439 protein-coding genes, 6 tRNA genes and 8 pseudogenes (2 of these 453 running past the window's edge) are annotated in these 453757 nt (G+C 63.2%); 160 read left to right on the plus strand and 293 right to left on the minus strand.

Annotated features, from left to right (window positions below; all coding sequences use genetic code 11):
• The 6 genes from V5279_RS23305 to V5279_RS23330 form a co-directional block, all read right to left on the minus strand.
• Positions 1-248, minus strand: partial view of an acyl-CoA dehydrogenase family protein gene (locus tag V5279_RS23305; protein WP_338688106.1) — the beginning only. It extends 877 nt beyond the left edge of the window; 248 of the gene's 1125 nt are visible here — the first part of the coding sequence; its start codon is at positions 246-248; the stop codon falls past the left edge of the window.
• A gap of 71 nt (positions 249-319) precedes the next feature.
• Complete coding sequence (locus V5279_RS23310) at positions 320-2287, minus strand: non-ribosomal peptide synthetase (protein ID WP_338688108.1); 1968 nt, start codon at positions 2285-2287, stop codon at positions 320-322.
• Between the two features lie 50 nt (positions 2288-2337).
• Positions 2338-3324, minus strand: coding sequence for a thioesterase domain-containing protein (locus V5279_RS23315; RefSeq protein ID WP_338688111.1), 987 nt, complete (start codon positions 3322-3324; stop codon positions 2338-2340).
• 57 nt (positions 3325-3381) lie between these two features.
• The gene (locus tag V5279_RS23320) at positions 3382-4074 is read right to left on the minus strand and encodes a 4'-phosphopantetheinyl transferase family protein (RefSeq protein WP_338688113.1); all 693 of its coding nucleotides are present in this window, start codon (positions 4072-4074) and stop codon (positions 3382-3384) included.
• A 220-nt stretch (positions 4075-4294) separates the two neighbouring features.
• A complete protein-coding gene (locus V5279_RS23325) occupies positions 4295-5395 on the minus strand; it encodes a S1/P1 nuclease (RefSeq protein ID WP_166295438.1) in 1101 nt (366 codons plus the stop codon).
• 74 nt (positions 5396-5469) lie between these two features.
• Positions 5470-6276 (minus strand): enoyl-CoA hydratase/isomerase family protein, encoded by an 807-nt coding sequence (locus tag V5279_RS23330; RefSeq protein WP_338688119.1) that lies wholly within the window; start codon positions 6274-6276, stop codon positions 5470-5472.
• A 74-nt stretch (positions 6277-6350) separates the two neighbouring features.
• Between V5279_RS23330 and nthA the strand changes: the two genes are divergently transcribed.
• The 4 genes from nthA to V5279_RS23350 all read left to right on the plus strand — a co-directional run bounded on the left by nthA (position 6351) and on the right by V5279_RS23350 (position 8693).
• A complete protein-coding gene (nthA, locus tag V5279_RS23335) occupies positions 6351-6980 on the plus strand; it encodes a nitrile hydratase subunit alpha (protein WP_338688122.1) in 630 nt (209 codons plus the stop codon).
• Positions 6977-7636 carry a nitrile hydratase subunit beta gene (gene nthB, locus V5279_RS23340; RefSeq protein WP_338688124.1) on the plus strand — a complete coding sequence of 220 codons (660 nt, stop codon included), beginning with the start codon at positions 6977-6979 and terminating at the stop codon, positions 7634-7636. The genes nthA and nthB overlap by 4 nt, the downstream gene beginning before the upstream one ends.
• Positions 7636-8013: a nitrile hydratase accessory protein gene (locus V5279_RS23345; protein WP_029081798.1), complete on the plus strand. Its 378-nt coding sequence runs from the start codon at positions 7636-7638 to the stop codon at positions 8011-8013. Before nthB ends, V5279_RS23345 begins: the two co-directional genes overlap by 1 nt.
• 146 nt (positions 8014-8159) lie before the next feature.
• The gene (locus tag V5279_RS23350; RefSeq protein WP_338688129.1) at positions 8160-8693 is read left to right on the plus strand and encodes a RidA family protein; all 534 of its coding nucleotides are present in this window, start codon (positions 8160-8162) and stop codon (positions 8691-8693) included.
• Between the two features lie 27 nt (positions 8694-8720).
• Here V5279_RS23350 and queC read toward each other — a convergent pair whose 3' ends face one another.
• A complete protein-coding gene (queC, locus tag V5279_RS23355; protein WP_338688132.1) occupies positions 8721-9449 on the minus strand; it encodes a 7-cyano-7-deazaguanine synthase QueC in 729 nt (242 codons plus the stop codon).
• Positions 9450-9577: 128 nt separating this feature from the next.
• Between queC and mazG the strand changes: the two genes are divergently transcribed.
• Positions 9578-10393, plus strand: a complete 816-nt coding sequence (mazG, locus tag V5279_RS23360; protein ID WP_338688135.1) for a nucleoside triphosphate pyrophosphohydrolase — start codon at positions 9578-9580, stop codon at positions 10391-10393.
• A 32-nt stretch (positions 10394-10425) separates the two neighbouring features.
• Here the strand turns inward: mazG and V5279_RS23365 are convergent, their stop codons facing one another.
• From V5279_RS23365 to dusB, 9 genes are all read right to left on the minus strand, one after another.
• Positions 10426-11463 carry an MBL fold metallo-hydrolase gene (locus tag V5279_RS23365; protein ID WP_338688137.1) on the minus strand — a complete coding sequence of 346 codons (1038 nt, stop codon included), beginning with the start codon at positions 11461-11463 and terminating at the stop codon, positions 10426-10428.
• 245 nt (positions 11464-11708) lie between these two features.
• Positions 11709-13079 carry a magnesium transporter gene (mgtE, locus tag V5279_RS23370; RefSeq protein WP_166295420.1) on the minus strand — a complete coding sequence of 457 codons (1371 nt, stop codon included), beginning with the start codon at positions 13077-13079 and terminating at the stop codon, positions 11709-11711.
• Between the two features lie 154 nt (positions 13080-13233).
• A complete protein-coding gene (gene hflX / locus V5279_RS23375; protein ID WP_338688146.1) occupies positions 13234-14616 on the minus strand; it encodes a GTPase HflX in 1383 nt (460 codons plus the stop codon).
• An 11-nt stretch (positions 14617-14627) separates the two neighbouring features.
• The gene (gene hfq / locus V5279_RS23380) at positions 14628-14876 is read right to left on the minus strand and encodes an RNA chaperone Hfq (protein WP_006020546.1); all 249 of its coding nucleotides are present in this window, start codon (positions 14874-14876) and stop codon (positions 14628-14630) included.
• A 373-nt stretch (positions 14877-15249) separates the two neighbouring features.
• Complete coding sequence (locus tag V5279_RS23385) at positions 15250-16620, minus strand: sigma-54-dependent transcriptional regulator (RefSeq protein WP_029084142.1); 1371 nt, start codon at positions 16618-16620, stop codon at positions 15250-15252.
• A 17-nt stretch (positions 16621-16637) separates the two neighbouring features.
• A complete protein-coding gene (locus V5279_RS23390; RefSeq protein WP_338688224.1) occupies positions 16638-19097 on the minus strand; it encodes a sensor histidine kinase NtrY-like in 2460 nt (819 codons plus the stop codon).
• A 178-nt stretch (positions 19098-19275) separates the two neighbouring features.
• Positions 19276-20718 carry a nitrogen regulation protein NR(I) gene (gene ntrC, locus V5279_RS23395; protein ID WP_029084144.1) on the minus strand — a complete coding sequence of 481 codons (1443 nt, stop codon included), beginning with the start codon at positions 20716-20718 and terminating at the stop codon, positions 19276-19278.
• Between the two features lie 9 nt (positions 20719-20727).
• The gene (locus V5279_RS23400) at positions 20728-21903 is read right to left on the minus strand and encodes a two-component system sensor histidine kinase NtrB (protein WP_029084145.1); all 1176 of its coding nucleotides are present in this window, start codon (positions 21901-21903) and stop codon (positions 20728-20730) included.
• Entirely contained in the window at positions 21900-22901 is a 1002-nt protein-coding gene (dusB, locus tag V5279_RS23405; protein WP_338688231.1) for a tRNA dihydrouridine synthase DusB, read from the minus strand. Before dusB ends, V5279_RS23400 begins: the two co-directional genes overlap by 4 nt.
• 286 nt (positions 22902-23187) lie before the next feature.
• On the opposite strand from dusB, the gene V5279_RS23410 reads away from it, so the two are divergent.
• The 3 genes from V5279_RS23410 (at position 23188) to V5279_RS23420 (ending at position 25548) form a co-directional block, all read left to right on the plus strand.
• Positions 23188-24384 (plus strand): bifunctional 2-C-methyl-D-erythritol 4-phosphate cytidylyltransferase/2-C-methyl-D-erythritol 2,4-cyclodiphosphate synthase, encoded by a 1197-nt coding sequence (locus V5279_RS23410; RefSeq protein ID WP_338688234.1) that lies wholly within the window; start codon positions 23188-23190, stop codon positions 24382-24384.
• A gap of 1 nt (position 24385) precedes the next feature.
• Positions 24386-24985, plus strand: coding sequence for a CinA family protein (locus V5279_RS23415; RefSeq protein ID WP_029084148.1), 600 nt, complete (start codon positions 24386-24388; stop codon positions 24983-24985).
• A gap of 170 nt (positions 24986-25155) precedes the next feature.
• Positions 25156-25548, plus strand: a complete 393-nt coding sequence (locus tag V5279_RS23420; RefSeq protein WP_165123659.1) for a BA14K family protein — start codon at positions 25156-25158, stop codon at positions 25546-25548.
• A 96-nt stretch (positions 25549-25644) separates the two neighbouring features.
• On the opposite strand, the gene V5279_RS23425 is transcribed toward V5279_RS23420, so the two are convergent.
• The 3 genes from V5279_RS23425 to lipA all read right to left on the minus strand — a co-directional run bounded on the left by V5279_RS23425 (position 25645) and on the right by lipA (position 27685).
• Entirely contained in the window at positions 25645-26112 is a 468-nt protein-coding gene (locus tag V5279_RS23425; RefSeq protein ID WP_029084150.1) for a type II toxin-antitoxin system RatA family toxin, read from the minus strand.
• Positions 26112-26648, minus strand: coding sequence for an AAA family ATPase (locus V5279_RS23430; RefSeq protein ID WP_338688244.1), 537 nt, complete (start codon positions 26646-26648; stop codon positions 26112-26114). Before V5279_RS23430 ends, V5279_RS23425 begins: the two co-directional genes overlap by 1 nt.
• A gap of 77 nt (positions 26649-26725) precedes the next feature.
• The gene (gene lipA, locus V5279_RS23435) at positions 26726-27685 is read right to left on the minus strand and encodes a lipoyl synthase (protein ID WP_166295402.1); all 960 of its coding nucleotides are present in this window, start codon (positions 27683-27685) and stop codon (positions 26726-26728) included.
• Between the two features lie 189 nt (positions 27686-27874).
• On the opposite strand from lipA, the gene V5279_RS23440 reads away from it, so the two are divergent.
• Positions 27875-28495: a DNA-3-methyladenine glycosylase gene (locus tag V5279_RS23440; RefSeq protein WP_338688248.1), complete on the plus strand. Its 621-nt coding sequence runs from the start codon at positions 27875-27877 to the stop codon at positions 28493-28495.
• Positions 28496-28498: 3 nt separating this feature from the next.
• Here V5279_RS23440 and V5279_RS23445 read toward each other — a convergent pair.
• The 8 genes and pseudogenes from V5279_RS23445 to V5279_RS23480 form a co-directional block, all read right to left on the minus strand.
• Positions 28499-28884 (minus strand): annotated as a pseudogene (locus V5279_RS23445) (VOC family protein).
• Between the two features lie 15 nt (positions 28885-28899).
• A complete protein-coding gene (locus V5279_RS23450; protein WP_338688251.1) occupies positions 28900-31767 on the minus strand; it encodes a valine--tRNA ligase in 2868 nt (955 codons plus the stop codon).
• A 233-nt stretch (positions 31768-32000) separates the two neighbouring features.
• Positions 32001-32735 carry a DUF2497 domain-containing protein gene (locus V5279_RS23455; protein ID WP_338688254.1) on the minus strand — a complete coding sequence of 245 codons (735 nt, stop codon included), beginning with the start codon at positions 32733-32735 and terminating at the stop codon, positions 32001-32003.
• 334 nt (positions 32736-33069) lie between these two features.
• Positions 33070-34452: a TolC family outer membrane protein gene (locus V5279_RS23460; RefSeq protein WP_338688257.1), complete on the minus strand. Its 1383-nt coding sequence runs from the start codon at positions 34450-34452 to the stop codon at positions 33070-33072.
• A gap of 213 nt (positions 34453-34665) precedes the next feature.
• Positions 34666-35331, minus strand: a complete 666-nt coding sequence (locus V5279_RS23465; protein ID WP_338688260.1) for a protein-L-isoaspartate O-methyltransferase — start codon at positions 35329-35331, stop codon at positions 34666-34668.
• A gap of 122 nt (positions 35332-35453) precedes the next feature.
• A complete protein-coding gene (locus V5279_RS23470) occupies positions 35454-35633 on the minus strand; it encodes a hypothetical protein (protein ID WP_166295390.1) in 180 nt (59 codons plus the stop codon).
• A gap of 263 nt (positions 35634-35896) precedes the next feature.
• Entirely contained in the window at positions 35897-36157 is a 261-nt protein-coding gene (locus V5279_RS23475) for a hypothetical protein (RefSeq protein ID WP_338688266.1), read from the minus strand.
• Entirely contained in the window at positions 36154-36540 is a 387-nt protein-coding gene (locus V5279_RS23480; RefSeq protein WP_338688269.1) for a hypothetical protein, read from the minus strand. The genes V5279_RS23475 and V5279_RS23480 overlap by 4 nt, the downstream gene beginning before the upstream one ends.
• Positions 36541-36906: 366 nt before the next feature.
• Between V5279_RS23480 and V5279_RS23485 the strand changes: the two genes are divergently transcribed.
• Positions 36907-37200, plus strand: a complete 294-nt coding sequence (locus tag V5279_RS23485) for a hypothetical protein (protein WP_338688272.1) — start codon at positions 36907-36909, stop codon at positions 37198-37200.
• 7 nt (positions 37201-37207) lie between these two features.
• Positions 37208-37609 (plus strand): hypothetical protein, encoded by a 402-nt coding sequence (locus tag V5279_RS23490; RefSeq protein WP_338688274.1) that lies wholly within the window; start codon positions 37208-37210, stop codon positions 37607-37609.
• 157 nt (positions 37610-37766) lie between these two features.
• On the opposite strand, the gene V5279_RS23495 is transcribed toward V5279_RS23490, so the two are convergent.
• Both V5279_RS23495 and V5279_RS23500 read right to left on the minus strand, forming a co-directional pair.
• Positions 37767-40013, minus strand: a complete 2247-nt coding sequence (locus V5279_RS23495; protein ID WP_338688277.1) for a hypothetical protein — start codon at positions 40011-40013, stop codon at positions 37767-37769.
• Complete coding sequence (locus tag V5279_RS23500) at positions 40010-40141, minus strand: hypothetical protein (RefSeq protein WP_338688279.1); 132 nt, start codon at positions 40139-40141, stop codon at positions 40010-40012. Before V5279_RS23500 ends, V5279_RS23495 begins: the two co-directional genes overlap by 4 nt.
• 65 nt (positions 40142-40206) lie before the next feature.
• On the opposite strand from V5279_RS23500, the gene istA (V5279_RS23505) reads away from it, so the two are divergent.
• On the plus strand, positions 40207-41706 hold the full coding sequence (gene istA, locus V5279_RS23505) for an IS21 family transposase (RefSeq protein WP_166309211.1): 1500 nt from the start codon (positions 40207-40209) through the stop codon (positions 41704-41706).
• Positions 41706-42569: an IS21-like element helper ATPase IstB gene (gene istB, locus V5279_RS23510; RefSeq protein ID WP_166107168.1), complete on the plus strand. Its 864-nt coding sequence runs from the start codon at positions 41706-41708 to the stop codon at positions 42567-42569. The genes istA (V5279_RS23505) and istB (V5279_RS23510) overlap by 1 nt, the downstream gene beginning before the upstream one ends.
• A gap of 1575 nt (positions 42570-44144) precedes the next feature.
• Here istB (V5279_RS23510) and V5279_RS23515 read toward each other — a convergent pair.
• The 11 genes from V5279_RS23515 to V5279_RS23565 all read right to left on the minus strand — a co-directional run bounded on the left by V5279_RS23515 (position 44145) and on the right by V5279_RS23565 (position 51850).
• A complete protein-coding gene (locus V5279_RS23515; protein ID WP_338688281.1) occupies positions 44145-44669 on the minus strand; it encodes a hypothetical protein in 525 nt (174 codons plus the stop codon).
• Between the two features lie 451 nt (positions 44670-45120).
• Positions 45121-46407, minus strand: coding sequence for a hypothetical protein (locus V5279_RS23520; RefSeq protein WP_338688283.1), 1287 nt, complete (start codon positions 46405-46407; stop codon positions 45121-45123).
• 65 nt (positions 46408-46472) lie between these two features.
• Positions 46473-46886, minus strand: coding sequence for a hypothetical protein (locus V5279_RS23525; protein ID WP_338688285.1), 414 nt, complete (start codon positions 46884-46886; stop codon positions 46473-46475).
• Positions 46883-47710 carry a hypothetical protein gene (locus tag V5279_RS23530; RefSeq protein WP_338688287.1) on the minus strand — a complete coding sequence of 276 codons (828 nt, stop codon included), beginning with the start codon at positions 47708-47710 and terminating at the stop codon, positions 46883-46885. Before V5279_RS23530 ends, V5279_RS23525 begins: the two co-directional genes overlap by 4 nt.
• Positions 47707-47961 (minus strand): hypothetical protein, encoded by a 255-nt coding sequence (locus tag V5279_RS23535; protein ID WP_338688289.1) that lies wholly within the window; start codon positions 47959-47961, stop codon positions 47707-47709. Before V5279_RS23535 ends, V5279_RS23530 begins: the two co-directional genes overlap by 4 nt.
• 238 nt (positions 47962-48199) lie before the next feature.
• Positions 48200-48406 (minus strand): helix-turn-helix domain-containing protein, encoded by a 207-nt coding sequence (locus tag V5279_RS23540; RefSeq protein WP_338688292.1) that lies wholly within the window; start codon positions 48404-48406, stop codon positions 48200-48202.
• A gap of 118 nt (positions 48407-48524) precedes the next feature.
• On the minus strand, positions 48525-49097 hold the full coding sequence (locus V5279_RS23545) for a hypothetical protein (protein WP_338688295.1): 573 nt from the start codon (positions 49095-49097) through the stop codon (positions 48525-48527).
• Positions 49094-50335 (minus strand): tyrosine-type recombinase/integrase, encoded by a 1242-nt coding sequence (locus V5279_RS23550; protein ID WP_338688298.1) that lies wholly within the window; start codon positions 50333-50335, stop codon positions 49094-49096. The genes V5279_RS23545 and V5279_RS23550 overlap by 4 nt, the downstream gene beginning before the upstream one ends.
• Positions 50336-50534: 199 nt before the next feature.
• Positions 50535-50609 (minus strand) — tRNA-Asn (locus V5279_RS23555).
• 282 nt (positions 50610-50891) lie between these two features.
• Positions 50892-51260 (minus strand): hypothetical protein, encoded by a 369-nt coding sequence (locus V5279_RS23560; protein WP_338688300.1) that lies wholly within the window; start codon positions 51258-51260, stop codon positions 50892-50894.
• A gap of 104 nt (positions 51261-51364) precedes the next feature.
• A complete protein-coding gene (locus tag V5279_RS23565) occupies positions 51365-51850 on the minus strand; it encodes a DUF1772 domain-containing protein (RefSeq protein ID WP_338688302.1) in 486 nt (161 codons plus the stop codon).
• 92 nt (positions 51851-51942) lie between these two features.
• Between V5279_RS23565 and V5279_RS23570 the strand changes: the two genes are divergently transcribed.
• The 3 genes from V5279_RS23570 (at position 51943) to V5279_RS23580 (ending at position 54138) form a co-directional block, all read left to right on the plus strand.
• Complete coding sequence (locus tag V5279_RS23570) at positions 51943-52614, plus strand: TetR/AcrR family transcriptional regulator (protein ID WP_338688304.1); 672 nt, start codon at positions 51943-51945, stop codon at positions 52612-52614.
• 427 nt (positions 52615-53041) lie between these two features.
• The gene (locus V5279_RS23575; protein WP_029084163.1) at positions 53042-53224 is read left to right on the plus strand and encodes a hypothetical protein; all 183 of its coding nucleotides are present in this window, start codon (positions 53042-53044) and stop codon (positions 53222-53224) included.
• A gap of 674 nt (positions 53225-53898) precedes the next feature.
• Entirely contained in the window at positions 53899-54138 is a 240-nt protein-coding gene (locus V5279_RS23580; RefSeq protein WP_165123667.1) for a type II toxin-antitoxin system HicB family antitoxin, read from the plus strand.
• 146 nt (positions 54139-54284) lie between these two features.
• On the opposite strand, the gene V5279_RS23585 is transcribed toward V5279_RS23580, so the two are convergent.
• The 19 genes and pseudogenes from V5279_RS23585 to V5279_RS23675 form a co-directional block, all read right to left on the minus strand.
• Entirely contained in the window at positions 54285-55133 is an 849-nt protein-coding gene (locus V5279_RS23585) for a hypothetical protein (protein WP_338688311.1), read from the minus strand.
• A gap of 887 nt (positions 55134-56020) precedes the next feature.
• A complete protein-coding gene (locus V5279_RS23590) occupies positions 56021-56779 on the minus strand; it encodes a DUF4760 domain-containing protein (RefSeq protein ID WP_165123671.1) in 759 nt (252 codons plus the stop codon).
• Positions 56780-57280: 501 nt separating this feature from the next.
• Entirely contained in the window at positions 57281-58123 is an 843-nt protein-coding gene (gene istB / locus V5279_RS23595; RefSeq protein ID WP_176535476.1) for an IS21-like element helper ATPase IstB, read from the minus strand.
• A complete protein-coding gene (gene istA / locus V5279_RS23600; RefSeq protein WP_422389058.1) occupies positions 58120-59652 on the minus strand; it encodes an IS21 family transposase in 1533 nt (510 codons plus the stop codon). Before istA (V5279_RS23600) ends, istB (V5279_RS23595) begins: the two co-directional genes overlap by 4 nt.
• Positions 59653-60239: 587 nt before the next feature.
• Positions 60240-60557: pseudogene (locus tag V5279_RS23605) on the minus strand (helix-turn-helix domain-containing protein); the annotation flags it as partial.
• A gap of 202 nt (positions 60558-60759) precedes the next feature.
• On the minus strand, positions 60760-61314 hold the full coding sequence (locus V5279_RS23610; protein ID WP_338688318.1) for a DUF3892 domain-containing protein: 555 nt from the start codon (positions 61312-61314) through the stop codon (positions 60760-60762).
• A 1038-nt stretch (positions 61315-62352) separates the two neighbouring features.
• Positions 62353-62763, minus strand: coding sequence for a hypothetical protein (locus V5279_RS23615; RefSeq protein ID WP_338688321.1), 411 nt, complete (start codon positions 62761-62763; stop codon positions 62353-62355).
• Positions 62764-62772: 9 nt separating this feature from the next.
• Positions 62773-64590 (minus strand): terminase large subunit, encoded by a 1818-nt coding sequence (locus tag V5279_RS23620; RefSeq protein ID WP_338688323.1) that lies wholly within the window; start codon positions 64588-64590, stop codon positions 62773-62775.
• Positions 64544-64861, minus strand: coding sequence for a phage terminase small subunit P27 family (locus tag V5279_RS23625; RefSeq protein WP_246709612.1), 318 nt, complete (start codon positions 64859-64861; stop codon positions 64544-64546). The genes V5279_RS23620 and V5279_RS23625 overlap by 47 nt, the downstream gene beginning before the upstream one ends.
• Positions 64862-65465: 604 nt before the next feature.
• Positions 65466-65702, minus strand: coding sequence for a hypothetical protein (locus tag V5279_RS23630; protein ID WP_338688333.1), 237 nt, complete (start codon positions 65700-65702; stop codon positions 65466-65468).
• 7 nt (positions 65703-65709) lie between these two features.
• Positions 65710-66843: a hypothetical protein gene (locus tag V5279_RS23635; RefSeq protein WP_338688335.1), complete on the minus strand. Its 1134-nt coding sequence runs from the start codon at positions 66841-66843 to the stop codon at positions 65710-65712.
• A gap of 3 nt (positions 66844-66846) precedes the next feature.
• A complete protein-coding gene (locus V5279_RS23640; RefSeq protein ID WP_338688338.1) occupies positions 66847-67278 on the minus strand; it encodes a hypothetical protein in 432 nt (143 codons plus the stop codon).
• Entirely contained in the window at positions 67275-67562 is a 288-nt protein-coding gene (locus V5279_RS23645; RefSeq protein WP_338688339.1) for a hypothetical protein, read from the minus strand. Before V5279_RS23645 ends, V5279_RS23640 begins: the two co-directional genes overlap by 4 nt.
• Before the next feature lie 132 nt (positions 67563-67694).
• Positions 67695-67928, minus strand: a complete 234-nt coding sequence (locus V5279_RS23650; protein ID WP_338688341.1) for a hypothetical protein — start codon at positions 67926-67928, stop codon at positions 67695-67697.
• Positions 67925-68317 carry a hypothetical protein gene (locus V5279_RS23655; RefSeq protein WP_338688343.1) on the minus strand — a complete coding sequence of 131 codons (393 nt, stop codon included), beginning with the start codon at positions 68315-68317 and terminating at the stop codon, positions 67925-67927. Before V5279_RS23655 ends, V5279_RS23650 begins: the two co-directional genes overlap by 4 nt.
• A gap of 11 nt (positions 68318-68328) precedes the next feature.
• The gene (locus V5279_RS23660; RefSeq protein WP_338688345.1) at positions 68329-68667 is read right to left on the minus strand and encodes a hypothetical protein; all 339 of its coding nucleotides are present in this window, start codon (positions 68665-68667) and stop codon (positions 68329-68331) included.
• Between the two features lie 67 nt (positions 68668-68734).
• Positions 68735-69028 carry a hypothetical protein gene (locus tag V5279_RS23665; RefSeq protein WP_338688347.1) on the minus strand — a complete coding sequence of 98 codons (294 nt, stop codon included), beginning with the start codon at positions 69026-69028 and terminating at the stop codon, positions 68735-68737.
• Positions 69025-69708 (minus strand): DnaA N-terminal domain-containing protein, encoded by a 684-nt coding sequence (locus V5279_RS23670; protein ID WP_338688349.1) that lies wholly within the window; start codon positions 69706-69708, stop codon positions 69025-69027. Before V5279_RS23670 ends, V5279_RS23665 begins: the two co-directional genes overlap by 4 nt.
• A gap of 645 nt (positions 69709-70353) precedes the next feature.
• Positions 70354-70584: a helix-turn-helix domain-containing protein gene (locus tag V5279_RS23675; RefSeq protein ID WP_165123696.1), complete on the minus strand. Its 231-nt coding sequence runs from the start codon at positions 70582-70584 to the stop codon at positions 70354-70356.
• A 200-nt stretch (positions 70585-70784) separates the two neighbouring features.
• Here V5279_RS23675 and V5279_RS23680 point away from each other — a divergent pair, with 200 nt between their 5' ends.
• Together V5279_RS23680 and V5279_RS23685 are read left to right on the plus strand one after the other, a co-directional pair.
• The gene (locus V5279_RS23680) at positions 70785-71276 is read left to right on the plus strand and encodes a hypothetical protein (protein ID WP_334261646.1); all 492 of its coding nucleotides are present in this window, start codon (positions 70785-70787) and stop codon (positions 71274-71276) included.
• Positions 71277-71351: 75 nt separating this feature from the next.
• Positions 71352-72506, plus strand: a complete 1155-nt coding sequence (locus tag V5279_RS23685; RefSeq protein ID WP_338688357.1) for a site-specific integrase — start codon at positions 71352-71354, stop codon at positions 72504-72506.
• A gap of 76 nt (positions 72507-72582) precedes the next feature.
• On the opposite strand, the gene V5279_RS23690 is transcribed toward V5279_RS23685, so the two are convergent.
• The 6 genes from V5279_RS23690 to V5279_RS23715 form a co-directional block, all read right to left on the minus strand.
• Positions 72583-72656: transfer RNA gene (locus V5279_RS23690), tRNA-Cys, on the minus strand.
• Between the two features lie 52 nt (positions 72657-72708).
• A complete protein-coding gene (locus V5279_RS23695; protein WP_338688360.1) occupies positions 72709-73434 on the minus strand; it encodes a tRNA-uridine aminocarboxypropyltransferase in 726 nt (241 codons plus the stop codon).
• 37 nt (positions 73435-73471) lie between these two features.
• Positions 73472-76576 (minus strand): efflux RND transporter permease subunit, encoded by a 3105-nt coding sequence (locus tag V5279_RS23700; protein WP_338688363.1) that lies wholly within the window; start codon positions 76574-76576, stop codon positions 73472-73474.
• Positions 76573-79701 carry an efflux RND transporter permease subunit gene (locus V5279_RS23705; RefSeq protein ID WP_338688365.1) on the minus strand — a complete coding sequence of 1043 codons (3129 nt, stop codon included), beginning with the start codon at positions 79699-79701 and terminating at the stop codon, positions 76573-76575. Before V5279_RS23705 ends, V5279_RS23700 begins: the two co-directional genes overlap by 4 nt.
• Before the next feature lie 48 nt (positions 79702-79749).
• The gene (locus tag V5279_RS23710; RefSeq protein WP_338688368.1) at positions 79750-81246 is read right to left on the minus strand and encodes an efflux RND transporter periplasmic adaptor subunit; all 1497 of its coding nucleotides are present in this window, start codon (positions 81244-81246) and stop codon (positions 79750-79752) included.
• Positions 81236-82714, minus strand: coding sequence for an efflux transporter outer membrane subunit (locus V5279_RS23715; RefSeq protein WP_156928878.1), 1479 nt, complete (start codon positions 82712-82714; stop codon positions 81236-81238). The genes V5279_RS23710 and V5279_RS23715 overlap by 11 nt, the downstream gene beginning before the upstream one ends.
• A 607-nt stretch (positions 82715-83321) precedes the next feature.
• On the opposite strand from V5279_RS23715, the gene V5279_RS23720 reads away from it, so the two are divergent.
• Complete coding sequence (locus V5279_RS23720; protein ID WP_338688371.1) at positions 83322-84356, plus strand: cysteine synthase A; 1035 nt, start codon at positions 83322-83324, stop codon at positions 84354-84356.
• A 66-nt stretch (positions 84357-84422) separates the two neighbouring features.
• Here V5279_RS23720 and V5279_RS23725 read toward each other — a convergent pair whose 3' ends face one another.
• The 4 genes from V5279_RS23725 to V5279_RS23740 are packed head-to-tail and all read right to left on the minus strand — an operon-like array spanning position 84423 to position 88942.
• Positions 84423-85163 (minus strand): amino acid ABC transporter ATP-binding protein, encoded by a 741-nt coding sequence (locus V5279_RS23725; protein WP_166205262.1) that lies wholly within the window; start codon positions 85161-85163, stop codon positions 84423-84425.
• Positions 85164-85175: 12 nt separating this feature from the next.
• Complete coding sequence (locus V5279_RS23730) at positions 85176-86696, minus strand: amino acid ABC transporter permease (RefSeq protein ID WP_338688383.1); 1521 nt, start codon at positions 86694-86696, stop codon at positions 85176-85178.
• On the minus strand, positions 86693-87898 hold the full coding sequence (locus V5279_RS23735) for an ABC transporter permease subunit (RefSeq protein ID WP_338688385.1): 1206 nt from the start codon (positions 87896-87898) through the stop codon (positions 86693-86695). Before V5279_RS23735 ends, V5279_RS23730 begins: the two co-directional genes overlap by 4 nt.
• Positions 87899-87922: 24 nt before the next feature.
• Positions 87923-88942: an amino acid ABC transporter substrate-binding protein gene (locus tag V5279_RS23740; RefSeq protein WP_166295296.1), complete on the minus strand. Its 1020-nt coding sequence runs from the start codon at positions 88940-88942 to the stop codon at positions 87923-87925.
• Between the two features lie 324 nt (positions 88943-89266).
• Here V5279_RS23740 and metC point away from each other — a divergent pair, with 324 nt between their 5' ends.
• From metC to V5279_RS23765, 5 genes are all read left to right on the plus strand, one after another.
• On the plus strand, positions 89267-90463 hold the full coding sequence (gene metC / locus V5279_RS23745; RefSeq protein ID WP_338688390.1) for a cystathionine beta-lyase: 1197 nt from the start codon (positions 89267-89269) through the stop codon (positions 90461-90463).
• 286 nt (positions 90464-90749) lie between these two features.
• On the plus strand, positions 90750-91553 hold the full coding sequence (cpaB, locus tag V5279_RS23750) for a Flp pilus assembly protein CpaB (protein ID WP_338688393.1): 804 nt from the start codon (positions 90750-90752) through the stop codon (positions 91551-91553).
• 13 nt (positions 91554-91566) lie between these two features.
• Entirely contained in the window at positions 91567-93036 is a 1470-nt protein-coding gene (locus V5279_RS23755; protein WP_414645832.1) for a type II and III secretion system protein family protein, read from the plus strand.
• Positions 93037-93066: 30 nt separating this feature from the next.
• Complete coding sequence (locus V5279_RS23760; protein WP_156928869.1) at positions 93067-93810, plus strand: CpaD family pilus assembly protein; 744 nt, start codon at positions 93067-93069, stop codon at positions 93808-93810.
• Positions 93807-95078, plus strand: coding sequence for an AAA family ATPase (locus tag V5279_RS23765; protein ID WP_338688395.1), 1272 nt, complete (start codon positions 93807-93809; stop codon positions 95076-95078). The genes V5279_RS23760 and V5279_RS23765 overlap by 4 nt, the downstream gene beginning before the upstream one ends.
• 42 nt (positions 95079-95120) lie before the next feature.
• Here V5279_RS23765 and V5279_RS23770 read toward each other — a convergent pair whose 3' ends face one another.
• Positions 95121-95954: a tetratricopeptide repeat protein gene (locus V5279_RS23770; RefSeq protein WP_338688397.1), complete on the minus strand. Its 834-nt coding sequence runs from the start codon at positions 95952-95954 to the stop codon at positions 95121-95123.
• 140 nt (positions 95955-96094) lie between these two features.
• Positions 96095-96340, minus strand: coding sequence for a PilZ domain-containing protein (locus V5279_RS23775; protein WP_029083893.1), 246 nt, complete (start codon positions 96338-96340; stop codon positions 96095-96097).
• A gap of 345 nt (positions 96341-96685) precedes the next feature.
• Here V5279_RS23775 and V5279_RS23780 point away from each other — a divergent pair, with 345 nt between their 5' ends.
• Together V5279_RS23780 and V5279_RS23785 are read left to right on the plus strand one after the other, a co-directional pair.
• The gene (locus V5279_RS23780) at positions 96686-96868 is read left to right on the plus strand and encodes a hypothetical protein (protein WP_338688405.1); all 183 of its coding nucleotides are present in this window, start codon (positions 96686-96688) and stop codon (positions 96866-96868) included.
• Between the two features lie 166 nt (positions 96869-97034).
• Positions 97035-98717 (plus strand): Na/Pi cotransporter family protein, encoded by a 1683-nt coding sequence (locus V5279_RS23785; RefSeq protein ID WP_338688408.1) that lies wholly within the window; start codon positions 97035-97037, stop codon positions 98715-98717.
• Positions 98718-98762: 45 nt separating this feature from the next.
• Here V5279_RS23785 and V5279_RS23790 read toward each other — a convergent pair whose 3' ends face one another.
• The 7 genes from V5279_RS23790 to V5279_RS23820 all read right to left on the minus strand — a co-directional run bounded on the left by V5279_RS23790 (position 98763) and on the right by V5279_RS23820 (position 112060).
• Positions 98763-100565 carry a M23 family metallopeptidase gene (locus tag V5279_RS23790; RefSeq protein WP_338688410.1) on the minus strand — a complete coding sequence of 601 codons (1803 nt, stop codon included), beginning with the start codon at positions 100563-100565 and terminating at the stop codon, positions 98763-98765.
• A 200-nt stretch (positions 100566-100765) separates the two neighbouring features.
• Positions 100766-101104 carry a lipid-A-disaccharide synthase N-terminal domain-containing protein gene (locus V5279_RS23795; RefSeq protein WP_166205274.1) on the minus strand — a complete coding sequence of 113 codons (339 nt, stop codon included), beginning with the start codon at positions 101102-101104 and terminating at the stop codon, positions 100766-100768.
• Positions 101104-101883, minus strand: coding sequence for a glycosyltransferase family 2 protein (locus tag V5279_RS23800; RefSeq protein ID WP_166306729.1), 780 nt, complete (start codon positions 101881-101883; stop codon positions 101104-101106). Before V5279_RS23800 ends, V5279_RS23795 begins: the two co-directional genes overlap by 1 nt.
• A gap of 84 nt (positions 101884-101967) precedes the next feature.
• Positions 101968-102813 carry a phosphatase PAP2 family protein gene (locus V5279_RS23805; protein WP_338688414.1) on the minus strand — a complete coding sequence of 282 codons (846 nt, stop codon included), beginning with the start codon at positions 102811-102813 and terminating at the stop codon, positions 101968-101970.
• Position 102814: 1 nt separating this feature from the next.
• Positions 102815-104560, minus strand: coding sequence for a glycosyltransferase family 39 protein (locus V5279_RS23810; protein ID WP_338688416.1), 1746 nt, complete (start codon positions 104558-104560; stop codon positions 102815-102817).
• 82 nt (positions 104561-104642) lie between these two features.
• Complete coding sequence (gene pbpC / locus V5279_RS23815) at positions 104643-106856, minus strand: penicillin-binding protein 1C (RefSeq protein ID WP_338688419.1); 2214 nt, start codon at positions 106854-106856, stop codon at positions 104643-104645.
• Positions 106853-112060, minus strand: a complete 5208-nt coding sequence (locus tag V5279_RS23820; RefSeq protein ID WP_338688421.1) for an alpha-2-macroglobulin — start codon at positions 112058-112060, stop codon at positions 106853-106855. Before V5279_RS23820 ends, pbpC begins: the two co-directional genes overlap by 4 nt.
• 287 nt (positions 112061-112347) lie before the next feature.
• On the opposite strand from V5279_RS23820, the gene V5279_RS23825 reads away from it, so the two are divergent.
• Positions 112348-112424, plus strand: a tRNA-Arg gene (locus V5279_RS23825).
• 765 nt (positions 112425-113189) lie between these two features.
• Here V5279_RS23825 and V5279_RS23830 read toward each other — a convergent pair.
• A complete protein-coding gene (locus V5279_RS23830; RefSeq protein WP_338688423.1) occupies positions 113190-113510 on the minus strand; it encodes a hypothetical protein in 321 nt (106 codons plus the stop codon).
• Positions 113507-114223: a hypothetical protein gene (locus tag V5279_RS23835; protein WP_338688426.1), complete on the minus strand. Its 717-nt coding sequence runs from the start codon at positions 114221-114223 to the stop codon at positions 113507-113509. The genes V5279_RS23830 and V5279_RS23835 overlap by 4 nt, the downstream gene beginning before the upstream one ends.
• An 88-nt stretch (positions 114224-114311) precedes the next feature.
• On the opposite strand from V5279_RS23835, the gene V5279_RS23840 reads away from it, so the two are divergent.
• Positions 114312-114551, plus strand: a complete 240-nt coding sequence (locus V5279_RS23840; protein WP_338688429.1) for a hypothetical protein — start codon at positions 114312-114314, stop codon at positions 114549-114551.
• A gap of 20 nt (positions 114552-114571) precedes the next feature.
• Here V5279_RS23840 and V5279_RS23845 read toward each other — a convergent pair whose 3' ends face one another.
• From V5279_RS23845 to V5279_RS23915, 15 genes are all read right to left on the minus strand, one after another.
• Complete coding sequence (locus V5279_RS23845; RefSeq protein WP_338688432.1) at positions 114572-114967, minus strand: hypothetical protein; 396 nt, start codon at positions 114965-114967, stop codon at positions 114572-114574.
• Between the two features lie 36 nt (positions 114968-115003).
• A complete protein-coding gene (locus V5279_RS23850; RefSeq protein WP_338688435.1) occupies positions 115004-115594 on the minus strand; it encodes a hypothetical protein in 591 nt (196 codons plus the stop codon).
• Positions 115594-116568 carry a hypothetical protein gene (locus V5279_RS23855; RefSeq protein WP_338688437.1) on the minus strand — a complete coding sequence of 325 codons (975 nt, stop codon included), beginning with the start codon at positions 116566-116568 and terminating at the stop codon, positions 115594-115596. The genes V5279_RS23850 and V5279_RS23855 overlap by 1 nt, the downstream gene beginning before the upstream one ends.
• Before the next feature lie 168 nt (positions 116569-116736).
• Positions 116737-117138, minus strand: a complete 402-nt coding sequence (locus tag V5279_RS23860) for a hypothetical protein (protein ID WP_338688439.1) — start codon at positions 117136-117138, stop codon at positions 116737-116739.
• A gap of 9 nt (positions 117139-117147) precedes the next feature.
• Entirely contained in the window at positions 117148-118965 is a 1818-nt protein-coding gene (locus V5279_RS23865; RefSeq protein WP_338688441.1) for a terminase large subunit, read from the minus strand.
• Positions 118919-119236 carry a phage terminase small subunit P27 family gene (locus tag V5279_RS23870; protein ID WP_338688443.1) on the minus strand — a complete coding sequence of 106 codons (318 nt, stop codon included), beginning with the start codon at positions 119234-119236 and terminating at the stop codon, positions 118919-118921. Before V5279_RS23870 ends, V5279_RS23865 begins: the two co-directional genes overlap by 47 nt.
• A 604-nt stretch (positions 119237-119840) precedes the next feature.
• A complete protein-coding gene (locus V5279_RS23875; RefSeq protein ID WP_338688445.1) occupies positions 119841-120662 on the minus strand; it encodes a hypothetical protein in 822 nt (273 codons plus the stop codon).
• Positions 120663-121083: 421 nt separating this feature from the next.
• The gene (locus V5279_RS23880; protein WP_338688449.1) at positions 121084-121329 is read right to left on the minus strand and encodes a cold-shock protein; all 246 of its coding nucleotides are present in this window, start codon (positions 121327-121329) and stop codon (positions 121084-121086) included.
• Positions 121301-121531 carry a hypothetical protein gene (locus V5279_RS23885; protein WP_338688452.1) on the minus strand — a complete coding sequence of 77 codons (231 nt, stop codon included), beginning with the start codon at positions 121529-121531 and terminating at the stop codon, positions 121301-121303. The genes V5279_RS23880 and V5279_RS23885 overlap by 29 nt, the downstream gene beginning before the upstream one ends.
• Complete coding sequence (locus V5279_RS23890) at positions 121531-121782, minus strand: hypothetical protein (protein ID WP_338688455.1); 252 nt, start codon at positions 121780-121782, stop codon at positions 121531-121533. Before V5279_RS23890 ends, V5279_RS23885 begins: the two co-directional genes overlap by 1 nt.
• Positions 121779-122774: a hypothetical protein gene (locus tag V5279_RS23895; RefSeq protein ID WP_338688458.1), complete on the minus strand. Its 996-nt coding sequence runs from the start codon at positions 122772-122774 to the stop codon at positions 121779-121781. Before V5279_RS23895 ends, V5279_RS23890 begins: the two co-directional genes overlap by 4 nt.
• 241 nt (positions 122775-123015) lie before the next feature.
• On the minus strand, positions 123016-123486 hold the full coding sequence (locus V5279_RS23900; protein WP_338688460.1) for a hypothetical protein: 471 nt from the start codon (positions 123484-123486) through the stop codon (positions 123016-123018).
• A 101-nt stretch (positions 123487-123587) separates the two neighbouring features.
• On the minus strand, positions 123588-123851 hold the full coding sequence (locus V5279_RS23905; RefSeq protein WP_338688462.1) for a hypothetical protein: 264 nt from the start codon (positions 123849-123851) through the stop codon (positions 123588-123590).
• Between the two features lie 235 nt (positions 123852-124086).
• On the minus strand, positions 124087-125331 hold the full coding sequence (locus tag V5279_RS23910) for an AAA family ATPase (protein ID WP_338688465.1): 1245 nt from the start codon (positions 125329-125331) through the stop codon (positions 124087-124089).
• Positions 125332-126130: 799 nt separating this feature from the next.
• Complete coding sequence (locus V5279_RS23915) at positions 126131-126322, minus strand: helix-turn-helix domain-containing protein (RefSeq protein ID WP_338688467.1); 192 nt, start codon at positions 126320-126322, stop codon at positions 126131-126133.
• 259 nt (positions 126323-126581) lie between these two features.
• Between V5279_RS23915 and V5279_RS23920 the strand changes: the two genes are divergently transcribed.
• From V5279_RS23920 to V5279_RS23945, 6 genes are all read left to right on the plus strand, one after another.
• On the plus strand, positions 126582-126986 hold the full coding sequence (locus V5279_RS23920) for a hypothetical protein (RefSeq protein WP_338688469.1): 405 nt from the start codon (positions 126582-126584) through the stop codon (positions 126984-126986).
• Positions 126970-128160 carry a site-specific integrase gene (locus V5279_RS23925; protein WP_338688472.1) on the plus strand — a complete coding sequence of 397 codons (1191 nt, stop codon included), beginning with the start codon at positions 126970-126972 and terminating at the stop codon, positions 128158-128160. Before V5279_RS23920 ends, V5279_RS23925 begins: the two co-directional genes overlap by 17 nt.
• Positions 128153-128434 (plus strand): hypothetical protein, encoded by a 282-nt coding sequence (locus V5279_RS23930; protein WP_338688474.1) that lies wholly within the window; start codon positions 128153-128155, stop codon positions 128432-128434. The genes V5279_RS23925 and V5279_RS23930 overlap by 8 nt, the downstream gene beginning before the upstream one ends.
• A gap of 509 nt (positions 128435-128943) precedes the next feature.
• Positions 128944-129774 carry a hypothetical protein gene (locus V5279_RS23935; RefSeq protein ID WP_338688477.1) on the plus strand — a complete coding sequence of 277 codons (831 nt, stop codon included), beginning with the start codon at positions 128944-128946 and terminating at the stop codon, positions 129772-129774.
• Positions 129775-130660: 886 nt separating this feature from the next.
• Positions 130661-131116 (plus strand): DUF992 domain-containing protein, encoded by a 456-nt coding sequence (locus V5279_RS23940; RefSeq protein WP_338688480.1) that lies wholly within the window; start codon positions 130661-130663, stop codon positions 131114-131116.
• Positions 131117-132211: 1095 nt separating this feature from the next.
• Positions 132212-132547: a hypothetical protein gene (locus V5279_RS23945; RefSeq protein ID WP_338688483.1), complete on the plus strand. Its 336-nt coding sequence runs from the start codon at positions 132212-132214 to the stop codon at positions 132545-132547.
• A gap of 25 nt (positions 132548-132572) precedes the next feature.
• Here V5279_RS23945 and V5279_RS23950 read toward each other — a convergent pair whose 3' ends face one another.
• The 5 genes from V5279_RS23950 to V5279_RS23970 are packed head-to-tail and all read right to left on the minus strand — an operon-like array spanning position 132573 to position 133882.
• Positions 132573-132785, minus strand: a complete 213-nt coding sequence (locus tag V5279_RS23950; RefSeq protein WP_166295243.1) for a hypothetical protein — start codon at positions 132783-132785, stop codon at positions 132573-132575.
• 45 nt (positions 132786-132830) lie between these two features.
• Positions 132831-133070 (minus strand): YdeI/OmpD-associated family protein, encoded by a 240-nt coding sequence (locus V5279_RS23955; protein ID WP_338688491.1) that lies wholly within the window; start codon positions 133068-133070, stop codon positions 132831-132833.
• Positions 133070-133315, minus strand: coding sequence for a cupin domain-containing protein (locus tag V5279_RS23960; protein ID WP_338688493.1), 246 nt, complete (start codon positions 133313-133315; stop codon positions 133070-133072). The genes V5279_RS23955 and V5279_RS23960 overlap by 1 nt, the downstream gene beginning before the upstream one ends.
• Positions 133269-133448 carry a hypothetical protein gene (locus tag V5279_RS23965; RefSeq protein WP_338688496.1) on the minus strand — a complete coding sequence of 60 codons (180 nt, stop codon included), beginning with the start codon at positions 133446-133448 and terminating at the stop codon, positions 133269-133271. Before V5279_RS23965 ends, V5279_RS23960 begins: the two co-directional genes overlap by 47 nt.
• A gap of 20 nt (positions 133449-133468) precedes the next feature.
• Positions 133469-133882 (minus strand): SRPBCC family protein, encoded by a 414-nt coding sequence (locus V5279_RS23970; protein ID WP_338688498.1) that lies wholly within the window; start codon positions 133880-133882, stop codon positions 133469-133471.
• A 263-nt stretch (positions 133883-134145) separates the two neighbouring features.
• On the opposite strand from V5279_RS23970, the gene V5279_RS23975 reads away from it, so the two are divergent.
• Positions 134146-134451: a hypothetical protein gene (locus V5279_RS23975; RefSeq protein WP_163150412.1), complete on the plus strand. Its 306-nt coding sequence runs from the start codon at positions 134146-134148 to the stop codon at positions 134449-134451.
• Between the two features lie 7 nt (positions 134452-134458).
• Here V5279_RS23975 and V5279_RS23980 read toward each other — a convergent pair whose 3' ends face one another.
• The gene (locus V5279_RS23980; protein WP_166295235.1) at positions 134459-135094 is read right to left on the minus strand and encodes a 2-dehydro-3-deoxy-6-phosphogalactonate aldolase; all 636 of its coding nucleotides are present in this window, start codon (positions 135092-135094) and stop codon (positions 134459-134461) included.
• Positions 135095-135107: 13 nt separating this feature from the next.
• Positions 135108-136034, minus strand: coding sequence for a 2-dehydro-3-deoxygalactonokinase (locus V5279_RS23985; RefSeq protein ID WP_166295233.1), 927 nt, complete (start codon positions 136032-136034; stop codon positions 135108-135110).
• 617 nt (positions 136035-136651) lie between these two features.
• Here V5279_RS23985 and V5279_RS23990 point away from each other — a divergent pair.
• Positions 136652-136828, plus strand: a complete 177-nt coding sequence (locus V5279_RS23990; protein ID WP_166295229.1) for a hypothetical protein — start codon at positions 136652-136654, stop codon at positions 136826-136828.
• Positions 136829-136860: 32 nt separating this feature from the next.
• On the opposite strand, the gene V5279_RS23995 is transcribed toward V5279_RS23990, so the two are convergent.
• Complete coding sequence (locus V5279_RS23995) at positions 136861-137127, minus strand: hypothetical protein (protein WP_338688506.1); 267 nt, start codon at positions 137125-137127, stop codon at positions 136861-136863.
• Between the two features lie 136 nt (positions 137128-137263).
• Positions 137264-137440, minus strand: coding sequence for a hypothetical protein (locus V5279_RS24000; protein WP_165123723.1), 177 nt, complete (start codon positions 137438-137440; stop codon positions 137264-137266).
• 187 nt (positions 137441-137627) lie between these two features.
• Here V5279_RS24000 and V5279_RS24005 point away from each other — a divergent pair, with 187 nt between their 5' ends.
• Positions 137628-137849: a hypothetical protein gene (locus V5279_RS24005; protein ID WP_338688509.1), complete on the plus strand. Its 222-nt coding sequence runs from the start codon at positions 137628-137630 to the stop codon at positions 137847-137849.
• Between the two features lie 197 nt (positions 137850-138046).
• Positions 138047-138403: a DUF6481 family protein gene (locus V5279_RS24010; RefSeq protein WP_338688511.1), complete on the plus strand. Its 357-nt coding sequence runs from the start codon at positions 138047-138049 to the stop codon at positions 138401-138403.
• A gap of 55 nt (positions 138404-138458) precedes the next feature.
• On the opposite strand, the gene V5279_RS24015 is transcribed toward V5279_RS24010, so the two are convergent.
• Positions 138459-138692 carry a pentapeptide MXKDX repeat protein gene (locus tag V5279_RS24015; RefSeq protein WP_338688513.1) on the minus strand — a complete coding sequence of 78 codons (234 nt, stop codon included), beginning with the start codon at positions 138690-138692 and terminating at the stop codon, positions 138459-138461.
• 345 nt (positions 138693-139037) lie between these two features.
• Between V5279_RS24015 and dctP the strand changes: the two genes are divergently transcribed.
• Genes dctP through V5279_RS24030 form a run of 3 tightly spaced genes read left to right on the plus strand, consistent with a single transcriptional unit; the run spans position 139038 to position 141966 of the window.
• Complete coding sequence (gene dctP, locus V5279_RS24020; RefSeq protein WP_338688515.1) at positions 139038-140060, plus strand: TRAP transporter substrate-binding protein DctP; 1023 nt, start codon at positions 139038-139040, stop codon at positions 140058-140060.
• Complete coding sequence (locus V5279_RS24025) at positions 140057-140611, plus strand: TRAP transporter small permease (protein WP_166295219.1); 555 nt, start codon at positions 140057-140059, stop codon at positions 140609-140611. Before dctP ends, V5279_RS24025 begins: the two co-directional genes overlap by 4 nt.
• Positions 140608-141966 carry a TRAP transporter large permease gene (locus V5279_RS24030; protein WP_166295218.1) on the plus strand — a complete coding sequence of 453 codons (1359 nt, stop codon included), beginning with the start codon at positions 140608-140610 and terminating at the stop codon, positions 141964-141966. The genes V5279_RS24025 and V5279_RS24030 overlap by 4 nt, the downstream gene beginning before the upstream one ends.
• Positions 141967-142026: 60 nt before the next feature.
• On the opposite strand, the gene V5279_RS24035 is transcribed toward V5279_RS24030, so the two are convergent.
• Together V5279_RS24035 and V5279_RS24040 are read right to left on the minus strand one after the other, a co-directional pair.
• A complete protein-coding gene (locus V5279_RS24035) occupies positions 142027-142176 on the minus strand; it encodes a hypothetical protein (protein WP_166295216.1) in 150 nt (49 codons plus the stop codon).
• Between the two features lie 88 nt (positions 142177-142264).
• Positions 142265-143113 carry an SMP-30/gluconolactonase/LRE family protein gene (locus tag V5279_RS24040; RefSeq protein ID WP_338688522.1) on the minus strand — a complete coding sequence of 283 codons (849 nt, stop codon included), beginning with the start codon at positions 143111-143113 and terminating at the stop codon, positions 142265-142267.
• A gap of 296 nt (positions 143114-143409) precedes the next feature.
• Between V5279_RS24040 and V5279_RS24045 the strand changes: the two genes are divergently transcribed.
• On the plus strand, positions 143410-145626 hold the full coding sequence (locus V5279_RS24045; protein ID WP_338688525.1) for a lytic transglycosylase domain-containing protein: 2217 nt from the start codon (positions 143410-143412) through the stop codon (positions 145624-145626).
• A 119-nt stretch (positions 145627-145745) separates the two neighbouring features.
• On the opposite strand, the gene V5279_RS24050 is transcribed toward V5279_RS24045, so the two are convergent.
• A complete protein-coding gene (locus V5279_RS24050; RefSeq protein WP_338688527.1) occupies positions 145746-146258 on the minus strand; it encodes a nuclear transport factor 2 family protein in 513 nt (170 codons plus the stop codon).
• Between the two features lie 185 nt (positions 146259-146443).
• Here V5279_RS24050 and V5279_RS24055 point away from each other — a divergent pair, with 185 nt between their 5' ends.
• Entirely contained in the window at positions 146444-147448 is a 1005-nt protein-coding gene (locus V5279_RS24055; protein ID WP_338688530.1) for a LysR family transcriptional regulator, read from the plus strand.
• Positions 147449-147495: 47 nt separating this feature from the next.
• Here the strand turns inward: V5279_RS24055 and V5279_RS24060 are convergent, their stop codons facing one another.
• The 12 genes from V5279_RS24060 to V5279_RS24115 all read right to left on the minus strand — a co-directional run bounded on the left by V5279_RS24060 (position 147496) and on the right by V5279_RS24115 (position 157641).
• The gene (locus tag V5279_RS24060) at positions 147496-148044 is read right to left on the minus strand and encodes a GrpB family protein (protein WP_338688533.1); all 549 of its coding nucleotides are present in this window, start codon (positions 148042-148044) and stop codon (positions 147496-147498) included.
• Between the two features lie 42 nt (positions 148045-148086).
• Positions 148087-149055 carry a tripartite tricarboxylate transporter substrate binding protein BugD gene (locus V5279_RS24065; protein ID WP_338688536.1) on the minus strand — a complete coding sequence of 323 codons (969 nt, stop codon included), beginning with the start codon at positions 149053-149055 and terminating at the stop codon, positions 148087-148089.
• 78 nt (positions 149056-149133) lie between these two features.
• A complete protein-coding gene (locus V5279_RS24070) occupies positions 149134-150375 on the minus strand; it encodes a threonine synthase (protein ID WP_338688538.1) in 1242 nt (413 codons plus the stop codon).
• Between the two features lie 185 nt (positions 150376-150560).
• Positions 150561-151982, minus strand: a complete 1422-nt coding sequence (gene lpdA / locus V5279_RS24075; RefSeq protein WP_338688540.1) for a dihydrolipoyl dehydrogenase — start codon at positions 151980-151982, stop codon at positions 150561-150563.
• Between the two features lie 17 nt (positions 151983-151999).
• Complete coding sequence (locus V5279_RS24080) at positions 152000-152242, minus strand: hypothetical protein (RefSeq protein ID WP_166295202.1); 243 nt, start codon at positions 152240-152242, stop codon at positions 152000-152002.
• On the minus strand, positions 152243-152419 hold the full coding sequence (locus V5279_RS24085; protein ID WP_338688543.1) for a hypothetical protein: 177 nt from the start codon (positions 152417-152419) through the stop codon (positions 152243-152245).
• 12 nt (positions 152420-152431) lie between these two features.
• On the minus strand, positions 152432-153790 hold the full coding sequence (locus V5279_RS24090; RefSeq protein WP_338688546.1) for a pyruvate dehydrogenase complex dihydrolipoamide acetyltransferase: 1359 nt from the start codon (positions 153788-153790) through the stop codon (positions 152432-152434).
• 2 nt (positions 153791-153792) lie between these two features.
• Entirely contained in the window at positions 153793-154098 is a 306-nt protein-coding gene (locus V5279_RS24095) for a DUF5076 domain-containing protein (protein ID WP_029080873.1), read from the minus strand.
• Positions 154099-154103: 5 nt separating this feature from the next.
• The gene (locus V5279_RS24100; RefSeq protein WP_338688553.1) at positions 154104-155501 is read right to left on the minus strand and encodes a pyruvate dehydrogenase complex E1 component subunit beta; all 1398 of its coding nucleotides are present in this window, start codon (positions 155499-155501) and stop codon (positions 154104-154106) included.
• A 45-nt stretch (positions 155502-155546) separates the two neighbouring features.
• Positions 155547-156566, minus strand: a complete 1020-nt coding sequence (pdhA, locus tag V5279_RS24105; protein WP_338688555.1) for a pyruvate dehydrogenase (acetyl-transferring) E1 component subunit alpha — start codon at positions 156564-156566, stop codon at positions 155547-155549.
• A 159-nt stretch (positions 156567-156725) separates the two neighbouring features.
• Positions 156726-157043, minus strand: a complete 318-nt coding sequence (locus V5279_RS24110) for an FtsB family cell division protein (protein WP_029080870.1) — start codon at positions 157041-157043, stop codon at positions 156726-156728.
• 46 nt (positions 157044-157089) lie between these two features.
• Positions 157090-157641 carry an NADPH-dependent FMN reductase gene (locus tag V5279_RS24115; protein ID WP_338688559.1) on the minus strand — a complete coding sequence of 184 codons (552 nt, stop codon included), beginning with the start codon at positions 157639-157641 and terminating at the stop codon, positions 157090-157092.
• A gap of 256 nt (positions 157642-157897) precedes the next feature.
• Between V5279_RS24115 and V5279_RS24120 the strand changes: the two genes are divergently transcribed.
• The gene (locus V5279_RS24120; protein ID WP_338688561.1) at positions 157898-159013 is read left to right on the plus strand and encodes a D-alanine--D-alanine ligase family protein; all 1116 of its coding nucleotides are present in this window, start codon (positions 157898-157900) and stop codon (positions 159011-159013) included.
• A gap of 10 nt (positions 159014-159023) precedes the next feature.
• Here the strand turns inward: V5279_RS24120 and V5279_RS24125 are convergent, their stop codons facing one another.
• Complete coding sequence (locus tag V5279_RS24125) at positions 159024-160157, minus strand: zinc-binding dehydrogenase (RefSeq protein ID WP_338688563.1); 1134 nt, start codon at positions 160155-160157, stop codon at positions 159024-159026.
• Positions 160158-160205: 48 nt separating this feature from the next.
• Positions 160206-161489, minus strand: coding sequence for a phosphopyruvate hydratase (eno, locus tag V5279_RS24130; RefSeq protein ID WP_338688565.1), 1284 nt, complete (start codon positions 161487-161489; stop codon positions 160206-160208).
• Between the two features lie 121 nt (positions 161490-161610).
• Here eno and queF point away from each other — a divergent pair, with 121 nt between their 5' ends.
• Complete coding sequence (queF, locus tag V5279_RS24135) at positions 161611-162087, plus strand: preQ(1) synthase (protein ID WP_338688567.1); 477 nt, start codon at positions 161611-161613, stop codon at positions 162085-162087.
• A gap of 113 nt (positions 162088-162200) precedes the next feature.
• Here the strand turns inward: queF and V5279_RS24140 are convergent, their stop codons facing one another.
• From V5279_RS24140 to kdsA, 5 genes are all read right to left on the minus strand, one after another.
• Positions 162201-162398 carry a hypothetical protein gene (locus V5279_RS24140; RefSeq protein WP_338688569.1) on the minus strand — a complete coding sequence of 66 codons (198 nt, stop codon included), beginning with the start codon at positions 162396-162398 and terminating at the stop codon, positions 162201-162203.
• A gap of 363 nt (positions 162399-162761) precedes the next feature.
• Positions 162762-163955, minus strand: a complete 1194-nt coding sequence (locus tag V5279_RS24145; RefSeq protein WP_338688571.1) for an aspartate kinase — start codon at positions 163953-163955, stop codon at positions 162762-162764.
• Between the two features lie 39 nt (positions 163956-163994).
• Positions 163995-165308, minus strand: a complete 1314-nt coding sequence (locus V5279_RS24150; RefSeq protein WP_338688573.1) for a peptidase M15 — start codon at positions 165306-165308, stop codon at positions 163995-163997.
• Between the two features lie 197 nt (positions 165309-165505).
• Positions 165506-166714 carry an MFS transporter gene (locus V5279_RS24155; protein WP_338688575.1) on the minus strand — a complete coding sequence of 403 codons (1209 nt, stop codon included), beginning with the start codon at positions 166712-166714 and terminating at the stop codon, positions 165506-165508.
• Positions 166715-166730: 16 nt separating this feature from the next.
• Positions 166731-167588 (minus strand): 3-deoxy-8-phosphooctulonate synthase, encoded by an 858-nt coding sequence (kdsA, locus tag V5279_RS24160; RefSeq protein WP_338688577.1) that lies wholly within the window; start codon positions 167586-167588, stop codon positions 166731-166733.
• Between the two features lie 269 nt (positions 167589-167857).
• On the opposite strand from kdsA, the gene V5279_RS24165 reads away from it, so the two are divergent.
• Positions 167858-168193: a PAAR domain-containing protein gene (locus V5279_RS24165; RefSeq protein ID WP_338688579.1), complete on the plus strand. Its 336-nt coding sequence runs from the start codon at positions 167858-167860 to the stop codon at positions 168191-168193.
• Between the two features lie 59 nt (positions 168194-168252).
• Here the strand turns inward: V5279_RS24165 and V5279_RS24170 are convergent, their stop codons facing one another.
• Complete coding sequence (locus tag V5279_RS24170) at positions 168253-168579, minus strand: NIPSNAP family protein (RefSeq protein WP_166205319.1); 327 nt, start codon at positions 168577-168579, stop codon at positions 168253-168255.
• A gap of 257 nt (positions 168580-168836) precedes the next feature.
• On the opposite strand from V5279_RS24170, the gene V5279_RS24175 reads away from it, so the two are divergent.
• From V5279_RS24175 to V5279_RS24195, 5 genes are all read left to right on the plus strand, one after another.
• Entirely contained in the window at positions 168837-171374 is a 2538-nt protein-coding gene (locus V5279_RS24175) for an arylsulfatase (protein WP_338688583.1), read from the plus strand.
• A gap of 8 nt (positions 171375-171382) precedes the next feature.
• Entirely contained in the window at positions 171383-171724 is a 342-nt protein-coding gene (locus V5279_RS24180; RefSeq protein WP_338688585.1) for a hypothetical protein, read from the plus strand.
• A 445-nt stretch (positions 171725-172169) separates the two neighbouring features.
• On the plus strand, positions 172170-172844 hold the full coding sequence (locus V5279_RS24185; protein WP_338688587.1) for a response regulator transcription factor: 675 nt from the start codon (positions 172170-172172) through the stop codon (positions 172842-172844).
• Complete coding sequence (locus V5279_RS24190; RefSeq protein WP_338688589.1) at positions 172841-174220, plus strand: HAMP domain-containing sensor histidine kinase; 1380 nt, start codon at positions 172841-172843, stop codon at positions 174218-174220. Before V5279_RS24185 ends, V5279_RS24190 begins: the two co-directional genes overlap by 4 nt.
• Positions 174221-174421: 201 nt before the next feature.
• Positions 174422-175084, plus strand: coding sequence for an SAM-dependent methyltransferase (locus V5279_RS24195; protein WP_338688591.1), 663 nt, complete (start codon positions 174422-174424; stop codon positions 175082-175084).
• A 26-nt stretch (positions 175085-175110) separates the two neighbouring features.
• Here the strand turns inward: V5279_RS24195 and V5279_RS24200 are convergent, their stop codons facing one another.
• Entirely contained in the window at positions 175111-176742 is a 1632-nt protein-coding gene (locus tag V5279_RS24200) for a CTP synthase (protein WP_166295169.1), read from the minus strand.
• 167 nt (positions 176743-176909) lie between these two features.
• Positions 176910-177299, minus strand: a complete 390-nt coding sequence (gene secG / locus V5279_RS24205; RefSeq protein WP_166295167.1) for a preprotein translocase subunit SecG — start codon at positions 177297-177299, stop codon at positions 176910-176912.
• A gap of 204 nt (positions 177300-177503) precedes the next feature.
• Between secG and V5279_RS24210 the strand changes: the two genes are divergently transcribed.
• Both V5279_RS24210 and V5279_RS24215 read left to right on the plus strand, forming a co-directional pair.
• A complete protein-coding gene (locus V5279_RS24210; RefSeq protein ID WP_338688597.1) occupies positions 177504-178070 on the plus strand; it encodes an XRE family transcriptional regulator in 567 nt (188 codons plus the stop codon).
• A 3-nt stretch (positions 178071-178073) separates the two neighbouring features.
• Positions 178074-178604 (plus strand): GNAT family N-acetyltransferase, encoded by a 531-nt coding sequence (locus V5279_RS24215; protein ID WP_338688599.1) that lies wholly within the window; start codon positions 178074-178076, stop codon positions 178602-178604.
• A 169-nt stretch (positions 178605-178773) separates the two neighbouring features.
• Here V5279_RS24215 and tpiA read toward each other — a convergent pair whose 3' ends face one another.
• A complete protein-coding gene (tpiA, locus tag V5279_RS24220) occupies positions 178774-179526 on the minus strand; it encodes a triose-phosphate isomerase (protein ID WP_338688601.1) in 753 nt (250 codons plus the stop codon).
• 316 nt (positions 179527-179842) lie between these two features.
• On the opposite strand from tpiA, the gene V5279_RS24225 reads away from it, so the two are divergent.
• From V5279_RS24225 to moaC, 4 genes are all read left to right on the plus strand, one after another.
• Entirely contained in the window at positions 179843-181744 is a 1902-nt protein-coding gene (locus V5279_RS24225; protein WP_338688603.1) for a peptidylprolyl isomerase, read from the plus strand.
• A gap of 112 nt (positions 181745-181856) precedes the next feature.
• Positions 181857-182870, plus strand: coding sequence for an anthranilate phosphoribosyltransferase (gene trpD, locus V5279_RS24230; RefSeq protein WP_338688605.1), 1014 nt, complete (start codon positions 181857-181859; stop codon positions 182868-182870).
• 65 nt (positions 182871-182935) lie between these two features.
• Positions 182936-183757, plus strand: coding sequence for an indole-3-glycerol phosphate synthase TrpC (gene trpC / locus V5279_RS24235; protein WP_338688607.1), 822 nt, complete (start codon positions 182936-182938; stop codon positions 183755-183757).
• 4 nt (positions 183758-183761) lie between these two features.
• The gene (gene moaC, locus V5279_RS24240) at positions 183762-184301 is read left to right on the plus strand and encodes a cyclic pyranopterin monophosphate synthase MoaC (RefSeq protein WP_338688609.1); all 540 of its coding nucleotides are present in this window, start codon (positions 183762-183764) and stop codon (positions 184299-184301) included.
• Between the two features lie 17 nt (positions 184302-184318).
• Here moaC and V5279_RS24245 read toward each other — a convergent pair whose 3' ends face one another.
• Positions 184319-184483 (minus strand): Flp family type IVb pilin, encoded by a 165-nt coding sequence (locus V5279_RS24245; RefSeq protein ID WP_166205334.1) that lies wholly within the window; start codon positions 184481-184483, stop codon positions 184319-184321.
• 683 nt (positions 184484-185166) lie between these two features.
• Between V5279_RS24245 and V5279_RS24250 the strand changes: the two are divergent.
• Positions 185167-187900, plus strand: a pseudogene (locus V5279_RS24250) (bifunctional diguanylate cyclase/phosphodiesterase).
• 122 nt (positions 187901-188022) lie between these two features.
• On the opposite strand, the gene V5279_RS24255 reads toward V5279_RS24250, so the two are convergent.
• The 4 genes from V5279_RS24255 to V5279_RS24270 form a co-directional block, all read right to left on the minus strand.
• On the minus strand, positions 188023-189381 hold the full coding sequence (locus V5279_RS24255) for a S41 family peptidase (RefSeq protein ID WP_166295147.1): 1359 nt from the start codon (positions 189379-189381) through the stop codon (positions 188023-188025).
• 184 nt (positions 189382-189565) lie between these two features.
• Positions 189566-190753, minus strand: a complete 1188-nt coding sequence (locus V5279_RS24260) for an NADH:flavin oxidoreductase/NADH oxidase (RefSeq protein WP_338688613.1) — start codon at positions 190751-190753, stop codon at positions 189566-189568.
• Positions 190754-190920: 167 nt separating this feature from the next.
• On the minus strand, positions 190921-191070 hold the full coding sequence (locus V5279_RS24265; protein WP_166295143.1) for a hypothetical protein: 150 nt from the start codon (positions 191068-191070) through the stop codon (positions 190921-190923).
• A 367-nt stretch (positions 191071-191437) separates the two neighbouring features.
• Complete coding sequence (locus V5279_RS24270; RefSeq protein WP_338688616.1) at positions 191438-192457, minus strand: ABC transporter substrate-binding protein; 1020 nt, start codon at positions 192455-192457, stop codon at positions 191438-191440.
• Positions 192458-192744: 287 nt separating this feature from the next.
• Between V5279_RS24270 and V5279_RS24275 the strand changes: the two genes are divergently transcribed.
• Positions 192745-193968: an ABC transporter substrate-binding protein gene (locus tag V5279_RS24275; protein ID WP_166295141.1), complete on the plus strand. Its 1224-nt coding sequence runs from the start codon at positions 192745-192747 to the stop codon at positions 193966-193968.
• Positions 193969-194024: 56 nt separating this feature from the next.
• On the opposite strand, the gene V5279_RS24280 is transcribed toward V5279_RS24275, so the two are convergent.
• Positions 194025-194936 (minus strand): amino acid ABC transporter substrate-binding protein, encoded by a 912-nt coding sequence (locus tag V5279_RS24280; RefSeq protein WP_166295139.1) that lies wholly within the window; start codon positions 194934-194936, stop codon positions 194025-194027.
• 106 nt (positions 194937-195042) lie between these two features.
• Positions 195043-195969, minus strand: coding sequence for a DUF3280 domain-containing protein (locus V5279_RS24285; RefSeq protein WP_166295137.1), 927 nt, complete (start codon positions 195967-195969; stop codon positions 195043-195045).
• Positions 195970-196205: 236 nt separating this feature from the next.
• Here V5279_RS24285 and V5279_RS24290 point away from each other — a divergent pair, with 236 nt between their 5' ends.
• Both V5279_RS24290 and V5279_RS24295 read left to right on the plus strand, forming a co-directional pair.
• The gene (locus V5279_RS24290) at positions 196206-197639 is read left to right on the plus strand and encodes a sensor histidine kinase (protein ID WP_338688622.1); all 1434 of its coding nucleotides are present in this window, start codon (positions 196206-196208) and stop codon (positions 197637-197639) included.
• Complete coding sequence (locus V5279_RS24295) at positions 197636-198298, plus strand: response regulator transcription factor (RefSeq protein ID WP_338688624.1); 663 nt, start codon at positions 197636-197638, stop codon at positions 198296-198298. Before V5279_RS24290 ends, V5279_RS24295 begins: the two co-directional genes overlap by 4 nt.
• Positions 198299-198312: 14 nt before the next feature.
• Here the strand turns inward: V5279_RS24295 and V5279_RS24300 are convergent, their stop codons facing one another.
• From V5279_RS24300 to V5279_RS24310, 3 genes are read right to left on the minus strand one after another with little or no spacing between them, the layout of a single operon-like run.
• Positions 198313-199485, minus strand: coding sequence for an MFS transporter (locus V5279_RS24300; protein ID WP_338688626.1), 1173 nt, complete (start codon positions 199483-199485; stop codon positions 198313-198315).
• The gene (locus tag V5279_RS24305) at positions 199485-200864 is read right to left on the minus strand and encodes an NAD(P)-binding domain-containing protein (protein WP_338688628.1); all 1380 of its coding nucleotides are present in this window, start codon (positions 200862-200864) and stop codon (positions 199485-199487) included. The genes V5279_RS24300 and V5279_RS24305 overlap by 1 nt, the downstream gene beginning before the upstream one ends.
• Before the next feature lie 47 nt (positions 200865-200911).
• The gene (locus V5279_RS24310; RefSeq protein WP_029080835.1) at positions 200912-201229 is read right to left on the minus strand and encodes an ArsR/SmtB family transcription factor; all 318 of its coding nucleotides are present in this window, start codon (positions 201227-201229) and stop codon (positions 200912-200914) included.
• Between the two features lie 128 nt (positions 201230-201357).
• Here V5279_RS24310 and V5279_RS24315 point away from each other — a divergent pair, with 128 nt between their 5' ends.
• From V5279_RS24315 to V5279_RS24350, 8 genes are all read left to right on the plus strand, one after another.
• Positions 201358-201720: an ArsR/SmtB family transcription factor gene (locus tag V5279_RS24315; RefSeq protein WP_029080834.1), complete on the plus strand. Its 363-nt coding sequence runs from the start codon at positions 201358-201360 to the stop codon at positions 201718-201720.
• A gap of 57 nt (positions 201721-201777) precedes the next feature.
• On the plus strand, positions 201778-202479 hold the full coding sequence (locus V5279_RS24320; protein WP_338688633.1) for an MIP/aquaporin family protein: 702 nt from the start codon (positions 201778-201780) through the stop codon (positions 202477-202479).
• The gene (gene arsC, locus V5279_RS24325) at positions 202476-202877 is read left to right on the plus strand and encodes an arsenate reductase (glutaredoxin) (RefSeq protein WP_338688635.1); all 402 of its coding nucleotides are present in this window, start codon (positions 202476-202478) and stop codon (positions 202875-202877) included. Before V5279_RS24320 ends, arsC begins: the two co-directional genes overlap by 4 nt.
• 930 nt (positions 202878-203807) lie before the next feature.
• Positions 203808-204434, plus strand: a complete 627-nt coding sequence (locus V5279_RS24330; RefSeq protein ID WP_338688637.1) for an HAD family phosphatase — start codon at positions 203808-203810, stop codon at positions 204432-204434.
• A 25-nt stretch (positions 204435-204459) separates the two neighbouring features.
• The gene (glp, locus tag V5279_RS24335) at positions 204460-205671 is read left to right on the plus strand and encodes a gephyrin-like molybdotransferase Glp (protein WP_338688639.1); all 1212 of its coding nucleotides are present in this window, start codon (positions 204460-204462) and stop codon (positions 205669-205671) included.
• A 231-nt stretch (positions 205672-205902) separates the two neighbouring features.
• Entirely contained in the window at positions 205903-206607 is a 705-nt protein-coding gene (gene lexA / locus V5279_RS24340; RefSeq protein ID WP_166205352.1) for a transcriptional repressor LexA, read from the plus strand.
• Between the two features lie 342 nt (positions 206608-206949).
• Positions 206950-207378 (plus strand): hypothetical protein, encoded by a 429-nt coding sequence (locus tag V5279_RS24345; protein WP_166295120.1) that lies wholly within the window; start codon positions 206950-206952, stop codon positions 207376-207378.
• A 162-nt stretch (positions 207379-207540) separates the two neighbouring features.
• Positions 207541-207768: a hypothetical protein gene (locus V5279_RS24350; RefSeq protein WP_338688647.1), complete on the plus strand. Its 228-nt coding sequence runs from the start codon at positions 207541-207543 to the stop codon at positions 207766-207768.
• A 96-nt stretch (positions 207769-207864) separates the two neighbouring features.
• On the opposite strand, the pseudogene V5279_RS24355 reads toward V5279_RS24350, so the two are convergent.
• The 3 genes and pseudogenes from V5279_RS24355 to V5279_RS47100 form a co-directional block, all read right to left on the minus strand.
• Positions 207865-208937: pseudogene (locus tag V5279_RS24355) on the minus strand (ComEC/Rec2 family competence protein); the annotation flags it as partial.
• A gap of 38 nt (positions 208938-208975) precedes the next feature.
• Positions 208976-210109 carry a site-specific integrase gene (locus V5279_RS24360; protein ID WP_338688649.1) on the minus strand — a complete coding sequence of 378 codons (1134 nt, stop codon included), beginning with the start codon at positions 210107-210109 and terminating at the stop codon, positions 208976-208978.
• A gap of 74 nt (positions 210110-210183) precedes the next feature.
• Positions 210184-210321, minus strand: a pseudogene (locus tag V5279_RS47100) (hypothetical protein); the annotation flags it as partial.
• Between the two features lie 418 nt (positions 210322-210739).
• Between V5279_RS47100 and V5279_RS24370 the strand changes: the two are divergent.
• Positions 210740-211917 (plus strand): IS3 family transposase gene (locus V5279_RS24370; RefSeq protein ID WP_414645828.1). Its coding sequence is split into 2 segments (ribosomal slippage): positions 210740-211031 and positions 211031-211917, totalling 1179 coding nucleotides; the frame shifts between segments, so codons are not numbered across the junction.
• A gap of 81 nt (positions 211918-211998) precedes the next feature.
• Here the strand turns inward: V5279_RS24370 and V5279_RS24375 are convergent.
• Together V5279_RS24375 and V5279_RS24380 are read right to left on the minus strand one after the other, a co-directional pair.
• The gene (locus tag V5279_RS24375; RefSeq protein ID WP_338688653.1) at positions 211999-213231 is read right to left on the minus strand and encodes a hypothetical protein; all 1233 of its coding nucleotides are present in this window, start codon (positions 213229-213231) and stop codon (positions 211999-212001) included.
• A gap of 720 nt (positions 213232-213951) precedes the next feature.
• Positions 213952-214605: pseudogene (locus V5279_RS24380) on the minus strand (ComEC/Rec2 family competence protein); the annotation flags it as partial.
• Between the two features lie 230 nt (positions 214606-214835).
• Here V5279_RS24380 and V5279_RS24385 point away from each other — a divergent pair.
• Positions 214836-215030, plus strand: coding sequence for a hypothetical protein (locus tag V5279_RS24385; protein WP_338688655.1), 195 nt, complete (start codon positions 214836-214838; stop codon positions 215028-215030).
• Here the strand turns inward: V5279_RS24385 and V5279_RS24390 are convergent.
• The 4 genes from V5279_RS24390 to V5279_RS24405 all read right to left on the minus strand — a co-directional run bounded on the left by V5279_RS24390 (position 215027) and on the right by V5279_RS24405 (position 219283).
• Entirely contained in the window at positions 215027-215170 is a 144-nt protein-coding gene (locus tag V5279_RS24390) for a hypothetical protein (RefSeq protein ID WP_338688657.1), read from the minus strand. The genes V5279_RS24385 and V5279_RS24390 overlap by 4 nt on opposite strands.
• 2333 nt (positions 215171-217503) lie before the next feature.
• Positions 217504-218058: a hypothetical protein gene (locus tag V5279_RS24395; protein WP_338688659.1), complete on the minus strand. Its 555-nt coding sequence runs from the start codon at positions 218056-218058 to the stop codon at positions 217504-217506.
• Entirely contained in the window at positions 218058-218594 is a 537-nt protein-coding gene (locus tag V5279_RS24400; RefSeq protein ID WP_338688661.1) for a hypothetical protein, read from the minus strand. Before V5279_RS24400 ends, V5279_RS24395 begins: the two co-directional genes overlap by 1 nt.
• Positions 218595-219019: 425 nt before the next feature.
• Positions 219020-219283, minus strand: a complete 264-nt coding sequence (locus tag V5279_RS24405) for a hypothetical protein (RefSeq protein ID WP_338688663.1) — start codon at positions 219281-219283, stop codon at positions 219020-219022.
• A gap of 23 nt (positions 219284-219306) precedes the next feature.
• Here V5279_RS24405 and V5279_RS24410 point away from each other — a divergent pair, with 23 nt between their 5' ends.
• From V5279_RS24410 to V5279_RS24440, 7 genes are all read left to right on the plus strand, one after another.
• Positions 219307-219642: a hypothetical protein gene (locus V5279_RS24410; protein WP_338688665.1), complete on the plus strand. Its 336-nt coding sequence runs from the start codon at positions 219307-219309 to the stop codon at positions 219640-219642.
• 220 nt (positions 219643-219862) lie between these two features.
• Positions 219863-220081 (plus strand): hypothetical protein, encoded by a 219-nt coding sequence (locus V5279_RS24415; protein WP_338688667.1) that lies wholly within the window; start codon positions 219863-219865, stop codon positions 220079-220081.
• Positions 220082-220191: 110 nt separating this feature from the next.
• Positions 220192-220617: an IS66-like element accessory protein TnpA gene (tnpA, locus tag V5279_RS24420; RefSeq protein WP_224924235.1), complete on the plus strand. Its 426-nt coding sequence runs from the start codon at positions 220192-220194 to the stop codon at positions 220615-220617.
• A complete protein-coding gene (tnpB, locus tag V5279_RS24425) occupies positions 220614-220970 on the plus strand; it encodes an IS66 family insertion sequence element accessory protein TnpB (RefSeq protein WP_176529066.1) in 357 nt (118 codons plus the stop codon). Before tnpA ends, tnpB begins: the two co-directional genes overlap by 4 nt.
• Positions 220971-221092: 122 nt before the next feature.
• Positions 221093-222571 (plus strand): IS66 family transposase, encoded by a 1479-nt coding sequence (gene tnpC, locus V5279_RS24430; RefSeq protein ID WP_338701230.1) that lies wholly within the window; start codon positions 221093-221095, stop codon positions 222569-222571.
• Between the two features lie 13 nt (positions 222572-222584).
• Positions 222585-223403 (plus strand): DUF6161 domain-containing protein, encoded by an 819-nt coding sequence (locus tag V5279_RS24435; RefSeq protein ID WP_338688687.1) that lies wholly within the window; start codon positions 222585-222587, stop codon positions 223401-223403.
• Positions 223404-223425: 22 nt separating this feature from the next.
• Entirely contained in the window at positions 223426-223794 is a 369-nt protein-coding gene (locus V5279_RS24440) for a hypothetical protein (protein ID WP_338688689.1), read from the plus strand.
• Positions 223795-224045: 251 nt separating this feature from the next.
• Here V5279_RS24440 and V5279_RS24445 read toward each other — a convergent pair whose 3' ends face one another.
• The 3 genes from V5279_RS24445 to V5279_RS24455 all read right to left on the minus strand — a co-directional run bounded on the left by V5279_RS24445 (position 224046) and on the right by V5279_RS24455 (position 225295).
• Positions 224046-224291 carry a DUF6894 family protein gene (locus tag V5279_RS24445; protein ID WP_165124165.1) on the minus strand — a complete coding sequence of 82 codons (246 nt, stop codon included), beginning with the start codon at positions 224289-224291 and terminating at the stop codon, positions 224046-224048.
• Between the two features lie 261 nt (positions 224292-224552).
• A complete protein-coding gene (locus tag V5279_RS24450) occupies positions 224553-224756 on the minus strand; it encodes a hypothetical protein (RefSeq protein WP_338688696.1) in 204 nt (67 codons plus the stop codon).
• A 200-nt stretch (positions 224757-224956) separates the two neighbouring features.
• Positions 224957-225295: a hypothetical protein gene (locus tag V5279_RS24455; protein ID WP_338688698.1), complete on the minus strand. Its 339-nt coding sequence runs from the start codon at positions 225293-225295 to the stop codon at positions 224957-224959.
• Between the two features lie 301 nt (positions 225296-225596).
• On the opposite strand from V5279_RS24455, the gene V5279_RS24460 reads away from it, so the two are divergent.
• The 3 genes from V5279_RS24460 to V5279_RS24470 all read left to right on the plus strand — a co-directional run bounded on the left by V5279_RS24460 (position 225597) and on the right by V5279_RS24470 (position 228716).
• Positions 225597-225740 carry a hypothetical protein gene (locus V5279_RS24460; RefSeq protein WP_338688700.1) on the plus strand — a complete coding sequence of 48 codons (144 nt, stop codon included), beginning with the start codon at positions 225597-225599 and terminating at the stop codon, positions 225738-225740.
• 1777 nt (positions 225741-227517) lie between these two features.
• Positions 227518-227763, plus strand: coding sequence for a hypothetical protein (locus V5279_RS24465; RefSeq protein WP_338688702.1), 246 nt, complete (start codon positions 227518-227520; stop codon positions 227761-227763).
• Positions 227764-228584: 821 nt separating this feature from the next.
• Complete coding sequence (locus V5279_RS24470; RefSeq protein WP_338688704.1) at positions 228585-228716, plus strand: hypothetical protein; 132 nt, start codon at positions 228585-228587, stop codon at positions 228714-228716.
• Positions 228717-228956: 240 nt separating this feature from the next.
• Here V5279_RS24470 and V5279_RS24475 read toward each other — a convergent pair whose 3' ends face one another.
• The 12 genes and pseudogenes from V5279_RS24475 to V5279_RS24530 all read right to left on the minus strand — a co-directional run.
• Entirely contained in the window at positions 228957-230090 is a 1134-nt protein-coding gene (locus tag V5279_RS24475; protein ID WP_338688706.1) for a hypothetical protein, read from the minus strand.
• A 3-nt stretch (positions 230091-230093) separates the two neighbouring features.
• On the minus strand, positions 230094-230525 hold the full coding sequence (locus V5279_RS24480; RefSeq protein WP_338688338.1) for a hypothetical protein: 432 nt from the start codon (positions 230523-230525) through the stop codon (positions 230094-230096).
• Positions 230522-230809: a hypothetical protein gene (locus V5279_RS24485; RefSeq protein ID WP_338688339.1), complete on the minus strand. Its 288-nt coding sequence runs from the start codon at positions 230807-230809 to the stop codon at positions 230522-230524. Before V5279_RS24485 ends, V5279_RS24480 begins: the two co-directional genes overlap by 4 nt.
• A gap of 132 nt (positions 230810-230941) precedes the next feature.
• The gene (locus tag V5279_RS24490; RefSeq protein WP_338688341.1) at positions 230942-231175 is read right to left on the minus strand and encodes a hypothetical protein; all 234 of its coding nucleotides are present in this window, start codon (positions 231173-231175) and stop codon (positions 230942-230944) included.
• Complete coding sequence (locus V5279_RS24495) at positions 231172-231564, minus strand: hypothetical protein (RefSeq protein ID WP_338688343.1); 393 nt, start codon at positions 231562-231564, stop codon at positions 231172-231174. Before V5279_RS24495 ends, V5279_RS24490 begins: the two co-directional genes overlap by 4 nt.
• 11 nt (positions 231565-231575) lie before the next feature.
• On the minus strand, positions 231576-231914 hold the full coding sequence (locus V5279_RS24500) for a hypothetical protein (protein ID WP_338688345.1): 339 nt from the start codon (positions 231912-231914) through the stop codon (positions 231576-231578).
• A gap of 67 nt (positions 231915-231981) precedes the next feature.
• Positions 231982-232275: a hypothetical protein gene (locus V5279_RS24505; RefSeq protein ID WP_338688347.1), complete on the minus strand. Its 294-nt coding sequence runs from the start codon at positions 232273-232275 to the stop codon at positions 231982-231984.
• Complete coding sequence (locus V5279_RS24510) at positions 232272-232955, minus strand: DnaA N-terminal domain-containing protein (RefSeq protein WP_338688349.1); 684 nt, start codon at positions 232953-232955, stop codon at positions 232272-232274. Before V5279_RS24510 ends, V5279_RS24505 begins: the two co-directional genes overlap by 4 nt.
• Before the next feature lie 624 nt (positions 232956-233579).
• Complete coding sequence (locus V5279_RS24515; RefSeq protein ID WP_338688708.1) at positions 233580-233840, minus strand: AlpA family transcriptional regulator; 261 nt, start codon at positions 233838-233840, stop codon at positions 233580-233582.
• Positions 233841-233923: 83 nt separating this feature from the next.
• Positions 233924-234367, minus strand: coding sequence for a hypothetical protein (locus V5279_RS24520; RefSeq protein WP_338688710.1), 444 nt, complete (start codon positions 234365-234367; stop codon positions 233924-233926).
• The gene (locus V5279_RS24525) at positions 234351-235610 is read right to left on the minus strand and encodes a tyrosine-type recombinase/integrase (protein WP_338688712.1); all 1260 of its coding nucleotides are present in this window, start codon (positions 235608-235610) and stop codon (positions 234351-234353) included. The genes V5279_RS24520 and V5279_RS24525 overlap by 17 nt, the downstream gene beginning before the upstream one ends.
• A 149-nt stretch (positions 235611-235759) precedes the next feature.
• Positions 235760-236365, minus strand: a pseudogene (locus V5279_RS24530) (DUF4131 domain-containing protein); the annotation flags it as partial.
• Between the two features lie 433 nt (positions 236366-236798).
• Between V5279_RS24530 and V5279_RS24535 the strand changes: the two are divergent.
• Positions 236799-238127 carry an MFS transporter gene (locus tag V5279_RS24535; RefSeq protein ID WP_166295892.1) on the plus strand — a complete coding sequence of 443 codons (1329 nt, stop codon included), beginning with the start codon at positions 236799-236801 and terminating at the stop codon, positions 238125-238127.
• 334 nt (positions 238128-238461) lie between these two features.
• Here V5279_RS24535 and V5279_RS24540 read toward each other — a convergent pair whose 3' ends face one another.
• Positions 238462-238824, minus strand: a complete 363-nt coding sequence (locus V5279_RS24540) for an SPW repeat protein (RefSeq protein ID WP_338688717.1) — start codon at positions 238822-238824, stop codon at positions 238462-238464.
• Between the two features lie 239 nt (positions 238825-239063).
• On the opposite strand from V5279_RS24540, the gene V5279_RS24545 reads away from it, so the two are divergent.
• On the plus strand, positions 239064-239246 hold the full coding sequence (locus V5279_RS24545) for a hypothetical protein (protein WP_166295895.1): 183 nt from the start codon (positions 239064-239066) through the stop codon (positions 239244-239246).
• 113 nt (positions 239247-239359) lie between these two features.
• Positions 239360-240790: a type I glutamate--ammonia ligase gene (gene glnA / locus V5279_RS24550; RefSeq protein ID WP_338688719.1), complete on the plus strand. Its 1431-nt coding sequence runs from the start codon at positions 239360-239362 to the stop codon at positions 240788-240790.
• A gap of 318 nt (positions 240791-241108) precedes the next feature.
• On the opposite strand, the gene V5279_RS24555 is transcribed toward glnA (V5279_RS24550), so the two are convergent.
• Together V5279_RS24555 and V5279_RS24560 are read right to left on the minus strand one after the other, a co-directional pair.
• Positions 241109-241495 (minus strand): YybH family protein, encoded by a 387-nt coding sequence (locus V5279_RS24555; RefSeq protein ID WP_338688721.1) that lies wholly within the window; start codon positions 241493-241495, stop codon positions 241109-241111.
• A gap of 37 nt (positions 241496-241532) precedes the next feature.
• Positions 241533-243215, minus strand: a complete 1683-nt coding sequence (locus V5279_RS24560) for a glutamine--tRNA ligase/YqeY domain fusion protein (RefSeq protein WP_338688723.1) — start codon at positions 243213-243215, stop codon at positions 241533-241535.
• A gap of 165 nt (positions 243216-243380) precedes the next feature.
• Here V5279_RS24560 and gltX point away from each other — a divergent pair, with 165 nt between their 5' ends.
• Both gltX and gltA read left to right on the plus strand, forming a co-directional pair.
• Positions 243381-244802 (plus strand): glutamate--tRNA ligase, encoded by a 1422-nt coding sequence (gene gltX / locus V5279_RS24565; RefSeq protein ID WP_338688725.1) that lies wholly within the window; start codon positions 243381-243383, stop codon positions 244800-244802.
• Positions 244803-244962: 160 nt separating this feature from the next.
• Positions 244963-246264 (plus strand): citrate synthase, encoded by a 1302-nt coding sequence (gltA, locus tag V5279_RS24570; protein WP_029080813.1) that lies wholly within the window; start codon positions 244963-244965, stop codon positions 246262-246264.
• A 182-nt stretch (positions 246265-246446) separates the two neighbouring features.
• Here the strand turns inward: gltA and lpxB are convergent, their stop codons facing one another.
• From lpxB to lpxA, 3 genes are read right to left on the minus strand one after another with little or no spacing between them, the layout of a single operon-like run.
• Entirely contained in the window at positions 246447-247625 is a 1179-nt protein-coding gene (gene lpxB / locus V5279_RS24575) for a lipid-A-disaccharide synthase (RefSeq protein ID WP_338688730.1), read from the minus strand.
• Positions 247625-248482, minus strand: a complete 858-nt coding sequence (locus V5279_RS24580) for an LpxI family protein (protein WP_338701372.1) — start codon at positions 248480-248482, stop codon at positions 247625-247627. Before V5279_RS24580 ends, lpxB begins: the two co-directional genes overlap by 1 nt.
• A gap of 19 nt (positions 248483-248501) precedes the next feature.
• Complete coding sequence (gene lpxA, locus V5279_RS24585) at positions 248502-249296, minus strand: acyl-ACP--UDP-N-acetylglucosamine O-acyltransferase (RefSeq protein ID WP_338688732.1); 795 nt, start codon at positions 249294-249296, stop codon at positions 248502-248504.
• A gap of 137 nt (positions 249297-249433) precedes the next feature.
• Between lpxA and V5279_RS24590 the strand changes: the two genes are divergently transcribed.
• Positions 249434-249757 (plus strand): KTSC domain-containing protein, encoded by a 324-nt coding sequence (locus V5279_RS24590; protein WP_338688734.1) that lies wholly within the window; start codon positions 249434-249436, stop codon positions 249755-249757.
• A gap of 74 nt (positions 249758-249831) precedes the next feature.
• Here V5279_RS24590 and fabZ read toward each other — a convergent pair whose 3' ends face one another.
• The 15 genes from fabZ to V5279_RS24665 form a co-directional block, all read right to left on the minus strand.
• Entirely contained in the window at positions 249832-250290 is a 459-nt protein-coding gene (fabZ, locus tag V5279_RS24595) for a 3-hydroxyacyl-ACP dehydratase FabZ (RefSeq protein ID WP_029080806.1), read from the minus strand.
• Complete coding sequence (lpxD, locus tag V5279_RS24600; RefSeq protein WP_166295922.1) at positions 250290-251351, minus strand: UDP-3-O-(3-hydroxymyristoyl)glucosamine N-acyltransferase; 1062 nt, start codon at positions 251349-251351, stop codon at positions 250290-250292. The genes fabZ and lpxD overlap by 1 nt, the downstream gene beginning before the upstream one ends.
• Before the next feature lie 32 nt (positions 251352-251383).
• The gene (gene bamA, locus V5279_RS24605; RefSeq protein WP_166295925.1) at positions 251384-253924 is read right to left on the minus strand and encodes an outer membrane protein assembly factor BamA; all 2541 of its coding nucleotides are present in this window, start codon (positions 253922-253924) and stop codon (positions 251384-251386) included.
• 175 nt (positions 253925-254099) lie between these two features.
• The gene (gene rseP, locus V5279_RS24610; RefSeq protein ID WP_338688739.1) at positions 254100-255251 is read right to left on the minus strand and encodes an RIP metalloprotease RseP; all 1152 of its coding nucleotides are present in this window, start codon (positions 255249-255251) and stop codon (positions 254100-254102) included.
• 43 nt (positions 255252-255294) lie between these two features.
• Entirely contained in the window at positions 255295-256521 is a 1227-nt protein-coding gene (gene dxr / locus V5279_RS24615) for a 1-deoxy-D-xylulose-5-phosphate reductoisomerase (protein ID WP_338688741.1), read from the minus strand.
• 4 nt (positions 256522-256525) lie between these two features.
• The gene (locus V5279_RS24620; protein WP_338688743.1) at positions 256526-257374 is read right to left on the minus strand and encodes a phosphatidate cytidylyltransferase; all 849 of its coding nucleotides are present in this window, start codon (positions 257372-257374) and stop codon (positions 256526-256528) included.
• Complete coding sequence (locus tag V5279_RS24625) at positions 257371-258129, minus strand: isoprenyl transferase (RefSeq protein WP_166295937.1); 759 nt, start codon at positions 258127-258129, stop codon at positions 257371-257373. The genes V5279_RS24620 and V5279_RS24625 overlap by 4 nt, the downstream gene beginning before the upstream one ends.
• 21 nt (positions 258130-258150) lie before the next feature.
• Positions 258151-258714: a ribosome recycling factor gene (gene frr, locus V5279_RS24630; protein WP_166295940.1), complete on the minus strand. Its 564-nt coding sequence runs from the start codon at positions 258712-258714 to the stop codon at positions 258151-258153.
• 53 nt (positions 258715-258767) lie between these two features.
• Positions 258768-259484, minus strand: coding sequence for a UMP kinase (gene pyrH / locus V5279_RS24635; protein ID WP_166295943.1), 717 nt, complete (start codon positions 259482-259484; stop codon positions 258768-258770).
• Between the two features lie 68 nt (positions 259485-259552).
• Positions 259553-260476: a translation elongation factor Ts gene (gene tsf / locus V5279_RS24640; RefSeq protein WP_338688753.1), complete on the minus strand. Its 924-nt coding sequence runs from the start codon at positions 260474-260476 to the stop codon at positions 259553-259555.
• Positions 260477-260603: 127 nt separating this feature from the next.
• The gene (locus tag V5279_RS24645) at positions 260604-261596 is read right to left on the minus strand and encodes a 30S ribosomal protein S2 (RefSeq protein WP_035976768.1); all 993 of its coding nucleotides are present in this window, start codon (positions 261594-261596) and stop codon (positions 260604-260606) included.
• A 194-nt stretch (positions 261597-261790) separates the two neighbouring features.
• On the minus strand, positions 261791-262303 hold the full coding sequence (locus V5279_RS24650; protein ID WP_338701373.1) for a DUF2846 domain-containing protein: 513 nt from the start codon (positions 262301-262303) through the stop codon (positions 261791-261793).
• 131 nt (positions 262304-262434) lie between these two features.
• The gene (dnaE, locus tag V5279_RS24655; RefSeq protein WP_338688757.1) at positions 262435-265959 is read right to left on the minus strand and encodes a DNA polymerase III subunit alpha; all 3525 of its coding nucleotides are present in this window, start codon (positions 265957-265959) and stop codon (positions 262435-262437) included.
• Positions 265960-266671: 712 nt separating this feature from the next.
• Entirely contained in the window at positions 266672-266881 is a 210-nt protein-coding gene (locus V5279_RS24660; RefSeq protein WP_224741594.1) for a GDCCVxC domain-containing (seleno)protein, read from the minus strand.
• A 139-nt stretch (positions 266882-267020) separates the two neighbouring features.
• Complete coding sequence (locus tag V5279_RS24665) at positions 267021-267755, minus strand: outer membrane protein (protein WP_166295964.1); 735 nt, start codon at positions 267753-267755, stop codon at positions 267021-267023.
• 307 nt (positions 267756-268062) lie between these two features.
• Between V5279_RS24665 and V5279_RS24670 the strand changes: the two genes are divergently transcribed.
• Positions 268063-268356 carry a DUF3551 domain-containing protein gene (locus tag V5279_RS24670; RefSeq protein WP_224741593.1) on the plus strand — a complete coding sequence of 98 codons (294 nt, stop codon included), beginning with the start codon at positions 268063-268065 and terminating at the stop codon, positions 268354-268356.
• Between the two features lie 121 nt (positions 268357-268477).
• The gene (locus V5279_RS24675) at positions 268478-268747 is read left to right on the plus strand and encodes a DUF3551 domain-containing protein (protein ID WP_166295970.1); all 270 of its coding nucleotides are present in this window, start codon (positions 268478-268480) and stop codon (positions 268745-268747) included.
• Between the two features lie 101 nt (positions 268748-268848).
• Here V5279_RS24675 and V5279_RS24680 read toward each other — a convergent pair whose 3' ends face one another.
• The 10 genes from V5279_RS24680 to V5279_RS24725 form a co-directional block, all read right to left on the minus strand.
• Complete coding sequence (locus tag V5279_RS24680) at positions 268849-269547, minus strand: ABC transporter ATP-binding protein (RefSeq protein WP_166295973.1); 699 nt, start codon at positions 269545-269547, stop codon at positions 268849-268851.
• Between the two features lie 9 nt (positions 269548-269556).
• The gene (locus V5279_RS24685) at positions 269557-270837 is read right to left on the minus strand and encodes a lipoprotein-releasing ABC transporter permease subunit (protein WP_338688766.1); all 1281 of its coding nucleotides are present in this window, start codon (positions 270835-270837) and stop codon (positions 269557-269559) included.
• 71 nt (positions 270838-270908) lie between these two features.
• Entirely contained in the window at positions 270909-272228 is a 1320-nt protein-coding gene (gene proS, locus V5279_RS24690; RefSeq protein ID WP_338688768.1) for a proline--tRNA ligase, read from the minus strand.
• 165 nt (positions 272229-272393) lie between these two features.
• On the minus strand, positions 272394-273980 hold the full coding sequence (locus V5279_RS24695) for a copper resistance CopC/CopD family protein (protein ID WP_338688770.1): 1587 nt from the start codon (positions 273978-273980) through the stop codon (positions 272394-272396).
• A 3-nt stretch (positions 273981-273983) separates the two neighbouring features.
• Positions 273984-274511 carry a YcnI family protein gene (locus V5279_RS24700; protein WP_338688772.1) on the minus strand — a complete coding sequence of 176 codons (528 nt, stop codon included), beginning with the start codon at positions 274509-274511 and terminating at the stop codon, positions 273984-273986.
• A gap of 7 nt (positions 274512-274518) precedes the next feature.
• On the minus strand, positions 274519-275025 hold the full coding sequence (locus tag V5279_RS24705; protein ID WP_338688774.1) for a copper chaperone PCu(A)C: 507 nt from the start codon (positions 275023-275025) through the stop codon (positions 274519-274521).
• Positions 275026-275059: 34 nt separating this feature from the next.
• The gene (locus V5279_RS24710; RefSeq protein ID WP_338688776.1) at positions 275060-275557 is read right to left on the minus strand and encodes a TlpA disulfide reductase family protein; all 498 of its coding nucleotides are present in this window, start codon (positions 275555-275557) and stop codon (positions 275060-275062) included.
• A complete protein-coding gene (locus V5279_RS24715; protein ID WP_338688779.1) occupies positions 275554-276780 on the minus strand; it encodes a sialidase family protein in 1227 nt (408 codons plus the stop codon). Before V5279_RS24715 ends, V5279_RS24710 begins: the two co-directional genes overlap by 4 nt.
• 11 nt (positions 276781-276791) lie before the next feature.
• Positions 276792-279191 carry a TonB-dependent receptor gene (locus tag V5279_RS24720; protein WP_338688781.1) on the minus strand — a complete coding sequence of 800 codons (2400 nt, stop codon included), beginning with the start codon at positions 279189-279191 and terminating at the stop codon, positions 276792-276794.
• 84 nt (positions 279192-279275) lie between these two features.
• Positions 279276-279896, minus strand: a complete 621-nt coding sequence (locus tag V5279_RS24725; protein ID WP_338688783.1) for a DUF2946 domain-containing protein — start codon at positions 279894-279896, stop codon at positions 279276-279278.
• A 209-nt stretch (positions 279897-280105) separates the two neighbouring features.
• Here V5279_RS24725 and V5279_RS24730 point away from each other — a divergent pair, with 209 nt between their 5' ends.
• From V5279_RS24730 to V5279_RS24745, 4 genes are all read left to right on the plus strand, one after another.
• Positions 280106-280531, plus strand: coding sequence for a globin (locus V5279_RS24730; RefSeq protein ID WP_338688785.1), 426 nt, complete (start codon positions 280106-280108; stop codon positions 280529-280531).
• A gap of 89 nt (positions 280532-280620) precedes the next feature.
• Complete coding sequence (locus tag V5279_RS24735; RefSeq protein ID WP_414645835.1) at positions 280621-281667, plus strand: sugar ABC transporter substrate-binding protein; 1047 nt, start codon at positions 280621-280623, stop codon at positions 281665-281667.
• Positions 281668-281676: 9 nt separating this feature from the next.
• The gene (locus V5279_RS24740) at positions 281677-283179 is read left to right on the plus strand and encodes a sugar ABC transporter ATP-binding protein (RefSeq protein WP_338688787.1); all 1503 of its coding nucleotides are present in this window, start codon (positions 281677-281679) and stop codon (positions 283177-283179) included.
• Positions 283180-283281: 102 nt separating this feature from the next.
• The gene (locus V5279_RS24745; protein WP_338701375.1) at positions 283282-284316 is read left to right on the plus strand and encodes an ABC transporter permease; all 1035 of its coding nucleotides are present in this window, start codon (positions 283282-283284) and stop codon (positions 284314-284316) included.
• Positions 284317-285140: 824 nt separating this feature from the next.
• Here the strand turns inward: V5279_RS24745 and V5279_RS24750 are convergent.
• The 28 genes from V5279_RS24750 to V5279_RS24885 form a co-directional block, all read right to left on the minus strand.
• Entirely contained in the window at positions 285141-286790 is a 1650-nt protein-coding gene (locus V5279_RS24750) for an efflux transporter outer membrane subunit (protein WP_338688789.1), read from the minus strand.
• Between the two features lie 58 nt (positions 286791-286848).
• Entirely contained in the window at positions 286849-288021 is a 1173-nt protein-coding gene (locus V5279_RS24755) for an HlyD family secretion protein (protein WP_338701376.1), read from the minus strand.
• Between the two features lie 5 nt (positions 288022-288026).
• Positions 288027-288365 carry a DUF3302 domain-containing protein gene (locus tag V5279_RS24760; protein WP_165123826.1) on the minus strand — a complete coding sequence of 113 codons (339 nt, stop codon included), beginning with the start codon at positions 288363-288365 and terminating at the stop codon, positions 288027-288029.
• A gap of 129 nt (positions 288366-288494) precedes the next feature.
• Positions 288495-291035, minus strand: a complete 2541-nt coding sequence (locus tag V5279_RS24765; protein WP_338688794.1) for an arylsulfatase — start codon at positions 291033-291035, stop codon at positions 288495-288497.
• A gap of 533 nt (positions 291036-291568) precedes the next feature.
• Entirely contained in the window at positions 291569-291703 is a 135-nt protein-coding gene (locus V5279_RS24770) for a hypothetical protein (RefSeq protein ID WP_256375165.1), read from the minus strand.
• A 127-nt stretch (positions 291704-291830) separates the two neighbouring features.
• Entirely contained in the window at positions 291831-293138 is a 1308-nt protein-coding gene (mtnK, locus tag V5279_RS24775) for an S-methyl-5-thioribose kinase (protein WP_338688797.1), read from the minus strand.
• A 100-nt stretch (positions 293139-293238) separates the two neighbouring features.
• On the minus strand, positions 293239-293586 hold the full coding sequence (locus V5279_RS24780; RefSeq protein WP_029080773.1) for a hypothetical protein: 348 nt from the start codon (positions 293584-293586) through the stop codon (positions 293239-293241).
• A gap of 83 nt (positions 293587-293669) precedes the next feature.
• Positions 293670-293945, minus strand: coding sequence for a DUF1467 family protein (locus tag V5279_RS24785; RefSeq protein WP_029080772.1), 276 nt, complete (start codon positions 293943-293945; stop codon positions 293670-293672).
• Between the two features lie 6 nt (positions 293946-293951).
• A complete protein-coding gene (mce, locus tag V5279_RS24790; protein ID WP_016841811.1) occupies positions 293952-294356 on the minus strand; it encodes a methylmalonyl-CoA epimerase in 405 nt (134 codons plus the stop codon).
• Between the two features lie 46 nt (positions 294357-294402).
• Positions 294403-296073 (minus strand): ribonuclease J, encoded by a 1671-nt coding sequence (locus V5279_RS24795; protein ID WP_338688817.1) that lies wholly within the window; start codon positions 296071-296073, stop codon positions 294403-294405.
• Positions 296073-296879 (minus strand): biotin--[acetyl-CoA-carboxylase] ligase, encoded by an 807-nt coding sequence (locus V5279_RS24800; protein ID WP_338701377.1) that lies wholly within the window; start codon positions 296877-296879, stop codon positions 296073-296075. Before V5279_RS24800 ends, V5279_RS24795 begins: the two co-directional genes overlap by 1 nt.
• Before the next feature lie 61 nt (positions 296880-296940).
• Entirely contained in the window at positions 296941-298377 is a 1437-nt protein-coding gene (gene nuoN, locus V5279_RS24805; protein ID WP_029080768.1) for an NADH-quinone oxidoreductase subunit NuoN, read from the minus strand.
• A gap of 11 nt (positions 298378-298388) precedes the next feature.
• Positions 298389-299903, minus strand: coding sequence for an NADH-quinone oxidoreductase subunit M (locus V5279_RS24810; protein ID WP_166296017.1), 1515 nt, complete (start codon positions 299901-299903; stop codon positions 298389-298391).
• A 1-nt stretch (position 299904) separates the two neighbouring features.
• On the minus strand, positions 299905-301992 hold the full coding sequence (gene nuoL / locus V5279_RS24815) for an NADH-quinone oxidoreductase subunit L (RefSeq protein WP_338688823.1): 2088 nt from the start codon (positions 301990-301992) through the stop codon (positions 299905-299907).
• 7 nt (positions 301993-301999) lie between these two features.
• Positions 302000-302308: an NADH-quinone oxidoreductase subunit NuoK gene (nuoK, locus tag V5279_RS24820; RefSeq protein ID WP_076857700.1), complete on the minus strand. Its 309-nt coding sequence runs from the start codon at positions 302306-302308 to the stop codon at positions 302000-302002.
• A complete protein-coding gene (locus V5279_RS24825) occupies positions 302305-302943 on the minus strand; it encodes an NADH-quinone oxidoreductase subunit J (RefSeq protein ID WP_338688828.1) in 639 nt (212 codons plus the stop codon). The genes nuoK and V5279_RS24825 overlap by 4 nt, the downstream gene beginning before the upstream one ends.
• A gap of 9 nt (positions 302944-302952) precedes the next feature.
• Positions 302953-303447 carry an NADH-quinone oxidoreductase subunit NuoI gene (gene nuoI, locus V5279_RS24830; RefSeq protein WP_166205402.1) on the minus strand — a complete coding sequence of 165 codons (495 nt, stop codon included), beginning with the start codon at positions 303445-303447 and terminating at the stop codon, positions 302953-302955.
• A 7-nt stretch (positions 303448-303454) separates the two neighbouring features.
• The gene (gene nuoH / locus V5279_RS24835; protein WP_338688832.1) at positions 303455-304525 is read right to left on the minus strand and encodes an NADH-quinone oxidoreductase subunit NuoH; all 1071 of its coding nucleotides are present in this window, start codon (positions 304523-304525) and stop codon (positions 303455-303457) included.
• Between the two features lie 10 nt (positions 304526-304535).
• Entirely contained in the window at positions 304536-306611 is a 2076-nt protein-coding gene (gene nuoG / locus V5279_RS24840) for an NADH-quinone oxidoreductase subunit NuoG (RefSeq protein WP_338688834.1), read from the minus strand.
• Positions 306612-306618: 7 nt separating this feature from the next.
• The gene (locus tag V5279_RS24845; protein ID WP_338688836.1) at positions 306619-307107 is read right to left on the minus strand and encodes a hypothetical protein; all 489 of its coding nucleotides are present in this window, start codon (positions 307105-307107) and stop codon (positions 306619-306621) included.
• A gap of 8 nt (positions 307108-307115) precedes the next feature.
• Positions 307116-308441, minus strand: a complete 1326-nt coding sequence (gene nuoF / locus V5279_RS24850; protein ID WP_338688838.1) for an NADH-quinone oxidoreductase subunit NuoF — start codon at positions 308439-308441, stop codon at positions 307116-307118.
• A 19-nt stretch (positions 308442-308460) separates the two neighbouring features.
• Positions 308461-308625, minus strand: a complete 165-nt coding sequence (locus V5279_RS24855; RefSeq protein ID WP_414645619.1) for a hypothetical protein — start codon at positions 308623-308625, stop codon at positions 308461-308463.
• Between the two features lie 44 nt (positions 308626-308669).
• Positions 308670-309281 carry an NADH-quinone oxidoreductase subunit NuoE gene (gene nuoE, locus V5279_RS24860; RefSeq protein WP_029080758.1) on the minus strand — a complete coding sequence of 204 codons (612 nt, stop codon included), beginning with the start codon at positions 309279-309281 and terminating at the stop codon, positions 308670-308672.
• A 41-nt stretch (positions 309282-309322) separates the two neighbouring features.
• Positions 309323-310513 carry an NADH-quinone oxidoreductase subunit D gene (locus tag V5279_RS24865; protein WP_166296035.1) on the minus strand — a complete coding sequence of 397 codons (1191 nt, stop codon included), beginning with the start codon at positions 310511-310513 and terminating at the stop codon, positions 309323-309325.
• A gap of 2 nt (positions 310514-310515) precedes the next feature.
• A complete protein-coding gene (locus V5279_RS24870) occupies positions 310516-311133 on the minus strand; it encodes an NADH-quinone oxidoreductase subunit C (RefSeq protein WP_166296038.1) in 618 nt (205 codons plus the stop codon).
• 10 nt (positions 311134-311143) lie between these two features.
• On the minus strand, positions 311144-311749 hold the full coding sequence (locus tag V5279_RS24875; protein ID WP_166296041.1) for a NuoB/complex I 20 kDa subunit family protein: 606 nt from the start codon (positions 311747-311749) through the stop codon (positions 311144-311146).
• Complete coding sequence (locus V5279_RS24880; RefSeq protein WP_018271860.1) at positions 311740-312105, minus strand: NADH-quinone oxidoreductase subunit A; 366 nt, start codon at positions 312103-312105, stop codon at positions 311740-311742. The genes V5279_RS24875 and V5279_RS24880 overlap by 10 nt, the downstream gene beginning before the upstream one ends.
• A gap of 215 nt (positions 312106-312320) precedes the next feature.
• Positions 312321-312836 carry a MarR family winged helix-turn-helix transcriptional regulator gene (locus V5279_RS24885; protein WP_166296043.1) on the minus strand — a complete coding sequence of 172 codons (516 nt, stop codon included), beginning with the start codon at positions 312834-312836 and terminating at the stop codon, positions 312321-312323.
• A 130-nt stretch (positions 312837-312966) separates the two neighbouring features.
• Here V5279_RS24885 and V5279_RS24890 point away from each other — a divergent pair, with 130 nt between their 5' ends.
• Both V5279_RS24890 and V5279_RS24895 read left to right on the plus strand, forming a co-directional pair.
• Positions 312967-314157 (plus strand): aromatic ring-hydroxylating dioxygenase subunit alpha, encoded by a 1191-nt coding sequence (locus V5279_RS24890; protein WP_338688858.1) that lies wholly within the window; start codon positions 312967-312969, stop codon positions 314155-314157.
• Between the two features lie 42 nt (positions 314158-314199).
• Positions 314200-315492, plus strand: coding sequence for an MFS transporter (locus V5279_RS24895; RefSeq protein ID WP_338688860.1), 1293 nt, complete (start codon positions 314200-314202; stop codon positions 315490-315492).
• Here V5279_RS24895 and V5279_RS24900 read toward each other — a convergent pair.
• A complete protein-coding gene (locus V5279_RS24900) occupies positions 315489-316337 on the minus strand; it encodes an alpha/beta hydrolase (protein WP_338688862.1) in 849 nt (282 codons plus the stop codon). The two genes, V5279_RS24895 and V5279_RS24900, sit on opposite strands and share 4 nt — an antisense overlap.
• 122 nt (positions 316338-316459) lie before the next feature.
• Positions 316460-317320: a LytTR family DNA-binding domain-containing protein gene (locus V5279_RS24905; RefSeq protein ID WP_338688864.1), complete on the minus strand. Its 861-nt coding sequence runs from the start codon at positions 317318-317320 to the stop codon at positions 316460-316462.
• Positions 317321-317613: 293 nt separating this feature from the next.
• Between V5279_RS24905 and V5279_RS24910 the strand changes: the two genes are divergently transcribed.
• Positions 317614-319443 (plus strand): FAD-binding oxidoreductase, encoded by a 1830-nt coding sequence (locus V5279_RS24910; RefSeq protein WP_338688866.1) that lies wholly within the window; start codon positions 317614-317616, stop codon positions 319441-319443.
• An 87-nt stretch (positions 319444-319530) separates the two neighbouring features.
• Here V5279_RS24910 and V5279_RS24915 read toward each other — a convergent pair whose 3' ends face one another.
• The gene (locus V5279_RS24915) at positions 319531-323928 is read right to left on the minus strand and encodes an autotransporter domain-containing protein (RefSeq protein WP_338688868.1); all 4398 of its coding nucleotides are present in this window, start codon (positions 323926-323928) and stop codon (positions 319531-319533) included.
• Between the two features lie 213 nt (positions 323929-324141).
• Positions 324142-325155 carry a TRAP transporter substrate-binding protein gene (locus V5279_RS24920; RefSeq protein ID WP_338701378.1) on the minus strand — a complete coding sequence of 338 codons (1014 nt, stop codon included), beginning with the start codon at positions 325153-325155 and terminating at the stop codon, positions 324142-324144.
• A 200-nt stretch (positions 325156-325355) separates the two neighbouring features.
• Between V5279_RS24920 and V5279_RS24925 the strand changes: the two genes are divergently transcribed.
• The 7 genes from V5279_RS24925 (at position 325356) to V5279_RS24955 (ending at position 331147) form a co-directional block, all read left to right on the plus strand.
• The gene (locus V5279_RS24925) at positions 325356-325559 is read left to right on the plus strand and encodes a hypothetical protein (protein ID WP_166205418.1); all 204 of its coding nucleotides are present in this window, start codon (positions 325356-325358) and stop codon (positions 325557-325559) included.
• Positions 325560-325893: 334 nt separating this feature from the next.
• Positions 325894-326883: a UbiA family prenyltransferase gene (locus tag V5279_RS24930; protein WP_338688872.1), complete on the plus strand. Its 990-nt coding sequence runs from the start codon at positions 325894-325896 to the stop codon at positions 326881-326883.
• 1 nt (position 326884) lies between these two features.
• Entirely contained in the window at positions 326885-328510 is a 1626-nt protein-coding gene (locus V5279_RS24935; RefSeq protein WP_338688874.1) for a hypothetical protein, read from the plus strand.
• Positions 328503-329147 (plus strand): haloacid dehalogenase-like hydrolase, encoded by a 645-nt coding sequence (locus tag V5279_RS24940; protein WP_338688876.1) that lies wholly within the window; start codon positions 328503-328505, stop codon positions 329145-329147. Before V5279_RS24935 ends, V5279_RS24940 begins: the two co-directional genes overlap by 8 nt.
• Positions 329148-329246: 99 nt before the next feature.
• Positions 329247-329447, plus strand: coding sequence for a hypothetical protein (locus V5279_RS24945; protein WP_029080746.1), 201 nt, complete (start codon positions 329247-329249; stop codon positions 329445-329447).
• 14 nt (positions 329448-329461) lie between these two features.
• Positions 329462-329665, plus strand: a complete 204-nt coding sequence (locus tag V5279_RS24950; RefSeq protein WP_338688879.1) for a hypothetical protein — start codon at positions 329462-329464, stop codon at positions 329663-329665.
• A gap of 177 nt (positions 329666-329842) precedes the next feature.
• Positions 329843-331147: a hypothetical protein gene (locus V5279_RS24955; RefSeq protein WP_338688881.1), complete on the plus strand. Its 1305-nt coding sequence runs from the start codon at positions 329843-329845 to the stop codon at positions 331145-331147.
• Here the strand turns inward: V5279_RS24955 and V5279_RS24960 are convergent.
• Positions 331140-333689 (minus strand): calcium-binding protein, encoded by a 2550-nt coding sequence (locus V5279_RS24960; protein ID WP_338688883.1) that lies wholly within the window; start codon positions 333687-333689, stop codon positions 331140-331142. The two genes, V5279_RS24955 and V5279_RS24960, sit on opposite strands and share 8 nt — an antisense overlap.
• Before the next feature lie 384 nt (positions 333690-334073).
• Between V5279_RS24960 and V5279_RS24965 the strand changes: the two genes are divergently transcribed.
• The gene (locus tag V5279_RS24965) at positions 334074-335183 is read left to right on the plus strand and encodes a 2OG-Fe(II) oxygenase (RefSeq protein WP_338688884.1); all 1110 of its coding nucleotides are present in this window, start codon (positions 334074-334076) and stop codon (positions 335181-335183) included.
• Positions 335184-335484: 301 nt separating this feature from the next.
• Here V5279_RS24965 and V5279_RS24970 read toward each other — a convergent pair whose 3' ends face one another.
• The 3 genes from V5279_RS24970 to V5279_RS24980 all read right to left on the minus strand — a co-directional run bounded on the left by V5279_RS24970 (position 335485) and on the right by V5279_RS24980 (position 338340).
• Positions 335485-335784 carry a hypothetical protein gene (locus V5279_RS24970; protein WP_338688885.1) on the minus strand — a complete coding sequence of 100 codons (300 nt, stop codon included), beginning with the start codon at positions 335782-335784 and terminating at the stop codon, positions 335485-335487.
• Positions 335785-335871: 87 nt separating this feature from the next.
• Positions 335872-336837, minus strand: coding sequence for a hypothetical protein (locus V5279_RS24975; RefSeq protein WP_338688886.1), 966 nt, complete (start codon positions 336835-336837; stop codon positions 335872-335874).
• A gap of 966 nt (positions 336838-337803) precedes the next feature.
• Positions 337804-338340, minus strand: coding sequence for a hypothetical protein (locus tag V5279_RS24980; protein WP_338688887.1), 537 nt, complete (start codon positions 338338-338340; stop codon positions 337804-337806).
• Positions 338341-338620: 280 nt separating this feature from the next.
• On the opposite strand from V5279_RS24980, the gene V5279_RS24985 reads away from it, so the two are divergent.
• The 3 genes and pseudogenes from V5279_RS24985 to V5279_RS24995 all read left to right on the plus strand — a co-directional run bounded on the left by V5279_RS24985 (position 338621) and on the right by V5279_RS24995 (position 340723).
• Complete coding sequence (locus tag V5279_RS24985; protein WP_338688889.1) at positions 338621-338998, plus strand: hypothetical protein; 378 nt, start codon at positions 338621-338623, stop codon at positions 338996-338998.
• Between the two features lie 236 nt (positions 338999-339234).
• A pseudogene (locus V5279_RS24990) lies at positions 339235-340001 on the plus strand (IS5 family transposase).
• A gap of 86 nt (positions 340002-340087) precedes the next feature.
• Positions 340088-340723 carry a hypothetical protein gene (locus V5279_RS24995; RefSeq protein ID WP_338688891.1) on the plus strand — a complete coding sequence of 212 codons (636 nt, stop codon included), beginning with the start codon at positions 340088-340090 and terminating at the stop codon, positions 340721-340723.
• Positions 340724-340801: 78 nt separating this feature from the next.
• Here the strand turns inward: V5279_RS24995 and V5279_RS25000 are convergent, their stop codons facing one another.
• From V5279_RS25000 to V5279_RS25020, 5 genes are all read right to left on the minus strand, one after another.
• Positions 340802-342763, minus strand: a complete 1962-nt coding sequence (locus V5279_RS25000) for an acyltransferase family protein (RefSeq protein ID WP_338688893.1) — start codon at positions 342761-342763, stop codon at positions 340802-340804.
• A 63-nt stretch (positions 342764-342826) separates the two neighbouring features.
• Positions 342827-343087, minus strand: coding sequence for a hypothetical protein (locus V5279_RS25005; protein ID WP_338688895.1), 261 nt, complete (start codon positions 343085-343087; stop codon positions 342827-342829).
• 30 nt (positions 343088-343117) lie between these two features.
• On the minus strand, positions 343118-343255 hold the full coding sequence (locus V5279_RS25010) for a hypothetical protein (RefSeq protein WP_338688897.1): 138 nt from the start codon (positions 343253-343255) through the stop codon (positions 343118-343120).
• A gap of 39 nt (positions 343256-343294) precedes the next feature.
• Complete coding sequence (locus V5279_RS25015) at positions 343295-343762, minus strand: hypothetical protein (RefSeq protein WP_338688899.1); 468 nt, start codon at positions 343760-343762, stop codon at positions 343295-343297.
• A 3-nt stretch (positions 343763-343765) separates the two neighbouring features.
• A complete protein-coding gene (locus V5279_RS25020) occupies positions 343766-344020 on the minus strand; it encodes a glycoside hydrolase family protein (protein WP_338688901.1) in 255 nt (84 codons plus the stop codon).
• Between the two features lie 499 nt (positions 344021-344519).
• On the opposite strand from V5279_RS25020, the gene V5279_RS25025 reads away from it, so the two are divergent.
• Positions 344520-346328, plus strand: a complete 1809-nt coding sequence (locus V5279_RS25025; RefSeq protein ID WP_338688903.1) for an acyltransferase family protein — start codon at positions 344520-344522, stop codon at positions 346326-346328.
• Between the two features lie 11 nt (positions 346329-346339).
• Here V5279_RS25025 and V5279_RS25030 read toward each other — a convergent pair whose 3' ends face one another.
• From V5279_RS25030 to V5279_RS25040, 3 genes are read right to left on the minus strand one after another with little or no spacing between them, the layout of a single operon-like run.
• Entirely contained in the window at positions 346340-347317 is a 978-nt protein-coding gene (locus V5279_RS25030) for a phage tail protein (protein ID WP_338688905.1), read from the minus strand.
• Positions 347317-347790 (minus strand): HNH endonuclease, encoded by a 474-nt coding sequence (locus tag V5279_RS25035; protein WP_338688907.1) that lies wholly within the window; start codon positions 347788-347790, stop codon positions 347317-347319. Before V5279_RS25035 ends, V5279_RS25030 begins: the two co-directional genes overlap by 1 nt.
• A complete protein-coding gene (locus tag V5279_RS25040; protein ID WP_338688909.1) occupies positions 347791-348474 on the minus strand; it encodes a hypothetical protein in 684 nt (227 codons plus the stop codon). It lies immediately after the preceding gene.
• A 309-nt stretch (positions 348475-348783) separates the two neighbouring features.
• Between V5279_RS25040 and V5279_RS25045 the strand changes: the two genes are divergently transcribed.
• Together V5279_RS25045 and V5279_RS25050 are read left to right on the plus strand one after the other, a co-directional pair.
• Positions 348784-349026: a DUF6471 domain-containing protein gene (locus V5279_RS25045; RefSeq protein WP_338688912.1), complete on the plus strand. Its 243-nt coding sequence runs from the start codon at positions 348784-348786 to the stop codon at positions 349024-349026.
• A 75-nt stretch (positions 349027-349101) separates the two neighbouring features.
• Entirely contained in the window at positions 349102-349791 is a 690-nt protein-coding gene (locus V5279_RS25050; RefSeq protein ID WP_338688914.1) for a hypothetical protein, read from the plus strand.
• 985 nt (positions 349792-350776) lie between these two features.
• Here V5279_RS25050 and V5279_RS25055 read toward each other — a convergent pair.
• Entirely contained in the window at positions 350777-354097 is a 3321-nt protein-coding gene (locus V5279_RS25055) for a hypothetical protein (RefSeq protein ID WP_338688916.1), read from the minus strand.
• 5 nt (positions 354098-354102) lie between these two features.
• Positions 354103-354612 (minus strand): hypothetical protein, encoded by a 510-nt coding sequence (locus tag V5279_RS25060; RefSeq protein WP_338688918.1) that lies wholly within the window; start codon positions 354610-354612, stop codon positions 354103-354105.
• 234 nt (positions 354613-354846) lie between these two features.
• Between V5279_RS25060 and V5279_RS25065 the strand changes: the two genes are divergently transcribed.
• Positions 354847-355056, plus strand: coding sequence for a hypothetical protein (locus V5279_RS25065; protein WP_338688920.1), 210 nt, complete (start codon positions 354847-354849; stop codon positions 355054-355056).
• A 265-nt stretch (positions 355057-355321) separates the two neighbouring features.
• Here V5279_RS25065 and V5279_RS25070 read toward each other — a convergent pair whose 3' ends face one another.
• On the minus strand, positions 355322-356806 hold the full coding sequence (locus V5279_RS25070; RefSeq protein ID WP_338688922.1) for a serine/threonine-protein kinase: 1485 nt from the start codon (positions 356804-356806) through the stop codon (positions 355322-355324).
• Between the two features lie 21 nt (positions 356807-356827).
• On the opposite strand from V5279_RS25070, the gene V5279_RS25075 reads away from it, so the two are divergent.
• Positions 356828-357004: a hypothetical protein gene (locus V5279_RS25075; protein ID WP_338688924.1), complete on the plus strand. Its 177-nt coding sequence runs from the start codon at positions 356828-356830 to the stop codon at positions 357002-357004.
• Here V5279_RS25075 and V5279_RS25080 read toward each other — a convergent pair.
• Together V5279_RS25080 and V5279_RS25085 are read right to left on the minus strand one after the other, a co-directional pair.
• Positions 356990-358120 (minus strand): calcium-binding protein, encoded by a 1131-nt coding sequence (locus V5279_RS25080; protein WP_338688926.1) that lies wholly within the window; start codon positions 358118-358120, stop codon positions 356990-356992. The two genes, V5279_RS25075 and V5279_RS25080, sit on opposite strands and share 15 nt — an antisense overlap.
• 322 nt (positions 358121-358442) lie before the next feature.
• Positions 358443-359618 (minus strand): calcium-binding protein, encoded by a 1176-nt coding sequence (locus V5279_RS25085; RefSeq protein ID WP_338688927.1) that lies wholly within the window; start codon positions 359616-359618, stop codon positions 358443-358445.
• Positions 359619-360685: 1067 nt separating this feature from the next.
• On the opposite strand from V5279_RS25085, the gene V5279_RS25090 reads away from it, so the two are divergent.
• On the plus strand, positions 360686-360853 hold the full coding sequence (locus tag V5279_RS25090) for a DUF3072 domain-containing protein (RefSeq protein WP_338688929.1): 168 nt from the start codon (positions 360686-360688) through the stop codon (positions 360851-360853).
• Between the two features lie 212 nt (positions 360854-361065).
• On the opposite strand, the gene V5279_RS25095 is transcribed toward V5279_RS25090, so the two are convergent.
• The 3 genes from V5279_RS25095 to V5279_RS25105 all read right to left on the minus strand — a co-directional run bounded on the left by V5279_RS25095 (position 361066) and on the right by V5279_RS25105 (position 362613).
• Entirely contained in the window at positions 361066-361539 is a 474-nt protein-coding gene (locus V5279_RS25095) for a hypothetical protein (RefSeq protein WP_338688931.1), read from the minus strand.
• A gap of 187 nt (positions 361540-361726) precedes the next feature.
• Complete coding sequence (locus tag V5279_RS25100) at positions 361727-362194, minus strand: terminase small subunit protein (RefSeq protein WP_338688933.1); 468 nt, start codon at positions 362192-362194, stop codon at positions 361727-361729.
• Positions 362195-362202: 8 nt separating this feature from the next.
• Positions 362203-362613 (minus strand): hypothetical protein, encoded by a 411-nt coding sequence (locus V5279_RS25105; protein WP_338688935.1) that lies wholly within the window; start codon positions 362611-362613, stop codon positions 362203-362205.
• Positions 362614-363129: 516 nt separating this feature from the next.
• On the opposite strand from V5279_RS25105, the gene V5279_RS25110 reads away from it, so the two are divergent.
• The 5 genes from V5279_RS25110 (at position 363130) to V5279_RS25130 (ending at position 366227) form a co-directional block, all read left to right on the plus strand.
• Positions 363130-363333, plus strand: a complete 204-nt coding sequence (locus tag V5279_RS25110) for a helix-turn-helix transcriptional regulator (RefSeq protein ID WP_338688937.1) — start codon at positions 363130-363132, stop codon at positions 363331-363333.
• Positions 363333-363662: a hypothetical protein gene (locus V5279_RS25115; protein ID WP_338688939.1), complete on the plus strand. Its 330-nt coding sequence runs from the start codon at positions 363333-363335 to the stop codon at positions 363660-363662. Before V5279_RS25110 ends, V5279_RS25115 begins: the two co-directional genes overlap by 1 nt.
• Positions 363659-364540: a hypothetical protein gene (locus V5279_RS25120; protein ID WP_338688941.1), complete on the plus strand. Its 882-nt coding sequence runs from the start codon at positions 363659-363661 to the stop codon at positions 364538-364540. The genes V5279_RS25115 and V5279_RS25120 overlap by 4 nt, the downstream gene beginning before the upstream one ends.
• Before the next feature lie 99 nt (positions 364541-364639).
• Positions 364640-364843, plus strand: a complete 204-nt coding sequence (locus tag V5279_RS25125) for a hypothetical protein (protein WP_338688943.1) — start codon at positions 364640-364642, stop codon at positions 364841-364843.
• Entirely contained in the window at positions 364821-366227 is a 1407-nt protein-coding gene (locus V5279_RS25130; protein ID WP_338688945.1) for a hypothetical protein, read from the plus strand. The genes V5279_RS25125 and V5279_RS25130 overlap by 23 nt, the downstream gene beginning before the upstream one ends.
• Before the next feature lies 1 nt (position 366228).
• On the opposite strand, the gene V5279_RS25135 is transcribed toward V5279_RS25130, so the two are convergent.
• Positions 366229-366305 (minus strand) — tRNA-Asp (locus V5279_RS25135).
• Positions 366306-366640: 335 nt separating this feature from the next.
• Between V5279_RS25135 and V5279_RS25140 the strand changes: the two genes are divergently transcribed.
• Positions 366641-366940 (plus strand): HU family DNA-binding protein, encoded by a 300-nt coding sequence (locus tag V5279_RS25140; protein ID WP_165123851.1) that lies wholly within the window; start codon positions 366641-366643, stop codon positions 366938-366940.
• Positions 366941-367053: 113 nt separating this feature from the next.
• Positions 367054-368310, plus strand: coding sequence for a peptidase T (gene pepT, locus V5279_RS25145; RefSeq protein ID WP_338688949.1), 1257 nt, complete (start codon positions 367054-367056; stop codon positions 368308-368310).
• Here pepT and V5279_RS25150 read toward each other — a convergent pair whose 3' ends face one another.
• The 4 genes from V5279_RS25150 to V5279_RS25165 form a co-directional block, all read right to left on the minus strand.
• The gene (locus tag V5279_RS25150; protein ID WP_338688951.1) at positions 368311-369162 is read right to left on the minus strand and encodes a class I SAM-dependent methyltransferase; all 852 of its coding nucleotides are present in this window, start codon (positions 369160-369162) and stop codon (positions 368311-368313) included.
• 36 nt (positions 369163-369198) lie between these two features.
• Positions 369199-369504 (minus strand): YciI family protein, encoded by a 306-nt coding sequence (locus tag V5279_RS25155; protein ID WP_338688953.1) that lies wholly within the window; start codon positions 369502-369504, stop codon positions 369199-369201.
• A gap of 22 nt (positions 369505-369526) precedes the next feature.
• Positions 369527-369826 carry a hypothetical protein gene (locus V5279_RS25160; protein WP_166296088.1) on the minus strand — a complete coding sequence of 100 codons (300 nt, stop codon included), beginning with the start codon at positions 369824-369826 and terminating at the stop codon, positions 369527-369529.
• 321 nt (positions 369827-370147) lie between these two features.
• Positions 370148-370447 (minus strand): helix-turn-helix transcriptional regulator, encoded by a 300-nt coding sequence (locus V5279_RS25165; RefSeq protein ID WP_338688958.1) that lies wholly within the window; start codon positions 370445-370447, stop codon positions 370148-370150.
• 157 nt (positions 370448-370604) lie between these two features.
• Between V5279_RS25165 and V5279_RS25170 the strand changes: the two genes are divergently transcribed.
• Both V5279_RS25170 and V5279_RS25175 read left to right on the plus strand, forming a co-directional pair.
• Positions 370605-370982 carry a hypothetical protein gene (locus tag V5279_RS25170; RefSeq protein ID WP_338688960.1) on the plus strand — a complete coding sequence of 126 codons (378 nt, stop codon included), beginning with the start codon at positions 370605-370607 and terminating at the stop codon, positions 370980-370982.
• Between the two features lie 148 nt (positions 370983-371130).
• Positions 371131-372012, plus strand: coding sequence for a hypothetical protein (locus tag V5279_RS25175; protein ID WP_338688962.1), 882 nt, complete (start codon positions 371131-371133; stop codon positions 372010-372012).
• Here the strand turns inward: V5279_RS25175 and V5279_RS25180 are convergent.
• Entirely contained in the window at positions 371996-373003 is a 1008-nt protein-coding gene (locus V5279_RS25180) for an IS1 family transposase (protein WP_338688964.1), read from the minus strand. The genes V5279_RS25175 and V5279_RS25180 overlap by 17 nt on opposite strands.
• Before the next feature lie 506 nt (positions 373004-373509).
• Between V5279_RS25180 and V5279_RS25185 the strand changes: the two genes are divergently transcribed.
• Together V5279_RS25185 and V5279_RS25190 are read left to right on the plus strand one after the other, a co-directional pair.
• Positions 373510-374076, plus strand: coding sequence for a helix-turn-helix domain-containing protein (locus V5279_RS25185; RefSeq protein WP_338688966.1), 567 nt, complete (start codon positions 373510-373512; stop codon positions 374074-374076).
• Entirely contained in the window at positions 374073-374756 is a 684-nt protein-coding gene (locus V5279_RS25190; protein ID WP_338688968.1) for a hypothetical protein, read from the plus strand. Before V5279_RS25185 ends, V5279_RS25190 begins: the two co-directional genes overlap by 4 nt.
• Here V5279_RS25190 and V5279_RS25195 read toward each other — a convergent pair.
• The 5 genes from V5279_RS25195 to V5279_RS25215 form a co-directional block, all read right to left on the minus strand.
• Positions 374753-375031: an RNA-binding protein gene (locus V5279_RS25195; protein WP_338688970.1), complete on the minus strand. Its 279-nt coding sequence runs from the start codon at positions 375029-375031 to the stop codon at positions 374753-374755. The genes V5279_RS25190 and V5279_RS25195 overlap by 4 nt on opposite strands.
• Before the next feature lie 161 nt (positions 375032-375192).
• Entirely contained in the window at positions 375193-375417 is a 225-nt protein-coding gene (locus V5279_RS25200; RefSeq protein ID WP_338688973.1) for a cold-shock protein, read from the minus strand.
• Positions 375405-375722 carry a hypothetical protein gene (locus V5279_RS25205; RefSeq protein WP_338688975.1) on the minus strand — a complete coding sequence of 106 codons (318 nt, stop codon included), beginning with the start codon at positions 375720-375722 and terminating at the stop codon, positions 375405-375407. Before V5279_RS25205 ends, V5279_RS25200 begins: the two co-directional genes overlap by 13 nt.
• Positions 375723-375762: 40 nt before the next feature.
• Positions 375763-376524 carry a hypothetical protein gene (locus tag V5279_RS25210; RefSeq protein WP_338688977.1) on the minus strand — a complete coding sequence of 254 codons (762 nt, stop codon included), beginning with the start codon at positions 376522-376524 and terminating at the stop codon, positions 375763-375765.
• Positions 376525-376570: 46 nt separating this feature from the next.
• Positions 376571-376774: a helix-turn-helix transcriptional regulator gene (locus V5279_RS25215; RefSeq protein ID WP_338688979.1), complete on the minus strand. Its 204-nt coding sequence runs from the start codon at positions 376772-376774 to the stop codon at positions 376571-376573.
• Between the two features lie 326 nt (positions 376775-377100).
• Here V5279_RS25215 and V5279_RS25220 point away from each other — a divergent pair, with 326 nt between their 5' ends.
• Entirely contained in the window at positions 377101-377997 is an 897-nt protein-coding gene (locus V5279_RS25220) for a hypothetical protein (RefSeq protein WP_338688981.1), read from the plus strand.
• Positions 377998-378037: 40 nt separating this feature from the next.
• On the opposite strand, the gene V5279_RS25225 is transcribed toward V5279_RS25220, so the two are convergent.
• From V5279_RS25225 to V5279_RS25260, 8 genes are all read right to left on the minus strand, one after another.
• Positions 378038-379297, minus strand: coding sequence for a DNA-packaging protein (locus V5279_RS25225; protein ID WP_338688983.1), 1260 nt, complete (start codon positions 379295-379297; stop codon positions 378038-378040).
• Entirely contained in the window at positions 379297-379920 is a 624-nt protein-coding gene (locus V5279_RS25230; RefSeq protein WP_338688985.1) for a hypothetical protein, read from the minus strand. Before V5279_RS25230 ends, V5279_RS25225 begins: the two co-directional genes overlap by 1 nt.
• A gap of 459 nt (positions 379921-380379) precedes the next feature.
• Complete coding sequence (locus V5279_RS25235; RefSeq protein WP_338688987.1) at positions 380380-382638, minus strand: VapE domain-containing protein; 2259 nt, start codon at positions 382636-382638, stop codon at positions 380380-380382.
• 144 nt (positions 382639-382782) lie between these two features.
• Positions 382783-383052: a hypothetical protein gene (locus tag V5279_RS25240; protein WP_338688989.1), complete on the minus strand. Its 270-nt coding sequence runs from the start codon at positions 383050-383052 to the stop codon at positions 382783-382785.
• A complete protein-coding gene (locus V5279_RS25245) occupies positions 383049-383234 on the minus strand; it encodes a hypothetical protein (protein WP_338688991.1) in 186 nt (61 codons plus the stop codon). The genes V5279_RS25240 and V5279_RS25245 overlap by 4 nt, the downstream gene beginning before the upstream one ends.
• Positions 383235-383455: 221 nt before the next feature.
• Positions 383456-384637, minus strand: coding sequence for a tyrosine-type recombinase/integrase (locus V5279_RS25250; protein WP_338688993.1), 1182 nt, complete (start codon positions 384635-384637; stop codon positions 383456-383458).
• A gap of 166 nt (positions 384638-384803) precedes the next feature.
• A tRNA-Val gene (locus V5279_RS25255) sits at positions 384804-384880 on the minus strand.
• Between the two features lie 55 nt (positions 384881-384935).
• Complete coding sequence (locus V5279_RS25260; RefSeq protein ID WP_338688995.1) at positions 384936-385340, minus strand: GFA family protein; 405 nt, start codon at positions 385338-385340, stop codon at positions 384936-384938.
• 183 nt (positions 385341-385523) lie between these two features.
• Between V5279_RS25260 and V5279_RS25265 the strand changes: the two genes are divergently transcribed.
• Together V5279_RS25265 and V5279_RS25270 are read left to right on the plus strand one after the other, a co-directional pair.
• Entirely contained in the window at positions 385524-386192 is a 669-nt protein-coding gene (locus tag V5279_RS25265) for a GntR family transcriptional regulator (protein ID WP_166296094.1), read from the plus strand.
• A gap of 46 nt (positions 386193-386238) precedes the next feature.
• A complete protein-coding gene (locus tag V5279_RS25270) occupies positions 386239-387450 on the plus strand; it encodes an MFS transporter (RefSeq protein ID WP_338688998.1) in 1212 nt (403 codons plus the stop codon).
• 121 nt (positions 387451-387571) lie between these two features.
• On the opposite strand, the gene lon is transcribed toward V5279_RS25270, so the two are convergent.
• The 5 genes from lon to V5279_RS25295 form a co-directional block, all read right to left on the minus strand.
• Positions 387572-390001: an endopeptidase La gene (gene lon, locus V5279_RS25275; RefSeq protein WP_338689000.1), complete on the minus strand. Its 2430-nt coding sequence runs from the start codon at positions 389999-390001 to the stop codon at positions 387572-387574.
• A gap of 322 nt (positions 390002-390323) precedes the next feature.
• A complete protein-coding gene (gene clpX, locus V5279_RS25280; RefSeq protein ID WP_029082873.1) occupies positions 390324-391598 on the minus strand; it encodes an ATP-dependent Clp protease ATP-binding subunit ClpX in 1275 nt (424 codons plus the stop codon).
• 453 nt (positions 391599-392051) lie between these two features.
• Positions 392052-392687: an ATP-dependent Clp protease proteolytic subunit gene (locus V5279_RS25285; RefSeq protein ID WP_029082872.1), complete on the minus strand. Its 636-nt coding sequence runs from the start codon at positions 392685-392687 to the stop codon at positions 392052-392054.
• A 198-nt stretch (positions 392688-392885) separates the two neighbouring features.
• A complete protein-coding gene (tig, locus tag V5279_RS25290) occupies positions 392886-394247 on the minus strand; it encodes a trigger factor (RefSeq protein ID WP_166296103.1) in 1362 nt (453 codons plus the stop codon).
• Positions 394248-394411: 164 nt separating this feature from the next.
• Positions 394412-394496: transfer RNA gene (locus V5279_RS25295), tRNA-Leu, on the minus strand.
• A gap of 134 nt (positions 394497-394630) precedes the next feature.
• Here V5279_RS25295 and V5279_RS25300 point away from each other — a divergent pair.
• From V5279_RS25300 to V5279_RS25310, 3 genes are all read left to right on the plus strand, one after another.
• A complete protein-coding gene (locus V5279_RS25300; protein WP_338701379.1) occupies positions 394631-395965 on the plus strand; it encodes a multicopper oxidase family protein in 1335 nt (444 codons plus the stop codon).
• A 19-nt stretch (positions 395966-395984) separates the two neighbouring features.
• Positions 395985-397070 carry an enolase C-terminal domain-like protein gene (locus tag V5279_RS25305; protein ID WP_338689008.1) on the plus strand — a complete coding sequence of 362 codons (1086 nt, stop codon included), beginning with the start codon at positions 395985-395987 and terminating at the stop codon, positions 397068-397070.
• A 157-nt stretch (positions 397071-397227) separates the two neighbouring features.
• Positions 397228-397938, plus strand: coding sequence for a hypothetical protein (locus V5279_RS25310; protein ID WP_338689010.1), 711 nt, complete (start codon positions 397228-397230; stop codon positions 397936-397938).
• 40 nt (positions 397939-397978) lie between these two features.
• Here the strand turns inward: V5279_RS25310 and V5279_RS25315 are convergent, their stop codons facing one another.
• Positions 397979-398761, minus strand: coding sequence for a tetratricopeptide repeat protein (locus tag V5279_RS25315; RefSeq protein ID WP_338701380.1), 783 nt, complete (start codon positions 398759-398761; stop codon positions 397979-397981).
• Positions 398762-399052: 291 nt separating this feature from the next.
• Between V5279_RS25315 and V5279_RS25320 the strand changes: the two genes are divergently transcribed.
• Entirely contained in the window at positions 399053-399394 is a 342-nt protein-coding gene (locus V5279_RS25320) for a monooxygenase (RefSeq protein ID WP_338689012.1), read from the plus strand.
• A 34-nt stretch (positions 399395-399428) separates the two neighbouring features.
• Here the strand turns inward: V5279_RS25320 and V5279_RS25325 are convergent, their stop codons facing one another.
• Together V5279_RS25325 and V5279_RS25330 are read right to left on the minus strand one after the other, a co-directional pair.
• Positions 399429-399845, minus strand: a complete 417-nt coding sequence (locus V5279_RS25325) for a GNAT family N-acetyltransferase (RefSeq protein ID WP_338701381.1) — start codon at positions 399843-399845, stop codon at positions 399429-399431.
• Between the two features lie 19 nt (positions 399846-399864).
• A complete protein-coding gene (locus V5279_RS25330; RefSeq protein WP_338689014.1) occupies positions 399865-401364 on the minus strand; it encodes an NAD(P)H-hydrate dehydratase in 1500 nt (499 codons plus the stop codon).
• Positions 401365-401719: 355 nt separating this feature from the next.
• Here V5279_RS25330 and V5279_RS25335 point away from each other — a divergent pair, with 355 nt between their 5' ends.
• Both V5279_RS25335 and glnA (V5279_RS25340) read left to right on the plus strand, forming a co-directional pair.
• On the plus strand, positions 401720-402058 hold the full coding sequence (locus V5279_RS25335) for a P-II family nitrogen regulator (protein WP_011441447.1): 339 nt from the start codon (positions 401720-401722) through the stop codon (positions 402056-402058).
• Positions 402059-402209: 151 nt separating this feature from the next.
• The gene (gene glnA / locus V5279_RS25340; protein ID WP_338689038.1) at positions 402210-403619 is read left to right on the plus strand and encodes a type I glutamate--ammonia ligase; all 1410 of its coding nucleotides are present in this window, start codon (positions 402210-402212) and stop codon (positions 403617-403619) included.
• Between the two features lie 185 nt (positions 403620-403804).
• Here the strand turns inward: glnA (V5279_RS25340) and V5279_RS25345 are convergent, their stop codons facing one another.
• Positions 403805-404494, minus strand: coding sequence for a TetR/AcrR family transcriptional regulator (locus tag V5279_RS25345; protein ID WP_166296124.1), 690 nt, complete (start codon positions 404492-404494; stop codon positions 403805-403807).
• A gap of 260 nt (positions 404495-404754) precedes the next feature.
• Between V5279_RS25345 and V5279_RS25350 the strand changes: the two genes are divergently transcribed.
• From V5279_RS25350 to V5279_RS25385, 8 genes are all read left to right on the plus strand, one after another.
• Positions 404755-406122, plus strand: coding sequence for an aminotransferase class III-fold pyridoxal phosphate-dependent enzyme (locus V5279_RS25350; protein WP_338689041.1), 1368 nt, complete (start codon positions 404755-404757; stop codon positions 406120-406122).
• A 40-nt stretch (positions 406123-406162) separates the two neighbouring features.
• Positions 406163-407272: a class II histone deacetylase gene (locus V5279_RS25355; protein WP_338689043.1), complete on the plus strand. Its 1110-nt coding sequence runs from the start codon at positions 406163-406165 to the stop codon at positions 407270-407272.
• A gap of 127 nt (positions 407273-407399) precedes the next feature.
• Positions 407400-408695, plus strand: coding sequence for an ABC transporter substrate-binding protein (locus V5279_RS25360; protein WP_166296133.1), 1296 nt, complete (start codon positions 407400-407402; stop codon positions 408693-408695).
• 12 nt (positions 408696-408707) lie between these two features.
• Entirely contained in the window at positions 408708-409523 is an 816-nt protein-coding gene (locus V5279_RS25365) for an ABC transporter ATP-binding protein (RefSeq protein ID WP_338689046.1), read from the plus strand.
• Positions 409516-410244: an ABC transporter ATP-binding protein gene (locus V5279_RS25370; RefSeq protein WP_338689048.1), complete on the plus strand. Its 729-nt coding sequence runs from the start codon at positions 409516-409518 to the stop codon at positions 410242-410244. Before V5279_RS25365 ends, V5279_RS25370 begins: the two co-directional genes overlap by 8 nt.
• Before the next feature lie 28 nt (positions 410245-410272).
• Positions 410273-411133, plus strand: coding sequence for a branched-chain amino acid ABC transporter permease (locus tag V5279_RS25375; protein ID WP_338689050.1), 861 nt, complete (start codon positions 410273-410275; stop codon positions 411131-411133).
• A 7-nt stretch (positions 411134-411140) separates the two neighbouring features.
• A complete protein-coding gene (locus V5279_RS25380) occupies positions 411141-412178 on the plus strand; it encodes a branched-chain amino acid ABC transporter permease (protein ID WP_338689052.1) in 1038 nt (345 codons plus the stop codon).
• Positions 412179-412193: 15 nt separating this feature from the next.
• Positions 412194-413789: a GMC family oxidoreductase gene (locus tag V5279_RS25385; protein ID WP_338689054.1), complete on the plus strand. Its 1596-nt coding sequence runs from the start codon at positions 412194-412196 to the stop codon at positions 413787-413789.
• A 75-nt stretch (positions 413790-413864) separates the two neighbouring features.
• On the opposite strand, the gene V5279_RS25390 is transcribed toward V5279_RS25385, so the two are convergent.
• Complete coding sequence (locus tag V5279_RS25390) at positions 413865-414128, minus strand: tautomerase family protein (protein ID WP_166296144.1); 264 nt, start codon at positions 414126-414128, stop codon at positions 413865-413867.
• A gap of 152 nt (positions 414129-414280) precedes the next feature.
• Here V5279_RS25390 and V5279_RS25395 point away from each other — a divergent pair, with 152 nt between their 5' ends.
• Positions 414281-415264, plus strand: coding sequence for a GlxA family transcriptional regulator (locus V5279_RS25395; protein WP_338689058.1), 984 nt, complete (start codon positions 414281-414283; stop codon positions 415262-415264).
• A 178-nt stretch (positions 415265-415442) separates the two neighbouring features.
• A complete protein-coding gene (locus V5279_RS25400; RefSeq protein WP_338689060.1) occupies positions 415443-416672 on the plus strand; it encodes an ABC transporter substrate-binding protein in 1230 nt (409 codons plus the stop codon).
• A 133-nt stretch (positions 416673-416805) separates the two neighbouring features.
• On the opposite strand, the gene V5279_RS25405 is transcribed toward V5279_RS25400, so the two are convergent.
• The 4 genes from V5279_RS25405 to V5279_RS25420 form a co-directional block, all read right to left on the minus strand.
• A complete protein-coding gene (locus V5279_RS25405) occupies positions 416806-417873 on the minus strand; it encodes an ABC transporter substrate-binding protein (protein ID WP_338689062.1) in 1068 nt (355 codons plus the stop codon).
• 90 nt (positions 417874-417963) lie between these two features.
• The gene (locus tag V5279_RS25410; protein WP_338689064.1) at positions 417964-419022 is read right to left on the minus strand and encodes a dipeptidase; all 1059 of its coding nucleotides are present in this window, start codon (positions 419020-419022) and stop codon (positions 417964-417966) included.
• A 62-nt stretch (positions 419023-419084) separates the two neighbouring features.
• Complete coding sequence (locus tag V5279_RS25415) at positions 419085-421388, minus strand: PAS domain S-box protein (protein ID WP_338701382.1); 2304 nt, start codon at positions 421386-421388, stop codon at positions 419085-419087.
• Between the two features lie 1594 nt (positions 421389-422982).
• Complete coding sequence (locus tag V5279_RS25420) at positions 422983-423753, minus strand: gamma-glutamyl-gamma-aminobutyrate hydrolase family protein (protein WP_166294723.1); 771 nt, start codon at positions 423751-423753, stop codon at positions 422983-422985.
• A gap of 265 nt (positions 423754-424018) precedes the next feature.
• Between V5279_RS25420 and V5279_RS25425 the strand changes: the two genes are divergently transcribed.
• Positions 424019-425161, plus strand: coding sequence for an AI-2E family transporter (locus tag V5279_RS25425; RefSeq protein WP_338689069.1), 1143 nt, complete (start codon positions 424019-424021; stop codon positions 425159-425161).
• A gap of 73 nt (positions 425162-425234) precedes the next feature.
• Here V5279_RS25425 and V5279_RS25430 read toward each other — a convergent pair whose 3' ends face one another.
• From V5279_RS25430 to V5279_RS25455, 6 genes are all read right to left on the minus strand, one after another.
• Positions 425235-425531, minus strand: a complete 297-nt coding sequence (locus V5279_RS25430) for an antibiotic biosynthesis monooxygenase family protein (RefSeq protein ID WP_166294719.1) — start codon at positions 425529-425531, stop codon at positions 425235-425237.
• A gap of 117 nt (positions 425532-425648) precedes the next feature.
• Positions 425649-425885, minus strand: a complete 237-nt coding sequence (locus V5279_RS25435) for a hypothetical protein (protein ID WP_338689072.1) — start codon at positions 425883-425885, stop codon at positions 425649-425651.
• Between the two features lie 44 nt (positions 425886-425929).
• A complete protein-coding gene (locus V5279_RS25440) occupies positions 425930-427144 on the minus strand; it encodes a GGDEF domain-containing protein (protein WP_338689074.1) in 1215 nt (404 codons plus the stop codon).
• A 246-nt stretch (positions 427145-427390) separates the two neighbouring features.
• Entirely contained in the window at positions 427391-427867 is a 477-nt protein-coding gene (gene rpsI / locus V5279_RS25445) for a 30S ribosomal protein S9 (protein WP_092114692.1), read from the minus strand.
• The gene (gene rplM, locus V5279_RS25450; protein ID WP_029082848.1) at positions 427868-428332 is read right to left on the minus strand and encodes a 50S ribosomal protein L13; all 465 of its coding nucleotides are present in this window, start codon (positions 428330-428332) and stop codon (positions 427868-427870) included. It abuts the gene before it with no gap.
• Between the two features lie 153 nt (positions 428333-428485).
• Entirely contained in the window at positions 428486-428914 is a 429-nt protein-coding gene (locus V5279_RS25455) for a PaaI family thioesterase (protein WP_076857819.1), read from the minus strand.
• A gap of 70 nt (positions 428915-428984) precedes the next feature.
• Between V5279_RS25455 and V5279_RS25460 the strand changes: the two genes are divergently transcribed.
• From V5279_RS25460 to nadC, 8 genes are all read left to right on the plus strand, one after another.
• A complete protein-coding gene (locus V5279_RS25460; protein ID WP_338689083.1) occupies positions 428985-429812 on the plus strand; it encodes an enoyl-CoA hydratase in 828 nt (275 codons plus the stop codon).
• 106 nt (positions 429813-429918) lie between these two features.
• The gene (locus V5279_RS25465; RefSeq protein WP_338689085.1) at positions 429919-430503 is read left to right on the plus strand and encodes a CoA-binding protein; all 585 of its coding nucleotides are present in this window, start codon (positions 429919-429921) and stop codon (positions 430501-430503) included.
• Between the two features lie 149 nt (positions 430504-430652).
• A complete protein-coding gene (locus tag V5279_RS25470) occupies positions 430653-431933 on the plus strand; it encodes an O-acetylhomoserine aminocarboxypropyltransferase (RefSeq protein ID WP_166294710.1) in 1281 nt (426 codons plus the stop codon).
• A 130-nt stretch (positions 431934-432063) separates the two neighbouring features.
• A complete protein-coding gene (locus V5279_RS25475; protein ID WP_338689088.1) occupies positions 432064-432468 on the plus strand; it encodes a hypothetical protein in 405 nt (134 codons plus the stop codon).
• Positions 432469-432480: 12 nt separating this feature from the next.
• Positions 432481-433437, plus strand: a complete 957-nt coding sequence (locus tag V5279_RS25480; RefSeq protein WP_338689090.1) for an NUDIX hydrolase — start codon at positions 432481-432483, stop codon at positions 433435-433437.
• A 54-nt stretch (positions 433438-433491) separates the two neighbouring features.
• Positions 433492-434478: a quinolinate synthase NadA gene (gene nadA / locus V5279_RS25485; protein WP_338689093.1), complete on the plus strand. Its 987-nt coding sequence runs from the start codon at positions 433492-433494 to the stop codon at positions 434476-434478.
• The gene (locus V5279_RS25490) at positions 434475-436025 is read left to right on the plus strand and encodes an L-aspartate oxidase (protein ID WP_338689095.1); all 1551 of its coding nucleotides are present in this window, start codon (positions 434475-434477) and stop codon (positions 436023-436025) included. The genes nadA and V5279_RS25490 overlap by 4 nt, the downstream gene beginning before the upstream one ends.
• Positions 436022-436873, plus strand: a complete 852-nt coding sequence (gene nadC, locus V5279_RS25495; RefSeq protein ID WP_338689097.1) for a carboxylating nicotinate-nucleotide diphosphorylase — start codon at positions 436022-436024, stop codon at positions 436871-436873. The genes V5279_RS25490 and nadC overlap by 4 nt, the downstream gene beginning before the upstream one ends.
• A gap of 38 nt (positions 436874-436911) precedes the next feature.
• On the opposite strand, the gene V5279_RS25500 is transcribed toward nadC, so the two are convergent.
• Positions 436912-437997 (minus strand): COX15/CtaA family protein, encoded by a 1086-nt coding sequence (locus tag V5279_RS25500; protein WP_338689099.1) that lies wholly within the window; start codon positions 437995-437997, stop codon positions 436912-436914.
• Between the two features lie 190 nt (positions 437998-438187).
• On the opposite strand from V5279_RS25500, the gene V5279_RS25505 reads away from it, so the two are divergent.
• On the plus strand, positions 438188-438397 hold the full coding sequence (locus V5279_RS25505; RefSeq protein ID WP_029082837.1) for a DUF2842 domain-containing protein: 210 nt from the start codon (positions 438188-438190) through the stop codon (positions 438395-438397).
• Here the strand turns inward: V5279_RS25505 and V5279_RS25510 are convergent.
• The gene (locus V5279_RS25510; RefSeq protein WP_338689102.1) at positions 438394-439422 is read right to left on the minus strand and encodes a polysaccharide deacetylase; all 1029 of its coding nucleotides are present in this window, start codon (positions 439420-439422) and stop codon (positions 438394-438396) included. The genes V5279_RS25505 and V5279_RS25510 overlap by 4 nt on opposite strands.
• Positions 439423-439590: 168 nt before the next feature.
• On the opposite strand from V5279_RS25510, the gene V5279_RS25515 reads away from it, so the two are divergent.
• The gene (locus V5279_RS25515; RefSeq protein ID WP_338689104.1) at positions 439591-440784 is read left to right on the plus strand and encodes a GNAT family N-acetyltransferase; all 1194 of its coding nucleotides are present in this window, start codon (positions 439591-439593) and stop codon (positions 440782-440784) included.
• Between the two features lie 18 nt (positions 440785-440802).
• On the opposite strand, the gene V5279_RS25520 is transcribed toward V5279_RS25515, so the two are convergent.
• On the minus strand, positions 440803-441732 hold the full coding sequence (locus tag V5279_RS25520) for a LysR family transcriptional regulator (protein WP_166294695.1): 930 nt from the start codon (positions 441730-441732) through the stop codon (positions 440803-440805).
• A gap of 328 nt (positions 441733-442060) precedes the next feature.
• On the opposite strand from V5279_RS25520, the gene V5279_RS25525 reads away from it, so the two are divergent.
• Positions 442061-443398, plus strand: coding sequence for an MFS transporter (locus V5279_RS25525; RefSeq protein WP_414645620.1), 1338 nt, complete (start codon positions 442061-442063; stop codon positions 443396-443398).
• Positions 443399-443407: 9 nt separating this feature from the next.
• Here V5279_RS25525 and V5279_RS25530 read toward each other — a convergent pair whose 3' ends face one another.
• Positions 443408-445744 carry an exopolysaccharide transport family protein gene (locus V5279_RS25530; RefSeq protein ID WP_338689108.1) on the minus strand — a complete coding sequence of 779 codons (2337 nt, stop codon included), beginning with the start codon at positions 445742-445744 and terminating at the stop codon, positions 443408-443410.
• Positions 445745-445920: 176 nt separating this feature from the next.
• On the opposite strand from V5279_RS25530, the gene V5279_RS25535 reads away from it, so the two are divergent.
• The 4 genes from V5279_RS25535 to V5279_RS25550 all read left to right on the plus strand — a co-directional run bounded on the left by V5279_RS25535 (position 445921) and on the right by V5279_RS25550 (position 450688).
• Positions 445921-446547 carry a polysaccharide biosynthesis/export family protein gene (locus V5279_RS25535; RefSeq protein ID WP_338689110.1) on the plus strand — a complete coding sequence of 209 codons (627 nt, stop codon included), beginning with the start codon at positions 445921-445923 and terminating at the stop codon, positions 446545-446547.
• A gap of 3 nt (positions 446548-446550) precedes the next feature.
• Positions 446551-447684, plus strand: coding sequence for a glycosyltransferase family 4 protein (locus tag V5279_RS25540; RefSeq protein ID WP_338689112.1), 1134 nt, complete (start codon positions 446551-446553; stop codon positions 447682-447684).
• A 115-nt stretch (positions 447685-447799) separates the two neighbouring features.
• A complete protein-coding gene (locus V5279_RS25545; protein WP_029082829.1) occupies positions 447800-449341 on the plus strand; it encodes an undecaprenyl-phosphate glucose phosphotransferase in 1542 nt (513 codons plus the stop codon).
• Between the two features lie 78 nt (positions 449342-449419).
• On the plus strand, positions 449420-450688 hold the full coding sequence (locus V5279_RS25550; RefSeq protein ID WP_338689115.1) for an O-antigen ligase family protein: 1269 nt from the start codon (positions 449420-449422) through the stop codon (positions 450686-450688).
• On the opposite strand, the gene V5279_RS25555 is transcribed toward V5279_RS25550, so the two are convergent.
• Positions 450660-451184 carry a MarR family winged helix-turn-helix transcriptional regulator gene (locus V5279_RS25555; RefSeq protein WP_166294682.1) on the minus strand — a complete coding sequence of 175 codons (525 nt, stop codon included), beginning with the start codon at positions 451182-451184 and terminating at the stop codon, positions 450660-450662. The two genes, V5279_RS25550 and V5279_RS25555, sit on opposite strands and share 29 nt — an antisense overlap.
• Positions 451185-451277: 93 nt before the next feature.
• On the opposite strand from V5279_RS25555, the gene V5279_RS25560 reads away from it, so the two are divergent.
• Positions 451278-452477 (plus strand): FAD-dependent oxidoreductase, encoded by a 1200-nt coding sequence (locus tag V5279_RS25560; protein WP_338689118.1) that lies wholly within the window; start codon positions 451278-451280, stop codon positions 452475-452477.
• Between the two features lie 130 nt (positions 452478-452607).
• Here the strand turns inward: V5279_RS25560 and V5279_RS25565 are convergent, their stop codons facing one another.
• Positions 452608-453757, minus strand: partial view of a saccharopine dehydrogenase family protein gene (locus tag V5279_RS25565; protein WP_338689120.1) — the 3' portion only. It continues 26 nt past the right edge of the window; 1150 of the gene's 1176 nt are visible here — the last part of the coding sequence; its start codon lies beyond the right edge, outside the window; the stop codon is at positions 452608-452610.

Genomic DNA, 453757 nt, shown 5'->3' on the forward strand with positions numbered 1-453757 from the left:
GCGTCGGCGACGCCGCCATAGGTCGAGCGCCCGAGCTCCTCGGCGAAGACCGTTGACGCGACCGCGTCCATTTCGGCACCGCCATATTCGGCCGGGTAACGGATGCCAAAGAAACCGAGTTCGCCCATGCGGCGCAGGACCGGACGGGGAATGAACCCCTCCTCTTCCCAGCGGTCCGCACAGGGCTTGATCTCCTCTTCGACGAACCGGCGGACCTGGTCCCGCAACAGCTCATACTCCGCCGCCATCCAAGGCAGTCCCGGTCCTTGCGGCGGCACCCAAGCTTTGTCCATCGTGTTTGTCCGCTCTCTGCAGGCAGCTAGAGTTCGATTTCCTCCCTCGGTCCCGCCGAGGGTGCAGCGGCATCGGAATCGGCCAGCCAGCGCATTCCGTCGATCACTTCCGCCAGTTCGGCCAGTGTCGGACGCTCGAACAGGTTGCGCAGCTGCACGTCGACGCCAAAAGTCTTTCGCATGCGCGCCACCGTCCGGACCACCAGCAGCGACTCGCCGCCCAGATCGAAGAAGTTGTCGTGGCGTCCGATCGACTTGACCTTCAGGAGATCGCTCCACAGCGCAGCCAACGTCTTCTCGGTCTCTGTCGAGGGAGCGACGAATTCCTGTGCCGGCTGGATGATTTCCGCCGTCGGCTCGGGAAGCGAGGCGCGGTCGACCTTGCCGTTGGGCGTGAGCGGCATCCGTTCAAGGCGAACATAGTGCGTCGGAACCATCGCCTCCAACAGCTCTTCGGCGAGGTGGGCGCGCAGGTCCGCCACCGTCAGAGGGCTCGACGAGACATAGTAGGCCGCAAGTCGTGCGAGGCCGCCTTCGGCCGCCGACGGTTCGATGACAGCGACGGCGCATTCCTGCACTTGCGGGTGCTTGAGAAGCCGCGCTTCGATCTCGCCCAGTTCGATACGCGCGCCACCGACCTTCACCTGATGATCGGCGCGGCCAAGAAATTCCAGGCGCCCTTCCGGGCTCCAGCGGGCGAGATCGCCCGTCTTGTATAGCCGCAACTTCGAATATCCGTCTCGGGGATCGATGGCGGTGCGGAAGCGCTCGTCGGTCAGGTCAGGGCGATTGAAATAGCCTCTCGCGAGACCGTCGCCGGCAATGAACATCTCGCCGATGACGCCGGTGCCGGTGGGCTGATAGGCTTCGCTGAGGACGTAGATACCCGCATTGGCGGCCGGCACGCCGATCGGCACCGATGCGGATTGATCGCGCTCGATGTCGAAACGGTGAATCATGCAGCCCACAGTGGCTTCGGTTGGTCCGTATTCATTGTAGATCTCGACCGGATGCGGGATGGCTTTCGCGATGTCGCGCGCCAACTCGGTCTTGAAGTCCTCGCCGCCCACGATGAACTTGCGCAGTCTTGTGGTTTCGAGATCGCGGTCGCGGATCATCGCGAGATGCGCCGGCGTCAGCTTCATGATGTCGACGGCATTGTCGTCGACGACCTTGAGCGCGACCATGCCCTGCGCGCCGGGATCGCCAAGATAGACCACGATGCGGCCGCCGGTGATGAGCGGCGTGAAGAGCGTCGTGACGGTCAGGTCGAAGGCGAGAGATGAGAACAGCGGCCATGCGAGAGGTTCGCCGGAACTATAGACCCGAGCGGCCCACCAGATGTAGTTCACCAGGCTCCGGTGCGCGATCTCGACGCCCTTGGGGGTGCCGGTCGAGCCGGAGGTGAAGATGATATAGGCGGTGCCGTCCGGCGTGGCAGCGGTCGGCCGGGCCGAATCCGGCTGATTTAAAATCGAACCGAAATCGGCGTCGAGCACGAAAATATCGGCGAGATCGGGGGAAATGACGGATTGCAGGCGCGCCTGCGTGATCGCCACCGGCGCCCGCCCGTCGGTGCCGTTGGAAATGTCCTTCAGGATTGTTGCGATGCGCCCCTTCGGCGTTGCCGCATCCACCGGCACATAGGCTGCGCCGGACTTCAGCACGCCCAGGATCGCGACAACGACCTCAATGGAGTGTTCCATGAACACAACGGCAATCCGGCCCGGCCCCACGCCGGTCGAGCTCAAATGCGCGGCCATCTGATTGGAGCGTTGGTCGAGCTGCCGGTAGGTCAGCATGACATCGCCGAAGCGGATCGCTTCAGCGTCAGGGCTGCGCGTCACCTGGTCGCGAAAGAGATCGATGATCGTCCTGTCCGACGGGTAGTGCGCCGCCGTCGCGTTGTACTCGACAACCAGCGCCTGATGATCGGCATCCTTCTGCAGGGGAAGCGCGACGCCCTCCTCCACAATGGGCAGGACTTCATTCATGACTACGCTCCAATTGGGCAAATCAAATAATCAAATCACACGTCAATCGTTCAAATCTTGGCCTGGCGATAAAGGTCTGCGATGGCCGGCGCTTCAGGGTCCTCGAGCATGGAGACTGCGTGACATCCCTCGGGCCCAAAATAAAACTCGGCATGAGGCACCACGCGAAGCCATCGGCGCGGTCCTGCGCCCGATCGCAGCCAGGCCTTGCTCGGAAGAAATACGCAGACCCGACCCGAATACGGAGTGGGATCGTACCGCTGAAAAGCCGCGAGCGCCGTCGATTTGAGCCGAGCTCTGCTCGCCAGCACCGGATCTGTCGCGACCGGCTGTTTGCTTCCGAGGGCGCGGAAACGCTCCCGAACGCGGCTGCCGAAATATCGCAGACGAGCGCTGAATGTCGGCAGCTTCGCTAGCTCTCGCAGCAACGCTTCGGCGGTTTCCCTGGCAGAGAAATACAGCCAACGCGGCAGCTCCTGATAGGTGGAGGGATGAAGCGGGCCAAACAGCGCAATGCATGGGACCTCTGCGCCGCGGCGTCCCAGGATTTTCGCCAGTTCGAAAGCTGTTGGAGCGCCGGAGCAGTAACCGGCGATGATGTACGGACCGGTCGGCTGATATTCGACGATCTGGCGGGCGAAGTCCTCGGCGATATCTTCGACGCGGTCCATCGGCTCGCTCTGCCCGTCGTAGCCGGTCGGTTGGAGTGCGTAGAATGGTTGATCGCCGCCCAGGTGCTTCGACAGGTCCGAGAATGTGAAGGGGGCGCCGACATGCCCCGGCACGGCGTAAATCGGCGTGCGTGTTCCGCGCGACTGCAGCGGAATGATTGCAGGCTGCTGCATGGCAGCTGCCGTGGCCATGTTCAGAAACGCGATGATCTCGCCCTTCCGGTCCCGCAACTGGTCGCGAAGCTCCGCCGTTAGTGCGCCCGCCGGAGCGTTGCAGCGCAGCCGGTCGCCTTCCACCCAGACCTTGATGTCCTTGACCGCCAGGTCTGCGAGAAGCTCAGAAAACTGCATCAAGTGCGCTGACATAGGGCCGTCCCGAATGAACTCCCGTGCAGTCCAATGGAATTCGCGGAGACACCTCGTTTAGTGCGTCGTGACATCGCGCGAACGCCAGTTCCGGATGACCACGCTCCCGATATACCCACTTCGAGGTACGAACCGTCGAACAAGCCAATCCTCTTCATCCCAGGAAATGGGCTGTCCCAGGCCGCACCCCAACGCCTTGGAGACAGCCTCCAGCTGGGTCCAACACCGGAAGAAGCCTTCCAGGCGGCCTTCCGGACCAAGGCCGGTGTAGGACCCGTACTCGGAGGCGGAAAAGCAGAGCGTTGCGATCTCGTCCGCTTCGGGCACAGGGACAACCGCCTCGATGTCCACCCCGACCTCTTGCGCGGTCGAGAGGGCGACGACTGCCACATCTTTGGATTGCGAGACGCTGAAGCGCAAATCGCGGGCGGGCATGCGGTGCGAGAGCTGAGGTTTGCCCAGCGCTCCATATTCGAACTCGACGACGGACGGCGCAATTCTCAGTCTGGAAGCGAGGACCCGGCGCAGCTGGCCGCGGGCAACAACAAAGCGGCGGCGGTCCCGCTCCAGCCTCAACCCCGCGGCGCGCCGACGCTCCTCGTCGTTGAGGCAAAAGCCTGTCGCGCCCACGATGTCCGGCTCAACATCGAGCGCGAAGGCCAGGACCTCCAAGCCATCACCCTCGAGAACCGGCATGATGATCCCGGATCTCAGCTCGACGGCCTTGTCCAAATAGCTCGGAGTCGGCACTGCTGGCTCCCTGCCCGCGCCGGAAGCCTGGCCAAAGTCGAGCTCAGGGCAGCAGTCAGACGTCATACCTGCATTCCGATCGCAGAAGCGCTCATGCGCACGAGTCTATCGCGTCCGACGACAGCAGCGCCGTTCGCGCGGATTTCCTTGATTAAGCAATCGCATAGGCGCGAAAGCAAGGAGCGCCGGTGGCTATTCGGATGTATGGATGGGCTACCCCTCACGGCCATATTGCATTCAGCAGTTCGGCCAACCTCGCTCCGCCCTTGGCGAGTTGCCGGCGCTTGATCGCGTCGGCGGCCTGCAGATAGTCCATGTGGCTGCCGAAATTGACGATCCATTTGGACGGCACCGGCGGCGACGTCGGGCCGAAGCTCAGGCCCTTGAACGCGACATGTGCGACCAGCAGCGTGTCGGTCGCCCAGGCCGCCGGCCAACCGTCCGGCGTACCCGGGCTCGCCGGGACCGCCTTCGCCGCGTCGATCAGTTCACCCGTCGCGGCATCGCCGAGGTCGGTCGGGATGTCGTCCCATTCATGGTGCAGGTTGATGGTCTGGAACGGGACCGCGACGCCATCCTGGATCGCATTGCCGCCGATCGTATCGCTCCCGGGATCGACCTGGTGACTAACGTCCGGGTCGACCGGCTGGCCGTTGGGATCGAGATAGACCGAGCCGACATGCAGCGGCTGGTGCAGGTCGCCGATCAGATGCGCGAGCAGCAGCAGCGCCTCCTTCTTGTCCTTGATCGAGAACGGGAACGGCGGCGGGATCGGCTTGTCCTGAAGTACTGCGATGGCGGCGCTGATCGCCGCGACCAGATCGTGCGGATTGGTCCCCTGCAAGCTGCGGTCGAAGGCGCTGCGCTGGATCGCGACATCGACGAAATGGAAGGTGTTGTGACAACCGCGCTCGAAGCCGTCGGGCTTGTAGGAACAGGTCGACCAGTTGCCGGCGACATAATCCACCATGCGCGCCCTCTCCCGCGCCGAGTTGAACGGCGTGCAGGGCACCTCGTAGTCGAGATGTTCGGGGTCGACCTCGTAATGAAACCGGCCGTCGTCGTGCCGGGCGACGCTCTTCACGCAATCCAGCCAGGGTCCGGACTTGCGCAGGTCGATGCCATGCGTATCGCCCTCGTTGAGGAGTTGCTGGACCTTCGCCTTCGCGGCGGGCTTGAGCAATTGGTCGGCGATCGCACCGACGACGCGATGGCCCTCATAGCCCCAGGCCGACGCCGCGGTCGGGTGAAGCGCAATGGCGGCAAGCCAGCCCAACAAGGCGCCCAGGAACCAGCCCGATGCAACGACCGTTCTCGACATCGCGCGACCTCGCAATTGTGCCAAACTTCCTGTGGTTGTCCGATACTGGCGCAACAATCGTAAGACAATGCGCGTCAGCGCCCCCTGAAGCGTGGGGGCCGCCGCCCGAGGAACGCCGCGACGCCCTCCTTGTGGTCTTCGGTCAGGCTCGCCAGCGCGAACTGGTCGAGATCCATGTGGCTGGCGAGATCGTCGAGCGCATGCGCCAGCCGGTTGACCGTCAGCTTGGTCATCGCCACCGAAATCGGCGGCTGGGCGGCGACCTTGGCCGCGAGCGCCATCGCGGCGTCATAGGATTTGCCGGGATCGGTCACCTGCTCCACAAGGCCCCATTCATAGGCCTGGTCGGCCGAGATCCGGTCGTCGGCCAGGATCACCGCCTGCTTGGTGCGCGCCGGGCCCATCAGATGCAGCATGCGCGGCACGCTCTGCCAGCTCATGTTCATGCCGAGCGCAATCTCCGGCACGCGCAGATGCGCATCGCGCGCCATGACGCGGAAATCCAGCGCGACCGCGAGCGCCACACCTCCGCCGACGCAGAAGCCCTCGATCGCGCCGATCGTGACCTGCTCCATGTCCTGCCAGGCGCGCGTGAGCCGCGGCCCGAGCTTGAGGTGACGGCGCAGCGTGCCCATGTCCATGGTCTGGCGCGAACGTCCCTCGGCGTCTTTCAGGTCGAAGCCGGCGCTGAACGATTTGGCGCCGCCGGTCAGCACGACCACCGAGGTTCCGCCGTCGTCCTCGAAACTGCGCGCGGCATCGGTCAGCTGCCGCAGCGCTTCCGGAGACAGCGCGTTGATACCGTCGCCGCGGTCGAACCGCACCACCGCCATGCGGCCCTCCGGTCCGAGGCCCTTCTCGATCGTTACATAGTCAACCACGCATACCTCCCTGCTCGCATTGTTGTGTACCGCTTGCCTCGACATAGCACGCCCGTTTCGCCTATTCTGTGGGCATGAGCGGACATGATCACCACCACCACGATCACGATCATTCCGAACTGTCGGAGACCGAACTGCGCGTCCGCGCGCTGGAATCGATCCTGACCGAGAAGGGCTATGTCGAGCCCGCCGCGCTCGATGCCATCGTGCAGGCCTATGAGACGAAGATCGGCCCGCATAACGGCGCCCGGGTCGTCGCCAAGGCCTGGACCGATCCCGCCTTCAAGAAGGCGCTGCTCGAGGACGCCACCAAGGCAGTCGGCACCCTCGGCCATGTCAGCCGGGTCGGCGACCATCTGGTCGCGATCGAGAACACGCCTGGCCGTCACAACATGGTCGTCTGCACATTGTGCTCCTGTTACCCCTGGGAAATGCTTGGGCTCCCGCCGGTCTGGTACAAGGCCTCGCCGTATCGCTCGCGCGCGGTCAAGGATCCGCGCGGCGTGCTCGCCGATTTCGGCGTCAGCCTGCCGAAGGACATCGAGATCCGGGTGTGGGATTCGACCGCGGAGACGCGCTTCCTGGTGCTGCCGATGCGGCCCGAGGGCACCGCGGGCTGGAGCGAAGAACAGCTCGCCGAACTCGTGACGCGGGATTCCATGATCGGCACGGGATTCCCGAAAACGCCGGGAGCCCCGTCGTGAACGGCGTCCACGACATGGGCGGCATGGACGGGTTCGGCAAGGTCGAGCCCGAGCCGAACGAGCCGATGTTCCATGAAGAATGGGAATCGCGGGTGCTCGCGATGGTCCGTGCGATGGGTGCGGCCGGCGCCTTCAACATCGACGCATCGCGCTTCTATCGCGAGACCCTGCCCCCGCAGGTCTATCTGTCGAGCTCCTATTACAGGAAATGGCTGCTCGGGCTCGAAGCCCTGCTGCTCGCCAAGGGCTTCATCTCGGAGGACGACGTCGCCGCCGGACGTTCCGTCGCGCCGGCGAAGCCGCTCATGCACGGCAAGTTCTCGATGGCCGATGTCGAGCGCATCATGGTGCGCGGCAAGTTCGGCCGCGCGGCACCGGGGGCCGCGAAGTTCAAGGCCGGCGATCGGGTGCGGGCGAAGAACATCCATCCCGCCACCCACACGCGGCTGCCGCGCTATGTGCGCGGTCATGTCGGGGTAGTCGAACGCGATCATGGCTGTCACGTGTTTCCCGATACGGTGGCGAACGATGCCGGCGAGCATCCGCAATGGCTGTACACCGTCGTGTTCGATGGACCCGAGCTGTGGGGAGCGGACTCCGATCCGACCCTCAAGGTGTCGATCGACGCGTTCGAGCCGTATCTGGAGGCGGTGTGATGGATGCGACCGCCGCAGCCCGCGCCACCAGCGCCGTATCCAGCATTCCCCGCGACCAGGACGGTCCGGTGTTCCGCGCGCCCTGGGAAGCCCAGGCGTTTGCGATGGCATTGAGCCTGCATGACCGCGGCGTATTCACCTGGAGCGAATGGGCCGCAGCGCTCGCCGATCAGATCAAGCGCGCACAGGCCGCCGGCGATCCCGACACCGGGGAGACCTATTACCAGCATTGGCTGGCGACGCTCGAACACCTCGTCGCCGCCAAGGGCGTCACGACACCTGAGACCCTGCATCGCTACCGCGACGCCTGGGACCGCGCCGCCGACCGCACCCCGCACGGCAAGCCGATCGCGCTGACGCCGGCGGATTTTGAGTAGCGGCGTACTCGCCTCGTCGTCATTTGCACGCTCAAACAGCTTGTTCGGTGTCATCACCCGCGCATGCGGGTGATCCAGTATTCCAGAGGCGTCGGTGCTTGAGCCGAGAGGCCGCGGCGTACCGGACCGCCCGGTCGAGCCGGGCGATGACAGATGAGGTGAGGACGCATTCTCGCGACATGATTTGTCCGAGCTTTGCTCTTGGTTCCGCACGACGAAGACTGGCTTCCGAAGCCGCGAATTGGTCGCTATATCCGAGTGCCCAGATGCGAGGCAGAGCGATGAAATCACGCGTTCAGACGTTTACGCCGCCGAACACGCCCACTCCGATCGGGCCGTATCATCACATTGCCAAGGTTGGAGACCAGATCTGGATTGGAGGAACCGCCGGAGTCGATCCTGCAACCGACGCCTTGGCGGGACCGGACGTCGGTGCTCAGACGCGGCAGATCCTGAAATCGTTCGCCGTGATGCTCGCGGCGGCGGGTTCCGACCTGGACCATGTGACTCACGTCAACATCTTCCTTCGCGAGATGTCCGACTTTGACGCGATGAATTCGGCCTATGTGGAAATGATGGGAGATCACCGGGCCGCGCGCACAGTGATCGCGGTTCGCGAACTGCCCAAGCCCGGCGTCTTGCTCACGATGAATCTCACCGCGGTGACCAGGCTGCCGTGATCCGGCCAAGCGTACGACCCCGGCAACTCAGTGATCGGGGCGATAGCCTCGCGCCGCATACTCCCGCCAGCCCCTGGCCCGCAGACTGCACGCCGGGCATTCGCCGCAGCCGTAGCCCCAATCGTGCTGCGCGCCGCGTTCGCCGAGATAGCAGGTGTGCGAGTGCTCGCGGATCAGGTCGACCAGCCCTGCCCCGCCGAGTTCGTGCGCGAGCCGCCAGGTCGCGGCCTTGTCGAGCCACATCAGCGGCGTGTGCAGCTCGAAATCCCTGGCCATGCCGAGGTTGAGCGCGGACTGCAGCGCCTTGATGGTCTCGTCGCGGCAATCCGGATAGCCGGAATAGTCGGTCTCGCACATGCCGCCGATGATGTGGCGGATGCCGCGGCGATAGGCCAGGGCCGCGGCGAAGGTGAGGAACACGAGGTTGCGGCCAGGCACGAAAGTGTTCGGCAGCCCGTCCGCGCCCATCTCGATCGCGACGTCGCGGGTCAGCGCGGTGTCGGAAATCTCCGACAGCGTCGGGATATCGAGCGTATGGCTGTCGCCGAGCTTCGCCGCCCAGTCCGGCCGCATCTGCCTGATCCCCGCCAGCAGGCGGTCGCGGCAGTCGAGTTCGATTGCGTGGCGCTGGCCGTAGGAAAAGCCAAGCATTTCGACGCGCGCAAAGCGCGACAGGGCCCAGGCCAGACAGGTGGTGGAATCCTGGCCGCCGGAAAACAGCACCAGGGCGGTGTCGGAATTGTTCTGATCGCTCATGGAACGCGATTTAGCACCTGATGATGCCGCGGCCAATCCGTGGACAGTGCCCTGCTTCCGGCGTGTTTTGCTGGGATCGGCAGAGCCGATTTGGCATAAAGCCATACCCCCTCAGAGTGCGGTGCCCGATGACCCCTTCCCGCGACATTTCCCGCCTGATCGAGATCATGGCTGCGCTGCGCACGCCGGTGACGGGGTGCCCATGGGACCTCGAACAGGATTTTGCGACGATTGCGCCCTACACGATCGAGGAGGCCTATGAGGTCGCGGATGCGATCACGCGCGGCGATTTCGACGATTTGCGCGAGGAGCTCGGCGACCTCCTGCTGCAGGTGGTCTATCACGCCCGGATGGCGGAGGAGCAGAACGCCTTCGCGTTCGGCGATGTGGTCGAGGCGATCACCAGGAAGATGATCCGCCGTCATCCGCACGTCTTTGCCGACAAGGACGGCAATATCCAGCCCGCCGGCGTCAAGAGCGCCTGGGAGCGCATCAAGGCCGAGGAGAAGGCCGAACGCGCCGCCCGGCGGCCGCCGGAAGAGACCGCGCACAAATCGCTGCTCGCAAGCGTGAAGGCGGGCCTCCCTGCCCTGACCCGGGCGATGGAGTTGCAGCGCAAGGCATCTACCGTCGGCTTCGACTGGAACGACCCGCGCGCCGTGCTCGCCAAGATCCGCGAGGAGGCCGACGAGATCGAGGCCGCACTCGACGGCAAGGACAAGGAGGAGCTCGCAGCGGAGACCGGCGATCTGATGTTCGCCGTCGTCAACCTCGCCCGCCACGTCGACGCCGATCCGGAAACGGCGCTGCGGGCGACCAACGCCAAGTTCGAGCGGCGGTTTGCCTATATCGAGAAGGCGCTGGCGGCGAAGGGCCGCTCGCTCGATGGCGCGTCGCTGGAAGAGATGGATGCACTGTGGAACGAGGCGAAACGCGCGACGTAGATTTTCTCCCCTCGCGCGCCTCGAAACTTCGCCTAGAGATCAGCTCCGGCACGTCGGGCTTGCGCGCGCATGACACCGAATGGATCGTTCCGGGCGGCCAGTTTGCGATAGACCCTGAGGTCGTCGGGTGTCATCCCCTCGCCGCGTTTCATGTTCGAACTTCCTTCGGCACCGATTGGAATTGACGTGCCGGCGCCGGCATAAATGTATCTGTCGCCAAATGCCTTCTTCAGGGCGGCAAAGGTCGGCTCGCCGGTGCAGTGTCCGGGGGCGATGCTTTCGACCTTGAAACGGTCCTGCAGCGCGGTCGTCACCTTCGTGATCACCTCGTCGGGCGCGGCGACCAGATGGAATCCGCCAGCGATCAGCCGAATCCTGGGATTGATTGCTGCCGCGGCCTCGACGATCCGCTCGATTCCAGGGTGCGAGCAGCCGACGACGAGCACGATGCCATCGGCAGTATTCACCGCCATGGACAGCTCCTTGAGCTCCCTCGTTCCCGGCAGATCGGAAATCAGAGCAATGAGCGTAATGCCGGGTGCGATTTCGGTCGTTTGGTCTATCAACTCGAAGTTGGCGTCCGCCCAGGCAGCGCCGAATTTCATGATCTCAGGCGGCTTGCCGTCGTAGTACCGCATCTCCGGCGGCAACGACTCGTCCTTGCGGTAGAAGCTCGACGGCACCGACGAGCCGTAGATGCCAAATGCTTCCTTGGGCGCATAAATCTTGACCTTCGGATTGACGCTCAGGACATGGCTCAGGCCCGCCATGTGATCGGAGTGCCGGTGCGACAACACCACGAAATCGAGGCTGGTGAGGTCCACACCCTTCGCCTTCACATTGGCAGCGAAGATCTTCGCGTTGTCGCCGGTATCGAACAGGATGCGCTTTCCTCCGATTTCCACGAGGGCGGAGAAGCCCCAATCCTTTGTCATCGTGGCGTCCTTACCGAACGCATCGTACAGGATGGTGATCCGAGCAGCCGGCTCGGCCGCATATGTTGCAGTGCCGATCAATGCAGCGAGACCTGCGAGAACGACTGCGAAAAGGAAACTTGATTTGAGATTCATGGAAGTTCCCCCTGTTCAAACGCAACGATTGAGGAATTCCTGACAGGCAACCAGCCGGTAAAGAGCTGGGCTGAGACCTGCCGAGTTCAGAGACCGGCCTTCCAACGCTCTGATCTCGCGGACGGCCTAGCTTAGGGAAATCCTCCTGCTGTGCGCCGGGAGCCGCAAGCTAAATATTTTCAGCCTCGACCGTGAACCTTTTCCTTGGTGCGCGAGACTACTCGCCCTCCATCAATAATCAGGCGCTAGAGCAACGTCCCGCGCAAAATAACGGCCGCCACGCCGAAATAGATCACGAGCCCCGTCACGTCGACCAGCGTCGCGACGAACGGTGCTGATGCGCTGGCGGGATCAAAACCGATGCGCTTGAGGATGAACGGCAGCATCGATCCGCACAGTGAGCCGAAGGTGACGATGCCGACCAGCGCGGCGCCGACGGTCGCGGCGACCAGCACCCAATGCGGACCGTAGTCGAACAGGCCAAGGGTCTGCCAGAGCGTGATCCTGACGATGCCGATCACGCCGAGGATGGCGCCGAGCACAATACCGGTCGGCAGTTCGCGCACGGCGACACGCCACCAGTCGCGCAGCCGCACCTCGTGCAACGCCAGCGAGCGGATCAGGAGCGATGTTGCCTGTGAGCCGGAATTGCCACCGGAGCTCATGATCAGCGGGATGAACAGCGTCAGAACGATAGCCTTCTCGAGTTCGGTCTGGTACGACTGCATCGCCGTCGCGGTCAGCATTTCCGAGAGGAACAGCGCGCACAGCCAGCCGGCGCGCTTCTTGATCATCTCGCCAAAACCGATCCGCAAATACGGCTCGTCGATCGCTTCCATGCCGCCGAACTTCTGGGCGTCCTCGGTGGATTCCTCGACGATCGCGTCGATGACGTCGTCGACCGTGACAATGCCGAGGATGTGGCCGGGACCGTCGACGACCGCGACCGCGAGCAGATCGTAGCGCGAGATCAGCCGCGCCGCTTCCATTCGGTCGGCTTCGGGGGCGATCATCAGCGGCTTTCGCGCCGGCGCTGCGGTGAGCACGTTGGCGTGCGGATCGGCCGAGATCAGGCGGCGCAGCGGCACGGCCTGGATCAGGGTCTTCTTGACCGGGTCGGTCACGAAGATCGAGTAGACGGTCTCGCGGGTGCGCTCGACCATCCGGATGTGATGCAGAACCTCGGCGATGGTCCAGTTCGAGGGCACGCTGACGAATTCGGTCGTCATGATGCTGCCGGCGCTGCGCTCCGGATAGGCCAGCAGCCCCGAGATGACGTTGCGGGTTTCCGGGTTGAGGCCGTTCAACAGCGTGGTGCGCAGCGGCTCGACCAGTTCCTTGAAGATGTCGGCGGCGCGGTCATCGGAGACGCCGGACAGCAGCGCTACCGCGGTGTCCTGCGGCAGCTCGGCCAGGATCTCGCAGGTGTTGTCGAGCCCGGGCAGGTCGAGCACCTCGATCGCCTTCTCGGCCGGCAGCGATCGCAGCAGCGTTGCTGCATCAGCCGGCTCCCGGGCGTTGAGGGCATCGACGATCTCGGGGGCCCGTGCATGGGCGAGATCGCCGTTCTGGCCGGCGAGCGTCTCTTTGGTGATGGTTTCGCTGGTGTCCTGCATCGATCGGCCTCGGCTTTGCGTCCCGCAGCGCAATGAACCAAGGCGGCGCGGATTTCAAACAGAAAGTGCGACCGCCCGTCGCAGGCGCGCCGGAGTGAGGCCACGTCACGGTGCCGTCATATTTCAGATGATTGCGGGGTCCCGGATTGGTGGCTTACGCCTCGTGGGGCACCGCGGCGAACCGGCTCACGACGATGTCGCGCTTGGTCTCGTCGACCCGCACCGTCATGTCGAAGCGCTCGCCATTGAGCTCCTTGTTCAGGACCTCGGCATTGCGGTGCAGCCAGCTGATGCCGGCGCCGTCGGAGGCGTCGATCGAAAGCTGCAGCGTCGCGCGCTTGGCCGCGAGGCGGTCCTCGATGGCCGTCAGCAGCGCGTCGATGCCCTCGCCCGTCACGGCGGAGACCAGGAAGCACGGCCGTTCCGGCGGACGGCGCGCGGCGATGTTGCGCAAATTGTCCCGCTCCTCGGGATCGAAGCGATCGATCTTGTTCCAGACCTCGATGATGCGCTGGCCGCCATCGGCGTCGGGATCGATCCCGAGCTGGCGCAGCACGCCCTCGACATCGCGCTCCTGCGCTTCGGCATCTTCATGCGAGATGTCGCGGACGTGCAGGATGATGTCGGCCTCCAGCACCTCCTCCAGCGTGGCGCGGAACGCGGCCACCAGCTGGGTCGGCAGATTGGAGATAAAGCCGACCGTATCCGACAGCATCGCCTTGCCGCCATGCGGCAGGTTGAGCGCGCGCAAGGTGGGATCGAGCGTCGCAAACAGCATGTCGGCCGCCTGCACGTCGGCGCGGGTCAGGCGGTTGAACAGCGTTGACTTGCCGGCATTGGTGTAGCCGACCAGCGCCACCACGCAGTACGGCACGCGCTGGCGGCCGGCGCGATGCAGTCGCCGCGTCGCCTGCACCTTCTTCAGCTCGTTCTCGAGCCGCGTGATGCGGTCGCCGATCAGGCGGCGGTCGGCCTCGATCTGGGTTTCGCCGGGACCGCCCATGAAGCCGAAGCCGCCGCGCTGGCGCTCGAGATGGGTCCAAGAGCGCACCAGACGGCTGCGCTGGTAGTTGAGATGGGCGAGCTCGACCTGCAGCGCGCCTTCCTTGGTCTTGGCGCGGCGGCCGAAGATTTCCAGGATCAGGCCGGTGCGGTCGAGCACCTTGGTGCTCCAGGCCTTCTCAAGATTGCGCTGCTGGATCGGCGACAGCGCGCAATCCATCACCACGAGCTCGACCTTGTCGCTGGCGACGAGGCCGTTGATCTCCTCGACCTTGCCCTTGCCGAGATAGGTCGCGGGCCGGATCTGGCTGATCGGCGCGACGACGGATTCCACCACCGTGAGGTCGATCGCGCCGGCGAGGCCGACGGCTTCCTCGATCCGCGCTTCGTAGTCGCGGACAGAGGAATCCGTTTGCGCATCGCCGTCGCCACGGCGCATGCGCAGGTACGGGCCGATGACGATCACCCGCCCGGTGCTAACGTCCCCCGCCGACCGCGGACGGTCGGCGCCCCCTTCACGATTGAAGGGTTCCAATCAGTTCACTCTCAAGCCGGTGCGTCCTCGCCACCCTCGAACAGCTGAATCGGAGCGCCGGGCATGATGGTCGAGATCGCATGCTTGTAGACCAGCTGCGAGTGACCGTCGCGCCGCAGCAGCAAGCAGAAATTGTCGAACCAGGTGACAATGCCCTGCAGCTTTACTCCGTTGACCAGAAAGATCGTCAGTGGCGTTTTTGTCTTACGAACGTGATTAAGGAAGGTGTCTTGTAGATTTTGTGCGCGGTCTGCCGCCATTGTTTTTGTCCCGCAAGCTTGTGCTTCTTTTTATTGAACCGGTTGCTGCTCTCTGACGGAGCCTCCTCCGGCTGCCCACCTGCCCTGAGATCCCCCTCCGGCAGGCATAGCAGGTAGGATTAGAGGCTACGCGCGGTTTTTAGGCAAGCCAGTTCGCGCAGCAGTCGGTAGGAACACGGTGGCAATTCTAAGAAAGTGCAGGGAAAGAGACGAATATTCTCGCGGGGAGTGGATAAATCCCCGGTTGCAGCGGCCCCGTTCTCGCCTCGCCCATCATCCCGCCCCGACCCCGAGGGCCGGGCACCGCTCCGGCGGGTGACCGCCGGGGTTTTGCTTCAAGCTGCCGGCCAATTGCTGGCCGGGCGCGCCGGGGTCAGCCGACCCCGAGCGCCTTCAGCTTGCGATGCAGCGCCGAGCGCTCCATGCCGACGAACTCCGCGGTGCGCGAGATGTTGCCGGAGAAGCGGCTGATCTGGGCGATCAGATAGTCGCGCTCGAACACCTCGCGGGCCTCGCGCAGCGGCAGGCCCATGATGTGCTCGCCATTGTTGGAGGTCGGCATCGCCGGCACCATCGAGCCGACGTCCTGCGGCAGCATGTCGGCGGTGATGATCGCCTCCGGCCCGCCGCCGGCCAGGATCATCACCCGCTCGACGTTGTTGCGGAGCTGGCGGACATTGCCCGGCCAGACATGCGACTGCAGCACCGCCATCGCATCCTGCCCGATCTGCCGTTTCGGCAGGCCGGTGGCGGCCGAGATCTGGTCCATGAAATAGTCGATCAGCTCGGGGATGTCCTCGCGGCGCTCCGACAGCGGCGGCACGCGGATCGGCACCACCGAAAGGCGATGGTAGAGATCCTCGCGGAAACGGCCCGCGGCGATCTCCTCCTCCAGATTGCGCGCGGTCGAGGAGATGATGCGGACGTCGACATGCACCTTGCTGGTGCCGCCCTGGCGCTGGAAGGTCTGATCGACCAGCACGCGCAGGATCTTGTTCTGGGTCTCGCGCGGCATGTCCGCGATCTCGTCGATGAACAGCGTGCCACCATGCGCTTCCTCCAGCGCGCCGGCCTTGCGCTGCTGCTCGCCGTTCGATCCCTCGAAGCCGAACAGCTCGATCTCCATCCGCTCCGGCGTGATCGCCGCCGCATTGATCACCACGAACGGCCCCTCGGCTCGCCCGGAGGCATGGTGCAGCGTGCGCGCGGCGAGCTCCTTGCCGGCGCCGGAGGGACCGACGATGAGGATGCGGCTGTTGGCCTTGGCGGCGCGATCGATGGTCTGGCGCAGCTGGTTCATGCAGGCGGAGCGGCCGGTCAGGACGCTGGCCGCCGGAGCCAGTTGCTTGAGCTCCTTGACCTCGCGCTTGAGCCGCGAGGTCTCAAGCGCGCGGGTCGCGACCAGGATCAGCCGGTCCGACTTGAACGGCTTCTCGATGAAGTCATAGGCGCCGCGCTTGATCGCGGCGACGGCGGTTTCGATGTTGCCGTGGCCGGAGATCATCACGACCGGCAGGTCGGCATTGTCCTTCTTGATCTGCTCGAGCAGCTGCAGGCCGTCGAGCTTGGAGCCCTGCAGCCAGATGTCGAGGAAGACCAGGTTCGGGCGGCGGTTGGCGATTTCGGCAAGCGCCGAATCGCTGTCGCGCGCGGTGCGCGTGGAAAACCCCTCATCGTCCAGAATACCCGCAACGAGGTCGCGAATGTCTGCTTCGTCGTCGACAATCAGAATGTCACTGGCCATGGGTTACACCTGTCTTGTCAGTCGCCCGTCGCGGCTTTGATTTTTGGCTGTTGCGCATTTGGTTCTTGGATTGGCTGTTCGATCGGCTTTTGGATTTTTGCTTCATTGTTGGTCGCCTCTGCCGGGCCGCTGGTCGGCTCTTGCGGCGGATTTTTTTCACTGCTGGGGTCGGTCGATTCCGGTTTGACGTCCGGACCTTGTTCCTTGCTCTCGGACTTTGTCTCGGGCTTGGCCGCCTGGCCCGTGACGGCAAAGCGCAGCCGCATCCAGGCGCCGCGCTGGCCCTCGCGGAAGTCGGAGGCGTCCTTGAGCTCGATCCGCCCGCCATGGTCCTCCAGCACGCGGCCGACGATCGCAAGCCCGAGGCCGGTGCCCTTCGCCCGGGTCGTGACATAGGGCTCAAGCAGGCGCGCGCGGGCGACCTTGGGCAGGCCGATGCCATTGTCGATGACGTCGATCAGGATGTCGTCGTTCTCCCGCTGCGCCACGACGTCGATCCGGCCCTTGCCGAGTTCCTCCCGCGGGACCTGCTCGATCGCCTCGGTGGCGTTCTTGATGATGTTGGTCAGCGCCTGCGAGATCAGGCGGCGGTCGAACTGCGCGGGCAGCGGCGACTGCTTGATGTCGGCCTCGATGTCGAGATCGGGATGGGCGACCTTCATCAGGAACACCGCCTGGCGCACCACGTCGGCGACGTCCTCGCCTTCCATCACCGGCTTCGGCATCCGCGCAAAGCGCGAGAATTCGTCGACCATGCGCCTGATGTCGTCGACCTGGCGCACGATGGTGTCGGTGCACTGCTCGAAGATCGACTTGTCCTTCGCCTCGGTGATGGTCTTGCCGAACTTGCGCCGGATGCGCTCGGCGGAGAGCTGGATCGGGGTCAGCGGGTTCTTGATCTCGTGGGCGATGCGGCGGGCGACGTCGCCCCAGGCCGAGGTGCGCTGCGCCGACACCAGCTCGGTGATGTCGTCGAGCGTGATGATGTAGCTGTCGCGCGACTGGCTGGTCTGCTCGGCCGAGACGCGAACCGACAGATTGCGCTCGTTGCCGTCACGCAGGATCGTGACCTGTCCTTGCACCAGACGCTGCGTGCCCTCGCGCGCGGTCTTCATCATCTCGTCGAGCTCGGGCAGCACGTCGGAGAGCGGATGGCCGAGCGTCTCGGACTCGGCGTGGCCGATCAGCTTCTCCGCTGAGCGGTTGAGCACGCCGATGGTGCCTGATGCGTCGACCCCGATGATCCCTGCGCTGGCCGATGACAGCACCGCCTCGATGAAGCGGCGGCGGCTGTCGATGGTTTCGCTGGCGTCGACCAGCTCGTTGCGCTGGGTGCGCAGCTCCTGGGTCATCTTGTTGAAGATTTCGCCGAGCTGAGCCAGATCGCCCGCGGTCCTTTGCACGGGGACCTGCACATTGAGATTGCCGGTCGAGATCTCGCTCGCCGCGCCCATCAGCTGGCGGATCGGTGCCACCAGCCCGTTGGCGAAGTTGAGGCCGATCAGCACTGAGGCCATCAGGATGGTCAGCGCAATCACCGCGAACATCAGGGCGAACGCGACCTGGATGCCGAGCCTGCGGGTCTCGAGCTGGGCATATTCGGCCGCGCTGGTCTGGGTCTGCTTGAGCTGGGCAACGACCGCCGGATCGAGCAGCCGCGCCACATAGAGGAAGGTGTCGTCGAAGGTCTTGAGGCGGACCACGGAGGCGACATAGCTCTCCGGGAACACCGAGATTTCGGGATCGGTATCGTTGACCTTGCTCAGAAATTCCGGCGGCGGCAGCGCGTAGCTCAAATTGATCCCGGTCTCGGCGCTCTCCAGGATGGTGCCGTTCTTGTCCATCAGCACCACGACCGGCAGGTTGCGCGCGGCCGCGGCGGCCGTCAGGAACTCGCGGAACGACAGCCGATCCTGGTCATAGAGCGGCGTCAGGCGCGCGCGCGAGATGTCGTTGGCCATCCCCAGGATGTCGCCGCGGATCAGCTGGGCATGCTCCTGCATATAGGCGCTGGCAATCGTCAGCGAGTTCTGGATCACCTGCTTGGTAGGACCCGAGAACAGCCGGTCGAGGCCGCGTTCGATGGTGACGTTGGCGACGATCGACACCAGCACGGCGGGCAGCACCGCGATCACCGAGAACAGGCCGACGATCTGCACGTGCAGCCGCGCCGCCGCCCGGCCGCGCCGCCTCGCCTGCACCATCTGCCAGACCTCGCGGACGATGATCCCGACCAGCAGCAGGATGGTGCCGGCATTGATCATCAGGAACGAGCGCACCACCTCGGGTGTCGGCTCGATCGGGGTCAGGTTGGTGAGCACCACGAAGGTGAGAAACGCCGACAGCAGCGCGATGGCCACCGCGAACGGCGCCAGCCAGCGTCGCAGAGGAAAGCCCCGCACCTCTGGCCGAGCCTGTGTATTGGGCTCGGCCGGGGTCGCGTGTAACGTTGAAGCGGTGGTCTCTGCGCTGGTCATACCGGCAATTGAGCTGAGAGCGATCGCCCGCGGGAATTGCGAACTGATGCAATCATATCACAATGTTGCCGAATTGCGACATTTCCGCGGCGCAAACCGCGGTGCGGCGCCGTGTCCTCAACACCTTTTGTGACTACTCAGTAAAGGCGGCGGGAGCAGCGCCCCGCCGCCATCAGCCCTAGCCGCCGCTGCGGTAGACCTGGATATCGAGGTCGCGGATCTTCTTGCGCAGCGTGTTGCGGTTCAAGCCGAGCAAGTCGGCGGCCCGGATCTGGTTGCCGCGGGTCGCCGCCAGCGCCGCGGTCAACAGCGGAATCTCGATCTCCTTGAGGATGCGATGGTAGAGGCCCGGCGGCGGCACGCCGTTCGGGAAGCCCGAGAAATGCGAGGACAGATAGGCCTCGACCGCGCCGCCGAGATTGTCGACGCCGACGGTTGCCGTGCTGCCCGAGGTGACCGCGGGCGGCGCCAGCTCGCCGTCGATCACGGAGGCGGTGATGACGTCCTGCGGATAGAGCGCGGCAAGCCGCCGGGCGAGGTTCTCCAGCTCACGGACGTTGCCCGGCCAGCGGTGCTGCTTGAGCCGCTCCAGCGCCTGGGTGTCGAGCTTCTTCGGCGGCAGGCCGTCCTTCTCGGCGAGCGAGAAGAAGTGCCGGATCAGGTCCGGCAGGTCCTCGATGCGCTCGCGCAGCGGCGGCAGCCGCAGCGGCACCACGTTGAGGCGGAAGAACAGATCTTCGCGGAACAGCCCCTGCTGGATCAGGATGCGCAAATCCTTGTTCGAGGCGGCGACGATGCGGACGTCGGTCTTGATCGGGGTGCGGCCGCCGACGGTGGTGTATTCGCCCTGCTGCAGCACGCGGAGCAGACGGGTCTGCGCCTCCATCGGCATGTCGCCGATCTCGTCGAGGAACAGCGTGCCGCCCTCGGCCTGCTCGAAGCGGCCGGAAGCGCGGGTGTTGGCGCCGGTGAACGCGCCGCGCTCGTGGCCGAACAATTCGGACTCGATGAGGTCGCGCGGGATCGCCGCCATGTTGACCGCGACGAACGGGCCGTTGCGGCGCCTTCCGTAGTCGTGCAGCGCGCGGGCGACCAGCTCCTTTCCGGTGCCGGATTCACCCGAGATCATCACGGTGAGGTCGGTCTGCATCAGCCGCGCCAGCACGCGGTAGATTTCCTGCATCGCCGGCGAACGGCCGACCAGCGGGATCGAGTCGAACTCGCCGTCATCGGCGGGGCTCGAGACCCGCTCCTTCGGCTCGGCCAGCGCGCGGCCGACGATGGTGATCAGCTCCTTCAGGTCGAACGGCTTTGGCAGATATTCGTAGGCGCCACGCTCGGAGGCGCGGATCGCGGTCATGAAGGTGTTCTGCGCGCTCATCACGATGACCGGCAGGTTCGGCCGCATCTTCTTGATCCGTGGCAGCAGATCGAACGCATTCTCGTCGGGCATCACCACGTCGGTGATGACGAGATCGCCCTCGCCCTGGCTGACCCAGCGCCACAGCGTGGCGGCGTTGCCGGTCAGGCGCACCTCGTAGCCGGCGCGCGACAGCGCCTGGTTCAGGACGGTCCGGATGGCGGTGTCGTCGTCAGCGACAAGTATGCTACCTGCAGGCATTGTTGTTCCTCATCGTGCGTCCTGAGAGGCAGGCGACGGCGTACCCGGAACGTCATCGCGGTTGCTTTGGTCGTGGTGCTTGGCGGCGCTGTACATCGGCATCAGCACGCGGAAAGTGGTCTTGCGCGGCTGCGACTCGCATTCGATGATGCCGCCGTGATCGCCGACGATCTTGGCGACCAGCGCGAGGCCGAGCCCGCTGCCGGTCTGCTTGGTGGTGACGAAGGGATCGAACAGGTTCGGCAGCAAATCTTCCGGCACGCCTGAGCCGTTGTCCTTGACGCAGAATTCGAGCGGCAGCGAGACCCGCGATTTCTTGCCGGGCACCGACAGCCGCACGCCCGGCCGGAACGCCGTGGTGAGCTGGATTTCCGCGTCGGTGCCGAGATCGGCGACCGCTTCGGCCGCATTCTTCACCAGATTCAGGAACACCTGGATCAGCTGGTCCTGGTTGGCCAGCACCGGCGGCAGCGACGGATCGTAATCCTCGATGAAACGGACGTTGCGGGCAAAGCCTGACTGCGCCAGCCGCTTCACATGGTCGAGCACGGAATGGATGTTGACCGGGCCGCGCGCCACCGGGCGGTCGTCGCCGAACACTTCCATGCGGTCGACCAGCGTGACGATGCGGTCGGCTTCGTCGCAGATCAACCGCGTCAGCAGCCGGTCCTCTGAGGAGGCCTGCTGCTCCAGCAGTTGCGCGGCGCCGCGGATGCCCGACAGCGGGTTCTTGATCTCATGGGCGAGCATCGCCGCAAGCGCGATCACCGAGCGCGCGGCGCTGCGATGGGTGAGCTGGCGGTCCATCTTGTCGGCGATGGTGCGCTCCTGCAGCATCACCACGATATGCCCGGGTCGCTCGGTCAGCGGCGCGACATGCAGGTCGACCTGGCGATCGCCGCCGATCCGCGGCGTGCCGAGATCGACCTTGTACTCGTTGACCGGCGAGCCGTTGGTCCGCACCTGCTCGATCAGCGCGAGCAGCGGGCTGCCGAACGGCACCAGTTCCTTCAGCGACTGCCGGCGCAGGAACTGCGTCGAGATCTCGAAGAAGGATTCGGCGGCGATGTTGGCGTCGACGATGCGTCCATCGGGTGCGATCAGCAGCACCGGATTGGGCAGCGCATTGAGGATGGCCTCGCCATCGGTGGGCACGGGCCGGCGAAATTCCATGGCTGACGTCATGCGGCAGCACTCCAAGCAAAATCGTCGTAGGCTTGCTCGAGCGAGCGATGCACGCTGGACGGCTCCTCCGAGGTCAGGATGGCCTGCCGCCAGGTCTTCAAGGTTGCCGCAGGCGCGCAGCTGTAAGCCGCCGCGGTCTCGAGCGCCCAGCCGAGATGCTTGCGCGCATGCCTGAGGCCGACACGCAGGCCGTAATGGCTGCAGACCTCGTCATAGAGCGCGCGGATATGCTTGAGCTGCTCCGCGAGCGACGGCGCGCCCTCAGGGATCCCGCCCTCAAGCCGGCGGCCGATCTGGCCCGGCAGCCAGGGCTGGCCTTGCGCGCCGCGGCCGATCATGACGGCGTCGGCGCCCGACTTCTCCAGCGCGCCGACGGCCTTGTCGAACGAGGTGATGTCGCCGTTGACCACGACCGGGATCGTGACGCCATTCTTGACCACGCGCACGGCATTCCAGTTCGCCTCGCCCTTGTAGAACTGGCAGCGGGTGCGGCCATGCACGGTGATCATCTGCACGCCCGATGCCTCGGCGCGGCGCGCCAGTTCGGGCGCATTGAGCGAGCGATCGTCCCAGCCGAGCCGCATCTTCAGCGTCACCGGCACCTTGACGGCAGCGATGGTCGCGTCGATCAGCGTGACCGCGTGGTCCAGGTCGCGCATCAGGGCCGAGCCGGACTGGCCGCCGGTCACGTGACGCGCCGGGCAGCCCATGTTGATGTCGATGATGTCGGCACCGGCGCCTTCGGCAATCCGCGCGCCCTCCGCCATCCAACGGGTCTCGCAACCCGCAAGCTGGACCACATGCGGACCGATTCCGGCTGCCTCGCAGCGCAGCTTCGAGATCGGCTTGCCGTTCACCAGATCGTCGCTTGCCGTCATCTCCGAGACCACCAGGCCGGCGCCCAAGCGGGCGGCGAGTCGCCGAAAGGGCGCGTCGGTGATGCCGGACATGGGCGCGAGGAGAACCCGGTTGGCGACAGCAATGTCGCCTATCTTCAATGGGTTACGAGCAGTACTTTGTACGCCGGTCACAGCCGTCTCGTCGTTCTGTCAGCCACGTCATTGCAGCCGACGCTGTTCATTTTGCGCACAATTCTTGTGCAGTCAAGGCTCATGCCTACGGTTTAGACAGTTCTACCACCAGCGCAAGTGCACCGCAACAAAATCTGCTTTTCCCACAGTCATCGGCAAACGCTCTGTTTTTGCGCAGCGGTCATGCTAAGGGCTGTCCGCGGCGATCCCGCCGCCCTCTCCACATCCCCGATTCGTCTGTCATTGGTTCAAAATGCCGAAGTCTGAGCGTACCGCAGCCCTCCTTGTCGCAGCCGGCCGTGGACTGCGCGCCGGCGCCGGCGGGCCGAAGCAATACCGGACGATCGGCGGCCAGACGGTGATCTACCGCGCCATGGAGGCGTTCTCCGGACATCCGGACGTGTTCGCGGTGCAGCCGGTGGTCAATCCTGACGACGCCGCGCTGTTTCGCGAAGCCGTCGCGGGCTTGCGCCATCAGCCGCCGACGCCGGGCGGCGCGACCCGTCAGGCCTCGGTCCATGCCGGGCTCGAGGCACTCGCAAGCGAGAAGCCGGACATCGTGCTGATCCACGATGCCGCGCGCCCCTTCGTCACCGCAGCTGTCATTTCGCGCGCGATCGCCGCAGCCGGCCGAACCGGCGCCGCGATCCCCGTGATTCCCGTCACCGACACGATCAAGCTCACGGGCGATACCGGTGATGTCGAGGCGACGCCGGAGCGCGCGCGCCTGCGCATCGCGCAGACCCCGCAGGCGTTTCGTTTCGACGTCATCCTGGAGGCGCATCGTCGCGCTGCGCGCGAAGGCCGCAGCGATTTCACCGACGATGCGGCGCTTGCCGAATGGGCGGGATTGACGGTTGCGACGTTTGAAGGTGATCCTGCCAACATGAAACTCACCACACCCGAAGACTTCGTGCGCGAGGAAGCGCGGCTCGCCAGCCAGCTCGGCGACATCAGGACCGGCACCGGCTACGACGTGCACGCCTTTGGCGACGGCGACCATGTGATGATCTGCGGCGTGCGCGTGCCGCACACCAGAGGATTCCTGGCCCATTCCGACGGCGACGTCGGACTGCACGCGCTGGTCGATGCGATCCTCGGTGCACTGGCCGACGGCGACATCGGCTCGCATTTCCCGCCGAGCGACGCCAAGTGGAAGGGCGCCTCCTCCGACCAGTTTTTGAAATATGCGGTCGAGCGCGTCACGGCGCGCGGCGGGCGGATCGCCAATCTCGAGGTGACGCTGATCTGCGAGCGGCCGAAGATCGGCCCGCTGCGCGACACCATGCGGGCGAAGATCGCGGAGATTTCCGGCGTCCACATCTCGCGCGTGGCGGTCAAGGCGACCACCAGCGAACGGCTCGGCTTCACCGGCCGCGAGGAAGGCATCGCGGCGACCGCGAGCGCCACGATCCGCCTGCCCTGGAACGAAAACGGCTGGAGTGCCTGATATGGGCGGCAGCGACGCTCGTGCCCTCTCCCGCTCGCTGCTCGACCTGTGCCGGATGCGCAAGCTGACCATCGCGACCGCCGAATCCTGCACTGGCGGCCTGGTCGCGGGGGCGCTGACCGACATCCCCGGCTCTTCCGACGTCATCGACCGCGGCTTCGTCACCTATTCGAACGAGGCCAAGCGGGTCATGCTCGGCGTCAAGGCGGCAACGCTGGAGACATTCGGCGCGGTCAGCAAAGAGACCGCGACCGCGATGGCGATCGGCGCGCTGGAAAAGGCCGGCGTCGACCTCGCGGTCTCGATCACCGGCATTGCCGGTCCCGGCGGCGCGACACCGGGCAAGCCGGTGGGCCTGGTGCATTTCGCCGTCGCCGCGCGCGACGGCCGCATCCTTCATCGCGAGCAACGGTTTGGCGCGATCGGCCGCAGCACCGTCCGCCAGCGCTCCGTCGTCGAAGCGCTGCGCATGCTGATGGAGCTTGCGCGGCCGCCGCAGGCCGCCAAGCCGCGCCGCGAGACCGCGAGCCGGCTGCGGCCACGAGTGGCCCGTTCGCCGCGCAGCCACGCCGCGAAACGCCGCCGGCCGCCGCGCGGATAAGCCCTACGAGAGCCGAGTCGCGCGAACGGCCGCTTCACACTACCTTGTGTCGACTGCGGCCCAGTGACGCCATCTCAGGTGGAACTTTGACGTCGCCTCGCCGTTTTCTGTTCTTCCAACTCTGCTGTTTCATTGGTCTTCGAACAGCAAAATCCCACAACAAGGAGAAAATGATGAAGTTGGGAACTTTGGTCGTGGCCGCAATCACCACTGGCGCCATGACGCTGTCGACTGTCGCGCCCTCGTTCGCCGCTCCGCTCGCGCCCGCGCGGTTGCAAGACCAGCCCACCTCCGTCGAGCATGTGCAGTACCGTCACTGGCATGGCGGCGGCCCGCGTTACGGTTATCGCGGTGGATACCGCGGCGGATACCGGCATGGTGGCGGCGGAAACGGCGCGGCGATCATCGGCGGGCTTGCCGCCGGCGCGATCATCGGCGGCGCAATCGCCGCGAGCCAGGCCAAGGCCAACAACGACGCCTATTGCTCCCAGCGCTTCCGCTCCTACGACCCCGCTTCGGGCACCTACATCGCATCCGGCGGCGTGCGTCGCTCCTGCCCGTAAGGACGGCGCGCACCATACGCATCATCCGTCATGCCCGGCCTTGTGCCGGGCATTTGCGTTCCGGCCACAATTTGAGCCGCGGACGAAACGGGTTCGCTATGTCGACAGCTGAGGCTTGCCGTAAACCTGGTCCGCGCGCTTCTCGAACGCAGCGGAAAATCGTCCAAACGCGGCGTCGAACATCGTGCCCATCAGCATCGCCAGCATCCGGCTCTTGAACTCGTAATTCAGGAAGAAGCCGACATCGCATTCGGTCTCCGACTTCGGCTCGAAGCTCCAGCGATTCTCCAGATTGCTGAACGGGCCGCGCAGATACTCGACCAGGATCTTCAGATTGGGCCGGTCGAGCGTCACCCTGCTGGTGAAGGTTTCCCGCACCAGCTTGAAGGAGACCGTCATGTCGGCCACCACGATTTCGGTGCCGTCGTCCTTGGGCGTGCGCTGGCGGATCTTGAGCGACTGGCACAACGGCACGAATTCCGGATAGCGCTCGACGTCGGCGACCAGATCGAACATTTGAGGTGCGGTGTGGCGGACCCGCCGCTTGCTTGAGAATCGAGGCATCAGTGGATACTCGCACGGTTTTGCTTGCGTGCGAGGTCGCCGAGGTAGGCGTCGGCTTGCGCCCGGCGCGTAAAGCAGACGAAGGATTGACCGGGACGCAAGCCTTCGAAGAATTCGATCAGGAAGGGCCGCTGCTGCCGGCGGTAGGTCCAGACATAGCGGAAGAATTCGAGATCGATCTTTTCGGGACAGCCTTCCGCCATCTCGGGCCTGACCTTGCCATAGCTCTTCGCGATCCGCGTCAGGATGCCGACCATGCAGGTCGACCGTGGCAGGTCGAACCAGATCACCGTATCGGCGAGTTGCCGACGCAACTCGCCTGCGCTTTTGGTGTAGTTGCCGTCCATGATCCAGCGCGGCTGCTGGGTCACCTCGGTCATGCGGCGCCCGAATTCCTCCCGGTTGGACGCAACCCAACCGGGTTTCCAGAACAGCGCGTCGATCGACACGGCCGGAATGCCCGTCATCTCGGACAGCCGCCGCGCAAAGGTCGACTTGCCGGATCCCGACGATCCCATCACCAGAACGCGTTGCATTGGTTCAGTCCGCAGCTCAATCAAGCAATAGGGCGCGGTGATGCCGGTTCACCGCACGTGTTCAACGCACCTGGCATCTAGCGGCCGCGGGCCGTGCGCGCCGCCTGCAATTTCGCAAAATCCTCGCCGGCATGATGCGACGAGCGCGTCAGTGGGCTCGCCGACACCATCAGGAAACCCTTGGTATAGGCGACGCGCTCATAGCCCGCGAATTCGTCCGGCGTCACGTAACGCATCACGGCGTGATGCTTGCGCGTCGGCTGCAGGTACTGGCCGATGGTCAGGAAATCGACCTCGGCCGAGCGCAGATCGTCCATCACCTGCAGCACCTCGTGCCGCTCCTCGCCGAGCCCGACCATGATGCCCGACTTGGTGAAGATGGTCGGGTCCATCTCCTTGACCCGCTGCAGCAGCCGGATGGAGTGGAAATAGCGAGCGCCGGGACGGACCGTCAGGTAACGCGACGGCACGGTTTCCAGATTGTGGTTGAAGACGTCGGGCTTGGCCGCGACCACGCGCTCGAGCGCGCCGTCCTTGCGCAGGAAGTCCGGTGTCAGGATCTCGATCGTGGTGGTCGGACAGCGCGCGCGGATGGCGCGGATCGTCTCTGCAAAATGCGCGGCGCCGCCGTCGGCGAGATCGTCGCGATCGACCGAGGTGATCACGACATGGGCCAGGCCGAGCTTGGCGGTCGCCTCGGCGACGTATTCCGGCTCATGGGCCTCAAGCGCGCCGGGCATGCCGGTCTTGACGTTGCAGAATGCGCAGGCGCGCGTGCAGGTATCGCCCATGATCATGAAGGTGGCGTGCTTCTTGTCCCAGCACTCACCGATATTGGGGCAGCCGGCCTCCTCGCACACCGTGACGAGGCCGTTCTCCTTCACGATCTTGCGGGTGTCGGCATAGCCGCGCGTATTCGGCGCACGGACCCGGATCCAGTCCGGCTTCGGCGGCGACACGGCATCCGGCCGGTTCACCTTTTCGGGGTGACGCGGGCGGACGGGCGTGGAGGAGATGGTGTCGACGATAGTGACCATAAGGAGCCTGCAAGTCGCGAGAGCATGATCCGGAAAAGTGGCGACCGGTTTTCCGACCAGATCATGCTCCCAACCAAAGGGCTTAGCTAATCGGTGTTGGCGCGGCTCGCAACCCGCGCGGCGACCCTAGCAGACCAGCCGATATATTGGCAGTCTTGCGGCCCGTTCCACGCCGATTCCCACCTCAAAATGGCTCAAAAACCCCGATCGACAAAACCCCGATCGACCCCTGCGACCGCGCCGCGCCTCGGCAAGGCGCTGAAACGCTCCTTCTTCGATCGCAGCGTCCACGAAGTCGCGCCCGACCTGATCGGCACGACCTTCCTGGTCGACGGCGTCGGCGGCATCATCACCGAGGTCGAGGCCTACCATCACACCGAACCCGCCGCGCATTCCTACCGGGGACCGACCCCGCGCAACCAGGTGATGTTTGGCCCGCCGGGCTTCTCCTACGTCTACCGCTCCTACGGCATCCATTGGTGCGTCAACTTCGTCTGCGAGCAACCAGGCTCGGCCAGCGCCGTGCTGATCCGCGCGCTCGAGCCGACCCACGGACTGGCCGCGATGCGGCGACGGCGCGGAGTAGAGGACGAGCATGCATTGTGCTCGGGGCCGGGCAAACTCTGCGAGGCGCTCGGCATCACCATCGCGCACAGCGAATTGCCGCTGGACCGTCCGCCGATCGCGCTCCACGCGCGCACCGAAACACCCGACATCGTCGCAGGCGTGCGGATCGGCATCACAAAAGCCGTCGACCTGCCCTGGCGCTACGGGCTGAAGGGATCGAAATTCCTCAGCAAGCGGTTCTGAGAGTCACACGGCGTGATGGCAGACGGCCTCGATCCGGTTGCCGTCGGGATCGCGCAGGAACGCGGCATAATAAGAGGTGTGATAGTCGCGCAGGCCGGGCGCGCCGTCGTCGGTGCCGCCGGCGGCGATGCCGGCATCCCAGAACGCATCGACCTGGGTGCGCCATTTCGCCTTGAAGCACCAGTGGCGGCCCAACGCCTCCTCCGGCCTCGGCCCTTGCGGATCGAGAGATAGACGCGGTCCGGATAGGCCGGCCGCGCCCGCTCGCCATAGCCGAGCCAGTCGTCGCGGCGCCCGACCTTGACCACGTCGAGCACCTTCATGATGGCGTCGTAGAAGCGTTCGGCGGCGGCGATGTCGGAGACCGTGATGGAGACGTGGTCGAGCATCGCCGCTTCCGTCCGCTATGACGCCTTCTTCAGCCGCTCGATCGCCTCGAGGATCTTGGCGCGACGCTCCAGGGCGGCCTCGCGCTTCTCCTTCTCTTCCTCGACCAGCTCTTCCGGCGCGTTGGCGACGAACTTCTCGTTGGCGAGCTTGGCGTCGACCCGCTTGATGTCGGCGTCGGCCTTGCCGAGCTCCTTCTCCAGCCGGGTGCGTTCGGCCGCGAGATCGATCACGCCCTTCAGCGGCAGCGCGACGACCTCACCGCGCACGAGAAGCTGCACCGCGCCTTCCGGCGCCGCGTCGGCGAAGGAAATGTCGGACAACCGCGCCAGGCGCTTGATGGTGTCGTTCCAGCGCTGCGCGCGATCCCGTGTCTCCTCGGAGGCGCCCGCGAGCACCAGCGGCGTCAGGGTCGACGGCGGGATGTTCATTTCCGCCTTCACCGAACGCATCGCGGTGACGAGATCGACCACCCAGCCGATCTCGGCTTCGGCCGCGGGATCGCTGAACTCGTCCGCATCGAGCGCGGCAATGACAGGCGGAATGATCGGATCGACAACCGGACCGACGGTTGCGATCGCCACCAGCTGCTTGTCGGTCACGCCCGACTTGCGCGGCCAGGACGCCAGCACCAGCAGGCCGTCGCGCTTGGCCGTCACGGCCCACAGCTCTTCGGTGATGAAGGGCATGAACGGATGCAGCAGCTTGAGGATCTCGTCGCGCGTCCAGGCGATCATGGCGCGGGTCTCGGCCTTGGCCGCACCCTCCTCGCCCATCAGCACCGGCTTTGCGAGTTCGAGATACCAGTCGCAGAACACGTTCCAGACGAAGCGGTAGATAGCGGCCGCCGAATCGTTGAAGCGATGATCCTCGATCGTCTCGGTCACCTCGCGGGTGACGCGCGAGGTCTCGTGCGCGATCCAGCGGTTCAGTGTTTCCTTGACGCCCTTCGGATCGAAACCGTCCGGCTTCACGCACTCGTTCATCTCGGCGAAGCGGCAGGCGTTCCAGAACTTGGTCGCAAAATTGCGGTTGGTCTCGACCAGATGCGGCGACAGGCGGATGTCGTGGCCCTGCGCGGCCTCGCGGGTCAGCGCGAAGCGCAGCGCGTCGGCGCCGAATTCGTCGATCACGCCGAGCGGATCGATGACGTTGCCCTTCGACTTCGACATCTTGGCGCCCTTCTCGTCGCGGACGAGACGATGGATGTAGACGGTCGAGAACGGCGCCTGCTTCATGAAGTGGAGGCCCATCATCATCATGCGGGCGACCCAGAAGAAGATGATGTCGAAGCCCGTGACCAACGTGTTGGTCGGGTAGTAGCGCGCGACCTCCGGCGTGTCGTCGGGCCAGCCCAGCGTCGAGAACGGCCACAGCGCCGACGAAAACCAGGTGTCGAGCACGTCCTCGTCCCTGACGATGAAGCCCTCGCGCTTGGCGGGGTCAGTGGCCATGTCGTGGCCTTGCTCCGGCGTGATGACCTCCTGCTCGACGTAATAGCCGAGCGCATTGCCGACCGCCTCTTCCTCGGTCTCGGCGACGAACACCTTGCCGTCGGGCCCGTACCAGGCGGGAATCTGATGTCCCCACCAGAGCTGGCGCGAGATGCACCAGGGCTGGATGTTCTCCATCCACTCGAAATAGGTCTTTTCCCAATTCTTCGGCACGAAAGTGGTTTCGCCCGAGCGCACCGCCGCCATCGCCGGCTGCGCCAGCGTGTGGGCGTCGACGTACCACTGGTCGGTCAGATAGGGCTCGATCACGACGCCGGAGCGGTCGCCATGCGGCACCATGTGGGTGTTGGGCTCGATCCGCTCGAGGAAGCCGAACTCCTCCAGCCGCGTCACGATCTTCTTGCGCGCGGCGAAGCGCTCGATGCCGTGAAACTCTGCAGCGAATTCGGCGGCGCCTTCCGGCAGGCCGCGCAGATAGTCCTCATTGTCGACCAAGCTGAGGCTGCCCTCCTGGTCGAGCACGCTGATCTGCGGCAGGCCGTGGCGCTTGCCGATCTCGAAGTCGGTGAAGTCGTGCGCCGGCGTCACCTTGACCGCGCCCGAGCCTTTCTCCGGATCGGCCACATCGTCGCCGACAATCGAAATCTTGCGGCCGACCAGCGGCAGGATGACGTGCTGGCCGACCAGATCGGTGAAGCGCTCGTCGTCCGGATGCACCGCGACCCCGGTGTCGCCCAGCATCGTCTCCGGACGCGTCGTCGCGACCACGATGAAAGATTTCGGATCATCCGGGCTGAAACTGCGGCCCTCGATCGGATAACGCAGGTACCAGAGGCTGCCCTTGACCTCGACCTGCTGCACTTCGAGATCGGAGATCGCGGTGAGCAGCTTCGGGTCCCAGTTCACAAGGCGCTTGTCCTTGTAGATCAGCCCTTCGCGGTGCAGCTCGACGAACACCTTGACGACGGCGCGCGACAGGCCCTCGTCCATGGTGAAGCGCTCGCGCGACCAGTCGCAGGACGCGCCGAGGCGCTTGAGCTGGTTGACGATGGTGCCGCCGCTCTCGGCCTTCCACTGCCAGACCCGCTCGAGGAATTTGGCGCGACCCATGTCGCGGCGGCCCGGCTCCTGCCGCTCCATCAGCTGGCGCTCGACCACCATCTGGGTGGCGATGCCGGCGTGGTCGGTGCCGGGCTGCCACAGCACGTCACGGCCGCGCATCCGCTCGAAGCGGCACAGGATGTCCTGCAGCGTGTTGTTGAGCGCATGGCCCATGTGCAGCGAGCCGGTCACGTTCGGCGGCGGGATCACGATGGTGAAGGGCGCGGCGTCCTTACGCTCAGGCCGGCCGGCCTTGAACGCACCGCTCTCCTCCCAGATCTGGGCCATGCGGTGCTCGATATCGGCGGGCTGGTAGTTTTTCTCGATCATGACAATGCGCTGTGGACCATGGGAAAGGTTAGAAAGCCGCCGGAGCGCACCAAGTCAACCGGACCGGCACGTCAAAACGGCGTTGAGAGCGTTTTCGAGCGAAGTGGATACCAGTTCGCGTGAAGAAAACGCGTCAAAACAGGGATCTAGAGTTTCGGCTCTGATATTATCAGAAGCGAAACTCTGGGGCATTTGGGGGCTGAATGAGGGCTGCCAAGCCCCTGCGGCAGGGGCTATCGCCCGCGGGATACCCGCTCGATCTCGGCCTTGACGATCCGCTCGACCAGCCCCGGCAAATTGTCGTCCAGCCAGGACTTCAGCATCGGCCGCAGCATCTCCTTGACGAGATCCTCCAGCGTCCGGGCATTGTTGCTCAGCACGGTGTTGGCCAGCGAATTGAAGGCGGATTCGACCGCCCGCATCGTGGTTCCCGAGATGATCTGCTGCATCGGCGCGGTCTCGATCGCCGGCGGCTCGCGGACAGGTTCTCGCGCTGGTTCCGGAGCCGGCGCACGGGTCCGGGCTTCCGTGAACTCGACATCGTCCTGTGGCTCGACCTTGCGGAACGAGGGCGCGGGTGCCGGGTCAGGCAGCGCCATGTCGTCGGTGAGCTCGAACACATCGGCTTCGGGCTGCGATGGTCTGATCTCGGCTGCGGGCGTCGCCTCGTCGAGGCTCGCCAACAGCGAATCGATATCGTCCTGGCTGTTGCTGGCCGCAGCAGGCGCAGGCGGCGGTGCCTTCGGCGCGGGCGCGGCGGCCTTCGCGGCCGGGGGCGATGTGGGCGGCGGGCTCTTGATCACGGGCTTGGCTGCGGGTGGTGCCGGCTCGACCTTCGGCGGCGGTGCCGCGGCAGCTGCCGGCTTGTCGGCCGCGCCCGGCTTCGCCTCGTCGTCGGCAATGATGCGACGGATCGACGCCAGGATCTCCTCCATCGAGGGCTCTTGGACCTTCGCAGGTTGCGTCATCTCCGACTCCACATCGAAACGATTTTACATCAAGCCCGAGAGGATTCGCCGGTTCCGATGATGCGTGCGGAGAATTTCATTGCTCCCGCCCGACTTGTCCCCAGATCAAGCCCGCCCGAGGCTTTGTGCAAGCTTCGTGTCGTCCAATGCAGCGTGATCACAGGTGGCGTCGCACCTGTCATCACGCTGCGCCAGCTCGCCGCGAATCGCCTTGCTGCCCGACAAAACGGTATGTCAGGGCAAATATCGATTGCAAGCAGACGCGCCAGTTCGTGGTCCTGATTAACTCAGAACCACAAACATGGCGCGACAAGCGAAGATGACCTGAAGGTGTTTAGCGGCCGTCGGGCGTGCGCACGCCGGCCCAATTGTCACGAACCTGCTGATAATGCACGCTCGGATCGTAGACGCTGGTCGGAAGGCCCATCACCTGCGGCGACAGACGACCGATGAAGTTCAGCACGTTGTAAGACGCGACGACGCGGTCGTGCTGCGCGGTAACGAGCGAATTGCGGGCGTTGACAAGCGCCTGCTGCGCGTTGAGCACGTCGAGCGTGGTGCGCTGGCCGGCCTTGGCCTCTTCACGGACGCCGTTCAGCGCGATCTCGGACGCGGACACCTGAGCCTGCGCCGATGCCACCTGCGATTTGCCGGCGACCAGCTGGCCCCATGCGGTGACCACGTTGGCGCGCGCCTGATCCCGCGTCTGTTCCAGAACCTGGCGCTGCTGCGCCAGCGATTCCTTGGACTGCCGGATCAGCGAGTATTCGCCGCCGCCCTGATAGATCGGCAGCGACACTTGAACCCCCGCCGAGGCATTGAAGAGCCGGTACACGGTCAACTGCGTTTCATAGCCCTGGCTGACCGACAACTGCAGCCCAACTGTCGGCAGCAGCGCGCCCTCGGCAACCTTGGTCTGCAGGTAATTGATGTCGACGCCGTACATCGCGGAGGTGACGTTCGGGTTCTGGGTCAGGCCGAGTTCGACAGCAGCCGAGAGCGTCGCTGGCAGGAACCGGTCGACTGGCGAGCCCGGTGCGAGATTCTGCGGCTCGGTGCCGATGATGCGGCGATAGTTCGACCGCGTCGTCGTCAGGTTGGATTCCGCGGTGAGCTGCTGGGTCTTGCCGGCCGCGAGCTGGGCCTCGGATTGTGCAACGTCGGTCCGCGTCACTTCGCCGACGTTGAAGCGGTCCTGGGTCTGCTTCAGCGTCTGTTCCAGCACGCGCGTATTGCTGCGCTGGACTTCGACGATCGCGGAGTCGCGGAGATAGTCCATGTAGATGGTGGCCGCGCTCAAGAGCACGGTCTGCTCGAGCGCACGCAACGCTTCACGTGCCGACGATACCTGGCTTTCGGCAGCGCGCACCCTCGGCGCGTTCTGCGCATTGTATAGCGACTGGCTGGCGGTGATGCCAACGCTCCGCTGCCTGCTAACGCCGGACAGAGCCGGGGTCCCCGGCGTCAATTGCTCATCGGTGTATTGTCCCCCGGCAGTCGCGGTCAGCGAGACCTTCGGGCGGTAACCCGAGAGCGCTTGCGGAACGTTTTCGTCAGTCGAGCGCACCAACGCACGCTGTGCGTTGAGCTGGGGATTATTCTGGTAGGACCGCACCAGCGCGGACTCGATCGTTTCGGCGAGCGCGGGCACAGGGCCCATCTCCGCCAACAGAAGGACGGCAGTCGCAGCCGCGGTGATAACCTTCACCCCACGCATCCCCGGTAATCCAATCATTTAGTCGCCGTCTCCCCACGCACGTCAGTCCGGCGGTCGCTTCAGTCGAAGTGAGTCCGGCCTCACCTTAGTCCGCAGCTAAGGCCAACGGAACCACCCAGCAACGGATCACGGTCGAAACTCTTCACATGGGGCAAACGGGCCACACTTCTGATTCGGAACGGGATTTTATCAGCCACTGCGCCGCGGTAGTGGTCAGAAGACGAAGGCGGGAAGCCGCTCGAATCCGGGCAAAACGGGGGCCGTGGCGTCGAACAGCTCGCGATGTCCGAAATCGCCGTGGGAGTGAGTCACAAGGGTGGCCCGCGGCGGCGGCGTCAGGCCGAACACCCCGACCAGCCGGCCCCCCTCCTTGAGCTGGCCAAACAGCCCGGCCGGAATGATCTCGGTCGCGCCATTGAGGACGATGACGTCAAACGGCGCGCCAGCGGCATCGCCGTCGGCGGCCGCTGCGGCCTTGCCCGTCGCATTCTGGATGCCGAGCTGGGCGAACGCTGCGGTCGCTTTTGCGGCGAGCGCCGGATTGCTCTCGGTCGCGCTGACCTCGGCGGCGAAGCGCGCCACGATGGCGGCGGCGTACCCGGTTGCGCAGCCGACCACCAGGACGCGGTCGGTGGCCTTGATCTCGGCGGCCTGCAGCATCCTGGCGAGCAGCGCCGGCGTGATCAGGCAGCGCTTGGCCGCGCCGCCCTCGGCCACATCGAGATCGAGGTCGAGATAGGCCAGGGCCTGCTTGCTGGCCGGCACGAACACCTCGCGGGGCACCGTCAGCATGGCTTCGAGAATGCGATCATCGGTGACGTCGCTCGGACGCACCTGACCATCGACCATGTACTGGCGCGCGGTCGAAAAACCGGTCATTGGCTGGACCCTGCAAGGCGCGGCATTGCCGCTGGAGAAGCTAGAACAGGGCCATCTTTTGAAACAAGCTCCGCCAAAACGCAACACGCCGTTGGCGTGCAAAATGCGCCCCGCTGTGCCGTCTATTCGATCGTGACGGCAAGCCGGCCGATCAGGCGGGCCACTTCATCGAGATGCTCGGAATCATGCTCCTCGACCGCTTTCGCGAGCCGGCGGACGCACTCATCGTCGCTGATCTCAGGCGCATCATTCGGAACGAGCGTCGGCTGCGGCATCGACAGGTCGATCAGGTTAATGGACATCGAAATCACCTCTCAAGACCCGGCAAGAGGAAGTGTCGACCGCTATTGAGTCGATTTGACGACGTTTCTTCTCTGTCCGCAGCAGGCCACGGGCTTGTGATCGACGATGAGGGCTATTGATGGGGCCAAAACTGGCTCCCCGGGCTGGAGCCCCTGCCCTATGATATTTCGATGAAATTTCGTCATGTCGATTTCGATACCAACGCCGATACCAACATAGCCCGGAGGCTGGATGACCGGGTCTCGCCCGGCCATCCGCTTCGTCAGTTCACGGTACCAAGGTATGGCACCAGCTGGACGTCCTTAGCGTCGGCCTGGGCGATCTGGCGGGCCGCGTCGACGGCGAAGCCCAGAGCCCCGTCGATTGAAGTCAGTGGCATGATGATAGTGCACTGCGTGTCCCACACTTCATCCCCGGCGACGCTGAAATGGAGCCGGACGAGGCCGGCGCCGAGCGGCTCGACCTTGTTGAGCTGGGTCGCGGTGTACTCCGGCGCGCGCCGGTTGGATGCAGACCTCCTCATGCGAGCACCCGTTCCAGATCCTCGGCAAGCGACCATGAGATGTCCGTCCGGGCGGAATGATCATACATCATCACCCTGGCCTTGGCCCGAAGGCCGGCGGTGCCGACGGCGGGAACCGTGGCCAGCGTGTCCAAATGGGCATCCCTCTGGCTCTCCATCGCTTGATACTCCGGGCGCTCGTCACAGTCATCGTCATCCCCATGGGCATCCACAAAGGCTTCAAGGGCCTCGTCGAGCTGGCGCACCCCGGCCGCGGCGTCGACCAGGGCGGCATCAGCGGTCGCCGGTTCGGCAATGGCACCGGTGGGGACTAGGGCGGCGGCGACGGCCGCCCCGGCAAGAAAGAGCCGTCTGGATGTGCTACTATCTTTATTGGCCTGCATAGGACTAACCTCCTAGTGTGGGTCTGGCCCGTCTCGGTGTCACAAGCACCTTGGCGGGCCGCAAAGTTTAGTGTATTAATTGTAGTTGAGATATCCAGTTTGTCAACTACATTTAATGCGCGCGATATGGGCAGGCCTCCCTCTAAGAATCCAAAAACGCTCCCCGTCTCCGTAAGGCTTCCGCCGGCGGTAAAGGATGCTGCCGAGAAAGCGGCCGCTGCGGACACGCGCTCGCTTTCTTCCTTCATCGAGAAGCTGCTCACAGACTACCTGAAGAAAAACAAGTATCTAAAGCACGACTAAAATCGGGTTGCGCTCGCCCAACGGTTGCATGAGACTTGAGCCTTTCAAGTCGGGGGCTCATTTATGGAAGATACCGGCACAGGCCTCCTCTGGGGGCTCGGGTTTATGGCCGTTGCGGCAATCTGGGTTGGGTGGATGGCTCAATCGTGGAAACGCCGGACCGGCGCCGCATGGGGCTGCGGAACTATCGTCTTGATGATCCCGCTATTCCTTTTCCTTTACTTCGCGACAGCAATGCAAAGTCCCGCGCTGTATCAAAAGGGCAGCGCGTGGGCAGCGCTCGGCTTTTTGGTTGCGCTTCTCGTAGCCGTCTTCATGCTTATCATCGTCGCCACGCTGCCGAAGCGAAAAGAATGAACTTCAGATGAGTGAATCAGATCGAGTGAAGCTCATCTCCGAGAAGCGCTGGGAGCTGGCAAAAGCTCACCTTGATCGTGCCGATCAATCCGCCAACATGATGAGGGGCATCCTCTTCCCAAGCGCAAGCGCTGCAATCGCCTACGTACTTCAACAGAGAGCATCCGACGGGAATTCCCTGCACGTCGTGTCCTTGCTGTTGTTTCTTGGCTCGGCCGCTCTCGTGTTCGTCAGCTGGGACCTTCAAAAGCAAAAATCGATCGATCGGTTTAATGCGCTGCTGAACAACGATCTCGCTACCTATGACACGCATGCTACGCTTCGACCGAACCTGACGCTTGATCGGTTTTCTGGCGGGCTGTTCGGCCTGGCGGTCCTTTTTGAAGCGCTCATCATGTTCACAAAATAGCGCTAGTCGCCGCTTTGCGGTCGAAGTGCTGCTCGCATGTCCTCGATCGAGGACTGCGCGATAAACCGTAGCTCATGCTTCACCGCTTCCATGTCGCCGCGCTCTTGGGCTTCCTTCGCGCGCCTCATCGCTTCGCGGCGCTCAGCGCAACGGCAGGTCATTTTCCGAGCTTCGGGTTTGGCTTGAACGTCTTGATCTTTCCGACCGCCACGCCGTCCTCTGGATCACTGGGATCAGCGAGACTGCCGGTGTTACGCGCTTTCTTCCAATTGCTGCTACCGTGCACCAGGACCTCCGGCTTTTTGCCGAACAAGTCACGCGCCTTCTTGAGGCCGGCCGGAGTTCCCTTATCGGTTATGAAAGCTCTGCGCACATTCTCTAATGCAGTATCAGCAGTCACGTCAGTGAACAGCTGGCACTCTCCCATCTCGATATGCTTGTCCATCGCGACAAATGGCGAACCGGCTGGAAAGCTCACCTGGCCTGGGGCGAAAGCCGCTGGCGAGTATCTGAACTTCGGCTTCTGTCTGGTCTCGATCAGAGTAACATTGTTGCCGAAGCAGTCATCGGTCGTTGTAGACGTGCTGGCCGTGAGGTCTCCGGCAACGTAATAGCCGTTTACCGGAAGGATAGCGTTACGGTCCACATATCCTGATGGCCAATAGCAGGACAACGCTTTTCTAGTCAGGTTCACGTCGTCAAACGCGATCCACATTCGGCAAGCGCTGTTGGTCCTGCTCCCCTCCGTGTCCGGGGTCATGATGGTGTCCGCGTCACCGAGAATGCCATCCGTTGAGCAAGACCTCGTCAAATCTAATGACAGCAAAAGATGGTGCCACTCGTCCGGCGTTACTTCCTGCCCGCCTGCTCGCGCCGCATCGCTCAAATGTTCGGAAAACGACACATCGCCAACATCGCTTGCGGGCACAGTCCGGAACGTTTCCGGGCGATACCCCATAACAACGTCGGCATTACTTTCGTAGGTTAACGTTACGGTAATCTCGTTGAATGGCAGCACTCCATAGTGGCCTTCGAGATCGCAGATCGAACCGTCGCCGGGGGTATGATTGTTGACGGGCGGACTACATTCATCGGTCGCAACTGTCGAAGAATAGAGCCCCATCGATCCAGGTCTCTCGGAGTTGGCAATCACGGACCATGAGCCCTCGAAGGTCGCGCGGTTACTGCTAGGCAACACGATGTTTACTGACAATTTCGGAACGTCGCCGCTGCAATCGATCCCGATGTATGACGGGTCTATGTCGCGGTTTTCATCATTGAAAACCAAGTGTGGCTCCTCATCAGGTTGCGATGGCGTGGGATCGCCGGTCACAACCCATCCGCAGCTGCTCGTATCCCAAGAATAGTTCGTGATCGAGGGCAAGGTGCCGACGTCTCTTTGGACAAAATCGAACTTCCGCCCAGTTCTCGGAGAGCCAAAAACCGATATTGGGACAATGCCGGTAAAAGTCGGCCGGTCGTCTCCGCTATCTTTCCAAGCTGCGAATTCTGCTTTAGCTGCCGCGAGCGACTCCGCCGGCGCGCGAAACCAGATTGACATGAAAAGCTTCTTCGACGGGGGCACCGTCTGCGGGAGTTCAATGTAACTCTCATCCGGAAATTCAACGGCGAGACCGCCGAAATTGACGTTCACAATGTATTGGAACGGATCGAGCCGATATGGCGGATTAAGCCCATTCGCTCCTACGACCTTTCCCTCCGGCGCCTCGCTCTCATCGATCAGGTATTGATTGAGCAACTTGGTTTGCCCGCCGAGCCCCATGACTTCGTTGGCATTGCCCTTGTGCTTCAGGTACGTGGGGACTTCATACTCGATGTAGTCGCCTTGGTCGCCCTTTGTCGTCAGATCCTTTTGGTAGTCGTCTGACGGGATCACATATTCGAGCAGGCCAGGATTGGCCTCGGCTGCCGCGTCAATGATGTCGTCGTAATTGGTCTCATAGCGGACCACGCGGCGCACCTCGACCTCGCGGGAGGATTGCAACATCTCGTTAGTCGCGTTTAAAAACCGACCCATTCCGCTGCCGCCGTTGTCCTCGGTTCCGGTCTCGACGCGCGGGCGAAAGGCCTTAATGACCTTTATTGGAATCCATTGCTCTGGATCGTTGACGTCCTCTTCGCTCTCGGGGTCACAGAGCTTGATGATCTCAATTTCGCGCGAGGGCGTGCCGTCAGCTGCATAATCGTCGGCGTTTGGATCGTCGCACCATCGGAACCTGTGTTGCAAACCTTGCGACCAGAGCTTGCCCGGCATGTTAGCCTTGCTTTTGGCGATATCGGTGCGCTCCATGTCGGCGTACACGTCGCTAAGGCGCTCGCCTTGTTTGTTGGTGCCGAAGATGCGGGAAATATGCGTCTTGCGGCTCTCCGGCGCGTTGGTCAAATCTCGCCCTCAATAATGGACGAAAGCTTGCCTTCGGCACGAAGCTTCGCTTCTACTTCCGGGGTCATCTCCATCGAAACCATGTGTTTCGGCATGGAATAAGGACCCCGTTTCGGGGTGATCGGCATCCAATCGGGACCCCGGGATAAGGGTCCACAGTGGCTTCCATCGAGTCATGGAAGCCGAGGTTGGGATGCTGGTGGTGGAGACGATTGGTAAGATCCGTCGCGCCTACTTTGTTGATGGTCGTCCGATCAAGGCGATCTGCCGAGAACTTGGCGTATCGCGGAAGGTGGTTCGCAAGGTCATTCGTTCTCAAGCGACGGAGTTCCGGTACGAGCGCGAGACGCAGCCGCTCCCGAAGATGGGTGCCTGGAGTGCCGAGCTTGATCGGTTGCTGGCAGGGAATGAGAGCAAGGCGGCGCGGGAACGGCTGACGCTGATCCGGCTATTCGAGGAACTCCGCGGCCTGGGTTATGCCGGCGGCTATGATGCGGTTCGTCGATACGCCCGACGGTGGACCAAGGAACGCGGCACCTCGACAGCGTCGGCTTATGTGCCGCTGAGCTTTGCACCAGGCGAAGCCTACCAGTTCGACTGGAGCCACGAGGTGGTCCTGCTGAGCGGCACCACGGTGATGGTGAAGGCTGCTCATGTTCGGCTCTGTCACAGTCGCATGCTGTTCGTGCGGGCCTATCCGCGGGAGACGCAGGAGATGGTGTTCGACGCCCACGACCGGGCATTCGCCCTGTTCAAAGGCACCTGCACCCGCGGCATCTACGACAACATGAAGACCGCGGTGGAGACGATCTTTGTCGGTAAAGGCCGTCTCTACAATCGCCGCTTCCTGCAGATGTGCAGCCACTATCTGGTCGATCCGGTCGCCTGTACGCCAGCGTCGGGCTGGGAGAAGGGGCAGGTCGAGAACCAGGTCGGGCTGGTCCGGGAGCGCTTCTTCACGCCGCGGCTGCGGTTCAAAAACCTCGACGAGTTAAACGCCTGGCTGCTCGACAAGTGCATCGCCTACGCCAAGGCTCATCGCCATCCGGAGCTGGTCGATCAGACGATCTGGGACGTGTTCGAAGCCGAACGCCCCAAACTCGTTCCCTATGCCGGCCGCTTCGACGGCTTCCATGCGGTGACAGCATCGGTCTCGAAGACCTGCCTGGTGCGCTTCGACAACAACAAGTACTCGGTCGCAGCCAGTGCAGTCGGACGACCGGTCGAGGTTCAAGCCTATGCCGATCGCATCGTGATCCGTCAGGATGGACGTATCGTTGCCGAGCACCCGCGATCCTTTGGCCGCGGCGATACCGTCTACGACCCCTGGCATTATGTGCCGGTGCTCGCCCGCAAACCCGGCGCCTTGCGCAACGGTGCTCCCTTCAAAGACTGGGTGCTGCCGGCCGCGATCGAGCGGATCCGGCGCAAGCTGGCCAGCACCGACGATGGCAATCGGCAGATGGTCGACATCCTCACCGCGGTGCTGACTGACGGTCTGTCCGCGGTGGAAGCGGCTTGTGCCGAAGCGCTCAGTCACAGCGTCCATTCCGCCGATGTCGTTCTCAATATCCTGGCCCGTCAACGTGAACCCGCCCCACCGGCCAACATCATGACGCCGGCCGCACTGACGCTCCGTCATGCACCGATCGCCGATTGTGCCCGCTACGACAACCTCCGGAGGACCATCTGATGGAACGAACCCAAATCTTCGACCTCATGGGCGAACTTAAGCTCTACGGCATGAAGGCTGCCTTCGACGAGATCATGGCAACTGCCGTCAAGCGCCAGCACGAGCCTCAACGCATTGTCGGCGACCTGCTCAACGCCGAGATCAACGAGAAGCAAGCCAGGTCGATCAAATACCAGCTCACCATTGCCAAGCTGCCGCTCGCCAAGGACATCGCCGACTTCCAGTTCGACGGCACGCCGATCAATCAGACTCTCGTCAATGATCTCGCTGGCGGCGGCTTCATCGCCCAACAACGCAACGTCGTGCTGGTTGGCGGCACCGGTACAGGCAAAACCCACTTGGCCATTGCCATCGCCAGAAGTTGCATCCGCGATGGCGCCAGAGGACGCTTCTACAACGTAGTCGACCTCGTCAACCGGCTCGAGACCGAGACCCGCAACGGTCGGCAGGGACGGCTCGCCGAGCATCTGACCCGCATGGACTTCATCGTTCTCGACGAGCTGGGCTATCTGCCGTTCGCGCAATCCGGCGGTCAGCTCCTGTTCCATCTCATCAGCCGGCTCTACGAGCGCACCTCCATCATTGTCACCACCAATCTTGCGTTCGGCGAATGGCCCAGTGTGTTCGGTGATGCCAAAATGACCACCGCGCTACTCGACCGATTGACCCATCACTGCGACATCGTCGAGACCGGCAACGACAGCTGGCGATTCAAAAGCCGCGACGATGTTCAAACAACCCGCGCTCGCGCCGTCTCCGCAACCCCGACCAGCTCCGACGACCCGAGCGCTACCAGCAGAGCACGCCGATCAAAGGGGTCCCTTTTGGATGCCGATAGGGGGTCCCAGTCGAACGCCGATTGACAGTGGGCATTGTTCGCCGCGGCCGAGATCGTCTCTAGGACACGCATAAGCGCGCCTGACAAATCAGCAGTCTGCTGCGGCTGCTCGGCCTGGCCAATCCGCTGCTGGTTCTCGGGCGTTGCCGGGTTCGACGGTGCAGCTGGTGTGGCTCCCGGCGCGATCTGCCAATTGTACGCGGGGTTGGTGTCGCCGCTCGGTGGCTGCTGCGCCGGTGCAGTGGGCACGAGCTCCTCGAGCGGCGTCGGATAGCGCCGCTGTCCTTGCGTGATCGCTCCGGGGTCGGTGAAGGCCTTCGACAGAAAATCGCTGATGACGCCGAATGGATTTCCGCCCTTCAGTTCGGTTGCACCCGACCCAGTCCCGGTGGACGCGGTATTGCGGAGATAGCCGACAAACCGACCGAGAAGGTCTCCCCGGTTTGACGAGAACACCTCGCCTAGGCTTTGCGGGGCATGGGGCACGTCTTCAGGACGTACCGGGCCGATGAAGCGGCCGCCTCCAGGCTGGTAATCCTTGGCGTGCATGAGCTTGTCGACGCCGGCGGCTGCCTGGTCAACATAGCCGGAAGCAGCATCGATGCCCTTCGTGAGGTTGGCATGATCGCCCCCCATCGTTGCAGTGAGCCGCTTTGTCGCCACCTCGAGCCCCTCGAACGCGTCGGTGACACCGCGCGCAGCCTCGGCGTCGGCCGTCGCCTTCGGATAGTTTCGAGCGAGACTGCTGATGACTGAGTTTGGCTGCAAACGGCCGCCGCGATCTGTGAAGTTGGCAAGCTCGTCGGCGTTCTTAAAGGATTGACCGTATGGCGCAGGAACCGAACGCGCGACGAAATTCGCGGCCGTCGGAGATGTCTGCTGCAATGCCTTGACGGCTTCCGTTGTTATTTTTTTGTTGTCGAACAAGCTGCTGAAAAATTGGTCGACCGCCGCTTTCGCTTCCGGCCCCCCGGTTTTGTCGACCCTGGTTTCCGCGAGCAGCCCACCTTGCGCTTTGAGGAAGCTATCATCCGTTGCAGGGGTAATCGCAGCGCCGCCTTCGAAAATTGGTTCAAATCTGTGCTTCGCGACAAGCTCGCGACGATAGGTCTGAAACCGCTCGAAGCCGGGTGCAATTGTGCCGACGTCGGTTCCTAACTGTTTTGCTTGATCCGACAGTTTGCCGAAGGAATCGTCACCGCCGCCGAAGGCCTTCAGTCTCGCTTTGGTCTTGTCGGTTTCCTCGCCCAGCTTCGCCAAGCCGACCAGCGCGCCGGTGATGCCGGCGACCAAGCCGGCGGGCGACAGAAAGCCGGCCGCGAACCGGGTAACGAGCCCGCCAAGGTTGCCTAGGCCGGCGCCGCCCAGCGCACCGCCGATGCCGCCCTGTTCGATGATCGGGGCGAGCGCCTCGCGGACCTTGCTGATCGGCTCGCCAATTCGCTCTGCCGCGTTCCTGGCGTCGCCGATGGTCTTCTCGGTAGCCTGCAGCGATTTCTTCCCGGCGTCGCCGACGGCCTGCAGCTTGCTCTTTACTTCCTGATCGCCTTCGAGCGCGATGCTGAGGAGGACTTCGTTCTTTTTGGCCATGGTCAATCTCCTATTTCCGCAGTTGGCCGCGGTTCTGCGCGATCAACTCGCGCTGCATCCGAACATGTTGGCTGATGATCCTGCGCACGGCCGCGGCGGCCCCAGCGGCGGCGCCATTCTCCACGGCTTCGCCCTCCTGCCAGGTCCACTCGATGCCGCTGGTTTCGTACTCGTTAGTCTCCTCGTAGATGACGCAGTAGACGAGGACTGCCAGACACAGCGAGAAGGACGCACTCATGAAGTCGCCCGAGTTCGATTTCGGGAGAAGAGGCTCCAGGATCTCCGCCAGCTCCATGTACTCTTCGTTGTGGCGCTTTTTGAACGTCTCGACGTAGGCCCGGGCCCGATTGGCTGCCCTTGTGGCCGACCGCATAGGGATGGTGTTCGACCGATCGGCCTTAACCTCACTCAGGCGCACTCTGCCGCCATGCGTTCGAATTCGCTTCTGGCCGATCTGCCGGCTCAGTGTCGACTTGTGCAAGCCCAACTGCCGGGCCGCCTCCGAGATCGAAATGAGAGGTTCCGCTTTGTTCATTGGGTGGCACCCCTGTCACCTTCGGTGTTCACCGCGGGCCTTAACTTAAGGCCCAAGTTAAGGCCGTAGACGCAACGTCTACACTTTCCGAACACCCGCTTAGCTATTGATGCCATTCTGCTTTTGTCCCGAAACGTTGCAGGTTGCATGTTGTGCGTTGCATAAGTTTTGAGGTCTGGCTCTAGCGTTATCGAGCGCTCCCCGTATTGCCCTAAAGTCCAAAAGATCGTTTGGCATGGGGGGGGGTGGTCCGGGCTTCAGTTGTACGGGGTGCGGTACCGCGAGAGCACCGCACCCGTTCGTGTCCTGCTTGCGCCGTCAGGGGGAAGGAAAGCCCCTGCGATTTGATGGGCACGCCCCGCCAACCCAAAGCTGAAGGCGTGCCCACGTCCGCAACGCGCCTGGTCAGGAGGGGATGGAGCTTCCCCATTCGCGGGACGGACGATCTGCATTAGATGAAGTCCTCAGCCATGGCCGGCATGGTGCTGGCCAGTCCGAGCACGACGCGCGGATCGGCGTCGCCGCGGCGGTGGATCGCCAGTTCACGCTCCTCGGCTTGGCGGATCAGCTGTTCTTCCTCACGCTCGGCGAGGATGATCTTGGCCCGGAGTTCTGCTTCGCGCTGCGCTCGTTCCTCATCGGTGATAGCGTTCGCGTCGTCGGAATACTTGTCGACTTCGGCGTCAATCGCTGTGATCAGCGTGTCCTTGAAGGCGAAGCACAGTATGCCGAGGGCATCGGACGTGCCGCCGGCCGAATAGGCTTCTGGCGGAATGACAAGATCGGATCCGACAAGCTCTTTCGAGACATGGTGATTGCCGCGAATGCCGACGGACGGCCAAAGGATATTCTCGCCGTGGTCGATGGCGCCCAACACGCGCGGCGGCTTGGCGGTGACCTCGATCAGGTCCCGGACCTTCTTCTTCACTTCGGCGGATGGCCGTGGCTTGGCGTTGATTTCCCGCAGATCGGCGAACAGCTGCGCAATCTCCTCGCGGAGGTCGGCGATCGCCTTCTTCAGATCGGCGGCGGCCGACTTCTTCGCCTGCTTGCCGTCGTGCGGCACAAAGTCCATCGAGTGGTTCAGCACCTGACGTGCATAGGCGCGGCATCGCTCCTGGAGCTTGTTCAGTGCCGAAAAGCGCGGCGCGGACTCGTCCATCTTCGCATTGAGTTTCTCGATCTTCTTGTCGAGATTGGTTTGGTCGGCACGAAGCTTCACCACGTCGGGATGGTTTTCCGGATAAATAACCGTGAGACCGTACCGGGAAGCCTGGGCTTCGTCTGTTCTAAGCCGAATTTTTTGGATGATCTGACCGCGCTCGACCATCAGGACTTGCAACTCGTCCATCCAGTTATGGCGCTTTGCGCTCACTTCGTCGCGCTGATCCTCGATGTTCTCCAAAGCCGTCAGCAGCCAATCTGGCAGCCGGCCGCGGACCAGAGAGAAGCTTGCATTGGTGATCGGTGCCGCCGAGGGGACCAAAGCCTCGATGTTGCGATTGAGCGATCCCTGAACCTCGGCAGTCCTGGCGGCTGTGGCAGCATCGAGTTCCTGAAACGCCTGCGTCACTCTGGCAAATGCCGCCTGCGCCCCAGGCTCCAAGGCGCCTGCCATGATGCTTCGAGCCGTAAGCGCAACTCGGGCGAAGGCTGCCCTTTCGGCCGGGGTCTTGGCAGTCGCGCTGGCCTCATTGGCCATACGCTCCCAATCTTCCATGCTGCGCGGCGTATCCATGTGTTGATCCTTCCTCAGGTCTGATTCGTCCTCAACATGCCCCAAGTCGTTGGCCGTGAGCTGCCCTAGCTCGTGGCCAACAGTGCACGGATGCGCCGGGCGGAAAGCGGGCGGTCGATGACCTTCAGCACGGCCCAGCAGTGGCCGCGCAGCGTCTCCCGGTAGGTGATGCCGTAGGCGGACCGGTCCCGCTTCCAGTCCGGTCCGGAGCGATATCGGGCAAGACGCTGGGCGATGCTCTCGGCGGCCGCGCTGGCGGATTGGTCGGCGTAGAACGTCGACGCCATATTGCGCAGCAGCCGCTGGTGTTCCGCCTGCGCCATCCTGGTCGTCGCACTGCGCTGGCCGGGCTTGGTCGGCACCAGCACCACCGCGATGCTGCGCAACGCCTCCGCGGCCGCGCCCCGGTCCGCCTCAGACAGCTCGGCGCCGGCGGCGAGCGCCTCCGCGAGGCGGTGAAGGTCGGTGTGCACGGTCATGCCACAGCCCATTGGGAAGCCAGAACGACGCGAACCCGGCACACCGGCGGAAGGAGTTTTTTGCAGATGTCGGTCAGGATCAGCTCGTAGTCGCGCATGATCCGGCTCTGGACGAACGGACTCTCCACGCCGAACGTGACCACGCCATCCGTGACATCGACGATCTCGGTCTTGCCGAACCAAGATACGACCGGGGCTTCCCCGATGCGGGAGACCAGTTCTGCGCGAAGCGACCCGAGCGCTTCAACACTCGCAGGGTCGCGCGCGCGCACAGGGATTACACAAGGGATATAAGCAAGGGAAGATTGGTGCGAATGGCGGTTCGCCTTTTCTATGCTCGCCGTTCGCCTTTTCTCGTCGATCCGTTCGCCTTTTCCATCGATATAGGCGAACCCCTGTTCGCCTTTTATTTCGTCGAGTTGGCGGTCGATTGCAGCGATGAGACTACCGCCGTTCCGCCTGCTGTCATCCCTCGAACTCGCCCGGAAAGGCGAACCGCCATTCGCCTTTCCTTCATCCGCTGGCGCGCTCAAGGTCGCCCTTTCCAGCCTAAGACGGTACCCGTTGAAATGGGTCCGGCCCGGGGTGAAGCTGACGTCGATGTACTCGAGGTCGCGCAGTCTTTGGGTCGAGATCTGCAGCGCGCGCCGGGTGATGCCGAGCGCCTCGGCGCCGGTGATCTGCTTGAACCGCGCCTCTCCTGTCTTCCGGTCCGTGACACTACCGACGTAGTACGCCACGCGAAAATCAAGATGCGTGGCGCGCGGGTCGCGCATGATCTGGTCCAGGACCGAAAGTTTCTGTGCGGTGAAGCGATCACTCACGACGGAGGTGCCTCCGCCAATTCTATAGCGATGGCGATCGGGCCGCGGATGCTGTGCCTGATGGTGTCAACGTCGACGCCATGCTGCAGCAACAACGAGACCAAAAGGGCTGCCGTCTCAGCGTTCTGCTGAAGCGGCGTGTCGAGCTTATCGGTGTCGAGGAAGATTTCAGCTAGCGTGCCGTCGGGAAATCTGCTCGCTGTGGCGCGGTAGCGGAAGCCCTCATGCTCGAAGTTGAAAGCGATCGACAAGCGCTTGTTGGGAAGACGTCGCCGGTTTGGTCTGCTCATTGCGCGGCCTCCCCGTGAATTAACGGGGCGACAATCGAGGCCATTGCGAAGCTGATCGCGCACCGGCGCGTCATTGCCCGGGCTTGCCGCTGATTAAGGTCTGCGCTATTTGTCGATCCGAGCTCGCCGCCAAGCTGCTCGAATTTCGGCGCCGGTTCACCGCATGCGGTGGCCGGCGTCGCCGCTTCTGGACCTGCCATCAAGCAGCATGCTGCTTCGGCTGGCGCGGCTGAAGGCTAGAAATGTAGCGGTCGACGCTTTCCGGCGTGATGTAGGTGCTGGCGCCATCCTTCAAGACGTCGAGCCGGCCCTGGTTGATCAGATCGTACAGCTTGGTGTTGCCGACCGAGATCATGGCCATAACCTGCCGCGGCTTCAACAGGCGGGGAGCAATCTCCGACTTCATGTCATTCATCTCCGTCAAGAGCGATGGCGACCAATTCGCCCGCTTCGAAACGGAGACTTACGGAAATGGCGACTCGTGAAAATTGGTGCTGGAGGACACCGCTATCGCCATGGCGATGTCAGGACCTCTCATCGCCAGTCACGCTCGCTACAAACTTGCGGCGGTCCCTGTATGCCGGCTCCGCACGCCAACGCCTGATCGTGTCGCGTTCAACGCCAATCCGTTTCGCGAGCACCGTGACGCTAAGGCAATTACCGCTCGCGTCTGCCTTTCCATCGAGAAGAGAGGCCCTCTGAAACGCCTCCACATTTTTTTTCTTTTTGCTGATTTTGATCCCGATAGCCTTTTGAAATTCGAGTGCCGGCTCTCCGACCTTCAAACCCAGAGCTTCAAATGTGAGCCAGAGCAGTTCCGGGGGCGCCGGCTTACGATGGTAGGCGCAATAGCCGTGAAGCATGTAGATGTAATTCTGCTCGAGTGGCGTCAGCCGCGGCAGCTTTTTCTTGTCAAGGATAAACGGCCTTCGCTTTTCTTCCAGACTGGCCCGCAATTTCATCGCGCAGGAGTTGACGCCGGTTTCCCTGTAGTCGCCAGTGTCGCCCTCTTCGGACATCGACTTGATGTATCCGTGAAACTCGCCCGGGATGCCGTCATAGCCCCAGCAGAACAACGTGGGGGGATGCTGTTTCATGAAGCTCGCTCCAAGTCGTCCAGATAATCAGCCCACGCCTGCATCATGTCGACGCGCTCAGCCCAATACTCTGCGCGGTTGTAGGCCCTGCGAACGCTGTTCTTGTCGACGTGTGCGAGCTGGCGCTCGATCACTTCCGGCTTCCATCTGTTCATCTCGTTGAGACGCGTGCTCGCCATCGCTCTGAAGCCGTGCGAACACATTTCGTGCTGCTCGTAGCCGAGCCGCCGCAGCGCGACGTTCATCGTGTTTTCGGAGATGGGCCGATTGCGAGTGACCAGCGACGGAAAGGCAAATCGACATACATTAGATGGTTCTTCGCGAGTACCATCTATTGCCCCTGCCCGCTCCCGCAGTTCCTTCAGGACACCACGGGCCTGTGTCGACAACGGGATCAGATGATCCCTGCGCATCTTCATGCGGACGGCGGGTATTTCCCAAACTGCGTTGGTGTCATCAAACTCGGCGAGTTCGGCGAAGCGGATTTCACCCGGCCTGACGAAGGTCAGCGCGAGCAGCTGCAGCGCCAGGCGCGTGGTGGTGTCGCCCTGGTAGGCTTTGATCGCCCGCATGAGTTCGCCAATGCCGGCAGGGTCGGTGATGGCCGGCCGCGGCGTGGTCTTGGCCGTCGTCAGGGCCCCGCGAAGATCGGCGGCCGGATCCCGCTGGCACCGCCCCGCGGCGATTCCGAAGCGAAAGATGCTGCTCGCCAGTGATCGGGCCCGGGCTGTCGTCTCATGGTGGCCGCGGGCCTCGATCTTGCGCAGCACCTCGAGCAGTTCCGGCGGCTCGATCGCCGCCGCCGGCCGAGCGCCGAGGTCGGCGTTCAGGACCTTGAGAAGCCAGTTGGCGCGGTCGATCGTGCGGCCGCCCTTGCCGGCCATCTTGACCTTGAACCAGTCATCCCCGAGCTCCCTGAAGGTCGCCCGGGCCGCCAGCGAGACGGCGATTCGGTCCGCCTTCCGTTGCTGGGAGGGGTCGACGCCGCCGTCGAGCAGCCGCCGGGCCGAGTTCCGGAGGTCGCGGGCCTGCGCGAGGCTGGTGCGCACCTCAGCCGAGCCCGGCATCACGTAGGGCCCGAGTGCGAGGAGTTTCTGCTTGCCGTCGAATCGGTAGGCATAGCGCCAAAGCTTGGCGCCTGTGGTGGCCACCAGCAGGTGAAGGCCACCGCCGTCGGAAAGCTTGAACGGCTTATCCTTGGGCCGCGCTGTGCGACAGGAGGCATCTGTGAGGGACATATCGGGGCGATCCGTGTTGGTATCGTGCCGAAAAGAGCCTGATCGCGCCCGCAGATACCAACTGAAATACCAACAAAATCTGCGGCTGTCGGCGGATTTCGGCGAATGAAAGCGAAGCACTATAGGCCGAAAAATGGCCGGTTTCGCTGGGCTTTGGAGGGTTTCTGTGAATAACCGCGAACTGGCGCGGATGAGAGGCTGGCTCCCCGGGCTGGATTCGAACCAGCGACCATTCGATTAACAGTCGAATGCTCTACCGCTGAGCTACCGAGGAATAGGCGAACATATGTTCGCGAGCGGGCAGCGTATAACAAAGCCTTTCGGCCTTGCAAAGAACCAAATGGGGGACCCGGTGAAACTTTAGCGGAGACGGTAAACCGCTGACGTACAAGGGTTTGCCCCCAATCCCGGCGTGAAATATGCCTGGCCCGCCCGCCCCGGCCGCCCAAGCTGCAGGCGCCGGAAACACCGCCGGCGCGGCGATCGCGCCGCGCCCGTGATTCTGTCTTGGATTCCATCTCTTGGATCCCGTCTTGGGCACCACCCGCCCCCGACATCACTCTGCAATGAACGAGGTCGTCTTGGTGCCGGGGTCGTAGCGCAGCCTCAGGACGTTCAGCTTGCAGAGGTTGACGTTCTTCCACAGCACCGACTCGTCGTAATTGGCCCAATCGACCTTGATGTTCCAGAGGCAGCCTTCGTCGTCGTTGCCGAACTCGACATAGGCGGTGTCCTGGTTCTTCAGGGTGGCCTCGAGTTCGTTCTCCCATTCGTCGAGGCCGTCGTCGGGCCCGTTGAAGCCGAGAAACTTGATGGCATATCCGGTCTCGTTGACCACGGAAACGTTGCGGTTATCGGCGGCCCGCGCGGGTGTCGTGACCAGCGCCAGTCCCATCACAAGCAATGCCGGCAAAATAGACTTCATCGAAATCCTCCTGGCAGTCGGCCGCACATCGGCGTGCGGTTGTCACCTCCTCAGCGACCGTGCCGCACGGGTACAAATCGTGCACAGAATGCGAAGAGCTGGGTTTAGCGCGCGGCGATCGCGACGATGAACAGCGCGGTCGCGGCAATCGAGGCCACCGTTCGCACGTGGTTCCACAAGGTCCAATCGGTCAGATAGCGCGCCCAGACCGGTGCCGCCGCCGCGCTCGCGGGGGCCGTCGCCGCAAGCTGGTCGTTCAGCGGCACATTGAAGACAACAGTGACGACGAACATGCCGACGACATAGATGACGCCGCCGCCAATCATCGCAATCGCGCCCGGCTCCTGCCATCGCAGGGCGCCGAGCACGACCAGCGCGGCGCAGGACAGCGTGGTGCCGAAGAAGACCGGCATGAACAGCGAGCGGACGATGTCGACATTGATCGCGTTCATCGCCGAGATCCCGGCAGCCTGGTCGATACGGCCGAGCGCGGTCATGACGAACGCGGAAAAGGCGAAATAGAGCCCGGCGAGCAGGCCGCAGCCGAGCGCGGAAAACCACAGCAAGCCCCAGGTCAGGACATGGCGCATCGTTCCAGCTCCAAATGCGAGGGATACTCGTATTTGTGAAATGCGATAAACTCTCGTATTAGAGACGTCAACCCCGGTGGCGGAGGAGAAGGATGGCGAGACGAAAGGCCGCGCCTGCGGCAGCGGCAAGGGCCGCTCCCGCGGGAGAGGCTCCCCTGCCCGGGCTGGCGCGGCTTGCCCCGACGCAGCAGCGCAGCCGCGAGCGCTTCGAGCGCATCCTCGCCTGTGCGACCGAGATCATGGCGGAAAAGGGCAGCGAGGCGTTCCGCATGAGCGACATCGTCGAACGCAGCGGCGTCGCATTCGGCTCGCTCTACCAATATTTCCCCGACAAGGCCGCGATCATCGGCACGCTGGCGGAACGCCATAACGCTGTCGGGCGCGATTGCGTCCGGCGCGATCTGGCTGGTGTGACGGCCGCGCGCGACCTGCACCCGGCGCTGTGCCGGATCGTCGACAGCTACTACGAGATGTTCATGCGCGAGCCTGTCATGCGCGACATCTGGCAGGCGACCCAAGCCGATCGCGCCCTGCAAAAGCTCGATGCGGACGACATGGCCATGCTCTCCGCCCTGCTGTCCGATGCGGTCAGACGGCTTGCGCCCGGCATGCCGGCCGCCACCCTCACCAATTTCTCAGGGCTGACCATGACGCTGATCGCCGCCGCCGTGCGTCACGCAATCACGCTGCCGCCGAAGAAGGCCCGCCAGGTGCTGACGCAGTTCAAGACCATGCTGCCGCAGGACCTTGCCAGGCTGCCGTGACCACAATCGCACAGAGGTCGGGAATTTCCTCCGCGCAGAGGCGATAGACTGCGGGTCTACACGATTTACGCCGTTCGAGACCCTGCCCGCGGCGCCCGACACTATCCCGCCGGCGAACCATGCCGAGGATCGATGCTGCATGCGATTGGCGACTATCCTGCGATCCTTGTCTCACTGTCACGGCTTCCTAAAATTGCTGCGATATTTGACGGCTATGAGAATCGCCGGGAATTCCCGGAAGAGTTTTTCGCAAGATGTGATTTGTCTCACACGAGGTGCGGCCATGCCGACCTAGGTTCCCCACGGGGTCAGGGATTCATTAACCAAAGCGGGCGCCATCGTTCTTTTCATAAAATTCGAACGATTCGCTCAATCCGGACCGAAGACAGTTTTGCGACCATGGCGCTCTCGAACCTCGGAGAGCGCGATGAGCGACGTCGAATTTGATCTGCTGCTGGACGCCGTGCGAACGGCGATCGCGCCCATTGCTCAGGAGGATTTCGTGGCCCAGCCTTCGCCCCGTATTCAGCCGCCGCCGCGCGCTGCCAATGATAACCAGGCGCCGTGGCCTCTGATTCCGTTTCCTGAAGGTTGGTACGCCGCAAGCTGATGCGGCTTCTCATGTATCGGCTGCAAGCCATTGATGAGACGAGTGGAGGCCACGACCGGAATTGAACCGGTGTACACGGTTTTGCAGTTCTACTTGTGCCCTGCCCTACAATATCAAGCTGTACCGAAGCGGCCTATTCTGTTGACGTTTTGAGCCGCTAGCGCTGACCAGCGTCACCTCTAATATTGTCTAGTACTAGCGGGTCCGGTGGCAATTCCGGTGGCAAATCCCGAAAACCTCCGCAACGTTGAGAGGTCGCGCAGACGGAACGGACCCCGACAGTGCCAGGCCGGGGTCACCATTCTGCTCCCGGCGCGGTGAGTACGCGTTCCTATAACTCGGGTACGGTCCAGTGCAAAGTGAACCATTGGCGCTAGCCTAGCGCTCAGGTAGCATTAAGCTCCCGATTCCCGCCAGAAATGCCACTTCCCAATGGCCGCAGACCTCATGGACCAGATGAAGCGGAACCCTCAGGGGGACTGGACGATTAAGGATGTGGAAAGGGTTTGCACCGAGCATGGCGTGTCGTGCAACCCGCCCACGGGTGGCGGTACTCACTATAAGGTATCACACCCGCGCATTGATCACATTCAGACGATTCCCTTTAAAAGGCCCATCAAACCTGTATATATACGTCGGTTGGTGAGGTTCCTCGAAGTGGTCAGGAGGATCAAGTGAGCAACTCAACTGAGTACGCCATCACGATCCGACCGCTTTCCGCCATGGACGGAGGCGGCTTTATCGCCTTGGTTCCCGATCTGCCGGGATGTATGTCGGATGGTGAAACACCCCAAGAAGCTCTAGCGAACGCTCAGGACGCCATTGCTTGCTGGATCGAAGCTGCCCACGAAATGGGACGGCCGATTCCCGATCCCACGCCAGAAGAGCCGGTTCAAATGCTGAGGTTTGGCTGATCCGCCAAAAAGGAAGCCCGCCAAAATGGCGGGCTTTGTTTTATCCCCGATTAGATCAAGCAGCCGCCCCAGCTTCAGGAACAAACGCCGCCGGGCGTATATTTTTGAGACCGGCGGCGTCTTTTCGTTGGGACTGCTGTTCCGATCTAAGTGACCATGGTACCCGGCGCCGCCGCGAACTGCTCGCGCAACTTCTCACTCGGCTCGCCCCCGACGAGTTCGAATAGAAGATCACGGGCCTTTTTGATCTCCCATTCGGCCTTGTCGTCGGTCTTCAGCCATTCGTGCGGCATTATGCAATGCAAGAGAACCGAAACCTTTGCGCGCCGGCCAGCGGCCGTTTGAGCATTGATCGACTCCATCTCCACTATAATGGCGTCCACCCGATCCCAGTGCGGCCGGGCGAGGTTAACGAGACGATTGTAATCCTTGAACTCGGTCATCTGCGTTACGCGCTTGCAGTGGTCGTCATCCGCAAGGAGCCCCTCTTCGGCGCGGAGCCGGATCAGCTCGTCGCGACAAATGTTGTCGAGCCGATTGATTTCGTCGTGGTTAGCGTGCGCCAGTTCGAACTCGCGGAATATCTCCTCCTCCAGCGCAAGCAGCCCAGCATCCGTCGCCTCGTTTGCGCGCTTGGAGTGCTTCGCTAGGCCGCAAATCATTCCTACGGGATTTCCATCGTGCGCCCAGTCAAGACTTTGGCCGTGCGATCTGAAGAACTCTAGCGGCCCCTCATAGTACGCGGCCGTGTCCTCGTCTTCATCCTTGAATGCGGGGCCGTGAACCCGCCGTCGGAAATATTCCAGGGTGAGCGCGGCTTGGTCCTCATCGATTTTCCAACCCTCGCGGACGTAGCGTGTGCGGAGAAGATCCACAATTTGCTCGACGCGGGCCAAGATCGCTTCGTTGTCGGTCAGCTGGGGTTGAGACCCCGAGGCGATTGCAGCGGCCGGCGCGGCGGCGGCGACCGCGGCGGACGAGACGAACATATTCATTGGGAGCCTCCTGCTCACAGTGGGTGCCCCTGCCCGCCCTGTAGAAGTCGACTCCTTGGCGTTCGGTTCGCCCTTATTGCCGATCGGCTGGCATGCGCCAGACTGGCTGGCTGGAATCAGAGACCGCGGGGACAATTCAACGGCGCCGTGGGCGCCAATGCCCTCCTCCAGAATTGCGGACGAGCTTGTGGGTGGCGTGCTATACACGCGGTCAGACTTGGCCATTTCGATTAGCTCCTGATGGTCGGGTTAGAGCCGAGTCCGGAAGCATCACCTTCCGCTCGGCTCTTTTTTAGTGTACAACCTAAATTATGAAGAAGTCAATAAATGTTGCACCTAAAAAGCGACGCGGGCGCCCGGGAACGGGCAAGAACCCGCATATCGCTGCGAGAATGCCCGTAGAACTAATTGCTCAAGTTGAGGCTTGGGCAACAGCGAACAATGCTACGCGCTCCGAAGCATTCAGAACTCTGGTCGAGATCGGGCTGAAGGCGAAGAAGTAGGCGGATATGATCAAGACCGCGACGGGGTGGCTGGAATTACCGCACTGGCTCATTCTCGCAGGAGCCGTGCTGGTAGTCGTCGGCCTCATTGGCCTTGTGATCAGCCGCCGACACCAGGCGAAGGGCCAGGACGAACCTGCCACGGAGCAGAGTCTCGAGCCAAGCCCCCAGTTGCCAACTCTGCCGGATCTTCCTGGCTCACGGCCAGCCGTTGTGGTCCGAAGACTCGAGCGCTAAGCGTGACGCGGCCCCTCGGGCAAAAACTGCGACTCGAGGGGCCGTCCGCTTCGAACGGGCAGGTAAGCCGGATTGCCAGGCTGGCTTTGCAGCGTGGCAACCGTGACGATTTGCGGCTGCAGCAGGACAAGAAATGATCCCGCAGCATCAATCGACGAATCTCGTTTTGAATTTCTGTTCAACCAGCTCGCGAAAGTTGATGTGGGTGCGTGGGCTTCCACGATTAGGCGCATCCCTGATTACAGGCAGGAGATGGTTGTACCAGTTCACAAAGATGCCTCGGAGGCTGAGTTCTATCATCGCGCCGTCTAGGTCCTCAGTCTTTACGCCGATGCTTATGAACTCAAAATAATTGAGTACGTAGACCATCGAATCCATGGTGGACGTAGCGCCATTAGAGAACGATGCTTGATTTGCGTGCTCCTTCTTGAGTTGCTCCAAGTCGCCATCTTTGACTGGCGTCCCCAATGGGAATTTGGAAAAGATATTTAATCTGTGCTTTTGGTACTCAGCGCTATTTCGAAGCTGAATGAGTACGCTCATCGTATGGGCCTTGCGCTGGTTCTTTATGTTGTTGTGGTTGGTATAGAGCCAGCCAATGCTCGCAAGATATGCCGATACCACAACGGCGATGCCGGACTCTGAATTTGTATACGGTAGGATAAGAGGCAGTGCCAAAGTCGCAAAAATAATGCTTACCCAAAAAATCTCCCTGCTGTTGAGCCGATCTTTTTTGTAACGGCGCGCCACAAATGCGCTGGCAATTAGGAGGATTGGGACGAAGCTGATCGAAAGCCAATCGCGCTGTGTGAAGTCGCTCACCTTGTGCATGAATTCTGCGCTGAAGGTGTGCTCGAGAAAGAACAAGAAATAGACCGCTAATAGCGCGGCAACCACGTACTGCATGGCAAACCCCCAAAACGAAAAAAAGAGGACCACTTTAGGTGGTCCTCTTTTCGAATTGCAAGGCTACAGAGATACTAGCTAGCCGAGACCTTCACCATCCAATTTGCGCATTGCCAGCTCCTCCAGTTCCAATTCAATGACCTTCCGCGATTCCGATTAACGGTTTTCGAAGGCTACCGTTCCTAAGCTGAGGCCACCGTACTTAGTAGTCGGGTTCCGGTCAATCCGGTTCATGCTGGGTAGTTAATGGGGCCTGCCCTCCCGTTCAAGCCATTAGAAGCATTACATTTTCGATACTTCCAGCCACTTTTCGTGAAATCACGCCTTTGGGGGGGGGCGCGGATGGGTGACCTTTCTAATCAATCGAGCTTCAAGCCCCACTATAGCGCGACAATCAGGATGAGAGCGGCGCGTCAATCAAGATGAGACGAGGCGGCCGAGTCAGGAGATAATTGACGCTGGCCGCCTACTTGGCAAGCGTTGATTGACGCTGCGCGACAATCAAGCGGCGCTGCCAGCGTCAATCACAGTCTTGTCGAGTTCGTTGGGGGTCGTGTGAACAGGTGGCCGGCCTGGACCGCGCTTGCGATCGAGGGCAACTTTTCGACGGTAACTTTCGACGTTCATCTCGAGGATCGTGGCGTGGTGGACCAAACGATCGATGGCAGCCAACGTCATTGCCTGGTCCGGGAAGATACGCCCCCATTCGCCAAATGGCTGATTGGCCGTGATCAGCAGCGAGCGTCGTTCGTAGCGGGCGGCGATCAACTCGAACAGCACACTGGTTTCCGCCTGATCCTTGCTCACATATGTGATGTCGTCGAGGATCAGGAGGTCATAGCGATCGAGTTTGGCGATCGCGGACTCCAGCGCCAGCTCGCGCCGCGCGACCTGCAGCCGTTGCACCAGATCAGTGGTGCGCGCGAAGAGAACGCGCCAACCGTTCTCGACGAGAGCCAGGCCGATCGCCGTGCCGAGATGGGTCTTGCCGCCGCCCGGTGGACCGAACAAGAGCAAATTGGCGCCGGCCTTCAACCAGGCGTCGCCAGCGGCGAGCGCCATCGCCTGTGCCTTTGATAGCATCGGCACGCTTTCGAAGTCGAAGGTGGCGAGCGTCTTGCCGGCGGGCAAACGCGCTTCCACCATGTGTCGCTCGATCCGACGGCGGGTGCGATCGGCCGCCTCGTGCTCGGCAAGGGCGGCGAGGAAGCGGGCGGCAGGCCACCCTTCCTTGTCCGACTGTGCGGCGAGCTTCGGCCAGATCGCCTTGACGCCCGGCAGGCGGAGCTCATTGAGAAGCAGCTCGACACGGGCAGCATCGACGGAGGTAGCGATACCGGTCATGCTGCCTCTCCCAGGTTCGAGCGGCCCGACATGACGCTGACGGAGGCGAGTTCATCGTAGACGTCGAGCGGCGCCAGCTTGACGGCGACACGCGGGATCGAGGCCGCCTCGGGTCGGAAGCGGTCGCGCAGCGCGGCAAGATCGGGTAACTGTCCGGCGTCCAGATCCATCGCGATCACCTCGGCGAGTTCTGCTTCGCAGGCGCGCTCGTGAGCCAGCGCCAGAAGCTCGACCGTCACCTTGCAGGCGCGCCGGTCATCACCATGCTCCCGCAAGGTCTCGAACAGACGTTTGTAAGCTGCACGCGGGAAGAGTTGGTCGCGATAAACGAGATTGAGGAGCGCCATCGGCTTGCGCCGCAGGGCATGGATGACGTGCCGGTAATCCACAACATGACCGCCCTGGCTCTCGGACACAGGCCGACCGCGCCGCAGCGTCACGACCGGCGTGACGCCAAGGAAGCATTCGAGCCGGTCGTCGAAGATGCGCACACGCAGGCGATGGCCGATCAATCTTGAAGGCACGGTGTAGAATACGCGCCGCAGGATGAAGCCGCCTGACGACGTCACCGGGATCACTTTCTCCTCGAAGTCGGTCGTGCGGCCTTTTGGCAGCGGCGCCAAGGCCTCCTTCTCGAGCGCGATCGGCTTGGCGAGGTTGGCGTTGCGCCGGCCGACAATCTCGTCGACAAAAGCCCGGTACGCATCGAGACTGGCGAACTCGCGCGTCCCCCGCAGCAACAGCGCATCTTCCAGTGCCCGCTTGAGATGGCCGTGCGCGCTCTCGATCGAGCCGTTCTCATGTGCGATGCCCGCATTGTTGCGCGTTGGCGCCATGCCATAGTGGCCCATCAGCCCGGCGTAGCGCTGCGTCAGATCCCCCCGTGCGTCGGCGGCCAGATTGCGGAATGCTGCCGACAGGCTGTCGCTGCGATGCTCCCGCGGCACGCCGCCAAGCGCCCACAGCGCGTTCTGCAAGCCCTCCGCCAGGGCGACGAAGCTTTCGCCGCCGAGCACGACATGGACATGCTCGAAGCCGGAGAACGCCAACCGGAAGTGATAGAGCCGGTGATCGAGCGGCTCACCCGCGATGGTAATACCGAGCGCGCTCACGTCGGTGAAGTCGGACAGACCCAGGCGGCCGGGCTCGTGCTGCTGGCGGAAGATCACGTCCTGTTCGGGGCCGTTGAGCGCCCGCCAGGCGTTGATGCGCCGCTCCAGCGTGCGGCGGATGTTCGGGTTCAAGTCATGATGCCGTCGGCGCAGCTCGTCCAGCACGCCGATCACGCGGATGCCGGGCGCAGCCTTCAGGATCGGAACGATCTCGGCGTCCCAATACTGCCCGAGCGGATCGGACCGGCGCCGGCCCCTCGGCGTCTTCTTCTGCGATGGCGGGCGACAATCGCCCTCGATTCGATACGCGCTTGCCTTCGAGAACCCCGCCTTGGCCGCGGCGGCCTCGGGGGACAGTGTCAGTCGGTACGTCATGTACAGCCTCATCTGGTGGTCGGTGATGTGGAGGCCAGGCAAGGCATCGATTCCCTCTTGTCGAGACGAACCAACAGCTTGCACCAGCCGCACCCGGCCGCCAGACGGGTCCAAAAACGCGCGACGCCGATGGGGACGGTCCTCCGGTCGGGCTGCGCCCTCCCTTCGGTCCGTCCCCATCGGCGCAGTCTCACCTTGATTGTCGCTGGAGTCTCACCCTGATCGCCGCCGCGCACCCCACCTAGCCGGGCTGGCCTCGCCAACCCGCTCCACGCCTTTCCCCTCATGGTTCTGGAGGTTGTGCTGGATGCCCAGCGCGGCGTGGCGGGGTCTTTCCCATTTGCCGCGACCATCAAAAAAAACGGCCCCAGAGCGGTACGAAACCGGGGCCGTTGGAGTATTTGTGTATCTAAACATTTCCAGCTGACATCAGGCTTACGTCATCTCGAAAACCTTCGTTCACCCACGGTGAAACCCCAGATTGCGCTCGGCTATAGGGCGGCCGCATTGGCCCCGGGGCATGGCTATTCGTTCTCGACCCGATGATCGAGGCCAATGGGATTGCTTCCTGGGTAAATCATCCGCAATTATGGGACGTCTACAGTCAACGGGCGCCGGCGGCACGGGGCGTGGACGAACTCCCACATCGTGCGGTAATCGACCTTCAGGCCACGCTCAGCGAGTTCGGCCACCAGCCCGCGCACGGTAAAATCGTTTCGGCACCGTTGCATCAGCCATTCGCGGTGCGGCCCCGCAATCTTCTTTGGCCGATAGCCCCCGATCTGGTCTGGCTTGACGCTACCGGTCTCGTGGAAGCGCTGTACCCAGTTGATCGCCGTGCTGATGCCCACCCCAAATTGAGCCGCTGCCTGATGCCGCGACAGGCCACCTTTGATGACAGCTCTCACCACCCGCTCACGAAGGTCGTCCGAATAGGTTCGTCCCATCCATGCTGGCCTCCTTCCCAGCCAGCATGTTGAATCAGAAGCCTTCCGATTTGGGAATCCCAAATCGATTCAAGCTAGACCCATCCCGCTCTAGTGTCGCCAGCCCGGCTTGTCGAACACAGGTTCACGACCTTGCGCCCGTAGGACTACGGTAAAGCCACATCGAGCTTTGCTTGCCTGGTCACCGGGGCGCCGCAAGTTATTAAGCGTCACCCGCTGTTTTAGTTTTGAAGGAGCTAATACCGGATAATGTGGCCTCCATCGAGAAGGCCCTGTTGAACACGAACGCTCCGAAAGCGGAGATGGGAAGCACTATGATGAACACAAGCGCGGTGAATGCCCAGCCGTCTACCACCGTCTTGCCCGTTATCATTTGAGCAAGGGCGATGATGACGACCGCTGTAAGCGCAGCCCATGTGCCATAGAGCGTGCCTTTTAGGCCGTAGCGTCCCAGGTCATTTACAAGTCTCAGCCTTTCGATTTCCGCTTCTGTCGCCATTGGATCAGTTCCTTTGATGATGTCGGGAAGAAAACGATCGTTCTCGGTCTTGAGATACTCGCGACCATCTTGTTCTTCGACGATCACCTTGACCGTCTTGCCCTGCTCAGTGACCTCATAAGCGCTTTTGTCGCGTTTGACGTTTGCAATGGCTGTTTCTTCCGAGTCTTGCCATCCTGAACCACCGACTGCTTGAATACGCCGATGGCGGTCTTGATGGTTAGGCAGCCCGGTAATGCAGGTAATGCGGCGAGTCATGGCTCACTCCTATTCGTCTCCAGCGGGCAGAACGGCATCCAGCAAATCCCCAATCAGCCAAGCGGAGCAGCCTTATGGCCCGACGTGCGTCATTATTATCCCGACCAGCGGGTACCACTCCTGTGTTTGTGTCCTAACTGCATGCCGCGAGTTCTTTCTTTAGGATCGCGGCCTCTCACTGTCGCTTTAGCTCTCCCGCGTCGCGACAAGGTCTCGTCCGAGAATGCTGACCCGTTTGTTCAGCGAGTGTCGCAACGCATTGCCCTCACATGCCGTCATCCTGCCAGCAGACCGCTCGGACATACAACCATCATGACCCGTTGAATCTCGACTAGTGTCATACCTTCGATCTGGGCAATGCGCCTCTTAACTGCGGCGAGCAAGTTAGTAGTAGTCTTTTCAGACATCGATAGATTCCTGATGCTCCACGGGAGTCCGGCCCGAAAGGCTAACGGCGGCTGACGTTACTGCATCAACATTGGATCGGGCTCCTACCTACTCTAGGGGGGCAGCCGGCCGACCGGATCGCGGTCGGCACCAGGCGCGTGCTCCTACATCCTTCAAGCCAGGGGTCCGAAACGCCGGGCTTCGCTCGGTCGCCAGCTCACTTTGGCCCTGTTGTTTGGCTAGCGTGAATTCCCGAGTCCGCTGCTGTTGTTCAGGTCTTGACGGAGTTCTGAATGCGATGCGCGCCATCATTGGCCGTTCTAGTTTTGATCGCGAGTTCGAGTGCTCAGGCGCAAACTGTTACGGAGCCAGCCATCCCGAAAGTTAGTCGAACAGGTTCGCGTAGATGCTGATTATCTCACTAAGCGTTTGACCTGGGATAAAGATGTCGACTTGGACCGCGTGCGGCAATTTGGGCTGGCGCTCACGGCTATGAACCTCGTCCAGCAGCAGGTCAGCTCGACGCGATATGGCGCTGTCGCGAATACCTCCCCGAGGATCTGCCCGCCAATGAGGGGAGTCCTAAGGGTCGCAGAAAGGGAAATCCCTGCACCAATTCGTTTAAGGTGGACCGTGCAGGTGAAGCGGAAATCAGACCAAGCCTAGAGGTGTCATCGCAGCAGATGTCTTCTCATCTGCAGTGGTGCGGAAATTGTAGAAATTGCCTTCGAGGCAGGTGATATCGGTGTGGACCTTCATGTTCGGTCCGCCCTCCCGCATAAATGGCAGTAACCGTTCGCCCATCTCGCCTTTGACCGCAAACCACAGAAGCGCTTGCGCCACTAGATATCCAACATCCTGGTCCGTGCGGTGCGCTCCCTTTTTTAGCGCCGAAATGATGAAATCCTTCGTCACGCCCCTCAGGTCAGGATCACCGTTCTTCTCGCTCACCTTTTCCGCAGCCTCGTTCCAGCCCGATACCAGATCGTCAATCATATCGGACTTCACGAGTGTCTGGAGTGATGCCCCCTCCAGGTTTGCGGATAGCCAAAACGTTTTCATTGCGATCTCCTACATAAAAATCATTTGATACTTTTTAGGCTTCTTCTCACCGCCGCTGCATGTCGCGATGCCGATCGACATTGCTAGACTTACAGCGCCGTCAATGCGGTTGGTCGCCTTATCCTTGGCGAACATGCGGTGGCCAGTTCGGTTGGATTCGTAGATGACCCCGGCGAGACACATTGTCATTGCTGGGTTCTTCTCGATGACGATGCGCTCCTCGATAATTGCGGCCTCTAGTTTGTTGATCGAGTCCGGCATCCATAAATAGATTTCATCCGCACCGGTCTCGGTTTTTCCTTTTGTCTCCGAGACGACGCGCTTCTGAAAGCCCTGGGGATGCACGACACACGGCAGTGAGAGTCCGCGGTCGGTCATTTGCTCGCGAAGGTTTTCAAGGCCGTACTGGTCGCATCCGATGGAAACCGGCTGATACTTGGCACAAATCGCGCCGAGCGCGTCTGCGACCCAGCCGTAGCCAATTCGCCGACCGGGCACGGCTTCCATGAATTGCTTATCGACCCATGACGCATATGGCGCCCGGTCCGCCTTGGCGCGATCATGTAGCGTGTCTTTCGGGGTCCAAAACCAGGTTCGGGACGCGAAGCGCCACTTGTCGACCGTCTTATCGAGCAACCAAGTCAGCGTGAACGCTGTTAAGTCGTTCGCCCGGGAGAGATCGAGGCCGCCGAAACATGGATATCCGCGCTCCGTCAGAGCATCTGCGTCGACCTCACCGAAAACTAGCTCGAGCGCGCCGCGCGAAAAGGCGGCTGTCACGCTGTCCGTCCACTCACAGAAATGAAGGCGCCGAACCATTGCCTCTTTGGACGGCATACCCTTGGCTTCGTTGACCTGCTCGCGGATAAATTGCGGCTGAATGGTGACACCCAGAGTGGGGTTTGCCTTAGGCCAGCATGCCTCATCTTCGAACGGGTCGTCGCCCTCGTCCAGCGCACAGACATAAGCGAACCACGCGTCGTTTTCTGCCTCTCCGTGCGCGACGCGGATCGAATACTCATGCTCCGAGAAGCACACCGATTTCCGGTCAAAACCCGAGTTCGTGATCTCGAAGATTAGCGCGTCCTGATTGCCCTTGGTGCCGGCTCTCAGCATTTCGATAACTTCATTATTGGGGTGTTCGTGGATCTCGTCCACCAATGCACAGAAGGGCCGGATCCCGCTCTTGCCACGCTTGTCACTGCTGATCGGCTTGTAAAATGAAGATCGGGCGGTATCGGTCAGTTGCCACACAGGGTTCACGCCTGACGGCAGCAGCCGCCTGTTGAGCTGCGGCGAGCGCTGCCACATGGCGACAGCGTCCCGGAACAAAATGGCGGCCTGATCTTTGTCCGTTGCGGCGCTGTAGATCTCGGCACGCAGCTTACCAAGTGCGGTTAGCATGTAGTGTCCGACGCCTGCAGCCAGCGGCGACTTGCCAGATCCTTTCCCCGCCTCGACATAGGCGCGCCGGAAACGCCGTAGACCATCCGAACGCTTCCAACCGAACAGCGAGCCGACGATGAAAGTTTGCCAGGGCTGGAGGACAAACGGCACGGCGCGACTGGTCACCGCGCCGTCGTCAGCCGTGTCCTCGATCTCCACCGTAAGGATGTCCCTGAAGTATCCTACGACCCGCTTGACGGCGGCGGGATCCCACACCAAGCCACGCGCTTCCGCCGTCTCCAGATCCTGCAAGTGGCGCTTGCAGGCCGCGCGGACATGAGGCCCGGCTACGACCTTGCCGGCGATGACGGCCATCGCGTAGGCGGTCGCGGGATCAGGCCTCGAAGTAGGAGGCCGCCGGATCTTCTTCGGTTTGTCCATCTGCTTTAACTCTCGCTCTGGCACTTGGCGTCATGCCAAATTCTGCCAGCCATGCACGAATGCGCCGATCAGCGTCGTTTCGCTGCGCGACTGCGGGATGCACACGGTGCATAGTGTCCCCGCCGGCCGTTTCCGTGGTGTAATAGTCGCTACCGATCGACTTAAGCTCCGCTCGAGCAGCAAGGAAGTCCGCATAGGCTTCGCAAAGCATTTCCAGCGCGACGCCGTCGGCCTCCGTGAGCACCCCCATGCGGTCCAGAAGCCCAGTCACGTAGCCCCATGTCTCACGGGCTTTGTCGCTGAGGTGCAGCGGCGCAGACGGCCGCGAACGCCTCGCTTTCGGCTCCCTCGAGTTCAGCGGGCGCTTACCTGGATTGCCTTTTACCAGTTTTAAGTGTGTCGGAGCTGGCCTTCTACCTTTCACCCACAAAAGTCCTTCCAGTTTCGCGGCCGTGCGTATAAGTGCCCCCGAGCGATGCCGGGTCCATCGGCTTGGCTTTCCCCGCTTACCCCCCGGTGTCGCGCCAGCTGGGCTTGGCCCGCTCGACCGCTGTTCGCAGGGTGACGCTCATCCGTGGGCCAGCCCGACTCATCGACCGCGCTGCTGTAGCCGCGTCGCTCGGCGCGCTGCTTCGACGCGTTGTGGTGTGGCTCGCATAGGCTTTGGAATGGCCCAGACCAGAAGCGAACCTGGTCGCCGTTGTGCCTCTCGACGTGGTCGCACACCGTCGCGCGCACGCGCTCGCCTGCATCAAGGCAGAACTTACACCAGGGCTCTGCCTTCAGTTGCGCAGCGCGAATAGCTCGCCACCGCGCGGACCAATACCAGCTAACCCATGGCCGGGCCTGGCTTGCTGTTGTGCTCATTGTTGCCTTCAGCTGTAACGATCTGGCGAAGGCGGCGGGTTCTCATACTGGTCTAGTATCGACCGCGCGATTGCCACCGCCTCTTTCGCCACGATCGCGAGGACGATCGGATCACGGTCGTCGAACTGAAACTGAAGAACAGTAGGCTTAGCTGAACCGTCTTCGCTGAGCCCTGGATGGGTCGGGCTACCTGTCACCAGTCCAACTCCCCAGTTTCCCGCGACCCAAATGGCGTTGGATTTCATGACCATTTCAACACCCAATCACGCCGACAGAGAAACTGCCTCCGCCCCCACCACTATCGAAGGCGCCGACCAGAAGGCCTATGCCGAACCGATCTTTCGAAGAGTTCTGCGCGGCAAAGGCACCCGTGTTGCGATTGATCGCATACCCGTTGCTACCGCTCTCTGACGACTGATGGGCCGATGAGGCGTACGTTTTGAAGTCAGCCTGAATTGACGTGGAGGTCGTCGGCTTCAATATGGCCGCATAAGGCGTGTTCGCGCTCATCGAGTAAGGTGACGGAAACAGCACGACAATTGGCCCGGCCGATGCCACACCAATCGTATTGAGATCGATGGATACCGTCTTCTGGGCCGACGGCGTCCCGAGCGGATCGGAATAGAGGATCGCATCCGTGTTGCCAAACAGAGCCGCGTTGAAGACGACGCCATACGCCTTCGCAGGAACTGGCAACTGGATAAGATTTCCGTATTCCTTTGTGGTGTCCGCGCTAGACCACGTCTGCGTCGTCGAGGAGCTCGCGACATACCCGCCGTAAAAGTAACCGCGAACGCCGTCCGAGAAGGTGATGACCGCGTTCGGGAGCTGTGTGGTGTTTGAATAGGACGAGCCAGTCGTAACGGTCGGCATAACGCCAACAATGCCGCCCTGGCTGGCGCACTGAACCTGGAGCGAATCCGAGCCGCCCTTCGCTGTCATCTGGATAGCAAACGCCAGGAAGTCGCCATTTGCGACTGTCTTAGTTCCAGTCGTCGGAACGCTGGTCTGCCAAGCGCTCCCCGTGATGCCTCCTCCGCCCCCAGTGAAAACGGCGGCGACGTCAAACGTGATTGCGTTGGCAACATTTACCGCCCGAACCGGAGGCCCGTTGGCTGTATCCACAGCGGCCAGCCCCACCTTAACCGTAGTGCCGGCGTTAGCGAAAGTAAGGCTTGGCCCGCATCTCCAACCGAAGGAAGATGAGCCGGTCGTGTCGATCGTATGCGAGGCGCCATCTTCCGTGAAGATGTAGCCAATCATGATCAGGGAATCATTGGCTGCGCTGATCGCATTGCCCGTCAGCGAGGAGCAATTCGGCACGAAGCGCCGAAGCGGACACCCCATGATGGTGAGCGGCGTTCCGTCGAGTGCAACTAAGCTCATAATCTAGTCCTTGTTCGTGAGGCGCTGTGCATGTCGCAGGTCGGTTAGATCGCGCTCTCGCTTCACAGCCCCGGGTTGACCAGGTCTCGGCCCGGGATCGAGCAACGAACAATAGCTCCACGGGTCTCGCCACCTTTGCGAACTCAGACCCGGCACGGCCGCCCCGACCCGCAATAAATCGATCGGAGGACGCTCGCGGCGCTCATCGACCGCTATCTCGAACGCGGCTTCCAGTTTCGCTGCGGCGAACAGCCGAGCTTCAGGAGGCCAAGTAACGTCTCGGGCGATCTCAAAGAGCCGCTCGAAATCGTGCTGATCAAATACCCGGTCCAGCGCGCGACGTACCACCGCCAGCCGCTCTTCCGACTGCTGGTCATGCAAACCGACACCACGGTACGTTTCAACGATCGGAATTTCGTCGTTGTCGTTGGTCATGCCTTGCCCCCATTCAAAATCCGCAGGGCGCCGCGCGAAACGGCATCAAGGGCTGTGTCGGCTTCTGGCGGTGCTTCATTGTTGCGTCGGTCATCGGCGATCAATGCTCTTGCGGCTTGAACGCGCGCCGATGCTGGCGCTGACGCGTCCGCCGCGATCTGGCGCAGGACCGATCGCGGGTCGACTGCCGACAGATTGACCCCAGCTAAAGCCCGCTTGCTCGCCGCGCTGCGCGTCGGTCGACCACCCTTGCCTTTAGCTTTGTAAGCTCGCTTCTTGGTCATCGATTTCTGCTCTTAGTGGGGTTTCTGGGAAATTCCATCGGCGCGCGCACAGTCCCCCAGTGCCACCCCATGCGGTGTAGGCCCTAAGTCGGTCCGATTTTCGGCTGGCACCCCCCGGGGGCGTTCCGTTGGTCAACCGAACACCTCGCGCCGGTAGGCATCGAAGTCCGCTTGGCTGGTCAGCTGGTCAAGTTCGTATGACGCCGTCACCCAATGTCCCTGACCGTCGGGCGCATCCAACATCACGGTGCGGCCGTCTTCGCAGAGCGTGGCTTCCACGGTCGGCAGGTACGGTCCGCCGCGATCGAGTACGGCAAGGCTCAATCGCATGAACGCGCTAGCGAATGCCATGTCCTGAACTTTCATCTGGCATCCTTTCCTGCTTTAACGCAAAGGCGCCAAACTCCCTCACCAGACCCAGGACGCACGCCTTTGGAATCAGCCATGGCGTACCACATGGCGCCACGGTCGCTGCAGAATGAATGCCGCGTGAATTGCTTCTGAGGATCCCACGGTCCTTCCCAAGGAACAGGCGGGCGCTCTTTAAGCTCGATGATCTTTTGCTGAAGCACCGCAATTCGATCGGCTACCTTCGCGTTCCCCTCGATGACTATGCCCAGCACGTCTAACAGCTCATCCCAAGTAACCGCGCTCTTCAACGCAGCCGGAGACATGGCCTTGCGGACACGGTCCGCATACTCGGAATTCGGCCTCCAACCGGGAGGCGGCGTATCCAAAGGGTGGTTGACGTCCATATTGCGAAACCTCAAGAGCGACGGTTCTGGATGTCGATCAGACTTTGCTTTGCTCGCTCGCCGATAAAAAATCTGGCATTCTCGATCTCGCCTGCGAGATATGCCCGCGCGATTTTGAGATCGATGAGATCCACCTTCGTGAAACTTCGTGAGCTACCCTTTCGAGGCGCCAGCGATCTGACCTTGGCGATTTCGTCACGAAGATGGCTCGCACTGCCGAAGTCATTGCGGGCCAGGGCTTTCCCGAGTCTAATCTCGAGGCCCCAGATATCCGCATCGGTGGGCGCGATGCTGACGACACCGCGCTTTTGACGGGTGCTTGCCCCGAAAATTCTGACGATCGGCACCATTTTTGTCTCCTCGAATGTGTTGGTGCCGGTTTAGCAAATCAACATTGCGGCTCGCGTTACGCGCGCGTTACGAACAGCCGTCGATCGCTCTCTTGAGCTCCTGCTCCAAGGCGAACGCTATTGCCCTCGAGTCTTCGCTATCCCACTGTTTCAGGATCCGCCGTTCGACGAAGCCATCCGCAAGATCTCCCTTGTTGATCTCGAATTTACGGACGACGCCATCGACCTGCGCGGTAATGATGCATCGCCCGGCTTCCTCGCGCGCGCGGGCCGCCTTCTTGTTCGCGCGGTAAGTCCGCATTCGCTCGGCAGGAGTTCTGGGAGCCGAACGGGCGATCGGCGGGCTGCCGGTTTCGCTCATGCCGCGCGCCTCGCGACAAAGCGAACACGTTCGATGGAAGACTGTTGAGCTTGCAAGCAGGCCAGCACCTCGTCGGCGTACCTGCTCTCGATCATGCTGGCCTTGAACTTGGTCGGCAGTTCCAGTGTCACCGCCTCCTCGGTGGCGTCACCAATGCTGGCGCCATCGAACCAGGATCTGAAATTGTCTGAGCCGATCCGATCGCGGATGGCCGCGCCGAGCGGGCCGAGCCCGTCAAGGGCGCTCGGCTCGCGCGCGCGCGAAGGGATTAAACAAGGGATAGAAACAAGGGAAGATTGGTGCGAATGGCGGTTCGCCTTTTCTGTGCTGGCCGTTCGCCTTTTCTCGTCTCGCCGTTCGCCTTTTTTGGCATCAATAGGCGAATCCACGTTCGCCTTTTCCATGCATAGCCGATAGCCGTTCAAGTGCTTACGGCCAGGTGTGAAACTGATGTCGATATGCCCCAAAACCCTCAGCCGCTCGGACGACAGTTGAACGGCGCGCCTGGTCACGCCCAGCGCCTCAGCGGCGCTGCTCTGCTTGAACCGAGCCTCACCCGTGGCGCGATCGGTAACGCTGGCGATGTAGTAGGCCAACCGGAAATCCAGATGTGTAGCCCGCTGGTCGCGCAGGATCCGGTCTAGGCACCAGAGTTTGTGGGCTGTCTGCTGGTCAGCCATCGGCAGCCTCCCGAGCTACCGCCAGAATGGCATCGGCTAGCGCCTCTGCCTCCGCCATTGGGATCCGGATCCGGAGATATCGTTCGCCGCGCTCTAAGCTCGGTATCTCTTGGACGATCACAAGATCGCCGGTCCCGCCGCGGAAGACTTCCGGCGCCATAGTTTCCCTTAATGCGAACCAATCCAAGTTCAACATTGGGCCGGTCCATAGCAAAGGCGCGCAATCGTCGCTGCCGTTTCGGGTGCAACAAAAAACCGCCGGCTTATACGCCGCTGCTGTTGCAGTCGTGAGGCTGCTTCGCTATCTTCAGGTTGATCGCCGCCAAGCAGATCAAAATTCGCGATGCGAACCCCGCCAACCTCGGCGGGGTTTCGTTCTTCAGGGGGCAAGCTTGACCTCCCCTTGAACGAATTCACCGAGAACGCGGGCAGCTGCTGCCGCGCAATCCTCCTGTGCGATCGGGGTCGACGTAAACGCGATGTCACCGCCACCCGAAACATGGGAGACCCGAAAGACCGTTTCCCCAGTGCACCGATCGGATAGCGAGCGCACGGTCACGACGCCGCGAAGTTGGCGAATGTCGGCCGCGTAGATCGGATTGCGTCGGAGCGCCGACCCGCGCGATCTCGCGCTGCGCCCCATCATCACGCCACCTCCTCGATACCCAGCAACTTACGGAGGGGCGCCGTCGGAATGAGGATCATCTTGCCCTGACGGAAGCAGGTGATTTCACCCGCCCTGCAGGCGTCATAGACGCTATTCCGTGCTCCGAATGCGCCCGTAGCAACGAGGTCGTCGGGCCGGACCACCGCATTTTTCGTCAGCAGATGTTCGATCGTATCGCGCTGCGAAGCCTTATCGTTCGGAGTTGCCATATCTCGCTCTTGATATGCGGCGGGGTTGAAAATGGACGCTTGCTGCCGCTACGTCCCAAATAGCTGTTGACGATAGCGCCCGCTACATATAAGTATCAAATTAGATATGGTTGTGTATCATTTTTCAAAAGGCGCAATTCATGGCTCGTGGCGGTAAACGACCAGGCTCAGGGCGAAAAGCGGAAGGTGACCGCGTCGCCATGCTTGTAAGGATTGACCGCGATCTCGAAGCGAGGATCAAACAAGCTTGCAATGGTAAGTCGATGTCCAAAACCGCGGAGCGCCTGCTGCGCTCGGCGCTTAACGATATTGAGAATGGTGACGATGCCGCCAATAACGCGCTGGGGTTTATCGTGGCGCAAGCAGCAAACGCGGCGGGATGGAACGATCGAACCTGGCGCAATGACGCGTCCACGACGCGAGCCCTTAAGCTTGCAATCCCCGCCATCATCGACTTGCTGGCCCCGACGCCTGAAGAAAGTTCTGGTGAGGAGCATCATCCGCTATTCCGCTCTGCAGATGAGCACGCGCGTCAAATCTTCTTTTGGATAGTCAATCGCCTCAAGGAGCGCGGAGATGAATACGGATCCGACTGGCCAGCCGGCCACCCGCTCCGCAATTTTCCTCGAGCCGCTGATGCCCTGAATTTTACAGATCTTGTGGCCACCGCGACGCGAAAGGTGGTGCCGTGAAACCGGCCTGCGAACTAAGTTTGAGGCAGCTATCGAGCGCGTCATTCCGCGCGCCTTTGAGAAAGCGAGAGGGCAATGACCGGACACGTCAGACGCCGCGGCGGATCCTCGTGGGAAATTAAGTTTGAGCTCGGCGCCGATCCGCTCACGGGCAAGCGTCGCATTCGATATGTGGCGTTCAAGGGGACCAAGCGCGCGGCTGAGCTCGAGCTTGCTCGCTTAGTCGCTCAAAATGCCGCGGGGGAAGGCGTCGACCCATCAAAATCGACGGTGGCAGAATTTATCGAGAGATGGGAGCGCGACTGGGCAACTGCCAATGTTGGACCGAAGACGCTTGAGAGATATCGCCAGCTATTGCGGTTATACGTCAGGCCGCGCATCGGCGCGGTTCGCATTCAAAAGCTACGCGCGGTTCACCTGAATGAGGTTTATTCCACCCTACTGCGCTCAGGCGGCCAGGACGGCGCTGCTCTTTCGGCTCGCTCGGTCGGACATGTTCACCGCGTTCTGCATCGTGCGCTTGGTCACGCCGCTACCTGGGGCGTCGTGTCGCAAAATGTTGCGTCCCTCGTTGCGCCACCGCCGGTACCTGACGAGGAGATCAAGATCCTTACAGAGGACCAGATCGGCGCGATTCTGCGTCACCTTGAAGGCCGCACGCTTCGCCCGATCGTGTCATTTCTTCTCGGAACCGGGGCGCGTCGTGGCGAGGCACTGGCTATTCGCTGGGGAGATGTGAACTTTCAAAAGAACGTAGTGCGGATCGAACGGTCGCTGGAGCAGACGAAGGGATCCCTCAGGGTCAAGTCGCCCAAGACAAAGAACGGCAGGCGCAGCGTGACAGTTTCCCCGTGGTTGGCGGCTGAGCTGCGCTCCCATAGGGCCCGGCAGGATGAGCGCCGGCTGGCTCTTGGAATGGGCCGCGCGCCTGATGACAGCCCAGTGTTTGCCGGATGGAACGGTGAGTTCCGGTCCCCTAGCCGGCTAAGCCACGATTTTGCGGCAGCCATGGACGCGCTAAACATCGATTGCACCCTGCATGGTCTCCGCCATACCCACGTCTCGCAGCTGATAGCGGCCGGGCTCGACGTTCTGACGATTAGCCGGCGAATCGGGCACGCCTCCCCAGCGATCACGTTGAACGTTTACAGCCACATGTTCTCGAACACGGACACGCGCGCTGCCGACATTATGGAAGCAACGTTCGCCAAGATTCGCGGCACAGAGTGAGAACAGATTTGCTACCCTACCGGTGGCAATCCGGTGGCAATGAATTTTTGGCTATAGGCTAAGCATTTGAAATTGTTGGAGGCCACGACCGGAATTGAACCGGTGTACACGGTTTTGCAGACCGTTGCGTCACCACTCCGCCACGTGGCCCCACGCGGCGCTTCATATACGCCCTCTCTCAGATAGGCAACCAAGCTGGAAGCTAGCGTCGGCGCTTGCGGAAATCCCGTTTCTTCGGTTTTGGCGCCAATTCCGGCATTTCCGCCTGGACTTCGCGGAATTTTGCGAGCATCCGCTCGAAACTACCAGACAACGTTGCGGCAATATCCGGCCGCTTCTCCAGCCCCGCCAGCAGAAGCGCGGCCGCCTCGATGGTCGCAAGGCCATCGCGCCGCGGTTCCCGGCGCAGCTGGCCGTAGCGCGAGGGCCGTTTCGGTCCGAGAATCACCCGCTGGCACTTCAGCATCCAGGCATTGCGCCACCACAGCGCCTTGGCCTGACTCCAGGTGCCGTCAAGCAGCACGATGCCCTCGATATCCGACAGGATGGCGCGCTGATGCGGCTCAAGCTCGCCCTTGCGGTTGATCGCGACGATCTCGGCATCGGTATCGAGATCCTCGACCTTGGCCGACCCGAGATACAGCACGGCCCAGCGCGACGGATCGGCCACCGGCCGACCGAGCGCCTTTGACAGGCTCGGCCAGGACAGCCCGATCCGGACCACGGCGTTCTTGAAATGCCGCGCCGTCAGCCGCGCGGTGCCGAGCGCCCTGTCCTGCTCCTGCGGATGCTGCAGGATCAGGAGCTGAATGCGGCTTTCGATCGGCGTGACGCTGTCGCAGATGCAGAGCGGCTTTGGCTTGCCGCAATGCGGGCAATCCTCGATCTCGGCGGCAATCTCGGTCTTTGCTTCGGTTGGTTCGGACATCGCTTCGCTATACGCGCGCGGAGCCGTTCAATTCAACCTATTCCGCTGGCGCGTGCACGCCTGACGGCGCCGGGCGCCGGCGCAGGCGGTCGATCAGGAGATAGATCACCGGCGTGGTGTAGAGGGTCAGGATCTGCGACACGAACAGGCCGCCGATGATGGTGATGCCGAGCGGCCGGCGCAGTTCGGTGCCCGGGCCGGTCGCAATGACAAGCGGAATGCCGGCGAACAGCGCCGCCATCGTCGTCATCAGGATGGGGCGGAAGCGCGCCCGGCAGGCCTCGAAGATCGCATCCCGCGACGACAGGCCCTGATGCCGCTCGGCCTCGAGCGCGAAGTCGACCATCATGATGCCGTTCTTCTTGACGATGCCGATCAACAGGATGATGCCGACGAAGGCGATCACCGTCAGCGGCGTGTTGGTCACCTGCAGCGCCAGCAAGGCGCCGAGACCGGCCGACGGCAAGGTCGAGATGATCGTGATCGGATGGGCCAGGCTCTCATAGAGCACGCCGAGCACGATATACATCGCGACCAGCGCGCCCAGAATCAGCAGCGGCTGGCGCCCGCTGGTCTTGTTGAAGTCGCCGGCATTGCCGTCAAAGCTGCCGCGGATGCCTTCCGGCATATGCAGCTCGTTGACCGCCTGCTGGATGTTGGTGGTCGCGACCTCTAGCGGCACGTCCGGCAGCAGGTTGAACGACACCGTGGTCGAGGGGAAGCCGCCGGAGTGAAACACCGCGAGAGCCGACAGACCGCGCTCGTAGTGCACCAGCGCCGACAGCGGCACCTGCACGTCATTGGCGCCCGCGACATAGATGCGATCGAGGTTCGACGGGTCGCTCTGGAATCTCGGATCGATCTCGAGCACCACCATGTACTGGTTGCGCTGGGTGTAGATGTACGAGATCTGCCGCTGCGAGAAGGCGTTGTTGAGCGCGTTGTCGATGTCCTGCACGCGGACGCCGAGGCTGGAAGCGGTCTTGCGGTCGATCACGAGGTTGAGCTGCAGGCCGCCGGGATCGCGGTCGGAGGAGACGTCGGTGATGCTCTCCACCGTCTCCATCCGCTTGGCGACGATCGGCGCCCATTTCTGCAACAGATCGAGATCGGTCGAGGCGAGCGTGTACTGGTAGTCGGAATCGCTCTGCCGGCCGCCGGTGCGGATATCCTGGGCGGCGAACATGAACAGGCGGATGCCCGGCACCATGAACAAATTGCGGCGCAGCCGGTCGATCACCTGCGTGGTCGAAAGCCCGCCGCGCTCCTCCGGCGGCTTCAGGCTGATGAACATGGTGCCGCGGTTGGAGGTGGCGCCGCCCGGCCCGCCGCCGGAGCCGACCGACGAGCCGATGCCGGCCACCGCGGGATCGGCCATCACGATGTCGGCAAGCCGCTGTTGCAGCAAGAGCATCGCCTGAAACGAGATATCGGCGGATGCGCGCGTCGAGCCGATGACAAAGCCGCTGTCGTCGGTCGGGAAATAGGCCTTCGGTGTCTTGACGTAGAGCACCACCGTCAGCGCGACGGTAGCAGCGAACACCACCATCGTCAGCCAGGGGTATCCGAGCACACTCCGCAGCGTCCAGGTGTAGAACGCCACGACCCGGGACAGCGTGCCTTCGATGGCGCGGTCGTACCAGGTGGCGTGATCCGAGGTCGCCTCCTTGATGTAGTGCGCGCAGATCATCGGCGTGACCGTCAGCGACACTACGGTCGAGACCGCGATCGCAAACACCAGCGTCAGCGAGAATTCCCGCAGCAGCCGGCCGACAATCCCGTCCATGAAGATCAGCGGCGTGAAGGCCGCGACCAGCGACAGCGAGATCGACAGCACCGTGAAGCCGATCTGCTTGGCGCCCTCGACCGCGGCCGGATACGGCGCCATGCCCTGCTCGAGATTGCGGTACATGTTCTCGATCATGACGATGGCGTCGTCGACCACGAAGCCGACCGAGATCGCGAGCGCCATCAGCGACAGATTGTCGATCGAAAATCCGGCGAGCCACATCCCGGCGCAGGTGCCGGCCAGCGCCAGCGGAACCGAGACGCCGGCGGCGATCGTCGGCACCAGGCGGCGCAGGAACACGAACACTACGACCATCACGAGCACGATAGTCGCCAGCAGTGTGAACTGCATGTCCTCGACGCTGGCGCGGATGGTTCCGGTGCGGTCGACCAGCGTCGAGATCTCGACCCCGGCCGGGATCCATTGCTTCAGTTCCGGCAGCAGCTTGCGAACATTGTCGACGGTGTCGATGACGTTGGCGTCACCCTGCTTGGTGATCTGGATCAGCACGGCCGGCTGCTTGTTGAACCAGGCGATCGAGCGCGCGTTGCGGACGGAGTCCTCGACCTCGGCGACATCAGAGAGGCGGACGAAATTGCCGTTCGAGCTCTTGATGACGATGTCGCGGAATTCGGCCGCGGTGCGCATCTGCTTGTTGATCGACAGCGTCTCGCTCAGCCGGTCGCCATTGAAGATACCGACGGGGCCGAGTGGATTGGCATTGATGATCGCGAGCCGGACGTCGTCGGTCGCGATCCCGGCGTTGGCCAGCGACACCGGATTGAGCGCGATGCGCACCGCCGGCTGGTCGGCGCCGCTGACCGTCACCTCGCCGACCCCCGGCACCTGCGAGATGCGCTGCGCCAGTACGGTATCGGCGACGTCGTACATCGCGCTGGTCGAGATCGTCTGCGAGGTCAGTGCCAGCACGAACACCGGCGCCGCGGCCGGATTGGCCTTGCGGAATTTCGGCAGCGACGGCAGGTCGCTCGGCAGATCGGCGAGCGAGGCGTTGATCGCGGCCTGCACGTCGCGCGCGGCGCGGTCGATGTTGCGGCCGATCGAGAACTGCACCTGGATGCTGGTGGTGCCGAGCGAGCTGGTCGAGGTGATCTGGTCGACGCCCGAGATGGTGCCGAGCTTGCGCTCCAGCGGCGCGGCGACGGTCGCGGCCATCACCGACGGATCGGCCCCGGGCCTCGACGCCGACACCCGGATGGTCGGGAAGTCGACATTCGGCACCGACGACACCGGCAGGAACTGGTAGGCGACGATCCCGACCAAAAACAGCCCGATCGCAAGCAGCGTGGTGCCCACCGGCCTGCGAATGAAGGGCTCGGAGATCGAGATCACTGCATGCCCTCGGTGGCGCCCGCGATCGGCGGCCCGCTGGGACCTGCCTCCGGCACGGCCCGCTCGATCCGGCGATTGAGCCGGTCGAGCGCGAGATAGATCACCGGCGTGGTGTAGAGCGTCAGCAGCTGGCTCAGCAGAAGGCCGCCGATGATCGAGATGCCGAGCGGAAAGCGCAGCTCGGCACCGGTGCCGCTTTCGATCGCGAGTGGCAGCGCGCCGAACAGCGCCGCTAGCGTCGTCATCATGATCGGCCGGAAGCGCAGCAGGCAGGCCTGCACGATCGCGTCATAGGACGACATCCCCTTGTGACGTTCGGCCTCGAGCGCGAAGTCGATCATCATGATCGCGTTCTTCTTGACGATGCCCATCAACAGGATGATGCCGATCAGGCCGATTACCGAGAGGTCCTGCCCACACAGCATCAGGGCGAGGATGGCGCCGACGCCGGCCGAGGGCAGCGTCGACAGGATGGTGATCGGATGGATGTAGCTCTCGTAGAGCACGCCGAGCACGATGTAGATCGTGATGATCGCGGCCAGGATCAGCCACGGCTGTCCGGCAAGCGAGCGGGCGAATTCGGCGGCGTCGCCGGAATAGATGCCGACGATGCTGCCGGGCATCCCGATCCGGGTCTCGATCGCCTTCACCGCCTCGACCGCGTCGCCAAGCGCCTCGCCCGGCGCCAGGTTGAAGCTGAGCGAGACCGACGGGAATTGCGCCTGGTGCGAGATCGCGAGCGGCGCCGTGGTCCTGATCAGGGTTGCCACCGCCGACAGCGGCACCTGCGCGCCGGCGGCGCCGGGCAGATAGAGCTTGTCGAGGATCGACGGGTCGCGCTGGTACATCGGCAGCGCCTCGAGCACCACGCGGTACTGGTTGGCCTGACCGTAAATCGTCGAGATCTGCCGCTGCGCAAAGGCGTCGTTCAGCGTGTCGGTGACGCCCTGCAGATTGACGCCGAGCTGGCCGGCGCGCTGGCGATTGACGTCCAGCGCCGCGCGCAAGCCGCCCTCCTGCGCCTCCGACGAGACGTCGCGGAAGATCGGGTCGCGCCGCATCTCGGCCACCAGTTTCTGCGCCCATTGCGAGACTTCGGCGGCATCCGTCGCGGTCAGCGTGTACTGGTATTGCGAGCGGCTCGATTGGGTCGAGATCTGCACGTCCTGCACCGGCTGGAAGTAGACGGTCATGCCGGGCACCGTCGCGACCCTCTGCTTGAGGCGCTCGATCACCTTGACGACGCCGTCACGCCGCTCGTCGAGCGGCTTCAGCGTCATCACCAGCCGGCCGACATTGGTGGTCGGATTGACCGAGCCCGAGCCGATCACCGAGACCACGCCGACCACGTCCGGGTCGGCCTTGATGAGGTCGGAGACACCGGTCTGCCGCCGCTGCATCTCGGCAAACGAGACGTCGGGCCCCGCCTCGGTCACCGCCGTGATCGAGGAAGTGTCCTGCAGCGGCAGGAAACCCTTCGGCGCCAGCACATACATGATCAGGGTCAGCGCGATCGTCGCGAACGTCACCAAGAGCGTCGCGCGCTGGCGCTGCAGCACCCAGAGCAGCGTGCGATGATAGAACTCCACCATCCGGTCGATGAAGCGGCTGACCGCGGCAAGGCCCGGGACCGCCATCTCCTCATGAATGTTCTTGAGCAGCCGCGAGCACATCATCGGCGTCAGCGTCAGCGAGACGATCGCCGAGGTCACGACCGCGATCGTCAAGGTCAGCGCGAATTCGCGGAACATGCGGCCGACCAGGCCGGACATGAACAGCAGCGGGATGAACACTGCGATCAGCGACACCGTCAGCGAGATCACGGTGAAGCCGATCTCGCTGGCGCCCTTCAGCGAGGCCTCCATCACCGTCTCGCCGTTTTCCATGTGGCGGACGATGTTCTCGATCATCACGATGGCGTCGTCGACCACGAAGCCGGTTCCGATGGTCAAAGCCATCAGCGACAGATTGTCGAGGCTGAAGCCTGCGAAATACATGACGCCGAAGCTCGTGATCAGCGACAGCGGCAGCGCGACGCCGGCGATCAGGGTCGCGCGCAGCGACCGCAGGAACAACAGCACCACCAGCGTTACCAGCACCACGCTCAGGATCAGAGTGAACTGCACGTCGTGGACCGAGGCGCGGATCGTCACGGTGCGGTCGGAGACGATGGTCAGCTTGACGCCGGCAGGGACCGACCGCTGCAGCCGCGGAATTTCGGCGCGGATCTGCTTGACGACGTCGATGACGTTGGCGCCGGGCTGGCGCTGGATGTCGATGATGACGGCCGGCGTGCCCTGGTACCAGCCGCCGGTGCGGTCGTTCTCGAGCCCGTCGACGATCTGGGCGACGTCACCGATGGTGACCGGCGAGCCGTTGCGATAGGCGATGATGATCGGCCGGTAGGCGTCGGCGGCCGCGATCTGGTCGTTGGCGGCGATGGTGTAGGATTGCTGGGCGCCGTCGAGCGATCCCTTCGGCCCCGACACGTTGGCGCCGGCGATTGCGTTGCGCAGATCCTCCATCGCGATGCCGTAGGCCGCCAGCCGGGCCAGATCGGCCTGCACGCGCACCGCCGGCTTCAGGCCGCCGAGGATCGAGACCCTGCCGACGCCGGAAATCTGGCTCAGCCGCTGCCCGAGGATGGTATCGGCGAGATCGCTCATCGCCCGCAGCGAGGTCGTCTCCGAGGTCAGCGCCAGGGTCATGACCGGCGCATCCGCCGGGTTCACCTTGGCGTAAACAGGCGGATACGGCAGCGTCTTCGGCAGGATGCCGGCGGCGGCATTGATCGCGGCTTGCACATCCTGCGTGGCGCCGTCGATATCGCGGTTGAGATCGAACTGCAGCGATATCTGGCTGACGCCGAACGAACTGGTCGAGTTCATCGACGACAGCGACGGGATCTGGCCGAGCTGCCGCTCCAGCGGCGCCGTGATCAGCGACGCCACCACGTCGGGGCTCGCGCCGGGCAATTGCGTCGACACCTGCACGGTCGGGAAGTCGACCTGCGGCAGCGCGGAAACCGGCAGCGCCCAGTAGCCGAGCGCGCCGCCGATCATCAGGGCGATGCCGAGCAGCGAGGTGGCGATCGGCCGGCGGATGAACGGTTCGGAGACGCTCATGGTTGCGTACTCGCTGTAAGGTCGGACATTACGAGGTCAGGATGCCGGTCATGGCTGCGCTTTCGGTGCGCCGCCCGACTGTTCGCCCCCTGCCGCCGGCGCAGGCGCCGGTCCGGCCTGCCCCTTCTGATCGCCTTCGCTGTGCTCGTGCCGACCGCGATGCTCGCCGTTCTTGCCTTGCCAGTCCCGCTTGCCGTCCTTGCCCTGGTCCTTGCCCAGAGCTTCGCCTTGCGCTCCGCCTCCCTGGGTGCCGCCTTGCGCCCCACCTTGGCCGCCGCGCTTGCCGTCGGGATTGCGGCTGCGCTTGCGCGGCGCGAGATCGGCGGTCGGCGCCGCGTCATCCTTGCCGACCACGACCTTCGCACCGTCGGCGAGATTGGCAAACCCCGTCGTCACGACGCGGTCCGATGTGGTCAGGCCGCTCGCGATGACCGCTTCATGCTCGTTCTGCTGGGTGACCGTGACCGGCTTGGCGGTGACAATGTCGCCCTCGCCGATCACGTAACTGAACGTGCCGGCAGGACCGCGCTGCACCGCCGAGGTCGGCACCACGATGGCCTGCGGCAGCGTCTCGACCTTGAGACGCACATTGACGAACTGGCCGGGCCACAGCTGGTAGCTGGCGTTGGGGAATTCGGCCTTCAGCTTTAGCGTGCCGGTGGTCGGATCGACCTGGTTGTCGATGCCGGTCAACTTGCCGGTATCGATCACGGTGACGCCGTCATTGCCGAACACGTCGACCGCAAGCTGGCCCTTCGCGGCGGCGGCGTTCACCCGCATGATCTGCTGCTGCGGCAGGCTGAACCACACCGCGATCGGCTGCAGCTGGGTCAGGATCACGAGCCCGATGGTGTCGGAGGCGTGGATGATGTTGCCCTGGTCGACCTGGCGCAGGCCGGCGCGGCCGGAGATCGGCGCGACGATCTTGGTGTAGCCCAGCGTCGCCCCCGTATTGTCGATCGCGGCCTGGTCGGCCTTGATCAGCGCCTCCTGCTGCGCCACCAGCGCGCGCTGCGTGTCGGCCTGCTGCTTGGAGCCGGCATTGCTGGCGGCGAGCTGTTCATAGCGCGCGAGGTCGAGCTTCTGGTTGGCATGCAGGGCTACGTCCTGTGCCTTCTTGGCGACGGCCTGGTCGTATTGCGCCTGATAGATCGCGGGATCGATCTCGCCCAGCACGTCGTCCTTCTTGACGTCCTGGCCCTCGACGAAATTCACCTTGAGCAGCTTGCCGTCGACCTGCGAGCGCACCGTGACGGTGTTCAGCGCCTTCACCGAGCCGACGCCGTCGAGATAGACCGGCACATCCTGCACATGCGGCGTCGCCGCAAGCACCGGCACCGGCAGATCGGGCCGCCCGTTGGCGCCACGCCCGCCGCCACCGTTTTGCTTGGGCTGGAAGGCGAGCCAGCCGAGATAGCCGAGCCCGCCCAGGATCACGAGCGTGATGAGCAGCGACACCATGCGCCCGAGCAGGCGCGAGAGGAGGCCCCGCTTGCGCGGCGCCGTGCTTTTCTCGTGGTCCGTCGAGTCGGGCTTAAAGAGCATCGACCGGTCTTTCCATCTTCGGTTCCCAGCCGCCCCCCAATGCCTGGTACAGACTCACGATCGCCAATAGCCGGGCCAGCTGGGCCTGGGAATAAGCATCTTCCGCCTGAAACAGAGTCAGCTGCGTGTTTAACACAGTTACGATGTCGGCGGTGCCGGCCTTGAGCTGCTGCTCGGCGAGGTCGAAGGCGCGCCGCGACGACGACAGCACGTCGCGCTGCAGCTGCAACCGCCGCGTGGTCTCGCGTATGGCAACCAGCGCATTGTCGACGTCGGTGAACGACTGAACCACCGTCTTGCGATAGGTTTGCAGCAGCTCGTCCTGTTTGGCCTGGGTGTACTCGAAATTGCCGAGGATCCGGCCGCCATCGAAGATCGGCTGGGTCATGCCGCCGACCAGGTTGAAGAACGCCGCATGCGGCTGGAATAGCGAGACCAGCGCCTGGCTCTGATAGCCACCTTGCCCGGTCAGCTGGATGCTTGGAAAGAACTGGGCCCGCGCGCTGCCGACGTTGGCGGTGGCGGATGCGAGTTGCGCCTCCTGCCTGCGGATGTCCGGTCGCTGGGTCAGCAATTCCGACGGCAATCCCGGCGTGACACGCGGAATCCCTACTGCGTTGAGCGAGCCGCCGATGACGCGCACGCTTTCCGGCGGCCGCGACACCAGCACCGCGAGCGCGTTGATGCTCTGGTCGAGCGTCTGCCGCAGTGGCGGCACCAGCGCGCGCTGGTTGGCGAGCACAGTTTCCTGCTGCGCGACGTCGAGGTCGGAACCGGTGCCGGCCTTGAAACGCTCCTTGATCGCGTTGAGAATGCGCTCGGCGCTGGCGATGTTGCGCTGTGCCGTGCGCAGCCGGTCCTGGCTGGCGAGCACCGTGAAATAGGCGTTGGCGACGCTCGCCAGCGTGGTCAGCGCCACCACCTCGCGGTCGAACCGGTTGGCGACGGCGGTCTCCTCCGCCGCTTGCGCGGCGTCGCGGTTCTGGCCCCAGAAGTCGAGCTGGTAGCTGGCGCTCAGTGAGGCGCTGTAATTCACCACCTCGCGCCCGCCATTGGTGAGGCCACTGGCGCTGGAGCCGGAGGTGCGGGAGTAGGTTTCCGATCCGTTGAGATTGAGGGTCGGAAGAAGCGCCGCGCCGGCCTGCCGCGCCAGCGCGTCGGCCTGGCGGAATCGCGCGACTGCCGCCGCGATGTCGAGATTGACGGTCTGCGCCTCCTCCATCAGCTGTGTCAGCTCCTTTGAGCGGAAGCCGCGCCACCAGTCGAGCGTCGGCAGCGCGTCCCCCGGCCGGCCGAGGCGCGCGGCCTTGTAGCCCTGCGGGACGTCGAGCGCCGGATCGGGGATGTCCTGGGTCAGGATGCAGCCGGCCGAGCCCGCGACCAGGCCGAGCGCGAGGAGCGACCGGGTCGCGAGCCGTCGCGCGCGGACGGCGAGGCCAAACCGGCCTCCGGGCACCGTGACCGACATGGACTGGGTCACACCCGTTCTCCGCCGCAGCCAGCCTTCGCCCGCGGCGCACGAATGGCGCGTTCAGCGATGATCTGGGTGACGTTCACGGGGTCATGCTTCCAATGGTACCTGACTGTCCCATCCTACCCTTGGGACGATGGGGCGGACAGCCCCGTCACGATCGCGCGACGTCGCATCGCAAGCGATTCGGGGCCACCCCGAATGCCGACTTTCCCCTATTTTTATGGCATTTTCGCACATTTCGGAGCCGTGCCGGAAGTCACGATTCTTACAAAGATTTCATGGGGATTTCTCAGCCCTGTTGCGCCGAATCCGCAAGGATGTGCCGGAGCAACGCCCATCTTGCAGTATCGCGCCCCGCGCCGTCGGGTTTTGATCGGGTCTGCCGTGCGCAACTGACGCAAAACCGCGGATCGCAGAACGATTCTGCTGGGCGTCCCGACCGCCGCAAAACGCCGTTCTCCCGATGCCCGTGATATCCGCGCCCGCGCGGCAAAGCGTGTTGGGCCCGCCATTTGCCGCAGTGCAAAAGCCCTTCCCTTTTTCGATCAGCACACTAGGTTCGCGGCAAGCAAGACACAGACCGGCAAAGAAATTCCCCGACATGGTATTCAACAAAGACGTCATCGAAGCGATCGGCAACACGCCGCTCATCAAGCTGAAGCGCGCATCCGAACTGACCGGCTGCACCATTCTGGGCAAGGCCGAGTTCATGAACCCCGGCCAGTCGGTGAAGGACCGCGCCGGCAAATGGATGATCCTGGAAGCAGAGAAGCGCGGCACGCTGAAACCGGGCGGCCTGGTGGTCGAGTCGACCGCGGGCAATACCGGCATCGGCCTTGCGGTCGTGGCGAGTGCGCGCGGCTATCGCACGCTGATTGTCATTCCGGAGACGCAGAGCCAGGAAAAGAAGGACATGCTGCGGCTGTGCGGCGCCGAGCTCGTCGAGGCGCCGGCGCTACCGTTCTCCAACCCGAACAACTACCAGCATCTGGGCAGGCGTCTCGCCGAGCAGCTTCGCAAGACCGAACCGAACGGCGTGCTGTTCGCCGACCAGTGGAACAACCTCGACAATCCCAAGGCGCATTACGACTCGACCGGACCGGAAATCTGGCAACAGACCGACGGCAAGGTGGATGGCTTCATCTGCTCGGTCGGCACCGGCGGCACGCTCGCCGGCATCAGCCGCTACCTGAAGGAAAAGAACCCGGCCATCGTCACCGCCTGTGCCGATCCGCACGGCTTCGGGATGTACGAACTGTTCAAGAATGGACAGGTCAAATCGACGCCGGGCGACTCGATCACGGAAGGCATCGGGCTCGGACGCGTCACGCCTGTGGTCGAGACTGCGAAGGTCGACACCGCGTTCCTGATCTCCGACGAGGAAGCCGTGACCATCATCTACGAGTTGCTGGAGCACGAAGGCCTGTGCCTCGGCGGCTCGACCGGCATCAACATCGCCGGCGCGATCCAGCTCGCCAAGCAGCTCGGCCCGGGCAAGACCATCGTCACCATTCTCTGCGACTCCGGCAACCGCTATCAGTCCAAGCTGTTCAACCCGGCCTTCATGCGTTCGAAGAATCTGCCGGTCCCGGAATGGCTGGAAAAGCGCAGCAAGATCGAGCTGCCGCTGGTGTGATTGGCGAATGATGCGTGGCGAATAGCGAGTGGACTCCTCATTCGCCACTCGCCCTTCGGTATTCGCTCATCTCAGGATCTGACTTAGGAACAGCTTCGACCGTGCGTGCTGCGGGTTGGCGAAGAACTCCTGCGGCGTGTTCGACTCGATGATCTGGCCGGCGTCCATGAACACGACGCGGTTGGCCACCTCGCGGGCAAAGCCCATTTCGTGGGTCACGACCAGCATGGTCATGCCCTCCCTGGCGAGATCGACCATGGTGTCGAGCACCTCCTTAACCATCTCCGGGTCGAGCGCCGAGGTCGGCTCGTCGAACAGCATCACCTTCGGGTTCATGGTGAGCGCGCGGGCGATCGCGACGCGCTGCTGCTGACCGCCCGACATCTGGCCGGGGAACTTGTTGGCCTGGTGCGGGATCTTGACGCGCTCAAGGAACTTCATCGCGGCCGCCTCGGCATCCTTCTTCGGGATGTTGCGCACCCAGATCGGCGCCAGCGTGCAATTGTCGAGCACGGTGAGATGCGGAAACAGGTTGAAGCTCTGGAACACCATGCCGACTTCGCGGCGAACCTCGTCGACGCGGCGCAGGTTCGGGCCGAGCTCGATGCCGTCGACCACGATCTCGCCCTCCTGGAATTCCTCCAGCGCGTTGATGCAGCGGATCAGCGTCGACTTGCCCGAGCCGGACGGGCCGCAGATCACGATGCGCTCGCCCTTGCCGACCTCGAGGTTGATGTCGCGCAACACGTGGAAGTCGCCGTACCATTTGTTGAGCGCGGAAATATTGACGATCGGGGTTGTGGACATGGTGACCCTTGTTCAGTGGCGGCGGTGGGCGTTGAGCCGATTTTCGACGAACAGCGAGTAGCGCGACATTCCAAAGCAGAACACGAAGTAGATGAGGCCGGCGAAGGCGAAGCCGGTGAATGCCGTCGTCGGCGTGGTCCAGACCGGATCGGCGAACGACGCCCGCAATGAGCCCAACAGATCGAACAGCGCGACGATCGATACCAGCGAGGTATCCTTGAACAGCCCGATGAAGGTATTGACGATGCCGGGAATGACGTAGCGCAGCGCCTGCGGCAACACGATCAGCGACGTCGTCTTCCACCATGACAGGCCAAGCGCGGACGCGGCTTCCGGCTGCCCGCGCGGCACGGCCGCCAGGCCGCCCCTGATCACCTCGGCGAGATACGCGCCGGTGAACAGTGCGACCCCGATCAGCGCGCGCATCAGGCCGTCGACGGCGAAATTGCCCGGCACGAACAGCGGCAGCATGTAGGTCGCGAAGAACAGCACCGTGATCAGCGGCACGCCGCGCCAGAATTCGATGAAGGTGATCGAGAAGATCCGGATCAGCGGAATGCTCGACCGGCGGCCGAGCGCCAGCGCGATCCCGATCGGCATCGAGGCGACGATGCCGGTGATGGCGATCACCAGCGTCACCAGAAGGCCGCCCCACAGCCGCGTGTCGACGATCGGAAGGCCGCCGCGGTCGAGCCCCATCAGCTTGATCACGACAGCGATCCCGGCAAACGTCACAAGGCTGCCAATCAGCGCCCGGCGGCCGGTGCGCACGCCACCTCCGAGAACGAACAGAACGGCGGAGACGATCACGGCGGTGACCAGAAAGTCGACCCAGACCGGTTGCGACGAGGCCTGCATCTGGTCGCGCAGCCAGCTCAGCGGATAGATCAGCCAGTGGATCAGCAAGCCGATCAGGACGATCAGCTTGCCGAGCCCCCAGAACAACGGAGCGATCGCCGAGGTCTTGCTGAGATTGACCAGGAGTTGCCCGGCGCCGCCGATGCTCTCGTCGAACAGCTGCAACAGGCCGGCCGTCCAGCTCACGCCGAATCCGGCGATGCCGCCACCATGCAGCAAGAACAATGCCACCGCCGGAAAGGCGAAGAAGAACAGGCCGGAGTTCACCCCCTTGGCCGGCAGTCGCGGAACGAGCAGCGGCAGCAGCAATATTGCGGCGAGCAGGAAGGTCAGATTGACGCGCCAGCGCTGGGCCTCCGGATAGAAGCCATAGATCAGCTGTGCCAGCTTGGCCTGGATATAGGGCCAGCAGGCGCCGACCGCATGTCCGGCGTTTTCGGCGAGGCACGCGGTGCGGTCCTTGCCGGTCCAGACCGCGTCGACCAGCAGGAACCTGAACGCCGGGATGACCGTGTACCAGACCAGCAGCAATCCGAGGATCGTGAGCAGGATATTGCCCGGCGAGCTCAGCAGCCGCGAACGCACCAGGCCGATGAAGCCGGTGGTCTTTGCCGGCGCGGGGCGCTCGGGGACCAGATCCTGCCGGACAAAGGACGACGCGGCCATATCCGTCATGTCGCCAGGCTCCGGTTGATGCGCCAGCCGTAGATGCTCATGATGGCGCTCGTCGTCAGCGAGAGCAGCAGGTAGACGCCCATTGTCATGGCGATGATCTCGATCGCCTGCCCGGTCTGACTCACCGCCGTGCCGGCGAACACCGACACCAGATCCGGATAGCCGATAGCGACCGCGAGCGACGAGTTTTTGGTGAGGTTCAGGTACTGGCTGGTCAGCGGCGGCACGATGACGCGCATCGCCTGCGGCACCACGATCAGCCGCAACGTCGTACTGCGGCTCAGGCCGAGCGAGGAACCCGCCTCCATTTGTCCCTTGTGCACCGACAGGATGCCGGCGCGGACGATCTCGGCGATGAAGGCCGCCGTGTAGGTCGACAACGCCACCGTGAGCGCGACGAATTCTGGGATGATCCGCGCCCCGCCGGCGAAGTTGAAGCCTTTCAGCTGCGGCAGCTCGAAGGCGACCGGCCGGCCGAAGATCAGCATCGCGACCAGCGGCAGGCCGACGAGACAACAAGCGACATAGGGCCCGATCCGGATCATCTGCCCGCGCTGGAACAGAGCGCGCTTCGCATAGTGCCGCAAGCCCAGCGCCGCAATGATGCCGATCGCGAGTGCAGCCAGGAACGGATCCAGCCCCGGCTCGCTGACCGGTCGCGGCACGATCAGGCCGCGGTTGTTGAGAAAGAACGCACTGAAGATCGAGATGCTCTGCCGCGGCGCCGGCAGCGCGGCGAGCACCGCGAGATACCAGAACAGGATCTGGAACAAGAGCGGCAGGTTTCGGATGATCTCGACATAGATGCCACCGATCCGCGACAGCAGCCAGTTCGGCGACAACCGGCAGAGTGCCACGATGAAGCCGATCACGGTTGCGAAGACAATGCCGATCACCGAGACCAGGATCGTGTTCAACAGGCCGACGAAGAACACGCGCCAGTAAGTGTCGGCATTTGTGTAGGCGATCAGGCTCTGACTGACGTCAAAGCCCGCATTGTAGTTGAGGAAGCCGAAACCCGACGCAATGTGCTGGGTCTCCAGGTTCAAGCGTGCATTCGCCACGATCTCATAGGCGATCCAGGCCAGGATCGCGGCGAAGCCGATCTGGGCGGCCAACCCGTTCCAGCCGGCCTTGCCGCCAAGCGTACGCTTCAGCCTGAGGGCAAATTGCAGCGGTGGTTTTCGGGGCGCGATGCTCATCGCGGCAGCCGTTGGCTGGGCCGATCAGCGGATCGGCGGTGCGTACTGGATCCCGCCCTTGTTCCAGAGATTGTTGACGCCGCGGGCGATGCCGAGGGGCGAGCCGGTGCCGACATTGCGCTCGAAGGTTTCGCCGTAATTGCCGACCGCCTTGACGATGCGCACGACCCAGTCCTTGGTGAGGCCGAGCTGTTCGCCCAGATTGCCGTCGGTGCCGAGCACCCGCTTCATTTCCGGCTTGTCCGATTTCAACATCGCGTCGACATTCTTCTGGGTGATGCCGAGTTCCTCGGCATTGATCATCGCGAACAGCGTCCACTTCACGATGTCGAACCACTGGTCGTCGCCGTGGCGCACCATCGGCCCCAGCGGCTCCTTGGAAATGATTTCCGGAAGCACGATGTGATCGGCGGCATTCGCGAGCTTCAGGCGGCTGGCATAGAGTCCGGAGGCGTCGTCGGTGAAGACGTCACAGCGTCCGGATTCATATGCCTTGACGGCCTCGTCGATGGTGCCGAAAGCGATCACCTCGTACTTCATGTTGTTGCCCTTGAAGAAGTCGGCGAGATTCTGCTCCGTCGTGGTGCCGGTCTGCACGCAGACAGAGGCGCTGTTCAGCTCGAGCGCCGAATTGACCTTGAGCGACTTCTTCACCATGAAGCCCTGCCCGTCATAATAGGTCACGCCGGTGAAATTGGCGCCGAGCGAAGTATCGCGCGACACCGTCCAGGTGGTGTTGCGCGACAGCACGTCGATCTCGCCGGATTGCAGCGCCGTGAAGCGGTCCTTGGCCGACAGCGGCACGAATTTGACCTTGGTCGGGTCGTCGAAGATCTCGGCCGCAATGGCCCGGCAGACGTCGACATCGATCCCGGTCCAGTTGCCCTTGTCATCGGGCGATGAAAAACCAGGCAGACCCTGGCTGACGCCGCAGGACAATTGACCGCGGTCCTTGACCGTCTTGAGGGTTTGCGCCGAGGCCGCCTGAACCGACAGGGCGGCGGCGGCAGCGGCTAGGATGACAGCCAGGGATACGCGTTTCATGGGCAGGGCCTTTCAGGGTCGTCCGTTGGACGTTTGCTTTGTGATCGCCTCGCGTTCACGGGCCATCCCAGTGATCCCTTGCAGCAAAAAGATGCCTGATCTGACCGGCAGTTTTGCGCGCAAACCGGTCAGGCAACGGATCGTAGGTCGCGGCAGGCCCCTCAACGTGCGGCGACTGGTAGTTGCGCCGCATCACATAGCGACTGACGAGCCGGGTCAAGGGGTTGACGCATGTCTTCTGCGTCCTGTTAGTAACACCTCCCGGCGTAGCCCTGTCCTCCCGACGCGTTGCGACCTCCGCAAAAAGTCTAATGGCAGCGATCCATGACCTCCTCCGACGACACCAAGCCCGCCCATCTGCAACATGCCGCAACCCGCCTGGTCACGGCCGGCCGCGACAGCAAGGCCCAAAAGGGCTTCGTCAACCCGCCGGTCTTTCACGGCTCGACCGTGCTCTATCCGACCGCTGAGGATCTCCACGCCCATCGCGCCGAATTTACCTATGGCCGACACGGCAGCCCGACCACGCGGGCGCTGCAGGACGTGCTGATCGCACTGGAAGGACCGCAATGCGCCGGCGTTGGCCTCGCCCCGTCGGGACTGTCGGCCATCAGCACCACGCTGCTCGCCGTGCTGAAGGCCGGCGATCATCTGCTGGTGTGCGACAACGCCTATCGGCCGACCCGCAATTTCTGCGACAATATGCTCAAGCGCTATGGCATCGAGACCAGCTATTTCGATCCGCTGATCGGCGCCGGCATCGAGACGCTGTTCAAGCCGAACACCCGCGCCGTGCTGATCGAGGCGCCCGGCTCGCAGACCTTCGAGATGCCCGATGTGCGGGCGATAGCGGCCGTCGCGCACGCCCGCGGCGCGCTCGTGATCGACGACAACACCTGGGCGACGGCGCTCTATCACCGCTCGCTCGAACAGGGCGTCGACATCAGCATGCAGGCCGGCACCAAATATGTCGGCGGCCACTCCGACATCATGTTCGGCACCATCGCGGCCAATGCGAAGGCCTGGCCGCTGGTGCAAGAGGCGATCCGACTGCTCGGCGTCTGCGCCGGCCCTGACGACGTCTATCTCGCGCTGCGCGGGGTCCGCACGCTCTCGGTGCGGCTTGCGCAGCACCACCGCTCCGGGCTCGAGATGGCGCGCTGGCTTGCGGCGCGGCCCGAGGTCGAGCGCGTGCTGCACCCTGCCCTCGAGACCGATCCTGGGCACGCGATCTGGAAACGCGACTTCACCGGCGCCTCCGGCCTGTTCAGCATCGTGCTGAAGCCTGTGCCGCAGAGCGCGGTCGACGCGATGCTCAATTCGCTGACGCTGTTCGGCATGGGCTTTTCCTGGGGCGGCTTCGAGAGCCTCGCGATCCCGTTCGACTGCAGCGACTATCGCACCGCGACCAAATGGTCGCCGGGCGGGCCGGCACTGCGGCTGCACATCGGGCTGGAAAATCTCGACGACCTCAAGTCCGATCTCGATCGCGGATTTGCGGCGTTGAAGGCAGCGCTCTGATCCTGACGCGCGCCTCGCGCGTTAGACGATATTTAACCACGACCGACCGGCCGTTACGCCGCGCTGCGACCGACGACGCGCGCGTTGAGCACGCTCGATCTCCGGGATTCTGCGGAGAAGTGACGACGCCGATAACTCGCCGTTCACCATCCCCACCAATCCCTTAATTGTCCGGACCTTCAATCAAGTTCCCTTATACTTTTGCGGCCGTAGTGATGCTCACGGGAAGGGCTGTCGGTGCCGCAAGGACGTGACTGCCCCGCGTTAAGGGCATTCAGACAATCGCATGAAGACGGCACGCATCGTGGTCCTCGGCATCGCCGGCGTCGCAGGCCTCGCGGCCATGTATCTCGCAAGCGTTGGCGATCGCAAACCGGCACCACCGCCGCCGCCGGTGGCGCAGCTGCCGACCGTCGAGGTGCTGGTGGCAAAGTCCGACATCGGCCTCGGTCAGTCGCTCAAGGCCGAAGACGTGCAGTGGCAGCGCTGGCCCGCTGAAACCGCGAGCAGCGCGTTCCTGCGCCACGACACCAATGCCGACGCCATGACCGAAGTGATCGGCTCGATCGCGCGCGCCCCCTTCATCGTCGGCGAACCGATCCGCGAGCAAAAGCTGGTCAAGGCCAATGGCAGCGGCTTCATGGCCGCGATCCTGCCCTCCGGCATGCGCGCGATCTCCACGGAAATCTCGCCGGAAACCGGCGCCGGCGGCTTCATCCTGCCGAACGACCGCGTCGATGTGATCCTGTCGCGACGCGACAAGAATCCCGATCAGCAGCAAGGCGCCCGCGACATCGTCACCACCGAAATCCTGCTGTCCAACGTCCGCGTGCTGGCGATCGACCAGGCGCCGAAGGAGAAGGACGGCAACAACTCCCTCGTCGGCAAGACCGTGACCCTCGAGCTCAAGCCCGAACAGGCCGAGACGCTCGCGCGCGCGCGGCAAACCGGCACGCTGGCGCTTGCGCTACGCAGCATCGCCGACGTCAACGAGACGATCGATCAGACCAACGACCATGCCCCGAAGCGGGGCGAGAGCATCAAGGTGGTGCGCTTCGGCGTCCCGAGCTCTCAGACGACACAGAAGTGATGGGGGCTTCGACATGACATCAGGTGCAAGACAACTGGCAACGCCGACCACGCTGGTCCGTTCGCTGTCATTCTCTGCGGTGACCGCACTGATGCTGATCCCTGCCCTCGCCATCGCGGCCGATCCCGACAAGAACGCGGATGTCGCGGTGACGAGCAGCATTGCCGCCAAGACGCGCTTCGTCTCGCTCGGCGTCGGCAAGTCTGTCGTGGTCGACCTGCCGCGCGAGGCCAAGGACGTCCTGGTCGCCGATCCCAAGATCGCCAACGCCGTGATCCGCTCGGCGCAGCGCGCCTACATCATCGGCGCGGCGGTCGGCCAGACCAACGTGGTGTTCTTCGACGCCGACGGCAACCAGGTCGCCTCCTACGACATCGCGATCAAGCGCGACCTCAACGGCATGCGCGCCGCGCTGAAGCAGATGCTGCCGGGCGTCCAGATCGAGGGTGTCGGCGAGAGCGTGGTGCTGACCGGCACGGTTGCGAGCCCGGTCGAAGCCCAGCAGGCCGGCGAGATCGCCGCGAAGCTGGTCGGCAGCGCCGACAAGGTCGTCAACTCCATCGTGGTGCGCGGCCGTGACCAAGTGATGCTCAAGGTCACCGTCGCCGAAGTGCGCCGCGATGTCGTCAAGCAGCTCGGCGTCGATCTCAGCGCCAACATGAACTACGGCACCGCCGCGGTGGTCTTCAACAACGCCAACGCCTTCACCGCCAACAACGGACCGCTCGCCCCCGGCAACGTGCTGACCGGAGCGGCCCTGAACAAGCTCGGCGTGCCGACGGTCACTGCCACGCTGCGTGCGATGGAGAGCGCGGGCGTGGTCAAAACGCTGGCCGAGCCCAACCTCACAGCGATCTCGGGCGAGTCGGCGACCTTTGTGTCGGGTGGCGAGTTTCCGATCCCGACCGGTGCCACCTGCCAGACCACGACGTCGGGCACGATCGGCAATTGCGTCCAGACCGTCAGCTTCAAGAAGTTCGGCATCTCGCTCAACTTCACTCCGGTGGTGCTGTCGGAGGGGCGCATCAGCCTGAAGGTGATGACCGAGGTCTCCGAAGTCTCGATGGAGAACGCTCTGACCGGCGGCCAGGGCGGCACGACGATTCCCTCGATCAAGACCCGCCGCGCCGACACCACGCTGGAAGTGCCCTCCGGCGGCTCGATCGCGATGGCTGGATTGATCCAGGAACAGACCAAGCAGGCCGTCAACGGAATGCCCGGGGTCGATCAGATTCCGGTCCTCGGCCAGTTGTTCAGGAGCCAGGACTTCGTCAACAACGAGACCGAACTCATGGTCATCGTGACGCCCTATGTGGTGCGTGCGGTCGCGCAGAAGGAATTGTCCCGTCCGGATGACGGATTTGCCCCGGCGTCCGACGCGCAGTCGGCGCTGCTGGCGCGGGTCAATCGCATCTACGGCGTTGCCGCACGTGCCGAACCGATCGGCGCCACGCCGGTCAATTTCGGCTTCATCATCGACTGAGGCGGGAACCTAATGGGGTTGGGGGATCGAATGATGACACGCAACACACGGAACGGTCGGGCCAGAACGCTGCCGCTGTTCGGCGCCCTTCTCGTCAGCGCGATCGCGCTTGGCGGCTGCAATCTGACCGGCGATAATATGGCCACCGGAACGGTCCCCGACGACTACCGGCAACGGCACCCGATCGCGGTCACCGAGGGCGAGCAGTCGATCGTGGTCTTCGTGGGCCGGGCCCGCGGCAATCTCACCGAAACCCAGCGCGACGACGTCATGGGGCTGGCCCGCACCTGGCGCCGCGAAGGCACCGGCGCGATTGCGATCGACGTGCCGGCCGACACCCCGAACTCGCGCTCGGCACAGGCGGTGTACCAGGAGATCCGCGGATTGCTCGCGTCGATGGGCGTGCCCGCTCACGCCATCACCAGGCGTGCCTATCGCGTGGACGATCCGCGCGCGCTTGCCACCATTCGCCTCAGCTATCCGAAGATGGCCGCAGTTGCCGGCCCCTGCGGGTTGTGGCCGGCCGACCTCGGCCCCTCGATCTACAATCCCGCCTACAACGAGAACAAGCAGTACGACAATTTCGGCTGCGCCACGCAGCGCAACCTCGCCGCGATGGTCGCCAATCCGTCCGACCTCGAACAGCCCAGGACCGAGACCGCAGCCTACACGCCGCGCCGTTCGATCGCGTTCGAGAAATATCGCAAGGGCGAAACGACCGCGACCACCTATCCCGAAGCCGAGAAAGCCAAGCTGAGCGACGCCGCGAAATGACCGCCGAACAACAAGACGAGCCGCAGCACGGCAACGACTACATCGCGCCGGCGCCGCGGATTTCCGTGCAGGCCTTCTGCGCCAGCGTCGCGACTGCCACCACCGCGCGCGCCGCTGCCGACGACCGGCGGCTCGCCAAGGCCCACCTCTCCGTCCATATGGGCGGCATCGCCGCGGCGATCGACACCTATCACAAGGCGCCGACGCCCAACGTCATCATGCTGGAAACCGAGCCGGACAGCGATTTCCTCGCCGGTCTCGACGAGCTTTCCACGGTCTGCGATCCCGGCACCCGCGTCGTCGTGCTCGGCACGCCGGGTGAGGCTGCGCCGTATCGCGAACTGGTGCGGCGCGGCGTCAACGATTACGTCATCGGGCCGGTCAAGGTGCTCGACATCGTGCGCTCGATCTGCAGCCTGTTCTCGTCCTCCGAAGCGGTTTCCGTCGGCCGCCTGATCGCGGTCGCGGGCGCCAAGGGTGGCGTCGGCGCCTCGACCATCGCTCACAATGTCGCGTGGACCATCGCGCGCGACCTCGGGCTGGATTCGGTCGTCATCGATCTCGACCTCGCCTTCGGCACCGCCGGCCTCGACTACAACCAGGATCCGGTGCAAGGCATCGCCAACGCAGTGTACGCACCCGAGCGTCCGGACAGCGCCTTCATGGAGCGCCTGCTTTCGAAGTGCGGCGATCATCTCAGCCTGCTGGCGGCGCCTGCCACGCTCGATCAGGTCTACGATTTCGGTGCCGAAGCGTTCGATGCCATCTTCGACACGATGCGGATGACCACATCCTGCATCGTGCTCGACGTTCCGCATCAATGGACCGCCTGGACCAAACGCGTGCTGGTCGGCGCCGACGATATCCTGATCGTGGCCGAGCCCGACCTCGCCAACATGCGCAACACCAAGAACATGATGAACCTGCTGAAGACCGCGCGGCCCAACGACCGGCCGCCGCTGTACTGCCTGAACCAGGTCGGCATGTCGAAGCGTCCCGAGATCGAGGTCAAGGACTTCGCCAAGACGATCGATAGCCAGCCGATCGCGGCGATCCCGTTCGACTGCAGGCTGTTCGGCGAAGCCGCCAATAATGGTCAGATGATCGCGGAAGTCTCCGCACGCCACCGCACCACACGGACTTTCCTGCAGATCGCCCAGCGCCTGACCGGCCGCCCGGACCTTGCGGAAGCCCGCGAGTCGTTCCTGTCGCCTATCCTGAGGAAGTTGCAGTCACGCCGCAACGACGGCCGCCGGGCCGCCGGCTAGCATTCCTGATCCCAGGTTTCGCTATCTCAGGTATCGTTCGACCTAATCGCGACGGACGGTGGCGACCGGAATCTTGTCTGTATCGCTCCGGCTCGCGTCCCTGCGCGCCAACAGCCGCTTCAGCGCGGCGACATTGGCCGAGCCCTCTTCCGGCGACAAATCCGCCTTCATGATGGTCTCGGCCTCGGACTGGCGGCCCTGCAGGCCGATCACGACGGCAAGGTTGGTTCGCACCCGCATGTCGCCGGGCGCGCGCTCCCGGGCACGGCGCAGCGTCTCCTCGGCCTTCGGCAGATCCTTCGACAGCAGATAGGACAGGCCGAGATTGGAGAGCACCGACGGATCGTCGGGCACGATCTTGAGCGCACTCGCGTAGTACTGGCGGGCCTCGTCGTGGCGATCGAGCTGATCGAGCACGGCGCCTTGCGCCGACAGGATGCGCCAGTCCGGGTCTTCGGGGGTGTGCGCGCGTCCGAGCACGTCGAATGCTTGCTGGAAATTGCCGTTGTCGGCGAGCGCCCGGCCGTAACCTGCGAGCAGCGCCTTGTTGCTCGGCTGCGCCAGGACCGCCTGCTCCATGACCGCGACCGCCTGCGCCCGCTGGCCGGTGGCGCGCAGCGCCCGGGCGTATTTCAGGGCGGCGTCGATGTCTTTCGGGTTGGCGCGGACACGCTCGTGGAAGGTCGCGATGTCGCGCCGGGGATCGGCCGGAGCCGGCGTGGCCTCCGCGGTGTCGCCCAATGACCCCGTGATGTCGGACGGACCCGACGTCTGACAGGCGGACAGCCCGATCAGCAGGATCAGCAGGATCACAGCGGATACCGAGCCGGCGAGACGACGCGCACGGCCTTTCGGTCGGGGTAGTTTCTCAGACATCAATGAGACTCGGAACAGCGAAGGTTCCGGGATGCTCACAGCTTAACCCTAAGTTCCGGTTAAGGATGCCATCATGTCGCCGTCATGCCTGCCCGCGAGGCTGCACGGGCCGCTTCGCGGGTCGTCGGCGTGGTGGCCGATCAGTCGACGAACTGGGCGCCGAATTCGTGTCCGATCTGCCAGGCCAGGCGACACTGACGCGGACTGCCGGTCGAGAGGATGATGGTGAATTCCGGCGGGATCTCGAGATATTCGGCGATCACCTTGACACCTCCGGCGGAGATATCGGTGATCATGCAGTCGCGTGGCAGCGACCCCGTGCCCAACTGAATTTTGGCGACGCTCCGGCACGCGCGGCGTTCGCTCTTGCGGCGATTCATAAACATACTGATCCCCAAGGCCTCGGCTGGATAGTTTCTCGTTCCTCCCGTCATAACGGGGAAAGATTGGGAACTGCCTAGCGGAACCAATCGCAATTGAGCGGTCGTGTTCGAGAATCATTTACCGGGGGCGCGGCCTCGCCCCGGTGTGCCGCCGGCATGTTTTGACCGCGGCACCCACCCAATATTAACAATTTCCTAATCGCATTGCCGGGCGTGCTCACCCTGGGATAGCATTTGCTGTTCCCGACAATTGGGAGGCAAACAGACATGAAAGCCTCGTCACTGCTCATCGCAGCCGTCCTGTCAGCGGCTCCGGCGTATGGCGGGACCCCGCAACGAGCCAACAACATGACGATCACTGCGGACACCCGCATCGGATGCAACGGCACGACCGGGTGGGGCGGCACGGCGGTGCCGTGCAGGAACTACTACAACTTCGCCAACGTCAACGATTGCCATTCGAAGCTGCTCAGCCTCGGTTGGGATAACAACGCCCTCGCCTGGTACTGCACCAATCTGGGCCTGAAGTAGCCCGTCGGCACCCATAGATCGATCGAGGCCGCCTCGGTTGGCGGCCTCTTTCATGACGGCCCCTCCCCGTCATCAGGTTCCAACGGGAACAAAAAGGGGTTGATATCAGGTCATTTGACTATAGCGTGCGCCCCTTCGACTCGAATTTTCCGGGATATCAGGAAGTATGGGAAGCCTAGTTCTGCTCGATCTGATGGGGGGCGTCGCGCTCCTGCTGTGGGGCCTGCACATGGTCCACAGCGGGATTCTGCGGGCTTTCGGGCCGGATTTGCGGCTGTTGCTGGCGAGAGCGCTGAACAACCGGTTCAGCGCCCTTGGCGCCGGCCTTGGTCTGACCGCTCTCCTGCAGAGCTCGACCGCCACCGCCCTGATCACCAGTTCCTTCGCCGCCGAGGAAATCGTCAGCCTGGTGCCGGCGCTCGCGATCATGCTCGGCGCCAATATCGGCACCACGCTGATCGTGCAGGTGCTGTCGTTCAATGTTGCCGCTGTTGCGCCGGTTCTATTCATCACCGGCCTGGTCGCGTTCCGCAGCGGGCCGCGCTCCCGGATCAAGGATCTCGGCCGCGTCTCGATCGGCCTCGGCCTGATGCTGCTGGCGCTGCACATCCTGCTCGACACGATGGCGCCGGCCGAGAACGCGCCCAGCGTGCGCGTGTTCCTGGGCGCGATCACCGGCGATCCCGTGCTCTGCATCTTCATCGGCGCGGTCGTCACCTGGCTGGTCCATTCCAGCGTCGCCAGCGTGCTGCTGGTGATGTCGCTGGCCTATTCCCAGTTCATCTCGCCATACGCGGCGTTTGCGCTCGTGCTCGGCGCCAATCTCGGCAGCGCCATCAATCCGTTGATGGAGGGCGCGCGGCGCGACAATCCGGCGAGCTACCGCCTGCCGGTCGGCAACCTCGTCAACCGCATTGTGGGCATCCTGCTGGTGGCACCGTTCCTGCGCCCGATCACCGAGTATATTCATGCCTGGCAGCCCGATCTCGCCAAGGCGACCGCGCTGTTCCACATTGCCTTCAACGTTGCGACCGCGCTGCTGTTCATCGGCGTGCTCGACCACATGGCGCGGCTGCTCGAGCGGCTGTTGCCGAAGCGGGCGCAGGAGACCGATCCGTCACGGCCGCGCTATCTCGACGAGAGCGCGCTGGAGACGCCCTCGCTCGCGCTGGCCGATGCCGCGCGGGAGGTGCTGCATATGGGCGACCACACCGAGGCCATGCTGCGCAAAGTGATGGCGGCGATGATGACCAACGATCGCGCCCTGGTCGACCAGGTGTCGAAGATGGACAACACCGTCGACCGGCTCAACGAGGCGATCAAGCTTTACGTCACGAAACTCACCCGCGGCAGCCTGGACGAGCGCGAAGGCCAGCGCGCCATGGAGATCGTCTCCTTTGCGATCAATCTCGAGCATATCGGCGACATCATCGACAAGAATCTGAGCGAGCTCGCGACCAAGAAGATCAAGCACCGCCTGCAATTCTCCGCTGAAGGCGCCGAGGAATTGTCGGCGTTCCACAAGCGCACGATCGACTCGCTGCGGATCGCGTTCGGCGTGTTCATGTCGGGCGACGCCAACGAGGCGCGCAAGCTGCTCAGCGAGAAGGCAGCGCTGCGCGCGGCCGAACTGACCGCTGTCGAGCGGCATCTGGTGCGCCTGCGCGAAGGCCGGCCCGAGACCATCGAGACCACGTCGCTGCATCTCGACGTGCTGCGCGACCTTCGCCGCATCCATTCGCATATCTGCTCGGTCGCCTACCCCGTGCTCGACGCCGCCGGCGAGACCGCTGCCGATCGCGAGAGCGCGGTTGATCCGGCCGAACTTCCGGCACCCGGGCGGCTCTGATCAAACGAAGGCGCGCCGGAGCAGCACCGCGTGCTACGATCTCCGCTACGTCGGCGGCCGGTGTTCGGAACCGGGATGCCGCTGTGGAAACGCGGAGGCGGCAGCGAGCTGGTCGATGCTGTCGCGTTGGCGATCGAACGCGCCAAGGAGATCGCCTTGCAGCAGCCGGCCGCCTGACAATCTCATCCGAAGCGGATCGACTTTGCGGCCGTTGATCCGCACCTCATAATAGAGATGCGGTCCGGTCGAGAGCCCGGTCGATCCGACATAGGCAATCGTCTCGCCCTGGCGAACCCGGTCGCCGATCTTCAGCCCGGCCGGGAAGCTCGCGACGTGGGCATAGGTCGTCTCATAGCCGCGATCGTGCAGCACACGGATATATTTCCCGTACCCGCGTTCGTACCCTTCGGTCTCGACGACGCCGGCGCCCGCGGCCGCAATCGGCGAACCATAGGGCGCGGCATAGTCGACGCCCTCATGGAAGCGGCGGTCGCCCAGGATCGGATGAGTACGCCAGCCAAAACCGTCGCCGAGGCGCCCGCTCACGACCGGCTTGCGCAACAGGAATTTGGTGATGGACTGGCCAGCCTCATCGTAGAAATCGGAGCTGCCGTCGTCCGGCGCCGTGAAGCGGTAGTAGCGGTGCGTCTGCCCGCCCGCGGTCAGGTCAATGAAGACCAGCTCCGGTTGGCCAATTTCGTTGGAGGCATACATGATCTCAGCCACATCGGCGTCGCCGAGTGGCTCATCGAGGTCGAAATCGCGGCCACACAGGCGCATCAGCTCGGCAACGATCCCCTCATCGACGTGATTGGAGCGTGCAAGCGCATTGAGACCATCACGTAGCGTTTCACCGGGGACGGCATGCGTGTCGATCGACTCACGCAGCAAGCTCTCGCTCCGGAGGGGGATATCCGGCTGTTCCGGCACGATCGCCTGGTACTGGCCGCTATCGGCGCGACCGACGGCGGACACACTGGCGTCCGTCCGTTCGATCGACACTTTCGCGACATGACCAAGTGCCGAACCGGCCTCTCCGTCTTGTTCCACGATCGTGATTTTCTCGCCACCCGACAGCGCCTCCTGGCCGCCGGCCGACGGGAAAGCGGCAAGGATCGCCGGCACGTCCGCAGCAACGGCAGTTAACGCCCGCAGAATGGCCGACAGCGTGTCACCGCTTCTGGCGATAATGACGTGTCGGTGGTGACGAGACGGCGAAGGAGATTTGGGAAGGCTGGTGACGTTGATCGCCTCACCTGTCGGCGACGGCGGACGCGGCGCGTCTTCATCGTCTGCGTAGGCGCTGGTGCCGCCAGGCAGCCCACCGCGCGATGGACCTGCTCGCATGATCGATGGCAACTCCGGCAGCAGCGAACTCGCTCGCTGGTCGTCCTTGCCATATCCCGGTGCTTCGCGACGATGGTCCTGTTGTGGTTCGGGATCGATCTCCGCGAGTCGCGCTGACACGCGGGTAAATCGACGGACCGAACCGGCATCGCTCAACTGCTCGATCCTAAGCGCAGAGGGATTGCCTTGCGCGCCGGGCCTGCGATCCAGACGGTCGCCGCGCCGCGCCTCGTCAACCACCTGCCCTGTGAAGCGCGGAAGTGGCACGACCGGCGATACTGCGAATCGCATGTGATCGCCGAATGCTCCGCGAAGCGCGCCAACAAGGAGCGCGACAGCAGCGGCGCCAATCAGAACCGTCCCCGCCATCCAGCGGAGACTGACCGCGCGCCGGTCCGGCGGCTCGCCTTCGCCGGTCAGCGGCGGCTCGTCAAGCGATGGGATATTGCGGACGCTCGATCGATGACTACCCGCTTTGGTCGCTTCGCCACGGCCGGTCATCAACGCCCCTCATCCCCTTGGCGCACGATCTCGGAATGCCGTCACGCCCGCGGCAAGCCGTAGATGCCATACGCCTTGGGGCGATTGTTTGACCTTCGTTCAGGTGCGGTCCAATTATTGCCGAGCCGGGCCGACGCTGCATCTGTCGAGACTCGGGAGGAGGCTCAGCATACCGCTCGCCGCGCCGACAGCCGCAGGGATCAGCGCTCAAGCGTCCTCGACGCGGAGCCCCGGCTCTTCACGATCAGCATGATGTTGCGGATGTAGATCAGCGTGGCAAGGCCTTGCCCGATGATGATGACGGGTTCGCGCTTGGCGAGCCCGTAGATCAGCGTCATCAGACCGCCGCCCATCGAGAAGAACCAGAACGCCATCGGCACCACGCTCTGGCCGGCGCGCTCGCTGGAAATCCACTGCACCAGGAAGCGCGCGGTGAAGAGCAATTGCGCGACGAGGCCGAACGCCAGCCAGAAGTCGAACTTGGCGACGAACACGTCGTAGAAATAGGCGCTCAGCGCCTGGCCGTACTGAATCAGCATCACTTCACCTTGGTCACGACCGGCACTTCTGCGACGCCCGTCACTTCGGTGACATCAGGCACTTCGGTGACGACCGGTGTCGGCTTCTTGCGGCGGATCAGCCACCATACGCCGGCGAGATCCATGATCCCGATCCAGAGCCGGTCGAAGAATCCGTAATTCGACACGCCGGAATGCCGCGGGCGATCGACGACGTCGACATAGGCAATCGTGAGCCCCTCGCGGCGGACCAGCGCCGGCAGGAAACGATGCAGCCCGTCGAAATAGGGCATTGCCAGGAACACCTCGCGTGGAAACGCCTTCAGTCCGCAGCCGGTGTCGCGGGTGCCGTCACGCAGGATGACGCTGCGCACGTTATTGGCGATGCGCGATTGCAGTTTCTTGAAGCCGGTGTCCTTGCGCCCGACGCGCTGGCCTGCGGCAAGCCCGACGCGGCCATTGCCGCTCGCGATCGCCGCGATCAGGTCCGGCAGGAATGCGGGGTCGTTCTGGCCGTCGCCATCGAGCGTCGCCACGATCGCACCGCGCGCGGCACGAACGCCGCTGCGCACGGCGGCGGACTGGCCCGACGAGACGGCGTGGCGGAGCTGCCGCAGATTGGGCCGCTGCGCCATGATCGCGCTCAGACGTTCGCCGGTGGCATCGGTCGAGCCGTCATTGACGTAGACGATCTCGTAAGCCCAGCGCCCGTCGAGCGCGGCCGCGATCTCGGCGATCAACGGCGCGATATTGTCCGCCTCGTTGCGCACAGGCACGACGATGGAAACGGCGACCGGCATCTGGTCGGGAGCAGGCAAATCGGCACTCGTGGTTGGTGTTATCAGCGATGGAACCAGCCCGATCCGGCCGTCGGGCGACCGCTTTTATGGGGCGAAGGCGCTCCTCGCAACCCTTTTGAGGCGCCCTTCCGAAGGCCCGGACAGGGCCACAACGGTGCCATCGTGATGAATGGCGAAACCAAGGCGGCGGGCAGCGAACCAGTAGCGCACGGCCATCGCGCCGATCACGCCGACCAGCGCGCCGGCCACCACGTCGCTCGGATGATGGGCCAGCAACACCAGCCGGGTCGCGGCGATGATCAGCGCATAGACCAGCATCGCAAGCCTCGCACCCGGCCACACCGCTGACACGGCAAAGGCCAGCGCGAATGCAGTGATCGAATGTCCCGACGGAAAGCTCGCATAGGCCTCGGTGCCGGCGAAGTGCTGGAAGTTGAAGGCATTGGCCTTGCCGCCGACAAACGGCCGCCCGCGGCCGACGATCCACTTGATCACTTCCCCGAGCGCCACCGACAGCGCGACGGACAGCAACAAATATTGCAGCCTCGTCCCGAGGCCGAGCAGGGTCGCGCGCGGCACGCCGCGCAGCGCCGGCGCTGCCAATGCGACCACAACCAGCAGCAGGCCGAGCGCGCACAGCACATATTCGTCCTTGCCGAAATCAGTCAGGATTCGCACCCACCAGAGGCCCGGCGTACCGCGCGGGGGCATCGCGCTGATTTCGGCGACGTCCAACGCGTACATCAGCGTGATGATGGCAGCGCCAAGGATGACGACGAGCAGGAGCACGTGGCGCGCCGAGCGCCGCGCCGCCTCGGCCCGGCGCGAATGCGACGGCGCGCGCACCAGTTGGGCAAGCGACAGCCAGACCAGCGTCAGCAATCGTCCGAAATAATTGGCGGATTCCAGCGTGGCTGGCGGCGCCGGCATATCACTCCGTCCCTTCGGAACGGAAGATCGCGATCGAGACCGCCTTGCCCTGTGAGATGTTGTAGCCCTCGACGCGTACCGGCGCGTTGTAGCGCAGGCCGATCGCCTCGGCGCGCTGCACGAAGGACCGCTCCGAGCGCTGCTCGACCAGCGCGAAGCGGCAGGAGCCCTGCCCCAGGAAATCGGCAGCGCCCGATCCGTCGGTGAGCAGCGTCGAGGTATCGGTCATGAACACCAGGCTCGGCTCGTGGAAGCCTGCGGCCGCCGCCTTCGGACCGACGCAGGTCACATTGCGCAAGGCGCGCGCGACCTCCTGGCTCGGAAACACGGTGGTGAGCCGCGGCAGCACCACACCATAGGTGCCGGCCGCCATCAGCGCTGCGGCGATCACCGCATTGAGCAGCGAGCGCTCGGCACGGCTGTCCTCGAACATCCACCAGGCGATCAGGCCGAACACCATCGCGACGGCGAACAGGGGCCAGGCCGGAAACACCGGCTGATGGATCGCCTTGATGGCGCCGACGATCACCAGCACCGAGGCGCAGGCGGGGATCGCGAACCACCAGGCGGCGCCGCGCAGCAGCCAGGAGGAGCGCGACAGCACGCGCCGCTCCAGCGCGCCCACGGTCAGGATCGCGATCGCCGGATAAAGCGGCAGCACGTAATGCGGCAGCTTGGTCAGCACGGCCTCGAACACGATCCAGGACGGGATCAACCAGGCCAGCAGAAATTGCGCGCCGGGCTCGCGCCGAGCGCGCCAGATCGCCGGCGCCGCCATGCCGGCGAGCGGCGCGCCGGGCCAGAACGTGATCCAGAAAAGCAGCAGATAGACCCCGGGTGGCGCGCCGTGGGATTCCTGCGCGCCAAGCTTGCTCAGCATGTCGCCGCCGACCGAGTCGGCAAAGAAGGTCTCACCGGCGCGCAGGAAGATCAAAACGAACCATGGCAGCACCAGCACCAGGGTCCACATCAGGCCCCAGACCGGGCGCATGCGCCAGAACCACGCCGCCGATCGATCGAGTATAGCGAGCGCGGCCATCGCGAGGCCAACGAACATCAGGATCAGTGGCCCCTTGAGCAGGATGCCGACCGCCAGCGCCGTCCAGAAGATCGCAGGCGGCCCCCATGACGGACGCGCCGGATCCTCGCCGCGCTGCCAGGACAGATAGACCCGCGCCATCGCGCCCATCGCGGCGGTGACCGTCAAGAGCAGCATCGCGTCGGTCTTGGCAAGCCGTGCCTCGACCCCGAGCAGCACGCAACTTGCCATCATCAAGGCGGCCAGCGCCGCCCCCTGTCGCGTCACGAAGGCGAGTGCCGTCCAATAGGTCAGCAACACCGCGCCGATCGCGCCGATCAGCGACGGCAGGCGATAGACCCAGATGCGGACCTGAGCGCGCGGCACCCCGAGCGCGGAAATCGTCTTCAGTGCCGCCGCCTGCATCCAGTAGATGCCGACCGGCTTCTTGTAACGGACGTCGTCCTGGAAGCGGATATCGACGAAATCGCCGCTCTCGACCATTTGCTTGGTCGCCTGGGCAAAGCGCACCTCGTCGCGGTCGATCGGCGGGATGGTGAAGAGGCCCGGCAGGAACAACACCAGGCAGGTCAGCGTCAGGAACAGGATCGAACGCCATTGGCTGGCCGTTGCGAACTCGAACGCCATGAACAGCCTGCGGCTCGAATGCGCAGGTTTTACAGACTGTTGCCCTGCTCCGAAGCGCCGGGGTTGGAGGCTATCCACCATGGGTTTCGCATACGATGAAACCGCAGCGCAAACAACCGTGCAGTTCCGCTTTCCCTCGCGATCATTGCACGCGGATCACACATCATTGCACGCGGATTACAACGGTATCTGCTGCCCCCGTGGCGTCGATCACCGTGAGCCGCGCGAAGCCCGGTCCGGGCGGGTCGATCAGGCGCTGGCGCCGGCTGTCGATGTCCCCGGCTGAGACACCATTGACGAGCACGGTCAGAGGCAGCACACCGCCGGCGACCTTGACCGGCATCGGCGCATTACCGCCGCTTTCGGAACGTTCGACGTCGATGCGTGAACCGTTCAGCGGAAACTGGATGTGCGGCGCCTGGTCATTGCCGCTGCGGATCAGTTCGCCGAGCGGCCGGAATCGGCGCAGCGGCGGCGGTAATTTCGCGTTGGAGGCGACCAGCACGCCGCGCGGCGGCTTCGGCAAGGCCGCCGGGATCTTGCCGGTGCGCGCAAAGGCATCGAACAGGATCGGCGCGGCAGCGGTGCGGCCCACCAGTCCCGGCACCGGCGCGCCGTCGGGGCGGCCAACCCAGACGCCGATCGTGATGCGGCCGTCGAAGCCGACCGACCAGGCGTCGCGATAGCCGTAGCTGGTGCCGGTCTTGAAAGCGATCCGGTTGTGCACGCCATTCTCCGGCGGCGGCGTGCCGAGCAGGACATTGCCGACCTGCCAGGCCGCAGCCTGGTCCATCAGCCGCATCGTGTCACGGCTATCGCTCGCCTGCATGATCTCGCGCAGCGGTTTTGTCGCACCGAGCCGCGCCAGGCCAGAGTAGAGCTGGGCGAGATCCTGCAGCGTGATGCCGACGCCGCCGAGCCCCATCGCAAGCCCCGGCGCCTCGTCCTTCGGCAGCACCAGACTGGTGCCGGCCTGCTTCAGCCGTGACGACAGCCGGCTCGCGCCGACCCGGTCGAGCAGCGCGATCGCCGGCACGTTCAGCGACAATTGCAGCGCCTTGCGGATCGGCACCGTGCCCTGGAACGTCATATCGAAATTTTCCGGCGCGTAGGAGCCGAAGCGGATCGGCCGATCCTCGATCAGGCTGTCGGGATGGACAAAACCATCCTCGAAGGCGAGGCCATAAATGAAGGGCTTCAAGGTCGAGCCCGGCGAGCGCACCGCGCGCGTCATGTCGACCTGCCCGGCCCGCCGCTCGTCGAAATAATCCGCCGAGCCGACGCGCGCGAGCACGTCGCCCGTTTCATTGTCGACCACGATGATCGCGACCGAGACGTCAGGCCCCTGCGCGATGGCGCGGTCGCGCGCCAGCGCCTCCAGGTTTCGTTGCAGCGTGGCATCCAGCGTCAGCTTGATGACGGGCGTATCCTTCATCGTCGCGATCGCCTGATCGGACGAGTGCGGCGCCAGGATCGGTATCTGCTTGCGCATCTTCGGCACTGCCGTCGCCCTGGCCTGCGCGGCGTCCTCCTTCGACACCACGCCATCCTCGACCATGCGGTCCAGGACGCGGTCGCGCGCGGCATGGGCGGCTTCGGGGAAACGGTCGAGCCGCCGCCGCTCCGGCGATTGCGGCAGCGCCACCAGCAGCGCGGCTTCGGCAAGCGAGAGCCGTTTCGGCTCCTTGCCGAAATAGGCGATCGAGGCGGCTCGCACGCCCTCGAGATTGCCGCCGAACGGCGCCAGCGCGAGATAAAGATCGAGGATCTGGTCTTTCGAGAGCTGTCGCTCCAGTTCGACCGCGCGCACCATCTGCCGCAGTTTTGCGTAGACCGAGCGCTGGTGCCGCGGCTCGATCAGCCGTGCCAGCTGCATCGTGATGGTCGAGCCGCCGGAGACGATATGACCGCGGGTGAGAAGCTGGAATCCGGCGCGCGACAGCGCCAGCGGATCGACGCCGTGGTGCTCGTAGAAGCGCTTGTCCTCATAGGCGAACAACAGCTTCAGATAAGTCGGATCGACCGACGTCTTCGCGTCGACCGGCAGCCGCCAGCGCCCGTCCGCCATCGCATAGGCACGGAGCAGTTTTCCATTTCGATCGACGACCGTGGTCGAGACCTGCTGCGCCTGCGTGAGGGGCAGCGGCCCGAGCGAGATGACCCAGGCGGCGAAGGCGCCGGTGATCGCGATGAGCACAACGGCCATCGCGGCAAAGAGGCGCAGCGCCAACCACCCATCACACTTGTCATGCCCGGGCTTGACCCGGGCATCCACGTCTCTCTTGCCAGCGGACGCGTCCGTGGATGGCCGGGTCAAGCCCGGCCATGACGAGAAGAGTTTTGGACGCGCGTCCTTACTCATTCCGCGATCACTCATTTCGCTGGCTTGACCTCAACCGCACCGGTGCCGCTACGGCCGTAGCGCGAGGGGTTGTACATGTCCTCGACATAGGCCTGCGGCAGCACATATTTGCCCGGCGACACCGCGCGTACCACATAGGCGACCGTGAACACCGACTTGTCGTTTGCGCCCCGGTCGATTGCCGCGGTGAAGCGGTCATCGCGGAACTCGGTGTTCTTCGGCTCGACGCCGTCCTCGATCCACTCGAGCGTACCGGAATCACCCGATGACACCAGGTTCGGATTGTCGATCTCGAGCCCGGCCGGCAGATAATCGGCCACCATGATGTGGCCGAACTCCGGCTTGGCTTCCGTCACCTTCAGCACAACTGCGAAGCGGTCGTTCTGCTTCGCCTTGGTGACGTCGGCCGGCTTGCCGGCGAGCGTGTAGTAGGCACGTTCGATCTTGAAGCCGTTGGAAGCCGCCGGCTCCGGCGTGACCGGCGAGCCCGACACCGAGACCACCGCCTGCACCGGCGCGTCGCCGGTGTTGGTGATCCGGAGCGGCTGGCCCGTCATCTCCTCGGCCTTGTAGCTGCGATAGACCGCGGTCTTGACCGGCTGGCCATTGATGTCGAGCGCCAGCGTTTCCTTGGCGAGCGCGCGCGCCGCCAACACCATCCACGCATTCTCCTGCGTCGACGTGTAGGGCGACAGACCCCGCGCCGCTTCGACCCGCAGCACGGCCTGGGTCAGCGTGGTGCGCGGCGCATTGCCCTCGCCCGCAAGCGAGACCAGCGCAGCCGCATCGCGTAGCGCCGAGCCGTAATCGACCCGGCCGAACTCGATCACGGGTTTGGGGTTCAGCGCATCGAGCGCCGCGCCATAGACCCGCTCGGCCCTCGCCTTGTCGCCGACCAGCGCCAGCGCCGCCGCCAGCTGCGCCTTGGAGATCGGCGTCGCCAGATTGTTCAGCTTGGTGTCGGCGAGATAGCGCAGATCACCGATCGGCGCCGCGCCATTGCGCGCGAGCACGTAGAGGCCGTAGGCCAGGTCGCGGCCGCCGTCCTTCTCCGGCTCGTTGGCATTGACCACCGAGTTCCTGACGCGGTCGAGCGCGCTCTTGAACAGCACGTCAGGCACCGCAAAGCCCTTCTCCCGGGCCCGGGTCAGGAAGTCCGTGACATAGGCGTCGAGCCAGGCGTCGTCGCCGCCCGCCGACCACAGGCCGAACGAGCCGTTGGAGCCCTGTCGCGCCAGGAGACGCTCGATCGCGTCGCGGATGCGCTGGTCGACCGCGGTGTCCATCGCAAGATGGGCGCCGGCGGCGAGATCGTTGACATAGAGCAGCGGCAGCGCGCGGCTCGTGATCTGCTCGGAGCAGCCATAGGGGTAGCGGTCGAGCGCCTTCAGGATGCTGGCAGCATCGAGCGCGGTTGACAGGCTCGCCGAGATCGAGACGCTGCCGGTACCCGGGACGAGATCGGAGAACATGTCCGAGGTCAGCGTCAGGCTCTCGCCCTTCGCCAGTGTGCGGATCGAGCGCCGCGCCAGCACCTGGGTCGCCGGCTTGACGTCGAGTGCATAGTGACGCACCAGCGTCAGCCCGTTCGGCCCCGAAATGTCGACGTCGAAATCGGCACGTCCCGCGCCGCCGGCCTCGAGGCCGAGCGACAGCGAACTGCGCTGCTTGGCGGCGAGCTTCACCTTCGTGTTCGGATTGCCCGAGGCCTTGATCGGACCGCTCGCCTTGACGCTGATCGCGTAGTCGCCGGCGGCGCCTTCGACATTGTCGATATCCATGCTGATGGTGCCCTTGTCACCGGTCAGCAGGAAGCGCGGCAAGGTCGCGGTCAGCACCACGGGATCGCGCACGATCACATCAACATTGGCGCGGCCGAGTTTGGTGGCGCTCCACGCCACCGCCATCACCCGCGCGGTGCCGGCAAATTCGGGGATGTCGAAGCTCACTTCGGCAGTCCCATCAGGGCCGACCGTGACGATGCCGGAATACAGCGCCAGCGGCTTCTGCGTCGGCGGCGAGCCCTGCAGCTCGGCACCGGCGGCGTCGCCGCCGCTGCGGATCTGGCCGCGGGTGCCCTGCATACCGTCGATCAGCTGGCCATAGAGGTCGCGGATCTCGGCGGTCAGACGGCGCTGGCCGAGATAGTAGTCGTCCGGCGCCGGCGGCTTGTAATTGGTCAAATTGAGAATGCCGACATCGACCGCGGCCAGCACCACCCTGGCGTCCTCGCCGGGATTGAGCCCGCCGAGCTTGACCGGGATCTTCAACGTCGAGCCGGGCCGCACCAATGCGGGCGGCGACAGCTCGACGGCAAGCGTGCGCGTCTTCTTGTCGATGCCGAACCACTTCAGCCCGATCGCGCGGCCCGGCATGCGCCCGGCGGCGGCATCGAGCGGACGGCGCAGCGTCGTCATCACATACGCACCGGTGCCCCAGTCCTTGCCGACCGGGAGCTTGACCTGCTGGGTGCCTTCCTTGACGTCGACGCTCTGGGTCGTCAGCAGGCGGTCGCCGAGCACATAGACGGTGAGCTTGCCCGAGGTGCGCGCGTTGACCGACACGGTCAGGGTATCGCCGGATTGATATTCCGGCTTGTCGATCGAGGTTTCGAGCAGGTCGGGCGTGTCGGCGCTGCCGTCGGAATACCAGCCGACGTCGAACTGCACCGAGGTCACGGGACCGTCGGCGTCGGTCGATTTCACGTCGAGCCGGTAGCGGCCCGGCTGCGGCTGGAAGCTCAGGCGCATCGGCTTGTCGGCCGCGAGGTTGACGTCGCCATCGGCAACGCGGCGGGTCGACTTGACCGGCTCATAGTTCCAGGACGAGTTCTGCCGGTACCATTGGTAGCGCGACTCCAGCTTCAACAGCTCGTAGCGCAGCCCGTTGCGCGGCAGCTGCTTGCCGTCGGGCGCGACGAACACGACGTCGAACTCGGCCTTGTCGCCCTCGGCGACGCTCTTGTCGCCGAACAGCGGCTTGACGCCGATCAGCGAGGCTACTGGGGCCACCGGCAGCACGATCTTGCGCTCGACCGAGCGGCCGCCGGTCTCCGCCATGCGGACGAAGATCTGAGCCTCCTGCGGCCGGGTCGAGGTCGGCACCTTGTCGAGCTTGACCGGGAAGGTGGCCGCGCCGTTGGCATCGGCCTCCGGCAGGTCCTCGATCGGGGTGCGCTCGTTGCTCGCGGTCTGCTCGTCGTCGACGCCGAACTGGTAGCCGGCATAGCCGGGCCGGCCGGCCGCCGCCGGTGCGACCAGCATGTCGCCTTCGAGCTGCAGGCCCGAAGCCGGCGCGCCATAGAGGAAATGGCCCGAGACCTGAAGTTCCACTGGAACTTCAGCTTTGATCATCTTCTCCTTGCTGGTCAGATCGAATTCGACCCGCTCGGGGATGTAATCCTCGACCATGAAGGTGGTCTCGCCGACCGATGAGCCCTTGGGATCGGTGAAGACGCGGGCCCGCCAAGTGCCGGTAGGCACCGCCGAGTTCAGCGCCACCGCCAGCATGCGGCCGCCGGCACCCTGGTCGGGCAGCACGGCGCGGCGGAATTCGACCCCGTCGGGGCGCTCGATCACCATGGTCAGCGGCGTCCCGGTCAGGGCGTTGCCCTGCCCGTCGCGCATCAACGCGGTCAGGTAGACGGTCTCGTTGGAGCGGTAGACGCCGCGCTCGGCATAGACGAAGGCGTCCGCGCCGGCCGGGATCGCGCGGCCCGCGACGCCGCGGTCGGTGAGGTCGAAGGCGTTGGTCTTCAGGCTCAGGAAGGCGTAGTCGGCCTTCTCGCCCATCACCGTGAGCAGCGCCGGCGACAACCCGCCCTCGCCGCGGGCCAGCCCCTGCTCGAACAGCACATGGCCGGCCGCATCGGTCTTGCGGGTGGCCAGGATCTCGTTGTTGCGGGCAACCAGCTTCACTTCGGCGTTGGCGACCGGCTCGGTCGAGGCCAGCGAGTTGACGAAGACGTGGATACCGTCATTACCGGAGAACGCCGACAGGCCCATGTCCGAGACGATGAACCATTGCGTCGCCAGCGTGCCGTCGTCGTCGGTGCCCGGCCCCTTGGCCGCGGCGGTCATGACATAGACGCCCGGCTGCAGATCGCCGAGCGCCTGGTCGACCGGAAACGCCGTGATGACGTCCTGGTTCAGCGTGGTGGCAGTCGCAAGCTCGCCGGACCAGACCTTGACGCCGCGCTGGTCGCCGAGATCGGAGAGCTGGTAGCGGCTCAGCGTGCCCTGGAAGTCGCTGTCGATCACCGTGTTGATCAGGTTGCGGTCGCCGATCCGGAAGACGTCGACCGTGACTGCCGGCGTGTTGACGCTGACCACCGGGATACCGCGCTGCCCGCTCCGCGGCAGCACATAGGCCCGCCCGGTGAACCGCACGAACGGCTTGCGGTCGCGGACATAGATGTTGAACTCGGCCGATTTCGGCAGGGTCTCCTTGACGGTCGACGGCAGGCCGGCGCGCAGATTGATGTTGTAGCGCTCGCCGTGCTTCAGTCCGTCGACGCAGAGCTGCTGGCCTTCCGCTGACAGCGCCGGCTTGTCGGTGCCGGCCAGTGCGAGGTAGGGCGCGAAGTCGACGCGCTTGGCCAGTTCCTCGGAGAACTGGAAGCAGGCCCGCGGCGAGGCCGCGTCGGAATCGACGGTGTAATCGAGCAGCCGGAAGCCGTGCTCGTCGCGCATCTTCTCATACTGGCCGCGGACATCGGCCACCTCGCGCAGGTCGAGCGACATCCGCAACGCATCCAGCGCCGGGCGCCACAGCTTGCGCTCGGCGAGTGCCTTGCCGAGCACGGCCAGCGCGTCGGCCTCCTCACCCGCATTGCCGGCCCGCTGATAGGCGATGTAGGCGGCCGTGGAGGCGCGCTCCATCAGGAAGGTCTGTTCGCTGGAGCTGGCGGTGCGGATCTGGAACACGGTCCTGGCGAGCCGCAGCCAGTTGGCGCCGTCCTCCGGCGTGGTCGCCGCGATCTGGCCGAGGATCTGCAGCCCTCCGCGGAAATCATTGCGCTTGAAGGCTGAGTCGGCATCAGTGCGCAAGGTCGCGGCCGACTTGTTGACCGCGCCGGCCTCGCTCTTGATCTGGGCCTCCAGCTTGATCGCGGAATCGGCGAGATCGTCGCGCTTGAAGGCCTTGTCCGCGGCCTGGGCGCTCACCAGGCCAAGCACCAGCGCGGCGCAGACTGCGGCGGCACGAACCAATCCGATCATGATGGAGCTCCTGAACGCCCCGCGGTCGAACGCCGCGTTGGGGCCAAAAATGCGCGAAAAGGTGACGGAGTGAAGGCGCTGATATGAACGGACGAAAACGTCGCAGATCGCATTGCCGACATCCTTTGACCAGCCCCGGCGGCAGCTCATGCCGGCTCGGCGGACTGGACAGGCCAACGCAGGGCGGGGACCCCTGCTCCGCTTTGTCGTCCGCCCCCAGAAATCGGTTCGGACGGACTTGGCGGCAAAGCGGATTTTTCATATTGCGGGTGCTACAAGGCGGCCACGGTCCCGTAGCTCAACTGGATAGAGTAGCGGATTTCTACTCCGCGGGTTGCAGGTTCGAATCCTGCCGGGATCGCCAATTATTTCAATGCGATGTGCGTTCTGTTCTCTAAAATCTCGTGTCTCATCGCGTGTTGACGAAACCCCTTTAGTTTCGGGCTTTCCCGTTTAGTCCCGCTGAGTCGATAGTACACGGATCGTACACCGCGCTTCTGCATTTGTTCTCGTCGCCAAAACAAACGGGCCTGCTGGTGGGGCGAGTCTCGTCATGGAGAGTGCTGTCGCTCTCGGCGGTGGCATGCCAAGTAGAGATAAGCGCTGCAGGGTCGCCTACTTACTCCCGGCGGGGGCTTGGGGAACCTGAAAACCGGGAGCCAAACAAACTACGCCCTACATCGCCACGCGTTCCTATGTCCCTTCAGTGCGGAGCGACGCTAGCCATTTCGAGCCGCGACGGCGCTCGCTCATCCCTCGTTCACATTGATCTTCCTACTGTGCGCGACGGTTCAGAATACCCATCAGGAGGAAACCATGAAGCTCAAATTTGCACTGATTGGACTCGCTGCCCTCGGCAGCCTTGCAGCTGTCGGAACCGCGTCAGCGCTACCCGCCGCAACGCCGAATGCTTTCGGCGGCGATAATGCTGTCATCCAAGTCGGGGGCGGTCATGGCCATGGGCATGGATGGGGTCATCACGGCGGTCGCGGGCATCACTACGGCTGGGGCCGTGGCCACCATTATGGTTGGGGACACCATCGCCACTAACCGGTGCCACCTTCGCCAGCTACAAAAATAGAAAGCCCGCCGGGCGTGAACCGGCGGGCCCTTTCAGTTTGACGTTGCTTCAAGCCTGAAGGTGAGAGCCACCCGCGCAGATCATGAACATGCTGAGCGCGGTATGGGGCTTAAACCGCCGTGAGTCATGGTCGACGCTGGCAGGCGTAATGGTCCCCACCGGAGAGGCATCATAGTGGATGCGAACGTCGTTCTCGGGCCCGTAGTAGTCTCGCCATGCCTTCTCCAGTTCGGCGCGATGATGCTCCATCCGGGACTTGGCGTCGGCGAGGGTCAGGACCGGGATCGGCACGGCGGCACCTGCCGCGGTGAAGCCGAGGGCCCGGATCAAGAAATTGCGGCGGGGAGTGATCAGTTGGTGTTCGCTCATGATTGCACCGCCGCGCCCATGCTGTTGAGGGCAGCAACCACGCTTCGGAGCGCCGTCATGTGCCACTCAACCTCTGGGCAAATCTCGTCGTCGATAACATATTGGATCAACGCCGCAGCGCCGGCTGGCGTTGTAGGCTTCATCCGGGAAAGGCGTCCCGCACATTCGTCCTCGGCGTCCGTTACCCGGTCCAGATTCTCGCGCTTCACTACCAACCCCGCGCGCTCATCCCACGCTTCCCCTGCAGCCCAGTTTGCCCGCACGCGGGCCTTGGCGTCGAGATATTCCCGTTCGATGATTGCTGGATCGATCTCTGCCTCGCGCAGCAGCTGTTCGCGTCGATCGTCAATCTCGGACCCGCCGATGTGATAATTACGCCAATGCGTGAGCGGGACAGGTCGCCAACCGTGTTCTTTCGCGGCTTCATACTCAGCGCCGTCCAGCTCGTCGGATAGGTCGCAGCGAAGCGTCTGAAGCCTCCTGTGATCCTCAATCAGTGCGAAGATTGGATCGGCGACGCCGGCTAGCGAAGCCGCTGGCGCCGCTGCGGCCGTAACTGGCGGAATTGCCGCCAGCGCCAAAACGGAGCCCCCGGCGGCCACGCCAGCGGCCCGTGTGAGGAAATGCCGCCGCGTCGTATCGGTGGGCGGCTCGCGGTCAATTGCAGACGTGTTTAGGGGTGGCGTGCTATGCACGCGATCAGCCTGGGTCATTTGGATTCCACTCCTTCGTGGCTCGGGTTAGAGCCGGGGCGGAAGTTGCTACCTTCCCCTCGGCTTGCTCTTGTGCTATCACAACGCCATGATCAAATCAACCAGTGATAACACAAAGCCGCGCTGGAAACGGTCGGCAGTCAAGGGAACGCTCGTTGGCGTTCGCCTGCAGCCCGCGCACTTGAAGGCGCTGGACAAGTGGATAGACCAGCAGAAAGAGCCCTACACGCGGCCCGAGGCCATCCGTCGCATGATTGAAACAATGCTGCACATTCTCTCGAAAGACCCCGGAGAGAAGCCGCCGATCAAGAAGGCCCAGGGAAAATGACCGAGCGTGTTTGCAGGTACTTACGAGGAGGGAGGAAGACCTGCTACGTCGGACTCGGTCTTCGAGGCGGTCCGATATACGCGGTAGGTGCGCCTGCGCCCCATAGCTACGCCTAGTCCGCAAACGATCGCGGTCCCGATAAACGCCACGCCGGCTTGAATTTGCTGAAAGATAGAGGTCGCTCCGAACAATGCGATCGTTTCGATCAGGATCCCAAGCCCAAGGCCGAATCGGGAGAAGGTGCCCCAGTTGGTGATCGTGACCTCTTCCCTGATTTCTGCAATTTCAACACCAAGCTTCGAAGCTGCCTGCGCGGCAGCGTCCTCAGAAGCCATCATGCCGCGCTCCTTGCCCACAGCCACATAAATCAGAATGCCGATGCCGATGAGGATCGAAAAAAGAATGAAACCATCCATAGTCTACCCCTTTTAGACCGGCCCACCCGTTGTCACTCAGCGGTTCGCCTGATGCATTCTCTCCACCAAAAAATAGAGACCGTGCAGCGTAACGAGAATGATGCGCGCAAAATAGAAAGTGACGACGTAGACCGCTCCGTACCTCATAAGAGCTAGGAGGACGTTGACGAGCCAGCCGCTGTGGTTTGCCTCAACATAATCAACCGATGGGGCGATCTCGATGATCGCTAAAGTCAAGATCGCAGTCAGAAACGACAATGCACTTAAATAGGAAAAAAGATGACAGATGAACACTCTCATGGTCATCGTGACAGAGAAGACCTCGCCTCCCCGCTGCACATCAAGGTGGGGCGCATCCCGGCCCGGCATGGGCTCATCGAGAGATGGATTATTGAACGTCGCTGCCGCCGCCAGGGCCGCAATGTAGAATCCGGGTAAGATGCCGACGATCTGGAGCAGGTAATCGAGATATTTTTTGTCGCCGATAATGCTGGGCCTCACCGGCAGCACAAGATAGACGGCCAACAAGAAAAACGTAATGACCAAGGGGACGACAGTCCGCATGAACCGCAGGTCGCGGTTCTGTATCTTCTGAAAGGCAAATGGACGCGTCAATTGATACCACATCACTCGCCTGACTCCTGATCGTCCTTGAGCAGAGCCACCATGCGACCTTCGAAGTGGTCGACTATTCTTGCTGCCCCCTCAGCTAGGGGAGGACTTATTTTATTGATGGTTCTGAATTTCACATACTGAGTGTTGTCGATTGTGGCATTCTCCGTATCAAACTCCACGTTTCGAACGGAGTGATTGCTATCGACGAAGCTGATTCGACCATGCGAAAACTCGGTCTTCCTGCTCGTGATGGCCTTTGCGATTCGTTCCCACCGCTTCTGTTGCGGGATATTCTGCTTAACCGTAACCTTTAGCTGAAACTCCGCCTCATCAAGATATGGATCATCGGAGAAAGGTTGCTGCTCCTTCGTCTGAATAAAACTGAGATGACGAATGACGCCGCGCTCAATTTCGTCGATGAGCATCTCTGAAGGGTGCCCACCAAGGTCGATTAGCGGCAAGTATGGAATCCTGCGGATCGCGCCCGCTTTCGTTTTGGCGCCGCTGGGATCGGGGTACGTGAAACGATCTGGCTCTGCCTTGTGATCTTTTCTGAGGAGCGAATTCAGTAAGAATTGGACGCTCGATGCATTCAGGCGCCTCATTCCCTCCAGCAAGCATAGGTGGGTGTTTGCCTTTAGCGGATTCAGGGAGATGACCAAATGCGCCGACAAATGCCCCCCTTCTCGCTCCTCTTTTCTTATAATTCTGGTTTCCCTGGTGTCGAGATGACCGTAGGCAGCGTCGGCCATAGCTTTGTCGATCACTGAAATCAGCAGGGTTGCTGTTTGCTCGACTTCATCGAGCCTCATATCACTGATGAAATACAGCACATCTCCGCTTTGCCGCGCATGGAAAGCGTTTTCACCATCAAAGCATTCTTTCCAGACGTCGAGCACCTCGGTCAGAGTGGGCGCGTGAGAGGACTTGCCAAGCTTTTTTAGCGTAAGATCGAAGAAATAAATTCGACGTTCGTCGGAGCGCATAATATTCTCGCGTTCAGGTTGAAGCGCTTTCACCGCAACCCTAAGGAGATTTTCTTCGCTTTTGCAATAGCGCCTCTCTACGGCGTTCGTAGTAGTCGGACCACTCCCGCCCCATTCTAACCCCTGCGATGTCTCTATCATGGCCGGCCACGCATTCAAATGGGATCGTTATGCCCGGCTCAGAGCAGCATTGGTCTTCTCGTCTACAGTCGTTCGGAAGTTGTAGGTCTTGTCTCCGACAAGAGAGATTTCCTGGTGCACCCTCACGTTCGGTCCGCCCTCCCGCATGAAGGGCAGTATCTGTTCGCCAAGCTGCCCTTTGACCGCAAACCACAGAAGGGCTTGGCCCACTAGATTTCCAACGTCCGGGTCTGTGTGGTGCGCTCCCTTTTTTAGTGCCGAGATGATGAAGTCCTTCGTCACGCCCCTCAGGTCAGGATCACCGTTCTTTTCGCTTACCTTCTCGGCGGCCTCATTCCAGCCCGACACCAGATCGTCAATCATATCGGACCTCACGAGTGTCTGGAGTGATGCCCCCTCCAGGTTTGCGGATAGCCAAAACGTCTTCATTGCGATCTCCTACATGAAAAACAGCTGGTACTTTTTCGGCTTCTTCTCGCCGCCGCTGCATGTTGCGATGCCGATTGACATTGCCAGACTGACGGCGCCGTCAATCCGATTGGTCGCTTTGTCCTTAGCGAACATGCGGTGGCCGGTTCGGTTTGATTCATAGATGACCCCCGCCAGACACATTGTCTGGGCCGGGTTCTTCTCGATAACGATCCGCTCCTCAATGACTGCGGCCTCGAGCTTGTTGATCGAGTCCGGCATCCACAGATAGATGTCTTCCGCGCCAGTCTCGGCTTTCCCCTTGGTCTCCGAGATAATGCGCTTTTGAAAGCCCTGCGGATGCACAACGCACGGAAGCGAAAGCCCGCGATCAGTCATTTGCTCTCGTAGATTTTCGAGCCCGTACTGGTCACAGCCAATCGAAACCGGTTGATACTTGGCGCAAATCGCGCCAAGCGCGTCTGCGACCCATGCGTAACCGATGCGCCGGCCAGGCACTGCCTCCATGAATCCCTTTTCGACCCAAAGCGGATATGGCGCACGATCTGCCTTCGCGCGCTCGTGTAGGGTATCTTTCGGGGTCCAAAACCAGGTCCGAGATGCGAACCGCCATTTGTCCAAGGTCTTGTCTAGCAGCCAGGTCAACGTGAACGCGGTCAAGTCGTTTGCCCTGGAGAGATCGAGGCCACCGAAGCATGGATATCCTCGCTCCGTCAGCGCATCTGCGTCGACCTCGCCGAACACGACCTCAAGAGCGGCGCGCGAAAACGCCGCGGTCACGCTATCGGTCCACTCACAAAAATGGAGACGCCGGACCATTGCCTCTTTGGACGGCATACCTTTCGCCTCGTTGACTTGCTCGCGAATAAATTGCGGCTGGATGGTTACACCGAGAGTCGGGTTTGCTTTGGGCCAGCACGACTCGTCCTCAAAGGGGTCGTCGCCCTCATCCAGTGCGCAGACATAAGCGAACCAAGCGTCATTCTCCGCCTCTCCGTGCGCAACACGGATTGAATATTCGTGCTCTGAGAAGCACACCGATTTCCGGTCAAAGCCCGAGTTCGTAATCTCGAAGATCAATGCATCCTGATTACCTTTGGTGCCGGCTCTGAGCATTTCGATGACTTCATTATTGGGGTGCTCATGGATCTCGTCCACAAGGGCGCAGAATGGCCGGATGCCCGATTTACCCCGCTTGTCACTGCTTATGGGCTTGTAAAACGAAGATCGGGCAGTATCGGTTAACTGCCACACGGGGTTTACGCCGGACGGGAGCAGCCGTTTATGCAGCTGCGGCGAGCGCTGCCACATCGCGACAGCATCACGGAACAGAATGGCGGCCTGATCCTTGTCGGTAGCAGCCGAGTATACCTCTGCGCGCAGCTTGCCCAATGCCGTCAGCATATAGTGACCGATGCCAGCAGCCAGCGGCGACTTTCCAGACCCCTTGCCGGCCTCGATGTAAGCTCGCCGGAAACGCCGTAGACCATCCGAACGCTTCCAACCGAACAGCGAGCCGACGATGAAAGTTTGCCAGGGCTGGAGGACAAACGGCACGGCGCGACTGGTCACCGCGCCGTCGTCAGCCGTGTCCTCGATCTCCACCGTAAGGACGTCCCTGAAGTATCCCACGACTCGCTTGACGGCGGCGGGATCCCACACCAAGCCACGCGCTTCCGCCGTCTCCAGATCCTGCAAGTGGCGCTTGCAGGCCGCGCGCACATGCGGCCCGGCAACGATCTTGCCAGCGCCGACAGCCAACGCATAGGCGGTTGCTGGGTCAGTTCGCAAAGTAGTTCGCCGAGGGGTCTTCGTCTTCTGTGTCATTCGCTTTCACTCGCGCGCGCGCGCTTGGTGTCATGCCGAATTCGGCCAGCCAGGCACGAATTCGCCGGTCCGCGTCGTTTCGTTGTGCGACGGCGGGGTGGACTCGATGCATTTGGTCACCGGCCGCGGTCTCAGTTGCGTAATATTCAGACCCGAAGGCCTTGAGCTCGGCTCGCGCGGCCAGATAGTCCGCATATGCTTCGCAGAGCATCTCAAGCGCGACGCCGTCGACCTCGGTCAGGACGCCCATCCGATCGAGAAGGCCCGTCACGTACCCCCAAGTTTCCCGCGCGCGGTCGGACATATGTGCGGGTGCCGACGGGCGTGAACGCGCTACCTTTGGCTCGCGTTTATTGACCGGTCGCCGACCCGGATTCCCTTTTACAAGCTTCAGATGTGTGGGCGTCGGCCTTCTACCTTTCATCCAAGAAACCCTATTCAGAAACGCGACGTTGTACGGAAACGCCCCCGAGCGATGCCGGGTCCATCGGCTTGGCTTTCCCCGCTTACCCCCCGGTGTCGCGCCAGCTGGGCTTGGCCCGCTCGACCGCTGTTCGCAGGGTGACGCTCATCCGTGGGCCAGCCCGACTCATCGACCGCGCTGCTGTAGCCGCGTCGCTCGGCGCGCTGCTTCGACGCGTTGTGGTGTGGCTCGCATAGGCTTTGGAATGGCCCAGACCAGAAGCGAACCTGGTCGCCGTTGTGCCTCTCGACGTGGTCGCACACCGTCGCGCGCACGCGCTCGCCTGCATCAAGGCAGAACTTACACCAGGGCTCTGCCTTCAGTTGCGCAGCGCGAATAGCTCGCCACCGCGCGGACCAATACCAGCTAACCCATGGCCGGGCCTGGCTTGCTGTTGTGCTCATTGTTGCCTTCAGCTGTAACGATCTGGCGAAGGCGGCGGGTTCTCATACTGGTCTAGTATCGACCGCGCGATTGCCACCGCCTCTTTCGCCACGATCGCGAGGACGATCGGATCACGGTCGTCGAACTGAAACTGAAGAACAGTAGGCTTAGCTGAACCGTCTTCGCTGAGCCCTGGATGGGTCGGGCTACCTGTCACCAGTCCAACTCCCCAGTTTCCCGCGACCCAAATGATGGGCCGATGAGGCATACGTTTTGTAATCCATTTGGATTGACGTGGATATGGGCCGGCGGTGGCCGAGCCAATTGCGTTGAGATCGATGGACTTGGTCTTTTCTGCGACCGGCGTGACGAGCGGATTCGAATAGAGAATTGCGTCGGTGTTGCCGAAGAAAGCAGCGTTGAGGATCACGCCGTAAACTTTGACCGGGAACGGCGGTATGATGAGATTTCCGTATTCCTTGATCGTGTCCGAGCTGCTCCAAGTCTGCGTCGTGGCGGAGTTTGCAACATATCCGCCGAAGAAATAGCCGAGGGTGCCGTCCGAAGCGACAATCACCACGTTCGGCACTTGGTTCGTATTCGAATAGACCGCGCCGGTGGTTACAGTCGGCATGACACCAACGATGCCGCCAACAGAAGCGCACTGAACGGTGATTGAGTCTGAACCGCCCTTTGCGGTCATCTGCACTGCAAAGGCAGCGTCGTCGCCAGTCGCGATCGACTTCGAACCTGTCGTCGGTACGCTTGTTTGCGAAGCGTTTGCGGTTAATGCCGCCGCCACCCCCGGTAAATGAAGCGCTAACATCGAACGTGATGACGTTCGCGACATTGACTGCCCTGACCGGCGGGCCGTTGGCGGTATCGGACTGCAGCCAGGCCGACCTTGACCGTGGTGCCGGCATTGGCGAACGGTGACGGAGCCGGTTCGCCACACAAAGGACGACGAACCGTCGACCGTATGGGTTCCGCCGTCCTGCCAAAAGATCTGTCCGACCATAATGACGGAGTCATTGGCCGCACTGATCGCGTTGCCGGACAACGTCGTTACACTAGGTATGAAACGCCGAAGCGGACACCCCATGATGGTGAGCGGCGTTCCGTCGAGTGCGACAAGACTCACGTTATGATGTCCTTTTTCCAGTCGTGGATTATCGGATGACGAGACCGAGCGAGGCGCCTAATCCTGCCTCTGCTCAGTCTCGTTTTTGGCGCCGGTCCGTCCGCGGTCGCCAATTCGTTGACGGTTACCATCAGGCCAACCTGATCGCGTCGGCGCGCTCGCGGCCATTGCGTTCGTCGATCACAAGGTCGAATGCCACCGTCTGCCCGGATTCAGGCCGGAACACCGAGGAGAGGTGCTTAATATGCGCGAACGCATCCGGGCCGCCGTCATCGCGCTTGATGAACCCGAAACCGCGATCGGAATCCCACATTTTGATTTTGCCGGTGTACATATTCGGGGCTCTATTATTGAAGCTTCGCACCGGCTCGCTCATCTGCAATCGCGCCAACTCTCCGGCCGATTCGAATGAGCGCGTCGTGGCGCCAGCGTTCGAGTGTGGTCGCATAGGCCAACATCTCACTTCGAAACCGTTCGCCGTTGATATCAATGCCAGCATCGCACATCTGTACGGCATACGCGGTCAGGGCCGCGTCGCGATGCCGGCAGAGTTCGTCATTCGCCTCGTTGATCGTCATCAGTGAAGCCGCTCCGCTGCCAACGTAGTCTGTCGCTGCAACTGTTCCGGGTCGAACGGCATGCCGTCCGGAAGATCGAAACAAGCGCAGGCCGCGTCCAACTCGTCCGCCGTGTCCACGTAAATCATCACGCTCTCGAAATCTTCGCACAAAACGAAGTCGACCTTTGATACGTGGCCGGACTGGCCGCACTTCGAACGCTGCAATAATTCTCTTTTAATCCGGGCCTCTGCATCCTCGAGTGAGGTCATAGCTCTTCCTTTCCAACGCGCCGTTCAAGGTCAGCCAGACGCTCCGCGAGTGGCTGCAACGCATTGCCGATCGCCTCTCGGATCACCGGAGCAAATCCATCGGCTATCGCTTCGATTAGCCTTGCCTCACTGGGATTGGACTGCCTGTATCGGGCAACGTGCTCATGCAGCGCCACATCATGGTCCGGATCCATTTCCGGAAGACTCATTTCACTTCCGATCGTCATCGCGGTGCATCCTTTCCGTCTCGACCTTTTTTTGACCGCCAAGCGCCAGATCGTGCCGTCACCGGGACGCACCCCTCTGGTCTCAACCTGGGCGGCCCAGCCTGAGCCTTGATAACTGACAAAGGATCCCGGCGAATAAGTCTTGGCGTCGTCAAACACGCCGGCATCGACCATCACGGGCCGCGCCTCAAGCGCCTCGATGCGCCTCAACAGCGTCTCCTCGAGGATTTTGCGATTGTCGCGACCGAGCGCGATCAAGTATCTGTATTCAGCAGTCATCGCGCCGAGCGTGATGATTAGCGCCCGGAAAAACCCTTGCGTAAACTGGACCTGAACATCCTGGCCGGCATCGTTCTTGCGCTGCTCTAGGCTCGAATTAACATACTCGCACGCCCAGACTGCTAATTTACGATAGATTTGCGCGCGGTCGTGCTGAGCATCCGGGAGCCGTTCAAGACCGAGAAGCGGATCACTGAGCTCTGAATTCTTTGTCGCGAAAACCGGCTCGGGCAACGCCGCCGCCGCCGGGCGCTGCGGTGGCGGAGGTGACGGTGACTCTGTGGACGTCTCGCCGATCAAATCGCTAACGAGCGCCTTCTCGCGCAAGCCCTCGAGGCGCGCAATCTCGGCGGTAACGACGCCCATTGCAGCGCTAACTGAACCATCGATAATGCCGTTGCGCTTGGGGACTAGCCTTTCGTCGAGCTCGGCGTAGCGAGCCCTGAGCGCAGCGATTTTATTTTCTATTTCAGAAAGGCCCGACATTCGGTCTAGATTTTCCTAGTGTCTGGCGCGTGCCCGTATCGATGTTCGAAATCGAGCTGCAGCCGCGCGAGATGGCGGGCTCTGGCGGACATTGTGGGATTGAACTCTCCGATTTTAGTTAGGTCGTAATCGCGCGCGAGCTCGCGCTGCATGTCGCGGATCCGAAACAGGCTTTGAATCTTGGGCAACAGTTTCACGACAGGGCGGGGTCGGTACGTTTTCTGCAACTTGACAACGGTCACTAGCGTTTCTCCAGTTCCGGCGAAGTCGCCGTGATGATCGATTTTGCGATGGCGTCCATGCCTGAAAGCAGCGGTTCAGGCACCCGTACGGCGTCAACGCCAGCCTCCTTCAAGCAGAGGCCGGTCGAATTCAAAGCCGCTATTGCGGCGGTCAGCTGCGCGATGCTGGACGCGACCCGCTCTGCGGCGGCTTTGCGGAGCGGGGTTATCGCATCGCGGACAGCGATTTTGTTCGCCACGCTGTATTCCTGCATCCGGGCGCGCACGGCGCGCGCCGATCGCTCGAGCCGGACCGCTTCAGCGTTGAGACGATCGAGGCGGACCTGTGCCGCTCGCCGCTCATCCTCGGAAATCAGCTTGAGCGCCGATTGATACACGCCGCTCGCGATGTCTCTGTCGACCGTGATCTTTGCACAGAGGTCGGCCTGCGCGCGCTGAATCTCCGATAACTCGGATTCTGCCGCAGCCATTGGCGCAGGCCTTACGCTCCGGGCAATCGCCTTGATTTGATCTGGTGTATGGCTCATCCGAGCTTACTTACTCCACCTCGGTCTCGAAACCGCGTGACACGTCACGCGCCGCCGTCGTCGAATAGTCCGCTGACCTCGATAAATTCCGAAAAGGCGCCGCCAATCTCCGATGCGCCGGCCTCGTCGAGCGACCATTCCTTAAGGTGACCACGGTCGAAGAGGAAATCGACCGCTCTGCCGCGCTCTACTTCAACCCAGATCTTGATTCGGCCGTTCTTTTTGCGGCTCCTTGATTCCGCCGCCTGCTTGGCGTGCTTGCGCTTTTTCGCGGCCACCGGATCAAGTGAAGGGTCGGTTTTGCTCATCCCACCGCCTCGAGCCGCGAGCGAAGCCGAGGTGTCCGTCCCGGCCTTGGGCGGGCGGAGGCGCTAGCGGCCCCAAAGGCCGCGGCGGGCGCCTTCGAACCGCCTGGGGGGTGTGGGGGGTATGTGCGAAGGATGTTCGAAGGGGTGTTCGAAGCAGTTCGAAGGGGTGTTCGAATATCAGTTCGAAGGGGTGTTCGAAGGCCGTTTGGGCAGTTCGAAGGGGTGTTCGAAGGTCTCACGGCGCCCTCTCGATGTGTTTGAACCGGCGTGATGCGGGGCCGCTCTCCTTCGTGATGATCTTGCCGGCGTTGTAGAGCCGATCCATCGAGATCGCGAATGCCTTGGCGGTGCTGCCAGCGGCCTCCGGGTCCTCCGCAAATTCGGACGGCGCATAGCCGGGGCCGCGGCTGGGCCGCACAGGACGTCCCTGGGCGTTGCGCTTGTCGAGCAACCGCAGGAATACCTCGTCGACCTTGGCGTCCTCAGCAAGCCGCACAAGCGAGTTTGGCGCCTTCTCCAGCGCCAGCCCGCCGTCACCCCATTGCAGCCGCACCGGCTCGCCTGTGGGGCCGTAATTGCTTTTCTGCGTCTCGAGCACGCGCACGCCGCTGTCGGCCTCTGCCTTGTCCTCTGGCACGCGCAGGTACAGCGCCGACCGTACAGCGTTCCGCCAATCCATGTTGCCGCCGCGCCCGCTTCCATTGGTGAGGCCTGAGAGGCTCGGGTGATCGAGCAATAGCACCGCCGGCCGGCTTGGTTGGCGCGCAATGGTGCGCCACAGATTCACATAGCTGCGAACCATGACGCGGTCGTTCTGGTTGCCCGTGAATGTCGCGGCCACGTTGTCGACGACGACAAGCACGGGCGCGATACGGGCGACCGCCGCCTCGATCGAACGGAATAGCGGCGTCGGCACCATCAGCCCGGAGCGCGACGGGGTGGCGAACACTGCGCCAGCGACGTCATCGGGGAACCAAAGATGCACGTCCGCGATGTCGGCAGTGGTGAACCCGTCGCGCTGCCCGTGCAGCCACATTCGCCGGCGCAGTTCGCGCTCCGGTTCCTCCGCACTGATGATGACGACTGGCCCGTGGGATATCTCGTGTCCTAACCAATATCCGCCACCCCTGGCGCATCCCTCGGCTAGCTGCGTGGCAATATCGGTCTTTCCTGCCCCGCCATCGCCGTGCAGCGTTGTCACGTCGCCGCGCGGAATACGATGGTCGGCGAGCCAATCAACCGGCGGCGGTGGCTCGTGCGGCCAATGCGCGGGAGTTACCAGCACCGCCTGCGGCACCTCGTCCTCCCACGCCGCGGGCGCTTCCCCCGCCTGTCGATCGGGCGGCGCCTCGGTTGCCGCGGCCATGAGGTTCTGCACCACCGCCACCGGCAGGCCGTGTCGCTCGCCCATGGCGTGCACGTCGTCGACCAGCTGCTGCCACTGCTGGGGCGATGCATTGGGCTCGGCGAGCCGCAGCACTTCTGTTGCCGCCCTGGTGAACTGCAGCGCGCGCAGCTTAGGATCGACACTCGTTAGAACGCGATCCCAGCTCTCCAGCGCCTCTGATGCATCTCGCGACCGCGGCACGATGATTTCGGCGACGTCACGCAGCGCTCGCTGAGCCGCGCTAGTAGGCGTAAAAAGCGGTGCATTCATAAGCGGCGCATCTCCGCGCCTGTAAACGCAGCGAGCACTGTAGCCGCCGCCGTAGCCCGGTCTTCGTCGGGGATGGGTTGCGATTCGAAAGCAACATCGCCGCCACGGGAAACATGGTGCACCGTGTAGTAGGTCGATCCCTCGGTGCGGTCACGGCCAGTGCGAACACTAACAATGCCGCCAAGCCGCCTAACGTCACTTGCAAAGATCGGGCGCATACGACGGACGGTCATGGCGCCCCCGTGTAGTAGGCAAGGCGAGAGATTGTCAGGGCGGTGGCGATCGAAACTGCATAGAGGCGCCGCACCCTTTGTTGTTGCAGTGTGAGCGGGGCTTCTATAAATTCGCAGATGTTGAAATTGGTTTGCGAAACATCCCCGTGGCCCTGGCCGGTCGCGGGGTTTCGCATCTCCGGACTAGGTGCGGCCAATGTGCAGCACCTCTCGGACAACTACGAACCGGCGAAGTTTCGGCGACCGTGTCTGCTCCGCCACCCTGCCCTCCGCTATCGCCGCCGCGAACGACAACGTAGGGAACGGGCCTGCGGTGACGTTGCCGTTGACGACCTCGAATAGGCCGTCGTCGCGCTGATGGATCTCGCAAGGAACGGATGGCAGTCCCTTCATTTAACGGCAGCCCCGGCATCGATCATCGCGTGCAGTGCCGCTTTGGGCACCTTGATCAGCCGACCGATCTTAATGGTCGGGATGTCTCCGCGCTTTGCGGCCAAGTAGGCATTATTTTTCGTCAGACCTAGTAAGCAGCCGGCTTCATGAACCGTGTAGACCAGTGCTTTCGGCTCTTCGGCAGTCATGCACGCACCCAAATCAATTGTGGACATTATCCACAAATACCGCTTCGGCCTCGAAGGCGCAACTAAATTATGGACATTGCCCACAATTACCGCCTAGTATTCGTCCGTCATGATCAGTCTGCAAAAATTCCTTTTCGCGCCGGACGTCGCTGCAGCCTTCGCGATGTCGCCTTCGGCCTTGTATGAGCGTCAGCGGGCGCTAGTCAGGGCGGGGCTGCTTCCCTCGGCATCGTCTCGCGGGCCTAAGGGGGGTGGGGCGATGGCAACACCTGAGGCGGTTGCGCTGGTCCTGCTTTCAGTTTTGGTTACTGACAATCTATCCGAAGTCGACGAGCGAATTGCGACCTGGGCGGCACTTCGTGCCACCAAATGGGACGAGAAAACATCACATTTCAAAGTCACCACATGCGCCCTCACCCATCAGAGGACGCTTGATAAGGCGATCGCGCACGTAATCGCTAAAAGCTTTCGCGAAGGAACCGTCGCCTTCGGTATCTCCGTCCATCGTAACTCGATGACGGCCACCATCACCGACGCCTCTAGGCAGTTGCCGAGTCATTTCGGGCACCCAAAAGTCGACCAATACGGTATCCAGCTGAGCGCTAGTTTCTCGCTTTCCAATATTTCCACCCTGGGAGCAATGCTCGATGGCGACGGTTCGTAAGCGCATACTTCCGTCGGGGCTGGTCCGATGGCGCGCCTCCTACACCGATGGCGCAGGGATCCGTCGCACGAAGCAGTTCGCGCGCAAGAGTGATGGCGAAGCGTGGCTTGTCGAGGTGCGGCACGATATATCCCGCGGTACCCATACGCCGGGTAGCATTTCTCCCACCGTCAAAGAGGCCTCGGCGCTTTGGATTAAGCGCTGCAATGAAAAGGGCCTCGAGCCCATGACGGTGAAGGGATACGAGGAGCACGTAAATCTTCACATTGTTCCGTTCATCGGCGCCAAGAAGCTGAACGAGCTTACGGTGCCCGCGGTCAACTCCTTTGCCGACGCCCTTCGGGATGCCGGCCGGTCTGCCGAAATGATCAAGCGCGTCGTTCGATCGCTCGGAGGGATCTTCAAGGAGGCAAGGCGTCGCGGCCTCTCCAACGCGGCGCCGACGGTGGGCCTGGAGTTGGAACTACCGGATCGAGAAGATCCTCGGCCGGTCATCCCCACGAAGTCGGAGCTCAATGCGATCATCACGGGAGCGACGACGAAGGGCGGCCGAGCCCGTCCCTACTTCCTGACGTCGATCTTCTGTGGCCCGCGACCAAGCGAGATGCGAGGCCTCCGGTGGAGCGATGTCGACTTTGAGGGCCGCCAAATTAACATCAGTCAGCGAGCCGACGCCTCTCATAGGATCGGCAATCTCAAGTCCAAGGCTGCCTACAGGTCGATCCCCTGCCCTCCGATCGCCCTGCTTGCCCTGCGCGAATGGAAACTAGTCTGCCCCAAGAGCGATCTCGGCCTGGTCTTCCCCAACGGGGTCGGCAAGGTCGAGTCGCATTCGAACCTACTGGACCGCGATTTCGGGCCGATCCAGATCGCCGCCGGCATAATCGATACGGTCCGGGTGACGGATGAGGCTGGCAAGCCCGCCACGGACGCCGCTGGCGTGCCGGTCACGCTGGTGACACCGAAGTACGGTCTCCATTCCCTTCGGCACGCCTGCGCCTCCCTGTGGATCGAGAGCGGCTATAACCCGAAGCAAATTCAGCGGCTTATGGGCCACAGCTCGATCCAAGTGACGTTCGACGTCTACGGGCATCTTTTTGCTGATGCCGAAGCTGATCAGCGCGCCGCGGAAAGCGTCCAAGCACGGCTCTTAGGAGGAAAAACCCATGAGTAATGAGATTTTGAGGTTTCAATTTGAGGGGGCGGCCGAGAAGGCGCGAAAAAGGGCCGGGAATGACGACGTCGCGGCGTGCTTTGACGGCTTGGCCGCTACCGTGCACGCCGTGCCGGAGCCGCTCCTCAATGCCTACCTCGAATTCTTCGAAGACTGTGGAGACTCAGAAAGAGATGGCGAACTGATGGACGAAATCCGTTTTCGTCTTTGGTCCCCCGCGAGTGCTACGGAGTATTTGCAGCGGTATGTAACGGTCGCTTCTGGTCTCGATTGATCGGCTACCTTTGGCCCTGCTATGAGACGCCAATCGTACACGGAGACGCTAAGCTGCTGATATTGCAAAGAAGCCGAAGGATTTCTACTCCGCGGGTTGCAGGTTCGAATCCTGCCGGGATCGCCAGCCATTTCAATGCGATCCGCTCATGGTATCGACCCTGCAATTTGGGCTGTGCTGGAAATTTCAGCGTCCCGGATCCGTAAGAAAGCCGCCGGGCGTGTATTCGTAGCACTCTCATCGGCGGTCGAGACACCAATCGGCCCACGTCTCATCACGATTTTCCTCCGGACATGAACACAGTTCCACCTCGGGGCTGCGCTTAAAATCGCGGAGACAGCTCAGGAGGGGCGAGCGTATAAAGGAAAGATGATGTGATGCGCAGGTTGCATGCTCATCCTTGGGAAGCTTAGGCTGCAATACCCACCTGCGTCCCGTTGAATGTTAGCTCGCCGAAGGGCAGATCCGCTCTCAAGGCGGGTGCCATTGCATTTGATACGGAGCACCAAATGGATTCCACGCTGGACGACAAGGTCGCGGAAGGGCGGCTCACGAGCTTGGAGCAGCAGCTTTTGAACCTCGCGCGCGAAGCGGGAGTCAGTCCTTCAGGCCCACCGATCGGCGTGAAGCCGCTTCGCCCGCCGCTGGCAACGATTCATCAATTGGCGGATTGGCGACTCCTGGCTTTTGTCGGTGCTGTGTTGGCAGCCTCCATCGGTGGCGCTGCTTGGTTGTGGGTGTCCTCCGCCGATACGGCGATGATGCCCCCTTCAAAATCCACACCCCTGACACAAGCCGGGCCGAAAGACGTTGCGCCGACTGCCGTCGCACCTTCTTCCGACTTGGCGCAGCAGCTTCAACCGATGGCGCGCGATCTTGCTGCCTTACGGCAGGTGGTTGAACAGCTTCAGGTGAGGCAAGAGCAATTGGTCCGCGACAATGAAAGCGTAGCCAGTCAACTCAAGGCGAGCCAGGCAGAAACGGCACGCAACAACAATATCATCGACCAGATAAAGGCGAACCAGCTTCAGATGGCGCGAGAAAGCGAGACAGTCACCGAGCGGCTCAACGCAAGCCAGGAACAACTGGCCCGTGTTCTCGCCAACGCTTCAGAGCCAAGGGTGATGCCTGAAGAACCAAGGGTGATGCCTGAAGAGCCAGGGGTGATGCCCGAAGGGGCAAAGGTGAGCCCCGAACAGCCAAGGGCAATCCCCGAAGTACCGATGCCGCGTCCGCGGCGATCGACCAATGTTGCCCAGACGCACAAGCCGGCGCCACCTCCGGCACGGCCGCGAACCAACAAACCGCAACCATCGGCATTTCCATGGTCAGTGCGCTAGAACCATGACGATTGCAGACGAGCATGATGCAGTCCCGGTGCAGGCCAGGCTTGTCGGCGCATGAACGAGACGCCCCATAGTGCATGGGCGATCGGGTATTTGATTTTGCTGAATGTCAGAAATATTTCTGTTCGCGGGTTGCAGGTTCGAATCCTGCCGGGATCGCCACCCCTCCCCGCCCTGAATGAAACCATTTTCCAGAAGCCGCGAAGCCGGCCGGAAACAAAGGCGGCCTAACCTCCCAACATTGGACCAGAGGGGATTCGGTCATGTGGGATTTCATCAACGAGTTGTATCGGGATTTTTGCCTGGCGCGCCTGCAGGAGATGCGGAAGCTCGAGCATCACGGCTGATCGGGCGGCGTATGGACAACGATCGGCCGCTGGCCGGCGCCATTTTGACGGCGATGGTGATTGCCGCGGTCGTTTGGGCAACGCTCGGACCTCCGCCAGTGCACGATAAGGTCAGTCACGAACATCAGGCGGTCGCCGGACGCTAGAGCCCGTATGACTACGGATCGCTCGAACCTTGGCCCCGGCCTTGCAGACATAACCCTACTGGGATTGCGGGCCCAGATTGAAACAGGGCGCCGCCGGGACAAGGCATTTCGAGCCCGGCGGCGTATTTTCTCGGGACGCGCGCATTGTCGGTGATCCGAACGGCGTGGCGGCACGCCACGGCCGATCCCTGGCCTTTGCTCTATTGCTCCCGTCAGCTGCCGAGCGCTGGCTTGCTCGCGCATTCATCCCGATCATCGCTGACGCGCAACGAAGGTCAGTTGGCAGCCGAACCGCTAGCGGCGCCTTCTAAGGCCCTCTTAACCACAAGCGCAGGACGCCCGCGGAGCGATGGCGCGATTGCGCACCCATTCGCGTTGTACGGCACCATGCGTAGAACGGGTCATCTGATCTTCTTCGCCGCCTGTGGCGCGGCCGTCTTGGCTGCGCCGATCCGAACCGCCGATGCACAAGAGGTGCAGGTCGGAACGCTTGCGTGCCGGGGTGGCCCCGACACGGGGTTCATCGTGGGCCCGATCACCAATCTCGATTGCGTATTGCACGTCGATAGCGCGCCGGACAGTCGCTTCGTTGCGGCCATCAGGAATCTCGGCGTGTTCATCGGCGATCAGGACGTCGCATTGACCTGGAAGGTGATGGGACCAGTGCCGTGGCTCGGCAGCGACGATCTCGCCGGTGGCTACACCCACCCTAGCGGCGCCGGCGTCAATGTGCTGGCCGGCGGCACCAATTCCCCTGTTACGCTGACTCCGTCGAACGAGCACAATGGGGCGGCCCAGCCGGTGAGGATCGAGAGCCTGGAGATACGGCCGATGGATCACTGATCACCGAGCGCGCGACCGCCAAAATGCACAACGCCGCCCGCTTGAAATATATGCGGACGGCGTTGGCCCTAGCCCCAGGAAGGTGATGCAAAATCCTGACGGCGCCAAGTATGTACAATTTGTGCCAAAGGCGCATGTCCCAAATTGGCTATCACGGGACGCCCGGAATGGAACTCGTTGCCCGGGAAACGCGCAATTGCGCCTCTGTGCGGTCCCAAGCGCGATGCAGCGGCTTCGGCGCGTCCGTTCATGTGAGAGGCTTCACAACGGTATCGCAGACCGGGTGCTACACTGCAGAAATTCTTGCAGACATTTTTTCTGACCAGTTTCATGGCGAGACTTTTGACGGTTGCGGCAATCGCGCTTGCTGTTCTGGCGATGGTGCGAGGCCAGCCGAACACATTTGTTCCACTACCGACGAAGCCGATGCCGGCCGTTCTCATTCCGTGATGTCATGGGCCATATCGAACAGGCAATGTGTCTCATGCTGCTCTGTGGCTGGCTGAGTTCTTGTCCCGGATGGGCCTTCTACGAGATCGAGCTGTGGCGATATCGGCAGCGTGACGAGCTGACCTCGTGCGTAACGCAATGAAGTTCGTCGTACCGCAGCCTGGAGAACGCAGATCGCGTTTGAGCCGCGGCAAAATTCCGCGCGTAAAAAGCACAACGCCGCCCGCTTGAAATAAATGCGGACGGCGTTGGCCCTAGCCCCAGGAAGGTGGTGCAACATCCTGACACTCCATGTCTGCATGTCGGCCGCCAACGAGCATGGCCCAAATGGGCTATTTGAAGAAACAGAAACGAAGGTAGGTTAACTGCGGGGTGCCGGTGACGGTGCCCCACGACCAAAGTGTCAACTTGGCCTCAGCGTGGCCCACGCGCTGGGGCCTTTCTTTTTTGATGGTCACGGCCCGTCCGAAACCGCATTCGGTTCTTATCATTCAGCGCACGCAATTCTTCCGTAGTTCTCCGTGCGTGAACAAAGTTCCGATCGCGCTCGAGAGGCATGCTCGGTGCGTCGCCGGTTCCAATTCTCACTGTGATCGCTCGCGCCGCTTCGCGATTTCTTAATCGGCAATTGCTTCCTCTGGGAGATTGCGAGCGCCCGCGCTGTTCATCGATATTGGAATTGTCATGGAAGATTCCGTCCAGGTCCGTTGCACACGCTGCAAGAACGTTTTTCGCGATCGCGCGAGGCGACTGCAGAACGGTTACACGCGCCAGTGCCCGAGCTGCGAGATCGTCCTGTTCTTTGATGAGGACTCGCCCGATTCAAACATCAAGCGAGCGATGCGATTGGCGCGGCGCGCACGAAAGGAACTGCGTGAAAGCGAGGGCGGGAATCCGAGAAAGGCTGCAGCCGCTCCGCGGCAATATGGCGGCCGCTCGGCATCGAACGCGCGGGGCACCGAAGAAGAGGACGGCGATTGAGCCGCCGCCACTGGTGGCAGTTCGACTAACCGCCCAGGCCGACACCGGACGAAGCATTGTCAAGCCATTGGCGGGTCGACTCATCACTCCAGCCGGGAACCGCGAAGCGCGCCCGCGGCGTCACGTCCACGAAGGAGCGAGCGGTTGCGGGTTGGCGTGCGTGGGAATGCCGCTTTGTTGCGGCGGTCGCCGAAGCGGACATGATGATCAACAGGCCAAGTGCCAAAACAATGCGCATCGCATTTTGCTCCTGACGATCATCGCGACTACGCCGAGAGTACGGTCACCTCGTCCGTTTGCTCGGCCGGTGCTCCATTCCCATGTAAACCCCGCCGGCTTTCAATTCTTCCAGCATCTGGTCGATCCGCTTGCGCTTCGTGGCGGCCCGCACGCTGCGCGCGATCCAGTACAGATAGTCGTTGCGCTGATATGGCGGGCGCTCGTTGAACGCCTGCATCAGGCCGCCGGCATCAAGTTCGCGCCGGATGCTCGCCGCCATCGTCGCGCGGGGTCGTTTCAGCATCACGTCATCCGTTCGCGCGGCGCGGCGACCGCGCCTGGCGGGCGTTCGGCCTCCGGCACCAGCCATTCGGTGATGAAACGGTCGGAGGCGTGGATGTCGACTTGCAGGAGTCGGCCCGGTCCGGGATTTTCGAACGTGTGGGCCGCATTCGGCGGCGCCACTACAACCGAGCCGGCGGAGGCCTCGACGTCCCTGCCCTCAATCGTAAACCGCGCGTCCCTCGAGCACGACGAAGGTTTCAGCATACGGGTGCCGATGCAACGCCGGCCCCGGTCCGGGCGGCATGTCGACGACGATCACCGAGCTGTCGGATCCGCTGATCCGCCCCTCGATCTCGCTGGCAGTTCCGAGCTGCCAGACCTTGAGCGCGTCGATCATGCCGTCCTCCAATCGCCGGATCAGGACCGTCGCTTGGCTTCGACGTAACGCTTGAAATTGTCGAGGATGGCCTGCCAGCCACCGCGCTGCTGCTCGACCGAATGGGTGTCCTCGCTGTCGAAGGAGACCTGCACCTTGACGCCGCCGGTCTCGGGCGTGAACCCAACCTGGGCGGTACGATCGCCGAACGAATATTCGAGCAGCCGTGGCGCTTCAACCTTGGTGTAGGTGCCGGCGAAATCGAACCCCATGCTGCCGTCCTTGGCCTCCATCCGCGACGAGAAGGCGCCGCCGGCGCGCAGGTCGACGGTCGCGGCGGTGGTGTGCCAATCGTCGGAGGCCGCGTTCCACTGCTTGATGTCGTCGGGCGTGGTGTAGGCACGCCAGACATCCGCGATCTCCGCGGCAACGGTTGTTTCGACGGCAATCTTCATGTGCGTTCCTTCGTCCGTGTCACGTTGAGCCGATGCGCCCCGCGCGTCCGGCGGCGGCGCCGGACTGCGGACAGTCTACTAGGGCCGCTCGCAGCGATCCACAAAGGCGCCCTCAGAACCAGATCGTCGCACCTGCGCGAACCGCCGGGAACATGAGGAGACCGGGCACGCCATTCAACGAACCAAATGGTGCGCGGCCGGCACAAGAATTTCGTCAGGAATGACCGTGTAAGGAAGGCGATCCAACGCCCGGAGAGGACGCCATGCGGAACCTGAACACTGTCCTGAGCAAGCTCAACGACCGCCTGCTGCGGCTCGAAGGTGAGTTGTTCGTGCTGCGATCGATCGCCCGGGCCGCCCTCACCGCCGGCGACGAATCCGCCGTCCGCACCCGCAAACTGCTCGAAGGCGCCAAGCTTGCACTATCGGACGAGGCCGAACGGCCGCTGGACGCGGCGACCGAGAAATACGTCGCCGCAGCGATCGCGATGGTCGAGGAACTGCTCGAAAATCCCCGCGAGGCAGCGCCGCTGTTCCGCGTGATCGACGGCGGCAAGCGGGACGATTAGCACACGCCTAGCCCGCGGCTTGTACGGCCGCATCATACGCGTCGATCGTCACCTTTGCCCTGACGGCGACATCCGCGGCCGTCATGCCCGGCTTGTAAAGGCTGCTGCCGAGGCCGAAGGCGCGGACCCCCGCCTTCACATATTCAACGAAATTCTGATCCGAGACGCCGCCGACCGCCGCGATCATCAGATCCGGCGGCAGCACGGCGCGGATCGCGGTAATGCCGGAGGCGCCGAGCACGCTGGCCGGGAAGAATTTCAGGCCCGAGGCGCCCGCGCGTGCCGCGAGCAGCGCTTCGGTCGGCGAGAACACGCCGGGCATCGTGACCATCGCGTGGTCCCGGGCCCGCCGCAGCACATCGACATCGACATTCGGTGACACCATGAGGCGGCCACCGGCGTCGTGCAGGCGATCGACGTCCGCAGTGGTGAGCACCGTGCCGGCACCGATCAGGACATCGGCCGGCGCCCGCTTCACCGCGATCTCGATCGAACGGAACGGCTCGGGCGAGTTCAGCGGAATCTCGATCGCGGTCATGCCAGCCTCGAGCAACGCGCTCACAATGCCCAGGACCTCGTCCGGCTTGACGCCGCGCAGGATCGCAACCAGCGGACGCTTCATCGGCGGAAACGGAATGCTCATGCGCTGATCCCCTTCACTTCTTCCAGATCGCCACCGCTGCGCCAGTGAGCCCGCGGCGAACCGCCTCCTCCGCGTCCATGATATTGACCGGAATCGAAAGGCGTTCGAGCGCGATTTGATAGAGCTGCTGCAGGCGGCCCGATGCAATCAGCGTGACCGACGTTGCTATTTCCCGTTCCGCAAGCCCCGCCGCGAGCTCAACCCCGATCAACGTGCCCGAGATCGTCTCACGCGCCGCCTGGGCGCTGCCGCCAAACAGCAGCTGCCGGGATCGCACGCGAAACAGCAGATTGGCCGAGTGCGCCGGCGCCGCGAACGCCTCCGCGACGGCCGAGCTGAACGCATCGCCGTCAACCGCCTCCGCGGCGCCGGCGACGGCGTGTGACAGGATGGTGTCGCGTGCGATCGCGCTGAACAACTCGCCGGTCATGAAGGTCGCAAAGCGTTCGACCGTCCCGCCACGCAGGCGCACCCATTTGGAATGGGTTCCCGGCATGCAAACCAAGGCCTCGCCCGGTGCGTCGAGACCGAGCGCACCGAGCAGCTGGGTCTCTTCGCCGCGCATCACGTCGGGAATTTTGGCATCGCGCTGCGCGATCCCTGGCAATATGCGGATGTCGCGCGCCTGACCGCCGACCACGACCGCATGTGTGAGGACGTCGGAGAGATGCGCCGGCGTGTCGATATAGCCGGCCTCGACCCAGCCCTGCCGCGCGCCCGCCATGCCGCAGATCACAACCGGCAAATCGGCCGCGACGCCGAGCGCACCAAGATGGGATTGCAGAACGGACGCAAAGCCGGTCTTAGAGCCGTTCTTGGCGGCTGCCGTCATGCCCTCGTCGCTGCGGCGCTCGCCGAGCACCTGGCCTGCCGCATTGATCAGCCAGAGGCGGAAGCTGCTCGTGCCCCAATCGACCGCGACATAGCAAGGCCCGCTCATCGAGCTCTGTTCCACGCTTTCAGGTTCCGGCGCGACAACGCCGCTGCCCGGACCCGATAACGGCGTTCATCCCGCCGCGCAAGGTGCGCCGCGCGCCAGCAAATGGCGCAGGCCGTGATCGACCGGGCCGCCGACGCCATCGACGTCGCAGCACGCGCAAGCACGCCCGTCAGCCCCGGCTCGCATCAGTGAAGACGCGGATCGACTACCGCGCGCCCTTCAGCGTACAGGAGGTCGTGCAGGTCGTTACATTGCCGCGGTCACATTTGATGCAGACGTTAACGCACTGATCCATGACCTTGGGATTGTACTGACTATAAAGATTGGCCGCACAGCTGTTGGTCGATCCCGTGACCTCCGGGTCGGACCAGCAACCGGACAGTAAGAATGCTGCGGCACTGAAAATGGCGACCTTGCGCATAAGGCCTCCTGCCACGCCTAAACCTCAGTAACCTTGATGGGTTAGGTTAAATTCGGGTTTCAATTGCGACCTTATTCGGAAGCAGTATTGCTTATCCACCGGACATTTCCCCAAGGTCCGGGCCCACACCGGCAAGGCCGCCAGGCGACCCCGCCTGGCGGCTTTGTTGCCGAGCATGCACAAGGATAGCAGCAAGATGGCCCGAAAGCCGCGCTGGTCGTTCAAGGAGGACCGACGACTGATGGAACTGGCGCGCTCCTCGAAGTCGTTGGAAGAGGTCGTGAGGGCGACCGGCCGTTCGCCGGAGCGAATCAAGAAGATGGCGATGCGCCTCGGCCTGTCGATCAAGCCGCGCAGCACCGCCAAGAAGTAACTGACCAGCCGCCGCCGGGGTGACCCGGCCGATTACGGTTCCGGACAATCGTCCTTCTCCCGCACCGGAATCGCCTCCCGCACCGGGATCGCCTTCACCTCAGCATCAGCCTCGGTCGCACGGGTGCACGTGGTCAGCACGAAGGCCACCCGGTTGCACTGCCATTCCGGCCCGAGCCCCGCGCTGGACACCGGCTCGGGCGACGCCAGCGTCAGCAATAGATACGCTACCAAAACGGCACCCGCCGCGCCTGCGGCAGCCAGCGCCGCGCCCTTTCCGGACCACAGCTTCGACATCATGGCCTTGGTTCCCGCCGATCTCTGGGGAGACTGCCCACCTGTCCGCCTGTGACTGGAATCACAATCAGGACCAAACAGTTCAGGCTGAGTCTTTACGCTGCATGTGGGGTCGATATTGCACTGCCGCAAGACAGGGTCAGCGTGCGGGCTCGATCACATTACAGTTGGTCCGGCCCGACATCAGGCAGTCCTGCAGCTTGCTCGCCGCGGTGAGCTCATGCGCGAGCCACAGACCGACTCCGAGCATGACCACTGCGACCAGCAGTCCGATCAGCGCGCCACGGCGGCTGCCACCGTCTTCGGATTCGCTCATGCTCGCTTCGGTTCCAGATTGCGCTCGTCCCCATCATGACCGTTTGCACGGTGGCGTGCGATCAATTCTGCAACAGTCGCACAATGAAATGCGCGGTTGCAGCTCGCGGCGCTGCAATTCCGTTGCGGGCTTCCGCGACTCGCGAAAAACTGCTCGCTGAAGTGGAGCGCGTGTGCGGGGCGTGCCGGTGAGCGAACAACAAGCGACCTACGACTATCAGCGTTACAGGCAGCTGCTCTCGGAAGCTGTCGACGAGACCAGCCGGCTACGGCTGATCACCCTCCTGATCACGGAAAGGGCCCGCGACAGGCTGGAAGCCCAGCGCGCCTCGGACCGCGACGCGATGACCGCCGAGACGGTCGCCAGGGTTCTGGGCAACGGGCGGCGCGAACCGTTTCAGCGCGGCTAGACTGGTTCGGTGACCAACCACTCACCACGCCGGCACCCTGTCAGGCGCAAACACGGCCGTCGGCCATTTGCTGTGCGCTCATATCTCCATTGCTCCACAGCCCGTCGTTCGCCACTGGCATTTTCGCCGCCGTTCACCTATTGAAGCGACGAACCGAACCCCAACCATCAACGAACAGAAAGCAGCAGGCTTCCTCTATGAGTGGCTTCAAGGAACCGGGTTTTGCCGACCGCCAAAAGGCGGCGCTGCAGGCGCGGCAAAACCTCCTCAACAAGTTTCGTACCCAGCCGGGGGCCGACGATCCGAGCGTGAAGGCGCGGGCCGAGGAGCGCGCGGCGATCGCCGAGCGCCGCGCCAAGGCCAAGGAAACCCGTGAAGCCGAGAGGGCCGAGCGGAAGCGCCGCGAGGAAGAGGCCGCCGCGGCCGAGGCGGAGCGGATCGCGCGGGAGAAGGAAGAGGAAACCGCAAGACTGGCCGCGCTCGAGGCCGAGCAGAAGGCCAAGCGTGACGCCCGCTACGCAGCGCGCAAGGAGCGGGGCAAGAAGAAGCGCTAAGGCGGAACCAGGCCCGCCACCATGGCGGGCCTGCGAATGATGAGCAGTGGCGGCGTCAGTTCTTCTTCATGCCGTCGTCTTTCTTCATCATCGCGCCGCCGTCCTTCTTCATGGCGTCGTCCTTCTTCATCATGCCACCATCCTTCTTCATGGCATCCTTGGACATCGTGTCTTCCTTCTTCATCGCGTCGTCCTTGCCCATCTTGTCCTGAGCGAAGGCGGCCGGCGCCAGCGCCAGGCTGAACGAGAGCAGCGCGGCGGAAAGGCTGAGGCGGGTCTTGGTGGTCATGTTGGTGATCCCTTGTGTGGTCGAATGTGAGCGCGACGACTTGCCGCTGTCTACTCGACGCACTTGCGCCGGCCGTTGTTACCTCCAATAACAAATTCTTGAAGCATCGCGGCGCGGACGCCCGACGGTTCGTCGCGTGAGGGTTGGAGTGGCGATGCGACGCGGGCGAGCAGTGTGCGCCGCAACAAGGCCACGACTTGCGGCCAGGACTTGCGACCACATGTCGGCTCGCACTATCAGGGCGCCTCGAACTATCAGACTAGAGAATGTTCAGGTGAAGACCGGCTAAGCTGAAGCGCCGCGCCGGCCTAACAGCCACTCAAGAAGCTCTCAGGGGAAGAAACCATGCTCACACGCCGCCACGTCCTCGCTTCCGCCCTCGCCGCTCCCGCCGTCCTGCGGATGGGCATCGGCACCGCGCATGCCGCGACCACCCTGAAGATCTCGCACCAGTTCCCCGGCGGCACGATCGACAAGGGCGACTTCCGCGACCGGCTGTGCCGGATGTTCGCAGCCGAGATCGCCAAGCGTTCCGGCGGCGAGCTCGCCGCCGAGGTCTATCCGAACTCGTCGCTGATCAAGACCAACGCGCAGTTCTCGGCGATGCGCAAGGGTGCGCTCGATCTCAGCCTCTATCCGATGCCCTATGCCGGCGGCGAATTGCCGGAGACCAATATCGGCCTGATGCCGGGCCTGGTCACGACCTACGACCAGGGTCTGCGCTGGAAGAAGGAGCCGGTCGGCAAGGCATTGAGCGATTTCCTCGCCGACAAGGGCATTCTTTTGATCTCCTGGGTCTGGCAGGCCGGCGGCGTCGCCAGCCGCTCTAAGGCGATCGTGGCCCCCGAAGACGCCAAGGGCCTGAAGGTGCGCGGCGGCTCGCGCGAGATGGACATGGTGCTGCAGACCGCCGGCGCCGCCGTGCTGTCGGTGCCGTCCAACGAGCTCTACGCCGCGATGCAGACCGGCGCCTGCGACGCCGGCATCACCTCCTCCACGAGCCTGATCTCGTTCCGCCTCGAGGAGGTCGCGAAGTCGCTGACCTCGGGCGCCGGCGCCTCCTACTGGTTCATGCTGGAGCCGCTGATGATGTCGAAGGCGATCTTCGACAAGCTGCCGAAGAACCAGCAGGACATCATCCTCACTGTTGGCACCGAGCTCGAGGCGTTCGGCCGCAAGGGCGCGCAGGACGACGACACCGAGGTCACCAAGGTCTACGAGAAGGCCGGCGCCAAGGTCAGCGTCCTCGATGCCGCCATTGTCGGCAAGTGGCGCGACATCGCGCGCGACACCGCCTGGAAGGACTATGGCGCCAAGACGGCGACGTCAGCCAACCTGCTGAAGCTCGCAAGCGACGTCGCCGCATGATCCATGGTCCGGTCGCGGATCAGGACGAAAGCGCAAGCCTGGCCGCGGGCAACACGCCCGTAGCCATGCTTGAGCGCGCGCTGTCGGTCTGCAACAACATCATCGTGGTGTTCGCCGCGCTCGCTCTGATCGCGGCCTGCGCGATCCTGAGCTACAGCGTGCTCGGCCGCGCCGTGTTTCACATGGCAAACTACTGGCAGGACGAGGCTGCCGTGTTCCTGCTGGTCGGCGCCACCTTCATGACCGCGGCCTATGTGCAGAGCCAGCGCGGCCATGTCAGCATCGAGGCGTTCGTCGGCCTGCTCTCGCCGCGGGCCAACAGCATCAGGCTGTGGCTGGTCGACGTCGCCAGCTTCGCGTTCTGCGCCTTCTTCGCCTGGAAGTCCTGGACCCTGGCGCATGAGGCCTATGTCGACGGCCAGGTGTCCAACTCGATGTGGTCGCCGCCGCTCGCCATCCCTTATGTGCTGATGGCACTGGGCATGACGCTGCTCTGCGTGCAGATCCTCTTGCAAATCATCCTTCCGTTGACCGGTGGCGCGCGCCGATGACCGTGTTTGGTATTGGCATCTCCTACGGACTTGCCACTTTGTTTGCGATGTTCTCCGGCATGCCGATCGCGTTCGCGCTCGGCGCGGTCGCGGTCGTGTTCATGGCGATCTTCATGCCGGCGGCCTCGCTCGATACGGTGACGCAGAACGTCTACGAGGAGATGGCCTCGATCACGCTGCTATCGATCCCGCTGTTCATCCTGAAGGGGGCGGCAATCGGCAAATCGCGCGCCGGCCAGGATCTCTATTCGGCGCTGCATGCCTGGCTGCACCGCGTGCCTGGCGGCCTCGGCGTCGCCAACGTGTTCGCCTGTGCGCTGTTCGCGGCGATGGCCGGCTCCTCGCCCGCGACCTGCTCGGCGATCGGCTCGGCCGGCATCCCGGAGATGCGCAAGCGCGGCTATTCCGGCGGCTTTGCCGCCGGAATCATCGCCGCCGGCGGCACGCTCGGCATTCTGCTGCCGCCGTCGATCACGATGATCCTGTTCGCCGTCGCCGCCGAGAAATCGCTGGGGCGGTTGTTCCTCGCCGGCATCGGCCCCGGACTGCTGCTCGTGACGCTGTTCGGCGTCTACGCCGTGTACCGCTTCCGCAAGGAATACGCCATGGCGCGCGCCGTCTATGACGCGACCGGCAAGGACGCCGCGATCCTGCAGCACGACGAATTCACCATGGCCGAGCGCTTCAGCGCACTGCCGCGCGTGATCCCGTTCGTGCTGCTGTTGACCGGCGTCATGATCGCGCTCTATGGCGGCTACGCCACGCCGTCGGAAACCGCCGGCCTCGGCGGGCTCTTGGCGCTGGCGCTGATCGCGGTGATCTACAGCGTGTGGAAGCCGAGCGACCTGTCGCCGATCCTGAAATCGACCATCCGCGAATCCACCATGCTGATGCTGATCATCGGCATGTCGCTGCTCTATTCCTATGTGATGAGCTATCTGCACATCTCGCAATCGGCGGCGGAGGCGATCGTCGCGATGCACCTGCCGCGCTGGGAGTTGCTGTTCGCGATCCTCGTGATGGTGATCGTGCTCGGCTTCTTCCTGCCGCCGGTCTCGATCATCCTGATGACCGCGCCGATCATCCTGCCGCCGCTTCGTGCGGCCAATTTCGACATCATCTGGTTCGGCGTCGTCATGACGATCGTGATGGAGATGGGCCTGATCCACCCGCCGGTCGGCCTCAACATCTTTGTCATCCGCAACGTCGCGCCGGACATCCCGTTGAGCGAGGTGATCTGGGGCACGCTGCCGTTCGTGCTGCTGATGATGTTCGCCGTGCTGCTGCTCTGCTTCTTCCCGGAGATCTCGACCTGGCTGCCAAACCTGGTGATGGGGCCGGACGGCGGGCGCTAGAGCATCTTCGAGCGAAGCTGATACCGGCTCACGTGGGGTAAACGCGTCAAGACAGGCGCCTCAGGCCGCCGCCTGCTCGCTTGCGGTTTCCCTTGCCGCCAGCGCCTTCTCGATCCGGCGGATCATTAGCGCCGTCGGACGGCCCTCCCGCTGCAGCCGGCGGAGCTCGTTCCATAGCCTGATGATGTCGCGGTCTCTCTCGGCGTCCATGGTGGCTCCTCCCGGAGCGCATCAATCTGAACGAAACGAGAACAAAAATCAAGACCAAAGCGAACCGTCTTGCCGAAGGGGGAGGAACTCACGGATAGCCGTCACCTGGCGTATCGACCTCGACCACATCGATGCGCGACACCGATTTGCCCTTCCGCAGCTCCTCGTAGGATGTCTCCGCGCTCAGGCAGAACAGCGTCCGGCGGTCGGCACCGCCGAGCGCACAGGCAAGCGCGCGGCGGCCGGCGACGCCGATACGCTCACGCTCCTCACCATCGCGATCGATCCGGACAAAGGCATCTTCCGTGAACGATGCGACCCAGACCGCGCCGTCGCGATCAAGGCAGATGCCGTCGGGATCGTTGATGCGGCCGAGCCGCCCGCGCAAATGCAGGCTGCCGTCCGCCGCGATGTCATAGTCGGCGAGGCAGGCGCCATCCATTTCGGCGACGACGAGCCGACGATGGTCGGAGGAGATCGCAATGCCGTTGGGAAAGCGCAAGCCGTCCGCGACAACGCGGGCGCGGCCATCAGGCATCACGAGGATGATCCGGCCGACGGCGCCGCGGCCCTCCGGCGGCGGCAGGTTGAAGCCGAGGTCACCGACATAGGCGCGCCCCTGCTCGTCGATGATCATGTCGTCGATCGTGCCGGTCGCAACCTCAGAGAGATCGGCATAGAGCGACAGTGCCCCATCGCTAAACCGCAGCAGCCGCTTCCTGAACATCGTCAACACGACGATGTCGCCATCAGGCAGCACGCCGAGACCACACGGCGTGTCGTCGGTCACCGCCGCGTGCTGCTGCAGCTCGCCCGACGGGCTGATGCTGAGCAGCGTCCGCGCCATGCAGTCGACGAACCAGAGCCGCCCGCGATGCCAGCGCGGGCCCTCGAAATAGCGGCCGCCGTCATGGATGGTGGTGAGGCGAGCGGTCATGACCGACCGGCCGGCAATAGCTGTTCTATCAGTGACATCGGTCCCCCACGGCGCGTTCTGTCGCGAGGATACAACCCAGGAGGGATAGGTCAAAGCGTGTGGCGGCCGCGCCTCACTGCCCGAGAGAACCCCGGTTCCCGCGGGTTCCACACGTCACATTCCATATTTCGCCGTGTTTTCCCTGTTGAGTTGCAGCAGCGTTAACACTCGAGAATCGAGGGTAGTGGTAATTTGCGGCCGTTGTGCCGTGTACGACGCGTTCCGTTTGTGCCTGATGGTTTCAGGGGGGCCAGGGAATGAACCGTTGCCTACGTCCGCTGGCGTGTTTCGCCACCGCCGCCGCGCTTGCGCTGCTTCCGGTCCAGGCGACCGCCAAGCCGCATCACCAGCACCAGGCCAAGAGCGGCCACGCCGACAAGAAGGCGCACGGTGCCAAATCCGCACGCGAGAGCACCTCCGGCAAGCGCCGGCATGCCAGGCACGGCGCCGACAAACGCAAATCGGCCAAAACAAAATCGAGCACCAAGACTGAGACCTCGAAGGTATCAGAGCCCGAGAAACCCGCTGGGCCGCAATTGTCCGGCGATCTCGCCACTATCAGGGACGCGATCGTCGCTGCACGCAGGGGCAAGACCAGCGAGGCGACCGAAATCCAGGCGAAGATCACCGACCCGGTCGGGCGGAAGCTCGTCGAGTGGTATCTGCTGCGCCACTCCGAGTCGAACGCGCCCTACAGCCGCTATGCGACGTTCGTCACCGCCAACCCGGACTGGCCAAGCGTCACGCTGCTGCGCCGGCGGGCCGAGGCACGGATCTGGCAGGAGCGCAGCGATCCGGCCACGGTGCACGGCTTCACCCTCGATCAGCCTGTTAGCGCCAAGGGCAAGTTCGCGCTCGCCCGCACGCTGCTCGCCGAAGGCGACCGCGACGGCGCCACCAAGCTGGTGCGCGAGGCTTGGCGCTCGGAGGATTTGTCCGACCGCACCGAGAGCGACGCCTATGACGCATTCAAGGACCTGCTGACGCGCGACGATCATCGCGCGCGCATGGACAAGCGGATCGGTGCCAAGGACCTCGCCGCCGCCAGGCGCGCGGCGCAGCGGCTCGGCAGCGATGAGCTGGCGATCGTGAAGGCGTGCGGCGCGGTTCGCGGACAATCCAGCAAGGCAGAAGACGCACTCAACGACGTGGCGGCCGATGCCCACAGCGACCTCGGCTACACGCTGTGCCGGATCCAGTGGCTGCTTGCGAAGAACAGGATCGACGATGCAGCGCGCGTGACGATCGCAGCCGCGCCCGAGACGATGGCGCAGCAGGACACCGACCAATGGTGGCGCGAGCGTCGCATCCTCTCCCGTAAGCTGCTCGACCAGGGCCAGTACCAGACCGCCTATGACGTGATCCGCCCGGCGGCGGCGCCGGACAACCCCTATTACCGCTCCGACATGCACTTCATGCGCGGCTGGATCGCGCTGCGTTATCTCAACGACGCCAAGACTGCCGCGGCGCATTTCGCGCGGATCGACGAGGGCCAGACCAATCCGACCGTGCTGGCGCGTGCCGCCTATTGGCGCGGCCGCGCCGCCGAGGCACTCGGCAACACCGCGGCAATGCGGGCCGACTACCAGGCCGCCGCGCGTTACCCGACCGCCTATTACGGTCAGCTCGCACTGGCCAAGCTCGGCCGTGACGGCGTCGAGCTGCGCGCGCCCTCGCCGGCAGCGAGCGCCGGCAGCACCGCCGCCGACGAGCGGGTCCGCGCCGCCGACATGCTCTATGCGATCGGCGAGCCCGACATCGTGCTCTATTTCGCCGCAGACCTCGCCGAGGAAAGCACAGATGTCGGCATGCTCGAGGCGCTCGGCGAGCTCGCCGGCCGCCGCAACGATGCCCGCGCCATGCTGCAGATCGGTAAGATCGCGCTCGGCCGCGGCTTTGCCTTCGACCATTACGCCTTTCCGGTCATCGGCATTCCCAAGCACACCCCGATCGCCCCCGATATCGGACGCAGCATGACCTACTCGATCGCGCGCACCGAAAGCGCATTCGACCAGCGCGACAAGTCGCCGGCCAACGCGGTCGGCCTGATGCAGGTGACGCCGGAGGCCGGCCGCGACACCGCAAAGCGTTTCGGCGTCAGCTACGACTGGAGCAGGATGGTCTCCGATCCCGTCTACAACACCCAGATGGGTGCGGCCGAATTGAGCGCGCTGCTGTCGGAATATCGCAACTGCCACATCATGACGTTTGCCGGCTACAACGCCGGCCGCGGCCGCGTCCGCGACTGGGTCAAGGCTTATGGCGACCCGCGCGATCCCAACGTCGATCCAGTCGACTGGGTCGAGCGGATTCCGATCTCGGAGACGCGCAATTACGTGCAGCGCGTGATGGAGAATTTCGCGGTCTATCGTGTGCGCTTCGATGACGCCGGAACCGCGGTGGCCAAGAACGAAGCGCGTGTCGTGACGCAGGAGACCAATGCGGAGCCGGCGGCTACAACGCCGCCACAGTGAGATTAACGGACGGCCTCGCACAATCGTCATTGCGAGGAGCGCTAACGGCGAAGCAATCCCTGCCTCCACAAGCGGCAAGCTTCAGCGGACATGCCGCTTCGCTGGCAATGTGGCGGGCTTCAGCCGCGAGCCAGCGCAGCCGCTTGCTCCAAGCTGATGCGATGCACAAGCGGATCGGCGTGTCGATGCACCAGGTGCCAGTCGGCGTCACTCCGACGGTAAACCAACGTCACGCGCAGCGACCAGTCCTGGTCGGGCAGGCCACCGACCTCGCCATGCTGTCGCTCGATCATCGAAAGCACAATGATGTCGCGCGACGCGTAGGACTTCACCAATTCCAGTATCGTTTCTCCTCCCTTGAAGTATCCGGCAAGCCTCGCAATGTGCTCGGGGCTGGGATCGAATCCTTCCGAGGGGGAGCCGCCGAATGGCTGCATCAAGGTAAAGTCGTCACCGTGCTTGATCAGGCCAAGATAGGTGGTCGTGTCGCCGCGCATGAACGCTGACATCGCTTGCTCGGTGCGCCGGATGAGTTCAGCGAGGGCGTGGTCAGCGGCGTCCTCCGCCCGGCTTGGTGTGCGCTCGTCCGCCGCAGCGTGAACCGCCAGCGGCAGCGCGAGTGCCGCCGCCACTGCTAGCCGCCTGCAAATCCGATCCGATCTGCTCCCTTGAGAGGATTCGTTGTTGCGGTCCGCCCCGCCGTATACTGGATGGAACATCGAAGAATTCCTCATTGATTTCAGCGCCTTGGATATTCTGCACCTGACAAGACTTCTCACTTCGTCTGACCTGAATCCAGTGATATGATTTCAGCGATATGCTGAATGAAATTGATCTTTCCCGTACCGATCTCAATCTGCTGGTCCTGTTCGAGATCGTCATGGAGGAGCGTCATGTCGGCCGATCGGCCGAGCGATTGAACCTGTCGCCGTCGGCCGTCAGCCACGGGCTTGGACGTCTGCGCACGCTGCTTGGCGATCCCTTGTTTCTCAAGACGCCGACGGGCGTCGTTCCGACCGACCGGGCGACCGAACTCGCCGCGCCGATTTCGGAGATACTCGCCCGCGTCAAAGCTGTGATCGACAGTGTCGAACCTTTCGACCCCGCGCGCTCGTCACGCCGCTTCACGATTGGTGCCCCTGACGGCGCGTCATCGGTCTTCCTGTGGCAGCTGCTCCACGACTTGCCCACGCTGGCGCCACGCATCGATATCTGCATTCGCCAATTGCTGCCGCGGCAAGGCCAGCCTGTACCGAGCTTCGCCTGGAGCGACGCGCTCGCCGAGCTCGACAACCGTGCCATCGACATCGCGGTCATCCCCCTCGGAGACGTCCCCGCACGCTTCACGACGCGCACGCTTTATGAGGAAGACTTCGTCATCGCGATGCGGGCCGGCCATCCGCTCGCAGCCAATCCCACTCCGGCAAACTACTACGCGTCGCGGCATCTCGTGGTTTCGCACTCCGGCGATCCGCATGGCTTCGTCGACGTTGCGCTGGCGGAGCGCGGCTTGTCGCGCCGGATCTCGCTGACCGTTCCGAATTTCATGTTCGCCCTCGCCGTCATCGCCGAGACCGACCTGGTCTCGGCGATTCCACGCCGGTTCGCCGCCATGCACGGCTCCCACTTCGGCGTGACCTACGTCGATGCGCCGATTGCGCTGCCCCGCTTTGACATCACCTTGGTCGTGCCAAAAGTTGCGATGATGGATGCGGGCGTGGCGTGGCTCGTCAGCACGCTGGCGCAGTTCAGCCCGTCCGCGCCCGCGAGCAGTCGCGAGCGGGTCGCGACCCAGGGGACAAATTCAGCGTCGGCGCAGTGAGCGTCGTCGTCATTGCCGTGGTCGCGCGACTGCGCGCGATCGAGGGATCACTGGCCTCGCTCGGCGCGCCAGGCCAGCGCCCGGGCGGTGGTCGCTTCAACGAACGCGCTCTTGCCGTTGCGATACGCGGCGATGTCGTCCCTGGACGTGCAGGCGAGTACGCGCTTGACGTCCGCGTAGGCGCGCGCGGCCTCGGGATGGGCGCGGAGATAATCGCGAAACAAAATCAGTTGCTGCCAACGCGGGTGGGACAGCGGCATCACGTGGACATGGTGGGTCCAGGGTCCGGGCGGTCCCTTGCGGAAGAACAGCTCGCCCGGCAGCCATGACTCGTACTGCGGCATATAGGTATAGCCGAGCGTGGCCATCGGCTCGACATAGCGATGTTGCGCCCCATCGAGATCCAGCACGCCAACCAGCAGATCGATGATGGGTTTCGACGGCAACCCCGGCACCGCCGTGCTGCCGATATGCTCGACCGCGAGCGCAAGACCTCCGAGCGCAGCCTGGATCCTCGCCCGCTCCTGATCGAACAACGCCGGCCAGTTAGGATCATAGGCGGAGACAACGATCGCCCCTGCGCCGTATTTCTCCATGAGCTGTCCTTATCGTATGCGTGCCTGAATCGCCGACGGTGCTCAATCCACCTTCACATTGGCGGCCTTGATCATCGGCCACCATTTTGCGATTTCCGCCTTCTGCCAGGTGCCGAGCGCCTCCGGCGTGAGCTGATCCTTCGGCGGCATCTGCAGGCCGAGATTCTCGAGCTGCTTCTGCACGGCGGGGTCGGCCAATGCCTCGACCGCGGCGGCGTTGAGCTTGGCCACGATCTCCTTCGGCGTGCCCTTCGGCACCCAGAGGCCGGACCACAGCGTCATGTGGAAGCCCGGCAGGCCGGCCTCATCGACGGTCGGGACCTCGGGCGCATTCGCCACGCGCTTGAAATCGGTGACCGCATAGGCGCGGATATTGCCGGCACGGACCTGATTGATCGAGTTCGAGGTCTGGTCGACGATGATGTCGATCTGGCCGGCGACGAGGTCGTTCAGCGCCGGTCCGGTGCCGCGATACGGCACGTATTGCAGCTTGATGCCGGAGACATTCTCGAAATAGAGCCCGGCGATGTGGCTGCCGCTGCCGGCGCCGGCAGTGCCTGCAGTCGGCGGCGCCGGCCGCGACTTCAGCCAGTCCAGCAATTCCTTCAGCGACTTCGCCGGCACGGCGTTCTTGCTGACGATGATCATCGGATTGCTCGGCAGCAGCACCACGGGCTCGAGGTCAGAGACGAGGTCGTAGCCGAGCTTGTAGATTGCGCCGTTCGCGACATGGGTGCCGAGATGGCCGAACGAGACGGTGTAGCCGTCGGGCGCCGCGCGCACCGCGCGGCCGACGCCAATCGAGCCGCCCGCTCCGGTCACGTTCTCGATCAGCAGCACCTCGCCGAGCGACTGCTTCATCCGCTCGCCGAGGATGCGCGCCATCGCATCCGACGGACCGCCGGCGGCGAACGGCACCACGATGGTGATCGGATGCGCGGGATAGGTTTCCGCGGAACTGGCCCCCGTGAACGCCAACATCGCCAACACGGCCAGAACCAGCTTCCGCATCACGCTCTCCCTCAATCTTCTTTGTTGTATCATTTTTGAAGGGCCACCTTTCGACAAGATGGCCCTTCGGATGAGGCGTCAGAACTGCGCGAAGTCAATCGGCTTGTGCCGGTCCAGCGTGCGGGTGACCGGTGGCAGCGGGTATTTCAGGCCGCTGGCGCAATTGAACAGCATCACGCGGTCGCTCTTCGAGACGCGGCCGTCGGCGAGGCTCTGCGTGTAGGCGGCATAGGTCGCGGCGCCCTCGGGGCACAGCAACAGCCCCTCCTCGCGCGCGACCTCGTTGAGCGCCGCGGTGATCTTGTCGTCATCGACGGCAATCGCGAATCCCTTGCTGTCACGCACCGCGCGCAAAATGAGGAAGTCGCCGATCGCCTGCGGCACACGGATGCCGGAGGCGATGGTGTGGGCGTCCTCCCAGCGTGCCGCATGTTCGGTGCCGGCCTCATAGGCCCGCACCATCGGCGCGCAGCCGGAGGCCTGCACCGCCACCATGCGCGGACGCTTTGATCCGATGAAGCCGATCTTCTCGAGCTCGTCGAACGCCTTCCACATGCCGATCAGGCCGGTGCCGCCGCCGGTCGGATAGAAGATCACGTCGGGCACGTCCCAGCCGAGCTGCTCGGCGAGCTCGAGGCCCATCGTCTTCTTGCCCTCGATCCGGTACGGTTCCTTCAAGGTCGAGGTATCGAACCAACCGACCTTGGCTTTCCCCTCGCCGACGATCTTGCCGCAATCATCGATATAGCCGTTGACGCGATAGACAGTCGCACCCTGCAGCTCGATCTCGCTGACATTGACCTCCGGCGTATCGGCCGGGCAGAAGATCGTGGTCTTGATGCCGCAGGACGTGGCGTAAGCCGCCAGCGCCGCGCCGGCATTGCCGTTGGTCGGCATCGCCATGTGCTTGATGCCGAGCGCCTTGCCCATCGACACCGCCATCACGAGGCCGCGCGCCTTGAACGAAGCGGTCGGCAACCGCCCCTCATCCTTGACGATGATCTCGCCGCCGCCAAGCCTGGCAGAAAGCCTCGGCAACCGGATCAGCGGCGTCGTGACTTCGCCGAGGCTGACGATGTCCTGGCATTTGCGCACCGGCAGCAGCTCGCGGTAGCGCCACAAATCGGCCGGCCGCTGGGCCAGCGCGTCCTTCGTCAGCGCCTTCTTCACCCCGGCGAGGTCGTAGCGCACCAGCAGCGGCTTGCCGGCCTTGGACAGGTTGTGGGCCTGGTCGGCGGGATAGTGATCGCCCTCCATCGCGCATTCGAGATGGGTGACGAAGGTCGGGCGTTCGATGGTGAGGTTGTCGTTGTCTTTCACTGGATCTGCTCTTTCTTGTTCTTTGTGAATTCTTCACTGCCGGACCCGTCACCCTGAGGAGGCCGCGAAGCGGCCGTCTCGAAGGGCGACAGGCCCCGCTGCTCGATCCGGGCCGTGCATCCTTCGAGGCTCGCTGCGCTCGCACCTCAGGATGACGGGAGTTCTATCTGCGACGCGTCCGCTTGTTAGATATTCAGCACACGCCCGTAGGCGTCGAGCACCGCTTCCTTCATCATTTCCGACAAGGTCGGATGCGGGAAGACGGTGTGCATCAATTCCTCTTCCGTGGTCTCCAGATTCATCGCCACGACATAGCCCTGGATCAGCTCGGTGACTTCGGCGCCGATCATGTGCGCGCCGAGCAGCTGGCCGGTCTTCTTGTCGAACACCACCTTGACGAGGCCCTGATCCTCGCCGAGCGCGATCGCCTTGCCGTTGCCGACGAACGGGAAGCGGCCGACGCGGATCTCGCGGCCGCCTTCCTTGGCCTTGGCTTCGGTCAGGCCGACGGAAGCGACCTGCGGGTTGCAATAGGTGCAGCCCGGGATCAGCAGCTTGTCCATCGGATGCGGATGCAGGCCCTTGATCGCCTCGATGCAGATCACGCCTTCATGCTCGGCCTTGTGCGCGAGCATCGGCGGTCCCGCGACGTCGCCGATCGCGTAGATGCCGGGGACGTTGGTCTTGCCGAGGCCGTCGATCACGATGCAGCCGCGGTCGGTTTTGACGCCGAGCTTCTCCAGTCCGAGATTCTCGATATTGCCGACCACGCCGACCGCCGAAATCACGCGCTCGAACTCTACCGCTTGCGGCTTCTCCTTGCCGTCGTCGATGGTCGCAACGACGCTGTCGGCCTTCTTCTCGAGTTTTGTCACCTTGGTCGAGGTGAGGATCTTGATCCCCATCTTCTCGAAGCGCTTGCGCGCGAGGCCCGCGATCTCGGCGTCCTCGACCGGGAGGATCTGCGGCAGCACCTCAACCACGGTGACGTCGGCGCCCATGGTGTGGAAGAACGAGGCGAACTCGATGCCGATCGCACCCGAGCCGACCACCAAAAGCGACTTCGGCATCCGCTCCGGTACCATCGCCTCGAAATAGGTCCAGATCAGCTTTTTGTCGGGCTCGAGCCCGGGCAGCACGCGCGGCCGCGCGCCAGTCGCGATGATGATGTGCTTGGCCTGATAGCTGCCCTCGCCGCTCGCGCCCTTCGGCGCCTCGACCGCCGACTTCTTCACCGTGATCTTGCCGGGCGCATCGATCGTCGCATCGCCCCAGATCACCGTGACCTTGTTCTTCTTCATCAGGAAACCGACGCCGTCATTGAGGCGCTTCGAGACGCCGCGCGAGCGCTGCACCACCGCCTTCGGATCGAACGAGACGTTGTCGGCCGACAGCCCGTAATCCTTGGCATGCTGCATGTAGTGGTAGATCTCGGCCGAGCGCAGCAGTGCCTTGGTCGGGATGCAGCCCCAGTTCAGGCAGATGCCACCGAGATAGGATTTCTCCACGATCGCGGTCTTGAAGCCGAGTTGCGCGGCGCGGATCGCTGTCACGTAGCCGCCGGGGCCGGAGCCGATGATGATGACGTCGAAAGATGTGTCGGCCATGGCGGCTCCCGTTCAACTCAACCTGTGGCGCCGCGGGCGCGGCTTCTTGCGATCAATGTCCTGACCAGCCATTCGAGCCCGACCACCACGGCCATGATGGCCAGGGCCGTCAGCACGATGGGCTGGGCGATGTTCCGCGCCAGCTGTTCGCCGGCGAAGAACGCGGAGTGCAGCAAATCCAGCCCGACCGGATTGCACACCAGCGCGGCCGACAGCAGCAGCGAGATCCAGGGCCAGCGCGTGCGAACCGTGCCGGTCATTTACCCGTACTCCCGCCATACCGCACCGAGGAACACGGACCACGCCAGCGCCAGCACAGCGGCGCCGATCATCATGATCCTGAACTGGATCGTCGATATCAGGTCGCGGTTGACCGCGACGAGCAACGCGACGGCGACGGCGGCGAGCAGGACGTACGGACCTGACATCACGTACATGGCTGATGCCCGTCACACCATCATCATCACGGGATTCTCGATCAGCTGCTTGAAGGCGCCGATCAGCTCGGCGCCGAGCGCGCCGTCGATGGCGCGGTGATCGCACGACAGGGTCACGCTCATCATGTGCGCGATCTCGATCTTGCCGCCGCGCACCACCGGACGCTCCTCCGAGGTGCCGACCGCGAGGATCGAGGCGTGCGGCGGATTGATCACCGCGGTGAAGTGGTTGATGCCGTACATGCCGAGGTTGGACACCGCGGTGGTGCCGCCCTGATATTCTTCCGGCTTCAGCTTGCGGGCGCGGGCGCGCGCGGCAAAATCCTTCATCTCGTTGGAGATGGTCGAGAGCGTCTTGGTCTCGGCCTTGCGGATGATCGGCGTGATCAGGCCGCCCGGCATCGCGACCGCGACGCCGACGTCGGAATGCTTGTGCTTGACCATGCCGCCTTCGGTCCAGCTCACATTGCAGTTCGGAATCTTCTGCAGCGCGACCGCCATCGCCTTGATGACGAAGTCGTTGACCGAGATCTTGTAGAGCGGCTTCTTCTCCTTGTCCTTCGGTGCTGACGCGTTGATCTCCTCGCGTGCGGCGAGCAGCTTGCCGATATCGCAGTCGATGGTGAGGTAGAAGTGCGGGACGTTTTGCACCGAGGCGGTGAGACGCTGCGCAATGGTGCGGCGCATGCCGTCATGCGGCACGATTTCGTAGGAGCCCGGCTCGAACAGCGCGAGGATCTGCTTGTCGGACATCGACGGTGCGATGCTTGGCCCCGCGGCGGCGGGCGCGGCCGCCGGCGCCTTCAGGCCCTTGCCGGACTTGGCCTCGTCGACGTCGCGCGCGATGACGCGGCCGTGCGGACCGGTGCCGGTGATGCGCCCGAGTTCGATGCCGGCTTCTCTTGCCAACCGGCGCGCCAAGGGCGACGAGAAGACGCGGGCGTGACCGTTGGCCTGCGCGGCCGGCTGAGGCGCCGCTGCGGGGGCTGCGGCCGGCTGCGGTGCGGGCGCAGCCGCCGGTGCGGGAGCCGCAGCAGGCGCGGCCTGCGCGACGGGCTTCGGTGCTTCGGCGGGCTTGGCCGCCGGGGCAGCGCCACCGCCGGCGCTGGCCGCCGCCTTCACGTCCTCGCCGTCTCCGGCCATCACCGCGATGACGTCGTTGACCGGCACGTCCTGCGTACCCTCGGGCACCAGGATCCTGGCGATCGTGCCTTCATCGACCGCCTCGACTTCCATCGTCGCCTTGTCGGTCTCGATCTCCGCGATCACGTCGCCGGACTTGACCTTGTCGCCCTCTTTCTTGAGCCACTTGGCGAGATTGCCCTTTTCCATCGTCGGCGACAGCGCGGGCATGAGAATATTGATCGGCATTGTCAGTGACCTTGTTGCGACCGCGGTTTGGTTTGGCCCATGTCGGTCGGCCGGGCGATTTCGGCTTCGAACATCTCGACGATGCGCGCGAGCGCCTCGTCCTCGGTGTATTCGCTCTCGCGCGCATAGGCGCGTGCGGCGTGGCGGGCGATGTCGACGAGCATCAGCCCCCACATGTCCGGCTCCTCGAAGGCGCGCTGGAACGCGATCGACAGGCCGCCGTCGACGACAAAGGCGCGCAGCACCTCGATGGCGTCCTCGCGGCCCATCACGTCAGGCGGCAGCGGCTGCTCCTTGGGACCGGCCATCGGCGTTACCGGTAGGACACGGCCTTGGCGGCCGCGACCACCTCGGCGACGGACGGCAGAGCGAGCTTTTCCAGATTGGCGGCATAGGGCATCGGCACGTCCTTGCCGGAGACGCGCGCCACCGGCGCATCGAGATAGTCGAACGCGTGCTCCATGATGCGCGCCGCGACCTCAGAGCCGACGCCGCTCTGCTGCCAGCCCTCCTCCACCGTGACCGCGCGGCCGGTCTTCTTCACCGAGTTGATGATCGTCTCGGTGTCCATCGGCCGGATGGTGCGCAGGTCGACGACCTCGGCCTCGATGCCTTCCTTGGCGAGTTCATCGGCGGCCTTCAGCGCATAGGACATGCCCATCGCCCAGGAGACGATGGTGACGTCCTTGCCGGCGCGCGCAATCCGCGCCTTGCCGATCGGCACCACGTAATCGGCAAGCTTCGGTACCTCGCCGGTGTGGCCGTACAGCATCTCGTTCTCGAGGAAGACCACCGGATTGGGATCGCGGATCGCGGCCTTGAGCAGGCCCTTGTAGTCGGCGGCCGAGTATGGCGCGATCACCTTCAGGCCCGGGATCTGCGAGTACCAGGCCGCGTAGTCCTGGCTGTGCTGGGCGGCGACGCGCGCGGCAGCGCCGTTCGGGCCGCGGAACACGATCGAGCAGCCCATCTGGCCGCCGGACATATAGAGCGTCTTGGCGGCGGAGTTGATGATCTGGTCGATCGCCTGCATCGCGAAATTCCAGGTCATGAATTCGACGATCGGCTTCAGCCCTGCCATCGCCGCGCCGACGCCGATGCCGGCAAAGCCGTGCTCGGTGATCGGGGTGTCGATGACGCGCCGGGCGCCGAACTCCTGCAGCAGGCCCTGCGTCACCTTGTAGGCGCCCTGATACTCCGCGACCTCCTCGCCCATGATGAAGACGTCGCCGTCGCGCCGCATCTCCTCGGCCATCGCATCGCGCAGCGCCTCGCGGATGGTCTGCGTGACCATCTCGGTGCCTGCGGGAATTTCCGGATCGGGCAGCGCCTCGCTGACCGGCGCGGCCGGCGCCTTCGCCGCGGGCTGCGGCGCTTCCGCCTTGGCTTCGGCAGCAGGCGCGGCCTCCGCGGCCTTCGGCTGCGGCGCGGGAGTTGCGGGCACCTTGGCGAGGTCGGCGGCGCTTTCGCCGTCGGCCAGGATGGTGGCGATCGGCGTGTTCACCGCGACGTCGGCGGTGCCTTCCGGAATCAGGATCTTGCCGAGCGTGCCCTCGTCGGTTGCCTCGACCTCCATCGTCGCCTTGTCGGTCTCGATCTCGGCGATGACGTCACCGGACTTGATGGTCTCGCCTTCCTTTTTCAGCCATTTGGCGAGGTTGCCCTTCTCCATGGTGGGCGACAGCGCAGGCATCAGCACTTGAATGGGCATATCGACTCCCGAAATCGGTCTTGAAATTCTTCTGCGCGGGTGAGGTCAGCGGTAGATGTCGGTGTAGAGCTCGGACGGATCGGGCTCCGGATCGTGCTGCGCGAAGTCTGCGGCTTCGTTGACGATCTCGCGCACCTCGGCGTCGATCGCCTTCAAGTCCTGCTCGCTGACGCCGGCGGCTAGCAAGCGAGTGCGCACCTGCTCGATCGGGTCCTGATCGTGACGGACCTTCTCGACCTCCTCGCGCGTGCGGTACTTCGCCGGATCGGACATCGAGTGGCCGCGGTAGCGGTAGGTCTGCATCTCCAGAATCATCGGACCATTGCCGCCGCGACACCAGGCCGTGGCCTCATCGGCGGCGGCCTTCACCGCGCGCACGTCCATGCCGTCGACCTGCTTGCCGGGAATGTTGAAGGAGGCGCCGCGCTTGGAAAAGTCCTGCTGCGCCGAGGCGCGCGACACCGCGGTGCCCATCGCATAGCGATTGTTCTCGATGACGTAGATCACCGGCAGCTTCCACAGCTCCGCCATGTTGAAGCTTTCGTAGACCTGGCCCTGGTTGGCCGCGCCGTCGCCGAAATAAGTTACGCTGACGGCATCGTTCCCGCGATAGCGGTTGGCGAAGGCCAGGCCGGTGCCGAGCGACACCTGCGCGCCGACGATTCCGTGACCGCCGTAAAAATGCTTCTCCTTGCTGAACATGTGCATGGAGCCGCCCTTGCCGCGGGAATAGCCGCCACGGCGTCCGGTCAATTCGGCCATCACGCCCCTGGCTTCCATGTCGCAAGCCAGCATGTGGCCGTGGTCCCGGTAGCCAGTGATGACCTCGTCGCCCGGCTTCAGCGCCATCTGCATGCCGACCACGACGGCTTCCTGACCAATATAGAGATGGCAGAAGCCGCCGATCGCACCCATGCCGTAAAGCTGACCGGCCTTCTCCTCGAAGCGCCGGATCAGGAGCATGTCCCGCAGCGCCTTGAGCTCCTGCTCCCTGGTGAATTCGGGCGGCGAGCCAGCCTTCTCCTGCCCTGATTCTTTTGTGACGCTTTTCTTGGGTGCGGCCATGGCAATTCCGGGTGAGAGAAGTCGAAGAACCCTCTCTAACCCAACTCAAATCGCCTTGGAAGGATTGCGTTCGCCGGATGGAATTTTGCTATGCCGCACTGCAACGCAGCGCGACATTTTTGTGATAGTGCGCGAATGTTTTTGAAATTTGAGAACGCGTCAGTTCGACTTATTGATCCGAACCAGATCACGCGGATTTGCGTAGTCGAGCTGGAAGCGTGCACGCTCGTCCAGCATATCGGGATCGACCCGGTCCGAGCGCAACAGCGACACCCGCTGCTCGCCCTCGGCCCGCTCCTTCTTCAGTCGCGCCAGCTCCGAGGTCAGCGCGATGATTTCCTGGTCGAGCTCCTGCCGCGCATTCAGGCCATATTTGCCGGTGTAGGCGTTGACGCCGAAATAGCCGACCATCAGCGCTGCCAGCGTATAGAGGGCAAGGCCGGACAGAATCGATTTGAGGCGCGTGCGGGAAACCATGGCCGCGAAGATGCGGCCATGGCGGTTAATGGAATGCTAAATTTGATTAGCCGTTCTGCTTCTCGACGAAGGCTGCGAAGGCGACGAGGTACTGCTGCAACACGGTCTTGAGCGAGTCCTTGGTCAGCTCGCCCTGGTCGTCGAAGGCATCGCCGACGCCGTTGAGGTAGGCTTCCGGCTGGCCGAGGATCGGGCCGGAAATGCCCGGCAGGATGTTCTGCAGGTGCTTCGCCGCGCTGACGCCGCCGAGCGGGCCCGGCGAGTTGGAGATGATGCCGGTCGGCTTGCCCTGGAATGAGCTCTTGCCATAGGGCCGCGATGCGACGTCGATGGCGTTCTTCAGCACGCCCGGGACCGAGCGGTTGTATTCAGGGGTCACGAACAGCACGCCGTTCGACTTCTGCAGCTTCTCGCGGAAGGCCAGCCAGTCCGCCGGCGGCGCCGCCTCGAGGTCCTGGTTGAAGAAGGAAATGCCCTCGAGGGTCGTCACGTCGAGCTTCAGCGAGGCCGGCGCGAGCTTGGCCAGCGCATTGGCGATCTTGAGCGAGAAGCTCTGCTTGCGGATGCTGCCGACGATGGTGAGGATGTTATAGGCCATAGCTAGTCCCCTGGGGTGCACGTGAAACCGGATTGGTGGTCCTCACCTACCGATACGCCGAGAAAGATGCAAGTGCATGAATCGCCCCATTCTGGAAACGCAGCGTTTGCAAAACTGACCTGAACACCGGGGCCTCGCCCATCCAGGTGGCCCTGAAACGCCGGTCTGGAGCATGTGTAGCAAATTGTCGACATCTTCGTCCGAGCATACTGCCGCGGATTCCTGCATCACCTGCCTACCGCCGAGAGGCTAAACAATGCCAGAGCGCAAGACACGGGTCGCAATCCTGTTCGGTGGCCGTTCCGCCGAGCACGACGTCTCGCGGGCTTCGGCCGCCAACGTGCTTCGCTCGCTCGACCCGGATCGCTATGACGCCACCGCGATCGGCATCACCCGCGATGGCCGCTGGATTGTCGCCGATGCGGGAAACGGCGCCGGCGCAGGTGGCGGCGCGTTGACCATTCCGGACCATGGACCGCAACTCGCGCTGCTGCCGGGCGGACAGGGCCGCGTCGTGGTGCTTCAGGAACAGGCGACGGGGCCTGCGGAATTGTCGGCCTTCGACGTCGTCTTCCCGGTCCTGCATGGCCCGAACGGCGAGGATGGCACGGTGCAGGGCGCGCTGGAATTATCTGACGTCGCCTATGTCGGCTCGCGCGTGATGGGCTCTGCGGCCGGAATGGACAAGGACGTCGCCAAGCGCCTGATGCGCGAGGCGGGATTGCCGATCGTCCCCTTTGTCGCGATGTCGAGCGCGGCTCCCATCAGCTATGACGACGCGGTCAGCGCGCTGGGGTCGCAGGAGGTCTTCGTCAAGCCGGCCAACATGGGATCATCGGTCGGCGTGTCGAAGGCGCGCACCGCGGAGGAGTTCGAGGCCGGCTGCAGATTGGCATTCCGCTTCGACACGAAGATCCTTATCGAGCGCTGTGCCGCGCCGATCCGGGAGGTCGAGTGCTCCGTGCTCGAGGATGCCGAGGGTCGCATCCGTGCCTCCCAGCTCGGAGAAATCGTTCCGTCCGACAAGCACGGCTTCTATTCCTACGACGCGAAGTATCTCGATGCCGATGGCGCGCTGCTTCAGGTGCCCGCCAGCGTCCCGCCTGCCATCGCCGAAACCATCAGGGAGCTCGCGATCAAGACGTTCAGGGTGCTGGGCTGCGAAGGCATGGCTCGGATCGACTTCTTCCTGCACGGCGAGCAGGCATTCGTGAACGAGGCAAACACCCTGCCCGGCTTCACCAACATCAGCATGTATCCGCGGCTGTGGGAGGCCAGCGGCCTGCCGCAATCCGGGCTGATGGACGTCCTGATCGGCCACGCCCTGGAGCGCCACAAGCGCTCCAGGAAGCTGGCATTCGAGCGCGAATAGAGGCCGTCCGTTACTTGTTCGGGTTGATCAGGAATTTCTCGCCGGTCGCGCGCTTGCCGTAGACGGCGATGTTGTCGAGCTGCAAGGTCTCCTGCAGCGAGACCACCTTGGTGTAGTGGCTGGCGAAAGTGGTCTTCAGCTCGGCCACCACGCGCTGGCGCAGCTTGTTGCCGGCCTCCGGACCGATCTTCATCAGGAACGGGAACAGCAGCCAGCCGCCGATACCCCAGGCCATGCCGAAGCCGCGCGGCAGCTGGATATCGCGGGTGTCGAGGCCGCCATAGACATAGACCTGCTTGTGCACGTTCGAACCGTAGCGGCTGTAAGCCTTGGCGGTCTTGTTGATCGCGGTCTCCATCGCGACCAGGATCTGGCCCGCGAGCTTGCCGCCGCCGATCGCATCGAAGGCGATGGTCGCGCCGGTCTCGACCAGCGCGTCGGTGAGCTTGTCCATGAAATCGGGCGCGCTGGAATCGACGACATGCTTGGCGCCGATCCTGTGCAGGATCTCGGCCTGCTCCCTGTTGCGCACGATGTTGACGAGGCCGATGCCGTCTTTGAGGCAGATCTTGTTGAGCATCTGGCCGAGGTTGGATGCGGCGGCCGTGTGCACCAGCGCCTTGTGCCCCTCGCGCCGCATCGTCTCGGTCATGCCGAGCGCGGTCAACGGATTGACGAAGCAGGACGCGCCTTCCGCCGGGGTGATGCCGCCGGGCAGCGGCAGGCATTCGTTGACGCGCAGCGTGCGGTATTGCGCATACATCGCGCCGCCGATCATCGCGACGGTGCGGCCCATCAGCGCTTTCGCCGCGTCCGACGAGCCGGTCCTGATCACGACGCCGGCGCCTTCATTGCCGACCGGCATCGACTCGTCGAGCCGCGCGGCGAGGCCAGGCAGCGCCGCTTCCGGCACGCGGGCGGTCACCACAGGCAATTCCCTGCTGCCGGAGGCCTTGGCGGCCGCCATGTCGGCCGGGCCGATCAGGAGCCCGAGGTCGGACGGATTGATCGGGGTCGCCTCGACCCGGACCACGACCTCGTCGGGTCCAGGCTCGGGGGTCGGGACATTGACCAGCGATATCTCGAGTTCGCCATTCTTCTTGAGCAGCGAACGCAGCTGCAGACCGCTCTTGCCGTCACTCATCCCGACCTCCCTTTTTTGCGTTTGTTAGGCTCCGATCAAGTTGGGGCGTTACGCCAGTGCCTTCAAGGCCGCCCTGCCCGCGTATTTCGCCTGGGTACCGAGTTGCTGCTCGATCCGCAGCAGCTGGTTGTACTTGGCGGTCCGGTCGGAGCGCGCCAGCGAGCCGGTCTTGATCTGACCGCAATTGGTGGCGACCGCCAGATCAGCGATCGTGGAGTCCTCGGTCTCGCCGGAGCGGTGCGACATCACGGCGGTGTAGCCCGCCTTGTAGGCCATCTCGATCGCGGCGAGCGTCTCGGTCAGGGTGCCGATCTGGTTGACCTTGACCAGGATCGAATTGCCGCGGCCGTTCTTGATGCCGTCGGCAAGCCGCGTCACGTTGGTGACGAACAAATCGTCGCCGACCAGCTGGCACTTCTTGCCGATCGCATCCGTCAGCTCCTTCCAGCCGTCCATGTCGTCCTCCGACATGCCGTCCTCGATGGTGACGATCGGATAGCGGCTAACCAGGTCGGCCAGATACTTGACCTGCTCCGAACGCGAGCGGGTCTTGTTCTCGCCGCCATAGACGTAGGATCCTTCCTTGAAGAATTCGGTGGAGGCGCAGTCGAGACCGAGCAGGACGTCGCCGCCGGCCTTGTAGCCGGCCTTGCCGATTGCGTTCATGATGAACTCGAGCGCGGCGTCGGCCGACGGCAAGTTCGGCGCAAAACCGCCCTCGTCGCCGACATTGGTGTTGTGGCCGGCCTTCTTCAGTTCGCCGCGCAGCGTGTGGAAGATTTCCGAACCGCAACGCAGCGCTTCGGCAAACGACGTGGCGCCGACCGGCAAGATCATGAATTCCTGGAAGTCGATCGGATTGTCGGCATGCACGCCGCCATTGATGATGTTCATCATCGGCACCGGCAGCGTCCGCGCCGAGGTGCCGCCGACGTAACGATACAGCGGCATGTCGAAGGATTCGGCGGCCGCCTTGGCGCAGGCGAGCGAGACGCCGAGGATGGCATTGGCCCCGAGCCGGCTCTTGTTCGGCGTGCCGTCGAGATCGATCATGATCTGGTCGATCGCGACTTGCTCCTCGACCGAGTGATCGCTGAGCGCCTCGAAGATCTCGCCATTGACGGCGGCGACCGCCTTCTGGACGCCCTTGCCGAGATAGCGCGCCTTGTCTCCGTCGCGCAGTTCCACCGCCTCATGCGCGCCGGTGGACGCGCCCGACGGCACCGCCGCGCGGCCGATTGACCCATCCTCGAGCACCACATCGACCTCGACCGTGGGATTGCCGCGGCTATCCAGGATTTCGCGGCCGATGATGTCGATGATGGCAGTCATGAGAACCTCTTGTGGCAGTGAGGGGGTCGGATGGCGCTGCTTCTACCGCAATGCATCGAGGGGGAAAAGGCCGGGTGACGGGGGCGCCATCATTGGCTAAGAGGACGCCACGGAGACCCGAATGGCGAAGAAATCCAGCAAATCAACGACCTCCCCCGACCTGCAACTCGGCCGTGCGGTGCAATGGCCCGACACGCCGGAAAAGGCGCAGCTCGACCGCGTGCCCAATCCCCAGGCTGGTACCGATTATCTGGTGCGCTTCACGGTGCCGGAATTCACCTCGATCTGCCCGGTGACGGGACAGCCGGACTTCGCGCATCTGGTGATCGACTATGTGCCGGGCCGCTGGCTGCTGGAATCCAAATCGCTGAAGCTGTTTGCGGCGAGCTTCCGCAACCATGGCGCCTTCCATGAGGACTGCACTGTCATGATCGGTCGGCGGATCGCCGACGAGATCAAGCCGAAATGGCTGCGCATCGGCGGCTACTGGTATCCGCGCGGCGGCATCCCGATCGACGTGTTCTTCCAGACCGGCCGGCTGCCCAAGGGCATCTGGGTTCCCGATCAGGGCGTCGCGCCCTATCGCGGGCGAGGCTAGGTCGGGCACACGTTAATTTCGGCACCCCGGCCTGCCCTCGGAAAGGCGACGAGAATGCATATCGGTCTAGGGCCCGAAGCGGACCTCTCCGCATGATCCGCATCTGATCGAGATCAGGCGTCGCTGTGGTGGTCGGATACATCGCCGCCACCGGTCTTCGGCCTGGAAATCGGAGGGATGCAGCTACCGAAGCGCGGATCGAGCGGATCGTAACGCGACCTCGTTCTCGCGACGATATACAGCACCGCCAGCGCGAACGAACCGAGCAGCAGCACGATCCACGCAGGTGGCCGACTTGCGATCAAAAGCACCGTTGCTCCAACCAGTATCAACGCGACAGTGCCCAAAGACAGCTTTGAAGCCATGACCGGCTCCGCAGTAAGCTCGACGACGGGACATTACTGTTGACATCGATACATTTGTGAGAGGCCAACTGCGACACTCCAGCGCAGCTATCCGCACACACGATCGACTAGGTGGCTTCGGACGTTGGCACCGGGCTTTCACGAAACTCGTGCTCCCAAGCCCGCAATCGCAATGATGACGCCGCGGATGTCGGCTTCGGATCAAACGCCGTCGCTCGCGAGCTGACGCTATTGAGTACAGGTCCTGGAGATCGCCAGGGCTCGACGTCCTCGCCTCGTCCGGCGTCAACGCCTCTCACCAAATTTCGACTAGGTCAGCGAATGCAAAGCCTTGACCGCAGCCTCACGGCTCTCCACCGGAACAAAGAAACTTACGGAATGCGACGACAAAACATACTTGTCGGCGATAATCCCGTGATGTTGCAGAATCTGAATCGCCTTGTATGGCAAGTCTGAAGAAATGCCGCCGAAGCAAGTGAGGCTCACCGAACTCAGAGTCTCGCGCTGCTTGCGCAAATCTTTGCTCCTTTCCAGCGTGCGCAGCAACGTGTCGATTGTCTCCGAATCGCAAGTCATCATGATGCGGGTTTTTCCAGCGGTGAAGGCCGAGGCGAGGAGCTGCGGCCAAGGCAAGTTATTTTGCTTGAGATGCTGCGCGAACTTCTCAAAGCCTTGATTGAGGTCCGCCGAATCGATCTCGACATGCTCAATGCGAGCCATCGAGTTGACGGCCAAGACTTTTCCGTTCTCCATGTCTGCAACCTCCTTCATCACTTGCGTGCTGTGCCGAGCGCCGCCCCACTTTCTCAAGACCAGAGGGACATTTTGTCTGCGGGCCAGCTCCACGCTGCGAAAATGCAAGACCTTGGCGCCCCAGAAACACATTTCGGATAGCGATTCGAAATCCAACTGACGCAAGGGTTTTGCATCCGCGACGATGCGCGGATCAGCCGAGCAAACTCCGTCGACCTCCTTGATAATTTCACAGCACTTCGCTTCGAGCGCCGCAGCCATGGCGACCGCAGTGGTATCGCTGCCGCCCCGGCCCAGCGTCGTGATTTCTTTGGTCACCGGATTCACGCCCTGAAAGCCTGCCAAAACCACGATGCGTCCGCGATCGAGCTCTTCGATCACGCGAATGGGCCGCACATCCAGAATGCGTGCGGAGGAATGGGATTCGTCGGTCATCACTCCGGCTTGACTGCCGGTAAAGCTGATCGCCGGCACGCCGAGATCAGACAGCGCCATGCTCATCAAGGACATGCTGATGCGCTCGCCAGTGGTCAATAACATATCGAGCTCGCGGCGATTGGGATGCGGGCTGACCTGATAGGCCATCCTGACGAGTTCGTCGGTGGTCTTGCCCATCGCTGAAACGATCGCCACGACACGATGACCACGGCCATGCAAATCGGCGACACTGCTCGCGACTGCGCGGATTTTTGCCGGTGTTTCGAGACAGGCGCCGCCGTATTTTTGCACGATGATGGGATTGCTACGCATTCTTGCCCGCGTCGTGTTGAAAGGCGCAGCTGAACCGGATCAGATCGTTCTCCCCTTCGACACTTTGGCGGTTTTTCGTTGTTTCGCCACGACCCGCAGAGCGAGCCGGTTGCGCTTCTTGACATCCGCTTCCGCGTGTTGAGCTTTCGTCCCGCCGCGGCGGGCGATGTATTCCTTGCCGTCTATCGGTGCGACATGCGGCGGATCTCGATCGAGATAGGGTCGCCCGATGCCAAAATCCGATCCGCGCGCATCGATCCATTTCCAAAGGGCCTCAGTGGAAACCCAACGCTGCGCCCGTGTCGCGCCGTTGACGCTGACGACATCGGCGGCAAGCCCGTGGCCATAGCCGCCGCGGAAGCTTCCTCCATGGTAAGACTTGTCGGTCGCCGCCTTCAGGCCGCTCGCGATCGATTGACGGTAATCATCGCGGAACGCGCTGGTTATGCCGGGCGACAGCCCGGCCTGCTCAGCCGCGTAAAGCGCATGAAAGAGCTTGAGCTTGAAGCCCCGATCCATCCCTCCAATCACGTAGTCGATCATCGGCATGCCCATTCTTTCCGCAGCCTTTGGATCCTTCCACGTGAAATCGTTATCGACGCGCCTGGTGAAGGTCCTGGTGACAGTCACCGTCTTGCGCTTCCTCTTGACTGTCACCTTCCGCCGCTCTTGCACACTGATGGTGTCTTCCTTGGGCGTCCGCTCGTAGAGCGCCCAAAGGTACCGGTCGACGCAGACATCAACGACGAGGCATTCATCGAAAATTTCGAGGCGGCTCGTGGTCTCCCTGGTCTCGCTCGACGCTGAAGGCGTGCTCGCTGTCGCCGCTTGCACCGGCGATGTTTCGACCGGCAGGATCTGCGACGAATCCGGCAACGCAGCCACGACAATTGATTTTGGCTCGCTCGAGATCGCCGCCGCATCGGGGGCCGTCGCCGGCATCGATTCGACCGCCATCGCCCCATCGGCGCTAGCGACAGCGACGGCGTTGCCCATGACGGCGGCCTGCGGCGTGTCCGTCGTGTCGGAGGCCGATCCCGTCACCGGTTCGGCAGCCATCCCCACGTCGGCGTTCAAGCTGGCGGCCTTGCCGATTGCGGTTGCCTGTGGCGCATCAGCCAGTTCGGCGTCGGCGGTGAGAGATGGTGCGCGGCTGTCCTCGATCGACATTGCCGCGGTGTTCCCGATGCCGACAGAGCCAGCAAGCCAGGCAAAGAGCCAACCTGCGAGAATGACCGTCCCGCACAACTCCGGCGTCACCGTCGTAATTCGCCGCGGGTTCATCATCCCGTAGCCTCCAAAGGCTCGATCCGAGCCCTGCTGCACAGCCAAGCACGCGACGGCATCGATCATTCGGATCAAAATGAAGCCGCGCAATGGCGGAAGCGGTTGGCCCTCGCGCTTTCCAAGAAAGTGTTGCTCGAACGCAACGCACGGCCGCTACCAACTTGTTGTGCATTCTCCGCGGTAAGCGTGTTCGGCCATCGCGCCGACGTTGCGTTACGCCGCGCTGCCCCAGAAACGTTACGAGCAAATGACCTAAGAGAACGTTAGGACTCGACGTCGGGCCGCGCCGCGGCGTCGGCCGGCCGGGTTTGCCGAAGGAATTTCGCGCAGACAAACCCGAGCACGACCATCACGGCGGCGGCCGAGACCAGCGTCGCGGTCTTGCCGGCATGCTGCAGGCCGAAACCATAGGCGATCGGGCCGACGGTCTGGCCCATGAAGAAGAAGAACGAATGCAGCGACAGCGCGGTGGCGCGCGCCTCGACCGACAATTCGCTGGCGAACACCTGCAGGCAGCCGTGGATCATGTAGAAGCCGAGGCCCATCACCAACAGGCTCGCCATCTGCGGCTTCCAGTGCAGCCCGAAGGCGGCACCGGCCAGCTGCATGCCGACTAGCGTCGCGCCTGCGATCATCATGCCCCTCACGCCGAGCCACGGCAGCATGCGCGACACCGTCAGCGTGTAGAGCAATCCGCCGATGGCGAAGCCCGCGATCACGATGCCGGCGATCGACAGCGAGGTCTCGCCGAGCTCGAACAGGAACGAGGCGATGAAGGGAAACAGCCCGAGCACGCAGCAGCCTTCGATGAACACAGCCGAATAGCAGATGCGCGCGTTCGGATTGGTGAAGATGGTGCGATAGCCGTGGCGCAGCGCCCTCAGGCTGGTGCGCGGCGGACGGTTCAGCTCAGCACCGCGGAAACCGGCCGCAACCGCAAGCGCGACGATGATCACGAGGCCGCCGAGCACCGCGAGCACGCCGCGCCAGCCGAGCAGATCGCCGATCAGGCCGGAGGCCGTGGCGCCGAGCAGATTGCCGGTCATCGAGCCCGCCAGCGTTCGCCCGATCGCGAGCTGCCGCTTGTCCGGGCCGACGAGATCGCTGGTCAAGGACAGTGCCACCGGAAACACGCCGCCTGAGCCGATGCCGGCGAGAATGCGGGTCACGAACAGCATCGGGAACGAGGTCGAGAACGCGCCGAGGATGTTGGCAACGCCGAGCAGCCCGAGGCAGATCGTCATCAGCCGCGCCTTGCCGAACAGATCGGCGGCGGCGCCGATCGCCGGCTGGACCGCGGCAAAGGTGAAGGCGAACACCGCGGCAAAGCTCGCCGCAGTCGCGATGCTGACGCCGAAATCCTCCGCGACATGCGGCAGCACCGGATCGAGCGCCCGCACCGACAGGCTCGCGGCGAACGTCGCCAGGGTGATGACATTGAGGGCCGGCGGCATGCCGCTGGTTGCGGTCATGTCGTTGTCCGTCGGGTCAGGCTGCCGTCTTGGCGAGCGCGTCGAACTGCATCAGCCGCTTGACGAGGGATTCGAATTCGCGGAGCGGCACCATATTGGGGCCGTCGGACGGCGCGTGATCCGGATCGGGATGGGTCTCGATGAACACGCCGGCGATGCCGACCGCGACCGCCGCACGCGCCAGCACCGGGACGAATTCGCGCTCGCCGCCCGACGAGGCGCCCTTGCCGCCCGGCTGCTGCACCGAATGGGTGGCGTCGAAGATCACCGGCGCGCCGGTGGTGCGCGCCAGGATCGGCAGCGCGCGCATGTCGGAGACCAGCGTGTTGTAGCCGAACGACGCGCCGCGCTCGGTGACCAGCACATTGGCGTTGCCGGCGCCGGTGATCTTGCTGACCACATTCGTCATGTCCCAAGGCGCCAGGAACTGGCCCTTCTTGACGTTGACGACCTTGCCGGTCGCGGCCGCCGCGAGCAGCAGATCGGTCTGCCGGCACAGGAAGGCCGGAATCTGCAGCACGTCGACCGCCTGCGCTACGTCGGCGCACTGGTCGGGTTCATGTACGTCGGTCAGCACCGGCAACCCGAGCGAAGAGCGAATCTCGGCGAAGATCGGCAGCGCCTGCTTCAGCCCGATGCCGCGCTGGGCCGACGCGCTGGTGCGGTTCGCCTTGTCGAACGAGGTCTTGTACACCAGACCGATCTTGAGCCTGATAGCGATTTCCTTCAGCGCCGACGCCACCTCAAGCGCGTGTGCACGGCTCTCGAGCTGGCAGGGACCTGCGATGATGGAAATGGGCAAGGCGTTGCCGAACTTGGCCGATCCGACGGCAACGATCGGCGCGGCGGCGGGCGCGGAAACCTGATGGGTCAAAATGCTGCATCCTTTTGCCGGCGACCATGCAATCCCGCGCCGGAGGGATCAAGCCATCCCGCACGATGAGGGGGTTGCGCTGACGCCGTGGGTACGCCGTGCTATCACAATCCTGCCCCAACCGCGCCTACTAGAGCGTTTTCGAGCGAAGTGGGTAGCGGTTCGCGTGAAGAAAACGCGTCAAAACAACAAATCTAGAGCCCGTTCCGATTCAACCGGAACGGAAAAGGCTCTAGACTGGGTCGGAATGGATTCCCATGAGGAACGACATGCGCATCTTGCTAGCGATCGGAGCCATGGCCGCCTTGTCGGCGATGTCGGGCTTGGCCTACGGCCAGAGCACCAGCCAGCCAGGGGTCGTCACCAGCGGCGCCGCCGGCGTCACCATCAACGGCAAGCCGGCCGCGCGCAGCGGCGACACCACCAGCAATGGCGGCCCGCTGGTCGAAGGCGTGCCCAATGTCCTGATCAACGGCAAGCCCGCGGTCGTGATCGGCGACCGCACGCATTGCGGCGGCAAGACGACCTCGGGCAGCCATGGCGTCTTCATCAACGGCAAGCCGATGGTCCGCGAGGGCGATCAGACATCGGGCTGCGCGGACTAGGCGTCCCGCGGTCGGGCGCGACGCGTTGTCGTCATCGCGCCCCTCGCCCCCGCCTGGCGTCACTTGACCGAAGAAAACGACGTCGGCACCAGCAGCTGGTTGACGATGTTGAGAACGATCTGGCCGTCCTCCTCGGTCTTGGCGCGCGCGGTGATCCATTCCGGATCGCTTTGGAACGCGGTCCACTTCTTCTCGCGCTCGGCAAGCGATTCCCAGGCCAGCAGATAGGTCAGTTCCTGGTTGGATTCCCCGACCAGCGTCGTGAAGAAGCCAGCCTGCTTGATGCCATGCTTCTCCCACAGCTTCAGCGTGATGGTCTCGAAGCGCTTGAGCAGCGCCGGCAGCCGGCCCGGCAGGCAGCGATAGACGCGGGTCTCGTAGATCATTGGCGGTCCTCCCAGATTGTTGTGCGGGCGGTTATAGCCAGCCGATTCCGGGCTGTCTTGAGGGGGTCACAACATGGCAGCGTTGCCGACCCAAATCGATGACCGCCTTTTGCCCCCCAACGAACATCGGCCGTGGCCCCTTTGGTCCAAGCCACTGGTTTGACCTAGCTCAAAGTCGGTCCGCTCAGTGCGATTATTCTATCGAACACGCGACCTGTTGTTTTGCAAAGGCCAGCTTCCAACCGGAGGTTTCCGCCATGAAAATCAGTCATCGCATCTTTGCAAGCGTTAGTCTTCTCGCCCTCAGTTGTACCTCGGCATTGGCTCAACAGATCACTGGTGTCCCAGGTTCGCCTGGCGCAACCACCACAATCACTGGACAACAACTTCCGCCGCCCGACCCGAAATTCGGTGGCGTGATCAAGGAAAAGGCCTCGGAATCTACGGCGTGGTGGGCACCGCGCGTCGTGCCACCCATGGGCGCGCCCAATGTCCTGCTCATCATGACGGACGACCAGGGCTTCGGTGCACCGAGCACCTTCGGCGGCGTCATTCCCACGCCTGCCGTGGACCGCATCGCCGCGCAGGGGCTGCGCTACACCAATTTTCATTCCACCTCGCTCTGCTCACCGACGCGGGCGGCGATCATCACCGGCCGCAATCACCATTCGGTCGGCTTCGGCGTGGTCGGCGAAATATCGACGGGATTCCCGGGTTACGATTCCATCATCCCGATCGAGAAGGGCACCGTCGGTACCATCCTGAAGGCGAACGGGTACGCCACCTCGTGGTTCGGCAAGGACCACAACACACCTTCGTTCCAGTCGAGTCAGGCAGGGCCCTTCAATCAATGGCCCAACGGCATGGGGTTCGAGTATTTTTACGGTTTTGTCGGCGGCGACGCCAGCCAGTGGCAGCCGAACCTGTTTCGCAACACGACGGCCATCTATCCCTTCCAAGACAATCCTGGCTGGAACCTGGAGACCGCCATGGCCGACGAGGCCATCCAACACATGAAGCAACTCAAGGAGATTGCGCCCGGCAAGCCGTTCTTTGTCTATTACGTTCCCGGCGCCACCCATGCCCCACATCATCCCACACCGGAGTGGATCAAGAAGATCAGCGATATGCACTTGTTCGATGATGGATGGATCAAGGTGCGCGAGAAGATCTTCGCTAACCAGATGCGCCTGGGCATCATGCCCGAAAACGCCAAGCTGACGCCGTGGCCGAAAGAATTGCCGCAGTGGGACTCACTCGGTCTGCTGGAGAAGAAGCTCTTCATCAGGCAAGCCGATGTCTACGGTGCTTACCTCGCTTACGCCGACAATGAGATCGGCCGGGTCATCCAGGCGGTAGAAGACCTCGGAGAGCTTGACAACACCTTGATCATTTACATCGGCGGTGACAACGGCGCGAGTGCCGAGGGCATGATCAACGGTACTCCCAACGAGTTCACGACCTTCAATGGCGTCCCGGTGCCGGTGAAGGCTCAGTACCTCTGGTACCCGTTTTGGGGCTCGGACAAGACCTTCCCGCATTTTGCCGCACCGTGGGCGTGGGCGATGAACACCCCGTTCAAATGGGTCAAGCAAGTGCCGTCGCATTTCGGCGGGACCGCCCAGGGGGTCGTGATGTCCTGGCCTGGCCATATCAATGAAGTGGGAGGCATCCGCCGCCAATTCCATCACGTTATCGACATCGCCCCGACCATCCTCGAGGCGACCGGCATTTCGCAGCCCGATACGATCGACGGCGTCAAGCAGAGCCCTATGGAAGGGGTGAGTATGGCGTACACATGGGACAAGGCGAATGCCAATGCCAAGTCGACGCACACGACCCAATATTTCGAGATGCTCGGCAATCGCTCGATTTATAGCGACGGCTGGATTGCGTGCACGACGCCGATCACGCTTCCCTGGGAACTGAGCAGCGCGCCCCCGCCGGACGTGATCACGGGATACAAGTGGGAACTCTATAACGTCCAGGAAGACCCGACTCAATTCAATGATCTTGCCGCGCAGATGCCGGAAAAGGTCAAGGAAATGCAGGTCCTCTTCGATGCCGAGGCGAAGAAGTACAACGTGCTGCCGCTCGACAACACGACGCTCCTGCGGTGGAATACACCGCGACCAAGCGTTACGGCAGGGCAAACGACCTTCAATTATTCGGGTGAGTTGACCGGCGTGCCGGCCAGCGCCGCGCCGAGCATCCTCAACAAGTCCTACACGATAACTGCCGAAGTCGAGATTCCGAAGGGCGGTGCGGAAGGCATGATCGTTACCGAAGGCGGACGCTTCGGCGGCTACGGGCTTTTCCTGAGCAAGGGTATTGCGGGCATCCGCGGGGGCAAACCGGTCTTCATCTACAACCTGCTCAACCTCAAGCGCACGATCTGGTCCGGGTCCGAGTTGGGCGCGGGCAAGCACACCATCGTCTTCGACTTCAACTCTGATGGTCCGGGCCTTGGCAAGGGGGGCACAGGCGTACTCTCGGTGGACGGCAAGGAAGTAGACCGGAAATCCGTCGAACACGGCACGCCGATCACGTTTCCGGAGGACGAGACATTCGACATCGGCCAGAACACCCGCACCGGGGTGGCGATGATCGAGTATCGCTACGATCCACCGTTCAGGTTCACCGGCAAGATCAACAAGCTGACGTTCAAGCTCGAACCGGAAACCAAGGCCGTGACTGAGCCGAGGGCAGAATTGGCGCCAATCGCAGCGCCGGAACCGGATCCGATTGAAGCACCGAAGGGCACCAAGCAAGGAGCCAGTGGCGGAAAGCGATGAAAAGTGCGTTGACCTTCGCGGCCATCGGCGAGGCCGCTACGGGGTTGTCGTTGCTGATCGTTCCCTCATTCGTCGGGCAGTTGTTGCTGGGCGAGCAACTTACCGGCGTCGCAGTGCCCGTAGCACGCGTGGCTGGCATCGCTCTGATTGCCTTGGGGATCGCCTGCTGGCCAGGTCCGCCGCTTATCGGCATGCTGAGCTACAGCGTGTTGTGCACGCTGTATCTGGCCTACCTGGGTTTCGCAGGTAGTTTGACCGGCGTCCTTCTGTGGCCAGTGGTTGTCCTACACGCGATCCTGACTGCGCTCCTCATACGTGACGTCACGCGAACACGTCGCGACTTGCGCTAAGGGGCGATGAGGACCAGTCTTGCGAGCCATCGACGTTAGCCGCGCCTACGAAGTGATCGAAAGAGGTCGCCGATTGCTGCGGTGCATGAGTCCGGTTGTGGCCCCATTGCTGAAATCGCCTTCAAAGCGGACGCATAGCGGAAATGACCAGTTCCAATTCGGCCGGATAAGCTGTTTGATATATCTCGCGCCGTAGAAACTCAAATTTCCGGCTGCTTTTCGCATATTTGCTGACAATATGGCGCCCCTGCTCGCGGCAGGCGGAGCATTTCCGCAATGTTGTTGCAATGTTACTTGCCCAAAGCATGATCCGGAAAAGTGCGAATCGGCTTTCCCTCGCGACAAGCGCGAAGCGTTTGCGCGGAGATCATGCTCAACAAGAGACTAACGCGCGATGACCTCATCGTGCTTTGGCACCGGCGTTCCGGTGCAGGACTGAGAGGACATGCGGATACTGCTGGTGGAAGACGAGGCCGAAATGGCGGCGGCGCTGTCGCAGGCGCTGAAGGGCTATGACATGGTGGTCGACCATGTGCCGAACCTTGCCGAGGCCGAGGAGGCGATTTGCGCCGAGGTACATGGCGCAGTGCTGCTCGACCGCCAGCTGCCGGATGGCGACGGGCTGACGCTGATCCCGAAGCTGCGCGCCAAGGCCGACGGCGTCCCGATCATCGTGCTGACGGCGCGCGGCGACCTCGCCGACCGCATCACCGGTCTCGACAGCGGCGCCGACGACTATCTGGCAAAACCCTTTGCCGTCGAGGAGCTGCTGGCGCGGCTGCGCGCCGTGCTGCGCCGTCCCGCCGGGCTGCAGCTCGAGATCATCAGGGCCGGACGCGTGGCGTTCGACTGCGCCCATCGCGAGGCCAGCGTCGACGGCCACCCGCTCGAGCTGCCGCGGCGCGAGCTGCTGGTGCTGGAGACGCTGCTGCGCCGTATGGGCCGCACCGTGCTGCGCGCGACGCTGGAGGAAGCCGTCTACAATTTCGAGGACGAGATCCAGTCGAACGCACTCGATGCCCATGTCTCGCGCCTCAGGCGCAAGCTCGCCGACAGCGGCGCCGGTGTCGAGATCCACAGCATCCGCGGCGTCGGCTATCTGCTGAAGCAGGTATCATGAGCGAAGCGGCGGATCACTATTGCCTGCGTTCCAAGTTGAGCTGGCGGCTGGTGACGCTGCAAGCCACGTTGTTGATTGCCATCATCGCACTTGTGGTCGGCGCGCTGTGGGCCTGCGGCCTGCCCGTCATCGAGCGCGACGAGGACCGCGTGGTGGACGTCGTGCAATGGGCGCTCGGCCGCGACGGCAACGGCAGACTGGTGCTGCGTCCGACCGCGGAGCTTAGGCAGCTGCGCGAGGAAGCGCCCGACCTCTGGTTCTTCGTGCGCGACCGCCAGGGCGAAACACTCTCCGAGGGCAAGGTGCCGGACGAGTTCAGCAAGATCGGCGGCGCGCTCGACCATATCAGCCAGGCGCGGCTCGGCTGGCAGATGTTCGAGGACGATCCGCGCAAGCCGCCGGCGCGCATGAAGCGCGTCAACACCGATGCCGGCAATGTGCAGATCATCACCGCGACGCAGGGACGGATAACCGGCGCCAAGGCGCTGTTCGCGGCCTCCCTCACCTTCCTCGTCGTCACCGTGCCCGGCTTGCTGCTGATGGCCGCCGCGACCTTCGTGGCGACGCCGATGGTGATCAAGCGCGCCCTCTCGGGCCTCGACACCGCCGCCGACGAGGCGCGCCGGATCGATTTCCGCCAGCGCGGCAGCCGGCTGTCGGCGGACCATTTGCCGCTCGAGGTCGCGCCGCTGGTGACTGCCGTCAACGATGCGCTGAAGCGGCTCGACGACGGCTATTCGCGCCACCAGCGCTTCGTTGCCGATGCGGCACATGAATTGCGCACGCCGATCGCGATCCTCAATACGCGGCTGGAATCGCTGCCTCCAGGCCCCGAGAAAACCCGCCTGCTCGAAGACTCCGCCCGGCTTGCGACACTCGCCGAGCAACTGCTCGACATCCAGCGCTTCGACCAGTGCCGCAATACGTTCGTCCGCGTTGATCTCGTCGACGCTGCGCGCAGCGTCGCCGCCGACCTCGCGCCGCTCGCGATCGCGGCCGGCTACGAACTGTCGCTCGATACCGCAACGGATCGGGTCGAAACGCTTGGCGACCGCGCCGCGCTGGAGCGCGCGCTGACCAATCTGGTGCAGAACGCCATCCAGCATGGCGGCCGCCGCGGCACCATCACCATCCATGTCGGCAGCACCGCGACCATCGACGTGTCAGACGAAGGCGACGGCATCCCCTCGGATCAGCGCACGCGGATCTTCGATCCGTTCTACCGGCTTGCGCCGCTCGACCGCGGCGCCGGTCTCGGGCTCAACATGGTGCGCGAGATCGCAAGGCTGCATGGCGGTCACGTCTCCGTGCTCGATGGACCGAAAGGCGGCGCGTGCTTCCGCATGACGTTACCGCCGGCTCCGCTCGCGTCGTGACACCAGAGCGTTTTCGAGCGAAGTGGGTACCGGTTCGCGTGAAGAAAACGCGTCAAGATAAGAATCCAGAGCCCCGTTCCGATTCAATCGGAACGGGGCTCTGGCAACATCGCGCAATGTTGTCGCAATGCAGATCCCGCAAACAAGACAACACGCTTCGCAACTGAATAGAAGCGTGACGTCACCTTGCTGGGAATCCCAATGTCACATGATCTCATCTCTTTCTTCACGGCCTGGATGGCAGCCCCCGGCCGCGTCGGCGCCATTGCGCCGTCGGGTGCTGCGCTCGCCGAACTGATCACGCGCGACATCACCGCCGACACCGGTCCGATTCTGGAGCTCGGTCCGGGCACGGGCGCCTTCACCTATCAGCTGTTGAAGCGCGGCGTGCGCCAGCAGGATCTCACGCTGATCGAGTACGGCTCGGATTTCATGCGGCTGCTGCAGCTGCGTTTTCCCGGCGCGCGCGTGCTGTGGATGGACGCGGCGCGGCTGGCCTCGGAACGGCTCTACGACGGCGCACCGGTCGGCGCCGTAGTCAGCGGACTGCCGCTGCTTAACATGTCGCCGCGCAAGGTGATCTCGATCGTCGGCGGCGCGTTCAGCTACATGCGTCCTGGCGGCGCGTTCTATCAATTCACCTATGGCATGCGCTGCCCGGTGCGGCGGCCGATCCTCGACCGGCTCGGCCTGCGCGCCACGCTGGTCGATCGCGCCATCCTCAACGTACCGCCCGCCGCGGTGTACCGGCTGACGCGACGTCCGCAATACAGGCTGATCACGCGCGACGCCGCGCCGGCGGCCGATGCAGGCGTTTCACCGATCACCAAGCTGCGCCGGGCGAGCGAGGCCACCCCCGCCTGAGCGCCGCGGTCACGGCCAGCGCCGGCTCAGACCAGCCGGCTCTGCTTCGCCGCCGCCTCGATGAACGACGCAAACAGCGGGTGCGGCTCAAACGGCCGCGACTTCAGTTCGGGGTGGAACTGGACGCCGATGAACCAGGGATGGTCCTCGTATTCGACGATCTCCGGCAGCACGCCATCCGGCGACATGCCGGAGAAGCGCAGACCGTGCTGCTCGAGGCGATCCTTGTAGGCGGTGTTGACCTCGTAGCGATGGCGGTGCCGTTCGGAAATCTCAGTCGCGCCGCCATAGACCTGCGAGACGCGGCTGCCGCGGTTCAGCGCTGCGGCATAGGCGCCGAGCCGCATGGTGCCGCCGAGGTCGCCGCTCTGCGAGCGCTTCTCGAGCTCATTGCCGCGCAGCCATTCAGTCATCAGACCGACCAGCGGCTCCTTGGTCGGGCCGAACTCGGTCGAGTTGGCCTCCTCGATGCCGACCAGATTGCGCGCCGCCTCGATCACGGCCATCTGCATGCCGAAGCAGATGCCGAAATACGGCACGTTACGCTCGCGCGCGAACTGCGCCGCGCGGATCTTGCCTTCGGCGCCGCGCTGGCCGAAGCCGCCGGGCACCAGGATGCCGTTGACGTGCTCGAGGAACGGCGCCGGGTCCTCGTTCTCGAACACCTCGCTCTCGATCCAGTCGAGATTGACCTTCACCTTGTTGGCGATGCCGCCATGAGAGAGCGCCTCGATCAGCGATTTGTAGGCGTCCTTCATGCCGGTGTACTTGCCGACGATCGCGATCGTCACCGCGCCTTCCGGATTGCGGACGCGCTCGTTGATGACGTTCCAGCTCTGCAGCGCCGGCGGAATCTTCGCGGTGATGCCGAACGCGGCCAGCACCTCGTCGTCGAGGCCGGCAGCGTGATAGGCCTCGGGCACCGCGTAGATATTGTCGACATCGCGCGCCTCGATCACGGCGCTTTCGCGCACGTTGCAGAACAGGCCGAGCTTGCGCCGCTCTTCCTTGGGGATTTCGCGATCGGTGCGGCACAGCAGGATGTCGGGCTGGATGCCGATCGAGCGCAGCTCCTTCACCGAATGCTGCGTCGGTTTTGTCTTGAGTTCGCCGGCACTTGGAATGTACGGCAAAAGCGTCAGGTGAATATAGACCGCGTGATCCCGCGGCAGCTCGTTCTTGAGCTGGCGGATCGCCTCGAAGAACGGCAGGCCTTCGATGTCGCCGACGGTGCCGCCGATCTCGACCAGCACGAAATCGTACTCGTCGTTACCCGACAGCACGAATTCCTTGATCGCATTGGTGACGTGCGGGACCACCTGGATGGTGGCGCCGAGATAGTCGCCGCGGCGTTCCTTGGAGATGATGTCCTGATAGATGCGACCGGTCGTGATGTTGTCCGCCTTGGTGGCAGGACGACCGGTGAAGCGTTCGTAGTGGCCGAGATCGAGATCGGTCTCGGCGCCGTCGTCGGTCACGAACACTTCGCCGTGCTGATACGGCGACATCGTTCCGGGATCGAGGTTGAGATAGGGGTCGAGTTTGCGAAGGCGGACTTTGTAGCCCCGGGCCTGCAGCAAAGCGCCGAGCGCCGCTGATGCCAGACCCTTTCCGAGCGAGGAGACCACGCCGCCGGTGATGAATATGTACCGCGCCATGGGACCTTACCTTTAATCCGACTCCAGCGATTCGCAAAACGAATCGGCCATTCCCGGCAAACAAATCACCGGGCTGTGGGTTGCGTTAAATTGAAAGCGATTTCAGAGCACTAATGGGGATTTCTGATGCAGGACACCAGCGCTGTATCCTGCATGGCCACCCTGCTTTATTGCGACCGTGGCGCCTGCGGGCCGCTCGGGGCCGGCTGGCCCTGCTGCTCGTCGGCCTTCTTCAGCGAATCGAGGACACCGCCGGAGGTCGGCGCAGTGATCGGCGTGCCGCCGGCCGGCTGCGTCTGCGCCGGTGCGCCGGTGCCGATGATCGAGCTCGGCTTGCGGTCGTAGCCGGCATACCAGGACAGGAACAGGCTGGTGAGGAAGAAGCCGGCCGCGAGGATCGCGGTGGTCCGCGACAACAGATTCGCGGTGCCGCGGCTCGACATGAAGCCGGCGCCGCCACCCATGCCGAGGCCGCCGCCTTCGGATTTCTGCAAAAGCACCGCGCCGATCATGACGGCAACGATCATGAGATGAATAATGATAACGACAGTCTGCATCGCAAGCCTTCCGTCATAAGCCGCCAAGCGGCCAGACAAACGGCGCTATCGGCTTTGCGGGTTTTCGTGAAGTCGCGCCCTGTTACACGATTGCACCGGGCATTGTCACCCCCGAGATAGTCGCAATGGCGATGATCACAAGCGGTGCGGATTGCGCTCGGCGGAGCCTTGATCGGAACCGAATAATTCTATTATAATTGACGAATGGATACTTTCGTAGACGATCTGAGCCAACGCCTGGCGCAGCGCATTCGGCTCGAACGCGACGGCCGGGGCTGGTCGCTGGCGGAGCTCGCCGAACGCGCCGGCGTCTCGAAGGCGACGATCAGCAAGATCGAGCGCGCCGAAGTCAGCCCCACCGCGGTGGTGCTGGTGCGCCTCGCCTCCGCCTTCGACCTCACGCTGGCCGGGTTGATGCTGCGCGCCGAGGGCCAGGGCGAGCGGCTGTCGCGCGGCACGACGCAGCCGGTCTGGCGCGATCCTGAGAGCGGCTATCTGCGCCGCCAGGTGTTCAGCCGCCCCGATCATCCGGTCGAGCTGGTGCGGGTCGAGCTGCCGCCCAAGCAGGCCGTCAGCCTTCCCGCCTCGTCCTACGCCCATATCCGCCAGCTGGTCTGGGTCCTGAACGGCAGCCTTGCCATCACCGAAGGCGGCGCGCGCCATCTGCTCGCCGCCGGCGATTGCCTCGGCTTCGGCCCGCCGGCGGAGACCTCCTTCGCCAACGAAACCAACGCCTCCTGCACCTATGTGGTCGCCCTCGCCCGGAGCTGATGCATGTCGCCCTTTGCCATCAAGCCGCTTGAGGATGCGCCGGAGATTCGCAGCGCACTCTGCGAGCTGTTGATTGAGACCGTCGCCAGCGGCGGCTCGGTCAGCTTCATGCACCCGCTGTCGCCGGGTGACGCACAGGCGTTCTGGCGGGACTCGCTGGGCGCAGCCACGCGCGGCGAGCGGGTAGTGCTCGGCGCGTTCGACGACAGTGAACTGATCGGCACCGTGACGCTGCTGCTAAAACTGCCGCCGAACCAGCCGCATCGCGCGGAGATCGCCAAGATGATGACGCGCGTTGCGCATCGCCACCGCGGCGCGGCGACCGCATTGCTGCGCGCCGCCGAGCAGCTTGCGATCGATCGCGGACGCACGCTGTTGGTGCTCGACACCGCCGTCGATGACGGCGCCGCGCGGCTCTACGAAAAGCAGGGATTTCAGCTCAGCGGCATCATCCCGGACTACGCGCTGAAGCCGCATGGCGGCCTCACCGGCACGATGATCTATTGGAAGCGGATCGGCGCGGCTGCCGCGTGATTCTGCACCAAAGATGCCGCTGGCTCCCTGCCTTCGCCCGTCATCCTGAGGAGCCGCGCAGCGGCGTCTCGAAGGATCGACGGCCAGCGGCCGGGCCGTGCATGCTTCGAGGCTCGCGAGAGCTCGCACCTCAGGATGACGGTGCGAGAGTTCCGTGTGAAAGGGCCGCTTAGCAGCCCGCGGCGATCGCGAGGAAGTCGGAGGCCTTCAGGCTGGCGCCGCCGACCAGGGCGCCGTTGACATTGGCGACTGCCATCAGCTCGGCCGCGTTCGACGGCTTGACCGAGCCGCCATAGAGAATCCTGATCTTGTTTCCCTCGTCCTTGAAGCGATCGGTGAGCTGACTTCGGATAAACCTGTGAACTTCCTCGACATCCTTGGCGGTCGGGGTCAGGCCGGTGCCGATTGCCCAGACCGGCTCATAGGCCACCACAAGATTGGCCGCGGTCGAGCCATCGGGCAGCGAGCCGGCAAGCTGGGTGCCGCAGACGTCGAGCGTCTTGCCGGCGTCGCGCTGCTCGCGCGTCTCGCCGATGCAGACGATCGCGGTCAGCCCGGCGCGCCAGACCGCCGCCGCCTTCTGCCGAATCAACGCGTCGGTCTCGCCATGGTCGGCGCGCCGCTCGGAGTGGCCGACGATGATGGCGACCGCGCCGAGATCCCCAAACATTTCCGCCGAGAGATCGCCGGTGTGGGCGCCCGATGCCTTCGGATGGCAATCTTGGGCGCCGACGGCGACCTTCGAGCCGCGGGCCTTGTCGGCAAAGGCGCCGACCAGCGTCGCCGGCGGACAGACCAGGAGATCGGCCTTCCCGGCGACATCGCCGGCCCCGGCCAGCATCGCGTCGAACTCGGCAAAAGAGGATTTCAGGCCGTTCATTTTCCAGTTGCCGGCGATCAGCGGCCGGATGGCGTCGGTCATGTCGGATGTCCCATCGTTCAAGCGTACCCCTGCGCTATCAGAGCCGGGCGGCGACTTCCAGATACCGCCCTCGCCTATCCCGCGCGGCGTCCGGAGCGTTTTCGAGCGAAGTGGCCACCGGTTCGCGTGAAGAAAACGCGTCAGAACGGGACTCTACCCGCTTCAATCCGCCCGCGCGGGCGAGGTTGCGGGGGGACACGAGCCACTTTATAAGCATTTTCAATTCGGTGACGCCCTGCTGCCGGACAAAAGGTCCCGACTTTTTGCTCCCACTTGGGCACGACCCGGTTCCCCACCTGCAAAACAAGTTGGACCCATGCTTCGAGGAATGCGGAAAGCCTCATCAAACTGGCTCGGCAAGACGATTATGGCCGTTGTGATGGGCGTTTTGATCGTCAGTTTCGGAATTTGGGGCATTGCCGACATTTTCAAGGGGTTTGGCCAGTCGACCTTCGCCAAGGTCGGCGGGACCGAGATTTCGGCCGAGCAGTTCCGCCAGATCTATACCGACCGGTTGCAGCAGCTTGGCCGCCAGTTCGGCCGTCCGCTGACGCCCGACCAGGCGCGCGCCTTCGGCATTGACCGCCAGGTGCTGCAGCAGACGCTCGCGGAAGCCGCGATGGACGAGGAAGCGCGCCGGATGGGCCTCAACGTGTCCGACGCCGAGGTGCTGCGCCAGATCTACAATGATCCGAACTTCAAGGGTCTCAACAACCAGTTCGACCCGCAGCGCTTCCAGGCCGTGATCCGCAACTACGGCTATACCGAGGGCCGCTACATCGCCGAGCAGCGCCGCGTTGGCCTCAGGCGGCAGATCGCCGGCACCATCTCGTCGGGGATCGAGCCGCCGAAACCGCTGGTCGAGGCGCTGACCCGCTTCCAGAACGAGCAGCGCTCGATCGACTACATCACGCTCGGCGCCGCGCAGGCCGGCACCATCGACCCGCCCTCGCCCGAGGCGCTCGCCGCCTATTTCGAGGACCACAAGGTCCAGTTCCGCGCGCCCGAATACCGCAAGATCTCCTTCGTCGCGATCACGCCCGAGGAAATCGGCAAGTGGGAGGCGGTGTCGGACGAGGACGCCAGGAAGATCTTCGAGGAGCGCAAGGATCGGCTCAGCACGCCGGAGAAACGCGAAGTCTCGCAGATCGTGTTTCCGGACGCCGGCGAGGCGCAGGCCGCGCGCGGCCGGATCGCGTCGGGCACCTCGTTCGACGACATCGCCAAGGAGCGCAACCTCAATCCGGCCGACGTCAATCTCGGGCTGGTCGCGAAGTCGGCGATCCTCGATCCGGCCGTCGGCGATGCCGCCTTCGCGCTTCCCTCAGGCGACGTCAGCCAGCCGGTCCAGGGTCGCTTCGGCGTGGCGCTGGTCAAGGTCGGCAAGATCGAGCCCGGCGTGACCCCGAGCTATGAGAGCCTCGCGCAACAGGTCAAGAACGAGATCGCCTCCGAGCGCGCCCGCAGCAAGGTCGCCGAGCTGCGCGACAAGATGGAAGACGAGCGCGGCGGCGGCTCCAGCGTCATCGACGCGGCGCAGAAGCTGAAATTGACCCCCGTCACCATCGACGCGATCGATCGCTCGGGGCGTCTGCCGAACGGCCAGCTCGCGACCAACATTCCGCGCGGCCTCGACGTGGTGTCGCAGGCCTTCAACAGCGACGTCGGCGTCGACAACGACCCGATCCAGTTCAACAACGGCTATGTCTGGTACGACGTGCTGGGCATCACGCCGTCGCGTGAGCGCAGCCTCGACGAGGTCCGTGACCAGGTCGAGGCGAAGTGGCGCGAGGACCAGATCTCCGCCAAGCTGCGCGCCAAGGCGACCGAGATCGTCCAGAAGCTTGACGGCGGCGCCAAGCTCGCCGACGAGGCCGCTTCTGTCGGCGTCAAGGTCGAGACCGCTGCGAACTTCAACCGCGAGGCCTCGCTGCCAGCCGTGCCGGCCGGCGTGATTGCGGCGGCGTTCCGCACCGCCAAGGACGGCGACGGACAGACCTCTGCCGCCGGCGGCAGCCAGTGGGTCGTGTTCCGCGTCACCAACGTGACCGTGCCGCCGGTCGACTTCACTTCCGATGCGGCCAAGCAGCTCACCGAGGCGCTGCGGCGCTCGCTGAGCGACGAGCAGGTCGCGCAATACGTCACCAAGATCGAGTCCGATATCGGCGTAACCATCAACCAGGCAGCCTTCGCACAGGTGACAGGCGCAAATAATTGAGCATGATCTAGGCCGCAGACGCTTTCCACGTTTGTCGCAGCGACAGCCGGTTCTCCGCGCGACCACGCGACGCGCGGAGATCAAGCTCCAACAACAGACCCTGAGCCAGCGAATGGACGACCTGAAATCGATCATCGGAAAAGTCGCCACCGGCGCCACGCTGACGCGTGAAGAAGCGGCGTCTGCGTTCGACAGCATGATGTCGGGCGAAGCCACGCCCTCGCAGATGGGCGGGCTGTTGATGGCGCTGCGCGTCCGCGGCGAGACCGTCGATGAGATCACCGGCGCCGTCAGCGCGATGCGCGGCAAGATGCTGCCGGTCAAGGCGCCGGCGGAGGCCGTCGACATCGTCGGCACCGGCGGCGACGGCTCCGGCTCGGTCAACGTTTCGACTTGCGCCGCCTTCATCGTGGCCGGCGCCGGCGTGCCCGTCGCCAAGCACGGCAACCGCGCGCTGTCGTCGCGCTCGGGCTCGGCCGACGTGCTGGCCTCGCTCGGGGTCAAGATCGATCTGACACCGGAGCGCGTCGGACGCTGCGTCTCGGAAGCCGGCATCGGCTTCATGTTCGCGCCCGCACATCATCCGGCGATGAAGAATGTCGGTCCGACCCGGGTCGAGCTCGCCACCCGCACCATCTTCAACCTGCTCGGGCCGCTGTCGAACCCGGCCGGCGTCAAGCGGCAGATGGTCGGCGTGTTCTCGCGGCAATGGGTGCAGCCGCTGGCGCAGGTGCTGAAGAACCTCGGCTCGGACAAGGTCTGGGTGGTGCACGGCTCCGACGGCCTCGACGAGATCACCCTCACCGGCCCGACCTTCGTTGCAACGCTGGAGAACGGCGAGATCAGGACATCGGAGGTGACGCCGGAAGACGCCGGCCTCGGCCGCGTCGGCGGCGAGGCGCTGAAGGGCGGCGATGCCGATGCCAATGCGATCGCGCTGTCGGGCGTGCTCCAGGGCAAGCCGAGCGCCTACCGCGACGTTGCCTTGCTCAACGCCGCCGCCGCGCTGATCGTGGCCGGCCGCGCCAAGGACCTCAAGGAAGGCGTCGCGATCGGCGCGCAGTCGCTCGACAGCGGCGCGGCCGCGGCGCGGCTCAAGCATCTGGTCGCGGTTTCCAACGGCTGAGCATGATCCGAAAAAGTGGGAACCGGTTTTTCGAATCAGATCATGCGCAAATAAGGCGGTAAGCGATGTCCGACATCCTGACCAAGATCGAGGCCTACAAGCGCGAGGAGATCGCCGCCGCGAAGCGCGTGCGTTCGCTCACCGATGTCGAGGCGCAGGTGAAATCAGCCTCGGCCCCGCGCGGCTTCGTCCGCGCGCTGAAGGACAAGCACGCAAACGGCGACTACGCCTTGATCGCGGAAGTGAAGAAGGCCTCGCCCTCGAAGGGGCTGATCCGGGCCGACTTCGATCCGCCGGTGCTGGCAAAGGCCTATGAGGCCGGCGGCGCCGCCTGCCTGTCGGTGCTGACCGATGCGCCGTCGTTCCAGGGCCATCTCGACTTCATGGTCGCGGCCCGCGCGGCGACCAACCTGCCGGTGCTGCGCAAGGATTTCATGTTCGACCCCTATCAGGTGGCGGAAGCGCGCGCCCATGGCGCCGACTGCATCCTGATCATCATGGCCGCGCTCGACGATGCGGCGGCCAAGGACCTCGAGGATGCCGCGCTTGGTTTTGGCATGGACGTGCTGATCGAGATCCACGACCGCGCCGAGCTCGACCGTGCGCTAAAGCTCCGCTCGCCGATGATCGGCGTCAACAACCGCAATCTGCGCACCTTCGAGACTACGCTTGCGACCAGCGAGGCGCTGGCGCCGCTGATCCCGCGCGACCGCCTGATGGTCGGCGAGAGCGGCATCTTCACGTCAGAGGATCTGGCCCGCCTCGAGCGGGTCGGGATGTCGACCTTCCTGGTCGGTGAAAGCCTGATGCGCCAGCAGGACGTCACCGCGGCCACCCGCGCCTTGCTGACGCGGTCGGCCGCATCGCGCGCCACCGGCACGCGCTGACGCGATGGCGCGGAAGAGCAAGGCCAAGAGCAAGGCTGCTACCAAAGCCGAGCCGTCCGGCTCCGGCGCCGCCCTCACCCATATCGATGCCAGGGGTGAGGCACGGATGGTCGACGTCTCGGCCAAACCCGCCACTGAGCGGATCGCCGTCGCCGAAGGCCGCGTGCTGATGAGCAAGGCGACGCTCGCGCTGATCGAGCAAGGCCAGGCCAAGAAGGGCGACGTGCTGGCGACCGCGCGGATCGCAGGCATCATGGCGGCGAAGCGGACCTCGGAATTGATCCCGCTCTGCCACCCGCTGGCGCTAACTAAAGTGACGATCGATATCGCAACCGACGCCAAGCTGCCCGGCTGCATCGTCCGCGCCAGCGTCAAGGTGACCGGGCCGACCGGCGTCGAGATGGAGGCGCTGACCGCGGTTTCGGTCGCGTGCCTGACGATCTACGACATGGTCAAGGCGGTTGACCGTGGCATCCGCATCGAAGGCATTCACCTGATCGAGAAGATCGGCGGCAAGTCCGGGCACTATCGCGCCGGCGAGTGAGCTACCGGTGCGCTCGGTTACTTCAGTGAGCCGCTGATCGAATTGAAGGTGCCCGAGAGTTTTGTGCCGACGCCCTTCACCGCGGCAATGATGGCGATCGCAATGCCGGTTGCGATCAAGCCGTATTCGATCGCGGTGGCGCCGGTTTCATCGGCACAAAAATTCCGAACAAGCTTCTTCATGATGACACCCCTCACGCACTGAACTTCGCGGAACGACACGCAAACTACGTGCCGACGGTCAGTTTGAGCATCGTCATGGACTTAGATCGTAAACGGACGATTACATCGACTTCACACTCGGCAAGGGATTCCGGGTAGCCGCACTGAGCGGCAAAAACTGCAGTTCCGCTTCGGGAACTTTTTGTCCCGTCGTCGATTAGCTCGACGCATCGATTTCGTGACGATTATCGGTGGCAATTTCCGCGCCTTGTTCGATCGCAAGATCTGATGCAGGCCTGCCGCGCGCGGCAATCCCAAATCGGAACACTCAGAACCTCCGTCGGTTATCGCCAGGGCGATGACGACGAGGAGGATTTGGTGAAAGGATTGCTGATAGCCGTAGGAATTGTCTTTGTTCTTTACATAATGGATCAGAAGTTTGCTCAGGGGCGATATACCGACGCTGTCCAACGCATGACGATTCAGATGAGGCATTCTTTCGGGGTCTAAGGTCGCCTCGGTTGGTGGCCTCTTCCAGATCGGCTCCGGATCACCCGGAGAGCCGTGGCTTCTCGCCGCCTCCAGTAACCATTCGTTAACCAACCTCGCTAACCGCAACTCCATCTCGTTTCGGTACGACTTTCGCGGGCCGGAGGTGCACTGAACCTACCTCCGGGTGAAACGCCTGGAAGCGATAGCGTCAGATGAATCCAAACGGCAGCGCCTCGTTCAACGTCGCCTCGGTGATCGGCCGCGGTCCGATCCGCTGGCTGATCCTCGGCGGCGCCGTGCTGATGGCCGCGATCGCGATCGGCGCGACCCTGATGGCCGAGAATTTCCGCGAGCGCGCTTTGCACAACAGCGAACGCGAGCTCGAGAACACCGTGCTGCTGCTGGCACGGCATTTCGACCAGCAGCTCGACGATCTCGAGGTGGTCCAGCGCGACGTGATCGCGTTCATGCGCGACAACGGGATCGCGACGTCGGAGAACTACCGGCGGCGGATGTCGGCCGCCGACATCCATGCGATGCTCAAGTCCAAGATGGACGCGCTGTCCAATGTCGGCAGCCTCAACGTGTTCGATGCCGACGGCGTGCTGATCAACAGCTCGGGCGCCTGGCCGCTGCCGCAGGCCAGCATCGCCGACCGCAGCTACTTCCAGATCTTCAAATCGAGCCCCTACTCGCCTGACATGCAGGTCGCACCGGTGATCAGCCGTATCAGCGGGCTCTGGACCACCGTCATCGTCCGCAAGGTCACCGGGCCGCATGGCGAGTTCCTCGGCGTGGTCGGCCGCGGCATCGAGCCGGCGACCTTCGAGAAATTCTTCTCGACGGTTGCGCTCGGCGAAGGTTCAGCGATCTCGATGCACCATCGGGACGGCACGCTGCTGGCGCGCTACCCCCATGTCGAGGAGCTGATCGGGAAGAATTTCCGCACCGGGCCGGTCAACCAGCAGCAGGTGTTCGAGCTGCCGCAGAGCACCACGCGGTTGGCCAGTCCGGTCGACGGCAAGGACCGCCTGGTATCGTCGCGGGCGCTGACCAAATTCCCGATCGTCGTCGTCGCGACCACCACGACGGAAGCGGCGCTCGCCAACTGGCGCGAGCAGATCGCCATCCTGATCGCGGTGACCAGCATTTCCGTGCTGGCGATCGCGATCCTGCTGACGCTGGTGGTGCGCAAGCTCGTGCAGCAGCATCGCGCCCAGCAGCAGCGCCTGACGCTGGAGAAGCTCCGGCTCGACACCGCCGTCAACAACATGACGCAGGGGCTGTTGCTGTTCGACGCCGCGCAGCGCCTGGTGATCTGCAACAAGCGCTATGTCGAGATGTACGGGCTGTCGGCCGACATCATCAAGCCCGGCTGCAGCTTCCGGGACGTCATCGTGCATCGCCACCAGACCGGCTCGTTCCAGGGCGACGTCGAACGCTACGTCAACATCGTGCTGCGCGACGTCGCTGTCCGCAACACCATGGTGATCACGACGCCCGACGGGCGTTCGATCCAGGTCGTCAACGAGCCGCTGGCCGACGGCGGCTGGCTTGCGACCCATGAGGACGTCACCGAGCGCCGCCGCGCCGAGGAGCGCATCACGCATCTTGCCCACTACGATGCTCTCACCGACCTGCCGAACCGCGCGCTGTTCCACGAGGAGATCAAGCGCGAGCTGCCGCATGTCGCGCCCGACAGCCAGCTGGCTGGTGCTCTATATCGACATCGACGAATTCAAGGGCATCAACGACTCGCTCGGCCACATGGTCGGCGACGAACTGTTGAAGTCCGTTGCAAGGACCCTGAGCGGCGTGATCGGCGACGGCGATTTCGTCGCCCGGCTCGGCGGCGACGAATTCGCGATCGTGCAGACCGGGGTGAAGAACGAGATCGAGGTCACAGACCTCGTTGCGCGCATTTACGAGGCGATCCGCTTGCCCTATCAATGCCTCGGCCACCAGGTCACCACTGATGCCAGCATCGGCATCGCGCTGGCGCCGAAGGACGGCACCGATGTCGATCAGATCCTGAAGAACGCCGACCTTGCGATGTATGCGGCGAAGTCGGCCGGCCGGCGCGTCTCGCGCTTCTTCGAGCCGGCGATGGATGCCGACGCCCGCGCCCGCCGCGAGCTCGAGATGGAATTGCGCCAGACCATCGCCGCGGGCCACGGGCTCGAAGTGCATTACCAGCCCTGCGTCGACCTGCGCAGCAACGAGATCACCGGCTGCGAGGCGCTGGTGCGCTGGCGCCATCCGCAGCGCGGCATGATCTCGCCGGCCGACTTCGTGCCGATCGCGGAAGAGACCGGCCTGATCAACCAGCTCGGCGAATGGGTTTTGTTGACGGCCTGCAAGGAGGCCGTCAACTGGCCCGATCATGTCAGGCTCGCGGTCAACGTCTCGCCGGTGCAATTCCGCAGCGGCACGCTGGCGCTCAAGGTGATCGCGGCGCTCGCGGCGTCGGGGCTGTCGGCGGGCCGGCTGGAGCTCGAGATCACCGAGGCCGTGCTGATCCGCGACGACGAGACCGCGCTGGCCGCGCTGCACCAGCTCCGCGCCATCGGCATCCGGATCGCGCTCGACGATTTCGGCACCGGCTATTCGTCGCTGAGCTACCTGAAGCGCTTCCCGTTCGACAAGATCAAGATCGACCGCTGCTTCGTCACCGATATCGCCGATCCGCAGGGATCGGCCGGCATCGTCGAGGCCGTCGTCAACATCGCCGCCGAGCGCAGCATGACCACGACCGCGGAAGGCGTCGAGACCGCGCAGCAGCAGCAATTGCTGCGTGAGCTCGGCTGCTCGGAAATGCAGGGCTATCTGTTCAGCCCGCCGAAGCCGGCGGCGCAAATCCGCGAGCTGCTGGCCGGGCACCGCCAGGGCCCTGCCGCGGGCGCTGGCCAAACAGGCAGGCGCCGGCCGATCGTTCGCACGGCCTGAGTTTCGGAAGCACTGAACTACCCATGACTCGTCATGCCCGGGCTTGACCCGGGCATCCATCACATCAAGAAGGCGTGGATGGCCGGTCAAGCCCGGCCATGACGTGAGGAAACGTCAGCGGCCTAGTTCGGCACCGGCCGCTTCTGCGTGGCCTTGGTGTCGGCGTTCTTGGCGTCGGCGTTCACGGTGACGCCGCGCAGCTGGTTGAAGGCCGCGGCCAGCGCCTTGTCGTTCTTCTCGTCCGGCGGCACGTAGGATTGCGAGCCGGTCTGCTCGGCGCCCTCGGCTGCAAGATGGCCGCGCATCTTGGCCTCGCTGATGATCTCGGAGCGGGTCTTGAACTCGTCGGGCACGTCCTGCAGCACCTCGATGTCGGGCTTGATGCCCAGCGCCTGGATCGAATGACCCGACGGCGTGAAGTAGCGCGCCGTGGTCAGCGCCAGCGCACCGTTGCCGGTGCCGAGCGGAATGATGGTTTGCACCGAGCCCTTGCCGAACGAGCGAGTGCCGATCAGGGTCGCGCGCTTGTGGTCGTGCAGCGCGCCGGCGACGATCTCGGAGGCTGAGGCCGAGCCGCCGTTGATCAACACGACCAGCGGCTTGCCCTTGGTCATGTCGCCGCCATGCGCGGTGAAGCGCTGGGTCTCTTCCGGATTGCGGCCGCGGGTCGAGACCACCTCGCCGCGCTGCATCAGGGTCGAGGTCACCGACACCGCCTGGTCGAGCAGGCCGCCCGGATTGTTGCGGAGGTCGACGACATAGCCGGCGAGCTTGTCCTGCGGGACCTGCTTCTGGATCTCGGCGATTGCCTTGCGCAGGCCCTCGGTGGTCTGCTCGTTGAACGAGGTGATCCTGATGTAACCGATGTCGCCGCCCTCGACGTGATACTTCACCGGGCGGACGCGGATGATCTCGCGGGTGATCGAGACCTCGATCGGCTTGTCCGCGTCCTTGCGGATGATCTTCAGCCGGATCGAGCTGTTGGGCGCGCCCTTCATCTTGTTGACGGCCTGGTCGAGCGTCATGCCCTGGATCTGGTCATCGTCGATCGTGGTGATGACGTCGCCCGACATGATGCCGGCGCGCGAGGCCGGCGTGTCGTCGATGGGCGCCACCACCTTGACGAAACCGTCCTCCATCGTGACCTCGATGCCGAGCCCCCCGAACTCGCCATGCGTGGTCTCCTGCATCTCCGACCAGCCCTTCTCGTTCATGTAGCGGGAGTGCGGATCGAGCGAGGAGATCATGCCGTTGATCGCCCCTTCGACGAGCTTGGAGTCCTCGGGCTTCTCGACGTAGTCGCTCTTGATCTTCTCGAACACCTCGCCGAACAGGTTGAGCTGCGAATAGGTGTTGCTGGTGTCCGAATGCGCGGCGGCATTGGCGACGGCGAACAGATGCGCCCCCTGCGGCGAGGCCACGAGCAGGGTGAGGCACGCACCCGCAACCGTCCCGAGGAAGAAGCCAACATGTTTGCGCATTATCCGCGATCCTTTTCGCTACCGGCCGGCAACGTTCCGCAACGCTCGCCTGCCCCACCCCGACCGGGGCACCACACAACGGCTTTTTGGTCGGATCAAGGCCGCCTTGTCACCAGACCATTACGGTCCTGTCACGCTGCCTTGGTCAGCTCCAAATCAGCACTTAATCACCCTAAAGCCGGTCTCAAGTCAGCTCCCGGTCGGCCTCTGGCCCAGCCTCCCGCAACCCGTTCTGCCAGGTCGACGGCCGGGTCCCGAATCCGCGCTTGGCCCGCGTGCCCAACCAATAGCCAAACTGCGGGGGAACATTGCGAAATGGCCCTTCAACCCCGAGTTTTTGCGCGGCGTCCATCGGCCAGTTGGGGTTATTGAGGATTTCCCGGCCGACCGCGATCAAATCTGCTTGTTTGTCACGCAGAATCTGCTCAGCCTGGTCACCATGGATGATCAGGCCGACCGCCATGGTCATGATATCGGCATGCCCGCGGACATATTCCGACAGCGGCACCTGGTAGTTGTATTTGATCTCCTTGCCGAGAATCGGCGCCATCTCGCTGATTCCGCCCGACGAGCAGTCGATCACATCGACGCCCCCGGCTTTCAGAATCGTAGCCAGCCGCGCGCTCTGCTCCGGCCCCGAGCCGGCATTGTCCTCGACCGAGAGCCGCACGAACAAAGGCTTGTGCTCCGGCCAGTGCGCGCGCACGGCCTCCGTCACCTCGATCAGGAAGCGCATCCGGTTGGCTTCCGAGCCGCCATAGTGATCGCTGCGCTGGTTGGAACGCTCGGAGAGGAATTCATGCACGAGATAGCCATGGGCGCCGTGCAGTTCCAGCACCTCGAAACCGGCCTCATGCGCGCGCCGCGCCGCCTGCCCCCAGGCTGCGACGAGATCCTTCACCTCATGCGTTTCCAGCGCCCGCGGCACCGGCCAGCGCTCGCTATGGGCAATCGCGCTCGGCGCCACTGGCGTCCAGGCGTCCCAATCCTCGATCTCGGCGGTGCGCTCCAGCTGGCGATCACCCTCCCACGGGCGGCTCGCACGCGCCTTGCGGCCGGAATGGCCGAGCTGAATGCCGGCGACCGCGTTCTGCTGCTTGATGAAGCCTGCGAGCCGGCTGAGCGGCGCGATGAATTTGTCGTCCCAGATGCCGAGATCGCCGATCGTGCCGCAGCCGCGCCGCTCGACCTTGGTCGATTCGACGATCACGAGACCCGCGCCGCCGGCGGCAAACTTGCCGGCATTCATCAGATGCCAGTCGGTCGGAAAGCCCTTCTCGGCGGAATATTGGTGCATCGGCGGCACCACGATGCGGTTCTTCAGCGTGACGCCGCGGATGGTGATCGGCGAAAACAGCAGCGTGTCCGACATGGCTTCCTCATCTGGCGTCGTTACCCGGCGCGCCGGGCCGATATTTTGGCCGATCTTGTCTTGTGTTTGGCGCCGACGATACAAGCGCCACGCAATGGCCGATAGGGGCACGCTGCCGACCTTTTCGCACACGGCATCGAGGCGAGATCAATGGAGCTGTCTGATTTTTACTGAGCGGTTTTCCGGTTCGCGGACACGTCCGTCGGGCAGTTGGCCCCGCATTCGATCGGCTTCTTCTGGTCGGCAACCCGCCACACGAGCAGCGCGACCAGGACAATGATGGTGACGGTCAGCTTGGCCAATGCGTCGTGATTCAATTTCAGCTCCGCAGAACAATCGGCATAGCTAAGAAAATCGGTTGCATGCGAAATCGGGAGGTGTTGGAGGCCGGCGTCGTCGACCAGTCCCGACCTCGAGTCGGGTTGGTCGACGTCATCATGATACAGTCTTGGTGCGGCCCGCAACCTTTTCAGTCTGCATGGCAGCACGGCACAGCCGGCCGCGGCCGTGCTGCAACACCACCTCCACAGCTGCGGCCTTCACGCTGGGTCGCAAATGACCGGAGTTCCACGCGAAGTGGAATCGGTCGGCGGAGAGCACAGCGCCTTCCGGGAACCCGCACGCCGGTGACGCGGCGCCTGCCCGCTTGCCGCCTCACCCATATGGGCCATGTCGTTGCGGCCGTCAGGATGATCTCGCAAGCCTGGCCGCGCCGGCGGCGATCACCTCGTTGAAGCTCGTGTCCCAGAATTGTCCAACCTCTGCGCGCGCGTCGAGCACGCCGAGCTTGAGGAAGGTATCGGCGACCTTCTGATGCGTCTCCGGCACGTCGGGCGTCACGCCGGCGAGCGAGAAGTCGTCGCTGCGGCGGGCGAACTGGTCGAGAATGTCCTGCAGCGGCAGATGGGTCTCCGCCACCTGCGCCGCCGCATAGAGGGGGAAATTCTTGTTGGCGAACGCATAGGCGCGCTGGATCCGCAGCAGGAAATCGGCCACGGCGGCGTGGCGCAGCGGATCGTCGACCGCCTTCGGATTGGCGTAGATCGGGAAATTGCCGGAGAGATAACCGACGCCGGTCTTGAGCAGGCGCGCGCCCTGCTTGGCGATCGCGAGCTGCCCGTTATAGCCGTAGATCGCCCAGGCATCGAGCTTGCCCGAGGCGAACGCCGAATAACCATCCGACGGCGTCAGGTTGATGGCCTCGATATCGCCGAAGGAAAGCCCGGCTTCCTCAAGCTGCTTGGCGAGGAAGTAATGCGCCGTTGTCGCGCGCACGTAGCCGACGCGCTTTCCCTTGAGGTCGGCAATGGAATGGATCGGCGCGTCCCTTGCCGCGACCGTGACCTGGATGTTGAGATCCTCATGGGTGACGGCGATGAAGCGCACCTTGGCTTTCTGGCGCGCAGCGAACATCGCGGGAATCTCGCTGCCCGATCCGATATCGAGCGCATCGCCGTTCAGTGCCTCGATGTGGAGCACGCCGTTGTTGAGCTCCTTCCATTCGATCTTGTACGGCGTCTTGTCCTCGCCCGCCGCCTGCAGCAGCGGACGCCAGCCGCCCTTGTAATAGGCAACCCGCAGCGTCACGCCGCCGAGATCGGGACCTCCGCCCGCCCCGCTTTCCGCGCGAGAGGTGCTCGCAATCAGGCTTCCGGCCAGCACGCCGAGCGCGGAACGTCGAGCGAGAGAAAATGGCGTGGTCACCGGCGTGGGCTCCTGATCAGCGATTGCAACGTCGCAAGCTTAGGAGAAAACCGGCCGAAGTATATGAGACGCTATTTCGTTTTTCGCATCGACTGCAAAAGACCATTCCAAGGATTGCGGTCCCTGCGCGGCAAACTGCTTTTCGGCGCCGCAAAACCTGACCCGGATCAGCGAAAGTGATATCCGCCGCCGCCCTGTCCGTGCCATCTTGTTGATCTAGGTCAATGGACAGGTGCGGAAGGAACGGAATCTAGGGAGCGGTGGCTGCCCTCGCGCGAGCTCTTCCCATGGGTATTTTGATCCGAACTCTGCTGGCCGGCGCCGTCGCGCTGGCGTCGCTCGGCGCCATCACGCAGCAACTGCGCGACCAGGGCGTTTCCGACACCGAAATCCGGATCGGCAATGTGATGCCCTATAGCGGCACGCTGGAAATTTTCGGCCAGATCGGCAAGGCGGAAGCCGCCTATTTCGATGTTATCAACGAGCGCGGCGGAATCGGCGGCCGCAAGATCCGCTTCATGTCCTACGACGATCTGTCCGATCCTTCCAACGCCATGGACCTCACGCGCATTCTCGTCGAGACCGACAATGTGCTCCTGATGTTCGGTTCGTTCGGAACGCCGGGGAACCTGGCCGTGCGGAAGTACCTCAACGAACGGCAGGTCCCGCAACTCTTCGTTGCCTCCGGCGACCAGCAGCTGAGCGACCCGTCGGTCTATCCGTGGACCATGGGCTGGCAGCCCTCCTACCGCGAGGAGGGGCGCATCTACGCCAATTACATCCAGGCTTTCTATCCCGGGAAGAAGATCGTGGCGCTCTGGCAGAACGACCAGTTCGGGCGGGATCTGTTCAAGGGGTTGGAGCAAGGACTGGGTGATGTCGCCCATAACATCAGGGTCGACATCGCCTATGATGTCGACGATCAGCATCTCGACGGCCACGTGTCGGTCCTGAAGCGATCGGGGGCCGAGATCTTCGTGTTTGCCGGGGTGCCGGAGAATGCCGCCAAGGTGATCCGGGCCGCCGCCGAACACGGCTGGCGGCCAGTGTTCATCGTCAACCAGATGGCAGCATCGATCGAGACGGTGCTCAAACCGGCCGGCACGGAGAACGCCACCGGCGTCATCACCGCCGCCTTCCTGAAGGATGCGAGCGATCCGGCCTGGAAGGACGAGCTCGGCAGCGGCGCCTGGCGCAGCTTCATCGAGAAGTATGCGAAAGCCGGCGGCAAGGATGACGCTGCCGCCGTCTATGGCTATGCCGCCGCCGAAACGCTGGTCCAGGTGCTCACGCAATGCGGCAACGACCTGTCGCGGGAAAACGTCATGAAGCAGGCCGCCGCGCTCAGGGATTATCAGGCGTCCGCGCTGCTCCCCGGCATCAAGATCAACACCGGTCAATCGGACTTCCGGCCCGTCAAGCAATTGCGGCTGTTTCAATTCGATGGCCGCAGCTGGCAGTCGATCGGCGATGTGCTCGATACGGCGTTCGTCGATTCGACCGGGAAATAGCGACGCATGGCGCGGAGTTTTCCATTCCGCGCGTTCGCGTAACCCGCTGGTCCAAGCTACTTCGCAACCTCGTACACATCAGGATCGAAACTCGAGCTCGGATGGGCAAACGCATTGCGCAGCGCCGGCGAGATCGGGACGTTGTAGTTGATGCCGTTCGGCGGGGTCGGCTGCTCCAGCCACCTCTTGTACATGACCTCGATCTCCGGGCTCGCGTAGAGCTCCGCCGTCGCGCGGTCGGCCAGTGCTTTGAACGGCGCGTCCTCCCGGCGCAGCATGATCCCGAACGGCTCGGCCTTCGAGAAGGCCTCCTCGCTGATCATGTAGAGCGCCGGCTGCTTCGACCGCGCGATCGCCACGGCGAGCTGGACGTCGTCGAGCGCGTAGGCCTGGGCGCGATCGGTCTCCAGCATCAAAAACGCTTCGGCCTGATCCTTGGCCGGGAGAACGGTGATGCCGAGCTTGCGCTCGGTATTGACCTTGATGAGCTGGGTGAGGTTCACCGAGCCTGCAACGGCGGTGACCGACTTGCCTTTGAGCTCGTCGATCGTGTTGATACCGGCCGATTTCTTGGCGGCAAAGCGCGTCGCGCTCAGGAAGTGCGAGTTGGTGAAGGTCACCTGCTTCTGGCGCTCCGCGCTGTTGGTGGTCGCCGAACAGTGCAGGTCGATCGTGCCGTTGACCATCAGCGGGATGCGGTTCGACGAGGTCACCGGGAGATAGTCGACCGCGATATCCGGCATGCCGAGCTCCTTCTTCACGGCATCGACGATCTTGAGGCAGATATCGAGCGCAAAGCCGATCGGCCGCTGATTGTCGTCGAGATAGCTGAAGGGAACGGAGGCCTCCTGAAAGCCGAGCGTGACCTTCCTGGTCTCCTTGATCTTCTGCAACGTGCCCGACAGCTCTTCGGCGGCCACGGGGCTCGCGGCGAACATGAGAGCGAAAAGGACGGCGGGCAAACGCATCGGCGGCTCCTGTGCGGGGATCAATGGCGGTAATAGCCCACGCACAGGCCCGGAGGTAGATGACGATGTGTCTAGCAGTTATCGCGCTTTGCGATGGTCCGACTGACTATCGCTGCGCCCCGCCCTCGAGCAGCCGGTCGCCGACCAGACGGACCGCGCCGCGGGTCCAGGAATAATCGGCGCCCATCCGCAGGCCGCTGTCGCCGCGTGAGAGGACCGTGCCGCTGCGGGCGTCGCGCAGCTGGAAGCCGAGCGTGTATTCGGTCCGGCTGACCCGCCTGATCACGCCGATCAGCGCTTGATCCGCGCCGAGCTTCTGCGCAATCGCGGCCTCGCAGCCGTCGCAATCGCGCAGCGCACGCGCCTTGACAGGCTCCGCGGTCACGCCGCCGGTATCGACCAAGCGGTAGCGGCCCGACTGCGCAAGCCGGTCACGCACGCCCCTGGTCACATCGGCCAGATAGGCTGCATCGGAGCCGGCAAGGCCAGACGCCGGTGCCGCGGTGGTGTCCTCGAGCTCGAACTCGAACACCGCAAGCCCGATTGGCGCAGCAGTGGCGGTCGCTTCTGGCGGCAGCGCGGCCGCAAGGGCGCCACGCACCTCGCGCGACAAGAACATCGCCGCGTGGTCCCACGCCTCGTCATTGTCGCCACGAAACGTGTAGAGCCTTTCGTACAGCACACGGGTCGCGCCGGCATCGATGACGGCGACCTTGGCCCACTGCACCAGCGTGCTCGTCTTCTGCACGCCGCCGATAACCTTGATCCGCGCCTCGTCCGTGGCCGAAACCAGGCGATAGCGCGGCTCCGCGGCGACATCGGCGCGCAGCCTCCGCATCAACGCATCGAGCCGCCGCTGGTGCGCAGCGGTCTGATCGATGACCTCGCCCGAGGTGTCGACATAGCTGAAATCGTCGATGCTGACGCTGAGCGGGGACGCAGCCGCTGGGCCGGTCTCGGCGCGCAGAGGACAGCTTCCGGCGAGCAGGCCGATCAGGGCAAGGGCGTGCAGAGCGAGACGGGACTGGCGCATTTATCCGGGCCTTTCGGGTGCTGGTGCGGCGGGTCGGTCGCAGCCTAGGCCGGCTGGCCTCTACGCCGCAGCGGAGCGGCTCCCGGCCGGTGCCGGGAAAATTTCACGACGATGGTCCACAGCCAAAGAACACCCAAGGCGGCGCTTCTCGACGCTCCCGTTCTGCCGTTTAATGTGCGTGACGGCCCTGCCCGCCACCGGGCGCCGAGGGCCGTCTGCGACACGAGGATGCGGCGATGTGGATTTGGTCCGGAAGCGATCTGAAGCTGCGGCTGACCTTGCGCGTGGCCGCCGTGTCGACGCTGTGCTTTGCCGCCATCTCAGGCTACTTCCTGATCGACTCCGACCGCGCGGCGCGCGCCAGGATCGCTGCCGTTGCCGATGTCGCCGCCAGGACGCTCGAGCTGCAGCAGAGCAAGATCCAGTGGCTGAACAATCCGCGCGCCGAATTTCCCGATCTCGACAGCATTGCCGCCACGGTCATGACGCCGGGGCTCTGCCTCGCATTTCGCAGCCATAGCGGCGAGATCAGCCAGCGCTTCTGCGGCGGCGCGCAGACCGACACGGCGGCGCCGCCGCTGGCCTTTGCGGCGCTCTATCGCCGCCTGTTCGATCCCGGCCGCGAGGCCGTGCGCCCGGTGGTGTCGCGCGGCAACGCGATCGGCGAGGCTGTGGCCTGGGTCGATCCGGCGGTGCCGACCGCCGAAGCCTGGCACGATGCCGGCCGGCTGATGGCGGTGTTCATGATCGCGCTGCCGTTGCTCTGCGCCCTGGTCTATGCGGCGCTGTCGCGCGCGCTGCGTCCGACGCTATTGATCCGCGACGGGCTCGAGCGGATCGCCGCAGGCGACCTCGCCACGCGGCTGCCGCCGTTCGATCTCGCCGAACTGTCGGCGATCGGCGACGTCTTCAACCAGCTCGCCGAACGCCTCGCCGCCGCGCTCTCCGACCGCAACGCGCTGACGCAAAAACTGATCCTGGTGCAGGACGAGGAGCGCCGGCATCTCGCGCGCGAGCTGCATGACGAGTTCGGGCAGTCGCTGGCCGCCATCCGAGCGCTGGCCGCCTCGGCGCGCCAGACCGCGGCCCAGGATTGCCCAGCCCTGCTCGCCGAATGCGACGGCATCGCGCGGACCGCGACCGACATGATGGAGACGTTGCGCGGCGCCCTCTTCAGGCTGCGGCCGCCCGATGTCGACGAACTCGGACTTGCGGCGAGCCTGGAAGGCCTGATCGCCGGCTGGAACGGCCGCAGCCGGGGACAGCCGCGGTTCGAAATCGCCATCTCGGGATCGTTCGAGCGCCTTGCCTCCTCCGTCAGCGCCAATCTCTACCGCATCGTGCAGGAGGCGCTCACCAACGCGGCCAAGCACGCCGGCGCCACGCGCGTGATGCTGCGGCTTCAGATGCACGAAGCGGCGCCTAGCGGCGACAGCGAAATCACGCTCGCGATCGACGATGATGGCCGGCCCGGCGATCCCCAAGGGACTCCCCAAGGCGATCTCCCCCAGTTCAAGTCCGGCATGGGCCTGCTCGGCATGCGCGAGCGGGTCGCCGCGCTCGGCGGGCGGCTGAGCTTCGAGGCCGGACAGCCCAACGGCTCTGCGCTCCGCGTCATCGTTCCCGTCATTGCCAACCGGGAGGCCGCACCCGTGGAGCGAGCGGCATGAGCAATCCGGTGCGAACCATCATGCTGGTCGACGACCACGCCGTCGTTCGCGAGGGCTACCGGTCGATGCTGCAGAAGCAGCCGGGCCTCTCCGTCGTCGCCGAAGCCTCCGACGGCGTCGATGCCTACCGCCTCTACAAGGAGACCGAGCCCGACCTCGTGATCATGGACCTGTCGATGCCCGGCATCGGCGGCATCGAGGCGATCCGGCGCCTCAGGCAGTGGGACAAGCGTGCAAAGATCCTGGTGTTCACCATGCACCAGAACGCGGCCTTTGCCGTGCAGGCGATCCGCGCCGGCGCCAGCGGCTATGTCACCAAGACCAGCCCGCCGGAGACGCTGGTGCACGCCGTGATGGACGCGCTGTCGGGCAAGATCGCAATCAGCCCGGATATCGACCACGAGCTTGCGCTCAGCCACCTCGCCGGTGAGACCGCAGCCGCCGACCTGCTGACCGCGCGGGAGTTCGAGGTGATGCGCATGCTGCTCGCGGAAAAGACCACCGACGAGATCGCCGCGGCGCTGCACGTCAGCCCCAAGACGGTCGCGAACCTGCATTCCCTGATCAAGGACAAGCTCGGCGTCGGCACCGATATCGAGCTGGTCCGCCTCGCGCTGCGACAAGGCATCCTGACGCAGATCGATCTCGGTGAACGCTGAGCCTGCGGCGGCGATCATTCCGCGGGTGCGGATGCACGTGCCGAAGATGCGCGCGGCAGCATGGCCAGGGCTATCAGCGCCGACAGGCTGAGCCCTGCCGACACCACGACCACCCCCCGTCCCATCGGCTCGATCAAGAGCCCGAATGCCAGCGGCGCCAGCGCCTGGCAGATGCGGGACGGTGCCCCGATTAATCCGAGCCGGTAGGCATAGTTCTCCGATCCGAAGATCGCGAGCGGCAGTGTTCCCCGCGCAATCGTCAGAATGCCGTTGCCCGCGCCGTGCAGGAGCGCGAACGCGGCCGCGGCACCACCGCCGAAGATGCCGATCACGCAGGCCCCGATCGGATGGGTGATGCAGGCAAGTCGCGTCGAGAGCAGCGGATGGAATCGACTGAGCAGGCTCGCCTCGAGAATGCGCGCACCAACCTGCGCCGGACCGATCATCATCCCGGCGAATACGGCCTGCGTCGGCGTCGCTCCGAAGGTTTCCACGATCCGCGGCAGATGCGCGGCCATCGCCGACGTCACCGTCCAGGCGGCGGCGAATGCGAAGGAAAGCACCACCATGGTCCGGTCGATCGGAATATGCGGTTTTGCGGGCGTGCCTTGCGAAGATACCGCACGTAGCGTGCGCGGCAGCAGCAGATTGAGCGGCAGTCCGATGACGAGATGCGCAATCGCCCAGGCAAAGCAGGTCTCCCGCCAGCCGATCGTGGCGAGGCCAAGCGAGCTCAGCGGCCAGCCAACCGTGCTGGCGAATCCCGCAATCAGCGTAATGCCCGTGATCGAGGCACGCGCACCGCTGCCATAGATACGTCCGAGCGTGCCGAACGCTGCATCGTAGAGCCCGAGCCCCATGCCGATGCCGAGCAGCAGCCACGCCGCCGACAGCGTCCACACCGATCCGGACGCGCCGAGCAAAGCGAGCCCGGCAGCGAGGACGACGTTCGAGGCGCAGAGCACCTGCCGCCCACCGACGCGATCGATCTGCCGGCCAACCCGCGGGCCGAGCAACCCGGAGATCACAAGCGACGCCGAGAACGCCGCGAAGAACCAGTTGCTGGAAATCCCGAGGTCGTGCGCGATCGGATCGGCGAGTATCGCAGGCAGATAGTAGCTCGACCCCCAGGCCAGTGTCTGGGCCGTGCCAAGCGACGCAATGATGGTCAGTCGGCTGCGGTCCATCAGGCGCAGCCACAACTGGCGCGACCCGCCGCCTTGGCAGTTCCCTTGGCCGATGCGTCATCCGCGCAGCAAGCGTCGGCTTGAACAGGAGCCGGACCACCGCAGCAGTTGCCGGCGCTGTCAGGTCCTTCGACGCCCCCGCGCGTGCAGACACCGGTCTCGGGCAGTTCCAACTCCACGCGTTCGGCCGCTTCGCGATCTCCCGCGATATCGGCAGCAATCGAGCGCACCTGTTCGTAGCCCGTGATCATCAGGAAGGTCGGCGCACGGCCGTAGCTCTTGATGCCGGCGAGGTAGAGGCCCCAATCGTCCTGAACCAGTTCACGCGCGCCATGCGGCCGCACCGTTCCGCAGGAGTGCTCGTTCGGATCGATCAGGGGCGCCAACGCCATCGGCGCTTCGATTGCCGGATCGAGGCGCAGACGGACCTCGCCGAGGAACGACAGGTCGGGACGAAATCCGGTGGCGACGATCAATTCGTCGACAACGATGCTGCGTCCGCAACAGGCCGCGGATGTCGCGATCCGGAGCCGGCCATCCAAGCTGCCGATCGCGGCGACCGGAAAGCCCGCCTCGACCTGAACACGGCCCGAGGAAACCAGCGACGCGAAGTGCGCGCCCAATTCGCCCCGGGCGGCCAATTTGTCATTCGCGCCGCCACCAAAGGCCTTTGCAGGGTTGGTGCCGCGAAGCAGCCAGATCGGGTGCGTGCCCGGCTCCTGCTCCGCCAGCGTCGTCAAATCGGTCAGCGTGCTGATCGCGGAATGCCCGGCCCCCAGCACGGCAACCGCCCTGCCCGCATATCGGCCCCGGTCCTTGCCGAGCACGTCAGGCATTCCGTAGGTGATATTCCGTTGGGCCTCGCGCTCCCCAATCGCGGCAAGCCCGTTTGCACCAGCCGGGTTCGGCGACGACCAGGTGCCGGAGCTGTCGATCACGGCGTCGGCGCGCAGCGTCTCCGGACCTCTGCCGTTCTGATAGCGAATTTCGAACGGCGCCTTTTCGCGGTCCTTCGTCTTGGCCTTGTCAAACCCGGCACGTGACACCGCGGTGACACGGCTCGACGTCCGGATCACATCCTTGAGCGGCGTCCGGGTCGCGAGCGGAGTGAGATACTGATCGAGCAGTTCGCCGCCGGTCGGGTACACCTTGGGATCGGGCCGATTCCAGCCGATGTCGGCAAGCAGCCGCGCGGCGGCTTGATCCACATTGTATTCCCAGGGCGAGAACAGCTGAACATGCTGCCATTGCCGAACCGCATGGCCGGCCTCGGCTCCCGCCTCCAGCACCACCGGCGTCATGCCGCGCTCCATCACATGCGCCGCCGCCGCAAGGCCGACCGGACCCGCTCCGATGATCGCGACCGTCTTTGCTGGCATCTGCTCATCCCGTCTTTCTGGAATTATCGAATGACCCGACAAAAAAATCAGGCCGCCGTCTGCGCCGCGTTGCATTGCGATTCCTCGACGCAACACTCCGCCACGAGGAAATCCACCAAGGCTTGCATCGTGGCGTATTCGGCATGGCAGACCAGCGTGGTCCCCTCGCGCAGTTGCGAGATCAGGCCAACGGAGACCAGTGCCTTGACGTGATGCGACAGCGTCGACGCCGGAATCTTCAGCCGCTCCTGCAGGCGCCCCACCGGCATGCCGGCATGTCCAGCGCGGACAAGGGCTCGGTAAATCTTGAGCCGGGTCGGATTGCCCAGCGCTTCCAGGCGTGCAGCTGCGTCGTCGATCTTCATCCGCAAAGCATGCGTCCTCGCCCCACCTCCGTCAATCGATATTTCTAGAATATTTGAAATATATGATGCAGCCGTTTGAGGCGGAATCCCGCTTGACCTCAATGCGATATTTCCATAAATCTGGATATATGGAAACGGAAGAAGCAGTGCTGGCTCTCGCCGCACTTTCGCAACCGACCCGGCTGGAGGCGTTTCGGGCGCTCGTCAAACACGAGCCCGAGGGACTCGCGGCCGGCGACCTCGCCCGCCTGCTGGAGGTGCCGCAAAACACCCTGTCGGCGCATTTGTCGATCCTCACCCGCGCACGCCTGGTCACCTCCGAAAGGCGAAGCCGATCGATCGTCTATCGCGCCAACCTCGACGAGTTTCGCAACGTCGCGGTGTTCCTGCTGCGCGATTGCTGCGACGGACGGCCGGAGATTTGCGCGCCGGTTGTCGAGAGCTTACAGCCCTGTTGTCCTCCGCAGCGAAAGGAGCGAACGCGTGGCTGAGCAAGGCGCGATCGATTTCGCCGGCCGCGCAGTTCATCCAGAGCCCAGGGCCAATTGATGGAGACGTTCGACCTTCCCCGGCGCCTTGCCGCCGAAGCGCTCGGCACCGGCATTCTCGTTGCGACCGTGGTCGGATCCGGCATCATGGCCGAAACCCTGACCAAGGATGTCGCTCTTGCGCTTCTCTGCAACACGTTGCCGACCGGAGCGATCCTCGTCGTCCTGATCACCGTGCTCGGTCCGGTTTCCGGTGCCCATTTCAATCCGGCCGTAACGCTCGTCTTTACCGGCCGGCGCGAGCTGCCGGTGAACGAGGCCGTGCTCTACATCGCAGCGCAGATCGCAGGCGGCGCCGTCGGCACGATGGCGGCGCATCTGATGTACGCTCATCCCTTGATCGACCTGTCGATGAAGGTCCGGACCGGCGGACCGCAGTGGTTTGCGGAAGCCGTGGCCGCCTTCGGCCTCGTCGCCACCATTCTGGCCGGCATCCGCTTTCAGCGCGCGGCCGTTCCCTGGCTGGTCGGGCTCTACATCACAGCCGCCTACTGGTTCACGGCATCAACGTCGTTCGCCAATCCGGCCGTTGCGATCGCACGCTCCCTCACCAACACGTTCGCCGGTATTCGGCCCATCGACCTTCCGGGGTTCATTCTCGCCGAGCTCTGCGGCGCGATGGCCGGCATGTTGCTGATGAACTGGCTGCTCGGCCGTCCCAAACTGTCCGGCGGCATTGCCATTGCGGAGACACGACCATGACCGTCACGATTTATCACAACCCGGATTGCGGCACCTCGCGCAACACGCTCGCGATGATCCGCCAGAGTGGCACCGAGCCCGTCGTCATTGAATATCTCAGGACGCCGCCGGCGCGCGAAACACTCAAGGAGTTGATTGCCGCGATGGGCATCCCCGTGCGCGCCCTGCTGCGCGAAAAGGGAACGCCTTACAAGGAGCTCGCTCTCGACCAGGCGAAATGGACGGACGACGAATTGCTCGATGTCATGCTGGCGCATCCCATTCTCATCAACCGGCCGATCGTGGTGACGCCGAAGGGTGTGCGATTGTGCAGGCCGTCGGAGGCCGTCATCGATCTTCTGGACTCACCGGTTGGACGGTTCGTGAAGGAAGACGGCGAAGTGGTCGCGGCGCGGTAAGCGGCCGAGGCCCCACAGCAACCCAATTGAGAGGGTCTTCCCATCGGTGGTTCCCCGGACAAGGCACAAGTTTCCACGGAAGGAGCCGGAACGGACACGGACCCACGTTAGTTGAACAGATTGATTTTCGAAAAGGGAGCGTCATCACCGTGACCCGGAAAACCTTGCAGGCACGCTCCGAGCAAGCGCTCGTCGTCATCATTCTCAGCACCGGCGCGCTCATCGCCTATTTCGGCCTGGCGCTTTCGAGGATGTGAAAGGGCGGCTCCGAAGTAGCTTGATGCGCCAAGGCCGGTGCCCCTGCCACTGAGTTGCCCGACGGCGCAAGCCCCCCCGCGCAAAAATATTTCTGTTTATCGGCGCACCCAACTCAGTGTATGAATTGTCCCGTCTCACCCGATCGAGGGGCGCTGCGCATCGTCACGGGTGTTGCGGTGAGATGCGGTGGACGCTGATGTCACAAGTGACGAACGTGAACAAGCCCAGTCTCGCCGGGGAGAGCACGAAGTAAGCCGTAACCCATCGCGCAGGGAAAGCCGGATTGCTCCGGTTACACCTGTGGTCCTACCCCCGGTGCTTTTTGTTGCACCGGACCCATGGGTGCGATCGGCACCCGGCTTTCCCTGCGCCCTCTGATTTTAGAGCGGCGAAACGACAGGTAAGACTCGGGCAAATCATGTCGCGAGAATGCGGAGCTGTATCCCCACCCCCGCCTGTCATCGCCCGGCTTGACCGGGCGATCCAGTACGCCGCGGCTCCTCGGCTCACACACTGGCGTCTCTGGAATACTGGATCACCCGCATGCGCGGGTGATGACACCGCGCAAGAATGGACTGAGCCGGAATGAACGTCAGCACCCTGGTCGCATGCCTGCCGCACAAATCGGGGAGATTGCCGCCTGCCCGCAATTTTCGTACATGGTTTCACGCAATGACCCCGCAACTCTCCCCCAATTCCGTCGACGTGCTGCTGTTCGATATCGGCCGCGTCGTGCTCGATATCAGCCTCGACAAGGCGATGACGCACTGGGCGCGGCAAGCCGGTTGCGCGCCGGCCGACCTCGCCGGCCGTTTCGTCGTCGACGACAGTTACAAGCATCACGAGATCGGCCGGATCGACGACGCGGCGTTCTTTGCGAATTTGCGCCAGTCGCTCGGCGTCGAGCTCACCGACGCGCAATTCCTCGAGGGCTGGAACGCGATCTTCACCGGCGAGATGCCGGGCATCGCCCCCCTGCTCGCGGCCGCCGCAGCGCGAATGCCGCTCTACGCCTTCTCGAACACCAATCCGGCCCATGTCGCGCATTTCTCGGTCGCCTATGCCGGGTTGCTCAGCCACTTCCGGACCGTGTTCCTGTCCTCGAGCATCGGCCTTCGGAAACCCGACGCCGCGGCCTACGATCATGTGGTAGAAGCGATCGGCGTGCCGGCGTCGCGGATCCTGTTCTTCGACGATCTGGCTGCCAATATCGAAGGTGCGCGGGGGCGTGGCCTTCAAGCCATCCACGTGACATCGACGGATGACGTGGCAAGGGCGCTGACCGCACTTGGTATTTGACCATTTGCATTGAGGAGTTTTGCGCGTGGCCCTGATGCCGGTTGCCGATGCCCTGTCCGCCATTCTTGCCGGCGCCGAACCGCTGCCGGAGGAGATGGTCGCGCTCGATGCCGCCTACCATCGCACGCTGGCGCACGACCTCGCGGCGCGCCGCACCCAGCCGCCCGAGCCGATGTCGGCCATGGACGGCTACGCGGTGCGCGCCGCCGATGCGGCTGATCTCAAGTCCCGGCTCAAGGTGATCGGCGAAGTCGCCGCCGGCCGGCCGTTCGAGCGGACGCTCAGTGCCGGCGAAGCGGTGCGGATCTTCACCGGCGGCGTGATCCCCCATGGCGCCGATGCCGTCATCATCCAGGAAGACACCCGGGTCGATGGCGACCACATCTCGATCACCGAGGCAGCGAGCCCGGGACGGCACATCCGCCCGGCCGGCGTCGACTTCCGTGAGGGCGACCTGCTGCTCAACGGCGGCAGCCGCCTGTCCGACCGCGCGCTCTCGCTTGCGGCCGCCATGAACTATCCGGAACTCGCGGTGCGCCGCCGCCCGAAGGTCGCAGTGCTCGCCACCGGCGACGAACTGGTGATGCCGGGCTCCCAGCCCGGCCCCGGCCAGATCGTCTATTCCAACGGCTATGCGCTGCGTGCGCTGGCGCGCGCCGAAGGCGCCGAGACCGTCGATCTCGGGGTGGCCGCCGACACGGTGGCCGCGACCACGGCCGGTATCCGCCGGGCGCGGGAGGCCGGCGCCGACATCCTGATTACGACCGGCGGCGCCTCGGTCGGCGACCACGATCTGGTCAAGCAGTCGCTGGAGGCCGAGGGCGTCGCGATGGCGTTCTGGCGGATCGCGATGCGGCCCGGCAAGCCGATGATGCACGGCCGGCTCGGGGCCATGCGGGTGATCGGCCTGCCCGGCAATCCGGTGTCGTCCTATGTCTGCGCCTTCCTGTTTCTGGTGCCGTTGATTCGGGCTTTGAGCGGTCGGAACACGATCCATCATGTCCGCACCACCGCCGTGCTCGGCCGCGACCTCGCCGCCAACGACCAGCGCGAGGACTATCTGCGCGCGCGTCTCGAGGAGCGCCAGGACGGCGCGCTGATCGCCACGCCGGTGATGCAGCAGGATAGTTCGCTGCTCGGGAATCTCGCTGCGGCGCGGGCACTTCTGGTACGTCCGCCGTTTGCGCCCGCCGCCGCCAAGGGCAGCGAATGCGAGATCCTCACACTGCCCGACTGAGGTTTTCGCGGGCTGCCGATTGCGCGCCGCCTGATGCGTTCACCGGAAATTAATTGGTTGCGGAACACATATCGAACATATAGTGTCCGTTCATGATTTGTTTCGAGTACTGGTGTCTACAATCGGGAAGCCGCCAGGGAGCATTGCGCTCCCGAGATCAGGCCCCGTCTGAAGGCCCCACCTGAAGAGTCTCGGAATCGAACGACGCTATCAACCGGGGGAATGCTCGAGATGCTCACGCGCAAACAGTACGAACTTCTGCGTTTCATCAATGAACGTCTGAAAGAGGCCGGCGTGCCGCCCTCCTTCGACGAGATGAAGGATGCGCTCGATCTGCGCTCGAAGTCCGGTATCCACCGCCTGATCACTGCGCTGGAGGAGCGCGGCTTCATCCGCCGCCTGCCCAACCGCGCCCGCGCCATCGAGGTCATCAAGCTGCCCGAACTGGCCGCCGGCGGCGGCAACGGTCGCCGCGGCTTCACGCCGAGCGTCATCGAAGGCACCCTCGGCAAGCGCAGCAGCACGCCGCCGATCGCCGAGGACGACGGCAACCGTCCGGTCGCCGTCCCCGTGATGGGCCGGATCGCGGCCGGTACGCCGATCGAGGCGCTGCAGACCCGCAGCCACACCATCAGCGTGCCGCCCGACATGCTCGGCTCCGGCGAGCACTATGCGCTGGAAGTACGCGGCGATTCCATGGTCGACGCCGGCATCCTCGACGGCGACATGGCGCTGATCCAGCGCAACGACGTCGCCAACACCGGCGACATCGTGGTGGCGCTGATCGACGAGGAGGAAGCCACCCTGAAGCGCTTCCGCCGCCGCGGTGCATCGATCGCGCTCGAGCCGGCCAACACTGCCTATGAAGTGCGCATCCTGCCGCCGAACCGGGTCCGCATCCAGGGCAAGCTGATCGGGCTGTATCGCAAATACTGACGGCGGCGGAGCATGATCCGGAAAAGTGCGGAGCGGTTTTCCGAAAAGGTCATGCTCGAACAGACATATGGAGCGGGATGACGATTCGAAGAAAAGTCATCCCGATCCGGGAACGAGCAACAGATCGGATCGTTCCTTGGAAGATAGTGCGACGTGCGGACCACCTAGGATGCGCCCTGATACCTCTCGCGCAGTGTAGCGCGTTTGTGATTGAGGCGTTCGACGGCCAGTCGTACAATCGCCCAGAAACGAGCAGACACTCGTTTGCTATCGTCCACTCTGGTAGAGGCCTGCGCCTCAAGGAGAGGCACGGGTCGCTACCTCGAAAAGAGGAGCCATCCGATGTGTGACTATAGTCTGCACGCCGTGGCATCGCGCCCCGCCATTGTCGGAGAGACGCTGATCACCACGACTTTCCGCGGCACGTCGACCCGCGGCTTTGCTTCGGAGAACGATCCCACTGTCGCGGTCTGCATGCTGCCGGGCACCGAGCTCGCTTTCGCCGAGAACGTTCGCTACGACAGCCGCTGGATCTGGACCAAGACGATGAATTTCCGCGTCGGCGTGTTCAACGAAGTCGAGCCCGACGTGCCCGATCGCCATCATGACGCGGTCGAATTCCCCGACGGCAGCCACGTTCTGGTGACCCAGCTCGTCGAGGGACAGCGCGTCAGCGTGCTGCAATTGCCGGCACTGCATCCGCCGGTCGAGCACAAGCCGAAGGTTGTGGAGCGGCGGCCCTCCGCATTCGCGTCGCTGTTTTTGGGTTGAGCGCATCGTCGCCGCGGAATGAGCCACTCGGCGGCGGATGACCTTAGGCGATTTCGAGCGACCCCGGATTTCCGCTTCCGGGGCGCAGCAGGAGATTTGCGTCGGCGAGCGCCTTGGCGCATCATCGCGTACGGAGGACGTGTACTCACGGAAACCTGCGCAGTGGTCGACAAGGTCACATGGCAAAAGGCTGGACGCGTCACTGAGCCGGGCCGCTACATGTTCCGGTTCGGCTGGCTGACAGTGACGGCCGATGATCTCAAGGTCTGGGAGCAGTTTCCCGAGGCCATCTTCACCCTCGTCAAGAAGCCCGACGCCGGCCCCGATTCCGACGAGTACCATCTCGGCCTGTTCGAGCTGCCGACCGGCCCCTCGCCCGGCAACGGCTGAAGCGTTTTCGAGCGAAGTGGACACCGGTTCGCGTGAAGAAAACGCGTGAAAACAAGAAACTAGAGTTTTGGTTCTGATTAAATCAGAACCAAAACTCTAGTCGTCGCCCTGCAGGTCGGTCTCGGCCGGGGTCGCATCGACTGCGGGCCGCGGCGCGGCGGCGGGTGTGCGGAGGACCGTCTCGCTCTCACCGTCACCGGGAACCGCCGGCGACCACGGCCGGTCGATGCCGCCGGGCTTCACCGCATCGACGGCGTAGCCGGCGCCGGTCCGCCGCAGCACCAGCGCACCGTGGCGCCGCAGCCGCTCGGCATCGATCACCGAGGCCGCGCAACCCTGCGGCGCCGGCCGCGCGGTGACGATCAGCGCCGCCCGCTCGCAATCGTCGGCCAGCGCCTCCGGCCGCATCGCCAGCGCGACGAAGGCGCCGCCCGGGCCCTGGGTGACGCAGCCGCTCGGATCGCAGGAGACGCCCCCGCCGAGCGACGCATCGGCGGCGGTCCGCGCATCGGCATCCGCCGCCAGCCATTCCTTGACCAGGAATGCATCCTTCGCGCTATGCATCAGAGCAGCCGCCCGTCGCCGCCACGCACCGCGACGTTGCGGCCGTCGGCGGAAATCAGCACGTCCGGCAGCGGGGCCCTCAGCGCCCAGACTGTGGCCACCACCAGCAGCACCGCGCCGGACCAGCGCAGCGGCGTGCGCAACAGCCCAAGCAGGATGATGCCCGCGCTTGCGACGATCAGCGGCCCGATGCCGAACGCCGCCATCCGGCCCACCGCGCCAGGCAGCGCGGCGACCCATTGCGTCACCAAAATCATCCAGTCGATGCCGAAGCCCATGATCGCCCAGAACACGCCATCAAAGCCGAACGGCATGGCGAGGAGGCCGAGCAGACCCGCCGGCATCACGATCGCCGACACCACCGGCATCGCCGCGAGGTTGGCGAGCAGCCCGTAGGGCGTCACGCGATGGAAATGGAACGCGGCGTAGGGTGTCGTCGCCAGCCCCGCCACCAGCGAGGCCAGCATCAGCATCGTGAGCTCGCGCCCTCCCCACAGCGCGACCCGCGCAGTCGCCGAATGGTCGGGCGAGGCCAACAGGTTCGGCAGCCCGATCTGCACCAGCGCCACCAGCCCGAGCGTCGCGGCAAACGACATCCGGAAGCTCGTTTCCGAGTTCAGATATCGTTCGTTTCTTCAAAAGCTTAGCAGACTTTCTTGACCCCACTCTGGGACTTATTCCGGGACTTTGCGAGCCGTTCGACGGCCACAGCAACATCCTCGTCCAGCACATGCGCGTAGCGTAGCGTGCTCTTGATGTCCCGGTGGTTGAGCGCCTTCTGAACCAGCTTGAGATTCCCGCTGTCGCGGAGAAGCTTGCTGCCGAAGTCGTGCCGGAAGTCGTGGAAACGGAAGTCGGCGACACCAGAGAGGTCTCGTAGGCGCTGCCAGGCCGTCTTGGCGCCGTTATAGGTCAGAGCGTAACGCTGCCCCCTCACCCGACCCAGTCGCTTGTTGCCGTAGACCGCGAGGTACGTGAAGCAGAACTCCGGGTGCTGTCCCTGCAGCGGGAATAGGATCTCGCGCACCGCTGGCGTGATCGGGAAAGCCACGCGACGGCCGCCCTTCCCAAGCCTCACAATCTGCCTGGATCCGAAATCCACTTCGGACCATCGCAGCGTCACGCATTCCTTCAACCGCATGCCACTAGCCCGTACGAAGTCGAAGAAAGGGCCGTAGTCGTCGCGCATGACTGAATCGAGCGCGTCAGCCTCCTCGGTCTTAAGTTCGCGGACACGCTCCTCTGGCTCGGACAGCAACAGCTCATCCCACTTGGGTTCATTGTCAAAGACCGCGCCTTCGGCCTTGGCGAAGGTGAATAGGCGCTGCAGCACCTTGGTCGCAGACCGGTTGACCGTGGCGTTAGAGACCAATGGCAGGGCCTGTTCCTCTTCCTTGGTCCGCTTACCGCGCCTCGAGACACGGTGACCACGGCGCCACGCCACCATGTCCTTGGCCGCCTTGTGATCAATATCAGTCAGCGGCCTCGTCTCACCGAAGTATGTGACTAGCCGAGCAAGGTTAGTCTCAGTGGCCTTCGGCTCCGAGTCATACTGCGCACTGTCGTTCCAGAGGCGGTTAGCGACGTCATCGATCGCGAGTGACGCCTTGGCGCGCCGTGTCGCCTTCACTAGCGCCTTGGCTTTCTCTAGCTGTGCAGCTTCAAACTTTTCCGCGTCGCGTCGAGTCGAGCACTTCGTGCTGCCATGAAACCGATTACCCGCGTGCTGGAAATCGAATTGGTAATAGGGCGAACGCTTGTCACGGTAGACGGACACGGTACTTCCCTCCTGCGGCGACGCTCAAGAAACTCTTGGATATCGTCCTCAGCATACCGCCTTCGCGGGCGCTTCTTGCCTCGGCCGACATTGATGTAAGCGATCTCACCATCATGCGCGAACGCGCTCAGTTGGTCCTCTGTGATATTCAGCCTCAAAGCCGCCTGCTCTGGCGTGAGCAAGCGGCTGTTGTCATTGGCAGGATTGGGCAAGAGCGTGCCCCTAAGAAAATTGCTCGGCTTACCTCGCCGGCCAGGGCCAGCGCTCAGGGTGGTTTGTCGCTGAGGCGACTCAAGGCAGCCAATAAACAGCTGCGTCAGCTATTTCCCGACTTCGCTGAAATCCGTCACTCCGTGGGTCATGCCCAAGAGTTGAGAGAGGAAGCAACGAAGCATCAGGTAGATGGGGTCGTCGGTGAAGTGTTTCCCGTGCTTCACGCACACCCCCTTGCCACCGTCCAAACCAAGATAGTGATCCGCAATTCCCTGCAAGGGCGCACGTTTCGCAATACGTTTGACGGGCAGATGCGAACCTACGAAGTCAGCTCAGACTCCGTTGCCGGTCTAAACTGAACCTCCTCCGAATTGATGGACACCTGTAGTAGGCTCGAAGAGCCAGGAGAGGTGTTGGATGGAAGGACGTCAGCGTAGGTCGTTTACGGACGACTATAAGCGGCAAGCGGTCGATCTGGTCGCTTCGAGTGGCCGCTCGATCGGATCGGTGGCCAAGGAACTTGGCCTGCGCGATTCAGTTTTGCGGCGCTGGGTGGAACTACGTGGAACTGGGCGAGAGCCGACGGCTGCGGCGCGGCGCCCCACAACGCAAGCGACGCTGCCGTCGGCGGACCACGCGGCGGAGATCGCTCGTCTGCAGCGAGAGAACGAGCGGCTGCGCATGGAGCGCGACATTTTAAAAAAGTCGATCGCGATCTTTGCTGGGGGGCCGAAATGAGATTCCGCTTCATCGAAGATCGCCGCGCCGACTATCCTGTGACGATCCTGTGCGACGTGCTCGGTGTCTCGCCGGCCGGCTATTATGCTTGGCGCTCCCGGCCGGAGAGCCAGCGATCGGTCGCCAACCGTGAGCTTGTCGACGACATCAAGCGCGTCCATCGCGAGACAAACGGACGCTACGGCAGCCCGCGTATCCATGTCGAATTGAAGGCCCAGGGCCGCGGGGCGAGCCGTGGCCGCATCGAGCGGCTGATGCGCCATCACGGTATCAGGGCCATCATGGCACGGCCTCGCCGGGTGCGGACGACCGATAGCCGTCATGACCTCCCGATCGCGGCGAACCTGCTCGAGCGCAACTTCACCGCCACTGCGCCGAACCGGATCTGGCTCGCCGATATCACCTACATCGAGACCGATCAGGGTTGGCTCTATCTGGCCACCGTCATGGATTTGTACAGCCGCAGGATCGTCGGCTGGGCGATGGCGGATCATTTGCGTGCCGAGCTGCCGCTGGCAGCCTTGCGGATGGCCGTCTCAGCGCAGCGGCCTGGCGCCGGTCTGATCCATCATTCCGATCGCGGCGTCCAATACGCATCGGCGGAATACCGCAAGGTCGTGCAATCTGCCGGCTTGAGGGCATCGATGAGCCGCAAGGCCGACTGCTATGACAATGCTCCAATGGAGAGCTTCTTTCACACGCTCAAAATCGAGCTCGTCTACCACACTCACTATGCAACACGCGCAGAGGCCACACGTGATATCTTTGCTTACATTGAAGGCTTCTACAATCGAACTCGTCGTCACTCCGCCATCGGCTATGTCAGTCCGATCGAGATGGAGCTAAAAGCAGCTTAACCTTGTCCATTTTTTCGGGGGAAGATCAAACAGGATCAAGGAAGCCGCCTACGCCGCATTTGCCCACTGCCCTTCTCAACATCAATCATAGCGGTGAATAGGCTGGTCCCGCGCCATGCTAGGCGACAACCTACCCACCGCTGCAGACTGGGAATGGTGCCTGGACAGGCTGGCGCTAGTCATGGAGCGCGCCGGCAAGAAGGCCGATGTGTACTTGCCTATGCGGCATATTTCTGGCCGCTCGTGTTCACCCTGAGGCGTATTGTCGTTTGCCGCCGACAGCGTGCCTTCGGGCAGCGATACGCCCTCGTCTACCGCATACCGCTCAACCACCATGAAGGGCTTGCCGTGCAGTTCAGCTGAGTCATCGATCTCGTTTATCCCGCAAGCCGCTGTGAGCCGACCAAAGTGCGCTTGGCCCGCCTCTTGGGTGGCGGCGTCACGTCCCTCCAATAGAACGGCAACGCGCCCATGGTCGGTCTGCATTTCCAGCCAAGTGCCTTCATCCCGACTTTCCAACGCGCTGGACACGACAATCAGCGGAACACGGCGCGGCACAGCGATTTCAATGGCGGATCTTTGGATCCTACGGGCGCGCTCGGCAGCCTCGGTCGCGTCAAAGGTACTGTCGCGGCGCCTCGCCACTTCACCCTCCTCGTCTAGTTCTGGCGGCTTAGCTGTCGGCCTTACGGTGCGGTCGGCCTCGTCATATTTCTCGGCTGCCAGCCACTTCTCCAGCGGCATCCGGCGCTGACCTGGTTTTGCGCTTGCGGCCCATGCACTGGCGCGAACCTCGATGTGATCGACATCCGGGCTGGCAATAGCTTCAAACGCACGCTTGCTGGCCTGCTTGTTGCCGTGGCGCCCGTAGGCACGCCAGATGCGCTCAAACCCTCCCGCCTCGGCCGGCGCATCAGCGCCCGGCCCGCTGGCGGATACTGATTTACCTACACCGTCAGCCGGTCTGTAAGCCGGTGACGGTAAGTAGGATTCGGTATGCGAATCCACACCACTGGCTGGCCTAGTGGTAATCGTTTCCACACCGCAAGAGGTATCCATTTCCATACCACTGGCAGGGGTATACGTTTCGCTACCACTAGCAAATTTGGTGGTTGCCCAGACCGGCTCGTACTCCGAGGGCCGCGTACCGCTACCAACGTGGCGCTTGGTAAACCCCCATTCGGTCAACTCTCTGCAGGCCCTGATAACGGCAGGCCTGCCAAGGCCGGTTGCGCGCTCGATGTAGCGCAGGGCGGCCCTGCCGTTTCCCTCTTTCTTCCTAAATCTATCAATGATGACCCAGGCAACCTTCACGTGACGTCCGCTCGTTCTGCCGTCGCAAGAGATGCGACCAAGGGTCCACCATTGAGATAGCAGACTACCCGGTACGGCCGTCCGCTCCTGCCTGTCGGAATGCTCAGGCGGCATGCAGTGCGCTGTCCACGGCGGCCTTAACTTCTGACAGCCACTCGCGGGGCATCTCGGAAAGGGGTGCCGTACGCCATTCGGCATCGTCGCGACCGCACAGGATCTTGACCGTCACCGAGTTCCCACCCGCATAGTATAAGTCGTCGATATAGCTTCCGTCCCGCATAACCATCCACGTTCCTCTCGCCCATCCGGATTGGACCAATACCGACTAGTGGCCTCCTGCGGCCCAAACGCTAAAGTCAGTGATCACTGAATTTGGTGGGTGGGAGCGGAAAAGGTAAACCTGCCCCCGGATCCGCCCGCTCATTGGCTGCCAGACGCCCGCAAGCCTTACACAAGGCAGTAGAGTGCGCTCAGGCCGCCACCGGGTAAACTGCGCGCCTAGGACCAGACACCGCCCGGAAGGCCGGCTCTAGGGCTTGGCGGCGCCCCCCTGAACGCACGAGGAACGCCGCCAGCCATTCCGGGACTCTTTCCGGGACTCTGCGCCGTCAATCCGTGGTTTTTGCCCGATTTTGAGCGATTTTCGTTCTAGGCCGCCGCCCCACGCAAGTCTTGCAGGCCATTGAAAATGCACAAGATTTATAGCAGGCGGGCCGCATCGCCGCTGGTCGCATAGAAGCTCTGGAAGCTCGGATGCACCAGCGCCTCCGGCGCGATCGCGAGCACGATCAGCGCCGCCACCGCCAGCGTGCGGAAGGTGATCGCGCGGCGGTCGACCATCACCGCGATCAGCACCACCGCCGTCATGAAGAACGATCGCTGCGTTGCGACCTCCGCCCCCGACAGCAAGAGATAGAACGCCGCGGCGATCAGCGCGGCCGCGGCCGCCCATTTCTTGATCGGATGCCCCGCCGTCAGCGCAGGAAACAGCGCGAGCAGCGCGCGCACCGCGAAGAACACCACGCCCGCGACCACGGCCATGTGGTAGCCGGAGATCGACAGCACATGGCCGAGCCCCGAGATGAACATCGCATCGTTGACCGGCGTCGAGATCGCGTCGCGCCGGCCGGTCAGCAGCGCGGTTGCGATCGCGCGCTGATCGCCGTCGAGCGTGGTGCGGATGCGCGCGTCGATGGCGTCACGCAGGCCCTGCATGAAGGCGGCATAGCGCAGCGCCAAGCCGCCGGCTGCCGGTGGTTCCCTGGTCTTGATCGCGCCCATCACGAAGCCGGAGGCGCCGATGCCCTGGAAATAGAGGTCGCGGCCGAAATCATAGGAGCCCGGACGCTGCGGCCCGAGCGGCGGCATCAGCCGCTACAAATTATTATAAACAATTGATATTGCTAGGTTAAAATTGAGCTCGACGGTTTGATCCACAACCCAACCCACAAAACAACGACGACCCCGGCGCGGGGGCGCCAAGGTCGCCAGAGGGGGCACCTCCATTGCCACTTGTTCCCGCCGAAAACCGATGTCGATTCCTTCACGGTTTAGGAACCGTATGACTTTAGGATGATTAGGCGAAAAGTTTACTGGGAGTCCAAATGATGTCGGACGAAGATATCGCTCTCCAGGCAGTAAGCGCCGCGCAAGAAATACTCGAAGAATACCTAGAACCTCGGCCGCGCTCGAACGAGCGGATGATTTTAGATCGGCTTGTTGAGGTGCTCGGCCGGCCAGATCTTGTTGTTGCTGTCAGCCGTCTGATGCATCGTGCTCACGGCCCAGTCTCGGGCTAGCCTACGTCATTCCGTGCTAGCTCTTCCCTGCACTCGGCGGCAAAAGACTTCAGCCGATCAATCGTGAGTTTGTCCAAGGCTCCCATGGCCATCCGTTCAGCGCGAGCGATTTGCTCTCTCAGATATTCGATACGATCCATGTGCCGATCCTCCGGCCTGGACAACTTGAAGCAAATTGTCTCGTTCCGAGCATGCTCTCGACGTGCCTAACGGAGTATGAAGCGGATCACGCTGCCGGCTTTCAGTTTTAACGAAGGCAAGCATCGGGATAGGACGGGCGGTGCGCTCGCCGGAAAACGACGGCGTATTCTTCGGGGTTTGCCCGAATGGCGCCTCCAAACACCTCCGCGTGAACGAAACACCATTTCGGCCGCCTCGAAACGACCGCGAAACAAACCGCGCACACGCTGTCTCCCGCACCAGAACGGGAGCGACGGTCATGATGAATTCAGTGTGGATGCGCAAAGCTCGTTTCGCGGTGACCGCGGCTTCGTTGGCCTGCGCAACGATATTGCTGGTGATGGCTGCTCCCCATTCCGTCTCGAGTGGAGCACTCGGCAACGATTGGCAGTGCAGCAAATCCGGTTCGTCTTAACGACGTGCCGTCAGATCCCGACGTCATAGACTGGCCCTGCAAATTGGACTCTGCTGGGATTTCAGTGTCCCAGTTCAGGAAGAAAACGCCGCCGGGCGTGCATTTTTGAGACGGGCGGCGTACTTTTTCGGATCAGCCTTGCCCTGGAACTTGCCCATCTTTGTGCAGTTATCGGTCGGTACCTCGGAAGGATTTGGCTATGATTCGCCTCCTGTCGATTCTCACCTTTAGCGCGCTCTGCATCCTTCCGGATCGAGCATCCGCTGATCAGGTGAAGCCGCGTGAAAATCTGGCATCCGAGATCAGTTCTCGCCAACGGTGCGCGTGTGGCGCGACCCGCATTATTCATCACAGGCGGTATCGAACCGCGTACCTAATTGGTTATGACGTCCTGCCGTATCGCTACGGCTCGACATTCGTCTGGCAACCGCCGTATCGATATTACAGGCGCTAGCAACCTCGAAGAAAAATCCGCCGGGCGTGAATCGGCGGGCTCTCCTAGAATCGTCGGAGCTATAACTATTGAGCGCGGCGACGGCGGTATTGAGAGCTGCCATGTGCCATTCAATCTCTGGGCAAATCTCGTCATCAATAACATATTGCTAAAGGGCCGCGCGTTGTACCGCCCTCTCCTTTTTCATCCCTTTTCGACTGCAATTTCAAGCCGTTCTACGCGTCGGTTACAGCGGCTTCTCATAGATAGTACCGCTGTGTCCCAAGCAGTTGGGTGGCAATCCCGGTGGCAAAAGCCCTTCGCCTGCGGGCGGAATAACCTAAGCTATTGGCATACATCGCCTGATCATCATAATTTACGCAGGTATTTCAGCTTGTTGTGTTGATCAGGGATCGTGCAGGTGGATCCGGATTTTGGCGGTGGGAATAGTTGGTCTGGTTGGGATGGGTGCAGTTGCAGCGCTCGCGAGAGATCCGGCGCCGGCACCGATCGTCGAGTATCCAGTGGCGGAGCGCGCCAAGAAGGCCGATCGGCTTTCGCTCGTCCCACAGCAGCAAACGGTCGGCACAACGAGCGCCACCGCGGTACAGCAGCCAGCACCGATCGCATCGGTACCGCCATCACCACCACCTGCCCCGCAAACGAAAACCATCCCAGAGTCTCCTCCTGTCGTCGCTCGACATCGGCGTGAAGCGACCGATCCGATTCCAAAAAAGAGAAAACGCACTGCCAGCAGCAAACATCAACAGGAGGCTCAGAATGAAAAGCCGACCCGCACTGTCGACTGCAACGGAAGCGGACTAGATAGCGTCTTGCGGTCAATGAGGCTAAAGCCGGGCTGCCTGTGAGCCAACACGCTCATGAGAACGACCCCGGTGTGGGCGGCACGCCGGGATCGCCATTCTCAGTGGGGTTCGGGGGACCTGACAACCGGGAGCACACAAACTATGCCGGACATCGCCAGTGCGTTCCTATGCTCTTAGGAAATCCGAAACCTAACCGGCGCACGCTTTCCTTGGGACGGGACCGATTGGGGACTTGCACGGTCACGTTTCGGAGGAGCTGGCGCGCTGCCCCGCCTGCCGGCTCCTCTTTCTTCAAATTTGTGTATGGCACTGCAAAATGAGACGACCCCGGCAAGGGGGCACCAGGCCGGGGTCGCCTACTGACTCCCGGCGGGGGCTTGGGGAACCTGAAAACCGGGAGCCAAACAAACTACGCCCGACATCGCCACGCGTTCCTATGCCCGAACGAGATTGGGGAGACCGCTCGGGGAAATTGCGCGTGAGCAATCCCCCGACGATTAAATAGCAACTTGTGCATCGCACTAACGTTTGATCGAGCTTGGGAAATTTTCAGGTCCCAGGTTTTGGAATGAACGCCGCCGGGACGCGTATTTCGAGCCCGGCGGCGTTACTTTTTGATCAGATCCAGGCAGCCGCCCAGTCCGGCAGACGCTCCGGAAGCGGCTTATCGAGCAGGCCGGCGACTAGCACGGCGAGCGCCGCGCCTTCGATTGTCCCTTCGGCGAACTCGACGTTGTTGCCGTCCCACTCGAAATTGAGGACCATTGATGCGATTGCTCGCATTCCCTCGATCGTCGTGGGGCGGATTGTGACCATGCGGGCGAAGATCGCTCGCAACTGATCCGTGGTCTCCTCAAACTCAGCCACCACCGCAGAGAGGCCCACTGCCTCGTCGGCGGCGTCGATAGCGGCGGTGTATGCGGCCTCAGCGGCGGCGCCGAGCGAGCGGGCTTCGTAAACGGTTCCTGGCGGATACGAACTGCTGGCTATGTCATACAGGCGACCGCTCTCGTCATTTACCGCGTCCCTGTGCCGCGCTAATTCGACGAACCGGCGTCCTAGCTCAATCAGTTCGGCGTCGGGGTTTGCCAATGATGCTGTCGTTGCCGTAGCCGGAGCTGCAGCAGCCCCTGCCATGATCTGTAGGCCGAGCCTTCGGGTCATGGTTTTCATCAGCCCATGCTCCCCTGCCGCCAGTCTTGCGACCCAACCTGCTCGAGCAGGCCATCGTGATCACCGATGCCGGTGGAGCACTCGTCCTCCAGGTCGCGGGTGCCGCCCGACGCCCAGCGCGTCTGATCACCGGTCGGGTTAGAACCATCGCCCCATCCGAGCAGGGATGGGTGCCGTTCAATGGAGCCAAGGCTGGGCTCATAGTCGCTCCGGTCTAGCTCCCGGTCGGCGCCTCCCAGTCCGCCCTTGCTCCAGCGCTCCTGGTTGGTCGCCCGATCGAGCGAGCCTAGGGACGGTTCAGTATCGCCGCCCTCCTCGTTCTCGCCGCTATCGTCCTCGAGCTCGCGGCAGACGTAGTCGTCCGTCTTGTCGAGAAACCGGAGGAGCCTGTCGACCTCGTCTCTGGCCTCGCGCCGGAGGCGGCCTATGGCCAAGAAAAGATCTTCGGGGAAACCGTCAGTCCGGCAATGGAGAGCGCCAGCGGGCTCCGTATCGGCGGGCGCAGCTATGCTATTCTCAGAATCAACCTGAGCCATGAAACACCTCATAGTTTGGGCCAGGCCTGTCGACGTGCTTCGAACCGCGTCGGCGGGCCGCTTGTTTTTCAAGCTTGAATACGGTATTGCCAAACAATGAAAAAGGCAACACCAAAACACCGGGGCGGCAAAAGGCCTGGCGCAGGGCGACCCGCGACGGGCAGAGATCCCTCTCGCACGTTCCGCCTTTCCGACGAGTTCATGGCAAACCTTGATGCATGGGCCGCGCAGCAGCCGGACAAACCCACTCGCTCCGAGGCTATCCGCCGGCTGGTCGAGATCGGGCTGAAGGCCAAGCGATGAATTTCGAAGTGTATGGACCTTCCTCACGTTGCTCGGCCGGCGATAGCTACCGCTTCCAATGCAGAAAGCGCTGGGGCGCTCCCGAAATTCATGAGAAAGCAATGCGATACCTAGTTCTGCTATCATTGCTCTGGGCGGTCGCAGCGCATGCAGAGGATCATCTCCCCAATGGGGATGTGATAGTGCAGGGTTATCACTGCTACAGCGTCTATCGCAAAGGGAAGGTCATCCGAGACACCTGCGGGATTAAGGCTGTCCTGCGGCAGATGTCCCGCAAAGATCGCCAAATCTATAATCGGCTGATGGAACAATACAGAAAGGAAAATCGGTAATGCCGCACGTCCCCGCAGAGAAGCAGTAATCAGCATCGTTTCGGCGTGAAGCATGGATAGCTTGTGACGGCACGGCGATGAACAGCTCGGTTACCAAGATACCCAAATATTGCGTTAGAGAAGAGCGCTACCCGTACAATTCAGCGATCTTCACTGCGGACCTTGGCGGCGGTGGTCTCAGGAAAGCTATTGCAGATAGCGATCGAAGAGCCAACTCATCCGGCAAGGTCTATATCGTAGTGGACGAAGCCGATCGGCGCATCCACACTTCTATTCCAAGCACATCGAGAGCGGCCTCACCAAGCTCGGCGAGTACAATTCAAGCCGACCGAAAATCTCTCCATACTGTGGGCAAGCTCATCATTCTTGTTTGCCTCGCCGCCCTGTATTTGTGGTGGTTTCAGTTGAAATGATCGACGCCGGAATCGACGTTCCCGATCTTATGTGCTCAAGCACGTATTGACGCTCGTCCGGTGTTCTCCACCGTAAAATCACGGATTCTATACAATCCGAGAGTTCGCTTCCATGCGCGCGCAGGTTGCGGTAGGTTCGTCACCAAATCTAAGAGAATAAAGCTCGAAGAGCTGGTGGGGCACGATGGAAAGTTGGAGCGTTATAATCCCTAGCCAGTGAGTGAATATTGTCGGCAGCAAAGAAGACGTATTGAAATTCTTGAACGCCGAAATCGCTTACTTCAGTAAGCTTTTGATCAACGGCCAGCAGATTACTCTCGGGGCGCAAGGTTATGGAAACCTGCGGATAAGCGAGCCCGCTGTTGAAGCGCTGTCGAAAATTGTACGTGACGTTCAAGCCGACAAAAAAGAATCTCTCGAGGAGTACGTGCAAGAGTAAGCGCTGTTCAGCGGCCACCTTCCGGATGACGGGGTGATCTGCGAGTCTGCGGTTCGGTTTGGACCGTTAGGCTTAGAATGGACACAGAGCATAGTGCTATCACGGAGCCGGTGCGGCGGCTTGAAGTCTTCACCGGAGCCGGCCGTCGGCGGAAGTGGAGCAATGGGGACAAGGCGCGGATCGTTGCGGAGATCGTGGCGAGCGGCGACTCGGTCTGTTCGGTAGCCCGACGGCATGGATTGTCACCGCAGCAGTTGTTTGGCTGGCGACGTCAGTTGCGAGAAGCAGCAGGCGGTCATTCCGCAATAGAAGAAGTACAGTTTGTGCCGGCGGTGGTGGATGCCGCGGTGCCGGCGCCCGCTGTTGACCGGGAGCGCAAAGCGGTGCGCTGCAAGGCCAAAGCGGATACCCGGGCTCGCCGTTGCGATGCCGGGATTATCGAGATCGAAGTCGACGGCATCATGATCCGGGCCGGTCGTGGTGCGGATACGACGATGGTTGCGTCGATTGTCCAGGCGCTGAAGGCGAGCCGGTGATCGGTCCGTCGGGTGCGGTCCGGGTGATGGTGGCGACCAAGCCGGTGGACTTCCGTAAGGGGATGGAAGGGCTCGCGACCCTGGTGCGCGAGAGCATGCGGGCAGATCCATTCTCGGGAGCTGTCTATGTGTTCCGGGCCAAGCGGGCGGATCGGATCAAGCTGGTGTTCTGGGACGGAACGGGTCTGTGCCTGTTCGCCAAGAGGCTCGAGGATGGGATCTTCCGCTGGCCGAAGATCGAGGACGGCGTGATGCGCCTGTCGGCGGCGCAATTGTCGGCGCTGCTGGAAGGGCTCGACTGGCGGCTTGTGCATGAGGCGCGGGAGACGTCGACGCCAACGCAGGCCGGATAGCTGTTGGCAGCGCTGCGGCGAAATGAATCAGGAGCGTCGGACGCGTCGCCAGATGGCGGCGAATATGCTCTGAATTGGGTGTGAGCGACGCCCTGCCTGACGATCCCGAGACGCTGAAAGCGATGCTGCTTGCCGAACGATGCGAGAGCGAACGGCTGCGTCAGATCATCAAGGAATTGCAGCGGCATCGGTTTGGCCGGCGGGCAGAGACGCTGCCTGAAGATCAGATGCTGCTGGGCTTGGAAGACGTCGAGCAGGTTGCCGCATACAACGAGACGGCACAGGACGTGAGCGCACCTGAAGGCCGTGAGGCGCGGGCTCGCACGCGCCGCGGCAACCGTGGCGCCTTGCCGATGCACCTGCCGCGGATCGAGGTCGTCGTCGACATCGAGGGCAAGACCTGTCCCTGTTGCCAGGGCGAGTTGCACCGGATCGGCGAGGATAGAAGCGAGCGGCTGGACCTGGTCCCGGCGCAGTTCCGGATCCTCGTGACCAGGCGTCCCAAATACGCCTGCCGGGCTTGCGAGGACGGGGTCATGCAGGCGCCGGCCCCGATTAGGCTGATCGAGGGCGGATTGCCGACCGAGGCCACCGTCGCCCACGTCCTGGTCTCCAAATATGCCGATCACCTGCCGCTCTACCGGCAGGCGCAGATTTACGCCCGCCAGGGCATTGAGCTCGATCGTTCGACGCTGGCGGACTGGGTAGGACAAGCTGCCTTCCACCTGCGTCCGCTGCATGACCGTCTGCTCGGCAAGCTCAGGCAACGGCCAAAGCTGTTCGCCGACGAGACGACGATGCCGGTGCTCGATCCCGGCCGCGGGCGCACCAAGACCGGTCAGCTCTGGGCCTATGCAGCGGACGACCGGCCGTGGGGCGGTGCCGATCCGCCGGGCGTTGCCTATGTCTATGCCCCCGATCGCAAAGCCGATCGGCCGATCGCCCATCTCGCAGGCTTCGAAGGGATCCTGCAGGTCGATGGCTATGCCGGCTATGGCAAGCTCGCCGAGCGTGGCGATGTCCAACTTGCATTCTGCTGGTCGCACATGCGACGTAACTTCTACGAACTTGCCACACCCGGTCCCGCGCCCATTGCCAGCGAGGCGCTCAAGCATATCGCCGAGTTCTACGCCGTCGAAAAGGACATCCGTGGTCGCGGCGCCGAGGAGCGCCGTCTCGTTCGGCAGCAGAAAATCCGGCCGCTGGCGGAAGCCTTCGAGCGATGGCTCCGCGCAAAGCTCGCGTTGATCAGCCAAAAGGGCAAGTTGGCCGACGCCATTCGCTATGCGCTCTCACGCTGGGAGGGCCTGACGCGCTTCATCAATGACGGCCGCATCGAGCTCGACAACAACGTCGTCGAGCGCTCGATCCGTCCGATCACGCTGAACCGGAAAAATGCGCTGTTCGCAGGCTCCGACGGCGGCGCCGAGCACTGGGCCACCATCGCCTCCCTGGTCGAAACCTGTAAGCTGAACGACGTCGATCCGCTCGCTTACCTGACCGACGCCCTCACCAGGATCGTCAACGGCCATCCAAACAGCGACATCGATCAGCTGCTTCCGTGGGCCTATTGTCGTCAAGACCTCAAAGCTGTGGCCTGAGAACGACGCTTACGTGCAAGATGCACGCGCCAGACAAGTACTCATCGGCGCGAGCGCGGTAGGCCGTCGCGTCGAACAGATAAAGGCATCGAGCGACGCAGGCGCGGCAATTCTCGCGGCGATTTACTCCGCAAAATGGATGCACGCGTCCCACCCGGCGGGCGAGAACATAATTCTCGTCTTCCGAGCAGTCGCATTCGCAAATCCGGCAGACTTCGCATTTGACGATCTCTTGTCGGCTTCGGATGCTACCGCCAAGGCAATAGAAACCGGCAAAAAAAGCGATGCCGCTGCACAAGCCCTAAATCAATTCATTGATGACAAGAAGGCGCTTATTGGAGAACTCGAGGATCTGTATCGAAACAAGCTGACGATAGAAGAGCCAGCACGGTCATGGCAAACCATCGCAGCCAATAAAACCCGCATATGGCGATTGTGGCTCGCGATATTCGCGCTAATGACCGTTGCTCCGTTAATTGCTGCATTGACATATTGGAGCGTGGTTTCCGACGCCATCAGCAAGCTAACCGGGGCGTCCAATGGCGGCTTCTCCATTTCGGGGCTTGCCGCAATCTCGGTGCCGGCGCTGCTCTACGCCTGGCTGCTAAAGAATATCAGCCGCGTATTCATTCAAAATCTCAATCTCGCCGACGACGCAGACCACCGGCGTTCCTTGGCGCTGACGTATATGGGCCTGCTTCAGAACGAAAAGCAGCCAGCAACGGATCAAGACAGGGCAATCATTCTGAACGCTCTCTTCCGTCCAATTCCACCACAGACGGGAGACGAAGGGCCCCCGGCCGGACTTCTAGATCTGATCCAGAAAAAATGAGAGAGCGTCGGACGTGAGAGCCTTGGCGACGACGTTGCCGGACGACACCGCCAAGGCGAAGTCGGTGCGACAAACTGTCAAGATGACGAGGAACATTCGGCAACTCGCGGCATTTTCCAGGATCGAACAAACTGGAGGCTATGAGATGAAATACGTGTTGGCTGTTGCCGCTGTTGTCGCCCTTGCCACCCCCGCTTTCGCTGATGAAGTTGGTGTCCATGTCGGACCCGTGGGTGCCGGCGTAACCACTGGCGAATCCCACGTCAATCGGGACCGCGACCGCGACCGCACCACCGTGATCAAGGAGCGCGAGCCCGCCGATCGCACGACTGTCATCAAGAGGGAGCATGACGAACCGCGCGAAAAGACTATCATCAAAGAGCGCGATTGATTTGCAGGGCCCCCGCATCGGCGGGGGCCTTTTCTATTCTATTTGCAGCGATGCCGCTCCGTACCGACGACCAGCGGGTCGGGCTGATACCTGCGGGCGGGGCGATCCCTAGCGGCTTCACTCTACACGCGAATTGCGCGATCATCGGGGCATGTCCTGGCGCCGCAAGCCCGCTCACTTCCTCCGTTACTGGACCGGTCCCGTCGATCACAACGCCGGCTTCAAGACTGTGCAGGTCTTTCTGCGCCGCCTTACTGCAACTTCTTTTCGATCTCGAAGGTGAACTTGAGCTGCATCACAGGGCCCTTGTCGTCTCGGACCTCTATCGCCATGCGGTGGTTGTGTACGCGCTGAGACTGATACACGACGTCCCGGACCATATCTGCCACCGACTTAGCAGCCTCCATTTGCGCCGCCTGCATGCTGTTGAGTTCCAGGCCCTCCTCATCGGGGGCCAACTCCTCACCGTCGCGCAGATCAAAATAATAGCGCGTCATGCTTCGCCTTCCTGCGTTACTTTGTCAAAGCAGGCAGGCAGAACAGGTTCCTGACGCGAGGCTAATGCCTTTTAGGGGCTGGAACCGTCTCTATCGCTATCATGTCAGCATCCCGAAGGGTCACGCGCCGCCCGGTCGCAGCGGCGATTTTTCGAGCCACCATCCTCGCGGTTTCATCGTCGGCAAGGTCGAGAGCGAACACTCCCCGCTCAATGTCGGGACTTGCAACGTCTCCGATGGTGGGACGCTGGTTCGTCCGCTTCACTTCGGGCTCTGCGAGCCGGCGGAGGAAAGCCATTCGTCTACATGTGAGGCGGTTTCCATCTGCCGGGCCTTTTCGAGCGCCGCCTCCTTGGCCGCGCCAACGGGCATCTCGGTGGCCATCGCCCGCAGGCGTTGTCCTTCGTCACACAGACGTTCTTGAAGGGGCTGGTCTTGTTTGAAACGCCGCCGCTTGATGACCATGGGGCGCTCCTTTCCTGTTCGAGGAAGGCGGGAGCGCTAACCGGGCGGTCTCATCACCGATAAAAGCTACTGATCCGGGCGGTGATAAAGGCTAACGTACGCCCCTTGGCTGCAGTTCCAAAGGAACTTCGTCACAGCTACGTGTCCCCGCCGCGGTGTCGCGAGTTGGATGGGATCGATCCCTCGGACGTTCGGGATGGCTAGTCATTTGGTTTATTGTCTGTGGTAATTGCTGACACGTCGCACCGTTCGCAGAACAGATCGATGCTAGCGAGATCGCTAGGCTGATTCACGACTTTAAAGCCTCTTGGAAGCTGCTCCACCATGGTTGTCTGGCCCGGCTCATCAAGTTCGGCCAAGTTGGCGACGCCGGTAAGCCCACAACGCGGGCACTTTAAATAAGCCTTGAAATGGTCCCTCGCGGTCATCCGCCAAATATGCGGTTCGAGGCATAGATTTTCCAGCCCGGAACCCGCCATCGCTTCACGCCGTCCCGCGAGGCGTAGCGGCTTCACTCCGCACGCGATCGGCGCGATCATTGGCGCATGCGCCAGCGGCGATATACGAAATGGTCCGGCCGCTCCTTCCCGCCTGGTAGCCCCGCGGAATGGCTCGCTGACGGACATGTGACGTGCAACATCAAATGCCATGGTGGCTGCGCTCGGATGGTTGACGTCCGTCTAGACGCGTTGCCGCAGGATCAGCCTTGGTCGCGTGTCGGCTGGCTCCTTGTCTGCAAGGTGTGCGGCGCAGCAGGCGCGGTGAACATCGTTCCGAATTGGCATGACATGGGGGGCCGCGTGCCATTCTCCGAGAACTGGAGATCGTGAGTCCGCCGACATGCGGGCCTTCCACGCCGAGTCCGATCCGCTCAAGCGTGATGAGATCGCGGCCAATACCCGGCACTCGCTCCTACAGCATATGCCGAAGGGAACGAAGCTTCGGCTTGCCGATGTGCTCGAACTGTTCAAGCTGGTGCGATGACCTCATTCGACCTCGGCAACCAACTCAAATCTCGGCCGTAGCTCTCTGCAGATGCGCTCGAGCCGAGAATGTAATTCATGGAGGTCCTCCGGCGCCGCTACCACGGTTGTGCGAAACCCAAGCCGTCGGTCCTCGCTGATCTGAAAGAAGATGGTCAATCCAAATCGTTCTTGGATCAATTGATGAAGCTCATCTCTCGTAATTTTCTGCTTTTGTAATGCCATTGAAAATAAACCGGGTGACATAAAAAACACCAGCGCCGACCCGCGCTGAATCGAAACGGCCCCGGCGGGCTTGGGGAGCGTACCGGGGCCGCTTCGTTGGGCGCCCCTTTCCGGAGAAGCGCCCATTCACGGTATCGGGAACGAGTGGCAATCGGTACTGCGCGAGCGGGCTACCCCAGAAGGTGGCCCTCTGATTGAGTGGCCCCAGCAACCTTTGGGGACCTGTGTAAAGGGAGGCTGGTTGCTGGGGCCATCTAGCGGCCCGATTGGTGCATACGGGCCGACCTAGCTGTCAGTTTGCGAAGAACGCAAACGCCAGAATTGCTATCGGGCTGAGGCCTAGGATCACAGCCCAGATTCGGAAAAATAGTTCGTTTGACATCACACAACCCCACGTAGATGAGTAGCCTACCCCGGGAAAACTCGGCGGCTCCAGTGCAGTTGGTGCCAGTATCACCCGTAGGATTACGGGGTTGGCCGCCAATTGATTGAGGCCTTACCACATAAAGATTGCGACGACGGCGACCGCGATTGGGGTCAATCCCAAGATCACAATGCCAATTGTATAAAGTACCTCATCGTCCACGAGACAACTCCTGCGTCTTGGAGCTGTCAAATCTTAGTGCCGAAGGCACTGGGCGGCTTTGAGCGGCGTCAAAAAGGTGGCTCGGTCGTCGGCCGCCTTCCGTCTTGGCGATCGAAATGCGCCAGCGGTCAAAGAAAGGGCCCCAGCACCTTTGGGGGCCCACGGGCCGGTGCTGAGGCCAGTTATTCCTATGCTGTCGGGGCCTGCCCCGATGGTCCCACCGTTAACATGATCGGTTCCCACCCATCCACTGAAATTGCCACTTTTTCCCGATTCCGTGAGAGTAGTCCACCCTTATGATTCCGGGCTTAAGGTGGAGCTTGAACAGGTGGTGCTAGAGAAATAGTCGCGGGGCGATGGCAGCGAGACAGTTCATGAAAGATCGGTGGGCAGAGGCGCTGGTCCTTATGTTGGTGGCGGGGGCCTTTGTCTGCCTCGCATTGGGAGATTACTCACGCTGCCGTGAGAGAAACTTCTCATTGACCGAGTGCTTCTTCGGGCCTTCGGCCCGGTTAAATATCGATTGAATTGGCTTGTGGCTTTGCGCCATTTCTTGCGAGCGTCAGATGAACCGGGGCGCCGACATCTCGCCCGGAACTCCTCCCGCAGGCAGCACCGATGGCCGAGATCGAGGTCTACACCGCCCGCTATGAGCGGGGCATGGACACCAGCCGGCCGGGCGAAGGTTCTAGCTGTTCACGCTGGTGTCGGAGACCGGCGCGATCCTCTATGAGGTCAAGCTCAACGAGGAGCTGATACCCGGTGGCGCTGGAGCGGGCCCAGGCAACAGCTGAACAGAGGAAGGCCTTCCGGATCATCGTGGAGCCTTAGCTCGATTCGCAATCCTCGCCCTCGATGCCTATCTCGGGACCATGCCAAAATTTGAGGTTTTGCCTCAACTGGGCGAAGTGTTCAGTTTCGCCAAAAGGCGTCTCCGGCTGACCGCCGAATGCGGAGAGGACGCACAATGAGCAAGGCGCGCGAGTTTATCGATTTCTGGATCGAGAATAGCGTACACGCGGTCGAACAATATCGGACCATCGGCGCGTCGCAGGATGTGACCGAACTAAGCCGCCGCCTTATCGATGCTGCCAAGGAACAAAGTATCCCGGAAGCGGACCTGCAGGCTGAGATCGGGAATATCTCCGACTACATCAAAGACCAGCTAAAGGCGGCGAATAGGGCTGAGAGCGAACGGCGTAAGCCTACGTAGGACGCTCGTGGCCATTTACTGACGCGGTCTTGGCGGTTGCCGCGATGGGAGCTCTGTTCGGCTGGGTATATCTATGCGCGCTGGCTCGGTAGGACGGGATGGCTCGGGATTGCGGTTACCGCGCGTCATCCAATCCGCAAGGCGATGAAGGCTTTTTCGCCATGCGCTCAGACTGGGTTCTGTTGCAGGCGAGTCATCGTCCATCCGTTCGCTCCGCGCTAGATCGGCGGCTGCAGCCCCGGCGAGAGCAACCATTCGCTGAGGTGCGCGCCGGTGTCAGCCTGTCGGGCTCGCTTTAGCAGGGCCGCTTTTTCGATACCCGCGGGCATAGCGTTGGCCTGCTCGCGAAGCTGCCTAGCTTGTTCGGCTAACCTCGCTTCGCGCGCTTCGGTTTGGACCACTCGGCGAATCTGTCCCATGGCTTCAGTTTACGCTGAGACGATTCCCGATCAAACAAATTAGAGACGCTGAATGCACTCGTCCTGCCAAGTCCGTGCATTCACACCAGCGTTAGAAAGTCCCAGCGCCTATCCCCCGGTAGCGCTGGGATTTTCTTTGTGATTTGCGGTGCAAATTACTCGTCGACGCCCTCGAAGAAATTAATCACCTCGCCCCAGTCCAAGAACTCCTCACGAAATAGAGAACAAGGGCGGTTACGACGCATGTCGCTATGGCAACGAGCGCGCCGGTGCGCCTATTCGGGAAAACGCCAAAAGCCAGGATCGCAACGGCTATCAGCATGGCGATCTTGATGAAGATCGAGGCCAATGAGAGTCCTTTCCAGGCGAAGTATGCCGCAGTACGCAACTTCGACAGCGACGATGGCAACCATCGGCACCGTGGCTTTTCTCGTAGTTGTCGGCGTGGCGATGCTGGTCAAGGCCCGTTTCGATCAGCGCGCCGTCTACCGAAAGCAAATGGCCGATAACGCTATGCGGACCATGGGCTATTAGCTGTAACGATCTGGCGGCGGTGGCGGGTTCTGATACTGATCAAGAATAGCCCGCGCGATTGCCACCGCCTCTTGCGCCACGATCGCGAGGACGATCGGTTCACGGTCGTTGAATTGGATTTGGAGAAAAGTAGGCTTAGCTGGACCGTCTTCATTGAGTCCTGGATGGGTCGGACTACCTCTCACTAGTCCGACCGCCCAATTTCCCGCGACCCAAATCGCATTGGATTTCATGACCATTTCAACACCCGATCACACCGACGGAGAAACTGCCTCCGCCCCCACCACTATCGAACGCACCGACCAGAAGACCGATGCCGAACCTATCTTTCTGTGAGTTCTGTGCGGCAAAGGCACCCGTGTTGCGATTGATCGCATACCCATTGCTGCCACTTTCCGAGGACTGATGGGCCGATGAGGCATACGTCTTGAAGTCAGCCTGGATAGACGTGGATGTCGTCGGCTTCAGTATGGCCGCGTAAGGTGTGTTTGCGCTCATCGAGTAAGGTGACGGAAACAGCACGACAATTGGCCCGGCCGATGCCACACCAATCGTATTGAGATCGATAGATACAGTCTTCTGGGCCGCTGGTGTCCCGAGCGGATCGGAATAGAGGATCGCATCCGTGTTGCCAAACAGAGCCGCGTTGAAGACGACGCCATACGCCTTCGCAGGAACTGGCAACTGGATAAGATTTCCGTATTCCTTTGTGGTGTCCGCGCTAGACCACGTCTGCGTCGTCGAGGAGCTCGCGACATACCCGCCGTAAAAGTAACCGCGAACGCCGTCCGAGAAGGTGATGACCGCGTTCGGGAGCTGTGTGGTGTTCGAATAGGACGAGCCAGTCGTAACGGTCGGCATAACGCCAACAATGCCGCCCTGGCTGGCGCACTGAACCTGGAGCGAATCCGAGCCGCCCTTCGCTGTCATCTGGATAGCAAACGCCAGGAAGTCGCCATTTGCGACTGTCTTAGTTCCAGTCGTCGGAACGCTGGTCTGCCAAGCGCTCCCCGTGATGCCTCCTCCGCCCCCAGTGAAAACGGCGGCGACGTCAAACGTGATTGCGTTGGCAACATTTACCGCCCGAACCGGAGGCCCGTTGGCTGTATCCACAGCGGCCAGCCCCACCTTAACCGTAGTGCCGGCGTTAGCGAAAGTAAGGCTTGGCCCGCATCTCCAACCGAAGGAAGATGAGCCGGTCGTGTCGATCGTATGCGAGGCGCCATCTTCCGTGAAGATGTAGCCAATCATGATCAGGGAATCATTGGCTGCGCTGATCGCATTGCCCGTCAGCGAGGAGCAATTCGGCACGAAGCGCCGAAGCGGACACCCCATGATGGTGAGCGGCGTTCCGTCGAGTGCAACTAAGCTCATAATCTAGTCCTTGTTCGTGAGGCGCTGTGCATGTCGCAGGTCGGTTAGATCGCGCTCTCGCTTCACAGCCCCGGGTTGACCAGGTCTCGGCCCGGGATCGAGCAACGAACAATAGCTCCACGGGTCTCGCCACCTTTGCGAACTCAGACCCGGCACGGCCGCCCCGACCCGCAATAAATCGATCGGAGGACGCTCGCGGCGCTCATCGACCGCTATCTCGAACGCGGCTTCCAGTTTCGCTGCGGCGAACAGCCGAGCTTCAGGAGGCCAAGTAACGTCTCGGGCGATCTCAAAGAGCCGCTCGAAATCGTGCTGATCAAATACCCGGTCCAGCGCGCGACGTACCACCGCCAGCCGCTCTTCCGACTGCTGGTCATGCAAACCGACACCACGGTACGTTTCAACGATCGGAATTTCGTCGTTGTCGTTGGTCATGCCTTGCCCCCATTCAAAATCCGCAGGGCGCCGCGCGAAACGGCATCAAGGGCTGTGTCGGCTTCTGGCGGTGCTTCATTGTTGCGTCGGTCATCGGCGATCAATGCTCTTGCGGCTTGAACGCGCGCCGATGCTGGCGCTGACGCGTCCGCCGCGATCTGGCGCAGGACCGATCGCGGGTCGACTGCCGACAGATTGACCCCAGCTAAAGCCCGCTTGCTCGCCGCGCTGCGCGTCGGTCGACCACCCTTGCCTTTAGCTTTGTAAGCTCGCTTCTTGGTCATCGATTTCTGCTCTTAGTGGGGTTTCTGGGAAATTCCATCGGCGCGCGCACAGTCCCCCAGTGCCACCCCATGCGGTGTAGGCCCTAAGTCGGTCCGATTTTCGGCTGGCACCCCCCGGGGGCGTTCCGTTGGTCAACCGAACACCTCGCGCCGGTAGGCATCGAAGTCCGCTTGGCTGGTCAGCTGGTCAAGTTCGTATGACGCCGTCACCCAATGTCCCTGACCGTCGGGCGCATCCAACATCACGGTGCGGCCGTCTTCGCAGAGCGTGGCTTCCACGGTCGGCAGGTACGGTCCGCCGCGATCGAGTACGGCAAGGCTCAATCGCATGAACGCGCTAGCGAATGCCATGTCCTGAACTTTCATCTGGCATCCTTTCCTGCTTTAACGCAAAGGCGCCAAACTCCCTCACCAGACCCAGGACGCACGCCTTTGGAATCAGCCATGGCGTACCACATGGCGCCACGGTCGCTGCAGAATGAATGCCGCGTGAATTGCTTCTGAGGATCCCACGGTCCTTCCCAAGGAACAGGCGGGCGCTCTTTAAGCTCGATGATCTTTTGCTGAAGCACCGCAATTCGATCGGCTACCTTCGCGTTCCCCTCGATGACTATGCCCAGCACGTCTAACAGCTCATCCCAAGTAACCGCGCTCTTCAACGCAGCCGGAGACATGGCCTTGCGGACACGGTCCGCATACTCGGAATTCGGCCTCCAACCGGGAGGCGGCGTATCCAAAGGGTGGTTGACGTCCATATTGCGAAACCTCAAGAGCGACGGTTCTGGATGTCGATCAGACTTTGCTTTGCTCGCTCGCCGATAAAAAATCTGGCATTCTCGATCTCGCCTGCGAGATATGCCCGCGCGATTTTGAGATCGATGAGATCCACCTTCGTGAAACTTCGTGAGCTACCCTTTCGAGGCGCCAGCGATCTGACCTTGGCGATTTCGTCACGAAGATGGCTCGCACTGCCGAAGTCATTGCGGGCCAGGGCTTTCCCGAGTCTAATCTCGAGGCCCCAGATATCCGCATCGGTGGGCGCGATGCTGACGACACCGCGCTTTTGACGGGTGCTTGCCCCGAAAATTCTGACGATCGGCACCATTTTTGTCTCCTCGAATGTGTTGGTGCCGGTTTAGCAAATCAACATTGCGGCTCGCGTTACGCGCGCGTTACGAACAGCCGTCGATCGCTCTCTTGAGCTCCTGCTCCAAGGCGAACGCTATTGCCCTCGAGTCTTCGCTATCCCACTGTTTCAGGATCCGCCGTTCGACGAAGCCATCCGCAAGATCTCCCTTGTTGATCTCGAATTTACGGACGACGCCATCGACCTGCGCGGTAATGATGCATCGCCCGGCTTCCTCGCGCGCGCGGGCCGCCTTCTTGTTCGCGCGGTAAGTCCGCATTCGCTCGGCAGGAGTTCTGGGAGCCGAACGGGCGATCGGCGGGCTGCCGGTTTCGCTCATGCCGCGCGCCTCGCGACAAAGCGAACACGTTCGATGGAAGACTGTTGAGCTTGCAAGCAGGCCAGCACCTCGTCGGCGTACCTGCTCTCGATCATGCTGGCCTTGAACTTGGTCGGCAGTTCCAGTGTCACCGCCTCCTCGGTGGCGTCACCAATGCTGGCGCCATCGAACCAGGATCTGAAATTGTCTGAGCCGATCCGATCGCGGATGGCCGCGCCGAGCGGGCCGAGCCCGTCAAGGGCGCTCGGCTCGCGCGCGCGCGAAGGGATTAAACAAGGGATAGAAACAAGGGAAGATTGGTGCGAATGGCGGTTCGCCTTTTCTGTGCTGGCCGTTCGCCTTTTCTCGTCTCGCCGTTCGCCTTTTTTGGCATCAATAGGCGAATCCACGTTCGCCTTTTCCATGCATAGCCGATAGCCGTTCAAGTGCTTACGGCCAGGTGTGAAACTGATGTCGATATGCCCCAAAACCCTCAGCCGCTCGGACGACAGTTGAACGGCGCGCCTGGTCACGCCCAGCGCCTCAGCGGCGCTGCTCTGCTTGAACCGAGCCTCACCCGTGGCGCGATCGGTAACGCTGGCGATGTAGTAGGCCAACCGGAAATCCAGATGTGTAGCCCGCTGGTCGCGCAGGATCCGGTCTAGGCACCAGAGTTTGTGGGCTGTCTGCTGGTCAGCCATCGGCAGCCTCCCGAGCTACCGCCAGAATGGCATCGGCTAGCGCCTCTGCCTCCGCCATTGGGATCCGGATCCGGAGATATCGTTCGCCGCGCTCTAAGCTCGGTATCTCTTGGACGATCACAAGATCGCCGGTCCCGCCGCGGAAGACTTCCGGCGCCATAGTTTCCCTTAATGCGAACCAATCCAAGTTCAACATTGGGCCGGTCCATAGCAAAGGCGCGCAATCGTCGCTGCCGTTTCGGGTGCAACAAAAAACCGCCGGCTTATACGCCGCTGCTGTTGCAGTCGTGAGGCTGCTTCGCTATCTTCAGGTTGATCGCCGCCAAGCAGATCAAAATTCGCGATGCGAACCCCGCCAACCTCGGCGGGGTTTCGTTCTTCAGGGGGCAAGCTTGACCTCCCCTTGAACGAATTCACCGAGAACGCGGGCAGCTGCTGCCGCGCAGTCCTCCTGTGCAATGGGCGCCGACGTGAATGCGATATCTCCGCCAGCCGAGACATGAGAGACCCTGAAGACGGTCTCTCCGCTGCATCGATCGGACTGGGAGCGCACCGTGACAACACCGCGAAGTTGCCGGATGGCGGTCGCATAGATTGGACTGCGTCGCAGGCGATGGACTGACATCAGGTGACCGCCTTGTCGCGCGCGGCCATACGGTCGCGCTGCCACTGCGCGACCTCGGAGGCAGGCCAAGCCACGGCTTTGCCATATCCGATCTTAACCGGACGCGGGAAGGCCGGCGGCTCTTGAGACATCAGATCGTAGATTGTGCTCCTGCCAAGCCCCGTTGCGTGCTTGACGGCATCAAGCCGCAGGAATGTATCTACCGAACCGATACCGTATGAGCCGTTCCTAGCTAGGTCTTCGGCAAGTTGGACTGCCATTGTGATAATCCTCCAAGTGCTGGCCGGACGCGTTCGGCGCGACGTGGAAGATGCTGGCAATGCGGTCGCTTGTAATGCCGCGATTATTTTGTTTTCGCGGCCTTAGATGATCTCTTGCGCTTTGATGCGCCGTGTCGCTCTTTTAGTTGGACCCACATCCTTTGGCAGACCGTTCGGGACACCCCGAACTCCTTGCCAACCCTTTCAAACAGCTCTGCGTTTATCGGCTGCCCTGAATCCGAGAGCGCTCTAATTCTTAGATAGACATTTGGTGCCTTGAGCCAAAGGCGGGCATCATCAATGTGTGTCCCCTTGCTACGCGGCTTGCCGAAAACCTCGTCGAGTGAGGCTGTTTCATAGCGTCGGATTCTCTTAACTCCATGCGAGAATGCATCCGCCGCCCATGTCGGAAGGGGCCAACCGTTGCGAGCACAGAGGTCAATTGCGCTGAAAAGCGAAAATTTGTTGCCCGCCTCGTAGCTCCCCTCATAAGCCTCAAGCATGAGCTGGTCATCGGCCTGAGGCATTCCGGCCTCCAGCACAATAATTCGCCCAGTCCGCCATGAGCGCGCGCCGTTTCTCGAATAAGTCGGTCCGGCGATACGCATTCTCGACCTTGTCGCCGACCGCGTGCGCCAATGCCATTTCCGAAACCTCGTTTGCGTAGGAGGTTTGCTCTGAGGCCCAATCCTTAAACGTCGACCGGAAGCCATGGACCGTAAGGCCGGGCCGAATTGACTTCAGCGCCACCAGCATCTTCTCGTGAGGCAGCTTCTTTTTGGGGTTCTCGCCAGAGAACACGTACCTTGTATCGCGCGACAGATCCGAAATGATCCCGATCATGCGATCGGTTAGTGGCACTCGATGGTCGGTAGCGGCCTTCATGCGGACGGCCGGAATCGTCCACGTCCGGCGATCGACATCAACTTCGCCCGAGTCCCACGTCAGACCAAATGTGTTGTCTGACCGCACAGCGGACAGGATCGTCCATTCGAGCGCGCGAGCTGCGACAGTCTCGAGTTTGCGAAGTTCGATCATGAACGCCGGCAAGTCGGCGTAGGGCATGGCCGGTAGGTGATTGACCTTTGCGACCTTGCTGGGATCGGGGAGCACATTTTTGAGGTGGCCACGCCAACGAGCCGGGTTTTCCCCTTCGCGATAGCCGTGAGTGGTCGCCCAGTTGAGAATGAGCTCGATCCGCATCCGGAGCTTGGCGGCCGACTGGGTCTTGGTTCCCCAAATCGGCTTAAGGACCTTCAGCACCAATGCCGTGTCGACCGCGGCCACCGGAAGAGGACCGAAAACCGGCTCGGCGTACTTCTTGAGGCTGCCCTTCCAAAGCTTGGTGTGCTTGTCGCCCTTCCAGCCGGCCTTGTGGGCCTCGATGTATTCCGCGGCACACTGGGAGAACGTCACTGCCTTGGCGTCCTGCACGCGCCTGGCGAGCCGCAGGGCGCGCTTGGCCTCAATGGGGTCTATTCCCGCCTTGAGGCTCTCCCGCGCCCTATAGGCTCGTTCCCGGGCCTCGTTGGTAGTGATGAAGCCGTCCCGCTTGTTCGTGCTCAGCGGCCCCAGGCCCATTTCCCGGGACGTCGGCCTGCCCGTCCGGCTGGTGTGGCCTCGCATGTAGCGAAACAGCCAGGCCTTGGTGACCCCTCCGTCCTTGCTGGGTGCGACCTGCAAATACAGCCCGCCCCCGTCAGCGTAGCGGCCCGGCTGGTCGATATTTTCGATGAACTTCGGAGTGAGTCGATTAAGCAGCCGCGCCAAAAGTCATCTCCAGCAACCCACGGGCCTACCCACAAATCATTGCCGGATTCTGCTGGAACGTGTCGGACGTGTCTAGACAGTCGAATTGAAGTTATGCCCAATCCACAAGGGTTTTCGTGGATGTCTCAGGAAGTCACCGGACGATCCCGAAGCGGAGGCATCAGCCGCGCCTTCAATTCGACAAAGCTGCCGACATCGGGCGCGGTGCCCTTCTTCACGGAAAGCCTGACACGCTCGAGCTTCGTCATGTCGCGCGGGCTCTCCATCGAGACCACGCGCAGCACGAAGCGATCGGTCTTCTCGCGGATGTCGCGCGTCTCGACGAAGCCGGTCAGCGCCACCGAGAACATCGGCCGCGCCAGCACCGTGTGGCCAATTCGCGCCGTCTTCCACGTCGCTGTCGCAAAGCCCGCCGCGACCGCAGCCAGCATCACGATGGCGGGAAACACGCGGCGCCGCCGCAGCAGCAGCGCCAGCAGGCAGAGCGCAATTGCGACGCCGGCCGCGACCGACAGCACCGGCTCGTGCTCGGCCGCGAAATAGAAGGCGATGCCGGTGCCGAACGCCACCGGCACCCATGGCAAAAGCCGGCCGGCGCCCGCCTCCGCGCGCGCCCATTGCTGCAACGTCTCGATGAAAGGCTGCCAGATGCTGGCGCGCGCCGGGACATAGCCGCCGACGGGCGCAGCCGCACGCGGCGGCCACGTCCCCGCGTAGCCGCGTTTGCCGCCCGGCGTCGTGCCCTGCTCCGCCATTCCGCTTGCGATCCCTGCCGGGACGCGAAACTACCGGAAGCTGTGACCTCGCCGCTAGCGGAACGGATGCAGAATACGGACCGGCAAGGCCGGATACCTGGATCGTCCTGCACCTCGCCTACCCCGCGCCGGGCCACAGCTGCCGCCTGCGTCAAACCGATCGAGCCGAAAGTCTCATTAGGTACCGATCCCATTGGGATTAAACTGCCCTGATGCCTTCACTCCCGGACAGCCAGGGATAAGGCAGTGATAGCTCGCGGCACCTGAAGGCCGCTGGAGCTCCTCTCAGGTGGCTCACAACTCCCCTGAGACCAGGCGTTGCGGACGAACTCGCAAATCTCGCCTGTAACGCCGCGCACCACGCGCACTCCGCGAGCGGATCAATCGCTGAAAAAACGCGAGGAGTAGCGTTTGCATTTGATAGGAGCAGCACATGACAATTCAAGTACCTAGCGATTTTCGTCGCGTGATTGTCGCTGCGTCAGTGGGAAACATCATTGAATGGTACGACTTCTATATCTTTGGCAGCCTGGCCGCAGTTCTGTCGGTCAAGTTCTTTGAGCAATCCCACCCTGTCGCAGCCCTGCTGAGCACGATCGCGCTGTTCACTGCGGGATTCCTGATCCGTCCGCTGGGGGCCTTCCTGTTCGGATGGATGGGCGATCGGGTCGGCCGCAAATATACATTCCTCATTACGCTGACCGGAATGGGCCTTGGAACGGGAGCGATCGGACTGATCCCAACTTATGAGTCGATCGGCCTGACGGCCGCATTCCTTCTATTCGGCTTGCGGATGATCCAGGGTCTATGCTTGGGCGGCGAATATGGTGGCGCCATCACCTACGTCGCCGAGCATGTTCCGGACGACAGCCGCGGCTACTACACGGGCTGGCTACAAACCTCGCCGACGCTCGGGATCGTGGTGTCGCTGGCCGTGATCGTTCTGACCCGGACATGGGCCGGCAATCAGGCCTTTGACGAATGGGCGTGGCGCGTTCCGTTCCTGGTCTCGTTCCTGCTGGTGGCCATCGCCATCTACATCCGCCTCCAGCTCCAGGAGACGCCGATTTTCCAGGAGATCAAGGCGCGCGGACAGATGACCAGGAATCCCTGGCGGGAAGCTTTCCTCAGCGCCAACATCAAGTACATCTTGATCGCCATCGTCGTCCTGATCGGACAGGGCGTGGTCTGGTACAGCGGTCAATTCTGGGCACTGTACTTCCTGCAGCAGGTCTCCAAGGTCGATGCGATTACCTCGGCCTACATCGTGGGAACCGCACTGCTGATCGCAACGCCGAGCCTGATCTTCTTTGGCTGGTTGTCGGATCACATCGGCCGCAAATCCGTGATCCTCGGCGGAATGCTGCTTGCCGCGATCACCTACTATCCGCTGTATCTGTGGCTCGGCATGGTCACGCAGCCGGGGCACATCAACTATCCGGTCGCCGTCTTCATCATCTTCATCCTCGTCTGCTACGTCGGGATGGTGTACGGGCCGGTCGGCGCGTTCCTGGCGGAGTTCTTCCCGGCGAGGATCAGGTACACCTCGGTCTCTGTGCCGTATCATATCGGCAATGGTTGGGGCGGCGGATTGGTGCCGTTCATCACATCAGCCGCCTTCGCTGCGACCGGCAGCATCGGCTACGCGCTGATCTACCCGATTGTCGTTCCCGCGGTGTGCTTCGTGATCGCCCTCTTCATCATGCCGGAGACACGCAAGACCAGAATTTGGGAGCAGATCGAGGAGAGAGTCGCCTCGTGACGGAGCGACCCTGCTGAGGGGCGACTAGAGCATTTCCCGTTCCGATGGAATCGGAACGGGGCTCTAGAAACTTGTTTTTGACGCGTTTTCTTTACGCGAACCGGTATCCATTTCGCTCGAAAACCCTCTACCCCTGCAGCAAGAGTTATGGCCGCCTTCCAGCAAGTGCGGACGATAGTTCTGAATCGTCCCGTACTCGCCGTCTCTGGCGTGATTTCTCTCCAGAGCCTGCATCCGCGTTACGTCGACGCGGCCTGGAGGGGATATGCTCCACGCAATTCCAACCTCTCCGGCCGCCAGTAGCGGTCAGGCCAACGTTTCAGTCGGCTTCCGCTCAGCCAACTCGGTGATGCCAGCGATCGTGCCACCAGGTGGCGAAATCACGATCCATCGCCAGCTCCCAGCAAGCGAGCACGATCACCACGATGCCGGCGAGCACGCTGCTCGTCGTGACCGATCCCTGTTCGTAGCTGAACGTCCAAGGTGCCAACACCAGAGCCAAGCCCATCAGCATCTCACCCCATTCCTCCAGATAGGACGGAATGATGAATGCCTCCACGGCAAACAGCACGACGCCCAATCCGAGCGCGATGGAGATCCAGAGAGCTGCCCCGGAGAAGCCCAGTGCAAACGGCGACGCGACCAGCCAGACGCCCACCAACAGGCTGGCAGCATCCTGCCAGTGTTGAATGCGCATAATCCTCACCTCCTTCTTCCGAAGACATGGTGCGGCGGGGACAAAAAAGCATCTATCCGACCTGCGATGTGTTGCCGCTGCTGATCCGCAAAGCCACGTCCCTCCGGGCGGGAAAGCGCTCTTGCAATCGCGCGGCATCAGGATGCACACTGTCTGCGCTTGACCAGGTGTCAACGTCTGCGGTTCGCGGCCCGACCGGTGTCCCACGGTTGCGCTCAGGACGAGAGGAGTATGACGCCATGCGAGAAACCGAAATCCACGACTATGCGCGGCAATTGCTTGAGGCACATGGCGTCAGGGCCATTGCGGAAGCTGCCCAAAACGCCATCGAGCTCGAAGCAAAAGGCGAGGCCGAGCTGGCCAGAACCTGGCGGCATATCGAAGACGCCATGAAGCTGATGCGCGGGCCGCACCAAAGCTGAGGCCGCCAGCGCGCAGCGCAGAACGTGGAGCAGGATCCGTCTCAAGCCGCCTTGTGGCGACTGAACGGCAGCACAATTTCAACGACGCGGCTCTCCATAACAGGAGTGAAGCCATGTTTCCGACGTGCGCAACAGCCGAAGATCTCGTGAAGGCGATCAACGACGAGAAAGTGCAGATGATCGATCTGCGCTTCACCGATTTGCCGGGGCTATGGCAACATTTTTCGGTCCCGCCGAGCGCGGCGAGCATCGACGCCCTCAGCGAAGGGATCGGATTCGACGGTTCATCGATCCGCGGCTTTCAGGAAATCCATGAAAGCGACATGCTGGTCGTCCCGGACCCGACCACGGCTTTCCTCGACCCGTATTCCCCTGCATCCACCCTGGTATTGATCTGCAACATCCGCGACCCCGTGACCGGTCAATCCTATAGCCGTGATGCCCGCTACATCGCCCAGAAAGCCGAAACCCACCTGAAGGCCACGGGCCACGCCGATATCAGCTACTTCGGTCCGGAGGCGGAATTCTTCGTGTTCGACAGCGTGCGCTACGGACAGGGCATCAATTACGCTTTTCACGAAATCGATTCCGATGAGGGCAGCTGGAACACCGGCTCGGAGGAAGCGCCCAATCTGGGACACAAGCCGCGCCCGAAAGAGGGATACTTTCCGGTACCCCCGACGGACAGCATGCAGGCGCTCCGCACCGAAATGGTGTTGACCATGGAGCAGCTCGGCATCCAGATCGAAGCCCATCACCATGAAGTCGCGACCGGTGGGCAGAACGAAATCGACATGCGCTTCACCACGCTCACGCGCATGGCGGACAATCTGATGATCTACAAATACGTGGTGAAGAACACCGCCCGCCAGAACGGCATGACCGCAACGTTCATGCCAAAACCGTTGTTCGAGGACAACGCGTCTGGAATGCATGTTCATCAGTCGCTGTGGAAGGGCGAGACCAACCTGTTCTACGACAGGGGCGACTATGCCGAACTGAGCCAGCTCGCCCGCCACTATATCGGCGGCCTGTTGACCCATGCCTGGGCATTGTGCGGGCTTTGCGCTCCGACCACCAACTCCTATCGACGTCTGGTGCCGGGCTATGAGGCTCCGATCAATCTGGTCTATTCCCAACGCAACCGATCGGCCTGCTGCCGCATTCCGATGTATTCGCCGAACCCGAAGGCCAAGCGCGTCGAATTTCGCTCGCCGGATCCCTCCTGCAATCCCTATCTGGCGTTTGCCGCGATGCTGATGGCAGGTCTCGACGGCATCAACAACAAGATCGACCCGGGCAGCCCGATCGACAAGAACCTCTACGACCTGCCGCCCGCCGAGGCCAGGGAGGTCAAGTCAACGCCCGGGTCACTGGACCAGGCGCTGGATGCGCTCGAACGCGATCACGCGTTCCTGCTGCGCAGCGATGTCTTCACCGCGGACGTGATCGAAACCTGGCTCGACTATAAACGGAAGAAGGAGGTCGATCCCATCAGATTGCGACCTCATCCCTACGAGTTCCATTTGTACTACGACATCTAGCGGCGACCGCACGCTCTGTGCGGACCAACCGAGTGCTCAATCAGGGGCTCGCCTCCCGCCACAACGGCGTGGGATACCGGAGTCGCCCGTCCAGTCGGGGCGGCCCAACACCCGGAAAGCGCTCCCCGCGGCCTGCGACCTTGGTCCCTCCTCGCCATGCAGCGAGATCCGGATAGCCTGCAAGTTGGGTGCAAGATCGCTTGGACGAGCGGGAGCCGCGAGGCGCACGACGCTCGGCCCCACGCACCGCCTATGCACTCTCCCTGACTACGAGCGCCCGCCGGCCCTCGACCTTTGTGTCACGATCCAGCGCGAAGCTTAGATCAATGGCGTCTGCGACGAGACGTGGTGGCAGGAGATCTTCCAGTCGCCGTCCTCGCGCGCGATCACCCAGGTGATCTTGACGGCGAGCGAGGGCGCATCTCCGTCAAGGAAGAAGGACGCGATAGCGGCCATGTTGACAAGGCCGTCGTTCACCCGCTCGGTCCTGACCTCGCTGAACTGGACGCGCGGTGTATTCCAGCGCGGCAGGCCGTTGAAATACGCCTTCACGCCGTCGCGGCCGCGATAGAGCGTCGGGTTAGAGCCGAAGAAGAACGCGTGCTGCGAATAGAGCGCAGCAAGCGCGTCCGCATCGAGCTTGCTGAAGCCTGCGGACCATCTTGCGATGACGGCGGAGGCGATATCGTCGGCTTCATCAGGCATCGATCGCCTCCCCCTACTTGCTTTGCGCTGGACCGCGCTAACCCTTGCCGCCGACTTCCTTGGCAAAGGTGTCGCGCAGGCCGATGGTGCGGTTGAACACGAGCTTGTCCGGCGACGAATCCGGATCGCGCACGAAATAGCCCTGCCGCTCGAACTGCATCACGTCGGGTGAATTGCTCTCGGCGATCGCAGGCTCGACCCGCGCGCCGGTCAGCACTTCCAGCGACTGCGGATTGAGATCGGCAGCGAAATCGGCCGCATTCGGGCTCGGGTTGGCGAACAGCTGATTGTAGATGCGGATCTCCGCCGGCTTCGACTGCGCCGCCGGCAGCCAGTGCATCGTCGCCTTGACCTTGCGGCCGTCGGGCGCATTGCCGCCCTTGGTCGCGGGATCGTACGTCGCGCGCAGCTCGACGATCTCGCCGGCGTCGTCCTTCACCACGCCGGTGCACTTGATGAAGTAGGCATAGCGCAGCCGCACCTCGTTGCCGGGCGAGAGGCGGAAGAACTTCTTCGGCGGGTTCTCCATGAAGTCGTCGCGCTCGATATAGAGCTCGCGGCCGAACGCGATCTTGCGGGTGCCGGCCTCCGGATTGTCGGGATGGTTGATCGCCTCGATCTCCTCGACCTGCCCTTCCGGATAGTTCTCGATCACGACCTTGAGCGGCCGCAGCACCGCCATGCGGCGCAGCGCGGTGCGGTTCAGCTCCTCGCGGATGCAGAACTCGAGCATGCCGACATCGACCACGCTGTTGGCCTTGGCAACCCCGATGCGCTTGATGAATTCGCGCACCGCAGCCGGCGGCACGCCGCGCCGCTTCAGGCCGGCAATCGTCGGCATGCGCGGATCGTCCCAGCCCGAGACGTGACCGTCGCGAACCAGCTGGGTCAGCACGCGCTTGGACAGCAGCGTGTAGGTCAAATTGAGCCGCGCCATTTCATACTGCCGCGGCTTCGACGGCACCGGCAGCTTGTCGAGCAGCCACTCGTAGAGCGGCCGGTGATCCTCGAACTCCAGCGTGCAGATCGAATGGGTGATGCCCTCGATCGCGTCGGACTGGCCGTGCGCGTAATCATAGCTCGGATAGATCGACCATTTATCGCCGGTGCGCGGATGGTGGGCGTGCAGGATGCGGTACAGCACGGGATCGCGCAGGTTGATGTTGCCGGCCGCCATATCGATTTTTGCGCGCAGCACACGGGCGCCGTTCGAGAACTCGCCGGCCTTCATGCGGCGGAACAGGTCGAGGTTCTCCTCGACCGAACGGTCGCGGAACGGCGAGTTCTTGCCGGGCTCGGTCAGCGTGCCGCGGGACAGCCGGATCTCCTCCTGCGACTGATCGTCGACATAGGCGTGGCCGGCCTTGATCAGGCCCTCGGCCCAATCGTACAGGCGCTCGAAATAATCAGACGCAAAGAAGAGGTTGGTTCCCCAATCGTAGCCGAGCCAATGGACGTCGGCCTGGATGGAGTCGATGTACTCCTGCTCCTCCTTGGTCGGGTTGGTGTCGTCGAAGCGCAAATTGCACTGGCCGCCGAACTCCTGGGCGATGCCGAAATTCAGGGCGATCGACTTGGCGTGGCCGATATGCAGGTAGCCGTTCGGCTCCGGCGGAAAACGGGTCACGATCCGGTTGTGCTTGTGGGAGGAGAGATCGGCCTGGACGATGTCGCGGATGAAGTCGCGCCCTGCCTCTGCCGTCGCCGTATCAGTCGTCATCAAAGGGTTCCCTGGAGGAGTCAGCTCAACCTTCTGCCAAATTCGCGCGGTCGGGCCAAGCCTAGTTTGGAGCCTGGTCTGGCGGGCAAAACGTCAACCAAAGCTTTAGTTATGTCCGGTTCCTGCTATACACCACCGCCGTTCCCGCATACGTCTCGCTTGATCATGACCAATTCCGTCGTTACCCGCTTCGCCCCCTCACCGACCGGCTTCCTCCACATCGGAGGCGCCCGCACCGCGCTATTCAACTGGCTCTACGCCAGGAAGCTCGGCGGCAAGATGCTGCTCCGGATCGAGGACACCGACCGTGAACGCTCCACCAAGGAGGCGATCGACGCCATCCTGGACGGCCTGAAGTGGCTGGAGCTCGATTGGGACGGCGACGTCATCTACCAGTTCAGCCGCGCCGCCCGCCATCGCGAGGTCGCCGAAAGCCTGCTCGCCGCCGGGCGTGCCTATTATTGCTATGCCTCGCCGGAAGAGCTCACCGCGATGCGCGAGAAGGCCCGCGCCGAGGGACGCACCCGCCTCTATGACGGCATGTGGCGCGACCGCGATCCGGCGACGGCCCCGGCGGGCATCAAGCCGACCATCCGCCTCAAGGCGCCGCAGACCGGCGAGACCGTGATCGAGGATCAGGTCCAGGGCCGCGTGGTCTGGCAGAATGAGAACCTCGACGACCTCGTCCTGCTGCGCGGCGACGGCACCCCGACCTACATGCTCGCGGTCGTGGTCGACGACCACGATATGGGCGTTACCCATATCATCCGCGGCGACGACCACCTGATCAACGCCGCCCGTCAGAAGCAGATCTACGACGCGCTGGAGTGGGAGCTGCCGAGCATGTCCCACATCCCGCTGATCCACGGCCCCGACGGCTCGAAACTGTCGAAGCGCCATGGCGCGCTCGGCGTCGATGCCTATCGCGCGCTGGGCTATCTGCCGGCCGCCTTGCGCAACTACCTCGTGCGGCTCGGCTGGAGCCATGGCGATCAGGAGATATTCTCGACCCAGGAGATGATCGACGCGTTCGACCTCTCGGGGATCGGCCGCTCGGCTGCGCGGTTCGATTTCGCCAAGCTGGAAAACCTCAACGGTCACTATATCCGCCAGAGCGACGATCAATCCCTCGTGACCCAGTTCGAGAGCGTGCTGGATTATGTTCCTGACGTCGCCGCGCTGAAGGCCAAGCTCGACGACACCACCCGCGCGCAATTGCTGCGGGCGATGCCGAGCCTGAAGGAGCGCGCCAAGACGCTGATCGAGCTGATCTCCGGCGCCTACTTCATCTTCGCCGATCGTCCGCTCGAGCTCGATCCGAAGGCGACGGCGCTGCTGACGCCGGAAACGCGCGCGCTGATCGGCCGGCTGCGCACCGCGCTGGAAGTCGTGAACGACTGGACGGCGGAAACCACCGAGACCGCCATGCGGAATTTCGCCGAGCAGAACAACCTGAAACTCGGCGCCGTCGCCCAGCCGCTGCGGGTGGCGCTGACGGGACGGACAACGTCGCCCGGCATATTCGACGTGCTGGCCGTGCTGGGACGCCAGGAGTGCCTTGCCCGTCTCGCCGATCAGGCGGCGTAATCCTGCATGGACCCCCTCCAGGGTCCATCTTGCAGCGCACATTGCAATGAGCTACCCATCCCCCGACGCTTTCTTCACAAGCCGTTCCGCCCCGCCACGGGCCGCAAATTAGCGACTGGGCAAGGTCGGTTTTCGCAACGAATTCATCGGGGATATCGCGATGGACGCAAAATCCAGCAAGACAGCCACACTCACCATCGGCAACAAGAATTACGATTTCCCGATCCTGAGCGGCACGGTTGGGCCTGATGTCATCGACATCGGCAAGCTCTACGGCCAGGCCGGGGTGTTCACCTACGACCCCGGCTTCACCTCGACCGGCAGCTGCCAGTCGAAGATCACCTATATCGACGGCGACGCCGGTATCCTCGAATACCGCGGCTATCCGATCGAGCAACTCGCCGAACACGGCGACTTCCTCGAAACCTGCTATTTGCTGCTCTACGGGGAGCTTCCGACCCCGGCGCAGAAGAAGGATTTCGACCATCGCGTGATTCATCACACGATGGTGCATGAGCAGATGGCCCGCTTTTTCCAGGGCTTCCGCCGCGACGCCCATCCGATGGCGATCATGGTTGCCGCCGTCGGCGCACTCGCCGCGTTCTACCACGACTCCACCGACATCAACGATCCGCGGCAGCGCATGATCGCCTCGATGCGGATGATTGCGAAGGTGCCGACGCTGGCGGCGATGGCCTACAAGTACACCATCGGCCAGCCCTTCATGTATCCGAAGAACTCGCTGTCCTTCGCCGAGAACTTCCTGCAGATGTGCTTCGGCGTGCCTTGCGAGGAATACAAGATCAACCCGGTGCTCGCCGACGCGCTCGACAAGATCTTCATCCTGCATGCCGATCACGAGCAGAACGCGTCGACCTCGACGGTGCGTATCGCCGGCTCTTCCGGCGCCAACCCGTTTGCCTGCATCGCGGCCGGCATCGCCTGCCTGTGGGGCCCGGCCCATGGCGGCGCCAACGAAGCGGCGCTCGCCATGTTGTCCTCGATCGGATCGGTCGACAAGATTCCCGAGTTCATCGCCAAGGTGAAGGACAAGAACAGCGAAGTCCGCCTGATGGGCTTCGGTCACCGCGTCTACAAGAACTATGATCCGCGCGCCAAGATCATGCAGAAGATGTGTCACGCGGTGCTGGCCGAGACCGGCCATGGCGACGACCCGATGCTGAAGGTCGCGCTCGAGCTCGAGAAGATCGCGCTCAGCGATCCCTATTTCATCGACCGCAAGCTCTACCCGAACGTCGACTTCTATTCGGGCATCACGCTGAAGGCGATGGGCTTCCCGACCTCGATGTTCACCGTGCTGTTCGCGGTCGCCCGCACCGTCGGCTGGATCAGCCAGTGGAGCGAGATGATCGAGGATCCGCAGCAGAAGATCGGCCGTCCGCGCCAGCTCTACACCGGCGTGGCGCGCCGCGACTATGTGACGATCGACAAGCGCAAGTAAGCTCGCAAGCAAGCTTCATCCTCAAGAGAATCCGAGACGGCGCCATCATCCCCGATGGCGCCGTTTTCGTTTGCCCCGCGCAACTACGATCGCGAGTGCGTCAAGACGCGGCAGCCGGCACGTACAATGCAAGCGGAACCGCTTCGGCGGGATGCCGCCGCAGGCAAGCTCGTTGTCGATGATTAGCCCGGCCGCCCGTTCATCGTCGCCAGCACGATGTCCGCCGCCCGGACGCTCGGCGGCTGATCGCCGGTCGACATCTTCGCATCCATCGTCGCGAACGCCACGAGCTGACGCAGACGCTCGGGCGTGTCCGCGAGCACCTCGCCCAGCGCCTGCGCGAGCTTCTCCGGCGTGCAGTCCTCCTGCAGGAATTCCGGGATGATCTCGCTGCCGATCACGAGATTGGCGAGGATCACCGACGACACCCGGATCGCACGGCGCAGGATGAACGCTTCGGCGGCGCCGACGCGATAGGCCGTCACCATCGGAATGCCCGACAGCGCGAGCTCGAGCGTCACGGTGCCCGACTTGGCGAGCGCGGCGCGCGCCACGCGGAATGCGGCGCGCTTCTCGGTCTCACCGACCGCGAGCCGCGGCACGACCGGCCACGACGCGATGCCTTCGCGCACCATCGCCTCGAGATGCGGCATGGTGGGCAGCACAAGCTCGAACGATTTTTGCTTGCCGAGCTGACCGAGCGCCGCGCCGAACAGCGCCAGATGATGCCTGATCTCGCTGCGGCGGCTTCCCGGCAGCACCAGCAACACCGGCGGCTCGGCGTCGCGCCGCTTCTGCTCCTCCGCGTTCGGCCGCAGCGAGGCGAATTGCTCGGTCAGGGGGTGGCCGACATAGCTGCACGGTGGTCCCTGCAGCTTGCGATATTCCTCGGGCTCGAAGGGCAGCAGCGCGAGCACGTGATCGACGTAGCTCCGCATCGCGTGCGCCCTGCCCGGCCGCCACGCCCACACCGACGGCGAGACGTAGTCGACGATCGGGATATCAGGGTTGCGGGCGCGGACGCGACGGGCGACGCGGTGGGTGAAGTCCGGGCTGTCGATGATGACGAGCATATCGGGCGCATCAGCGAGCACCGCATCGGCGGTGCGGCGGATCAATCGCAATATCTTCGGCAACTGCTTCACGACGGCGGCAAAGCCCATGATCGAGAGTTCCTCGATCGGAAACAGCGGCGTGATACCCTCGCTTGTCATCGCCAGGCCGCCGACGCCGGAAAATTGCACGCCATCGCCGAGACGCTGGCGCAGCACCTTCATCAGCGCCGCGCCGAGCCGATCGCCGGATTCCTCGGTCGCGATGAGGAAGATCTTGCGGGGCGTGCTGGGAGGGCGCGCCTGCATCAGCCCGCCAGTCCGATGACAAAGAGCCCCCTGGCGTCGGCGGCCTCGATCAAGGCCTGCGGTTCGGCGGCCAGCGTGTTGCCGGCGATCACGGCGATGCCGGCGATGCCGGCCGCGGCCGCGCCCTCGACCGTCCGCGGACCGATGGTCGGCAGATCGAAGCGCAGGTCCTGGCTGTTCTTCGGCGCCTTCACCAGCACCCCGCGGCCGGCCTTGGCGCGAATCCGGCCCTCGGTGCGCAGCCGCGCCACCCGCGCCAGCAACCCGTCAGTGCCTTCGATATCCTCGACCGCAACCACGTGCCCGTCGATCACCACCGCCGCTTGACCAATGTCGAACGGGCCGAGCGCGTCGAGCACGCCGCGGCCGCGCGCGATGTCGGCGAGCGCGGCACTGTCCGGCGTCGCGCGCGTCACGGCGCCCTCGGGCATCAGGAGATCGGGCGCGACATCCTTGATTCCGACCATGCGGAATCCCTGCTGCTCGAGAATGCGGCCGACACTTGACAGCAAATGATCGTCGCCGCCGCGAAAGGCGCGCACGACATGGCCGAGCAGGCGCAGCGTGCCCCAGTCGAGCCGGATCTCCGACAGTGCGGGACGCACCAGCGTGCCGATGAAGATCAGGTCGCGGCAGCCTTCATCGCGGAATAGCCGGGTCGCCCGCCCGAGCTGGCCGACCGAGATCCAGCGATGACGAAAGCGCTGCGCGCGCGCGGGATCGCAGGCGCCGCGCAGCGCGAACAACACCGGCGTGATGCCGCGCGAGGTCAGGGACTCCGCGACCGCGAACGGCATGGCGCCGCCGCCGGCGATGACGCCGACCGGCGAGGAAAGCGAGGGAGCCGCTGACGTCATGCTGGCGGCCATCCGATGCTCAATCAGTGTCGGCTGGAAGGCAGAGCGGCCGGAGCTTGCCGCCCTCGATGAAGGCGAGGATTTCAGCGATCGCGGGATCCTCTGCCGCCAGCGGCTGCACCGAGGCCAGCCGCTCGGCAAAGATGCCGGGGCCGTGGAACAGCTTTTGATAGAACGCGCGCACCGTCGCCAGCCGCGACTTGGTGAACTGGCGGCGCCGCATGCCGATGATGTTGAGGCCTTCGAGCACCGCGTATTGTCCGTTGGCAAGCCCGAACGGGATGATGTCGCCGCGCACGCCGCAAACGCCACCGATCATCACCTGCGAGCCGACACGGGTGAACTGGTGCACCGCCGACAGGCCGCCGATATAGACGAAGTCGCCGATCTCGCAGTGGCCGCCGAGCGTCGCCGACGTCGCGAAGATCACGCCATTGCCGACCATGCAATCATGGCCGACATGGCTGTTGTTCATGAAGAAGCCGCGATCGCCGACGCGGGTGAGCCCACCGCCCTTGATCGTGCCGACGTTCATCGTCACGCCCTCGCGGATCGTGCAGGCTTCGCCGACTTCGAGACGGGTCGGCTCGCCGCGATAGCTGAGATCCTGCGGCGGTCCGCCGAGCGCGGCAAACGGCGAGATGACGCAGCCGGCGCCGATCCTGGTATGCCCGCTGATCGTGACATGCGCGATCAGCTTGCAGTTCTCGCCGAGCACGACATTGGGGCCGATGATGCAGTACGGACCGATCTCGGTGCCGGCCCCGATCACAGCGCCATCCGCAATCCGCGCAGTGGGGTCGATCATGCTCATGCAGTTCAGGTCCGGAATTCGTTAATGGCGCCAAAGCGCTATGCTGTCAGTTGGGCGGTCGTTAGCGCGACTTTGCCTGCCCTGTCCAGTGACGTATGATGACGGCCTGTTGCAAATGAGAAGGTCGCAACCGATCCATGGTCCGGGCCGCCGCGCTGATCCTCAGCCTGCTCTCTGCGCCGATCGGCCCGGAGACGGTCGATCTCGGCAACAGCACGACCGTCGATCTCTCGAGCTTCGAATGCCGCGATATCAATCGCAGCACGATCGTCCAGCGGGTCTGTTACAGCGCAGGCGAGCGCGCGCTGTTGGTCGCGGTCAGGGGCAGCTACCAGCACTATTGCGGCGTGCCCACTGAGACCTTCGACGCGCTGATGAACGCGCCGTCGATGGGCGTCTTCCTCAATCGCGTGTTGCGGATCGCCGGTGCCGACGGCCGATATCTCTGCCGAACGTCCTGACTCGATCGTCTAGAACTTCTCGTTTTGAGGTGTTTTCTTCACGCGAACCGGTGTCCACTTCGCTCGAAAACGCTCTAATCCGTCAGCATCGCACCGACATCGGCTTCGGCGACGACCTGGCCGTTGACCTTGGCATCGCCGTGAAACCACCACATCGTCTTGCGCCGGCCGAGCGAGCGCATGTGGTACTCGATGGTGTCGCCGGGCATCACCGGCTTGCGGAACTTGCACTTGTCGATGGTGAGGAAATACACCGCGCGCGGCTTCTCGGTGCCTTCGACGGATTTGATGCCGATCACGCCGGCGGTCTGGGCCATCGCCTCGATCATCATCACGCCGGGATAAACCGGGCGGTCCGGGAAATGCCCCTGAAACGGCGGCTCGTTGAAGGTGACGTTCTTGATGCCGATGCCGCTGTAGTCGGTGCGGATCTTGACGACCCGATCAATCAACAACATCGGAAAGCGGTGCGGGAGCGTCTTGAGGATATCGTTGATATCCACCAGCTCGAATTTGACCGGTGCCTCCTCCATCACTCCTTCCCCTCGCCCTTCGTTTCGTTGTCGCGCACCAGCCGCTCCACCGCGATGATTTCCCTGAACCACTGCTTGGTCGGCTTGGCAAAATGCCCGCCCCAGCGGCCGTTGGGTGGGATGTCGTCCTTGACCGCGCTCATCGCCGTCACCTGGGCACCGTCGCCGATCTTGAGGTGGTTGTTGATTCCCACCTTGGCGCCGAGCGCGACGTTGTCGCCGATCGTCAGGCTGCCTGCGAGCCCGATCTGGGCCGCGAGCAGGCAATGCCGGCCGATGGTCACATTGTGGCCGATCTGGACCTGATTGTCGATTTTGGTGCCCTCGCCAATCACCGTGTCGCGCAGGGAACCACGGTCGATGGTCGAGGCGGCGCCGACCTCGACATTGTTCTGGATCACCACGCGGCCGGTCTGCGGCACCTTCACATGGCCCGCCGGCCCGAAGAAGATGAAGCCATAGCCGTCCTGGCCGATATTGCAGCCGGTATGGATCAGGACGTTGTTGCCGATCAGCGCGAACTGAATGGTGGTCTTGGCGCCGACATTGCAGTCGCGGCCGATCTTGACGTCGGCCCCGATCACCGCGCCGGCGCCGATAATCGTGCCCGCGCCGATCTCGACCCGCGGGCCGATCACGACCAAGGGATCGACGATGACGCCGTCCTCGAGACGCGCGGTGGGATCGATGATCGCCGACGGTGCGATGCCCTCGGTATCGAACCAGGATTGCGGCCGCAGCGCATCGGCGTGCCATTCGCGGGCGAGCTCGACGAAGACCTGGAACGGCTTGTTGGCCCGCAGCACGGCCGTGCCCTTGGGCACCTGCGCCTCGAAGCGCGGGCTGACCAGGCACGCGCCGGCCTTGGTCACGGCAAGCTGGTCGGCATATTTGAGATTGTCAAAGAAGGCGAGATGCATCGGACCGGCCTCGTCGAGCGAGGCCAGCCCTCTGATCTTATGCGCGCCCCTTGCGGGGTCGACCAGATGCGCCTTCGTCAGCGCGGCGATCTCAGCCAGCGTTGACGAAGGGGGACTCTTGAAGAAGATCGGCTGCGCCATTCCATCCGTCGCAGTCCGGTCGGCAATCGGTCTTAGAACGTCGTACCGCCGCCAAACCGGAATTCTTGCGTGCGGTCATACGCACCCTTGGTCAGCGGCACTGCGTAATCGAAGCGCAGCGGGCCGAACGGTGACTGCCAGATCAGGCCAACACCGACCGAGGTACGGACGACCTTGCTATCGTCATAGCTCAGGCCAAGGCAGGTGCCCGGAGTCGGCGGGTTCGTCGTCGGCTTGATACAACCGGGCACGTTGACCTCGCCGGTTGCCGCCCACGAGGTCGGGCCCTTGTAGTCGTACAGGCCGCCAGCGTCGGCATAGACCGCGCCCTTGAGCCCGACTTCCTTCGGCAGGAACCAGAACGGCATCTGCAGTTCCGCCGACACGCCCCAATACTTGGTGCCGCCGATCGCGTCCATGGTGCCGTAGGGATTGATGTCACGCGGACCGATGCCGTTCGGCGCGAAGCCGCGGACCAGGTTCGGGCCCATCTGGAAGTGATCCAGCATGCGCAGATCCTGGCTGCCGAGCTTGTTCAAGATGCCGCCCTGGGCGTGGATCAGGCCGACGAGATCAGAGACCAGTGGGGTGTAGTACTTCGCGTCGACCGCGCTCTTGATGTAGCTGACGTCGCCGCCGACGCCGGCGAAGTCCTGCTTGAAGTCGACGATCAGACCGTCGGTCGGGTTCTTGTTGTTGTCGAGGGTGTTGTAGTTGAGCGTATAGCCCAGCGCCGAGGTCAGGGTCTTGCCGCCCGCCAGCTCCTTGCGAACCGGCAGCGAGGCTTCGCCGTCGAAGTAGCAGCCGAGACCATTGGTCGACGTCAGATCGATGCCGTTGAGGTTCGCATAGGCCGGGCTCGGGTTGAACGCGGGATTCGGCGTTCCATCCGGCAGGGTCTGCACGTTGTTACAGTTGTTCAACGTCGACGGCAGCGTGATTTCCTGCTGATAGATCGAGTAGCGCAGCTGCAGCGAGAGATCTTCCCGCAGGCTGAAGCCGAGCCGCGGGCTGAAGCCCAGCGTCTTTGTGCCGTACGCGATGTAGCTGTTGGACAGCTGCTGGCGCTGATAGAAGTCGAGACCGAGCGCGACGCGGTAGTCGAGCAGATAGGGCTCGACGAACGACAGCGAATAGCCGCGCGCATACTGGCCGTAGGTCACCGACGCCTTCGCGAACAGGCCGCGGCCGAGCAGATTGCGCTCGGACACGCTGACTTCGGCCAGCGCGCCATCGGTGGTCGAGTAACCGCCCGACACCGAGAAGTCGCCAGTCGACTTCTCTTCGAGATCGACAATCAGGATGACGCGATCGCTGGAGGAGCCCGGCTCGGTGGTGATCTTGACGGTCTTGAAGAAGTCGAGGTTCTTCAGCCGGCGCTCAGCACGGTCGACAAGCGCGCGGTTGTAGGCGTCACCCTCGGAGATATCGAACTCGCGGCGGATCACGTAGTCGCGGGTGCGGCTGTTGCCGCGGACATTGATACGCTCGATATAGGTGCGCGGTCCTTCGTCGATCGCGAACGTGATCGACACCGTGTGATTGTCGAAATTGCGATCACCGCGCGGCCGGACCACCGCGAAGGCATAGCCGCGGCGCGACGCCTCGATCTGCATTTCCTCGACCGACTTCTCCAGCGCCTCGGCGTTGTAGAGCGAGCCGACATTGACGCGCGAATAGGTGCGCAGCGCGTTCGGGTCGAGCGTTGAGATCGACGAGGTGTAGTTGACGGCGGCGACGCGGTATTGCTGGCCTTCTTCGATCTTGAAGGTAACCAGGAAGCCCTTCTTGTCGGGATCGTATTCGGTCAGCGCGGCCACGACCTGGACGTCGGCATAGCCGTTCTTGAGGTAGAAGCGGCGAATCAGATCGCGGTCAGCCTCGACCCGGTCGGGATCGTAGACGTCGTTGCCGCCGAGGAAGCTCAGCAGGTTCGATTCGCGGGTCTTGATGATGTCGCGCAGGCGGGACGCGGAATAGGCGTTGTTGCCGATGAACTCGATCGACCGGACGCCGGTCTTCACACCTTCATTGACCTCGAAGATCAGGTCGACGCGGTTGTTCGGCTGCTCGATGATCTGCGGATTGACCCGCACGTCGTAACGGCCGGAGCGACGGTAGATTTCGGCGATGCGCAGGGCGTCCGACTGGACCATCGGGCGCGAGAAGGTGCCGCGCGGCTTCGACTGGACTTCGGCAGTGAGCTGCTCGTCCTTGACCTTCTTGTTGCCCTCGAAGGCGACACGGCCGATCACCGGGTTCTCGACCACGACCACGACAAGGCGTCCGCCTCGCTGGTCGATGTGGACGTCCTGGAACAGACCGGTCTCGATCAGCGCCTTCAGGCCGTCGTCGATCTGGGCCTGGCCCAGCCGACCGCCCGGTCCGGGATGGAAATAGGAGCGGATGGTTTCGAGTTCGACGCGGCGATTCCCCTCCACCGTGATCGAATCGACGGTCTGCGCATACGCAGGCGCAGAAACAGCTACGGCCGCCAAGGTGGCAGCCACCGGCACGGCGAACATGACCAAGGCGGCGAACAGCCCCCCCCTCACTCGCATTCCAAACATCATGCGCTGCGCGCCCTTATCTTAGCGATGCCGGATCGTTCCCCAACGCCCCGACAGATTCCCAACCTACCGCCCAGCTTGTAACCAGTTTTGCCAAGGGGGCAAACTTACTACTGCCGAACATTTCCATTTTCGTACCAACACGTTGCTCATCGGCAACGCCACAGAAAAGCCCGCTTTAGGACCCGGCGATCCTGAGGATGTCGTTATACGTCGCAAACACCATCAGCATCAGGACCAAACCCAGCCCGATTCGGAAACCCACCTCCTGCGTCCGCTCCGACAGCGGGCGTCCACGGAGCGCCTCCGCGCCGTAGAACAGCAGGTGGCCGCCATCCAGGAGCGGGATCGGGAACAGGTTCAAGAGGCCAATCGAGACCGACAGGATGGCACAAAGGTTCACAACGAATTGGAAACCTGCGCTCGCGGCCTGACCGGACAGCTTTGCGATTCCGATGACCCCACTCACCTCGCCCGGATTGCCGGTTCCCACGAACAGCGACCCGAGGAACTTGAAGGTGCTGGCAATGATGTACCAAACCTGCTCGACACCGATTTTCAGGGCTTCCAGAACGCCGACGGAGGCGCTGGTTGCTTCGCCAGTCTGAGCCTTGTGCTCGATTCCGAGCACGCCGATTCGGTGGGCATTGCCGAAGGGGTCCTTGACCTCCTTGAGCGCCGGCGTGGCAGTGAGCGAGACAATCTGGCCATCCCGCTTCACTTTGAACCCAAGAGCTGACCCTGCATTCGAAGCTACGATCCGCTGCATGTCGGCGAAGCTTTGAATCGCGCTGCCGTCGATGTCCACGACGATATCGCCGACCTTGAAGCCGGAGGTCGCGGCGACGCTCTCGGCGACCAGACCATCGACCCGCGCGATCGTGCTCGGCTTGCCGTAATAGAGCGCCATACCCGCAAAGATCAGGGCGCCGAGAATGAAATTCGCCACTGGACCGGCGACGACGATGGCGGTGCGCTTTCCGACCGACTTGTGGTGGAAGCTGCCCTGGCGCTCCTCAGCCGTCATGGAGGCGAGCGTCTCCGTCGACGGCGTCGACGCCTCGCTGTCGTCGCCGAAGAACTTGACGTAACCGCCGAGCGGAATCGCGGAGAGCTTCCAGCGCGTGCCATGCCGGTCATTGAAGCCGGCAAGCTCCGGCCCGAACCCCAGCGAGAAGGTCAGCACCTTCACGCCAGCCCAGCGCGCAACCAGGAAATGGCCAAGCTCGTGAAAGAAGACAACGATCGTCAGGACGAATAGGAAGGGAACAATATAGCCGATGAGCCCGTGGCTCAACGCATTGAAATAATGAAGAAAAAATTCGGGCATTCGATTTCCCTCGACAAGAGCCAGAGGCTCCGTCCCCAACCCTCTAGGTTGCCTTTAAGGCAATTTGAGGCAATAGGGCGGCAGCTTTATTTCGCGCGATATGGTCAACGGAAATCGCATCATCCGCCGAGTGCAGTGGTGGCTGATTCCCCGACCTGATCCAATCGTTCATTGTCGCCTCGACCAGCCGGGCGATCGCGCCGAACTTGATCTTGCCGGCGATGAAGGCTGCGACCGCGACCTCGTTCGCGGCATTGTACACGGTGGTCGCGCCGTGCCCGCTCCGCAGCGCCTCGTAGGCCAGTCGCAGCCCCGGGAAGCGCTGGAAATCCGGCGCCTCGAAGGTGAGCTGGCCGATCTTGGCGAGATCGAGCTTGGCGGACGGGCCGACGACGCGATCAGGCCAGCCCAGGCAGTGCGCGATCGGGATCCGCATGTCGGGCGTGCCGAGCTGGGCCACCACCGAGCGGTCGGAGAACTCGACCATGCCGTGGATGATCGACTGCGGGTGCACCAGCACGTCGATCTCGTCGGGCGCCAGCGCGAAAAGGTAGGACGCCTCGATCACCTCGAGGCCCTTGTTCATCATCGAGGCGGAATCGATCGTAATCTTCTGCCCCATGCTCCAGTTGGGATGCTTCAGCGCCTGTTCCAGCGTCGCCTGCTCGATGTCGGCGGGGGCCCAGGTGCGGAACGGCCCGCCTGACGCGGTGATGATCACCCGCGTCAGTTCCTCGCGATTGCCGGAAGCCAGCGCCTGGAACAGCGCATTATGCTCGGAGTCCGCCGGCAGGATGCAGGCGCCGGCCTTCTTGGCCCGCTCCATGAAGATATCGCCGGCGCAGACCAAACATTCCTTGTTGGCGAGCGCGACGGTGGCGCCACGATCGACCGCGGCAAGCGCCGGCTTTAGTCCGGCCGCGCCGCTGACCGCCGCCATCACCCATTCGGCCGGCCGCGCGGCCGCTTCGATGATGGCGCTCTCCCCGGCCCCGCATTCGATCCGGGTTCCGGCGAGCGCGTCCTTCAGTTCGGAAAGCCTGGCAGGATCGGCAATGGCGGCGAACCGCGCGCCGAACTCCTTGGCGAGCTTCGCCAGTCCCTCGACATTGCTGTTCGCGGTCAGCGCCTCGACCCGGTAGCGGTCGCGCGCGCCCCGCAGCAAATCCATCGTGCTGTCGCCGATCGAGCCGGTGGCACCGAGGACGGTCACGGTCCGCGCGGCGGATGCCGCCGCGGCCTTGTTGTTACGCAACGGAACTGCGCTCATCTCATCACCAAACCATAAGACCGCGCCCGACGCCATCGGCGCCACCACGGAGAAAGCCGAAAATCGCCGCCACAATGACGGCCGCGACAAATCCGTCCAGGCGGTCCAGGAGGCCGCCATGGCCGGGAATGATGTGGCTCGAATCCTTCACGCCGAACCGCCGCTTCACCGCGGATTCGAAGAGATCGCCGAGCTGCGAAACCACCGACAACACGGCGCCGAGCAACAGCAGCGGCCCGGTCGTGCCGATCTCGAAGGCGGCAAAGCCGGCGGCAACGAGCAGGCTTGCGACGAAACCACCGGCGGCGCCGGCCCAGGTCTTCTTCGGACTGACCCGCACCCAGAGCTTCGGTCCGCTGATGCTGCGGCCCGCGAAATAGCCGCCGATATCGGTGACCCACACGATCAGCAATACGAACATCAGCGCGGCGAATCCCTTCGCCGCATCGAGGCGCAGCAGCACCGATGCGACCTCGGCCCCCGCCGCATAGAGCAATCCCGCAACGGCCCAGTTGCGCCGCGCGCCCGACGTCAGGGCGACAACGACAGCGCCGACGGCGAGCACGATCAGGGCGACATCGATCCGACCCGCCATCAGGCCAAGTCCGGCAAGCAGCAGCGCGACGACGCCCGGCACCACGACGCGGGGCTCGCGTCCGAGGCCGGTAACAACAAGCCATTCGGCGAACAATCCGACCGCCGCCAGCGTCACCAGAAGCGACCAGGCGACGCCACCCAGATAGGCCAGTGCGATCGCGAGCGGCGCCAGCACCAGCGCCGCAACCACGCGCATGACGAGATTGCGCGATCCCTGCTCGCTCGCTGCCGCCGGTGCGGCTTCGCCCTCGGTCACGAGCCGGTTTTCGCAGCGAGGCCGCCGAACCTGCGCTCGCGCTTGCCGTATTCGGCAATCGCGCCTTCGAGCGCGGCCTTGTCGAAATCCGGCCAGTGAATCGGCACGAATACCAATTCGCTGTAAGCGGCCTGCCACATCAGGAAGTTCGACAGACGCTGCTCGCCGCTGGTGCGGATGATCAGATCGGGATCCGGAATGTCGGGCGCGTCGAGATATTGGCCGAGCGTGTCAGCATCGATGGAGTTGGCGTCGCGCTTGCCTTCGGCGACCTCGCGCGCAAGGCGCCGCGCGGCGGCGGCGATCTCCGCCCGCGAACCGTAGTTGAAAGCGACCACAAGGTTGAGCTTGTCGTTGTTCCTGGTCAGCTCCTCGGCCTCGTTGAGCAGCGCGCAGATGTCGGGGTCGAGCCCGTCCCGCTCGCCGATCACGCGCACCCGCACCCCGTCACGATGCAGCGTCGCCAGATCGTTGCGGATAAAGCGGCGCAACAGGCCGAACAGATCGCCGATCTCGCTCGCCGGCCGCGACCAGTTTTCCGAGCTGAAGGAAAAGATCGTGAGATAGACGATGCCGAGTTCATGGGCCGCACGCACCACGCGGCGCAGCGCCTCGACGCCGCGGCGATGGCCCTCGACGCGCGGCAGGCCGCGCGACGCCGCCCAGCGCCCGTTGCCGTCCATAATGATCGCCACATGCAACGGAGCACCGGAGCGATCCGGTCCGTCAGTTGCTGGGGCGGCAGCGTTCGACATCGGCTGGTTTCCGTAGCGCCTTCAGACCGTCAGGATTTCCTTCTCCTTGGCGGCAAGCAGCTGATCGACTTCGGCGATCATGCCGTCGGTCGCCTTCTGCACCTCGTTCGACAGGCGCTCCTGATCGTCCTCGGAGATCTCGTGATTCTTCTCGAGCTTCTTGATGACGTCGAGGCCGTCGCGGCGCACATGGCGCACGGCGACCTTCGCTGCCTCCGCGTATTTGTGCGCGACCTTGACGAGCTCCTTGCGGCGCTCCTCGTTGAGCTCGGGAATCCGCAGGCGCAGCACCTGACCTTCGGTCGCCGGCGACAGTCCGAGGTTGGAATCGACGATCGCCTTTTCGACCGCCTTCACCATGGTCTTGTCCCAGACCTGCACCGAGAGCAGGCGCGGCTCGGGTACGCTGATGGTCGCAACCTGGTTGAGCGGCATATGCGAGCCGTAAGCCTCGACCTGGACCGGCTCCAGCATGGAGGCCGCGGCGCGGCCGGTGCGCAGACCTCCGAGTTCGTGCTTGAGCGATTGCGTGGCACCCTGCATGCGGCGCTTCACGTCGTTGATGTCAAAACCAGCTGCGGCCATGACCTTCTCCCTTTCACTTAGAAACCGGCTGTCGACGCCCGGAGGCGCGGCAATCAGCCGGCGACGACCGTGCCGTGTCCGGTACCGCGCAGAATCGCACCGATCGAACCGGGCTCCGCGATCGAGAACACGATGATAGGCAGCGACGTCTCGCGGGCAAGCGCGAAAGCGGTCGCGTCCATGACCTTGTAGCCCCCCTCGATCGCCTGCGAATGGGTCAGGCGGTCGAAGCGCTTGGCTTTGGGGTCCTTCTTCGGATCGGCGCTGTAGACGCCATCCACATTGGTGGCTTTCAACACCGCCTGCGCACCGATCTCGGCCGCGCGCAGCACGGCCGTGGTGTCGGTGGTGAAGAACGGATTACCGGTTCCGCCGCCGAGCAGGACGATCCGTCCCTCGGCGAGGTATTTGTGCGCCGCAGTACGGGTGAACAGCTCGGAAATCTCCGGCATCACGAATGCCGACAAGGTCCGCGCCGGGCTACCCTTGCGCTCGATCGCCGCCTCAAGCGCCAGGCAATTCATCATGGTAGCAAGCATGCCCATGGTGTCGCCGGTCGGCCGCGACACGCCGCGTGAGGAGACCTCGACGCCGCGGACGATGTTGCCGCCGCCGATCACGACCGCGACCTCGATGCCGAGCTTGCGGGCCGCGATCAGGTCGTCGGCGACGCGGTCGATCGTCGGTTGATCGATCCCGAAGCCGTGGGAGCCGGCCAGATATTCGCCGGACAGCTTGATCACCACGCGACGATAGATCGGCTCAGCCATGATGCGATCGCTTTCCTATCCGCGCAGGTAGGCCTCCGGCGCGTGCGCCGGACGCCTGGTGTCAGCGGTTACTTCTTGCCGCTGGCGGCCGCGACTTCGGCGGCGAAGTCGCTTTCCTGCTTCTCGATTCCCTCACCGAGAGCATAGTTCACAAAGCCAGCGATTTTGATCGGCCCGCCGACCTTACCCTCAGCTTCCTTCACCGCCTGGGCAACCGACTTGCCGCTGTCGTGGATGAAGGCCTGATCGAGGAGGCAGACCTCCTTGTAGTAGGTCTTCAGGCCGGAATCGACGATCTTCTCGATGACGTTCTCCGGCTTGCCCTGCTGGCGGTACTTGTCGGCGAGCACGTCCTTCTCGCGCTTGACGGTCTCGGGATCGAGTCCGGCCGGATCCAGCGCCAGCGGCTTCGCCGCGGCGACGTGCATGGCGAGCTGGCGGCCGAGCACGGCGAGCTCGTCGGTCTTGCCGGGCGACTCAAGGGCCACGATCACGCCGATCTTGCCGGCGCCCTCGACGACGGCGTTGTGGACATAGCTCGACACCACGCCCTTGCTCACCTCCAGCGAAGCGGCGCGGCGCAGCGTCATGTTCTCGCCGATGGTCGCGATGGCGTCGGAGATCGCGGTCTCGACGGTGACGTCGCCGACCTTGGCCGCCTTGATCGTCTCGACATCGGCGGCGTTATGCAGCGCGACCTGGGCGATCATCTTGACCAGACCCTGGAACTGCTCGTTGCGCGCGACGAAGTCGGTCTCGGAGTTGACCTCGACCAGCACGCCCTTGGTGCCGGAGGTCAGCGCGCCGATCAGGCCCTCGGCCGCCACGCGGCCGGCCTTCTTGGCGGCCTTGGAGAGGCCCTTCTTGCGCAGCCAATCCTGCGCGGCCTGCATGTCGCCGTTGTTCTCGGTCAGCGCCGCCTTGCAATCCATCATGCCCGCGCCGGTCGATTCGCGGAGATCCTTGACCATCGCTGCTGTGATCGTTGCCATCGTTCAATGTCCTTCTTGCCTGTACAGAAACCGCGGCGCCCGATGGCGCCGCCGTCAGCGACAGGGAAATCGTTGTTCGTGGAAGTGAAGCGGCGGCCGGGTGAGTTCCGGCCACGCCGCGTAACGATTATTCCGCTTCGGCGAGCGTCTTGGCCTGGGCGACCCAAGCGTCGGCACGGCTCGGCAGACCGACTTCTTCCCCGATCTTGTGCGCGGTGTCGTGGTCGAGCTCGGCGAGCTGCCAGTAGTGGAAGATGCCGAGGTCGTTGAGCTTCTTCTCGATGGTGCCGGACACGCCGGTGAGCTTCTTGAGGTTGTCGGCGGTGCCGCGCGGACCGGCGAGGCCCTGGAAGCCGGACGGTGCAGCCGCCGGGAGCTCTTCCTGCACGGGGGTCGCGGACGCACCGATGTCGATTCCGGAATCGCCCTGAGCGCGCGAGATGCCGTCGATGGCGGCGCGCGCCACGAGGTCGCAATACAGCGAGATCGCGCGGCCGGCGTCGTCATTGCCCGGCACCACATAGGTGATGCCCTTCGGGTCCGAGTTGGTATCGACGATCGCGGCGACCGGGATGTTGAGCCGCTGCGCTTCCTGGATCGCGATGTCTTCCTTGTTGGTGTCGATCACGAAGATCATGTCGGGAAGACCGCCCATGTCCTTGATGCCGCCGAGCGAGCGGTCGAGCTTGTCGCGCTCGCGCTGCAGCGTCAGCCGCTCCTTCTTGGTGTAGGAGTTGGCTTCGCCGGACCCGAGCACGTCGTCGAGGTGACGCAGCCGCTTGATCGAGGCCGAGATCGTCTTCCAGTTCGTCAGCGTGCCGCCGAGCCAGCGCGAATTGACGAAGTACTGCGCCGAGCGCTTGGCAGCATCGGCAACGCCGTCCTGGGCCGAGCGCTTGGTGCCGACGAACAGGATGCGGCCGCCCTTGGCGACGGTATCGCTGACCGCCTGCAGGGCACGGTGCAGCATCGGCACAGTCTGCGCGAGGTCGATGATGTGGATGTTGTTGCGGGCGCCGAAGATGTAATCCTGCATCTTCGGGTTCCAGCGGTGGGATTGGTGACCAAAGTGAACACCAGCTTCCAAAAGCTGACGCATATTGAATTCGGGCAGCGACATAGTTCTAATTCTCCGGTTGGTTCCTCCGGAAACGTGTGAGCAAGCGAGCCTGACTGGCCCGGTTGCCACCGGACGGCCTTTGAGAGCCATGTTTCCGTGTGAGATGGCGCGGTATATAGCGCGATTTGCGCCATAAGCAAGAAAATACGGCCGGTTAGGCCGGCCGGATGGGCTTAAATCGTGCCAAAATGGCCCTATTCTGCCAGCCGCAGCTCCGCGATCGTGGTTCGGGCTGCGCCCTCCTCCAAAGGAAGGAAATCGAGCGGCCCGGAATTCTTGTAGCCCGAGGTGATGGCGGTACTGAGGGCGAGGCCCAACAGCCCGGTATTCGCTGATGATGCCAAGATGGCGCTTTTTCTCTCGCTCATCCGAACCAGATAGAACTGAGTCTGGCCCGCCTGAATCGCGACGGCCCGCTCGGTCACGCCGGGAAAGCCGGCCTCGCTCGCCGTCAGCTGATGCTGGCCGGCCGGACGATCGACATAGACGTAGGTTCCGGTCTTGAGGCCCTGGATCGGCGTACCGTCGAGCTGGAACTCAAACGCCCTGTCGGCGATGTTGGCGAAGTCCTTTTCCCGGAGCATCACGATGCGCCCGTGTCCGGCCTTTGGCGGGCCCACCTTCTGCGTCATCGCCGCATAGTCGAGCCCATTCCGCTGCGTCGTTTCACAGCCGCACAACAGCGCGGCCGCAGCCAACACCACCATTCCCCGCCAGAACATTGCGCCCCCAAAGCCAACCCGACGTCATGTTAAACAGACACACGGTTGGGTTGCAACGGCAGGCGGGCCCGGCAACGGTGGATCAACTGATCGCGAAGCACGGAGCGCGATCGCGTCTAAAGCGTCTGCACGTCGACGACGCCCGTCACCGCCTTGATCGCGCCGGCGATCTGCGGGGAGACCTTGTAGCGGCCGGGCAGCTTCATCTCCACCTCGGTCTCGAGGTCGAGCATCATCACCAGCGAGACGTCGCCATCGGCAGCGCCTGCCGGCGGCGCGGCTGCCGGCGCGGGCTTTGCCGCCGGGACCTTCGCGCCACCACCCGGGGCGGGCGCGGCATCGGGCATGTTGAGCCGGCGGGCGATCGAATCCAGCGGCTTGGTGTCGCGCACGAAGATTCGCAGGCCCTTTTGCGTCTTGGCGGCGGCGTGATCCAGCGGCTCGGCGTGCAGCACCCTCGCCCGCACGTCCTCGCCCTGCAGCTCGGCGCCGAGCTGCAACAGCACGGCCGCCCCCGGCTCGAGCACGTCGCGATACTGCGCAAGCCCCTCGGAGAACAGCACCGCCTCGAAATGGCCGGTCGGGTCCGACAAGCCCATGATGCCCATCTTGTTGCCGGTCTTGGTGCGCCGCTCCATGCGCGAGACAACCGTCGCCGCCACTTTGCCCGCCGTCGCGCCCGTCTTCACGGCGCGCGAAAATTCCGCCCAGGATTGCACGCGCAGCCGCTTCAGCGCGGTCGCGTAATCGTCGAGCGGATGGCCCGACAGGAAGAAGCCGATCGCGTCATACTCGCGCCGCAGCCGGTCTGCGGGCAGCCACGGCTCGACCTGCGGCAGCATGATGCTGGGCGCATCAGGAGCGCTGCCGAACATGTCGTTCTGGCCCGAGGTTGCCGCCTCGTGGCTGCGCTGGCACGCGGCGAGGATCGCATCGGCGCCGGCGAAGACGCGCGCGCGGTTCGGCTCGAGCGTGTCGAAGGCGCCCGCCGCCGCGAGGCTTTCGATGATGCGCTTGTTGACGGCGCGCGGGCTAACCCGCGCGGCGAAATCGGCGAGCGAGGTGAAGGCGCCCTTCTTGTTGCGCTCCTCGATGATCTGCTCGACCGCCTGGATGCCGACGCCCTTCAGCGCCGCGAGCGCGTAGTAGATCGTGTTGCCGCTGACCTCGAAGGTCGGGCCGGAGCGATTGATGTTGGGCGCCTCGACCTTGATGCCGAGCCGTTGCGCCTCGGAGCGGAATTCGGAGAGCTTGTCGGTGTTGTTGAGTTCGAGCGTCATCGACGCCGCGAGGAACTCGACCGGGTAATGCGCCTTCATGTAGGCGGTGTGGTACGACACCAGCGCATAGGCCGCCGCATGGCTCTTGTTGAAGCCGTAGTCGGCGAACTTGGCGAGCAGCTCGAAGATCGTCTCGGCCTGGCCCTTCGGCACAGAGTTCTTCATCGCGCCGGCGACGAAGACGTCGCGCTGCTTGTCCATCTCGGCGCGGATCTTCTTGCCCATCGCGCGGCGCAGCAGGTCGGCCTGGCCGAGCGAGTAGCCGGCCATCTGCTGCGCGATCTGCATCACCTGTTCCTGATAGATGATGACGCCGAAGGTCTCCTTCAGGATCGGCTCCAGGATCGGATGCAGATATTCCGACTCCTCGTCGCCATGCTTGCGCGCGCAATAGGTCGGGATGTTCGCCATCGGACCGGGACGGTACAACGCCACCAGCGCGATGATGTCCTCGAAGCGGTCCGGCCGCATGTCGATCAGCGCGCGCCGCATGCCCTGGCTTTCCACCTGGAACACGCCGACGACGTCGCCCCGGGCCAGCATCTGATAGCTCGGCGCGTCGTCGATCGGCAGCGTCGCGAGGTCGACATGAACGTCGCGCTGCTTGAGCAGCTTGACCGCGACGTCGAGCACCGTCAGCGTCTTGAGGCCGAGGAAGTCGAACTTCACGAGGCCCGCCGGTTCGACCCATTTCATGTTGAACTGGGTGACCGGCATGTCCGATTTCGGATCGCGGTACATCGGCACCAGCTCGCTCAGCGGCCGGTCGCCGATCACGATACCGGCGGCGTGGGTCGAGGCGTGGCGGGTCAGGCCCTCGAGGCGCTGCGCGATGTCGAAGGCGCGCGCCACCACCGGATCCTCGTCGCGGAACGCCTGCAGCTTGGGTTCGCCTTCGATGGCCTGCGCCAGCGTCACCGGCGCTGCGGGATTCTGCGGCACCAGCTTGGTCAGCTTGTCGACCTGCCCGTACGGCATCTGCAGCACGCGCCCGACGTCGCGCAGCACACCGCGCGCCTGCAGCGTACCGAAGGTGATGATCTGCGCCACCTGGTCGCGGCCGTAGCGGTCCTGCACGTACTGGATCACCTCACAGCGGCGGTCCTGGCAGAAGTCGATGTCGAAGTCCGGCATCGAGACGCGTTCGGGATTGAGGAAGCGCTCGAACAGCAGCGCAAAGCGCATCGGATCGAGATCGGTGATGGTGAGCACCCAGGCGACCAGCGAGCCTGCGCCGGAGCCGCGGCCCGGTCCGACCGGAATGCCCTGCGCCTTCGCCCATTTGATGAAGTCCGACACGATCAGGAAGTAGCCCGCATATTTCATGCGGGTGATGACGTCGAGCTCGAAGGCGAGGCGCTTGCTGTAGTCCTCCTCGGTCATGCCCGGCGAGAGACCGTGCACCCGCAGGCGATTGGCAAGCCCCTCCTCGGCCTGGCGCTTCAGCTCGGCGGCCTCGTCGGCGGCGGCGTCCGAGCTCGCCGCGGCACCGACGGTGAAGAACGGCAGGATCGGCTTGCGGGTCTTCGGCCGGAACGAGCAGCGCTCGGCGATCTCGACCGTCGAGGCAAGCGCCTCCGGGATATCGGCAAACAGCACCGCCATTTCCGCGCGGGACTTGAAACGGTGATCCGGGGTCAGCTGCTCGCGATTGGTCTCGGCGATCAGATGGCCGCCGGCGATGCACAGCAGCGCGTCATGCGATTCGTAATCGTCAGTGCTGGCGAAATACGGCTCGTTGGTCGCAACCAGCGGCAGGCCCTTGCTATAGGCGAGATCGATCAGCCCGCCCTCGGTGCGGCGCTCCTTGTCGATGCCGTGGCGCTGCAATTCGATGTAGAGGCGATCGCCGAACAGACCAGCCAGGCGCTCGCAGCGGGTCGCCGCCAGTGCCGCCTGTTCGGCACGCAGCGCCAGCGCAATCGGCCCGTCGGGACCGCCGGTCAGCGCGATCAGATCCTCGGCGTCGTCGGTGAGCCAATCGATCTTGATATGCGGGGTCTGGTTGACCGGCGTCTCCAGGAACGCCCGCGAGTTCAGCCGCATCAGGCTGCGATAGCCGCGCTCGCGCGCCGCCAGCAGCACGATCCGCGTCGGCGCCGTCGCCAGGATGCTGCGTGTATTAGGGTCGACGTCGCCGAAATCCACAGCAAGCTCGCAGCCGACGATCGGCTGGATGCCGTAGCCGGCCATCTTGTCGGAGAATTCCAGCGCCCCGAACATGTTGTCGGTATCGGTGAGCGCCAGCGCCGGCTGGCGGTCGGCCTTCGCAAGCTCGCCCAGCTTGGCGATCTTGATCGAGCCCTTCAGAAGCGAATAGGCGGAATGAACGTGAAGGTGGACGAATCCGGCATTCGGCATGGCTGCTTACGGGATCTCTTAAGTCAGGGATGGAGCGAGTGCCAAAGCCGGAACTCGATGAGCTTCAGACCCGACTCGCAACTCCATCGTGGGCGATGGACCTTGCCAAGTCCACGCCGAACCGGACAAGGCCGCCGGTCCTCCTGCTTATCCCCAGGAGCCGGCCAAGTCGCCTTCTATGCCCCTGTCCCCGCGAGCACATTTTCAGAACTGGGTGATCAGCTGAGCCCAAACCGCGATCATCCCGACGAACAGCGTGATCGATGCCAGCGCTGCAGCTTCCTGCACGAAAATCTTCAACATGGCCGCTCTCCCTGAGCTGGAACGTATACAGAACATTGTTCCTTTTTTGTTCTGGGAGTCAAGCGACGGTCGTTGAGATCTGATCCCGAAAGATTTTCCTTGGTTAATTGGTCGGGCGGTGAACGAAGGCGATTTCTATTTCGCGCCGTTGCCAAGGCACAAACTGCACTGGCTTACCGAGTTCCATTGGGCGTAGGCTTCTGTTCCAACGCAGGGGTTGTGTCATGGGCAATGGCATACTTGAGAGCGTATGCATCGTACTACTCGGGCTAAGCCCGCTCGTGATCATCGGCATCGCGTTGTACGCGCAGTAGCCGCAACCTGGCCCGCGCCAACACGACCCTCAACGCCACAGAAGGCCCAACGAGTTCACCCACCGGATCATTGTGAACGGCGGGAGAGTCGCGGCTTACCCGCAACAATTCCCGGCTTGCATTGGCGGGCACGGCACGGTTCCGTATGAGCAATAAACGCAGCAATCTCCTGCTTTCGGTTTGAGCCGGACGCCGCAGCGCTTGCAGTCATAGAAGAACTGGCAGGCATCAGTCGGCATGGTCTCGGCAGAGACATGGCCACAGGATGGGCAGGTCAGTTCGGAAATCACCCGTCGTTCCGTCATGCATCCGAATATGCGGTGTTGGTGGCTAGTGCGAAACCCCCGCCCCGCCCTTCATCGCCGATGGCTCATCGGCCAGGCCAAATAAAAAACCCCGGGCCAAGGCCCGGGGTTTTCGACGTCGCTTGGATTAAGCGAACACTCAGTAGCGCGCGATGGCCGGGCCACCGAACTTGTAGTTCAGACGGCCGAGCACCATGTCGGTGTCGCCACCGGTGGTGAAGCCGGTCACAGCGACGCCAGCCGGAGTGACGAACGTTGCGCCATGGCTGTCTTCGAAGATGTGGTTGTACTCGATGCCGAGCGACCAGTTCTGGGCGAAGGCGAATTCGAGGCCAACACCAACCGTCGGGCTCCAACGGGTGTCGTAGCCGGTTTCGGATGCCAGCGCGCCGCCGGGAGCCAGGAACTGGTAGTTGCGATCGGTGACCGCAGCACCGCCCTTGGCGTACAGCAGGACGTTGTTCCAGGCGTAGCCGATCTGACCGGTGAACAGGCCGAACGCATCCATCTTCGAGCGAACGACGGCGCCCGGGACGAGCAGGTTGTTGGTGTTGCCCGAGACGTCAGCCCAGTTACCCTGAGCTTCCAGACCGAACACCCAGCCGCCGGTCTGCCAGCGGTAGCCGACCTGGCCACCGACGGTGCCGCCGTTGGCATCGTAGCTGCCAGCGGTGCCGATGCCGTTCACCGAACGGTTGTCGTGGCTCTGGGCCCAACCACCGTTGATACCGATGTAGAAGCCGGTCCAATCATAAACAGCGGCAACCATGGGCGGCGGAGCCTTGGTGTAAGGGCGAGCCGCGAGGTCAGCCGCGGAGGCAGCGGTCGCGCTGAGCGCGAGCAGGCTGGCGGTGACAAGCAAAATCTTCTTCATTTTTCCCGTTCCAACTTTTTCTACAGGGGCCCCAAGGCCGCGAGACACCGTCATAGCAGCCTCGAACGGAATTGCTGTAACTTCGCTGCAACAGGCAGGCCCAAACGACTTCGCTCAAATTTGAAGTTAATACTGTATTACAAGCACTTCTTGGAACTTTTGCCACATAGCTGCCGCATAATTTTCACAATTCAAGTCTGCGTGCAGAGTTCCCGACCGTAAGCCCTCGCAAGATGGTGTTGACCGGAACCGGCTTGTTCGATTTGGATCATCGCCGAGATCGAATCTTCGCAGCAAAGGAATGCACATGCGGACGATGATTCTTGCTGCGGCATCTGTCGTCGCGCTCGCGACCCTGGGGACCGTGCCCGCTCATGCCGTCGGCGTGCGCTACCCGTTCTGCATTCAGGGCGATCGCTATCCCGGTCTGAGCAACTGTTCCTACCCGTCCTATCAGGCGTGCCTGGCCACCGCCTCGGGCATCGGACAGAACTGCATTGCCAACCCCTACTATGCCGGCGACAACGACCCGCGCTCCTATCTGAACGTGTCGCCGCGGGAGCGGCGCGAGGGCAATTTCTTCGACCTGTTCATCCACTGACGGCCGATTGGGCCAAGCACGGGCGCGGGAATGTGAGTTGATGCACACCCGCGCCGATGCCACTTCACGCGCACGCTCCAGCATGAGCGTCGCCGGCGCCTGATCGACAGGAGATCTCTCGATGCGCAGCCTGATTCTGGCACTGTTGGCCCTGGGTACTGTCGCGATCGCGCCGGCCAGCGCGCAGAAATACGATTCGACCTCGCCGATCTGCAAACACAACTACCGATGGGGCGGTGAGGACACCGATTGCGGCTACACCTCGATGGCGCAGTGCCAGGCCTCGGCGTCCGGCCTGGCGGCGATGTGCATCGACAACCCCTACTATGCCGGGCCGCCGGTCGACCGTCGGCCGAGAGAACCTGGCAGACGGCCCCGCCCGGTCTATTGAGGGCTGAAGCCTTTTGCGTTGCGCTTGAAGCGAAGGCTCCAGCCTCTTGTTTTGACGCGGTTTCTTTGCGCAAGCGGTTGGCCGCTTCGCTCCGAAAGGCGTTATTCGAGCTCGACGATCTGTCCGTTCGACAGCGACACCCGGCGATCCATCCGCGCGGCGAGATCCATATTGTGGGTCGCGATCAGCATCGCGACCCGGGTCGCCTTGACGAGTTGCATCAGCGCGCCGAAGACGTGATCGGCCGTGCCGGGATCGAGATTCCCGGTCGGCTCGTCCGCAAGCAGCACCCGCGGTGCGTTGGCAACTGCGCGCGCGATCGCCACGCGTTGCTGTTCGCCGCCCGAGAGCTCGGCCGGACGATGAGTGATGCGGTCGCCAAGCCCGAGATAGGACAGGATCTCGGTCGACCGTTTCACGGTCTCGGAGCGCTTCAGGCCCCGAATCATCTGCGGCAGCATGACGTTCTCGAGCGCCGAGAATTCCGGCAGCAGCCGGTGCTGTTGATAGACAAAGCCGATGTCGGAACGGCGAATCTGGGTGCGGTCGACATCGGACATCTGCGAGGTCGGCGTACCCGCGACATAGACCTCGCCGTCATCTGGACTCTCGAGCAGGCCCGCGATGTGCAGCAAGGTCGACTTGCCCGAGCCTGACGGCGCCACCAGCGCCACCGATTGACCCGGCCACAGCGCAAGCTTGGCGCCGTTCAGGATCGTCAGCGTCGCTTCGCCCTGCCGGTATTCCCGCTTGATATCATGAAGATAGATGACCGGTGTATCTTCCGCCCCCTCCGCCATGTGCGCCCCTTATTCGTACCGGAGCGCATCGACCGGATCGAGGCGCGCGGCGCGCCACGACGGGTAGAGCGTCGCCAGGAAGGACAGCGTCAGCGCCATGATCACGACGGCGAGCGTCTCGCCGAAATCGACTTCGGCCGGTAGCTTGGAGAGAAAATAGAGCTCCGGCGAGAACAGCTCAGTGTTGGTGAGCCATGACAGGAACTGCCTGATCGATTCGATGTTCAGGCAGATCAGCATGCCGACAGCGAAGCCGGTCAGCGTTCCAACCACGCCGATCGAGGCGCCGGTGATCAGGAAGATCCGCATGATCGAGCCTTGCGAGGCGCCCATGGTGCGCAGGATCGCGATGTCCTGCCCCTTGTCCTTCACCAGCATGATCAGGCCCGAGACAATGTTGAGCGCCGCGACCAACACGATCATGGTCAGGATCAGGAACATCACGTTACGTTCGACCTGCAGCGCGTTGAAGAAGGTCGAGTTGCGCTGCCGCCAGTCGACCAGGAAGACCGGCCGGCCGGCCGCCTCCGTCACCAGCTTGCGATAGGTGTCGATCTTGTCCGGATTGGTGGTGAACACCTCGATCGAGGACACGTCGTTGTTGCGGTTGAAATAGGCCTGCGCCTCGGCCAGCGGCATGAACACGAAGGTCGAATCGTATTCCGACATGCCGATCTCGAACACCGCGGTGATCTTGTAGGGCTTGATGCGCGGCGTGGTGCCCATCGGCGTCACTGCGCCCTTCGGCGAGACCAGCGTGATCATGTCGCCGGCGTGCAGCGAGAGCTGGTCGGCGAGCCGGCGGCCGATCGCGACGCCCTGCCCTTCATCGAAGCCCTCGAGCGTGCCCTGCTTGATGTTCTTGGCGATCGAGGTGAGGTTGTTGAGATCGTCTGAGCGAATGCCGCGAATGAAGACGCCGGCGGCGTTGAACGGCGACGAACCGAGTCCCTGCCCGTCCACCACGGGCGCGGCCAGCCGGATGCCCTGCACCTGGCTGATGCGGTCGGCAACGTCCTTCCAGTCGGTCAGCGGCGATTCCAGCGGCTGCACCAAGAGATGTCCGTTGAGGCCGAGGATCTTGTCCAGGAGCTCCTTGCGGAAGCCATTCATGACGGCCATCACCACGATGAGCGTGGCGACGCCGAGCATGATGCCGAGGAACGAGAACCCGGCGATGACCGAGATGAAGCCTTCCTTGCGGCGCGCGCGCAGATAGCGTCCGGACAGCAGCCATTCGAATGGCGCAAAAGGCGGGGTTCGGACTGGCTCGCTCATGGTGTCATCCATCTGTCGATAATCCCATGATTCGGGCCAAATGTGGCCGGATTACCCCGCCGATCAGCCGGCGTGAATAAACTTTAACCCGCGAGCTTCGCGACCACGTCGGCCGGGCTCATGTTGTCGCGTGAACCGTCGCTGCGGCGCTTCACCTCGACCTTGCCGTCGGCAAGCCCCTTGGGTCCGACGAGAATCTGCCAGGGGATACCGATCAGATCGGCCGCGGCGAACTTGGCGCCGGCGCGCTGATCGGTGTCGTCGTAGAGCACGTCGACGCCGTTCGCCGAGAGCTCGCGATAGAGCTGCTCGCAGGCGCCATCGACCGCGGCATCGCCCTGCTTGAGATTGAGGATCGCAACGCGGAACGGCGCGACCGCCTCGGGCCATTTGATGCCGGCATCATCGTGACAGGCCTCGATGATCGCGCCGACCAGACGCGACACGCCGACGCCGTAGGAGCCGCCATGGATCGGCACGTCGACGCCATCGGGCCCCGCCACCATCGCCTTCATGGTGTCGGAATATTTGGTGCCGAAATAGAAGATCTGGCCGACCTCGATGCCGCGGGTGTTGAGCCGCTTTGCTTCAGGCACTTCCTGTTCGAAGCGCGCGGCCTCGTGGACGTCCTCGGTCGCAGCATAGACCGAGGTCCACTGCTTGATGATCGGCGTCAGGTCGCCGTCATAATCGACGTCCGCGCCCGGCACCGGCAGGTCCAGCACATCGCGGTTGATGTAGACGCCGGACTCGCCGGTCTCCGCGAGCACGATGAACTCGTGGCTGAGATCGCCGCCGATCGGACCGGTCTCGGCCCGCATCGGGATCGCCTTGAGGCCCATCCGCGCAAATGTGCGCAGGTAGGCCACGAACATCTTATTGTAGGAGCGCCGCGCGCCGGCCTCGTCGAGGTCGAACGAATAGGCGTCCTTCATCAGGAATTCGCGGCCGCGCATCACGCCGAAGCGCGGACGCTGCTCGTCGCGGAACTTCCACTGGATGTGGTAGAGGTTGAGCGGCAGGCTCTTGTAGGACTTGACGTAGGAGCGGAAGATCTCCGTGATCATTTCCTCGTTGGTGGGTCCGTACAGAAGCTCGCGCTTGTGACGATCAAGGATGCGCAGCATCTCCGGGCCATAGGCGTCGTAGCGGCCGCTTTCACGCCAGAGATCGGCGAGTTGCAGCGTCGGCATCAAAAGCTCGAGCGCGCCGGCGCGGTCCTGCTCCTCGCGAACGATCTGCTCGATCTTCTTCAGCACCCGGAAGCCGAGCGGCAGCCAGGCATAGATGCCGGCCGCCTCCTGCCGCATCATGCCCGCGCGCAGCATCAGCCGATGCGAGACGATCTCCGCCTCTTTCGGGTTTTCTTTCAGAATGGGCAGGAAAAACCGCGACAATCGCATGGCGTTACTCGGGAATCAGGAAAGCGTGGGAAGAGCTGCAGTGAAACCGGATCGGGTGTGAAAACACAAGGGCCGCCAAATGACAAAAGCCCTTCAAATCAGGCTATTTTCGGCCATTTGAACGAATTGCGTCCCGCCGACCTGCCCGGCGCGCTGATCGTGCGTTTACCTGACCTCAAAATCGTCTTCCAGCGTCACTTTCTTGAAATCGGTCACCAGGGCATCGATCTGCATGTGCCAGCGGCCCGGGACCTGCAACGGTACCTTCTTCACGTGCCAATAGCCGTCGGGACCGAGCGCGGCGCTGCGTTCCATCGGCTCGACGCCGCGATCAGGCAGGCTCAGCGTCAGCGTCGCCTCCTTGGCCACGAATGGGCTGGCATCGCCGTTCATCAGCTGCAGCACAAAATCGTTCTGCCCGACCTTGCCTGGCGCGATCAGCACCTGGAACATCGCCGCATCGGTGTGGATGTGGACCGCGAGCGGAACGTCGGTCGACATCGCCAGCGCGCGCGGCGGCGGCGTGAAGCGCCAGAGCGCGACGAGGCCGAGAATGGCGATCATCAGCACGAATTCGAGCGCGATCGAGCGCTGCAGCGCCCGTGTGCGGTGGAATTCACGCACGATGGCCGGCGTGAACACCAGGCGGTTCAGCGCAGCAAGCCCGAGCAACAGCAACACCAGCACAAGTTTCACCAGAAGGATGTTGCCGTATCCAGTATCGATCAGCGCGCGAAAGCTTTCGAGCTGGACGACGGCGAGTGCGAGGCCCGACAGAGCGATCAAGGCGACGACCGGCACCGCGATCGTCGAAAAGCGCTGCAGGACCCGCAACAGCGATTCCTTGCGCTGCCAGGCCAGCACCGCCAGTGGCGACAACGAGCCCATCCAGAAGGCGAGGCCAACGCCATGGATGAACAGCGCGGTCCGGGTCAGCCATTGCGGAGCGGCGGTGGCGGCGTGACCGCTGACCGCAAATGACAGCCCGACACAGATCATTGCGATCGCGGTGCGCACGAAGGCTGCGCCGAACGACGGGCTGCGCCAGGCAATCGCCGCAATCAACGTCGCGGCGATCGCGAGCAGCATGGCCGGAAACAAGCTGGTGCCGGCGGCACTGGCCCATGCCGCCCATGTCAGCATGCCTGACAGCGGCAGGTTCAAGAGGTCGATGCCTTGCAAGCCAAGCGAGGCGATCGCGCCGACAAGGCCGATTGCAAGCGACCACATGATCAACCGTTCGCCGGCCGGGCCCTGCCCGATCCAGGCGGCAAAGAACACGCCGCCGACGCCGGCAAACAGCCCCAGATAGAGCCCGAGCCGCGCCAGCCAGATCAGCGCATCGAGCGTACTGTCGCGTGACGGCGCCGCCGAGCCGGTGACGACGCCGATCGAGAACAGCAGCGAGCCGGCGACCGGGTGGCCATCCTGCGACACCACGCGATAGCTGATCACCTGCGTGCCCTGGGGCAGGCCCGCCGGCAGCGTCACCATCACAGATTGATCGACGGCGCGGATCGCGACGTCGCGCGGCTTGCCCGCAGCGTCGAGCAGGCTGACCGCGGTCGGCGCCACCGTTTCGTTGAAACGGAGCACCACCGTCTTCGGCGCCTCCGTCAGCACGCTGCCATCGGCCGGCTCGGCGGCGATCAGGACGGCATGCGCATGGGCCGAGGTCGCAAGGCACAGCACCACGAGCAGCGCGGCAAGACTTGCTGCGAGGCTTGCTGCAAGACTTGCGACCCGCCGCACGGCTTACGACTTCGGCAGCAGCTTGACGCCGGGCGCCGGTGTCTTGCTGCCATGTTCGTGCCCGCCGCCCTGCCCGTCGGCTGGGATGTCGATCCAGCGGCTGATGCCCTGCTCGCATTCCTGCACGACCGGGAAGTACAGCGTGGTGTTGGGCTTCAACGTATCGGTGAGAAACGTCTGCATCACGAACTCGTCGTAGTTCTGGTCTGAGAGCTTGCCGCCGCTCCAGGCAACTTCCTTCACGCCCTCAGAGAGCTTGGCACCGTGATAGTCGTATTGCGCGGTGTATTGGCCGGTGACCGTATCGAGGGCCCAGCCGGGCTTCGGCATCGGCTTCACCCCGATCACGCCTTCCGGAATCTGCACGCGGAGCTTGATCGTTGCCGATCCCGCGCAGCCATGCGGCACGGCAAAAACCGCCTTGTAGTAGGATCCGACCGGCGCCTGCTTTCCTTCCAGCGTGACATGCGCGATCGCCGGCGACGCTGCGAACAGCGCCGCCGTGGCAATGAGGAGCGAGTGTGACCGCATGACTCCCTCACATCTTCTTCATCATGTGGCCGGAATGGTCGTCACCACCAGGCGCCTGCGCGCCGACGGCCTGCACGTCCAGCAAGACCGAGACCTTGCCGGCCTTCTCGAATTCGAGCGTGACCGGTACCTTGTCGCCCTGCTTCAGCTGACTCTTCAGGTCAAACATCATCAGATGATAGCCGCCGGGCGCGAGCTTCACGGTCTTGCCGGGCTCGATCGTCAGCCCCTTGTCGAGCGCACGCATCTTCATCACGCCGTTGTCCATCGACATCTCGTGGACTTCGATCTTTCCGGCGACGTCGCCCGAGCCTGACACCAGCCGGTCCGCCGTCGTGCCCTTGTTCTCGATCGTCAGATAGCCGCCGCCGATCTTGGCGCCATTCGGCGTTGCCCGCGTCCAGGCCTGCGTGATCACGAGGTCGCCGGCCTTGACGTCCTCGGCGCGTGCGGACGTCGACGCGAGTGCAGCAGCTAGCGCCGTGAGAGCGAGGATGCGGGTGATCGTCTTCATGGCGGCGGATTCCTTTCAGGTTGAAGTCGTCGTGTTATCGGATTGTTGCAGCCTGCGCGTCAGACCATTTGTTCAAATCGGCGATTTCGGCCGATCCTTCGATCGTCGTGACGGTTCCGTCGCGCGCAATCAGCATGGTTCGCGGGATATCGCCTTGCCAGGCCGGATCGATCTCAAATCTCAATCGCTCGGCGAAGCCATCGTCGAAAATCCAGTTCTCGGCCGATGCAAGCCCGGCACGATCCAGCATCGATCGGGTCGCCTCCGGCAGGTTCGGAACCAGATCTGCGCTGATCGTCACGATGTCGATGCCTGGATGATCCTTCATGAACTCGCCGAGTTGCGGCAGCTCGACCTTGCATGGTCCGCAGGTGACACCCCAGAAATGCACCAGGGTCGGATGGCTGGCATGGGCATGCAGCAGCTTCTGCCAGCTGCCGCGCTCGAACGGCTTTGGCGCGCCCTCGCCCGCCGCCAGTGCGGACGGCAGCGTTGCGAGCAGGATAAAAGCAGCGAGCAAATGACGTTTCATGGTTCGCTCTCGATCGCTTGAAAATGGTAGCCGTCGGCCTTGGTCATCCACGACAAATAGGTCTGCCGACGGTCCGAGACGAGCAGCGGATGGTCGGAACTGTCGGCGGTGTCGGCGATATCAGTGGGCTTCGACCATGTCGCTCCATCGTCATGCGATGTCATCAGACTGATCGACGTCTTCTGCCCGTCGAACTCCTTCCATGCCATCACAAGCCCCTGCGGCCCTGCAATGATCTGCGGCCGTGACGGGCTTCGGTTCGGCTGACCGACGGGGAGCGGATCGGAGAAGGTTTTGCCGCCGTCGCGCGACCGCGCGTAGAACAATCCCTTGCGCGCCTTGCCGTTGGTGTACCACGTCACATGGTAGGTTCCTGCGGGCGAAATGGTCAGGCTCGGACCGTGGTGCGGACATGCCGCGATCTGCCAGTCGTCGCGGCTCACCCGATGCAGCTCGCCGGGGCTGGTCAGATCGGTGAAGGTCACGATCGCATGGTCGCGCACGCCGCCTTCGAAAATATTCCGGAACACGACCACCGGATGGCCTGCCCCATCGAACGCCAATCCGAGACGGCAGCATTCGCAGGTGTTGTCGGCCACGAGCCGCGCATCGGAATAGGTCGCGCCACCGTCTTTCGAGGAAGCGAAGAACAATCCGGCACCGTCATATTTCTCGCCGCGCTGCTGGGCCGGCACGCGGTTGCGCTTGTCGAGCCAGACCGCGAACACGGCGCCCGCGGGATCGAAGCCGATCGCCTCGAACCGCTGGCTCTCGTTGTTTGCAGTGATTGGCCTCGGCGGATCAAAGCTGCGCCCCCCATCACTCGATCGCGTGGTCAGCACCTGGCCGTTGAAGGCCTGATCGCGGAAGGTCGAGAAGGCCAGCGCGATGTTTCCCTTGGCGTCGACCGCAAGCTTCGGCCGCGCGTCCGGTCCCCAATCCAGGTTGAGCCGGTCCCGGGTCACTTGCACCGGCGCGGAAAAGCTCTTGCCTTGATCCCTCGAGCTCGCGACGGAGATTTGGCCGCCGGCCATCCATGCCAACCACAACGTCCCATCCGGCCCGAAGGCAGGAGTGACCTTGCTCGCGCAGCGCAACACGGTCTCTTCGCACGCCGCTTCGGAGGCGTGCTGGTGGCTCATCTGTGCATTGGCCGGGTTCGGCAAGACCGCAAGCATCACCGTTGCCAGCACCGTCAGAGCCGCAGGTTTGCGATATGTCATCGATGCGCCCCTCACTTGAACGCAATCCTCATGCCCGCCACGAAGGCACGTGGCGATCCGGCATAGATCGAGTTGGTCGTGTTCGCCAGTACGCTCGCGGGATTTTGAATGCCCCCAGCCGTCACCGAGTTCGCGATATTGTTCGCGGAAGCGATGTATGTCCGGTCGAACACGTTCCTGACCTCGATGTACAGATTCAGCGCCTTGAAATAATCGGAGACGAGATCGGTCTTGTAGTGCAGGTTGAGATTGACCAGCTCATAGCCGGGCGCCCTCAAGAGATTGGCGTTGTCCATGTAGAAGCTGTCCTTCCACTGGACCTCGACGAACCCGCCAAGTCCCTGGAACGGACCTGACAACTGGTCGTAGCCCAACCGCGCCGTGAGCTCGTTCGGCGAAATGCCGGGGATCTTGTTGCCGGCGCGATTGAAGCTGAAGACCGTGCCGTTCGTGATGTTCTCGACGTATTCGGTGTAGACCTCGTCGAGATAGGTGTAGGCGGCCGAGAATCGCCAGCCCGGCAGGAACTTCCAGTCGGCGGCCAGTTCGACACCACGATGCTCCGACCGCGGCGCATTGAACGTGCAGGAGATGCCCGCGAGCGGTGTTGCCTGGGAAACGAGTTCATCCTTGAAGAACTCGTAGAACCCGGTGACGCTCAGCTTGACCGCGTTGTTCGGGGTCCAGTCGGCTCCGACATCGTAACCGAGGTTCTTTTGCGTCCGCAGCTGGGTGTTATTGCCCGACGTTCCGTCCGGCAGGATGAAGAGGTTACTGACCTGCGGTGTGCCATATCCCGTTGCCACCCGGCCCCGGAATTGCCACTCGCTGTTCAACCGGTAAAGAAGTGCAAGTTCAGGCGCGGTGTTCTGGAATTGCCGGTCCGCTGTCGTGATCGCCGTTGTCGTGGTTCCGGCAGCGCCCGCGTAGCTATAGGCGGTGTTTCGCCCCGTGAGATTGGTGGTCTCCCAGCCGATACCGGCAACGGCCGTCAGCGCGGGGGTGAGCTTCAGTTCCTCGCGCGCGCGCAGACCGTAATTCGTCGTCGTGCTGAACAGGTTGCTGGACAGGCTTCCAAGCGTCGCATTTCCGCCCGGCATCACATTGCGGGTACCGCTCGAAGCCGTGAGCGTATTGTAGAAGCCGCCGAAATAGGTCGTCGAATCCATCCCGAACAGTTCGCTGCGCCTGACGACGTCGCTCATGTAGTTGTAGGACGGGAAGTCGCCGATCGCGCTGGTCGATCCCGTCGGCTGGCTGATATTGCGGTCGTCGAAGACAAACTGGTTGCGCCAGGTGGTCTGGTTGTCGAAATCGTGCTCCCAGCGGCCACCGACGATGGTGCGGCGGTCGTCGCGCCCGAGGCCCGCCTGGACCGCGGTTTCCTTGTCGGTTCCTGCCGCCGAATTGAAGCCATTGTTGAACAGGGTCACGGTTCCGCATCCCGGCGCGGCCGTCGCTCCGGTCGTGCAGCCCTGCTGGAACGGGTTCTGGTTGAACTGATTGAGCGACGAGCGGATCGGCAGGCGTGTCGTCAGGTCGTTGTTGATGAGCTTCACCGTGAAACGGTCGTTCGGCGTGACCTGCAGCGTGCCGAGGAAATTGACGGTCTGGGTATTGAACCAGCTGTTCCCGATATAGCCGTCGCCGCGGACGTCACTCGCGAACAGCGAGCCCTCGAAATTGCCGACCTTCTTGCCTGCGGCAAGATAGTTGTTGAGATAGCCGAAGCTGCCGCCCTCGACGCCATACTCGACGCCGTCGATCGTGCCGCCCGGCCGGGTGCGGAAATTCAGCGCGCCGCCGGTCGCGTAGTTGCCGTAGAGCGCCGATGACGGCCCGCGGATCACGTCGATCGCGCCATAGGCATGCGGATCGATCAGATCGGTGCGCGACAGACCGTCCGGCTGGGTGACCGGGAATCCGTCATCGAAGATGACGAGGTTGCGGATGCCGAAGCCGTTCCGCGCATTCGATCCGCGGATCGAGATGCCGAAATCACGCGGGCCATTGCCCTGCTTGATCGAGATGCCGGGACTGTCGCGCAACACGTCGGCGACGGAGAACGCCGGCCGATTGTCGAACTGGCTGCGGTCGATGGTGGTCTGGGTCTGGCCCGTGGGCGCCCGGTTCAAGCCGTCGCGGATCGCTGCGAGCGTCTCGCCCGGCCTTGCGCCGCCCGCTGGGGCCGCGGCCACGGTCGGCGCGGTCGCCAACTTGGGTGGCCGCCGGACGGATGCCGCTCGAGCGCGCGGCTTGGGCCCTGCCGGTTTGGCACGCGCCGCCGCCGCGGGCGCCTCGACGGTGACGGAGGGCAGCGCCGTCTGGGCCTTCGCCCAGCAACTGATCGTGGAAAGGGCCGCGCCGAGCATGAGCGCACTGGCCCCGCCGTGCGGTTGAAGCCGAAACATGGATGGTTCCTGACACCGGCTCTTCGGCCGGCTTGTTCAAGGGCACTCGCCGGCGCGGGACGCGCACCGGCAGCGAGAACGTCGTCAGGAAAACAGCGGCGGCGCGCGGGCTTGCGCCGAGAGACCGGCCGGCGAACGATCGCGTTCGCTGGCGAAATCGAGCCATACGATCCGGCGCGGCAGGCGTTCGACGGCCTGGGCCGCAACTTGCGGGTTATCAACCGGCGCACCGGTCTGCAGCACGCTGCATACAGAGCAACAGCCGTCATGGGCCCGATGACCGGTCTGGTCGCCCTGCCCGGTGCCTGAGCCGGCATTGCCGTGGCAGATGGTGGCGGCCGCGAGCGGATCGGACGCGGCAAGGCTCGCCGCCCAGCAGGCCCCGATCGGTGCAAAAATCTGCACCAAGAGGGCAACCAGGACTATGGGCAGAAAATTCTTCAGCCGCCGGCGCATCGCAAAACCCATCCGGGACGGAACTAACCACCACAGGTGCCGAAAGTCGAGATCGCGACTGCCACCCGTTTCTTCCAGCTCGCGGAAATAGCGGAGCGTGACACTTGCGTCACGGCTGCTTCGCAAGCGGACGTATCCCCTTACCCAGCCACGTGTTTTTGGACCGCTTTCGCAACCGGCGGTAGCACCATCCCAATCATTTCGCAAATTGCTCGAAATTTGAACAATCGTTGCCGAAAATGATGACAAGCCTGGAAAGATGGTCTACCAATTCGGCCTCAGGCCAGCCGCGAGGTGTGTCCTGGTGGTCCAAGTCTCGGGAGGAGCCCGACGCGCACAAGCAGCGTCACCCCATTAATCAAGATCAAATCGAATTCTTGGGGCAAATAGGGTCGACACAATTTTTGGAGCAGGGCTTGGAGCCCTGCTCTTTTTTTATGTGATGATCGCAAGGCGCTATGACTCCATCATCGAATCCAATCGAACACAGCTTTGAACTCGCAGCAGCGGTTTGCGATGATCTGACGCCGTCCGTGTATCGACGCCTGTTTCGCGAACATCCCGAAGCGCAGGCGATGTTTCGCACCGAAGGCAGCGAGCCGGTGAAGGGCTCGATGCTGTCGCTGACGATACAAGCCATCATCGATTTCGCCGGCGAGCGCAGCGGGCATTTTCGCCTGATCGAATCGGAAGTGTTCTCGCACGACGCCTACGGAACACCGCGCGAACTGTTCGTCGCCTTCTTCGCCGTGATTGCGGACTGCTTGCGCGAAATTCTCGGCGAGCAATGGTCTGATGAGATCGATGCTGCGTGGCACAAGTTGCTCCGCGACATCGAGGCCATCGTGCTGCAGCAGAAACATCTCGTGGACGACAGGGCGTAGCGTCACCGTTCCGATTGTGACACACTCCCTTTATCCGCGGCGCGTGCAACTGACGCCGACGGAGAGAAAAAACGAAGAGGGAGCAAACAATGCCAGGAATCGACAAGGGCATCGACAAGGGGATGGACAAGGCGTCGACGACGCGGCGCGACCTTCTGCAATTGGCGGCGACCGGTGGAGCTGCGGCGGGATTGTTCGGCGGAATGGGCGTGACGTCCGCGCTCGCAGCCGAAATGGGCCGCTCGGAAAAGCCGCTGAAGGCCGCATTCTCCAACGCCGGACTGCAGGCGACGTGGTGCGCGCAGGGCAAGCAGGCCGCCGAGTTCTGGGGCAAGCTGTTCAACGTCGAGGTGACCTGGTTCGACGGTCAGCTCGACGCCGTCAAGCAGCGCGCCGCGATCGACAACATGGCTTCGCAGAAATGGGATTTCGTCGCGATCCAGGCGTTCGGCATCGGTACGCTGACCCAGCCGGTGCAGAAGATGATCGACGCCGGCACCCCCGTGATCGACATGGACACGCTGATTGCGCCGCTCGACCAGATCAACGTCCACTCGTTCCTCGCGCCCGACAACGAGTTCATGGGCGCCTCGGTGACGCAGGCGCTGTGCAACGCGATCGGCGGCAAGGGCAAGGTCATCATGACCCAGGGCGCGCTCGGCCACACCGGCGCGCAGGGCCGCGCCAAGGGCTTCAACACCGTCATCAAGCAGTTCCCGAACATCGAGGTGCTGGATACCCAGCCCGCCGACTGGGACGTCTCCAAGACCGCCCGGCTCTGGGAAACCTATCTGACAAAATATCCGCAGATCGACGCGGCGTTCTTCCACAATGACGACATGGCGCTCGCCGCCTACAACATCATGAAGGCGCGCAACCGCACCAACATCCTGATCGGCGGCGTCGACGCCATGCCGCCGGCGATCCAGGCGGTCAGCGAAGGCCGCATGTTCGCCACCGTCCGCAATCCGTCCTGCCGCATCCATGGCGGCGCGATCGTCGCGGGTGTCGCGGCCGTGGTCGGCGGCGAGAAGAGCGGCCAGGGCATTCCGAAGAATGTCGTGACCGACGGCCCCGTCGTGACCAAGGCCAACGCCGCCGGCATGCAGTGGATGGAGGATCACTTCCTGATCTGAGCGGCCCTCATGTCGCAGGGACGCGCCCCGATCCTCGAGTTGAACCAGATCACGAAGGCCTTCGGCGGTGTCGAAGCCCTTCGTGGGGTCGACTTCGCGCTTCACGCCGGCGAGATCCATGGTCTCGTCGGCGAGAACGGCGCCGGCAAGAGCACGCTGATGAAGATCATCGCCGGCGTGCATCCGGAGTTCTCCGGCCGCTTCATGCTGGACGGCAAGGAGACCCGCTTCCGCTCGACCCGCGACGCGCACGCCGCCGGCATCGGCATGGTGCATCAGGAGCTCAGCGTCGCGCCCGATCTCACGGTTGCCGAGAATGTCTTCCTCGGCAACCAGCCAACCAACCGCTTCGGCGTTGTGCAATGGCGGCGGATGGCGCGCGAGGCCGGCGAGCAGCTGTCGCGGTTTGGCATCGACGTCGACCCGATGACGCGGCTCGGCGACCTGCCGATCGGCCTGCAGCAGCTGATCGAGATCGCCCGCGTGCTGTTTTCCGGGGCGCGCATCATCATCCTCGACGAGCCGACCTCCGCCCTCTCCCCGCCCGAGGTCGAACGCCTGTTCACGACGCTGCATAGGCTCCGCGACGAAGGCACCAGCATCGTCTTCATCTCGCATTTCATCGAGGACATCCTGCGCGTCTCCGACGTCGTGACCGTGTTCCGCAACGGGCGCAAGATCGCCGAGACCGCGTCTGCCGACACCACCAAGGGCGCCCTGATCGAGGCCATGATCGGCCGCGGCGGCGAGGCGCTGGAGCACAGCTACACCGACGACCTGATGCTCCCACAAGCGAATGGCGGCGCGGTGGTGCTGAAGGTCGATCAGCTCTCGCTCGGTCGCAGCCTGAATGACGTCTCGTTCGAGGCCCGCTCCGGCGAGGTGCTCGGCATCTACGGCTTCATGGGCTGCGGACAATTGGAGCTGTCGCGTATCCTGTTCGGCAAGCTGAGGCCGGACGGCGGCACGCTCGTGGTTGATGGCTCGACCAGAACCTTCCGCAGCACCGCGGCGGCGCGGCGCGCCGGCGTCGCGCTGGTGCCGGAGAGCCGGCGCGCCATGCTGTTCCACCAGGAGCCGGTCTACAAGAACATCTCGATCAGCGTCCTCGAGCGGATCTCCGCGCTGCTGCTCAAGCCGGTGCGGGAGCGCGCGATCGCGCAGCGCCAGGTCGAGCAGTTGCAGATCAGGCCGCCGGTGGTCGGCCTCGATCTCGGCATGCTCTCGGGCGGCAACCAGCAGAAGGTGGCGCTGGCGAAATGGCTGACCTATCCGCCGCGTTTGCTGGTGCTGTGCGAGCCGACCCGCGGCATGGATGTCGGCGCCAAGAACGACGTGATCAACATCGTGCGCGATCTCCGCGCCAAGGGGCTGGCGATTATCGTGCTGTCGACCGAGCCGGAGACGGTGCTGTCGCTGGCCGACCGGATCCTGGTGCTGAAGCGCGGCGCGGTGGTGCGCGAATTCGCCGACGAGGCGGTCAGCAAGGACCGCCTGCTGGAAGCGGCTTAGAGCATGGTCCGGAAAAGTGCGAAGCGGTTTTCCGATCAGACCATGCTCAAGTAACTGGAGAAAGCGCGATGACCAAGTCATCGCGCTTGATGGAGAGGCATGATGGCAAGCAGTGACAGCGCGACGAGCCCGGCCGATCACAAACGGCCGCGCGGGCTGGCGCCGTTCCTGCGCTCGCAGATGCGCAACATCGCGCCGTTCCTGACGCTGATCTTCCTCAGCGCCTTCTTCGCGATCGCGAGCCCGTCGTTCGCAACCGTCGACAATCTCGGCAACATCCTCACCCAGGTGTCGGTCACCGGCATCATCGCCGTCGGCCTCACCTTCGTGATCCTGTGCGCCGAGATCGATCTGTCGATCGCCAGCATCGCCAATGTCACCGGCATTGCGGTGGCGTACTTCACGCTGCAGGAATCCTACGTCAACATCGCCAACGTCCCGATGCCCGGCTTCGCCGCGATCCTGCTGGCGCTGGCGCTCTGCGCGCTGCTCGGCCTCGTCAACGCGCTGGGGCTGACGGTCATCGGCATCCCCTCCTTCATCATGACGCTGGCCATGATGCAGATCGCGGCCGGCGTCTCCGCGCTGCTGGTACGCGGCCAGATCGCCTACAAGGTGCCGGGCCTGATCACGACGCTCGGCTCGGGCTCGATCGGCGGCATCCCCTGGATCGTGATCGTCGCCGCGGTGATGCTGCTCGGCGGCCATCTGGTGCTGACCTACACCCGCTTCGGCCGCTACGTCTACATGGTCGGCGGCAACCGCGAGGCCGCGGAATTTGCCGGCCTCAACGTCAAGCTCATCCTCGGCAGCGTGATGGTGATCTCGGCGGTGTGCTCGGGGATCGGCGGCATGCTCGGCGTCGCGCATTTCGGCAGCGCGCAGCAGAACGAGTTCGACACCTATCTCTTGGATTCGATCGCGGCCGTGGTGGTCGGCGGCACCAGCCTGTTCGGCGGCCGCGGCGGCATCGGCAACACCATCGTCGGCCTGTTCGTGCTCGGCGTGCTCAACAACGGCCTCGACCATGTCAATATCGACAGCTTCCTGAAGATCCTGATCCGCGGCCTGATCCTGCTCGCCGCGCTGATCATCAACGTCTACGCGCAGCGGCTGCGCGAACGGACGGCGGAGTGAGTTCTGATTCAACTGTCAGACAGCTTGTTCGATGTCATCACCCGCGCATGCGGGTGATCCAGTATTCCAGAGACGCCGGTGTGTGAGCCGAGAGGCCGCGGCGTACTGGATCGCCCGGTCGAGCCGGGCGATGACAGTTGTAGATAGGGACGCAGCTTCGCGTTCTCGCGACATCACTTGCCCGAGCTTTGCATCTCGTTCCGCCCTCTCTTAAGACAGAGGGCGCAGGGAAAGCCGGGTGCCGATCGCACCCATGGGCCCCGAGCAAAAGGTAGAAAGCTCGGGGGTAGGACCACAGGTGTAACCGGAAACACTCCGGCTTTCCCTGCGCGATGGGTTACGGCTTACTTCGTGCTCTCCCCGGCGAGACTGGGCTTGCTTGTCACCGCCTTCGCAACACGCGTTCGCATCTTGCGAGAGGACACCTGCCGCTAGGGCGTCAGGACCACACGACTTCGCCGTCCGCTTCATGCGCACTCGTCAGTTGCGCACCAAGCGTCCACCGCATCTCACCGCACACCCGTGACGATCGCGAAGCGCCCCTCGATCGGGTGAGACGGCTGGATTCATAGCACTGAGTTGCGCTTCTGATAAAGCGAAATATTTTTGCTGCGGGGGCTTGCGCCGTCGGGCAACTCAGTGGCATGGGCACCTTCGGCGTACCAGGGCCCGGACGCCATAAAAACGTGCGGTGCCGACGGCTCGCCCGAGTCCGCTGTCCCCTCTAAAGCCGGCGGATTGTTGCATAGCACCGAAACGACGCGATGGGGCCACAAGCGGCCATCAGCGACCTCCAAAGATGCAATGCTTTCGCCTCTGAACAATTACCACTCCGGAGGCCGTATCGTCGGCCCGATGTCCCCAGGACCCGGCAGGCCCAGAGTCGGCGGTTGCGGCCCGTTCGGAGGCGTAAGCAAATTACCCCAGTCCGTTCGCGCACGCATCTGATCAACCGTTGCCGGGCTCACGAAGTTGCCCCCCTCACGTATCTGCCATCCACCCCCGAGCGCCCGAAACACCGCAGTGAGGCCGAGCGGAACGTTGGCCGAGGCGCCGGCCAGGCTGTTCTGCGCTTGAAGGAGATTCTGTTCAGCGGTCAGTACGGTGGTAAATGACGTCGCGCCCTGCTCATACTGCTCAAGTGCAATCCTGAGGGCACCATTTGCCGCCTCAACGCTGCGGCGGAGATACGCGGCCTGGTTCCGGGATTGCAGATATGTTGCAAGACCGTTGTCCACCTCCTGCTGGGCACTCAACACGGTGTTCTGATAGTCGATCAGCAATTGCTGGAGCTTGGCATCCTGCAAACGAATGTTGTTGGTGATTTGCCCGTAGTTGAGGAGATTCCATTGAAACGACGGGCCCGCAGCATACGCCACGCCCTTCCAACTGACGACTTGACCAAGGTTATGGCCATTGGCGGTGCTGGCCGAGCCGCCGAACGTGCCCGTAATGCTGATTGCCGGATAGAGTTGCGTCGTGGCGATGCCAATCTGCGCACTCTGCGCCAGCGCGGCGAGTTCGGCGGCGCGGACGTCCGGTCTCCGGCGCAGCAGATCCGCAGGTATGCCAACAACGACGGAGGCGGGCGGCGACGGTACCCTGCCGACTGATCGTGAAAGCAACATGCCGAGCGACTGAGGCGGAACGCCGAGCAGGACGCAGAGCGCGTTTTGTCCCTGCTGCAATTGTATCGTCAACTGGGGTATTGCCGCACGAGTCTGTTCGAGGACGTTCGTCGCCTGGAAAACATCAAGCTCCGACGTCCCGCCGCCCGTGAACTTTGCCTTTGCGATACTAAGGGCCTGTTCCTGCCTGCGGACATTGGCCCGTGCAATTCCGATCAGCTGCTCTGTGGTGCGAATACCGATATATGTTGCGGTAACATCGGCCAAAAGGGACACCAGAACGCCGTCATAAGTCGCGATCGACGCAAGGTACACGCCATCGGCAGATTCAACTCCGCGGCGGAACTTGCCCCAGAAGTCGAGCTCCCAGGCTACCTGCGCAGCAAGAGCATCGGTCCAGAAATATGAAGGCGTCGCGTTTGGCCCTGCCAGCGGCGTCGCCGCGCTGGTCCGATTGTAAATTACCGAACCCACGCCTTGCTGCACCTGCGGATAGCTTATGCCGATGGCTATTCCCAGCACCGCACGTGCTTGCAGCACCCGAGTCCCTGCGCTCTCCAACGTTAGATTTTGGTTGTACGCAATCTGGATCAGCTTGTTGAGGGTTGGATCACGAAAGCCTTCCCACCAATGTTCGTACTCACGCGGGCCGGACTTAACCGAGCGATTGTCTGCGCCACGAAATTTTTCGGCAAGCGGAGCGACAGGCGCTGCAAAATCCGGCCCAATCGTACATGCCACGGTTGGCAGGAGAAGCGCAGCCACAAGCAGCCAATGACTTGACCAGCCAAGAATAGCGCCGACGTTACGCTGTCGCCCAAACGGTGCCTGATACTGCGTCTCCAAGGCTTTCGCTCCCCACGCACGTGGACCTGACTGTATCCCTTCATTGTCGCGCCGCACGCTACGATGGCGGCTTTTCCACAGAGGGCATCACGTACAACAACCATTTCTTCATCCGGATCGTGACCTTCGAAATAACGTGCGTGGCCTTGCCCTTCTGCGTGTAAATCGCCGCCGATCCACCTGACCCGATGGACAGCTTGCGGGCTACGGCATCGTCGGCGAAATTGATCCGTACTGCATAAAGCCCGTCAGATCCGATCCGGGCCGCGTTCGGGATTGTGCCGCTGGTTGTGAATTGCCCTCCCCCGGTTGCCGGGATCACATAGTCCACTTTTCCAAAGAACAGGCGGCCGGGATATGGGTTAAGCACCATTTCCACATCATCGCCCGGCTCCACATTCGAGAGCCAATTCTGGGGAAACACAGCGGCGACGGCGGTATCGGACACGTTGACGAATGTTCCCGCCGCAGCAAGCGGCATCGGCACAAGCATGGTGCCGATCTGCACCTGCCAATTCGTGACGTATCCATCAGCCGGCGCCGTCATCTTGCACTGTGCGAGGTTAAAGCGCGCGTCGTCCAATTGAGCTTCGATGGCAGGAACATTGCTCTGGGCCGTCTGCAAGGCCGCGGCGGCCTGTTGAGCCGAGGCTTGCGCTTGAGCGAGACCCGCTTCAGCCTGCTGAACAGCGGCGTCCGCTTCCTGGCGTTCTTGCGCAGCCTTGGCTACGTTAAGCTGGCTAATGGCAGCTTTGTCCACACGCTGGATGTTGAGGGCGATTTGTTCCTGGGTCTTGGCTAGTTCGTCGGCGGCCTTCGCTTTCGCAAGAATGGCCTGTGCATTCGGTATCGCTGTTTTTGCGGTCGTCAGCGCGGCTTCGGCCTGCATTACGTTCGCCTTCGACGCGGCCAACTGCGCCTCGACCTGGTTCACCGTGTACTGGTACGGCGCCGGGTCAATTTCCAGCAGCAAGTCACCTTTCTTCACCCGTTGATTTGCCTCGGCGTGGATCGCCTTCACCTGTCCTTTGACATAAGGAACGAGCTGCACCACGTACTGGCTGGTCACCATCTTGTCCGTAATCGGTGCCGACTGCGTCCAGACCACCACGACGCCACCGATCATGAATACGCCCGCGACGATCAAGGCCGCGATGATATAGGCCGTGGGCTTGATGCGCAGGACCTTGAACAGCACGAGAACGATCGCAACGTAGACGATGGTCAGCATTGCGATCACGGTCGCATCTCCTTGTCCCCTGAGAGCTGACGCGATGCGGTCGCACCGTCACCCGTGTCGGGTGCTACGCCGTGGGGCTGAAAATCGCTTTTTGCTGATTTAACTCCGAACGGCGTAGTGAACGCCCATATGAACGCAACCGGCCATAGCAAGCCGCCTGTCGCGATCCCGACCCAGCTCATGGCATTGATTGCGCTGGCCTGCGGATGATTCCATTTGCGCGCGAGTTGACCCGGAAGTTTGCCCAGATTGACGACAATGATGACGCCAGCAAAAATCAGAACAGCAAACACGACAAACGCGAACGCATCCAAAGCGCCGAATGAAGAATCCACTGCCGACACTCCCTTCTATGCGCGATGATATTTCGCGCAGGGCTTTCGAAGCGGGCCGGAACGATTTCTTAGCGAAGAAGAATAAGTCGTGGCGTTGGGTCCGACACGAATCGCCACGACTTATCGCGCTCAGTCTCTCGCTTTTTCAAGCGCGTGCCGCATCAGCTTTTGTTCATCACTTGACATCTGTACGGGACCAAGTTTGTAAGTGAGCTTGTCGATCTTGCCGGTGAAGCGGAAAGGAAGTTTGTAACTGTCGTCCACCGTCGTGCGGGTGTCGCTCCCGATGTCAAACGTTTCGTCGATGGCCATAAGAAACGGAATCGTGTGCGGGATCGTCTTTGCGGCCACCAGCTTGCCATCGGCCGTCAGTACACCGGTGCCACCCTTGCCCGGGCCGGGTCCGTTGTACTTGAAGTCGAATACTATCGTGTGCTTGCCGGGTTTGAGGGCATCGCTAAACAAGTCGCGACCACCAATGCCGCCTTCCCAGCGGTACCGTTCTAGATCGAGCAGGTTATAGACGAAGACTGGTTTGCCTTTGAGCAAGTAGAGGGCGTATCCGCCAAAGCGACCGCCAAGAGTGGCGATCATTCCCTCCGCGCCGCCTTGAGGAACAGTAACCTCAGCGGTGATGGTGTAATTCTTATTGAGGATGCTCGGAGCGCTACTGTCGGGGATTCCAGCAATCTCACCAGAATAGGTGAAAACCGTTCGCCCTGCAGTCGCGCTCGGGCGCGGTGTCACAATGCGGGGCAGCACCGAGTTGTCCAGCGGAAAGACCTGGTATTTCGCCGCCTCCGACAGGAACAACGCTTGCAACTCCTTGAGCTTGTCGGGATTCTTGGCTGCGAGGTCGTTGTTTTGCGAGTAGTCGTCAGCGATGTTGTAGAGTTCCCATTTGTAGTCGTTAATCTCAGGCAGCTTGGCCGTTCCCAAGAGCCAAGGCGGCTCGGGGGGCGTTGTGCAAGCGTACCAACCATCGTGGTAGATTCCACGGTTCGCGAACATTTCGAAATACTGCGTGTCGCGCTTCGAGGGTGCGTTGGCGTTGGCCTTGTCGAACGTATAGGCCATGCTCACGCCCTCGATGGGCTTTTGCGTGATGCCATTGACCGTGGCGGGAGCCTGGATGCCCGCGGCTTCGAGGATCGTCGGCACGATATCGATCATGTGATGGAATTGGGTGCGGATGCCACCAGCGTCCGTGATGTGGCCGGGCCATGAGATGACCATGCCTTGCCGGGTCCCGCCGAAGTGCGATGCCACCTGCTTGGTCCATTTGAACGGGGTATCGAAGGCCCACGACCACGCCACCGACATATGCGGGTAAGTCTTGTCGGAGCCCCAATTCTCGTAATGCAGCATCAGCTCGGCTTCGGGCAGCTTCAAAATGCCGTTGTAGGCGGTCATCTGGTTCGGCGTGCCCTCAAGCGTGCCTTCGGCGCTCGTGCCGTTGTCGCCGCTGATGTAGATGATCAGCGTGTTGTCGAGTTTGCCCATGTCCTCGACCGCCTGGATGACGCGGCCGATTTCGTGGTCGGTATACGTCGCATAGCCGGCAAACACCTCGGCTTCGCGCGCGTATAATTTCTTTTGGATGAACGAGAGCGAGTCCCACTTCGGCAGGGTATCCGGCCAAGCGGTGAGCTGGGTGTTCGCCGGGATCACCCCGAGGCGCTTCTGGTTGGCGAAGATCTGCTCGCGCAACTTCTCCCAGCCCATGTCGAACTTGCCCTTGAACTTGTCGATCCATTCCTTCTTCGGCTGATGCGGCGAATGCGTGCCGCCGGGCACGTAGTAGAGGAAGAACGGCTTGTCGGGTGCGGCCGCGTTCAGTCCGTTCATGTAGTTGATGGCATCATCCGCCATGTCGGTTATGAGGTTGTAGCCGGTCTTGCCGATCCACGGAAAAATCTGGGTCGTGTTCTTATAAAGATACGGCGTCCACTGGTCGGTCTCGCCGCCCATGAAGCCGTAGAAGTATTGGAAGCCCATGCCGACCGGCCATTGGTCGAATGGCCCCGCCGCGCTGTAAAGATAGGTGGGAGTGTTGTGGTTCTTGCCAAACCACGACGTGGCATATCCGTTGTCGCGAAGAATAGTTCCGATCGTGGCGCTCTCGGGGCCGATTACGGAATCGTAGCCCGGATAGCCGGTGGACATTTCACCGATGACACCGTAGCCGACCGAATGGTGGTTGCGGCCAGTGATGAGCGCCGCCCGCGTCGGCGAGCAGAGCGCGGTCGAATGAAACTGCGTATAACGCAGACCCGCCTTGGCGACGCGATCCATGTTCGGCGTCGGGATCACCCCACCGAAGGTGCCGGACACGCCATAACCCTGGTCGTCAGTCATGATCAACAGGACGTTCGGCGCACCCTTGGGCGGCACGACGGACGGTGGCCAGTATGGCTTGGAGGCCGTGGCATCTTCCTTGATCACGCCGCCGAACTTCGGTGGCTCCGGCGGAAGCTGCTTGCCATCGATGGTTGTCGTGGCGCTCGGCGAACCCGGCGCGCCGGTGGTTTGCTGCGCGAGGCTGGTTGTCCCCAGCGCGCACAGCAAATAAGCGGCGGTGAGGGTGGTGCCGCAAAGCAGCAAGTTGCGGCGGTTTTGTAAGCGGCCTTCCGGCTTTGAACTATCGTCATCGTGACGAGTACCGGTCATTGAAAGCTCCCTCTTGGAGACGACAGAACCCATGGACGCCTATCCGAGACACAAAGCCGCAACGCTTAAGTTGATCTAGATCAACCTACCGCCCACGGGTCCGAAACGTCGGATTCGGGTCATGAGCGGAAGTTGTGCCCCTCCCCGCCCGCGTCGTTCGTACCCTGAAGACAGACGTCGAGGCGACCGGGCCGAAGGTCCGCACATGGCCACTTCCGAACTCATGCGCCGTAGCAATTACATTAAAATTTCCGAAGAAGTCCGGCCGAGTCGGCGCTAACCTCTGGTGAACGGTGGAGGGTTACTCTTTTGTCAGCGTCTACTGCACATCGCGAGATGACTGGGAGGATCGGCAGCAAAATCGCCGTTGCAGTCGGACTTGCTCTCAGTCAGGCCGCGGTAGCAGCACCGCCCGATAGCCCAAATCCCGCGCTTGCCCCATGGTTTGAGAGCCTGAAGCAACCAGGCACCGGTGCGTCGTGCTGCTCGATTGCGGATTGCCGAACGGTAGAGTTCCGACAGGACCGAGACGGCTACGAGGTATTGATCGATGATCGCTGGAAGATGTCGGCTCCATTCTGGCTGCGGGTCCCACCGAACAGGATCATCGACAGAACCGATAACCCGACGAACCGCGCCGTGGTCTGCTTCACGCCTGAGGCCGGCATTCTCTGTTTCGTGCGTCCGGCCGAAAGTTAGTTCGTGCCGCGGCGGCTTATGGCTCGCCGAACCTCCTTGCCGATCCCGAATGGAAGCGAGTGCAACTTACCGTACACGACGATCGGTACTCCCTGATCATCTGGCAAAAGCGGGCTGCCAGTGGCGCAGTTCGCGTGCTGCGCAAGTGACTGCGCCGATCGTCGTGTAGGACCCGGCCTCCAGCATCATGCCGCGTGCGAGCTTGAGGGCCCGTGCCTCGCAGATCGCGCGCTGCTTCTCGTCCGCGATCCACTCGAAATCGATGTTGTGCGCGAGGCCGAGGATTCGCCGGATGGTCTTGGCCGCCGCGAAGCCGACCGTGTCCCGGAACAGCCGCGCCATGTAGGCCTGCCGCTCGGCCTCCAGCCGCGCGGCGCCCGCCTCGCCCGTAAACAGCGACAACGGATAGCCGTCGCCATCAGCCTCGCTGCCCCACAGCGCGAGAAATTTTCGGGAGAACCCGGTCCAGACGCCCTCGATGGTTTCCAGCAGCCACGCTTCGAACGAGGCGCGCTCGCCTTGTGTGCGCTCGTGCCCTGCGGAGGCCAGATAGGCCATCAGGAGGTTACCGATGACGGCGCCGATGTCGAACCCCATCGGGCCGTAGAAGGCGAACTCGGGGTCGATCACCTTGGTCTCGCTCTCGGTGACCATGATCGAGCCGGTGTGCAGGTCGCCGTGCAGCAGCGCCTCCGGGCTCGCCATGAATTTCAGCTTGAGCCTGGAGATCGCGACATGCAGGTCGAGATCCTCGCGGAACGCCGCGGCGGTCGCGTCGAGATAAGGCGCGGTCCAGCGGTTCTGCTCGGCGATCCGGTAGGGATCGGTGAAGATCAGATCCTCGGTGATCTTGCAGAGCGCATGGTTGCCGGCGAAATCGGCGATCCCCTGCTTCTTCGCCGCGGCCGACAACGCCAGATCGGACGAGAAGAACAGCGTCTGCGCCAGGAAGGTCGAGATATCATCGACAAAGCGCGGATAGCGCGTGGCTCCAATCAGGCCCTTGCGCATGATGATGTGCGGCTCGAGCAGCTCCATCGCGGTGAGCGCAAGCTCTGCATCGTGATGCAGCACGGCCGGCACAAGCTCCGACGCCAGCCGCGCCTGATGCACCAGCGCCATGTGTTCGTAGTGCGCGCGCGAGAGCGGCAGCGGCCAGCTCTCGCCGACCAGCCGCACATAGGGCAGCGCCTGCTTGACGGCGCTGCCGCCGCTCCTGCCCTTGACGATGAAGACGAGGTTGAGATTGCCGTCGCCGACCTCGCTGATCGACCATTCGGCCGACGCGCCGCCAAGTTGCGTGACGATGGCAGGAACCCCAGCCAGATAGTCCCGGAGATCAGCTTCCCGCAGGATTCGATACTGGCTGGCTCCGGAGGAGCCTGATTGCGCCTGCAGGTTCATCTGGTCGCCTCCTCCCACACTGGCTTTTTTGTTTGAGCATGATCTTTTCGGAAAACCGCTGCGCACTTTTCCGGATCATGCTTCGGGGCGAGGTTGATCCTCACTCCCGTTCCAGGAAGCTCGAGCCGATGTCGGCCTTCTTCCTGATCGGATCATAGTCGCAATAGACGCTGTCGGCGACCAGCGTGTAACTCGCGCTGACGGCGCTTTTCTCGACCTTGACCGAATGCAGTCCGATCACTGCGGTGGACTGTCCGCCGTTCCACTTGAACGGCGTCGTGCTCTGGGTCCTCTCGCAGGCCGCCACCGCGTCCGCGAATACCGAGCTTTCGACGAATGCCTGCACCGTCTGCAGCCGTTTCAACGTCTTCCAGTTGAGATAGAACGATCCGGCGAGGCCGGCGGCGAGCAACACGAAAAGTACGATCGCGATCCGCTGGAAATTCATTCGCCTCCCCTAACTGGCTCTTTGATTTGAGCATGATCTTTTCAGAAAACCGCTGGGCACCTTTCCGGATCATGCTCTAGCTTCTAAAACGGCATCCCCATCAGTTTCGACAGCCGCTCGATCGAGAGATAGCCGGCGTAATAGGCCCACATCGCGATCGCGAAGATCACGGCCGAGATCACCGTGGTCCACAACAGCTTGCGGCCCATCCGCGCCATGATCGGCGCGCCGGGATCGGTGCCGGGCGCGCCGACGCCGTCCTCATGCTGGCTGCGCACGCCGAACGGCAGCGTCAGGAACAGCACGAGCCACCAAAGGACGAAGTAGATCGCAAGCCCGGTGGAGATCTGGTACGCCATTTGGCCTCAAGCCTGTTCGATCTCGACCAAGGCGCCGGAAAAGTCCTTGGGGTGGAAGAACAGCACCGGCTTGCCATGCGCGCCGATCTTCGGCTGGCCGTCGCCCAGCACCCGCGCGCCCTCAGCGATCATCCGATCGCGGGCCGCGATGATGTCGGGCACGTCGTAGCAAACATGGTGAATGCCGCCGTCGGCGTTGCGCTCGACGAATTTTGCGATCGGCGAGGCCTCGCCGAGCGGCTCGATGAACTCGATCTTGGTGTTGGGCAGCGTCACGAACACGGTGATGACGCCATGCTCCGGCAGCGGCACCGCATCGGAAATCTCGGCATTGAAGGCGGTGCCGTAGATCTTCGCGGCCTGTTTGGCGTCCTTGACCGCGATCGCGACATGATTGAGCCGGCCCAGCATGATCCTCTCCCTTGTCGTTACGCGCGCCTCGAAAGGATGCTGCGCGTCAAACCGTCAGAACGTGCACGATGCAGATCGGCTTCTTGCCCCACTGCTCGTTCAGCGCGGCCCGCACCGCGCGGCGCACCGATTCCCCGAGCGCGTCCGGATCGCGCCGCCGCGGCTTCGGCAGCCCCTCGATCGTCGATACCACCACATCGAACACGATGTCGTCGAGCAGCTCGCCCGCGGCATTGTTCTCCGGCATGCCGACGAGATCAACCTCGGGATCGTTGACGAGCTCGCCCTGCGCGGTCATGGCGATGGCGACAAAGGCGCAGCCGGCAAAACCCATCCGCCGCCGTTCCACCACGGCACGCGACTTGGAATCCTCCAGGATGGTTCCATCCTTGTAGAGCCGCCCGGCCGGCACTTCGCCGATGATGCCGGGGTCGCCGGGCCCGAGCTTGACCAGGTCGCCGTTGCGGCAGGTCAGGACCTTGGGCACGCCGGCGGCGCGCGCCAGCTTGGCGTGCTCGGCGAGATGCAGCGCCTCGCCATGCACGGGGATCAAAAGCTGCGGCCGCACCCAGGAGATCATGTCGCGCAGCTCGTCGCGGCGCGGATGGCCGGAGACATGCACCAGGTGCTCGCGGTCGGTGATGACCTCGACGCCCTGCGTCACCAGCCCGTTGATGATGCCGCCGACCGCCTTCTCGTTGCCGGGAATGGTGCGGGAGGAGAAGATCACGGTGTCGCCTTTGTTCAGGGTCACCTGCGGATGGTCGTCATTGGCGATCCGTGCCAGCGCCGCGCGCGGCTCGCCCTGGCTGCCGGTGCACAGCGCCAGCACCTTGTCGGCCGGGAAATGGCCGTAGACGTCGGTGCTGCGGAACTTGTGCGAGCCGTCGAGATAGCCGCATTCGCGCGCCACCTGCACCACACGCTCCATCGCGCGGCCGACCACCACGACCTCGCGATCGGCGGCGATTGCGGCGTCCACCACCGCCCGGACGCGAGCGACATTGGAGGCGAAGGTGGTGACGGCGACCCGGCCCTTGGCCGCCTTGACCAGCTTCTTGATCGTGGCGGCAACCTCGGTCTCCGACGGCGAACGCCCGTCGCGCACCGCGTTGGTGGAATCGCCGACCAGCGCCAGCACGCCTTCGTCGCCGAGCTCGCGCAGCCGCCGCTCATCGGTCGGCAGGCCGATCACCGGGGTCGGATCGATCTTCCAGTCGCCGGTGTGCAGCACGGTGCCGACATCTGTCCTGATCGCCAGCGCGTGCGATTCCGGAATCGAATGCGCGACCGGGATGAACTCGACATTGAACGGGCCGATATCGACCTTGCCGCCCGACGGGATCACGGTGATCGGGATCTTCGGCGGATTGCGCTCGGCGGCGCATTTGGCTTCGAACAGCGCGGCACTGAACTGCGTCGCGTAGATCTTGCAGCCGAGCTTTGGCCAGAGATCGATGATCGCGCCGAAATGGTCCTCATGGGCGTGCGTCAGCACGAGCCCCATCAGATTGTTGCGCTCCTTCTCGAGGAAGCGGACATCCGGCATGATCAGGTCGATGCCCGGCAGATGCTCCTCGTCGCCAAAGGAGACGCCGAGATCGACCGCGAGGAATGAGCGCTGGTGGCGGTTGCCGAGGCCATAGACCGACAGGTTCATGCCGATCTCGCCGACGCCGCCGAGCGGAGCAAAGGTGAGTTCGTCCGGGCGCGCCATCAGTTAGCCCTCACCGAGGCCGCAGTGCCGAAATAGACCTCGCCGGCGCTCACTTGCATGCGCTCTCCATCAGCAGTACGGACGATCAGGCAGCCGGTCTCGTCGATGGTGTCGAAGATGCCCTCGACCGTCGCGGTGCCGGTCTGGACCGCAACCCTCTCGCCAAGGCCGGCGGCACGCTCCAGCCACAGCCTGCGGATTTCCGGGAAGCCGCGGCCGTCCTCCCAGATGCCGCGAAACTCGACCCAGGCGTCCGACAATGCGGCAAACAGCTCTTCCGCACCGATCTGGATGCCGAGCGCGGCAAGCGATACCGCAGGCGTCGGCGTCCCCTCGGGCGCGGCGACGACATTGGTGCCGATGCCGACGACGACGGCCAGCCTGCTGCCGACCGCTTCGGCCTCCAGCAGGATGCCCGACAGCTTCTTGCCGTTGGCAAGCACGTCGTTCGGCCATTTCAGGGTGTATTTCGGGCTGTCCGGCCCGAGCCGCAGCGCCGCCTCGATGCTGACCTTCTGCAACGCGGCTTCGAGCGACAGGCCGGCGGCGAAGCCGAGGGTGGCGGCGACTGCCGGCTGAACGTCGGTTACCTCGAGGATGCTGCTGGCAAGATTGCCGCGCGGCGCGACCCAGACCCGCTGGCGCCGGCCGCGGCCTGCAGTCTGCTCCGGCGTCACGAACCACATCGGCCCGCGCTCGCCGTCACGGGCGCGCAGCATCGCCTCGGCATTGGTCGAGCCGATCTGGTCGAAGGCGGCGAGCCGGTAGCCCTCCGCAATGGCCCGGGGTCCGAGCGTGAATGTCATGTCGGAGTTATGCGCATGATTGGTTCCGAAAGCCAGCATCCTGTTTTCGGAACCATGCGCGCTAGAACAACGACTTCGCCGCCGCCGTTGCCACACTCACCAGCGGGCCCGGATAGGCGAAGAAGAAAATGTTGAAGATGCCTGCGACCGCCAGCACGGTGCGCAGCTCGACGCGGACCGGGTCGAGCTTGCCGAGCGGCTGGTCGAAATACATCACCTTGACGATCGACAGATAGTAGAAGGCGCCCACCACGCTGGTCAGCACGCCGATCACCGCGAGCGTGAACAGGTTGGCCTTGATGGCAGCGACGAACACGTACCATTTGCCGAAGAAGCCGGCGAGCGGCGGAACGCCGGCCAGCGAGAACAGCAGCATCGCGAAGACGAAGGCGATCAGCGGGTTGGTGCGGGACAGGCCAGCAAAATCGCTGATCTGCTCCAGCGCCTGGCCGTTCCGCTTCATGGCGAGGATGATCGAGAAGGTGCCGAGCGTCATCGCGACATAGATCGCGATGTAGATCAGCACGCCCTGCGCCCCCTCGACCGTGCCGGAGGCGAGGCCGACCAGCGCAAAGCCCATATGGCCGATCGAGGAATAGGCCATCAGCCGCTTGATGTTGCTCTGTCCGATCGCCGCAAACGAACCCAGCGCCATCGAGGCGATCGCCACGAACACCAGGATCTGCTGCCACTGGGTCACGATGCCGGGGAACGCGGTCAGCGTCGCCCGGGTGAACACGGCGAGTGCTGCGACCTTCGGGGCGGAGGCGAAGAAGGCGGTCACCGGGGTCGGCGCGCCCTCATAGACGTCGGGCGTCCACATGTGGAACGGCACCGCCGAGACCTTGAAGCAGAGGCCGGCGAGCAGGAACACCAGGCCGAACACGATGCCGATGCTCCCCGTCGTCGCAGCCGCCGCGATGCCGGCGAAGCTGACGGTCCCGGTGAAGCCGTAGATCAGCGAGGCGCCATAGAGCAGCATGCCGGACGACAGCGCGCCGAGCACGAAATACTTCAGGCCGGCCTCGCTCGACTTGGCATTGTCGCGCTGGCTGGCGGCGACGACGTAGAGCGCAAGGCTCATCAGCTCGAGGCCGAGATAGAGCGAGATCAGGTCGCCGGCCGAGATCAGCACCATCATGCCGAGCGTCGACAGCAGCACCAGGATCGAGAACTCGAAGTTGCGGCTCGACGGCTGAGACAGGTACTCGGTCGACAGGATCAGCGTCGCTGCGGAAGCGATCAAAGCGAGGATCTTCAGGAAGCGGGCGAAGTCGTCGACGATGAAGCTGCCGCCGAAGGTCACGAGCTTGCCGGCCGGCAGCCAGAGCTCCAGCACGCCGGTCAAGACCAACAGACACACCGCAAGCGCCGTGATGAGCCGCGTCGTCCCCTGCCCGCGATAGGCTCCGATCATCAACAGCACCATGGCGCCGACCGCGAGCACCAGCTCGGGCAGCACCGGCTGCAACTGATAACCTGCACTGGAAAAGCTCATGGGCTAAGGCCTTACTGCGTAACCAGCGCGGCTGCCTTCACGGCAGTCACGGCGGTGTTGTAATTGTTGACGAGCTGCTGCACCGAGGCGGCCGACATGTCGAGCACAGGCTTCGGGTAGACGCCGAACAGGATGGTCAGCGCGATCAGCGGGAACAGCGTCACGCATTCGCGGAAGGTCAGATCCTTGATCGACATCAGCGACGGCTTGACCAGCGCGCCGAACACCACCTTGCGGTAGAGCCAGAGCGCATAGCAAGCCGACAGGATCACGCCGGTGGTGGCGAAGAACGCGGTCGGCAGCGAGATCTTGAAGGTGCCGAGCAGCGTCATGAACTCGCCGACGAAGCCCGAGGTGCCGGGCAGACCGACATTGGCCATGGTGAAGACCATGAAGGTCATCGCATAGAGCGGCATCCGGTTCACGAGGCCGCCATAGGCCGCGATCTCGCGGGTGTGCATGCGGTCGTAGACGATGCCGACGCAGAGGAACAGCGCGCCGGAGACGATGCCGTGCGAGATCATCTGGAACATGCCGCCGGCGACGCCCTGCGTCGTCACCGCGAAGATGCCCATGGTGACGAAGCCCATATGCGCGACCGAGGAGTACGCGATCAGCTTCTTCATGTCCTCCTGCATCATCGCCACCAGCGAAGTGTAGATGATGGCGATGACCGACAGCGTGAACACGAACGGCGCGAAGTCGTGCGAGGCCAGCGGGAACATCGGCAGCGAGAAGCGCAGGAAGCCGTAGCCGCCCATCTTCAGGAGGATCGCGGCCAGGATCACCGAGCCTGCCGTCGGCGCCTCGACATGCGCGTCAGGCAGCCAGGTGTGCACCGGCCACATCGGCATCTTCACCGCGAACGAGGCGAAGAATGCCAGCCACGCCCAGGTCTGCAGCGACCGCGGCACCGCGGTGTGCATCAGGGTCGGGATGTCGGTGGTGCCGGCGTTCCAGTACAGCGCCATGATGGCGAGCAGCATCAGCACCGAGCCGAGGAAGGTGTAGAGGAAGAACTTGAACGAGGCGTAGACCCGGCGCGGGCCGCCCCAGACGCCGATGATCAGGAACATCGGGATCAGGCCGCCCTCGAAGAACAAATAGAACAGCACGAGGTCGAGCGCCGAGAAGGTGCCGACCATCAGCGTTTCCAGGATCAGGAACGCCATCATGTATTCGCCGACGCGCTGCGTCACCGACTTCCAGCTCGCGATGATGCAGAGCGGCATGATCGCGGTGGTCAGGATGATCAGCGGCAGCGAGATGCCGTCGACACCCATGTGATAGGTGATGCCGGTGGCGAGCCAGGACGCCTTCTCGACGAACTGGAAGTCGGTCTGCGCCGGATCGAAGCGCGCTACCAAAATCAGCGACACCGCGAAGGTGATCAGCGTGGTCCACAGCGCGATCCAGCGCGCCGTGCGGCCCGCGGTCTCGTCGCCGCCGCGTGCCAAGAGATAGACCAGGATCGCGCCGACCGCCGGCAGGAAGGTCGTGACGGAAAGGATGGGCCAGGTTGTCATTTTACTGGCCTCCCAAGCCGAACATGAACCAGGTGATCAATCCGGCGGCCCCGATCAGCATCGCGAAAGCGTAGTGATAGAGATAGCCGGTCTGCAATTTGACGACATTGCGGGTGACGTCGAGCACGCGGGCCGAGACGCCGTCCGGACCGAAGCCGTCGATGACGAAGCCGTCGCCCTTCTTCCACAGCGTGTAGCCAAGCCACTTGGCCGGACGCACGAAGATCCAGTCGTAGAGCTCGTCGAAGTACCATTTGTTGAGCAGGAACTGGTACAGCATCGGCTGCTGCTTCGCGAGTTCGACCGGCAGGTAGGGCCTGCTGATGTAGAACATGTAGGAGATGAACAGGCCGAGGGCCATCATGACGGTCGGCAGTGGCGCGAGCCAGCCCGGCATGTGCTCCATGTCCTCGAGAATGTGCGGGTTCATCTTGACGGATTCGCGGAAGAACTCCTCGACGCCGTGTGGGCTGGCGAACACTTCCTTGAACGGCAGACCCGCCAGGATCGAGCCGGCGGCGAGCACGCCGATCGGCACCAGCATCCAGATCGGGCTCTCATGCGCCGCCTCGTAGTGCTTCTGGTCGTGCGGCTCGCCGAAGAACGTCTTGAAGATCAGACGCCAGGAGTAGAATGAGGTCAGGCCGGCGGCCGCGATCGTCAGCCCGTAGGCATACGTCGCGAACGGATTATGCGCTGCATAGGCCGCCTCGATGATCGCATCCTTGGAGAAGTAGCCGGCGAACAGCGGGAAACCGGTCAGCGCCAGCGTGCCGATGCACATCACCGCGAACGTGTACGGGATCTTGCGCCACAGGCCGCCCATGTTGCGGATGTCCTGCTCGTGATGCATCGCGTAGATCACCGAGCCGGAACCCAGGAACAGCAGCGCCTTGAAGAAGGCGTGCGTGAACAAATGGAACATGCCGACCGAATAGGCCCCTGCTCCCATCGCCACGAACATGTAGCCGAGCTGGGAGCAGGTCGAATACGCGACGATGCGCTTGATGTCGTTCTGCACCAAGCCGATGGTGGCGGCGAAGAACGCCGTGGTCGCGCCGAAGAACATCACCACCGCCTGCGCGGTCGGTGACAGCTCGAACAGCGGCGACAGCCGCGCCACCATGAAGACGCCGGCGGTGACCATGGTCGCGGCGTGGATCAGCGCCGACACCGGGGTCGGGCCTTCCATGGCGTCCGGCAACCAGGTGTGCAGCAGGAACTGGGCCGATTTGCCCATCGCGCCCATGAACAGGAACAGGCAGGTCAGCGTCAGCGCGTCGGGGTGCCAGCCGAAGAAGTCGATGGTCTTGCCGGTCAGCCCGGGCGCGGCGTGGAAGATGGTCTCGAAATCGGTCGAGCCGACCAGCGCGAAGATCGCGAAGATGCCGAGCGCGAAGCCGAAGTCGCCGACGCGGTTGACCACGAAGGCCTTGATCGCCGCGGCGTTGGCCGACGGCTTCTGGTACCAGAAGCCGATCAGGAGATAGCTCGCCAGGCCCACGCCCTCCCAGCCGAAGAACAGCTGCACGAGGTTGTCCGACGTCACCAGCATCAGCATCGCGAAGGTGAACAGCGAGAGATAGCCGAAGAAGCGCGGCCGGTTCGGGTCCTCGTCCATGTAGCCGATGGAATAGAGGTGGACGAGCGCCGACACGGTGTTGACCACGACCAGCATCACCGCCGTCAGGGTGTCGATCCGCAGCGACCAGGCGACCTGCAGGTCGCCCGAGCTGATCCAGGGCAACAGCGCGATCCGCGCGTCGTGATGCATGAATCCGACATCGACCAGCGCGAACCAGGATAGCGCCGCCGAGACGAACAGCAGGCCGGTGGTGATCAGCTCGGCCAGCCGCGAGCCCGCCGCCGCCGGTTCGGAGACGTGGTGGTCGTCATGACCATGGTCGTCCTGGCCGTGATCGTCCTGGCCGTGATCGTCGTGGGCGGCGGAGGCATGAGCGTCGCCATGCGCATCGTCGTGGTGGTCGACGGTGTCGCCGCTCGGATTGCGGGCATGCGCGCCGAATATCGAGATCAGCCCCGCGAGAATGGCGCCCAGCAGCGGCAGAAAGACAATTGCCTGGTACATCTGCGCGCTAGCCCTTCATCAGATTGACGTCTTCAACCGCGATCGAACCGCGGTTGCGGAAATACACCACCAGCACGGCAAGGCCGATCGCGGCCTCGGCCGCCGCCACCGTCAGCACCAGCAGCGCGAACACCTGGCCGACGATGTCGCCGAGGAACGTCGAGAACGCCACCAAATTGATGTTTACCGAGAGCAGGATCAGCTCGATCGACATCAGGATGATGATGATGTTTTTGCGGTTGAGGAAGATGCCGAGGATCCCGAGCGTGAACAGGATCGCGGCGACCGCCAGATAGTGTCCGAGCCCGATGGTCATTTCACCCACTCCGCCGCGTCGGCATCCTGCAGGCCCTGCCCCGACGCCACCTTGCGCATCGCCATCGCCATCTCCGGCGTGCGCGCGTTCTGCACGTTGATGTTCTGCCGCTTAACGTTCGCCTTGTGGCGCAGCGTCAGCACGATGGCGCCGATCATCGCGACCAAGAGCACCATGCCGGCGAGCTGGAAGTAATGGATGTACTTCGTGTAGAGCACGAGGCCGAGCGCCTCGGTGTTGCTGACATTGGTCGGGATCGCGGCGGTGATAGTCTTGGCGACCTGCGGGTTGATCACCCAGGCGCCGACCACCAGCAAGAGCTCGAACAGGAAAATGCCGCCGATCACAATGCCGATCGGAAGGTACTGGATGAAGCCCTCGCGCAGCTCGACGAAGTCGACGTCGAGCATCATGATCACGAACAGGAACAGCACCGCGACCGCGCCGACATAGACCACGATCAGCATCATCCCGAGGAACTCGGCGCCCATCAGGATGAACAGCCCCGAAGCGTTGACGAACGCCAGGATCAGGTACAGCACGGAGTGCACGGGATTGCGCGAGACAATCACCATGACCGCCGAGGCCACGCAGGCGGCAGCAAACAGATAGAAGAACAGCGCCGGAAGGATCATGCCCTCACCTCACCGGTACGGCGCGTCGAGCGCCATCGACTTCGCAATCTCGCGCTCCCAGCGGTCGCCATTGGCGAGCAGCTTCGCCTTGTCATAGTAGAGTTCCTCGCGGGTCTCGGTCGCGAATTCGAAATTCGGTCCCTCGACGATGGCGTCCACCGGGCATGCCTCCTGGCACAGGCCGCAATAGATACACTTCACCATGTCGATGTCGTAACGCACCGTGCGGCGGGTGCCGTCATTGCGGCGCGGGCCGGCCTCGATCGTGATCGCCTGCGCCGGGCAGATCGCCTCGCACAGCTTGCAGGCGATGCAGCGCTCCTCGCCGTTCGGATAGCGGCGCAGCGCGTGCTCGCCACGGAAGCGCGGCGAGATCGGGCCCTTCTCGAAGGGATAGTTCAGCGTCGGCTTCGGCTTGAAGAAATAACGCATGGCGAGAACGAACGCCGAGACGAATTCCGACAGCAGGAGCGAGCGGGCAGTTGCGTTGACGTTGACACTCATGACGGCCTCACTTCGGCGCGATGCCGGCGAATTGCAGCACACCAGCCACGATCACCACCATCGCCAGCGACAGCGGCAGGAACACCTTCCAGCCGAGCCGCATCAGTTGATCGTAGCGGTAGCGCGGCACGATCGCCTTCGCCATCGCGAACATGAAGAACATGAAAAACACCTTGAGGGCGAACCAGACGATGCCCGGAATCCAGGTGAACGGCGGCAGGTTGACCGGCGGCAGCCAACCACCCAAGAACAGGATCGACGCCAGCGCGCACATCGTGGTGATCGCGACATACTCGCCGAGCATGAACAAAAGATACGGCGTCGAGCCGTACTCGGTCATGAAGCCGGCGACCAGCTCGGATTCCGCTTCCACCAGGTCGAACGGCGGACGGTTGGTTTCCGCCAGCGCCGAGACGTAGAAAACGACGAACATCGGGAACAGCGGCCACACATACCAGTTCAGGATGGTGAGCTGCGGCAGGCCGATCAGATGCGCGAGCCCGCGGCTGTTCTGAGCCTCGACCACCGCCGACAGGTTCAGCGAGCCGACGCAGAGCAGCACGGTGATGATGACGAAGCCGATCGAGACCTCGTAGGACACCATCTGCGCCGCCGAGCGCAGCGCCGCAAGGAAGGGATATTTCGAGTTCGACGACCAGCCGGCCATGATGATGCCGTAGATCGACAGCGACGAGATCGCGAAGATGTAGAGCACGCCGACATTGATGTCGGAAATCACCCAGCCGAGATTGAACGGGATCACGGCCCAGGCGGCCAGCGCCAACACGCAGGAGACCAGCGGCGCCAGCAGGAACACGCCTTTGTTCGAGCCGGACGGAATGACCGGTTCCTTGAGCACGAATTTCAGCAAGTCCGCGAAGGATTGCAGCAGACCGAACGGGCCGACCACGTTGGGGCCGCGGCGGATCTGCACCGCCGCCCAGATCTTGCGGTCGGCGAGCAGGATGTAGGCGATCGCGACCAGGAGCACGACGAGCAGCAACAGGCTCTGCGCGACCATGATGATCAGCGGCCAGAGGAAGCCGGTCCAGAACGAGCTTGCGAAGAAATCAGCCATCAGGTCACGCTCACTCCGCTGCCGTCAGCATTCGGCCCGACGCCAGCCGCGAGCATTCCGCCATCACGGCAGAGGCCCGCGCGATCGGGTTGGTCAGATAGAAATCCTCGACGGTCGGCTTGAATGCCGCCTTGTCGACGCTGCCACCCTTGCCCGCCAGCGCCTTGACGTCATCAGCCTTGCCGGCCTCGATCTGGTCGAGCCGCATCAGGTGCGGATAGGTCTTGAACATCGCCTGGCGCAGCGCCTGCAACGAGTCGAACGGCAGCTTCTTGCCGAGCACGTCGGACAGCGCGCGGATGATCGCCCAGTCCTCGCGGGCCTCGCCCGGCGGGAATGCGGCGCGGTTGGCGATCTGCGCCCGGCCCTCGGTGTTGACGTAGATGCCGGATTTCTCGGTGTAGGCCGCGCCCGGCAGGATGACGTCGGCGCGATGCGCGCCCTTGTCGCCATGGGTGCCGATATAGACCACGAAGGTGCCGTCCGGCGCCTTGATCTCGTCGGCGCCGAGCAGGAACAGCACGTCGAGCGTGCCGAAGGTGGTCATCTGCGCCGTGGTCAGGCCGCCGGCCGCCGGCGAGAAGCCGATATCGAGCGCCCCGGCGCGCGAGGCGGTATCCTGCAGCACGGCAAAACCGTTCCAGCCGTCCTTCAGCGCGCCGACGTCGACGGCGAGCTTGGCAGCCTGCGCCAGCACCGCCGCGCCGTCATGCCTGGTGTAGGCGCCGGCGCCGACCAGGATGATCGGGTTCTTGGCGTTCTTCAGCACGTCGGCAAAGGAGTGCTTGCCGGCGGCGAGATCGGCCAGCGTGTCGGTGCCCGCACCGAGATAGTCGTGGTCATAGGTGAAATCGGCCTTGGCGCCGATCATGCCGACCTTGAGGGCGCCGGTGCGCCAGCGCTTGCGGATCCGCGCGTTCAGCACCGCGGCTTCCTTGCGCGGATGCGAGCCGATGATCAGGATCGCGTCGGCCTGGTCGATGCCGGCAATGGTCGGGTTGAAGATGTAGGAACCGCGGCCGGCCTTGGCGTCGAACGCGTCGCCGCCCTGCACCGCCAGATTGACCGAGCCGAACTTCGCCAGCAGCTCCTTCAGCGCATACATTTCATCGACCGCGGCGAGATCGCCCGCGATGGCGCCGATCCGCTTGCCGTCGGTGCGGCCGGCCTTGGCGGCGATGGCAGCAAAGGCTTCCTGCCAGGTCGCCGGCCTGAGCTGGCCATTCTCGCGCACATAGGGCCGGTCGAGGCGCTGCGTGCGCAGGCCATCGACGACGTGGCGGGTCTTGTCGGAAATCCACTCCTCGTTCACCGCCTCGTTGATACGCGGCAGGATGCGCATGACCTCGCGGCCGCGGGTGTCGACGCGGATCGCAGAACCAACGCCGTCCATGACGTCGACCGATTGCGTCTTGCCGAGCTCCCAGGGCCGCGCCGCGAACGCATAGGGCTTCGAGGTCAGCGCGCCGACCGGGCAGATGTCGACGAGATTGCCCTGCAGCTCCGAGCTCAGCGCCTGCTCCAGATAGGTGGTGATCTCCATGTCCTCGCCGCGCCCGGTCGCGCCCATTTCCGGCGCACCGCAGACTTCGGCGGAGAAACGGACGCAGCGCGTGCACTGGATGCAGCGGTTCATCGAGGTCTTGACCAGCGCACCGAGATATTTGTCCTCGACCGCGCGCTTGTTCTCGGCGAAACGGCTGGTGTCGACGCCGTAGCCCATCGCCTGGTCCTGCAGGTCGCACTCGCCGCCCTGATCGCAGATCGGGCAATCCAGCGGATGGTTGATCAGCAGGAACTCCATCACGCCTTCGCGCGCCTTCTTGACCATCGGCGAACGGGTCGAGATCTCCGGCGGCTCGCCCTTCGGTCCCGGACGGCAATCGCGCACGGCCCAGGCGCAGCTCGCGACCGGCTTCGGTCCGCCCTTCACCTCGACCAGGCACATCCGGCAATTGCCGGCGATCGACAGCCGCTCGTGGTAGCAGAAGCGCGGAATCTCGGCACCGGCCGCCTCACACGCCTGCAGCAGCGTGTACTCCGGCGGCACATCGATCTCTTTGCCATCGATGATGATCTTGCTCATGTCTGTCTCAAGTCTTTCCGAGCTTGCAGTCGGGCGGTGCGACGCTGGCGGTTTTCAGTGAGGTCTTCACCCATTGCTGGGTGTCGGTGCCGTAGGTCGCGAGATAGGCGGGTTGCGCCTGGTTCTTCTCGCAGAGGAACGGCAAATGCGGTTTCAGATCGTAGTCACAGGACGCCTGCCATTCGCGCTTGTCCGCGAATGCGGCAAAGGTCTCCTCGCAGGCATAGAGGAAGTACGAGACGAAGCTCTCATACTGCGACCGCTCTTCGCGACTGCCGGCCTTGATAGCCTCGTAATCGGGCTGCGCGAATTTCGGGTTCTTGAAGGCGAGATCGGTGTAACCCAGAAACGCCGTGCGCGCAGCGGAGGCGCGGCTCGACCAACGGATCTCGTTGATCTGCAGCAGGACGGCGCAAAAGCCGAGCAGCGCCACGGTCGCGTGCGCCATCTGCGCAAACGTCCCGTATCTCTGCCACCATGCGGCCTTTTGCGTCATCGCCGTCATTACTCCGCAGCTACCATGTGCACGGGATCGCGAACGCCCTGATCGTCGAGATCGGCCTTGTGCGAATACTGGTCGATCCGCTCTTCAATCTCGTGACGAAAATGCGCGATCAGGCCCTGGATCGGCCACGCCGCGGCGTCGCCGAGCGCGCAGATGGTGTGGCCCTCGACCTGCTTGGTGACCTCGAGCAGCATGTCGATCTCGCGCTTGTGGGCGCGGCCGTCGGCCATGCGGGTCAGGACGCGCCACATCCACCCCGTACCCTCGCGGCACGGCGTGCACTGGCCGCAGCTCTCGTGCTTGTAGAAATAGGAGATGCGCGCGATCGCCCGGATCAGGTCGGTCGACTTGTCCATCACGATCACGGCCGCGGTGCCGAGGCCCGAGCGCAGCTTGCTCAAGCTGTCGAAATCCATCGGCGTGTCGATGATCTGCTCGGCCGGCACCATGCGCACCGACGAGCCGCCGGGGATCACCGCCTTCAGATTGCCCCAGCCGCCGCGGATGCCGCCGCAATGCTTCTCGATCAGCTCGCGGAACGGAATCCCCATCGCCTCTTCGACGTTGCAGGGCCGCTCGACATGACCGGAGATGCAGAACAGCTTGGTGCCGACATTGTTCGGACGGCCGATGGCGGCGAACCAGGCGGCGCCGCGGCGCAGGATGTCGGGCGCGACCGCAATCGACTCGACGTTGTTGACGGTGGTCGGGCAGCCATAGAGGCCGACATTGGCCGGGAACGGCGGCTTCAGCCGCGGCTGGCCCTTCTTGCCTTCGAGGCTCTCGAGCAGCGCGGTTTCCTCGCCGCAGATATAGGCGCCGGCGCCGTGCGCGACATAGATGTCGAACGGCCAGCCGTTGATGTTGTCCTTGCCGACCAGCCTGGCCTCATAGGCCTGGTCGATCGCGGCCTGCAGGTGTTCGCGCTCGCGGATGAATTCGCCGCGGATATAGACGTAGCAGGCATGCGCGCCCATCGCGAAGCTCGCGAGCAGGCAGCCCTCGACCAAAAGATGCGGATCGTGCCGCATGATCTCGCGGTCCTTGCAGGTGCCGGGCTCCGACTCGTCGGCGTTGACGACGAGATAGCTCGGACGGCCGTCCTTGGATTCCTTGGGCATGAAGGACCACTTCATGCCGGTCGGGAAGCCCGCGCCGCCGCGGCCGCGCAGACCCGAGGCCTTCATCTCGTTGATGATCCAGTCGCGGCCCTTGTCAATGATCCCCTTGGTGCCATCCCAGGCGCCTCTGCGGCGCGCGCCCTCTAGGCCCCAATCATGCAGGCCGTAGAGGTTCTTGAAGATGCGGTCCTTGTCGTCGAGCATGCTCAAAACTTTCCGAACATCACCGATTGGCTTGGGAGTAAGCGAGCCCGGCGGCGCAGCCGCCGAACACGATGGCCCACAGCAGGCTGGATTCCAGCGTTGCGTTCAGGCCGTAACGTTGCAGCAGGAACATGAATCCGGCCGCGACAGAAGTATGGAGGGCGATCGTGCGCCAGGCCTTCATCGCAGCGCCCCTCCCCGTTCCGTTTGCTAGCACCTGAAAGCCCATCAGGTCGTTTCCTTCAGCGTGGTCGGCCCGCCTGCGGGGGCCGAGAACTGACGGTCGACCTGCGGGCCCGGCTTCGGCGGATTGCCGGCGGCAAAGCCGTCGAGCACCTTGCCGAAGCTTTCCTTGGTCAGGTCCTCATAGGTGTCCTTCCAGATCAGCACCATCGGCGCGTTCACGCAGGCACCGAGGCACTCGACCTCTTCCCAGGAGAAGTTGCCGTCCTTCGACAGCTGGAACGGATCGTGATGAATGCGATGCTGGCAGACCTCGATCAGGTCGGCGGCGCCGCGCAGCCGGCACGGCGTGGTGCCGCACACCTGCACATGGGCCTTCTTGCCGACCGGCGAGAGCTGGAACATGGTGTAGAAGGTCGCGATCTCCAGCATGCGGATATGCGGCATCTCGAGCAGGTCGGCGACGGCGCGGATCGCGGCTTCCGACACCCAGCCGTCATGCTGCTCCTGGACGCGCCACAGGATCGCGATCGCGGCCGAAGCCTGGCGGCCCGGCGGATATTTCTCGATCTGCTTCTTGGCCCAGGCGAGATTCTCGTCCGTGAACGTGAAGCTCGCGGGCTGCAATTCCTTCGGGGCAAGGCGGCGGACGGACATCGATCAAACTCTCATTGCGGGCGGTGCGGATGCGGACATCATCACCGGTCGACTTCGCCGAACACGATGTCCAGCGAGCCAAGGATGGCGGAAACGTCGGCCAGCAGATGGCCCTTGCAGATGTGATCCATCGCCTGCAGATGGGCAAAGCCCGGCGCGCGGATCTTGCACTTGTAGGGCTTGTTGGTGCCGTCGGCGACGAGATAGACGCCGAACTCGCCCTTCGGCGCCTCGACCGCGGCGTAGACTTCGCCGGCCGGCACGTGCACGCCTTCGGTGTAGAGCTTGAAGTGATGGATCAGCGCTTCCATCGAGCGCTTCATCTCACCGCGGCGCGGCGGCGCGATCTTGTTGTCCTCGACCACGATCGGGCCCTGGCCGTCCGGCGCCTTCAGCTTCTGGATGCACTGCTTCATGATGCGCACCGACTGACGCATCTCTTCCATGCGGATCAGATAGCGGTCGTAGCAGTCGCCGTTCTTGCCGATCGGAATGTCGAAATCCATTTCGGCGTAGCACTCGTAAGGCTGCGACTTGCGCAGGTCCCAAGCCGCGCCCGAACCGCGCACCATCACGCCGGAGAAACCCCACTCCCAGGCTTCCTTCAGCGGCACCACGCCGATGTCGACGTTGCGCTGCTTGAAGATGCGGTTGCCGGTCAGGAGCGTATCGAGGTCGTCGACCACCTTGAGGAACGGATCGCACCACGCATCGATATCGTCGATCAACTTCGGCGGCAGGTCCTGGTGCACGCCGCCGACGCGGAAGAACGCCGCGTGCATGCGCGAGCCCGAGGCGCGCTCATAGAACACCATCAGCTTTTCGCGCTCTTCAAAGCCCCACAGCGGCGGGGTCAGCGCGCCGACGTCCATCGCCTGCGTGGTGACGTTGAGCAGATGGGAGAGGATTCGGCCGATCTCGCAATACAGCACGCGGATCAGCTGGCCACGGCGCGGCACCGTGATGCCGAGCAGCTTTTCCGCCGCGAGGCAGAACGCATGCTCCTGATTCATCGGCGCAACGTAGTCGAGCCGGTCGAAATAGGGAATCGCCTGCAGATAGGTCTTGTGCTCGATCAGCTTCTCGGTGCCGCGGTGAAGCAGGCCGATATGCGGATCGACGCGCTCGACGACTTCGCCGTCGAGCTCCAGCACGAGGCGCAACACGCCGTGCGCCGCCGGATGCTGCGGACCGAAGTTGATGGTGAAGTTGCGAAGATTCTGTTCGTTCATGATCAGGCCTTCGGTTCCGCCTTCGCCTTTTCATCACCCGGCAAGGGGTAGTCAGCCCCCTCCCACGGAGACAGGAAATCGAACTTGCGGAATTCCTGGTTGAGCCGGACCGGCTCGTACAGCACCCGCTTCTCCTGGTCGTCGTAGCGAACCTCGACGAAGCCGGTGAGCGGGAAATCCTTGCGCAGCGGATGGCCGTCGAAGCCGTAATCCGTCAGCAGGCGGCGCATGTCCGGATGCCCGGTGAAGATCACGCCGTAGAGGTCGTAGGTCTCGCGCTCGAACCAGTCGGCGCCCGGGAATACGTTGATGATCGAGGGCACCTGCGTGGTCTCGTCGGCCTGCCCGCGCAGCCGGATGCGGGTGTTCAGGGTCGGCGACAGCAGATGGTAGACGACGTCGAAGCGCTTCTCGCGGCTCGGATAGTCGACCGCGGTCGCATCGGTGAAGTTGACGAAGCGGCAGCCGGCGTCGTCACGCAGAAACGTAACGACGTCCACGATTCTGCCAATCTCGACGTCGATAGTGAGTTGATTGAAGGCGACCGAGTGCGCGGTGGCGGCGCCCGGAAGCGCGCTCACGATCGTCTGCCCAAGGGCGTCGAGCTTGCCGTCGTCCATGCCTGAAACCTTAGCGTTCGATAGTGCCGATACGGCGAATCTTTTTCTGCAACAGCAGCACGCCGTAGAGCAGCGCTTCCGCCGTGGGCGGGCAGCCCGGCACGTAGATGTCGATCGGCACGATGCGGTCGCAGCCGCGCACCACCGAGTAGGAATAGTGGTAGTAGCCGCCGCCATTGGCGCAGGAGCCCATCGAGATGACGTAGCGCGGCTCCGGCATCTGGTCGTAGACCTTGCGCAGCGCCGGCGCCATCTTGTTGGTCAGGGTGCCCGCGACGATCATCACGTCGGACTGCCGCGGCGAGGCACGCGGCGCAAAGCCGAAGCGCTCGACGTCGTAGCGCGGCATCGAGACCTGCATCATCTCGACCGCGCAGCAGGCGAGACCGAAGGTCATCCACATCAACGAGCCGGTGCGCGCCCAGGTGATCAGGTCGTCGGCCGCGGCGACGAAGAAGCCCTTGTCGGACAGCTCGTGATTGACCTCGAGGAAGAACGGATCATTGGCGCCGACCGGCCTGCCGGTCGACGGATCGATGATTCCTTTCGGAGCCATGGCGATCTCAGGCTTGGCGATCGCCGGCTGCGAGGATGCGGCGGTGGGGCTCAATCCCATTCGAGCGCGCCTTTCTTCCATTCATATGCAAACCCGACCGTCAGCACGGCCAGGAAGACCATCATCGACCAGAAGCCGGTCGCACCGAGCTTTCCGAACGCCACCGCCCAGGGGAACAGGAACGCCACTTCGAGGTCGAAGATGATGAAGAGGATCGCCACCAGATAGAAGCGGACGTCGAACTTCATGCGGGCGTCGTCAAAAGCGTTGAATCCGCATTCATAGGCGGACAGCTTTTCCGGGTCCGGCGACTGGAACGCGACCAGGAACGGCGCGATCAGGAGCGCCAGACCGATCAGGCTGGCGACTCCGATAAACACCACAAGTGGGAGGTAATTTTGCAGGATGCCGGTCATCGGCGAGGCCTTCTTGCTGCGGTTTCGGACGTGCCGCAGATTCGTTGATTGGAATTGTTCTTGAGGCTTTAGCGCAGCGCAACAGGGGGCGCAAGACAAGCTATTTTGACGCTTTTGCCGTCCTTCCCCGCGGGCTGTCGGCCCGATCAGGTGGCAGCACTTGCCTCAATCGGCAACGCTGCGCCGGCGATCCGGTGCCCTGCGCGCTCGCCATATCAGCCCAGCTCCCGCTCGGCGGCGAGCATCTCGGCGGCGATCTCGGTCAGCCGATCGACATGTCCGAGCAGCAGCGCAAGTTCCTGTGGGGTAAGCTGTTCCAGCAGGCGCCGGTTTCGCTCCTGCGCGCCGGCGACGATCGCGTCATGGGCGGCGAGGCCCGTCTTGGTCAGCGAGACCAGGGTTTCGCGGTTGTCGCGCGGGTTGGCCGACTTGGCCACCAGCTTGCGCGCGACGAGCTCGGCGAGCGCCCGGCTGATCTGGCCCTTGTCCATGCCGACGGCTTCGGCCAACCGCACCACGCTCATCGGCGGCCGCCGACCGAGCGAGGCGACCAGGCCGAACTCGACCGAGGAGAGCCCGGCGAGCCGCTTGTAACGCAACATCGCACCGCGCTTGAGCAGGTTTGCCAGCACCATCAGCCGCGACGACATCATCGCGGTGATCGGCGCCAGCTCGGCGTCGACCACGGCTTCCGGCGGCAACGCCCTCTCCGTCCTGAGCTTCTCGGTCATCGCCAACCTCTGCCAACAAAGCCACGCGCTGCCAAGCTAGTCGAGATCGTTGACATTGTCATCGATATATCATTGACTTCATCAACGACAGCGCGACCGCGGGCACCAGACCAGCGGCGGGAGGAACAACATGACGATCACCCAGCGGGACCGCGATCTCGGCACGGCCTATGCGATGAAGCCGTCCACCACCCGGACCGAGCTCACCTCCGTCGTCCGTGGCACGCCGATGGGCGAACTGCTGCGCCGTTACTGGCACCCGGTCGGCCTCGCCGGTGATGCCACCGATATCCCCAGAAAAGTCCGCGCGCTCGGTGAGGATTTGATCCTGTTCCGCGACCGGCATGACCGGATCGGACTGCTGCATGCCCGTTGCTGCCATCGCGGAACCACTCTCTATTACGGCAAGGTTGAGGAAGACGGCATTCGCTGCTGCTATCACGGCTGGAAGTTCGACACCGAAGGCCGCTGCCTCGAACAGCCCTGCGAGCCCGAAGGCGGCCTGTTCAAGGACAAGGTGCGCCAGCCCTGGTATCCGGTGCAGGAACGTTACGGGCTGATCTTCGCGTACATGGGCCCGGCCGAGAAGAAGCCGGTGCTGCCGCGCTACGAGTGCCTCGAGACCATGGACGACGGAGAGTTCGTCGAGGCCGACGATTCATCGATCGGCGGCGGCGGCCCGGCCGTGATCCCCTGCAACTGGTTGCAGCATTTCGAGAACGTCGCCGATCCCTACCACGTGCCGGTGCTGCACGGCTCGTTCTCAGGGCCGCAGTTCACCACCATGATGGCCTCGATGCCCGAGGTGAAGTTCGAGATGTCGCCGCGTGGCGTCGCGGTGCGCTCGATCCGCAGGCAGGATGACGGCAAGGTGTTTTACCGCGTCACCGAGGCCGCCCTCCCCACGCTGCGTGTCGTGCCCAATCCGCGGGTCGCGCAATTCGCCCGCGTCGAATCGATCGGCTGGACCTTGCCGATCGACGACAACTCGTTCCGCATCTATGTCGCCGGCCGGGTCAAGAAATCAGGCGACATCGGCCGCATGCGCTCGAAGTTCAACGGCAAGTTCTGGTGGGACATGACGGAGCAGGAGCACCAGCAATTCCCCGGCGACTACGAGGCTCAAGTCGGCCAGGGGCCGGTGACGGTATATTCCGAAGAGCATTTTGGCCAGAGCGACCGCGGCATCCTGATGGTCCGGCGGATGCTCGGCGAGCAGCTCGAGGCGCTCGCCGCCGGCCGCGACCCGATCGGGGTGTCGTTCGACGCCGACGCCGGACCGGTCGAATTCGAGGCTGGGAATTTCATCCGCGAGGCATAAGGCCCGCGCGCCAGCAAACAACAAAGATCAGCAGGGGGAAGCATGGTCGATCTCGCGCCACAGGTGGCTGTGCAGACGGATGCCGCCGCAAGGCCATCGACCCGCCGATACTACGTGCTCGGCCTGCTCACCATCATCTACGCCCTGAACTTCCTCGACCGCACGATCTTCAACGTGCTGATCGAGCCGATCAAGAAGGAGTTTTTCCTCAGCGACACCACGATGGGCCTGCTCGCCGGGTTCGGCTTCGTGCTGTTCTACTCGCTGCTCGGCATTCCCATCGCGCGGATGGCCGATCGCCTCAGCCGCCGTAACATCGTCGCTTGCGCCTTCGCGTTGTGGAGCGCGATGACCTATCTGTGCGGCCTCGCCTCCAGCGTCACGACATTGGCGCTGGCGCGGATCGGCGTCGGCATCGGGGAGTCAGCGGGAACGCCGGCCTCGCAATCGATGATCGCCGATCTGTTCGACAAGAATGAGCGGCCGCGCGCGCTCGGCATCTATGCGATCGGCACCTATCTCGGCGTCTTCCTCGGCTATTTCATCGGCGGCTACGTCAACCAGCACTATGGCTGGCGAATGGCCTTCTTCACCGCTGGCCTGCCGGGCATCGCGCTCGCCGCCGTGTTGTGGCTGACGATCTCAGAGCCTGCGCGCGGCGCGATGACCGAGACCTTCAAGGCGGAGCCGATCGGGCCGACGCTGCGCTTCCTGATATCGCAGCCGAGTTTCGTCATCGTGCTGATCGGCTTCTGCCTGACGACGTACACCAACTACGCCACCGCAGTGTGGATCCCGCCGTTCCTGGCGCGTATCCATCATCTCACCAGCGCCGAGATCGGCACCTATGCCGGCACCTTCAAGGGTCTTTCCGGCATGGCGGGGACACTGGTCGGCGGCCTCGTGGTGGCGCAGATCGGCCGGCGCGACGACCGCTGGAAGCTGTGGGCGCCTGCGATCATGTCCGGCCTCGCCGGCCCGGTGTTCGCGCTGTGCATGCTCACCCCAAGCTTCACACTGATGGTCGCCACGCTGGCGCTGACCTCGTTCATGGTCGGCTTCCATCTCGGCCCGATCTTCGCCATCGCCCAGACCGTGGCAAAGCCCAGCATGCGCGCGCTGGCCTCCGCGATCGTCCTTCTCACCGCGACCTGCTTCGGCCAGGGCTTCGGCCCCCTCGCCGTCGGCATGATCAACGACGCGCTGAAGGGCGCGTACGGCGCGGACGCCGTTCGCTACTCGCTGCTGTCGGCGGCGGTGACGACGACGCTCGGCGCGCTGCTGTTCGTCTTGGCCGCGCGCTCGATCCGATCGGACATCGCGCGCGCCAGCTAGCTCGCCATGAAGGCCAGCAGGTCGGACACCAGGCGCGCGCTGTGCGTCAGCGGCAAAGCGTGCGGCGCGCCTCCGTAGACGGAAAGCCTGCTGCCCTTGATCAGCGCCGCGGTCTTGGCGCCGGTCAGTTCGAGCGGTGCGCTGGCATCCTTGTCGCCGTGCACGATCAGCGTCGGGCGATCGATCCCCCTGGCCGCCGCGCGCAGGTCAGCAAAGGAGATGGTCTTGCGGCAGGCCAGCGCCACCGGCAGCGGCACGCCCAGCATCATCTCCCTGATCCAGGCCCGCGTGACCTCTGGCGTGTCGGGCATGAAGAACGGCGCCTCATTCTCTCCCATCCATTTCGGGAAGTCCTGCGCGATCGCGGCGTTCTGCGCGTCGATCATCGGCCTCGGAATCGCGTCGGGATTGTCCTCCGTCTGCACCAGAAACGGCGTGGTCGGCGCCACGAGGACCAATCGCGCGATGCGATCCGCGCCGTGACGCGCCAGATAGTTCACCGCCTCGATCGATCCCATCGAATGCGCGACCAGTGTCGCGTCGCGCAGGTCGCGCTGCTCGATCACTTCGGCGACGTCATCGGTCAGCGTGTCCAAATCATAGCCCGTCATCGGCATGTCGGAGCGGCCGTGCCCGCGCCGGTCAGGCGCGACGCAGCGATAACCCTTCGCATTGAGCGCCACGATCTGGCTGCCCCAGACGCTGGAATTGAACGTCCAGGCGGCGAGGAACAGCACCGGACGGCCCGAGCCCCAGTCCTGCACGAACAGCGAGGTACCATCCCTCGCCGTCACGCGCGACGGCTGCGCCAGAGCGGTTGCTTCGAGGACTGTTCGACTGCTCATCTCAGATCTCCCTTGCGGATCGGCCGTGACGTGGACGCCACCCACCGATCATCGCAAAGCGAGGTCGTGCCCGCGATTACGCGCGAGGTAATCGGGCTGGCGACGCCAGCCCCGCGCGGGTTTTACCTGTTCGTATTTTCTGTGAAGGTCGCCACGACGTTCCGATAGCGCTTGCTGCCGGCGAGCGTCTCGCCATTGTCCATGCGCAGGACGAAGTCCCCCGCCGGGCGATGCTCGACTGCCACGACCCGCGCTGGATTGACCAGCCTCGCCCGATGCACGCGGACGAGGCCGAACGGCTGGAGCCGATCCTGCTCGCGCGCCAGCGTGCTGCGGATGAGACGGCGTCCGTTGGGAAGACTGAATTCGACATAATTGCCGGCGGATGTCACGGCCACGATGTCGCGGGGATCGATCCGAAAGCTCGTCGCGCCATCCCGCAGCCAGAGGCTGGGGTTGGCGGCGTCGACGGGCGGCTCGGCCACCGGCCGTGCCGCCACCTCGGGCGGCAGCGCCGGCGCCGCTGATATCACCACCCCCCTGCGATCCATCAACCAGATCACCACCGCCACCATCATCGACGAGACAATGTCCTTCTGGAACTCGTGCGGAAATGCCGTCATCCAGTGAAACGTATAGACATCGGCCAGCAACAGCTTGCGCAACCCGACCATGGTGACGAGATGCGCGAACGCGTAGAGCAGCGTCGCCGCCCCCGCCAGCGTGACCGCCATCACGCGGCTGCGCCCAAGACGCAATTGTGCGATGCCGCTTCGCAGCAGAGGCAGAAACAGGATCCATGCAACGGCGCTCGTCACCTCGAGCAGCACGGGCACGCGCAATGGTGCGAACCCGGCCGACGGCTTGAACTCGTTGACCGAGGAGAAGACGTTGACCACGCCACTCGCCACGATCAGCAGCGCCACCCAGCCATAGGCCAGCATCGAGGCGCGCTCCGCCCCGCTCCATCGGTTCGCCGTCACATCGGGTCGATTTTCGTCCCTGGAATCGGGTTGCTCGTCCCAAGCCCGCTCGACGCGACGACCTGTCACCGGTTCAATGGAATTCTCTGGCTGCGTCGTCGGCATGTCGGGAAGGAATAGATGGTGCAACTCGTCAAGTCATCTGCCCCGCTGGTCAACTCGGGGACCCAATTGCGATCCGTCACTCAAGCCGGTCTTTATCACAGGCAAGCGAACGTCGTCCCGCAAAGCAGGACGGTGAGCCGTCCGGACGGACTGAAAATCGGCTCTTCTCACGGACCGGTGACTGGCCGATGAATCGCCGCGAACTCCTGATCGGCGCGGCCCTGACGCCGATGGCGCACTGGATGGTGCCGAGGCCGGTTGCCGCCGCGCAAGGCGCGAGCATTTCGTCGCAAATGCTTCGGCGAACGCGCCCCTCGGATCCAAAATGGCCGTCGGCAGCCAGTTGGAACCAGCTCAACGACCAGACCTGGGGGCAGCTGATTGTGGTGAAGTCGCCGCTCGTGGCCTGTCAGGACAATCCTGCCGGCGCTGCTTGCCGCGATGTGTTCAAGGGGCTCAAGAATCCCTACTACATCGGCGACGACGCGGCGCTGACCCAGACCACGGGCTATCTCGACGCCTGGGCGTCGCAGCCGAGCGTCTACGCGGTCGCGGCGCGCAAGACAGCCGATGTCGTCGCTGCCGTCAATTTCGCCCGCGACAACAATCTGCGGCTGGTCGTCAGGGGTGGCGGCCACTCCTATCTCGGCACATCGAGTGCGCCGGACTCGCTGATGATCTGGACGCGGGCGATGAACGACATCACGCTGCACGACAGCTTCGTCGCACAAGGCTGTGAGGATCCGCCACAGCCGGCCGTCTCCGTCGGCGCCGGCGCGATCTGGATGCATGTCTACAACGAGGTGACGACGCGGGGTGGCCGCTATGTCCAGGGCGGCGGCTGCGGAACCGTCGGCGTCGCGGGGCTGGTGCAGGGCGGCGGCTTCGGCAGCTATTCGAAGAACTACGGCACCGCCGCGGCGAGCCTGCTGGAAGCCGAAATCGTCACCGCGGACGGTGTCGTCCGGATCGCCAATGCCCGCAGCAACCCGGACCTGTTCTGGGCCTTGCGCGGCGGCGGTGGCGGCACCTTTGGCGTCGTCACCCGCCTCACCTTGCGGACCCATGAACTGCCCGAAATCGTCGGCTTCGCCTCCATGACGATCCAGGCGGCATCGGGCGCGTCATTCCGCAAGCTCGTCGGCGCGTTCGTGGATCTCTACGCCGATCGCCTGCATAACCGCCATTGGGGCGAGATCGTCAACATCAAGCCAGGCAATTTGCTTGACATCCAGCTATCGTTCCAGGGGCTGAGCAAGCAGCAGGCCGACGATCTGTGGCAGCCCTTCATTCGCTTCGTCAGCGAGGCCGGGGGCGAGTTCACCTTCATCCGTCGGCCATCGATCCGCACCGGGCCGGCGGCGCGCCGCTGGGACGCCGCCTATATCAGGCAGCGCGCGCCGCAGGCGATCCTGTCCGACGATCGTCCCGGCGCGCCGACGGAGAACGTGTTCTGGGCCGCCAATCTGAGCGAAGCCGGGCATTTCATCCATGGCTTTGAATCGCTCTGGCTTCCGGCGTCGCTGTTGGGCGAAGTGGAGCGCCCGCGGCTGGTCGAAGCCCTGCTCGCAGCCGCACAGCATGCGACAGTCGAGCTGCACTTCCAGAAGGGGCTGGCCGGCGGATCGGAGGCTGCAATCGCCTCGGCGAGAGAGACCGCCACGAACCCCGCTGTCATCGACGCCTTCGTGCTCGCAATCATCGCGAGCGAGGGCCCGCCGGCCTATTCCGGCCTCAGCGGCCACGAGCCTGATCTGGCCGACGCGCGCAAGAATGCCGCGGCGATCGCGAAGGCCGTCGGCGAACTCAGAAAGGTCGCGCCGGATGGCGGTGCCTATCTTGCGGAAAGCAGCTTCTTCGAACCGAAATGGCAGCAGGCCTATTGGGGGGCGAACTACAAGCGGCTTCTAGAGATCAAGCAGCAGTACGATCCGGCCGGCCTGTTCTTCGTGCGACACGGCGTCGGCAGCGAAGGCTGGAGCGACGACGGATTTGCGCGGTTGGCGGCACATCAATAAGGGGCCGAAACGACCGACGAACGAATCCGCCCCCTGACCGCGTTTTAAAACGACCTCAGCTTGCCAAATATTCCTTCGGTATCCGTCTCACCACTGATACCGCACCACGCCCTTGCCGGCGTAGCTTGAGGTAACGTCGGAGAACTCGCCTTCGAACGTCGCGGCGGCCGACCAGCCGTTTCGCCATTTCATCTCGACCGATGCCGAGGTCAACGCAGAGTCGCTTGCCTGCGCCGCGCCGTTGACGACGAAGCTCGCGCCGGGCAGCGCCGGGAAGGTTGCCGCGATCGCGCGGTTGGGATCGTAATCGTGCGCCCAGCCGAAGCGGGTGCGCAGCGTCAGGACGCCGTCCTGCACCGGGAAAGACTTGTCGGTGCGAAAGCCGAGTTCGCTGCGCGTGTCGGTCACGCTCTTGCCGGCATAGCCAAGCACAAAGCTCGGCAAGCCCGAGATCACCCGTTCGGCATAGGCCGGCAGATCGAAGGTCGTAAACTGGCCCGCGGCGTAAGGCGTGATGCCGACGCCGCCGGCCCACGGCGCGACAAAGCGATAGCCGCCTTCAATCCTGCCCGAATACGCGTTGGCATCGAACTCGGCGCGCAGCTGGTCGATGCCGGCGGCCGTCACGGTGCGGTTGGTGGTGATGTCCTGCGAACCGTAAGCGAGCGCTGCGGAAATATAGGCCGGTCCTTCGGTGTGACGGACATAGACGCCGGCCTGGAACAGATCGGATCGGCCGCCGCCGCTGTTGGCGACGGAGAAGTTGGTGCCGCCGCCGGCAATTGCAAATCCCGCAATGGTGTTCGGCGAGAACAGATAATCGGCGCCGATCGCGGTGCCATAAACGCTACTGGTGGTGTTGTTCGATCCGACAATGGCGTTGCCGCTGGTCGACTGCGAACCGCCGAAGCCGGCGGCCCAGACGCTCCAGCGCTGCACGAACGGTGCGGGCGGCGCCTTGGTGAACATCGCGAATGCATCGGTCTTCCTGGCTGCGGCATAGGCGCTGGCACCGCTCTCCTCCGCATAGCCCGAAGCGCCCGGGGCCGTATCGGCTCCGCCGTTCCGGTTCATGAACGGATCGGTCAACACGCCCATGAACAGGTTCATGGCATCGAACGTCGTCTGCTGCGAGCCGGTGGCCAACTCGCCGGAGGCCTGCGTCAACCCCGCCGGCGCGAGCGTACCGAAGACCGTCGGAATGCCGCCGGTCGTGTTGAAGAAATTGACCAGCGTGTTGGCGACGTTTTGCTGGTTGATGGAGAGGCCGCCGCCAAAGTTCGGAGCGGAAGGCGGCACGAAGTTCAGCGTCAGATTGAGGTAGGCGTGGGTGGCGTCGTAGCTCAGCGTGTCGCTGAAATTCGCCGGCAGATTGCTGTTGGCGAGCGAGCCGAAGGTGCCGCTGACGCTGCCGGCGGTCAGGATGGTATACTGCCTGGAAATGTAGCTGCCGTTGGCGAACGCTGCATTCACGGCAGCGCCGCCGAGCGTCGCTGTCCCGCTGACATTGGTCGACGCTGCAAGTGTCGGCGTCACCTGAACCAGATAGATCGCGCCGGATTGAAAGGCGAGATTGCCATTGACGGTCAGCGTGCCGGTCGGGTTTGCGGCATTGCCGGGCGCCAATGTGCCGCCGCTCATGATGGTTGTGGCCGCCGGATCAACGCCGCCGCGCAAGGGCGCGCTGGAATTGGCGACCAGGTTGTTCACCAAATCCGTGCCGCCGATGATGGTTACCCCGCCGAGATTGCTGTTTGCCAACGTGAACGTGGCGCCGCCATCTCTCCCAGCGGTGACCGTTGCGCGACCGACAACGCCGGTGCCGCTCAGGGTGCCGCCGGAATTGACCGTCACGTTCGATGAGCTGGCGATCGAGCCGTCCACTTCCAGCGTGCCGCCGTTGACGGTGGTCGCGCCGGTGTAGGTGTTGATGCCGGCCAGGATCTGCTTGCCGCCGGTGATCGCCACGCCGCCGCCCGCACCGCCGTCCTGGATGATGCCGGCAAACGTTCCGTTCGCATTGGTGAAGGTAAGTGTGTGGGCGCCCAGATTCACCACGCCGGCGCTGGTGCCGGAAAGACCTGCGATCGAGCCATCACCGGCGCGACCCGCAATGTCAAAGTAGCCGTTGTTGATCACGGCCTTCGAGGACGCGATGCTGCCGGCGCCGGTCAGAAACAGTTCGCCGCCGCTGTTGATCGTGGTGAGGCCGGTAAAGGTATTGACGCCTCCGAAGGTCGCCACAGCGCCATTGGCGATCGTCACGTTGCCGCCGGCGCCACCACCGATGCCGCCATCCTGGATGGTACCGTTGAACGGGCCGACATGGGCGGTGATGGTCAGTGTCTTGGAGCCGAGGGAAATGGCGCCGAGGCCGGTCGGATCATAAAGGCCGGTCACGCTGGCGCCGCTGTTGGTCTGCGAAATATCAAGTGTTGCAGGAAGCAAGCCCGATGCGAAACCAAGATAGAGCGAATTGGCGATCGAGCCGCTTCCTTTAAGTGCCAGCGTCGCGCCGCCATCGATCTGGGTGACGCCGGCATAGCCATTGACACCAGACAAGGTCTGAATGCCGCCAGCGATTTCCAGGGCGCCCCCGCCATTGATCGCGCCGGAGAATTCCGTTGAACCGCCGGTAATGACCAGTACTTTGGTGCCAAGCACGACCGATCCGCTGCCCCCCAGTGTCGTGATCGCACCGAAGAGAAGCGCCTGCGCCGAAATATCGAATGTGCCGTTGACCGTCACGACACTCGAGCTGGAAATATCGCCACTACCGGACAACGCGAGCGTTGCGCCAGCGTTGATCGTGGTCGCGCCCGCGTAATTCTCGGCTGCCGCTAGCGTCAGCGTGCCGCCGCTGCCGGAGTTGGCGATGGTCACTCCGCCGGTGCCGGTGAGTTGGGTCCCGAGCATCACGGCATTGCCGTTATAGTCGAACGTCGTACCGCCGGAGCCGATTGCGTTCAGCCGGCCCGAGATGTCAGCCGTATTGCCGTTCGCCCATTGCAGGCCGCCGCCGTTGAGCGTGATGTGGCCCGAGCCGAAATTGCTCGCTGCGTTGAAATTGATCAGGCCGCCGCTCACGGTCGTGCCGCCCGAATAGCTGTTTGCGGCCGTGAGCGTGAGCGTGCCGACACCCGACTTGCTAACGCCCCAACTGCCGGCGTTGGCACCGGTGCCGCCATTGCCGGTCTGGTCGGCGATAACATCGGAGATGATTTGGTTCTGCCCGGCCGCGGGACTGAAGGTCAGCGTCCCGCTGCCCTGCAGGAACAGACCCGAGCCGAAAGCCGAGCCATTGCCGGCGCCGACACCGCCAGCGCCGCCACTGACGCTGTTGCCGTTGACGGTGAAGGCCCCCGAAACAATCAGCGTTCCACCACCCTGGACAAATACGGCGCCGCCCGCGCCAAGCCCGCCACCCGCACCGCCTTGGGAATCGTTGCCGCCATTGCCTGCGCCGAAGCCGCCGAGACTGCCACACGTCTGACCGGAATTGCCGCTTTCGCCACCGCCGCCACCGCCGAAGCCGCCGTCTCCCCCGTTGGCAAAGCAGCGCTTGCTCCCGCCGCCGCCGCCGAACCCGCCGTTCCCTCCAGCACTGTTGGAGCTGCCGCCCCCGCCACCACCGAAGCCGCCAGAACCGCCGCCGCCGCTCAAGCCTCCGACGGAGGTAGCAGCGCTGCCGCTGATCCCGCCGCCGCCGCCACCGCCAGAGAGGCCAGCCCCCTCGGCCCCGCCGCCACCGCCGCCTCCATTGGCGCCCCCCACGCCTGGTGTGGCACCGCTCGCGGGGTCGGTAACGCCGGCGCCACCGCCGGCGGCGCCGACAACGATGCCGGCAGCACCGTTGCCACCCGCCGAGCCAGTCTGGCCGGCCCCGCCGTTGGCGCCGAGGCCAATCCCGCCACCGCCACCACCACCGAAATTGCCGCCGTTACCGCCATTGCCGCCGAGCCCGCCGCCACCTCCGCCACCTCCGCCACCGGCGACGGTTGAGCCGTAATTGCCGCCGTTACCGCCGTTAGCCTGATTGCTGGCGAGAGAAACATTGCTCACTGTGACGTTGGCGCCGCTGGCGACGAACAGCGCGCCGCCGGCGCCCATCCCGCCCCCGCCCCCGCCATCAAACCCGCTGCCGCCATTGCCGCCCTTGGCCACGGCGTTCTGGATCGTCAGATTGTTGACCGCGACGGTGCCCGAGTAGACGAACAATCCGCGCTGCACGCCGCCGCCATCGAGCGTGAAGTTGCCGCCGTTGATCGTGACATTGCTGCTTGAATTGATGACCGGCAGCGTGGTCGTGCCGGTCAGCGTGATGTTGTTCGTGATGTTGAGCTGGTAGCTGGTGCCCGGATTACTGTCGATCGTCGTCAGCGCGGTGACGAGGCTCGTGGCATCGCTGGCGGTCAGCACCGTTTGCGCATGCGCTGATGTCCCGAGCGTAACGACCAGTGCGAGAGTTACAGCAACCCGTTGCAAACGGGGGAATCGTAAGCGCACGCACATGGCATTCCAAATTCCGGCCGCGCGTCACGCGGCAACCAAAACGTCTCAACGCAATTTACCCTCCGACACATTCTGCCGCACGACCAAAAGACAACGATGGATTCGAAAGCCCTTTGATGTGCCTTCTGCGCCACACAATCTTCAATTGCATCGCCGCCAGCGTCCGATGCCAAGCGTCCGATGCCGTCACGTCAGCTTGCCGGTATATTTCTCCAGCGCGGCCCAGGCGTCCGCGCCATAGGTCTTCTGCCACTGCGTGTAGAAGCCGGCCTTCACCAAGGCGGCCCTGAACTGCACGGGATCGGGCTTGTTGAAGGTCATGCCCTTCTCGGTGAGCTCAGCCTGCAGCGAGCGGTCCATCTCGACGAGGTCAGCCCGCTCCTTCACCGCCGCGGCGTCGAACGCGGCGTTGACCATCTCCAGCAGATCGGGCGGCAGGCTCGCCATCGCGCGGCGGTTGCCGATGATCCAGTAGCCGCTCCAGCAATGGTTCGACAGTGCGCAGTATTTCTGCACCTCGTAGAGCTTTCCGGTCGAGACCTGCGCCAGCGGATTCTCCTGCCCTTCGACGATGTGGGTCTGCAGCGCCGAATAGAGCTCGCTGTAGGAGATGCTCGACGGCAGCGCGCCGAGCCCGGAGAACAGCGAGGTCAGCAATGCCGTCACCGGCACGCGGATCTTAAAACCCTTGAGATCGTCGACGCTGCCGAGCTGCCTGCTCGACGACGACGTGATCTGGCGGAAGCCGTTGTCCCAGACCTTCTTCATCGGCACCAGGCCGGTCTTGCCGATCGCCTCGCGCACGGTCTCGCCGACGCCGCCGTCCATCGCCGCCCAGACCTGGTCGTAGGACTGGAAGGCGAAGCCGATGCTCGGCAGGCCCGACAGCGGCACCAGGATCGACAGGGTCAGGCTCGGCGCCGCCATCAACTCGATACCGCCGGCGCGGACCTGCGACAGCATTTCCGGATCGCCGCCGAGCTGGCTGTTGGAAAACACCGTGATGTTGAGCCGGCCGGCCGACTGCTCGGCCACCGCCTTGGCGGCCTCGACGAGACGGATTGTCAGCGGGTGGGTTTCCGGGGTGTCAACGCCGAGCTTAAAATCGAACTCGGCAGCGGCAACGGCTCGTTTGCCAAACATCGCCGCAGCGACCGCACCAGAGCCAGTTCCCAACAGGCCCCTGCGGGTCATCTTCATTGTTTTCATTGTTATTTTTCTCCCAAGCGCTGTCCCGCGCCTGTGCCCAGTTTCGGCTCTCCGCCTCCGTGACGCAAGGCACAGTGAAACCAATCCTCCTGTGGCACGAAACCATTTCAGGGAACTCACGAAACGATCCGGAAACAGATCGGCCTTACCAGTAGCTGCCATAGACGGCGCACAGACGCCCGGAGGCGACCATGAACCACTCGATCCATTCAGCGGACCGCTCGACCCATCTGAAGATTGTGGTCGTTGCCCTCGTTGCCGGCATCGCGGTTGCGGCTTTCGGCATTTCGGCCCGGAACAACGCGGACTTCACCCAGACCGCCCAGACGACCCAGGTCATCAAGGCCGGCAAGCCGGTTGCGATCACCTCGTCGGGCACCTCGACGGTCCGCTAAGATTTACTCAGGCTTCGGCAAACAGAACGGCCGCCTTCGGGCGGCTTTTTGTTGTGCGCTGCCGAATTGAAACAGCTGTCCCATTCCAGCGCAGACCGCCGAAAGATGGTCGCGGAAACCCGACAGCGGCGCGCGAGCTGACCAAACGAAATGCCGGCCGCCCCGACCGGAAACCGCGCCAAGTCCCTCCTCCACTACTGGCGTTAACCGCGTTGCACGCCTGATGCCTCGACCGGCAGCCGGTCGTCGCGCGGCGGCACGATCGCTGCCCCTTTCAACACGTCTTGCCCCGCCGGCGCCCCGACGTGGGACAGGCAGAGTTTGGAGGATTGCGATGTCCGTCACCAACCACGCCCAGCCGGCCGCCGGCATCACCGATTACATTGCGATCGCGAGGCCGGACCACTGGATCAAGCATGTGCTGATCATCCCGGGCGTCGCGTTTGCGCTGATCATGTCGCAGACCGGGCCGATCGAGCTAGCGACGCTCGCCGAGCGCCTCGTCATCTGCCTGTTCGTCGCGATGGCGCTGTCGTCGGCGAACTACACCATCAATGAATGGCTCGATGCGCCGTTCGACGCCATGCACCCGACCAAGCGTGCACGCCCGGCGGTGCAGACCGCGATGTCGCCGACCATCGTGCTTGCGCAATACGTTCTGCTCACCGCCGTCGGCATCTTTGCCGCCAACCGGCTCGGCTACGCCTTCGCCGCGACCGCGACCGTTTTTGCGGTGTTCGGCGTGATCTACAACGTGCGTCCGATCCGAGCCAAGGACCGCGCCTTCGTCGACGTCATCGTCGAGTCCCTCAACAATCCGCTGCGCTTCCTGTTCGGCTGGTTCGCCGTGGTGCCGAGCATCGCCCCTCCGGTGTCGATCCTGCTCGCCTACTGGTTCGGCGGCGCCTTCCTGATGGCCGCCAAGCGGGTCTCCGAGCATCGTGCGATCGTCGAGGCCGGCGGCACCGCGAACCTTGCCGCCTACCGGCCCTCCTTCGCGGTCTATACCCATTCGAGCCTGGTCACGAGCTGCCTCGTCTATGCCCAGGGCTTCGCCTTCATGATGGCGATCTTCCTGCTGAAGTACCGCATCGAATATCTCGTCGTCGTGCCGATGCTGATCGCGCTGTTCGCGGCCTATATGCGGCTCGCGCTGACGCCGGATTCCGCCGCGGCGCGGCCGGAGGAATTGATGCGGCAGCCGGCGATGCTGATCGCGGCCGCCGTCACCATGGCGCTGTTCGGTGTCCTGACCTTCGTCGACCTGCCTTGGCTGAACAGCCTGACCAGCTCCGACCTGATCCGTCTCGGCGGGATCCGCTAACATGTCGATCGCAACTCCGTTCGAGACGCCGAAGGCAAATCTCGGTGTCATTGCCATGGCGCTGCTGTTCGCGGGGCTGCTCGTGCTGCTGGATGGTCCGATCTGGCTCGTGAAGCTGGTGCCGACCCAGGACGGGCCGGTGCATCTGGCGCAGGCCGATTTGATCGCCCGGTTCGGTTGGGGCGGCGCGCTGCAAGAGCCGGCGGCGTCGTTCTATCAATGGAATCCGCGGATCGAGCCGAACTCGGCGATCTATCTGCTGCTGGCCGGATTGATCCGGCTGACCGGCGATGCGCTGGTCGCCAACAGCCTGTTCCTCAGCCTCTATGGCCTTGTCTGGATCGTTGCGGCCTTCGCCTCCAGCCGCGCCGAGACCGAGCGGCCGCTGCTGCCGGCGCTGCTGCTGTTGCCGATTGCCTTCGGCGTCTTCATCCATTGGGGTTTTTACAATTTCGCGCTCGGCATCCCGCTGTTCCTGCTGTTTGCGAGTTTTTGGCGCGGCCTCGGCGGGCGCCGCGATGCGCTGGCCTTCGTCGCGACTGCGCTGTTGCTGGCCGCGCTCTATCTGACCCACATCACCTCGGTCGTCGCGGCCTGCCTGCTGCTCGCCGCCGACGGCATCGCGCGCGCGGTCGCGACATTCGAACGGCAGGGCACCAGGGCTGCGGCGCTGCGCCTGCTGCGCGACGGCGTGTGGGCTGCCGCGGCGGCGCTGCCGGTCCTGCTTTTGATCGCAAGCTTTCTGTTCGCCTACCAGAACATTGCCGGCGAGACGGCAAGCACCGCGGGCGGCGTTGCCCAGATCATCCGCCGCATCGTGGCGGCGACCTATCTCTTCACCTTCACCTGGTGGGAGGTGATTGCGCTCGCGCCGGTGCTTTGCGCGATCGTGCTGGCAAGCTTCGTCGCGCTGCGGCGCTTCGGCTCCGGCGACCTGCTGTGGCCGGTCTTCTTCGCCCTGGTGCTGGCGCTGTCGCTGCTCAATCTCAAGACCGGCTCGGCGCTGCTGTCGGAACGGCTCGCCCCCTATAGCGGGATCGCGATCGTGCTGGCGATCGCAAGCCGCCAGCCTGGGCCGGCACTCTCCCGTGCGCTCTGCCTGGCCGCGCTGTCGGGCCTGATCGGACAGACCGCGGTTCGCGCGGTCGCCTACCAGAGCTGGGCGCCGACGCTGGAGAGCGAGCTCGCCGCCGGCCGCGACAATCCCGGCCAGAGCTTCGCCAATGCGGACCTGATCACCGAGCGCGACAGCCATCTGTTCGCCTGGCGCATCCGTCCGACCCTGCACGCCGCGCAGACCGCAGCACTTGCGGGTCGCGGCGCCGGCCTGTCCTCTCCGCTGCCCTCGACGCGCTATTTCGGTTACTTCCCGCTGCAATATGTCGAGGCGCGCGATTTCATGCGCACCACGCCGGATTGGCAGGATGCACCCGATGTCGCCTCGGTCGCCAGGTTCCGCGCAGCCAATCATGGCGCGCCGCAGGTCCTGATCGTCTCGAGCTCCGACCGGGACGGTGTGGCCTTTGCCGACAAGTTCGGCTACCCCGACTGCAAGACCACCGAGACCGGGGCGCGCGAGATCGACGTGTGCAAGGTCGCAACCCGGCTGAGCGCCGCGAATGACTGAGCATCGCCTCGCCGGCGAAACCGCTGCGAAGCCGAAGGACGAGCGCTCCACTGACGGAGCGGGCGCGCTGCTTGGCCTGCCCGTGGCGCTGCCCCTGGTGCTCGACCTCGACGGCACGCTGATCAGGGGCGACTTGCTCTATCTGAGCTTCTTCTCGATCCTGCGCCGCAATCCGCTGATCGTCGCGTCATGCGCCGCATGGCTGGTGCGCGGCCGTGCCGCGCTGAAGCGCGAACTCGCGCTGCGCCAGCGTATCGACTGGAGCCGGATCGAACTCCACCAGGACGTCGCAGCACTGGCCGAGCGCGAGAAAGCCGCCGGCCGCCGTATCGTGCTGGCGACCGCGGCCGATGCGCTGCTCGCGGAAAAGCTGGCATCGCGGCTTTCATTTATCGACCAGGTGCTCGCCTCCGACGGCGAACATAATCTCAAGGGCGCCAACAAGGCCGACCTGTTGCTGAAGACGTTTCCCGAGGGCTTCATCTATGCCGGCGACAGCGCCTCCGACCTCGCGGTCTGGGCCCACGCCGCCGGAATCATCACCGTCAATGCGTCTGAGGCCGTGCGCGCCGCCGCAGCCGCGCTCGGCAAATCGACGCTTCACCTGCAGGGCCGCAGCGCCACGGTGAAATCTTAACCGCATCCTAACGCGGTCGTTCGATTGCGATCCGCTCCGCGATCCCAGTTTTAAAAATTGTTCCGTTAAGGTCGGCGTCAACAGAGGCGCAGGCCCACAATGAATTTGCAGCAGCAAGTAATTTCGACCGGCTTCAAGATCATCTGCACGGATTGCGGCAGCCTGGCAATCAAGGTCGCCGATCCGGCGCACGCCTCCGGCGACACCATCATCGAATGCCGCCGCTGCAACGCGGTGCGCGGCACGGTGGCGGACCTGCACGTGCTGGCGCGGCGCGGCCGCGACCTGTTCGAATTCTAACCCGGGCCGCGCCGATGCTGTCAGACCCGAAAACCGCCACGCAGAGCGACGCGCCGCTAGATGTTCCTCTGGAAACGGTGTGGACGATCCTCGAGGCCGCCAACGAACTGGGCGACACAAACACGGTCGACGCCTGCCGCCGCGTTATCGACGCCAATTTGCGCGGTGACGCGCCCGGACAGCCCGACCTCGCCGCGATCGCCGCATTCTTTGCCTGATTGAGGCAGCGTGTTGCTGTCTGTAATCTCAATACGGCGCCGCCGTGACAAAGCGCTGCGCGGAAACACAACAACACAGATCAAGACGTTGCCTAGCCCTGGCTTAACTTTGCGTAACTTGCTTCGTCCAGGGACGACCGGCTAGCTGTCGCGCAGCTTTCGGATTCGGACGGGCCGATGAAATTGACGCGCGACGACCTGATTGTCGGGGTCGCGATCCCCGCCTTCTTCATCCTCAGCATCGCCTCGATGATCGCCTGCGCGCGCGCGTTTCCGGGGATGCATGTCTGGCAATCCGACATCACCGCGCAGGCCATCCTCGGCACCGCCATCATGGCCGTCTTCGTCCCGGCCTTCGTCGCGGGACGATTCAGCTTCGGCTACCTGGTGGGCTTCTCGCTGCTGTCGGCCGTGTTCGGCTTCGTCTGGCTGAGCTTTTTCAGCGCGTTCGATTATCCGCACGCCGTCGCGCGCTGGGCCATGATCGCCGCGCTGACTGCGGCGATCATCCCTCTCCTGTTCCAGAATAATCCCCTTTGGCGGCCCGACCTGTCCGAGGCGGCGATCAGGCGCATCGTGGTCCTGCTGCTCGGGGCATCCTTCGCCGTGCTGGTTGCCGACATCTCTTGCGGCGCCAATGTGGGCGATCCCTATGGAGAAGCCCGCAACGCCGTCACACGGCCGGTGCTGCTGAACTATCTGACCGGAATCATCATCGGCGCGGTTCTGCCCTATGTGTTCGCGCATCTTGCGTCGCGCCGGCAATGGCTGGCGGCGGCGGCCGTGTTGCTGTTTGCGCTGTGCTTCTATCCGGTCCTCAACAACAAGACCATTCTGCTGCTGCCGGTCTGGCTGCCGTTTCTGTTCTGGCTGTTCGGCCGGTTCAGCCCGCGGCTGGCGACGGTGCTCGCTTTCCTGATCCCGATGATGATCGGTCTGACAGCGTTCTTTGTTCTCGTTGCCGACAAGGGCTACATCGTATTCGGCACCATCAATTTGCGCTTCGCCGCGATCCCGTCACTCGCCCTTGATCAATACGCCGACTTCTTCGCGCACCGCGAGCTGACGCGCTTCTGCCAGATATCCATCCTGCGGCACATCATCGCCTGCCCCTACGGCGCGCTCGGCCCGACGCTGGGAGCGGTCTATCAGGACGGCAATTTCAATGCCTCGTTCCTCGCCACCGAGGGCATCGCATCGGTCGGTCTTGCGCTCGCCCCGGTTTCGGCGCTGGTCTGCGGCCTGATCCTGTCGGTGGGATCGATGGTCTCGCGCCACCTGCCACCGCGCTTCATCGCGGTTTCCTCTGGCATTGCCGTTCCGACGATCATGAACGTGCCGCTGACGACAAGCCTTCTGTCGAACGGGATCGCGCTGCTGTTCCTGCTGTGGTGGCTGACGCCCGAATGGCGCGAAGAACCATCAAGCGCGCCCGTCGAGCGCGCCGTCATCGGGATCTACCGATCCAATCCAGCTAGCTGAACTTGAACATGCTGGCGTCCAACTGCCCGGGCGCGAGACCTATCAGCCATGCCGCGTTGCCCGCGGCATCGGTGATGATGGTGGTATTGATCCCGGCGACATAGGTTTCGGCTGCCTGGACGTCGGCGTAAGAGTGGAGTGACGTCGCAGCGAAGTTGAGAATGTCGTTCACTCCGCCTGTATTGAAGTCCTGGATGACCATCACCTCGGGTCGCGTGTCGTTGATGTCGAACGTGTCGGTGCCGCCACCGCCCCAGGCATAATCGACGCCGCCGCCACCACTGATGTAGTCGGCGCCCGAGCCCATCAGGAAGACGTCGACCCCTCTCCCGCCGGTGACGGTGTCCCCGCCATTGGAGCCGTAGACATAGTTTTGTCCGGACCCGCCATAGATGACGTTGCCGTCGCTCTCGCCGGACGAAATGAAGATGTTGAGGCCGGAGCCGCCAAACATGGTGTCGACGCCCGTGCCGCCATAGAAGTAGTTGGTGCCCTGGCCGCCAAGCAGTAGATCCGCGCCGGTGTCGCCAAACATCACGTTGACGTCGGAGCTGGTGCCGCCCGATCCCACGACAAGATCATTGCCGTCACCGCCGAACAGGTAGTTGAAGCCGGTTCCACCATAAAGGATGTCGCTACCGGCCTCTCCAAGCAAAACGTCGAGGCCGGCATCGCCGACGAGCAAATCATCGCCGGCCCCAGCGTAGAAATAGTCGTTGCCGTCGCCGCCGTAGCCGACGTCGTCGCCACCATATCCGACCAGGACATCGTTGCCCCCGCCACCGTAGAGAATGTCGTCGCCGGCGCCGCCATAAAGCAGGTCATTGCCCGATGTCCCGGCTCCGATCACCATGATCTGGTCAGAGAACTGCAGGAATTCCACGCCGGAGAGCGTGTCGTCATGGCCGTAACCGACGACCTGGAAGCTTCCGTTGCCGAGGTCGGTCACCGTGAAGCTCGCACGCGTTCCGTCGGTGTAAACTGCGGTATCGTTGCCCGCGCCGCCGCTGATCGTGTTGCTGCCGGTTCCGGGACTTAGCGTGTCGTTGCCGGCTCCGCCATAAAGGACGTCGTTGCCGGCTCCTCCGCTCAGATAGTCGTTGCCGTTGCCGCCGGTCAGATGGTCATCGCCGCCATTGCCGTTCAGCGTGTCGCCGCCGTTTCCCGCGAACAGCACGTCGTTGTTCGAGCCGCCCGAGAGGTTGTTCCCGCCCGAATCATCGCCGGCATAGAGCGACCAGCCCTGGCTGTTGGACGCCGACATATCGATAGTGTCGGCCCCCGACGAACCGGTGATCGTGCCGTATGCGTTCACCGTGCCAAAGTTCGATCCGATGCTGCCCGCAGCCGTCAGAGTCAGCGAGAAGGAGGCGCCGCCGCCGAAGCTCACCGTCGTAAAGCTGTTAATCTCAGCCGCTGTCGCCGCAAATGAGGTTGCACCGATCAACAGGGTCTCTACCCCGGTAATGGTGCTGTGGCTCAGGTCAGCGCCGTAAACGGCCAGCGTGTCGTTGCCCGCACCGCCGTCGAAGGTGTCGAAGCCGGCGTCGGCGAACACGAACAGATCGTTGCCGTTGCCGCCGTAATACGCATCATTGCCGCCACCGCCGCCAAGCAGGACGTCCAGGACGTCGTCGCCGTCGCCGCCGTACATTGAGTCCGAGCCGAGGTAGCCATAGAGCGTGTCATTGCCGGTGCCCCCGCTCAGGTAGTCGTTGCCGTTGCCGCCGTTGAGGCGGTCGTTGCCGCCATTGCCGTTCAACGTGTCGCCGCCATTGCCGGCGTTGAGCAGATCGTTGCCGGAGCCGCCCGAGAGGACGTTGCCGCCCGAATTGTCGCCGGCATAAAGCGTCCAGTCGTAGGATTGCGACGACAGATCAATGGTGTCGGCTCCCGACGAGCCGCTGATCATGCCGCCCCCGTTCACCGTGCTGAAGTTCGATCCGATGCTGCCCGCAGCCGTCAGGCCGAGTGCGAAGCCGGCGCCGCCGCCGCCGCCGAGGCTCACCGTCGTGAAGCTGTTGATCTCCGCCGCAGTCGCCAGGAAGTAGGTCCCGTTGCCGATCGACAGGGTCTCGATTCCGGTGATCGTGCTGTGGCTCAGATCGCCGCCGAAAATGGCCAGCGTGTCGTTGCCCGCGCCGCCGTCGAAGATGTCAGAACCGGTGTCACCGAACGAGAACAGATCGTTGCCATCGCCGCCGTAGTACGCATCATTGCCGCCACCGCCGCCAGTCAGGACGTCGTCCCCGTCGCCGCCGCACATCGCGTCCGAACCGAGGCCGCCATACAGAACGTCGTTGCGATTGCCGCCATTGAGCACATCGTTTCCGTTACCGCCATCAAGTGTCGTTCCGAAATCCAGCGTCTGCCCGTTGACGGTAACCGGCATGGACAGCGCCGTCAGCGTGTCGTCCCCTCCGTAGGCCACGATGCTGTTGATGACTTCATAAGTATCCGACTGGGAGTCATAACTAACGTCAGCGGTAAGCGTCTCGGACGAGTTTGTACCCGTCAGAGTCTTGTAGGTAATGGTCGACATGAAGACCCTGAGGAAATAGTTCGAAATACGGCCTCTACAAAAGGCAAGTGATTGCGCTTATCAACTTCTGATTGTCACGACAAGACAACAAAAGTCGGCCCCGCCCGGAGGCGTATGAAGGCCGGCTCCAGATACCGGAGTGTCCATTTAGTGCTGTGGTGGCTGACGCCCGAATGGCGCGCTCCGCACAGCCCAGGCAGGCCGATCAGCCGACCAGCGTCGCAGGCCTTGCGGCGTCCTGATCCGGGCGAGCATCCCGCTTTATGTGATCACTGCCGGGCCGTCGTCACCCAGCTGCTCCTGCGATAGGGCCAAGGTGGACGACGACACCGGGAGACGATACGCTCTCCATTTTTCAGCGCCCTTTTTTCATCGGAGTTTGAAGTGGTTCAGAGCGCGCAGGGAGGTCCGGGAAGTGCCGCACCGTGGTTTTCGCAGCAAACGCTTTCGCTTCCGAATTATTCATTCTCAAGTGCCGGCGGCCGCTATCTTGCGCTGTGCTTTCTCGGCAGTGCCGGAGACGACGGCGCACGTGAAGTGATCCAGCAGGTCACGGACGCAACAGATGTTTTCGACGGACAGCGCGCGGCGTTTTTTGGCGTGACGATCGATGCGAGGGACAAGGCCAACGAGACGCTGTCGGAGCGAAACGGCATCAGATATTTCCTGGATTTCGACGGGGCTGTCAGCCGCCTCTACGGCGCAGTTCCGCAGGCCTCGGCGCCGGGCGAGCAATCGCGATACAAGCGGATGTGGATTCTCATCGATCCCACGCTGCGTGTGATGGGTTTGGCTCCGTTCGGGCAAACCGCCGCGCTGATCTCGCGCCTGCGCACCCTGCCGCCGCCGGATCGCTTCAGTGGAATACGTCTGCAGGCCCCGATCCTGTACTTGCCGCAGGTGTTCGAGCCGGCCTTCTGCAAACATCTGATCAGCCTCTACGAAAGCAACGGCGGCGAGATGTCCGGCGTCATGCGCGAGATCGACGGCAAGACGGTCGGCGTGAGGGACCTCCGGTTCAAGGCGCGCAGGGACTTTCTGCTTGAAGACGCCGAGCTCAGACGTCAGGTCGATCTGCGGATCGAGCGCGCGATCGTTCCCGAGATCGCCAAGGTTCACCAATTCAAGGCGACGCATATCGAGCGATACATGGTCGGCTGCTACGACGCCGCCGACAACGCGCACTTTGCACCGCATCGAGACAACACGACCAAGGGCACGGCGCACCGCCGGTTCGCCATCTCAATCAATCTGAACGATGATTTTGACGGCGGCGAAATCGGCTTCCCGGAATACGGGCCGCAGTCGTTCAAGCCGCCCACCGGATGCGCCGTCGTGTTCTCCTGCTCGCTGCTGCACGCCGTCAGCCTCGTCACGCGCGGCAAGCGCTACGCCTTCCTGCCGTTCCTCTACGACCAGGTCGCGGCAGATATCAGGGACGAAAACCGCAGGTTCATTTCGAGGGAGGAACGCTCCGACCACGCGCCGTCCTGACGGTCGATGATCCCAAGGCCAGGCCGCTCGAGGAACAAGGCGGCAAAAACGACTTCAGCGGCGCCCGAACAAATGCCCTTGGGAACCGCGATCTCTGCTAAGTTATTGAAATAAATGGCGCGAGAGACGGGACTCGAACCCGCGGCCTCCGCCGTGACAGGGCGGACAAAATTCAAGAAAAACAACGCTGAGGCAAACTCTTAGGCCCCATTATTGAACCTATTCCGTGAAAACTATTTCAACCCATGAACTAGAAAAAGCAAAGAGGCCGCCAAAACTGAGGCGGCCTCTGTTGCTTCGATTAGTTAGATTTAGTTTCGTCACTTGGCTTCCAGCCAACTTCTTCAACAGCATTGGCCAGATCAAGGGCATTTCTTAGCTTAACGGCGTCGGGATGTCCCATTTCTGAGAACGCCTTAATGGCGGATTCTATGTCCTGCCATCGGAGATTGACGCCGAACGCACTCTTGCGATCGAGACCGCGACCGAAGTCCAAGAAGTTGACCCGAACCATCGGGGGAAAATGTCCCGTGCTTTCGATCTTGTTGAACTTGTCGCGGGACTGCACCTTGTAGCTCTGACCGTACCGAAGCAATTCCACGCTCGCCTCCTCATCGTTGTTGATCTTAAGTGGTGCGGGTGTGGTTCCATTCAAGGTTAAATTAGGAAGCTTCGAGCCGCGCCAACATCAGTCGGCTCGCCTGTAGTCCGAAATGAGGTCCAACAGGGTGGTGTCAATCGCATCCGCGGGCTGCAACGCAATACCGCCTTGCCGGCCGATTTCCCTGGCGATCCGCGCCTCTGTAACTTCGTAGCGCGCCTTTGTGCCGCTATTTTCGTTGGTCCAGCGCAGCATGCCTCGGAAGTTTTCGACCGTGAAAAATTCCTCCGCTGCTGCATGCATCTTGGCGCAAACTTCGAGGTCGCTCAGACATCGTTCAAGAGCACGTCGCCTGGCCGCCAGCCGTTGCGTCGTGAGATTGCCGGTCGGCGCCTTCATAGCCGCGAGCGCATCAAAGGTCTGCTCAACAACCTTGCCCGGATCCAGGTCCTGAAACAGCTCGTAGCCCGCAACCCTCGCGACGATGACTTCCTGATGAACGGCCCCCTGCCGCATCCCGGCTGCCCGCGCAGCTCCGCTCTGCACCTCGTAAAACACCGTGAGAGCGCCCTGCTTCGAGACCGATTCACGAACGCGGGACGCCAGTTCACCCAAGTGCTTATCGAATGCAGCCCGCTTGCCGGCCAACTTCTGGAGCGGAAGCAGCCACGCGGCCACGCCCCTCTCCAACGGCGCAAACATGCGGTTCAGCCGGTCGAGCTTCTTGATCTCGAACTGACGGTCCGCTCGCTCTTCAATTCGCTTCTCGGCCGCAGTCCAGCTTTGCTCGAACCGCCGGGCGCCGCACGTGCTGCCATAGAGAGCGCGCTTTCCGTTGGTCAAGATAGCGGTAAATCCCCGCTTGTGATGGCGGCCGCAGCATTCGACGCAGAACGCCTTCTCCGCCGGGTAGCGCTCAAAGGTGTAGATGTTCAGAATGTCGATCAGTTCGACATCCGGCGAAACTTCAAATGTCAGATCAGGCTGATCGTACGGGTCCGTCAGCTTGAGCGCCAAGTTGCGAAGCTGATCGTCGTCGAACTTGCTGGCCAAATAAAACCCCTAGTTGATTGACACAGATTGGAAGTCATAAGAACGATTCGTGATCAAATTTGGGCGAAATGATGCAGCGGATGGCAATTCCCCTTGTTTCGTTGCCTTTCCGCCCTTCTACGCCTCGATGGATGCATGTGGGCAACTGAGGGAACGCGGTATCTGTGCGTTGACGCTGGGGGCGAATCATTGACATCGTTCGGATAGTCGGGTCTGCGTGCCACGGGTGCCACCCTCGAAGCCACGCAAAGTGCGAAGCGTTGTCTAGACCGATGCGCTGGAGAGGCCAGCGAAGTCACCCCTCGTAGCCAATCCGTGCTCGGGCTTGGCGGACGGGACAGAAAAAGGTCTGTTCACGAACGGCGTATTGTGTGTCGAGTTCAAAACAGGTGTATGGCACGCCGCGGTGAGCCGCCCCGTGTCTAAATCGAAGAGATTACGTTTCAGCGGCCCGCCATTGCGGGACACCCACCTCTGGTCTCTTTCGGCAGCAGGCTTGCCTGCTCACTAAGGCAGATGGATCGCGCGACGGTTCATTTGCCCGTTAGAAGAATTGCCCCGCACGCCCGGCCTTCGCGCCGGGCTTTTTCATGTCCGGGGTAAGGAGCCGCCGAACCAAGTAATCGGCGAACTCCCCAAGCCCTCAAAATCAGTTCGAGGCCGCAACAGCGCTCGGTCCTTCAGTGGCCGAATGCGCCGTCGCGCGTGTGCGTCTGCGTTCCCTCAATCCATCGAAAGGAACTAAGCATGCAACGACCCGGCCATATCTGGATCGAAGCCTATGAGCGCGTTCGTGACGGGAAGATCCAGCAGGTGAGTAGTCACTGGCGACGTCGGCCGCGCCGGCATAAGTCGGTCCCGGAGCCCTATCCGCTTGTAGCGTAGCCAGCGGTTTACCGAAGCGACGATCGCCGGGCGAGGAAGTCTCGCCCGGCGGATGTTTGACTGGGACAGTTCGTGCGCGGATCAGAAGGTATATTTGCGCGTGAACTTGAGCGCCGCGAGGGCGCCCGCAAGCGTAGTAGGCTCGGTGTCGTCGACCTTAAGACGCGCCTTTAGCTCCATGGCCTCGGCGACATCCATCGCCTCACTGAGAGGCCCGAGCCGCGCGGCCCGGCGCGCCATCGCGGCCGACAGCCGAACGTGCTCATCACGGTTGCGATCGGGGTAATCGTCCGCCGGCGTGTACCGATCGATCTCCTCATGCGACATCGAAGGAAACCCATCATCATCGCAATTGCCATCGCTATTGCCGACGCTGATGACGCACGGATTAAGATCGCCAACGAGGTCCAATTCTCGCTCGGCAGCCTCAACGGCAACGGCCGCATCTGCCAGGATATCGTCAACTTTCGCGTGCTCCGCGAGCGCGGCGAAGATGGGATCGGGGCCGGCGGCCGAAACCTGCGTTATGGTGGCCACTGCCGCCAGCGCACCGCCGCCGGCGAGCACTTGAAGAAGATTTCGGCGTGATGTGGTAGAATTCCGTTTAGCTTGTGCCATGGTCCAGATCCTTGGTGCTGGTTAGAGCCGGGCCAGTGCTTCAACCACTTGCTCGGCTCGTACTTTTATGCCATCATAAATTCATGACATCAACAATAAATAACATTAAAAAATCACGAGGCCGCCCTCCGATCGAGAGCGAGCCGGTAACCGTGCGCATGACGACCGATGCACTAAAGGCGCTCGACAACTGGCGGCGAGTACAAGATGACCTTCCCGGCCGCCCCGAGGCCATTCGCCGGCTTGTAGAGCAAGCCCTGAAGAGCCAATCGAAGCAGTCATGAGTGACAGACCGTCCCGCTTCGTTCGGCCCGAGTTGACCGAAGAAACGCCGATTACTCTCCAAGAGGCTTGCGACCTCTATTTTCGTGGCATCATCACCGAAGTCAGCCTGCGCGCCGAGCACGCCCGCGGGATGCTCACTATCTTCCGGGTCGGCCGCCAAGACTTCACGACGTTGCGTTTTGTCCGGGAGATGCAAGAAAGAAAATGCCGCGCCAACCCTGAGGCGCCGGCCGCGCGCTCGCCGTCGGCGGCTGAACGCGAAGCCGCGTGCGCCGCGCTGAGAGCAACCATCCAACGGATGAAGAACTCCGCCCCCCGGATCAGGCCCCGGAAAATCAAACTTCAGCCCCGCAGCACCCAATCCAGCGAATGACGCTTATCCTTCCCCGTGTTCTCTCCAAGAGCGAAGCCGCTGAATACTGCGGCTGCAAAACCCTCGCCGCATTCGACCAATGGCGCGCAAAGGGCATTGTCCCCGGCCCCACCCAGGCACCACGAAGTGGGACCGCAAGGCAGTAGATGCAGCTCTAGGTGGTGTGGACTCTAAGGATTCCCTTTTAGGAGCAAATCAGATTCAAGGCTGCTTTTGGGGAGGCCGCCTTGGGTGTGATGGACCGTTTGGTATTGAGCGACGCGGCGTGGGAGCGGATAGCTCCGCTGATCATAGGGCGCCCCGATCAGAAGGGCTCCACCGGGCGCGACAACCGGATGTTCGTGGAAGGTGTGCTGTGGATCGTGCGTACGGGGTCTCCCTGGCGCGATCTTCCGGAGGTGTTTGGGGACTGGAACAGCGTGTTCCGGCGCTTCAGTCGATGGAGCATCAAGGGTGTTTGGTGGCGGATCTTCGAGGCGATGTCCGATGATCCGGACTTCGAATATCTGATCGTCGATTCCACCATCGTTCGGGCGCATCAGCACGCCGCCGGCGCCAAAAAGGGGGGTCTGAAGATCAAGCGGAAGATCAAGCGATCGGCCGCTCGCGCGGCGGCCTGAGCACCAAGATACATATGGCCGTTCGAGGCTTGGGATGTCCGGTGCGGTTCAAGCTCACCGCAGGTCAGAAGGGCGATGCACCGCAAGCCGCCGCATTGATCGAAGGCTTATCCGCCGAGGTCATCATGGCCGATACGGCCTATGACGCCGATCACTTGCGCCAAGCCATCGCCGCCAAAGGCGCGCTCGCCGTGATCCCCAACAACCCGTCACGTGCGCTCAAATATCCACTCGACAAGCATTTCTATGCCCAGCGTCATCTCGTCGAATGCTGCTTCTCAAAGCTCAAGCAGTTCCGCCGCGTTGCAACCCGCTTCGAAAAGACCGCCCGAAATTACCTGGCCGTCGTCACTCTCGCAGCCATCGTCTTATGGATGCGATAAGTGTCCACACCACCTAGACCGCGCCAGCGGCATTGTAACAACATCGGCGCCCGAACTCTCAGCGTGGCAGCGATGGAAAGCGGAACATGCCGCGCGCGAAACCACCTAAGCAGCTCATAGACGAGCTGCCCGACGCCCACCGGGTGAAGGCGAAGCTCGCCGATGGCTCGATCAAGGTCTATCTCTATTACCGGCCGTCCGGCGAGAAGATGGACCCGAACGACATCATGCAGAGCTATGCCCGTGCCGAGAAGAATTCCGGACTAAGGGCGACGAGACATACCGGCTATATGGGGTCAGGGGACCCGATCCAGAGCCCCGCAACAAAGAGCCCGAAAAAGTTGGGGTTTAAAATATCTGCCAGCAGTCGTGTCGTGATCGGATCGACGCTGTTTGCTTTGGCGTCGAGTGGTTTCCTTTACCTCATTCCTCCAAGCCCGACCGATCGATATCTTCTCCGTCGCGCAATGCTGCACTATCAAGGACATGCATATCTACTGCCTGTCAAATATTTCGACGTGCCGCTTGAGAATGCCAAGCTCTACGAAGACGATAGGCTGCTCGGCCCGTCAAATACCCCACAGCAGGAGATCATCGAAAAAGGCGAAGGCCGCTTTTGGCTTTATCGGGATCTTTCGAATTACTTCGGCCCTGCCCTGATGTTTTCGACAAGCGACAATACCGACCCGAATACCAACGGCAGAAAATATCACCTTAGATGAGACGCCCGCAGTTCATCTTAGGCGCCTGCGCGTTCTGGCTGATCGTCGCCGCGGCCTGGGTGATGCTGCGGTGAACGGTCATTCCAAAAGACGGTCGAGGAAATGCAAATTCTCGCGCACGAAGGCCGGCCGCAAATGTGATTGGTCGGAATATTTCGGCTCCCCCGCCCCAAAAAACGGAGAGCAAGCCGCACCGGCGCCGCAGATATCAGGGAACGGATCGAGCAAGGCGGCCCCGGTGCGCGAACCGATCGCCCGAAGCCGCGCGTCTGACTTGGCTAGAACGCCCTTCAGATCAGACACGGGAATAGTGGCGTCGACGTTTGGCGCGATCCGAAAGCCCGTGATGCCGCGCGCGACCATGTTCCGCGGCGCGAAGGCCTCATGAGTAGGGAGGCCGAGCACCAGGTAAATCGCGGCCCCTTCGGACTGTAGCTCGCGCACGAACTCCTCAAGACTGGCGTAAAAGGCGTCCTGCCCCTCGCCAGTGGTCAATGAGAAGCGCGTCCCGTCACGCTTGATGCTCATTCCCTCAGCGCTGTAGCCAGACCATGCGGCTCCCAACACGACCGAACGCACCTTTTCGCGACGCACGACCTCAAGCAGCTTGGCCGTCAAGTCGCTGCATGCTGAAAATTTGTCCTCTTGCACCACCCCGGGCACCGGCGGACAGCGCGGCCCCGTCACAAAAAAGGCGCTCACCGCCAAGCGGCTGTCCTCGAATAGCTGTTGGGCGCGCGGCCCGTAATGGAACAGCAGACTATCGCCGCTCAATGCAATCTTCCGCTCACGGGCTCCCAATCGGGCGACCAAGGTCCAATCGTGCTCCGACACTTCCATGTCGGCGGTCGGCTTGAAATCAGCGTCAAGCCTCGCCGCTCCGACCTTCTGAATGTCGACACCGGATAGACGCGGGAAACGCTCTGGAAACCCACCGCCTGCCCACACGATCGCGCCGAATATCCCGACCGTCGCCAGGCAGGCGCAGACCAACACCGTATTGCGCCGGCGCGTGGCGCCGAACCGCACGGGAAGCTCAACAAAGCGATATGTGATCCACGCCAGCAGGAAGCTGGCCGAAACAAGCGCTAGAGCGAGCAAGGGCGTAGGTGGCTTTCCGAGGCGTATGACGTAGGCGTAAGAGATCAACGGCCAATGCCAAATATAAAGCGGGTAGCTGATTAGCCCAACTGCGACGCATGCCCGACTGGAAAGCACAGCTCGATTAATCGGCGCGTCGGGCCCAGCAAGGATCATCGCGGCAGCACCGGCGACAGGGAGCAAGGCAAACCATCCGGGGTACCGCAATTCAGGCGTGAACAGCGCCACGGAGGATAGCAGTGCGCCGGCGCCCGCAATCGAGGCCGCCGATCGAAGCTGCGCGCCGGCAGCGACGCGGCGACCGAACAGCGCCAAGGCGCCGCCGACGAGCAGTTCCCAAAACCGAGAAATTGGAAGGTAGAAGTCATTCGAAAGGTCGGCGATCGACAGCGCAACATTAGCCCCAAACGAGACAATTAACAGCACGACCAGCAGCCACCGAAGGTTCGCTTTCAGCCGAAATGCGCCCCACAGGAGGACCGGCCACAAAATGTAAAATTGTTCCTCAATCCCGAGCGACCACAGATGCAAAAGCGGCTTGTAGGAAGCGGCGGTATCGAAGTAACCGGCCTCTGACCACAGGGCGATATTGGAGAGAAAGCCGGCTCCGAAAAACACATGCTTGCCGAGCTGCGCCAACTCGGACGGAGTGAGCGCAACGAACCCATAGGCCAGGCTGGCCGCCAAGCAGACGGTTAAGGCCGGGAAAATTCGGCGCGCGCGCCGGCTATAGAAACCGACAAACGAAAACCGATGCTCATTCAGATCATCGACGAGTATCGACGATATGAGGAACCCGGAAATAACGAAAAACACATCAACGCCGACGAACCCGCCTGGCGCCGCGGGCGGAAAGGCGTGATAGAGCACTACAGAGAGCACGGCGAATGCGCGCAGTCCGTCTATGTCTGCACGGTACGTTGTTGCATTCGGAAACATTCTTGGAGCGTGTTCTAATGGCAATCCGCACGCTCCGCTACTGCTCCGTTTGTATGACCCCAGTTATTTCGAGGTTCCCTGCCCCCCGCTTATGGCGGCCGGCGTCGCCGCGATCGCCTTGAAGCCCGTCCAGAACGCCCACACAGCCCCGCTCACGGCCGCGCCGACCACGCCGGTAATGATGACGTTGCGCAGATGGCGCGCTGCGTGATGCATGTTCCGGAGGAAAGAAAACTGCCCCTGCATCGAGATCACCGATGCCGGGTTTGAAACGTCCATCCCGAGCGAGAGAAACGTTTCTGAAACGGCCTCTTTCGCCGCCATCTTCCTCAAGTTCGGTGTGCGCGGTTGTCATCAGCGCGCCCCGTAGCTCTTGCGCACGCCATCGTACCAGCCGGGCATCTCGCCGAGCCGCGCGCGCACTTCTAGGTCATCGGAGACCGTCAGGCGCTGCCCTTGCAGCCCGGCACCTTGAACCAGGGGAAATGACATTGCGTGTCGAGATACGGCACGGCCGGCGCCTTCGCGAGCTTATCGGGCGCCGGCGGAAGTTGGCGCGCCACTTCCGGCGGCGGCGGATCCTCCCGGCGAGCCGTTGCGCACGCCGTCAAAAGGATCAAACTCGCAAGCAGGCTTACCCTCAAGCCGGCGGATGTATTGAACGTCGCCCTCATGTTGCGCCTGTGCCCCTTCGGCGATTGCGTTTGCGCGCTCAGCCTCATTGGCGCGTGATTTCCGTGAATTTTCCAAGTCGAGATGCTGCGCCGCGATCGTTGCCCGCAGGCTTTTAGCCTCTTCGCGCTCATCCGAGACGCGAAAGCCGATCATGAAGAACAGGAGCGCGGCGACCAGGACGGACACCAGCCGGGCAACCTTAACGTAGGGCGCGAGCTGCGCGGAATACCGCAACAGCGGGAAATGGCCGACGACGAAAACGAGGCCGTCGAGCCCGAGCGCGAAATATGACGTTGCAACGTTCTCAAAGAGATCGCCGAGCACGGATCAATCCTCCCGGAGACACCAGGGACGTTCGCCCCACATGGCATCGGTCCGGCGGTTGCAGAGGCCCTGAAGGAATTTGCCGTTGGCGTTGACGTACTTCACCATTGCGTTGCAGGCGTCCGAGACGCGGCCGGCGTTGAGATCCCGAGCGATGGACGTTCCGCAGACCTTTTCAGGCCCGAGGTTGACCGCAAACGAGGCGATAGCCGCCTGACGGTGCGGCGGCATGGTCGGCAGCGACGGGACGCAAACCACCACCTAGTCAGCGTAGCGCTCGGCGACGTGTGATCCCGCCGCAGACGGTGAAGACGCCCGGCGGATCGAACGGGAGATGTTCGGACACAAGGTTCATGCCCTCCCAATGGGAGACCAGGACGCCGGCGAGCGCGGCGCCGGCGACAGACAATCCGACATGCTTTCGCGCAACAGCCATTATTCGGCCATGCGCAACCCGTTAGCGACGGACAGCAGGACGCCGCCGACGACATACGTTCCAGTTGGGAGAGCGTCGGAAAGGTGCGGCCGACCAGCGGGAGGCCGCCCACGGCGCTCCAGAACACGGCCTGTTCAATCGCAATGCGCCGACCGTGCCGCCGCCGATATGCGTTGATGTCGCTGACGAGCTTCACATGTTACCCGTTCCCGAGCGGAATTGCGTTCTCGACGGCGGCGCAGTTAGTAGATGCTTTGGCGCCAATTGCTTCAGGTTCTGCGCGCTTGCGCGATTATCCTACGGTCGTGCTATAGGATTGCCATGAAAGCGGCATACCGACCTGACATCGACGGCTTGAGGGCCGTTGCGGTTTCCGCAGTAATTCTGTTCCACGCATTTCCCGGAACGCTTCCCGGCGGCTTCGTCGGCGTCGACATCTTCTTTGTGATCTCGGGATATCTTATCACCGGCATCGTGACGTCCGACTTGCACGACAAGACATTCAGCCTTGCGACGTTTTATGAAAGGCGCATACGGCGAATTTTTCCGGCCCTGATCGTCGTTTTGGCCGCAACCATGTTCGTAGGGGTGCATCTCCTGTTGCCAAACGAGCTGCATTCTCTCGGGAAGAACGCCGTCGCAAGTTCCCTATTCTCGGCCAACCTGATGTTGCTGTCCGAGGTCAGCTATTTCGACATCGGCGCACATCTAAAGCCGCTTTTGCATCTTTGGTCGCTCGGCATTGAGGAGCAGTTTTACCTGGCGTGGCCGTTGATTTTGTGTGCGCTACCCCGCCGCTGGATGCCGATCGCAGCGGGCATCGGCTTAGTGGCGTCATTCTCTCTAAATGTTGCCTTGGCCAGTGACCATCCGGCGTCAGCATTCTTCCTGCCGTTCACGCGCGCGTGGGAGTTGATGGCCGGCGCCCTCCTAACATTCCTTCCCTCGCAGTCGAGAGCAGTACGGGAGGGGGCAGCGATCATCGGGATTGTCGCGATAGAGGTCTCGTTTTTCCTATTCGACGCAAAAATGACGTTCCCTGGCTGGGCGGCAGCGCTTCCAGTCGCGGGCGCCTCTCTTCTCATCATGTCAGAAGGGGCAATTGTAAATCGCATTTTGACACTCAAGCCGTTCGTCGGCGTCGGGCTGATCAGCTATTCCCTGTACCTTTGGCATTGGCCGGTCTTGGTATTCCTCCAAATCTATCTGTTTCGTCCTCTCAACGATACTCTCGGGCTTGCAGCCGTTGCGCTGGCGTCCGCCCTCTCGGTGTTGACCTATTTTGCGGTGGAGCGACCATTGCGCCGCCAGTCCAGGGTTTTCCCGATCGGAGCCGCGATGGCAGCAGTCGGGCTGTTTGGTCTATATGCGACGTTCGTTAAGGTGCCCGACCTTCCCGGCCCGCTCCAAGCAATGATCAATACCCCAGATGGCGTCACCTCATGGCGTGTGCACGAATGCCTCCTACTTGATGGCGAGGACGGAGATTTCCGGAATTGTTCGGAGACCAAGCGTCCCTTGATCGCCATTTGGGGAGACTCGACTGCCTCCGCCCTCATCCCAGGTCTCGCAAAGCTACAACAGAACCATGCATTTGGGATCGCGCAGTATTCCGTTAGTTCGTGCTCACCACTCCTGCTTCCAGCTCATTCAGCGAGCCGCTATTGCCTCGAAAAAAACGCAGAGATCGTGCGTCGCGTGTCCGAGATCAAGCCTGACATTGTAATACTGCACGCAATCTGGGACGCAGGTGACAGTGCCACCACAACCAAGCCGACGATCGACGCTCTACGTGCAGCTGGCGTTCCTCGCATCATAATGATCGGACCCGTCCCAGTTTGGCGCGGCGGCCTTCCCGATATCGCTGTCGCATACTATCGGAGGTACGATTCGGTGTTACCCGAGCGGACGTCACAATTCGTCAATGGGAGCAGAGATGACAAGATAATCGAGGGTATCGCAGCCGCGCTCGGGGTTGAGTATATCTCTGCAAGAAACGCCCTATGCCAAACTGACGGATGCTTGACCCGTCTTGGCGATTCACTGACGGCGCGCGACACCGTACATCTTACGTCCCCAGGATCCGAATATTTGGTTCGTCGGATCGCTGGCCAGCTCGGCATAGAGTGATTAGCGTCGCGTCAAATGATCCTCATGATGTAGTTGCAGAGGATCGTCGGCTGCACGTTGATGTGAGAGCCGCCACCGCCGGTTGCAGCATTGGTCAGTGTAATGCCGGTCGTCGCGCTGTCAGTAGCGCCGGCGGTGAGGCTTTGCACTACGACGGTAGCGCCACCGGGCGAGTTATAAGCGTTGCTGCCCTTGACCACGCCGCCGTGGACGTGCCCCGGATCGGTCAGAGTGTTGTTGTGCGTGTGGGACGGGATTTGAGATGGACTGAGCGTAACACTCTCGACACCGCCGACGCCGCCAGGCGTCAGGAAGTTAAACACCGCGCCCGATAGGTTGAGGCCGCCGGGATCGGCACCGGCGGGCACGCGCCCCGTGCAGTTGGGTAAGCCGAATGTCGTGCTACCGTCACCAACCCCGTAAGTCGTGCCGATAATCGAAAACAGCTTGGAATAGGCCGTGCGGCTAGGGGCTTGTGAGCCGTTGCAGAACACAAACGAACTGTTCGGCGCGACCGATCCCCAAAAGATCAGACAACCGCCGATCGGCACGTTGTACGGGTTGCCAAAGAAACCATGCAAATAGAAGGCATTGTCCGTGCTGTTGTAGATAGCCAGATACGGCGTCCCTTGGAGAATGGTGCCGGCGGCAATGTCGACGCCAGGAGCCGAACGCAACGCCACGGCGCCCAATCCATCCACGTTGAGCGTGCAAGGTCCCGCGTTGGCAGCGTGCGGCGAAAAGGCAATCATCGCGCCCCCAAGATGCGTGAGACTGTCAAAGCCCTGATTGCTGGCGACCGCATATGCCGTCGACGTACCCGTGGTGACGATCGCGCCGGAAATGTCGTCGCGGTACTTGGCAAGCGCGGCCATTTGGCCGCGAGCGCCATCGTTCAAAGCGCTCGGCGCCATCCCTTCCGGAAAACTGCAACTCGGGTCCGCCGTCGCATTGCTCGCAGCCACTCGGCTCCACTTCCAGAAACTCATTACGATGCCCTCGCAAATTCGCCAAAATGTGTTTTTGCCGCCGCAAAATAGGCGGCCCCCGCCTCCTCGGCCGTATTGAACATCCCCAAGAAAATCTCTCGATCGCCAATCCTGATGCGCGACCGCCATTTGCGGCTGGACTTGTGCCAGCTAGCTCCCTTCAGCCCACTTAGGCTGCGCGAGCGAGCGCCTGTGTTCGCCTTGTTCTGAGTGGACGTCGCGCAACGCAAATTGCGGAAAGCGTTGTTCGATGAGTTGCCATCGATGTGATCGATTTCATGCTCTGGCCACCTTCCGGTCATCCACAGCCAGGCGAGGCGGTGAGCAAGGTAGTGCTTTTGATCAACCGTGATTTGTACGTAGCGGTTTCCGTTATCCCAGCCGGCGACGCCCTTGCGATAGCGACGCCAATTGAAAATTCCGGTCTCTGGATCGTACTTGAGCAGCCGCTCAAGTCTTGAACCCGTGAGCATTCAGCCTCTCAGGGAAAACGGTGCGAGTTTGATCCCCAAAGGATTAGGCCGAGCCGGCAAGAGGTTCGTAAATTGCGGCACCGCCGCCAGCTGCGCGAATTTCATCACCGGCGCGCTGGCGCCCGATCCGGTGATTTGGACCGCCGGCGCGGCCGGCGCAGCGCCAGCAGGGACAGCCGCGGGCGCCGAACTGGGCGCCGCGGCCGGGACAGACCCGGCCATCGACATAGGCGCCGCACCCTTCCCGCCCATCTTCCGATCCGCCCAAGCGGCGAGATCGCCGGCCGACATGCCAGCGAGAAACGGATTTGACATGACTGCCTTGGCGCCGAGAACCGCGCCGGCCGGCGTTGATGGGTCTGCGTTGAGGATCCCGACCGCACCGCCGGGGCCCGCGAAGTGCGCCAAGTATTGCGTGCCAGGGGTCAGAGGGAGCCCGGCCCGGCTCAAAACGCCGGCGTTATCGGCGGCATAGGCGGCGGTCATTTCCCGGGAGAGCGCTGGGTCAGACTTCATCGCCAAAAGCTCGTCTCGCGAGCCTGCGATATCCGGCCGATGCTTTGCCAGCATCGCCAACCAGGTATCGTCAATAAATTGACCGGGGCCCAAGGCCGACGAATTGGGGTTCTTGGCGTCCGCTTTGCCGCCGCTCTCCACCTGAACGATTTGATCAGCGAGGGCCATAGGCTCGTTGTCGCCCGAGCGCGCTAACCGTTTGTGATATGCAAGTCGTTCTAGCTACCCAGCGCGATGCCCTTCACATCATCGCCAGAGGCGTCCTGCACGCCATGGGCGGCGAGAACCGCCTAGGCTAGCTCCGTGGTGGTCATCGGCTCCGTGGCCGTCCCGAGCACGTCCAGCGCCCGCCTATAGAGGGTGCCGCGCGCATTGCCATTTTCTATCGAAAATGATAGCTAACGGATATGATTGATTTGACCTGAAATCAAGACAGCCTAACAAATATGATAGGCCACAGATTCGATAGGAGATGCAATGGTCCTGCCCAAAGCGGAAGAGGAATGGGGCCAGCGCGCCAGCGCCTTCCTCAAGGCGAAAATGAAGAAAGCCGATGTGACCTATGCTGACTTAGTGAAGCGGCTGAAAAAGCACGGCCTCAAAGACGAGACCGAGGCCGGGATCACGATGAAGCTTAAACGGGGATCGTTTTCCGCAATATTCTTTCTTGCGTGTATTGCCGCTCTAGAACTCGAACAGGTAGTGTTGGAGGAGATTTAGCTCTCGTTGTGGCGTCTAACAATCAAATCGGAAGCAACGGCGCTGGTCGCGATGGCATCGAAGGATGAGAAGCGAATGCTCGGACTGTCACTCCATGGCTGGGAAAATGCCATGGTGGTGTTCCTAATCATTGCTGGACTTTTTGCGCTAGTAGCAGGCGTCGCTACTTGGGCGGTTGTTCGACTACAAAGAGTTGAACTCGCGAGATCGGAAACAGAACTCCAAGAATATAAACTACAAACATCAAAGGAAATTGCTGAATCGGCCAAGCAGACTGAGCAAGCAAAGGCCTCTGCTGCAGAAGCTTACCGCAAGGCTGAATTGGAACGGTTAGAGAGACTTAAACTTGAGGCCATTGTCGCCCCCAGAAGTCTCGGCGTGGCGCAGCAGCAGACACTTGCGGCGGCTTGGCGATCATTGGCCGGGAAAAGAGTATCCGTAACCTCATATTCTTTAGATGGAGAAGGAGCCGGATTGGCATCTCAAATCATGGCCGCATTAAAGAGCGCGGGGGTTGGCATAGATAACCGCCTAGCAACGGTAATGCCCATGGGCTCTTTTGCTCTCGGCGTGCACGTAACGGGAAGCGACACACAAACAGTCAGCGAAATCCGGAATGGATTGACCTCAACAGGGCTTGCCATAGCGCCATCAGGGACACCACTTGGCAACGGTCCCTCGGTGTCAACCTCTCCCACCCCCGTCGCAGAAGCGCCTATTGCCGATATTTTAGTCGGAATAAAGCCGGTTCCGACAATCAGATAGACAGCGGCCGAAGCCGATCAGGCGCGAGGTCAATTTTGGAAGCCCTAGTTCAACAAATTCCCTTGCTCCCACTTCTTGGATTTGAGGGTCTTCGTCGGCTTTAGCGTGTTGCTTGGCTTGCAACTGGCACGAAGCTAGGTGCTGCTTCTGGTCCGAGTAACAGCCAGATAACAGCAGCGCGAACAGTAAAGGGATGTATCGACTCATTCTTTCGTAGATTCTGCCACAATCGCTGCCCGCACCGCGCTATGCGGCTCGGCTTTGGTCGCTTGAGGAATTCGTGGAGAGGACAGCCGAATGAAAGACTTCGCCACTCAGATTTATGCAGCGGTAAGGGGCCGAAAGCTAAAAGAGCCGTTCGGCCCCGAAGATGTGAAGCGCGCGTGTCCCGGTTGGGCGGAGCGGACCTATTCCAATTTTCTGTCGAAGCACGCGGTGGGCAACCCAAGCAAAACGACAGAGCTGTTCCAGAGGACCGGGCCCGGGCAATATCGTACCCTAACAAGGCTCAAAAATTCAAATTAGGACACTATGTTTTTACGGAATCTACTGTGGGTGCGAAATGCGATGGGCTTAAACCGCCGGGGCTAGTTTTATTAAGTTCGCTATTCAGAATTTTTCGGCGGGGGGCCATTCGCGTGACGCGGCCCCTTTTTACTAGCTGATCTTGTTAACTACCCGCGCTGTATAGCGACCACCAGAACTCCGGCCTATTCGCCAACCACGCACATTGGACGTGGAAAACGGGCCCGCCCGCACAAATTCTCTGGATGCCAAGTAGCGTAGCGCTGCCGTGGATAGACAGTTGCGCAAGGCATGGCATGATCCCGACTATGCCCCGCCCTATGATTTTGGTTTGCATCGTCGTCTTTGCAATCGTAATGGCCGGCGTCCGGTTCGTGGCCCACGGTATCGTCGACAACTTCGGAACCGTAGGCATATTCGCAGCGCTCGCTGTGTTGTTGGGTGCTGCCTATTTGTACGATCACCGCGAGCGCCCTTGATTGATCGCCGGCAAGGAGCCCTGAGACAGAAGCCCTGCACGCTGCGCAAACCGCGGATCAACCGCGCGCCGCGGCTGCTCGCCGAAAAACAAATCCGTCGCCTTGCGCGCCTGGTTGGCGTTCGCGATCTTTCCCAAGCCCTTGTCGACGCCGAGCGCCACAGCAGCGCCAGGAAGGCCCGCGGTGTTGAAGCCGAGCAGCGGCAGCAGCGACGATCGCGCACCGTTGGCGATCCGCGCCAGCATCGGCGCCGTCCCTGACGGGTTCGTGGTGCCCTTGACGGGGATCATTTGCTTATAGACGGCCGCAAGCTGTTTCATCAGCGCGCGTTCCTGGTCGGAATAGAGCACGCCGGCGAGCTGCGAGCCCGAGCCGTTCAAGAACTCATGCAGCCGTTGCGAGAGCGCTTGCGCCTCGTACTGAATTTTCCCCTCGCCGGCATTCGTGAGCTTTTCCCACACGCCTTGCCGCAGCGAGGTCCACCCTTCCGGCGAAAGCCGCTGTTTCAGCGCCGAGGCGATCAGCGGCGCGTTGACGCCGTTGCCCTTGCCGGTCGCGCCCATCAGATCGTTGACGATCTTGTTAGCCGAGGCCGGCGGCGCACCATCGGCGCCAGCATAGCGGCGGATCGCCGCGGCGACCGCGCCAGGTTCGGCCGGTTTCGGCGCGAGGCCAGCGAGCCGGTCGGCATAGCGGCCGAGCGAAGCACGTTCCGCGGGCGACAACACCGTTTGCGCGAGCAAGCGGCCCTTTCCATCGAGGAAGGTCCGAATTCGCTCCGCCGCCGCTTCCGGCTCGCCCGCCCGCAGATGCGCGAAAAGGCCCTGCTTATAGGCGCCGAATTCCTCCGAGTTGCGGCCGAAAATGCGCTCGATCCGCTGCGCAATCTGTACCGGCATTTGACCGCCCGGCGAGCTCGCCGAACCATAGGCCAGCTTGACAACCTCGTCAGGCGTCGCGCGCGTGTCGGAGAATTTCCCCAGAATTTTTTCAACCGCCGCGCCGATCGTGTCGCCAGGCCCGCGCTTTGCGAATTTCGCCTTGTAGTCCGCGAATGCCGCGCGCGCCTCTTGCTGCATCTTCAAGACCGCCGGCCCGTCACCGGAGAACTTGCCTTCGGCGATCATCTTTTCTACCCGCGCCTCGAATTGGTCGCGGATATGCTCCAGCGCGTGAAGATCCGAGCCCGAGCCGCCGCCGAGCATGGCCCGGCGCGCGTCGCCGTACAGCGTCGAAATCTGCTTTCGGACCTGCTCGACATCCCGCATGGTGAAGCCCGAGCCGGCTTGCGGCGCGGCCGCGGCCGGCGCCCGATCGCCCGGGAAGTCAGCGGGACGCATCGCAGCGCGCGCAGCGTCCTCTTGCTCCAGCTGGTGAAAGGCATGCTCTACCGCGTCGTCTGCGGCCATGCCCTGCTCAGACATCAATTTGACGGCGCGCTGCCTCACCTCGCCGCCCAATTCGCCATGACCGGCGGCGTTCAGATCATCGTCAATCCCGCGCATGTGCGCGTCAAATTCGTGCTGCTCTCGCTCCGAGCGCGCGACGGCCTCGCGCTTGCTGATGTGGCCCTCGAAACCGGCCGGATAGCGCTTTTGGCCGCGCATTTCCGCGTCGATCGCGTCGAGCAGATCGCTGACGGTTGATGTTCCGTTGTGGTTACCGCTGAGATAGCCGGCCTCTTCCGCCGCCTCGCGCGCGTAATCGAGCGGCCAGCCGCCTTGCCGAACCAGCTTGCGGCGCCCGACGCCCTCGACGTTGACCGTGTGGCCGTGGCCTCCGATCGCCTCCAACTCAGCATCAGGCCGCCCTTTTGACGCGATGAATTCGAGCAGGCTTTGCGCCTTCGGTGCCGCAGGAGCCGGCGCAGCCGCCGGCGCGGCCGCCGCCTTTTGCCGATCGTAAGCCGATGCGACGTCATCGCCGAACTTCGCGCGAATGTCCGCGACGTCTTGCGCGTGCGTCGGCGAGACCCCCGGCAATTCGCGAGGCTGTCCCGGCGCCACACCGTTCAAATGCTCATCAATGACGCGAAGCGCGTTCAGCGCCTTCGGCGTGTTGGTCCGATCGAGCGAAACCGCGGACGAGCGCAAGCCCTGTTGAACGTCGTTCCCGAAACCGCCGGCCGAGCCCGGCGCAAATTCGCCCGGCGCCGCATCGACCGCCGCAAATTTCCCGCGATAGTTCGCCTTTGCCGCGTCGCGTGCAGCCGTAAAGCGATCGGAGAGCACTTCCCCCGCGTCGATCGGCGAGGCCGCACGCAACTGTCCATCCGGCGCCAGAGACCGCGCCATATCGGCGGCTTGCTGCGCCGGCGACATCGGGCCGGCATGAACGCCAGCCGCCGCCGCCTGCTGCGCCTGTTCCTGCGCGATCAATTCGGCCGCTACCCGCTCCGCGGCCTCGTTCGGCGTGGTGCGCGCCGCGGCGCCGGTCGGATCGAGGCCTGCGGCGATTTGGTCGCTCGCCTGCCCCACCCGCTCGTCTTGCAGATCCTTGAACGATTGCGCGCGCCTCTGGGCCGGCTCGCCGCGACCACCGCGAAGCAATACCTGTTCTTCCGCCGAGAGCGCGGGGTTTTGCGTGATTTGGGATTGCGACAGCGGCACATCGACGCCGCCAACGTTGACGACGTTCCGAGGCGTCGCCGCTGCTGGGTTGAAGCGATCGGCGACCGCGGCAACCACCTTGCCCACGCCCTTACCCACCGGACCGGCCGAGCCGCCGACGAAGCCGCCCACCCCTGCAGCTGGCGCTATGCCCTCTCCTCGTACCGCAGCATCCGCTCCGGACAGAGCCGCGCCAGAGATGGCGCCATTCCTTGCCATTTCCCAAAGCGAACCGCTGAGGCCAAAAGCCTTTGGTGCGGCGCCCATGACCGGCGCCATCGAGGCGACACCGCCGGCGAGCTGGGCGGCCGTGTCAACGATTGGATGTTCGGTCGCAAATTTCTTGTCCGCACCCTCCTGGTCGCGCAGCGAATGTGCGTAACGCTCCCGAAACGTTTCCTCTGGGAGCTGGTCCTTTTCATCAAAGAACCGATTGAGCAGCGGCGCGAGCGCGGCATTCGTCGCCGCGTCGAGCTTGTTCAGCGCGCCACCGATGATCGGAACGCCGGTCGACGCCGAGCGCGCAACGTGGTTGAGCGTGACCGGAGCCGCCGGCGGTTCGGCCGCCGCCGGCGCCTTCGCACCGATCGAGGAAGCGATTTCCTCGACGGTCGCGTTTTGCTGGTCCGGCGAGAGCTTTAAGAACTCATCGCCAACCGTCACCGACTTGTCGCCGATCGTGAGAACAGCCATTTAGTTCACGCTCCAATTGCGTTGCGGCCCGGCTTGCCGGTCATGCACTGGAACGAGAGGGCGCGTCGCCGATCTCGAGCAATGTCGCAAACCACCACGTCCCGGAAGGCGTCGCTTTCCTCATCCTCAGGGTCGCACTCTTGCCGGAACCACTTTGCGGCGGACGTCAGCAGCTCGTTTTTTTTCACTGCGCCTTGCGTGCGCGGCAGATAGGCCGTTTCCTGCCGGTTGCCGATCTCTTGGCCGGTAACGGCGTCGATCGTGACGCCTACACGGTTGAAAATGGCGATTGGGCGCTTGGCATCCTCCAAAATGCGCTTGTCATCTTCGGAGAGCTGTTCGCCGGCCTCAAAGTCGAAATCTTCGCGGGCCTCGCGGCGCCAGCGGGTTTGGCCCTTGCTGTTGAAATCAGTCTTACACCACTTCTGGAGCTTCTGGAAAATCTGGTCGGCATCGGCGAGCGCCTCGCGCTCGCCCTCTTCGCCCGTACCGTAGCCGCCCGCGTCGTCAAACATCAAAATTCATCCGTTCGGATTGAATTTTGGTCCTAACATCGCGGTGGAAATGATTTTCCCGGGGCCCAGCCTGCCATGATCCAGCCGCATCTGGCTTGCAGGCTTGGGCTGCCTCCGGTCGAAACCGGAGGCAGCTTGCCGGGGAGCCATCCTTGCAAGCGTATCAGGAAGGCCGGCGCTGCAATCGCCGGCCTTTTTGCTGCTTGCTCGGCGCCGTAAAGCTGAAGATCAAGTATGGCGAAAAATCGTTTCAAAATGATCTTCACACAGGCGTTTTTCGCCGCAGCGCGCCCCAAATCGACCATCTATGCGCTTGCCAAGAACGCCGCCCGCTCGTGGATATGCCCTGGTAGCCTTTGGGCTGAGATCGTCGAGCGCCATCTGATCGCCGCATTGCAGCCGCCAACTTCACCCTGTTCGCATGGAGAGCGTCACGATGATTAGGCTATTGATCCGAGCCAACCAGAAGCGCATCGCGCTCGAGCGCAACTCGATCGCGGCTTTGAAGTCGGGCCGCGGTCGAGTTTATAATGGCCGCGTCGACGTAACCGAGACGTGCATAGCCGATGCACGCTCCCGGGTTGCCGCGTGTTTGGAAGCAAATCGCATCCTTCGGGGCCATCGGCTTTAGCCGAGACGCCTCTTCACGCGCTCTGCCAAGAGCCGCCGCCCGAGCTGCGGCCGGAACTTCGGACATCGCAAACGCGACTCACTTTTGGCGCCAATTTCTCGGCGTCTCTCTCTCTGGCATGCTGGAAGGCATGTGAAGCTTACCCTGGGCAGCATCCCCCAACCAACTCGCCCATCGATCGGTGAATTCTTCGGGGTCGAGTCGTTCGATCGGCCACGCAAGCTGAAATTCAGCCAATCCATTCCACAAGGCCTGCGCAGAAATCTGGCCAGGCTCCGCCAGGAACGGGCTATATGGATTTGTTTGACGTGAGAGAGGCGTCATCATAAACGCCATTTCTACCCACTCAAATCGGTCACGCTCGAAAGCGTCGCAATACCACAAGGAGTGGCTCCGCCCCAAATACCCGTGATCATCTGGTGTCACGCGACTTAAAATGACTCCGGAATGCGCGACGACGTCAAACGCTGGCGCCTCCCAAAGCCATGGATTGATCTGCGTCCGATTTACAGCGGCGAGCTCGAGTTTCGCGGATCCGAGATAAATCGTGATCCCGTTCTTTTGGTTATAGTATGTCGTTTTTGCACTCGGAGCGGTGTCTCGTACAGCTTGGAGCAACTCCTCTTGCACGCCCCTCAGTATCGACGATCCCGCCGCCCAAAGGCCCGCTCGCGTCTCCCGAACTTTGAGCTCCTGAAACTCCAATCGTTCGCTTTCGCCCTGCCGAACAACTTCATGCAAGTGCGCCTCAGCCAACTTTGCAAGTCCGCCCGATCCTTGCTGCTGCTTCGAGCCCTCGAGACGGGCCAGTAGGTTTGCCGGCGAAGGCCGGGCACCGGGCGACTTGAAGAGCATCTCAGCGACGAGCGCACGTATACCAGCCGCGCCGCTCTTGAGCCTCGGCACGTCCGAATCCAGATGCTGCTCTCGATAATCTTCAGTAAAGGGCCCTCCGAAGGGAAGCGCGCCATCTAGCATTTCAAACGCAATTAGACCCAGCGCGTACACGTCTGCCGCGCCGGTTGCGCGTTCCATTCTCCAACGTTCCGGAGCAGCATATGCTGGCGAGAAGGCATACTTCCGGGTATCAGGCGCCGTTGTCGCCTCAGCGTAGCGCGAAATGCCAAAATCGGCCAAGCACCAATGACCGTCCAACAAAAGCACGTTCTCAGGTTTCAGATCCCGGTGGACGACCTTACCGTCGAGATCGGAAAGCGTCGCAGCGATGTCGAGCAAAATTGAAATCGCGTCGAGTGGCTGCAGCGTTCCATTTGCCAGAAGATGATCCCGCAGCGATTTCTGCGCGCGCGGCATAAGGAAGGCCCAATACTGCGTCTGATTGGTGCTATCTTCGTACTCGCCGCTGTCTAGGATCGGAACGACATAGCGTGCACCATCCAAGTTGACAAACAGAAGCTCCCGTTCTGCACCCGGGGCCTCTGGGACCAACTTAATAACAGCATTTTTCCCATCGGCATTTGTGGCTTCATAAACCTTGCCGAAGCCGCCGCCGCCGATCTGCACGCCTAAGGTCCATTGATCGCTTAAATTGACAATCGACACGAAAAACACTCGGTTTGGTTGGTGGGATCGATCGAATGCTACCCTCGCGTCCATCAAAAGCCAATCCCGCTGGGCTTATACGACCCCTATTTCAAGCGCTTTGCCATGACCCGCCACCCGCGCTACGGCTTCGATCACGGTACCGATCCCGCGGCGGCGGCGCGGCATGACGATCAACCTGCGTTAACTCACGATTGAGAAATTAGCCGCCGCGACCGTGACTGCCGTTGCGCCGTTCAACCAGACCGCCGTGTCAGTGTCGATTTGGACGACGAAGTAGGCTCCGTTTTGATACGAGTGCGACAGGACATCGGCGAAGGACGTGAAGCCAGACCCATTTAGTTGAACGACATCCGTCGCGGCATTCCAGTCCTGCACCACCTGGACGCTCGGTACATCGTTGACGACGTATGTGTCGGCACCAAAACGGGGTGTCCCGCTCCCGTCAAAATAGTAATTCACACCCGTGCCGCCGTCGAAATAATCGCTGCCGGGGCCGCCGATCAGGACATCGACGCCGTCGCCGCCGTACATCGCGTCGTTACCGAAACCGCCGTAGAAATAATCGTTGCCCGAATATCCGTAGAGAACATCATCGCCGGCGTCGCCGCTGAAGACGTCCACCGCGGCCGATCCGATACCCACGTCGTTGCCGTCGCCGCCATAGACGGAGCCGCCGCCGGAAGGCATGTACAGGTAATCATTGCCCGCGTTGCCTTCGAGAAGGTCGACACCTTGATCACCGATCAGGATGTCTGCACCTTGTCCGCCGTAGATGCTGTCGTTGCCCAGTCCACCGTAGGCCATCACGGTTTCGTTCATCGACGCAGTTCCACTGACAACGATGGTGTCGTTTCCGTCGCCGCCCTGGATGAGTATGAGGCCGCCTAAGCCTGTGGTGCCGTCATAAATCGTATCGTCGCCGCCGCCGCCGTCGATCGCTGATCCGTACCCCGTGATGACGTCGTTTCCGAGGCCGCCATAGGCGCTAGCAATGTTGTAAGCTCCATCCCAACCCGCTGAGATCGTATCATTGCCGTCGCCACCATAGGCAATGCCGCCCGATGCTTGGATCGAATCGGCGCCGCCATCGCCGTAAAAACTGGCGTCAATTCCACCCAGCGTATCGCTCCCCTCGCCACCGTAAATTATCGATTGAATGCTGGAGTTGAGACTGTCGTTTCCGTTTCCGCCATAGACGACGCTTCCTAACGGAGCGGCGAGCGTATCGTTGCCGTCCAGACCATAAAAGACGTCCTCACCAGCGGCACCCGTGCGGTTGTCGTCGCCGAGGGTGCCGACATAGGTTGTCATCGCAGACGCTCCCTGATTGTTGATTTTTACCGAACCCGCGCACTTGCAGTTGAGGATATCGGCCGAACAATAATCAACGGTTGCGTCTGTGAACAGTCCCGCACTTCATAAGACTTTCGGTCCATAGACGGCGTGATTCGATTATGCGGCAAGCAGACGTCCTCTGGGGACAAAGTGCCGGGTTTAGACGCTCTGCCACGACCCGCCGCCAGAGCTGCGGCCTCGATCACGATATCGCTCTCGAACAGGTGGCGCGCCTGAGGGCTGGTCACAGTGAATGCTGGCCAAGTGCGTCCGCGTTACGCGCGACGATCATACCGCGTCAGCTCACGATTGAGAAATTCGCAGCCGTGACTGTGCCCGCGGTAGCGCCGTTCAGCCAGACCGCGGTGTCGCCATCCACCTGGACAACGAGGTACGCGCCGTTCTGGTACGAGTGCGCGAGCAAGTCTGAGAACGATGTGAAATCCGAACCGTTGAATTGAATCGTATCTAGGCTCGACGTCCAGTCCTGAATGACCTGTACGCTAGGAATATCATTCGCGACAAAGACGTCATTCCCGACACCCGTGCCCGGGCCGCCGCCGTCACCGCCGAAATAGTAGTTCACCCCAGTGCCGCCATCAAAATAGTCGTTGCCGGCACCGCCGATCAGGACATCAACGCCGTCGCCGCCGTACATGACATCGTCGCCGGTGCCGCCGTAGAAATAATCGTTACCTGCGCTGCCCATCATCGTGTCATTGCCAGCCTCGGCAATCATGACGGCGTTGCCTTGGGTCGCTACGAACACGTCATTCCCGGTCCCGCCGTACGCTGTGCTGCCGTTGCCATTAGACAAATAGATGAAATCGTCCCCCGCATCGCCTTCAAGAAGGTCAGTCCCTCCGTCCCCAATGAGCGTGTCGTTACCGTTGCCGCCAAAGAAAGTGTCGTTACCGAGTCCACCATAGCAAAGGTCGTTTCCGTCGCCTCCGTATAGAAGATCGTTGCCGTCTCCTCCGTAAAGAAGGTCTTCATTGTCGCCGCCATACAACCCGGCCTGTCTTCCCGTGGCTTTGCTGGTGCCTCCGGCAACGATGATAGCGTGACCGTCCTCATTGCCATCGCCGCCGTAGAGCGTATCGTTTCCCAGGCCGCCGTGGAGATAATCTGCTCCTCCTCCTCCATACATCAATAGTGGGACGTAGATGGATGATCCGAATTGATCGTCCATTGCATCATCGCCGTCCCCGCCGTACATGGACTCGACTCCCTGGTAGAAAACGCTGCCAGAAATCCAATCGTTGCCTCCACCACCATCAAATAGGCCACCAGCATTACTGCCGGAGAGCGGATACAATACGTCGTTGCCCAAGCCACCGTCTAAATAGACGAAGCCTGCGATCGTCGTTCCAAGGTCGTCGTTACCGTTCCCTCCGTATAGGCTGCTATAACCAGGGTCGAAGAATACCGGCGTGACAACATCGTCAGCATCAGTCCCATAAAAAGTTGTCATCCTAAAATTCCTTCTTGCTCTACGTACCGTAGCGCCACCTTGAATTGCGCATAGAGTATCTTAACAACTGAAGCCCCAATGGGCTATAAGGTTTGGAAACCAAGCGGCAGTTACACGCTCTGCCACGAGCCCCCGGCAGAGCTGCGGCGTCGATCGCGGTAACTCTCGCGCGGCGGCGGTGCGCCGGCAGGCTGGTCGTAGTGGATGCACATTAGACCGCAGGCGTCCGCGCCAACATTGAGAGCAAGCCAATCAAACCTTGCGGAAGGTGCGGCATGGGCGAAGAGTACATGACCGACCGGAAGGGGCGGCGTGTCCGCTTGCTTCACCCTGCCCCGATCACCTCCGAAGGGCAGACTGAGATTGGTTGGGACGTTATCCGCACTGCCCCGCGCGATCACATGCAGATATCCTTTCAGCACCGGCGGAAAGGTATTATGGGGGACTGACGCCAAATGAAGGTGGACGTAGACAGCTGCAACGACGCCCACCCTGACGCCGAGCCGATTCAGATCGTGTTTGACTTCACTATGGACCTTGCCGAGTTGGAAGCTGCCGACGAGGCGGCCTAGCCCTTTTTGCGCCAGCGCGCTTGGGCCGCGAGCCTAGCGGCTTCCGCCCGTTGCTCAGGGGTCATGTTCGAGGCCCGGCTAGCCCCACTGCGAGCGCGCTCAGGGGTAGCGTCCCGAACGTCGTCCGGCTTTTCGCCAGTAGCGATATCAATGATTCGCTTGGCGAGCTGGTCGGGGTCTCTAGGAAGCTTGGGGTCATTTCGCATAACCCTGCGATCTTAGCCAAATTATCTTGCGGTTCCCATCTATCCACTCGCGGGCGTCCTCGTTGCTTGTGAGGCCGTTGATGATACTGATTTCCGCCCCCGGGATACTGGCTTCAATCTGCCAATTGCCCTCGGCGATCCGCTTGGGAGTAAAGGTGACACGAGGAGATTTGCTCATGCCCCCAATATGGCTTGCAAACTGTCAACTTTCCAACCAATAACTTTGCCACAATCAAACTGACCCACTACCCACTTGAGTGTATCCGTCCGGTGAAGGCCGCCTTGCCGAATGAAGCGGGCTGATAACACTCAGAAAGACCCCAAGAGCTGGGTTTCCGGCGATGACCCCATGACGAGCGCCCAGGAATCCTACCTCAAGACCCTCCCCAGCAGGCGCATAAGCCGGTCCCTCGCCCGGCCAATAAGGCTGAAGATTCCGAGGAAGTCGACAAGCTGAGGGATAAGGCCGGACTGGAGAGCTAGTCCTTCTTGAAACAAAACCGCGCCGGGTCTCCTCGCACGTGTGTGCGAGGACGAAGGCCTTCGTGCCTCTCATACCCCACCGACATCAGAAGTCTCACCATCTCCTCATCGTCGTCAGCCAGCGCGGCCCTGTAAAATTCGAGGTTGTTAAGTTCGATGCCCACATCGCCCCCCTCATCAGGAGCATCACGCGCCCTCCAGGAAGGCCGCGCGTCGATCGCGGATCGCTTCCCGCGCGCCAGGCGTCAGCGTAGGAGGCCGAGGCGCTGGCAAGCTGGTAGCGCACGCCGGCGGCGGCTCGCGGCCTTCCATCATGGCGCGGAGCTTGGCCTTGTCCGATCGCGTGAGAGACCAGCCGCCGGCGCCCCATTCGGTGCTGACGACGATCCCGACCTTTTCGAGCGCGGCCCGCACCTTGACCATTTGCACGTCAATCAGCTTCATTTCCGGCTTGTCGCACTCAGGCCGAGCGCCAAACAACACCGTGAACATGGCCTCACGGCCGGCAACTGCCCGCTTGAGCATGAAGCCGACCATTTCGCATTGCTGCGGCGTAGCATCGAGCACCGTCAACAGCCGCGAAACGTCGTCATTGCCGACGCCTAGCAGCGCCTCTAGCTCCTGTACGCGATCCTGCAACTGTTGTTCGGTTTGGCTCACGCGATCTCCCTCGTTTTGCGGTCGACGGTGCTGCACTCAGCGTGAAAATGGGCGCTCGCCGCCGACCAGGACGCCCATTGAATTGGCCTCATCTCGCCGTGAACGAACACGGCGTAAAATTCGTTGTCGACGCGCGCCGGCGACGTCGAGATTTTGACCAGGGCAACACCGTGGAGCGGTCCGCGCGTCATGATGCATCCCCGAGGTTCGCCGGGATCGGAGCCGCGACCAGCTCAATCCGAGTGACTTCCGACTTGATCGGGCCGCCGTCCGCGCCGGTGACCTCTTGCGTGATCTTGTCGCCGTACTTCCTGGGCGCGAGGCGAGCCGCCAGCCATTTCCGGCTATCGACCCGAAGCCTCGACCGCGCGATGACGTCGTGATCGGTCATCACGTTGCCATCGTCATCCCGGTAGGTGTCGTTACGGCCGTCGTCGGAGATTTCGAGGATTTCTTCCGCCAGGAGGTGCGCCCGAGCTTCCACCGCGCGCGCGTATAGGTCCGAGAACTCTTTGTGCGCCGCCAGCCACAGGAACACGGTCGACCGAGCAGGCATGTCCTCATCCTTGCAGATGGTGCGCAGGCTTTCGCCTTCGGCCATCCGGTCGCAGATCAGGGCAGCGAGTTGGAGGGAGTAGTCGGACGGACGAGCCATAAGGGGACTTACTCGCCCCCGTTGCTGAATTGGCCGACTTCCCGCATGAGCGCATCGGCCTCGCCTTCTACCGTCGTTGCGAGCTGGTCATGAGCATCAGCGGCCTGTTCCATTTTGGTCAGGGCCGCGTCCATCTTAGTGCTGGTGTTCTCGACCTTCTGGCGGATCGCGCGAAGGCGGGTTGAGAGTGAACCGCCAGCATAGTCGGCGCCGGTAACGCTCATGGTTTTTTCTTTCAGTTGGTCGGGGATGATCGAGACGGCCGGGAGCCGCGTCGCGTTGCGGATTGCGTCCTCTATGTCCTGGTCGGAAGCGAACGCGCCGACGCTGGCGCTCGTTCCACCATTGGCCCAGGTGAGGTGCTGATAGCCGGCCGACAGCGCGAGCGTCAGCGTTTCGATGTCGGGCACATCAGCCATTCGGGAGCGCAAATCAGCGATGCTCATACGAGTAGAAGGCCGCCGATTTGCTTAATTTGCCTATTGGAAAGCGAACAGTCTTCCGATTTCTCGGGATAACTCTCACAACAGCGGCAGCACAGCGATCGAGATCTGCGAACCGCGAAACGTTTCTGCATCGTTGCGCGAAACGTTTCACTAGTGTGGTTGGTGCGAGAAGCGCGGGAGCCACAGCGTTACTTGTGACCGTGCGCCCGCTGGACGATACGAAGTCCGCCGCGAGCAGGGGCGCATCAGGTCCTGCTGAACGGGGCCAAAAGCGCTTCCAATTCCAAGCTTTAGCGGCCGGTCTTACTGCGCCGTTGGAAACTCCCGGCCCTGCGCAAAATTGACATCCCAAGTTCGCTGGCGGGCGCGAGCAAAAGGGTCTTATGCAAACATCTGTGTGCGCTCTGGGAAAATCGCACGATACCGCATGGCGTATTAGGAGACTTGCCCGATGTTGGTGGCGTTACTCCCCAACACACAGGAGGCAAGATGGCTATCAGGAAAGTGCTGCGGCTGCCGGCGGTTCTAAGTGCCACCGGATGGGCGAAGCCGACACTCTATAGGAAGATTGCTGAGGGAAAATTTCCCGTCGGCAGAAAGCTGGATCCGGACGCACGAGCGGTTGTCTGGTTTGAAGATGAAGTCGAGGCCTTCCAGAGCGCCGCAGTCGCCGCTACCGAGGTGGCCGCCTGATGACGGAGCCACACGTCAATCCGACCCGCCTCCACCGTGAAAACCTAGAAGCGCGCAAGCAGCAGCGTGACGACGAGCCCTGGTTCGCTGCTGAAATCTTCATGCAAGCGTTTCGTGATGACGCGATAAATAAAAATCGCCTAGCAAGCATTCGCGCGTTCTTAGATGATCTCGATGTTCACGACGTCCAAGGCGCTATGGAAGCAGCCACCGGCAAAATGCCGTGGAGCCGAGACAGAGCGTTCCGCTACTTCTGCGGCTCCTGCTGGAACAAGATCAAACAATCAAGCACGCACGCCGGCGCCAGAGCTGCGGGGGCGCTAGCTTGAGCCTGACACCGAAAGACTGGAAAACGTTCCAACACTACAAAGAGCGGCGGCCGCCGTGGATCAAGCTGCATCGGCCGCTGCTCGACAACATCGACTTCCAGCGCTTGCCGGTTGCTAGCAGGGCGCTAGCGCCCATGTTGTGGCTGTATGCGGCCGAGTATGAAAACGGCGTCATAACCGAGACGCTCGACGATATCGCGTACCGACTTCGCATGAGCGTTGAGGACTTCAACGAAGCGCTCAAGCCGCTGTTGCAAAAGGAATTCTTCTGTCTGGAGCAAGGCGCTAGCGATCCGCTAGCAGATTGCAAAATTGCTTCTGCACTAAAGACAGAGACAGAGGCAGAGAGAGAGACAGACACTCGGGCGAAGAACCGCCCGGCGAGCGCGCAAATCGACCTTGAGGAAGCGATAGCGGCCAAGCGTAGCGCTGAGCCGTCGCGCTTCGATGAGTTCTGGCAAGCCTATCCTCGCCGGGATGGTCCGAACCCGCGCAAGCCGGCCGAAACCAGATTCAACTCGCTGGTGAAAACCGGGCTGGATCCGGCAATGCTGATCGCAGCTGCTGCGAAGCTCGCGGCCGATGAGCAGGCGCGCGGCAACATCGGAACGCGCTTCATCCCGCAGGCCTGCACCTGGCTCAACCAGCAGCGCTGGTCGGATCATGCGGCCGTCGCGGCCCTTGCCGAAGCGAAGGGCACGGCCATTAGCGAATTGCAGCTTGAAAGCGCGGTGAAGTTCTACGCGCGGACGCGGGTTTGGTCTCGTCATGCTGGTCCGGAACCAGGACTGTCCGGATGTCGAGCATCACCCGAATTGCTCCAAAAGCACGGACTAGCCCCAGATGGTCGCAAGCTGCCCGACGTCGTCGCTGCGTAACATGCCCAAACACTCGCAAATCATGGAGATTTTTCTTTAGTGGGACGTACTCGAACCATTGAGCCCGGCGACATCACTCCGACCGAGGCCGCCAAAGTGATGGGGCAGGATCTCGCGCAGTTCAAAGCCAGCCTGCCGGCATTGCTGGACCGCGGCTTTCCTCCGGCGGACCCCACCACCGGCAATTTCGCACTCGACGCCATCATGATTTGGCGCCGCGCCCGCTTTAGGCGGCTGTTTCCGGACGTCCCGGAGTTGACGTCGACTCCGCGCCTGCGCGATGCTCGCGAAAAGCTGGGCTGAGAACACGGCCGCCATGGGGCGCGATAGCATCAGGTATTTCGTCTACTCGAAAGGCCGCTGGAAATGGCAGCCGACGAAGCCCATGCGCGCCCATGGGTTTTTCACGGTCAAGATGGGGCCAGGCGGCCCCGGCGTCGACAGCAAGGGGTATCCCACCGCCAGCACCGAAGACAAAATGAAGGCGGTCGAATTGAACGCCGCGTGGGATGCTGCGCGCTTTGGTCTCCCGGCCCCGCAGAAGCGCGTAGAGATGTCACCCAAATATCCCCCCGGAAGTGTCGGGGACGGCTACCAGCGCGCCATGGCGATCCGCAAGGCGGCCAGACTAGCGAAGGGCATTGTCTGGACCAACGAGCAGGTGAAGCGGGATAGCTGGCCGCGCGCGTGGAAGTGGCTTGAACCGAAATTCGCGGACTGTGATCCGCGCACCATCACGCCGGAACACTTCCTGCGTCTTGATCAGGCAACCGGACAACCGGCCGGCCTTGTCGTTGAGATCGAGAGCAAGGTTTCCGTCACCGAGCGTTTCATGGTCATCAAGGTCTGGCGCGCGCTCTGGAAGAAAATGGGCGGCATGAAGTATTGCGACCTGACTGCCGACCCCGCGAAGACGTTCCCGAACACGCCACCGAAGCCCCGCGATCAGGTGTGGTACCGGAAACAGGTATTGAAGCTGGTCCAAGTCGCATGGCGGAACGGTTATTACGGCCTCGCGGCTCTTATGGCCGTGGCTTGGGATAGCCAGCTCTCGCCGATCGACACGCGCAGCCTCAACTTCGAAAAGGCGCGGCTCGATAATGTCGGCGTCTACTTCGCGCTCGATCGCGCGAAAACCGGGCGCGCGGCTGCGGCGACGCTCTCGGCATGGTCACTGGCGATCCTGCGCGCCTACCTCGCGAAGCAGTTCAGCGGCGCAAAGCTGCTCGATAAAACGCCCTTGTTCTGGACGCGCGGCGGACGCCCCGTGAGCCGAAACGGCGAAACCGGCCAGTGGGGCGGCGATCACGGCGGCGGCAGGCACGTCCCTTCCCGGCCCTACACCAAGAGCAGCGCAAACCAGGATTTCGCCGAGGTCCGGAAACTCGCTTTCGGGCCGTCCGAAATGCGCCAGCTCCAGGATATGCGGCGTTCCGGCGCGGTAGAGGGTGACGTCGGCGGCGCCACTGTGGAGGATCAATCCAACAAGATGGCAAACACGGTCGACCGCAACGAGAAGCTGCGCGAGACTTACAACCCGGTGAACGTCGTGAGCGCCCGCCGTTTCGACCGGGCGCGCATCATCGGGGCGAAGCTGCTTGAGGAACAAAAAGTGGCAAAAAGTATTTCTGCCACGCCCCAAGAAATACTTTTGGGGACCGACATTCCAGCTAAGTTATTGAAATAACTGGCGCGAGAGACGGGACTCGAACCCGCGGCCTCCGCCGTGACAGGGCGGCGCTCTAACCAACTGAGCTACTCCCGCGGATGCCGATCATCGGATTGATCCGCGCAGGACCGAGGGCATAAAGGGCCGCATCCCGTTAGTCAAGGACGTTCCGGATCCCTGCACAGCACGGGCATTTTTGCGCTCGAGGCCCGAGTTGTCGGCTGTTTTCAGGCAAAACGGCGTAGTCAGTAAAGCCCCGAATCAACTAAGGCCTGATAGGTCTGGGTTTCCTGTGGCCGGCCCGGCGCTGCCCGTTCCCAGAATCGGCGGTTTCAGGATTTTTTCGGACGCACTTTTCGCGACGCGAACGGCACGCCATTCGCGCGAAAGTAGCAAGCAATCCAGCCATTCAGCAACGAGGAGGGCCAGACATGGCGAAGAAAGCAGCGACACCGGCGACGATCACGCTGAAGCACCTGGCGGCGGCCATCGCCGAAGAGCAGGAGCTCTCCAAGAAGCAGGCCGAGGCGATCCTGACCGACATGGTCAACCGGATCACCAAGCACCTCAAGAAGGGCGAGCGTATCAGGATCGTCGGGCTCGGCATCCTCCAGGTCCGCAAGCGCGCCGCCCGCATGGGCCGCAACCCGGCGACCGGCGAGCAGATCCACATCAAGGCGAGCAAGAAGGTCGCCTTCCGCGCCGCCAAGGAGCTGAAGGAAGCCGTCTAAGGTTTCGTACTCTCTCCGTTAAGACAAAGCGCCATTCCGGCTCGCGACGCGGCCCCGGAGTGGCGCTTTTCTGTTAAGCTCCCTATTCTGGTCCCCACCCCTGCGCGGTCTTCATGCTGGCACCGGCTCTCGACTTCAAGCACACCGTCACCGAGCGCTTCCTGCGCTATGTCGCGATCGACACCCAATCCGACCCGGATTCGCCCACCACGCCCTCGACCGAGAAGCAGAAGAATCTCGGCCGCCTGCTGGTCGCCGAGTTGCAGGCGATGGGCGTCGCGGATGCGCATCTTGATCCGCATGGCTACGTCTATGCGACGATCCCGGCCAACACCGGCAAGACGGTGCCGGTGATCTGCTTCTGCTCGCACATGGACACCTCGCCCGACTGCACCGGCAAGAACGTCAAGCCGCAGGTCGTGAAGAACTACCGCGGCGGCGACATCGTGTTGCCGACCGATTCCTCGCAGGTGATCCGCGCCGCCGAGCACGAAGCGCTGGCCGACCAGATCGGCAACGACATCATCACGACCGACGGCACCACGTTGCTCGGCGCCGACAACAAGGCCGGCCTCGCCGAGATCATGGATGCCGCGCATTTCCTGATCACCAATCCGCAAGTGAAGCACGGCACCATCAAGATCCTGTTCACGCCGGACGAGGAGATCGGCCGCGGCGTCGACAAGGTCGACATCAGGAAGCTCGGCGCCGATTTCGGCTACACCATGGACGGCGAGACCGCCGGCCATATCGAGGACGAGACCTTCTCGGCCGACGGCGCCAGCATCATCATCGAAGGCGTCGCGACCCATCCGGGCTTCGCCAAGGGCAAGATGGAGCACGCGATCAAGATCGCCGCCGCGATCGTCGATCGCCTGCCGAAGGACCACTGCTCGCCCGAGACCACCGAGGGCAAGGAAGGTTTTCTGCATCCGGTCGCGATCTCCGGCGCGCTGGAGAACGCGCGGATCGATTTCATCGTGCGCGATTTCACCGAGGCCGGCCTGAAGCAGAAGGAAGCGCTGCTCGAAGCGATCGTGCAGGACGCCATGAAGGCGTATCCGCGCTCGACCTACCGCATGGAGGTCAAGCAGCAATACCGCAACATGAAAGAGGTGATCGATCGCCACCCGCAGATCGTCGCCCACGCGATCGAGGCGATCGAGCGCGCCGGCCTGACGCCGGTGAAGACCTCGATCCGCGGCGGCACCGATGGTTCACGGCTGTCCTTCATGGGACTGCCCTGCCCGAACATCTTCGCCGGCGAGCACGCGTTCCATTCGCGGCTCGAATGGGTCAGCCGGCAGGACATGGAAAAGGCCGTGCAGACCATCGTGCATCTGGCGATGATCTGGGAGGAGCGGGCCTGATCAGGCCCGCGCCGTCACGATCCAGATCGCGCCGGGCAGCGGCACGGCATCGCCCTTCGCGAACGGCGTGAGTGCCTCGCGCATCGATGCGATGGCGGCGGCGCGCACGTCGTCCGGGTGCCCTTCCAGCGCACGGCTGGCCGGCCCGATCTCGAGCGCGCCCTGGATCGCCGCATCCATGCCACCGCCAACAGCGACGTCGAGCTCGACCTTGCAGGGCTCCATGGCAATGCCGGAGAAGCCGGCCTCGCCCAGGATCCGTTTCACCCGCGCCTCGGACGCAAACGAAAACGGTCCGGGATCCTCGGGGCCGAGCTGCGGCAGCTTCGGCACGTGCTTGTAGACCGCCTGCAGCGGCGCCATGAAGAACGGATTCTCGCGCGGCTCCTGCCAACAGGCAAAGGCGAGACGCCCGCTCTTCCGCATCGCCTTGTGCAGATTGGCGAACGACGCCGCCGGATCGGCAAAGAACATCACGCCGAAGCGCGAGGCCAGCAGGTCGAAGCTCTCGGGCGCGAACGGATAGACCGTCGCATCCGCGAGCGCGAACTCGACCGGCAATCCCTGCGGCGCGCTCTGCCGCGCCCGCGTCAGCATCGGCTCCGAGACGTCGACACCGAGCACGTGGCCATCTGGCGCGACTTTCGCTGCCAGCGCAAAGCTCGAGGCGCCGCTGCCGCAGCCGACGTCGACGACGCGCTCGCCGGCTTTCGGCGCGGCGCGATCGATCAAGAAGTCGAGCACCGGCTGCAGCACGATGTCCTGCGCGGCCTGCCTGGTGGCCCAGCGCTGGCCGCCCGGCCCGTTCCAATAGGCAATCTGATCGGCGTTTTGCGGATGGCCTGCGTTCATGCGAACAAAACCTTTGTTGAGAAGCTTCCGGCGAAGCTAACAGCTCGCGCGCGTCGCGGCGCGCAGCATCGGCATCACCTGATAGGTGAATCCGGCGTTGGCCTTGGTGACGGGATCGTTGGCGACGATCTCCTGCGGATCGGCATCGTCGGACGGTTGCAGCACGCCCACCCCCCAGACGCCGGCGGGATCGGCCACGGGACCGAACACCAGCGCCTTGCCGGCCCGCAGCAATTCGCCGCAATAGGCGACGTGCGCCTGCATGATCGCGGCTTCCTCAGGCGTCATGTCCTGCGGGAAGGTCGGACGCGGGCCGGTCAATTTACAGACGTAATACTTCATCGACCTGGCCCGCGGTCTCGGATTATTTGGCGGCTGCGCTCGTCGGCTTGGCCTGCTTCGGCGCAGGCGTCTTCGCAGTGGTCTTGGCGGCATTCGCCTTCGGCGCGCCCTGCCCATCGCTGCGCGCGATGCCCCAGGGGTCGGTCGGCTTCTGATCCGGCACGCCGCTGAGCGCGCGCTGGTAGGCGCGCTGCTGCCGCTGTTCGTTGGCGGTATCCGCCGGTGACTTCTCGATCTCTTCGCGATAGCGCTGCACATGGTCCTGCGCCAAGGCAGGTCCGGCAATCATGGCAAGAAAAAGAATCGCGGCGAGTTTGCGCATGCATCAGGTTCCCGGTTAGGCTGAGATAATAGCATCGCAGCGAGGTCGATTCCAAACCTGCGCGGCGAGAATGACGATGACAGGAATCATACTTTGGTCCGCAGGGGAACAGCAGTGATCGGTGATGAGCCAGTCCGCCTGCGCTCTTCGAGCTTCGGCGTGACAGCCTTCGCCCTGCGGCACCGAGCAAGTGGGATATTTCTTCGCAAAGGCTGGCCTGCCGAGCCGTAGCCCGCAGGGCGAAGGCTGGTAGGCGGCGAGAGTGTCAAGCGGCTTTGTTTTTATTCGCAAATTTTGGATTTCGGAGATTTACTCACGGTTTTACTCACGTTCCGCATCTTTGGTGCGCCCGCGGATGCCGTTTCCCTGCGCGCTCGCAGGCAAAAACGTGATTCCTGCGTCAATTAAGGCGCGCTCGATTTTCTTGACCACTTCTGCGCGCGCCGTCGCCCGGTGATCTAGGGTCGTCTCGACGCCCCCGCCTTTGATCGTTGGCGGCCCATCGTTTGCCTCGATCACCTGAATGCTCGAAATGCCGACGTCGGCCGCCTTCGCCAGATCCGCGATCGTCCATTTCAGGAAAGCCCGCGCCGCCCGGATTTGGGCGCCTGTCACTTCCATCTTGCTGCTCCAATACGCACGGGAAAACGCCCCGCTCCATGTCAGTATAATATATTACGACGTATCGCAATAAATTCCATTGACATTCGATTTGCGTCGCAACTATATTTGTTGACACAGCGACGGAATGGCCCGCCGCTCATACAGGGGAATTGACATGACATTACTCGCCCTCGCAACGCCGGAACTGCCAGGTGCCTACTTTGCGAACCGCAACGCATGGCGCGAGTTTTCCGCCAGCCGAAGCGCCTACGAGGCCGCCGTAACAGCATATGAAACTGAGACAGAACCAGCGGCGATCAGGGTCAAAGTCGCCGCAGCCAGGCGTCGCGGCTTCAACATGGTGACGGCCGAGAGTGTGCGCGACGGAGCAGCACTTGTATTTCAGGACAAGCTTCGAGCGCTCGGTTTCACGGAAGCGGATGTGCTCTGGCACACTGATTGCCGCGGCCGGCGAATGACGGAGAAGTTTGTCACCCTGCGGCGGAGCCTCGGACCAGAGCGCGGAGTGTGGCGGGGGTACTATAATCGTTGAGCGAAGCACAATTAACCAATCCTCGGCGGGGCGGCTTCCGGGTAGTGGGTCAGTTTGGAAACTGACCCCGAAATAAATCTCTTGGTTAACTCCGAGGAGCTTTGTCCGGGACTCGCCCGGAACGGGAACCTGCGCCTACACTCTCAGAATGGATTTCGCCCGCATTTTCACAACTAGCTTCATTGCTAAGAGCTTGGCTGCCGTGGCTGCCGCCATCTGCGCCGCTCTTGGCTACTACAATGATATAGGCGCCTATCTCATGGCATGGGCGCCTCACGTCACCCCGGAGATTGCTAGGCTAATTTTTTGGGCAGTATCGAGCGCCCTTCTGCTTCTACTGCTGGCGCTCTGGATTCGGGGCCGGAGACACCAAAACCTATGGGCTGAGCGAGATCAATTAGAGCTTTCCGCTATCGCCTGCCTTTCCGTTGGAAAGACGATAGATCAAAAATACGACGAAGAACCGCAATTGAGCCGGCACCGACTGCTCAAGGACGCCATCCGAACTGGCAAGCTGGAATATATAGAGTTGGGGAGCCACAAGCCCAACGTACACACCCTCGTCTCGCGCGATCAGTTGCGCAGCTACGCTAAATCCACCAACAATTCCGATCTACTGGCGCTAGTCGCCAAATGGGAGAGGCTGAATCCAACACGCGAGCCGCAGCCAGATCAGCCTAAGCCGCCCGTCAAATCCGTCGATGCCGATAAATTCGGTAAACACACCCTAACGCAACAGTTACCTAAGGACGCGCCAGCAAAACTCCTGATGCGCGGTTGGTGGCTTGATTATAACCCGGCATACCCGGAAGGAAAAAAGGAACTGGAATTCCTGGCTGATGGCACATTCGGTGAGGGAGGCAACAGCAATGAATTTAAATGGCAGATGAAGGACGGACTTCTGGAGGTTCATCGAAAGAGCAAACTTTTACAAAACAGGTTTCGCTACGATCCTCGATCAGAGAAATTCTTCTGCACGAATGATCCGGACGCGGAAGGATATAAAGATCAAGTCATTTATCGGCGTTAGCTGCCTTCGCGTCCAGCAGCCACGCTTGTGATTTCTCCCTAATCCACTCCAGCGCCTCATGCTCGCAGGCAAAGCCAAAGATGCTATCCACTTCCCCGCCTCGCCAAAGGACGCTGACCGAATGCCCCTTACCGAAGGCGTATTGCCGGACCACGAACTGATACTCCGGCTTGAAGTTTGCCAGTTCCCATTGCTCCAGCATGGCAACTAAATCGTCCATCTCCCAAAGCTTGTCAGTCACGCCAGCGGCCATCGCAGGCGTAACCTTGAGCGTCTGATGGATGCGAACGAAGTTGTAGTACATCGTATGCAGCGCAATCGCTGCGGCGTGGTTCTCAACCTTCTTTGAGAAGGCGTTCGTCAATCGCGTGAACCGGCGCATGTGCATTCGCATGGTGAGGTTGCTACGCTCGGCATAGGACGTGCTGATGTGCTTCCATTCCGGGTTGCCGCTCTTGGGCTCTTTGCGGGCGCCAATGCACTTGGCCGGGATGTAACGGACTTCCGCCTCAGGGGCAGCGCCGTACAGCTTGATGAGCATGGCGTAATCCACCTCGCCGCCAAACGCAGCATCAACGGCTTGCAGGTAAGGCGCGTGCCCATCGCTCGTTATCTGGATGCGATTGGCCAGCCTGCTTTCGAGATCATGGGTGAATGCCATAGCGGCGTCCAGATCGCGAGCGCCGAGCAGCCAGCTTACAATCAGCTTTGTGTCGGCATCGATGGCGGTCCACGTCCAAACGTCGCCAGCGCTCGCCGGAGCGGCTTTGGCGTAAACGAAGCTCCAGATTTCATCCATCTGGACGCGCTTGCACGTCAGGTTCCGAAGCGTCTTGTCCTGATAGGCGGCGCAGGCATGGCCCGCGTCCACCAGCAGCTTGGCGACCGTGTTCTTGCTGGCCCCCGTCAGCCGGGTAATGGCGCGGATCGACTGCCCTTCGCAGAGGAGGTGCAGGATTTGGGCGCGCGCCCTTCGGTCCAGCTTGTTCATGACCCTTTTTGCTTAGCGTCAAGCATATTCGTATCTTTCAATGGAACTCTAGCTAACGCATGGCTTTTCGTGCTCCTGTTGAGTGAATCGGGGCCGATATACTATTTGTGGCTGCCAGTCTAGCTTTATCGCAAAATTGTTATATTATATGTGGAAGTATCGCTGCTACGATGACGGGGGAAGGCCAAACCTTTGGCATCGCTGGCACGCGAACAATCCAGATGCGCACGGTTCACACGAATCGGTGTTCAGCGGATTGGAGACGATGGTGAATTGGAGGGAACCTTGGACCCGCTTCTTCGACAAGAAAAATAGAATTATCGAGATGCGTCTAAGTGCGGATGTGGAATGGAGGATTTGGGGATTTCATAGTGGAGCGAGGCAAGAGTTCGTCATTTTAGAAATCGGTTTTCATAAAGACGGCGTCTGGACGCCTCACGGCGTCAAGAAACTACTTCCCTCCCGAAAGACTGAAGTTGAAAACAATCCGGCAAGGGCCCCCTACTGTGACAGACCGAAACGAGCTTAAGCATTTTGCGGACAAGAAGTATCGCGACGGGTATCTGCAGTCGCGCGTGCGCGGCTATATCGCATACCAAATGCAGGCTCTGCGAGAGAAGTTTGGACTTACGCAAGCGGCGTTCGCCGAACTCACAGGGAAGAAGCAGAGTACCATCTCGCGACTGGAGAATAGGGAGTACGGCAAAGTCAGCGTACAGACGCTGCTTGATGTGGCGTGCGCCGCTGACGTGGCGCTCGTTGTCAAATTCGTCCCTTATTCAGATTTTCTGGATCAAACGCGACTGATGACACCGGAAGCGCTCCAACCCGATACGATCTATGAAACGCTTTCAAAGCTTGAACCCTCAGGGGCATCCCAAGCGCGAGGGCATGCCTCAGCGCGAGGTCAAGCATTTGCCCATGCGCTTGATCTGTCGGAACAGCAGGCACCGCGCGCCGCCGCATATGCAGCGGTAAATGATAATCTAGCCGTTGCGAGAAACGCTGGGGTTATTGCGAGCCGTGTGCCGGACTATTCGTATGAACAAAGCCGTCCGCGTCTAGTCTCATGAAAATCATCACGTATGAATCCGGTCGAGTAACGTGGCTTTTCCCCGTTGAGGAATTTGCCCCGCTTGGTGGAATTCTTGCTCAACAGCTCGTTATTGCGATCAAAGAAAGATACAACTTCGAGCGCATACCATCGTCCCTGGTTGCTGAGGCGGTAAGTAAGAATGGGCTCAAGTTTGAATCGGGCATCTTTCAGCACGACGGGCAACTGATCAACATCGTAGAATTCACCGCGTTCAGTGATGGATTCGTGGCGGTGACCAACTTAACGGAGCGTTCCGAAGCCTTCCTGGCCGATCTTGTTACTTGGCTCCAAGAAACCTTTAAATTTAGGCCAATCTCTACACCGATTCAAAGAATCAACCTCAGCACTCTCGCGGTCGAATTCGACGCGCCGCTTAGCGCAGCCCTGAAACCGAATTTGGGATTGGAGGGGCTCGTCGCAGGTGAGTTTAAGAAAATCAGCGGCAGCGATGTAAAGGTAGTTTTGGGTCGCATGGACTTCCTTGTTGAAAGACCAATGTCGGAGAGAGCTCTCCCCATCATTCTCCCACGGCTCGTTCTTGATCTGAGGGCCGGTACGGTGCCGGAGCAGCAGCGCTACTATTCAAGTGCGCCGCTCACTACATTCGATCACATAGCCGCGCTGGGGGCCATCGAAGCGAAGCTATCTGGCGGCTAGTCGCTGGACCAGCGCTTCGCGGCCGCCCTTTTGGCAATCTCAGAACGCTGCTTCGGCGTCATGGAGTCGGCCCGAGCCTTCCCGCCCTTTCGCCCCAACTCCACCGCAGCCGGGTCTTTGCCCTCTTCCTCTGGCGTAGGATCGCGGTCGGGCGTTTCGCCGGTGGCGATATCAATGATCCGCTTGGCGAGCTGGTTGGGGTCTCTGGGGCGTTTAGGATGGCCGCTCACGGGAGATAGCCCCTTACCTTGAGCCAATGGGCGCAGCATGATCATCCCACCAAATCTGACCGATCATCACAACGGCCAAGTTGGCGGCGTTGATGTTGCTGTCGGTAAAGCTCCCGGACGGGAATGGCGAGAACTGCCGAAGCGGCATTCCTACCGGGTGGAAAAGTTGGCTATTGAATTCGGCAATAGGCATTTTGAATCCTTAGTCAAACCGACCGCACGTTTTTGGCCCAGAGCTTGTCGTTGACGGCACCGTGTTTCAGTTCGTACTTCACGCGCGAGCCACTTTCCAGATTTGTCCCTGGGAGGATCTGCTTTCGATGCAAGTAGATGTCGTTGCCGCCGTGGTCCGAGTAAATGAACCCGTAGCCCAGGTCGGCTCTAAAAAACTTGACGACGCCATACTCGTCGTCCGCGCTCATGATGTCCATGCCTCGGGTCCGTGCTTCTGAGCTTCAGTCGCGTAGCGGTGTGCGATCTGAATTGCATCGAAGACAATCGGTTGCCACCGAGACGCCCCGAGCGTGGTCACTGCGCAACGAATTTCCTCCATTGCCTGACACTTGTTGAGAAATCCGGCGATGTCTCCATCTGAAAAATAGGACGCCGCGTCCACCACCAAGTGAATGCAGTTGCGCTGACGAAGCATGATTGCTGCCGACACTGGTTCAACCTCCGCCCGCTCGGCCGCGGCGACCGCTTGAAGCCGGCGGAGTTGCGGCGGGACGAGACGCAACTCCGCGCTCCAAATCGGTGGTCGTACGTCCGGACCACCGTTAGCTCGCCATTATCGCTGCTAGCTCGGCGCGACCTTCGCTGAGCAGCTTCTCGAAAAATTCATCTGGTGTGCTCGCCGACTTGGTCGGCGGCGCGAACGCTTCGGCCGCGACCCGCGCTTCACGAGGCGCTTTCTCAAGCAGCCATGCGTCGAATGCTGCCGGTTGAATTCCCGCCACATCTGCGAGTGCCGAGCTTGCCGCGCCAATGCCAGTTTCGATAAGGGCGATCGCCTCTTGCTGTTCGGAGATTGCGGCGAGCTGCGGGGCGGCGTGCTTTTCGAGGTAGCTTTTCAGAATGTTGTCGCGGACTTCCACTGTGAGACCAGAAAGCGCCGCTGGCCCTTCGAAAATCGCTTCCATCACAGTGGAATCCGACTCAGCCATTCGAATGATTTCGGCGACAGGTTTGCCTTGATTGAAACGGCGAACGTCCGACCGCAGAATGGCCGACGCGATGTCGTTTCGATCCTTCGGGACCGGCGCCAGGTTCGCACGCTGCCGGGCCAATGCTTCCTTGGCTCCGCTAATCGCACCGCGAGCCCTCGCCATGGCGGGCGCCAGAGTCGGCGCGAAGTTACGCAGTTCGTCCGCTCGACCAACGTCTGACAGGTTTTTGTTGGCGTTTGCTGCCGAGCGCTTGGCGTCAATTTCGACCAAAACGTTCAGGACGGCCGCAAAGTGCGGCTTCACTGCTTTTGCGGTCGAGTGCCGATCATAATTCGGGGACCAGCGTCGATCGAGTTCGTTGTACAGTGACATTAATTCGATTCCTGATGTTGGTGTTTCGGGATGTTGACAGTCAACATCAAGCCGCGACGAGTTGGCGACGTGCCGCAATGCGCGCGGCAATCCACTGGTCGATTTCGGATTCAATCCAGGCGACGCGCGTGTGCGAAATCGTGACGCGCGTCGGAAACTTGCCGACGCGTTCGAGGCGAAGAAGCTGTGATTTCGAGAGGGCAATGCCCTTCGCTGCAAGGGCTTCAAAGACGATCAGTGATTGCGACACGGGGCGCGGCTCCGGTTACCGCTCGCCGCAAATAAAAAAGGCCGGGCGAGCGCTTGTTGCGTTCGTTCCCGACCGTCCCGGTCAAGTGTCGGCCATCCCGGCCCCAATGGCCACATTCGACCACGGCGCGATCATAGCATGGTGAAAGTAAACTAAACCTAAATGCGCACCACTGCAGCGAATTGGCGATCGTTGCCCTCCCCATCCGCCATGGGCCCTTGTGAATAGTGCGGACAACGGCATTCCGCTGGCACTGCGTGTGCCCGAACCGTGCCACCATCCCTCGTTGATGATTCGCGAGGGGGCCAATTGTTTCGAGACCGCAGATGACAACGCTGATCGAAGAAATTCAACGTGATGCTTTCGATGAAAAAGTGACCATTTCGGCGCTACTTCGCAAAGTCAGAGCAGCCGCGGTGAAGCTGTGTCTCCCTCCTGCTGAGACGTGGGTCGAGCATGAATTGAACGGATATCCGGCGGGCGCCAAATTGCCTGACTATCGCGAACTAGCGGGGAAGCCAATGGCGCTGAATCCGTATCGCGGCTGGATACCGATCATTTTGGGTAACACTGAACTAGATTACATGTTGTCAACGTGCCCCGTCAGGCAGTCGGTCGCGTCCATCGAAGCCATACTGAGAGACACCGTAACCACCTTCGTTCAAATCCCGCTGTCTCCCGGAATGATCACACAACTAAACGATCTGATCGGTGTCTCATTCGGAACGATGGCGGTCCACATATCGACCAGTCAAGTGCATGGTCTATTGGATGCGGTTCGAAACACCGTCTTGGAATGGGCGCTTAAACTGGAACGAGCCGGCGTCAAAGGTGAAGGCTTGAGCTTCAGTCGCGAGGAACGACAAATGGCTAAGGAAGCATCGACAACAATTAACATTGGCTCGATTGGATCGATGGTCGGGAACCTTGGTTCAAACAACGCAACGGGTGATGTGAGCGCCTCTCGTATCTCTGTCGATGAAATGAAGCGGCTGACCGATGAAATAGCTCCATACATCGAGTCACTCAAAGCAGCAGGTGCGGATTCGAGACTGCTGCAGGAATCGCTCGCCGAGATCAAACGGCAATCCCAATCTGCGACGGTTGACCAACCGAAAGCACTACGCGCGGTTACCGACCTTCGAAATGCGCTGTCCGGCGCAGGCGGCAGCATCATCGCTTCCGGAGCACTTACGCTCATCGCCAAGATCTTTGGAGCCTAATTCAGCGGATAGACAATGTCAGCCTGATCAGACTCTCAAATCAACGTAACTCCGCTTGCCACATCTTGAATTGCGGCCCGCTCAACTCGGTCAGCGCCCACACGAGCCCATCAACACGGTCAGGCGAATAACCGCTGCGAGTACGATCAAAGTCGGAAGTGAACGCGCACATCTGGTCTTCCAGCACGGGGAAGTTACCGACGTGATGCACCTTCCGCTGCTCATACAAAGCGGCGATCGGCTCCGCCCGCACCACCTTGCCGCGGCTCGCATGTACCGCCTTGAAACTTACACGCGGATCCAGGGCGCGGATTGTGGCTTCGACCATGGCGCCGCCGTTGTTCACTTCGGCTAGGATTCGGTCTGCCTTGTGCCGGCGATAAGCTTCAATCGCTTTGGCGGCCCATTCATGCGGCGCATAGCGGCCGGACAAATCCTCCAACACGTACACGTGGTCGTCGTCCCTTGTGACGCCCGCAACGATAATCCCGGTCTCATCTGAGCCCTCGTGGCTCGTGACGGCCGGATCGATTGCTACCACGATGCGACGCAGCTCGGGCGCCACAGAGACGCGATCGCGGTCCAGCCAGTCCAATTGCCAGAGCGCGCCCGGATTGTCGCTCAGCAGCTCCGCATTCAATTCCTGACGGCCAAGGCGGGTACCTTCGTAACGCTGCCGGACCGCGGCCAGGAAGGTGGGCGCAAGGTTCGCTTCGTTCTCGAAGGTCGAGCCACGCGTTACGACGACGTCCCTATCTTGGCGCGCCAACAGCTCTTTAAGCAGCTTGATCGGCCTCGGCGTTGTGGTCACGAGCCACCGCGGGCGCTTCCCCAGGCGCAGACCGAATTGCAGCATGTCCCACGTGCCCTGCACATCCGTCCACGCGGCCAATTCGTCCGCCCAAGCGGCGTCGTGTTCCGGACCGCGCAGGCGGTCGGCTTCCTCGCTGGAGAAGGTGGTCGCGATAGCGCCATTCGGCCAAGTCAACCGGCGTTTGCTCGACTCGTATTGCGGCCTGTTCCAAGGCGCTGTGGTGTTCAGCAGTCCAGAGACACCCTCGACCAACGTATCGCGCGCGTCCGCCGCGGTGGCGGCGACCAGGGCAATGCGGCCAGCCTGGCGGGTCTCGACCAGATCGTGCACCCACCCTGCTCCTGCGCGGGTCTTGCCGAAGCCGCGGCCGGCGAGGATCATCCAGCCGTTCCAATCGCCGGACGGAGGCAACTGGCTTGGGCGGGCTTTGGCGCGCCAGCCGCCATCTTCAAGGGCGTCGGCGAGCGCTGATACGATGCTGGTCATCAGGGCAATCCAACGGGACAGGGCGGCAACGTCGGAACGTGTTCGATAACAATGGGCGCCTTGGGTTTTGCGGGTGTATCGGCCGTCTCCGATTCAAGCTCGCGCCAGGCCGCGACGGTCGCCGCACGGGCTTCCGGATATGCGGCGAGTGCGCGGAGCTGTGCAGCCTGCAGTCGCGCAAAGATCGGACTGTTGATTATGTTCGTGACATTGATGGTGCTCCCCGCGAGTGCTGAAAGCTCACCAGTGATCTTGGCCATTCGTTCGAGCACGCCAACCAGGGAGTTTGAGACCATCGCCACGCCTCGCGCGTCGCCGGCCTCGCTGCAGGCCGCTAGGCTGCTCATCAAGGCGGTTCGGGTGATCCTTAGGAAATCGATAACGCTTTCGCCCTCAGCCGCGGCCTTGGCGTGCAGCGCTTCCATCTGGCTTGGGCCGGCCAGGTAACCGGCCTTGGCGTCGGCGGTCACACAGTTGTGCCAGTGCCTATGGATGGCATCTCGACTGAGCGGCTTGAACTTTTCGGCCAAGCTATCGAGCGACGCACCGCCTGCGCGCAGCAATTCGATACGCCACTTCTCAGCATGGTCGCAGACGCTGCAGCGCGGACCCTTTTTGCCCAAAACTAACTCGCAAAAACTAGTTGCATTATTAAACCAATATCACAAGTTCGTTGCACATGCAACTAAGCCATCCGGGACCATATCCGGGAGAGAATCCAATTTCGAGGAAATTATCCAACAAATACAAATCTGATTGGTACTCTAAAAGCCTACCATACGCTTTCTGGAACCACGACGAACGTCCGCCAAGTCGAAACGCCGTGGGACAAACGGGCCGCGATAAGGTCGACGACGTGTCGCGCGAATAGAATCATATCGGCTGCAACCGTGTAACCGTTGAAACCGTGTAACCGTTGAATTTCCACGGGGGCTTTGTCGCCTGCAGCTATATGACTCTGTTCTCTGCTCTCAATTAAAAGAATCAACGGTTACAACGGTTACAACTTTGCAACCCATCTAAATCACTAGAGAATTACTGTAACCGTCGCGCCAACTCCACGGTTACAGTAACGGTTACGCTCAGCCTCGCGGAGGTGGCGCCAGCGGTAAGGCAATCGGACAAGGCAACATTGCCGTGACCGACGCTTGAGCCAGTCTGTCGATCACCAGTTCACACGGCCGATTGACGAACATCTCAGCCCTGAACCGAATTGCTGTTTCAGGCCGGCCACGTCGCCATACCTTTCGAACGTCGTCGCCTTCGCGATGCGCCGTGGAAGCGAACCCAAGCCCCTTGAGCGCCGCCCGGACATCCCTCAACGGCAAGCCACGCTCCGATGCGAACGTTTGAACGTCTGCTGCCGTAACGTAGCAATCCACAGCGCCGCTGAAGGTGAAGGCAAGCACATCTTCTGCCCCGGTACGCTCTCGTGCGGCCTCTTGGTGCTTGCCGGCGATAGTCCAAAGCGTTTCCGGGATCCTGAAGTCTTCGCCGGTCGCGTGCCATTCTGCCGCCTCGGCGTAGAGCTGCTCGATGTTCCCGCGGACCCATTCAATGTCGATGCCGCCAATTACATGCACCGGTAACCATCGCCGATTTCCGGTTTGTGACAATAACGGCGTGTCTTCGTTCGTGGTCGCAACGAAAATATGCCGGCGCAGATGGTCGCTCGCTTCTTCCTTCCACTTGAGTGTCGCGTTGTCGTTTTCCCGAGACATGAACGCTTTGAGCTTCGTCGTCTCGGTCTTTGACATCCCGGCAAGTTCAGCCAGTTCGATAATCTGCTTTCCCTTAAGTTGTGGAATGACGTCCTGCGGGCGCCCGCCCAGCTCCACCGAGTCGATGAACCATTCGGGACGTAGAGCAAGCGCCTTACAGAGCGTCGATTTCGACTTCCCTTCCTCGGAGATGAAAATCACGGTCTCGTCATGCTTCGCTCCCGGCTCGCGTGCTCGCTTGACCAGGCCGCCGATAAGATTAGCTCCGACGGCGCGGTGATAAGCGTCATTTGGGCAACCGACTGCCTTCGACAGCCAATTGCCTAGTCGCTCGACGCCATCCCACTTCAGGGTATCCACGGCGTCGCGCAACGAGTCGTAGCCGTATTCGCGAGCGATGCGGTCGACGCTGGCGCGGAAGAAATCCCACGAGCAAGTGAAATTGTGACCACTCGTATGCGTGTCGAGCCACAAGGCCTTGCGTTCATTTTCGCCGAGCCTTTGCCATCGGTCGCCGCGACCTTCGCTTCCCTCGATTGAGTTGGTGAATTCGTCAAAGCGCAGATCGACGCCGCGAAGATTCAGGAAGACGCGCACGTTGTCGAAGCTAGCCGGGTCGGGTTTTCCGCTACCGGTTGCGACGTAGGATCCGCGATTTCGACCCTGCAGTTCCCATACCAACTTTTCCTCAAACCTCTTTTGGGCCGCAGCCAGAAAAGCTTCGGGCAAAGCGCAACTGTTTTCCCGGATCAGATTCACCAGCGCCTTACTGGTATCCGAATGCACGTGAAACAGAATGGCAATAATGTGAGCAACGCGATCGACGCGAAACGTGCGCGGTTTTTGCGCCATGGTGACGATGCGGCGGATGGCTGAGTTGAGTTGAATGAAGATCGCCGGATAACTCTTTTCTAAGTTTGCCGGCAACTGCGGCGCCGCATCTGGCCACCGCTCTACGGTTGCCCAGCCTTCGTTGAATTGATCGATCGGTTGTGCAGCCAAGCCGGCAATGGCGAGCGAAGTCTGCCCAATCAGCGCATTCTCGGGGGGGCCAAACAACCGCTGGCGGCGCACTTCATCCTCGGCCTTCTTCTCAACATTGGTCACGGGCACGTTGCTCCAATATGCTTGTGCGAGTTTTTCGATGACGGACCATTCCCGCTTGCGGGCAAGTCCGTCCTGCCAGGCTTGCCATTCCGCCCGCGCTGGCTCGAAAACGGGAAACGGCGGAAGCTCCAGATTGTCATCGTCCTGCGCGGGATGCTTATCCCAACGCGCGACGGCGGCGAGAAAGGCGCGACGTTCCGCCTCCAGTTTGAGTGCCGGAAAGTCTTCAAGAATAAATTGACGGTTCTCTTCGCGATCGAACCACAGATGTTCAGAACCACGATCGGGAATCACACCACGTTCGAAGACTCGCAGTGTCTCTGGCATCACCCGGACGAACATACGTTCGCCGCCTTCCCAATCATCCGGCCACAGCTCGACGCCGTCGGACCTGTCGTTGTTGTAGTCCTGGTCCTCGTGCAGTTCGCAGCGCGCGAGAGCGAAGCTTTCGTCGTAAAATACGAGCGTTCGCCCGTCGATGTCGGCGGTGCGAGGTAAGAAGTTCGATAGCATTTGTCAGGACCTCCAAATTTTTGAGAGCCCGACGAAAAAATGGTTGCATCTGCAACGAAACTGCTATAACCATTCGATTGCCAATCAGAATGCCTATGCAATTCCGCTCGATGAGATCCCACAATCTCGTCGGGCGGTTTCGTTTTAGGCGTCTGCGGCGAGCCGTTTGATGGCTTCGTCGCGGTCTTCGATGATTTGCCAGGTCTTTCCTCGGACATAGAATTTGTTGCCCGGTTCGAAGTGGAGCGCGTATGGGTCAGGTCGTTGCGTCCCCCATGCGAGCACCGGTGTCGGAGGCAAGTCATTCTCGAACACGTGCCAAGCAATGACAGGATGACGCACGAAGCCGTCACCTTTCGAATTTAGCGTGCAGAGGTGCCATCCCTGCGCGGCCGGAATGATCGCGGCGGTCATGCCGCCACTCCTTGATTGAGCCACGCTTTGACCGCGTCGACTGGAATTAGATAGCGGCTGCCGCACTTGATCATTTTCGGTTTTTGATCCGAGGGCAGCCCGTAAAAGAGCCCGCGACTAATGCCGACGGCTTCGCAAAATTCACTGATGTTGTATGCGAGCCGTTCAGGTTTTCCAGACATGCGAAATCCTCACGTTATTGTACGTGCGAGGATTCAGTCAGCCACAGCAATGGGAATGACGAGAACCCCGCCCGCGATTGAAAATCGGGTTGAAGGGGACGCGCACTGCGCACGGTTCTCGACAGATTTCGCCAGCAAAACGTTGAATCAACATAATACGGCGCGTCCGATTTTGAATGTATCAGATCTTACACAGATATACAACCCACTAGAGATTTGGTTCAATTATAAGTTGACACGCAATATCTAGCCCATTCGTCCATCAACGCGCGTCGTTTCTCCAAGGCGGTGCCACGACGATACGCCTGCTCAACTTCGCTGCCTACCGCATGTGCCAACGCTGCTTCGGCGATCTCGCGCGGGAATTCGGTGCAGTCGCCGACCCAATCTCGGAAGCATGATCTGAAGCCGTGCGTAGTTGCCGGCGTGTCCGTATGTCGCTTGATGAGCTTTGCTAATGCCACGTCACTCATTTTTCTTCCGCTTCGAGACCCAGGGAAGATCAATCCAGAGGTCGTGCGCGAAGACTGCAGAGCGGCAAGAGCAACGTCATTGAGGGGCACAGTGTGCTCCCGGTGCCCCTTCATTCTCGAAGCCGGAATCGTCCATAGCTTGCGATCGTGGTCGATCTCCGCATGGTCGACCTCGGCAGATTCGCTATAGCGCGCAGCGGTGGCGATCGTGAAACGTAGCAACGCTGCGGCATCTGACATGTCAGCGGCGAGCAATCGCCAGAACGCGGGCAGTTCGTTGTACGGCAGCGCGGCGAAATGCTGCTTCGTTCGCTTTATCCGAGGTAGCAAATGGTCAAGATGGCCTCGCCAGATGGCTGGGTTTTCCCCTTCTCGCAATCTCTCGACCTTTGCGGCGGCCAAAATAACTTCCATGCGCTGCCGAACGTTTCGCGCTGTCTCGTGCTTCGCGGTCCAGATCGGTTGCAAGACGCGCAGCACAGCGTCGGTGTCGATGTCGGCGATTGCCATGTGACCAATCTCGGGCAGAGCGTGGTCACGCAGCGAATTGCGCCAATTGCGTCGATGGTTCTCATTGCGCCACGCGGCCTCGTGGCTAGCGATGTATTTCTCGGCGTAATCTTTGAACGTGATCGCCTTGCGCGCTGCAGCCGTCGCGGCCTCGCGTTCCTGTTTCTTGGCGTCGAGAGGGTCGACTCGCGCGCGGATCAGAGACCGTGCCTCAGCGGCCAGATCCCGCGCCTGCGACAAGCCCACGTCTCGAAGCGGCCCGATCGCCATCAGACGCTCTTTGCCGCTGATGGGGCTCGTGTACCGAAGATTCCACGCGCCCCGCCCCTTGGCGTCGATGTCCAGGCGCAGGCCGTCGCCGTCCGAAAGTCTCGATCCGGGCACCGCCCTCTTGATGATGTGGATGGTTAGGTTTCCCATGTGTCCTCCAAAGTGAGAACCGAACTCCCGTCGATACTCACATCTGCGAAGTGATTATGGGCGAACAGCCTCGCGCACGAGTAGACGCAAAAACGAAGAAAGCCCTTGCGTTACAAGGGCTTGTCTTTCACGGGTGAACAAGGATGAACGCTGATGAACAGCTTAGTGGTAGGCGGCGAGAGATTCGAACTCCCGACCCTCTCGGTGTAAACGAGATGCTCTAACCAGCTGAGCTAGCCGCCCTTACCTGCGCGCCTCTTTAGCCTCGCCCGCCCCCGAGGTGCAAGGCCGCAAAGCCTCAATCGGTTGGCCGCGCCGGCAATCCCCCGAGATCATTGACCCACGGCGCGGCGGAGCGGCACCAGAGCTGGCGTCGCGGGGTCAATTCGCCGCGCTGGCGAATGTTGCCCCAGCGGATGCCCCAGTCGTCGGGGCCGCCGTCCTCGCCGCTCGTGAACAACGGGGAACCGCAATCGCCGCAGAAATGCTGGAAGCGGATCCGGCCATTGTCACCCCGCTTGCCGTACACTTTCGGCGCGCCTCCGGTCAGCCGGACCTGCTCGGCGGCGCAGATCACCGTGACGCGATAGGGCGAGCCGGTCAGCGTCTGGCAGTCGGTGCAATGGCAGATCGATACTCGTATGGGATCGATCTCGGCCTGATAGGTCACAGCCCCGCAATGGCATTGCCCGTCGATTCGCATCCGCGTTCTCCCAATTCCGTCAAACAAGCGGGCTCCCTGGGCGTGGTTCCATCGTCTACGGCTCGGCTCCCGCCCCCCTCGGCGAGCAATCCTGGTATCCCGGATCAGCCTAGTTTGGGATACCAACTCGGGATACGCTCGCCGCCAGAAACTCGATCCCGTGCACTCGCCGAGGGACACCCCATGTCGCAGATGCTCCAGATCCACGACCAGCTCCGGGAGATGATCCTCTCGCTCGACCTGGGCCCCGGCGAGCGGCTGACCGAACGCTGGCTGGAGAGCCGGTTCGAGGGGTCGCGCACGCCGATCCGTGCCGCCCTGGTGCGGCTCGAAGGCGAGGAGCTGGTCCGCCGCGACGGCCGCAACTGGATCGTGGCGCCGATCGATCTCGGCGAGTTGGAGGCGCTGGCCGAATTCCGGATTCCGCTGGAGACGACGGCCGTCCGCCTCGCCTGCGCGCGGGCGAGCGCGGCCGACATCGCCGGCGTCGAGGAGATGCTGGATGCCTGCCAGTCCGGCGCACCGCGCGAGGAATGGCACCGCGTCGGCACCGATTTCCATGTCGAGATCGCGCGGCTCTCCGGCAATCCCTTCATCGTCAAGGCGATCGCCGGCGCGATGACCCGGCTGTCGCGGGCACGCTGGCTCGAAGTGTGGACCGAACCCTCGCGCGAGCAGGCCTGGCGCGAGCACCGCCGCATCCTCGGCTTCATCAAGGCCAACGATCCGGATTCTGCCGCGCGCGAGGCTGCCGACCACATCACCGCCACGCGCGATCGGCTGCTGCGTTCGCTGAACGAGGATCGCCGCGGCCTGCGCGCGCGCGGCTTCGCTGTTATCGGACTGCGCTGACATGGACGCTAAAGTATTGGACGTTAAAGTATTGGACGCTCAAGTCATGGACGCCGAAGTCGATCGCGAAGCCATCCTCGACGCCGGCCCCTGGAAGCGCAACCTGATCGTTTGCGTGGTCGGCTCGTTCACCACCATCGTGGGAATGACGCTGCTGCTGCCGTTCCTGCCGCTCTATGTCGAGCAGCTCGGCGTATCGGATCATGCCGCCATCGTGCAGTGGTCGGGCATCGCCTATGGCGCAACGTTCTTCAGCGCGGCGCTGACGGCGCCGCTGTGGGGACGGCTCGCCGATCGCTACGGCCGCAAGCTGATGCTGATCCGCGCCAGCCTCGGCATGGCGATTGCCATGTCGCTGATCGGCATGGCGCACAATGTCTATGAGCTGGTCGGCTTGCGGCTATTGACCGGCCTGCTAGGCGGCTACGCCTCGGGCTCGACCGTGCTGGTCGCGGCGCAAACGCCGAAGGCGCGGTCCGGCTGGGCGATCGGCGTGCTGTCGGCCGGCATCATGGCCGGCAGCCTGGTCGGTCCCTTGATCGGCGGCGTGCTGCCCGGGCTGATCGGCATCCGCGCGACCTTCTTCCTGATCGGCGGCGTCATCTTCATCACGTTCCTCGGCACCACCTTCCTGATCCGCGAGGAGGCGCGTCCGAAGACCGCGAAAGGCGCCAAATCGCGCGGCGGCTGGTCGCTGGTTCCGGACAAGCGCCCGGTGATCGCGATGTGGGGAACGGGCCTGCTCTTGATGATCGCCAACATGTCGATCGAGCCGATCATCACGGTCTATGTCGCGCAACTGGTCGAGGCGCCGCAGGTGATTTTCGTCGCCGGCCTGGTGATGTCGGCGGCGGCCTTCGGCAGCCTGCTGTCCTCGTCGCATCTCGGCAAGCTCGCCGATCGCGTCGGCCACTGGCGGATCATCATCATCTGCCTTGCGGTCTCGGCGTTGCTGCTGATCCCGCAGGCCTTCGTGATCAGCGGCTGGCAACTGATCCTGCTGCGCTTCCTGATGGGTCTCGCGCTCGGCGGCCTGTTGCCCTGCATCGCAAGCGTGATCCGGCACAACGTGCCCGACGCCGTCACCGGCAGCATGCTGGGCTACTCGATCTCGGCGCAATATGCCGGTCAGGTGATCGGCCCGCTCGCCGGCGGATTCATCGGCGGCCATATCGGCATGCGCGCGGTGTTTTTGGGAACCAGCGTGCTAATGGCGCTCGGGGCGATCGGCAATTTCGTCGTCGAGAAGAAGAAGTAGTCCGGCGCCCGCCCCGCTCCCGGTGGCGACTGAGGCCGCCTGCTTCCTGACCCCACTCGCAAGCAACCAAAACAAAAACGGCGCCCGAAGGCGCCGTTTTATTATTTCGACTGGAGCTCACTTAGTGCGCCGTCAGGCCGCCGGACGCTTCGTCCGAAGCATCGGGCTTGACGTCGACCTTGCTGGCCTCCTCGTCCCAGACGATCGGCACGGGCACGCGGGTCAGCGCCTTGGCGACGACCTCATCCAGCCGCGAGACCGGAATGATGTCCATGCCGCCCTTGATCGCATCGGATATCTCCGTGAGATCCTTGGCGTTGTCCTCCGGGATCAGCACCGTCTTGATGCCGCCGCGCGCGGCAGCCAGCAGCTTCTCCTTCAGACCGCCGATCGGCAGCACGCGGCCGCGCAGCGTGATCTCGCCGGTCATCGCGACATCGTGGCGGACCGGAATGCCGGTCATGACCGAGATGATCGCGGTGGCCATCGCCACGCCCGCGGACGGGCCGTCCTTCGGGGTTGCGCCCTCCGGCACGTGAACGTGGATGTCACGGCGATCGAACAGCGGCGGCTCGATGCCGTAGACGATCGCGCGCGAGCGGACGTAAGACGCCGCCGCCGAGATCGACTCCTTCATTACGTCGCGCAAATTGCCCGTGACCGTCATCTTGCCCTTACCGGGCATCATGACTCCTTCGATGGTCAACAGCTCGCCGCCGACATCGGTCCAGGCGAGGCCGGTGACGATACCGATCTGGTCCTCTTCGTCGATCTCGCCGTAGCGATACTTCGGAACGCCGAGGAACTCTTCGATGTTCGCCTCGGTGACCTTCACCGACTTCTTCTTGGAGATCATCAGCTCCTTCACCGCCTTGCGGGCGAGTGTGGAGAGCTCACGCTCCAAATTACGCACGCCCGCTTCGCGGGTGTAGCGGCGGATCATCAACAGCAAGGCCGCGTCGTCGATCGACCATTCCTTGGAGTCCAGACCGTGCTTGGAGAGCGCGCTCGGGATCAGGTGCTTGCGCGCGATCTCGACCTTCTCGTTCTCGGTGTAGCCGGCGATCCGGATGATCTCCATGCGGTCCATCAGCGGGCCCGGAATATTCAGCGTATTCGCGGTCGTGATGAACATCACGTTGGAGAGGTCGTAATCGACCTCCAAATAGTGGTCGTTGAAGGTCGAGTTCTGCTCGGGGTCCAGAACCTCAAGCAGCGCCGACGACGGATCGCCGCGGAAATCGGCGCCCATCTTATCGATCTCGTCCAGCAGGAACAGCGGGTTCGAGGTCTTCGCCTTGCGCATCGACTGGATGATCTTGCCGGGCATCGAGCCGATATAGGTGCGGCGGTGACCGCGGATCTCGGCCTCGTCACGCACGCCGCCGAGCGACACGCGCACGAACTCGCGGCCGGTCGCCTTGGCGATCGATTTGCCGAGCGAGGTCTTGCCGACGCCGGGAGGCCCGACCAGGCACAGGATCGGTCCGGTCAGCTTGTTGGCGCGCGACTGCACGGCGAGATACTCGACGATGCGGTCCTTGACCTTCTCGAGCCCGTAGTGATCGGAGTCCAACACCGCCTGCGCGGCCTCGAGGTCCTTCTTGACCTTGGACTTCTTGCCCCACGGGATCGACAGCAGCCAATCCAGATAGTTGCGCACGACGGTCGCTTCCGCGGACATCGGCGACATCTGGCGCAGCTTCTTCAGCTCGTGCTGTGCCTTCTCGCGCGCTTCCTTGGACAGCTTGGTCTTGGAGATCTTCTCCTCCAGATCGGCTAGCTCGTCGCGACCTTCGTCGTCGCCGAGCTCCTTCTGGATCGCCTTCATCTGCTCGTTCAGGTAATACTCGCGCTGGGTCTTCTCCATCTGGCGCTTGACCCGCGAGCGGATGCGCTTCTCGACCTGCAGCACCGAGATCTCGCTCTCCATCAGGCCCAGCACCTTCTCCAGGCGCTGCGTGACGGACAACGTCTCCAAGATGGCCTGCCGATCGGCGATCTTGACCGCCAGATGCGAGGCAACGGTGTCGCCGAGCTTGGCGAAATCGGTGATCGCCTGGACCACGCCGACGACTTCGGCGGAGATCTTCTTGTTGAGCTTCACATAGCTCTCGAAGTCGGACACGACCGAACGCGACAGCGCCTCGGCTTCGACCGAGGTGGCGTCAGCGTCGGCGAGCGCGACCGCGGTCGCCTCGTAATATTCGCTGCGATCGGAATACTTCTCGACACGTGCGCGCTCGAGGCCCTCGACCAGCACCTTCACGGTGCCGTCGGGCAATTTCAGGAGCTGCAGAACGCTGGCGAGCGTACCGGTCTCGTAGATTGAATCGGGCGCCGGATCGTCATCGGACGCGTTCTTCTGCGTCGCGAGCATGATCAACGCGTCGTTCTTCATCACCTCTTCCAGCGCGCGGATCGATTTCTCGCGGCCGACGAACAGCGGCACGATCATGTGCGGGAAGACGACGATGTCGCGGAGCGGCAGCACCGGATAGGAATGGCTTTCGCCGTGGACGATCGTTGGCCGGGGTTTTGAGGTCGTCATGGCCTTATCCTTTTGTTTTGCCCCCTTGCACGCAGTCCGCCTGCTTGCGCAACCGCCACAAGGTGCCTTGGTGATCCGGAAAAAGATTGCCGTCAGCAGTCGCTTATTCCGCATCGTAAAGCGACGAATCTCAACACATGAGGTCCCTCGCCGATAGCATTAGGTGGCTATCAGGCCGGGGGGTGTCAAGTCTGAGAAGTGCCCGGAAATTCAGGCTAAACAGGCATTTACTGCGATGCCACAAGGGCGTTGCTGCTGCGCCGCAACGGCCGCCGGATTGCCCGGCAGCCCTGCATTTTTGGCGGATAGAGACGAGCGCTTCTTAAGCGCTCGCGCTGCTCTCGACGGCGCGGTCGGAACGATCCGCGTAGATGTAGAGCGGACGCGCCGTTCCCTCGACCACTTCGCGCGAGATCACGACTTCCTCGACGCCTTCGAGGCCCGGGAGGTCGAACATGGTCTCGAGCAGGATGCTCTCCAGGATCGACCGCAGGCCGCGCGCACCGGTCTTGCGCTCGATCGCCCTGCGGGCGACCGCGCCAAGCGCCTCGTCGGCGAAGGTCAGCTCGATGTTCTCCATCTCGAACAGCCGCTGGTACTGCTTCACCAGCGCGTTCTTCGGATCGGTCAGGATCTTCTTCAGCGAGGCCTCGTCGAGGTCCTCCAGCGTCGCGACGACGGGCAGACGGCCGACGAATTCCGGGATCAGGCCGTACTTCAGCAGGTCTTCCGGCTCGACGTGGCGGAAGATCTCGCCGGTGCGGCGATCCTCCGGCGCGAGCACCTGCGCCGCGAAGCCGATCGAGGTCGAACGGCCGCGCGCGGAGATGATCTTCTCGAGGCCCGAGAATGCACCGCCGCAGATGAACAGGATGTTGGTGGTATCCACCTGCAGGAACTCCTGCTGCGGATGCTTGCGGCCGCCCTGCGGCGGGACCGAGGCCACCGTGCCTTCCATGATCTTCAGCAGCGCCTGCTGGACGCCCTCGCCCGATACGTCGCGGGTGATCGAGGGATTGTCCGACTTGCGGCTGATCTTGTCGATTTCGTCGATATAGACGATGCCGCGCTGCGCGCGCTCGACGTTGTAGTCGGCCGACTGCAGCAGCTTCAGGATGATGTTCTCGACGTCCTCGCCGACGTAGCCGGCTTCGGTCAACGTTGTGGCGTCAGCCATGGTAAACGGCACGTCGAGGATGCGGGCCAGCGTCTGCGCGAGCAGCGTCTTGCCCGAACCGGTCGGACCGATCAGCAGGATGTTCGACTTCGCCAGCTCGACGTCGTTGTGCTTGGTCTGATGGTTAAGCCGCTTGTAGTGATTGTGGACGGCGACCGAGAGCACCTTCTTGGCATGGCTCTGGCCGATCACGTAGTCGTCCAGGACCTTGCAGATCTCCTTCGGCGTCGGAATGCCGTCGCGCGACTTCACCAGCGAGGATTTGTTCTCCTCGCGAATGATGTCCATGCACAGTTCGACACACTCGTCGCAAATGAAGACAGTCGGTCCGGCAATCAGCTTGCGAACTTCATGCTGGCTCTTGCCGCAGAACGAGCAGTATAGCGTGTTCTTGGCGTCGCTCGTGCCGACCTTACTCATTCATTATCTCCGTCCGCCGTTCGATCATTTGCCAGATCGACCCAATCCGGCACCAAACCGGAGCTTAAGGGTAGATAGAGCAAATTCCGTACCAAAAAAGAGCCTACGCAATACTGACCGTGCGAATCACGGTTTATTCGAATCTCCGCGATCTCGGCCGGCGCATTACAGCCAACCATGCTGGCACCCGACTATCAAGAATTCGCTAATCGGATGGCCGGCTCAAGACCGTGACAATACCGTGATTTTCAACGATCGCACGTGGAATACGCGCTGAAATCCTCGGAACGTTGCGGGATTACCACGCCAGCATAGGAGCACGAAACCGGAACTTTCCGCCCGCGCGCATGTACCTGCCGGCCGGTCCGCCCGTTCTGCTTTGCCGGTTATGTGAGGCGTCAATGTGGAGATCACACCGACGCCTCAGAGGCCTGTTCCGATCGGGCGGCCTTGTCAGGCAGCCTTCGCAGCCGACGGGTCTTCCGGACGCTTGTCGATGACCTTGTCGACGAGGCCGAACGCCTTGGCGTCCTCAGCGGTGAGGAACTTGTCGCGCTCGAGCGCGTCCTCGATCGCCTTGTAGGTCTGGCCGGTGTGCTTCACATAGATCTCGTTGAGGCGCTTCTTGAGATTCAGGATCTCCTGCGCGTGCAGCATGATGTCGGTGGCCTGGCCCTGGAAGCCGCCCGAGGGCTGGTGCACCATGATGCGCGAATTCGGCAGCGAGAAGCGCATGTCCTTCTCGCCGGCCGCCAGCAGCAGCGAGCCCATCGAGGCCGCCTGGCCCGTGCACAGCGTCGACACCGGAGGGCGGATGAACTGCATCGTGTCGTAGATCGCAAGGCCCGACGTCACCACGCCGCCCGGCGAGTTGATGTACATCGAGATTTCCTTCTTCGGATTCTCGGCTTCGAGGAACAACAGCTGCGCGACAGTCAACGTTGCCATGCCGTCTTCCACCGGACCGGTGACGAAGATGATGCGCTCTTTCAGGAGACGCGAGAAAATGTCGTAGGCGCGTTCGCCGCGATTGGTCTGCTCGACGACCATCGGCACGAGGTTCATGTAGGTTTCAACGGGATCGCGCATTGGGACAACCCAGGGGTTAGGGGTGATGCAGAACTTTAAGGCTTAACCCAGATATGGGCCAATTTCCGGCCGACAAGACCGGCACTAGCCATCCGGGCAGGTCGCGGAAGTTCAAGCTGATTCGCATCTGCGCGCCTAGCGACGGGATCCGTCGCGAGGCGCGCTTTCGCGGTTCATCATTAACGCGAGGTGCCGGAATTAAGCGGCAGTTTTCTCGGCATCTTCATCCTTGAACAGCTCATCCTTGGTGACCTTCTTCTCGGTCACAGTGGCGAGCTCGAGGACGAAGTCGACGACCTTGTCCTCGTAGATCGGGGCACGGAGCTGGGCCAGCGCCTGGGCGTTGCTGCGGTAATAGTCCCAGACTTCCTTCTCGCGGCCGGGCATCTGGCGCGCGCGCTCGATCACGGCCCGCGACACCTCGTCGTCGGTCACTGTGATCTTGTTCTTCTCGCCGATCTCAGACAGCACGAGGCCGAGGCGGACGCGGCGGTCGGCTATCTTGTGGTACTCCTCCTTGGCCGCATCCTCGGTGGTGTTCTCGTCGGCGAAAGTCTTGCCGGACGAGTCCATCTCGGCCTTGATCGAGTTCCACATCAGCTTGAACTCTTCGTCGACCAGCGATGGCGGCGCCTCGAACTTGTGGCTCTCGTCGAGCCGGTCGAGCAGCGCGCGCTTGACCTTCTGACGGGTGGCGCCGGCGAACTCGGCCGTCAGGCGCTCGCGCGCGGCTTCCTTCAGCTTGTCGAGCGATTCGAGCCCAAGCGTCTTGGCGAACTCGTCGTCGATCGTGGTTTCACCGGGCGCCTCGATCAGGGTCGCGGTGGTCTCGAACTCGGCCGGCTGGCCGGCGAGCTTTTCGTTGAGGTAGTTCTTCGGGAACGGGACCTTGAGCGTGCGGGTCTCGTTGGTGCCGATACCGATCAGCTGCTCCTCGAAGCCCGGGATGAACTGGCCGGCGCCGATCAGGACCTGGATGCCTTCGCCGGTGCCGCCCTCGAAGGCTTCACCGTTGATGGTGCCCTTGAAGCTGATGGTGACGCGGTCGCCCTTCTCCGCCTTCGCATCTTCGGTCTTGGCATTGTACGGGCGGCTGCCTTCGGCGATGCGCTTGATGGCATCGTCGACGTCGGCGTCGGAGACGTCGACCACCGGCTTCTCGACCGAGAACGACTTGAAATCGGCGAGCTGGATCTGCGGCACCACCTCGATCGCGACCGTGTAGGTCAGGTCGGTCTTGCCAGACAGCAGTTCCTCGACCTCGTCCTTCTCGGTCGGCATCGTGATCTTCGGCTCGCCGGCGAGGCGGAAGCCGCGCTCGGTGAAGATCTCCGTGTTGGTGTCGCGGATGGTCTGGTCGATGGTCTCGGCCATCACAGAGCGGCCATAGATCTTCTTCAGATGCGCCACCGGCACCTTGCCCGGACGGAAGCCGTTGAGACGGACCTTGTCCTTGAGGTCGACCAGCTTGGCGCCCGCCTTGGCATCAAGATCGGATGCCGGAACGCTGATCTTGAATTCGTGCTTCAGTCCCTCGTTGAGGGTCTCGGTGACCTGCATGGTATCAATCTTCTTCCGCTTTTGCCGCGGCCCGAGCGGCCGTTGCAGTGTTCAATCTGTTCGACGCGGAGCCTGGCGGCCTAACGTCTGTGGGTTCGGCGAACCGCCACCCCTTCGGGGCTAAAGGTTCTCCAAGGAATCGTCATGCAAACGCTGTAAGCGCTTGGTGCGGGCGGAGGGACTCGAACCCCCACAACTTTCGTCACTGGAACCTAAATCCAGCGCGTCTACCAGTTCCGCCACGCCCGCGAGAAAAGCATCCAATTCGGCCGCGGTGCCGCGGGCGGCGGGCTTATAACATGCGTCCACCGGTTCGCAGCAAAAAAATGGCCGCTGTGCAGCCCACCCTGCGACCGATCGCGACTGGACAGGCCCACTTGAAAATGGTCCGCATCGGCCGGATGGCAAGTCCCGAATTCTCTCCCGAATTTTCCCTCACCCGGCGCGACCTGATGGCCGCCCTCGGCGCCGCGGCGTTGTGCCCCGCTCTGCCGACCGCGGGCTCGGCGCAGGGCCGGACGGCGGTCGCGCTGCAGGCCAAAACCGACCACATCCGGCTTCGTCTTGACGGTACGGAAACGGCGGTCTGGTCGCTCGGCAGCGGCGACCTTCGCTTCAAGCGCGGCGAGGTCCTGGACGTGACATTCGGCAACGACCTGCCCGTTGCGGCCGCGCTCGATTGCCGGGGGCTCGACGGCGTCCCGGCCGCGGAGCCGCTCGCCTCCCGGGCGCCCCTCGCCGCGGGGGAAAAGGATACCTTCCAGCTCCCACTTCGGCATGCCGGCACCTTCCTGTGCGAGCCGCTGCTCGGCAATGGCGGCACGGCCCCGGCGCGGCCGCGGCCGCTGATCGTGAGCGGCACCTCGCCGGTTGCGGTCGATCGCGACGAGGTCTTGCTGATCGAGGAGTGGCGCCTGCGGGGGGACGGGAGCGCAATCCCACCAGGGGATGACCCGAAAGATACCACACCAATTCATACAGTTAACGGAAAAGCCTCATACGAGATCTCGGCACCGGCCAACGCCCGGCTCAGACTCCGCTTTATCAACGGCAGCCAACGCAGCGTGCTGGCGGTCAAGTTAGAGAACCTCGAAGTCCGGGTAATGGCGATCGACGGCCAGCCTGCCGAACCGTTTTCGGCCCGCAACGGCGCGCTGGTGCTGGCGCCCGGAAGCCGCACCGATGTCTTTGTCGACGCGGCCGGGACGCCGGGAACAAGCTTCCCGATCCTGCTGCACGACGGCAAGCAGGCCCGCCCGGTCGGCAGGCTCGCGATCTCGAACGATCCGCCGCTCCGGCCGGCGCCGTTCCCGCCTGCCCCGCCGCTTCCGGGCAACGACCTGCCCGCCCAGCTCGACCTCAAGAGCGCGGCGCGGTTCGATCTGGCATTGGGCACGCCGACCGAATGGTTCCGGCCGGTCGAGTTCAAACCGTCATCCGCCCCGGCCTTTCAGGCCAAAGCCGGCCGGCCGGTGGTGCTGGCGCTGACCAATCGCGGCGCGATCGTCAGCGTCTTTCGCCTGCATGGCCATCACTTCCGCCTGCTCGACCGGCTCGACGACGGCTGGAAGCCGTTCTGGCTCGACACGCTCGCGGTCGAACCGGGCCAGACCCAGCGCATCGCCTTCCTCGCCGAATATCCCGGCCGCTATCTGATCGAGCAGGTCGCGACCGACTGGGCCGCGCCGCGGCTCGTCCGATGGTACAGTGTCCAATAACAAGAATGAGGAAACGCTCATGAGCCAGACAGTTGCAGCGATTCGCGGAGTGAAGGCACGAAGCGTCGTGGTGCCGCTCAAGCGCCCCGTGAAGACCGCGTTCGGCGTGATCGATTCCGGCCCGCTGGTCCTGATCGATGTCGAGACCGATCAAGGCGTTACCGGCCGCACCTACATCTTCGCCTACAGCAGGCTGACGCTTAAACCACTGGTTTATCTGATCGAGGAGATCGGCCGCGAGCTGGTCGGCAAGCCGGTCGCACCGTTCGACCTGATGAAGGCGATGGACGCCAAATTCCGGCTGCTCGGCGCGCAGGGTCTGGTCGGCATGGCCGTGTCGGGCCTCGAGATGGCCTATTGGGACGTGCTCGGCCAGCTCGCCGGCCGGCCCCTGGTCGAGTTGCTCGGCGGCTCGGTGAAGCCGATCAAGGCCTATGACAGCTACGGCGCGGTCGATCCCGTTGCCGATGAGCACGCGTTGCGTCGCTCGCTCGACCAGGGCTTCAAGGGCATCAAGATCAAGGGCGGCGACGGCGACGCCGCCAATGACGAGCGTGTCGTGAAGGGCGTGCGCGCCCTGCTCGGCCCCGACGTTGCGCTGATGATCGACTTCAACCAGTCGCTCGATCCGGCGGAGGCCACACGACGCATCGCGCGGCTTGCGCCCTACGATTTGCATTGGATCGAGGAGCCGGTGCCGCAGGAAAGCCTCTCTGGTCACGCAAAAGTCCGCGAGACCTCGCCGACGCCGATCCAGGCCGGCGAGAATTGGTGGTTTCCGCGCGGCTTTGCCGAGGCGATCGCGGCCGGCGCATCCGACTTCATCATGCCCGACGTGATGAAGGTCGGCGGCGTTACCGGCTGGATGCAGGTCGCCGGACAGGCCGATGCCGCATCGATCCCGATGTCGAGCCATCTGTTCGCGGAAGTCAGCGCGCATCTGCTCGCGGTGACGCCGACCGCGCACTGGCTCGAATTCCTCGACTTCGCCGGCGCGATCCTCGCAAGGCCAGCCGAGATCACCGATGGCGCGGTGACCGCCCGCGGTCCCGGGCTCGGCATCGAGTGGAACGAGCCGGCGGTCGCGAAATATCTGGTGCCGTAGGTCGTAGGATGGGTGGAGCGCAGCGATACCCATCAACTTTCTTTCGACGCGGTGAGATGATGGGTTTCGCTGCGCTCCCCATCTACGCGCCCATGATCGTCGTGCGCTTCACCTTTGCGACGTATTCATGTAGGTCGTCAGGACATCGGAGCGCCCCATGTCCACCAACAACAAGCTGACGCTCAAGTTTCGCTGTCCCACGGAGCTTGAAGGCCTGATACCGCCGCCCGTGCCGGCAGCGCAGGGCGTTCCCGACTGGCTCAAAACGATGCCGGCGACCGCCTACAGCTCGATCAACCTGCACGACGAGGACACCATCAAGCGCTGTCCGCCGTTCGTGGATGCGATGACCTGCGGATTCCTGCTGCCGCTGGTTTGCGACCTCAGGGTCGAAAACGGCGAAATCACCTGGGACCAGGACCTGCCGCCGGGAGGCACGCCCGAATTTCCGCGTTCGCCGATCGGCTTCCACGACCCGGGTCAGGTCAGCGGCACGCCGCTGTTTGAAGAGGGTCGCTTCTTCATCAAATTCCACAATCTGTGGACCGTCGAAGCCCCTGAAGGCTACGCCGTCTACTTCACGCATCCCGTCAATCGCTTCGACCTGCCGTTCACCACGCTGAGCGGCCTGGTCAATTCCGACCTTTATGCCGACAACTGGGTGCACTTTCCGGCGTACTGGCACGACCGAAATTTCAAAGGCGTGCTCCCGAAGGGAACTCCGATCGCGCAATGCATTCCGGTCAAGCGCGACAGCTGGACCGCGCAGGCCTCGTCCTTCACGGCGGACGAAGCCAAGCGCGTCGACGAATTCCGCGCTGAGCTCAGACGGCAGCCCAATCTCTACCGGAGAAACTTCAGGGCCTGAGGCGCCGCGAAAGCGTCTTCCGGGATTTCGCGGAAAGCGCTCAGCTCGATTCCACGCCGAGGAATTTCGCAGCCGCGCTCCGATCGAAGAAGAAGCGGCCATGCGATGACGCCGCCATCACGAACGTCGCGCGGCCCAGCAGTTGCGGCTGGCCACGCGTGACCGAGCGCAGCGCCGCCTCACCGGCATTGCGGTCGCCCTGCTCGAGAAGACAGGTAGCGAGATGGGCGCGGACCGAGCGGTCGTCCGGATACTGCGCGAGCACCTGGCGGAAAGCATCGGCCGCAGCCGCGTAGTCGCCGTGCAGGATCAGGATCCGGCCAAGTTCGTTGACGACATCCGGGCGTCCCGGCGCACTGTTGCGGGCACTGGTCAGGATGCTGAGCGCCTTCCCGAGCTCGCCGTTCTCGTGAAACAGGCGTCCCAGGCTAAGCTTCAGGTCGACATTGTCGGGTGCCAGCGCAAGGCCGGATTCGACGATGCCGATGGCGTCGCTGCGTTGACCGACCTTGACGAGCTGACCTGCAAGCTCCTGGAAGGACGGAAAATAAGGCGGACGGCGCGCGACCGTGCGGCGGAGTTGCGCGATGCCATCGGCCGCGCGGCCGGCGTCGCACAGCAAAGCGCCAAGCAGGGTCTCGACTTCGCCGTCGTCGCCGCGACGCGCGATCCGTTCCAGCGATGCGATCGCCTCGCCTCCCCGATCCTGTCCCATCAGGGCGTGCGCCAGGAGAAGCGCTGCGTTCCTGTCGGTGCGGTTGGATTTCAGGATGCTGGCGGCAATCTGCTCGGCGTGAGCAAACTGCCGCGCCCGCAACGCCATTGCGCCTTGTTGCAGCGCCTGAGCGAGGAAATTGTTCTGCGTGGCACTCACGAGCGGGATTCACGGGATGCAAGGGAATGTCGTGGGGCTTTAGCCCGCCTCTTCCCACGCGTCCACCAAAAGTCTCGTGTCTGGGGGAGTTGAGCACTTGGCGAGCCTCCCCGCGCCCTCCGCCGGAAGCGGAGGGATTGGATCTATGCGGGACAAGGATACGGCCGATCTTGTATGGTCGCGGCTGATCGGCGTGCCGCCGAACGAACCTGACACCATGTGACAGATCGGAGAACCAGGATGGCACAGTGTATCGTCATCGTTCAATTCGACCTCCCGAAGCGAACCGAGGAACAGGCCATCAAGGGCGGCATGGGCAGCGCGCCCATCTATCGAAATCTCGCGACAAAGGGGCTGATCCGCAAAGACTATCTCAACGGTGAGACCGGCACCGGCGGTGTTTACCTGTGGGAGAGCCCCGCGGCGGCCGAGGCCTGGTTCACCGAGGCCAAGATCGCCGAGCTGACTGAACGGTTCGGAGCCCGGCCGCGGCTGACCTGGTACGACACGCACGTCACCGTCGACAACCTCAAGGGCGAGACGCGGGTGAACCAATCCGCGCTGATTTCCGCCGCGGAATGAAAAGACGTCGGCAGCAGCTGCCTCCGGCGGACGCTCACGCGCCCACGCGCGTCCAGAGATAGCGCGCGTCCGGCTCCTTCTCCTCGTTGCGGGCGCCGTCGGTCTCCTCGACCGGCGCAAAGCCGCGCGCCTCGTAGAAGCGGCGCGCCCGCACATTGCGCTGGAAGGTCCAGAGTTGCAGACGGCCGGCGCCTTGCTTCGCGACTTCGAGCAGCGCACCGCCGATGCCGCTTCCCTGCGCGGCAGGCAGCACGTAGAGCTGCTCGATCCAGTCGTCGCGGAACGCGATCACGCCGCTCATCGCCGCACCGTCGAACGCGCCCCACAGCGTGCACGCCGCAAACATCCGCTCGCGATAGAACCAGCGGTCTTCGTCGGGCGTATGCAGGCCCGCGAGCCACGGCAGCGCATCGTCGAACGCCGCGCGATGCACGCGCGCGGCGGCGTCCATGTCGGCAAGCGCGAGTTGCCTAATACTCAATCCCGAACTCGTCATAGAGGCGGCGGAACACGGCCGGCAGCACCTCGGTGAGATCCTCCGCGATCAGGCCGGGCCCCGCCTCGCTGGCGCCTTCGCCGTGCAACCAGACGCCGATGCTGGCCGCCTCGAAGGCCGCGACGCCCTGCGCCAGGAAGCCCGCGATGATGCCGGCGAGCACGTCGCCGGCACCGGCGGTGGCAAGCCAGGGCGGCGCGTTGGCGGCGATGGTGGCGCGGCCGTCGGGAGACGCGATCACCGTGTCGGCGCCCTTCAGCAGCACCACCGCGCCGGAACGCTCGGCCGCCGCGCGCACGCGTTCGAGCTTGGAGCGGCCGGGATGCTTGTTGGAGATGTCGCTGAACAGCCGCGGAAACTCGCCTTCATGCGGCGTGAGCACCACCCCAAGGCCGTCGGCGGCCTTGATCGCCTCGAACAGCCGGTCCGGCGTGCCGGCAAAGCTCGTCAGCGCATCGGCATCGAGCACCAGATGCCGCTGTGCCGACAGCGCGGTGTGGACGAAGTCGCGGGTGCGCGCGCTGACGCCGGCGCCGGGTCCGATCACGCAGGCGTTGAGGCGCTTGTCGTCGAGCAACTCGGCGAACTGGATCGGGTTGTCGACCGCGCGCACCATCACCGCGGTCAGCGCCGCCGCGTTGACGGCGAGCGCGTCGCGCGGCGAGGCCAGCGTCACGAGGCCGGCGCCGGCGCGCAGCGCCGCGCGCGCGGCGAGCCGCGCCGCCCCGGTCGAGGCGAGATCGCCGGAGACCACGACGGCATGTCCGCGCGCGTATTTGTGGCCGTCGATCCGCGGCACCGGAAACGACCAGCGCCAGGCCTGCGGCAGGTTCTCCGTGGTCAGCGGCTTGATCTCGTCGAGCACCTGCGGATCGATGCCGATATCGGCGACGCGGACCCGGCCGCAATACATCCGACCCGGCAGCAACAGATGCGCCGGCTTCTTGCGGAAGAAGGTGACGGTCTCGATGGCCTGCACGGCCGCTCCCATGACAGCGCCTGATGTACCGTTGATGCCGCTCGGCAGGTCCACCGCCAACACCGGCGTACCGTTGGCGTTAATGGCCGTGATCATTTCCAGCGGATCGCCCTTTACCGGGCGATTGAGGCCGGCGCCGAACAGCGCGTCGATGATCAGCGCCGGCTTGCCGAGCGCCTGCGGGTTGAACGGCAGCACCGGATATTTCCAGCCCTTCGCCGCGAGCGCCGCGTCGCCCTGCAGGCTGTCGCGTTCGCAGAGCAGGATCACCGAGACCTCGCGGCCGCGCGCGGCGAGCTCGGCGGCGGCGACAAAGCCGTCGCCGCCATTGTTGCCGCGGCCGGCGACCACGACGATCGGCCCCTCCTCGACCAGCTCCATCGCGGCTTCAGCGACCGCCTGGCCTGCGCTCATCATCAGCGAGAAGCCCGGCGTGCCGCCCGCGATGGTCAGCCGGTCGGCACGCTCCATCTCCGTGGTGGTCAGAACGTCCATGCCGAATCCTCAATCGCTTCGCCTTTTCGAGAGGCAATTCCTGTGACGTTCGCGGGGTTTCTACTAGCCGACTGCATATGGATTGATCTATTTGCCTATTTGTTAGGCTTGGATATCATAGCCCATGTGGTTCGATATCAGCCGATTGCCTGATAAAAGGCTGATAACATTCCGAAATCGGGGGCTTTCACAACTTGGCATAGACCCTGCTTTTGAGGAAGCCGCGCGCAGTGCCGCTCCATGCGACCATTGCGCGTGTTTCCGGCCCGGCGCCGGAAGGCTCAAGACCAACCTAGACTGCGCCCCACGCGCATCGAACTCGACCCTGCAATCTGCAATGCCCGGGAGGCGCTCAGTGAAGAAGATTGAAGCCATCATCAAGCCCTTCAAGCTCGACGAGGTCAAAGAAGCGCTCCAGGAAGTCGGACTGCAAGGCATCACCGTGACCGAGGCCAAGGGATTTGGCCGCCAGAAGGGCCATGCCGAACTCTATCGCGGTGCGGAATACATCGTCGACTTCCTGCCCAAGGTGAAGATCGAGATCGTGATCGGCGACGATCTGGTCGAGAAGGCGATCGACGCGATCCGCCGCGCAGCCCAGACCGGACGCATCGGCGACGGCAAGATCTTCGTCTCCAACATCGAGGAAGCGATCCGCATCCGGACCGGCGAATCCGGGCTGGACGCTATTTGAGCCCGGTGCTATCCGGGAATTTCTGACGGCAAAGAGAAAAAAGGCTGCTTCGGCAGCCTGATTTCGTTTGAGCAGTCACACGAACTCGCCAAAAGCGAGAATAACGTCGCTCACCGCTGGAAACCGGCCCGCAAATCCAAAAGGGGTATTCATGAAGACCGCCAAAGACGTCCTGAAATCGATCAAGGACAACGACGTCAAATACGTCGACCTGCGCTTCACCGATCCGCGCGGCAAATGGCAGCATGTGACCTTCGACGTCGGCATGATCGAAGAGGACACCTTTGCCGAAGGCCAGATGTTCGACGGCTCCTCGATCGCCGGCTGGAAGGCGATCAATGAATCCGACATGTGCCTGATGCCCGACCCGCTCACCGCGACGATTGATCCGTTCTTCGCCGAGACCACCATGGTCATCGTTTGCGACGTGCTCGAGCCGACCACCGGCGAGCCCTACAACCGCGACCCGCGCGGCATCGCCAAGAAGGCCGAGGCGATGGTGAAGTCGCAGGGCGTCGGCGACACCGTGTTCGTCGGTCCGGAGGCCGAGTTCTTCGTGTTCGACGACGTGCGCTATTCGGCCGAGCCCTACAACACCGGCTTCCGCCTCGATTCCTCCGAGCTGCCGATCAACTCGGCCACCGAATATGAGGGCGGCAATCTCGGCCACCGCATCCGCACCAAGGCCGGCTACTTCCCGGTGCCGCCGCAGGATTCGGTGCAGGACATGCGCTCCGAAATGCTCGGCGCGATGAGCAAGATGGGCGTCAAGGTCGAGAAGCATCACCACGAAGTCGCTTCGGCCCAGCACGAGCTCGGCATGAAGTTCGACACGCTGACGCTGATGGCCGACCAGATGCAGATCTACAAGTACTGCATCCACCAGGTCGCCCACATCTACGGCAAGACCGCCACCTTCATGCCGAAGCCGGTCTATGGCGACAACGGCTCGGGCATGCACGTCCACCAGTCGATCTGGAAGGACGGCAAGCCGGTGTTCGCCGGCAACAAGTATGCCGACCTGTCGGAGACCTGCCTGCACTACATCGGCGGCATCATCAAGCACGCCAAGGCGATCAACGCCTTCACCAACCCGTCGACCAACTCCTACAAGCGTCTGGTTCCGGGCTATGAGGCTCCGGTGCTGCTCGCCTATTCGGCGCGCAACCGCTCGGCGTCCTGCCGCATCCCCTACACCGCGAACCCGAAGGCCAAGCGCGTCGAGGTGCGTTTCCCCGACCCGATGGCCAATCCCTATCTCGGCTTCGCTGCGATGCTGATGGCCGGCCTCGACGGCATCAAGAACAAGATCGATCCGGGTCCGGCGATGGACAAGGACCTCTACGATCTGCCGAAGGAAGAGCTGAAGCAGATCCCGACGGTGTGCGGCTCGCTCCGCGAGGCGCTCGAGAACCTCGACAAGGACCGCGGCTTCCTCAAGAACGGCGGCGTGTTCGACGACGACTTCATCGACGCCTATATCGAGCTGAAGATGACCGAGGTCGCCCGTTTCGAAATGACCCCGCACCCGGTCGAGTTCGAGATGTACTACTCGCTGTAAGACCTACGGCACCGTGAAATGCGAAAGGCGCTTCCGATGGAGGCGCCTTTTGTTTTTGGATGAACGCCCGATGGGTAGATCCGCGTAGCCCGGATGAAGCGGAGCGAAATCCGGGAACGGTCGCGCCAATGCTGAGAGCTGCCCCGGATTACGCTTCGCTCCATCCGGGCTACGCACCTCGACACTTATCCTCGCGTCGCGCGCTTCCCCAATTTCGGCGTCTTGCGGTCGTTCGACAACCCGCTTGCGAACCCCTGTGTCGCCACGATCAGCGTCTCGATCGCGCGTGACGACCGGGCCTTGTTGGGCTTCGCCAGTTCCTGCAACAGCAACCCGTCGATGCCGGCCAGCATGAAGCGTGCGACATCGGCGCATCCCGCCGCGTCGAGCTCGCCGGTTCGTACGGCAACGCCCTGCAGGATGTCCTGATAGACCTTGACATAGGCGTCATACTGATAGGCTGCGAGCCCGGCAGCGTCGTCGCGCCGAAGCGCGTACAGCGTCAGCTCATACTGCACGATCTGCAGCTCGAGCGTTCGCTCGAGATAGCGCCAGCCGGCGCGCAGGGCTTCGCGGATGCAGCTCGCGATGTCGGCAGTATCGCCGGTTTCCTCGCGCAGCGCCGCGGTCGTCTCATCGATCAGGTGTTCGAGCACCGCCAGCAGCAGCGCGCTCTTGCTCTCGAAATGATAGTGCAGCGTGGCGAGGCGAACGCCGGCGCCGGCCGCGATGTCGCGCGTCGTCGTCGCCGCGACGCCGCCGGTCCCGAGCGCCTGCAAGGCTCCCTCAATGATCTGGCGCCGCGTTCGTTCGCCCTTGGGTTCGTTCTTGGGTTCGCTCTTGGCGCCGACCTGCTCACGTCCTGCGATTGTCATCCGTCTCTCCAATGCGCACGACGATTGTCTAGAGCCTTTTCCGTTCCGATGGAATCCGAACGGAGTTCTAGACTCTTGTTCTGACGCGTTTTCTTCACGCGAACCGGTATCCACTTCGCTCGAAAACGCGTCGGCCCGTGCCGCACAAATTTGCATGTTGCACAAAATTGGTCATTTGACCAATTTTATCGCCTGTGTTTATCCTTGCGGCAATGAGAACCGGGGTCCCGGGGGAAACAAATGTCGAGAGGAACGAGAAAATGACCACAGCAGCTGCTCGAAACAACGACACGCTGACTCGTCACGTCGTCTACCCCTTCGCCAATGCCAACTTCCTCGCCGAGAACCCGCCAATCTGCATCGAGGGCGGTGAAGGTGTCTACGTCTCGGACGGCCATGGCGGCCGCTATCTCGACGGACAGGCCGGGCTCTGGAACGTCAATGTCGGGCATGGCCGCCCCGAGATCAAACAGGCGATCATCGAACAGCTCGATCGTCTCAGCTTCTATTCGACCTTCGGCAACACCACCAACAGCCCGTCGGTGGCGCTGGCGGACGAGCTCTGCCGGCTGGCCGCGCCGGAAGGCATGGTCCGCGCGTTCTTCTCGTCCGGCGGCTCGGAGGCCAACGAGGCCGCGATCAAACTCGCCAAGCAATATTGGCGGCTCGCCGGCGAACCACTGCGCACCAAGATCATCTCGCTGCGCGGCGCCTATCACGGCGTGACGCTGGGCGCGCTGTCGGCCGGCGGCGTCAATGTCTACAAAGAGCAGTTCACGCCGCTGCTGCCGGGATTCTTCCAGGTCGAGACGCCGCACGCCTATCGCAACCCGTTCACGTCGGACCCGGAGGCGCTCGGCCGCCTCTGCGCCGAATTGCTCGAGCGCGAGATCGTCTATCAGGGAGCTGGCAGCGTCGCGGCCTTCATGGCCGAGCCGGTGCAGGGTGCCGGCGGCGTGATCGTGCCGCCCGCGAATTTCTGGCCGCTGCTGCGCGAGGTCTGCGACCGCCACGGCGTGCTCCTGATCGCCGACGAGGTCGTCACCGGCTTCGGCCGCTCCGGCAGCATGTTCGGCAGCCGCGCCTGGGGCGTCAAACCCGACATCATGGTGTTCGCCAAGGGCATCAACAGCGGTTACATCCCGCTCGGTGCCACCTTGATCAACGCGAAGGTCGCAGCCGCCTTCCAGTCCGACGACAAGTCGCAATTCACGCCGCGCGCCTTCATGCACGGCAACACCTATGCCGGCCATCCCCTCGCCTGCGCCGCCGCGATCGCCAATTTGCGCATCGTCGAGCAGGAGGAGCTGCCGGCCAATGCCGGGAAGGTCGGCGCCTATCTGCTGGCACGATTGAAGGACGTCCAGAAGCGCCACCCCAATATCGGCGACGTGCGCGGCAAGGGGCTGATGCTCGGCATCGAGCTGGTCGCCGATCCCGAGACCAAGCGGCCGTTCGATCTGGCGGAGAATTTCGGCCAGCGGATCTGGGAGCGCTGCGTCGCCAAGGGCGTCCTGATCCGCAACCTGGCCGACACGTTCATCATCTCCCCGCCGCTGACCTTCACGACCGAACACGCCGACAAGATCGCGGACACGTTCGACGAGGCGATCAGCGCAGTCGAATAGATCACACGAGGTCGGCGCGCCAGGACAGGGGATTGCTCGCATGGCTACTGGGTTCGTCTGCCATGAACTTTACATGTGGCACAACACCGGCAACTGGGCCCAGGTGTTTCCACCGGGATTGACGATCCAGCCCGGAATCCATGCGGAGAATCCGGAGACCAAGCGCCGCTTCCGCAATCTGGTCGAAGTCAGCGGCCTGCTCGATCATCTCGTGCAGATCAAGCCGCGCGCAGCGACAGTGGCAGAGCTCGCCCGCGTCCACACCGCGGACCATATCGCCCATATCAAGCACCTCAGCGACGCCGGCGGCGGCGACGCCAGCCACCTGACGCCGCTTGGCGCCGGCAGCTACGAGATCGCGCTGCTCGCGGCCGGTGGCGCCATCACGGCTGCCGATGCGGTCGCATCGGGCGCGGTCGAGACCGCCTATGCGCTGATCCGCCCGCCGGGGCATCATGCGCGGCCGGAGCTCGGCATGGGATTTTGCCTGTTCGCCAACGCAAGCATCGCGATCCGGCATTTGCAGGCCACGGGCCAGGTCTCGCGCGTCGCCGTTGTCGACTGGGACGTGCATCACGGCAACGGCACCCAGGCGGTGTTCTACGAAGACCCCAGCGTGCTGACGATCTCGCTGCACCAGGACAATCTGTTCCCGGCAAACTCCGGTTCACTTGCCGAGAACGGCGACGGCGCAGGCGATGGCTACAACATCAATGTACCGCTGCCGCCCGGCTCGGGCATCGGTGCCTATCGCAGCGCGTTCGAACGCGTCGTGCTGCCCGCACTGCATCGCTTCGCACCCGACATGATCGTGGTGGCGTCGGGCTTCGATGCGTCGGGCGTCGATCCGCTCGGCCGCATGATGCTGTCGTCGGCGGCGTATCGCGAGATGACGCGCATGCTGCGCGCCGCTGCCAAGACGTTGTGCAACGGCCGCATCCTGATGACGCATGAGGGCGGCTACTCGGAAATGTACGCGCCCTATTGCGGGCTCGCGGTGCTCGAGGAGTTGTCCGGCATCAAGACTGATATCACAGATCCCTGGGAGCCATTGATGGCCGCGTGGGGCGGCAATGAGCTGCAGCCGCATCAGGCGGCGGTGATCGATGCGGCCGCGGCGCTCGTGAGCCGGCTGCCTGCTGCGCGTTGACGATGGGATTGGTGGAAGCAATCGACGGATGCCATGGCACGGTTCGTGCAACAACTGCTGCCGTGCATCTCCTGCTTTAGAGGGAGGCGTCGGATTGTCCGCGCCATAGACGAGGGTACTGACGATCATGCTTGACCGACGTTCACTTCTCGGCGGCGTTGCCGCAGGCGCGGGCTCGATTGCAATGCTGGCAAGCCTGAACAAGGAAGCCCGTGCCGCAGGCGGGCCAGTCAAGATAGGCTCGGCATTGCCGATGTCCGGATTCGCCGCCGCTGACGGCATCGAGTTCAAGAACGGCCTCACGCTCGCCGCCGAAGAGATCAACGCTGCCGGCGGTATCTTGGGACGTCCGATCCAGATCGCGATCGAAGACACCAAGGAGATGGGCGCCGATATCGTGACCCAGGCGATGCAGCGCCTGATCGATCGTCACTCGGCGAGCGCGATCATCAACGGATATAATGTCGGCACCAACATGGTGGAGATGGACGTCGCCGCAGACAACGACGTCATCTTCGTGCACTACAACACGCTGATCTCGCATAACACCAAATTCCTCAGCGACCCGCAGCGCTATTATTCCTGCTTCCAGGGCGATCCGCCGGAGTTCTACTACGGCCCCGGCTTCCTGCTGTTCTTGAAATCGCTGATCGACAACAAGCAGTGGAACCCGCCGAACCGCAAGATCGCAATCATCCCCTCGGCGAACGAATATTCGATCGTGATCGCCAACGCGATCCGCGACCGCGTCAAGGAATTCGGCTTCGAGCTCGGGCTCTACGAGACCGTGCCCTTCCCGACCAACCAATGGGGACCGACGCTTGCCAAGCTGCGTCAGGACCCGCCGGCCGCGATTGCGGTGACGCACTTCCTGCCGCAGGACCTGGCGCAGTTCATGACCCAGTTCCTGCCCGAGCCGACCCAGAGCCTGGTCTATATGCAATACGGACCGTCGCTTCCGGCCTTCCGCGAGATCGGCAAGGAAGCCATCAACGGCGTGATCTACTCCACGGTGATCGGCTGCCTGCCCGACGAATTCTCCGCGGCCTATCGCAAGACCTATCGCGAGAAGTTCGGCGCCAACGCCGCCTTCATCACGGGCTCGCAGACCTATGACGGGCTCTGGCACTACGCATTGTCGGCGGCGCTCGCCGGCGGCGCCAGCGAGCCGAGCAACAAGGAGCAGACCCGCAAGATCTCGGAGGCTATGAAGCGGCTGATCTATCGCGGCGTCAACGGCATCTACCACGCCGACCCGAAGGGCCAGTCCGCCTTCTGTTATCCGACCCAGATCAAGGATCCTTCGCTCGGCATGGCGCATCAGTTCCTGCAGCACCAGGACTACCGCACCGATCCCAAGCTGATCGCCCCCGCGCTCTATGCAACTGACACGATGAAGCTGCCGCCATGGATCAAGGCGTAAGAGGTTGACGCGGTGAGCTCCCCTGACCAGACGAACGGCCCGCTGCTCGTCTGCGAGGGCGTGACCAAGACCTTCGGTTCGCTCCGTGCGGTGGATGGTCTGTCGTTGACCGTTCGACCCGACGAGGTGGTCGGGCTCGGTGGGCCGAACGGCGCCGGCAAGACGACATTCTTCGATGTCGTCACCGCCGTCACGGAGATCACCGACGGCCGCATCCTGTTTGCGGGGCGCGATATCACCGGATTTGCGGCGCACGAAGTGTGCCGCGCCGGCATCGCCCGCACCTTCCAGCTCAATGCGGCGTTCGACAGCCTCTCGGTCGAGGAGAATATCGAGGTTGCCGCCCATTTCGGCGACACCAACAGCCGCTTCCCGGGCTTTGCGATCAGCCGGGCCGCCCGGCAGCGCGCTGCCGCGGCGCTCGATCTGGTCGGCCTCTCCGGCCGGCAGCGCATCGCACGCGACCTGCCCGTGCTCGACCGCAAGCTCTTGATGATCGCGGGGGCGGTTGCAACCTCCCCGCAACTGCTGCTGCTCGACGAGCCGGTCGGCGGCCTCAGCCCGTCGGAGGTCGATCGCATCGCCGACGTCGTCAAGCGGCTGTCGGCATCGGGGATCGCGATCCTCTTGATCGAGCACGTCATGCGCTTCCTGCTCTCGCTGTCGACGCGCGTGGTGATCATGCACCACGGCAAATCGATCTTCGAAGGCGCGCCCTCGGCGGTCGCCGATGATCAGACGGTGGTCGAGACCTATCTCGGCAAGGCCGCGACCAACCGCCTCAAGGCCTTCTTCGTCAAGCAGCCGGAGCTGAGCGCCCATGGCTGAACCGTCGAGCGTCCCCTGCCTCGCCGTCAACGGTCTGGTGACCGGCTATGACGGCCGCAATGTCCTGACCGGCGTGTCGCTGTCGCTCAATGCGGGCGAACTCGTCACCGTCGTCGGCCCGAACGGGCACGGCAAGACCACGCTGCTGCGCGCGATCTCCGGCCTGCTGCCGGTGCGCAAGGGCTCGGTGTCGCTGAATGGCCGGGTGATCTCGGGCCTGCCGGCGCATCGCGTCGCGGCAGGCGGCGTGATCCACGTACCGCAGGGCGATCTGTTGTTCGCCGGGATGAGCGTGCTCGAGAATCTCCTGATGGGCGCCTATCTCGATTCCGATCAGGCAGCGGTGGCCGGGCGTCTCGATGAGGTCTTCACGCTGCTGCCCAAGCTCGCCGAGCGCCAGACCCAGATCGCTGCCAGCCTCTCCGGCGGCGAGCGGCGCATGGTCGGCATCGGGCGCGGCCTGATGATGAAGGGCACGGTGATGCTGATCGACGAACCGTCGCTCGGCCTCGCCCCGATCATCATCGAGCAGATCTACGAGGTGATCGCGCGGCTGAAGGCGAGCGGCCGCACCATCCTGCTGGTCGAGGAGAATCCGGCGCGCGTCGCCGACATCGCCGACCGCATTCACCTGCTCGACAACGGCGCCTTCGTCTGGTCGGGCGAACCGTCCGTCCTGCTGCAGCGCGACGAGCTGCTCGCAACCTATCTCGGAGGCTGACGAATTGGAGATCATAGGACCCGTCATCGTGGCCGGGATCACCACCGGCGCCCTGTACGCGCTGGCGACGCTCGGCCTGTCGCTGGTCTGGGGCTCGCTCGGCATGCTCAACATGGCGCACGGCACGCTGTTGACGCTCGGCGGTTACGCGGCGTTCACGGCCGCCAGCCAGCTCGGCCTGCCGGTGCCGCTCGCGGTGCTTGCCGCAGCCGCGGTCGGCGGCGTGATCGGCGCGCTGATCTTCATGCTGGTCGCCTATCCACTGTCGCGCCGCAGCCCCGAAACCTTCGAGACCACCATCATGATCGCGACCTTCGGCGTCGCGCTCACCCTCGAGAATACCGTGCTGCGGCTCTATGGCGGCCAGCCGCTGGGGCAGCCGCTCTCGGTCGGCGGTTCGATCAATCTCGGCGGCTTCGTGTTGCCCTGGCAGAACCTTGTCATCATCGTCAGCGCCATCGCGCTGATGGGCGCCACCGCGTTGTTCCTCACCCGGACCAGGGCCGGCCGCGCCATTCGCGCCACGGCGCAGAACCCGGATGCCGCCAAGCTGATGGGCGTGCCGGTGGCGCGGGTCTATCTGCAGGTCCTGATTCTATCAGGCATGCTCGCCGGCGTCTGCGGCGTGCTGGTCTCGTCGATCACCCAGCTCTCGCCGTCGCTCGGCGCCGATCCGATGCTGAAGGCCTTCATCATGTGCGTGGTGGCCGGGCTCGGCAATCTGCCCGGCGCGATCATCACCTCGTTCGGTCTCGCCATCGTCGAGGCGCTGGTGCAGTTCCTGGCCGGTGCGCGCTGGGGTTTCCCTGCGCTGCTCGCCATCGTGATCCTGGTGCTCATTCGCCGGCCCGGCGGATTGTTCGGCCGGGTCGAAGTGCGACGGCTGTGAGGTCGATGTGAAACGCCAGGATCTCGCCAACCTGCTGATCGGTCTCGTCGTCCTCGCCGCTGCGGTCGCACTGCCGTTCTACGTCGACAGCCGCTACGTGATCGGCCAGGTCACGCTCGGCCTGTTCTATGCCATCGTCGCCTCGCAGTGGAACCTGCTGTTCGGCTTCTCCGGCGTGTTCTCGCTGGCGCAGATGGCGCTGTTCGGCTTCGGCGGCTACGCCACCGCGATGCTGTGCTTCTATTTCGGCCTCAACGTCTGGGCCGCGATGCCGCTCGCGGCCATTGCGACCGTGCTGTTCAGCCTGGTGATCGGTGCGGCGTGCCTGCGCCTGAGCGGCGCCTATACCGCGCTGCTGACGCTCGCGGTCGCGCAGGTGATGTATCTGTTGATCGTCACCGACACCGACTGCTTCGTCATGGTCGGCACGCAGTGCCGGCAACTCACCGGCGGCGCGGTGGGCTTCGCGCGCTTCGGCGATCTCGGCTCGCGCGCGATGTTCAAGGCCAAATATCTTGTCGCTGACTACGCGCTGGTGGTGGCGTTGTTCGCGGTCACGATGCTGTTCACCTGGGCCATCATCCGCGGCCCGATCGGGCTCGCCTTCCGCGCGCTGCGCGACAATCCCGGCTGCGCCATGGCGCGCGGCATCAGCCGCTTCCAGATGCAGCTGCTGATGTTCGGCCTCTCGGCCTTCTTCACCGGGCTCGCCGGCGGGCTCTATGCCGCGCATTTCAACGCGATCGGCCCCGGCGTGCTGTCGTTCTCGCAGCTGTTCTTCATCATCGCGATGGTGGTGGTGGGCGGCATCGGCCGGCTCTGGGGGCCGCTGGTCGGCGCCATCGTGCTGGTCGCCGCCGACGAAGCGATGCGCGAGATCGGGGAATTCCGCTCGCTCGGGCTCGGCATCATCATCGCCGCGGTGATGGTGCTGATGCCGAACGGCCTGATCGGCCTGTTCGAGAGCATTTTCGACAGACTGCGGCGGCTGCGCTCGCGCAGTCCTGCGATGACAGCAGAAATATCCGGCGACACGCCGGCGTGACCAGTGGAGTGACAGATGTACGATACGATCATCGTGGGCGCAGGTTCAGCCGGCTGCGTGCTGGCCAATCGGCTCTCCGCCGATCCCGCCCGCAAGGTGCTGGTGCTGGAGGCCGGCCGTGCCGCGCCGCTGGCGTCCGACATTCCCTCGGACTGGCCGACGATGTTCAACACGGCGGTCGACTGGGGCTTCTACACCGAGCCGCAGGCCGGCTGCCGCGGCCGCCGCGTGTTCTGGCCGCGCGGCAAGATGGTCGGCGGCTCCGGCGCGATGAATGCGATGATCTACATCCGCGGCCTGCCGTCCGACTATGACGGCTGGGAGAAGGCCGGCTGCACCGGCTGGGGCTGGCGCGACGTGCTGCCGGATTTCATCGCGTTCGAGAACAACGCCGACTTCACCGACAGCCCGCTGCACGGCACCGGGGGTCCGCTCCATGTCGCCCATGTTCCGTTCGTCGACCCCAACGAGCTGCGCTGGCTCGAAGCCGCAAAGGCCGCCGGCCACGCGCACAATCTCGACTTCAACGGCGAGAGCCAGGAGGGCGCCGGCTTCTTCCAGTTCGTGATCAAGCAGGGCGAGCGGTTCGGAACCGGCAAGGCCTATCTGCGTCCGGCACTGGAGCGCGCCAACCTGACGGTCAAGACCGGCGTCCGCGTGATCCGGATTGTCATCGAAAGGGGCCGCGCCACTGGCGTCGAATATCTCGAAAACGGGCAGCTCAAGACGGCAAACGCATCCGGCGATATCGTGATGTCATCGGGTGCGATCGGCTCCGCCCAGCAATTGCTGCTGTCGGGCATCGGCCCCGCCGACGAGTTGAGGGCCGCAGGCGTCACGCCGGTGCACGACCTTCCCGGCGTCGGCAAGGATCTTCAGGACCACATCAACATTCCCATCACCTTCTACACCAAAGAGAAGATCGGCGTCGGCGCCTGGACCGACGAGAGCCTCGAAGCCAGCCTGCAGGAATGGCAGGAGAGCCGCAGCGGTCCCCGCTCCTCGCCCTGGGTCGCGGCAGGCGCCCATGTCCGCAGCCGCCCTGACGTCGAGCCCGATCTGCAGCTCTATGGCGCCATCAGCCCGCACCGTGACTACGTCCGCTTCCTGTCCGCGAAGCCGGGCATCACGCTGCATTCGACCTTGCAGCGGCCGAACAGCCGCGGCGAACTGACCCTGCGCTCGGCCGATCCGCTCGAATATCCCGCGATCGATCCGCGCTACTTCTCGTCCGACGCCAGTGGCCGGGATATCGCAACCCTGGCGGAAGGCGTGCGGATCAACCGCCGCATCGCGGCGCAGTCGCCGCTCAAGGAGCTGATCGAAAGCGAGATCACGCCGAGCTTGGAGGCGATCAGCGACGCCGACATCGCCGACTACGTGCGCGGCCATTGCACGACGCTGTATCATGCCGCCTCGACATGCCGGATGGGCAACGATCGGATGGCTGTGGTCGATCCCACAAGCTTCAAGGTCCATGGCCTTGACGGCCTTCGGGTGGCCGACGCATCCGTGATCCCGATCATGATCTCGGGCAATATCCAGACCCCGACGATCCTGATCGCCGAACGCGCCGCGGCCGCGATCGGTGCGAGCGGGCCTGCTGCGTAGCGCCAGCGTCGATCTCCCGGCGGCGCGTGCAAAAGGCGCTTCCGGCGGAAGCGCCTTTTGTCCCAGTCCCGGCGGTTACACCCTCGCCTTGGCGATCCTGCGCCCGCCGGCGTCGAGCGCGCCGAAGGTGCCCGCGATCATGTCCGGTGTCGGGATCATGCCGCCGAGCGACCAGCTCGCCGGCTCGCCTTCCTCGATCTTGACCCAGACGTTGCGGCGGAAGTCAGGGTTGCCCTGACCCTCGACCTCGACCATCAGGTCGGTGACGCGCTCGAGCAGCACTTTCTTCTGCGCGACGTCGAAGATGCCGCGGACGGTGGAAATGGTGACGTAAGGCATGGTCTCTCTCCATTGCTGAGGTGGTGACGACGCAACCAAGATGGACCGGCAGGGCTCAATCAGGCAGTGGCCGATCGGACAGAGATCGGGCAATATCTGCCACAGCCCGATTGCGCCGATCGGCTAGGATGACGGCAATTTCAGGAGGTCCCATGAAGCTTACGATCCTCACCTTGGAAGGCTGCATGCAGTCGGCGGTCGCCGGCATCGCCGACATCCTCACCCTCGCCAACCATGTGATGCAGCTGCGCGGTAGCAAGGCGCGCTTCACCTGGCAGACGCTCTCGCTCGACGGCAAGGCGGTGCGCGCGGGCGGCGGCAAGCTGCTCGCGGTCGACGGCGCCGTCAGCGGGCGGACGTCCTGCGACGCGATCATCGTGCCGGGCAGCCTGGTCGATCACCTGACCGCCGAGCGCCTGCAGCCGCAATATGACCGCGCCGGCGCATGGCTGCGCCAGCAACATGCCGGCGGCAAGTTGATCGGCGCGTTCTGCAGCGGCGTGCTGCTGCTCGCTAATGCCGGCCTGCTCGACGGCCGCCGCGCCACCATCACCTGGTGGCTGCAGAGCGAGCTCCGCCGCCGCCATCCCAAGGTCGACCTCGCCGGCGACGCCGTCCTCACCCAGGCCGACCGGCTGGTCTGCGCCGCCGGCCCGATGTCCTGGGTCGATCTGCTGCTGCGGCTGATCGAACTCGTCGAGGGCCCGGAGGTCGCAAAGGTCTGCGCCGACTATGCCGTGATCGACACCGCGCAGCGCACGCAAGCGATCTTCATGCCGCTCGGCTACATGCTCCCGCAGGACCCGCTGCTGATGAAGGCGGACATGCTGGTGCGCCGCACCGGCAAGGCCCCAATCACGGTGCGCCGCCTCGCGCATGCACTGGGCCTCAGCGAACGCACGTTGAACCGCCGCTTCCGCGAGCTGACCCATGAGCCGCCGCAGGCCTTCATCATGCGCCGCCGCGTCGAGCACGCCCGCACGCTCCTGGAGACGACAACGCAACCGATCAAGACCATCGCCCGCACCACCGGCTATGAAGACGAGAGCAGCTTTCGCAAAGCCTTCCGCAAGCTCACGCTGACCTCGCCTCAGGCCTACCGCGCGCAGCGATCGATGCGCGCGGCGCAACCATAGCAATCCCGGAAGACTACGGTCAGCAACACTGACGAACCCTATGAGGTGACGCGAACCGGCACACCGGCTGGTGCTTCGGGATCGACAATAATCGGGGCCGGGTGTTCACTAGCTGCAAGGACCCGAAAGCGGCTTCCGATAAAACAGACACATTCATTTATGCATGGGGAGAAACGAGATGTCTTTCGTCGCACGACGAATGGCGGCGCTTTCGACCGCCATCATCATCCTCGCTGCCGGTGCAGGCAGCGCATTTGCCCAGAAGAAATACGACACCGGCGCAACCGACACGGAAATCAAGATCGGCAACATCATGCCCTACAGTGGACCGGCATCCGCCTATGGCACCAGCGGCCGGGCTCAGGCGGCCTATTTCCGCAAGGTCAACGCCGAGGGTGGGATCAATGGCCGCAAGATCACCTTCATATCCTATGACGACAGCTACAGTCCGCCGAAAGCCGTCGAGCAGGCGCGCAAGCTGGTCGAAGGCGACGAGGTCCTGCTGATCTTCGCCGCACTCGGCACAGCATCCAACAGCGCCATTCAGAAGTACATGAACGGGAAGAAGGTGCCGCAGCTATTCATCCAGACCGGTGCGACCAAGTGGAATGATCCGCAGAACTTCCCGTGGACCATCGGCTGGCAGCCCAGCTATCAGAGCGAGGGACGAATCTATGCCAAGCACATCCTGAAAGAAAAGCCGGGCGGCAGGATCGCCGTGCTCTACCAGAATGACGACTACGGCAAGGACTACCTGAAAGGCCTGAAGGATGGCCTCGGCGACAAGGCGGCGTCGATGATCGTTGCCGAGGATACCTACGAGGTGGCCGAGCCGACCATCGACACACACATCGTCAAGATGAAATCACTGAATGCCGATGTATTCGTCGACATTGCCACGCCGAAATTCGCGGCGCAGGCCATCAAGAAGGCGGCGGAGATCGGCTGGAAGCCGTTACACATCCTCAATTCGGTCGGTTCCTCGATCGGCGCCGTGATCCAGCCTGCCGGCGTCGAGAACGCGCAGGGGATCATTTCGGTGGCCTATCTGATGGATCCGCTCGATCCACAATGGAAGGATGACCCCGGCATGAAGGCGTTCGACGAATACCTCTCCAAATACTTCCCCGAGGGCAATCGGGCCGATGGCCTAGTGGTGACGGGTTACAATGTGGCGCAGACGCTGGCTCAGGTGCTCAAGCAGTGCGGCGACGATCTCACGCGCGAGAACGTGATGAAGCAGGCCGCGAACCTGAAGGACTTCAGGACCAACAACCTGCTGCCGGGCATCACGATGAACACCAGTCCGATCGACTTCGCTCCGCTCAAGCAGATGCAGCTCAGACGATTCAAGGGCGAGAGATGGGAGCTGTTCGGGCCCATTCTCAGCGCGGAAGTCGGAGGTTAGCGGTCCGCAGCGCCCACTGCAGGCCGCAAAGCGGCCGTCTCGAAGGCCGACGGCCCGACAGTGGCCGTGCATCGAGACGCGTGCGATGCGCGCTCCCTGGGGATGACGGATCAGGCCGTTGTGGGCCATCGAACTACACCCGGAACAGCTTCGCGTACCTTGCCTTGATCTCCTCGCTCTGCGCCTGCACCTGGGCCGGATCGGCCTTGAGCATCTTGAGCTTGTCGAGCGGCACGTGGCCGGCCTTTTCCTTCACCTTGCCGTGGAACGAGCGGTGCGCGAACTCGTCGGCCAGCATCTGCTGGGTCTCGGCGCTGAAGAGATAGCTCTGGAACAGCCGCGCGGCATTCGGGTTCGGCGCATTCTTGAAGATGCCGCTCGGCACGATGATCAGCGGCGCGCCCTCAGTCAGATAGACCACCTCGACCGGCTTGCCCTGATCCCTGGCGAGCACCAGGTTGTAGTCGTTGCCGTCGGCCATCACGGCGCGCTCGCCGAGCAGGATCTTCTTCGGCGGATCGGCCGCCGACTGCACCTGCATCACCCGCTGCTGCGCGAGCTTCTCCAGATAGGGCCAGCCGAGATCGCGCGCCAAGACGAAGGTCGCGGTCATGATCGCGCCCGAGTAGCCCGGGTGGCCCTTGACGATCTTGCCGCGCCATTTCGGATCGAGCAGGTCGGCGTAGCTCTTCGGCGCTTCCTCGCGCTTCACCTGCTCGGTGTTGTAGCCGATCACCTCGAACCAGGCGCAGGATGTCGCTGACGTGCCGTCGGGATCGATCTGGTCGGTGGGAAAATGCTTTGCGACCTCTTCGGGCACATAGGCGGCGAGCCAGTCGTTCTTCTTCCAGTCGAGATAATGGGCAGGGTCGGTCGAGTTGGCGACGTCGACGGCATTGATGCCGCTGCCCTGCTCTTGCGCGATGCGCTGGAAGATCCGCTCGGCGCCGGAGCGGTCGACGCGGACGCTGATGCCTGGATATTTCTGCTCGAAGTCGCGCGCGAGACGCTCGGCCGTGTTGAGCTCAAGCGCGCTGTAGAACGAGATCTTGCCTTCCTTCTTGGCGGCTGCGATCAGCTCCGGCGTCACCGCCTCGGCCGGCGGCGCGGCCGCCCTTAAGGGTTCGGCGAACACCACTCCGGCCGCGGTTGCCGCCGTCGCCTTGAGCCAATCGCGTCTCGACCATTTGCGGTCCTGCATTCCATGCTCCCTGAGATCGGGCCGTTGACCGGCCGCGCCGTTGTTGTGCAGCGATGATAGATCATGATCGATGGAAATGTGCAGCGGTTTTCATCGCCAGCTTTGGCGGAACACCCGCATCCAATTGTCGAAGGCGATCTTGCGCAATGTGGCGTCATCGAAGCCGTGCGCGCGCAGGGCCTGGATCAGGTTTGGCAGATGACTGGCATCCCTGACCGGGAGGGGCATGAGCGCGCCATCGAAGTCGGACCCCAGCGCAACGTGGTCGTCACCCATTCGTTCAACCAGGTAGCCGAGGTGAGCGACGACCGTCTCGATCGGGATGTCCGGATCACGCTGCGCGTCCGGGCGCACTTCGGACACACTGAAATTGAAACCCACGAGGCCGCCTGATGCCTTGACCGCGTCGAGCTGCCAGTCGGTCAGGTTGCGCGTCGCGCGGCAGATCACATGCGCGCACGCATGGGTCGCCACGATGGGCGCGGCACTGATTGCAGCGACGTCCCAGAAGCCGCGCTCGTTGAGATGCGACACATCGACCATGATTCCGAGCCGGTTGCAGGCCTGCACCAGCCCTTTGCCAGCGTCCGTCAAGCCGGGACCGGTGTCCGGTGAGCGCGGATAGGCGAACGGCACGCCATGGCCGAAGATATTGGGGCGGCTCCAGACCGGGCCGAGAGAACGCAGGCCGCGGGCGTAGAGCTGCTCCAGCCCGTCCAGATCGGCGCCGATCGCTTCAGCGCCCTCCAGATGCAACACGATCGCGAACGCGGCATCTTCGCGCGCCGCCTCGATCTCATCCACGGTTCGCGCCCATCGGATGTTTCCGCCGGCGCGGGCCACCATGGTCTCCAGCGCACTCAATTGCGCATTGATGGTGCGGCGCGCGTAAGCCGGATCGAGCGGGTCCGCAAGACGGACCTCGTATCCGTCAGCCGTTCGCGTGAAACCGCCCTCTCGTGGATGTTCCGCCCCGGCGAACATCGCGAACAGACCGCCGATCATGCCACCTTCGCGCGCACGCGGCAGGTCGAGGTGGCCTTCCTCCGAGCGCATCAGAAAATCGCGCCCGCCTTCCCGGTATTCGGCGAGGTGTTGAACGGCATCATTGTGGCCATCGAAGATCGCAACCTTGCCGCTTGCCTGCACCGTGCTGCCCCCTCGTCCAACTTGCCTCGCTCAGGCTACGGCAACGCTGACGAGTCCACACCCTATTTCTTGTCCGGCGGATTCTCGCGCAGGAAGCGTTCAAGATCGGGCTGCACGGAGTAAGGCTGCGGAACCGGATCGCCCTGGAGGTCGACCTGAAGGTCGAGGCAGCGCCGCAGCATCCGCGCCAGCTCGCTGCGCCGATAGGGTTTTGTCAGCAGTGGAATGCCGTGACCGCCACGGCCCTGTTGGGCCGGCAGCACGCCATCGCTGTAGCCCGAGGTGAACAGCACCCGCAGTGCCGGACGCCCGGCCATCAGCGTATCAGCCAATTGCCGGCCGTTCATGCTGCCGTGCATCACGATGTCGGTGAACAGAAGATCGAACGCAGTGCCACGGTTGACGATCGCGAGCGCGGCGTCCGCATTCGCCGCGACCAGCACCTTGTAACCGAGGCTTTCGAGCTGGCCCGTGACGTAGTCGCGGATCGTGGGGTCGTCCTCGACACACAGGATCGTCTCGTTGCCGCCCTTGACCGGCAGATCGTCCTCCTCGGCCGCGCGCTGCGCGATGCCGTCGGCCTTGGGCAGATAGATCCTGAAGTTGGTGCCGCGCCCCTGCTCGCTCCTGACCTCGATCCCGCCGCCGCTCTGCTTGACGAAGCCGAACACCATGCTGAGCCCGAGCCCGGTGCCCTGCCCGACCTCCTTGGTGGAGAAGAACGGATCGAAGATCTTCTCCAGATGCGACGGCGAAATCCCGACCCCGGTGTCGATCACCTCGATCACGAGATGGTCGCCGGCGCGCTCGACGCCGTGCGCCACCGCCTCGGGAATCCCGAGCTGGATGTTGCGGGTCGCAAAGGTCAGCGTGCCGCCATCAGGCATCGCATCGCGCGCATTGATGGCGAGATTGACCAGCGCCGCGCCGAGCTGACCGCGGTCGACAAAGGCGAGCCAGGCGTCGCGGCCGAGCTCCGTCCTGATCTCGGTCTGCGAACCCAGCGCCTGCGACAATAGCCGCACCACCTCGCCGACCAGGTCGTTGACGTCGGTCTCGGCCGGCTGCAGCGGTTGCTTGCGCGCGAATGCCAGCAGGCTTGAGGTGAGCTGCGCGCCGCGATCGGCGGCATCGCTGATCAGCTTGGCGATCGCGGCAAGCTGCGGGTTGTCCTTGACCCCGTCGGCGAGGATCTCGATCGTGCCGGTGATCACGGTCAGCATGTTGTTGAAGTCGTGCGCGATGCCGCCGGTCAACCGTCCGAGCGATTCCGTCTTCTGCGCCTGGATCAACTGCTCCTCGGCGATCCGGCGCTGGGTCACGTCCCTGACAAAGGAATTGATGATCCACCCGTCGCCGCGGCGCAGCGCATTGAGCGACACCTCGACATAGAACCGGTGGCCGTCGCGGTGCACGGACGCGGTTTCATAGCGCATGCCCATGCCGCCGGCCGCGGTCTCCTGCAGGAAGCGGGTGATCCGCTGCCGGTGCGCGAGGCGAAGCTCCTCCGGAAACACCAGTTCGACCACGCGGTAACCGACCGCCTCGGACCGCGTCCAGCCGGTCAGCGCCTCGGCCTGGGGGCTCCAGTCGAGAATGATGCCGTCCTGATCGGTCTGGACGAAGGCATCGAGCGCGGTCCTGATGATGGCCTGCGCCATCTGCTCGCCCTCGACCAGGGCCTGGTGCGCCCGCCGTTGCGCGGTGACATCGTGCAGCACGGCGACCGCGCCGCGCAGATTGCCGGCATCGTCGCGCAGCGGCCGCGCATTGGCGACGAGGCAGACCTCCGGATCCGGCGCCTGGGGCCTTACGATCAGCTCGAAATCGTCAACGTCATCGCCGCGCAGCGCGCGCGCCATCGGCGTGTCCGCGATCGGCATCACGGTCGTGCCGTCGGGATAATAGTTCTGGAAGGTGCGAACGCCGGTCAGGGTGTCAAAACCGGGTTCGACACTGTACAGCCGCCGCGCCGCGGCGTTGGCGATCACGACCATCCCGTGCTCATCGGCGACCACCACCGGATCGCGGATGCTCTCGACGGTCTTCTCGAGCAGGTGCTGCCTGCTGCCCAATTGCGCCGACAGTTCGGCAAGCGTGGCGGCGAGCTCGGCGGCCTCGTCGCTGTCGGCTGCGCGTATCGGAGCCTGCTCCCCGCGCGACGGCGCTTCCGCCGCCCGCACCAGCTGGGCAGGCGTTCCGGACAGCGACCTCGCAATCATCTCAGCAGTCATCAACACCACCACAATCGCGCCGCCGGCGAGCAGAATGCCGGGCCAGGTGACGCCATGGATGAAGCCCAGCGCAAGCAGGAGCGCGACGACGGGAAGCATCATCCCCATCGCCAGACGGCCCGACAAATTCATCACGACCAACTCATCGTGTCGGCTGCCCCGGAAAATGGAAAAGGAAAAACGGTATCCGGAAAGGATTGTCGGCGCCGGGGCAATATCCGGTGGCTAGCGCCTAGTTGCTTAGCCGAGTCCGGGCCGGCGATCCGCCACTTTCGTATCCGTATTAGTACGGAGAAGGAGCGGCTCCGTGCGGCCAAGCTGGAATGCTCGCATTCCAGGACCGCGCCATCCGTCCGCGGCCACTCAACGACGCGCTCGACGCCGGCATGCCGCCGGGCACACGCCCGCCGGCGTCAACTGCGATGAACGAAGTCAAAGGGTGCTCGCGCCAATCAATGTCGCTCAAACGAATCCAGAGACCTTGGTGTGTTTGAACGGAGCAACCGCGTCGGCAGTGACAGCAGGAGATTTTAAGATTTGGCCAGCGATCGTAAAAGCGATTGCCCGCTTTCCAAGCCGCCGGTCGACTCGTGGTTGAGACAGGGCGATGCACGCCCCGAGCCGTGGCTCAACTCTTTGGTCAATTGGAGAGTGGGACCGACGTGAAGGTAACCGACGTGAAGGTCCTGGGACTTGTTCGCTTGGGGCAAGCAGCCCCTCCGAACATCCGTCTGTGGTAACCCGATTTTGCCAATTACCCGTTGCCACGATGGATATAGACTTCAGGAGCCAGGATTTTGCAGTTCCTTCCTGGGGCTAGGGCCGACGCCGACCGCATGGATTTTAAGCGGGCGGCGTTGTGCTATCGGGGCTCGCGAACATCGCAATCGGGACGGCCGCCGGCGCGTCTTCCGGGGCTAGGGCGGCGGGCGCCGAAGCCGTCCCAATCACAGCGCTCCGATCTGGAACGCAATTTCATTGTATCGGCAAAAGGCGGCAACGGAGATGCCCTCCCGGGTTACCTCAACTTGACAAGTGTCCAATAACTGTCCCGAGGGATCGGGCTGCGACAAAACAACCCGACGGGCAACTCAGCAAAACCTGTCAATCCCGCGCAGCCAAAATATTTCTGTTTCCCGGAATACCCAACTCAGTGTATGGTTCGCCGGTCTCACCCGATCGAGGGGCGCTTCGCGGTCGTCACGAACGCGGTGTGGGATGCGGTGGACGCCGAGCGTGTCGCTGACGAGAGCACGCGAAGCGGACGGTGAAAGCGTGTGGTCCTGACGCCCTAGTGGCCGGTGTCTCGTCGCAGAATGCGCAAGCGTTCTTGCGAAGGCGGTGACAAAAAAGCCAAGTCTCGCCGGGGAGAGCACGAAGTAAGCTGTAAAACCATCGCGCAGGGAAAGCCGGACTGCTCCGGTTACACCTGTGGTCCTACCCCCGAGCTTTCTACCTTTTGCTCGGGGCCCATGGGTGCGATCGGCACCCGGCTTTCCCTGCGCCCTCTGTTCAAGAGAGGGCGGAACGAAGAGCAAAGCTCGGGCAAATAATGTCGCGAGAATGCGAAGCCGCGTCCCCACCCACAACTGTCATCGCCCGGCTCGACCGGGCGATCCAGTACGCCGCGGCCCCTCGGCTCAAGCACTGGCATCTCCGGAATACTGGATCACCCGCATGCGCGGGTGATGACATCGAATTTGCCCTGGATCGCGGTGAAACCGCCCTACGCCGCCCGCCGCCGTTCGCGCAGCGCGTCGCCGAAGGCTTCGAACAGGGCGCGGTTGATCGGATTGCGCTGCGGATCGTATTCGGCGTGCCACTGCACGCCGAGCGCAAAGCCGGGCGCATCCGCGATGCGGATCGCCTCGATGGTGCCGTCCTCGGCAATGCCCTCGATCACGACCCGCTTGCCCGGCTGAAGGATACCCTGGCCGTGCAGCGAATTGACCCGGATGGTCTCGCGGCCAAGGATCTTTGCGAAGGCGCCCCCCGGCGTCAGTGCGACATCGTGGCGGTCGGCGAACACCACGGTGGGATCGGGGTGGATTTCGCCGTTGTCCAGCCGCGGCATCCGGTGGTTCATGCGGCCCGGAATCTCTCGGATCTCCGGATGCAGCGAGCCGCCGAACGCGACGTTCATCTCCTGCAGGCCGCGGCAGATGCCGAAGATCGGCACGCCGCGCGCCACACAGGCCTCCGACAGCGCGAGCGCGACGTCATCGCGGTGGAGGTCATAGGGTTCGTGCGCGGCACAAGGTTCGGTATTGAAGCGCGTCGGATGGACGTTGGCGCGGGCCCCGGTCAGCACCACGCCGTCGACCACGTCGAGCAAGGCGCCGACGTCGGTGATGTCTGGGCTGCCAGCGAACATCAGCGGCACCGCACCCGACACATCGGCAACCGCGCGAAGGTTGCGCTCCCCGACCATCTGGACTGTGAAACGATTTTCGATGCGATGGGCGTTTCCGATCACGCCGACCACGGGCCGTCTCATTATCGAAGTCTCGCGCAATGATTCTTCTAAGTTTGCGACGTTGCGGAGACGATCATGCCTTCGAGTTCCCGCCGGATCAACTGTCTATATCTGCACAGGGGGGCTTGCAGTCCTGCACAGTTGGGCGCCCGGGGCCCAAAATGCGGCCAGTTGCGCCCCGGTGCCGCGGCGCGTCAGCGGCTAACCGGCACGGTCCGCCCAGCTTGATCCCGGCGGGATTTTCGCCAATGACTGCTTCGGACACCGTCGCAAAGGGGAATCACCCGTGACAGAACCGGCTGACAATCGCCTGCAGGCCCGCAACGACATGGCATGGGCGATCGCCGTCGGAGGCATCGGCGCCGTGCTGTTCGCCGCGCTGCTGATGTTCGCCTGGCATTTCGCCGCGACCTTGTTCCTGCTGTTCGCCGGCATGCTGCTCGGCGTCGGCCTGAACGCGATGGCCGCCCTGCTCGGCCGGCTGACGGGGCTGCCTCACGCGTTGCGGCTTGCGATCGTCTGCCTGGCGATGGCCGGACTATTGTCCGGCATCGTGTTCCTCGGCGGCACCACCATCGCACAGCAGGCAACCGTGCTGAGCAACACGATCAAATCGCAGCTCGGCAGCGTCAAGGAATTCCTCGAGCAGCATGGCGTCGACACCAGCTATCTCGATTTCACCAATGCGGCAGGCGAAGCGAAACCCGACGGCACCGGCGTGGCGACCACGACAACGGCGCCCGCAACGTCGCAGTCGCACGGCATCCCCGGGGCCGGCGCGCTGGCCTCAAGCGGCGGCGCCATCATCAGCCAGACGCTGAAGGTGCTGCTCGGCACCGTCAGCGTCGTCGGCAATTTCTTCATCGTGCTGTTTCTGGGCCTCGCCTTCGCGGCCCAGCCCAGCATCTACCGCGCCGGGCTATTGTTCATCGCGCCGGCCAAATACCGCGCACAGGCCACCATCATCGTCGACCGCATCGGCGAGACGCTGGAACGCTGGCTGATCGCGCAGATCATCACCATGGCGGCGGTGTTCCTCGTCACCTGGATCGGGCTTGCCATCATCGGCATTCCGAGCTCGTTCATTCTCGGCATCCAGGCCGGATTGCTGGCCTTCATTCCAACGGTCGGCGCGATCATCGCCGGACTGATCGTGGTGCTGGCAAGCCTCGCCTCGGGATGGATCGCCGCGCTGAGCGCGTTCATCCTGTTCCTTGGCGTGCACGCGCTGGAGAGTTACGTGATCACGCCGATCGTGCAGCGGCAGGCGCTCGACATCCCGCCGGCGACGCTGTTCGCGTTCCAGATCCTGCTCGGCGTCGTGTTCGGCATCTGGGGGCTGGCCTTGGCGCTGCCGCTGATGGCGATCGCCAAGGTGATGATCGACCATTTCAAGGCAGAGGATCAGGCGCCTGCGCAGGTCGCGTAAAATTAGACCGTTTTCGAGCGAAGTGGACACCGGTTCGCGTGAAGAAAACGCGTCAAGACAAGAATCCCTTGCCTTAGCTGGTCAGCACCGTCTCGGTGTGCTCGACCTCGGGCGCCGCCGCGAAATAGGGGCCGACCAGTGCGCGCCAGGCGGTGAAATCCTCGGAGCCGCGGAAATCGACCGTGTGGTTCTCCAGCGTCTCCCACTTCGCCACCAGCCGGTAGCGCGACGGCTTCTCGATCGAGCGGTGCAGTTCAAACCCCTTGCCGCCCTTGGCGCGCAGGAACAGAGGGCGCGCCTTGGCCACCGCGGCCTCAAAATCCTTCTCGCTGCCGGGTTTGACGTCGATCTGTGCGATTTCGGTGATCATTGGGCTGTCGCCTCCCTTGATTGGTTTCCCTTGGGAAAGGCCCCGTCTCTAGCCCAGCCGGCGAAAAAGCAAAAGGCGCCCCGCCCGGGGCGCCTCCTCTGTCGATCCTGCGGCGGTTCAGTTGAACAGCAATACGGTACCGGCAACCATCAGCATCGCACCGAGCAGCATCACGACCGGCCAGCGGCTCCTGGGCTGTTGGTATCGGCCCTGCGCGCGCCGTTCGGCGATCAGCGCGGTCTCGTATTCATCGGAGTTCGAGAACAGGCAGGCGAAGCCGGTGCGCGCCGAAACCGCGTCGGCTTCGAGCGACATCAGGGCTGACTGCGGATTGCGGGTGCGGATCGAGTCCATGCCCGAAAGCATGGGATCGAATGGTTAATCGGTCGTTACCGCGCTCATGTCCGCACCGTCGCCGGTTTCTGCCGCGCCGCCGGCAGGCCCGCGGTCTTGCGCCGCCAGTTCTCCAGCGACAGCGGCAACTCCTCCGCCGCCTCGACGCGGTTGCGGCCGCCGCGCTTGGCCTGGTAGAGCGCGGTGTCGGCCGAGGCCAGCAGCACCTCGAGCTCGGTGCCGGCGGGGCCGCCGGCCACGCCGATGCTGACCGTGGTATCCACCGGACCTTCCTCGCAGGCGATGTTGCTGTTCTCGAAGGCCTCGCGCACGCGCTCGGCGACCAGCACGCCTTCCTCCAGCGAACACGGCAGCAACGCCGCGAATTCCTCGCCGCCGATCCGGCCCGACAGATCGCTGATCCTGAGACTGTTGACCACGACGGCGGAGAATAGTTTCAGGATCTCGTCGCCGGCGGGATGGCCGAAGCGGTCGTTGATCGACTTGAAATGATCAATGTCGAAGATCATCACCGTGACCGGGCGGCCGGCATTGGCCTCGCGCTCGATCACCCGCGTGCAGGCCTCGGTGAAGCCGCGGCGGTTGAGCATGCCGCTCAACGGATCGACCGACGCGGCGGTCTTGTGCACGGCCACCGCGCGGTCCGACACCATCATGAAGATCACGAACACCGTGCCGATCGCGTACAGCACGAGTTCGATCGAGAACAGCGTGACCCAGAAGCTGCTGACGTAATTCTGGCCGTTGAAGCGCAGCAGGTCGCCGACCAGGATCGGCAGCATCAGCACGCAGCCGTGCGCGACCGGGATCACGATCGCAAGCCAGCGCCGCTGCAGCACGCGGCGGCGCTCGCTCCACAGTTCGGAGGCGGTCAGCGCGGCGTAGATCGCGACGATCCCGGCGCCGATCGTCAGGCGCAGCGCGTGATCCTCCACCGTCATCGCGGCACCGATCCAGGCGATCGGGCCGAGCACGAGGCCCGGCAGGTTGGCCTTGCGGCCATGGAAGATGCGCGCGGCATTCCAGACCATGCCGCAGGCCGCGAAGCCGATCGCATTCAGCCCCATCAGGACCATGGCGTCGAGGGTCGAGCTGCCGACCGTCCAGAGTGCGACCGAGGCCGCGCCGAGCAGATAGGCGGTGCCCCACCATCTCAGCGCGGGGATGTTCTCCTGCCTGCCGAACAGCCACAGCATGGCGCCGAGCATGCCCGCGACCATGGTGGCGAACAAATAAAGTGTCGATGGATCGAACGACATAACTCACCCCAGCCCGGTGTGATGCAACGTTCGCAGGCGCAAATAAAAGGTGATGCAGCGCCAGTGCGAGCCCGCACGCTAGAAGGCCCGAGTTCCAATTTCGTTTGCACGCACACGCAAGTTTTCATGAAAAACTGCGCTAATTCGCGTCGAAGCTCGCTCCATTGGGCGCAGCAAAAAGGGCGCCTCTCGGCGCCCTCTGCAACTCGATGCTCACGGCAATTGCCGCGAATTTTAGGACTCGAATTAGCGCTTCGAGAACTGGAAGGACTTGCGGGCCTTCGCCTTGCCGTACTTCTTGCGCTCGACCGTGCGAGAGTCGCGGGTCAGGAAGCCGCCCTTCTTGAGGACGCCGCGCAGCTCGGGCTCGAAATTGGTCAGCGCCTTCGAGATGCCGTGTCGGACAGCACCGGCCTGACCGGACAGACCGCCGCCGGCGACGGTGCAGATCACGTCATACTGGCCGTTGCGGGCGGCAGCGACCAGCGGCTGCTGGATCATCATGCGCAGCACCGGACGGGCGAAGTAGATTTCGATGTCGCGGGTGTTGACGGAGATCTTGCCGGCACCCGGCTTGATCCAGACGCGGGCGACCGCGTCCTTGCGCTTGCCCGTGGCATAGGCGCGGTTGAACTTGTCGACCTTCTTGACATACTTCGGCGCGTCGGGCGCGGCCGGCTTGACCTGCGAGAGCTGGTCGAGGGACTGCAACGTATCGGACATTTATGCGGCCCTCGTGTTCTTGCGATTCAGGGAAGCGATATCGACCTTCTCGGGGCTCTGCGCTTCATGCGGATGCTCGGCACCCGGATAGACGCGCAGATTGCTCATCTGCATGCGGCCGAGCGGACCGCGCGGGATCATGCGCTCGATCGCCTTCTCGACGACGCGCTCGGGGAAGCGACCCTCGAGGATCTGCTTCGCGGTGCGCTCCTTGATGCCACCGATGAAGCCGGTGTGCTTGTAGTAGGTCTTCTGGTCGCGCTTGCGGCCGGTCAGCACCACATGCGCGGCGTTGACGATGATGACGTTGTCGCCGCAGTCGACGTGCGGGGTGTAGGTGGGCAGGTGTTTGCCGCGCAGGCGCATCGCGACGAGCGTGGCGAGACGACCGACGACCAGACCCTTGGCGTCGATCACGACCCACTTCTTCGTCACTTCGGCGGGCTTGGCCGAGAACGTGCTCATGTGTGAAATCCGTGAAAAGCAAATCGGCGCCGAATGCGCCGAACTGGGCGGCTTTCTAGAGAAGCCGCGGCCGCACGTCAACGTCAACATGGCATAATTACATCAGTAAAAACAATAGCTTGCAAATATGGTGCAATAATACCGTAAAAAAGCCTATTGATTTGGAATGGAATAGGTCGCCGTGACATGGGCGATCGGATCCGGCGAGGTGCCGGACAGCAGGTTCACCTCGCCGACCGCAAGCCGCTTGCCGAGCTTGAGCAGCTTGGCGACCGCGAGCACGTCCTGCCCCGGCTGGCCCTTGCGCAGGAAGTTGATGTTGAGGTTGGTGGTGACGGCAAGGCCGATCGGCCCGATGGCCGACAGGAGCACCACATACATCGCGAAATCCGCCAGTCCCATCAGGGTCGGGCCGGACACCGTGCCGCCGGGCCGCAGCATGCGCTCGCTGAAGCGCTGGCGCAGCAGGGCCGTCTCGCCGTCGGCGCTTTCGATCCTGATGTCGTCGTGGGTGAATGCCTGCGGAAATTCCTTGCGCAGGAACTCCTCCAGCTCAGCCACGCTCATTTTCGCAATCGCCATGCCGTCCCTGCCCTCGCTTCAGCCTGCCTGTTACATTAAGTTGTCATCAAGACCAAAGTGGAATTTCACCATGTCCGCCCAAGCTGCCCGCGCCGAAGCGCCGCAACATCAGCCGATCCTGCTGCGCGAGACCGTCGGCAGTATCGCGTTACTGACCCTCAATCGCCCCGAGGCGCGCAACAGCCTCTCCGAAGGCCTGATCCGCGAGGTGCACGCTGCGCTGAATGATATCCGCGACGACAAAGCCATCCGCGGCGTCGTGCTCGCAGCCAACGGCCCGGCCTACTCCGCCGGCCACGACATGAAGGAGCTGACCGCGCGCCGCAGCGATGCCGACCGCGGCCGCGCCTATTTCGCCGAGATCATGAACGCATGCAGCGCGATGATGCAGGCCATCGTGCACCTGCCGAAGCCGGTTGTCGCCGCCGTGCAGGGCGTCGCGACGGCGGCAGGCTGCCAGCTCGTCGCCAGCTGCGACCTTGCGATTGCATCCGAGGCCGCGACGTTTGCGACGCCCGGCGTCGACATCGGGCTGTTCTGCTCGACGCCGATGGTGGCGCTGTCGCGCAACGTGCCGCGCAAGCAGGCGATGGAGATGCTGCTCACGGGCGAGCCGATCTCGGCGGCAACGGCGCAGAGCATCGGCCTGATCAACCGCGTGGTATCAGCAGGTACCGAACGCGACGCCGCGATCGCGCTGGCCGAGAAGGTCGCGCTGAAATCGGCCTACACCGTCAAACTCGGCAAGGAGGCGTTCTATCGCCAGGCCGAGATGAGCCTCACTGAGGCCTATCGCTTCGCCGCCGAGGTGATGACCGAGAACATGATGGCGCGCGACGCCGAGGAAGGCATCGGCGCCTTCATCGAGAAGCGCGATCCGAAGTGGCAGGACAAATAACGCCCTCTTTGGGCGTCATTCCGGGGCTCGCGAAGCGAGAACCCGGAATCTCGAGATTCCGGGTTCGATGCTCCGCATCGCCCCGGAATGACAAACCGGAAGAAAAATGAATCACGACGCTTACGACGACAACTACATCCGCAGCATCTTGAACAACGTGAAGTCGATCGCGATGGTCGGCGCCTCGCCGGTCAACGTGCGGCCGAGCTATTTCGCCTTCAAATATCTGGCGCAGCGCGGCTACGACATGATCCCGGTCAATCCCGGCCACGTCGGCAAGTCGCTGATGGGCAAGCCGTTCGTCGCTTCGCTTGCGGACATCGGTCGCCCGATCGACATGATCGACATCTTTCGCAATTCGAGCCACATCATGCCCGTCGTCGACGAGGCGCTGAAATTGTCGCCGCCGCCGAAGGTGATCTGGATGCAGCTTGGCGCGCGCGACGATGCCGCGGCCGAGAAGGCGGAAGCGGCGGGCCTCAAGGTGGTGATGAATCGCTGCCCGAAGATCGAATATGGCCGGCTGTCGTCAGAGATCTCCTGGATGGGCGTCAACTCGCGCACGCTGAGTTCCAAGCGCGCGCCGATCCCGACGCAGGGCATGCGGCTGTCGCTCAACCGCACGAGCTTTGGTGGCGGCCAGACTGCAGCATCCGACCGCGCGGCGAAGAACAAGACCGAGACGAGCTGACATCGCAGCGGAATATTCGTTCCGATTGCCCGGTATAGCGTGGGATGCCCCTCCCAAAACTGGCGGCGTGCCCAACTCGCTTGACGGCGGGCGCCGCCACCATCAGCATGCCGCGCGTTTTCGACCAGGCCAGAATAGGACAAAAAAGAATGACCGATCGCGTTCCGGGATTTTCCACCCTCGCCGTGCACGCCGGCGCACAGCCTGATCCCACCACCGGCGCGCGGGCGACGCCGATTTACCAGACCACGTCATTCGTCTTCAACGACGCCGATCACGCCGCCTCGCTGTTCGGCCTGCAGGCGTTCGGCAACATCTATACCCGCATTGGCAACCCGACCAACGCGGTGCTCGAGGAACGCGTCGCAGCGCTGGAGGGTGGCACTGCGGCACTTGCGGTTGCCTCCGGCCACGCCGCGCAGCTCGTCGTGCTGCAGCAGCTGTTGAGGCCAGGCGACGAGATCATTGCGGCACGCAAGCTCTATGGCGGCTCGATCAACCAGTTCACCCACGCCTTCAAGGCGTTCGGCTGGAACGTGGCCTGGGCCGATCCCGACGAGATCGAAAGCTTCGAGCGCGCGGTGACGCCGCACACCAAGGCGATCTTCATCGAATCCATTGCCAACCCCGCCGGCAGCATCACCGATATCGAGGCGATCGCAGCCGTTGCACGCAAGGCCGGCGTGCCGCTGATCGTCGACAACACGCTGGCCTCGCCCTATCTGATCAAGCCGATCGATCACGGTGCCGATATCGTTGTGCACTCGCTGACAAAATTCCTCGGCGGTCACGGCAATTCGCTCGGCGGCATCATCGTCGACGCCGGCACCTTCGACTGGTCGAAGGACAACAAATATCCGATGCTGAGCGAGCCGCGCCCGGAATATCACGGCATCCGGATCCAGGAGACCTTTGGCAATTTCGCCTTCGCGATCGCCTGCCGGGTGCTCGGGCTGCGCGACCTCGGCCCTGCGCTGTCGCCGTTCAACGCCTTCATGATCCTCACCGGCATCGAGACGCTGCCGCTGCGCATGCAGAAGCACTGCGATAACGCCAAGGCAGTGGCGGAATTCCTCTCCACTCATCCGGCCGTGTCGGCGGTGAACTACGCCGGTCTGCCCGGCGACAGGTACAACGCCCTGCAGCGCAAATACGCGCCGAAGGGCGCCGGCGCGGTGTTCACCTTCAGCCTCAAGGGCGGCTATGACGCCGGCGTCAATCTGGTGTCGAACCTGAAACTGTTCTCGCATCTCGCCAATGTCGGCGACACCCGCTCGCTGGTGATCCACCCGGCCTCCACCACCCACAGCCAGCTCGACGACGCCGCCAAGGTGAAGTCGGGCGCGGCACCCGACGTGGTCCGGCTCTCGATCGGCATCGAGGACAAGGAAGACCTGATTGCGGACCTGGACGAGGCCCTGCGCGCCTGATCCCGCGCTTGTTCCGGAGCGGTGCACCGCATCGCTCCAGTAACCTTGCCTAAAACGACGGGTCTCTTGTTAACGCTCAATCCGGCATAAAGTGGCAGTGATAGGCTCCGGATGATTCGGGAGACCATTGATGCTGCGCTGGATATTGCCGCTCGCGATCGCGCTGTTTGCGATCTCGCCTGCTGACGCCGCCGACGGCCCTGTCGCCACCAAACGCGCCACCGTGAAGGCCGCGCGCCAGCTGCCGGCTGGCCTGCCGCGCCGGAACTATGCCTACCGCACCACCATCACGCCGCCGACCTATGTGCGGCGCGGGCGCCAGCTCGTGGTGGTCGAGCCTGAGGTGATCCCGCTGAACGCCGAGCCGTACATCCCATACGTGGTGGGTGAACCGCTGCTGCCCGGATCGTCGTCACTGCCCGGCTATTACGGCAACTGGCATTCCTACAACTATTTCGGCCCCTATTACGGCGGCGCCTATGTGACCTACTGGGACCGCCTGCCCTACGCCTGCGGCGTCTACGGCTACTGCTAGCGCGGGACGAGCGTGGCCAGATCGCCGCAGAAAACCAGCGCACCGGCTTCGGGGAACGCGATCACCGCCGATCTCGTCGCGGTGCTGGTCGCCGTCACCGACGGCACGCCCAAGATCGTGACCATCGCCGGCGGCGCCGCGCTGCCGAGCGGCCCGTTCGAGTTCACCCACCGCTCGCTGCAGACCGCGTTGCGGGCCTGGGTCGAGGCCCAGACCGGCCACCCACTCGGCTATGTCGAGCAGCTCTACACCTTCGCCGACCGCGGCCGGTCCGGCGACGCCAGGTCGCCGCATAGCGTTTCGATCAGCTATCTCGGCCTGACCCGCGAGGACAAGGTCGGCGAAGGTTTCGAGGCGCACTGGTCCGGCTGGTACGACTACTTTCCCTGGGAGGATCATCGCGCCGGCGCGCCGGCGTTCGTTGCCAAACTGATTGCGCCGAAACTGAAAGCCTGGGCGAAAGCGGCGCCGTCACCGACGCTGCAGCGCGAGCGCTGGCAGCGCTGCGCCATCACCTTCGGCCTCGATGACCGCGACTGGAACGAAGAGCTGGTGCTGCAGCGCTACGAGCTGCTCTACGAGGCCGGGCTGATCCCGGAGGCGGGCCGTGCGCAAGCCCGCGAGGCATTGCTCATACCAGGAAAACCGATGACGGCGGATCATCGCCGCATTCTCGCAACCGGCATCGCGCGGCTGCGCGCTAAAATCAAATACCGCCCTGTGGTATTCGAGCTGATGCCGGCCGAGTTTACCCTGCTGCAACTGCAACGCAGTGTTGAGGCGCTCGCAGGCCGGCTGGTCCACAAGCAGAACTTCCGCCGGCTCATCGAGCAGCAGGAACTCGTTGAAGAGATTGGCGCAATGGCCGCCGATACCGTCGGACGGCCGGCCAAGCTGTTCCGCTTCCGCCATGCCGTGCTGGCCGAACGGGCCGTCGCCGGCACCAAGCTGCCGCTTTCGCGCACTTGACACGCCTTATGCTCAGGATAAGTATAAGCCATCTTATGCTCACGGAGAGTATAAATGGTTGCACTCGATACCGATCTGCTCGCCCGCACTGCACCGCTCTATGAGCGCGTCAAGCGCGTCATCCCGCCGTTCGAATGGGCCACTTTCGCCGAGGACGTCGATGCGATCCTCACGCTGAAACGCCGCCGCAATGCGGTGGTGCTGGCGCACAATTACCAGACACCGGAAATCTTCCACGGCGTCGCCGATATCGTCGGCGACAGCCTCCTGCTCGCGCGCGAGGCGACCAAGGTCGACGCCGATGTCATCGTGCTCGCCGGCGTGCACTTCATGGCCGAGACGGCAAAGCTGCTCAATCCGGCCAAGACCGTGCTGATCCCCGACCTGAAGGCCGGCTGCTCGCTGGCGGATTCCATCACGCCGGCTGACGTGCGGCTGATGCGCGCGCGCTATCCAGACGCGCCCGTCGTCGCCTATGTCAACACCTCGACCGCGGTGAAGGCGGAGTCCGATATCTGCTGCACCTCGGGCAACGCGCTGAAGGTGGTGGAATCGCTCGGCGCCGAGCGCGTCATCATGCTGCCGGATGAATATCTGGCGCAGAACATCGCGAAACAGACCAGCAAGAAGATCATCGCCTGGAAAGGCCATTGCGAGGTGCACGAGCTGTTCACCGCCGACGACGTGCGCCAGCTGCGTGAAAATCACCCCGACGTCACCATCCTGGCGCATCCGGAATGCCCGCCCGAAGTCGTCGCCGAAGCTGACTTTTCGGGATCGACGGCAGCGATGCAGTCGTTCGTCGAGACCAAGCGACCGCCCCGCGTCGTGCTGCTGACGGAGTGCTCGATGAGCGACAACATCGCGGCGCGCAATCCGGATATCGACTTCGTCCGCCCCTGCAATCTCTGCCCGCACATGAAGCGGATCACGCTGAAGAACATCCGCCACGCACTGGAGACCAATCAGCACGAGGTCACGATCGACCCCGCGATCGCCGATCGTGCGCGCAGGAGTGTCGAAAGGATGCTGGCGATATGAGCACCGACATTTCCGATCTCGACGGCCGCCCGGTCATCATCGGCGGCGGCGCCGCGGGGCTGATGACCGCGCTTCAGCTCGCGCCCGAGCCGGTCGTGCTGCTGTCGAAATCGCCGCTCGGCGCGGAAGCCTCCAGCATGTGGGCGCAGGGCGGCCTCGCAGCGCCGGTCGGCGCAGACGACACCCCTGCCCTGCATCTGGCCGATACGCTTGCAGCCGGTGCCGGCCTCTGCGATGCGGCCGCAGCGTCCCGGATCGTTCATGCCGCACCCTCCGCCGTTGAGCACCTTGCCGAACTCGGCGTCGCATTCGACCGGCGCGCCGACGGCAGCTGGCGCCTCGGGCTCGAGGCCGCGCACGGCCGCAACCGCATCGTGCACGCCACCGGCGACGGCACCGGCCGCGAGATCATGCGCGCGCTGATTTCAGCGGTCCGCCGGACGCCATCGATCACGCTGCTTGAAGGCGTCGAGGCGCGCCGGCTGCTGGTCGAGGACAATGCGCTCAGGGGCGTGCTTGCAGCCAACGCAAGCGGCGCGCTGACGATCGTCACCAATCGCGTGGTGATTGCGACCGGCGGCATTGGCGGGCTGTTCGCCGACAGCACCAATCCGGGCGGATGCTTCGGTCAGGGGCTCGCGCTCGCGGCACATGCCGGCGCAACACTCTCGGATATCGAATTCGTCCAGTTTCATCCGACCGCCTTCGATGGGCCGTCACGGCCGATGCCGCTGTTAACCGAGGCGATCCGCGGCGACGGCGCAGTGCTGATCGACGAGACCGGGCAGCGCTTCATGGCCGACCAGCCCGGCGCCGAGCTCGCGCCACGCGACATCGTCGCGCGCGCGGTCTGGCGCCGTCGTGCTGCAGGACATCGCACCTTCCTCGATGCGCGCAAACATCCGGGCGCGGACTTTGCCCAGCGCTATCCCGTGATCAGTGTGTTCTGCAAGATGGCCGGCATCGATCCGGCCTGCGATCCGATCCCGATCCGGCCGGCGGTGCACTATCACATGGGCGGCATCGCGGTGGACGGTCATGGCCGCAGCACGGTGCAGGGTCTGTGGGCCTGCGGTGAAGCCGCGCGTACCGGACTGCACGGCGCCAACCGGCTCGCCAGCAACTCGCTGATGGAAGCGATCGTCTGCGCGCGCTGGGTCGCCGAAAGCATCGAAGGCGTGAGCGCGGGTCCGCGCGCGATGCTGCGCGACGAGGCGTTGCCGCCTGCCTCCGATCCCTCCGCCGTGCGGCCGATCCTCTCCCAGGGGCTCGGCGTGCTGCGCGACCACGACGGCATCGCACGCACGATCCGCGGCCTCACTCCGCTCGCGCGCGGTCAGAGTGCGGCATCCGACGCAGCGCTGGTCGGATTGATGATCGCGGTTGCCGCGATCCGACGCGAGGAAAGCCGTGGCGGTCATTTCCGCACCGATTTCCCGCACACCGCTTTGTCGGCGGCTCCGTCGTCCCTCACCCGTGACGAGGCGCTCGCCGCCGCGCGCGACATCGTCGAGTCCAAGCTGCCAGCCAGGAGTGCCCGCTCATGACCCTCAATTCCCTGTTGCCGCTGATCTACGAGCCGATCGTGCAGACCGCCCTGCGCGAGGACCTCGGCCGTGCGGGCGATATCACGGCAGATGCGATCGTACCGGCCACCCAGCAGGCGCGGCTGGTGATGCGGGCGCGGCAGCCCGGCGTGATCGCGGGGCTCGACGTGGCCCGCACCGCGTTCCAGACGGTGTCGCCTTCCATCACGCTGCGCGCCGAGCGGCCCGACGGCAGCGCGGTCGAACCCGACCAGGTCATCGCGATCATCGACGGCCCGGCCCGCAGCCTGCTCACCGCGGAACGAACCGCGCTCAACTTCCTCTGCCATCTGAGCGGCGTCGCGACCGCAACGGCGACGCTGGTCAAGGCGGTCGCAGGCACGCGCGCGCAAATCGTCTGCACCCGCAAGACCACGCCGGGACTGCGTGCGCTCGAGAAATATGCGGTGCGCGCCGGCGGCGGCGGCAATCACCGCTTCGGGCTCGATGATGCCGTGCTGATCAAGGACAACCACATTGCGCTTGCCGGCGGCATCCGCACCGCGATCGAGCGCGCCAAGGCCAATGCCGGTCATCTCGTCAAGATCGAGGTCGAGGTCGACACGCTGTCGCAGCTCGAGGAGGCGCTGGCGCTCGGCGTCGACGCGGTCCTGCTCGACAACATGACGACGGAGCAACTCAGCCAGGCGGTTCAGATGGCGCGCGGCAAGGCGATCACCGAGGCCTCCGGCCGCATCACCGCAGCGACCGCCGCGGCGATTGCCGCGACCGGCGTCGATTTGATCTCGGTCGGCTGGGTGACCCACAGCTCGGCCGCGCTCGATATCGGGCTCGACTATCTCTCTTGATGGATCAGAGAGGTTGAAGGATCAACCGGGTTGAGGAATCAACCGGCCTGGCCGACCGGAACAAGGGTCGGCTGGTCCCGCTCGGTCCGGCGCACCGCGAAGCGCTCGGCCTGCAGCACCGCGAGCGTCAGCACGACGATCGCGACCGCCTGGTGCGTCAACGCCAGATCAATCGGCACCTGATGCAGCAGCGTCAGGATGCCGAGCGTCGCCTGTAGCGTGATCGCCGCAACCAGCCACCAGGCCCCCGCGATCACCGCCCCTCCGGCGCGCGCGCGCACGGCATCGATCGCATGTGCGATCGCCAGCGCGAACAGCAGATAGGCGGTCATGCGGTGCTCGAATTGCACCGTCAGCGTGTTGTCGAACAGGTTGCGCCACCACGGCGTCTCGAACCAGAGACGGTCAGCCGACGGAATCAAGCCGCCGTCGATCTCGGGCCAGGTGTTGTAGACCCTGCCCGCGCGCAGGCCCGCGACCAGCGCGCCGAAATAGAGCTGCACGAAGGTCAGCACCAGCAGCACCGCACTCGTGATCTTCAGCCTGAGCGGCGCGATCACGGACGGACGATCGGTCAACCGCCGCAGCGTCCAGACGATCGCCGCAAAGATCAACAGCGCCAGCACCAGGTGCGTCGCCAGACGATATTGCGACACCTCGAGGCGCTCCGAGAGACCGGACGCGACCATCCACCAGCCGACGCCGCCCTGCAGCGCGCCGAGGCCGAAGATGATCCACAGCCGCCGGCCAAGTTCGCCGCTCACCGCGCCGCGCCACAGGAAATACAGGAACGGCAGCAGATAGGCGGCGCCGATCACCCGACCGAGCAGCCGGTGGCTCCACTCCCACCAGAAGATCGTCTTGAACTGATCAAGCGTCATCCCGGCGTTGAGCTCGCGGTATTGCGGGATGGTCTTGTAGCCCTCGAAGGCCTGCGTCCACTGCGCCTCGGTCAGCGGCGGCAGCGCGCCGGTCACGGGCTTCCATTCGACGATCGACAGGCCAGACTCGGTGAGCCGCGTGGCACCGCCGACCAGCACCATCAGCGCGATCAGGGCAGCGACTGCGAACAGCCAGATCCTGACGGCGCGGAGCTGCGATGTCTTTGCGGGAATGCCGGCCATTTCGCCCTGACTTGATTGGATTTTCGCGCCCCTTATAGTCCGCCTCGCCCGCGGCGCAAGCGCCGCCTGGGGCCTCGTTCCGATACATCGGAGCGAAGCTTCGGAATGTTGTTTTGACGCGTTTTCTTGACGCGAACCGGTGTCCACTTCGCTCGAAAACGCTCTGAATCACGAGTCATACATATCCGCCATGGCCATACGCACCCGCAAATTGCTCGGAACCATCGCCCTGCTGATCCTGGTCGTGGTGTGGTCACTGCTTGGCATGACGATCGCCCAGACGCCATGGCTCGCCAATTCGGGGCTGCTGCAGGCGATCTTCTACGTCGTCGCGGGTCTCGGCTGGGTGCTGCCGGCGATGCCGATCGTCTCCTGGATGTCGCGGCCCGACCGCGCTTAAATGGCGTTTTGATCGCGCGCATGCCGCGTCGGCTGCACCGGCGGAAACATCACGCCCGACAGCAACACCCGCATGATCCGCAGTGAGCGCACCCGGCCGTCCCAGGCGATCCGCGGCAGCGCGTGAAGGTTGGTGCGCCCCTGCGCCTCGACGACACCTGATATGGTCGACACCGCGCTGGCAAAGCCGGCCTCCTCGGTCATCACCACATGCGGACGGCGGAACGAGTCGCGGTCCCCGAACGGAAACGCGAAATGCGGGATCGGCCGCCGCAGCGCGCTCTCGGCCACCGCCTTTCCCATCGCCATCTCGCGCTGCGCATCGGCATCCCGGAGATTCGACAGAACGGAATAGTTCACCGTGGCGCTGCCGAACGTCACGTTCGGATCGGCTGCAAGCTTCGCCAGATCCTGCCAGTCGAGCGAGGCGCTGCGTGACATCTGCGCCGCGTCGGCCGCATAGCGCCGGCTGAGATCATTCACCGCATACGACAAATCCGACGGCGGCAGCATGCGCAGCCAGCCGGACAGGAAGTCGAACAGCTCATACTTGTCGGACACCGTCGCGACCCCGAAGTGCCGTTCCCTGCCGTCGATGACAAGGCTGATGCGGCTTTCACGCGCGATGATGTCCTCGAGCGCCAGCCACCACGCCACGCCGACGCCATCGGGAAACGCCGTCGGCAGATAGAGCGTGAAGGGGGCGCCGTGCCGGGCGAGCACGGGATAGGCATGCGTGACGATGTCCTTGCTGGCGCCGTCGAAGGTCAGGCAGGCAAAGCGTCGGCGCTCGGGCAAGGTCACCGCGCGGCGGCAGGCCTCCTCGATCCCGACGATGTCGTAGCGCCAACGCTTCAGCGCACGGATCGTGCGATCGAGGAAGGCCGGCGTGACCTCCTGGGACTTCAGCGGCTGGAACCGGCCCCGGCGATTAGGGCGGACGCGCGCGAAGCGCAGGATCACTCCGGCGCCGCCGGCCTCGCGCTCGCGCAGGCGGAAGGCGCCACTGAAATACGCGAGCTCCATCCGGGCCCGTCGCAAAATCCCGTTGTCCGGCGCCAAGATCCCCGCCTCTGTCCGGCTGTTCCCACGCCCCGCCGCGGCATTGTTATTACTCTTTGTTGACATTTCCCTGCGAAGGTCGGCCCCAGCCGAGAACTGTAAATTAATACCTTAAGAAATTTGGGTTCCGAGATGGTCATGGCGGCGGCAATTGAAGGCCAGGCGGCGGGGACGCGAACGTGGCCGAACGCAACCCGCGTCACCGGCGTCGATATCTTTCATGATCTCACGGCGGCCGAGGCGACCTGGCGCAGTCTCGAGACACCGCAGCATTCCTACACCCCATATCAGCGCTTCGATTTCCTCGCCAACTGGCAGCGCCAGGTCGGCGAGCGCGAGGGCCTGCGGCCCTTCATCGTCGTCGCCCATGACAGCGAGCGCCGGCCGCTGCTGCTGTTGCCGCTCGCCATCGAGCAGCGCCTGGGCGCGAATTGCGCGAGCTTCATGGGCGGCAAGCACGCGACCTTCAACATGGCGCTGTGCGAGAAGGATTTCGCCGCCAACGCGACCGAGGCCGACATCACGGCCCTGATCGGCTCGATCGCCGAACGGTCCCGCGCCGATGCGCTGGTGCTGTGCCAGCAGCCGCTGCGCTGGCAGGAGCTGCCGAATCCGCTGGCGCTGCTGCCGCATCAACCCTCGGTCAACGACTGCCCGCTGCTGGTGATCGAGCCCGGCGCGGCACCCGCGACACTGATCAGCAACTCGTTCCGCCGCCGCCTCAAGGGCAAGGAGCGCAAGCTGCAGCCGCTGCCCGGCTACCGCTATCACGTCGCGGCCGACAGCGCCGACGTCTGCCGCCTGCTCGACTGGTTCTTCCGCGTCAAGCCGCAGCGCATGGCCGAGCAGAAGCTGCCGAACGTGTTCGCCGAGCCGGGCATCGAGCAGTTCATCCGTACCGCCTGCCTGGCGCCGCGCGCCGACGGCAAGGGCTATGCGATCGACATCCACGCGCTGGAGTGCGACGAGGAAGTGATCGCGATCTTCGCCGGCGTGTCCGACGGCCATCGCTTCTCGATGATGTTCAACACCTACACGATGTCGGCCAATGCCAAGTTCAGCCCCGGCCTGATCCTGATGCGCGACATCATCGATCGCCATGCCGGCCAGGACTACCGCGCCTTCGATCTCGGCATCGGCTCGGACGAGTACAAGCGGCTGTTCTGCAAGGACGACGAAGCGATCGTCGACAGCTTCATTCCGCTCAGCCTGCGCGGCAAGCCGGCGGCCAGCGCATTGTCGGCCATCAATCGCGCCAAGCGCGCGGTGAAGCACAATCCGGCGCTGTTCGAGATCGCCCAGAACCTGCGCAGCATGTTCCGCTGAGGACGGCCGCGGCCGACGTCAGGCGGACGACGCCTGCCGGCCGCTCTCGACGCCAAGCCGCATCATCGCATCGAACACCAGCATCGCGGCCGGCGACAGCGCGCGCCTGCGCAGCTTGATCAGCCCGTAGCTCTCCAGCATCAGCTGGTCGCGGATGCGCAGCATCTTGAAGCGCTGCGGATCGAGCAGATCGAAGATCAGCAACGGCACCGGCACGATCGCATCGATCCCCGCGGCAATTCCAATCGACGCGGAGAAGGATTCGGTGTTGATCATGCGCTGCGGCGGCGCGATGCCCCGGCTGTAGAACAGCCGCTCTAGCGCCTGGCGCATGAAGGATTCCCGCGGCTGGGAGATCCATTGCAGGTCGACCGTGTCTTCCAGATTGACGCTGTCGAGCGCGGCCAGCGGATGCTCGGCGCGAACCAGCAGGCCGGCCTGCTCGGCGCCGATCTCGTGATAGTCGAACTGCCCGGAATCGACGCCGGCGGGAATTCGCGCAACGACGAAATCCAGCTCGAGCGCGAGAAGCCGCGCAACCAGCGGTGGGCTCGTGCTGACATCGAGCGAAATGTTCACCCGGTGCAATTTCTCGCCGAGATACTGCATGACGTCGACGACGAGGTCGATGCTGGGCTTGGCGACCGTTCCGACAGATACGGTGCCGAGCTCGCCGGACCGGTAACCCGCGAATTCGTCGGTGACCCGGTCAAGGTCGGCCAACACGCTCCGGCCGCCGCGGATCAGGATCGAGCCGTAGGCCGTCGGCTCGACGCCGCGCGCGGTTCGCTCGAACAACGGAACCCGCGCCACCGCCTCGATCTCGGCCAGCATCTTGGATGCCGCCGACTGGGTGATGTTGAGGCGTTCGGCGGCCAGCTGCAGCTTGCGCTCGCTGTCGAGCGCCACCAGCAGGCGCAACTGGCGCAATTTCAGATTATTGATCACGGCCCGCCACCATCCTGCCCGGCCAGAGCCTTGTCCGTTCCGATCAAATCGGAACGGACAAGGCTCTAGATTCTATTTTGACGCGTTTTCCTGACGCGAACCGGGATCCAGTTCGCTGGAAAACGCTCCAGAGTTCCCGCGTTTATACCGCGGTGCATCATGACAGTTTCGCCGTGGCTCCATTCCCAAATGCCATTAGTCACGCGGCGGTCGATTACACAACAATGAATGCAATACTTGCAAGAGCAAGGCGACGGACCGCTGCGGCTGCACCAGGTGCCGCCCGGACAGCGCGACCACCGTCCGCCGTATCGAAAAACCAGAAGGGATGGGAACGATGACCGACGATGTCGAGAAGCGCGCGATCGGGAAAATGATGCGGCGGCTGATTCCGTTCCTCATCCTGTGTTACTTCGTGGCCTATCTCGATCGCGTCAATGTCGGCTTTGCCAAGCTGCACATGAACACCGCGCTCGGGCTGAGCGAAGCCGCTTACGGGCTCGGCGCGGGACTGTTCTTCATCGGCTACTTCTTCTTCGAGGTGCCCTCCAACATCCTTCTGGAGCGGTTCGGCGCGCGGCGCTGGATCGCCCGTATCATGATCAGCTGGGGCATCGTCTCCGCGGCATTCGCCTTCATCCCGCAGATGTCCGCGGCCAGCGGCCTGTCGAGCGAGTGGATCTTCTACTTCCTGCGCCTGCTGCTCGGCGCCTGCGAGGCCGGCTTCTTCCCCGGCATCATCTTCTATCTGACGCTCTGGTTCCCGACGGTCTATCGGGCGCGCGTCATCAGCCTGTTCATGCTGGCGATCCCGATCTCCAGCATCATCGGCGCGCCGATCTCGGGCCTGCTGCTCAATGTGTCGGGTGCCGGTCTGGGCGGGTGGCAGTGGCTGTTCATCTTGGAAGCGCTGCCGTCGGTGCTGGTCGGCTTCGCCGTTCTGATCATGCTGCCCGACTTCCCGCGCCAGGCGACTTGGCTGCAACCCGACGAGATCAAGTGGGTCCAGAACACGCTCGAGATCGAGAGGCAGAAGAAGGAGGCGGTGGAGCACATCTCGGTGCTGCAGTCGCTCACCGATTCGCGGGTGCTCGCCTGCGCGCTGGTGTATTTCTGCCTCAACGCCGCAAGCTACGGCGTCGCGTTCTTCCTGCCGACCATCATCAAGGCGTTTGGCGTCACCGACACCCAGACCGGCCTGATCGCCGCCCTGCCCTTCGTGTTCGGCGCGATCGGCATGGTCCTGCTCGGCCGCCATTCCGATAAAACCGGCGAGCGGCGATACCATGTTGCCGGCGCGTTGACGCTGGCCGCAGTCGGCATCGGCCTCGCCGGACTGGTCTCTAGTCCGGTGCTGATCATCGGCCTGCTCTGCATCGCGCAGATCGGCGTTTCGTCGGTGCCGCCGATGTTCTGGCCGATGCCGGCCAGCATCCTGAATGGCGCCTCGGCCGCGGCGGGCATTGCCGCGATCAACTCACTCGGCAATCTCTCAGGCTTCGCCGGCCCGTTCGCGATGGGCTACCTGAAGGACCTGACCGGCGGATTTACCGCAGGCCTGCTGCTGCTCGCGGTCGTCGGACTGATCGGCGCGCTGGTGACGATCCGGCTGCGAATCGATCCGGTGCTCGAACGTTCGATGCGCGAGCCGATGATGGCGCATTGACGGTGGCGGTCAGGCCGCCACCACCCGCGGGCCGGCAACGACCGCTTCCGACGGCGCGCAGGGCTTGCTCAGCATCGTCACTTCGGAGAAGCCGACGGCCCTGAGCTGATCGACCATGGAGCGGCGCGCATCCTGCGCCATTCCGGCGTCGGGCACGACGACCGCCTGCGCCTTCGCGGTCAGCAGTTCGGCCGGCAGGTCGACGGCCGTGCCGGCGTCGAGCAGCACGTGGTCATAGACCCGCAGCAGCGCGTCGATCGCAAGCCCCAGCCGCGGCGACTGCAGGTGGCTGCGATCGAAGCCCGGACGTCCGGCGCTGACGATCTGAACCCGCGACTGCCGGTCCTTGGTGATGATCTGCGCGAACGTCGCCTCGCCCTGCATCAGTTCGGCAAGGCCGGGTGCTGCGGGGTCGACGGTGGCCGCCGTCAGCACCGGCGAGGACGCGACCAGATCGACGACCACGACCTTGGCCTGGCGCGCCATCAGACGCGCCAGCGTCAGCGCGGTCATCGTGACGCTCTCGCCGGCGGCCGGGCCGAGCATCGTGACCTTGTGGGCGGCGGGACCGGCCGCGACAAAATGCTCGGCCAGTTCGTCGATCTCGTCGACGATCTCGGCGGGCGCAGGCTGCGGCTCGCTCAGAACAGGTTCATGCGCAACCGTGGGTTCCAGGGGCAGTTCAGGCTCCTGCGGCAGCCGGGGTGCGAGCGGCGATTCGAACTCGGGTTCAGCCGGCAGCGTCAGTGCCGGCTCGTCCGCGGTCGCGGTCTCCATGACCGGCTCGCGGCGCCTGATCACGGCCGCTGCCGGTGCGAAGGCGCGGCCAACCGCACCGGGCGCCGAGATGCGCAGCAGCTCGCCGGTGATGATGATGCCGGCTGACAGCAACAGCGTCGCCAGCGTCGCGATCAGCACGATCGGCAGCTTCTTCGGATAGGCCGGCGTGTTCGAGACCGTGGCGCGCGAGATGATGCGGCCGTCGGTCGGCGCGGCCTCGATATTCTCGCGTGAGGTCGCCTCGCGATATTTGGCGAGATAGGCTTCCAGCAGGTCGCGCTGCGCCTTGGCTTCACGTTCCAGCCCGCGCAGCTGCACGTCCTGGCTGTTACTCGACGACGCCTGCTTCTTCGACTGGTCCAGACCAGCCTGCTGCGCCTGGACGCGGGCATCGGCGACGCGGGCATCGTTGTCCAGCGAGCGCGAAATCTTGCCGGCCTCCTCGCGCAATTGCCGGTCGAGGTCGGCGATCTGCGCCTTCAACTCCTTGATGCGCGGATGGTTGTCGAGCAGCGTTGACGACTGCTCGGCGAGCTGCGCGCGCAACGTGCCGCGCTGTTCGGCCAGCCGGCGGATCAGCTCGGAATTGAGCACTTCCGAAGCCTCGATCGGCTTGCCGCCCTGCAGCATCTCGCGAATCAACCGCGCCTTGGTCTCGGCATCGGCCTTCAGCGCGCGGGCATTGTTGAGCTGCGTGTTCAATTCGCCCATCTGCTGGTTCGACAGCGGGATGTTGTTGGTGCCGACAAACAGGCTCGACTTCGAGCGGAATTCCTCGACCCGCGAATCCGCTTCCGCAACCTTCGTGCGCAGCTTGTCGATCTCGCCAAGCAGCCAGGTGCTGGCGGACTTGGCCTGATCCTGCCGCGCCCCCTGCTGCAGCACGAGATAGCCGTCCGCGATCGAGTTGGCGACGCGCGCCGCAAGCTCGGGATCCTCCGACTGGAATTCGATCACCATGACGCGCGACTTGTCGACCGCGTAGGCCTGGAAGCGCTCGTAATAGGAATCGAGCACCCGCTCTTCCGGCGTCAGGCTGAACGGGTCACGGCCGATGCCGAACAGCGCCAGCAGCGATTTCAGCGGGGAAAAGCCCCGCAGCACCGGATCGAACTCCGGACGCTCGGCGAGCTTGTTCTTCTTGATGATGTCGCGCGCGAGATCGCGCGACAGCAGCAGCTGCACCTGGCTCGTCACGGCCTCGGCGTCGAGCGAGCTGCGCTCCAGGTCGCGCTCGCCGTTCGGGCGCAGGAAAGCGTTCTCGCGATTGTCGATCAGGATTCGCGCTTCCGACTTGTAGCGCGGCGTCACGATATTGACGGCGGCCAGCGACAACGCGAACGCGAGGATAGTCGGCACGATGATCCAGCCGCGCTTACGCGCCAGCGCGCGGCCGAGCACATGCAGATCGAGATCGGCTGCCTCGGACGGAGCCGCCGGCTTGTCGGGAGCAGGTTTCGGCGGGGCCGGCTTGACGCCGACCTCGTCGGCAACGGGCGCGGACTTCGGCAACGCCCGTTGCACGACGGCCTTTTCCTTGCCTCTACGCCAGAATGCAAAACGCATAACGAACTCCCGCGGACGCCGCGATTCCACCTCAATGGCCGCGATTACAGTCCATTAAGGTTGCTGCTGGGTTAATCGGCGCGGTTGACGGAGATGGCCGCCGCCACCACGCCGTCATTCTTTGTTAACCATGCGTGCCGTTAATCGGGGGCCGGTATTTTCTCGGGATTCCTGACATGCGCGATTTGCGCGCTCCCCTTGTTTGTCTGATTGCTGCGCTCGCGCTGTCGGGCTGCATGGGCCGGACGTCGCCGGTCGCCGGCGACCCCGGCCTCGATTCGATGGCCTATGCCCAGCCGCCCTTCGCTACTCCCGCGGCCTATGCCGAGCCCGTGCCGCCGCACAGCGGCTATAATCTCGGCCCCGGCGACAAGCTCCGCGTCGTGGTCTATGGCCAGGAAGGCCTGACCAACTCCTATGCAATCGGCGCGGCCGGCGCGATCACCATGCCGCTGATCGGTTCGGTGCCGGCGCGCGGCCGGACGCCTGCGGGACTTGCCGCCGAGATCACCGCGCGGCTGCGCAACGGCTTCATCCGCGAGCCTTCGGTGGCGGTCGAGATCGAGTCCTATCGGCCGTTCTTCATCCTCGGTGAAGTCGCAGCCCCCGGCCAATATCCCTATGTGCCCAACATGACGGTGGAGAGCGCGGTCGCGATCGCCGGCGGCTTCTCGCCGCGCGCCAGGCGCGACCAGGTCACCCTCACCCACACCGATGCATCGGGCGCGGGCCGCTTCGTCGTGCCGCTGGGCACGCCGCTCGGCCCCGGTGACACCGTGTTCGTCGGCGAACGCTGGTTCTGATCGATGGCACAGAATCAGGAACAGCCGCTGCGCATCCTGCATGTCGTCCGTGCCCCGGTCGGCGGCATCATTCGTCACATCCTCGATGTCGCCAACGGCCAGATCGAACGCGGCCATCATGTCGGCATCGTCGCCGACAGCCTGACCGGCGGCGCGCGTGCCGACGCCGTGCTGGCCGAGATCGAGCCACGCCTCAAGCTCGGCGTCCACCGGGTGGCGATACGCCGCGAGCCGCGCTTCGCCGACTTCATGGTCTGGGCGCACATCGCCGGCCTGATCCGCACGCTGAAGCCCGATGTCGTGCACGGCCATGGCGCCAAGGCCGGCGCCTATGTCCGGCTACGGCGGCGGTCGGACAAGGTGATCCGGGTCTACACGCCGCATGGCGGCTCACTGCATTACCCACTCGACACCTGGAAGGGCCGCTTCTACAGCCAGCTCGAGCGCACGCTGATGAACAGCACCGACCTGTTCCTGTTCGAGAGCGCGTTCGCCCGCGACACCTATCAGCGGACCGTGGGCAAGCCGGCGGGCCTCGTGCGCTGCGTCTTCAACGGCGTCACATCAGAGGAATTCGAGCCGGTGCCGAGGGCCGACGACGCCACCGATGTGGCCTATGTCGGCGAGTTCCGGCGCATCAAGGGCGCCGATCTCCTGATCGACGCGGTGGCGAAATTGCGCGCCGATGGCAAGCCGGTGACGCTGACGCTTGGCGGCGATGGCGAGGAGTTCGAGCGGCTCAAGGAGCAGGTGAAGCGGCTGTCGCTCGGAGATGCCGTCCGCTTCATCGGCCATGTCAAGGCGCGCTACGGCTTCTCCAAGGGCAGCCTGCTGGTGGTTCCCTCGCGCGGCGATTCGATGCCTTACGTGGTGATCGAGGCGAGTGCGGCCGGCGTTCCGATGATCGCCGCCAATGTCGGCGGCATCCCGGAGATCTTCGACACCCACACCGACGCCCTGTTCGCGCCCAGCAATGCCGCTGCGATGGCCGACGCCATCAAGGCAGCGCTCGACAATCCCACAGCGACCGCGACGCGCGCGCAGAAACTGCGTGAGCGGATTTCCGAACATTTCTCGCAGAGCGCGATGGTCGAGGGTGTGCTGGCCGGCTACCGCGACGCATTTGCCAAACGTTAACCACTTCTTGCACACGTAACCGTTTCTTCCGATTTGTCCCCTTAAGTCACGTCCAGGGGAATTTCGCTGCAGCGCGCGGATGCCCATCTGCATGCGCAGGAATGGACGTGGACTCGTGGAACCGTTTAACGCACGCTCGATGCTGGATGCCGCTGCGTCTGCAACGGCTGCCAAGCCGCAGGTCGAACGCCGCCGGCGCCTGTCGCCGGCCGCACTCGCCGTTACCAATCAGAAAGTTCGCGGCGCCTATTCGCCGGTCGTGATCGCGGGCGTGGTCCGCGTCGCCGATTTCGTGCTGCTCAGCCTGGTCGGCGTCGGGCTCTATTTCGCCTATGTCCGCCCGCTCGCCGGCGGCATCCATTGGGGATACATCGCCTCGATCCTCGGCATGTCGGCCGCGGCGGTGGTCTGTTTCCAGGCTGCCGACATCTACCAGGTGCAGATCTTCCGCGGCCAGCTCCGCCAGATGACGCGGATGATCTCGTCATGGGCCTTCGTGTTCCTGCTGTTCATCGGCGTCTCCTTCCTGGCCAAGCTCGGCGGCGAGGTATCGCGCGTCTGGCTGTCGTCGTTCTTCTGCGTCGGTCTCGTGGTGCTGATCGCCGAGCGGGTGCTGCTGCGATCGATGGTGCGCGCCTGGGCGCATGACGGGCGGCTCGACCGCCGCACCATCATTGTCGGCGCCGATCAGAACGGCGAGCACCTGATCGAGGCGCTGAATGCCGACGATGATTCCGACATCCACGTGCTCGGCGTGTTCGACGACCGCAATGACTCCCGCGCCATGGATACCTGCGCCGGCTCGCCGAAGCTCGGCAAGGTCGACGACATCGTCGAGTTCGCCCGCCGCACCCGCGTCGACCTCGTGCTGTTCGCGCTGCCGATCTCGGCGGAGACCCGCATCCTGGAGATGCTGAAGAAGCTCTGGGTGCTGCCGGTCGACATCCGCCTGTCGGCCCATACCAACAAGCTGCGCTTCCGCCCCCGCTCCTACTCCTATGTCGGCAATGTGCCGACGCTCGATGTCTTCGAGGCGCCTATCACCGACTGGGATCTGGTGCTCAAATGGCTGTTCGACCGCGTGGTCGGCGGCCTTGCCCTGCTCGCCGCGCTGCCGGTGCTGGGGCTGGTGGCGCTCGCGGTGAAGCTCGACAGCCCCGGCCCGGTGCTGTTCCGCCAGAAGCGCTTCGGCTTCAACAATGAGCGGATCGACGTCTACAAATTCCGTTCGCTGTACCACCACCAGGCCGATCCCACTGCCTCCAAGGTCGTGACCAAGAACGATCCGCGCGTCACCCGCGTCGGCCGCTTCATCCGCAAGTCCTCCCTCGACGAATTGCCGCAGCTGTTCAATGTGGTGCTGAAGGGCAACCTCTCCCTGGTCGGTCCGCGCCCGCACGCCGTGCAGAGCAAGCTGCAGAACCAGCTGTTCGACGAGGCCGTCGACGGTTACTTCGCGCGCCACCGCGTCAAGCCCGGCATCACCGGCTGGGCGCAGATCAACGGCTGGCGCGGCGAGGTCGACACCGACGAGAAGATCCAGAAGCGCGTCGAATACGACCTCTATTACATCGAGAACTGGTCGGTGCTGTTCGACCTCTACATCCTGCTCAAGACGCCGCTCTCGCTGCTGACCAAGAACGAGAACGCGTACTGAGATCGATTGCCTGTCGCTGATACTCCTTCGCCGAGGCGAGCGTCAGCTTGTGTATCTGTTGCGTTGCGTGAGTATCCGATGGCCTATGCGGCGACAGCCGGGACGTCCCATTCGCTGACATCCGCGCCAGCGGGCGTGCTGGCGCTGCAGCGGGCGCTGGTGTGGCTGGCCGGCGCGTCCGGCGCCATCGCGTTCATCGAGCCGAGCCCGTATGAACTCGTCACGCTGACCGCCTGCGTGGTGTTCTTCGCCACGGGCCTGCGCATGCGGCTCGTGTTCATGCCGCTGTTGTTCACGCTGATCGTGCTCAATGTCGGCTACAGCATCGGCGCGGTGCCGTTCCTCGACAAGCCGGAGGTGGTGAACTGGGTCCTCACCTCCTGGTACATGGCCGTCACCGTCATCTTTTTCGCGATGGTGATGTCGGAGGATACCGAAGCCCGCCTCGACATGCTGCGCCGGGGACTGATCGTCGGCGCGATGATCGCCTCGCTCGCCGGCATCGCCGGCTATTTCCGTCTGGTGCCCGGCGGCTACGATCTGCTGACGCTGTACGACCGCGCCCGCGGCACCTTCAAGGATCCGAACGTGCTCGGCGCGTTCCTGATCCTGCCGGCGCTGTTCACGCTGCAGAGCGTCGTCTCCGACCACTTCGGCAAGGCGTTCCGCAATGCCATCGCCTTCGGCATCATCTCGCTTGCGATCCTGCTGTCGTTCTCCCGCGCCGCCTGGGGCGGCCTCGTCATCACCGCGGCCTTCATGCTGGCGATGATGGTGTTCACCAGCCGCACGCAGGCGCAGCGCTCGCGCATCATCGTGATGACCTTGATCGCCGCGGTCCTGGCGGTGGCGCTGATCGCGGTGCTGCTCTCGATCGGCTCAGTCGCCGACATGTTCAAGCAGCGCGCGAGCTTCGACCAGAGCTATGACGAAGGCCGCTTCGGCCGGTTCGGGCGTCACATCCTCGGCGCCCAGATGGCGCTCGAGCTGCCGTTCGGCATCGGGCCGCTGCAATTCCACACCTACTTCCCCGAGGACACCCACAATTCCTATCTCAACGCCTTCATGTCGGGCGGCTGGATCTCGGGGATCTGCTATCCGGCGCTGGTGTTCGTCAGCGCGTTCATCGGCTTCCGCTACATCTACATGCGGGTGCCGTGGCAGCGCGCCTATCTCGCCATTTTCGCGGGGTTTCTCGGCTTCGTCGGCGAGAGCTTCATCATCGATACCGACCACTGGCGGCATTTCTGGATGATGCTGGGCACGATGTGGGGCATGTACGCGGCGGCCGAGCGCTACCGCGCGACGGCGGCGCAGGTCACCGGCGAGACTTCGGCGACATCTTGAGATTGGCGCGCTGCTCCGGCGGCGTATCGATCACGGTCTTCAGCGCCGCGGTCGCCTCCAATACGCCCTTGTAGCCGTCAATGGTGAAGCGCATCAGCAGGCGAAGCTCGTCCTCGCTATAGCGGCTGAAGACCTTCGCCATCGCCTGCTGCATCGGCACATAGAATTGCCCGATCCTCTCGACGGCCTCCGGCACGACCGCGATGAACACTTTGCGCCGGTCGCTCTCGTCACGCTCGCGGCGCACATAGCCGGCCTTCTCCAGCCGGTCGATCACGCCGGTGATGGCCCCCGTGGTCAATCCGGTGACCTCGGCAAGGCGGCCTGCCGTCACGCGTCCTTCCAGGAAGACGATGTCGATGCATTCGAGATCGGAACCGGAAATTCCAGCCACGTTCGCAACGGCTTGACCGTACAGCACGCCCTGCGCCGACGACCGCCGCAGCGCCTCTTCCAGCTCCTGCAGCAAGGCGGCGCGCGATTTCGCGCTTGACAAGCTTCACCTCATACCTTAGTCGATAAATATCTTAGCATCTAAGATGATTAGCTGCTAACCCTTCCTACCCCACACGGATGCATGGAGCAAGGCATGACGTCACGTCCCCATAAAGCTCTGATCATCGGCGCCGGCATCGCAGGTCCGGTGACCGCGATGTTTTTGACCCGCGCCGGTATCGAGGCCGAGCTTTATGAAGCCTGGCCCTATTCGACCGGGATCGGCGGCGGGCTGCAGATCGCGCCCAACGGCATGCACGTGCTGGCGGAGCTTGGCGTCGCTGACGAATTGATCCGTAACGGCTCGATCGCCGAATCCTTCGACTTCTATTCGCAGGGCGGCAAGAAGCTCGGCTCGCTCAACCAGAACATGCAGCAGCGCTTCGGCCAGCCCGCGGTGAACATGTGCCGCGCGACCCTGAACGAGACCTTGATCGACAAGGCCTGGGCCTCGAACGTCTCGGTGTTCTTCGAGAAGCGGCTGGTGAAGATCGAGGATCGCGGCGACCAGCCCGTAACAGCCTATTTCGCCGACGGCACCACCGCCGAGGGCGATTTCGTGATCGGCGCCGACGGCGTGCATTCGGCGGTGCGGCGGCATGTGATCCCTGACGGGCCGACGCCGTTCGACACCGGGCTGATCGGCTTCGGCGGCTTCGTGCCGCGCGCCATGATCGAGCGCCTGCCGATCGGCCAGAAGGTGGAGAGCACGTTCGGGCAAAGCGGCTTCTTCGGCTACGGGCTGTGTAGCCCCGATCCGGAGACCGGTGCGATGTGGTGGAGCACGCAGCCGTCGCACGGCATGACCGCGGCGGCCTACCGGCTGCAAAGCCAGGACGCCATCAGGCAGCATTTGCGCGATTTCCACGCCGGCTGGCACGCGCCGATCCCCGAGATCATCGAGGCCGCGGAGAATATCGTGGTGACCGACACGCTCGACGTCGCAACGCTGCCGACCTGGTCGCGCAAGCGCACGCTGTTGATCGGCGACGCCGCGCACGCCACCAGCCCGCATGCCGGCCAGGGCGCGTCGCTCGCGCTGGAAGATGCGCTGCGGCTCGCGGTGCTGATGCGCGACGGCCAAGAGCTTGGCCTGACGTTCCAGGCCTTCGAGCACGAGCGGCGCCCGCGCGCCGAGAAGATCGTCGCGATCGCCCGCCGCAACGGCAACAACAAGCGCGAGTTCAGCCCGACCGGCGCCTGGCTGCGCGATCACATGCTGAAGCTGATCTTGCCGGTGTCGTCCAAGGGCATGGATTTTATGTACGCGTATGATCCACGCGCAGCGGCGTAGCATGTGGCTGTCATGCCCCGCGAAAGCGGGGCATCCAGTACGCCGCGGCTTCTCCGCTGAGCACAGGCGTCTCTGGAATACTGGATCGCCCGGTCGAGCCGGGCGATGACACTGAAGAAGGCTACGCGAACTACTTCTCGACCTCAAACATCAGCCCGGCGCGATCGACCAGGCGCTTGATGAGCTTGTGCTGCATCGCGGCCCCCGGGGTCCAGAAGCCGGGGGCGACATCTGGGGTATCGCGCAGCAGGCAGATCGCGCATTCCGAGATCATCTTCGAGGTCGAGCCGTAGCCGGGATCGCGATCGCCCTTGATGCCGGCGCGGACCATGCGGCCGTCGGGCGCGACCGCGAGATAGAGCAGATCGTAGCGGCCGTTCTCGCGCTCTTCCTTCGACGGTCCCTCGCCCGGCTTCGGCGCGCTCGGACCGGTCTTCTCGGCATTCAACGCCATCACGCGTTTTGCATTCGCCTCGCCCTTCTCGCCGGGACCGGTCAGAACCATCTCGTCGTAGATGAACTCCTTGCCGTAGGGAAAGCCCATCAGCATGTTGGAGCGGTGGACGTTGCGCGTGTTGATCAGCGCCATCATGAACGGCGCGGTCCACGAGTGCAGATCGTCCTCATAGGCCGGCTTGCTGCCGCGCGGCTGCTTCGGGCCCTCGAAGCCCGGCGTCAGCGCAAACGGATTGTTGAGGATCGCAACCAGGCTGAGGTCCTTGGCGACCGCATCGAAAGTCGCCTTGGCGCTCGCGGCCGTGCCGCCGGACAGCGTGCCGCGCATGTCGCGCACCCGGCCCTTGACGCGCTGTGCGGCCGCGCCGAACACGCGCCTGGCCTCGTCCTGGACAAAGAAGGTGCCGAGCTCGAACGGCACCGAATCGAAGCCGCAGGAGAACACGATGCGCGCGCCGCTGGCCTTTGCCGCGGCTTCGTATTTGTCGATCATCTGCCGCATCCAGACCGGCTCGCCGCAGAGATCGAAATAGTCGGTGCCGCTTTCCACGCAGGCCGCGATCAGCTCATTGCCGTAGAGCTGATACGGACCGACCGTCGAGATCACCGATTTGGTCTGGGCCAGCATCGCCTTCAGCGACGCGGCGTCGCCGGCATCGGCCACGATCAGCGGCGTATCGGCAGGCGCGCCGATCGCGTCGCGAACCGAGGCGAGCTTGTCCTTGCTGCGCCCGGCCATCGCCCATTTCAGGCTGCCGTCGCGATAATGCGCGGCGAGATATTCGGCGACCAGCTGGCCGGTGAAGCCGGTTGCGCCATAGACG

This window comes from Bradyrhizobium sp. 26S5, from assembly GCF_036923295.1.
GTDB lineage: Bacteria > Pseudomonadota > Alphaproteobacteria > Rhizobiales > Xanthobacteraceae > Bradyrhizobium > Bradyrhizobium septentrionale.

Excerpts from the sequence above, each read along its gene's own strand:
- V5279_RS23310 (WP_338688108.1), bottom strand. The coding sequence starts at position 2,287 with ATGAATGAAGTCCTGCCCATTGTGGAGGAGGGCGTCGCGCTTCCCCTG.
- V5279_RS23315 (WP_338688111.1), bottom strand. The coding sequence starts at position 3,324 with ATGTCAGCGCACTTGATGCAGTTTTCTGAGCTTCTCGCAGACCTGGCG.
- V5279_RS23325 (WP_166295438.1), bottom strand. The coding sequence starts at position 5,395 with ATGTCGAGAACGGTCGTTGCATCGGGCTGGTTCCTGGGCGCCTTGTTG.
- nthA (WP_338688122.1), top strand. The coding sequence starts at position 6,351 with ATGAGCGGACATGATCACCACCACCACGATCACGATCATTCCGAACTG.
- V5279_RS23345 (WP_029081798.1), top strand. The coding sequence starts at position 7,636 with ATGGATGCGACCGCCGCAGCCCGCGCCACCAGCGCCGTATCCAGCATT.
- V5279_RS23350 (WP_338688129.1), top strand. The coding sequence starts at position 8,160 with ATGACAGATGAGGTGAGGACGCATTCTCGCGACATGATTTGTCCGAGC.
- queC (WP_338688132.1), bottom strand. The coding sequence starts at position 9,449 with ATGAGCGATCAGAACAATTCCGACACCGCCCTGGTGCTGTTTTCCGGC.
- mazG (WP_338688135.1), top strand. The coding sequence starts at position 9,578 with ATGACCCCTTCCCGCGACATTTCCCGCCTGATCGAGATCATGGCTGCG.
- V5279_RS23365 (WP_338688137.1), bottom strand. The coding sequence starts at position 11,463 with ATGAATCTCAAATCAAGTTTCCTTTTCGCAGTCGTTCTCGCAGGTCTC.
- mgtE (WP_166295420.1), bottom strand. The coding sequence starts at position 13,079 with ATGCAGGACACCAGCGAAACCATCACCAAAGAGACGCTCGCCGGCCAG.
- hfq (WP_006020546.1), bottom strand. The coding sequence starts at position 14,876 with ATGGCGGCAGACCGCGCACAAAATCTACAAGACACCTTCCTTAATCAC.
- V5279_RS23385 (WP_029084142.1), bottom strand. The coding sequence starts at position 16,620 with ATGGCCAGTGACATTCTGATTGTCGACGACGAAGCAGACATTCGCGAC.
- V5279_RS23390 (WP_338688224.1), bottom strand. The coding sequence starts at position 19,097 with ATGACCAGCGCAGAGACCACCGCTTCAACGTTACACGCGACCCCGGCC.
- ntrC (WP_029084144.1), bottom strand. The coding sequence starts at position 20,718 with ATGCCTGCAGGTAGCATACTTGTCGCTGACGACGACACCGCCATCCGG.
- V5279_RS23400 (WP_029084145.1), bottom strand. The coding sequence starts at position 21,903 with ATGACGTCAGCCATGGAATTTCGCCGGCCCGTGCCCACCGATGGCGAG.
- V5279_RS23410 (WP_338688234.1), top strand. The coding sequence starts at position 23,188 with ATGCCGAAGTCTGAGCGTACCGCAGCCCTCCTTGTCGCAGCCGGCCGT.
- V5279_RS23415 (WP_029084148.1), top strand. The coding sequence starts at position 24,386 with ATGGGCGGCAGCGACGCTCGTGCCCTCTCCCGCTCGCTGCTCGACCTG.
- V5279_RS23420 (WP_165123659.1), top strand. The coding sequence starts at position 25,156 with ATGATGAAGTTGGGAACTTTGGTCGTGGCCGCAATCACCACTGGCGCC.
- V5279_RS23425 (WP_029084150.1), bottom strand. The coding sequence starts at position 26,112 with ATGCCTCGATTCTCAAGCAAGCGGCGGGTCCGCCACACCGCACCTCAA.
- V5279_RS23430 (WP_338688244.1), bottom strand. The coding sequence starts at position 26,648 with ATGCAACGCGTTCTGGTGATGGGATCGTCGGGATCCGGCAAGTCGACC.
- lipA (WP_166295402.1), bottom strand. The coding sequence starts at position 27,685 with ATGGTCACTATCGTCGACACCATCTCCTCCACGCCCGTCCGCCCGCGT.
- V5279_RS23440 (WP_338688248.1), top strand. The coding sequence starts at position 27,875 with ATGGCTCAAAAACCCCGATCGACAAAACCCCGATCGACCCCTGCGACC.
- V5279_RS23450 (WP_338688251.1), bottom strand. The coding sequence starts at position 31,767 with ATGATCGAGAAAAACTACCAGCCCGCCGATATCGAGCACCGCATGGCC.
- V5279_RS23455 (WP_338688254.1), bottom strand. The coding sequence starts at position 32,735 with ATGACGCAACCTGCGAAGGTCCAAGAGCCCTCGATGGAGGAGATCCTG.
- V5279_RS23460 (WP_338688257.1), bottom strand. The coding sequence starts at position 34,452 with ATGCGTGGGGTGAAGGTTATCACCGCGGCTGCGACTGCCGTCCTTCTG.
- V5279_RS23465 (WP_338688260.1), bottom strand. The coding sequence starts at position 35,331 with ATGACCGGTTTTTCGACCGCGCGCCAGTACATGGTCGATGGTCAGGTG.
- V5279_RS23470 (WP_166295390.1), bottom strand. The coding sequence starts at position 35,633 with ATGTCCATTAACCTGATCGACCTGTCGATGCCGCAGCCGACGCTCGTT.
- V5279_RS23475 (WP_338688266.1), bottom strand. The coding sequence starts at position 36,157 with ATGAGGAGGTCTGCATCCAACCGGCGCGCGCCGGAGTACACCGCGACC.
- V5279_RS23480 (WP_338688269.1), bottom strand. The coding sequence starts at position 36,540 with ATGCAGGCCAATAAAGATAGTAGCACATCCAGACGGCTCTTTCTTGCC.
- V5279_RS23485 (WP_338688272.1), top strand. The coding sequence starts at position 36,907 with ATGGAAGATACCGGCACAGGCCTCCTCTGGGGGCTCGGGTTTATGGCC.
- V5279_RS23490 (WP_338688274.1), top strand. The coding sequence starts at position 37,208 with ATGAGTGAATCAGATCGAGTGAAGCTCATCTCCGAGAAGCGCTGGGAG.
- V5279_RS23500 (WP_338688279.1), bottom strand. The coding sequence starts at position 40,141 with ATGCCGATCACCCCGAAACGGGGTCCTTATTCCATGCCGAAACACATG.
- istA (WP_166309211.1), top strand. The coding sequence starts at position 40,207 with ATGCTGGTGGTGGAGACGATTGGTAAGATCCGTCGCGCCTACTTTGTT.
- istB (WP_166107168.1), top strand. The coding sequence starts at position 41,706 with ATGGAACGAACCCAAATCTTCGACCTCATGGGCGAACTTAAGCTCTAC.
- V5279_RS23515 (WP_338688281.1), bottom strand. The coding sequence starts at position 44,669 with ATGAACAAAGCGGAACCTCTCATTTCGATCTCGGAGGCGGCCCGGCAG.
- V5279_RS23520 (WP_338688283.1), bottom strand. The coding sequence starts at position 46,407 with ATGGATACGCCGCGCAGCATGGAAGATTGGGAGCGTATGGCCAATGAG.
- V5279_RS23525 (WP_338688285.1), bottom strand. The coding sequence starts at position 46,886 with ATGACCGTGCACACCGACCTTCACCGCCTCGCGGAGGCGCTCGCCGCC.
- V5279_RS23540 (WP_338688292.1), bottom strand. The coding sequence starts at position 48,406 with ATGAAGTCGGAGATTGCTCCCCGCCTGTTGAAGCCGCGGCAGGTTATG.
- V5279_RS23545 (WP_338688295.1), bottom strand. The coding sequence starts at position 49,097 with ATGAAACAGCATCCCCCCACGTTGTTCTGCTGGGGCTATGACGGCATC.
- V5279_RS23550 (WP_338688298.1), bottom strand. The coding sequence starts at position 50,335 with ATGTCCCTCACAGATGCCTCCTGTCGCACAGCGCGGCCCAAGGATAAG.
- V5279_RS23560 (WP_338688300.1), bottom strand. The coding sequence starts at position 51,260 with ATGAAGTCTATTTTGCCGGCATTGCTTGTGATGGGACTGGCGCTGGTC.
- V5279_RS23565 (WP_338688302.1), bottom strand. The coding sequence starts at position 51,850 with ATGCGCCATGTCCTGACCTGGGGCTTGCTGTGGTTTTCCGCGCTCGGC.
- V5279_RS23570 (WP_338688304.1), top strand. The coding sequence starts at position 51,943 with ATGGCGAGACGAAAGGCCGCGCCTGCGGCAGCGGCAAGGGCCGCTCCC.
- V5279_RS23575 (WP_029084163.1), top strand. The coding sequence starts at position 53,042 with ATGAGCGACGTCGAATTTGATCTGCTGCTGGACGCCGTGCGAACGGCG.
- V5279_RS23585 (WP_338688311.1), bottom strand. The coding sequence starts at position 55,133 with ATGAATATGTTCGTCTCGTCCGCCGCGGTCGCCGCCGCCGCGCCGGCC.
- V5279_RS23590 (WP_165123671.1), bottom strand. The coding sequence starts at position 56,779 with ATGCAGTACGTGGTTGCCGCGCTATTAGCGGTCTATTTCTTGTTCTTT.
- istB (WP_176535476.1), bottom strand. The coding sequence starts at position 58,123 with ATGACCGGTATCGCTACCTCCGTCGATGCTGCCCGTGTCGAGCTGCTT.
- V5279_RS23610 (WP_338688318.1), bottom strand. The coding sequence starts at position 61,314 with ATGACTCGCCGCATTACCTGCATTACCGGGCTGCCTAACCATCAAGAC.
- V5279_RS23615 (WP_338688321.1), bottom strand. The coding sequence starts at position 62,763 with ATGAAAACGTTTTGGCTATCCGCAAACCTGGAGGGGGCATCACTCCAG.
- V5279_RS23620 (WP_338688323.1), bottom strand. The coding sequence starts at position 64,590 with ATGGACAAACCGAAGAAGATCCGGCGGCCTCCTACTTCGAGGCCTGAT.
- V5279_RS23630 (WP_338688333.1), bottom strand. The coding sequence starts at position 65,702 with ATGAAATCCAACGCCATTTGGGTCGCGGGAAACTGGGGAGTTGGACTG.
- V5279_RS23635 (WP_338688335.1), bottom strand. The coding sequence starts at position 66,843 with ATGAGCTTAGTTGCACTCGACGGAACGCCGCTCACCATCATGGGGTGT.
- V5279_RS23640 (WP_338688338.1), bottom strand. The coding sequence starts at position 67,278 with ATGACCAACGACAACGACGAAATTCCGATCGTTGAAACGTACCGTGGT.
- V5279_RS23645 (WP_338688339.1), bottom strand. The coding sequence starts at position 67,562 with ATGACCAAGAAGCGAGCTTACAAAGCTAAAGGCAAGGGTGGTCGACCG.
- V5279_RS23650 (WP_338688341.1), bottom strand. The coding sequence starts at position 67,928 with ATGAAAGTTCAGGACATGGCATTCGCTAGCGCGTTCATGCGATTGAGC.
- V5279_RS23655 (WP_338688343.1), bottom strand. The coding sequence starts at position 68,317 with ATGGACGTCAACCACCCTTTGGATACGCCGCCTCCCGGTTGGAGGCCG.
- V5279_RS23660 (WP_338688345.1), bottom strand. The coding sequence starts at position 68,667 with ATGGTGCCGATCGTCAGAATTTTCGGGGCAAGCACCCGTCAAAAGCGC.
- V5279_RS23665 (WP_338688347.1), bottom strand. The coding sequence starts at position 69,028 with ATGAGCGAAACCGGCAGCCCGCCGATCGCCCGTTCGGCTCCCAGAACT.
- V5279_RS23670 (WP_338688349.1), bottom strand. The coding sequence starts at position 69,708 with ATGGCTGACCAGCAGACAGCCCACAAACTCTGGTGCCTAGACCGGATC.
- V5279_RS23675 (WP_165123696.1), bottom strand. The coding sequence starts at position 70,584 with ATGGCAACTCCGAACGATAAGGCTTCGCAGCGCGATACGATCGAACAT.
- V5279_RS23680 (WP_334261646.1), top strand. The coding sequence starts at position 70,785 with ATGCTTGTAAGGATTGACCGCGATCTCGAAGCGAGGATCAAACAAGCT.
- V5279_RS23685 (WP_338688357.1), top strand. The coding sequence starts at position 71,352 with ATGACCGGACACGTCAGACGCCGCGGCGGATCCTCGTGGGAAATTAAG.
- V5279_RS23695 (WP_338688360.1), bottom strand. The coding sequence starts at position 73,434 with ATGTCCGAACCAACCGAAGCAAAGACCGAGATTGCCGCCGAGATCGAG.
- V5279_RS23705 (WP_338688365.1), bottom strand. The coding sequence starts at position 79,701 with ATGAGCGTCTCCGAACCGTTCATCCGCCGGCCGATCGCCACCTCGCTG.
- V5279_RS23710 (WP_338688368.1), bottom strand. The coding sequence starts at position 81,246 with ATGCTCTTTAAGCCCGACTCGACGGACCACGAGAAAAGCACGGCGCCG.
- V5279_RS23715 (WP_156928878.1), bottom strand. The coding sequence starts at position 82,714 with ATGTCGGTCACGGTGCCCGGAGGCCGGTTTGGCCTCGCCGTCCGCGCG.
- V5279_RS23720 (WP_338688371.1), top strand. The coding sequence starts at position 83,322 with ATGGTATTCAACAAAGACGTCATCGAAGCGATCGGCAACACGCCGCTC.
- V5279_RS23725 (WP_166205262.1), bottom strand. The coding sequence starts at position 85,163 with ATGTCCACAACCCCGATCGTCAATATTTCCGCGCTCAACAAATGGTAC.
- V5279_RS23730 (WP_338688383.1), bottom strand. The coding sequence starts at position 86,696 with ATGACGGATATGGCCGCGTCGTCCTTTGTCCGGCAGGATCTGGTCCCC.
- V5279_RS23735 (WP_338688385.1), bottom strand. The coding sequence starts at position 87,898 with ATGAGCATCGCGCCCCGAAAACCACCGCTGCAATTTGCCCTCAGGCTG.
- V5279_RS23740 (WP_166295296.1), bottom strand. The coding sequence starts at position 88,942 with ATGAAACGCGTATCCCTGGCTGTCATCCTAGCCGCTGCCGCCGCCGCC.
- metC (WP_338688390.1), top strand. The coding sequence starts at position 89,267 with ATGACCTCCTCCGACGACACCAAGCCCGCCCATCTGCAACATGCCGCA.
- cpaB (WP_338688393.1), top strand. The coding sequence starts at position 90,750 with ATGAAGACGGCACGCATCGTGGTCCTCGGCATCGCCGGCGTCGCAGGC.
- V5279_RS23755 (WP_414645832.1), top strand. The coding sequence starts at position 91,567 with ATGACATCAGGTGCAAGACAACTGGCAACGCCGACCACGCTGGTCCGT.
- V5279_RS23760 (WP_156928869.1), top strand. The coding sequence starts at position 93,067 with ATGATGACACGCAACACACGGAACGGTCGGGCCAGAACGCTGCCGCTG.
- V5279_RS23765 (WP_338688395.1), top strand. The coding sequence starts at position 93,807 with ATGACCGCCGAACAACAAGACGAGCCGCAGCACGGCAACGACTACATC.
- V5279_RS23770 (WP_338688397.1), bottom strand. The coding sequence starts at position 95,954 with ATGTCTGAGAAACTACCCCGACCGAAAGGCCGTGCGCGTCGTCTCGCC.
- V5279_RS23775 (WP_029083893.1), bottom strand. The coding sequence starts at position 96,340 with ATGTTTATGAATCGCCGCAAGAGCGAACGCCGCGCGTGCCGGAGCGTC.
- V5279_RS23780 (WP_338688405.1), top strand. The coding sequence starts at position 96,686 with ATGACGATCACTGCGGACACCCGCATCGGATGCAACGGCACGACCGGG.
- V5279_RS23785 (WP_338688408.1), top strand. The coding sequence starts at position 97,035 with ATGGGAAGCCTAGTTCTGCTCGATCTGATGGGGGGCGTCGCGCTCCTG.
- V5279_RS23790 (WP_338688410.1), bottom strand. The coding sequence starts at position 100,565 with ATGACCGGCCGTGGCGAAGCGACCAAAGCGGGTAGTCATCGATCGAGC.
- V5279_RS23795 (WP_166205274.1), bottom strand. The coding sequence starts at position 101,104 with ATGCTGATTCAGTACGGCCAGGCGCTGAGCGCCTATTTCTACGACGTG.
- V5279_RS23800 (WP_166306729.1), bottom strand. The coding sequence starts at position 101,883 with ATGCCGGTCGCCGTTTCCATCGTCGTGCCTGTGCGCAACGAGGCGGAC.
- V5279_RS23805 (WP_338688414.1), bottom strand. The coding sequence starts at position 102,813 with ATGCCGGCGCCGCCAGCCACGCTGGAATCCGCCAATTATTTCGGACGA.
- V5279_RS23810 (WP_338688416.1), bottom strand. The coding sequence starts at position 104,560 with ATGGTGGATAGCCTCCAACCCCGGCGCTTCGGAGCAGGGCAACAGTCT.
- pbpC (WP_338688419.1), bottom strand. The coding sequence starts at position 106,856 with ATGAGTGATCGCGGAATGAGTAAGGACGCGCGTCCAAAACTCTTCTCG.
- V5279_RS23820 (WP_338688421.1), bottom strand. The coding sequence starts at position 112,060 with ATGATCGGATTGGTTCGTGCCGCCGCAGTCTGCGCCGCGCTGGTGCTT.
- V5279_RS23830 (WP_338688423.1), bottom strand. The coding sequence starts at position 113,510 with ATGAGCGAACACCAACTGATCACTCCCCGCCGCAATTTCTTGATCCGG.
- V5279_RS23835 (WP_338688426.1), bottom strand. The coding sequence starts at position 114,223 with ATGACCCAGGCTGATCGCGTGCATAGCACGCCACCCCTAAACACGTCT.
- V5279_RS23840 (WP_338688429.1), top strand. The coding sequence starts at position 114,312 with ATGATCAAATCAACCAGTGATAACACAAAGCCGCGCTGGAAACGGTCG.
- V5279_RS23845 (WP_338688432.1), bottom strand. The coding sequence starts at position 114,967 with ATGGATGGTTTCATTCTTTTTTCGATCCTCATCGGCATCGGCATTCTG.
- V5279_RS23850 (WP_338688435.1), bottom strand. The coding sequence starts at position 115,594 with ATGTGGTATCAATTGACGCGTCCATTTGCCTTTCAGAAGATACAGAAC.
- V5279_RS23855 (WP_338688437.1), bottom strand. The coding sequence starts at position 116,568 with ATGCGCTCCGACGAACGTCGAATTTATTTCTTCGATCTTACGCTAAAA.
- V5279_RS23860 (WP_338688439.1), bottom strand. The coding sequence starts at position 117,138 with ATGAAGACGTTTTGGCTATCCGCAAACCTGGAGGGGGCATCACTCCAG.
- V5279_RS23865 (WP_338688441.1), bottom strand. The coding sequence starts at position 118,965 with ATGACACAGAAGACGAAGACCCCTCGGCGAACTACTTTGCGAACTGAC.
- V5279_RS23875 (WP_338688445.1), bottom strand. The coding sequence starts at position 120,662 with ATGTCGCGAACGTCATCACGTTCGATGTTAGCGCTTCATTTACCGGGG.
- V5279_RS23880 (WP_338688449.1), bottom strand. The coding sequence starts at position 121,329 with ATGAGCGAGCCGGTGCGAAGCTTCAATAATAGAGCCCCGAATATGTAC.
- V5279_RS23885 (WP_338688452.1), bottom strand. The coding sequence starts at position 121,531 with ATGACGATCAACGAGGCGAATGACGAACTCTGCCGGCATCGCGACGCG.
- V5279_RS23890 (WP_338688455.1), bottom strand. The coding sequence starts at position 121,782 with ATGACCTCACTCGAGGATGCAGAGGCCCGGATTAAAAGAGAATTATTG.
- V5279_RS23895 (WP_338688458.1), bottom strand. The coding sequence starts at position 122,774 with ATGTCGGGCCTTTCTGAAATAGAAAATAAAATCGCTGCGCTCAGGGCT.
- V5279_RS23900 (WP_338688460.1), bottom strand. The coding sequence starts at position 123,486 with ATGGCTGCGGCAGAATCCGAGTTATCGGAGATTCAGCGCGCGCAGGCC.
- V5279_RS23905 (WP_338688462.1), bottom strand. The coding sequence starts at position 123,851 with ATGAGCAAAACCGACCCTTCACTTGATCCGGTGGCCGCGAAAAAGCGC.
- V5279_RS23915 (WP_338688467.1), bottom strand. The coding sequence starts at position 126,322 with ATGACTGCCGAAGAGCCGAAAGCACTGGTCTACACGGTTCATGAAGCC.
- V5279_RS23920 (WP_338688469.1), top strand. The coding sequence starts at position 126,582 with ATGGCAACACCTGAGGCGGTTGCGCTGGTCCTGCTTTCAGTTTTGGTT.
- V5279_RS23925 (WP_338688472.1), top strand. The coding sequence starts at position 126,970 with ATGGCGACGGTTCGTAAGCGCATACTTCCGTCGGGGCTGGTCCGATGG.
- V5279_RS23930 (WP_338688474.1), top strand. The coding sequence starts at position 128,153 with ATGAGTAATGAGATTTTGAGGTTTCAATTTGAGGGGGCGGCCGAGAAG.
- V5279_RS23935 (WP_338688477.1), top strand. The coding sequence starts at position 128,944 with ATGGATTCCACGCTGGACGACAAGGTCGCGGAAGGGCGGCTCACGAGC.
- V5279_RS23940 (WP_338688480.1), top strand. The coding sequence starts at position 130,661 with ATGCGTAGAACGGGTCATCTGATCTTCTTCGCCGCCTGTGGCGCGGCC.
- V5279_RS23950 (WP_166295243.1), bottom strand. The coding sequence starts at position 132,785 with ATGCGCATTGTTTTGGCACTTGGCCTGTTGATCATCATGTCCGCTTCG.
- V5279_RS23955 (WP_338688491.1), bottom strand. The coding sequence starts at position 133,070 with ATGCTGAAACGACCCCGCGCGACGATGGCGGCGAGCATCCGGCGCGAA.
- V5279_RS23960 (WP_338688493.1), bottom strand. The coding sequence starts at position 133,315 with ATGCTGAAACCTTCGTCGTGCTCGAGGGACGCGCGGTTTACGATTGAG.
- V5279_RS23965 (WP_338688496.1), bottom strand. The coding sequence starts at position 133,448 with ATGATCGACGCGCTCAAGGTCTGGCAGCTCGGAACTGCCAGCGAGATC.
- V5279_RS23970 (WP_338688498.1), bottom strand. The coding sequence starts at position 133,882 with ATGAAGATTGCCGTCGAAACAACCGTTGCCGCGGAGATCGCGGATGTC.
- V5279_RS23975 (WP_163150412.1), top strand. The coding sequence starts at position 134,146 with ATGCGGAACCTGAACACTGTCCTGAGCAAGCTCAACGACCGCCTGCTG.
- V5279_RS23980 (WP_166295235.1), bottom strand. The coding sequence starts at position 135,094 with ATGAGCATTCCGTTTCCGCCGATGAAGCGTCCGCTGGTTGCGATCCTG.
- V5279_RS23985 (WP_166295233.1), bottom strand. The coding sequence starts at position 136,034 with ATGAGCGGGCCTTGCTATGTCGCGGTCGATTGGGGCACGAGCAGCTTC.
- V5279_RS23990 (WP_166295229.1), top strand. The coding sequence starts at position 136,652 with ATGGCCCGAAAGCCGCGCTGGTCGTTCAAGGAGGACCGACGACTGATG.
- V5279_RS23995 (WP_338688506.1), bottom strand. The coding sequence starts at position 137,127 with ATGATGTCGAAGCTGTGGTCCGGAAAGGGCGCGGCGCTGGCTGCCGCA.
- V5279_RS24000 (WP_165123723.1), bottom strand. The coding sequence starts at position 137,440 with ATGAGCGAATCCGAAGACGGTGGCAGCCGCCGTGGCGCGCTGATCGGA.
- V5279_RS24010 (WP_338688511.1), top strand. The coding sequence starts at position 138,047 with ATGAGTGGCTTCAAGGAACCGGGTTTTGCCGACCGCCAAAAGGCGGCG.
- V5279_RS24015 (WP_338688513.1), bottom strand. The coding sequence starts at position 138,692 with ATGACCACCAAGACCCGCCTCAGCCTTTCCGCCGCGCTGCTCTCGTTC.
- dctP (WP_338688515.1), top strand. The coding sequence starts at position 139,038 with ATGCTCACACGCCGCCACGTCCTCGCTTCCGCCCTCGCCGCTCCCGCC.
- V5279_RS24025 (WP_166295219.1), top strand. The coding sequence starts at position 140,057 with ATGATCCATGGTCCGGTCGCGGATCAGGACGAAAGCGCAAGCCTGGCC.
- V5279_RS24030 (WP_166295218.1), top strand. The coding sequence starts at position 140,608 with ATGACCGTGTTTGGTATTGGCATCTCCTACGGACTTGCCACTTTGTTT.
- V5279_RS24035 (WP_166295216.1), bottom strand. The coding sequence starts at position 142,176 with ATGGACGCCGAGAGAGACCGCGACATCATCAGGCTATGGAACGAGCTC.
- V5279_RS24040 (WP_338688522.1), bottom strand. The coding sequence starts at position 143,113 with ATGACCGCTCGCCTCACCACCATCCATGACGGCGGCCGCTATTTCGAG.
- V5279_RS24045 (WP_338688525.1), top strand. The coding sequence starts at position 143,410 with ATGAACCGTTGCCTACGTCCGCTGGCGTGTTTCGCCACCGCCGCCGCG.
- V5279_RS24055 (WP_338688530.1), top strand. The coding sequence starts at position 146,444 with ATGCTGAATGAAATTGATCTTTCCCGTACCGATCTCAATCTGCTGGTC.
- V5279_RS24060 (WP_338688533.1), bottom strand. The coding sequence starts at position 148,044 with ATGGAGAAATACGGCGCAGGGGCGATCGTTGTCTCCGCCTATGATCCT.
- V5279_RS24065 (WP_338688536.1), bottom strand. The coding sequence starts at position 149,055 with ATGCGGAAGCTGGTTCTGGCCGTGTTGGCGATGTTGGCGTTCACGGGG.
- lpdA (WP_338688540.1), bottom strand. The coding sequence starts at position 151,982 with ATGGCCGACACATCTTTCGACGTCATCATCATCGGCTCCGGCCCCGGC.
- V5279_RS24080 (WP_166295202.1), bottom strand. The coding sequence starts at position 152,242 with ATGACCGGCACGGTTCGCACGCGCTGGCCCTGGATCTCGCTGCTGCTG.
- V5279_RS24085 (WP_338688543.1), bottom strand. The coding sequence starts at position 152,419 with ATGTACGTGATGTCAGGTCCGTACGTCCTGCTCGCCGCCGTCGCCGTC.
- V5279_RS24090 (WP_338688546.1), bottom strand. The coding sequence starts at position 153,790 with ATGCCGATCAATATTCTCATGCCCGCGCTGTCGCCGACGATGGAAAAG.
- V5279_RS24095 (WP_029080873.1), bottom strand. The coding sequence starts at position 154,098 with ATGGCCGGTCCCAAGGAGCAGCCGCTGCCGCCTGACGTGATGGGCCGC.
- V5279_RS24100 (WP_338688553.1), bottom strand. The coding sequence starts at position 155,501 with ATGCCCATTCAAGTGCTGATGCCTGCGCTGTCGCCCACCATGGAGAAG.
- pdhA (WP_338688555.1), bottom strand. The coding sequence starts at position 156,566 with ATGGCCGCACCCAAGAAAAGCGTCACAAAAGAATCAGGGCAGGAGAAG.
- V5279_RS24110 (WP_029080870.1), bottom strand. The coding sequence starts at position 157,043 with ATGGTTTCCCGCACGCGCCTCAAATCGATTCTGTCCGGCCTTGCCCTC.
- V5279_RS24115 (WP_338688559.1), bottom strand. The coding sequence starts at position 157,641 with ATGGCCTATAACATCCTCACCATCGTCGGCAGCATCCGCAAGCAGAGC.
- V5279_RS24120 (WP_338688561.1), top strand. The coding sequence starts at position 157,898 with ATGCCAGAGCGCAAGACACGGGTCGCAATCCTGTTCGGTGGCCGTTCC.
- V5279_RS24125 (WP_338688563.1), bottom strand. The coding sequence starts at position 160,157 with ATGAGTGACGGCAAGAGCGGTCTGCAGCTGCGTTCGCTGCTCAAGAAG.
- eno (WP_338688565.1), bottom strand. The coding sequence starts at position 161,489 with ATGACTGCCATCATCGACATCATCGGCCGCGAAATCCTGGATAGCCGC.
- queF (WP_338688567.1), top strand. The coding sequence starts at position 161,611 with ATGGCGAAGAAATCCAGCAAATCAACGACCTCCCCCGACCTGCAACTC.
- V5279_RS24145 (WP_338688571.1), bottom strand. The coding sequence starts at position 163,955 with ATGCGTAGCAATCCCATCATCGTGCAAAAATACGGCGGCGCCTGTCTC.
- V5279_RS24150 (WP_338688573.1), bottom strand. The coding sequence starts at position 165,308 with ATGATCGATGCCGTCGCGTGCTTGGCTGTGCAGCAGGGCTCGGATCGA.
- V5279_RS24155 (WP_338688575.1), bottom strand. The coding sequence starts at position 166,714 with ATGACCGCAACCAGCGGCATGCCGCCGGCCCTCAATGTCATCACCCTG.
- V5279_RS24165 (WP_338688579.1), top strand. The coding sequence starts at position 167,858 with ATGCGCATCTTGCTAGCGATCGGAGCCATGGCCGCCTTGTCGGCGATG.
- V5279_RS24170 (WP_166205319.1), bottom strand. The coding sequence starts at position 168,579 with ATGATCTACGAGACCCGCGTCTATCGCTGCCTGCCGGGCCGGCTGCCG.
- V5279_RS24175 (WP_338688583.1), top strand. The coding sequence starts at position 168,837 with ATGAAAATCAGTCATCGCATCTTTGCAAGCGTTAGTCTTCTCGCCCTC.
- V5279_RS24185 (WP_338688587.1), top strand. The coding sequence starts at position 172,170 with ATGCGGATACTGCTGGTGGAAGACGAGGCCGAAATGGCGGCGGCGCTG.
- V5279_RS24190 (WP_338688589.1), top strand. The coding sequence starts at position 172,841 with ATGAGCGAAGCGGCGGATCACTATTGCCTGCGTTCCAAGTTGAGCTGG.
- V5279_RS24195 (WP_338688591.1), top strand. The coding sequence starts at position 174,422 with ATGTCACATGATCTCATCTCTTTCTTCACGGCCTGGATGGCAGCCCCC.
- V5279_RS24200 (WP_166295169.1), bottom strand. The coding sequence starts at position 176,742 with ATGGCGCGGTACATATTCATCACCGGCGGCGTGGTCTCCTCGCTCGGA.
- secG (WP_166295167.1), bottom strand. The coding sequence starts at position 177,299 with ATGCAGACTGTCGTTATCATTATTCATCTCATGATCGTTGCCGTCATG.
- V5279_RS24210 (WP_338688597.1), top strand. The coding sequence starts at position 177,504 with ATGGATACTTTCGTAGACGATCTGAGCCAACGCCTGGCGCAGCGCATT.
- V5279_RS24215 (WP_338688599.1), top strand. The coding sequence starts at position 178,074 with ATGTCGCCCTTTGCCATCAAGCCGCTTGAGGATGCGCCGGAGATTCGC.
- tpiA (WP_338688601.1), bottom strand. The coding sequence starts at position 179,526 with ATGACCGACGCCATCCGGCCGCTGATCGCCGGCAACTGGAAAATGAAC.
- V5279_RS24225 (WP_338688603.1), top strand. The coding sequence starts at position 179,843 with ATGCTTCGAGGAATGCGGAAAGCCTCATCAAACTGGCTCGGCAAGACG.
- trpD (WP_338688605.1), top strand. The coding sequence starts at position 181,857 with ATGGACGACCTGAAATCGATCATCGGAAAAGTCGCCACCGGCGCCACG.
- trpC (WP_338688607.1), top strand. The coding sequence starts at position 182,936 with ATGTCCGACATCCTGACCAAGATCGAGGCCTACAAGCGCGAGGAGATC.
- moaC (WP_338688609.1), top strand. The coding sequence starts at position 183,762 with ATGGCGCGGAAGAGCAAGGCCAAGAGCAAGGCTGCTACCAAAGCCGAG.
- V5279_RS24245 (WP_166205334.1), bottom strand. The coding sequence starts at position 184,483 with ATGAAGAAGCTTGTTCGGAATTTTTGTGCCGATGAAACCGGCGCCACC.
- V5279_RS24255 (WP_166295147.1), bottom strand. The coding sequence starts at position 189,381 with ATGCGCAAACATGTTGGCTTCTTCCTCGGGACGGTTGCGGGTGCGTGC.
- V5279_RS24260 (WP_338688613.1), bottom strand. The coding sequence starts at position 190,753 with ATGTCGGACACGCTGCTGTTTTCGCCGATCACCATCCGCGGCGTCACG.
- V5279_RS24275 (WP_166295141.1), top strand. The coding sequence starts at position 192,745 with ATGGGTATTTTGATCCGAACTCTGCTGGCCGGCGCCGTCGCGCTGGCG.
- V5279_RS24280 (WP_166295139.1), bottom strand. The coding sequence starts at position 194,936 with ATGCGTTTGCCCGCCGTCCTTTTCGCTCTCATGTTCGCCGCGAGCCCC.
- V5279_RS24285 (WP_166295137.1), bottom strand. The coding sequence starts at position 195,969 with ATGCGCCAGTCCCGTCTCGCTCTGCACGCCCTTGCCCTGATCGGCCTG.
- V5279_RS24290 (WP_338688622.1), top strand. The coding sequence starts at position 196,206 with ATGTGGATTTGGTCCGGAAGCGATCTGAAGCTGCGGCTGACCTTGCGC.
- V5279_RS24295 (WP_338688624.1), top strand. The coding sequence starts at position 197,636 with ATGAGCAATCCGGTGCGAACCATCATGCTGGTCGACGACCACGCCGTC.
- V5279_RS24300 (WP_338688626.1), bottom strand. The coding sequence starts at position 199,485 with ATGGACCGCAGCCGACTGACCATCATTGCGTCGCTTGGCACGGCCCAG.
- V5279_RS24305 (WP_338688628.1), bottom strand. The coding sequence starts at position 200,864 with ATGCCAGCAAAGACGGTCGCGATCATCGGAGCGGGTCCGGTCGGCCTT.
- V5279_RS24310 (WP_029080835.1), bottom strand. The coding sequence starts at position 201,229 with ATGAAGATCGACGACGCAGCTGCACGCCTGGAAGCGCTGGGCAATCCG.
- V5279_RS24315 (WP_029080834.1), top strand. The coding sequence starts at position 201,358 with ATGGAAACGGAAGAAGCAGTGCTGGCTCTCGCCGCACTTTCGCAACCG.
- V5279_RS24320 (WP_338688633.1), top strand. The coding sequence starts at position 201,778 with ATGGAGACGTTCGACCTTCCCCGGCGCCTTGCCGCCGAAGCGCTCGGC.
- arsC (WP_338688635.1), top strand. The coding sequence starts at position 202,476 with ATGACCGTCACGATTTATCACAACCCGGATTGCGGCACCTCGCGCAAC.
- V5279_RS24330 (WP_338688637.1), top strand. The coding sequence starts at position 203,808 with ATGACCCCGCAACTCTCCCCCAATTCCGTCGACGTGCTGCTGTTCGAT.
- lexA (WP_166205352.1), top strand. The coding sequence starts at position 205,903 with ATGCTCACGCGCAAACAGTACGAACTTCTGCGTTTCATCAATGAACGT.
- V5279_RS24345 (WP_166295120.1), top strand. The coding sequence starts at position 206,950 with ATGTGTGACTATAGTCTGCACGCCGTGGCATCGCGCCCCGCCATTGTC.
- V5279_RS24385 (WP_338688655.1), top strand. The coding sequence starts at position 214,836 with ATGATGTCGGACGAAGATATCGCTCTCCAGGCAGTAAGCGCCGCGCAA.
- V5279_RS24390 (WP_338688657.1), bottom strand. The coding sequence starts at position 215,170 with ATGGATCGTATCGAATATCTGAGAGAGCAAATCGCTCGCGCTGAACGG.
- V5279_RS24395 (WP_338688659.1), bottom strand. The coding sequence starts at position 218,058 with ATGAAAACCATGACCCGAAGGCTCGGCCTACAGATCATGGCAGGGGCT.
- V5279_RS24400 (WP_338688661.1), bottom strand. The coding sequence starts at position 218,594 with ATGGCTCAGGTTGATTCTGAGAATAGCATAGCTGCGCCCGCCGATACG.
- V5279_RS24405 (WP_338688663.1), bottom strand. The coding sequence starts at position 219,283 with ATGCTTCACGCCGAAACGATGCTGATTACTGCTTCTCTGCGGGGACGT.
- V5279_RS24410 (WP_338688665.1), top strand. The coding sequence starts at position 219,307 with ATGAACAGCTCGGTTACCAAGATACCCAAATATTGCGTTAGAGAAGAG.
- tnpC (WP_338701230.1), top strand. The coding sequence starts at position 221,093 with ATGCTGCTTGCCGAACGATGCGAGAGCGAACGGCTGCGTCAGATCATC.
- V5279_RS24445 (WP_165124165.1), bottom strand. The coding sequence starts at position 224,291 with ATGACGCGCTATTATTTTGATCTGCGCGACGGTGAGGAGTTGGCCCCC.
- V5279_RS24450 (WP_338688696.1), bottom strand. The coding sequence starts at position 224,756 with ATGGTCATCAAGCGGCGGCGTTTCAAACAAGACCAGCCCCTTCAAGAA.
- V5279_RS24455 (WP_338688698.1), bottom strand. The coding sequence starts at position 225,295 with ATGATCGCGCCGATCGCGTGCGGAGTGAAGCCGCTACGCCTCGCGGGA.
- V5279_RS24460 (WP_338688700.1), top strand. The coding sequence starts at position 225,597 with ATGCGGGCCTTCCACGCCGAGTCCGATCCGCTCAAGCGTGATGAGATC.
- V5279_RS24465 (WP_338688702.1), top strand. The coding sequence starts at position 227,518 with ATGAGCAAGGCGCGCGAGTTTATCGATTTCTGGATCGAGAATAGCGTA.
- V5279_RS24470 (WP_338688704.1), top strand. The coding sequence starts at position 228,585 with ATGGCAACCATCGGCACCGTGGCTTTTCTCGTAGTTGTCGGCGTGGCG.
- V5279_RS24475 (WP_338688706.1), bottom strand. The coding sequence starts at position 230,090 with ATGAGCTTAGTTGCACTCGACGGAACGCCGCTCACCATCATGGGGTGT.
- V5279_RS24480 (WP_338688338.1), bottom strand. The coding sequence starts at position 230,525 with ATGACCAACGACAACGACGAAATTCCGATCGTTGAAACGTACCGTGGT.
- V5279_RS24485 (WP_338688339.1), bottom strand. The coding sequence starts at position 230,809 with ATGACCAAGAAGCGAGCTTACAAAGCTAAAGGCAAGGGTGGTCGACCG.
- V5279_RS24490 (WP_338688341.1), bottom strand. The coding sequence starts at position 231,175 with ATGAAAGTTCAGGACATGGCATTCGCTAGCGCGTTCATGCGATTGAGC.
- V5279_RS24495 (WP_338688343.1), bottom strand. The coding sequence starts at position 231,564 with ATGGACGTCAACCACCCTTTGGATACGCCGCCTCCCGGTTGGAGGCCG.
- V5279_RS24500 (WP_338688345.1), bottom strand. The coding sequence starts at position 231,914 with ATGGTGCCGATCGTCAGAATTTTCGGGGCAAGCACCCGTCAAAAGCGC.
- V5279_RS24505 (WP_338688347.1), bottom strand. The coding sequence starts at position 232,275 with ATGAGCGAAACCGGCAGCCCGCCGATCGCCCGTTCGGCTCCCAGAACT.
- V5279_RS24510 (WP_338688349.1), bottom strand. The coding sequence starts at position 232,955 with ATGGCTGACCAGCAGACAGCCCACAAACTCTGGTGCCTAGACCGGATC.
- V5279_RS24515 (WP_338688708.1), bottom strand. The coding sequence starts at position 233,840 with ATGGCAGTCCAACTTGCCGAAGACCTAGCTAGGAACGGCTCATACGGT.
- V5279_RS24520 (WP_338688710.1), bottom strand. The coding sequence starts at position 234,367 with ATGCCTCAGGCCGATGACCAGCTCATGCTTGAGGCTTATGAGGGGAGC.
- V5279_RS24535 (WP_166295892.1), top strand. The coding sequence starts at position 236,799 with ATGACAATTCAAGTACCTAGCGATTTTCGTCGCGTGATTGTCGCTGCG.
- V5279_RS24540 (WP_338688717.1), bottom strand. The coding sequence starts at position 238,824 with ATGCGCATTCAACACTGGCAGGATGCTGCCAGCCTGTTGGTGGGCGTC.
- V5279_RS24545 (WP_166295895.1), top strand. The coding sequence starts at position 239,064 with ATGCGAGAAACCGAAATCCACGACTATGCGCGGCAATTGCTTGAGGCA.
- glnA (WP_338688719.1), top strand. The coding sequence starts at position 239,360 with ATGTTTCCGACGTGCGCAACAGCCGAAGATCTCGTGAAGGCGATCAAC.
- V5279_RS24555 (WP_338688721.1), bottom strand. The coding sequence starts at position 241,495 with ATGCCTGATGAAGCCGACGATATCGCCTCCGCCGTCATCGCAAGATGG.
- V5279_RS24560 (WP_338688723.1), bottom strand. The coding sequence starts at position 243,215 with ATGACGACTGATACGGCGACGGCAGAGGCAGGGCGCGACTTCATCCGC.
- gltX (WP_338688725.1), top strand. The coding sequence starts at position 243,381 with ATGACCAATTCCGTCGTTACCCGCTTCGCCCCCTCACCGACCGGCTTC.
- gltA (WP_029080813.1), top strand. The coding sequence starts at position 244,963 with ATGGACGCAAAATCCAGCAAGACAGCCACACTCACCATCGGCAACAAG.
- lpxB (WP_338688730.1), bottom strand. The coding sequence starts at position 247,625 with ATGCAGGCGCGCCCTCCCAGCACGCCCCGCAAGATCTTCCTCATCGCG.
- V5279_RS24580 (WP_338701372.1), bottom strand. The coding sequence starts at position 248,482 with ATGACGTCAGCGGCTCCCTCGCTTTCCTCGCCGGTCGGCGTCATCGCC.
- lpxA (WP_338688732.1), bottom strand. The coding sequence starts at position 249,296 with ATGAGCATGATCGACCCCACTGCGCGGATTGCGGATGGCGCTGTGATC.
- V5279_RS24590 (WP_338688734.1), top strand. The coding sequence starts at position 249,434 with ATGGTCCGGGCCGCCGCGCTGATCCTCAGCCTGCTCTCTGCGCCGATC.
- fabZ (WP_029080806.1), bottom strand. The coding sequence starts at position 250,290 with ATGGAGGAGGCACCGGTCAAATTCGAGCTGGTGGATATCAACGATATC.
- lpxD (WP_166295922.1), bottom strand. The coding sequence starts at position 251,351 with ATGGCGCAGCCGATCTTCTTCAAGAGTCCCCCTTCGTCAACGCTGGCT.
- bamA (WP_166295925.1), bottom strand. The coding sequence starts at position 253,924 with ATGATGTTTGGAATGCGAGTGAGGGGGGGGCTGTTCGCCGCCTTGGTC.
- rseP (WP_338688739.1), bottom strand. The coding sequence starts at position 255,251 with ATGCCCGAATTTTTTCTTCATTATTTCAATGCGTTGAGCCACGGGCTC.
- dxr (WP_338688741.1), bottom strand. The coding sequence starts at position 256,521 with ATGAGCGCAGTTCCGTTGCGTAACAACAAGGCCGCGGCGGCATCCGCC.
- V5279_RS24625 (WP_166295937.1), bottom strand. The coding sequence starts at position 258,129 with ATGTCGAACGCTGCCGCCCCAGCAACTGACGGACCGGATCGCTCCGGT.
- frr (WP_166295940.1), bottom strand. The coding sequence starts at position 258,714 with ATGGCCGCAGCTGGTTTTGACATCAACGACGTGAAGCGCCGCATGCAG.
- pyrH (WP_166295943.1), bottom strand. The coding sequence starts at position 259,484 with ATGGCTGAGCCGATCTATCGTCGCGTGGTGATCAAGCTGTCCGGCGAA.
- tsf (WP_338688753.1), bottom strand. The coding sequence starts at position 260,476 with ATGGCAACGATCACAGCAGCGATGGTCAAGGATCTCCGCGAATCGACC.
- V5279_RS24645 (WP_035976768.1), bottom strand. The coding sequence starts at position 261,596 with ATGTCGCTGCCCGAATTCAATATGCGTCAGCTTTTGGAAGCTGGTGTT.
- V5279_RS24650 (WP_338701373.1), bottom strand. The coding sequence starts at position 262,303 with ATGGTGGTGTTGGCTGCGGCCGCGCTGTTGTGCGGCTGTGAAACGACG.
- dnaE (WP_338688757.1), bottom strand. The coding sequence starts at position 265,959 with ATGCCGAATGCCGGATTCGTCCACCTTCACGTTCATTCCGCCTATTCG.
- V5279_RS24660 (WP_224741594.1), bottom strand. The coding sequence starts at position 266,881 with ATGACGGAACGACGGGTGATTTCCGAACTGACCTGCCCATCCTGTGGC.
- V5279_RS24665 (WP_166295964.1), bottom strand. The coding sequence starts at position 267,755 with ATGAAGAAGATTTTGCTTGTCACCGCCAGCCTGCTCGCGCTCAGCGCG.
- V5279_RS24670 (WP_224741593.1), top strand. The coding sequence starts at position 268,063 with ATGCGGACGATGATTCTTGCTGCGGCATCTGTCGTCGCGCTCGCGACC.
- V5279_RS24675 (WP_166295970.1), top strand. The coding sequence starts at position 268,478 with ATGCGCAGCCTGATTCTGGCACTGTTGGCCCTGGGTACTGTCGCGATC.
- V5279_RS24680 (WP_166295973.1), bottom strand. The coding sequence starts at position 269,547 with ATGGCGGAGGGGGCGGAAGATACACCGGTCATCTATCTTCATGATATC.
- V5279_RS24685 (WP_338688766.1), bottom strand. The coding sequence starts at position 270,837 with ATGGATGACACCATGAGCGAGCCAGTCCGAACCCCGCCTTTTGCGCCA.
- proS (WP_338688768.1), bottom strand. The coding sequence starts at position 272,228 with ATGCGATTGTCGCGGTTTTTCCTGCCCATTCTGAAAGAAAACCCGAAA.
- V5279_RS24700 (WP_338688772.1), bottom strand. The coding sequence starts at position 274,511 with ATGCGGTCACACTCGCTCCTCATTGCCACGGCGGCGCTGTTCGCAGCG.
- V5279_RS24705 (WP_338688774.1), bottom strand. The coding sequence starts at position 275,025 with ATGAAGACGATCACCCGCATCCTCGCTCTCACGGCGCTAGCTGCTGCA.
- V5279_RS24710 (WP_338688776.1), bottom strand. The coding sequence starts at position 275,557 with ATGAAACGTCATTTGCTCGCTGCTTTTATCCTGCTCGCAACGCTGCCG.
- V5279_RS24715 (WP_338688779.1), bottom strand. The coding sequence starts at position 276,780 with ATGACATATCGCAAACCTGCGGCTCTGACGGTGCTGGCAACGGTGATG.
- V5279_RS24720 (WP_338688781.1), bottom strand. The coding sequence starts at position 279,191 with ATGTTTCGGCTTCAACCGCACGGCGGGGCCAGTGCGCTCATGCTCGGC.
- V5279_RS24730 (WP_338688785.1), top strand. The coding sequence starts at position 280,106 with ATGACTCCATCATCGAATCCAATCGAACACAGCTTTGAACTCGCAGCA.
- V5279_RS24735 (WP_414645835.1), top strand. The coding sequence starts at position 280,621 with ATGCCAGGAATCGACAAGGGCATCGACAAGGGGATGGACAAGGCGTCG.
- V5279_RS24740 (WP_338688787.1), top strand. The coding sequence starts at position 281,677 with ATGTCGCAGGGACGCGCCCCGATCCTCGAGTTGAACCAGATCACGAAG.
- V5279_RS24745 (WP_338701375.1), top strand. The coding sequence starts at position 283,282 with ATGGCAAGCAGTGACAGCGCGACGAGCCCGGCCGATCACAAACGGCCG.
- V5279_RS24755 (WP_338701376.1), bottom strand. The coding sequence starts at position 288,021 with ATGCTGACCATCGTCTACGTTGCGATCGTTCTCGTGCTGTTCAAGGTC.
- V5279_RS24765 (WP_338688794.1), bottom strand. The coding sequence starts at position 291,035 with ATGACCGGTACTCGTCACGATGACGATAGTTCAAAGCCGGAAGGCCGC.
- V5279_RS24770 (WP_256375165.1), bottom strand. The coding sequence starts at position 291,703 with ATGCCGGCCTCAGGCGTGAAGCAGACCACGGCGCGGTTCGTCGGGTTA.
- mtnK (WP_338688797.1), bottom strand. The coding sequence starts at position 293,138 with ATGAACCTGCAGGCGCAATCAGGCTCCTCCGGAGCCAGCCAGTATCGA.
- V5279_RS24780 (WP_029080773.1), bottom strand. The coding sequence starts at position 293,586 with ATGAATTTCCAGCGGATCGCGATCGTACTTTTCGTGTTGCTCGCCGCC.
- V5279_RS24785 (WP_029080772.1), bottom strand. The coding sequence starts at position 293,945 with ATGGCGTACCAGATCTCCACCGGGCTTGCGATCTACTTCGTCCTTTGG.
- mce (WP_016841811.1), bottom strand. The coding sequence starts at position 294,356 with ATGCTGGGCCGGCTCAATCATGTCGCGATCGCGGTCAAGGACGCCAAA.
- V5279_RS24795 (WP_338688817.1), bottom strand. The coding sequence starts at position 296,073 with ATGGCGCGCCCGGACGAACTCACCTTTGCTCCGCTCGGCGGCGTCGGC.
- V5279_RS24800 (WP_338701377.1), bottom strand. The coding sequence starts at position 296,879 with ATGACATTCACGCTCGGACCCCGGGCCATTGCGGAGGGCTACCGGCTC.
- nuoN (WP_029080768.1), bottom strand. The coding sequence starts at position 298,377 with ATGAGCTTTTCCAGTGCAGGTTATCAGTTGCAGCCGGTGCTGCCCGAG.
- V5279_RS24810 (WP_166296017.1), bottom strand. The coding sequence starts at position 299,903 with ATGACAACCTGGCCCATCCTTTCCGTCACGACCTTCCTGCCGGCGGTC.
- nuoL (WP_338688823.1), bottom strand. The coding sequence starts at position 301,992 with ATGTACCAGGCAATTGTCTTTCTGCCGCTGCTGGGCGCCATTCTCGCG.
- nuoK (WP_076857700.1), bottom strand. The coding sequence starts at position 302,308 with ATGACCATCGGGCTCGGACACTATCTGGCGGTCGCCGCGATCCTGTTC.
- V5279_RS24825 (WP_338688828.1), bottom strand. The coding sequence starts at position 302,943 with ATGATCCTTCCGGCGCTGTTCTTCTATCTGTTTGCTGCCGCCTGCGTG.
- nuoI (WP_166205402.1), bottom strand. The coding sequence starts at position 303,447 with ATGAGTGTCAACGTCAACGCAACTGCCCGCTCGCTCCTGCTGTCGGAA.
- nuoH (WP_338688832.1), bottom strand. The coding sequence starts at position 304,525 with ATGGCTGATTTCTTCGCAAGCTCGTTCTGGACCGGCTTCCTCTGGCCG.
- nuoG (WP_338688834.1), bottom strand. The coding sequence starts at position 306,611 with ATGAGCAAGATCATCATCGATGGCAAAGAGATCGATGTGCCGCCGGAG.
- V5279_RS24845 (WP_338688836.1), bottom strand. The coding sequence starts at position 307,107 with ATGACGCAAAAGGCCGCATGGTGGCAGAGATACGGGACGTTTGCGCAG.
- nuoF (WP_338688838.1), bottom strand. The coding sequence starts at position 308,441 with ATGCTCGACGACAAGGACCGCATCTTCAAGAACCTCTACGGCCTGCAT.
- V5279_RS24855 (WP_414645619.1), bottom strand. The coding sequence starts at position 308,625 with ATGAAGGCCTGGCGCACGATCGCCCTCCATACTTCTGTCGCGGCCGGA.
- nuoE (WP_029080758.1), bottom strand. The coding sequence starts at position 309,281 with ATGTCCGTCCGCCGCCTTGCCCCGAAGGAATTGCAGCCCGCGAGCTTC.
- V5279_RS24865 (WP_166296035.1), bottom strand. The coding sequence starts at position 310,513 with ATGAACGAACAGAATCTTCGCAACTTCACCATCAACTTCGGTCCGCAG.
- V5279_RS24870 (WP_166296038.1), bottom strand. The coding sequence starts at position 311,133 with ATGGACGACGGCAAGCTCGACGCCCTTGGGCAGACGATCGTGAGCGCG.
- V5279_RS24875 (WP_166296041.1), bottom strand. The coding sequence starts at position 311,749 with ATGGGATTGAGCCCCACCGCCGCATCCTCGCAGCCGGCGATCGCCAAG.
- V5279_RS24880 (WP_018271860.1), bottom strand. The coding sequence starts at position 312,105 with ATGACCGGCATCCTGCAAAATTACCTCCCACTTGTGGTGTTTATCGGA.
- V5279_RS24885 (WP_166296043.1), bottom strand. The coding sequence starts at position 312,836 with ATGACCGAGAAGCTCAGGACGGAGAGGGCGTTGCCGCCGGAAGCCGTG.
- V5279_RS24890 (WP_338688858.1), top strand. The coding sequence starts at position 312,967 with ATGACGATCACCCAGCGGGACCGCGATCTCGGCACGGCCTATGCGATG.
- V5279_RS24895 (WP_338688860.1), top strand. The coding sequence starts at position 314,200 with ATGGTCGATCTCGCGCCACAGGTGGCTGTGCAGACGGATGCCGCCGCA.
- V5279_RS24900 (WP_338688862.1), bottom strand. The coding sequence starts at position 316,337 with ATGAGCAGTCGAACAGTCCTCGAAGCAACCGCTCTGGCGCAGCCGTCG.
- V5279_RS24910 (WP_338688866.1), top strand. The coding sequence starts at position 317,614 with ATGAATCGCCGCGAACTCCTGATCGGCGCGGCCCTGACGCCGATGGCG.
- V5279_RS24920 (WP_338701378.1), bottom strand. The coding sequence starts at position 325,155 with ATGAAGATGACCCGCAGGGGCCTGTTGGGAACTGGCTCTGGTGCGGTC.
- V5279_RS24925 (WP_166205418.1), top strand. The coding sequence starts at position 325,356 with ATGAACCACTCGATCCATTCAGCGGACCGCTCGACCCATCTGAAGATT.
- V5279_RS24930 (WP_338688872.1), top strand. The coding sequence starts at position 325,894 with ATGTCCGTCACCAACCACGCCCAGCCGGCCGCCGGCATCACCGATTAC.
- V5279_RS24935 (WP_338688874.1), top strand. The coding sequence starts at position 326,885 with ATGTCGATCGCAACTCCGTTCGAGACGCCGAAGGCAAATCTCGGTGTC.
- V5279_RS24940 (WP_338688876.1), top strand. The coding sequence starts at position 328,503 with ATGACTGAGCATCGCCTCGCCGGCGAAACCGCTGCGAAGCCGAAGGAC.
- V5279_RS24945 (WP_029080746.1), top strand. The coding sequence starts at position 329,247 with ATGAATTTGCAGCAGCAAGTAATTTCGACCGGCTTCAAGATCATCTGC.
- V5279_RS24950 (WP_338688879.1), top strand. The coding sequence starts at position 329,462 with ATGCTGTCAGACCCGAAAACCGCCACGCAGAGCGACGCGCCGCTAGAT.
- V5279_RS24955 (WP_338688881.1), top strand. The coding sequence starts at position 329,843 with ATGAAATTGACGCGCGACGACCTGATTGTCGGGGTCGCGATCCCCGCC.
- V5279_RS24960 (WP_338688883.1), bottom strand. The coding sequence starts at position 333,689 with ATGTCGACCATTACCTACAAGACTCTGACGGGTACAAACTCGTCCGAG.
- V5279_RS24980 (WP_338688887.1), bottom strand. The coding sequence starts at position 338,340 with ATGGCACAAGCTAAACGGAATTCTACCACATCACGCCGAAATCTTCTT.
- V5279_RS24985 (WP_338688889.1), top strand. The coding sequence starts at position 338,621 with ATGAGTGACAGACCGTCCCGCTTCGTTCGGCCCGAGTTGACCGAAGAA.
- V5279_RS24995 (WP_338688891.1), top strand. The coding sequence starts at position 340,088 with ATGCCGCGCGCGAAACCACCTAAGCAGCTCATAGACGAGCTGCCCGAC.
- V5279_RS25000 (WP_338688893.1), bottom strand. The coding sequence starts at position 342,763 with ATGTTTCCGAATGCAACAACGTACCGTGCAGACATAGACGGACTGCGC.
- V5279_RS25005 (WP_338688895.1), bottom strand. The coding sequence starts at position 343,087 with ATGGCGGCGAAAGAGGCCGTTTCAGAAACGTTTCTCTCGCTCGGGATG.
- V5279_RS25010 (WP_338688897.1), bottom strand. The coding sequence starts at position 343,255 with ATGTCATTTCCCCTGGTTCAAGGTGCCGGGCTGCAAGGGCAGCGCCTG.
- V5279_RS25025 (WP_338688903.1), top strand. The coding sequence starts at position 344,520 with ATGAAAGCGGCATACCGACCTGACATCGACGGCTTGAGGGCCGTTGCG.
- V5279_RS25030 (WP_338688905.1), bottom strand. The coding sequence starts at position 347,317 with ATGAGTTTCTGGAAGTGGAGCCGAGTGGCTGCGAGCAATGCGACGGCG.
- V5279_RS25035 (WP_338688907.1), bottom strand. The coding sequence starts at position 347,790 with ATGCTCACGGGTTCAAGACTTGAGCGGCTGCTCAAGTACGATCCAGAG.
- V5279_RS25040 (WP_338688909.1), bottom strand. The coding sequence starts at position 348,474 with ATGGCCCTCGCTGATCAAATCGTTCAGGTGGAGAGCGGCGGCAAAGCG.
- V5279_RS25045 (WP_338688912.1), top strand. The coding sequence starts at position 348,784 with ATGGTCCTGCCCAAAGCGGAAGAGGAATGGGGCCAGCGCGCCAGCGCC.
- V5279_RS25050 (WP_338688914.1), top strand. The coding sequence starts at position 349,102 with ATGCTCGGACTGTCACTCCATGGCTGGGAAAATGCCATGGTGGTGTTC.
- V5279_RS25055 (WP_338688916.1), bottom strand. The coding sequence starts at position 354,097 with ATGGCTGTTCTCACGATCGGCGACAAGTCGGTGACGGTTGGCGATGAG.
- V5279_RS25060 (WP_338688918.1), bottom strand. The coding sequence starts at position 354,612 with ATGTTTGACGACGCGGGCGGCTACGGTACGGGCGAAGAGGGCGAGCGC.
- V5279_RS25065 (WP_338688920.1), top strand. The coding sequence starts at position 354,847 with ATGGCGAAAAATCGTTTCAAAATGATCTTCACACAGGCGTTTTTCGCC.
- V5279_RS25080 (WP_338688926.1), bottom strand. The coding sequence starts at position 358,120 with ATGACAACCTATGTCGGCACCCTCGGCGACGACAACCGCACGGGTGCC.
- V5279_RS25085 (WP_338688927.1), bottom strand. The coding sequence starts at position 359,618 with ATGACAACTTTTTATGGGACTGATGCTGACGATGTTGTCACGCCGGTA.
- V5279_RS25090 (WP_338688929.1), top strand. The coding sequence starts at position 360,686 with ATGAAGCGGGCTGATAACACTCAGAAAGACCCCAAGAGCTGGGTTTCC.
- V5279_RS25100 (WP_338688933.1), bottom strand. The coding sequence starts at position 362,194 with ATGGCTCGTCCGTCCGACTACTCCCTCCAACTCGCTGCCCTGATCTGC.
- V5279_RS25105 (WP_338688935.1), bottom strand. The coding sequence starts at position 362,613 with ATGGCTGATGTGCCCGACATCGAAACGCTGACGCTCGCGCTGTCGGCC.
- V5279_RS25110 (WP_338688937.1), top strand. The coding sequence starts at position 363,130 with ATGGCTATCAGGAAAGTGCTGCGGCTGCCGGCGGTTCTAAGTGCCACC.
- V5279_RS25115 (WP_338688939.1), top strand. The coding sequence starts at position 363,333 with ATGACGGAGCCACACGTCAATCCGACCCGCCTCCACCGTGAAAACCTA.
- V5279_RS25125 (WP_338688943.1), top strand. The coding sequence starts at position 364,640 with ATGGGGCAGGATCTCGCGCAGTTCAAAGCCAGCCTGCCGGCATTGCTG.
- V5279_RS25130 (WP_338688945.1), top strand. The coding sequence starts at position 364,821 with ATGCTCGCGAAAAGCTGGGCTGAGAACACGGCCGCCATGGGGCGCGAT.
- V5279_RS25140 (WP_165123851.1), top strand. The coding sequence starts at position 366,641 with ATGGCGAAGAAAGCAGCGACACCGGCGACGATCACGCTGAAGCACCTG.
- pepT (WP_338688949.1), top strand. The coding sequence starts at position 367,054 with ATGCTGGCACCGGCTCTCGACTTCAAGCACACCGTCACCGAGCGCTTC.
- V5279_RS25150 (WP_338688951.1), bottom strand. The coding sequence starts at position 369,162 with ATGAACGCAGGCCATCCGCAAAACGCCGATCAGATTGCCTATTGGAAC.
- V5279_RS25155 (WP_338688953.1), bottom strand. The coding sequence starts at position 369,504 with ATGAAGTATTACGTCTGTAAATTGACCGGCCCGCGTCCGACCTTCCCG.
- V5279_RS25160 (WP_166296088.1), bottom strand. The coding sequence starts at position 369,826 with ATGCGCAAACTCGCCGCGATTCTTTTTCTTGCCATGATTGCCGGACCT.
- V5279_RS25165 (WP_338688958.1), bottom strand. The coding sequence starts at position 370,447 with ATGGAAGTGACAGGCGCCCAAATCCGGGCGGCGCGGGCTTTCCTGAAA.
- V5279_RS25170 (WP_338688960.1), top strand. The coding sequence starts at position 370,605 with ATGACATTACTCGCCCTCGCAACGCCGGAACTGCCAGGTGCCTACTTT.
- V5279_RS25175 (WP_338688962.1), top strand. The coding sequence starts at position 371,131 with ATGGATTTCGCCCGCATTTTCACAACTAGCTTCATTGCTAAGAGCTTG.
- V5279_RS25180 (WP_338688964.1), bottom strand. The coding sequence starts at position 373,003 with ATGAACAAGCTGGACCGAAGGGCGCGCGCCCAAATCCTGCACCTCCTC.
- V5279_RS25190 (WP_338688968.1), top strand. The coding sequence starts at position 374,073 with ATGAAAATCATCACGTATGAATCCGGTCGAGTAACGTGGCTTTTCCCC.
- V5279_RS25195 (WP_338688970.1), bottom strand. The coding sequence starts at position 375,031 with ATGATCATGCTGCGCCCATTGGCTCAAGGTAAGGGGCTATCTCCCGTG.
- V5279_RS25200 (WP_338688973.1), bottom strand. The coding sequence starts at position 375,417 with ATGGACATCATGAGCGCGGACGACGAGTATGGCGTCGTCAAGTTTTTT.
- V5279_RS25210 (WP_338688977.1), bottom strand. The coding sequence starts at position 376,524 with ATGTCACTGTACAACGAACTCGATCGACGCTGGTCCCCGAATTATGAT.
- V5279_RS25220 (WP_338688981.1), top strand. The coding sequence starts at position 377,101 with ATGACAACGCTGATCGAAGAAATTCAACGTGATGCTTTCGATGAAAAA.
- V5279_RS25225 (WP_338688983.1), bottom strand. The coding sequence starts at position 379,297 with ATGACCAGCATCGTATCAGCGCTCGCCGACGCCCTTGAAGATGGCGGC.
- V5279_RS25235 (WP_338688987.1), bottom strand. The coding sequence starts at position 382,638 with ATGCTATCGAACTTCTTACCTCGCACCGCCGACATCGACGGGCGAACG.
- V5279_RS25240 (WP_338688989.1), bottom strand. The coding sequence starts at position 383,052 with ATGACCGCCGCGATCATTCCGGCCGCGCAGGGATGGCACCTCTGCACG.
- V5279_RS25245 (WP_338688991.1), bottom strand. The coding sequence starts at position 383,234 with ATGTCTGGAAAACCTGAACGGCTCGCATACAACATCAGTGAATTTTGC.
- V5279_RS25250 (WP_338688993.1), bottom strand. The coding sequence starts at position 384,637 with ATGGGAAACCTAACCATCCACATCATCAAGAGGGCGGTGCCCGGATCG.
- V5279_RS25260 (WP_338688995.1), bottom strand. The coding sequence starts at position 385,340 with ATGCGAATCGACGGGCAATGCCATTGCGGGGCTGTGACCTATCAGGCC.
- V5279_RS25265 (WP_166296094.1), top strand. The coding sequence starts at position 385,524 with ATGTCGCAGATGCTCCAGATCCACGACCAGCTCCGGGAGATGATCCTC.
- V5279_RS25270 (WP_338688998.1), top strand. The coding sequence starts at position 386,239 with ATGGACGCCGAAGTCGATCGCGAAGCCATCCTCGACGCCGGCCCCTGG.
- lon (WP_338689000.1), bottom strand. The coding sequence starts at position 390,001 with ATGACGACCTCAAAACCCCGGCCAACGATCGTCCACGGCGAAAGCCAT.
- clpX (WP_029082873.1), bottom strand. The coding sequence starts at position 391,598 with ATGAGTAAGGTCGGCACGAGCGACGCCAAGAACACGCTATACTGCTCG.
- V5279_RS25285 (WP_029082872.1), bottom strand. The coding sequence starts at position 392,687 with ATGCGCGATCCCGTTGAAACCTACATGAACCTCGTGCCGATGGTCGTC.
- tig (WP_166296103.1), bottom strand. The coding sequence starts at position 394,247 with ATGCAGGTCACCGAGACCCTCAACGAGGGACTGAAGCACGAATTCAAG.
- V5279_RS25300 (WP_338701379.1), top strand. The coding sequence starts at position 394,631 with ATGGTCCGCATCGGCCGGATGGCAAGTCCCGAATTCTCTCCCGAATTT.
- V5279_RS25305 (WP_338689008.1), top strand. The coding sequence starts at position 395,985 with ATGAGCCAGACAGTTGCAGCGATTCGCGGAGTGAAGGCACGAAGCGTC.
- V5279_RS25310 (WP_338689010.1), top strand. The coding sequence starts at position 397,228 with ATGTCCACCAACAACAAGCTGACGCTCAAGTTTCGCTGTCCCACGGAG.
- V5279_RS25315 (WP_338701380.1), bottom strand. The coding sequence starts at position 398,761 with ATGGCGTTGCGGGCGCGGCAGTTTGCTCACGCCGAGCAGATTGCCGCC.
- V5279_RS25320 (WP_338689012.1), top strand. The coding sequence starts at position 399,053 with ATGGCACAGTGTATCGTCATCGTTCAATTCGACCTCCCGAAGCGAACC.
- V5279_RS25325 (WP_338701381.1), bottom strand. The coding sequence starts at position 399,845 with ATGGACGCCGCCGCGCGCGTGCATCGCGCGGCGTTCGACGATGCGCTG.
- V5279_RS25330 (WP_338689014.1), bottom strand. The coding sequence starts at position 401,364 with ATGGACGTTCTGACCACCACGGAGATGGAGCGTGCCGACCGGCTGACC.
- glnA (WP_338689038.1), top strand. The coding sequence starts at position 402,210 with ATGAAGACCGCCAAAGACGTCCTGAAATCGATCAAGGACAACGACGTC.
- V5279_RS25345 (WP_166296124.1), bottom strand. The coding sequence starts at position 404,494 with ATGACAATCGCAGGACGTGAGCAGGTCGGCGCCAAGAGCGAACCCAAG.
- V5279_RS25350 (WP_338689041.1), top strand. The coding sequence starts at position 404,755 with ATGACCACAGCAGCTGCTCGAAACAACGACACGCTGACTCGTCACGTC.
- V5279_RS25355 (WP_338689043.1), top strand. The coding sequence starts at position 406,163 with ATGGCTACTGGGTTCGTCTGCCATGAACTTTACATGTGGCACAACACC.
- V5279_RS25360 (WP_166296133.1), top strand. The coding sequence starts at position 407,400 with ATGCTTGACCGACGTTCACTTCTCGGCGGCGTTGCCGCAGGCGCGGGC.
- V5279_RS25370 (WP_338689048.1), top strand. The coding sequence starts at position 409,516 with ATGGCTGAACCGTCGAGCGTCCCCTGCCTCGCCGTCAACGGTCTGGTG.
- V5279_RS25385 (WP_338689054.1), top strand. The coding sequence starts at position 412,194 with ATGTACGATACGATCATCGTGGGCGCAGGTTCAGCCGGCTGCGTGCTG.
- V5279_RS25390 (WP_166296144.1), bottom strand. The coding sequence starts at position 414,128 with ATGCCTTACGTCACCATTTCCACCGTCCGCGGCATCTTCGACGTCGCG.
- V5279_RS25395 (WP_338689058.1), top strand. The coding sequence starts at position 414,281 with ATGAAGCTTACGATCCTCACCTTGGAAGGCTGCATGCAGTCGGCGGTC.
- V5279_RS25400 (WP_338689060.1), top strand. The coding sequence starts at position 415,443 with ATGTCTTTCGTCGCACGACGAATGGCGGCGCTTTCGACCGCCATCATC.
- V5279_RS25405 (WP_338689062.1), bottom strand. The coding sequence starts at position 417,873 with ATGCAGGACCGCAAATGGTCGAGACGCGATTGGCTCAAGGCGACGGCG.
- V5279_RS25415 (WP_338701382.1), bottom strand. The coding sequence starts at position 421,388 with ATGAATTTGTCGGGCCGTCTGGCGATGGGGATGATGCTTCCCGTCGTC.
- V5279_RS25420 (WP_166294723.1), bottom strand. The coding sequence starts at position 423,753 with ATGAGACGGCCCGTGGTCGGCGTGATCGGAAACGCCCATCGCATCGAA.
- V5279_RS25430 (WP_166294719.1), bottom strand. The coding sequence starts at position 425,531 with ATGATCACCGAAATCGCACAGATCGACGTCAAACCCGGCAGCGAGAAG.
- V5279_RS25435 (WP_338689072.1), bottom strand. The coding sequence starts at position 425,885 with ATGGACTCGATCCGCACCCGCAATCCGCAGTCAGCCCTGATGTCGCTC.
- V5279_RS25440 (WP_338689074.1), bottom strand. The coding sequence starts at position 427,144 with ATGTCGTTCGATCCATCGACACTTTATTTGTTCGCCACCATGGTCGCG.
- rpsI (WP_092114692.1), bottom strand. The coding sequence starts at position 427,867 with ATGTCCGATACGTTGCAGTCCCTCGACCAGCTCTCGCAGGTCAAGCCG.
- rplM (WP_029082848.1), bottom strand. The coding sequence starts at position 428,332 with ATGAGCACGTTCTCGGCCAAGCCCGCCGAAGTGACGAAGAAGTGGGTC.
- V5279_RS25455 (WP_076857819.1), bottom strand. The coding sequence starts at position 428,914 with ATGGCGATTGCGAAAATGAGCGTGGCTGAGCTGGAGGAGTTCCTGCGC.
- V5279_RS25460 (WP_338689083.1), top strand. The coding sequence starts at position 428,985 with ATGTCCGCCCAAGCTGCCCGCGCCGAAGCGCCGCAACATCAGCCGATC.
- V5279_RS25465 (WP_338689085.1), top strand. The coding sequence starts at position 429,919 with ATGAATCACGACGCTTACGACGACAACTACATCCGCAGCATCTTGAAC.
- V5279_RS25470 (WP_166294710.1), top strand. The coding sequence starts at position 430,653 with ATGACCGATCGCGTTCCGGGATTTTCCACCCTCGCCGTGCACGCCGGC.
- V5279_RS25475 (WP_338689088.1), top strand. The coding sequence starts at position 432,064 with ATGCTGCGCTGGATATTGCCGCTCGCGATCGCGCTGTTTGCGATCTCG.
- nadA (WP_338689093.1), top strand. The coding sequence starts at position 433,492 with ATGGTTGCACTCGATACCGATCTGCTCGCCCGCACTGCACCGCTCTAT.
- V5279_RS25490 (WP_338689095.1), top strand. The coding sequence starts at position 434,475 with ATGAGCACCGACATTTCCGATCTCGACGGCCGCCCGGTCATCATCGGC.
- nadC (WP_338689097.1), top strand. The coding sequence starts at position 436,022 with ATGACCCTCAATTCCCTGTTGCCGCTGATCTACGAGCCGATCGTGCAG.
- V5279_RS25500 (WP_338689099.1), bottom strand. The coding sequence starts at position 437,997 with ATGGCCGGCATTCCCGCAAAGACATCGCAGCTCCGCGCCGTCAGGATC.
- V5279_RS25505 (WP_029082837.1), top strand. The coding sequence starts at position 438,188 with ATGGCCATACGCACCCGCAAATTGCTCGGAACCATCGCCCTGCTGATC.
- V5279_RS25510 (WP_338689102.1), bottom strand. The coding sequence starts at position 439,422 with ATGGAGCTCGCGTATTTCAGTGGCGCCTTCCGCCTGCGCGAGCGCGAG.
- V5279_RS25515 (WP_338689104.1), top strand. The coding sequence starts at position 439,591 with ATGGTCATGGCGGCGGCAATTGAAGGCCAGGCGGCGGGGACGCGAACG.
- V5279_RS25525 (WP_414645620.1), top strand. The coding sequence starts at position 442,061 with ATGGGAACGATGACCGACGATGTCGAGAAGCGCGCGATCGGGAAAATG.
- V5279_RS25530 (WP_338689108.1), bottom strand. The coding sequence starts at position 445,744 with ATGCGTTTTGCATTCTGGCGTAGAGGCAAGGAAAAGGCCGTCGTGCAA.
- V5279_RS25535 (WP_338689110.1), top strand. The coding sequence starts at position 445,921 with ATGCGCGATTTGCGCGCTCCCCTTGTTTGTCTGATTGCTGCGCTCGCG.
- V5279_RS25540 (WP_338689112.1), top strand. The coding sequence starts at position 446,551 with ATGGCACAGAATCAGGAACAGCCGCTGCGCATCCTGCATGTCGTCCGT.
- V5279_RS25550 (WP_338689115.1), top strand. The coding sequence starts at position 449,420 with ATGGCCTATGCGGCGACAGCCGGGACGTCCCATTCGCTGACATCCGCG.
- V5279_RS25560 (WP_338689118.1), top strand. The coding sequence starts at position 451,278 with ATGACGTCACGTCCCCATAAAGCTCTGATCATCGGCGCCGGCATCGCA.